442 protein-coding genes, 7 tRNA genes, 1 other RNA gene and 7 pseudogenes (2 of these 457 cut by a window edge) are annotated in these 461,373 nt (G+C 59.0%); 198 read left to right on the forward strand and 259 right to left on the reverse strand.

The window, feature by feature from the left end; genetic code table 11:
• Positions 1–374, forward strand: the 3' end of a protein-coding gene (locus LZG00_09560) for a beta-ketoacyl-[acyl-carrier-protein] synthase family protein (GenBank protein ID MCF3594245.1). It extends 835 nt beyond the left edge of the window; 374 of the gene's 1,209 nt are visible here — the last part of the coding sequence; the start codon falls outside the window, past its left edge; its stop codon occupies positions 372–374.
• A gap of 30 nt (positions 375–404) precedes the next feature.
• On the opposite strand, the gene LZG00_09565 is transcribed toward LZG00_09560, so the two are convergent.
• Both LZG00_09565 and LZG00_09570 read right to left on the reverse strand, forming a co-directional pair.
• On the reverse strand, positions 405–971 hold the full coding sequence (locus LZG00_09565) for an NAD(P)H-dependent oxidoreductase (GenBank protein ID MCF3594246.1): 567 nt from the start codon (positions 969–971) through the stop codon (positions 405–407).
• A 189-nt stretch (positions 972–1,160) separates the two neighbouring features.
• Positions 1,161–1,778 carry an invasion associated locus B family protein gene (locus LZG00_09570; GenBank protein MCF3594247.1) on the reverse strand — a complete coding sequence of 206 codons (618 nt, stop codon included), beginning with the start codon at positions 1,776–1,778 and terminating at the stop codon, positions 1,161–1,163.
• A 461-nt stretch (positions 1,779–2,239) separates the two neighbouring features.
• Here LZG00_09570 and LZG00_09575 point away from each other — a divergent pair, with 461 nt between their 5' ends.
• Positions 2,240–3,790 carry a DUF853 domain-containing protein gene (locus LZG00_09575; GenBank protein ID MCF3594248.1) on the forward strand — a complete coding sequence of 517 codons (1,551 nt, stop codon included), beginning with the start codon at positions 2,240–2,242 and terminating at the stop codon, positions 3,788–3,790.
• A 65-nt stretch (positions 3,791–3,855) separates the two neighbouring features.
• On the opposite strand, the gene LZG00_09580 is transcribed toward LZG00_09575, so the two are convergent.
• From LZG00_09580 to LZG00_09610, 7 genes are all read right to left on the reverse strand, one after another.
• Positions 3,856–5,187 carry a branched-chain amino acid ABC transporter permease gene (locus LZG00_09580; protein MCF3594249.1) on the reverse strand — a complete coding sequence of 444 codons (1,332 nt, stop codon included), beginning with the start codon at positions 5,185–5,187 and terminating at the stop codon, positions 3,856–3,858.
• A complete protein-coding gene (locus LZG00_09585; protein MCF3594250.1) occupies positions 5,184–6,194 on the reverse strand; it encodes a branched-chain amino acid ABC transporter permease in 1,011 nt (336 codons plus the stop codon). The genes LZG00_09580 and LZG00_09585 overlap by 4 nt, the downstream gene beginning before the upstream one ends.
• Positions 6,195–6,545, reverse strand: coding sequence for a hypothetical protein (locus tag LZG00_09590; GenBank protein MCF3594251.1), 351 nt, complete (start codon positions 6,543–6,545; stop codon positions 6,195–6,197). It abuts the gene before it with no gap.
• On the reverse strand, positions 6,542–6,883 hold the full coding sequence (locus LZG00_09595) for a hypothetical protein (protein MCF3594252.1): 342 nt from the start codon (positions 6,881–6,883) through the stop codon (positions 6,542–6,544). The genes LZG00_09590 and LZG00_09595 overlap by 4 nt, the downstream gene beginning before the upstream one ends.
• Positions 6,884–6,933: 50 nt before the next feature.
• A complete protein-coding gene (locus LZG00_09600; GenBank protein MCF3594253.1) occupies positions 6,934–7,764 on the reverse strand; it encodes an ABC transporter ATP-binding protein in 831 nt (276 codons plus the stop codon).
• A gap of 100 nt (positions 7,765–7,864) precedes the next feature.
• Complete coding sequence (locus LZG00_09605) at positions 7,865–8,647, reverse strand: ABC transporter ATP-binding protein (GenBank protein MCF3594254.1); 783 nt, start codon at positions 8,645–8,647, stop codon at positions 7,865–7,867.
• Between the two features lie 93 nt (positions 8,648–8,740).
• A complete protein-coding gene (locus tag LZG00_09610; protein MCF3594255.1) occupies positions 8,741–9,922 on the reverse strand; it encodes an ABC transporter substrate-binding protein in 1,182 nt (393 codons plus the stop codon).
• A gap of 179 nt (positions 9,923–10,101) precedes the next feature.
• Between LZG00_09610 and LZG00_09615 the strand changes: the two genes are divergently transcribed.
• Both LZG00_09615 and LZG00_09620 read left to right on the forward strand, forming a co-directional pair.
• Positions 10,102–11,217, forward strand: coding sequence for a PQQ-dependent sugar dehydrogenase (locus LZG00_09615; protein ID MCF3594256.1), 1,116 nt, complete (start codon positions 10,102–10,104; stop codon positions 11,215–11,217).
• 87 nt (positions 11,218–11,304) lie between these two features.
• Complete coding sequence (locus tag LZG00_09620) at positions 11,305–11,721, forward strand: hypothetical protein (protein ID MCF3594257.1); 417 nt, start codon at positions 11,305–11,307, stop codon at positions 11,719–11,721.
• A 12-nt stretch (positions 11,722–11,733) separates the two neighbouring features.
• On the opposite strand, the gene LZG00_09625 is transcribed toward LZG00_09620, so the two are convergent.
• Positions 11,734–12,738 (reverse strand): GlxA family transcriptional regulator, encoded by a 1,005-nt coding sequence (locus tag LZG00_09625; protein ID MCF3594258.1) that lies wholly within the window; start codon positions 12,736–12,738, stop codon positions 11,734–11,736.
• A 160-nt stretch (positions 12,739–12,898) separates the two neighbouring features.
• On the opposite strand from LZG00_09625, the gene LZG00_09630 reads away from it, so the two are divergent.
• Positions 12,899–14,266, forward strand: a complete 1,368-nt coding sequence (locus LZG00_09630) for a 3-deoxy-7-phosphoheptulonate synthase class II (GenBank protein MCF3594259.1) — start codon at positions 12,899–12,901, stop codon at positions 14,264–14,266.
• 135 nt (positions 14,267–14,401) lie between these two features.
• On the opposite strand, the gene LZG00_09635 is transcribed toward LZG00_09630, so the two are convergent.
• Positions 14,402–15,076, reverse strand: a complete 675-nt coding sequence (locus LZG00_09635; GenBank protein MCF3594260.1) for a PAS domain-containing protein — start codon at positions 15,074–15,076, stop codon at positions 14,402–14,404.
• Positions 15,077–15,365: 289 nt separating this feature from the next.
• Between LZG00_09635 and LZG00_09640 the strand changes: the two genes are divergently transcribed.
• From LZG00_09640 to LZG00_09650, 3 genes are read left to right on the forward strand one after another with little or no spacing between them, the layout of a single operon-like run.
• Positions 15,366–16,256 carry a YicC family protein gene (locus LZG00_09640; protein MCF3594261.1) on the forward strand — a complete coding sequence of 297 codons (891 nt, stop codon included), beginning with the start codon at positions 15,366–15,368 and terminating at the stop codon, positions 16,254–16,256.
• 15 nt (positions 16,257–16,271) lie between these two features.
• Positions 16,272–16,916 carry a guanylate kinase gene (gmk, locus tag LZG00_09645; protein ID MCF3594262.1) on the forward strand — a complete coding sequence of 215 codons (645 nt, stop codon included), beginning with the start codon at positions 16,272–16,274 and terminating at the stop codon, positions 16,914–16,916.
• Complete coding sequence (locus LZG00_09650; protein MCF3594263.1) at positions 16,913–17,434, forward strand: gamma carbonic anhydrase family protein; 522 nt, start codon at positions 16,913–16,915, stop codon at positions 17,432–17,434. Before gmk ends, LZG00_09650 begins: the two co-directional genes overlap by 4 nt.
• Positions 17,435–17,465: 31 nt before the next feature.
• Here LZG00_09650 and LZG00_09655 read toward each other — a convergent pair whose 3' ends face one another.
• Both LZG00_09655 and LZG00_09660 read right to left on the reverse strand, forming a co-directional pair.
• Positions 17,466–17,876 (reverse strand): hypothetical protein, encoded by a 411-nt coding sequence (locus tag LZG00_09655; protein ID MCF3594264.1) that lies wholly within the window; start codon positions 17,874–17,876, stop codon positions 17,466–17,468.
• Between the two features lie 354 nt (positions 17,877–18,230).
• Positions 18,231–19,139, reverse strand: coding sequence for a LysR substrate-binding domain-containing protein (locus LZG00_09660; protein ID MCF3594265.1), 909 nt, complete (start codon positions 19,137–19,139; stop codon positions 18,231–18,233).
• 115 nt (positions 19,140–19,254) lie between these two features.
• Between LZG00_09660 and LZG00_09665 the strand changes: the two genes are divergently transcribed.
• A complete protein-coding gene (locus LZG00_09665) occupies positions 19,255–20,475 on the forward strand; it encodes an acyl-CoA dehydrogenase (protein ID MCF3594266.1) in 1,221 nt (406 codons plus the stop codon).
• 314 nt (positions 20,476–20,789) lie between these two features.
• Entirely contained in the window at positions 20,790–21,545 is a 756-nt protein-coding gene (locus tag LZG00_09670) for a LuxR family transcriptional regulator (protein MCF3594267.1), read from the forward strand.
• Between the two features lie 450 nt (positions 21,546–21,995).
• Here the strand turns inward: LZG00_09670 and tsf are convergent, their stop codons facing one another.
• The 3 genes from tsf to LZG00_09685 all read right to left on the reverse strand — a co-directional run bounded on the left by tsf (position 21,996) and on the right by LZG00_09685 (position 25,279).
• A complete protein-coding gene (gene tsf / locus LZG00_09675; protein MCF3594268.1) occupies positions 21,996–22,877 on the reverse strand; it encodes a translation elongation factor Ts in 882 nt (293 codons plus the stop codon).
• Between the two features lie 83 nt (positions 22,878–22,960).
• Positions 22,961–23,791, reverse strand: coding sequence for a 30S ribosomal protein S2 (gene rpsB, locus LZG00_09680; GenBank protein ID MCF3594269.1), 831 nt, complete (start codon positions 23,789–23,791; stop codon positions 22,961–22,963).
• 330 nt (positions 23,792–24,121) lie between these two features.
• Positions 24,122–25,279 carry a HupE/UreJ family protein gene (locus LZG00_09685; protein MCF3594270.1) on the reverse strand — a complete coding sequence of 386 codons (1,158 nt, stop codon included), beginning with the start codon at positions 25,277–25,279 and terminating at the stop codon, positions 24,122–24,124.
• Between LZG00_09685 and LZG00_09690 the strand changes: the two genes are divergently transcribed.
• The 5 genes from LZG00_09690 to LZG00_09710 all read left to right on the forward strand — a co-directional run bounded on the left by LZG00_09690 (position 25,260) and on the right by LZG00_09710 (position 29,669).
• Positions 25,260–26,054: a DUF4198 domain-containing protein gene (locus tag LZG00_09690; GenBank protein ID MCF3594271.1), complete on the forward strand. Its 795-nt coding sequence runs from the start codon at positions 25,260–25,262 to the stop codon at positions 26,052–26,054. The genes LZG00_09685 and LZG00_09690 overlap by 20 nt on opposite strands.
• A 45-nt stretch (positions 26,055–26,099) precedes the next feature.
• The gene (locus LZG00_09695; protein ID MCF3594272.1) at positions 26,100–26,993 is read left to right on the forward strand and encodes a PfkB family carbohydrate kinase; all 894 of its coding nucleotides are present in this window, start codon (positions 26,100–26,102) and stop codon (positions 26,991–26,993) included.
• Entirely contained in the window at positions 26,990–27,913 is a 924-nt protein-coding gene (locus tag LZG00_09700; protein MCF3594273.1) for a pseudouridine-5'-phosphate glycosidase, read from the forward strand. The genes LZG00_09695 and LZG00_09700 overlap by 4 nt, the downstream gene beginning before the upstream one ends.
• 90 nt (positions 27,914–28,003) lie before the next feature.
• A complete protein-coding gene (locus tag LZG00_09705) occupies positions 28,004–28,774 on the forward strand; it encodes a DUF502 domain-containing protein (protein ID MCF3594274.1) in 771 nt (256 codons plus the stop codon).
• 226 nt (positions 28,775–29,000) lie between these two features.
• Entirely contained in the window at positions 29,001–29,669 is a 669-nt protein-coding gene (locus LZG00_09710) for a BA14K family protein (protein MCF3594275.1), read from the forward strand.
• Between the two features lie 154 nt (positions 29,670–29,823).
• On the opposite strand, the gene LZG00_09715 is transcribed toward LZG00_09710, so the two are convergent.
• Together LZG00_09715 and LZG00_09720 are read right to left on the reverse strand one after the other, a co-directional pair.
• Complete coding sequence (locus LZG00_09715; protein ID MCF3594276.1) at positions 29,824–30,828, reverse strand: patatin-like phospholipase family protein; 1,005 nt, start codon at positions 30,826–30,828, stop codon at positions 29,824–29,826.
• A complete protein-coding gene (locus LZG00_09720; GenBank protein MCF3594277.1) occupies positions 30,825–31,598 on the reverse strand; it encodes a 3-hydroxybutyrate dehydrogenase in 774 nt (257 codons plus the stop codon). Before LZG00_09720 ends, LZG00_09715 begins: the two co-directional genes overlap by 4 nt.
• Positions 31,599–31,950: 352 nt before the next feature.
• On the opposite strand from LZG00_09720, the gene LZG00_09725 reads away from it, so the two are divergent.
• Entirely contained in the window at positions 31,951–33,774 is a 1,824-nt protein-coding gene (locus tag LZG00_09725) for an extracellular solute-binding protein (GenBank protein MCF3594278.1), read from the forward strand.
• 2 nt (positions 33,775–33,776) lie between these two features.
• On the opposite strand, the gene LZG00_09730 is transcribed toward LZG00_09725, so the two are convergent.
• On the reverse strand, positions 33,777–34,736 hold the full coding sequence (locus tag LZG00_09730) for a LysR family transcriptional regulator (protein ID MCF3594279.1): 960 nt from the start codon (positions 34,734–34,736) through the stop codon (positions 33,777–33,779).
• Between the two features lie 153 nt (positions 34,737–34,889).
• Between LZG00_09730 and LZG00_09735 the strand changes: the two genes are divergently transcribed.
• The 8 genes from LZG00_09735 to LZG00_09770 all read left to right on the forward strand — a co-directional run bounded on the left by LZG00_09735 (position 34,890) and on the right by LZG00_09770 (position 41,751).
• The gene (locus LZG00_09735; GenBank protein ID MCF3594280.1) at positions 34,890–35,684 is read left to right on the forward strand and encodes a transporter substrate-binding domain-containing protein; all 795 of its coding nucleotides are present in this window, start codon (positions 34,890–34,892) and stop codon (positions 35,682–35,684) included.
• Between the two features lie 149 nt (positions 35,685–35,833).
• Positions 35,834–36,481 carry an amino acid ABC transporter permease gene (locus tag LZG00_09740; GenBank protein MCF3594281.1) on the forward strand — a complete coding sequence of 216 codons (648 nt, stop codon included), beginning with the start codon at positions 35,834–35,836 and terminating at the stop codon, positions 36,479–36,481.
• A 39-nt stretch (positions 36,482–36,520) separates the two neighbouring features.
• Positions 36,521–37,177 carry an amino acid ABC transporter permease gene (locus tag LZG00_09745; protein ID MCF3594282.1) on the forward strand — a complete coding sequence of 219 codons (657 nt, stop codon included), beginning with the start codon at positions 36,521–36,523 and terminating at the stop codon, positions 37,175–37,177.
• 15 nt (positions 37,178–37,192) lie between these two features.
• On the forward strand, positions 37,193–37,954 hold the full coding sequence (locus tag LZG00_09750; protein ID MCF3594283.1) for an amino acid ABC transporter ATP-binding protein: 762 nt from the start codon (positions 37,193–37,195) through the stop codon (positions 37,952–37,954).
• A gap of 12 nt (positions 37,955–37,966) precedes the next feature.
• The gene (locus tag LZG00_09755; protein MCF3594284.1) at positions 37,967–39,304 is read left to right on the forward strand and encodes an aspartate aminotransferase family protein; all 1,338 of its coding nucleotides are present in this window, start codon (positions 37,967–37,969) and stop codon (positions 39,302–39,304) included.
• 9 nt (positions 39,305–39,313) lie between these two features.
• Entirely contained in the window at positions 39,314–40,240 is a 927-nt protein-coding gene (locus LZG00_09760; GenBank protein ID MCF3594285.1) for a 3-keto-5-aminohexanoate cleavage protein, read from the forward strand.
• 3 nt (positions 40,241–40,243) lie between these two features.
• Positions 40,244–40,726, forward strand: coding sequence for a GNAT family N-acetyltransferase (locus tag LZG00_09765; protein ID MCF3594286.1), 483 nt, complete (start codon positions 40,244–40,246; stop codon positions 40,724–40,726).
• Positions 40,723–41,751: a histone deacetylase family protein gene (locus tag LZG00_09770; GenBank protein MCF3594287.1), complete on the forward strand. Its 1,029-nt coding sequence runs from the start codon at positions 40,723–40,725 to the stop codon at positions 41,749–41,751. Before LZG00_09765 ends, LZG00_09770 begins: the two co-directional genes overlap by 4 nt.
• A 5-nt stretch (positions 41,752–41,756) precedes the next feature.
• On the opposite strand, the gene LZG00_09775 is transcribed toward LZG00_09770, so the two are convergent.
• Positions 41,757–42,380: an XRE family transcriptional regulator gene (locus tag LZG00_09775; protein ID MCF3594288.1), complete on the reverse strand. Its 624-nt coding sequence runs from the start codon at positions 42,378–42,380 to the stop codon at positions 41,757–41,759.
• Positions 42,381–42,446: 66 nt separating this feature from the next.
• On the opposite strand from LZG00_09775, the gene LZG00_09780 reads away from it, so the two are divergent.
• From LZG00_09780 to LZG00_09810, 7 genes are all read left to right on the forward strand, one after another.
• Entirely contained in the window at positions 42,447–43,964 is a 1,518-nt protein-coding gene (locus LZG00_09780) for an acyl--CoA ligase (GenBank protein MCF3594289.1), read from the forward strand.
• A gap of 193 nt (positions 43,965–44,157) precedes the next feature.
• A complete protein-coding gene (locus tag LZG00_09785) occupies positions 44,158–44,811 on the forward strand; it encodes a DsbA family oxidoreductase (GenBank protein ID MCF3594290.1) in 654 nt (217 codons plus the stop codon).
• A complete protein-coding gene (locus tag LZG00_09790; GenBank protein ID MCF3594291.1) occupies positions 44,808–45,173 on the forward strand; it encodes a potassium channel family protein in 366 nt (121 codons plus the stop codon). Before LZG00_09785 ends, LZG00_09790 begins: the two co-directional genes overlap by 4 nt.
• A 140-nt stretch (positions 45,174–45,313) precedes the next feature.
• A complete protein-coding gene (locus LZG00_09795) occupies positions 45,314–46,522 on the forward strand; it encodes a multidrug effflux MFS transporter (protein ID MCF3594292.1) in 1,209 nt (402 codons plus the stop codon).
• A gap of 167 nt (positions 46,523–46,689) precedes the next feature.
• Complete coding sequence (locus LZG00_09800; protein ID MCF3594293.1) at positions 46,690–48,897, forward strand: NADP-dependent isocitrate dehydrogenase; 2,208 nt, start codon at positions 46,690–46,692, stop codon at positions 48,895–48,897.
• A 110-nt stretch (positions 48,898–49,007) separates the two neighbouring features.
• Positions 49,008–50,222 carry an NADP-dependent isocitrate dehydrogenase gene (locus LZG00_09805; GenBank protein ID MCF3594294.1) on the forward strand — a complete coding sequence of 405 codons (1,215 nt, stop codon included), beginning with the start codon at positions 49,008–49,010 and terminating at the stop codon, positions 50,220–50,222.
• A gap of 102 nt (positions 50,223–50,324) precedes the next feature.
• Positions 50,325–50,654 (forward strand): SMR family transporter, encoded by a 330-nt coding sequence (locus LZG00_09810; GenBank protein MCF3594295.1) that lies wholly within the window; start codon positions 50,325–50,327, stop codon positions 50,652–50,654.
• A gap of 115 nt (positions 50,655–50,769) precedes the next feature.
• Here the strand turns inward: LZG00_09810 and LZG00_09815 are convergent, their stop codons facing one another.
• Complete coding sequence (locus LZG00_09815) at positions 50,770–51,642, reverse strand: NAD(P)-dependent oxidoreductase (GenBank protein MCF3594296.1); 873 nt, start codon at positions 51,640–51,642, stop codon at positions 50,770–50,772.
• A gap of 96 nt (positions 51,643–51,738) precedes the next feature.
• On the opposite strand from LZG00_09815, the gene LZG00_09820 reads away from it, so the two are divergent.
• Positions 51,739–54,225 carry a penicillin acylase family protein gene (locus tag LZG00_09820; GenBank protein MCF3594297.1) on the forward strand — a complete coding sequence of 829 codons (2,487 nt, stop codon included), beginning with the start codon at positions 51,739–51,741 and terminating at the stop codon, positions 54,223–54,225.
• Positions 54,226–54,303: 78 nt separating this feature from the next.
• On the opposite strand, the gene hflX is transcribed toward LZG00_09820, so the two are convergent.
• The 4 genes from hflX to trkA all read right to left on the reverse strand — a co-directional run bounded on the left by hflX (position 54,304) and on the right by trkA (position 59,186).
• Positions 54,304–55,605, reverse strand: coding sequence for a GTPase HflX (gene hflX, locus LZG00_09825; protein MCF3594298.1), 1,302 nt, complete (start codon positions 55,603–55,605; stop codon positions 54,304–54,306).
• 122 nt (positions 55,606–55,727) lie between these two features.
• Positions 55,728–55,967, reverse strand: coding sequence for an RNA chaperone Hfq (hfq, locus tag LZG00_09830; protein ID MCF3594299.1), 240 nt, complete (start codon positions 55,965–55,967; stop codon positions 55,728–55,730).
• A 266-nt stretch (positions 55,968–56,233) separates the two neighbouring features.
• Positions 56,234–57,751: a TrkH family potassium uptake protein gene (locus LZG00_09835; GenBank protein ID MCF3594300.1), complete on the reverse strand. Its 1,518-nt coding sequence runs from the start codon at positions 57,749–57,751 to the stop codon at positions 56,234–56,236.
• A gap of 58 nt (positions 57,752–57,809) precedes the next feature.
• Positions 57,810–59,186 (reverse strand): Trk system potassium transporter TrkA, encoded by a 1,377-nt coding sequence (trkA, locus tag LZG00_09840; GenBank protein MCF3594301.1) that lies wholly within the window; start codon positions 59,184–59,186, stop codon positions 57,810–57,812.
• A gap of 128 nt (positions 59,187–59,314) precedes the next feature.
• Between trkA and LZG00_09845 the strand changes: the two genes are divergently transcribed.
• Entirely contained in the window at positions 59,315–59,776 is a 462-nt protein-coding gene (locus tag LZG00_09845) for a hypothetical protein (GenBank protein ID MCF3594302.1), read from the forward strand.
• Between the two features lie 8 nt (positions 59,777–59,784).
• On the opposite strand, the gene LZG00_09850 is transcribed toward LZG00_09845, so the two are convergent.
• From LZG00_09850 to dusB, 6 genes are all read right to left on the reverse strand, one after another.
• Positions 59,785–60,735, reverse strand: a complete 951-nt coding sequence (locus LZG00_09850) for a hypothetical protein (GenBank protein MCF3594303.1) — start codon at positions 60,733–60,735, stop codon at positions 59,785–59,787.
• Positions 60,736–60,746: 11 nt separating this feature from the next.
• Positions 60,747–62,162 carry a sigma-54 dependent transcriptional regulator gene (locus LZG00_09855; GenBank protein MCF3594304.1) on the reverse strand — a complete coding sequence of 472 codons (1,416 nt, stop codon included), beginning with the start codon at positions 62,160–62,162 and terminating at the stop codon, positions 60,747–60,749.
• 9 nt (positions 62,163–62,171) lie between these two features.
• On the reverse strand, positions 62,172–64,403 hold the full coding sequence (locus LZG00_09860; GenBank protein MCF3594305.1) for a PAS domain-containing sensor histidine kinase: 2,232 nt from the start codon (positions 64,401–64,403) through the stop codon (positions 62,172–62,174).
• A gap of 135 nt (positions 64,404–64,538) precedes the next feature.
• Entirely contained in the window at positions 64,539–65,906 is a 1,368-nt protein-coding gene (locus LZG00_09865) for a sigma-54 dependent transcriptional regulator (protein MCF3594306.1), read from the reverse strand.
• A gap of 3 nt (positions 65,907–65,909) precedes the next feature.
• On the reverse strand, positions 65,910–66,980 hold the full coding sequence (locus LZG00_09870; protein MCF3594307.1) for an ATP-binding protein: 1,071 nt from the start codon (positions 66,978–66,980) through the stop codon (positions 65,910–65,912).
• The gene (gene dusB / locus LZG00_09875; GenBank protein MCF3594308.1) at positions 66,977–67,906 is read right to left on the reverse strand and encodes a tRNA dihydrouridine synthase DusB; all 930 of its coding nucleotides are present in this window, start codon (positions 67,904–67,906) and stop codon (positions 66,977–66,979) included. The genes LZG00_09870 and dusB overlap by 4 nt, the downstream gene beginning before the upstream one ends.
• Positions 67,907–68,129: 223 nt before the next feature.
• Between dusB and LZG00_09880 the strand changes: the two genes are divergently transcribed.
• The 3 genes from LZG00_09880 to LZG00_09890 are packed head-to-tail and all read left to right on the forward strand — an operon-like array spanning position 68,130 to position 70,221.
• Complete coding sequence (locus tag LZG00_09880) at positions 68,130–69,269, forward strand: bifunctional 2-C-methyl-D-erythritol 4-phosphate cytidylyltransferase/2-C-methyl-D-erythritol 2,4-cyclodiphosphate synthase (protein MCF3594309.1); 1,140 nt, start codon at positions 68,130–68,132, stop codon at positions 69,267–69,269.
• A complete protein-coding gene (locus tag LZG00_09885; GenBank protein MCF3594310.1) occupies positions 69,266–69,757 on the forward strand; it encodes a phosphatidylglycerophosphatase A in 492 nt (163 codons plus the stop codon). The genes LZG00_09880 and LZG00_09885 overlap by 4 nt, the downstream gene beginning before the upstream one ends.
• Positions 69,754–70,221, forward strand: coding sequence for a CinA family protein (locus LZG00_09890; protein MCF3594311.1), 468 nt, complete (start codon positions 69,754–69,756; stop codon positions 70,219–70,221). Before LZG00_09885 ends, LZG00_09890 begins: the two co-directional genes overlap by 4 nt.
• Before the next feature lie 69 nt (positions 70,222–70,290).
• Here LZG00_09890 and LZG00_09895 read toward each other — a convergent pair whose 3' ends face one another.
• The gene (locus tag LZG00_09895; protein MCF3594312.1) at positions 70,291–71,580 is read right to left on the reverse strand and encodes an MmgE/PrpD family protein; all 1,290 of its coding nucleotides are present in this window, start codon (positions 71,578–71,580) and stop codon (positions 70,291–70,293) included.
• A 135-nt stretch (positions 71,581–71,715) separates the two neighbouring features.
• Positions 71,716–72,165, reverse strand: a complete 450-nt coding sequence (locus tag LZG00_09900) for a type II toxin-antitoxin system RatA family toxin (GenBank protein ID MCF3594313.1) — start codon at positions 72,163–72,165, stop codon at positions 71,716–71,718.
• Positions 72,166–72,235: 70 nt separating this feature from the next.
• On the opposite strand from LZG00_09900, the gene hpt reads away from it, so the two are divergent.
• Positions 72,236–72,781 (forward strand): hypoxanthine phosphoribosyltransferase, encoded by a 546-nt coding sequence (gene hpt, locus LZG00_09905; protein ID MCF3594314.1) that lies wholly within the window; start codon positions 72,236–72,238, stop codon positions 72,779–72,781.
• Between the two features lie 5 nt (positions 72,782–72,786).
• Here hpt and LZG00_09910 read toward each other — a convergent pair whose 3' ends face one another.
• Positions 72,787–73,701: a sel1 repeat family protein gene (locus LZG00_09910; protein ID MCF3594315.1), complete on the reverse strand. Its 915-nt coding sequence runs from the start codon at positions 73,699–73,701 to the stop codon at positions 72,787–72,789.
• A gap of 67 nt (positions 73,702–73,768) precedes the next feature.
• Between LZG00_09910 and LZG00_09915 the strand changes: the two genes are divergently transcribed.
• The 3 genes from LZG00_09915 (at position 73,769) to LZG00_09925 (ending at position 75,485) form a co-directional block, all read left to right on the forward strand.
• A complete protein-coding gene (locus LZG00_09915) occupies positions 73,769–73,960 on the forward strand; it encodes a hypothetical protein (GenBank protein MCF3594316.1) in 192 nt (63 codons plus the stop codon).
• Positions 73,961–74,091: 131 nt separating this feature from the next.
• Positions 74,092–74,577 carry a cytochrome c gene (locus LZG00_09920; GenBank protein MCF3594317.1) on the forward strand — a complete coding sequence of 162 codons (486 nt, stop codon included), beginning with the start codon at positions 74,092–74,094 and terminating at the stop codon, positions 74,575–74,577.
• A 23-nt stretch (positions 74,578–74,600) separates the two neighbouring features.
• Positions 74,601–75,485: a cytochrome c gene (locus LZG00_09925; protein MCF3594318.1), complete on the forward strand. Its 885-nt coding sequence runs from the start codon at positions 74,601–74,603 to the stop codon at positions 75,483–75,485.
• A gap of 30 nt (positions 75,486–75,515) precedes the next feature.
• Here the strand turns inward: LZG00_09925 and lipA are convergent, their stop codons facing one another.
• Both lipA and LZG00_09935 read right to left on the reverse strand, forming a co-directional pair.
• Positions 75,516–76,466, reverse strand: coding sequence for a lipoyl synthase (lipA, locus tag LZG00_09930; protein ID MCF3594319.1), 951 nt, complete (start codon positions 76,464–76,466; stop codon positions 75,516–75,518).
• Positions 76,467–76,588: 122 nt separating this feature from the next.
• The gene (locus tag LZG00_09935) at positions 76,589–77,584 is read right to left on the reverse strand and encodes a LysR substrate-binding domain-containing protein (protein ID MCF3594320.1); all 996 of its coding nucleotides are present in this window, start codon (positions 77,582–77,584) and stop codon (positions 76,589–76,591) included.
• A gap of 161 nt (positions 77,585–77,745) precedes the next feature.
• On the opposite strand from LZG00_09935, the gene katG reads away from it, so the two are divergent.
• From katG to LZG00_09950, 3 genes are all read left to right on the forward strand, one after another.
• Positions 77,746–79,932: a catalase/peroxidase HPI gene (gene katG, locus LZG00_09940; GenBank protein ID MCF3594321.1), complete on the forward strand. Its 2,187-nt coding sequence runs from the start codon at positions 77,746–77,748 to the stop codon at positions 79,930–79,932.
• A gap of 191 nt (positions 79,933–80,123) precedes the next feature.
• Positions 80,124–80,660, forward strand: a complete 537-nt coding sequence (locus LZG00_09945) for a peroxiredoxin (protein ID MCF3594322.1) — start codon at positions 80,124–80,126, stop codon at positions 80,658–80,660.
• Positions 80,661–80,831: 171 nt separating this feature from the next.
• Positions 80,832–81,557: a VIT1/CCC1 transporter family protein gene (locus LZG00_09950; protein MCF3594323.1), complete on the forward strand. Its 726-nt coding sequence runs from the start codon at positions 80,832–80,834 to the stop codon at positions 81,555–81,557.
• Positions 81,558–81,580: 23 nt separating this feature from the next.
• Here LZG00_09950 and LZG00_09955 read toward each other — a convergent pair whose 3' ends face one another.
• Entirely contained in the window at positions 81,581–82,705 is a 1,125-nt protein-coding gene (locus LZG00_09955) for a DUF6456 domain-containing protein (protein MCF3594324.1), read from the reverse strand.
• Positions 82,706–82,934: 229 nt separating this feature from the next.
• On the opposite strand from LZG00_09955, the gene LZG00_09960 reads away from it, so the two are divergent.
• The gene (locus tag LZG00_09960; GenBank protein MCF3594325.1) at positions 82,935–83,231 is read left to right on the forward strand and encodes a DUF6477 family protein; all 297 of its coding nucleotides are present in this window, start codon (positions 82,935–82,937) and stop codon (positions 83,229–83,231) included.
• Between the two features lie 58 nt (positions 83,232–83,289).
• Here the strand turns inward: LZG00_09960 and LZG00_09965 are convergent, their stop codons facing one another.
• From LZG00_09965 to LZG00_09975, 3 genes are all read right to left on the reverse strand, one after another.
• Positions 83,290–84,834 carry a trimethylamine methyltransferase family protein gene (locus LZG00_09965; protein MCF3594326.1) on the reverse strand — a complete coding sequence of 515 codons (1,545 nt, stop codon included), beginning with the start codon at positions 84,832–84,834 and terminating at the stop codon, positions 83,290–83,292.
• Between the two features lie 139 nt (positions 84,835–84,973).
• Complete coding sequence (locus tag LZG00_09970; GenBank protein ID MCF3594327.1) at positions 84,974–85,354, reverse strand: Lin0512 family protein; 381 nt, start codon at positions 85,352–85,354, stop codon at positions 84,974–84,976.
• Positions 85,351–85,698 (reverse strand): Lin0512 family protein, encoded by a 348-nt coding sequence (locus LZG00_09975; protein ID MCF3594328.1) that lies wholly within the window; start codon positions 85,696–85,698, stop codon positions 85,351–85,353. The genes LZG00_09970 and LZG00_09975 overlap by 4 nt, the downstream gene beginning before the upstream one ends.
• Positions 85,699–85,810: 112 nt before the next feature.
• On the opposite strand from LZG00_09975, the gene guaA reads away from it, so the two are divergent.
• The gene (gene guaA, locus LZG00_09980; protein MCF3594329.1) at positions 85,811–87,382 is read left to right on the forward strand and encodes a glutamine-hydrolyzing GMP synthase; all 1,572 of its coding nucleotides are present in this window, start codon (positions 85,811–85,813) and stop codon (positions 87,380–87,382) included.
• Between the two features lie 15 nt (positions 87,383–87,397).
• On the opposite strand, the gene LZG00_09985 is transcribed toward guaA, so the two are convergent.
• Positions 87,398–88,999, reverse strand: coding sequence for an AMP-binding protein (locus tag LZG00_09985; protein ID MCF3594330.1), 1,602 nt, complete (start codon positions 88,997–88,999; stop codon positions 87,398–87,400).
• 98 nt (positions 89,000–89,097) lie between these two features.
• Here LZG00_09985 and LZG00_09990 point away from each other — a divergent pair, with 98 nt between their 5' ends.
• The 6 genes from LZG00_09990 (at position 89,098) to LZG00_10015 (ending at position 94,453) form a co-directional block, all read left to right on the forward strand.
• The gene (locus tag LZG00_09990) at positions 89,098–89,994 is read left to right on the forward strand and encodes a DMT family transporter (protein MCF3594331.1); all 897 of its coding nucleotides are present in this window, start codon (positions 89,098–89,100) and stop codon (positions 89,992–89,994) included.
• Positions 89,995–90,035: 41 nt separating this feature from the next.
• Positions 90,036–90,941, forward strand: coding sequence for a DMT family transporter (locus tag LZG00_09995; GenBank protein MCF3594332.1), 906 nt, complete (start codon positions 90,036–90,038; stop codon positions 90,939–90,941).
• A gap of 62 nt (positions 90,942–91,003) precedes the next feature.
• Positions 91,004–91,864 (forward strand): ATPase, encoded by an 861-nt coding sequence (locus LZG00_10000; GenBank protein MCF3594333.1) that lies wholly within the window; start codon positions 91,004–91,006, stop codon positions 91,862–91,864.
• A gap of 45 nt (positions 91,865–91,909) precedes the next feature.
• Complete coding sequence (metA, locus tag LZG00_10005) at positions 91,910–92,854, forward strand: homoserine O-succinyltransferase (protein ID MCF3594334.1); 945 nt, start codon at positions 91,910–91,912, stop codon at positions 92,852–92,854.
• 113 nt (positions 92,855–92,967) lie between these two features.
• A complete protein-coding gene (gene ppk2, locus LZG00_10010; GenBank protein MCF3594335.1) occupies positions 92,968–93,843 on the forward strand; it encodes a polyphosphate kinase 2 in 876 nt (291 codons plus the stop codon).
• Entirely contained in the window at positions 93,836–94,453 is a 618-nt protein-coding gene (locus LZG00_10015; protein ID MCF3594336.1) for a TetR/AcrR family transcriptional regulator, read from the forward strand. The genes ppk2 and LZG00_10015 overlap by 8 nt, the downstream gene beginning before the upstream one ends.
• 79 nt (positions 94,454–94,532) lie before the next feature.
• Here LZG00_10015 and rpsI read toward each other — a convergent pair whose 3' ends face one another.
• The 3 genes from rpsI to LZG00_10030 form a co-directional block, all read right to left on the reverse strand.
• Positions 94,533–95,027, reverse strand: coding sequence for a 30S ribosomal protein S9 (rpsI, locus tag LZG00_10020; GenBank protein MCF3594337.1), 495 nt, complete (start codon positions 95,025–95,027; stop codon positions 94,533–94,535).
• A 5-nt stretch (positions 95,028–95,032) separates the two neighbouring features.
• Positions 95,033–95,494: a 50S ribosomal protein L13 gene (gene rplM, locus LZG00_10025; protein ID MCF3594338.1), complete on the reverse strand. Its 462-nt coding sequence runs from the start codon at positions 95,492–95,494 to the stop codon at positions 95,033–95,035.
• A gap of 263 nt (positions 95,495–95,757) precedes the next feature.
• Positions 95,758–96,177, reverse strand: coding sequence for a PaaI family thioesterase (locus LZG00_10030; GenBank protein MCF3594339.1), 420 nt, complete (start codon positions 96,175–96,177; stop codon positions 95,758–95,760).
• Positions 96,178–96,234: 57 nt separating this feature from the next.
• Between LZG00_10030 and LZG00_10035 the strand changes: the two genes are divergently transcribed.
• The 5 genes from LZG00_10035 to gluQRS all read left to right on the forward strand — a co-directional run bounded on the left by LZG00_10035 (position 96,235) and on the right by gluQRS (position 101,822).
• Entirely contained in the window at positions 96,235–97,020 is a 786-nt protein-coding gene (locus LZG00_10035) for an enoyl-CoA hydratase (protein MCF3594340.1), read from the forward strand.
• 22 nt (positions 97,021–97,042) lie between these two features.
• A complete protein-coding gene (locus LZG00_10040) occupies positions 97,043–97,900 on the forward strand; it encodes a DMT family transporter (GenBank protein MCF3594341.1) in 858 nt (285 codons plus the stop codon).
• A 242-nt stretch (positions 97,901–98,142) separates the two neighbouring features.
• The gene (locus tag LZG00_10045; protein MCF3594342.1) at positions 98,143–99,480 is read left to right on the forward strand and encodes a cytochrome-c peroxidase; all 1,338 of its coding nucleotides are present in this window, start codon (positions 98,143–98,145) and stop codon (positions 99,478–99,480) included.
• Between the two features lie 50 nt (positions 99,481–99,530).
• Positions 99,531–100,877: a methylenetetrahydrofolate--tRNA-(uracil(54)-C(5))-methyltransferase (FADH(2)-oxidizing) TrmFO gene (trmFO, locus tag LZG00_10050; GenBank protein ID MCF3594343.1), complete on the forward strand. Its 1,347-nt coding sequence runs from the start codon at positions 99,531–99,533 to the stop codon at positions 100,875–100,877.
• A gap of 69 nt (positions 100,878–100,946) precedes the next feature.
• Positions 100,947–101,822, forward strand: coding sequence for a tRNA glutamyl-Q(34) synthetase GluQRS (gene gluQRS / locus LZG00_10055; GenBank protein ID MCF3594344.1), 876 nt, complete (start codon positions 100,947–100,949; stop codon positions 101,820–101,822).
• Here the strand turns inward: gluQRS and LZG00_10060 are convergent.
• Both LZG00_10060 and hisI read right to left on the reverse strand, forming a co-directional pair.
• Positions 101,819–102,586 (reverse strand): hypothetical protein, encoded by a 768-nt coding sequence (locus tag LZG00_10060; GenBank protein MCF3594345.1) that lies wholly within the window; start codon positions 102,584–102,586, stop codon positions 101,819–101,821. The two genes, gluQRS and LZG00_10060, sit on opposite strands and share 4 nt — an antisense overlap.
• Positions 102,587–102,652: 66 nt before the next feature.
• On the reverse strand, positions 102,653–103,012 hold the full coding sequence (gene hisI, locus LZG00_10065; protein MCF3594346.1) for a phosphoribosyl-AMP cyclohydrolase: 360 nt from the start codon (positions 103,010–103,012) through the stop codon (positions 102,653–102,655).
• Positions 103,013–103,103: 91 nt separating this feature from the next.
• Between hisI and LZG00_10070 the strand changes: the two genes are divergently transcribed.
• The gene (locus tag LZG00_10070; GenBank protein MCF3594347.1) at positions 103,104–103,553 is read left to right on the forward strand and encodes an iron-sulfur cluster assembly scaffold protein; all 450 of its coding nucleotides are present in this window, start codon (positions 103,104–103,106) and stop codon (positions 103,551–103,553) included.
• Between the two features lie 456 nt (positions 103,554–104,009).
• On the opposite strand, the gene recG is transcribed toward LZG00_10070, so the two are convergent.
• The 4 genes from recG to LZG00_10090 form a co-directional block, all read right to left on the reverse strand.
• Positions 104,010–106,100: an ATP-dependent DNA helicase RecG gene (recG, locus tag LZG00_10075; GenBank protein MCF3594348.1), complete on the reverse strand. Its 2,091-nt coding sequence runs from the start codon at positions 106,098–106,100 to the stop codon at positions 104,010–104,012.
• Positions 106,097–108,361, reverse strand: a complete 2,265-nt coding sequence (gene ligA, locus LZG00_10080; protein MCF3594349.1) for an NAD-dependent DNA ligase LigA — start codon at positions 108,359–108,361, stop codon at positions 106,097–106,099. The genes recG and ligA overlap by 4 nt, the downstream gene beginning before the upstream one ends.
• Positions 108,362–108,564: 203 nt before the next feature.
• Entirely contained in the window at positions 108,565–109,284 is a 720-nt protein-coding gene (locus LZG00_10085; GenBank protein ID MCF3594350.1) for a response regulator transcription factor, read from the reverse strand.
• A 93-nt stretch (positions 109,285–109,377) separates the two neighbouring features.
• Positions 109,378–109,656, reverse strand: a complete 279-nt coding sequence (locus tag LZG00_10090) for a DUF1153 domain-containing protein (GenBank protein MCF3594351.1) — start codon at positions 109,654–109,656, stop codon at positions 109,378–109,380.
• Positions 109,657–109,903: 247 nt separating this feature from the next.
• On the opposite strand from LZG00_10090, the gene mnmA reads away from it, so the two are divergent.
• Entirely contained in the window at positions 109,904–111,046 is a 1,143-nt protein-coding gene (mnmA, locus tag LZG00_10095) for a tRNA 2-thiouridine(34) synthase MnmA (GenBank protein MCF3594352.1), read from the forward strand.
• Between the two features lie 51 nt (positions 111,047–111,097).
• Here mnmA and LZG00_10100 read toward each other — a convergent pair whose 3' ends face one another.
• Positions 111,098–111,841 (reverse strand): cytochrome c biogenesis protein CcdA, encoded by a 744-nt coding sequence (locus LZG00_10100; protein ID MCF3594353.1) that lies wholly within the window; start codon positions 111,839–111,841, stop codon positions 111,098–111,100.
• Positions 111,842–111,976: 135 nt separating this feature from the next.
• On the opposite strand from LZG00_10100, the gene LZG00_10105 reads away from it, so the two are divergent.
• Positions 111,977–112,207 carry a sulfurtransferase TusA family protein gene (locus LZG00_10105; protein MCF3594354.1) on the forward strand — a complete coding sequence of 77 codons (231 nt, stop codon included), beginning with the start codon at positions 111,977–111,979 and terminating at the stop codon, positions 112,205–112,207.
• Positions 112,208–112,436: 229 nt separating this feature from the next.
• Here LZG00_10105 and LZG00_10110 read toward each other — a convergent pair whose 3' ends face one another.
• The 10 genes from LZG00_10110 to LZG00_10155 all read right to left on the reverse strand — a co-directional run bounded on the left by LZG00_10110 (position 112,437) and on the right by LZG00_10155 (position 124,402).
• The gene (locus tag LZG00_10110; protein MCF3594355.1) at positions 112,437–115,298 is read right to left on the reverse strand and encodes an Rne/Rng family ribonuclease; all 2,862 of its coding nucleotides are present in this window, start codon (positions 115,296–115,298) and stop codon (positions 112,437–112,439) included.
• A 695-nt stretch (positions 115,299–115,993) separates the two neighbouring features.
• Positions 115,994–117,328 (reverse strand): sigma-54 dependent transcriptional regulator, encoded by a 1,335-nt coding sequence (locus LZG00_10115; GenBank protein ID MCF3594356.1) that lies wholly within the window; start codon positions 117,326–117,328, stop codon positions 115,994–115,996.
• Between the two features lie 30 nt (positions 117,329–117,358).
• Positions 117,359–119,128 carry an ATP-binding protein gene (locus tag LZG00_10120; protein MCF3594357.1) on the reverse strand — a complete coding sequence of 590 codons (1,770 nt, stop codon included), beginning with the start codon at positions 119,126–119,128 and terminating at the stop codon, positions 117,359–117,361.
• A gap of 122 nt (positions 119,129–119,250) precedes the next feature.
• Positions 119,251–120,294 carry a succinylglutamate desuccinylase/aspartoacylase family protein gene (locus LZG00_10125; GenBank protein MCF3594358.1) on the reverse strand — a complete coding sequence of 348 codons (1,044 nt, stop codon included), beginning with the start codon at positions 120,292–120,294 and terminating at the stop codon, positions 119,251–119,253.
• The gene (gene rimK / locus LZG00_10130) at positions 120,291–121,196 is read right to left on the reverse strand and encodes a 30S ribosomal protein S6--L-glutamate ligase (GenBank protein MCF3594359.1); all 906 of its coding nucleotides are present in this window, start codon (positions 121,194–121,196) and stop codon (positions 120,291–120,293) included. Before rimK ends, LZG00_10125 begins: the two co-directional genes overlap by 4 nt.
• 3 nt (positions 121,197–121,199) lie before the next feature.
• A complete protein-coding gene (locus LZG00_10135) occupies positions 121,200–121,667 on the reverse strand; it encodes a RimK/LysX family protein (GenBank protein MCF3594360.1) in 468 nt (155 codons plus the stop codon).
• Between the two features lie 242 nt (positions 121,668–121,909).
• Positions 121,910–122,362, reverse strand: coding sequence for a GNAT family N-acetyltransferase (locus LZG00_10140; protein ID MCF3594361.1), 453 nt, complete (start codon positions 122,360–122,362; stop codon positions 121,910–121,912).
• Between the two features lie 205 nt (positions 122,363–122,567).
• The gene (gene purQ / locus LZG00_10145; protein MCF3594362.1) at positions 122,568–123,236 is read right to left on the reverse strand and encodes a phosphoribosylformylglycinamidine synthase subunit PurQ; all 669 of its coding nucleotides are present in this window, start codon (positions 123,234–123,236) and stop codon (positions 122,568–122,570) included.
• A 50-nt stretch (positions 123,237–123,286) separates the two neighbouring features.
• Positions 123,287–123,514, reverse strand: a complete 228-nt coding sequence (purS, locus tag LZG00_10150) for a phosphoribosylformylglycinamidine synthase subunit PurS (GenBank protein ID MCF3594363.1) — start codon at positions 123,512–123,514, stop codon at positions 123,287–123,289.
• Between the two features lie 129 nt (positions 123,515–123,643).
• Entirely contained in the window at positions 123,644–124,402 is a 759-nt protein-coding gene (locus LZG00_10155) for a phosphoribosylaminoimidazolesuccinocarboxamide synthase (protein MCF3594364.1), read from the reverse strand.
• 280 nt (positions 124,403–124,682) lie between these two features.
• Here LZG00_10155 and LZG00_10160 point away from each other — a divergent pair, with 280 nt between their 5' ends.
• From LZG00_10160 to LZG00_10185, 6 genes are all read left to right on the forward strand, one after another.
• Positions 124,683–124,997, forward strand: coding sequence for a DUF1476 domain-containing protein (locus LZG00_10160; GenBank protein ID MCF3594365.1), 315 nt, complete (start codon positions 124,683–124,685; stop codon positions 124,995–124,997).
• Positions 124,998–125,199: 202 nt separating this feature from the next.
• The gene (gene bmt / locus LZG00_10165) at positions 125,200–126,213 is read left to right on the forward strand and encodes a betaine--homocysteine S-methyltransferase (protein ID MCF3594366.1); all 1,014 of its coding nucleotides are present in this window, start codon (positions 125,200–125,202) and stop codon (positions 126,211–126,213) included.
• Positions 126,214–126,217: 4 nt separating this feature from the next.
• A complete protein-coding gene (locus tag LZG00_10170; protein MCF3594367.1) occupies positions 126,218–126,493 on the forward strand; it encodes a hypothetical protein in 276 nt (91 codons plus the stop codon).
• Positions 126,494–126,770: 277 nt separating this feature from the next.
• Positions 126,771–127,160: a hemerythrin domain-containing protein gene (locus LZG00_10175; GenBank protein MCF3594368.1), complete on the forward strand. Its 390-nt coding sequence runs from the start codon at positions 126,771–126,773 to the stop codon at positions 127,158–127,160.
• Between the two features lie 380 nt (positions 127,161–127,540).
• Entirely contained in the window at positions 127,541–128,245 is a 705-nt protein-coding gene (locus tag LZG00_10180) for a B12-binding domain-containing protein (GenBank protein ID MCF3594369.1), read from the forward strand.
• 38 nt (positions 128,246–128,283) lie between these two features.
• Positions 128,284–128,928, forward strand: a complete 645-nt coding sequence (locus LZG00_10185) for a DUF1638 domain-containing protein (protein ID MCF3594370.1) — start codon at positions 128,284–128,286, stop codon at positions 128,926–128,928.
• Positions 128,929–129,024: 96 nt separating this feature from the next.
• Here the strand turns inward: LZG00_10185 and LZG00_10190 are convergent, their stop codons facing one another.
• The gene (locus LZG00_10190; GenBank protein ID MCF3594371.1) at positions 129,025–129,435 is read right to left on the reverse strand and encodes a SufE family protein; all 411 of its coding nucleotides are present in this window, start codon (positions 129,433–129,435) and stop codon (positions 129,025–129,027) included.
• A 119-nt stretch (positions 129,436–129,554) separates the two neighbouring features.
• Between LZG00_10190 and LZG00_10195 the strand changes: the two genes are divergently transcribed.
• Positions 129,555–130,061: a hypothetical protein gene (locus LZG00_10195; GenBank protein ID MCF3594372.1), complete on the forward strand. Its 507-nt coding sequence runs from the start codon at positions 129,555–129,557 to the stop codon at positions 130,059–130,061.
• Between the two features lie 49 nt (positions 130,062–130,110).
• Here the strand turns inward: LZG00_10195 and rnd are convergent, their stop codons facing one another.
• The 5 genes from rnd to LZG00_10220 all read right to left on the reverse strand — a co-directional run bounded on the left by rnd (position 130,111) and on the right by LZG00_10220 (position 134,846).
• Positions 130,111–131,268 (reverse strand): ribonuclease D, encoded by a 1,158-nt coding sequence (gene rnd, locus LZG00_10200; GenBank protein ID MCF3594373.1) that lies wholly within the window; start codon positions 131,266–131,268, stop codon positions 130,111–130,113.
• Positions 131,269–131,407: 139 nt separating this feature from the next.
• Positions 131,408–131,887 carry a CreA family protein gene (locus LZG00_10205; protein ID MCF3594374.1) on the reverse strand — a complete coding sequence of 160 codons (480 nt, stop codon included), beginning with the start codon at positions 131,885–131,887 and terminating at the stop codon, positions 131,408–131,410.
• A gap of 206 nt (positions 131,888–132,093) precedes the next feature.
• A complete protein-coding gene (gene purN, locus LZG00_10210) occupies positions 132,094–132,642 on the reverse strand; it encodes a phosphoribosylglycinamide formyltransferase (protein MCF3594375.1) in 549 nt (182 codons plus the stop codon).
• A gap of 41 nt (positions 132,643–132,683) precedes the next feature.
• Positions 132,684–133,727, reverse strand: coding sequence for a phosphoribosylformylglycinamidine cyclo-ligase (gene purM / locus LZG00_10215; protein ID MCF3594376.1), 1,044 nt, complete (start codon positions 133,725–133,727; stop codon positions 132,684–132,686).
• Positions 133,728–133,874: 147 nt separating this feature from the next.
• Positions 133,875–134,846 (reverse strand): hypothetical protein, encoded by a 972-nt coding sequence (locus LZG00_10220; GenBank protein ID MCF3594377.1) that lies wholly within the window; start codon positions 134,844–134,846, stop codon positions 133,875–133,877.
• A 186-nt stretch (positions 134,847–135,032) separates the two neighbouring features.
• Between LZG00_10220 and LZG00_10225 the strand changes: the two genes are divergently transcribed.
• The 3 genes from LZG00_10225 to LZG00_10235 all read left to right on the forward strand — a co-directional run bounded on the left by LZG00_10225 (position 135,033) and on the right by LZG00_10235 (position 137,097).
• A tRNA-Ile gene (locus tag LZG00_10225) sits at positions 135,033–135,109 on the forward strand.
• Between the two features lie 75 nt (positions 135,110–135,184).
• Positions 135,185–136,276 carry an AbrB family transcriptional regulator gene (locus LZG00_10230; GenBank protein MCF3594378.1) on the forward strand — a complete coding sequence of 364 codons (1,092 nt, stop codon included), beginning with the start codon at positions 135,185–135,187 and terminating at the stop codon, positions 136,274–136,276.
• A gap of 65 nt (positions 136,277–136,341) precedes the next feature.
• A complete protein-coding gene (locus tag LZG00_10235) occupies positions 136,342–137,097 on the forward strand; it encodes a 3-hydroxyacyl-CoA dehydrogenase (GenBank protein ID MCF3594379.1) in 756 nt (251 codons plus the stop codon).
• A 127-nt stretch (positions 137,098–137,224) separates the two neighbouring features.
• Here LZG00_10235 and LZG00_10240 read toward each other — a convergent pair whose 3' ends face one another.
• The 3 genes from LZG00_10240 to bamE form a co-directional block, all read right to left on the reverse strand.
• Positions 137,225–139,048: an ABC-F family ATP-binding cassette domain-containing protein gene (locus tag LZG00_10240; protein ID MCF3594380.1), complete on the reverse strand. Its 1,824-nt coding sequence runs from the start codon at positions 139,046–139,048 to the stop codon at positions 137,225–137,227.
• Positions 139,049–139,080: 32 nt separating this feature from the next.
• Positions 139,081–139,812, reverse strand: a complete 732-nt coding sequence (locus tag LZG00_10245; GenBank protein MCF3594381.1) for a GNAT family N-acetyltransferase — start codon at positions 139,810–139,812, stop codon at positions 139,081–139,083.
• 100 nt (positions 139,813–139,912) lie between these two features.
• Positions 139,913–140,371, reverse strand: coding sequence for an outer membrane protein assembly factor BamE (gene bamE / locus LZG00_10250; protein MCF3594382.1), 459 nt, complete (start codon positions 140,369–140,371; stop codon positions 139,913–139,915).
• Between the two features lie 83 nt (positions 140,372–140,454).
• Here bamE and LZG00_10255 point away from each other — a divergent pair, with 83 nt between their 5' ends.
• The 8 genes from LZG00_10255 (at position 140,455) to LZG00_10290 (ending at position 146,434) form a co-directional block, all read left to right on the forward strand.
• Positions 140,455–141,006, forward strand: a complete 552-nt coding sequence (locus tag LZG00_10255) for a DUF177 domain-containing protein (protein ID MCF3594383.1) — start codon at positions 140,455–140,457, stop codon at positions 141,004–141,006.
• A 189-nt stretch (positions 141,007–141,195) separates the two neighbouring features.
• On the forward strand, positions 141,196–141,402 hold the full coding sequence (gene rpmF, locus LZG00_10260; protein MCF3594384.1) for a 50S ribosomal protein L32: 207 nt from the start codon (positions 141,196–141,198) through the stop codon (positions 141,400–141,402).
• 28 nt (positions 141,403–141,430) lie between these two features.
• Complete coding sequence (plsX, locus tag LZG00_10265; GenBank protein MCF3594385.1) at positions 141,431–142,543, forward strand: phosphate acyltransferase PlsX; 1,113 nt, start codon at positions 141,431–141,433, stop codon at positions 142,541–142,543.
• A complete protein-coding gene (locus tag LZG00_10270) occupies positions 142,540–143,514 on the forward strand; it encodes a ketoacyl-ACP synthase III (protein MCF3594386.1) in 975 nt (324 codons plus the stop codon). The genes plsX and LZG00_10270 overlap by 4 nt, the downstream gene beginning before the upstream one ends.
• Positions 143,515–143,637: 123 nt before the next feature.
• Positions 143,638–143,940 (forward strand): integration host factor subunit alpha, encoded by a 303-nt coding sequence (ihfA, locus tag LZG00_10275; protein ID MCF3594387.1) that lies wholly within the window; start codon positions 143,638–143,640, stop codon positions 143,938–143,940.
• Between the two features lie 17 nt (positions 143,941–143,957).
• Positions 143,958–145,094 (forward strand): MerR family transcriptional regulator, encoded by a 1,137-nt coding sequence (locus tag LZG00_10280; GenBank protein ID MCF3594388.1) that lies wholly within the window; start codon positions 143,958–143,960, stop codon positions 145,092–145,094.
• Positions 145,095–145,159: 65 nt separating this feature from the next.
• Positions 145,160–145,236 (forward strand) — tRNA-Pro (locus LZG00_10285).
• A gap of 121 nt (positions 145,237–145,357) precedes the next feature.
• A complete protein-coding gene (locus LZG00_10290; protein MCF3594389.1) occupies positions 145,358–146,434 on the forward strand; it encodes a 2'-deoxycytidine 5'-triphosphate deaminase in 1,077 nt (358 codons plus the stop codon).
• Positions 146,435–146,440: 6 nt separating this feature from the next.
• On the opposite strand, the gene LZG00_10295 is transcribed toward LZG00_10290, so the two are convergent.
• The 7 genes from LZG00_10295 to argS form a co-directional block, all read right to left on the reverse strand.
• Positions 146,441–146,881 (reverse strand): hypothetical protein, encoded by a 441-nt coding sequence (locus tag LZG00_10295; GenBank protein ID MCF3594390.1) that lies wholly within the window; start codon positions 146,879–146,881, stop codon positions 146,441–146,443.
• Between the two features lie 138 nt (positions 146,882–147,019).
• A complete protein-coding gene (locus tag LZG00_10300) occupies positions 147,020–147,235 on the reverse strand; it encodes a hypothetical protein (protein ID MCF3594391.1) in 216 nt (71 codons plus the stop codon).
• Between the two features lie 88 nt (positions 147,236–147,323).
• Complete coding sequence (gene scpB / locus LZG00_10305; GenBank protein MCF3594392.1) at positions 147,324–147,980, reverse strand: SMC-Scp complex subunit ScpB; 657 nt, start codon at positions 147,978–147,980, stop codon at positions 147,324–147,326.
• A gap of 4 nt (positions 147,981–147,984) precedes the next feature.
• Complete coding sequence (locus LZG00_10310; GenBank protein MCF3594393.1) at positions 147,985–148,770, reverse strand: segregation/condensation protein A; 786 nt, start codon at positions 148,768–148,770, stop codon at positions 147,985–147,987.
• Positions 148,763–149,770 carry a beta-N-acetylhexosaminidase gene (gene nagZ, locus LZG00_10315; protein MCF3594394.1) on the reverse strand — a complete coding sequence of 336 codons (1,008 nt, stop codon included), beginning with the start codon at positions 149,768–149,770 and terminating at the stop codon, positions 148,763–148,765. Before nagZ ends, LZG00_10310 begins: the two co-directional genes overlap by 8 nt.
• Positions 149,767–150,768, reverse strand: coding sequence for an SPOR domain-containing protein (locus tag LZG00_10320; GenBank protein ID MCF3594395.1), 1,002 nt, complete (start codon positions 150,766–150,768; stop codon positions 149,767–149,769). Before LZG00_10320 ends, nagZ begins: the two co-directional genes overlap by 4 nt.
• A 76-nt stretch (positions 150,769–150,844) precedes the next feature.
• On the reverse strand, positions 150,845–152,590 hold the full coding sequence (argS, locus tag LZG00_10325) for an arginine--tRNA ligase (protein MCF3594396.1): 1,746 nt from the start codon (positions 152,588–152,590) through the stop codon (positions 150,845–150,847).
• Positions 152,591–152,756: 166 nt separating this feature from the next.
• Here argS and typA point away from each other — a divergent pair, with 166 nt between their 5' ends.
• Entirely contained in the window at positions 152,757–154,574 is a 1,818-nt protein-coding gene (gene typA, locus LZG00_10330) for a translational GTPase TypA (protein MCF3594397.1), read from the forward strand.
• Positions 154,575–154,617: 43 nt separating this feature from the next.
• On the opposite strand, the gene LZG00_10335 is transcribed toward typA, so the two are convergent.
• From LZG00_10335 to LZG00_10350, 4 genes are all read right to left on the reverse strand, one after another.
• On the reverse strand, positions 154,618–154,905 hold the full coding sequence (locus LZG00_10335; GenBank protein MCF3594398.1) for a DUF1330 domain-containing protein: 288 nt from the start codon (positions 154,903–154,905) through the stop codon (positions 154,618–154,620).
• 1 nt (position 154,906) lies between these two features.
• Positions 154,907–157,582, reverse strand: coding sequence for an alanine--tRNA ligase (alaS, locus tag LZG00_10340; protein MCF3594399.1), 2,676 nt, complete (start codon positions 157,580–157,582; stop codon positions 154,907–154,909).
• Positions 157,583–157,770: 188 nt separating this feature from the next.
• Positions 157,771–158,577, reverse strand: coding sequence for a methylthioacryloyl-CoA hydratase (dmdD, locus tag LZG00_10345; protein ID MCF3594400.1), 807 nt, complete (start codon positions 158,575–158,577; stop codon positions 157,771–157,773).
• 122 nt (positions 158,578–158,699) lie between these two features.
• Complete coding sequence (locus LZG00_10350) at positions 158,700–160,469, reverse strand: acyl-CoA dehydrogenase (GenBank protein MCF3594401.1); 1,770 nt, start codon at positions 160,467–160,469, stop codon at positions 158,700–158,702.
• A 122-nt stretch (positions 160,470–160,591) separates the two neighbouring features.
• Between LZG00_10350 and LZG00_10355 the strand changes: the two genes are divergently transcribed.
• Together LZG00_10355 and LZG00_10360 are read left to right on the forward strand one after the other, a co-directional pair.
• On the forward strand, positions 160,592–161,605 hold the full coding sequence (locus LZG00_10355; protein MCF3594402.1) for an AraC family transcriptional regulator: 1,014 nt from the start codon (positions 160,592–160,594) through the stop codon (positions 161,603–161,605).
• A 179-nt stretch (positions 161,606–161,784) separates the two neighbouring features.
• On the forward strand, positions 161,785–162,684 hold the full coding sequence (locus LZG00_10360) for an exonuclease (GenBank protein MCF3594403.1): 900 nt from the start codon (positions 161,785–161,787) through the stop codon (positions 162,682–162,684).
• A gap of 27 nt (positions 162,685–162,711) precedes the next feature.
• On the opposite strand, the gene doeA is transcribed toward LZG00_10360, so the two are convergent.
• The 7 genes from doeA to LZG00_10395 form a co-directional block, all read right to left on the reverse strand.
• Positions 162,712–163,896, reverse strand: a complete 1,185-nt coding sequence (doeA, locus tag LZG00_10365; protein MCF3594404.1) for an ectoine hydrolase DoeA — start codon at positions 163,894–163,896, stop codon at positions 162,712–162,714.
• 57 nt (positions 163,897–163,953) lie between these two features.
• Positions 163,954–164,751 carry an ectoine utilization protein EutA gene (locus tag LZG00_10370; GenBank protein ID MCF3594405.1) on the reverse strand — a complete coding sequence of 266 codons (798 nt, stop codon included), beginning with the start codon at positions 164,749–164,751 and terminating at the stop codon, positions 163,954–163,956.
• A gap of 16 nt (positions 164,752–164,767) precedes the next feature.
• Positions 164,768–165,208 carry a universal stress protein gene (locus tag LZG00_10375; protein MCF3594406.1) on the reverse strand — a complete coding sequence of 147 codons (441 nt, stop codon included), beginning with the start codon at positions 165,206–165,208 and terminating at the stop codon, positions 164,768–164,770.
• A gap of 20 nt (positions 165,209–165,228) precedes the next feature.
• Positions 165,229–166,515, reverse strand: coding sequence for a TRAP transporter large permease (locus LZG00_10380; GenBank protein ID MCF3594407.1), 1,287 nt, complete (start codon positions 166,513–166,515; stop codon positions 165,229–165,231).
• 3 nt (positions 166,516–166,518) lie between these two features.
• Positions 166,519–167,154 (reverse strand): TRAP transporter small permease, encoded by a 636-nt coding sequence (locus LZG00_10385; GenBank protein MCF3594408.1) that lies wholly within the window; start codon positions 167,152–167,154, stop codon positions 166,519–166,521.
• Between the two features lie 77 nt (positions 167,155–167,231).
• Positions 167,232–168,251: a TRAP transporter substrate-binding protein DctP gene (dctP, locus tag LZG00_10390; GenBank protein MCF3594409.1), complete on the reverse strand. Its 1,020-nt coding sequence runs from the start codon at positions 168,249–168,251 to the stop codon at positions 167,232–167,234.
• Positions 168,252–168,426: 175 nt separating this feature from the next.
• Positions 168,427–169,797, reverse strand: a complete 1,371-nt coding sequence (locus LZG00_10395) for a PLP-dependent aminotransferase family protein (GenBank protein ID MCF3594410.1) — start codon at positions 169,795–169,797, stop codon at positions 168,427–168,429.
• Positions 169,798–169,870: 73 nt separating this feature from the next.
• Here LZG00_10395 and LZG00_10400 point away from each other — a divergent pair, with 73 nt between their 5' ends.
• The 3 genes from LZG00_10400 (at position 169,871) to LZG00_10410 (ending at position 173,415) form a co-directional block, all read left to right on the forward strand.
• Positions 169,871–170,353 carry an Lrp/AsnC family transcriptional regulator gene (locus LZG00_10400; protein MCF3594411.1) on the forward strand — a complete coding sequence of 161 codons (483 nt, stop codon included), beginning with the start codon at positions 169,871–169,873 and terminating at the stop codon, positions 170,351–170,353.
• A gap of 139 nt (positions 170,354–170,492) precedes the next feature.
• Entirely contained in the window at positions 170,493–171,977 is a 1,485-nt protein-coding gene (locus LZG00_10405; protein MCF3594412.1) for an NAD-dependent succinate-semialdehyde dehydrogenase, read from the forward strand.
• Between the two features lie 64 nt (positions 171,978–172,041).
• Positions 172,042–173,415 (forward strand): aspartate aminotransferase family protein, encoded by a 1,374-nt coding sequence (locus LZG00_10410; protein MCF3594413.1) that lies wholly within the window; start codon positions 172,042–172,044, stop codon positions 173,413–173,415.
• A gap of 226 nt (positions 173,416–173,641) precedes the next feature.
• On the opposite strand, the gene LZG00_10415 is transcribed toward LZG00_10410, so the two are convergent.
• The 7 genes from LZG00_10415 to LZG00_10445 form a co-directional block, all read right to left on the reverse strand.
• On the reverse strand, positions 173,642–174,826 hold the full coding sequence (locus tag LZG00_10415) for a formate dehydrogenase subunit gamma (protein MCF3594414.1): 1,185 nt from the start codon (positions 174,824–174,826) through the stop codon (positions 173,642–173,644).
• Between the two features lie 87 nt (positions 174,827–174,913).
• Positions 174,914–175,540, reverse strand: coding sequence for a formate dehydrogenase FDH3 subunit beta (gene fdh3B / locus LZG00_10420; protein ID MCF3594415.1), 627 nt, complete (start codon positions 175,538–175,540; stop codon positions 174,914–174,916).
• Positions 175,541–175,553: 13 nt separating this feature from the next.
• Positions 175,554–178,556, reverse strand: a complete 3,003-nt coding sequence (locus tag LZG00_10425; GenBank protein ID MCF3594416.1) for a formate dehydrogenase subunit alpha — start codon at positions 178,554–178,556, stop codon at positions 175,554–175,556.
• An 85-nt stretch (positions 178,557–178,641) separates the two neighbouring features.
• The gene (locus LZG00_10430; GenBank protein MCF3594417.1) at positions 178,642–178,836 is read right to left on the reverse strand and encodes a twin-arginine translocation pathway signal protein; all 195 of its coding nucleotides are present in this window, start codon (positions 178,834–178,836) and stop codon (positions 178,642–178,644) included.
• 67 nt (positions 178,837–178,903) lie between these two features.
• Positions 178,904–179,512 carry a molecular chaperone TorD family protein gene (locus LZG00_10435; protein ID MCF3594418.1) on the reverse strand — a complete coding sequence of 203 codons (609 nt, stop codon included), beginning with the start codon at positions 179,510–179,512 and terminating at the stop codon, positions 178,904–178,906.
• Positions 179,509–180,120, reverse strand: a complete 612-nt coding sequence (locus LZG00_10440) for a DUF3306 domain-containing protein (GenBank protein MCF3594419.1) — start codon at positions 180,118–180,120, stop codon at positions 179,509–179,511. Before LZG00_10440 ends, LZG00_10435 begins: the two co-directional genes overlap by 4 nt.
• The gene (locus tag LZG00_10445) at positions 180,117–180,656 is read right to left on the reverse strand and encodes a DUF3305 domain-containing protein (protein ID MCF3594420.1); all 540 of its coding nucleotides are present in this window, start codon (positions 180,654–180,656) and stop codon (positions 180,117–180,119) included. Before LZG00_10445 ends, LZG00_10440 begins: the two co-directional genes overlap by 4 nt.
• Positions 180,657–180,884: 228 nt before the next feature.
• Between LZG00_10445 and LZG00_10450 the strand changes: the two genes are divergently transcribed.
• The 5 genes from LZG00_10450 to LZG00_10470 are packed head-to-tail and all read left to right on the forward strand — an operon-like array spanning position 180,885 to position 185,331.
• Positions 180,885–182,840, forward strand: coding sequence for a 4Fe-4S binding protein (locus LZG00_10450; protein ID MCF3594421.1), 1,956 nt, complete (start codon positions 180,885–180,887; stop codon positions 182,838–182,840).
• Positions 182,841–182,878: 38 nt separating this feature from the next.
• A complete protein-coding gene (locus LZG00_10455; GenBank protein MCF3594422.1) occupies positions 182,879–183,067 on the forward strand; it encodes a DUF6494 family protein in 189 nt (62 codons plus the stop codon).
• A 7-nt stretch (positions 183,068–183,074) separates the two neighbouring features.
• Positions 183,075–184,142, forward strand: coding sequence for an Mrp/NBP35 family ATP-binding protein (locus tag LZG00_10460; protein ID MCF3594423.1), 1,068 nt, complete (start codon positions 183,075–183,077; stop codon positions 184,140–184,142).
• Positions 184,139–184,843: a DUF4444 domain-containing protein gene (locus LZG00_10465; GenBank protein MCF3594424.1), complete on the forward strand. Its 705-nt coding sequence runs from the start codon at positions 184,139–184,141 to the stop codon at positions 184,841–184,843. Before LZG00_10460 ends, LZG00_10465 begins: the two co-directional genes overlap by 4 nt.
• Complete coding sequence (locus LZG00_10470) at positions 184,840–185,331, forward strand: DUF6505 family protein (protein MCF3594425.1); 492 nt, start codon at positions 184,840–184,842, stop codon at positions 185,329–185,331. The genes LZG00_10465 and LZG00_10470 overlap by 4 nt, the downstream gene beginning before the upstream one ends.
• 3 nt (positions 185,332–185,334) lie before the next feature.
• Here LZG00_10470 and tsaA read toward each other — a convergent pair whose 3' ends face one another.
• Positions 185,335–185,811, reverse strand: coding sequence for a tRNA (N6-threonylcarbamoyladenosine(37)-N6)-methyltransferase TrmO (gene tsaA, locus LZG00_10475; protein MCF3594426.1), 477 nt, complete (start codon positions 185,809–185,811; stop codon positions 185,335–185,337).
• Positions 185,812–185,840: 29 nt separating this feature from the next.
• Positions 185,841–186,977 (reverse strand): putative sulfate/molybdate transporter, encoded by a 1,137-nt coding sequence (locus LZG00_10480; GenBank protein ID MCF3594427.1) that lies wholly within the window; start codon positions 186,975–186,977, stop codon positions 185,841–185,843.
• A 158-nt stretch (positions 186,978–187,135) separates the two neighbouring features.
• On the opposite strand from LZG00_10480, the gene LZG00_10485 reads away from it, so the two are divergent.
• From LZG00_10485 to LZG00_10500, 4 genes are all read left to right on the forward strand, one after another.
• Positions 187,136–187,843: an ABC transporter permease gene (locus LZG00_10485; GenBank protein ID MCF3594428.1), complete on the forward strand. Its 708-nt coding sequence runs from the start codon at positions 187,136–187,138 to the stop codon at positions 187,841–187,843.
• The gene (locus LZG00_10490) at positions 187,836–188,606 is read left to right on the forward strand and encodes an ATP-binding cassette domain-containing protein (GenBank protein MCF3594429.1); all 771 of its coding nucleotides are present in this window, start codon (positions 187,836–187,838) and stop codon (positions 188,604–188,606) included. Before LZG00_10485 ends, LZG00_10490 begins: the two co-directional genes overlap by 8 nt.
• A gap of 14 nt (positions 188,607–188,620) precedes the next feature.
• Complete coding sequence (locus LZG00_10495; GenBank protein ID MCF3594430.1) at positions 188,621–189,445, forward strand: extracellular solute-binding protein; 825 nt, start codon at positions 188,621–188,623, stop codon at positions 189,443–189,445.
• 61 nt (positions 189,446–189,506) lie between these two features.
• Positions 189,507–190,301: a molybdate ABC transporter substrate-binding protein gene (locus LZG00_10500; GenBank protein ID MCF3594431.1), complete on the forward strand. Its 795-nt coding sequence runs from the start codon at positions 189,507–189,509 to the stop codon at positions 190,299–190,301.
• 85 nt (positions 190,302–190,386) lie between these two features.
• Here LZG00_10500 and LZG00_10505 read toward each other — a convergent pair whose 3' ends face one another.
• The gene (locus LZG00_10505) at positions 190,387–191,268 is read right to left on the reverse strand and encodes a helix-turn-helix transcriptional regulator (GenBank protein MCF3594432.1); all 882 of its coding nucleotides are present in this window, start codon (positions 191,266–191,268) and stop codon (positions 190,387–190,389) included.
• A 488-nt stretch (positions 191,269–191,756) separates the two neighbouring features.
• On the opposite strand from LZG00_10505, the gene LZG00_10510 reads away from it, so the two are divergent.
• Entirely contained in the window at positions 191,757–192,182 is a 426-nt protein-coding gene (locus LZG00_10510; GenBank protein ID MCF3594433.1) for a hypothetical protein, read from the forward strand.
• A 222-nt stretch (positions 192,183–192,404) separates the two neighbouring features.
• On the opposite strand, the gene LZG00_10515 is transcribed toward LZG00_10510, so the two are convergent.
• A tRNA-Val gene (locus LZG00_10515) sits at positions 192,405–192,480 on the reverse strand.
• A 118-nt stretch (positions 192,481–192,598) separates the two neighbouring features.
• On the opposite strand from LZG00_10515, the gene LZG00_10520 reads away from it, so the two are divergent.
• On the forward strand, positions 192,599–193,063 hold the full coding sequence (locus tag LZG00_10520; protein ID MCF3594434.1) for a MaoC family dehydratase: 465 nt from the start codon (positions 192,599–192,601) through the stop codon (positions 193,061–193,063).
• A gap of 235 nt (positions 193,064–193,298) precedes the next feature.
• Here the strand turns inward: LZG00_10520 and LZG00_10525 are convergent, their stop codons facing one another.
• Both LZG00_10525 and LZG00_10530 read right to left on the reverse strand, forming a co-directional pair.
• Positions 193,299–193,871: a histidine phosphatase family protein gene (locus LZG00_10525; GenBank protein MCF3594435.1), complete on the reverse strand. Its 573-nt coding sequence runs from the start codon at positions 193,869–193,871 to the stop codon at positions 193,299–193,301.
• A 238-nt stretch (positions 193,872–194,109) separates the two neighbouring features.
• Positions 194,110–194,616, reverse strand: a complete 507-nt coding sequence (locus tag LZG00_10530) for a hypothetical protein (GenBank protein MCF3594436.1) — start codon at positions 194,614–194,616, stop codon at positions 194,110–194,112.
• 137 nt (positions 194,617–194,753) lie between these two features.
• Between LZG00_10530 and LZG00_10535 the strand changes: the two genes are divergently transcribed.
• Positions 194,754–194,975 (forward strand): helix-turn-helix transcriptional regulator, encoded by a 222-nt coding sequence (locus LZG00_10535; GenBank protein MCF3594437.1) that lies wholly within the window; start codon positions 194,754–194,756, stop codon positions 194,973–194,975.
• Positions 194,976–195,125: 150 nt separating this feature from the next.
• Here the strand turns inward: LZG00_10535 and LZG00_10540 are convergent.
• The 4 genes from LZG00_10540 to tgt form a co-directional block, all read right to left on the reverse strand.
• Positions 195,126–195,200 (reverse strand) — tRNA-Val (locus LZG00_10540).
• A 19-nt stretch (positions 195,201–195,219) separates the two neighbouring features.
• Complete coding sequence (locus LZG00_10545; protein MCF3594438.1) at positions 195,220–195,843, reverse strand: HU family DNA-binding protein; 624 nt, start codon at positions 195,841–195,843, stop codon at positions 195,220–195,222.
• 266 nt (positions 195,844–196,109) lie between these two features.
• Entirely contained in the window at positions 196,110–198,515 is a 2,406-nt protein-coding gene (gene lon / locus LZG00_10550) for an endopeptidase La (protein MCF3594439.1), read from the reverse strand.
• Positions 198,516–199,112: 597 nt separating this feature from the next.
• Positions 199,113–200,243: a tRNA guanosine(34) transglycosylase Tgt gene (tgt, locus tag LZG00_10555; GenBank protein ID MCF3594440.1), complete on the reverse strand. Its 1,131-nt coding sequence runs from the start codon at positions 200,241–200,243 to the stop codon at positions 199,113–199,115.
• Positions 200,244–200,379: 136 nt separating this feature from the next.
• Between tgt and LZG00_10560 the strand changes: the two genes are divergently transcribed.
• The 4 genes from LZG00_10560 (at position 200,380) to tpiA (ending at position 203,048) form a co-directional block, all read left to right on the forward strand.
• Positions 200,380–201,162 (forward strand): enoyl-CoA hydratase-related protein, encoded by a 783-nt coding sequence (locus tag LZG00_10560; protein MCF3594441.1) that lies wholly within the window; start codon positions 200,380–200,382, stop codon positions 201,160–201,162.
• Between the two features lie 288 nt (positions 201,163–201,450).
• Positions 201,451–201,813 carry an SUF system Fe-S cluster assembly protein gene (locus tag LZG00_10565; protein ID MCF3594442.1) on the forward strand — a complete coding sequence of 121 codons (363 nt, stop codon included), beginning with the start codon at positions 201,451–201,453 and terminating at the stop codon, positions 201,811–201,813.
• Positions 201,814–201,842: 29 nt separating this feature from the next.
• Positions 201,843–202,211, forward strand: a complete 369-nt coding sequence (locus LZG00_10570; protein MCF3594443.1) for an iron-sulfur cluster assembly accessory protein — start codon at positions 201,843–201,845, stop codon at positions 202,209–202,211.
• 84 nt (positions 202,212–202,295) lie between these two features.
• Positions 202,296–203,048: a triose-phosphate isomerase gene (tpiA, locus tag LZG00_10575; protein MCF3594444.1), complete on the forward strand. Its 753-nt coding sequence runs from the start codon at positions 202,296–202,298 to the stop codon at positions 203,046–203,048.
• A gap of 78 nt (positions 203,049–203,126) precedes the next feature.
• On the opposite strand, the gene LZG00_10580 is transcribed toward tpiA, so the two are convergent.
• The 8 genes from LZG00_10580 to LZG00_10615 all read right to left on the reverse strand — a co-directional run bounded on the left by LZG00_10580 (position 203,127) and on the right by LZG00_10615 (position 212,749).
• Positions 203,127–205,010, reverse strand: coding sequence for an SLC13 family permease (locus tag LZG00_10580; protein ID MCF3594445.1), 1,884 nt, complete (start codon positions 205,008–205,010; stop codon positions 203,127–203,129).
• A gap of 132 nt (positions 205,011–205,142) precedes the next feature.
• Positions 205,143–206,519 (reverse strand): TRAP transporter large permease, encoded by a 1,377-nt coding sequence (locus LZG00_10585; GenBank protein ID MCF3594446.1) that lies wholly within the window; start codon positions 206,517–206,519, stop codon positions 205,143–205,145.
• 3 nt (positions 206,520–206,522) lie between these two features.
• A complete protein-coding gene (locus LZG00_10590; GenBank protein MCF3594447.1) occupies positions 206,523–207,212 on the reverse strand; it encodes a TRAP transporter small permease in 690 nt (229 codons plus the stop codon).
• 73 nt (positions 207,213–207,285) lie between these two features.
• Positions 207,286–208,290 (reverse strand): DctP family TRAP transporter solute-binding subunit, encoded by a 1,005-nt coding sequence (locus LZG00_10595; GenBank protein ID MCF3594448.1) that lies wholly within the window; start codon positions 208,288–208,290, stop codon positions 207,286–207,288.
• Between the two features lie 302 nt (positions 208,291–208,592).
• On the reverse strand, positions 208,593–209,063 hold the full coding sequence (locus LZG00_10600) for a hypothetical protein (protein ID MCF3594449.1): 471 nt from the start codon (positions 209,061–209,063) through the stop codon (positions 208,593–208,595).
• Between the two features lie 160 nt (positions 209,064–209,223).
• A complete protein-coding gene (locus LZG00_10605; protein MCF3594450.1) occupies positions 209,224–210,453 on the reverse strand; it encodes a sigma-54 dependent transcriptional regulator in 1,230 nt (409 codons plus the stop codon).
• The gene (locus tag LZG00_10610) at positions 210,450–212,141 is read right to left on the reverse strand and encodes an ATP-binding protein (protein ID MCF3594451.1); all 1,692 of its coding nucleotides are present in this window, start codon (positions 212,139–212,141) and stop codon (positions 210,450–210,452) included. Before LZG00_10610 ends, LZG00_10605 begins: the two co-directional genes overlap by 4 nt.
• A 146-nt stretch (positions 212,142–212,287) precedes the next feature.
• The gene (locus LZG00_10615; protein MCF3594452.1) at positions 212,288–212,749 is read right to left on the reverse strand and encodes an Lrp/AsnC family transcriptional regulator; all 462 of its coding nucleotides are present in this window, start codon (positions 212,747–212,749) and stop codon (positions 212,288–212,290) included.
• A gap of 150 nt (positions 212,750–212,899) precedes the next feature.
• Between LZG00_10615 and LZG00_10620 the strand changes: the two genes are divergently transcribed.
• The 5 genes from LZG00_10620 to LZG00_10640 all read left to right on the forward strand — a co-directional run bounded on the left by LZG00_10620 (position 212,900) and on the right by LZG00_10640 (position 217,117).
• Positions 212,900–213,217 (forward strand): DUF2849 domain-containing protein, encoded by a 318-nt coding sequence (locus tag LZG00_10620; GenBank protein ID MCF3594453.1) that lies wholly within the window; start codon positions 212,900–212,902, stop codon positions 213,215–213,217.
• 21 nt (positions 213,218–213,238) lie between these two features.
• The gene (locus LZG00_10625) at positions 213,239–214,885 is read left to right on the forward strand and encodes a nitrite/sulfite reductase (GenBank protein ID MCF3594454.1); all 1,647 of its coding nucleotides are present in this window, start codon (positions 213,239–213,241) and stop codon (positions 214,883–214,885) included.
• Between the two features lie 9 nt (positions 214,886–214,894).
• The gene (locus LZG00_10630; protein ID MCF3594455.1) at positions 214,895–215,644 is read left to right on the forward strand and encodes a phosphoadenylyl-sulfate reductase; all 750 of its coding nucleotides are present in this window, start codon (positions 214,895–214,897) and stop codon (positions 215,642–215,644) included.
• Positions 215,641–216,075 (forward strand): DUF934 domain-containing protein, encoded by a 435-nt coding sequence (locus LZG00_10635; protein ID MCF3594456.1) that lies wholly within the window; start codon positions 215,641–215,643, stop codon positions 216,073–216,075. Before LZG00_10630 ends, LZG00_10635 begins: the two co-directional genes overlap by 4 nt.
• 184 nt (positions 216,076–216,259) lie before the next feature.
• Positions 216,260–217,117: a ferredoxin--NADP reductase gene (locus LZG00_10640; protein MCF3594457.1), complete on the forward strand. Its 858-nt coding sequence runs from the start codon at positions 216,260–216,262 to the stop codon at positions 217,115–217,117.
• A 103-nt stretch (positions 217,118–217,220) separates the two neighbouring features.
• Here the strand turns inward: LZG00_10640 and LZG00_10645 are convergent, their stop codons facing one another.
• Positions 217,221–218,003, reverse strand: a complete 783-nt coding sequence (locus LZG00_10645; GenBank protein MCF3594458.1) for a translation initiation factor 3 — start codon at positions 218,001–218,003, stop codon at positions 217,221–217,223.
• 314 nt (positions 218,004–218,317) lie between these two features.
• Between LZG00_10645 and infC the strand changes: the two genes are divergently transcribed.
• From infC to LZG00_10660, 3 genes are all read left to right on the forward strand, one after another.
• Entirely contained in the window at positions 218,318–218,779 is a 462-nt protein-coding gene (gene infC, locus LZG00_10650; protein ID MCF3594459.1) for a translation initiation factor IF-3, read from the forward strand.
• A 211-nt stretch (positions 218,780–218,990) separates the two neighbouring features.
• The gene (locus tag LZG00_10655; protein ID MCF3594460.1) at positions 218,991–219,575 is read left to right on the forward strand and encodes a class I SAM-dependent methyltransferase; all 585 of its coding nucleotides are present in this window, start codon (positions 218,991–218,993) and stop codon (positions 219,573–219,575) included.
• A gap of 133 nt (positions 219,576–219,708) precedes the next feature.
• Positions 219,709–220,023 (forward strand): DUF1992 domain-containing protein, encoded by a 315-nt coding sequence (locus tag LZG00_10660; protein ID MCF3594461.1) that lies wholly within the window; start codon positions 219,709–219,711, stop codon positions 220,021–220,023.
• 82 nt (positions 220,024–220,105) lie between these two features.
• Here the strand turns inward: LZG00_10660 and LZG00_10665 are convergent, their stop codons facing one another.
• The 6 genes from LZG00_10665 to LZG00_10690 all read right to left on the reverse strand — a co-directional run bounded on the left by LZG00_10665 (position 220,106) and on the right by LZG00_10690 (position 226,423).
• The gene (locus tag LZG00_10665) at positions 220,106–221,116 is read right to left on the reverse strand and encodes a molybdopterin-binding protein (protein MCF3594462.1); all 1,011 of its coding nucleotides are present in this window, start codon (positions 221,114–221,116) and stop codon (positions 220,106–220,108) included.
• Positions 221,113–222,075 carry an XdhC family protein gene (locus LZG00_10670; protein MCF3594463.1) on the reverse strand — a complete coding sequence of 321 codons (963 nt, stop codon included), beginning with the start codon at positions 222,073–222,075 and terminating at the stop codon, positions 221,113–221,115. The genes LZG00_10665 and LZG00_10670 overlap by 4 nt, the downstream gene beginning before the upstream one ends.
• Before the next feature lie 160 nt (positions 222,076–222,235).
• Positions 222,236–223,954, reverse strand: coding sequence for an OmpA family protein (locus tag LZG00_10675; GenBank protein MCF3594464.1), 1,719 nt, complete (start codon positions 223,952–223,954; stop codon positions 222,236–222,238).
• Between the two features lie 115 nt (positions 223,955–224,069).
• The gene (locus LZG00_10680) at positions 224,070–225,329 is read right to left on the reverse strand and encodes a VWA domain-containing protein (GenBank protein ID MCF3594465.1); all 1,260 of its coding nucleotides are present in this window, start codon (positions 225,327–225,329) and stop codon (positions 224,070–224,072) included.
• Positions 225,322–225,495 (reverse strand): hypothetical protein, encoded by a 174-nt coding sequence (locus LZG00_10685; GenBank protein ID MCF3594466.1) that lies wholly within the window; start codon positions 225,493–225,495, stop codon positions 225,322–225,324. The genes LZG00_10680 and LZG00_10685 overlap by 8 nt, the downstream gene beginning before the upstream one ends.
• Before the next feature lie 19 nt (positions 225,496–225,514).
• Positions 225,515–226,423 carry a MoxR family ATPase gene (locus LZG00_10690; protein MCF3594467.1) on the reverse strand — a complete coding sequence of 303 codons (909 nt, stop codon included), beginning with the start codon at positions 226,421–226,423 and terminating at the stop codon, positions 225,515–225,517.
• A 221-nt stretch (positions 226,424–226,644) separates the two neighbouring features.
• Here LZG00_10690 and LZG00_10695 point away from each other — a divergent pair, with 221 nt between their 5' ends.
• The 11 genes from LZG00_10695 to pepT all read left to right on the forward strand — a co-directional run bounded on the left by LZG00_10695 (position 226,645) and on the right by pepT (position 238,935).
• Entirely contained in the window at positions 226,645–227,676 is a 1,032-nt protein-coding gene (locus tag LZG00_10695) for a glycosyltransferase family 2 protein (GenBank protein ID MCF3594468.1), read from the forward strand.
• The gene (locus tag LZG00_10700; GenBank protein ID MCF3594469.1) at positions 227,673–228,320 is read left to right on the forward strand and encodes a sulfotransferase family protein; all 648 of its coding nucleotides are present in this window, start codon (positions 227,673–227,675) and stop codon (positions 228,318–228,320) included. Before LZG00_10695 ends, LZG00_10700 begins: the two co-directional genes overlap by 4 nt.
• Complete coding sequence (locus LZG00_10705) at positions 228,320–230,710, forward strand: glycosyltransferase family 2 protein (GenBank protein ID MCF3594470.1); 2,391 nt, start codon at positions 228,320–228,322, stop codon at positions 230,708–230,710. Before LZG00_10700 ends, LZG00_10705 begins: the two co-directional genes overlap by 1 nt.
• A 1-nt stretch (position 230,711) precedes the next feature.
• Positions 230,712–231,434, forward strand: coding sequence for an FkbM family methyltransferase (locus tag LZG00_10710; GenBank protein MCF3594471.1), 723 nt, complete (start codon positions 230,712–230,714; stop codon positions 231,432–231,434).
• Between the two features lie 4 nt (positions 231,435–231,438).
• The gene (locus LZG00_10715) at positions 231,439–232,491 is read left to right on the forward strand and encodes a glycosyltransferase family 2 protein (GenBank protein ID MCF3594472.1); all 1,053 of its coding nucleotides are present in this window, start codon (positions 231,439–231,441) and stop codon (positions 232,489–232,491) included.
• 159 nt (positions 232,492–232,650) lie between these two features.
• On the forward strand, positions 232,651–233,661 hold the full coding sequence (locus tag LZG00_10720; GenBank protein ID MCF3594473.1) for a phosphoadenosine phosphosulfate reductase: 1,011 nt from the start codon (positions 232,651–232,653) through the stop codon (positions 233,659–233,661).
• Between the two features lie 70 nt (positions 233,662–233,731).
• On the forward strand, positions 233,732–234,769 hold the full coding sequence (gene pyrC, locus LZG00_10725) for a dihydroorotase (protein ID MCF3594474.1): 1,038 nt from the start codon (positions 233,732–233,734) through the stop codon (positions 234,767–234,769).
• Between the two features lie 81 nt (positions 234,770–234,850).
• Positions 234,851–235,525 carry an orotate phosphoribosyltransferase gene (locus LZG00_10730; protein MCF3594475.1) on the forward strand — a complete coding sequence of 225 codons (675 nt, stop codon included), beginning with the start codon at positions 234,851–234,853 and terminating at the stop codon, positions 235,523–235,525.
• A 225-nt stretch (positions 235,526–235,750) separates the two neighbouring features.
• The gene (locus tag LZG00_10735; protein ID MCF3594476.1) at positions 235,751–237,238 is read left to right on the forward strand and encodes a replicative DNA helicase; all 1,488 of its coding nucleotides are present in this window, start codon (positions 235,751–235,753) and stop codon (positions 237,236–237,238) included.
• A gap of 3 nt (positions 237,239–237,241) precedes the next feature.
• Positions 237,242–237,670, forward strand: coding sequence for a nuclear transport factor 2 family protein (locus LZG00_10740; protein MCF3594477.1), 429 nt, complete (start codon positions 237,242–237,244; stop codon positions 237,668–237,670).
• Positions 237,671–237,675: 5 nt separating this feature from the next.
• On the forward strand, positions 237,676–238,935 hold the full coding sequence (gene pepT / locus LZG00_10745; GenBank protein ID MCF3594478.1) for a peptidase T: 1,260 nt from the start codon (positions 237,676–237,678) through the stop codon (positions 238,933–238,935).
• A gap of 12 nt (positions 238,936–238,947) precedes the next feature.
• Here the strand turns inward: pepT and LZG00_10750 are convergent, their stop codons facing one another.
• Positions 238,948–240,144 carry a hypothetical protein gene (locus LZG00_10750; GenBank protein MCF3594479.1) on the reverse strand — a complete coding sequence of 399 codons (1,197 nt, stop codon included), beginning with the start codon at positions 240,142–240,144 and terminating at the stop codon, positions 238,948–238,950.
• A 145-nt stretch (positions 240,145–240,289) separates the two neighbouring features.
• Between LZG00_10750 and alr the strand changes: the two genes are divergently transcribed.
• The 13 genes from alr to LZG00_10815 all read left to right on the forward strand — a co-directional run bounded on the left by alr (position 240,290) and on the right by LZG00_10815 (position 252,191).
• On the forward strand, positions 240,290–241,327 hold the full coding sequence (gene alr / locus LZG00_10755; GenBank protein ID MCF3594480.1) for an alanine racemase: 1,038 nt from the start codon (positions 240,290–240,292) through the stop codon (positions 241,325–241,327).
• Between the two features lie 7 nt (positions 241,328–241,334).
• Positions 241,335–242,126 (forward strand): ABC transporter permease, encoded by a 792-nt coding sequence (locus tag LZG00_10760; GenBank protein ID MCF3594481.1) that lies wholly within the window; start codon positions 241,335–241,337, stop codon positions 242,124–242,126.
• A 97-nt stretch (positions 242,127–242,223) separates the two neighbouring features.
• Positions 242,224–242,970: an ATP-binding cassette domain-containing protein gene (locus LZG00_10765; GenBank protein MCF3594482.1), complete on the forward strand. Its 747-nt coding sequence runs from the start codon at positions 242,224–242,226 to the stop codon at positions 242,968–242,970.
• A gap of 273 nt (positions 242,971–243,243) precedes the next feature.
• Positions 243,244–243,693, forward strand: coding sequence for a paraquat-inducible protein A (locus LZG00_10770; GenBank protein MCF3594483.1), 450 nt, complete (start codon positions 243,244–243,246; stop codon positions 243,691–243,693).
• Positions 243,694–243,835: 142 nt separating this feature from the next.
• Complete coding sequence (locus LZG00_10775; GenBank protein ID MCF3594484.1) at positions 243,836–244,597, forward strand: DNA repair protein; 762 nt, start codon at positions 243,836–243,838, stop codon at positions 244,595–244,597.
• Positions 244,598–244,678: 81 nt separating this feature from the next.
• Positions 244,679–246,046 (forward strand): DNA repair protein RadA, encoded by a 1,368-nt coding sequence (gene radA, locus LZG00_10780; protein MCF3594485.1) that lies wholly within the window; start codon positions 244,679–244,681, stop codon positions 246,044–246,046.
• A gap of 24 nt (positions 246,047–246,070) precedes the next feature.
• Positions 246,071–246,625, forward strand: coding sequence for a CvpA family protein (locus LZG00_10785; protein ID MCF3594486.1), 555 nt, complete (start codon positions 246,071–246,073; stop codon positions 246,623–246,625).
• Between the two features lie 123 nt (positions 246,626–246,748).
• A complete protein-coding gene (gene purF / locus LZG00_10790; protein ID MCF3594487.1) occupies positions 246,749–248,200 on the forward strand; it encodes an amidophosphoribosyltransferase in 1,452 nt (483 codons plus the stop codon).
• Between the two features lie 111 nt (positions 248,201–248,311).
• Entirely contained in the window at positions 248,312–248,593 is a 282-nt protein-coding gene (locus LZG00_10795) for a pilus assembly protein PilP (GenBank protein ID MCF3594488.1), read from the forward strand.
• Positions 248,594–248,721: 128 nt separating this feature from the next.
• The gene (locus LZG00_10800) at positions 248,722–249,369 is read left to right on the forward strand and encodes an SDR family oxidoreductase (protein ID MCF3594489.1); all 648 of its coding nucleotides are present in this window, start codon (positions 248,722–248,724) and stop codon (positions 249,367–249,369) included.
• Positions 249,370–249,498: 129 nt separating this feature from the next.
• Positions 249,499–250,278, forward strand: a complete 780-nt coding sequence (surE, locus tag LZG00_10805; protein MCF3594490.1) for a 5'/3'-nucleotidase SurE — start codon at positions 249,499–249,501, stop codon at positions 250,276–250,278.
• A complete protein-coding gene (locus LZG00_10810; GenBank protein ID MCF3594491.1) occupies positions 250,275–250,928 on the forward strand; it encodes a protein-L-isoaspartate(D-aspartate) O-methyltransferase in 654 nt (217 codons plus the stop codon). The genes surE and LZG00_10810 overlap by 4 nt, the downstream gene beginning before the upstream one ends.
• 57 nt (positions 250,929–250,985) lie before the next feature.
• Complete coding sequence (locus LZG00_10815; protein ID MCF3594492.1) at positions 250,986–252,191, forward strand: peptidoglycan DD-metalloendopeptidase family protein; 1,206 nt, start codon at positions 250,986–250,988, stop codon at positions 252,189–252,191.
• 214 nt (positions 252,192–252,405) lie between these two features.
• Here the strand turns inward: LZG00_10815 and LZG00_10820 are convergent, their stop codons facing one another.
• From LZG00_10820 to LZG00_10835, 4 genes are read right to left on the reverse strand one after another with little or no spacing between them, the layout of a single operon-like run.
• Entirely contained in the window at positions 252,406–253,248 is an 843-nt protein-coding gene (locus LZG00_10820) for an ATP-binding protein (protein MCF3594493.1), read from the reverse strand.
• Complete coding sequence (locus LZG00_10825; GenBank protein ID MCF3594494.1) at positions 253,248–254,309, reverse strand: twin-arginine translocase subunit TatC; 1,062 nt, start codon at positions 254,307–254,309, stop codon at positions 253,248–253,250. The genes LZG00_10820 and LZG00_10825 overlap by 1 nt, the downstream gene beginning before the upstream one ends.
• A complete protein-coding gene (gene tatB / locus LZG00_10830) occupies positions 254,306–254,941 on the reverse strand; it encodes a Sec-independent protein translocase protein TatB (GenBank protein ID MCF3594495.1) in 636 nt (211 codons plus the stop codon). Before tatB ends, LZG00_10825 begins: the two co-directional genes overlap by 4 nt.
• A 7-nt stretch (positions 254,942–254,948) precedes the next feature.
• Positions 254,949–255,164: a twin-arginine translocase TatA/TatE family subunit gene (locus LZG00_10835; GenBank protein MCF3594496.1), complete on the reverse strand. Its 216-nt coding sequence runs from the start codon at positions 255,162–255,164 to the stop codon at positions 254,949–254,951.
• Between the two features lie 209 nt (positions 255,165–255,373).
• Here LZG00_10835 and cobA point away from each other — a divergent pair, with 209 nt between their 5' ends.
• The gene (cobA, locus tag LZG00_10840) at positions 255,374–256,234 is read left to right on the forward strand and encodes a uroporphyrinogen-III C-methyltransferase (protein ID MCF3594497.1); all 861 of its coding nucleotides are present in this window, start codon (positions 255,374–255,376) and stop codon (positions 256,232–256,234) included.
• Positions 256,235–256,474: 240 nt separating this feature from the next.
• On the forward strand, positions 256,475–257,695 hold the full coding sequence (locus tag LZG00_10845; protein ID MCF3594498.1) for an MFS transporter: 1,221 nt from the start codon (positions 256,475–256,477) through the stop codon (positions 257,693–257,695).
• 19 nt (positions 257,696–257,714) lie between these two features.
• Here the strand turns inward: LZG00_10845 and LZG00_10850 are convergent, their stop codons facing one another.
• The 4 genes from LZG00_10850 to cysS form a co-directional block, all read right to left on the reverse strand.
• The gene (locus LZG00_10850; protein ID MCF3594499.1) at positions 257,715–258,479 is read right to left on the reverse strand and encodes a squalene/phytoene synthase family protein; all 765 of its coding nucleotides are present in this window, start codon (positions 258,477–258,479) and stop codon (positions 257,715–257,717) included.
• A complete protein-coding gene (locus LZG00_10855) occupies positions 258,476–259,453 on the reverse strand; it encodes an alpha/beta hydrolase (GenBank protein MCF3594500.1) in 978 nt (325 codons plus the stop codon). The genes LZG00_10850 and LZG00_10855 overlap by 4 nt, the downstream gene beginning before the upstream one ends.
• A 1-nt stretch (position 259,454) precedes the next feature.
• The gene (cimA, locus tag LZG00_10860; protein MCF3594501.1) at positions 259,455–261,071 is read right to left on the reverse strand and encodes a citramalate synthase; all 1,617 of its coding nucleotides are present in this window, start codon (positions 261,069–261,071) and stop codon (positions 259,455–259,457) included.
• Positions 261,072–261,336: 265 nt separating this feature from the next.
• The gene (cysS, locus tag LZG00_10865) at positions 261,337–262,725 is read right to left on the reverse strand and encodes a cysteine--tRNA ligase (GenBank protein ID MCF3594502.1); all 1,389 of its coding nucleotides are present in this window, start codon (positions 262,723–262,725) and stop codon (positions 261,337–261,339) included.
• A 303-nt stretch (positions 262,726–263,028) separates the two neighbouring features.
• On the opposite strand from cysS, the gene LZG00_10870 reads away from it, so the two are divergent.
• The 3 genes from LZG00_10870 to LZG00_10880 all read left to right on the forward strand — a co-directional run bounded on the left by LZG00_10870 (position 263,029) and on the right by LZG00_10880 (position 266,961).
• Positions 263,029–264,204: an aminotransferase class I/II-fold pyridoxal phosphate-dependent enzyme gene (locus tag LZG00_10870; GenBank protein MCF3594503.1), complete on the forward strand. Its 1,176-nt coding sequence runs from the start codon at positions 263,029–263,031 to the stop codon at positions 264,202–264,204.
• 63 nt (positions 264,205–264,267) lie between these two features.
• Positions 264,268–265,197, forward strand: coding sequence for a TPM domain-containing protein (locus LZG00_10875; GenBank protein ID MCF3594504.1), 930 nt, complete (start codon positions 264,268–264,270; stop codon positions 265,195–265,197).
• Between the two features lie 225 nt (positions 265,198–265,422).
• Positions 265,423–266,961 carry a trimethylamine methyltransferase family protein gene (locus LZG00_10880; GenBank protein MCF3594505.1) on the forward strand — a complete coding sequence of 513 codons (1,539 nt, stop codon included), beginning with the start codon at positions 265,423–265,425 and terminating at the stop codon, positions 266,959–266,961.
• A 21-nt stretch (positions 266,962–266,982) separates the two neighbouring features.
• On the opposite strand, the gene LZG00_10885 is transcribed toward LZG00_10880, so the two are convergent.
• The 8 genes from LZG00_10885 to LZG00_10920 form a co-directional block, all read right to left on the reverse strand.
• Positions 266,983–267,372 carry a hypothetical protein gene (locus LZG00_10885; protein MCF3594506.1) on the reverse strand — a complete coding sequence of 130 codons (390 nt, stop codon included), beginning with the start codon at positions 267,370–267,372 and terminating at the stop codon, positions 266,983–266,985.
• 37 nt (positions 267,373–267,409) lie between these two features.
• Entirely contained in the window at positions 267,410–268,435 is a 1,026-nt protein-coding gene (locus tag LZG00_10890) for an endonuclease/exonuclease/phosphatase family protein (GenBank protein ID MCF3594507.1), read from the reverse strand.
• Between the two features lie 42 nt (positions 268,436–268,477).
• Positions 268,478–269,158 (reverse strand): molecular chaperone DjiA, encoded by a 681-nt coding sequence (locus tag LZG00_10895; protein MCF3594508.1) that lies wholly within the window; start codon positions 269,156–269,158, stop codon positions 268,478–268,480.
• A gap of 169 nt (positions 269,159–269,327) precedes the next feature.
• Complete coding sequence (locus tag LZG00_10900) at positions 269,328–269,807, reverse strand: N-acetyltransferase family protein (protein ID MCF3594509.1); 480 nt, start codon at positions 269,805–269,807, stop codon at positions 269,328–269,330.
• Positions 269,804–270,418 carry a VOC family protein gene (locus tag LZG00_10905; protein ID MCF3594510.1) on the reverse strand — a complete coding sequence of 205 codons (615 nt, stop codon included), beginning with the start codon at positions 270,416–270,418 and terminating at the stop codon, positions 269,804–269,806. Before LZG00_10905 ends, LZG00_10900 begins: the two co-directional genes overlap by 4 nt.
• A gap of 12 nt (positions 270,419–270,430) precedes the next feature.
• On the reverse strand, positions 270,431–270,916 hold the full coding sequence (locus LZG00_10910) for an MAPEG family protein (protein MCF3594511.1): 486 nt from the start codon (positions 270,914–270,916) through the stop codon (positions 270,431–270,433).
• A 168-nt stretch (positions 270,917–271,084) separates the two neighbouring features.
• Entirely contained in the window at positions 271,085–273,214 is a 2,130-nt protein-coding gene (gene scpA, locus LZG00_10915; protein ID MCF3594512.1) for a methylmalonyl-CoA mutase, read from the reverse strand.
• Positions 273,177–274,190 carry a hypothetical protein gene (locus LZG00_10920; GenBank protein MCF3594513.1) on the reverse strand — a complete coding sequence of 338 codons (1,014 nt, stop codon included), beginning with the start codon at positions 274,188–274,190 and terminating at the stop codon, positions 273,177–273,179. The genes scpA and LZG00_10920 overlap by 38 nt, the downstream gene beginning before the upstream one ends.
• A 120-nt stretch (positions 274,191–274,310) precedes the next feature.
• On the opposite strand from LZG00_10920, the gene LZG00_10925 reads away from it, so the two are divergent.
• Entirely contained in the window at positions 274,311–274,742 is a 432-nt protein-coding gene (locus LZG00_10925) for a DUF4174 domain-containing protein (GenBank protein ID MCF3594514.1), read from the forward strand.
• A 19-nt stretch (positions 274,743–274,761) separates the two neighbouring features.
• On the opposite strand, the gene LZG00_10930 is transcribed toward LZG00_10925, so the two are convergent.
• The 7 genes from LZG00_10930 to LZG00_10960 form a co-directional block, all read right to left on the reverse strand.
• The gene (locus LZG00_10930; protein ID MCF3594515.1) at positions 274,762–275,292 is read right to left on the reverse strand and encodes a hypothetical protein; all 531 of its coding nucleotides are present in this window, start codon (positions 275,290–275,292) and stop codon (positions 274,762–274,764) included.
• Positions 275,293–275,297: 5 nt separating this feature from the next.
• Positions 275,298–277,343 (reverse strand): acetyl/propionyl/methylcrotonyl-CoA carboxylase subunit alpha, encoded by a 2,046-nt coding sequence (locus LZG00_10935; protein ID MCF3594516.1) that lies wholly within the window; start codon positions 277,341–277,343, stop codon positions 275,298–275,300.
• Between the two features lie 144 nt (positions 277,344–277,487).
• Positions 277,488–277,697: a hypothetical protein gene (locus tag LZG00_10940; protein ID MCF3594517.1), complete on the reverse strand. Its 210-nt coding sequence runs from the start codon at positions 277,695–277,697 to the stop codon at positions 277,488–277,490.
• 346 nt (positions 277,698–278,043) lie between these two features.
• Complete coding sequence (locus tag LZG00_10945; protein ID MCF3594518.1) at positions 278,044–278,412, reverse strand: hypothetical protein; 369 nt, start codon at positions 278,410–278,412, stop codon at positions 278,044–278,046.
• A gap of 84 nt (positions 278,413–278,496) precedes the next feature.
• Positions 278,497–278,637, reverse strand: coding sequence for a hypothetical protein (locus tag LZG00_10950; GenBank protein ID MCF3594519.1), 141 nt, complete (start codon positions 278,635–278,637; stop codon positions 278,497–278,499).
• A gap of 214 nt (positions 278,638–278,851) precedes the next feature.
• Positions 278,852–279,304 (reverse strand): DUF6497 family protein, encoded by a 453-nt coding sequence (locus LZG00_10955; protein ID MCF3594520.1) that lies wholly within the window; start codon positions 279,302–279,304, stop codon positions 278,852–278,854.
• A gap of 10 nt (positions 279,305–279,314) precedes the next feature.
• Positions 279,315–280,847, reverse strand: coding sequence for an acyl-CoA carboxylase subunit beta (locus LZG00_10960; GenBank protein MCF3594521.1), 1,533 nt, complete (start codon positions 280,845–280,847; stop codon positions 279,315–279,317).
• 263 nt (positions 280,848–281,110) lie between these two features.
• Between LZG00_10960 and LZG00_10965 the strand changes: the two genes are divergently transcribed.
• The 3 genes from LZG00_10965 (at position 281,111) to LZG00_10975 (ending at position 284,783) form a co-directional block, all read left to right on the forward strand.
• On the forward strand, positions 281,111–282,331 hold the full coding sequence (locus tag LZG00_10965; protein ID MCF3594522.1) for a multidrug effflux MFS transporter: 1,221 nt from the start codon (positions 281,111–281,113) through the stop codon (positions 282,329–282,331).
• Between the two features lie 235 nt (positions 282,332–282,566).
• Positions 282,567–283,979: a short-chain fatty acyl-CoA regulator family protein gene (locus tag LZG00_10970; protein MCF3594523.1), complete on the forward strand. Its 1,413-nt coding sequence runs from the start codon at positions 282,567–282,569 to the stop codon at positions 283,977–283,979.
• Positions 283,980–284,783: an alpha/beta hydrolase gene (locus LZG00_10975; protein MCF3594524.1), complete on the forward strand. Its 804-nt coding sequence runs from the start codon at positions 283,980–283,982 to the stop codon at positions 284,781–284,783. It begins immediately after the preceding gene.
• On the opposite strand, the gene LZG00_10980 is transcribed toward LZG00_10975, so the two are convergent.
• The 4 genes from LZG00_10980 to betI all read right to left on the reverse strand — a co-directional run bounded on the left by LZG00_10980 (position 284,784) and on the right by betI (position 288,976).
• Positions 284,784–285,023, reverse strand: a complete 240-nt coding sequence (locus LZG00_10980) for a DUF465 domain-containing protein (protein ID MCF3594525.1) — start codon at positions 285,021–285,023, stop codon at positions 284,784–284,786.
• A 205-nt stretch (positions 285,024–285,228) separates the two neighbouring features.
• Positions 285,229–286,887: a choline dehydrogenase gene (gene betA / locus LZG00_10985; GenBank protein ID MCF3594526.1), complete on the reverse strand. Its 1,659-nt coding sequence runs from the start codon at positions 286,885–286,887 to the stop codon at positions 285,229–285,231.
• Positions 286,887–288,395 carry a choline-sulfatase gene (gene betC, locus LZG00_10990; GenBank protein ID MCF3594527.1) on the reverse strand — a complete coding sequence of 503 codons (1,509 nt, stop codon included), beginning with the start codon at positions 288,393–288,395 and terminating at the stop codon, positions 286,887–286,889. Before betC ends, betA begins: the two co-directional genes overlap by 1 nt.
• Positions 288,392–288,976, reverse strand: coding sequence for a transcriptional regulator BetI (betI, locus tag LZG00_10995; GenBank protein MCF3594528.1), 585 nt, complete (start codon positions 288,974–288,976; stop codon positions 288,392–288,394). Before betI ends, betC begins: the two co-directional genes overlap by 4 nt.
• 94 nt (positions 288,977–289,070) lie before the next feature.
• Here betI and LZG00_11000 point away from each other — a divergent pair, with 94 nt between their 5' ends.
• Positions 289,071–290,009, forward strand: coding sequence for a choline ABC transporter substrate-binding protein (locus LZG00_11000; protein ID MCF3594529.1), 939 nt, complete (start codon positions 289,071–289,073; stop codon positions 290,007–290,009).
• A 61-nt stretch (positions 290,010–290,070) separates the two neighbouring features.
• On the opposite strand, the gene LZG00_11005 is transcribed toward LZG00_11000, so the two are convergent.
• Entirely contained in the window at positions 290,071–290,700 is a 630-nt protein-coding gene (locus LZG00_11005; protein MCF3594530.1) for a glutathione S-transferase family protein, read from the reverse strand.
• Positions 290,701–290,771: 71 nt separating this feature from the next.
• On the opposite strand from LZG00_11005, the gene choW reads away from it, so the two are divergent.
• Together choW and choV are read left to right on the forward strand one after the other, a co-directional pair.
• Positions 290,772–291,605, forward strand: a complete 834-nt coding sequence (gene choW / locus LZG00_11010) for a choline ABC transporter permease subunit (GenBank protein MCF3594531.1) — start codon at positions 290,772–290,774, stop codon at positions 291,603–291,605.
• Positions 291,602–292,642, forward strand: a complete 1,041-nt coding sequence (choV, locus tag LZG00_11015) for a choline ABC transporter ATP-binding protein (protein MCF3594532.1) — start codon at positions 291,602–291,604, stop codon at positions 292,640–292,642. Before choW ends, choV begins: the two co-directional genes overlap by 4 nt.
• 102 nt (positions 292,643–292,744) lie before the next feature.
• On the opposite strand, the gene LZG00_11020 is transcribed toward choV, so the two are convergent.
• The gene (locus LZG00_11020; protein MCF3594533.1) at positions 292,745–293,650 is read right to left on the reverse strand and encodes a DMT family transporter; all 906 of its coding nucleotides are present in this window, start codon (positions 293,648–293,650) and stop codon (positions 292,745–292,747) included.
• A gap of 167 nt (positions 293,651–293,817) precedes the next feature.
• On the opposite strand from LZG00_11020, the gene LZG00_11025 reads away from it, so the two are divergent.
• On the forward strand, positions 293,818–294,222 hold the full coding sequence (locus LZG00_11025; GenBank protein ID MCF3594534.1) for a PaaI family thioesterase: 405 nt from the start codon (positions 293,818–293,820) through the stop codon (positions 294,220–294,222).
• Between the two features lie 6 nt (positions 294,223–294,228).
• Here the strand turns inward: LZG00_11025 and LZG00_11030 are convergent, their stop codons facing one another.
• Entirely contained in the window at positions 294,229–294,828 is a 600-nt protein-coding gene (locus tag LZG00_11030) for a LysE/ArgO family amino acid transporter (protein ID MCF3594535.1), read from the reverse strand.
• Between the two features lie 88 nt (positions 294,829–294,916).
• Between LZG00_11030 and LZG00_11035 the strand changes: the two genes are divergently transcribed.
• Positions 294,917–295,819 (forward strand): LysR family transcriptional regulator ArgP, encoded by a 903-nt coding sequence (locus LZG00_11035; protein ID MCF3594536.1) that lies wholly within the window; start codon positions 294,917–294,919, stop codon positions 295,817–295,819.
• A 66-nt stretch (positions 295,820–295,885) separates the two neighbouring features.
• Here LZG00_11035 and LZG00_11040 read toward each other — a convergent pair whose 3' ends face one another.
• Positions 295,886–296,626, reverse strand: a complete 741-nt coding sequence (locus tag LZG00_11040; protein MCF3594537.1) for a YebC/PmpR family DNA-binding transcriptional regulator — start codon at positions 296,624–296,626, stop codon at positions 295,886–295,888.
• A 198-nt stretch (positions 296,627–296,824) separates the two neighbouring features.
• Here LZG00_11040 and LZG00_11045 point away from each other — a divergent pair, with 198 nt between their 5' ends.
• The 6 genes from LZG00_11045 to LZG00_11070 all read left to right on the forward strand — a co-directional run bounded on the left by LZG00_11045 (position 296,825) and on the right by LZG00_11070 (position 303,516).
• Positions 296,825–297,769, forward strand: coding sequence for a tripartite tricarboxylate transporter substrate binding protein (locus LZG00_11045; protein ID MCF3594538.1), 945 nt, complete (start codon positions 296,825–296,827; stop codon positions 297,767–297,769).
• A 20-nt stretch (positions 297,770–297,789) separates the two neighbouring features.
• A complete protein-coding gene (locus tag LZG00_11050) occupies positions 297,790–298,233 on the forward strand; it encodes a tripartite tricarboxylate transporter TctB family protein (GenBank protein MCF3594539.1) in 444 nt (147 codons plus the stop codon).
• A gap of 16 nt (positions 298,234–298,249) precedes the next feature.
• Complete coding sequence (locus LZG00_11055) at positions 298,250–299,755, forward strand: tripartite tricarboxylate transporter permease (GenBank protein ID MCF3594540.1); 1,506 nt, start codon at positions 298,250–298,252, stop codon at positions 299,753–299,755.
• 52 nt (positions 299,756–299,807) lie between these two features.
• On the forward strand, positions 299,808–300,890 hold the full coding sequence (locus LZG00_11060) for a formate/nitrite transporter family protein (protein ID MCF3594541.1): 1,083 nt from the start codon (positions 299,808–299,810) through the stop codon (positions 300,888–300,890).
• Between the two features lie 84 nt (positions 300,891–300,974).
• Entirely contained in the window at positions 300,975–302,747 is a 1,773-nt protein-coding gene (locus LZG00_11065) for an SLC13 family permease (protein MCF3594542.1), read from the forward strand.
• An 88-nt stretch (positions 302,748–302,835) separates the two neighbouring features.
• Positions 302,836–303,516 (forward strand): DUF1036 domain-containing protein, encoded by a 681-nt coding sequence (locus LZG00_11070; protein MCF3594543.1) that lies wholly within the window; start codon positions 302,836–302,838, stop codon positions 303,514–303,516.
• Between the two features lie 51 nt (positions 303,517–303,567).
• Here the strand turns inward: LZG00_11070 and LZG00_11075 are convergent, their stop codons facing one another.
• The 3 genes from LZG00_11075 to LZG00_11085 all read right to left on the reverse strand — a co-directional run bounded on the left by LZG00_11075 (position 303,568) and on the right by LZG00_11085 (position 305,725).
• Positions 303,568–304,551 carry a DUF3179 domain-containing protein gene (locus LZG00_11075; protein ID MCF3594544.1) on the reverse strand — a complete coding sequence of 328 codons (984 nt, stop codon included), beginning with the start codon at positions 304,549–304,551 and terminating at the stop codon, positions 303,568–303,570.
• Positions 304,552–304,677: 126 nt separating this feature from the next.
• Positions 304,678–305,226, reverse strand: a complete 549-nt coding sequence (locus LZG00_11080; GenBank protein MCF3594545.1) for a peptidylprolyl isomerase — start codon at positions 305,224–305,226, stop codon at positions 304,678–304,680.
• A complete protein-coding gene (locus LZG00_11085; protein MCF3594546.1) occupies positions 305,219–305,725 on the reverse strand; it encodes a peptidylprolyl isomerase in 507 nt (168 codons plus the stop codon). Before LZG00_11085 ends, LZG00_11080 begins: the two co-directional genes overlap by 8 nt.
• Positions 305,726–305,844: 119 nt before the next feature.
• Here LZG00_11085 and LZG00_11090 point away from each other — a divergent pair, with 119 nt between their 5' ends.
• On the forward strand, positions 305,845–307,029 hold the full coding sequence (locus tag LZG00_11090; protein ID MCF3594547.1) for a phosphoglycerate kinase: 1,185 nt from the start codon (positions 305,845–305,847) through the stop codon (positions 307,027–307,029).
• Between the two features lie 198 nt (positions 307,030–307,227).
• Positions 307,228–308,001 carry an SDR family NAD(P)-dependent oxidoreductase gene (locus LZG00_11095; protein ID MCF3594548.1) on the forward strand — a complete coding sequence of 258 codons (774 nt, stop codon included), beginning with the start codon at positions 307,228–307,230 and terminating at the stop codon, positions 307,999–308,001.
• A gap of 4 nt (positions 308,002–308,005) precedes the next feature.
• Here LZG00_11095 and LZG00_11100 read toward each other — a convergent pair whose 3' ends face one another.
• Together LZG00_11100 and LZG00_11105 are read right to left on the reverse strand one after the other, a co-directional pair.
• Positions 308,006–308,455, reverse strand: coding sequence for a PaaI family thioesterase (locus tag LZG00_11100; protein ID MCF3594549.1), 450 nt, complete (start codon positions 308,453–308,455; stop codon positions 308,006–308,008).
• Complete coding sequence (locus LZG00_11105) at positions 308,452–310,074, reverse strand: acyl-CoA dehydrogenase family protein (GenBank protein ID MCF3594550.1); 1,623 nt, start codon at positions 310,072–310,074, stop codon at positions 308,452–308,454. The genes LZG00_11100 and LZG00_11105 overlap by 4 nt, the downstream gene beginning before the upstream one ends.
• A 158-nt stretch (positions 310,075–310,232) precedes the next feature.
• Between LZG00_11105 and LZG00_11110 the strand changes: the two genes are divergently transcribed.
• The 6 genes from LZG00_11110 (at position 310,233) to LZG00_11135 (ending at position 315,173) form a co-directional block, all read left to right on the forward strand.
• Positions 310,233–310,541: a septum formation initiator family protein gene (locus LZG00_11110; GenBank protein ID MCF3594551.1), complete on the forward strand. Its 309-nt coding sequence runs from the start codon at positions 310,233–310,235 to the stop codon at positions 310,539–310,541.
• Between the two features lie 199 nt (positions 310,542–310,740).
• Positions 310,741–311,757: a pyruvate dehydrogenase (acetyl-transferring) E1 component subunit alpha gene (gene pdhA, locus LZG00_11115; protein ID MCF3594552.1), complete on the forward strand. Its 1,017-nt coding sequence runs from the start codon at positions 310,741–310,743 to the stop codon at positions 311,755–311,757.
• Positions 311,757–312,143 carry a VOC family protein gene (locus LZG00_11120; GenBank protein ID MCF3594553.1) on the forward strand — a complete coding sequence of 129 codons (387 nt, stop codon included), beginning with the start codon at positions 311,757–311,759 and terminating at the stop codon, positions 312,141–312,143. The genes pdhA and LZG00_11120 overlap by 1 nt, the downstream gene beginning before the upstream one ends.
• A gap of 1 nt (position 312,144) precedes the next feature.
• Complete coding sequence (locus LZG00_11125) at positions 312,145–313,527, forward strand: pyruvate dehydrogenase complex E1 component subunit beta (protein MCF3594554.1); 1,383 nt, start codon at positions 312,145–312,147, stop codon at positions 313,525–313,527.
• A gap of 13 nt (positions 313,528–313,540) precedes the next feature.
• Positions 313,541–314,842, forward strand: a complete 1,302-nt coding sequence (locus LZG00_11130) for a pyruvate dehydrogenase complex dihydrolipoamide acetyltransferase (protein MCF3594555.1) — start codon at positions 313,541–313,543, stop codon at positions 314,840–314,842.
• 136 nt (positions 314,843–314,978) lie between these two features.
• Complete coding sequence (locus LZG00_11135; GenBank protein ID MCF3594556.1) at positions 314,979–315,173, forward strand: hypothetical protein; 195 nt, start codon at positions 314,979–314,981, stop codon at positions 315,171–315,173.
• A gap of 16 nt (positions 315,174–315,189) precedes the next feature.
• Here the strand turns inward: LZG00_11135 and LZG00_11140 are convergent, their stop codons facing one another.
• A complete protein-coding gene (locus tag LZG00_11140) occupies positions 315,190–316,065 on the reverse strand; it encodes a glycosyltransferase family 2 protein (GenBank protein ID MCF3594557.1) in 876 nt (291 codons plus the stop codon).
• Between the two features lie 260 nt (positions 316,066–316,325).
• Here LZG00_11140 and LZG00_11145 point away from each other — a divergent pair, with 260 nt between their 5' ends.
• On the forward strand, positions 316,326–317,099 hold the full coding sequence (locus LZG00_11145; protein MCF3594558.1) for a hypothetical protein: 774 nt from the start codon (positions 316,326–316,328) through the stop codon (positions 317,097–317,099).
• Here the strand turns inward: LZG00_11145 and LZG00_11150 are convergent.
• The 6 genes from LZG00_11150 to LZG00_11175 all read right to left on the reverse strand — a co-directional run bounded on the left by LZG00_11150 (position 317,084) and on the right by LZG00_11175 (position 320,999).
• Entirely contained in the window at positions 317,084–317,314 is a 231-nt protein-coding gene (locus LZG00_11150; GenBank protein ID MCF3594559.1) for an RND transporter, read from the reverse strand. The genes LZG00_11145 and LZG00_11150 overlap by 16 nt on opposite strands.
• A 49-nt stretch (positions 317,315–317,363) precedes the next feature.
• A tRNA-Asp gene (locus LZG00_11155) sits at positions 317,364–317,440 on the reverse strand.
• A 227-nt stretch (positions 317,441–317,667) separates the two neighbouring features.
• Positions 317,668–317,744 (reverse strand) — tRNA-Asp (locus tag LZG00_11160).
• A 648-nt stretch (positions 317,745–318,392) separates the two neighbouring features.
• Complete coding sequence (ndk, locus tag LZG00_11165) at positions 318,393–318,815, reverse strand: nucleoside-diphosphate kinase (GenBank protein MCF3594560.1); 423 nt, start codon at positions 318,813–318,815, stop codon at positions 318,393–318,395.
• Positions 318,816–318,896: 81 nt separating this feature from the next.
• Positions 318,897–320,102, reverse strand: coding sequence for a Bcr/CflA family efflux MFS transporter (locus LZG00_11170; GenBank protein ID MCF3594561.1), 1,206 nt, complete (start codon positions 320,100–320,102; stop codon positions 318,897–318,899).
• A 141-nt stretch (positions 320,103–320,243) separates the two neighbouring features.
• Positions 320,244–320,999 carry a hypothetical protein gene (locus LZG00_11175; protein MCF3594562.1) on the reverse strand — a complete coding sequence of 252 codons (756 nt, stop codon included), beginning with the start codon at positions 320,997–320,999 and terminating at the stop codon, positions 320,244–320,246.
• A gap of 206 nt (positions 321,000–321,205) precedes the next feature.
• On the opposite strand from LZG00_11175, the gene LZG00_11180 reads away from it, so the two are divergent.
• The 6 genes from LZG00_11180 to arsJ are packed head-to-tail and all read left to right on the forward strand — an operon-like array spanning position 321,206 to position 327,432.
• A complete protein-coding gene (locus tag LZG00_11180) occupies positions 321,206–323,044 on the forward strand; it encodes an ATP-binding cassette domain-containing protein (GenBank protein MCF3594563.1) in 1,839 nt (612 codons plus the stop codon).
• A complete protein-coding gene (locus LZG00_11185) occupies positions 323,041–323,661 on the forward strand; it encodes a MarC family protein (protein MCF3594564.1) in 621 nt (206 codons plus the stop codon). The genes LZG00_11180 and LZG00_11185 overlap by 4 nt, the downstream gene beginning before the upstream one ends.
• Before the next feature lie 24 nt (positions 323,662–323,685).
• Positions 323,686–324,264, forward strand: a complete 579-nt coding sequence (locus tag LZG00_11190) for a TIGR02281 family clan AA aspartic protease (GenBank protein ID MCF3594565.1) — start codon at positions 323,686–323,688, stop codon at positions 324,262–324,264.
• A gap of 59 nt (positions 324,265–324,323) precedes the next feature.
• Positions 324,324–325,175: a helix-turn-helix domain-containing protein gene (locus tag LZG00_11195; GenBank protein ID MCF3594566.1), complete on the forward strand. Its 852-nt coding sequence runs from the start codon at positions 324,324–324,326 to the stop codon at positions 325,173–325,175.
• A complete protein-coding gene (locus LZG00_11200) occupies positions 325,172–326,170 on the forward strand; it encodes an ArsJ-associated glyceraldehyde-3-phosphate dehydrogenase (protein ID MCF3594567.1) in 999 nt (332 codons plus the stop codon). Before LZG00_11195 ends, LZG00_11200 begins: the two co-directional genes overlap by 4 nt.
• On the forward strand, positions 326,167–327,432 hold the full coding sequence (arsJ, locus tag LZG00_11205; GenBank protein ID MCF3594568.1) for an organoarsenical effux MFS transporter ArsJ: 1,266 nt from the start codon (positions 326,167–326,169) through the stop codon (positions 327,430–327,432). The genes LZG00_11200 and arsJ overlap by 4 nt, the downstream gene beginning before the upstream one ends.
• A 305-nt stretch (positions 327,433–327,737) precedes the next feature.
• On the opposite strand, the pseudogene LZG00_11210 reads toward arsJ, so the two are convergent.
• Both LZG00_11210 and LZG00_11215 read right to left on the reverse strand, forming a co-directional pair.
• Positions 327,738–327,851 (reverse strand): annotated as a pseudogene (locus tag LZG00_11210) (hypothetical protein).
• Between the two features lie 264 nt (positions 327,852–328,115).
• Positions 328,116–332,975: pseudogene (locus LZG00_11215) on the reverse strand (hypothetical protein).
• A gap of 236 nt (positions 332,976–333,211) precedes the next feature.
• Here LZG00_11215 and LZG00_11220 point away from each other — a divergent pair.
• Entirely contained in the window at positions 333,212–333,610 is a 399-nt protein-coding gene (locus LZG00_11220; protein MCF3594569.1) for a hypothetical protein, read from the forward strand.
• A gap of 121 nt (positions 333,611–333,731) precedes the next feature.
• Here the strand turns inward: LZG00_11220 and LZG00_11225 are convergent, their stop codons facing one another.
• The 24 genes from LZG00_11225 to LZG00_11340 form a co-directional block, all read right to left on the reverse strand.
• On the reverse strand, positions 333,732–334,133 hold the full coding sequence (locus LZG00_11225; GenBank protein ID MCF3594570.1) for a hypothetical protein: 402 nt from the start codon (positions 334,131–334,133) through the stop codon (positions 333,732–333,734).
• A gap of 39 nt (positions 334,134–334,172) precedes the next feature.
• Complete coding sequence (locus tag LZG00_11230) at positions 334,173–336,095, reverse strand: alpha/beta fold hydrolase (GenBank protein MCF3594571.1); 1,923 nt, start codon at positions 336,093–336,095, stop codon at positions 334,173–334,175.
• Positions 336,096–336,275: 180 nt separating this feature from the next.
• Complete coding sequence (locus tag LZG00_11235; protein ID MCF3594572.1) at positions 336,276–336,638, reverse strand: hypothetical protein; 363 nt, start codon at positions 336,636–336,638, stop codon at positions 336,276–336,278.
• 54 nt (positions 336,639–336,692) lie between these two features.
• Positions 336,693–338,726 (reverse strand): TonB-dependent receptor, encoded by a 2,034-nt coding sequence (locus LZG00_11240; GenBank protein ID MCF3594573.1) that lies wholly within the window; start codon positions 338,724–338,726, stop codon positions 336,693–336,695.
• Positions 338,727–339,006: 280 nt separating this feature from the next.
• Positions 339,007–339,909 carry an SDR family oxidoreductase gene (locus LZG00_11245; GenBank protein MCF3594574.1) on the reverse strand — a complete coding sequence of 301 codons (903 nt, stop codon included), beginning with the start codon at positions 339,907–339,909 and terminating at the stop codon, positions 339,007–339,009.
• On the reverse strand, positions 339,909–340,412 hold the full coding sequence (hutX, locus tag LZG00_11250; GenBank protein MCF3594575.1) for a heme utilization cystosolic carrier protein HutX: 504 nt from the start codon (positions 340,410–340,412) through the stop codon (positions 339,909–339,911). Before hutX ends, LZG00_11245 begins: the two co-directional genes overlap by 1 nt.
• A gap of 1 nt (position 340,413) precedes the next feature.
• Positions 340,414–341,817, reverse strand: a complete 1,404-nt coding sequence (gene hutW / locus LZG00_11255) for a heme anaerobic degradation radical SAM methyltransferase ChuW/HutW (protein MCF3594576.1) — start codon at positions 341,815–341,817, stop codon at positions 340,414–340,416.
• Positions 341,818–342,075: 258 nt separating this feature from the next.
• On the reverse strand, positions 342,076–343,296 hold the full coding sequence (locus tag LZG00_11260; GenBank protein ID MCF3594577.1) for an NnrS family protein: 1,221 nt from the start codon (positions 343,294–343,296) through the stop codon (positions 342,076–342,078).
• Complete coding sequence (locus LZG00_11265; GenBank protein ID MCF3594578.1) at positions 343,293–344,042, reverse strand: ATP-binding cassette domain-containing protein; 750 nt, start codon at positions 344,040–344,042, stop codon at positions 343,293–343,295. Before LZG00_11265 ends, LZG00_11260 begins: the two co-directional genes overlap by 4 nt.
• Positions 344,039–344,878 (reverse strand): ABC transporter permease subunit, encoded by an 840-nt coding sequence (locus LZG00_11270; protein ID MCF3594579.1) that lies wholly within the window; start codon positions 344,876–344,878, stop codon positions 344,039–344,041. The genes LZG00_11265 and LZG00_11270 overlap by 4 nt, the downstream gene beginning before the upstream one ends.
• Before the next feature lie 62 nt (positions 344,879–344,940).
• Entirely contained in the window at positions 344,941–345,939 is a 999-nt protein-coding gene (locus tag LZG00_11275; protein MCF3594580.1) for an ABC transporter substrate-binding protein, read from the reverse strand.
• Between the two features lie 71 nt (positions 345,940–346,010).
• Positions 346,011–346,424, reverse strand: a complete 414-nt coding sequence (locus LZG00_11280) for a hypothetical protein (GenBank protein ID MCF3594581.1) — start codon at positions 346,422–346,424, stop codon at positions 346,011–346,013.
• Positions 346,425–346,626: 202 nt separating this feature from the next.
• Positions 346,627–348,618, reverse strand: coding sequence for a TonB-dependent receptor (locus tag LZG00_11285; GenBank protein MCF3594582.1), 1,992 nt, complete (start codon positions 348,616–348,618; stop codon positions 346,627–346,629).
• Positions 348,619–348,946: 328 nt separating this feature from the next.
• Complete coding sequence (locus LZG00_11290) at positions 348,947–350,041, reverse strand: TonB family protein (GenBank protein ID MCF3594583.1); 1,095 nt, start codon at positions 350,039–350,041, stop codon at positions 348,947–348,949.
• A gap of 3 nt (positions 350,042–350,044) precedes the next feature.
• On the reverse strand, positions 350,045–350,428 hold the full coding sequence (locus LZG00_11295; GenBank protein MCF3594584.1) for a biopolymer transporter ExbD: 384 nt from the start codon (positions 350,426–350,428) through the stop codon (positions 350,045–350,047).
• A gap of 3 nt (positions 350,429–350,431) precedes the next feature.
• Entirely contained in the window at positions 350,432–350,809 is a 378-nt protein-coding gene (locus LZG00_11300; GenBank protein MCF3594585.1) for a biopolymer transporter ExbD, read from the reverse strand.
• Positions 350,810–350,825: 16 nt separating this feature from the next.
• Positions 350,826–351,497, reverse strand: coding sequence for a MotA/TolQ/ExbB proton channel family protein (locus LZG00_11305; protein MCF3594586.1), 672 nt, complete (start codon positions 351,495–351,497; stop codon positions 350,826–350,828).
• A gap of 5 nt (positions 351,498–351,502) precedes the next feature.
• A complete protein-coding gene (locus LZG00_11310; GenBank protein ID MCF3594587.1) occupies positions 351,503–351,877 on the reverse strand; it encodes a VOC family protein in 375 nt (124 codons plus the stop codon).
• 1 nt (position 351,878) lies between these two features.
• The gene (locus tag LZG00_11315; protein ID MCF3594588.1) at positions 351,879–352,667 is read right to left on the reverse strand and encodes a heme ABC transporter ATP-binding protein; all 789 of its coding nucleotides are present in this window, start codon (positions 352,665–352,667) and stop codon (positions 351,879–351,881) included.
• A gap of 2 nt (positions 352,668–352,669) precedes the next feature.
• Positions 352,670–353,746, reverse strand: a complete 1,077-nt coding sequence (locus LZG00_11320; GenBank protein MCF3594589.1) for an iron ABC transporter permease — start codon at positions 353,744–353,746, stop codon at positions 352,670–352,672.
• Positions 353,747–353,752: 6 nt separating this feature from the next.
• Positions 353,753–354,631: an ABC transporter substrate-binding protein gene (locus LZG00_11325; GenBank protein MCF3594590.1), complete on the reverse strand. Its 879-nt coding sequence runs from the start codon at positions 354,629–354,631 to the stop codon at positions 353,753–353,755.
• Positions 354,628–355,680: a hemin-degrading factor gene (locus LZG00_11330; protein MCF3594591.1), complete on the reverse strand. Its 1,053-nt coding sequence runs from the start codon at positions 355,678–355,680 to the stop codon at positions 354,628–354,630. Before LZG00_11330 ends, LZG00_11325 begins: the two co-directional genes overlap by 4 nt.
• Positions 355,681–356,042: 362 nt before the next feature.
• The gene (bfr, locus tag LZG00_11335; GenBank protein ID MCF3594592.1) at positions 356,043–356,528 is read right to left on the reverse strand and encodes a bacterioferritin; all 486 of its coding nucleotides are present in this window, start codon (positions 356,526–356,528) and stop codon (positions 356,043–356,045) included.
• Positions 356,515–356,769, reverse strand: a complete 255-nt coding sequence (locus LZG00_11340) for a (2Fe-2S)-binding protein (GenBank protein MCF3594593.1) — start codon at positions 356,767–356,769, stop codon at positions 356,515–356,517. The genes bfr and LZG00_11340 overlap by 14 nt, the downstream gene beginning before the upstream one ends.
• A gap of 290 nt (positions 356,770–357,059) precedes the next feature.
• On the opposite strand from LZG00_11340, the gene LZG00_11345 reads away from it, so the two are divergent.
• The 3 genes from LZG00_11345 to LZG00_11355 are packed head-to-tail and all read left to right on the forward strand — an operon-like array spanning position 357,060 to position 357,861.
• Positions 357,060–357,224 carry a hypothetical protein gene (locus LZG00_11345; protein ID MCF3594594.1) on the forward strand — a complete coding sequence of 55 codons (165 nt, stop codon included), beginning with the start codon at positions 357,060–357,062 and terminating at the stop codon, positions 357,222–357,224.
• Positions 357,221–357,388, forward strand: a complete 168-nt coding sequence (locus LZG00_11350; protein ID MCF3594595.1) for a hemin uptake protein HemP — start codon at positions 357,221–357,223, stop codon at positions 357,386–357,388. Before LZG00_11345 ends, LZG00_11350 begins: the two co-directional genes overlap by 4 nt.
• Positions 357,385–357,861: a hypothetical protein gene (locus LZG00_11355; protein MCF3594596.1), complete on the forward strand. Its 477-nt coding sequence runs from the start codon at positions 357,385–357,387 to the stop codon at positions 357,859–357,861. The genes LZG00_11350 and LZG00_11355 overlap by 4 nt, the downstream gene beginning before the upstream one ends.
• Positions 357,862–358,272: 411 nt before the next feature.
• On the opposite strand, the gene ugpC is transcribed toward LZG00_11355, so the two are convergent.
• From ugpC to LZG00_11410, 11 genes and pseudogenes are all read right to left on the reverse strand, one after another.
• The gene (ugpC, locus tag LZG00_11360; protein MCF3594597.1) at positions 358,273–359,274 is read right to left on the reverse strand and encodes a sn-glycerol-3-phosphate ABC transporter ATP-binding protein UgpC; all 1,002 of its coding nucleotides are present in this window, start codon (positions 359,272–359,274) and stop codon (positions 358,273–358,275) included.
• A gap of 3 nt (positions 359,275–359,277) precedes the next feature.
• Positions 359,278–360,114, reverse strand: coding sequence for a sn-glycerol-3-phosphate ABC transporter permease UgpE (gene ugpE / locus LZG00_11365; GenBank protein ID MCF3594598.1), 837 nt, complete (start codon positions 360,112–360,114; stop codon positions 359,278–359,280).
• An 8-nt stretch (positions 360,115–360,122) separates the two neighbouring features.
• On the reverse strand, positions 360,123–361,004 hold the full coding sequence (gene ugpA / locus LZG00_11370; GenBank protein MCF3594599.1) for a sn-glycerol-3-phosphate ABC transporter permease UgpA: 882 nt from the start codon (positions 361,002–361,004) through the stop codon (positions 360,123–360,125).
• A gap of 40 nt (positions 361,005–361,044) precedes the next feature.
• The gene (ugpB, locus tag LZG00_11375) at positions 361,045–362,337 is read right to left on the reverse strand and encodes a sn-glycerol-3-phosphate ABC transporter substrate-binding protein UgpB (protein MCF3594600.1); all 1,293 of its coding nucleotides are present in this window, start codon (positions 362,335–362,337) and stop codon (positions 361,045–361,047) included.
• A 522-nt stretch (positions 362,338–362,859) separates the two neighbouring features.
• On the reverse strand, positions 362,860–363,480 hold the full coding sequence (locus LZG00_11380) for an SOS response-associated peptidase family protein (GenBank protein ID MCF3594601.1): 621 nt from the start codon (positions 363,478–363,480) through the stop codon (positions 362,860–362,862).
• A 426-nt stretch (positions 363,481–363,906) separates the two neighbouring features.
• Positions 363,907–364,053, reverse strand: a pseudogene (locus LZG00_11385) (IS6 family transposase).
• Positions 364,054–364,491: 438 nt separating this feature from the next.
• On the reverse strand, positions 364,492–365,685 hold the full coding sequence (locus LZG00_11390; protein ID MCF3594602.1) for an MFS transporter: 1,194 nt from the start codon (positions 365,683–365,685) through the stop codon (positions 364,492–364,494).
• A 29-nt stretch (positions 365,686–365,714) separates the two neighbouring features.
• Entirely contained in the window at positions 365,715–366,980 is a 1,266-nt protein-coding gene (locus LZG00_11395; GenBank protein ID MCF3594603.1) for a TRAP transporter large permease, read from the reverse strand.
• A 76-nt stretch (positions 366,981–367,056) separates the two neighbouring features.
• Positions 367,057–367,578: a TRAP transporter small permease gene (locus tag LZG00_11400; protein MCF3594604.1), complete on the reverse strand. Its 522-nt coding sequence runs from the start codon at positions 367,576–367,578 to the stop codon at positions 367,057–367,059.
• Between the two features lie 67 nt (positions 367,579–367,645).
• Positions 367,646–369,046 carry an MmgE/PrpD family protein gene (locus tag LZG00_11405; GenBank protein ID MCF3594605.1) on the reverse strand — a complete coding sequence of 467 codons (1,401 nt, stop codon included), beginning with the start codon at positions 369,044–369,046 and terminating at the stop codon, positions 367,646–367,648.
• A 166-nt stretch (positions 369,047–369,212) separates the two neighbouring features.
• Positions 369,213–370,322: a TRAP transporter substrate-binding protein gene (locus tag LZG00_11410; GenBank protein ID MCF3594606.1), complete on the reverse strand. Its 1,110-nt coding sequence runs from the start codon at positions 370,320–370,322 to the stop codon at positions 369,213–369,215.
• Between the two features lie 126 nt (positions 370,323–370,448).
• Between LZG00_11410 and LZG00_11415 the strand changes: the two genes are divergently transcribed.
• Positions 370,449–371,216 (forward strand): IclR family transcriptional regulator, encoded by a 768-nt coding sequence (locus LZG00_11415; protein ID MCF3594607.1) that lies wholly within the window; start codon positions 370,449–370,451, stop codon positions 371,214–371,216.
• A 315-nt stretch (positions 371,217–371,531) separates the two neighbouring features.
• On the opposite strand, the pseudogene LZG00_11420 reads toward LZG00_11415, so the two are convergent.
• The 12 genes and pseudogenes from LZG00_11420 to LZG00_11475 all read right to left on the reverse strand — a co-directional run bounded on the left by LZG00_11420 (position 371,532) and on the right by LZG00_11475 (position 382,855).
• Positions 371,532–371,666, reverse strand: a pseudogene (locus LZG00_11420) (IS110 family transposase).
• 39 nt (positions 371,667–371,705) lie between these two features.
• Positions 371,706–372,377, reverse strand: a complete 672-nt coding sequence (locus tag LZG00_11425; protein ID MCF3594608.1) for an IS6 family transposase — start codon at positions 372,375–372,377, stop codon at positions 371,706–371,708.
• Positions 372,378–372,519: 142 nt separating this feature from the next.
• Positions 372,520–373,527, reverse strand: coding sequence for a branched-chain amino acid ABC transporter permease (locus LZG00_11430; GenBank protein MCF3594609.1), 1,008 nt, complete (start codon positions 373,525–373,527; stop codon positions 372,520–372,522).
• A gap of 52 nt (positions 373,528–373,579) precedes the next feature.
• Positions 373,580–374,464 (reverse strand): branched-chain amino acid ABC transporter permease, encoded by an 885-nt coding sequence (locus LZG00_11435; protein ID MCF3594610.1) that lies wholly within the window; start codon positions 374,462–374,464, stop codon positions 373,580–373,582.
• Positions 374,465–374,466: 2 nt separating this feature from the next.
• Positions 374,467–375,159 (reverse strand): ABC transporter ATP-binding protein, encoded by a 693-nt coding sequence (locus tag LZG00_11440; GenBank protein ID MCF3594611.1) that lies wholly within the window; start codon positions 375,157–375,159, stop codon positions 374,467–374,469.
• A 32-nt stretch (positions 375,160–375,191) separates the two neighbouring features.
• Entirely contained in the window at positions 375,192–375,992 is an 801-nt protein-coding gene (locus tag LZG00_11445; protein ID MCF3594612.1) for an ABC transporter ATP-binding protein, read from the reverse strand.
• Between the two features lie 91 nt (positions 375,993–376,083).
• Positions 376,084–377,379 (reverse strand): ABC transporter substrate-binding protein, encoded by a 1,296-nt coding sequence (locus LZG00_11450; GenBank protein ID MCF3594613.1) that lies wholly within the window; start codon positions 377,377–377,379, stop codon positions 376,084–376,086.
• Between the two features lie 129 nt (positions 377,380–377,508).
• Positions 377,509–378,270 carry an SDR family oxidoreductase gene (locus LZG00_11455; GenBank protein ID MCF3594614.1) on the reverse strand — a complete coding sequence of 254 codons (762 nt, stop codon included), beginning with the start codon at positions 378,268–378,270 and terminating at the stop codon, positions 377,509–377,511.
• 123 nt (positions 378,271–378,393) lie between these two features.
• A complete protein-coding gene (locus LZG00_11460) occupies positions 378,394–379,317 on the reverse strand; it encodes a phosphotransferase family protein (protein MCF3594615.1) in 924 nt (307 codons plus the stop codon).
• 10 nt (positions 379,318–379,327) lie between these two features.
• The gene (locus LZG00_11465; GenBank protein MCF3594616.1) at positions 379,328–380,275 is read right to left on the reverse strand and encodes a phosphotransferase; all 948 of its coding nucleotides are present in this window, start codon (positions 380,273–380,275) and stop codon (positions 379,328–379,330) included.
• 21 nt (positions 380,276–380,296) lie between these two features.
• Positions 380,297–381,688 (reverse strand): hypothetical protein, encoded by a 1,392-nt coding sequence (locus LZG00_11470; GenBank protein ID MCF3594617.1) that lies wholly within the window; start codon positions 381,686–381,688, stop codon positions 380,297–380,299.
• A gap of 390 nt (positions 381,689–382,078) precedes the next feature.
• Positions 382,079–382,855 carry a DeoR/GlpR family DNA-binding transcription regulator gene (locus LZG00_11475; GenBank protein ID MCF3594618.1) on the reverse strand — a complete coding sequence of 259 codons (777 nt, stop codon included), beginning with the start codon at positions 382,853–382,855 and terminating at the stop codon, positions 382,079–382,081.
• 354 nt (positions 382,856–383,209) lie between these two features.
• Here LZG00_11475 and LZG00_11480 point away from each other — a divergent pair, with 354 nt between their 5' ends.
• Genes LZG00_11480 through LZG00_11490 form a run of 3 tightly spaced genes read left to right on the forward strand, consistent with a single transcriptional unit; the run spans position 383,210 to position 386,789 of the window.
• Positions 383,210–384,232: a sugar ABC transporter substrate-binding protein gene (locus LZG00_11480; protein ID MCF3594619.1), complete on the forward strand. Its 1,023-nt coding sequence runs from the start codon at positions 383,210–383,212 to the stop codon at positions 384,230–384,232.
• A gap of 27 nt (positions 384,233–384,259) precedes the next feature.
• Positions 384,260–385,780: a sugar ABC transporter ATP-binding protein gene (locus LZG00_11485; protein ID MCF3594620.1), complete on the forward strand. Its 1,521-nt coding sequence runs from the start codon at positions 384,260–384,262 to the stop codon at positions 385,778–385,780.
• Between the two features lie 22 nt (positions 385,781–385,802).
• The gene (locus LZG00_11490) at positions 385,803–386,789 is read left to right on the forward strand and encodes an ABC transporter permease (protein ID MCF3594621.1); all 987 of its coding nucleotides are present in this window, start codon (positions 385,803–385,805) and stop codon (positions 386,787–386,789) included.
• A gap of 303 nt (positions 386,790–387,092) precedes the next feature.
• Here LZG00_11490 and LZG00_11495 read toward each other — a convergent pair whose 3' ends face one another.
• The 9 genes from LZG00_11495 to LZG00_11535 all read right to left on the reverse strand — a co-directional run bounded on the left by LZG00_11495 (position 387,093) and on the right by LZG00_11535 (position 395,493).
• Positions 387,093–387,722, reverse strand: coding sequence for a hypothetical protein (locus LZG00_11495; protein MCF3594622.1), 630 nt, complete (start codon positions 387,720–387,722; stop codon positions 387,093–387,095).
• Positions 387,723–387,745: 23 nt separating this feature from the next.
• Complete coding sequence (locus LZG00_11500; GenBank protein ID MCF3594623.1) at positions 387,746–388,030, reverse strand: BMC domain-containing protein; 285 nt, start codon at positions 388,028–388,030, stop codon at positions 387,746–387,748.
• A 12-nt stretch (positions 388,031–388,042) separates the two neighbouring features.
• Positions 388,043–388,294 carry a hypothetical protein gene (locus LZG00_11505; GenBank protein MCF3594624.1) on the reverse strand — a complete coding sequence of 84 codons (252 nt, stop codon included), beginning with the start codon at positions 388,292–388,294 and terminating at the stop codon, positions 388,043–388,045.
• Positions 388,291–388,737 carry a hypothetical protein gene (locus LZG00_11510; protein MCF3594625.1) on the reverse strand — a complete coding sequence of 149 codons (447 nt, stop codon included), beginning with the start codon at positions 388,735–388,737 and terminating at the stop codon, positions 388,291–388,293. Before LZG00_11510 ends, LZG00_11505 begins: the two co-directional genes overlap by 4 nt.
• Positions 388,734–389,348 carry a BMC domain-containing protein gene (locus LZG00_11515; protein ID MCF3594626.1) on the reverse strand — a complete coding sequence of 205 codons (615 nt, stop codon included), beginning with the start codon at positions 389,346–389,348 and terminating at the stop codon, positions 388,734–388,736. Before LZG00_11515 ends, LZG00_11510 begins: the two co-directional genes overlap by 4 nt.
• Positions 389,345–390,892 carry an aldehyde dehydrogenase family protein gene (locus tag LZG00_11520; protein MCF3594627.1) on the reverse strand — a complete coding sequence of 516 codons (1,548 nt, stop codon included), beginning with the start codon at positions 390,890–390,892 and terminating at the stop codon, positions 389,345–389,347. The genes LZG00_11515 and LZG00_11520 overlap by 4 nt, the downstream gene beginning before the upstream one ends.
• Positions 390,889–392,169: an aminotransferase class III-fold pyridoxal phosphate-dependent enzyme gene (locus LZG00_11525; protein ID MCF3594628.1), complete on the reverse strand. Its 1,281-nt coding sequence runs from the start codon at positions 392,167–392,169 to the stop codon at positions 390,889–390,891. Before LZG00_11525 ends, LZG00_11520 begins: the two co-directional genes overlap by 4 nt.
• A gap of 111 nt (positions 392,170–392,280) precedes the next feature.
• Complete coding sequence (locus LZG00_11530; protein MCF3594629.1) at positions 392,281–393,279, reverse strand: phosphotransferase; 999 nt, start codon at positions 393,277–393,279, stop codon at positions 392,281–392,283.
• An 18-nt stretch (positions 393,280–393,297) separates the two neighbouring features.
• Entirely contained in the window at positions 393,298–395,493 is a 2,196-nt protein-coding gene (locus LZG00_11535; protein MCF3594630.1) for a LamG domain-containing protein, read from the reverse strand.
• A 339-nt stretch (positions 395,494–395,832) separates the two neighbouring features.
• On the opposite strand from LZG00_11535, the gene LZG00_11540 reads away from it, so the two are divergent.
• The gene (locus LZG00_11540; GenBank protein ID MCF3594631.1) at positions 395,833–397,239 is read left to right on the forward strand and encodes an aspartate aminotransferase family protein; all 1,407 of its coding nucleotides are present in this window, start codon (positions 395,833–395,835) and stop codon (positions 397,237–397,239) included.
• 69 nt (positions 397,240–397,308) lie between these two features.
• Positions 397,309–398,235 (forward strand): DeoR/GlpR family DNA-binding transcription regulator, encoded by a 927-nt coding sequence (locus LZG00_11545; GenBank protein ID MCF3594632.1) that lies wholly within the window; start codon positions 397,309–397,311, stop codon positions 398,233–398,235.
• A gap of 706 nt (positions 398,236–398,941) precedes the next feature.
• On the opposite strand, the gene LZG00_11550 is transcribed toward LZG00_11545, so the two are convergent.
• The 10 genes and pseudogenes from LZG00_11550 to LZG00_11595 form a co-directional block, all read right to left on the reverse strand.
• The gene (locus LZG00_11550; GenBank protein ID MCF3594633.1) at positions 398,942–399,778 is read right to left on the reverse strand and encodes a 3-keto-5-aminohexanoate cleavage protein; all 837 of its coding nucleotides are present in this window, start codon (positions 399,776–399,778) and stop codon (positions 398,942–398,944) included.
• A 77-nt stretch (positions 399,779–399,855) separates the two neighbouring features.
• A complete protein-coding gene (locus tag LZG00_11555) occupies positions 399,856–400,617 on the reverse strand; it encodes an IclR family transcriptional regulator (protein MCF3594634.1) in 762 nt (253 codons plus the stop codon).
• Position 400,618: 1 nt separating this feature from the next.
• Positions 400,619–401,527, reverse strand: a complete 909-nt coding sequence (locus tag LZG00_11560; GenBank protein ID MCF3594635.1) for a DUF6282 family protein — start codon at positions 401,525–401,527, stop codon at positions 400,619–400,621.
• Entirely contained in the window at positions 401,517–402,347 is an 831-nt protein-coding gene (locus LZG00_11565; protein MCF3594636.1) for an ABC transporter permease, read from the reverse strand. Before LZG00_11565 ends, LZG00_11560 begins: the two co-directional genes overlap by 11 nt.
• Positions 402,338–403,189: an ABC transporter permease gene (locus LZG00_11570; GenBank protein MCF3594637.1), complete on the reverse strand. Its 852-nt coding sequence runs from the start codon at positions 403,187–403,189 to the stop codon at positions 402,338–402,340. Before LZG00_11570 ends, LZG00_11565 begins: the two co-directional genes overlap by 10 nt.
• A complete protein-coding gene (locus LZG00_11575; protein ID MCF3594638.1) occupies positions 403,189–404,265 on the reverse strand; it encodes an ABC transporter ATP-binding protein in 1,077 nt (358 codons plus the stop codon). The genes LZG00_11570 and LZG00_11575 overlap by 1 nt, the downstream gene beginning before the upstream one ends.
• 24 nt (positions 404,266–404,289) lie before the next feature.
• Positions 404,290–405,312 (reverse strand): ABC transporter substrate-binding protein, encoded by a 1,023-nt coding sequence (locus LZG00_11580; GenBank protein ID MCF3594639.1) that lies wholly within the window; start codon positions 405,310–405,312, stop codon positions 404,290–404,292.
• 18 nt (positions 405,313–405,330) lie between these two features.
• Positions 405,331–406,308, reverse strand: a complete 978-nt coding sequence (locus tag LZG00_11585; GenBank protein MCF3594640.1) for a fumarylacetoacetate hydrolase family protein — start codon at positions 406,306–406,308, stop codon at positions 405,331–405,333.
• Positions 406,309–407,169: 861 nt separating this feature from the next.
• Positions 407,170–407,487 (reverse strand): annotated as a pseudogene (locus tag LZG00_11590) (IS6 family transposase).
• A 103-nt stretch (positions 407,488–407,590) separates the two neighbouring features.
• A complete protein-coding gene (locus LZG00_11595; GenBank protein ID MCF3594641.1) occupies positions 407,591–408,886 on the reverse strand; it encodes an AraC family transcriptional regulator in 1,296 nt (431 codons plus the stop codon).
• 65 nt (positions 408,887–408,951) lie between these two features.
• Here LZG00_11595 and LZG00_11600 point away from each other — a divergent pair, with 65 nt between their 5' ends.
• The 7 genes from LZG00_11600 (at position 408,952) to LZG00_11630 (ending at position 418,561) form a co-directional block, all read left to right on the forward strand.
• Positions 408,952–410,544 (forward strand): GMC family oxidoreductase N-terminal domain-containing protein, encoded by a 1,593-nt coding sequence (locus LZG00_11600; GenBank protein ID MCF3594642.1) that lies wholly within the window; start codon positions 408,952–408,954, stop codon positions 410,542–410,544.
• A 17-nt stretch (positions 410,545–410,561) separates the two neighbouring features.
• Positions 410,562–412,151 carry an ABC transporter substrate-binding protein gene (locus LZG00_11605; GenBank protein ID MCF3594643.1) on the forward strand — a complete coding sequence of 530 codons (1,590 nt, stop codon included), beginning with the start codon at positions 410,562–410,564 and terminating at the stop codon, positions 412,149–412,151.
• An 87-nt stretch (positions 412,152–412,238) separates the two neighbouring features.
• The gene (locus LZG00_11610; GenBank protein ID MCF3594644.1) at positions 412,239–413,180 is read left to right on the forward strand and encodes an ABC transporter permease; all 942 of its coding nucleotides are present in this window, start codon (positions 412,239–412,241) and stop codon (positions 413,178–413,180) included.
• Between the two features lie 4 nt (positions 413,181–413,184).
• Positions 413,185–414,021, forward strand: a complete 837-nt coding sequence (locus LZG00_11615; protein MCF3594645.1) for an ABC transporter permease — start codon at positions 413,185–413,187, stop codon at positions 414,019–414,021.
• Positions 414,022–414,027: 6 nt separating this feature from the next.
• Complete coding sequence (locus tag LZG00_11620; protein MCF3594646.1) at positions 414,028–415,890, forward strand: ABC transporter ATP-binding protein; 1,863 nt, start codon at positions 414,028–414,030, stop codon at positions 415,888–415,890.
• Positions 415,877–417,082 carry a M20 family metallopeptidase gene (locus tag LZG00_11625; protein MCF3594647.1) on the forward strand — a complete coding sequence of 402 codons (1,206 nt, stop codon included), beginning with the start codon at positions 415,877–415,879 and terminating at the stop codon, positions 417,080–417,082. Before LZG00_11620 ends, LZG00_11625 begins: the two co-directional genes overlap by 14 nt.
• A 45-nt stretch (positions 417,083–417,127) precedes the next feature.
• Positions 417,128–418,561 carry an aldehyde dehydrogenase family protein gene (locus tag LZG00_11630; protein MCF3594648.1) on the forward strand — a complete coding sequence of 478 codons (1,434 nt, stop codon included), beginning with the start codon at positions 417,128–417,130 and terminating at the stop codon, positions 418,559–418,561.
• Between the two features lie 483 nt (positions 418,562–419,044).
• Here the strand turns inward: LZG00_11630 and LZG00_11635 are convergent.
• The 18 genes and pseudogenes from LZG00_11635 to acuI form a co-directional block, all read right to left on the reverse strand.
• A pseudogene (locus LZG00_11635) lies at positions 419,045–419,355 on the reverse strand (transposase).
• Positions 419,356–419,429: 74 nt separating this feature from the next.
• Positions 419,430–419,849: pseudogene (locus tag LZG00_11640) on the reverse strand (transposase).
• Positions 419,850–419,902: 53 nt separating this feature from the next.
• Positions 419,903–420,610: an IS6 family transposase gene (locus tag LZG00_11645; GenBank protein ID MCF3594649.1), complete on the reverse strand. Its 708-nt coding sequence runs from the start codon at positions 420,608–420,610 to the stop codon at positions 419,903–419,905.
• A 31-nt stretch (positions 420,611–420,641) separates the two neighbouring features.
• Complete coding sequence (locus LZG00_11650) at positions 420,642–421,322, reverse strand: Arm DNA-binding domain-containing protein (protein MCF3594650.1); 681 nt, start codon at positions 421,320–421,322, stop codon at positions 420,642–420,644.
• 151 nt (positions 421,323–421,473) lie between these two features.
• A tRNA-Ser gene (locus LZG00_11655) sits at positions 421,474–421,563 on the reverse strand.
• Positions 421,564–421,664: 101 nt separating this feature from the next.
• The gene (locus tag LZG00_11660; protein MCF3594651.1) at positions 421,665–422,501 is read right to left on the reverse strand and encodes a GMP synthase; all 837 of its coding nucleotides are present in this window, start codon (positions 422,499–422,501) and stop codon (positions 421,665–421,667) included.
• A gap of 102 nt (positions 422,502–422,603) precedes the next feature.
• Positions 422,604–423,320 carry an alanyl-tRNA editing protein gene (locus tag LZG00_11665; protein ID MCF3594652.1) on the reverse strand — a complete coding sequence of 239 codons (717 nt, stop codon included), beginning with the start codon at positions 423,318–423,320 and terminating at the stop codon, positions 422,604–422,606.
• Complete coding sequence (locus LZG00_11670) at positions 423,317–425,803, reverse strand: DUF3772 domain-containing protein (protein ID MCF3594653.1); 2,487 nt, start codon at positions 425,801–425,803, stop codon at positions 423,317–423,319. The genes LZG00_11665 and LZG00_11670 overlap by 4 nt, the downstream gene beginning before the upstream one ends.
• The gene (locus LZG00_11675; GenBank protein MCF3594654.1) at positions 425,800–426,843 is read right to left on the reverse strand and encodes a cysteine synthase A; all 1,044 of its coding nucleotides are present in this window, start codon (positions 426,841–426,843) and stop codon (positions 425,800–425,802) included. Before LZG00_11675 ends, LZG00_11670 begins: the two co-directional genes overlap by 4 nt.
• A gap of 86 nt (positions 426,844–426,929) precedes the next feature.
• Positions 426,930–428,066: a gamma-glutamylcyclotransferase gene (locus LZG00_11680; protein ID MCF3594655.1), complete on the reverse strand. Its 1,137-nt coding sequence runs from the start codon at positions 428,064–428,066 to the stop codon at positions 426,930–426,932.
• 28 nt (positions 428,067–428,094) lie between these two features.
• Complete coding sequence (locus LZG00_11685) at positions 428,095–428,544, reverse strand: TrgA family protein (GenBank protein ID MCF3594656.1); 450 nt, start codon at positions 428,542–428,544, stop codon at positions 428,095–428,097.
• Positions 428,544–429,758 (reverse strand): cyclopropane-fatty-acyl-phospholipid synthase family protein, encoded by a 1,215-nt coding sequence (locus LZG00_11690; GenBank protein ID MCF3594657.1) that lies wholly within the window; start codon positions 429,756–429,758, stop codon positions 428,544–428,546. Before LZG00_11690 ends, LZG00_11685 begins: the two co-directional genes overlap by 1 nt.
• A 60-nt stretch (positions 429,759–429,818) precedes the next feature.
• Positions 429,819–431,240, reverse strand: coding sequence for a DNA photolyase family protein (locus tag LZG00_11695; protein MCF3594658.1), 1,422 nt, complete (start codon positions 431,238–431,240; stop codon positions 429,819–429,821).
• 8 nt (positions 431,241–431,248) lie between these two features.
• On the reverse strand, positions 431,249–432,469 hold the full coding sequence (locus LZG00_11700; protein ID MCF3594659.1) for an aminotransferase class V-fold PLP-dependent enzyme: 1,221 nt from the start codon (positions 432,467–432,469) through the stop codon (positions 431,249–431,251).
• 126 nt (positions 432,470–432,595) lie between these two features.
• The gene (locus tag LZG00_11705) at positions 432,596–434,230 is read right to left on the reverse strand and encodes a BCCT family transporter (protein ID MCF3594660.1); all 1,635 of its coding nucleotides are present in this window, start codon (positions 434,228–434,230) and stop codon (positions 432,596–432,598) included.
• Positions 434,231–434,279: 49 nt separating this feature from the next.
• Positions 434,280–434,696, reverse strand: a complete 417-nt coding sequence (locus LZG00_11710; GenBank protein MCF3594661.1) for a universal stress protein — start codon at positions 434,694–434,696, stop codon at positions 434,280–434,282.
• A 240-nt stretch (positions 434,697–434,936) separates the two neighbouring features.
• The gene (locus tag LZG00_11715; GenBank protein ID MCF3594662.1) at positions 434,937–435,356 is read right to left on the reverse strand and encodes an HIT family protein; all 420 of its coding nucleotides are present in this window, start codon (positions 435,354–435,356) and stop codon (positions 434,937–434,939) included.
• 90 nt (positions 435,357–435,446) lie between these two features.
• Entirely contained in the window at positions 435,447–436,439 is a 993-nt protein-coding gene (gene acuI, locus LZG00_11720; GenBank protein MCF3594663.1) for an acryloyl-CoA reductase, read from the reverse strand.
• Between the two features lie 179 nt (positions 436,440–436,618).
• Between acuI and LZG00_11725 the strand changes: the two genes are divergently transcribed.
• The 6 genes from LZG00_11725 (at position 436,619) to LZG00_11750 (ending at position 442,785) form a co-directional block, all read left to right on the forward strand.
• On the forward strand, positions 436,619–437,350 hold the full coding sequence (locus tag LZG00_11725) for a GntR family transcriptional regulator (GenBank protein MCF3594664.1): 732 nt from the start codon (positions 436,619–436,621) through the stop codon (positions 437,348–437,350).
• A gap of 40 nt (positions 437,351–437,390) precedes the next feature.
• Positions 437,391–437,741: a transfer-messenger RNA gene (gene ssrA, locus LZG00_11730) on the forward strand.
• Positions 437,742–438,050: 309 nt separating this feature from the next.
• Positions 438,051–439,367 (forward strand): glutamine synthetase family protein, encoded by a 1,317-nt coding sequence (locus LZG00_11735; GenBank protein ID MCF3594665.1) that lies wholly within the window; start codon positions 438,051–438,053, stop codon positions 439,365–439,367.
• 57 nt (positions 439,368–439,424) lie between these two features.
• Positions 439,425–440,117, forward strand: coding sequence for a type 1 glutamine amidotransferase (locus tag LZG00_11740; protein ID MCF3594666.1), 693 nt, complete (start codon positions 439,425–439,427; stop codon positions 440,115–440,117).
• Complete coding sequence (locus LZG00_11745; GenBank protein MCF3594667.1) at positions 440,114–441,487, forward strand: glutamine synthetase family protein; 1,374 nt, start codon at positions 440,114–440,116, stop codon at positions 441,485–441,487. Before LZG00_11740 ends, LZG00_11745 begins: the two co-directional genes overlap by 4 nt.
• The gene (locus LZG00_11750; protein ID MCF3594668.1) at positions 441,484–442,785 is read left to right on the forward strand and encodes an FAD-binding oxidoreductase; all 1,302 of its coding nucleotides are present in this window, start codon (positions 441,484–441,486) and stop codon (positions 442,783–442,785) included. The genes LZG00_11745 and LZG00_11750 overlap by 4 nt, the downstream gene beginning before the upstream one ends.
• 133 nt (positions 442,786–442,918) lie before the next feature.
• Here LZG00_11750 and LZG00_11755 read toward each other — a convergent pair whose 3' ends face one another.
• Both LZG00_11755 and LZG00_11760 read right to left on the reverse strand, forming a co-directional pair.
• Complete coding sequence (locus LZG00_11755) at positions 442,919–443,386, reverse strand: DNA polymerase III subunit chi (protein MCF3594669.1); 468 nt, start codon at positions 443,384–443,386, stop codon at positions 442,919–442,921.
• A 22-nt stretch (positions 443,387–443,408) separates the two neighbouring features.
• A complete protein-coding gene (locus LZG00_11760) occupies positions 443,409–444,878 on the reverse strand; it encodes a leucyl aminopeptidase (protein MCF3594670.1) in 1,470 nt (489 codons plus the stop codon).
• 245 nt (positions 444,879–445,123) lie between these two features.
• Between LZG00_11760 and lptF the strand changes: the two genes are divergently transcribed.
• From lptF to rsmA, 6 genes are all read left to right on the forward strand, one after another.
• Positions 445,124–446,260: an LPS export ABC transporter permease LptF gene (gene lptF, locus LZG00_11765; protein MCF3594671.1), complete on the forward strand. Its 1,137-nt coding sequence runs from the start codon at positions 445,124–445,126 to the stop codon at positions 446,258–446,260.
• Positions 446,257–447,354, forward strand: coding sequence for an LPS export ABC transporter permease LptG (lptG, locus tag LZG00_11770; GenBank protein ID MCF3594672.1), 1,098 nt, complete (start codon positions 446,257–446,259; stop codon positions 447,352–447,354). Before lptF ends, lptG begins: the two co-directional genes overlap by 4 nt.
• A complete protein-coding gene (gene lptD, locus LZG00_11775; GenBank protein MCF3594673.1) occupies positions 447,351–449,540 on the forward strand; it encodes an LPS assembly protein LptD in 2,190 nt (729 codons plus the stop codon). The genes lptG and lptD overlap by 4 nt, the downstream gene beginning before the upstream one ends.
• Positions 449,541–449,680: 140 nt before the next feature.
• Positions 449,681–450,919, forward strand: a complete 1,239-nt coding sequence (locus tag LZG00_11780; protein MCF3594674.1) for a peptidylprolyl isomerase — start codon at positions 449,681–449,683, stop codon at positions 450,917–450,919.
• Positions 450,916–451,941 (forward strand): 4-hydroxythreonine-4-phosphate dehydrogenase PdxA, encoded by a 1,026-nt coding sequence (pdxA, locus tag LZG00_11785; GenBank protein MCF3594675.1) that lies wholly within the window; start codon positions 450,916–450,918, stop codon positions 451,939–451,941. The genes LZG00_11780 and pdxA overlap by 4 nt, the downstream gene beginning before the upstream one ends.
• Positions 451,938–452,780, forward strand: a complete 843-nt coding sequence (gene rsmA / locus LZG00_11790; protein MCF3594676.1) for a 16S rRNA (adenine(1518)-N(6)/adenine(1519)-N(6))-dimethyltransferase RsmA — start codon at positions 451,938–451,940, stop codon at positions 452,778–452,780. Before pdxA ends, rsmA begins: the two co-directional genes overlap by 4 nt.
• 2 nt (positions 452,781–452,782) lie before the next feature.
• On the opposite strand, the gene LZG00_11795 is transcribed toward rsmA, so the two are convergent.
• From LZG00_11795 to prfA, 3 genes are all read right to left on the reverse strand, one after another.
• Positions 452,783–453,403: a DUF4167 domain-containing protein gene (locus LZG00_11795; GenBank protein MCF3594677.1), complete on the reverse strand. Its 621-nt coding sequence runs from the start codon at positions 453,401–453,403 to the stop codon at positions 452,783–452,785.
• A gap of 231 nt (positions 453,404–453,634) precedes the next feature.
• Entirely contained in the window at positions 453,635–454,480 is an 846-nt protein-coding gene (gene prmC, locus LZG00_11800) for a peptide chain release factor N(5)-glutamine methyltransferase (GenBank protein MCF3594678.1), read from the reverse strand.
• Positions 454,477–455,526: a peptide chain release factor 1 gene (gene prfA, locus LZG00_11805; GenBank protein MCF3594679.1), complete on the reverse strand. Its 1,050-nt coding sequence runs from the start codon at positions 455,524–455,526 to the stop codon at positions 454,477–454,479. The genes prmC and prfA overlap by 4 nt, the downstream gene beginning before the upstream one ends.
• A gap of 112 nt (positions 455,527–455,638) precedes the next feature.
• Here prfA and LZG00_11810 point away from each other — a divergent pair, with 112 nt between their 5' ends.
• A complete protein-coding gene (locus LZG00_11810) occupies positions 455,639–455,938 on the forward strand; it encodes a hypothetical protein (GenBank protein MCF3594680.1) in 300 nt (99 codons plus the stop codon).
• Here LZG00_11810 and LZG00_11815 read toward each other — a convergent pair.
• The 4 genes from LZG00_11815 to LZG00_11830 form a co-directional block, all read right to left on the reverse strand.
• Positions 455,870–456,277: a DUF1499 domain-containing protein gene (locus LZG00_11815; protein MCF3594681.1), complete on the reverse strand. Its 408-nt coding sequence runs from the start codon at positions 456,275–456,277 to the stop codon at positions 455,870–455,872. The two genes, LZG00_11810 and LZG00_11815, sit on opposite strands and share 69 nt — an antisense overlap.
• A 61-nt stretch (positions 456,278–456,338) precedes the next feature.
• On the reverse strand, positions 456,339–457,298 hold the full coding sequence (gene speB, locus LZG00_11820; GenBank protein ID MCF3594682.1) for an agmatinase: 960 nt from the start codon (positions 457,296–457,298) through the stop codon (positions 456,339–456,341).
• Between the two features lie 124 nt (positions 457,299–457,422).
• Positions 457,423–458,586 (reverse strand): M20 family metallopeptidase, encoded by a 1,164-nt coding sequence (locus tag LZG00_11825; GenBank protein ID MCF3594683.1) that lies wholly within the window; start codon positions 458,584–458,586, stop codon positions 457,423–457,425.
• 108 nt (positions 458,587–458,694) lie between these two features.
• Complete coding sequence (locus tag LZG00_11830) at positions 458,695–459,858, reverse strand: M20 family metallopeptidase (protein MCF3594684.1); 1,164 nt, start codon at positions 459,856–459,858, stop codon at positions 458,695–458,697.
• A gap of 59 nt (positions 459,859–459,917) precedes the next feature.
• Between LZG00_11830 and mazG the strand changes: the two genes are divergently transcribed.
• Together mazG and LZG00_11840 are read left to right on the forward strand one after the other, a co-directional pair.
• Positions 459,918–460,739 (forward strand): nucleoside triphosphate pyrophosphohydrolase, encoded by an 822-nt coding sequence (mazG, locus tag LZG00_11835; protein MCF3594685.1) that lies wholly within the window; start codon positions 459,918–459,920, stop codon positions 460,737–460,739.
• 277 nt (positions 460,740–461,016) lie between these two features.
• A protein-coding gene (locus tag LZG00_11840; GenBank protein ID MCF3594686.1) for a Fe(3+) ABC transporter substrate-binding protein crosses the window boundary here: on the forward strand, positions 461,017–461,373 show its start. It continues 648 nt past the right edge of the window; the window shows 357 of its 1,005 coding nt (coding positions 1–357); its start codon is at positions 461,017–461,019; its stop codon lies beyond the right edge, outside the window.

A 461,373-nucleotide genomic window follows, 5' to 3' on the forward strand; every position in this document is an offset into this window, starting at 1 on the left:
GCAATGCGCGGATGAACCCCGAAGATATCGGCTATATCAACGCCCATGGCACCGGCACGGCCGCCAATGACAAGACCGAATGCGCCGCCGTGGCGGATGTGTTCGGACGCCATGCAGACCATCTGATGATCTCGTCCACCAAGTCGATGCATGGTCATTTGATCGGCGGCACCGGTGCGGTCGAGCTTCTGGCCTGTATCATGGCGCTGCGCGATGGCGTGGTGGCGCCAACCATCGGCTATCAGGAATCGGACCCGGAATGTGCGCTCGATGTGGTGCCCAATCTGGCACGCGAGGCGCGGGTCGACGCGGCGCTTTCCAACGCCTTTGCCTTTGGCGGGCTCAATGCGGTGCTGGCGTTGCGCAAGGTCTGAAACCTCGCGCAACACCTGATTTCTCGCCGCTCAGGCGGCTTTGGACAGTGCCACGGCTGCGCCCAGATCGGCCAACAGCTTGCCAAGAGTTTCGCTCAAGTCGGCATCGCTCAGCGCGCCTTCTTGCGCATCAAACACATCATTGAAATTGGCAACGCTCAACGTGCCTTTCAGATCCGCGCCAAAGAACGGTGCCGACACCTTGGCTGCGCCAAGAACGCTTGCTGCACCACCCGGACCAGGCGAGGCGGCAAGAATGACTGTCGGCTTGCCCTGATAGACTTCCTTGCCCAGACGCGAAGTCCAGTCGAACAGGTTTTTGTAGGCCGCGGAGTAGTGCCCGTTGTGCTCGGCCAGAGAGATCAGAAGGGCATCGGCGCCGGCAATCCGGGCCAGAAAGTCACGCGCCAATTGCGGGACGCCGCTTTCGGCTTCGCGGTCGGCAGAATAGAGCGGCATTTCGAAATCATTGATGTCGAGCACGTCAATCTGCGCCTCGGGTGCAATTTCGGATTTGAACCGTTCGGCCGCGTGGCGCACGAGTTTGGCGTTGATTGATTTGCTACTGTTGCTGGCTGCAAAAGCGAGAAGTCTCATGGGCGAGTCCTTTGGAATCGTTGCTTGTTCTGACCCCTATATGGGTCACTGTGCCCTTGGAAAAAATCTCCGCCAATGCTCAGCAGCTGTGCGCATGCGCACAATAACCACCCAAGCGTGCAAAAAAGACCGCACCCATGGGCGCGGCCTCTATGACATGTCGGTATCGTGCGTTGTGGCGCGCGGTGATCAGTTCTCGATTACCGAGGCCGCGTTATACCCATTGGTGAACCCGCTGAGCGACATCTTCAGCACGACCTTCTGATCGGGCGCGGGGGCGGGCACCAGTGTGACGCTGGCGGCGGCGCCTTTCTTGAAGGCGGCGATATCCTCTGCAGTAAAGCCGATACGCGCAACACAGCCGATCGGCGTGCAGAACGAGAACGGATAGCGTTTGCCTTTGCCGCTATCAACTGCGACGGTCAACTGCGCCGTCAGCAGGGTTTCCAGAGGCACCGTCACAGTCGCGCCGGCAACCGCCTTGCCATCTGCGGGCAGGCGGAACAGCGCCACTTCGGCCACATCCGTGCCCTGCTCATCCTTGAGCAACTGGTAAAGCTGGCAAGGTTCTTCGCCCTCCGTGACCGGAAAGCATTGCAGCTTCCAGTCGCCATGCTCTGCCTTGATATAAGGTTCCAGGGCTTGCGGCGTGTTCTCTTCACCAAGGCTGAGATTGTCGCCAATGCCTTCTGTTTGCGTCGGCTCGGCGGCGCTGTCTGCGGGCGCGGGCGTTGTCTCTTGCGCGATGGCGCCCTGAGTCAGCGCCATAAGCGCGATGAGTGGAAGCGTGGTCAGAAGTCTGGGCATCTTGTTCCCCGTCATTAAATTGGTCCAATTCTCTGCTGGCGATCTAACATGACGTGCCGCCCATGTCAGCGCAAAAGCGTGTGCGATGCAGCCGGATACAGCGGATTTCTGCTCTTGCGGCGGCATTTGCATACGGGAGTTGATGTTCGCGCCGATGGCGCCAGGATACTCAGATATGAGAAAGAGGCCCGAAGGCCTCTTTCTCTTTTTTCTCCCCGTCGGACTGGCCGACTTAGTCATTGAGGCGACGCTATGATTTTTGGAACGTTGCGTCAACAGCCTTTCTCAGCTTGATTTATCCGAAAAAAAAGCGCCGCACCCAAAGGCGCGGCGAGTTTGACAGCGAGGAAGTCTACCCGGCACCAAGAGGACGCTAGGCCCCGGGTCAAGCTTGACACTGACACGAAAAGATTAAGGTTGTATGTGCGGTGCATTGGCAATGAAAAGCGGGGGGCATGTCCTTGGAAAATACGGTGTTTATCGGCGGCGGCGGCGAAGGCTATGGCACGAAGCAGGGCCTGAGCCTTAAATATGCCAACCGGCACGGGCTGATCGCGGGGGCCACGGGCACCGGCAAGACCGTGACCTTGCAGATTCTCGCAGAAGGGTTTTCCGCCGCGGGCGTGCCAGTATTCATGTCGGATGTGAAAGGCGACCTTTCGGGGCTGGCCAAGCCTGGATCGGCAGGTTTCAAGCTGCACGAAGCCTTTAGCAGCCGCGCCACCAAGATCGGCTTTGATGACTACACCTATCAGGGCTTTCCGGTGACATTCTGGGACTTGCTGGGCGAACAGGGCCATCCGGTACGCACCACCGTGGCCGAAATGGGACCGCTGCTTCTGAGCCGACTGATGGAATTGTCCGAGGCGCAGGAGGGCATCTTGAACATTGCCTTCCGCCTGTCCGATGAGGAGGGGTTGCCGCTGCTCGATCTCAAGGATTTGCAGGCGTTGCTGGTCTGGGTTGGCGAAAATCGTGCCAAGCTGTCTCTGCGCTATGGCAATATTTCGGTGCAATCCATCGGCGCGATTCAGCGCCGTTTGCTGGTTCTGGAAAATCAGGGCGGCGCCAAGCTGTTTGGCGAACCTGCACTGGAGCTGTCTGACATCATGATGAACGATGCGCAGGGCAGGGGGCGGATCAATATTCTGGCCGCAGACAAGCTGATGAACAGCCCCCGGCTCTATGCCACATTTCTGCTTTGGCTGCTGTCCGAATTGTTCGAAGTGCTTCCCGAGGTGGGCGACCCGGACAAGCCCAGGCTGGTGTTTTTCTTTGATGAGGCGCATCTGCTATTTGATGACGCCCCGAAGGCGCTTGTTGACAAGGTGGAACAGGTCGCGCGGCTGATCCGCTCCAAGGGGGTCGGTGTCTATTTCATCACCCAGAACCCGGCCGACGTGCCCGAGGATATCCTCGGGCAGCTTGGCAACCGGGTGCAGCACGCGCTGCGCGCCTTCACCGCGCGCGACCGCAAGGCGCTGCGGCTGGCGGCAGAAACCTACCGCGAGAACCCGGATTTCGACATCGAGGAAGCTATACGCGAAGTCGGTGTTGGCGAGGCCGTCACCTCGATGCTGGAGAACAAGGGCGTGCCGGGCGTGGCGCAACGCACGTTGATCCGCCCGCCCTCGTCCCAGCTTGGGCCGATCGAGCCGGGCGAGCGCGCGGCGTTGATCAACGGCTCGCCGATTGCCGGCAAATACGAAGAACTGCTCGACCGCCGCTCGGCCTATGAGATATTGGCCAAGCGGGCGGCGGATGCGGCCAAGGCAGCGGAAGAGGCCGAAGACAAGGAAGCGGAAATGGAGATGGCCGAGCGTGAATTCAACGCCGGGCGGCGCTATTCGGGGAGCCGGGTCGGACGCTCGACCTCGCGCAGTACAAGGAAGGCGCGCAAGGATGAAAGCTTTGGCGAGGCCATCACCCGCAACGTGATGAAAGAGCTGAGCGGCACCACCGGGCGGCGCATCGTGCGCGGCCTTTTTGGCGGGCTGTTCAAGGGGCGCTGAACCGGGGCCGGTTTTGCACCCCGTCCCGGATCAAGCCCGGGGCGGGGTTTGCAGCGAAGGCCGCCTCACTTCTCCGGGATCAACCCGCGTGGAGAGAACCTGAGCACCAGGAGCAATACCACCCCCATGGTCAAGAGCCGCATATGCGCCACGCTGTCGAGCAGGTGCAGCTTGAGCGCGCTGTCGTTTGCCATGCCCGAGGTGATGATATCCATCAAAAAGGCACCCATCGGTTCGACCTGTACCCAGAGGAACCAGATCAGGAAGCCGCCCAGCACCGCACCCAGATTGTTGCCCGATCCGCCGACAATCACCATCACCCAGACCAGGAAGGTAAAGCGCAGCGGCTGATAGGTGCCCGGTGTCAATTGCCCGTCAAGCGTAGTGATCATCGCGCCGGCAATGCCACAGATCGCGCTGCCGAGAATGAACACCTGCAAATGCCGCGCGGTCACGTCCTTGCCCATGGCTTCGGCCGCCACTTCGTTGTCACGGATCGCACGCATCATCCGTCCCCACGGGCTTTTCAGCGCCTTTTGCGCCATCCACAGGAGGATCAGCAACACGATAAGAAAGAGCACCGCATAGCCCAACTTGACCCAAAGCGTTGACGCCGTGACCGGGTCAATCCCCAAGCCCTCGGCGCGATCCACAAACGCGAGATTCTGTTGCAGGTCGATTTCGTTGGGCACCGGGCGGGGCAGGCCGATCACATTCTTCACGCCGCGCGCCAGCCAGTCCTCGTTCTTCATCACGGCGATGATGATTTCGGCAATGCCCAGCGTGGCAATCGCCAGATAATCCGAGCGCAGCCCGAGAGCGGTCTTGCCGATCAGCCATGCGGCACCGGCCGCCAACAACCCGCCGACCGGCCAGGCAATCAGCGTGATCCAGCCGCAGGCCTTGAAATCGGTGCAGAAGTTCAGCCCGCCGATATGGCCAGCACTTGCAGGGTTGATCGCTTCAACCGCTGCTACACCCGCATCAAACACGGCGCGGAAAACGAAGAATCCAACCACCAGGATTGCAATCATCGCAATGTTGCGGGTGCGCCCGGCAGGCATCTTTTTATAGGCAAATACCGTCGCCACGATGGTGCCGGCACCCAGGGCCAGCCCGCCAAGAACGCGCGCACCGCCCGCCGCCCAGGCCTCGGTTTCCGGCGGCATGGAGACCAGAACCGTGGCCAGCCCGCCAAGCGCGACAAACCCCATGACACCGACGTTGAACAGCCCGGCAAACCCCCATTGCAGGTTCACCCCCAGCGCCATGATTGCGCTGACCAGCCCCATGTTGAGAATAAACAGGGCCGAGTTCCACGATTGCATGAACCCGGTCAGCAGGATCAAACAACCAACGAAGGCAAAAAGAAGCGTATTTCTCATTGTCTCGGTCATACCGACTGTCCTTTGAAAAGGCCCGTGGGCTTGAAGAGAAGCACAATCAGCAGAATGACGAAGCTGACGGCGAATTTGTAATCGGTTGAGAGCAACTGAACGAGCCCGCTCGGTTCGAGGCTCTCTGGCAGGGCATACACCAACACTTTCTTCCAGGCGTAGGTGATGGTCACTTCTGAGAATGCGATCACGAACCCGCCCGCGATGGCCCCCAGCGGACTGCCAAGGCCCCCGACAATGGCGGCGGCAAAGATCGGCAACAGAAGTTGGAAATAGGTGAACGGCTTGAAGCTCTTGTCGAGGCCATAGAGCGTACCCGCGATGGTGGCGAGACCAGCGACAATCATCCAAGTATAAAGCACCACCCGCTCGGGGTTGATGCCCGACAGCAGCGCCAGATCCTCGTTGTCGGAATAGGCGCGCATCGACTTGCCCGTGCGGGTGCGGTTCAAGAACCAGAACAGCACGGCCACAACGATGATCGCCGTGATCACGGTGATGCCCTGCGTGGTCTTGATCGCCAGCCCTTCGTCAAGCCCGGTCAGTTCCTTGAACTTGCGCACCGAAACGATGAACCGTTCGCCGTCGGAAAAACGTTGATCGCCGGGGCCGATGATAAAGCGCACCAGCCCGTTCATGATGAACATTACGCCCATTGAGACGATCACAAGGATCACCGGCTTGGCCTTTTGCGCGCGATAGAAGTGATAGACCGCGCGATCGGTAAAGAGCAGCAACGCAATACAGCCCAATATGCCAAACGGCAGCGCCAACAACGCGGTGGGCAGGGGGCCAAAACTGATCCCCATAGATTGGAACCACCACGTAAACAGAACGGTGACCATCGCACCAAAGGCCATCGTGTCGCCGTGGGCAAAATTCGAGAAACGCAAGATGCCATAGATCAGCGTGACCCCTAGAGCGCCTAGCGCAAGCTGGCTCCCATAGGTGATCGCGGGGATCAATACGAAGTTAGAGAGCGCCACTAAGGCGTTGATTAGATCCATTCAGAAGGCTCCCTCGCAATGGCCAAGGTAAGAGATCACTTGCGGCCCATCATTGGTGTGGCTGGTCATCCGCGCGGCGGTGGGTGTGATCGACATCAAGTATTCTGCACCCTGTCCGCTGGCAAAAAGTGTGGTCAGCGTGTCAGTTTCCTTGACCGCGACGATAATCATGTTGCCTGTTTGCATGCTCAGAGCCTCGGCCCCGATATCCACTTCGACTTCGTATGCTGCCGTCTGACAGGCTTCGGCCTCGTAACATTCGGTGGTGAAGGTGCAGGGGAAGGCCGCCGCTTGGGTGGTAAGCAAACCAGATGTTATGGCAGTCAATGTGCTGGCAACGTGGAGATTCATTTGTCGTCCTCACACCGCAAGACGAACTGACCCTGGCTTCCGGTTCCGTGGGCATATGTCATGACCAGGCTGTTGCGCGCGTTGTCCAATTGGACAATCGCAAGCGTGTGCGAGTCCTGCATCAGATAGATGTTGCTGTCCTTAACGCGGGAAAATTCCTCTACCAGCGGTGGGGCAAAAAGGATGAGCGTTTTTTCGTCCTCTGAGCGGATGACTGTTGCGGACTTCAGGTTGTCTGCTTTGCAATCTGGCGCTGCGTCACCGCTGTAGGGCGTGTAGTTACATTGCGAAATGGCGGTACACTCATAAAAATCCGCGGCAGAAACCGGTCCGGCCATCGCCGTGACCAGAATCGTGCCTGTCAGAAATCCAAGGCCCGCTCGCATCCTCATCCCCCGAGAAAACTTTGGCGCACTTCGGGATCAGCCAAGAGTTCCTGCCCCGTGCCAGTATGACCATTCGCCCCTTGCACCAGAACATAACCGCGATCGGCAATTTCCAGCGCCTGACGCGCGTTCTGTTCAACCATCAGAACCGGCAGGCCGGTGCGCGCCACCTCGATGATGCGGTCAAACAGTTCGTCCATCACGATGGGGGAGACCCCGGCGGTCGGTTCGTCCAGCATCAATACCTTGGGTTGGGTCATCAAGGCCCGCCCCACCGCGACCTGCTGGCGCTGTCCGCCCGAAAGCTCGCCTGCGGGTTGGTTGCGTTTTTCCTTCAGGATCGGGAACAGGTCATAGACCTGCGCCATGGTGCCCGAGAAATCATCGGTGCGGATGAACGCCCCCATTTCGAGATTCTCCTCAACCGTCAGCGAGGTGAAGATGTTCGAGGTTTGCGGCACAAAGCCCATGCCGCGCCCGACACGGTCCTGCGGGCTAAGCGCCGAGATATCCTCGCCATCGAGCAACACCCGCCCGGCGCGCAGATCGAGCATACCGAAGACCGCCTTCATCGCGGTCGACTTGCCCGCACCGTTGGGGCCGACGATGACCGCGATCTCACCCTTGTTCACGGCGATGGTGCAATCATGCAGGATGTCGGGGCCGTTTTTGCCATAACCGCCGGTCATGCTCTCGCCGATCAGGAAGGGGCTGTCGCCTTCGACACGCGAGGTCTTGCCGCTTTTCTTCAACGGAATCTCGCCCTGCGGCCTGCCGCTGGTGATGCTGCGGTCCTTGTTGCCGCGGTCGTCTTGATAGGGGTTCTGGCTCATGGCTGGCCCTGTCTGATGGTGGCGCTCATAGATCTTTGCTCCTGTCGCAAAGCCGCCCGTCGCAGATTGTCGCTACGTGCCGGGGGCAGGGTGGCGTAAATCATGCGCCGACCTTGTCCTTGTGCTTCAATCCGGTGCCGAGATAGGCCTCGATCACATGTTCGTTGGCCTTGATCTCGGCCAATGTGCCCTCGGCCAGAACCTTGCCCTCGGCCATGCAGATCACCGGATCGCAAAGCTTTTCGATAAAATCCATATCGTGCTCGATCACCACGAAGGTATAGTCGCGCTCCTGATTCAGCCGGATAATCGCATCGCCGATGGTGTTGAGCAGCGTTCGGTTCACCCCCGCGCCGACCTCATCGAGAAACACGATCCTGGCATCGACCATCATGGTGCGGCCCAACTCCAGCAGTTTCTTCTGACCGCCCGAAATCTGCCCGGCCTTGTGGTCGGCCAGATGCTCGATGGTCAGAAACTCCAGCACCTCATCGGCCTTGGCCGCCAGCGCGCGTTCTTCATCAGCAATCCGCTTGCGCCCGAACCATGTGTTCCACAGCGTTTCGCCCGACTGCGCACCAGGCACCATCATCAGGTTCTCGCGGCAGCTCATCGAGCTGAATTCATGCGCAATCTGGAACGTGCGCAGCAAACCCTTGTGAAACAGCGTATGCGGCGGCAGGCCGGTTATATCCTCGCCCTTCATGAAGACGCGCCCGGAGGTTGGTTGAAGAACCCCTGCGATCACATTGAAAAGAGTGGTTTTTCCCGCGCCATTTGGCCCGATCAGCCCGGTAATCGAGCCTTCGGCAATTTCAAGCGTAGCGCCATCAACGGCATGAAAGCCGCCAAAATGTTTGTGCACGTCTTGGACGCGGATCATGCACTTTCCCCCTGATAAACTGAGCTTTGCTCTATTTTTTGGTTTGAAACGGCCCGGAAATCTCCGGGCCGCTCCAAGTCTTCAAACCCGCGATTAGCGGAATTTAACGGTTGTGATCTTGCCGTCTTTGAAGGTGATCTGGCGATAGTTGCCCGCCGATTCACCGGGGCCAATCAGTTCAACTGCGGTGGCGCCGACATAATCGATATCGGTGCCCGCCTTGATCAGGTCGAGCGCTTTGCCCAACTCGCCGGGATAGATTTTTTCACCCGGTGCGTTGGCGACGTCCATCACCTTGTCTTTATAGGCTTGGCTGTCGGTTGACCCTGCCGCCTGCATGGCCAGCATGATCAGAGCTGCAGCGTCATAAGATTCCGGCGAGAATGCCCCGGTCGGATCAAACGCATCGCCAGCCAACTCTTGGAATTTGGTCGCGCCCGGGCTGTCGGTGCCGGGAAGCTGTCCGGTGGAGCCGTCGATTTCCGAACCGAAATTTTCTTCCAGCTTCGAGCCGATCATACCGTCGGGGAAGTGGAAGGTGTCAAACGCGCCGGAATCAAGAGCAGCGCGCACGATGCCCGACCCGCCTTGGTCAACATACCCGGCCACAACCAGACGATCGCCGCCCGCAGAGGCCAGCGCGCCGACTTCAGCCGAATAGTCGGCTTTGCCGTCTTCGTGTGCTGCGCTGATGGTGACAGTGCCGCCAGCCGCTTCGTAAGCCGCTTGGAACGCATCGGCGAGACCTTTACCATAGTCGTTGTTGGTATAGGTCACGGCAACGCTCTTGATGCCTTCTTCCATCAGAACGTCGGTCATCACGACACCCTGACGGGCATCAGACGGCGATGTGCGGAAAAACAGCCCGTTGTCTTCAGCGGTCGACAGGCCCGGCGAAGTTGCCGAAGGCGAAACCATCACGACGCCGTTGGGCATGGCGACGTTGCTGAGAATTGCGCCGGTCACGCCCGAGCAATCCGCGCCCATGATACCTTTGACGCCGTCCGACGTGATCAGACGTTCAGCAGCAGCCGTGGCCGCAGCCGAGTCGATGCAGGTCGAGTCCGCGCGCACAGGCGTGACGGTCGAGCCATCCAGCAGCTTGCCGCTATCGGACACTTCTTTCATCGCCAGTTCGGCACCCGCGCCCATGTCAGGCGTGATCGATTCGAGCGGGCCGGTGAAGCCCAGAATTACGCCGATCTTGATATCTTCGGCGAATGCAGCACCCGACATCAGAGCCGTTGCAGCCGTAGCCATTAGCAGTTTTTTCATGTTTTCTTCTCCCGAGTTGGATATTTAGGTCCGGCCCGGAGCCTATGCGTGAATTTTTCAAAAGGAAAGTAGCTTGATGAGTGAAAAGTTTCAAATCCGTGATCGGACGTGAACGCAAACATGGCTTTCTTGTCAGTCGGATGATGTTAAATTGCTTTCACACCGCAAAGGAGCACGAGATGCGCGCCACAAGGTTCACCCTGACCCTGATTCCCCATGCCTTTGCAATCTGGTGCGCGCTGACGTTGGCTGCGTTCGCTCAGGGGGGCGGTGCAATCACAGTGGCCAAGCCGGAAAAGATGGCCGACGGGTTCAATATACCGTGGTCTTTGGCGTTTCTACCGGGCGACGATATGCTGATCAGCGAACGCGGCGGGCGGCTCTGGCGGCTGGCAGCTGATGGTACGCGTCAACAGGTAAGCGGCGTGCCAAAGGTGGTAGCACAAGGGCAGGGCGGGTTGTTTGATATCGTCGTGGCGCGCGATTTTGCCCGCACCGGCGCGGTCTTTCTTAGCTATGCCAAACCCCAGGGCGCGGGGGTCGGCACCGCTCTTGCTGTGGCGCGGCTCAATGGCAACCGGCTGGAAAACCTCAAGGTGATCTTCGAGATGGCGCCGGGCAGCACGGGCGGGCGCCATTTTGGCGGGCGAATCGTGGAAGCGCGCGACGGCACTCTTTTTCTGACGCTGGGTGAGCGCGGTGACAGGCCCGCCGCCCAGGATATCTCCAGACACAATGGCACTGTCATTCGCGTAAACCGCGACGGCGCAGTGCCGCGCGACAACCCCTTTAGCGCAACCAACGGCGCGCAACCTGAAATCTGGTCTTACGGGCATCGCAATCCGCAAGGCGCAACACTTGATGCATCGGGGCGGCTCTGGGTTGTGGAACACGGGGCAAAAGGCGGCGACGAGGTGAACGCGATCAAACGCGGCGCCAATTACGGCTGGCCAGTGATCTCTTTTGGGCGGCACTATTCCGGCGCGAAGATCGGCGAGGGCACGCAAAAGCCGGGCATGGAGCAACCTGCCTTCTATTGGGATCCCTCGATTGCGCCCTCTGGTTTGGTCATTCATTCCGGGCGCGGTTGGCCTGCACTCAAGGCGCACATGCTGATCGGCTCGTTGAAATACGATCATATCGCCGTCTTGTCGCCCGGCGCCAAACGCCAGGTCGCGACGATCAAATCGCCCGAAACCGCCCGTGTGCGCGATGTGCGCGAAGGGCCGGATGGTGCGATCTGGTTTCTCTCCGAAGGGAAGGGGGCGCTCTATCGCATCGCACCGCCCGGATAATCACCGTCCCTCTGCTCCACCCTTGGAATTGGGGAAAAACCCACTAGGGTAAGCCAGAGGATATTTTTAGAAGACGGAGATTTTGGAATGAAACGCATTTTTCTGCTGATTGCATTCGTGTGTTTGCCGCATTGGGCCATGGCCGAAGAAGCCGACAGCCTTTTCGCGAATTATGCCGCCTATGACGCCTATGTCGACAAGACGATCACGACCCGCGAATGGAGCGCCTTTGTAAAGAAGATGGGCGGACGCGATGAATACTCTGCCGAAGAGCTGGCCAATATCGAAAAGCAGTTCAACGCGCTGTTTCCGCGCAACTTCACCGCGCGCACGATCTTCAACGAAGAAGATCTTGGCGGCAATATCCGCCGCGAGGCACGGGTTTTCTGGGGCGGCGGACGTTACCTGTTCTTTTATGCCATCATGCATGAGCGCAGCGACGCGCTTGTGGTGCTGAACTTCACGCTCAACACCAAGATCGAAAAAATCATGGCCAAGTTCTGAGCAGCACCCCGCTCAGATCGACAGGCGCGAGGCGTGGCTGCCACGCTCGCGATAGGGCGTGGTGTCGTAATGCGCGCGGTAGCATTTCGAAAAATGACTGGGCGAGGCAAAACCACAGGCCAGCGCCACGTTGATCACGCTCATATCCGTCTGCATCAGAAGGTTGCGCGCCTTTTGCAGGCGCAGTTCCATGTAATACCGTTTGGGTGAACGGTTGAGGTAGCGGCGGAACAAACGTTCCAGCTGGCGCGTGCTCATGCCAACATCGCGCGCCAGAATCGACGGGCTGATCGGCTCTTCGATATTGGATTCCATCATCTGGATCACTTGGGAAAGCTTGGGGTGGCGCACGCCGATACGGGTCGGCACGCTGAGACGCTGGGTGTCCTGATCGGTGCGAATCGAGGAATAGATCTGCTGATCGGCCACCGCATTGGCCAATGCCTCGCCATGTTCATCCGCAATCAGTTTCAGCATCAAGTCAATCGACGAGGTGCCGCCCGCCGTCGTCATCCGGTTGCCATCGACCACAAACACCGATTTGGTCAGATTAACCTCTTCGAATTCTTCGGTGAAGCTGTCCTGGTTCTCCCAATGGATGGTGGCGCGTTTGCCATCCAGTAGCCCCGCCTTGGCCAACGTATAGGCCGCCGTGCACAAGCCCCCGATGCGCAACCCCTTGCGTGCCTCGCGCCGAAGCCAGCCAACGAATTTCTTGGAGCTGTTTTTCTTGATGTCGATGCCGCCACAGACCAACAGCGTGTCGTCACGGTGCAAGTCCCCCAGATCCCCATCGAGATGAAAGCCGGTACCCGCCGAACAATTCGCAACCTCGCCGCCTTCACCCACCAGCGTCCAGCTGTAAAGCGAACGATCCGCCATTCGGTTGGCCAGTCGCAAACACTCCACTGCCGAGGCAAAACTGAGCAGCGTAAAATCATCCAGCAACGCAAACACGAAACGGTGCGTGCGTCGGGTGTCACTTGTGACTTCTACTGTATGCCTCTGATCCGACATGCGCCGGTTTCCTTCGTTGCTTTGTCTGCGACGAAAGTGGTCGCATTCGACCCAGATGGACACGGGTGCGTTGCCACGTCAAGAGTGCGATTCGGGTGTGGTCAGTCAGCGCCGCGTTTTGTATAGAGAGCACCGCAGATCATGTGACCGGAGAAAGACAATGACTGACTGGCAAAAATCCGGCTGGCGCGCCAAACCACGCGTACAGATGCCGGACTATACGGATAGCGCCGCGCTGAAAGCCGTCGAAGCTCAGCTTGCGAAATATCCGCCGCTTGTCTTTGCCGGCGAGGCGCGTGCCCTCAAGCAACAGCTCGGTGCCGCCGCGCGCGGTGAAGCGTTCCTGTTGCAGGGCGGCGATTGCGCCGAAAGTTTCGAACAATTCAGTGCAGATGCGATCCGCGACACCTTCAAGGTGATGTTGCAGATGGCGATGGTGCTGACCTATGGCGCCAAGGTACCGGTGGTCAAAGTTGGTCGCATGGCCGGGCAATTCGCCAAGCCGCGCAGCGCGCCGACCGAAGTGATCGACGGCATTGAGCTGCCAAGCTATCGCGGCGACATCATCAACGAGCTTGAGTTCAGCGAAAGCGCGCGCACGCCCGATCCCGCCAAGATGCTGCAAGCCTATACCCAGGCAGCGGCGACACTGAACCTGCTGCGGGCTTTTTCCACCGGCGGTTATGCCGATGTGAATCAGGTCCACAGCTGGATTCTCGGGTTTGCCGAAGGCGGAAACGCCGAACGTTATCGCGAGATGGCAAGCCGGATTACCGACACGCTCGATTTCATGACCGCTGCCGGGGTTAACAGCGCACGTTCCGCGGCGCTGCATCAGGTCAATTTCTACACCAGCCATGAATCGCTTCTGCTGGAGTATGAAGAGGCGCTGACCCGGATCGATTCGACCTCGGGAAAATGGCTGGCCGGGTCCGGGCATTTCCTGTGGATCGGCGATCGCACCCGCGACCCCGATGGCGCGCATGTCGAATTCCTGTCGGGTGTGCAAAACCCGATCGGTGTAAAATGCGGCCCCACGATGGAGCCTGACGATCTCAAACGACTGCTAGCCAAGCTGAACCCGAAAAACGAATCCGGGCGGCTGACGCTGATCGCGCGGTTCGGCGCGGGCAAGGTCGGCGAACACCTGCCGCGCCTCATCCGCACGATCAAGGAAGAGGGCGCAGATGTGCTCTGGGTCTGCGATCCGATGCACGGCAATACCATCAAATCGGCCAGCGGCTATAAAACTCGGCCATTTGACTCGGTGCTGCGTGAAGTGCGGGAATTCTTTGCAGTGCACAAAGCCGAAGGCACCGTGCCCGGTGGCGTGCATTTCGAGATGACGGGTCAGGACGTGACCGAATGCACCGGCGGCGTACGTGCGGTCAGCGACGAGAACCTCTCAGATCGCTATCACACCGCATGTGATCCGCGTCTCAATGCCTCGCAATCGCTCGAACTGGCCTTCCTTGTTGGCGAAGAGCTGACTGCGGCGCGGGCCGCAAAACAGGCGGAAGCCGTCTGATCTTTGCCTCGCAAGTTGTTGCCATAAAATCAGAAAACCCGGGGGAAGGAACCACCCCCGGGTTTTTTCGTGTTCTGATTGGCGGCTCTTGCGGGTCTGACCTCCCGCCTGAACCGCACGATTATCAGGCCACGTTCACTCGTCAGTCTTAACCAGTTTGAGATAGCCCGGGCGCCGGGTCGTCGCGCCTTCGCCTGTCTGATCGAATCGAAACGCCGTGCCCGACTCGCATAGTCCGTTGCTCTGCGGCGTCTTGTGGCGTCTCAGGTCTGGCGCGCCCGAGGCGGGCGGTGATTTGGCGATATCGCCAATCTCATCCAGATCGCTGCGCAAAATGTTGAATCGGCGCGGTGCCCGTCCGATGTTCCCCTGACTGTCAAAACAGCCCAAAACCCGCGTGATCTCGCCAAAATCGCTTCTGAGCGGCAAGAGCAGCATACGTCCTTCAAGCGGCGGCTTGCCGATCCCGGTTTCGGCGCTCATCTGTACGCGCGCCTTGCATGGCCCGGTCATGACCTGTTCAAGTGTCTCGGAAAACCCCGCGCGCCCGTTGGGTGGCACAAACGAGGTTATCGGCATGCCGCGCACCTCCATCCCCATGACATCCGACAGATGCGAACCCGCAACGCGCAACCGCGCCAGTCCGGGAGCGATCCGCTCAAGGATGAAGGCATATTCCAGCGCGTCTTCGATGCCGCGCGGATCAATATCCGAGCGCATCGGCACATCTCGCCCCTGGCGCAGCCCCTCCCAATAAGCTTCGACCTGGCTGAGCGCGAGAAACCGTGATTCCTGCTGATAGCCGGACATCGTAACTACATTCCCGCCGTGTTTTCTGTTCCCTTGCATTTGCCAATACCTGTGATTTCGGTTGCGTGCATGCCTTTCGCAATTCCATGTCAGAGCCGAGTCTTAGCCTAGGTTAACATTAAGTGCAGAAAGGTTACTCGAGTCTTAATGTGCCACTATTTGGCCCCATTCGCACCACAATCCGAGACACTTGGTTAACACTGCCCTGCGGTTTCCGGGTGGAGGATCGGCTTGCCCAACGGGTCAAAAACACATTAGGAGGGGGGGCATTTGACAGGGAGCATGCCGCGTGACCATTTCCATGACAGGTTTCACCTCGGCGACGGGACAATGGCAGGCGTATTCCTGGAGTTGGGAATTGCGCTCGGTCAATTCCAAGGGCCGCGATCTTCGCCTCAGGGTGCCGGATTGGGTCAGCGGGCTGGAATCCGATCTGCGTGCACGCCTGAATGAAACGACAACGCGCGGCGCGATCACGCTTTCGCTGAAACTCGGCCGCGAGGAGGAGGCGGCAGGGCTGGCGGTGAATGCCGCGCAACTCGACCGGGTGCTCGACGCGCTGACCCAGGTCGAAGACCGCGCACTGGAAAAGGGCATGACTCTGGCGCCGTCGCGTGCCGCCGATCTCTTGTCACAGCGCGGCGTGCTCGAAGTGGTCAGCGGTGACGAGGACACGACTCCGCTCAAGACAGCGCTCCTGAAGAGCTTCGAGCCGCTGCTCGCCGATTTCCTCGTCATGCGCCAACGCGAAGGGGCCGCGCTCAAATCCGTTCTCGACAGCCAACTCTCCACCATCGCCACTCTGACCGGCGAGGCCACCAACGCAGCCGTGGCGCGGCGCGACGAAATGGCCGCCAACCTGCGCGCCGCCCTTGCCCGTGTGCTCGACAATGCCGCCGGTGTCGACGAAACCCGCATCGCGCAGGAACTGGCCCTGATCGGGGTCAAGGCCGACATCACCGAAGAGCTTGACCGCCTCGCCGCTCATGTCGATGCCGCGCGTGAGCTTCTGGCCGCCGAAGGGCCGGTGGGGCGCAAGTTTGATTTCCTCACCCAGGAGTTCAACCGCGAGGCCAATACGCTGTGCTCGAAAAGCCAGTCCAAAGCGTTGACCGCCATCGGGCTCGAACTGAAAGCGGTGATCGACCAGATGCGCGAACAGGTTCAAAATGTCGAATAACCTATGGGAATTACTATGAAAAACCGCCGCGGCCTGCTCATCATCCTTAGCTCCCCTTCGGGCGCAGGCAAATCGACCCTGTCCAAACGTTTGCGCGCCTGGGATCCCACGATTCGCTTTTCCGTCTCTGCCACAACCCGCACGCCACGCCCCGGCGAAGTTGACGGCCAAGACTATCATTTCATGTCCGAAGAAGCGTTCAAGCGTGACGTGAACGACGGCAACATGCTTGAACACGCGCATGTTTTCGGCAATTTCTACGGCAGCCCGCGCAAACCGGTCGAGGCCGCCATAGACGCCGGAGAGGACGTTCTTTTTGACATAGACTGGCAGGGCGCCGCTCTGATCCGCAATTCGGCGCTGGCGCCGCATACGCTGTCGATCTTCCTGCTGCCGCCCTCAATCACCGAATTGCATCGTCGCCTCGTCACCCGCGCCCAGGACAGTGCCGAAGTGATTGAAAAGCGGATGAAGAAAAGCTGGGACGAGATCAGCCGCTGGGATAGCTATGACTACGTGCTGATCAACGACGATCTTGAGCGCACAGACAGCGACCTCAAGGGCATCGTCACCGCCACCCGTCTGCGCCGGATCCAGCAACCAATGCTGACCGAACACGTCCGGAAATTACAAACCGAATTCGAGGAGTTGAACCCATGACACTCTATACACTCGACGGCGAGGCGCCGCGCTGTCACCAGGATACATGGGTGGCGCCGGATGCCAGCGTTATCGGCAAGGTCGTGCTGGAGGAGGGCGCGTCGGTCTGGTTCGGGGCGCGTGCGCGGGGCGATACCGAAACCATCACCATTGGCGCAGGCAGCAACGTTCAGGAAAACTGTGTGCTGCATGCCGACCCCGGCTATCCGCTCACCATCGGGGCGAATTGCACCATCGGCCACAAGGTCATGCTGCATGGATGCACCATCGGCGACGGCACATTGATCGGCATGGGCGCCACGATTCTCAATGGCGCAAAGATCGGCAAGGGCTGTCTGATCGGGGCAGGGGCCCTGATCACCGAAGGCAAGGAGATCCCCGATGGCTCGCTTGTGATGGGCGCGCCGGGCAAGGTAGTGCGCCAACTTGACGAACCGGCCCTGGCATCCTTGCTGGCCAGCGCCCGCCACTATCAGGACAACATGCGCCGCTTCCGCGCCGGGTGCGCGCCGGTATAGACGGCACAGACCGCGCACCAAGATCGGCAAATCACACCAGAACGGGTGTCCGATCGACCGTCGCGTTAGCTATGAAGCCGTAATAATAGGCCGCCCGTCTGGACAGAGTCACCGGCGAGACAAGGCGAAAATTCAGCTCGGGAAAGCACGCCCGTATTTCGCGCGTCACAAGTGCCTTTTTCGGCAGATTGGCCGCAGCAGCGTGATAGGTGCCGCGAAATTTCGCCGCGCTCAGAATCTGTGCCACGTCATAGGCATCGTAACGCTCGCAAAACAGCCAGCTGATGACATGTTCGGGCGCGATCTTTTGCAGGGTTTCGGTGTCGAGACGTGAATAATCAAGGCTGAGAGGTTGACGCGAAAGCCCCAGTTCGGGCCCCGGTTCCCGCTCAATATTGATACTCAGAACCAACGGCTCAAGCGGCAGCTTTATTGTAGCCATAACGTTCTATTTCGCTCCTTCGATGGCACCGGCGCACTTGAAGCAAGCACGCCGGATGCGATGACCCCCGATTCACCCATAGCCCAGATTACCCCTGATCGTTAGAGCCGCAATTCCCCAATAGGCGCGATTGGCGGGTTGTCGCGGACAACCGATCTGGCGCACTGGCTCCGCATTACTCTTGCAATTGCGGGGCAGGGGCGCACGCAGGCTTTACCTAATTCGCCGTTAACCCTCGCCCGATCAGTCGTCATCCGCTCAGCAGCCGCCCGGCAGCCGGGTGGCAGACGCAATGCACCCCCCGCGTTTACGTCGTTCGGTGCAATTAACCATACCGCCCGTGCATGTGAGGGTTCATCTTGGTAACAAATCTTCAGCTTCCACCTCATCGCGCAGCCATCCACGCAGCGCGCTAAGCGCCGGATCATCCTCGCGCTCTTCAGGCCAAACCAGCCAATAATCGCCAAGGCTCTGCACCGGCCCGCCAAGCGCCACCGCAAGACGACCATCCGCAATTTCCTGCTGGACCAGAAAATCAGGCAGCAAAGCCACGCCTAGCCCATGCAAGGCGGCCTGCACGATCATGGGAAACTGGTCATAAACCATACCGGGCAGTCGCCCGGTTTCGACCCCTTTGACGGCAAACCATTTCTGCCAGGCACGGGGTCGGTTCTGAATATGCAAAAGCGGCAGACGCAACAGATCATGGCCGGTTTCGATCTTTTGGTTTTCCAATATCGCGGGCTGTGCCACCGGCACCACATGCTCGCGCGAAAGCCACATCTTACGCGTTTCCGGCCAATCTCCTGTCCCGAAAGTTATAGCCGCATCAAAGGGTTGCGCTGCAAAGTTAAACGGTTCCAGCCGTGTTGTCATGTTGATCGAGACTTCGGGATGCGCCGCCGAAAACCGGGGCAGGCGCGGCACCAACCAACGCATGCCAAAGGTTGGCAATATGGTCAGGTTTACCGTGCCACCGCCGGGATTGGTCTGAAGTTTGAGCGAAGCCTGTGCGATGCGTTGTAGTGCAGCGCGAATTTCTTCGACATAGACCTCGCCTGCGGGTGTCAGGGTCAGCCGTTTGCTTGCACGGCTCAACAGCGCAACACCCAACTGTTCCTCAAGCGATTTCAACTGCCGCGAGACAGCACTCTGGGTCAGCGCAAGTTCTTCAGCCGCCGCCGTGGCGCTGCCTAATCGGGCAACGGCCTCAAGCGATTGCAGGGCAGGGATCGACGGTAGATATCGGCGAGGGGCAAGCATCTATTCCATTTACTCATATTACCATGCGGATAAACCGATTTATCATGCGTTTCTTTCAAGGTAAACTTTCCAAAACGCAAACCCACCGTTCGCAGTTGCCAAGGAGGCTTCCCCGATGTCCGACAAACCCACACTCCGAGCCAAGGATGCGCCCGATCTCGGCTCTTTCACTTGGGATGATCCGCTTCGTTTCGAGGATCAGCTTACCGACGAAGAACGTATGATCCGCGACAGCGCGCGCGCTTATGCTCAGGAAAAGCTACAGCCGAGGGTAACAAGTGCCTTTGAAAACGAAGAAACAGACCCGGAAATCTTCCGTGAAATGGGCGAAATGGGCCTGTTGGGTGTGACCACACCCGAAGAATACGGCGGGCTTGGCTCGGGCTATGTATCCTATGGCCTTGTGGCACGTGAGATTGAGCGTGTTGACAGCGGCTATCGTTCGATGATGAGCGTGCAGGCGAGCCTCGTGATGTATCCGATCTATGCCTATGGCAGCGAAGAGCAGCGCAAGAAATATCTGCCCAAGCTGGCGTCTGGCGAATGGATCGGTTGTTTCGGCCTAACCGAGCCCGATGCGGGTTCAGATCCCGCTGGCATGAAGACCCGAGCGGTAAAAACTGATACCGGGTATAGGCTTACCGGCTCAAAGATGTGGATTTCCAATGCGCCGATCGCCGACGTTTTTGTCGTCTGGGCCAAATCCGAAGCGCATGGCGGCAAGATCCGCGGCTTTGTTCTGGAGAAGGGCATGGAAGGTCTGTCCGCGCCCAAAATTAAGAACAAGCTTTCCCTGCGTGCATCAATCACCGGCGAAATTGTGATGAAGGACGTCGAGGTCAACGACAACGCCTTGCTACCGCACGTCGAAGGCTTGAAGGGGCCGTTCGGTTGTCTTAACCGCGCCCGTTACGGCATCAGTTGGGGGGTGCTGGGTGCGGCCGAACATTGCTGGCACGCGGCGCGGCAATATGGGCTTGATCGACATCAGTTCAAACGCCCGCTGGCACAGACCCAACTGTTTCAGAAGAAGCTCGCCGACATGCAGACCGAGATCACGCTGGGCCTGCAAGCCAGCCTTCAGGTGGGGCGTCTGATGGATCAGGCCAAAGCCGCACCGGAAATGATTTCGCTCGTCAAACGTAACAATTGCGGCAAGGCGCTCGACGTAGCGCGGATGTCGCGCGACATGCATGGCGGGAACGGCATCAGCCTCGAATTCCAGGTGATCCGTCACATGGTGAATCTTGAGACGGTCAATACTTATGAAGGCACTCATGACGTGCACGCGCTAATCCTCGGTCGAGCCCAAACCGGGCTTCAGGCGTTTTTCTGAGCTGATATTCGAAGGGGGAGCTGTAAATGCTCCCCCGTTTTGTTCGTCCAATATTCGCATAATCGGTATTATGTTAATACCCTATTTACCATGTCGCTACTAAATATCAATAATAACAACAGTTTTCGCACAGGAAACTACGACGTGTCGCAAAACCGTTAACACAAGACCTTACCCCACTCGACATGATGCAAACACTGCCGCTAGATTGGCAGTTACCATTCACGAGAACGCTACCGCAGAAGTCTTTTGTAAACCTTAAAGTACCGTGCTGTTTCGCAGTCCGGCCCCTGTGACAACTGGGAGCCCGCAACATGAGCCTTGTCGAATACCTTGACGAAATTACCAATGCGCCGTCCATGGAGGCGCTGTGGGATCTTCATTGTCGCAAGATGGCGGAATATGGTTTCGACCGTTTGTTCTATGGCTACACCAACTACCGCTTGGGGAAGTCCCTAGGTGATCCGGATGACTTCATCATCCTGACCAATCACAGCAAGGACTACACGGATTGGTTTCTCGGACAATCGATGTATTTTCACGCGCCAATGGTGAAATGGGCGCTTGAGAACGAAGGTTGGACAAGTTGGGGCATGGTCGCAGATATGTTCACCGCGGGCGTTTTGACACAGAACGAGACGAAAGTTGTTGAATTCAATCAGAAAATGAAGGTGACGACCGGGTACACTGTTAGCTTCAAATCGGTTTCGCCGCGTTCCAAGGGGGCAATCGGTCTGACCGGTTCAATAGGTCTGACGCAAGCAGATGTGGATTCTGTCTGGGAAGAACACGGATCAGAGATAGTGGTGATGAACAACATCGCGCATTTGAAAATCCTGTCCCTGCCCTATGTTGGTCCGACCCGTAATTTGACGAATCGTCAATTGGAGGCGTTACACTGGGTTGGCGACGGCAAGACGACAGCAGATATCGCTCTGCTAATGGGACTGACCCCAGCCACTGTGGAAAAACATCTCAGACTGGCACGCGATGTCTTGAACGTGGAGACCACGGCCCAGGCAGTGCTCAAGGCCGCATTGCACAAGCAGATGTTCGTCGTGGAATATTAGACGAAGCCTTCGGAATTTCGGAAACGTCGGGAATCTGCGCCAACAGGACAGAGTTCTTGTAACTCGGCTCCTGGGAAATCGTCATTGTCTCAATAGCCTGACATAGCGCCCTTAAGGCAAGTGCCGCTAGGTAAGGTTTCCCATACTTTCGCAAAATCCGAACCAATGGCAAATTCAACATGTTCCGTGAGTGGTGGCTTAAAGCCTGGGAACATACGGAGATGCAGCCTTGGAATTTCTAGGCTCTGCGCTTCGTCCGGTCTGACCGGAGTCAACCTGATGGATCTATTTCGTTCCGATGGTTGGCGGTCTTTGGACCCGCCCGTCTCATCCCCATTTGCATGGGTCGGGTCTGAAAAGAGCGGTGTCGGGTATACCCGGCACCGCTTTTTTATTTTTCACTGTTTTGTCAGTGGCTTGAAGAAATCTTCTCAACCACCTGACAAACGATCAGCCCTGGGCGGCCTTTGCAACTTCGGCGGCAAAATCTTCCTGCTTTTTCTCAATGCCTTCGCCGACGGCGAGACGAATAAAGCCGGTGATTTCGATGCCTGCTTCCTTGGCAGCCTCTCCGACGGTCAGGTCGGGGTTGACCACAAACGACTGGTTGAGCAGCGTGATCTCAGCCAGGAATTTCTTCATCCGACCTACAATCATTTTTTCAATCACCGCTTCGGGCTTGCCCGACTCGCGTGCGATATCCATCTGGATCTGCTTCTCTTTTTCGACAACGGCCGGGTCGAGTTCGTCTTCATTCAACGCTTCGGGGCGCGGGTCGGCGGCTGCGACATGCATGGCGACCTGGCGGGCGAACGCGTCGTTGTCACCCTTATAGGCAACCAATACGCCGATTTTACCCATGGTTGGATTGGCTGCGTTGTGGACATAAGCGGCCACAGCGTCGCCTTCGACCGAATCCATCCGACGCAGTGTCATGTTTTCGCCAATTGTGGCGATCGCATCGGTCACGGCGGTTTCGACGGGTTTTCCGCCCATATCAGCCGCTTTCAAGGAATCGATATCCGAGACTCCCAAAGCAACCTCGGCGATTTTGCCGACAAGTGCTTGGAATTGTTCGTTTTTAGCGACGAAGTCGGTTTCTGAGTTCAATTCTACTGCGACACCTTTGCCACCATTAACGGCCACACCAACGAGACCTTCGGCCGCTGTGCGGCCAGATTTCTTGGCAGCCTTGGACAGGCCTTTGGTGCGCAGCCAATCAACGGCCGCTTCCATATCGCCATCAGTTTCGGTCAACGCTTTCTTCGCGTCCATCATGCCTGCGCCCGTGCTATCGCGCAGTTCTTTCACCATTGCAGCTGTGATCGCCATGTTAGGCTCTCCTGAAAAGTTTTAGAATTGGTTACGGCTGCGGGCATGTCTGACACGCCCGCAGCCACAAATGGGTAAGTGCCTCAGGCTTCGGTGTTTTCTGCGGCAGGTGCAGCTTCGGCCTCGGCAGGTTTTTCTGCCGGTGCCTCGACGGCTGCTTCTTGTGCCACGACTTCTTCCACCGGAGCCTCTTCCAGCGCACCGATGTCTACACCGGCGGCGCCAAGTTGGGCGCTCATGCCGTCGAGTGCGGCACGTGAGGCGAGGTCACAGTAAAGCGCGATGGCGCGTGCGGCGTCATCGTTGCCCGGGATAATGTAATCAATACCTTCGGGCGCGCAGTTGGTGTCGACAATCGCAACAACCGGGATGCCCAGCTTGTTGGCTTCGGCCACGGCGAGAGCTTCTTTTTTCACGTCGATGACAAAGAGAAGATCCGGCACGCCGCCCATTTCGCGGATACCACCGAGCGAGGCTTGCAGTTTGGCCTGCTCACGCTCCATTCCGAGGCGTTCTTTCTTGGTAAGCCCCTCAGCGCCGCTTTCCATCTTTTCGTCGATGGATTTCAGCCGGTTGATCGACTGGGAAACGGTCTGCCAGTTGGTCAGAGTGCCACCGAGCCAGCGGTGGTTCATGTAATACTGGGCGCATTTTTCTGCAGCGTCTGCAATGGGTTGCGCGGCTTGGCGCTTGGTGCCGACGAACAGGACGCGGCCGCCTTTGGCGACGGTTTCGCGGATCGCGTTCAATGCTGCGTCGAGCATCGGAACGGTCTGCGTCAGGTCCATGATGTGGATGCCATTGCGCGCGCCGTAGATGAACGGACCCATACGGGGATTCCAACGCTGCGTCTGGTGGCCGAAGTGAACGCCGGCTTCGAGCAGCTGACGCATGGAGAACTCTGGAAGAGCCATGTCTTTGTTTCCTTTCCGGTTTTCGCCTCGACAAGGGGTGTAAAGCGGGTGCTTCAACCGGTGGACCGATGAGGATTTCTCCCCCATAGACCCGCCCTTGTCTGCGGATTGAGTAGCGCGCGTATAGAGGGGATCGCAGGGCCTTGCAACCCCCCTGCCCTAATGGTTAACGGCGCTGCGCGCATGGAGATCAGGGGGGTGATCTGCGGCTGCTGACCGGCTGCCAAGCGTATGCCATCGAAATCCCGAATATGTTAACGCGCAATAAGGTTAATGGGCCGCGCGCCACGCTGACCTGAGGCGTGAATTTTGGCAAAAACTAGGGCGCCGTTACAGCACCGTGCGCTCAAGCACCCAATAGGCGCCAATGCCGGCAATGACCAGCGAGGCGGGGATGGTAATGACAGAGCGATACCACGGCTTGTTGCGAAACCAGAAACCGACCGCGAGGAAGGCGATGGCGATCACTGTGATCTGACCCAGCTCAACCCCGACATTGAAACCCAGAAGTGCGGGAATGAAATGCGTCTCGGGTAATCCGAACTCATCAAGCACCGAGGCAAAGCCCAGCCCATGCAACAGCCCGAAGCCAAACACGATGGCGGGCCGCCACGGATTGAGATGATTGGTGAATACATTCTCGATTGCGACATAGCAGATCGAGGCGGCAATCAGCGGCTCGACCACGCTTGATGGAACCGTGACCCATCCCGTCGCGCCGAGTGCCAGTGTAACCGTATGGGCGGCGGTAAACGCGGTGACCTGCCATAAGAGCGGACGCAGCCGGGCGGCGAGAAGAAAGAGGCCGAGCACGAAGAGGATGTGATCGAGTCCCTTGGGCAGGATGTGATCAAAGCCGATGGGGATATATGTGCCAAACACCTGCCAGCCGGATTGCGACGTGCCGCCCGAGATCGCAAACGGGCCGGCAAGCGCGCCGCCCGAGACGGTGGCGGTAAACGGATCGTCGATTTCACCAATCTGGCGCACTACCAAGGTGCCATAGGGTTTTACCCAACCGAGCGAAACGGTTGTCGCGCCCGACGGAATTGGCGCGGTGAAATGCAGAACCGTCTGGCGTTGCAGCTCGACATTGCCGGGATCGCGAATATCTGGGCGCAGGAAGCTTGGCGCGGCCCCTGCCCCGTCGATTTGAAGGTGCAGGTTGCCAAGAAAGACCGGCAGGAAAGCGGGAATGCGCGCCGCCAGATCCTCGGGCGGGAGGGCGCGCAGGGCATCGTAGTCGGCGGCATTGGGCGCGGCGTTGGTATCTTCATAGGTCGAAAGGTCAATATCGGCCATAAGGGCTTCGAGCGTGACTTCGATGGCGAGATTCAGACGGTCATCTTGTGCCTCGATCTCGGCAATGGCCGGGAAAACGTCATGTGCCTGTGCACGCGGAGCCAGAGACAGGATCAAGAGGAGAAAAACGCTTGCAACCCGCCCGGGGATCATGCCCCTTGAGCATATGGCTTTCTGGCTTCGCATCTCTGTCGTCCTTGTGTTGGTTGTCTGCGCACGCGCAGGGCTGGCGCATGAGTTTTGGATAGAAGCATCTGAATATCAAGCCGATACCGGGGCGACGGTTGAGGCCGGGATATTCAATGGTCAGGATTTCAACGGAGTCGAGTTGGCCTGGTTCGAGGGGCGTGTCGCCGCTGCACATTGGGCTGCGGGCGAGGTCAGGGGACAGTTCGAGAGCCGCTCGGGCGAGCGCCCTGCCCTCAAGGTCAAGGCTGTGACCGAGGGGCTGATCCGGCTGATCTATCAGACGACGCCGAGCGAATTGACCTATTCCGAATGGGCCAAATTCGTGAGCTTTGCCGAGAGCAAGGGGCACGGTTGGGCCGTTGAGCGGCATTTGGAACGCGGATTGGCGAAAGAAGGCGTGCGCGAGGTTTACACCCGCTATTGCAAGGCTCTGGTGGCGGTGGGCAATGGCAAGGGGGCGGATGCGGCGGCGGGGATGCGCCACGAGATCGTCGCACTTGGCAATCCTTATGGGGATGTGTCGCAAGGTTTGGCGGTTGCGCTATTTTTTGAGGGCAAGGTTCTGGCCGGTGGGCAGATCGACGTGTTCGAGAAGGCGTTGGACGGGACCGTGCGCAAAACCCAGGTGAAAAGTGATGCAGATGGTCAAGCGGTAATACCTGTGCGGGCCGGGCATCGCTATCTGCTGGATTCGGTGGTGTTGCTGGAAGCCGAGGGCGGCGGCGTGGCGTGGGAGAGCCTGTGGGCTTCGCTGACCTTTGAGGTGCCATGATGAAGCCGCTTGCGACCGATTGGGGCTAAGAGGAAAACGGGCGTGATGGCGGGCAAGCATGACATTGTGTGCATAGGCAGCGTTCTCTGGGACGTGATCGGGCGCGCGCCTTATCATATGCGCGTGGGCACCGATGTGCCGGGGCGCATCACCCGGTTGCCCGGAGGCGTGGCGTTGAATATCGCGATGACGCTGGCGCGGTTCGGGCTGCGCCCGGCGCTGCTGAGTGCGGTGGGGCGCGACGCCGAGGGCGATGAGTTGGTCAAGGCCTGCGAGGCGTTTGGCATGGAAGTTGGCCTGCTCTATCGCTCGGATGATCTGCCAACCGACCGCTATATGGCGGTGGAGGGGGCAAACGGGTTGATCGCAGCGATTGCGGATGCGCATTCGCTGGAACAGGCCGGGGCGAAGATATTGGCGCCAATGATGGACGGGCGGTTGGGCTGCGAGGCGGCGCCATATGCCGGGATTGTCGCGTTGGATGGCAATCTGACGCTGGGGTTGCTGGAAGAGATTGCGGCGAGCCCTTGTTTCGCGGCGGCAGATCTCAGGGTTGCGCCCGCGTCGCCCGGCAAGGCCGAAAGGCTTTTGCCGTTCCTCAGTCATTCGCGCGCGGTGCTTTATGTGAATTGCGAAGAGGCCGGGTTGTTGTGTCAGAAGAGCTTTGCAAGCGCGGCGGAGGCGGCCAAGGGGTTGATGGCGCGCGGGGCTGTGCGGGTTCTGGTCACCGACGGCGCGGGGCCGGCGGCCGAGGGCGCGCGCGACGGGGTGATAGAGGCAACACCGCCAGAAGTGATGGCCACACGGGTGACAGGCGCGGGGGATACGTTTATGGCCGCACATATGGCGGCAGAAGTGCGCGGCGCCAATCGACAAGAAGCGCTGGAAAGCGCGCTGGCGGCGGCAGCGGCCTATGTTTCAGGAGAAGCGGCGGGATGATCGAGATGAAGCTAAGCCGGGAAGTGCGCGCGGGACAGGCGCGCAGGGCGGCGATTGTAGCGCTGGAATCGACCATCATCACTCACGGCATGCCCTGGCCGCAGAACGTCGAGACGGCGCGAGCCGTGGAGCAGGATATTCGCGATTGCGGCGCGGTGCCGGCGACGATGGCGGTGATCGAGGGGGCGTTGCATGTCGGGCTTGAGCCTGAGGTCTTGGACCGATTGGCGCAGGCGATGGGGGTGGCCAAGCTGAGCCGGGCCGATATGGCGGCGTGTCTGGCGACGGGCGGCACGGGGGCCACCACGGTGGCAGCGACAATGATCGCGGCGCGCTTGGCGGGGATTTCGGTCTTTGCCACGGGTGGCGTCGGCGGGGTGCATCGCGGTGCCGAGGCGAGTTTCGATATATCCGCCGACCTGCAAGAGCTGGCGCAGACGGCTGTGACGGTTGTGGCGGCCGGGGCGAAAGCGATCCTCGATCTGCCCAAAACGCTGGAAGTGCTGGAAACGCTGGGCGTGCCGGTGATCGCCTATCGGCAGGATGTGTTGCCCGCCTTCTGGTCGGCGACATCTGCCCTGCCTGCGCCTTTGCGGATGGACAGCGCGGCGGAAATCGCGCGTGCGCATCTGATGCGGGGCGCGTTGAGCGTGCCGGGGGGGCAGTTGATTGTCAATCCGGTGCCTGAAGCCGATCAGATCGCACAAGACGAAATGGACCCGATCATCGCGCGTGCGTTGCAGGATGCCGCCGCGCAAGGCATCGCAGGCAAGGCCGTGACGCCATTTCTGCTGGACCGAATTCTTGAACTGACCGATGGGCGGTCATTGGCTACAAATATCGCCTTGGTGCGCAACAATGCACGGCTGGGCGCGGCGATTGCGCTGGAAATCGCGGCACAACGGCCTGCCAGCGCCTGATCCAACACATTTTCACCCTTCCAAAGATTGCCGATACGTCGGAATGTCCCTATGTGACAGGGAGTAATAGCGCGAGGATTTCTTCCAGACATGAGTAAACGCCACGACGACGAGGACACCACCCACAAGCGACGGTGGCGCCCCTTTGCCGGGACCCGGAACAATTTCCTTGCTGGTCTGGTCGTGGTAGTCCCCATCGCCATTACCATGTGGCTGATCTGGACTTTTGTGGGCTGGATCGACAGTTGGGTTCTGCCGTTTGTGCCGGGAAAATATCATCCCGATGCGCTGCTCAAATTCTGGTTCAGCGAACAGGGCTGGTACATCTGGCTGACCGATGGTGAGGATGTGAAGGTCAACATTCGCGGCGTCGGTGTTGTCGTCTTCCTGATCTTTACCATCATTGTCGGCTGGATCGCCAAGGGGCTGCTTGGGCGTAGTTTTATCGCCTGGGGCGAGAGCATGGTCGACCGGATGCCGATTGTCCGCTCGCTCTATAACGGGATCAAGCAGATTGCCGAGACGGTGTTCTCGCAATCCACCGAAGCCAAGTTCGACAAGGCTTGTCTGGTGGAATATCCGCGCAAGGGAATCTGGGCGATTGCTTTTGTCTCGACCAAGGCCAAGGGCGAGATCGACGCCAGCATTCCGGCGGATGAAGACATTATGTCGGTGTTCTTGCCAACCACGCCAAACCCGACTTCGGGGTTTTTGTTGTTCGTGCCGCGCAGTGAGACGATCGAGTTGAAGATGTCGGTCGAGGATTGTGCCAAATTGGTGATTTCGGCGGGGCTGGTCTATCCGAATCCAAAAGACCCGAGCAAGCCAGTGACAATATCAGCGACGGAAAATGCGCCCTAAGCCGTTTAAGGCTTCAGATAGGTGAGATTTCTGGCTTCATGCCAACAATGTCGCTTTCGGCCCTGTTGCCAGCTTTGGCTGTCTTCAGCGCTTGAGTCAGCAGCATTGTTTCAAGGGAACCAATCCCTATGTGCACGCGTTGAAAGACGAGAACAAAAAACGAATATCGAGAACAAAAAAACGAACAGAGGGACTGCAATCTTAGTAAGTTCAAAGGAGCTACAAGATGTCGGCAATGTTCAACAAGACACGATCTGCGGTCGCCTTTGCGATTGCGTTTTCACTGATCTCTTCGCCATCCAATGCAACAAGCCTACAGGCATTGAAACTGGGAAGTGGAATGCCCGTTGCGGGCAATTCGACGACAGGTGGTGGCGATATCATTCAGGTACAATCAAACCGCGATGACCGGAATCGGGATCGTTTGCGCTCGGATCGTGACCGTAATCAGTCACGTTCGGACCGTGAGCGTGATAGGTCGCGCAATGAAGGCAACCGGGATAACCCTCGCTTTGACAATCGGAATCGGGATCGCTCTGACAATGTGCGGAACCGAGATCGGGTACGTAATGACAACCATCGGGATCGGGACCGTTACAAACGCGGCTATCGAGGGTCGAGAGAGCATCGCCCGGGATATCGGCGCGACAATGATGGCTGGTGGTATCCGGTTGCGGCCTTTGCGCTTGGCGCCATTATCCTGAATCAGCAACTCAACAATCAACAACCCAGCAATCAGAGGTCGAGCGGTTGGAGCCACATTCCGGCGCGCAACATGCATGCGCATGATGACTGGTGCGACCGCAAGTATCGCAGCTATGATCGCAGGTCCAAGACCTTTCAGCCCTACAACGGGCCACGCAAATACTGCAACTCGCCCTATGATCGGCTTTGAGGGTTAGCACCAGCTAGAGCGCGGCTTTGAGCAGCGATGGATGGTAGAGACTTGTGTTTCCCCATCCATCGCATGGATTCAGGGATCATCCGGGATCACGAGGAGCTCGTGACATCCATTATAGCCGTCACATCCACTTTGCCCGGTGTTCGCCTCAGTTTATCTTTGCTTCAATGTCGATCGTGCTACGCTTGCCCAGATCGTTCTTGTGGTTGGCAAGGAACCGTTCTGCCGCCGCCTGCCCTGCGGCCTTGAGTTGCGACAGCACCAGAGGGTTTGGCAAGGTCTTGGTCGAGACCGAAAGTTCGTTCATCAGCGCGTCGTCGGCGATCATGTGGACCTTCACATCCTTCATGGCACCCGGTTTCAGCGCGCCCGTGGCCAAGAGACGCTTGGCAAAGTCGATGGCGCGCAATTCGCGCAAGAGCGAGGAATTGAAGCTGATCTCGTTGATCCGGTTCTGAATTTGTTGGGGTGTTTTGGGGATATCGTCGCGGTAAAGCGGGTTGATGTTGATCACTACGATATCGTCGGGCAAATCCGGCGCAAACAGCGGGAACAGCGCGGGATTGCCGGTATAACCGCCATCCCAATAGGCCTCGCCGTCGATTTCGACCGCCTTGAAGAGCGTCGGCAGGCAGGCTGAGGCCAAGAGGGCATCGGTGCTGATCGTGTCGCCCTGAAAGATGCGGATCTTGCCGTTGCGCACGTTGGTGGCACCGACAAAGAGGGCCGGACCATCGGCGGCGCAGACCTTGTCATAATGAAAGGCTTCGGCAATCGGGCGCAGCGGGTTTTGCCAGAACGGACCCCAGGCATAGGGGGTTGTCATTCGCGCGGCGGCATCGGCCATCATCATCGGCCAGGACATATCCACCATGTCCGAGACCTGCCCGGCAGCGCCCCAATACCAGGCGGCAAGGCTGCTGTCAGAGAGCGCGCCCATCTGGGACCAGAGCCATGCGAGGTTTTCGCGCGCGCCCTCGGCACCACCACTCATCCATCCGGCCTTGAGCGCGGCACCGTTCAGCGCACCCGCCGAGGTGCCCGAAATGCCCGCGATTTCAATCTCGGGTTCGGCCAGCAGACGCTCAAGCACGCCCCAGGTGAAGGCGCCGTGCGCGCCGCCACCTTGCAGGGCCAGATTGATGCGGATCACAGCGCCGTCCAGCCGCCATCGACGCTGATCGTGGTGCCGGTGATCTGATCGGCTGCGGGCGAGCAGAGGAAGACAGTGGTGCCGCCGATCTGTTCGGTGGTGGCAAACTCGCGGCTTGGCTGGCGCTCAAGCATGACGTTTTTGACCACGTCCTCGCGGCTCATGTTGTATTCCTTCATCGTGTCGGGAATTTGCGCCTCGACCAGCGGGGTCAGAACATAGCCCGGACAGATGGCGTTGCAGGTGATCGGTTCCTGCGCTGTTTCCAGAGCGGTGGTCTTGGACAGGCCGACGACGCCGTGCTTGGCGGCGATATAGGCCGATTTGAAGGGCGACGCTGTGAGGCCGTGGGCCGAGGCGATGTTGACCACCCTGCCCCAGCCTGCGCGGCGCATCATCGGCAGAGCAGCGGCGGTGGTGTGGAACGCCGAAGAAAGGTTGATGGCGATGATCGCGTCCCATTTCTCGGTCGGGAATTCATCAATCGGGGCGACGAATTGAATGCCCGCGTTGTTGACGAGGATATCGCAGGTGCCGGCCTTTTCGATCAACGCGCGGCATTGGTCGGCTTTTGACATGTCGGCCTGAATATAGCGGGCGGTGACACCGAACTCTTTGGCGATCTCAGCGGCGAGCGCGTGGTCTTCTTCATTGTCGGTGAAAGAGTTAAGCACAACATTGGCCCCGGCGCGGGCCAGTTCGCGTGCGACGCCAAGACCGATGCCGGAATTCGAGCCGGTGATGATGGCGGTTTTGTCCTTGAGAATCATGATCACACCCTTTTGCTGCGTTTGCAGCATAGTAGGCGTGATACGTGGGAAGGTCACGGGGGGGCATTTTGCATTGTGGCGTGGCGCGCAACAAAGTCTCGTGATAGCGGCAATGTAGAAAGCACGGGGTGCAACGTCAGTCATCGAAATTGGGAACTGCCGAAAAAAAACGCCCGCACGAAGCGGGCGTTAAGTTATTGAGGCAGGTTTCATACAGGCAAGAAACCTATCGAGCAGTGAGTCCTTTATAAGCATTCTCATGCCGGGGGCCAAGCTAAAAGTTTGATAACACATGAATCCCCCGTTAGCTTTCGGGTGAGGAAAACAAGGTAAGAGCAGGATTGTTGCCAAAATGAGACCAGTGTTTTTCCACCGGATGAAGGCCGGATTGGCAATTTTTGGCCTATGCGCCGCCGCTCTGATGAGTGCCGGAATGGCCTCGGGCGAGGCGCGCCACGGGCTATCTATGTATGGTGACCCGGCCCTTCCACCTGATTTTGTGTCCCTGCCCTATGCCAACCCGAACGCGCCCAAAGGTGGGCAGGTGGTGAGCGGCAATACCGGCGGATTCGATTCGCTCAATCCGTTCATCCTGAAAGGCACTGCCCCCTGGCAGTTACCTTACCTTGGATATGAGAGCCTGTTGGATCGAAATTACGACGAAGCGTTCGGGCTTTACGGGCTTTTGGCCGAATCGGTTGAGGTGGGTGCGAATCGCGAATGGGTGGAATTCACCCTGCGCGAGGAGGCCCGATTCTGGGATGGCAGCCCGGTAACTCTTGATGATGTGCTGTGGTCCTATGAGACGCTCGGCACCATGGGGCATCCCCGCTATCTCGGGTTCTGGCAAAAGGTCGAGACGATGGAAGCGACCGGGCCGCGCAGTTTCAAGATCACCTTCAACACCAATGACCGGGAATTGGCGCTCTTGGCAGGAATGCGCCCGATTCTGAAAAAGGCACAATGGGAGGGGCGGGATTTTACTGCCTCGGGGCTGGAGGCACCGATCGGGACCGGGCCATATATGGTCGCCGATTTTGAGGCGGGTCGGTTCGTCAGCATGAAACGCAATCCACAATATTGGGGCCGTGATCTGCCCTTGATGCAGGGGCGCGCCAATCTCGATGAGGTCAGGATCGAGTTTTATGGTGACGGGTCAGTTCTGTTTGAGGCGTTCAAGGCCGGGGCGTTGACGGTATATAGAGAGAGCAACGCCGAGAAATGGATGCGCGATTATGATTTCCCCGCCGTGGTTTCGGGCGATGTGGTAAAATCGGAAATCCCTGACGGCAAACCTTCGGGGATGACCGGATTCGTGATGAACACGCGGCGCGCGCCGTTTGATGACTGGCGGGTGCGCGAGGCGATGCTTCTGGCGTTCAACTTTGAATATATGAACGACACCATCACAGGCGGGCGGCAAAAGCGGATTGCCTCGTATTTTTCGGGAACCGAGCTGGGTATGCGGCCCGGCCCGGCGCAAGGGCGTGTGGCCGAGCTTCTGGCGCCCTTTGCCGAGTCGCTGTTGCCTGGCACGTTGGAGGGCTATTCGCTGCCCGTGTCGGACGGGAGCGAACGCAACCGCAAGAACCTGCGCGCGGCGATGAAACTGCTTGGGGAGGCCGGTTGGCGGGTGCAGGACGGCAAAATGGTGGACGCCAAGGGCGGGCCATTCGAGTTTTCTGTGCTGCTGCGGCAGGGTGCGCAGGAAAACCAGGCCTTTGCCAGCATCTTTACCAATGCGCTGGCGCGGATCGGTATCACGGCGCGGGTCGATATTGTGGACAATGCACAGTATTTCAAACGGCTTGAGACCTATGATTTCGACATGACCGATTTCCGCCGTGGCTTTTCGCTTTCTCCGGGCAACGAGCAGCGGCTCTATTGGGGTGCTTACGGGGTCGAAACGCCGGGAACGCGCAACCTGATGGGGATGAATGTGCCCGCGGCCGAAGCGATGATCGACCAAATGCTGGCAACCGATGATCCCGACGAGTTCACCGCTGCGGTGCGCGCGCTCGACAGAATCTTGACCGCCGGGCGCTATGTGATCCCGACCTATGAATTCGGGGTGGGCCGGATAGCGCATGCAAACGCGCTGAAATATCCCGACCATATCCCGGTCTATGGGGATGGCGTGTGGTTCATGCCAGATGTGTGGTGGTACGAGGAATAAGCTCAGGAGCGATAGGTGCGTTCTGCCATCGGCAGGCTGTCGAGTTCGCTGTTCAACATTTCGAGGAGCGCTTGCTCGGCGCGGTTCAGGCTGCGCCGAGCGTTGGTCAGCAAATGGATGTCCACGGCGGGCAGCGACTTATAGGGCGGCACCTGCCAGAGCAGGCCTGATTGCACATCGCGGCGCGCCACATGCACCGGTAGGGCGCCGATTCCGATATTGGTGACGATCATGCGGCGCACTTCCGGCAGGTTTGACGACAGCCCCTTGGGCTCAGAGCGCATGCCCAGACGTCGGCGCATATGGGCCACGCCAGAGAGCGGGCCTTCGATCTCATCGGTCTGAAAAGACACCACGTCTTCGTTTTTCAACTCGGTAATCTCGATATCTTCGCGCCCATAGAGCCGATGCGGCGGGCCGCAGAACAGACCGAAATATTCGCGGTAAAGCACACGGGTCTGCAACCCGGCGGGACGAGACCGGAACAGGCAAACGCCGCAGGTCACGCGGTTTTGCTGAAGTTGGGTGATCACATCGGCGCTGTCCATGGTGGAGATTGTGTAGCTGACCTGCGGATAGAGATCGTTGAAACGTTTCAGGATCGCATCGAAATGCGGTGACACGACATGGCTGGCGACTGCAATGCTGATCTGTCCTGTCACGTCTTCTTCCAGACCGTCGAGCAGATCGGGCAGTTGGGCAACCGCGCCGAAGATCACGCTGGCCTCGGCATGCAGCACTCTGCCCCATGGCGTGACGCTAAAATGCTTGGGCGAGCGGTTGACCAGCTTGCGCCCGGTGATGTCTTCGAGCCGTTTCAGAGCCGCGCTGATGGTGGGTTGTTTCAGACCGAGGAAATGCGCTGCCGGAGTGATGCCGCCTTCGTCGACGACGACCATGAAGGTGCGCAGGAGGTTCCAATCAAGGTTCCACGGAAAGCGTTGTTCATATGGCTTTAACATAGACCAAATCTATTGTCGGGATCACGAATATCTATTTGCCCTATGTGGCAGTGCGGCGCAACCTGCGATTCATGAGGTCTCTGGCCTGCGACTCGATGGGAGCAGGTAAGGAGGCACGACCAGAAACGACGACTTAGAACAGGGAAAAACAGAATGAAAAAATCCATGACACTCCTGCGTCGCAGCCTTTTGATCGGCGCCACCGCTTTGATGGGCGTGAGCCTTGCACCGATTGGTGCCAGCGCAGACGAGTTGGCCGAGATCAAGGAGCGCGGCGTTCTGCGCATCGCCATGACGGGACAGTATCCGCCGTTCAACTTTGTCAACGAAAGCAACGAGGTCGTCGGGTTCGACCCTTCGATCGGCACCGAGATCGCCAAGCGGATGGGGCTTGAGACCGAGATCATCACCACCGCGTGGGATGGCATCATCGGCGGTCTTCTGGCCAATAAATACGACGCTGTTGTCGGCTCGATGTCGATCACTGCAGAGCGTGACAAGGTGATTGATTTTGTCGGCCCCTATTATAACACCAAGCGCGCGTTCTTTACCGTTGCCGGGTCGGATATCACCACGCTTGAGCAGTTGAGCGACCCCGAAGTCAGAGTGGGTTTGACCTTGGGTGAGACGCATGACCAATGGGCGCGCGATCAGGGCTATAACGTCAAGACCTACAAAGGCTTGCCGGAACTGCTGCTTGAGCTGACCAATGGGCGTGTTGATGTGATCGTCAACGATTCAATCCCCGTTTTGCTGGCCATGAAAGCCGGGCAATACGATCTGGCCGAGATCCCTGCGCCGGATGCAGAAGCATTCCCTGCGGGGATTGCGATCCGCGAGGGGAACCCCGAATTGGCCGCCGCCATGCAAAAGGCGCTGGACGATATGATGGAAGACGGCACCTATATGAAGTTGGCAAATGAATGGGTTGGCGGCGATATCCGCTGATACGTTCCCTGCGGCCCGCCGGGTGTTTCCGACGGGCCGCGATTTGGCAGACCTGCGTTGTTGCCATGAGCCGAGCGTATCGCAAGGCCGCGCCAGCGCACAAACGCTACCGACAGCGTTGTCTGGTATGACCTTATCGGAGATTCCCTTTGGATATTGAGCTTATCCTGCGCGTCTATCCGTTCTTCCTGGAAGCGGCGCTTGTCACCGTCGAACTGTCAATTCTGACCTGCATTCTGGGCCTTGCCTGTGGTGCGCTGGGCGCGTCGATGCGGCTTTCGCGGCTGGCGCCGCTGCGTTGGATCGCGGCAACTTATGTGAGCGTGTTTCGTGGCACCCCTGCCCTCATTCAGGTCTTTATCCTGTATTTCGGGGGCCCGCAGATCGGCATCAACCTTGATGCCTTCACGGCGGGCACTATCGCGCTTGGGGTCAATATCGGCGCCTATATGACCGAAACCATTCGCGGGGCCATCCTGTCGGTGGACAAGGGGCAGACTGAGGCGGCGCGCACATTGGGGATGAGCCGGTGGGAGACCATGCGCAAGATCGTTCTGCCACAGGCGGCGCGTATGATGATCAGGCCCTTGGGTGTGAACATAAACGCGCTGATCAAGGGCACAGCGCTTCTGGCGCCGATTTCGGTGGTCGAGTTGACCCAGACCGCACAGCGTTTCATCGGCTCAACCTATAAGCCATTCGAGATGTTTTTGCTGGCGGGAATCCTCTACATGATCTTCATCTATGTGGTCGGTCACGGTATCAACTGGCTTGACCGTCGGGCGCGTATCACATGAGCCGCGCCACCCCCACCGCATCGCTGACAGGAGGCCGACATGGGTCTTGATTTCACGGTAGTCCCGGATTATTTCGGCATGCTTTTGCTGGGTATGGGCTGGACCATTGCCATCACGATTGGCGCAGGCCTGCTGAGTTTTTTCGGCGGTATCATCTTTGCTGTCGCTGCGCTCTATGGGCATTGGGTGATCCGGTTGCCGATGCGCGGTTTCGCCTTTCTGTTCATGGGCACGCCGCTCTTGCTGCAACTTTTCCTGATCTATTTCGGCCTGATCCAGATCGGCATCGACCTGCCGGCCTTTGTGGCGGGGGTAATCGGGTTGGGGCTGCATTTTGCGGTCTATAACTCGGAGCTTATTCAGGCGTCGATCCTGGCGGTGGACAAGGGCCAGTATGAAGGTGCGCGCACATTGGGTCTGTCGCGGGGCCAGACATTGCGGCGGATCGTTATACCGCAGGCGGTGCATGCGGTGATCCCGCCGATGGGCAACAATATGATCGCATTGCTGAAAGACTCAGCGCTTGTGTCGGTGATCGGTGTGGCCGAACTGACGCTGGCGGCACAGCAGGCAATCAGCCGAACCTATCGCCCGTTCGAATTCTATATCGCTGCCGCCGCCTGTTATTACGTCATCAACCTTGCGCTGGAGGCGGGACTGCGCCGTCTGGAACGTCGCATTGCTGCGTCGCGCTGAGAAAGGAAACCTGTGATGAGCGATCAAGCCTTTGTCACCATCAAGAATGCCGCCAAGAGCTTTGGTGCGCTGAAGGTTCTCAAGGATATTAACCTGACGGTCGAACGTGGCCAGATCGTTGCGATTATCGGTCCGTCGGGGTCGGGGAAATCGACGCTGCTGCGCGCGATCAACGAGCTTGACCCGTTGAGTTCGGGCGAGGTTTGGCTGGAAGATGTGCAGATCAACAAGAAGCTGCCGCATCGTCAGTATGAGGCGCATGTCAACCAGGTGCGCCAGAATATCGGTATGGTGTTTCAGCACTTTAACCTGTTCCCCCACCTTACTGTGCGCGGCAACATCACGTTGGCGCCGCGCATGCTTAAGGGGTTATCGGCGCAGGAGGCAGATACGCTGGCTGAAGAACAACTGGCCAAGGTCGGACTGGCGGAAAAGATCGACGAATACCCCTCGCGGCTTTCGGGCGGACAGAAGCAGCGCGTGGCGATTGCGCGCGCATTGGCGATGAAACCCAAGGTGATGCTGTTTGACGAGGCGACATCGGCGCTTGATCCTGAATTGGTGGAAGAGGTCAATCTGGTGATGAAGCAGTTGGCCGAGGAACATATGACGATGATCATCGTCACGCATGAGATGGATTTTGCCGCGTCGGTCTGTGACCGGGTGTTGTTCATGGATCAGGGCGTGGTGGTCGAGGAAGGCCCGCCGTCGGTGATCTTTGAGAACCCCAAGGAAGAGCGCACCCGCAATTTCCTGCGCAAGCATCTCAGCCGCTGAAAGCCCGCGCCGATGAGCAACCTGTTTTATCAGACGAAATCACCACGCCCGATGCTTGAGCGGGCCGAGGGGATTTATATGTGGGACAAGGCCGGGAGGCGCTATATCGACGGATCGAGCGGCGCGATGGTCAGCAATATCGGCCATTCCAACCCTGCCGTTCTGGACGCGATGCGCGCCCAGATGGAAAAGGCGACCTTTGGTTATCGGTTGCATTTCCAGACGGAAAGTTCCGAACGGCTGGCGGCGAAAACGGCTGCACTGGCGCCCGAGGGCATGAACAAGGTGTTTTTCGTCTCGGGTGGGTCCGAGGCGGTGGAAAGCACGCTGAAACTGGCGCGGCAATTCGCGCTGACGCAAGGCGAGGCGCAGCGTTTCAAGGTGATTTCGCGTTTTCCAAGCTATCACGGTTGCACGATGGGCGCGCTGAGCATTACCGGAATGGCGACGATGACAGCGCCGTTTGATCCAATGATGCAACGGATGCCCAAGGTGGCGGCGCCGCGTGCTTATCTCGATGGGCTGAACCCGGATGACCCGGCGACGGGGCTTTACTATGCCAACATGCTGGAAGCGAAGATTTTGGAGGAAGGGCCAGAAACGGTGCTGGCTTTTATCGTTGAGCCGGTGGGGGGCGCGTCGACCGGCGCACTGGTGCCGCCTGCGGGGTATATGCAGCGCATTCGCGAGATTTGCACCGAGTATGGCGTGTTGCTGATCCATGACGAAGTGATGACCGGAGGCGGGCGCACCGGGCGGTTCTTTGGGGCTGAGCATTGGGATGTGGTGCCTGACCTTATTTCGCTCTCCAAGGGGTTTGGCGGCGGGTATGTGCCGCTGGGCGCGATGATTGCGCGCGATGATATTGTCGAGGCTGTGATGGGTGCGGGCGGGTTCGTGCATGGCTTTACCTATGCGGGAAATCCGCTGGCATGTGCTGCCGGGTGCGCCGTGTTAGAGCAGGTTGAGGCGCATGATCTGACCGGGAATGCGGAACGGATGGGTGAGAAACTGAGGGCGCGTCTGGAAGGGTTGATGCAATGCTTTCCGTTGATCGGGGATGTGCGTGGCAAAGGCTTGTTGATGGCGTTTGAGTTGATGGCGGACCGGGAGAGCAAAGCGCCGTTGCCCACCGAGTTGAACGCCCATGCGCGGCTGGTTGATATTGCCTATGACAACGGCTTGATCATCTATTCGCGTCGCACGCGGGGCGGTGCCTCGGGCGATCATTTTCTGGTCTGCCCGCCGATGATCGTCAACGAGGCGCAGTTGGATGAACTCACCGACATGCTGGAGCGGTCGCTCTCGACTTTTATGGCGGAAATCCCGCAGCTTTCGGGCGCGGCATAAGGAAAACCCATGTCAAAGATCATCATCACCTGCGCCGTAACCGGTTCGATCCACACGCCCTCGATGTCGCCCTATCTGCCCGTGACGGGCGAGGAAATCATCGAGAACGCGCTCGGGGCCGCCGAGGCCGGGGCCGCGATTTTACATCTGCATGCACGGGACCCGGAAAATGGCCGCCCTTCGGCTTCGCCGGAGCATTTCATGGGGTTTTTGCCGCAGATCAAGCAACGCTCGGATGCTGTAATCAACATCACCACCGGCGGCAGTGCGACGATGACGCTGGAGGCGCGGCTGGCTGCGCCGAAACTGGCGGCGCCGGAGATGTGTTCGCTCAACATGGGGACGATGAATTTCGCGCTTTATCCGGCGGCCGAGCGGATCACCGATTGGAAATATGACTGGGAAAAACGGTTTCTGGAGGAGTCCGACGATCTGGTTTTCAAGAACACGCCGCGCGACATGGCGCATGTGTTGCGCGAAATGGGTGACGAGCGCGGCGCGCGGTTTGAGTTTGAATGCTATGACGTCAGCCATCTCTATATGCTGCGCCATTTTGTTGATCGTGGGCTGGTGCGCGGGCCGCTGTTTATTCAGTTCGTTTTTGGCGTGCTGGGGGGGATCGGGCCGGACCCGGAAAACCTGACCCATATGAAGCTGATCGCGGATAAGTTGTTTGGCGATGATTATACGTTTTCGGTCTTGGCGGCGGGGCGGCATCAGATGCCGTTGATCACCATGTCCGCCATCTTGGGCGGGCATGTGCGTGTCGGGCTTGAGGATAGCCTGATGATCTCACGCGGGACGCTGGCCAAGAACAATGCCGAGCAAGTGAGCAAGATCCGCCGCGTTGTCGAGGAGTTGGGCCGCACGGTGGCCAGCCCGGATGAGGTGCGCGGGATGCTTGACCTCAAGGGTGCGGACCGGACGGGGATTTGAGGCATGGATGAGATTGTAATTGCGCCGGTGACGCAAATGGATGTGGCGCAGCTTGACAGCGCGCTTAAGGCGTTGGCGGCGGATTTGGGTGACGCCTATACCAGCGATCAGACGGCCTTGGCCGAGGCGATCTGTGGGCCGGGGGCAAGTAGCCTTGCGTTGCTTGCCACGCGTGATGGCGCGCCGGTGGGTGCGACCCTTGCAGCGCCGGTGTTTTCGACCCTTCGCGGCGGCATGGGCCTGTTTGTCAGCGATTTATGGGTCGCACAATCAGAGCGCGGCAAGGGTTTGGCACGTCGCCTTCTGGCCGAGATTATGCGTGAAGGCGCGCGTCGCGATTCCGGGCGTTTTCTGAAGCTTACTGTTTATCATGACAATCCGGGCGCGCGTGCGGCTTATGACCGGATGGGCTTTGACGCATCAACGGGCGAGACCAACATGGTTCTGTCGGGCGCGCCGCTCGAAATACTGAAAGAGACAACATGAAAGCCATTTTCGATGATCGCCAGTGGAAACACCAACCGCGCTATTTCATGGCCAATGGTGCGATCCTGCGCAACCCGGAACAGGCCGAGCGGATTGATCGGCTGTTGGCGGGGGCCAAGGCGGCAGGGTGCAGTGTCGAGGCGCCGTTTGACGCCGGGATGAGCCCGATTGCGGCGCTTCATTCGCCGGAATATCTGTATTTCCTTGAGAACATCCACACACGCTGGAAACGCATCGAGGGGGCCGGAGAAGAGGTGATCCCCAATATTCACCCGGCCAACCGCACTGACAGCTACCCGAAATCTGCCGTGGGTCAGGCGGGGTTTCATCAGGCCGATACCGCCTGTCCGATTGCCAGCGGCACATGGGAGGCGGCCTATTGGTCGGCCCAAAGCGCGATCACCGGGGCGGATTTGCTGGCGGCGGGCGAAGACGCTGTTTATGCGTTGGCGCGCCCGCCGGGGCATCATGCCTTTGGCGATCTGGCTGGGGGGTTCTGTTTTCTCAACAATTCGGCCATCGCGGCTGAACGGTTGCGCGCCAATAGGTTGCGCGCGGCAATTCTGGATGTGGACGTGCATCATGGCAACGGAACGCAGGGCATTTTCTATCACCGCAGCGATATTTTGACCGTGTCGATCCATGCCGATCCCGAGCGGTTTTATCCGTTTTTCTGGGGACAGGCGCATGAGCGTGGCACGGGTGACGGCCTGGGCTATAACCTGAACCTGCCGCTGGAGCGTGGCACGCCGGACGATGCCTATCTTGCGACGCTTGATCTGGCGTTGCGCCGGATCGAAGCGTTCGGTGCTGATGTGGTGGTTGTGGCGCTGGGGCTTGATGCGTTTGTAGACGACCCATTCAAGGGGTTGGCCGTCACGACCGCCGGATTTGGCAGGATTGGGGCCGCGATTGCCGGGCTTGGCGTGCCGTGTCTGTTCGTTCAGGAAGGTGGCTATCTGTGCGATGAGCTGGGTGAAAACCTGACATCGGTATTGAATGGGTATGAAGCGAGCGCGGCTTGAACGGATCAGACCAGGGATGTGACCCAGAGCACAGTCGCATCCTCTTCGCTGATTGAGATCAGGTTGTGGCCCATTGCGGCGTCATAATAAGCACTGTCGCCACGGCGCATTTCGACGGGTTCGTAAAACTCGGTATAGAGCGTGACAATACCGGTGAGCACATAGAGAAATTCTTCGCCGTCATGGCGCACCCAGCCGTCGAACTCCTCCATCGAGCGGGCGCGCACCCGCGCACGATACGGCAACATCTGTTTGCGCGTCAGGCTCTCGGCCAGCAATTCATGCTCGTAGGTGCCTGTAGGATGGGCGCTGCCTTCACCCATTCGGGTCACGCTCATCCGGCCGTTGACTTGACCCGATTGTGGGGCGGTGAACAACTGGGGCACGGACACTTCGAGCCCCAGCGCCAGTTTCTTCACAGCATCATACGTCGGTGACATCTGGCCGTTTTCGATTTTTGAGAGTGTCGAGCGTGCCAGACCGGCAGCGCGGGCGGCCTGTTCAAGCGTGAAACCACGCGCTTTGCGCAGGCCACGCACACGTTCCCCGAGGTTCAGCGGCTCGGGGGTAGTTTCGTCGCCGCTTTGGCGCGCGATGCGCACGATGGCGCTATGGGTCCGGGTGGTCATGAAACGGCTTTTAAGCGTCGTAAGTGGGTCTTGCAATGGCTGTGCTCAGAGCCTAGCAAGCGGGCCATGCAATCCATATTCGATAATGGCCCTTGGCCACCCTGCCCCGCCCCGTTCAATTTCGCCGCCCATGTGATGGGACGTTCGGGAGATTTGCCTGACAAGGTCGCACTGGCCGTGCTTGGACCCGAGTCGTGCGAGAACTGGAGTTATGCAGAATTGGAGGCGGCCGTACGCGGCACTGGCACGGGGCTTTTGCAGGCTGGGTTGAAGCCTGGTCAGATCGTCTTGATGCGGCTTGGCAACAATGTGGAATTTCCCATCGCCTATCTCGGCGCGATGGCGGTTGGGCTGGTGCCGGTGCCGACCTCGACACAGCTGACCGAACCCGAAGTCGCCAAGATGATCGACACGCTGCAGCCTGCGGCGATCCTGCACGCCGAGGGCGTGGCCTGTCCGCAGACCGATATTCCCGTGATCAATCAGGATGCGCTGGAAGCGATGCGTGCACTGGCGCCTTGCGCGTGGGACTTGGGTGATCCGAACCGGCTGGCCTATGTGATTTTTACCTCTGGCACCTCGGGCAATGCGCGCGCGGTGATGCACGCCCATCGCGCGATCTGGGCACGTGGCATGATGCATGAAGGTTGGTATGGTCTAAGCGAAAACGACCGGCTGTGCCATGCGGGGGCGTTCAACTGGACTTATACGCTGGGCACGGGGTTGATGGACCCCTGGAGCGTTGGCGCAACCGCTTTGATCCCCGCGCCGGGCACGCAGCCCGAGCAGCTGCCGGTTTTGCTCAAACGCCATGGCGCGACGATTTTCGCGGCGGCACCGGGGGTTTATCGCAAGATCCTCAACACTCAAAAGGGATCGCTTGATCTGCCTGAACTTCGCCATGGGTTGAGTGCAGGCGAGAAGCTGTCCGAGTCGATCCGCAAAGGCTGGAACGAGGCTACGGGCAAGAATATCTATGAAGCGTTCGGCATGTCGGAATGCTCGACCTTTATCTCGGGGGCGCCGGGGCGTCCGGCGCGGCCCGGAAGCCTGGGGCTGCCACAGGAAGGCCGCCGTCTGGCGATTGTCGATGACGATGGCAAACCGGTGCCAATCGGCGAGGATGGCACGATTGCGGTGTCGAATCGAGATCCGGGGTTGATGCTGGGGTATCTTGGGGCAGAAGACGAGACCCGGGCGAGATTTCGCGGCGAGTGGTTCTTGACCGGCGATCACGGATCGATGGGGGAAGATGGTCAGATCGACTATCACGCTCGCGTCGATGACATGATGAATGCGGGCGGCTATCGCGTTTCGCCGCTGGAAGTGGAAAATGCGTTGCAGGATTTTCCGGGGATTGGCGAGATCGGCGTCACCGATGTCGAGGTGAAGGCCGATGCGCGCATCATTGCAGCGTTTTACACCGCCGATGCGCCGCTTGATCACGACGCCTTGGCCAAATACGCGGCCGAGCGGCTGGCGCGCTACAAGCAGCCGCGGCTTTTCGTTCATCTCAAGAGCCTGCCGCGCAATGCCAATGGCAAATTGCAACGGCAGGCGCTCAAACCGCTCGCCGGGGTGTAGTCAGCCCGCCTGGGAGCGATTGTCCTTTCACGCGCCCTGCCCTGCGCCAGTGCCGTTTGCAGGTGGTTTTGAACGGGCGTTTGGATACGTAAGGCGAAAAACATCCAGCGGATGCCAATGTTTCTCGCATATTTTGATTCAGTAACCCTGCAAAAGCCTGTATCAAGTCCGGATCAGACAAAGGGGGCCGTTCATGGTCAAGCTCGATATCATCTCCGATCCGATTTGCCCGTGGTGCTTTATCGGCAAGACCCTGCTGGATCGCGCGCTGGAAAAGCGGCCCGAGCATCCGTTTGTGGTGGAGTGGCACCCGTTTCAGCTCAATCCCGACATGCCCGCCGAGGGGATGGACCGGCGCGCCTATCTTGAGGCGAAATTCGGCGGACCCGAGGGCGCGTTGCGGGCCTATTCACCGATCATGGAACGCGCCAAGGAAATCGGGCTGAACATTGAATTTGACCAGATCAAACGCACGCCCAACACGATGGACGCGCATCGTCTGATCCATTGGGCCGGGATCGAGGGCCATCAAACGTTCGTGGTGGCCACCCTGTTCAAGGCCTATTTTCAGGAAGGGCGTGATATCGGATCGCGTGATGTGTTGGCCGATATTGCCGACAGTGCCGGTCTTGATGCGGCGGTTATCCTGAAGCTTCTGGAAACCGATGCGGATATTGATACGCTGAGCGAGCGCGAAGCGCATTCGCGCAAGATGGGCGTGAATTCGGTGCCGACCTTCATCGTCGCGGGGCAACATGCCGTGCCCGGCGCGCAACCTTCCGAGTTGTGGTTGAAGGTGATGGACGAGATCGCGGGGCAATCGGGCACACAAGACGCGCCGCAATGAACAAACCGAGCGTCATCATCACCTCGCTGGTTTTGGTGATCGTGATTGGCACGGTGTTTTTTCATCTGGTCGAGGGCTGGTCCTGGGTCGATTCCTATTTCTTCAGTGTCATCACCCTGTCAACCGTGGGCTATGGCAGCCTTGTCCCGGCGACTGCGGCAGGCAAGATTTTCACAACGATTTTCATTTTCATCGGGCTTGGCATCTTTGCCATCGCGATCCAGCAGTTCGGCGTCTACATGGTGCGCAAACGCCAGGAGCAGGATGATTGGATGGTGGCGCATCTGGGACGCCATCCGCATCACAACACCCCCGAGGAGCCGCCCCGCGCGGCGAATGAGGATGAAGACCCCGAGCCATAAGGCCCGACCGCGTCCTGCCTCACGCATTTGACATCACGAAGATGTGCCGCGCCGTCGCGGTGGCATTCGCCAAACCCGGCTGCTAGGAGAGCACGGTCCGGGGTGGCATTTTCCACCCGGCGCATCTCATGAGGCCTGCAATGAAATCTCCGATGTCGCGTGTGGAATTTGTCGTGCTGATGGCAATGATGATTGCCACCGTTGCTTTTTCAATTGACGCGATGCTCCCCGCTCTGCCCGAGATCGGGCGCGAGTTGAGCCCGGACAATCTGAACAATGCTCAGCTTATTCTGACCGCCTTCATGATCGGCATGGGGGTCGGCACGTTTTTCACCGGCCCATTGTCAGACACGTTCGGGCGCAAGCCCGTGTTGGTGGCGGGCGTGGCGCTCTATATGGCGGCGGCGGTTCTGGCCTATATGGCGCCGACGCTGGAGATGATGCTTTTGGCGCGCGCGCTTCAGGGGTTGGGGGCTGCGGGACCGCGGATCGTGGTTATGGCGATTGTGCGAGATCAGTATGAAGGGCGCGAAATGGCGCGCTTGATGTCTTTCGTGATGATGGTTTTTTCGCTGGTTCCTGCGATTGCGCCGGCACTTGGTGCGGTGGTGATTGACGCGGCGGGTTGGCGCAGCATTTTCCTGGCTTTCGTGGTGTTCACCTTTGCCAACACCGTTTGGTTGATGATCCGCCAGCCCGAGACCCTGCCGCGCAGTGAACGCCGCCCATTTCAGGTGGCGCCGATGGGTATCGCGCTCAAAGAGATTTTTTCAAATCCGATGGTGTGTCTTGCGATTGCGGTGATGACCTTCAATTTTGCAGCCCTTTTCGCGATGCTGTCGAGTGTTCAACAGGTGTTTGATATCACCTTTGGGCGCGGTGACAGCTTTCCCTTGTGGTTTGGCGGCGTGGCGATCGTTGCGGCAAGCGCGAGCGTGATCAATGCGGTATTGGTGGTGCGGATCGGGATGCGGCGGATGATCACCTTTGCGATGGCGGCGCAGTTGGTGATCTGTCTGCTGGTTATTTTGCTGGAGATGTCTGGTTTGCCAAACGCGGTGCGCTTTGGGCTGTTCGTGTTCTGGCAGACCAGCATATTTTTCATGGTGGGTTTGACGCTGGGCAATCTCAACGCCATGGCGATGGAGCCTCTGGGCCATATTGCCGGGCTTGCCGCGTCGATGATGGCGGGGATTTCCACGGTGTTGGCGATGGTATTTGCCATTCCTATCGGACTGGCTTTTGATGGCACGCCGATGCCGTTGGCCTTTGGCGTTCTGGTGTTGATTTCGTCGGGATTGGCGCTGATGCTCTGGCTCAAGCGGATCGAGGCGCGGCAATTGGTCTGAGGCGCGCGTCAATTTAGTATACTTTTGCATACCGTCTTTGCAATGCGTCTTAAATCAGCTATGACGCGCAGGAAATTCGAATCCTGAACGCAGGGCGAAGTGGCATCTTCACGCAACTTTTTGCAACCATGCGGCTCAGTTCACAACCTGATCCAGAGGGCTCAAACATGGCTAAGAATCCCAGCAATCCCGATATCATTTACACCAAGGTTGACGAAGCACCGGAGCTTGCAAGCGCATCGCTTCTGCCGATCATCCAGAAATTTGCCGCTGCCGCCGATATTTCGGTCGGCACCAAGGATATCTCTCTAGCCGGGCGCATTCTTGCGACATTCCCCGAAAACTTGAGTGCGGATCAGCGCATCGCCGATGATCTGGCGGAACTGGGTGAGTTGGTGAAAACGCCCGAGGCAAATGTGATCAAGTTGCCCAACATCTCGGCCTCGGTGCCACAGCTCTTGGCGGCAATCAGCGAATTGCAAGATCAGGGCTATGCCATCCCCGATTATCCCGAGTCGCCTGTCACGGACGCCGAGCGTGAGACACGCGCACGCTATGACACGCTTAAAGGGTCGGCGGTGAACCCGGTTCTGCGCGAGGGCAACTCGGATCGTCGCGCAGCTGCTGCGGTGAAGAAATTCGCCCAAGCCAACCCGCACCGCATGGGCGAGTGGACAGCCGACAGCAAGACCCGCGTGGCCGCGATGGATGGGAACGATTTCTTTTCCAACGAGAAGTCTGTCACGCTGGACGCCGACGCGACCGCCAGGATCGTTCTGGAAACCGCCAATGGCGAGACAGTTTTGAAAGACGCGGTCAGTTATCCGGCGGGCACCGTTGTCGATGCGACGTTCATGTCTGCCAAGGCGCTTGATGCGTTCTTGGCCGATGAGATCGAAAAGACCAAAGCCGAAGGTGTTTTGTTCTCGCTGCATATGAAGGCGACGATGATGAAGGTTTCGGACCCGATCATCTTTGGTCATGCGGTCAAGGCATGGCTGGCGCCAGTGTTTGAGCAATTTGGTGATCGGATGGCCGATCTGGGTGTGAACCCCAATTCCGGGCTGGGCGATCTGTTGGAGCGCGTGAAGGGCGAGGCCGACATCATAGCGGCAATCGACGCAATCAGTGAAGCGCGCCCGCCGATGTATATGGTGAATTCCGACAAGGGTATCACCAACCTGCATGTGCCTTCAGATGTGATCATCGACGCTTCCATGCCCGCCCTGATCCGCGCGGGCGGCAAGGGCTGGGGCCCGTCGGGCGAAGAGGCCGATACGGTCTGCGTAATCCCCGATAACTCTTATGCGCCGGTTTATGACGAGGCGATCAAGTTCTTCAAAGCCAACGGCAAGCTGAACCCGGCGACTGCCGGCACGGTGCAGAACATTGGTCTGATGGCACAAAAGGCCGAAGAATACGGCTCGCATCCGACGACGTTCGAGGTGCCGGAAGGTGGCACTGTGAAGATGGTGCTTGAGGATGGCACGGTGTTGCACGAGACCAAGGTCGAAAAGGGCGATATCTGGCGTTCGGCCTCGGCGCGTAAGGCACCGATTGAAGATTGGGTGAACCTTGCCATTGAGCGGCAGAAAGCCACCGGATTTCGCGCGATCTTCTGGCTTGATGCCAACCGCGCCCATGATGCGCGACTGATCGAATATGTGAAGCCGATTTTGCAAGCCAAGGGCGTGGCCGACAAGTTTGAGATCATGGCGCCGCGTGAAGCCACGCGCGCCAGCTTTGAGACCATCACCAAGGGCGAGAACACCATCGCAATCACCGGCAACGTGCTGCGCGACTATCTGACCGACCTATTCCCCATCCTTGAGTTGGCGACATCGGCCAAGATGCTGTCGATCGTTAAACTGATGAATGGCGGCGGATTGTTTGAAACTGGTGCCGGCGGGTCGGCCCCCAAACACGTGCAGCAGCTTGTGGAAGAAAACCACCTGCGTTGGGATAGCTTGGGCGAATTCTGTGCTCTGGGTGAGAGCTTCATGTTTTTGGCCGAAGTGAAGGGCAACGCACGTGCCAAGGTGTTGGGCGAAGCGGTTGAGGCGGCGACACAAGGCATTCTCGACAATGGCCGCTCGCCCTCGCGCAAGGTGGGTGAGCCCGACAACCGCGACAGTCACTATTGGTTTGCCCGCTATTGGGCCGAAGCACTGGCAGCACAAAGCGACGATAGCGCGCTGGCCGAGGAATTCGCACCGGTTGCCAAAGCGCTGGCCGAGAATGAGGCCGAAATCGTTGCTGAATTGGCCGCTGTGCAAGGCAAACCGGCGGATATCGGCGGCTACTATCACGCAGATCCGGCCAAACTGACCGATGTGATGCGCCCGAGTGCGACGCTAAACGGTATCATCGGGTAAGTCAGACCCAATCACGCGGCGGGCCGGATTGGGCCGCCGCTTTCATGTCCGGGTATGGTTGCGCGCTTGTGACCAGCCAGAACCAGCCGCCCCACGAAGGAGACCGCCCGATGAGCAAGATCAAGGTAGAAAACCCTATTGTCGAAATGGACGGCGATGAGATGACCCGGATCATCTGGGACTTCATCAAGCAAAAGCTGATTCTGCCCTATCTCGATATTGATCTGCTCTATTACGATCTGGGCATTGAAGAGCGCGATCGCACCGACGATCAGATCACCATTGATGCCGCCAACAAGACCAAAGAGGTCGGTGTCGCGGTGAAATGCGCCACCATCACGCCGGACGAGGCGCGGGTTGAGGAATTCGGCCTCAAGAAGATGTGGAAGTCGCCCAATGGGACGATCCGCAACATCTTGGGCGGTGTGGTATTTCGCGCGCCGATCATCTGCTCGAACGTGCCGCGTCTGGTGCCGGGGTGGACCCGGCCGATTGTGATCGGGCGCCACGCCTTTGGCGATCAGTATAAAGCCACCGACATGAAGTTTCCCGGCCCCGGCACGCTTTCCATGAAATTTGTTGGCGAAGATGGCACGGTGATCGAAGAGGAAGTCTATCAAGCACCTTCGTCAGGTGTTTATATGGGGATGTACAACCTCGATCAGTCGATTGAGGACTTTGCCCGTGCGTCGATGAATTATGCGCTCAACATGGGCTGGCCTTTGTATCTTTCCACCAAGAACACCATCCTGAAGAATTACGACGGGCAGTTCATGATCCTGTTCCAGAAGGTGTTTGACGAAGAATTCGCCGACCGGTTCAAAGAGGCGGGGATCACCTATGAACACCGTCTGATCGACGACATGGTGGCCTGTGCCATGAAATGGAACGGCGGGTTCGTCTGGGCTTGCAAGAACTATGATGGCGATGTGCAGTCCGACACCGTAGCGCAGGGCTTTGGCTCGCTCGGGCTGATGACGAGCCAGTTGATGACACCGGATGGCAAGATTGTCGAAGCCGAAGCGGCGCATGGCACCGTGACGCGGCATTATCGCCAGCATCAGGCGGGGCAAGCCACTTCGACCAACTCGATCGCGTCGATCTTTGCCTGGACGGGCGGGCTGAAGCACCGCGCCAAGCTGGATGACAATAGCGCTCTGATGAATTTTGCCGATACGCTGGAAAAGGTGATCGTGGAAACGGTGGAATCCGGTTTCATGACCAAGGATCTCGCACTGTTGGTGGGGCCGGAACAAAAATGGCTGACCACCATGGGGTTCCTTGAGAAGATCGAAGAGAACCTCAACGCGGCGCTGGTGGGATAAAGCAAGCTCAGCGAATTTCAGACGGCGGGTTGAAGGATTCGCCGTTTTTTGTTGGACAGTATCCAACGTTTGGGCGATGGCTGGGCAAAAAGGAGCACGCCCATGCATTACATCTATCTGCTTCTGGCCGTGGCGGCGGAAACCATCGGCACTTCGGCCCTGCAATCCAGCCAGCAATTCACCCGGCTTTGGCCATCGGTTCTGGTGGTGGTGGCCTATGCGATCAGCTTTTATTTGCTGTCCATGACGTTGAAATTCATGCCCGTGGGCGTGGTCTATGCACTCTGGTCGGGGCTTGGAATCGTGTTCATCGCGTTGATCGGGTTTTGGGTGTTCGGGCAAAGGCTCGACTGGCCCGCCGTGCTGGGCCTTTTGTTGATCATCGCCGGGATCGTGGTGATCCAGATGTTTTCAAAATCTGTCACGCACTGAAGCCCTCATTCATCTTGCCGAAAATATCCTGGGGGTTTGGGGGCAAAGCCCCCAAGACTCGCAGACAGCACGGCACGCACCTTATACCCGCTAACGACCCCTGATACCCCCCTAACTAGCCCATATCACGCAACCTTTTGATCAGGCTCGACGTATCCCACCGACCGCCGCCCATCTTCTGAATATCCTTGTAGAACTGATCGACCAGCGCCGTGATCGGCAGCGAGGCACCGTTTTCATTTGCGGTGGAGAGGCAGATGCCGAGATCCTTGCGCATCCAGTCGACCGCAAAGCCGTAATCAAACCTGTCTTCCAACATGCCTTCATGGCGGTTTGCCATCTGCCAGCTTCCAGCAGCACCACCCGCAATCACCTCAACGACGGCCCTGCCATCCAGCCCGGCTTTCTGGGCAAAATGCAGCCCCTCGGCCAAGCCTTGCACCAGACCAGCGATGCAGATCTGATTGACCATTTTGGTCAACTGCCCCGCGCCGCTTTCGCCCAGCCGTTTGATCGACCTGCCATAGGCGGCCATTACCGGTTCGGCCTTGTCATAGGCGCCTTGATCGCCGCCGCACATAATCGAGAGCACACCGTTTTCTGCCCCCGCCTGCCCGCCCGAGACCGGCGCGTCGACAAAGGTGATACCCTTGGCCGAGGCCGCCTCGGCGAGTTCGCGCGTGACCGCCGCCGAAACCGTCGTGTGATCGACGAAGATCGCGCCGCGCTCCATTCCTGCGAATGCACCCTCTTCGCCAAGGCAAACGCTGCGCAGGTCGTCATCATTGCCGACGCAAGACATCACGAAATCTGCCCCTTGTGCGGCGTCGCGCGGCGAAGGCCCGGAGCGCCCGCCGTGTTCCTTGACCCACGCCACGGCTTTGGCGGCGCTGCGATTGTAAACGCAAACGTCGTGACCCTTGGCGGTTAGATGTCCGGCCATGGGATAGCCCATTACCCCCAGACCCAAAAAAGCGACCTTGCTCATGTCTTTCCCCTTGCAATTCGTCGCTTTAAGGTTTGTCTGTCGCGGACCCGAATGGCAAGGGCCGAGCGCAGAAACCGACAAGAGGACCACCGACAGATGGCATGGCTTTTCCGATGGATGATGCGCTTTGTCGTGCTGTTTCTCGTGCTTGCCGTCGTGACTTTGACGGGTGTCTATTTCTTCGCTTCGCGCTCGCTACCCGACTATAACAAGGCCTTGCGGGTCGAGGGTGTGGGCGCGCCCGTCGAGATCGTGCGCGATCACGCCAATGTGCCCCATATCTTTGGCGCCAGCGACAACGATACGATGTTCGGGCTTGGCTATGCCCACGCCCAGGACCGGTTGTGGCAGATGATGATGCTGCGGCGCACGGCGCAGGGGCGGCTTTCGGAGGTGTTCGGCGCATCCACGCTGGAAATCGACACCTTGATGCGGCGGCTTGATATCTATCGGTTGGCCGGGACTTCGGTTGCGTCGCAAGATCCCGAGGCGTTGGCAGCGTTGGAGGCTTATGCCGCCGGGGTCAATGCACGGCTGAGCGAGATCAACCGTGACGCGCTGGGGCGTGGTGCGCCGGAGATGTTTGTCTTCAACGTGCCGGTCGCGCCGTGGCGCCCGGCGGATTCGATTGCCATCGGCAAGCTGATGGCGACCCGGATGATGAGCCAGTTGCAAAAAGAAGTGCTGCGGGCGCGGCTTTCCCTGGCGATGCGCGATCCGGCGCGGGTGCGCGACCTTCTGCCCGACGCGCCGGGGCCGGGTGTCGGCGCCCTGCCCGAATATGCGAGCCTGGTGCCCGATGCGAGCGTCGAGCAGGTGTTTGCTGATGCTCAGGCTGGGATGAAACCGCGCCCGGATCATCCGCTTTCGCCCTTCACGGCCCCCGGCTTTGGCAGCGGGTCGAATGCCTGGGCAGCGGCACCGGAACGGTCGGCCTCGGGCGGCACACTTTTGGCCAGCGATCCGCACATGGGGTTTTCCGCGCCTTCGATCTGGTATCTGGCGCGGATCGAGCTGACGCGCGGCGGGGTGATTGGCGGCACAATTCCGGGTCTGCCCGCGGTCTTGACCGGGCGCAGCAAATCGCTTGGTTGGGGGCTGACCGCCTCTTATCTCGACGATCTTGATGTTTATGTCGAAGCGCTGAACCCTGACAATCCGGAAGAATACCGCACGCCCGACGGCTTCAAGCGCTTTGAAAGCCGCAAGTCCATCATTGAAATCAAGGACCAACCGCCGATCACGCTGACCCTGCGATGGACCGATAACGGCCCTGTCCTGCCAGGCAGCTATGAGCGGCTGGGCAGTATCACGCCGCCGGGGCATGTTGCCTCGATCGCCTGGACGGCGTTGTCGGATCAGGATCGCTCTTACACCGCTGCCTACAATCTGATGCGCGCCGACACGATCGAGAACGCAATTGCCGCTACAGAAAGCTATGTTGCGCCCTCGCAGAACCTGATCGTGGCCGACAGGATCAACGTCGCGATGAAGACGATTGGCGCCATGCCGCGCCGTGATGCAGGACACGAAAGCGAAGGGCGCATGCCAACGCGTGGCTGGATTGCCGAGAACCGCTGGCAGGGAATCTCGGCCTATGCCGCCCTGCCCGAGTTCATCGCCCCGCCAGGTGGAATCGTCGGCAATACCAACAACAAGACCGTAAGCCGCCCGTTCCCGGCGCATGTCTCGCATGATTGGGGCGACACACAGCGCGTGCAACGCTGGAACGAACTGATGCAAAGGCGCCGGGTGCATAACCGCGACAGTTTCATCGAGGCGCAGCTTGATATCGTGAGCCATTCCGCGCGGGTGCTTCTGGCGTTGGTGGGCAAGGATCTGTGGTTTACCGGTGAAGCCGCGCCCGAAGGCACGCCCGAGCGGTTGCGTCAGCGTGCGCTTGAATTGCTGGTCAACTGGAATGGCGAAATGTACGAGCATCTGCCTGAACCGCTGATTTATGCGGCCTGGATGCGCGCCCTGCAAGCGCGGCTGATCCGCGACGAGTTGGGACCGCTGGCGGATGAGTTGAACTATCTTGAACCCTTGTTCATCGAACGGGTTTTCCGCAATATCGACGGTGCGGGAGTGTGGTGTGATGTAGCGCAATCCTCGAACGTGGAAACCTGCAGCGAAATCGCGATGGCTGCGCTGGATGATGCGTTGTTGTGGATCGACGAGACCTATGGCACCGCGCTGGAAAGCCTGCAATGGGGCGATGCGCATCAGGCCACGCATGACCATGGCGTTTTGGGCGAGGTGCCGATGCTGCGCTATTTCGTCAATATCCACCAATCCACCAGTGGCGGTGATTTCACGCTGAACCGGGGGGGTACATTGGGCAGCGGGCCAACCCCGTTTCGCAACGTGCATGGCGCGGGCTATCGCGGGGTTTACGATTTCGCCGATCCGGACAGTTCGGTTTTTGTTATCTCGACCGGCCAATCAGGGCATTTCCTGTCGCGCCATTATGACGATATGGCAACGCTGTGGCGGCGTGGCGAATATGTGCCGATGTCGTTGGATGTCGGGCTGGCGCGTGCTGCGGCGGTGGGCATCACCCGGCTGTTGCCAAGAGAGTGATACGCGCCGACGTAGCTGCCCACGCAAGCGGCCTGGAGTCGGGTTGATTTTTCGCAGAAGAGCCGTTGATCGCCGTGCTTATAACTGGCGAAAGCGCTGTTCCTGACGGTCGCTCCAGCGCAATTGCAGGCGGAAGCCTTTTTCTGTCTGTTCTTCGCTTTCCACCACGCCCTGTTCGTGCAGCCAGGCGCGTTTTCGACCTTCGGAAAACGAAAGATCAAGCGTTGTCTCATGGCGCACGTCGGCCAGCAGGGATGAAACCGCGGCCAGAAACTCAGGCATGCCCTGTCCGGTAGTGGCCGACAGCGCAACAATGCCGTCATCGCGGGCTGCAGCGTTCAGCCTGGCTTCGCGCGTCGCGTCGTCCAGCAGGTCGATCTTGTTCCAGACATCAAGCTGGGGCGTTTGCTCATCAACACCGAGAGACGCGAGGATGGCGCGCACGTCGACCGCCTGTTCATCGCTTTCGGGATGGGCGATGTCGCGCACATGCACCACCAGATCGGCGGCCAGCACTTCTTCCAGAGTGGCGCGGAAGGCAGCGACCAGCTCGGTCGGCAGATCGGAAATGAAACCCACCGTATCCGACAGGATCACCTCGGGGCCACCATCGGGCAGCGCGATGCGTCGCATGGTGGGATCGAGCGTGGCAAAAAGCATGTCCTCGGCCATCACTTCGGCCCCGGTCAACCGGTTGAATAGAGTGGATTTTCCGGCATTGGTATAGCCCACCAGGGCAACGATCGGATAAGGCACTTTGGCGCGCGCCTTGCGGTGCAATTCGCGGGTCTTGGCCACCTTGGCAAGCTGACGGCGCAGGCGGACGAGCTGATCGTCGATGGCGCGCCGGTCGGCCTCGATCTGGGTCTCGCCGGGGCCGCCGACGAAACCAAGCCCGCCGCGTTGACGCTCAAGGTGGGTCCAGGCGCGCACAAGGCGGGTACGTTGATAGCTGAGCGCGGCCATTTCGACCTGGAGCACACCTTCGCTGGTGCGCGCGCGGTCCGAGAAGATTTCGAGAATCAGCCCGGTGCGATCGAGCAGTTTCACCCCCCAGGCCTTTTCAAGATTACGCTGCTGCACAGGCGAGACCGGGCCGTCGATCAGCACCAGATCGACCTCGCCCGACTGCATGCGTAGTTTCAGCTCTTCGATCTTGCCGGTGCCAAAGAGCAGCCCGGGATGCGGGCGGGGCAAGCGTACGACCTCGGAACCGACCACCACGAGCCCGGGCAGTGCATCTGCGAGCGCGACCGCCTCGTCAAGCGCGCGGGCGGGATCGCGATCGCGTCTGGTATTGCGGATATCGGGGTGGAGAACCCAGGCGCGCGTATCACGTTGTTGCGTGTCGTGCGGCTCTCCGGTCGGGGTGTCACCCATCAGTGATCCAATTAAATGTTTCGCACAGAACCTGTATCACGGGCGGTGTGCAACGTGCCCGCGAAATTCGTCCGTCGCATAGCGCATCGCCCGGCCCTGTCACCGGTCCGAGGCAGAGCGCGCTAGTTCGCGTCTTCACCATCATAGAGGTTGATCGGTTGCGACGGCATGATGGTGGAAATCGCATGTTTGTAAACCAACTGGGATTGCCCATCACGGCGCAGCAGCACGCAGAAATTGTCAAACCACGTGATCACACCCTGCAATTTGACCCCGTTGATCAGGAAGATTGTCACCGGAACCTTGGTCTTCCGCACATGATTGAGAAACGCGTCTTGCAGATTTTGTCGGTCGGAAGCCATCAGATTTTCAGCCCTTGTTCTTTATCATTTTTCTTGCGCGGCGCCGCGGACCGGAGCCTGTCCCGTGAGGCCGAGTATGTCGTGGGGCCGTGCGGGCGTCCAGAGCAAAATTTCAGGCCCGCGTGACGCTGTCTGGTGAGGTTTTGCATAGGGTTAAAGCGTTTCTATTTGAACCTGAGGCTGGGTTACGTGGAAACGCCGCGCAACCGATCAACGTCGTGGCCGTCTCAAAGCATACCCGTGAGTCCGGTTTGTCTCGAAACACTCTAATCGCGCCAGAAAGCGAGATTGGCAATGGCGATGATGGCCAGCATTTCAAGCCGACCAAGCACCATTGCCGCGCTCAGGATCAGCTTGCCTCCCGTGCTCATCTCAACCAGAGAAACCGGCGCCTCGGCGGCGCTGGTGATCAGCGGGCCGGTGGTTGAAAGTGCTGCGACCGAGAGGATCACCGCGTTTTCGAAATCGGTGCCGGTCGCGGTAAGCCCGGCGATGATCAGCGCCAGCGTCATCGCGAACAGCATGAAGAAGACCCAAGCCACAAAGGCACCATTGCGCCGGATCCGACGCCCCTGCCCGCCCGAGCGCCCGACCGAGTTGGGATGCACCAGGCGTTCCATCTCGCGCAGGCCGTTGAGATAGAGCGCATAGACGCGCAAGAGCTTGACCCCGCCCGCCGTGGTGGCCACGCCGCCGCCGATCAATGACAGACCCAGAAGGATCATGCCTGAAGCGCCCAACCCCGACCAATTGCGCGCATCACTCCATCCAGCGCTTTCGAAACCCGTGGTGGTAAGAAAGCTCAGGACGGTGAAGGTACTTCCCCAGAGAGCGCGGCCTGCAGCGACGATATTTTCGAGTTCGTCAACCTCGAAGGCCGCCAGCCAATGGCGCAGAAAAAGGATCAGCGGCACGCCGGCGATCAAGAGAAGGCCGATGCGAAACTCGGGATCGTGATGCAGGCCGGGACGCGCCGAAGTGAGCGTATCGGAGGAGAAGGTGAGCCGCGACAACGCGAAGAACAGAAACAGGAAAATCAGAAATTCCCCGAGCATGCCGGAATTGGCACCCGCAACGCCTCCGACCGCGGAAATCCCGCTCGTGGCCAGTGTCGACATCGCGTGGATCAGCGCCACAAGGGGGCGATCACCTGCAATCACCAGACAGAACCATAGCACTGCAGTGAGCCCGATATAGATCGGTGCCAGCAGTTGCAGCGAGCGTTGCAGGCGGCGGGTGGCATCGGACATGTCATAGCGGTCAAGCGGGGTGTCGCCCTGCCCCGGTTCGGCCGAGGCGGTGACCTCGAACCCGCCGAGATTGAGCGGTGCAAGGATCGCCGCCGCCGCGACCCACATCAACAACCCGCCAATCCAGCCGACCTGAGCGCGCCACATATGCATGGTGTCTGACAGGCGTTCAGTCGGAAACAGCGTGGCACCTGTGGTCGTGAAGGACGAAACCATTTCGACATAGGCATTGAGAAACGAGGTGGTCTGGAGCGCATCATGAAACGGCACAGCGAAAAACAGCGGCAGTACCGTGAAGGAGGCCAGAAGTGCCGCCAGATCGGTGAGCCCGCCGCGCAGTTTGCGCGGGCGGCTTGAAAGGGTGATCTGTATCATGACCACCGCAACAAGCCCCAGCAGGCCAGAATAAAAGAATGCCCGCGCCTCGGCAAAACGCTGATGGACGAGACCATGCAACGCCGGGAACATCATGAACAGCGCCATGAATCCGGCCAACGCGAGAATCAGTGGGATATGCCGTGCGGTCGGGGTCATCTGCGTGACCGGTCCAGGCAGGGATCGGGATGTTGGTAGGGCAGCATCTGCACGGCGCCTAGAAGAAGTCGATCGAGACCTGCAACAGCCTCTCGACCTCGGGCACGTCGGCGGCCATTGCGAAAAGCACGATCACATCGCCCTCTTCAATCCGCAATGCACCGGTCGGTTTGAGCACCTTGTCCTTTTTCTGAACAGCACCGACGAGCACCCCTTCAGGGAAGTCGATATCGCGGATCTGCTGACCTGTCACCGGCGAGGTCGATAGCACTTCGGCCTCGATCATCTCGGCTTCGGCATCGCCGATGGAATAGACGCCGCGCACCCGTCCGTGACGGATGTGGCGCAAAATCGAGCTGACCGTGGTGGCGCGCGGATTGATATAGGCGTCAATCCCCATCGGGGCCATCAGCGGCACGAAGGTGGGATCGTTGACCAGCGTAATCGCCATCGGACAGCCGATCTGCTTGGCGCGCACGGCGGCCAGCAAATTGGTCTTGTCATCGTCGGTGACACAGAGCACGGCATCGGCGCGATCAATCGCCGCTTCCGCCAGAATCGACGCATCGAGCCCGTCACCATTGAGCACGATGGTGCGCTCCAATGCGTCCGCCGCATGTTCGGCAACGGCGCGGCTGCGCTCGATCACTTTGGCGCGAATGCGGGTCTCGCTATCCTCAAGCGCCTTGGCCACGGCGAGACCAACATTGCCGCCCCCGATAATCACCACGCGTTCCTGTTTGCGGCTCTTCTTGCCGAACACTTCGAGTGTGCGCGGCACGTCTTCGGTCGCAACACAAAGATAACATTCATCACCTGCCAGGATCTGATCCCCCGCGTCAGGCGCGAAAAGCCGCCCCTTGCGGCGCAACCCGACCACGATCACCTTCAGCGTCGAGAAAAGATCGGTGAGCTGGCGCAGCGGCGTGTTGAGCACCGGGCAATCCTCGCCGATGGTGATGCCCATCAGCTGAACCTTGCCTTCGAGGAAGGATTCAGTGTCGAACGCGGCGGGCGATTTCAGGCGGCGCAGTGCGGCCTCGGCCACTTCGCGTTCCGGGCTGATCACCACGTCGATCGGCATATGATCGCGCCGGTAGAGATCGGAATAGATCGCCGTCAGGTAGCTTTGAGAGCGCAGACGTGCGATTTTGCGCTGGATCGAAAAAGCCGAATGCGCCACCTGACAGGTGACCATGTTGACCTCGTCGGAATGGGTGGCGGCGATGATCATGTCGGCATCGCGCGCCCCGGCACGTTCAAGAACGTCGGGATAAGACGCAAAACCTGCGATTCCCTGCACATCCAGCGTATCAGTGGCCCGGCGCACGAGATCGACGTTATTGTCGACGACAGTGACGTCGTTGCGTTCGCCCGAGAGATGTCGTGCGATCTGCCAACCGACCTGACCCGCGCCGCAAATGATGACCTTCATGGCCGCAAGACCCCTTCATATCAAGTGATTTGCATGGCAGATGGGCGCGCGCGGGTCAATTGCTTTGTCAGCAGGCAACCGGCAGCTTAAGATAGCGCATCACACCCCGCCAGAAGGAAAGAAAAACCATGAAGTTTCGCGCGTTCCTTGCTCTTGCCCTGCTGGGCGCCTGTGGCCCAATGGGGGTGTATTACAAAGCCGGAGTGCCCGTAGCGGCGGCGGATCGTGCGCTTCTGGACTGTCGGGTAACAGCGGCGAACAAGGTGCCTGTGAACCAGGTGACGCGCGTGATCCCCGGGCCGCGCGTTCCGCCAAAGCGGGTTTGCGACGGCGATGGCAATTGCACCATCATCCCCGGACGTCACCTGCCGCCCCGGATCATCACCGAAGATGCCAACGAGGGATTGCGCAAGCAGGTCGTGACGCAATGCATGAATGACAAGGGCTATCAATACGTGCGCATCCCGAATTGCTCGGCGGGGATTTCGCAAGCCGTGACACCCCAACAAACAACGACCTATCCGCAGCTTTCGGCAAAATCCTGCGTGGTGCGCAAGAGCGGCGTCTGGCAGATCGTGACGCCGGGCTGAAAGCCGCTCTAGGGCGCGCCAATATAGCTTTCGATGGCGGCGGCCGCGCGGGCGTGGTGTTTGGGCGTATCAATGCTTTCGCAAAACCGAAACAACAGCTGATCGCCGACAAAGACCGCCAGCAATTGGTGACGCTCTTGCGCAGGCAACAGCCCGCCGCCGAGAAAGGCATTAAGATCAGCGGTGTTCAATCCGAATTCGCGCGGCCCCTCGGGGGCGTCGGCCTGCAATTGTTGCCAAGTCAGGAAGCGCGCGACCATGCGGGCCACGGGCAGCCGCGCCGGACCTTGAATATCGACGCCGTAAAGGGTGGAGCCGTCATAAACCAGATTGAGATCGACGAAATCGCCGTGACCCGGCGAGCGGGACAGGCGTGTGCCACGAGCGGCCAGTGCGTGTTCGACAATCGATTCGATCAGGGCGGCGGCCAGAGATCGATCGGCGGCAGAAAGATGCGAAATGTCTGTGGCCTCGGCGCGCCGCACCCAATGTTTGGCACCAAATCCAGCAGTTTCAAGGCGCGGGGCGGTATATGCCGCAAGCCAATCAGCGGCCATGCGCAGCAGCCGAATACGCTCGGGCGGCGTCGCCTCTGCCAGGCAATCGCGCAGGCGCCTGCCCGGCACGTCGCTGAGCAGGATGATACCCGCATCGGGCAAGGCCAAGAGGCAGCGATTGACCGCAAAGCGCGCATCAGTGAGATGGGCGACAGCATAGGCCAGTTCGGCCTGCATGCGCGTGACCGTATCGCCAGAATCGGCCGCGAGAAACCGTTTGACGACCACGGCGCGCCCCCGCCAAAGGGCGCGAAACACCACCGCGTCGGGCTTGACTGCAAGCGCCTCGGCCAGTTCGATTCCGGCCAGCGCCGCGACTTGCTGCATATCGGCGCTCAGCGCCTCCGCCGCGCGGCGGGTCCGGTCGAGCTGCGCAAGGCGTTTTTCAAGGGCGGAGCCCATCGCAGCGAGGCTCAGTCGGCGTCTTCATGGGCGGCGTCATCCACGGTTGCCACGCGTGCACCGGATTTGTTGGTGGTGACCACGCCGAGGGACTTGAGTTTTCGGTGCAACGCCGAGCGTTCCATACCGACAAACTGTGCCGTTCGCGAGATATTGCCGCCAAAGCGGTTGATCTGGGTCAGCAGATACTCACGCTCGAACGCTTCACGGGCTTCGCGCAGCGGCAATGTGGCCAATACGCCCGAAAGCACGACGCGGCCCTCCTCGCTGCTGCTCTCTTCTTTTGAGGGTAGTTCCTTGGCCAGGATCTCGCCCGAGCTATCGCCAAGGATCAGCAATCGCTCGATCACGTTCCTGAGCTGGCGCACGTTTCCGGGCCAGGTCATCGTCTGCATCAACGCCACCGCTTCATCCGAGAGCGGACGCAATGGCAGGCCCTGCGTCTGGTTGAAATCAGTGATGAAATGCTCGGCCAGAAGCGGAATATCCTCGCGGCGTTCCTCAAGCGAGGGCACGGTGATCGGGACGACGTTGAGCCGGTGATAGAGTTCTTCACGAAAGCGTCCGTCGGCGATTTCAGCCTGTAGATCACGCGAGGTTGATGAAATGACACGCAAATCGACGCGCACCTTGTCGGCACCGCCCACGCGCAGGAACTGTTGATCAACCAGAACCCGCAGGATCTTGCCTTGGGTGCCCGACGGCATGTCGGCCACCTCGTCAAAATAGATCACCCCGCCATGTGCTTCCTCCAAAAGCCCCGGTTCGACGCCACGTTCGGATGTCTCGCGGCCAAACAGCACTTCTTCCATGCGGTCCGGCTCGATCGAGGCGCAGCCGACCACGACGAAAGGCCCATCCTTGCGTGAAGAATGGGTGTGGATATAGCGCGCGGCGATTTCCTTGCCCACGCCCGACGGACCAGCCAGCAATACGCGGCCATTGGATTTCGTCACCTTGTCGAGTTGTCCCACCATCGTGCGGAAAACGGCCGAGGCGCCGATCATTTCGGCACTGGTGGTGTCTTTACGCTTGAGCTGGGTATTTTCGCGGCGCAGGCGCGATGTCTCCATTGCGCGGCGGATCACCACCAGAAGCTGATCGATATTGAAGGGCTTTTCGATGAAATCATAGGCGCCCTGCTTGATCGCGGCGACCGCGATCTCGATATTGCCATGGCCCGAAATGATCACCACCGGCACATCCGGGTTGTCACGCTTTACCGCCTTGAGAATGTCGATTCCGTCCATCCGGCTATCCTTGAGCCAGATATCGAGAATCAGCAGAGCGGGCGGGTCGGCCTTGACGGCGCTCATCGCGTCGTCGGAATTGCCGGCCAGCCGCGTTGCATAGCCCTCGTCTTCGAGAATATCGGAAATCAATTCCCGGATGTCGCGTTCGTCATCCACGATCAGAATGTCACTCATCGGTTTGCCTCACACTGCCAATTTTTCATTTTCACCACTCAAATCATTGTCTTGCGCCGGGGAAACCGGCAGCCGGATGACCGCCATGGCCCCGGCATGAGCGCACCCCTCAAATACGGGTGCATCTTCCAGAACAAGGCTCCCGCCATGTTCTTCGATAATCTTCTTGACGATCGGCAGGCCCAGCCCCGTGCCCTTGTCGCGGGTGGTCACATAAGGCTCAAACAGCTTGGCGCGGTCCTCTGGCAAGCCGATGCCGTTGTCGGCGATGGTGATCATCGCATGATCGTTGTCGCGGCGCGTCGCGATCCGGATTTCAGGCATGTAACCTTCGGGATCATGGGTCTCGCGATAGGTCTGCGTGGCTTCTCCGGCGTTCTTGATCAGATTGGTCAGAGCCTGACTGATCATCGCGGCATCAAATTCGCCTTCCAGCAGATCCTCGGCCATATCGGCGCGAATCTTCACGTCCGGTTGCCCGGACTTCTGCAATACCACAGAATCGCTCACCAGGTTGGTAAGGCTTTCATGGTGCCTGTCGGGTTCGGGCATACGTGCAAATTTGGAGAATTCATCAACGATACGACGCAAACCGTCGGTCTGGCGCACAATCACATCCGTCAATTCGGCCAGCTTGGCTGCTTCCGGTTCGGGCAATTCGCGTGAGAACTTGCGCTTGATACGTTCGGCCGAAAGCTGAATCGGCGTGAGCGGATTCTTGATCTCATGCGCAATACGGCGCGCAACATCGCCCCAGGCCGCCATCCTTTGAGCGCTGACCAGATCGGTGACATCGTCAAAGGCCAGCACATATCCCTCAAGCTCTCCATCTTCTCCCATGCGGGTGGATATCCGCACCAGAAGGTTTTCCAGCCGCCCACCGCGCGACACCTTGACCTCATCCTGCACCGTATTGCCAGCGCTCTGGCGCAATGTATCAAACAGCGGGCCGAATTCGGGGACTGCCACGCTCAGCGCCAGATTGGATTGATCCTCCTGCCAATCCATCAACCGTTCAGCCGAGCGGTTGACGAAGCTGATGCGCCCATCGGGGTCAAGCCCGACCACCCCCGACGTCACCGAGCTTAGAACGGAATCAAACAGGCGGCGGCGGCGTTCGATCTGTTCGGTGTTGCTCAGAAGCGTTTCGCGCTGACCTTTGAGCTGACGTGTCATCTGGTTGAAATAACGCCCGAGCATGGCGATTTCATCGTCGCCGTCTTCTTCGATCACCTGCACGTCGAGGTCGCCTGCACCGACCTGTTGCGCCGCGCCTGCCAACCTGCCGACGGGGCGCGCCAACCGCTCGGCAAACCACAGTCCAAGCCAGATCGCAGCGAGGATCAGAATCACCGCAAAGCCGAGATAAAGCAGGCCAAATTCGAAAAGCACCCTGCCCCGTTCGGATTCAAGCTGATTGTAAAGCCGCACGGTGGCCTGTGTGTCATCCAGCAGATTGAGGATCTTGCCGTCCACCTCGCGGCTGACATAGACCAGCCGATCAGGAAAATTCTCTAGCGGGACGATCGCGCGAAATTCGTTGTTGTCCCAATCCTGAATCACCGAAATGCCGGTTTCACGCGCCTGTGCGATCTGGGCGGCCGTGGGGCGCTCGAACTCGAAAAGGTAAGAGCGTTCGCCGCGCGCGCGCAACTCGCCCGTGCCGTCAATCACATAGGCTTCGCGCATTGCCGGTTGAAACCGGCGCTGCCCCAATGTGAGCACTTCGCGAATTTCCGGATCTTGCATGATCGGCACCGCCGCGCGCGCCAAATCAATCATCCGCCCGATGGATTGCGCGCTGTCTTCAAGTGAGCTGCGGTGCTCTGCCTCATAGGCTTGGGCCGCGGAGAAAGACGATCCGACCACCGAACGGACCCGTTCGGAAAACCAGCCTTCAAGCCCGATATTCACGGTAAGCACCGCGAATATCGCGACAGTGATCGTCGGGATAAGCGCCATGACCGTAAACACGCCGGTGAGACGCAGGTGAAGTCGCGAGCCTGCCGAGCGGGCGCGCCGCTCCGACACCATCCGCATCACCCGTTGCAACACCAGCGCCGCCACCACCAGCACATAGACCAGATCGGCCAACATGACAAAGCGCAGCCCCTGCGAGGACGCGCCCTGTTGCAGCGGCCCCAGCACCAGATAGGTCGCAAGCACGAGGACCGGCGCCAGAAGCACCAGCCCCAGGGTGGCAATATTCTGCGCGCGGCGTTGCCTGCGCAGGCGCACCAGCCTGTTCCATGTGGAAGTTGTTGTTCGGGAGACCACCCGCCACCCTCTTGATCTTGTGCCGCGATCGCGGCTCACCGCTTCATATCGAGGACGTCTTGCGCTCTGAGGCGCATGCGCCACTGTTCTGTTGCGGTTTTACATCAACTTGCGGCGACGTGTCACGCGAATATCCAGATCTGTGATTTTCTTGCGCAGCGTATTGCGGTTGATCCCCAGAAGTTCGGCACATTTGGCCTGATTTCCACCGGTGGCATCGAGCGCAATTTCGATCAGCGGCAGCTCAATTTCGCGCAGGATACGCCCATAGAGCCCCGGCGGCGGCAACATGTTGTCGTGCAAATCGAAATACCGTTGCAAATGGCGCGCCACAGAAGCCGAGAGCTTGTCACCGTCCACCAGTTTTGGAGCGGCCTCATTGCCGGGCTGATTGCCAAGCACGGCCTCGACCTCGGCGCGGGTGATGGCATCGAGACGCTGGTTCAGACCCAACCGTCGCACGGCATTCTCAAGTTGGCGCACATTGCCGGGCCAGCTGTATTTGCGCATCACGGCGATGGCTTCATCGGAAAATTGACGTTCCCCCGTCATGCCGCTTTCTTCGTCGCGTGACAGAAAATGCGCCGCTAGAAGCGGGATATCATCGACCCGCTCACGCAGGGGCGGCACATTGAGCGTTGCACCTTCCAGCCGGTAGTAGAGATCCTTGCGCAATTGCCCCGCCTCAAGCGCTTGCGCCAGGTTACGCTGGCTGGTGGCGAAGAATCGCGGTCTGATTTCGTTTTGCGCGTCGAACATGCGCACAATGTTGACTTGAAGTTCCTGCTCTATTTCGCTGATTTCATCCAATAAAACGGTACCGCCACGCGCCAGAGACAGCAGGCGCGCCGGGCTTTCAAGATCGCGCAGATCGCCGCTGGTGACGGTCACAAAGGGCAAGCTGCGCCGATCGGAGAGGTCATGGATTGCGCGCGCGATGAGCGATTTGCCCGTGCCACTTTCGCCCGAAATCAACACCGGGATATCGGTGTTCACCACCTGCGCCACCAGTCGGTAGAGCGCCTGCATTGCCGGAGTGCGCCCCACCAGCGGCAATTCTTCGGGACGCTCGGGGGTAGCTGGCCGTGGGTCGGGCCTGCGGCGATGCACCTCAAGCGCCTTTGCCGTGCGCTTCATCAGATCCGGCAGATCGAAAGGTTTTGGCAGATAGTCGAAGGCTTCTGCTTCGGTCGCCTTGATCGCTGTCATGATGGTATTTTGCGCCGAGATGACGATGACCGGCAGACCGGGGCGGTCTTCTGCTATTTTCGGCAGCATTTCCAAGCCGTTACCGTCGGGCATCATCACATCGGTAATGACCGCGTCGCCCTTGCCCTCGGCGACCCACCGCATCAGGGTGGTGAGGCTGGATGTGGCGTGCACTTTGCAGCCTGCGCGGGTCAACGCCTGTGTCAACACCGTGCGGATCGTGCGGTCATCATCGGCGACGAGAACAGTGCCATCCATGGTTTATTCCTTTGCTTCTTTTGGGGCCAACGGCAGGGAAATGCGAAATACGGTGTGCCCGGGAGCCGATTCGACAGCTATCCAGCCGCCATGGTCAGAGATAATCTTGGCAGTCAGCGCGAGGCCTAATCCGGTGCCGTTTTCGCGCCCTGACACGAACGGATCGAAAACGTCGCCCGCGATCTCGGGCGGCAGCCCCGGACCATCGTCAATGACCTCAATTTGCAGCGGCAGGTTTTCACCCGCCCCAGATGCGCGGCGCAGCCGGAACGAATGTTCAAAATAGGTGTGCAATCGGATGGTGCCACCTTCGCGACCGGCAGCTTCAGAGGCATTCTTGAGCAGATTCTGCATAACCTGCAAAAGCTGGTCCGGATCGCCCAGGGCCGGTGGAAGCGAGGGGTCATAATCCTCGATGATCTTCATATGCGCCCCGAAACCAAGCAGCGCCGAGCGGCGCGCACGATCAAGCATGTCGTGAATATTGACGGCACGAAGATCGGGGGGGGAAAGATTTCCGAACTGTTCAACCTGCGAAAGAAGTTTCACGATTCGTCGGGTTTCGCTTACGATTAAATCGGTGAGCTCAATATCTTGCGGGTCAATGCTCATGCTTAGGAGCTGTGCGGCGCCGGTGATCCCGGCGAGCGGGTTCTTGATTTCATGGGCCAGCATTTCCGCCATCCCGATGGCCGATTTGGCCGCCGATTTGACCGAATAGGATTGCGTCATCCGCCCGGCCAGTTCGCGTGGGGAAATCAGAACCAGCATTTGTCCGGGCATGCCCTGCATCGGCGCGATTTGCAGGTTGCATAGCAACGGTTTACGACCGCCTATGCCAACATCGACATCGTTGACAAAAAGCTCGGAAGTGTTGGTGCGGGCGCGCAGGAAGGCTTCTTCCAAGGGCGCATCTATCTTCAATCGGTCAAACACCTTTTGACCACGAATTGCCTTGGCCGAGGTGAGCAGGAAGCTTTCGCCTGCCGGGTTGATATCGAGGATGCAATTATTGCCGTCGACCAGAACCGCAGGCACGGGGAGTGACGCCCAGATGGCGGGGTGTTCGTTCATGCTGCCGCCTCGCTTTGCCGTTGCATGGCGATGGGGATCAGACGCAGCACCTGGGACGGCTCGCGCGTGGTCAGCACCTCGCGACGCAGAGCTGCGGGAACGGCACAGTGGTCCATATACCATCCCAGATGCTTGCGCGCGACACGGGTGCCCAGAGGATTCCCGTAGAAGGTTAGCATTGCTTCATAATGTTCTGTTATCAAATCGATTAATCCACTTCCTGTGGGGATGGTCGGAATTGGTGCGCCATGGTTTTCATGCGCCACCTGCGCCAGCAGCCAAGGGCGGCCCTGGGCGCCGCGCCCGATCATCACGCCATCCGCGCCTGATTGTGCCATGGCGGCGCGCGCATCCGCAGCCGAGCAGATATCGCCATTGGCCAGCACCGGAATCGAGACCGCCTGTTTCACGGCCCGGATCGCCGCCCAATCGGCGCGTCCTTTATAGAACTGACAGCGCGTGCGCCCGTGAATCACCAGCCGCGAGATGCCCGCCGCTTCGGCACGCGCGGCCAGATCCGGCGCGTTGAGCGTATCCGTGTCCCAACCAAGCCGGGTTTTCAGCGTGACCGGCACAGTGACCGCGCCGACCACGGCCTCGATCAGGCGCAGCGCATGGTCGGGGTCGCGCATCAGCGCCGAGCCCGACATACCGCCCGTGACCTTCTTGGCCGGGCACCCCATGTTGATGTCAATCACGCGGGCCCCCATGTCGGCCACACGGCGCGCCGCTTCGGCCATCGAATGCGCTTCGCGGCCCGCAATCTGCACGGCGGTGTTTTCCACCCCTGCCCCGAGTTCGGCTTTTTCGGCGCTGCCGGGGCGCGCGGTGAGGAATTCTCCGGATGCGATCATCTCGGATACCACAAGCCCGGCGCCAAAACGGCTGACCAATTGCCGGAAGGGCAGATCAGTGATCCCGGCCATCGGCGCGAGCGCCACGGGAGGGTCAAGCAATAGGGTTTGCCGGGACTCGATCAAAACGCTTAATCCTTGTGCATTTGTTTCCGGCTAGGGCCATGCGCGGTAAATCGCAATGAATTATAGGCAGATTTCGATGGTGCCGGAAGGGAGTGCCTAATTTTTGTGCAGTTCACACCGGGAAATGGCGGATTGCTCCGCTCCGGGCTTGTCCTTATTGATCGTTACCATGAGCCAAACTGCTGCCATCATTGTTGCCGCCGGCCGCGGCACACGCGCCGGACCGGGTGCGCCTAAACAATGGCGCGCGTTGGCGGGGCGACGAGTGATCGACTGGACGGTTGAGGCCTTCCTGCAAGCGCCGGGAATCGACCGGGTGATGCTGGTCTTGCCTGCTGGAGATGATGGTGCCTATGCCCCACCCGAAGGTGTTGAGACGTGCCAAGGCGGCGCGACGCGGGCGGATTCGGTCAAGGCCGGGCTTTTGGCGTTGGGCACTGCAGACAAGGTGTTGATCCATGATGTGGCGCGCCCTTGCGTGCCCCAAGCGGTGATCGAGGCGGTATTAACTGCATTGCAGGACGCTCCCGGCGCAGCCCCGGCCCTGCCCGTAACCGATGCATTATGGCGGGGCGAAAACGGCAAGGTTGCCGGAACCCAATCGCGCGCCGGGCTTTTGCGCGCTCAGACACCGCAGGGATTTCGTTTTGCCGCGATCCGCGCTGCGCATGATGCGTTTGCGGGTGAAGCGGCGGATGATGTCGAGGTGGCGCGCGCGGCAGGGCTTGAGGTGCGTATCGTTCCGGGGCATGAGGACAACCTCAAGATCACCCATGCGCAGGATTTTGCGCGCGCGGAACAGATACTGCAACAAAACCAGGGGCGTAGAATGGATATCCGGCTTGGTAATGGCTTTGACGTACACCGTTTTGGGCCGGGCGATCATGTCTGGCTCTGTGGTGTGAAACTGCCGCATGAGCGCGCGCTGCAAGGTCATTCCGATGCCGATGTCGGGCTACATGCGGTCAGCGATGCGATCTATGGGGCGATGGCCGAAGGGGATATCGGGCGGCATTTCCCGCCCAGCGATCCACAGTGGAAGGGCACCGAGAGCCATGTCTTTCTGGCCCATGCCGCTGCGCTAGCGCGCCAGAAGGGGTTCGAGATCGGCAATGTCGATTGCACCCTGATTTGCGAACGCCCCAAGATTGGCCCGCATGCGCAAGCGATGCAGACACGCATGGCCGAGATTCTCGGGCTTGCGCCCGAGCGGGTCTCGATCAAGGCGACAACTTCGGAAAGGCTGGGCTTTACCGGGCGCGAGGAAGGCATTGCCGCCCTGGCCACAGCTACATTGGTGAAATCATGAGCCGCATAATCGCAACCTTCTTTTTCGTCGGCTATATCAAACCGTTTTCCGGCACCTGGGGCTCTGCCGCCGCGCTGCCCGTTGCGTGGCTGCTTTACGCATTGGGCGGCTGGGTGCTTGTGGCGCTGATGGTGCCGGTGGTGTTTGGCCTTGGCTGGTGGGCTACAGCGGACATGACCCGTGGCAAGACCGACCACGACCCTTCCGAAATCGTGATCGACGAGGTGGCAGGCCAGTGGCTGGCACTTGTGCCGGTGATGATCGGGGCAAGCCATGCGGGGGCCGATGTGCTGGCGCTCTGGCCTGGCTGGGTCGTGGCGTTTGTGGCGTTTCGCTTTTTTGACATCTTGAAACCCGGACCGATTGGCTGGGCAGATCGCCAGCACGGGCCGCTGGGCGTGATGCTGGACGATATATTCGCCGGCATCGCCGCCGCCCTTACCGTGGGCTTGGCGGCTTATGTCTCGCATGGCATGCTTGGGGCATGAGCGCAGAACATATTCTGGAGAAAGCCCGTGCGGCGGGCGTGAGAGTTGCCACAGCAGAAAGCTGCACCGGCGGTATGGTGGCGGCTGCCCTCACGGATGTGGCCGGGTCGTCGGATGTATTTGAGCGCGGCTTTGTTACTTACTCCAACCTCGCCAAGGAAGAGATGCTGGGCGTCAGCCGCGTCACGCTTGATCGCTTTGGCGCAGTCAGCGAAGAGGTGGCACGTGAGATGGTCGATGGCGCATTGGCGCATTCCCATGCGCAACTGGCCGTTTCGATCACCGGCATCGCGGGCCCCGGCGGCTCAGAATTCAAACCCGAGGGTCTGGTCTGTTTCGGGCTGGCGCGTGATGGGCGCGTGACCGACACGGAAACCCGCGAGTTCGGGCCGCGCGGACGCGATTGGGTGCGCTGTGCCGCACGCGATCACGCCTTGTTTCTGCTGCTTTCGGCGCTGTCCTGACAGCGCCAGATTTCTCGTCATGACACACGCATGACGAGAAATGCCAAACGGGCCCGGGATAGGCCCGTTTCACCCCTGAAGCATGGCGGCAAGACCAACTGGTGCACCTTGCCCATCAACCAGGGTCTTGATGTGCAAATAGCGCTCCGCCCCCAGAAGTGCCGTGGCCTTGGCGGCGATCTTCTGCTCGCGTTCGGCCAATGGCAGCGGTGCATCAAGATCGTGAAAGACCTGGCGCGTTTCCCCGCTGACCAGATCAACCTCAAGGCGCGCCTGCATTTCGCTTAACGTGTCATCAGCCGCCACCACAACCTTGTCGCGCAGCGCCTGCACCGCGGGCTGAGCACAGAGCTTATCGCTGAAACTGTCGAGCCGCGCGGTATCAGCCCCGAGATAATGCATCGCCAACACCGTGGAATAGGAGAATTTGGCGCCGAGCCCTGTCTCTGGCGCGGGTTGATTGCAAACGCTGAGCCAGCGCGGATGGGTGTGAACCCGGATCGCGGTGATGTCATCACCTGCCACATCAATCTGCGCCGACGCCTCCAGCGTCGCATGCAACCCGTGACAACAGGCATGAAACTTGTGGCTGACACTCTCGAAAAGCCAGTCTTCACCCAAGCCGTCAAACGCGGTTCCGTCCGCCGCGCCGTGATGCGTCGGCCCAAATCCCTGCGGCCCTTCCAGCGCGCCGATGCGGGCCTCCATGCCCAGCCGCGCCAGCGACGCCGCCTCAACACCGTTCGACGCCGCCAACCCGGCATTGAAAGGCTTGCCCATGGTGCCAAACTGCGACTTCAACCCGCTTGCCCGCGTTGCCAACAGCCCAAGTGCGGTCTGCATCTGATCAGGTGTCAGCCGCATCAACCGACCAGCCGCCACACAGGCGCCCACCGATCCGGCTGTCGCTGTCTGATGAAAACCGGTCTGATAATGTGCGCGCCCAAGCCACACACCAAACCGGATCGACGCTTCCATGCCGATCAACGCCGCCGCCTGAAACTCGGCGCCATTCGCCCCCATCGCTTCGGCCACAGCCAGCGCCGCCGGGACAACCCCGACGGACGGATGTCCGATATGAGCGAAATGCGTGTCGTCATAATCAAGCGCGTGGGAGATCGTGCCATTGACCAGAGCCGCCATACGTATTGGCACGCGCCCGCCGCCGATCAGGGCCGCCTGCCCTGCGCCGCCTTCTTCAGCCGCAAGGGCATGCATCACGCCCGACACCGGCTCGCGCATGCCCGCAATCCCCACGGCCATCCAGTCGATCAACGATAGCCGCACAACCGCGCGCACTGCTTCAGGGGCCTGGCATTCGGACAAGGCAAATTCCGCAAGTTTCTCTGACACGCTCATGGTGGCTCCCTTTCCCTTCAAATTCCTGACGGCCCGATCCAGAATGAAAGCCTCCCCATGCCTTCCTCTGACCTGAAATATCCCGGGGGTGCGGGGAGAGAACTCCCGTTCCTGCCCTTCAAACCAACGCAACACTCAGTCATAGAGCGCCTCGGCCCGTGTCTCGAACGCCCGCACAATCCGCTGCATCGCCTCGTTGAAGAATAACCCGATCGCCTTTTGCAGGATCAGGTTCCTGAACTCGAAATCAACATCGAACGTCACCTCGCATGCCGACTCACCAAGATCGCGAAAATCCCAGGTCGAACGCAGGTATTTGAAAGGCCCATCAAGATATTCAACCTCGATCCTCCCGGCCTCGAGATAAAGTCGCACCCGGCTGCCGAAACGCTCGCGAAACACTTTGAAGCTGATCACCAGATCCGCCAACATCTCTTCGCCGCCATCGGACATCGGCGTGACCGAGCGGATGCGCGCCGCGGCGCACCACGGCAGAAATTGCGGATAGGATGCCACATCGGCCACCAGATCGTACATCTGGCGCGCGCTGTAGGGCAGTTGCCTGGTTTCCGAGTGGGTCGGCATATCGCTCCGTTTGGCAGGTGACAGGGACGCCCCATGTCGTATGCTGCCCACAAATATTCAAGGGGAAATCATGCCACACCGCCCATACGTGATCGACACAATGATCTCGGCCAAGACAATTGCCGCAAGGATCGAAGAGCTCGCACGCGAGATTCGTCGGGAATATGCCGACACCGACAAACTGGTGGTGGTTGGCCTTCTGCGCGGCTCGTTCGTGTTCATTGCCGACCTGGTGCGCGAACTCGATCTGCCCGTCGAGGTCGATTTTCTCGAAGCCTCTTCCTATGGCAACGACATGGAATCAAGCCGCGAGGTGCGCATCCTGAAGGACATTCGCGGTCAGATCGAAGGGCGTGATGTGCTGGTGGTCGAAGATATCGTCGACACCGGCTACACGCTCGATCACGTCATTCATCTGCTGAAAAGCCGTCTTCCGCGCAAGCTGCGCACCATTGCGCTGCTCGACAAACCGTCGCGGCGCGAAACCGGGGTCAAGGCCGACTGGATCGGCTTTGAGATTCCCGACGAGTTTGTCGTTGGCTATGGCATCGACTTTGCACAGCGCAATCGCAACCTGCCCTATATCGGCAAGGTGCGCTTTACCGATCAGGTCTGAGCGCGTTACCAGTCGGCGTAAATTTGGGCGGCTTCGGCCTTATCTTCCTCCGACAGTTCCGCGTTCACATCGCTACAGACCGTTTCGAACTGTGCTTGCTGATCGTCACGCGCCAGATCCAGGCCCAGCATGCAATAGGCACCTGCCATGGCACCCGATTGCCAATAGCCGGGTGTGTTGAGCACGAAATCGGCCAGATTTACCGCCGCGTTGCCATCGCCAAGCGCCACGGCCTCAAGGTAGAGCGCATAGGCCGCTGGCGCGTTGATCTCGCCGCCAAATCCGGTTTCATAACTATAGGCCAGATTGCCAATCGCAATGCCATAACCGGTCTCTGCCGTTTCGCTGTAAAGCGCGCGGGCGCGGGGCTCGTCTTTCTCGACACCCTGCCCAAGGCGATAAAGTTCGGCCAACGCATTGCCGGATTCGCCGTTGCCATGCTCAAGCCCGCGTTCAAACGCGGCGCGCGCGGCGTCAAGATCGACGGGTTCGCCTTCACCATCGCGGTGCATGCGACCGCGCTCCCAATAGGCCGCCGCTATACCCTGGGCGATGGCCGTCTCAAGAAGTGTTGCGGCGCGGGCATAGTCCTTGGGCACTCCAGGCGCCCCCTCCCGCAGCAAAGTGCCTAGATTTATGGACGCTTTGCCAAAATCCTGAGCTACCGATTTTTCATACCATTCCAGTGCCTTGACAGCATCTTGCGGAACACCGTTACCATTTTCATAGGCGATACCGACAATATTTTGTGCATTGGCATCCCCCGCTTCAGCGGCAGGAATCAAGGTCTTGAGTGCGGTTTCATAGTGGCCGGCCAGATAGGCGTCGCGGGCATCGTCGATCTCACCTCCCGAAACTGGCGTGACGACAGCAAACGCGAGGGTCAATCCGCAAAGCGCGGTGGAAATGCATTGGGTCATTGGAAACTCCAGTCTAGAATGTGATGAGTGTATCCTGTTTCGAGCAATGGCCAAGAGGAGAGACGCAATGATCGGCATCAGACAATTGTTGCGGATGTCGAAATGGGCACGTCATCCCCCCTCGACGCGGATGGTGATCATGGTGGCGGGCATTATTGTCGTCGCGCTGGTGATTGCGGGGATCGAACATTTCATCGGATGGCCCGATGCCTTGAGCATGGAACCCCAGCCGCGCCGCCCTCGCCTGCCGCTGCAATAACCCCCACATCACGAGAAAGTGAGCAATTGTTTGCTGATGCACAGTAGCCCTGCGCATGGTGACGCTATGCGACACGCCATCGCGCGCTATAGTGGTGCAAGGATATAACTGGTTCACCAAGGAGTTATTCGATGAACAAGACCACCGCAGCCCTGTCCGCTCTGGTTCTTGCCGGAGCCCTCGCCGGCACCGCCTTTGCCCAGAGCGACATCGACCCCAACATCGCACGCGCAATCAAGGCCCGCCAATCGCAGATGACGCTCTATGCGTTCAACCTCGGTGTTCTGGGTGGAATGGCCAAAGGCGAAATGGAGTATGACGCCGATGCAGCCTCAAAAGCCGCCGGCAATCTGGCGGCACTGTCGAGCCTTGATCAGTCGCGCTTGTGGCCACAAGGGTCGGATAACTTTGAGGTTGGCACCGAGGTGACCGAGGCGCTGCCCAAGATCTGGGACGCAGATAGCGACATTGGTGCCAAAGGCAAAGCGCTGGCCGATGCGGCAGCAGCAATGAATGGTGTGGCTGGCAACGGTCTTGATGCGTTGCGTGGTGCCATGGGGCCGCTTGGCAAAGCCTGCGGCGATTGCCACAAGGCCTATCGGCAACCCGATTCCTGACCTCCCGCCAAACGTGAGGAACAATGCGTAGAGCATTGAAAATACTAGCGATCCTTGTGATCATTGGGTTGGCGGCCTCCTGGTGGCTGACCCGACCCGGCAGGATTGATCCGGCGGATCTGGCCGGGCTTTCCGGTGATGCGGCGCGTGGCGAGATGGTCTTTTGGGTAGGCGGCTGCGCTTCGTGCCATGCTGCGCCCAAGGCCGAGGGCGACGCGCGTCTGGTGCTGTCCGGTGGGCTGGCTTTCGAGTCGCCATTTGGAACGTTCTTCGCCCCCAATATCTCGCCTGATCCGACCCACGGCATCGGCGGCTGGAGCGTGGAAGATCTGGCCAATGCAATGCAACACGGCACCGGGCCTGACGGGGCGCATTATTATCCGGCCTTCCCCTATACCTCCTATGCACGCGCAGATTTAAGCGATATTGCCGACCTGCACGCCTTTCTCGCCACGCTGCCCGCATCCGACAGCCCGAGCCAAGCACATGACGTGGGCTTTCCGTTCAATATCCGCCGTAGCCTGGGCGGCTGGAAGCTGCTCTTTGCACGCACCGATTGGGTGCGCGATGTCAGTGGAGAAGAATTGGAGCGCGGGCGCTATCTTGTTGAATCCCTCGGCCATTGTGGCGAATGCCATACGCCGCGCAACGCATTGGGCGGATTGGATTATTCCCGATGGTTACAAGGTGCGCCGACACCTGACGGCAAGGGAAAAGTGCCCGCGTTGACCCCCGACAAGCTCGACTGGTCGGCACTTGATATCGCCTCTTATCTCGCCACCGGTTTCACCCCGGAATACGACGTGGCTGGTGGCGAAATGGCGGATGTCGTGCAAAACCTTGCTCACCTGCCAGAGAGCGATTTGCAGGCGATCACCGCCTATCTCATGGCACTGCCAACACCTTAACAAGACGTGGCTGATGGCACCGCCAAGCCCCTAGGCTTGCCCCAGCTTGGCCAGCCGATTGGCCCGCAGACGCGCGAAATCATCACCCGCGTGATAGGATGAGCGCGTCAAGGGCGTGGCCGAAACCATCAAGAACCCTTTGCCATAGGCGGCTTTTTCATAGGCTTTGAACTCATCCGGGTGCACAAAACGCTCAACGGCGTGGTGTTTGGCTGTCGGTTGCAGGTATTGCCCGATGGTCAGAAAATCGACATCCGCCGCGCGCATGTCGTCCATTACCTGCCGCACACCTTGGCCATCTTCACCAAGGCCCACCATGACACCGGATTTGGTGAACATCGAAGGATCCAACTCCTTGACCCGTTGCAGCAGACGCAGGGAATGAAAATAGCGCGCGCCGGGGCGCACCGAGGGGTACAGCCCCGGCACGGTCTCAAGATTGTGGTTGAACACGTCTGGGCGCGCCTCGACCACCACTTCCAGGACTTTGTCGTCACATTTCAGGAAATCGGGCGTCAGAATTTCAATCGTCGTCTTCGGGCTTTGATGGCGAACGGCGCGGATGGTTTGGGCAAAGTGGTCAGCGCCGCCATCTTCCAGATCGTCACGATCCACCGAAGTGATCACCACATGGGAAAGACCCAGCGTTTTCACCGCATGCGCCACCCGTCCCGGCTCAAATGCGTCCAACGCATCGGGGCGGCCGGTGGCGATATTGCAGAACGAACACCCGCGGGTGCAAATCTCGCCCATGATCATCATCGTGGCGTGGCCCTGGCTCCAGCATTCCCCGACATTGGGGCAACCGGCCTCTTCGCAGACCGTTACCAGCTTGTTCTCGCGCATGATCTTGTGAGTATCGGCATAGCCCGTGCCACTGGGCGCCTTGACGCGAATCCAGCTCGGCTTCTTCGGCTGGGCCTTGTCGGGCCGATGGGCTTTTTCGGGGTGGCGTTCGCCGGGGATGTTGAGATCGCGCATAGGGTCGTCCTTAGCCGGGTTTGCACCCTTATATATGCCGCTTTGTCAGGACACCACTTGTGAATGCGCAAACACCGTCATGCGCGCGGATCATGGCGCAGGTTTCGCGACGTGCAGCTAGCTCAGTAATCCGACGTGATGGTGTGTTGCGTTTCGCTATCACGCGCGCTGGAAGACATCGCAACACCCGATTCCGACTCCGCTTGGCGCGCGCGATGCAACACGCGCGTGCCAGCGGTGCGCAAAATCGCAGCCAGATCATCGAACCAGCCGGTTTGACCCTGCAAATCGCGCCGCACAAGGCCGATGGTGCGTCCGGGTTCAGGCGGGCAAAACCGCATCAGAGCAAGTTCCGGTGTGGCTGCAAGCGTGCTGGTCAGCGACATTTCCGGCAGGAAGGTCAGGCCAAACCCTTCCGCCACCAACCCTGCCAGCGTGCCCAATGACGACGCCCCGAGATCAACCCGCGTGACGGCGCGCTCCAACCCGCAAACCTCAAGCGCCTGATCGGCAAGACAGTGGCCCTCATCAAGCAAGAGCAAACGCTCTGGATCAAGCGCGGCGGGCCGCATTGGCTTTGGTCCGGCCTGAAGTTTGGTCAGTTGCGCTCGTGAACCCGCCAAAAGAAAGCGGTCTTCAAACAGGATCGTCTCACAAAGCCCCGAGCCGCCCGCAGGCAGCGCCATCACCGCCGCATCAAGCCGCCCGTCAGCCAGATCCTCAAGCAATGCATCCGTCTGCGCTTCGCGCACCCTGAGGTCGAGCGACAGATCACCCATGCGCAAAATTGGCAGCGCGACAGGCAACAAATAGGGTGCGACGGTGGGGATAACCCCAAGCCGCAACCGCCCAGACAGGCCCTCCTTCCAACGCACAGATTCGTGCATCACTTCAATCTCGGCCTTGATGGCGCGCGCCGAGCGCAGCACCGCCTGCCCCGCTGGCGTCAGCGCCAACCCCTGCCGGTCAATCAGTTGAGCACCAAGCCGTGCTTCCATCTCGCGAATCTGGGTGGAAAGTGCGGGCTGGGTAACATGGCACTTCTCAGCCGCGCGTCCGAAATGGCGGGTTTCGCTCAAGGCGATAAAATACGAAAGCTGGCGCAGAGTGATTTCCATTAGATCAGATTATCAGAATGGAAATAATATGCAATTTCTAGTTATAGAGAAGATTCCGTAAGGTGCTCCGTAGGAAACGCGCGAACTTTGGGACAACAGGAATGACCGGAAATTCACCGCCATTAACCCAAAGGTAACCCGAGACATTTATGGAGGAACAAATGGACGGCGATATCAAATGCCCGATCATGGGCTCAAAACGCAGAACCAATCGTGACTGGTGGCCAAACCAGCTTAACATCAACGTGCTGCACCAACATTCGGCAAAATCTAACCCTCTGGGGCCTGATTTCGACTATCGCGAGGCGTTCAAGACGCTTGATATTGATGCGGTCAAGCGAGACCTGTTCGCGCTGATGACCGATAGCCAGGATTGGTGGCCTGCCGATTATGGCCATTACGGGGGCCTGTTCATCCGCATGGCATGGCACGCGGCGGGCACCTATCGCACCGCTGACGGGCGCGGCGGCGGCTCGACCGGAAACCAGCGCTTTGCCCCGCTCAACAGCTGGCCTGACAACGGTAATCTCGACAAGGCGCGTCGTCTGCTTTGGCCGATCAAGCGCAAATACGGCAACAAGCTCTCTTGGGCCGATCTCTATATCCTGGCCGGAAATTGCGCCATCGAATCGATGGGCGGGCCGGTATTTGGCTTTGGTGGCGGGCGCGAAGATATCTGGGCGCCCGAAGAAGACGTCTATTGGGGTGCGGAAGACGAATGGCTGGCGACCACCAATCACGAACTCAGCCGTTATTCGGGTGATCGCGAGCTGGAAAACCCGCTGGCCGCGGTGCAGATGGGTCTTATCTACGTCAATCCCGAAGGACCGGATGGCAACCCCGATCCGCTGGCCTCGGCGCGTGACATCCGCGAAACATTTGCGCGTATGGCGATGAATGACGAGGAAACTGTCGCACTGACCGCAGGCGGCCATACCTTTGGCAAGATGCACGGTGCCGGGGACGTATCACATGTCGGACCCGAGCCGGAGGCCGCACCCTTGCAGGCGATGGGGCTCGGCTGGCTCTCGACCTACAAGAGCGGCAAAGGGCGCGATGCCATCACCAGTGGCCTTGAAGGCGCATGGACCCCGAACCCGATTCAATGGGACATGGGCTTTTTCGACGTGCTGTTCAAATACGACTGGGTGCTGACCAAGAGCCCGGCAGGCGCGCATATGTGGACGCCCAAGGATCTGCAAGAAGAAGACATGGCCCCCGACCCAGAAGATCCGACGAAAAAAGTGCCGATCTTCATGACCACCGCCGATATGGCCATGATGATGGACCCGGAATACGCCAAGGTCTCGCGCCGCTTCCATGAAAATCCGGCTGAATTCGCCGATGCTTGGGCGCGCGCATGGTTCAAGCTGACACATCGCGACATGGGACCAAAAGTGCGCTATCTCGGGCCGGATGTGCCGCAGGAGGAGATGATCTGGCAGGATCCCGTGCCGCCGGTCGATCATACATTGATCGAGGCGCATGACATCGAAGAGTTGAAATCGCGCATTTTGGCGTCGGGTCTTTCAGTGGCCGATCTGGTGTTCACCGCTTGGGCTTCGGCCTCAACCTATCGCGACAGTGACAAGCGCGGCGGCGCCAATGGCGCGCGTATCCGGCTGGCCCCACAAAAGGACTGGGCCGCCAACGAGCCGGACCGCGTCGCAAAGGTGCTTGGTACACTGAAAACCATCCAGCATGCATTCAACGAAGATGAACCGGGCGACAAACGCGTCTCGCTCGCTGATCTGATCGTGCTGGGCGGCGCTGCGGCGGTTGAGGCGGCGGCGGATGCGGGCGGGCATGCCGTCAAGGTGGCGTTCACACCGGGGCGCACCGATGCAACGGCCGAGCAAACCGACATAGAGAGCTTCGAGCCGCTGGAGCCGGTTGCCGATGGCTTCCGCAACTACCTCAAGAAGACCTATTCGTTGCGGGCCGAGGAATTTCTGATCGACAAGGCCCAGCTTCTGACGCTGAGCGCGCCGGAAATGACCGTGCTTGTCGGCGGAATGCGGGTGCTCGGAGCCAATCATGGCAACAGCGCGCATGGCGTCCTGACGGACCGCCCCGGCACGTTGAGCAATGATTTCTTCGTCAATCTGCTCGATATGGGTCTGACCTGGGCGCCCACTTCCGAGGCCGAGGAAATCTTCGAGGCGCGCGATGCCTCAGGCGCGGTAAAGTGGACCGGCACGCGGGTCGATCTGGTATTCGGTTCGAACTCGCAACTGCGGGCGCTGGCGGAAGCCTATGCGCAGGACGATGCCAAGACGGCATTCGTGCGCGATTTTGTGGCGGCCTGGAACAAGGTGATGCAAGCGGATCGCTTTGACCTGGGGTGACCCCTGGCCGACCAAAAACCCGAGTGGGCGCGGCAGGGGAACCTGTCGTGCCCGTTTTTTTGGCACTTTAGCCCATCCAAACTTGCGCTGCCACGGCCCCCTGCCATGCGACGAGACTACGCATTGAACTCACCTTTAAATCATTCTAGATCGCAGGTTGGATTCAAGTAACATCAAGAGGGGATATACCGATGAAGCCAGGAACACGCATACCCGACGTGACCTTCAAGACCCGCGTTCGTGACGAAAGCGTTGGCGGGCCGAACCCGTTCCGCTGGCAGGACATGACATCGGATGACTTTTTCAAGGGAAAACGGGTCATCCTGTTCTCGCTGCCAGGAGCCTTCACACCCACCTGCTCGACCTATCAGCTGCCCGGCTTTGAAAAGAACGCCGAAGAATTCGCCAAGCTGGGCATCGACGACATCTATTGCATGTCCGTGAACGACAGCTTCGTGATGAACAAATGGGCCGAGTCCCAGGCGCTGAAGAATGTAAAAGTAATCCCCGATGGGTCGGGCGCATTCACCGCGCAGATCGGCATGCTGGTCGACAAGGATAACCTTGGTTTTGGCAAACGTTCATGGCGCTATGCGGTGATCATCAATGACGGTGTTGTCGAAGCCTGGTTTGAAGAGCCCGGTCGTGCCGACAATCATGGTGAAGATCCTTATGGCGAATCCTCGCCCGAGACCCTGCTCAACTATTTGCAGAAGAAAGCCGCGTAAGCGACTCCTACTATTCAAGGAAAGGCCTGCCAATCTGGCAGGCCTTTCTGTTTTATGGGGTCCAGGCCACCCGTGTTGCCGCGTCTCGCTCATCGCCCTGCGACTGCGCGACCGCTTGCAATGGCTGCCTGCTTGCGGCAGTCAGGGGACGACAATCGAAGGAGACGCGCCATGGATTGGCAAGCACACAGGCGCGACGCCCATGCGCTGGGACGGACCCAGGAATTTCTCAAGCAGATCACCTTTGGCGGCAATGACGGCATCGTCACGACCTTTGCCATCGTCGCCAGTTTCGCGGGCGCCGGCGCCGATGGCGTGACCCAGATCGGCGCCATGGCGGTATTGGTCTTTGGTCTTGCCAACATGTTTGCCGATGGCGTCAGCATGGGGCTGGGTGAGTTTCTTTCGACGCGTTCAGAGCATGATCTCTACCGCTCAAGACGCGCACAGGAGTTGGCCGAAATTACCACCAACCCGAAACAGGAACGTCTTGAGTTGTCCACCATCCTGCATCAACGCGGGCTGAACGAGGCTGACTCCGCCGCCGTCACCGAAGTTCTGGTACGAAACCCCTCGATGATGGCCGATCTGATGATGACTTATGAATTCGGCATGATGGATCCCGACGATGACAACCCGGTGATCAAGGGCCTGTTCACCTTTATAAGCTTCGTGGTGTTTGGTGCGGTGCCGCTCTTGCCTTACCTACTGTTGCCGCCAGATATGCAAACCTTCTATCTGTCCCTGATTGCCTCGGGCGGCGCGCTGATCGCGTTGGGCCTTTTGCGCTGGAATGCCACGGGCGAGCACTTGCTGCGTTGTGTTGGCGAAACCGTCGCAGTCGGCTCGACTTGTGGCGCGGTGGCCTTTGGTGTTGGTTGGATCGTGGGGGGCTGAGCCCCCCGTTTCGAGGCGTCGACTCACCCGATCATATTGGCCGCAGACCCCAGCTGAGCATAATGTTGTCTCAAGCGTTGCAGCGCGATTCTGAGCACGATCTTGCCCGAACGCGCGCTCCAGCCCATGCGCTTTTCCGTCATTTCCAGCCCTTCGAGAAAGCAGCAACACCGGAGTGCTACATCTCCCAGGCCGGGCCCCAGATCACGCAGCGCATTCGCCACCCGGTCGCGCGCCCCTTGTGATCCGCCCAATGCGTCGCCCGCCCTGCAACGCTCATCCACAGGCCCAGTCAGGAAACGCTCCCAGTTCTGGGCGTTGCGCGGCCCCATCTGGGCCAATTCGAAATCTTCGCGCAGCCGCTCGCCCGCCGCTACCAGATCACTACTCAGAAACGGCTGGCCGTTACGGTCCTTGCGCCGGGCCAGCGCCGTCATCGGAGATTCAGCGAGATTGACCCTGAGCTTGCGCCGGGTGCATGACCCGGTGCCAAACGCCGTTTCTTTCGCCCCGTCGTTCTGGAGCTGGAAGGGCAATTGCGCCTCGCCAAATCCGCTTGCGGCGTTTTCCGCCTCGGCCAGCATCCGGCTGACGGCAGCACGCCCCGCCGAGGTAATGCGATAGCGCGCGATACGCCCAGGCTCGGCGCAGGCAATCCAGTCTTTCAACGCCAATGCCTGAGCCACGGCGCGATCGACCACCGCGGTGCGCGTGGTTTGCCCCCCCTCGCCGTCGCGCACGACCACAGCCTTGTCCATCTCGGCCGCCACCGCCAAAACCGCTCCCGGCTCGCTGAGCCGTCGCAGCACGCGGCGCGCCTCGCGATCAAGCGTTTCGTCATCGGGTGCGGTCTTTTCCTGCCGGTCATAAAAGCTCATATCGTCTCCGTTCTTGTTACGGTCCCGCGCAAATGGCGGGTGCAGCATATGCCCCAGATACTGCAACGCCTCGTCGATCAGGAAATCGTCGCGCATGTTTTCAAACCTGCGAACCTGGCGCAGCACAGTGGACGGCGCGCAAGCACTGGTGCGCGCCAGTGCGCGGATCGAATCCCCGCGCACGGTATGGGCGAGATAGCGGCGTGCCGCTTCCGGCACCCAAACCGGCAGGGGCGAAACACTCGGCCCGATTGTTCCCGCGCGTGTCATGTCGTCGTGCCCTCCCAACGGGTTATCCACAGTTTTTCCACAAAACCGCCCACAACCTAAACGTGTAAAAGTTACTTCAAGGTTAATTTTTGCGTTATCAGCAACAATCGTTTCCAAATGATAAACAATCTTGAAGCAACCGCGCGCCGCTGCACGCACCAGCGCAACACCCTCGGGCCGCGTGCCATTGATAGGTCGATGACAGTCCAGAGATGCGAGGTGCTTAGAAATGACCGATCTGTTTAGCATGTTGAGCCAGTTGCGCCGCCCACGCCTTCCTATTCAGGCGGCGCGCGCCGGAAGCGAAGAATATCGCCGCGATCCACATCTTTACCGCCTGCTCGGGCACAGCCGACTGCCCAGGAGCGGTGAAGCGCTGATCCGGCTGATGGACATTGAGGGCGAGCTGAACCAGCAGCGCCGCACGCGGGCGGGCAACTATTCACTGGTGGCACATGTCGATGTGTTAATCGCGATGATGGGCGAAGCGCGACTGGTGCGCGCCGCTGATCCCGAGGCGGTTTGATCGGCACAGGTGCAGATACAGGCCGGGAAACGCCCCGCCCTGTATCTATGCAACTCGATTAGAGAAAGCTGTCTGGCTCGGCAGCTTTCTTGCGCGCGACATAGCCCGCCAATTCTTCGGCCGTGCCGGGGTCCATCGCCGGTTGCTGATACTGTGACAGCATTTGCGCAACCTTGACGCTGGCCAGCGCCTGCGTGTCGCGCGCGCCCTCTTCGTCCCATGTCTCGAAGGGTTTGTAATCCAACAGGTTGGTTTTCCAGAACGCCGTCTTGAAATTCGCCTGGGTATGGGCGCAGCCAAGGTAATGCCCACCTGGGCCAACCTCGGCGATGGCCCCCATCGCCTGGTCATCTTCGGACATCGAGATACCCTCGGACATGCGGTGCAGGGTGCCGAGCTGATCTGCGTCCATCACGAATTTCTCGTAAGATGACACCAGCCCGCCCTCCAGCCAGCCACACGCATGCAGCATGAAGTTCACGCCCGAAAGCAGCCCCATGTTGAGGCTGTTGGCGGTTTCATACGCTGCCTGCGCATCCGGCAGCTTGGAGCCACAGAATGACCCGGCCGAACGATACGGTAGCCCCAGACGCCGCGCCAATTGCCCCGCGCCATAGGTGATCAGCGAGGCCTCGGGGGTGCCAAAGGTGGGCGCGCCTGACCCCATATCGATCGAGGCAACAAACGCACCGAAGATCACCGGCGCACCGGGTTTGACAAGCTGTGAATAAGCAATGCCCGCCAACACTTCGGCCAAGACCTGCGTCAAGGTGCCCGCCACAGAAACAGGCGCCATCGCGCCGCCGACGATAAAGGGCGAAATGATACAGCCCTGTCCGGCCTCGGCATAAATCTCCAGCGCGCCCATCATCACATCGTCAAAGGTCATCGGCGAGTTGATGTTGATCAGCGAAGTCATCACGGCATTCTGTGCCACGAATTCCTTACCAAAGAGAACCTCCGACATCTCGACACTATCACGCGCACGCTGCGGGTCGGTGACCGAACCCATGTATGGCTTGTCGCTCAGCGTCATGTGGGCATAGAGCATATCAAGATGGCGTTTGTTCACCGCCACATCGGTCGGTTCGCAAACTGTGCCGCCGGAATGGTGCAGCCATTTGCTCATATAGCCCAGCTTCACGAAATTGCGGAAATCCTCCATCGTGGCATAACGGCGACCACCCGCCGCATCGCGCACGAATGGCGGGCCATATACCGGCGCAAGCACCAGATTGTTGCCACCGATCTCAACACTACGCTGTGGGTTGCGCGCATGCTGCGTATAGCTTGACGGGGCCGTCGCACAAAGCTTGCGTGCCAACCCGCGCGGGATATGCACCCGCTCGCCCTGAATATCGGCGCCCGCCTCTTTCCAGCGTGTCAGTGCCGCAGGATTGTTGACGAAATTGACGCCAATCTCTTCCAGCACCGTCTCGGCATTGGTCTCGATAATTTCGAGCGCCTCTTCGTTGAGCACCTCGAAATTGGGAATGTTACGCGAGATATAGCGTGCAGTCTCGAACGATACGCTGGTGCGCTCTGCCCGCCGGGCTGCCCCTCCGCCCGAGCGTGCACGCCGTTTTGTATCCGTTTCCGTCATCGTTGCCATGCTCCTGTTTTGCACGCAATTTCCCTGATTGCCCCAGTCTTACGGCAACACACTCCAACAGATTGCTCAAATAGCGGCGATTGGGGGGGAAATACGACATTGCCCCACGCAGGCGCCGCGTCTTTTGTGCTCAGCCCTGCCCGCGCAAGACCCAACCCGATTGCAGCGGCAAGAACACCTCAACCGCAGCGGCCGCAACAACATGCACCTCGCCGCTTGCGTCGTCGTGCATATCCAACCCGCCATGTTCGACGCAAACGTCTGCCGCTCCGCCCAGATGGTCGGCAAGTGCCTGCACATCAACGGATTCGGGGTTCTGAACCCCGATGGTCGCCTTCACCCTGAGGCCGTCGCGCGCAATGCCGGGCAAACCCAGAATCGTCAGTGAAGAATGGCGCATCGCGTCCTCAACAGCACGCAGCGCCGCTTTGGTATAATCGCGCCCATGCAGCGAATTGCCCATGCCCATCTCGATGATCACCCGGCCCTCACCGGGGCGCGCCGCGCTCATTGTGCCGGTTCCATGTCAAAGCTGACTGACAGGGCAACATTGGCGATAACCGTCGGGTTTCCTGTGCCTTCAGGTCGTGAAATATCAAGCCCGCCTTTGGTGACGTGAATATCAGGCGTGCCATAGGGAAAGACCTGCGCCAGAGCGGCTACATCCACGGCCTCGGGATTCTGCACCCCCACATCCACCCGGACGCGCATCGCCTCTTTGGAAAACCCGAACAACTCGGCCAGATTGATCGAATTGTGCCACAAGGCATCTTCAATCGCGCGTTTTGCCGCTTGGGTGTAATCGCGCCGTCTGAGCGACGTTCCCATGCCAAATTCAGTCAATAAACGCTGCATCCTGCTCTCCCGTGGCTTCTCAGCCCAAGAGTTAGGGGGATCGGTGCGAAAACCCAAGGCGAAAGCGCCCACTGCCCATTGCGCTTTTACACCTGCGCGACTAACTGGTCTCATGACCGATATATCCCATGACCGCCTTCTCATCATCGACTTCGGTAGCCAGGTTACGCAGCTGATTGCGCGTCGCCTGCGCGAGTTGAATGTCTATTGCGAAATCCACCCCTATCAGAACGTGAGCGACGCCTTCCTGGACGAATTCGCACCCAAGGCGGTGATCCTGTCGGGTGGCCCGGATTCGGTGATGCGCGAAGGCTCGCCCCGCCCGCCGCAATCGGTCTATCAACTTGGCGTGCCGATCCTGGGGATCTGCTATGGTCAGCAGGTGATGATGCACGATTTGGGCGGCAAGGTTGAGGCCGGCGAACACGCCACCGCCGAGTTTGGTCGCGCCTGGGTCAAGCCCGCCGAAAGCCGCTGCGATCTTCTGAATGGCTGGTTCATGGACGGCTCGGGACGCGAGCAAGTCTGGATGAGCCACGGCGATCATGTCTCTGAAATTGCTCCGGGTTTTGCGGTTTACGGCACCTCTCCCGGCGCCCCTTTCGCGATCACCGCCGATCTTTCCCGGCATTTCTACGCCGTCCAATTCCACCCCGAAGTGCACCACACGCCCAACGGCAAGACGCTTTACGAGAATTTCGTGCGCGCCGCCGGCTTCAAAGGCGATTGGACCATGGGTGCATATCGCGAAGAAGCCATCCGCAAGATCCGCGAACAGGTCGGTGACAAACAGGTGATCTGCGGTCTTTCCGGTGGCGTCGACAGCTCTGTCGCCGCCGTGCTGATCCACGAGGCGATTGGCGATCAGCTGACCTGTGTCTTCGTCGATCACGGCCTGCTTAGGCTCAACGAAGCCGAAGAAGTCGTTGCGATGTTTCGCGACAACTACAACATCCCGCTGATTCACGCCGACGAATCCGAGCTGTTCCTTGGCGAACTCGACGGTCAGTCGGACCCAGAAACCAAACGCAAGATCATCGGCAAGCTCTTCATCGACGTGTTCCAGAAATACGCCGGCCAGATCGAAGGCGCCGAATTCCTCGCCCAAGGCACGCTTTACCCGGACGTGATCGAATCGGTCAGCTTTTCGGGCGGGCCATCCGTGACGATCAAATCGCATCACAATGTTGGCGGCTTGCCCGAAAAGATGGGCCTGAAGCTGGTCGAACCCCTACGCGAACTCTTCAAGGACGAGGTCCGCGCCTTGGGTCATGAACTCGGTTTGCCCGCCTCTTTCATTGGGCGTCATCCCTTCCCCGGCCCCGGTCTTGCCATTCGTTGTCCCGGCGAAATCACCCGCGAAAAGCTGGAAATCCTGCGCAAAGCTGATGCGGTCTTCATCGACCAGATTCGCAAGCACGGGCTGTATGATGATATCTGGCAGGCTTTCGTCGCAATCCTCCCCGTGCGCACCGTCGGCGTGATGGGTGACGGGCGCACCTATGATTTCGCCTGTGCGCTTCGCGCGGTTACTTCTGTCGATGGCATGACGGCCGATTATTACCCGTTTAGCCATGATTTCCTCGGCGAAACGGCGACCCGGATTATCAACGAGGTCAAGGGGATCAACCGCGTGACCTATGACATCACCAGCAAACCTCCGGGCACGATTGAGTGGGAATAAGGCGCCAAACCCGCCTTACCCCCGCTTCTTCAACGCCCTGAAATCAAACGCCCCGTCACGCGGATCGACACCTGTGGCGAAAATCTTGTGCTTCACCACCTTCTGCGTCCCCGTCACCGGCAGGCTGTCGACAAACAAGACCCATCCCGGCGGCTTGTAGTACGCCATCCTGGTGAAGCAGGCGTCGAATATTGCGCGCGCTGTGACCTCGCTCGGCGCCTCTCCCTTGGCAAGCACGATCGCGGCCAAAACCTCCTCCTCGCGGATATCATCGGGCACCGCCACGCAAGCCGCGCTGACCACACGCGAATCCGCAAACAGCGCGTTTTCCACCTCTGCTGCGGCGATATTCTCGCCCGCCCGGCGGATGATGTTCTTCTTGCGGTCAACGAAGATCAAAACCCCGTCCACGTCCATCACCACCGTGTCACCGGTATGAAACCAGCCACCTTCCCAGGCCGCCCGCGTCGCTTCTTCCTTGTTCAGATAGCCCGAAAAGAACCCCTTGCGTGGCGTCTCGGCCGAGTGGCGTAGCACCATCTCACCCGCCACACCGCGCGGGCATTCGTGGTATTGCTCGTCCCAGACCTGCACCTCACAGCCCGGATAGGCCCGCCCAAAGGCGCGCGTGTCGATCTTTCGCGGCTCATCTTCCATCGAAAAGACGCGGCACATTTCCGTCATGCCCCAAACCTCGATCAGCGGCAGGCCAAACCGCCGCTCGAACTCCACATGCAACGCCGGTTCCACCCCGGCGCCCAGGCCGACGCGCAGGTTACCCAAAACCTCGGGCCCGGCCTTGTCATCGGCCAGCAGCACCGAAATCACCACTCCGAGATAATGAAAGATCGTGGCACGCGTCTCTGCGATGTCACGCCACCATGTCGCCGCGCTGAACCGGGGTGGCTGGATCAGCGCCGCACCCGCCAGCATCACGCCAAAGAATGCCACTACCCCGGCATTGATGTGAAACGCCGGCAGCGGGTTGAACACGCGGTCATCGTGCCCAAGCGCGACCGGCGGCCCGATACGGATATAAGACCCACCCACCATCAGCTCGTATTCATGGCTGAGGATGCAGCCCTTTGGTTGCCCCGTGGTGCCCGACGTATAAAGCAGGCTGGCTTCGCTTTCATGGGTGATTTCGCCACCGGGCGGCGCCGTGGGCGATGGCGGCAACGCCGTCAATAACGCCTCGAAGGTCACAAACCCGGGTGCGCTCACCGCTTCGGCGATCCCGGCACGCATCGCCGCCTCATACTGCGCCCCGGCAATCGCCAGAACCGCCGTGCTGTCATCCAGCAGATAAGCCAGCTCGGCCGGGCGGTAATCGGGATTGACCGGCACGAAAGACATCCCCAACCGCGCCAGCGCCAGTTTCAGCAAATAGTGCTCGGGGCATGTGCCGAGCAGAACCGCCACGCGTTGTCCCGCGCCGTAGCCCGCATCGCGCAGCGCAGCGGCGATGGCCTCTGCCCGCGCCGCCGTCTCGCCATAGCTCAGCGTGCGCACCGCCGCGTCTGCTTCGCGCGGCGCAATCAGAAAATCCTTGTCCGGCCACCGTGCGGCGGCTTCGTCAAAGACATCGCCGATCACACGGCCTTCATAAGCTATCATTGCCACCCCCCTAACCCCATGGACAAGACTGCCAAATATCGTAGAGATGACGGTATGACATTCGCAAGCCGCTCCCTCCCGACCAGACGATACGACCGATGAGCACAGGCACGCAACCTGCGCCGATGGCACCGCTGCGCGCGGCGCTCTGGATGACCGGCGCGATTGCGTCGTTTTCGTCAATGGCTGTGGCTGGACGCGAACTTTCAAGCAATCTCGATACCTTCGAAATCATGCTCTATCGCAGCTTCATCGGCATCGTGATCGTTCTGCTTGTCGCCTCACTCACGGGCAAACTGGGCCAGATCCGGACAAGCAACCTTCGGCTTCACGGGATCCGCAATCTGGCGCATTTCACCGGGCAGAACCTGTGGTTCTTCGCCATCACGGTGATTCCCCTGGCCCAGGTCTTTGCGCTCGAATTCACCTCGCCGATCTGGGTCGTGTTGCTCTCGCCGTTGATTTTAGGCGAGCGGCTCACCCCGATGCGCGTGTTGGTGGCGTTGATCGGTTTTGTCGGAATCCTGATCGTCGCCCGGCCCAGCCCCGATAGCCTGAATGTCGGCATCCTGACCGCGGCGCTGGCCGCGATCTGTTTCGCCTTCACCAACGTTTTTACCAAGAAACTCACCCGAAGTGAGCCGATCATGAACATTCTGTTCTGGCTGACCGCGATGCAGGTCGTGTTCGGAATGATCACCGCCGGTTATGACGGCGACATTGCATTGCCTACGGTTGAGACTCTGCCGTTCATCATCGTGGTCGGCTGCGCCGGACTTCTGGCGCATTTCTGTCTGACCAACGCATTGTCCTTGGCCCCTGCCACGGTTGTCATGCCGATTGATTTCGTCCGCCTGCCTGCCATCGCGCTGATTGGCATGGCGCTCTATGGCGAGCCGCTCGATTGGTATGTTTTCCTCGGCGCTGCGGTGATTTTCGCGGGCAACTACCTCAATATCTGGCACGAAACTCGGCCCGCGCGACAACCCGCATGATCCGGGTCGCCCGCCCGCGCTCTGCGCGCTAGGCCTGCGCCATGTCACCACAAAAAGCCATCTCCACCACCGCGTGGTTTCTTATCTTTGCCCTGGCCACCATCTGGGGCGCGATCTTTCTCGCCTCGCGTCTGGCGCTCAACGAGGTCGGGCCGCTGACCATTGTCGCACACCGCACCTTCTGGGCGGCGCTGCTGCTTTGGGGTGTAGTGGCGGCACGGCGCATATCCCTGCCCCGAAGCCCGCGTGTGTGGATCGGTTTTCTCGGGATGGGCGTGCTCAACAACGTCATCCCCTTTGGTTTGCTCAACTGGTCGCAGCAATACATCGAGAGCGGCCTCGCCTCGATCCTGAATGCCACGACGGCGGTGTTCGGCGTGCTGGTTGCGGCGATCTTCCTTGCGGATGAGCGGCTCAATACCCGCAAGGTTGTCGGCGTTCTGATCGGCTTTGCCGGGGTGAGTGCGGCAATCGGGCTCGACTCCTTGCGCAGTTTCGATATCCGCTCGGCGGCGCAACTGGCAGCGCTCGCCGCCACGCTGTCTTATGCTTTTGCCGGTGTCTGGGCGCGCCGTATGCTGGGCGGATTGGCACCCGAACTGGCCGCGGCCGGCATGCTCACCGCCTCGGCGCTGGTTTCCATCCCCGCCGCCACGTTTCTGGAAGCCCCGCTCACCCTGGCACTTTCGCCTCTCACGCTCGCCGCGCTTGCCTATTCCGCCTTCATCGGCACGGCGTTGGCCTATCTGTTCTACTACCGGGTGCTGGCGTTGGCCGGATCAGGCAACCTGCTGCTTGTCACCCTGATGATCCCGCCCTTCGCCATTGCCCTTGGCGCATTGTTTCTGAACGAGGCGCTACCGCCCGGCGCTCTGATCGGTTTTGCGCTGTTGGCGCTGGGTCTCGCCATCATCGACGGTCGACTGCTGCGCCGCTTTCGGGTTTGACCGCGCCCGCGCGGGTCATTACCAAGCTGGCACAGAGGTATTCGGGGTTTTCGGGAAGTCACATGCTCTATTCATCTGCAAAAGACTGGCGTGACGCGGCCCACAAACGGGTGCTTCTCTTTGGCATGTCAGGGTTGGGCAAAACATATCTCTCGAATATGCTGCGCGATACCGGAAGCTGGTATCACTACTCGATCGACTATCGTATCGGCACCCGGTACATGGGCGAACACATCTCAGACAATGCCAAGCGCGAGGCGATGAAAAACCCTTTCCTGCGCGAATTGTTGATGACGGATTCGATCTATATCGGGTCCAACATCACCTTTGAGAACCTCGCGCCGCTCTCGACCTATCTGGGAAAACCCGGCAACCCCGCGCTCGGCGGCCTGGCGTTCGAAACCTACATGCAGCGTCAGGATCAACACCGTACGGCCGAAATCTCGGCGCTGCTCGACACCGCCCATTTCATCGACCGCGCGCAGGGTCTTTATGGCTATGACCATTTCGTCTGCGACAGCGGAGGCTCGATCTGCGAGGTGGTCGATCCTGATGACCCGAACGATCCGGTGTTGAGCGCACTGGCGCAAAACACCCTGATGGTTTGGATCGAAGGCTCGCAGGCGCATACCTCCGAACTGGTGCGCCGCTTCGACAAATCGCCCAAACCGATGTATTACCAGCCTCAATTCCTGCAAGAAAACTGGCAGGCATATCTCCGCGAAAACAACTGCCTGGAAGGTGATGTTGATCCGGATGCCTTCATCCGGTTCACCTATGCCAAGGCCCTCGCCCACCGGCAGCCACGCTATCGCGCCATGGCGGAGAACTGGGGCGTTGCCATCCGCGCCGAAGAGGTTGCCAAGGTGCGCGATGCCGATGATTTCACCGCATTGATCGCCACCGCCCTTGAGCGCAGCTGACCACACGACTATCTCGAATCAAACGCCAAAAGGACAAAACACCCCATGCCGATCCGCCTGCCCTCCTCGCTTCCCGCCTTTCAGATCCTGCGCCGCGAGGGTGTACAGGTCATGGGACGTGGCGCCGCCGACCGGCAGGATATCCGCCCGCTTCGCATCGGCCTGCTCAATCTGATGCCAAAGAAGATCCAGACCGAGAACCAGTTCGCCCGCCTGATCGGCGCCACCCCTTTGCAGATCGAACTGTCGCTCATCCGCATGAGCGAACATCAGACCAAGAACACCGCCGCCGAGCATATGGAGGAATTCTATCGCTCGTTCGAAGAGGTAAAGGCCTCGGGCGAGAAATTCGACGGGCTGATCATCACCGGCGCGCCGATTGAGCATCTTCCTTTTGATGAAGTCACCTATTGGGGTGAAATGTGCGAGGTGTTTGAGTGGACCCAGACGCATGTGCATTCCACCTTTGGCGTCTGCTGGGGCGGCATGGCGATGATCCACTATTTCCACGGCATTCAAAAACACTTGCTGACGCACAAGGCCTTTGGCTGTTTCCGCCATCAAAACATCGTCCCAAGCTCGCCTTACCTACGCGGATTCTCGGATGAGTTCGTGATTCCGGTCAGCCGGTGGACCGAGTTGCGCCAAAGCGAGATCGACGCTGTGCCCGCTCTATCCACCCTGCTGGCCAGCGAAGATGTCGGCCCCTGCCTTCTGGAAGACACCGACCGCCGCGCGCTCTATATCTTCAATCATTTTGAGTATGACAGCGACACGCTCAAACAGGAATACGACCGTGATGTCGCGGCCGCGGCCGAGATCATCCTGCCGGTCAATTATTTCCCCGGCGACGACCCGGCCAATCCGCCCAAGAACCGCTGGCGCAGCCATGCGCATTTGCTCTATGGCAACTGGATCTCCGAGATTTACGGAACCACCCCGTATGATATCTCGAAAATCGGTATCGAACGAACCGACCTGCGCGGTTAACCCGGAAACCTCACCGGCGACTGGTCGAGTAGATGCACGCGGCGGAATACCTTTTTCACCGCCGCTAAATCCGCTACTCCTTGTGCGAGACCCGCAAGGAGAGGATTTGCAAGGTGAGCCACCCCAAGCCATTTGACGGCGCCATCAGCACGTTTTTCGAGCAAGAGGCACCCGACCCTATCCGCAACGCCATCAAGCGTGGCGAAAAGGGTGATATCCTCGATCCCGACTACCCCTATTCCGATAAGATGCCGCGCAAGGCCTATGAAAAAGACATGGCCTCGCTGCAAATCGAACTGGTCAAGCTGCAAAGCTGGGCCAAGCAGAGCGGCGCGCGAATCGCCATCGTGTTCGAGGGTCGTGATGCAGCAGGAAAAGGCGGCACTATCAAACGCTTCCGTGAGAATATTAATCCTCGCGGCGCGCGTGTCGTCGCCTTGTCCAAACCCAATGATCGCGAACTGACCGAATGGTACTTCCAACGCTACATCGATCATCTGCCCGCTGGCGGAGAAATCGTGTTCTTTGATCGCTCGTGGTATAATCGCGGCGTGGTCGAAAAGGTTTTTGGCTTTTGCAGCGATGCACAGCGCGAACATTTCTTTGCCCAGGTGCCCGATTTCGAACGCATGCTGGTCGAAGAAGGCATCCATGTCTTCAAGCTCTGGCTCAACGTCGGACGTGCCGAACAACTGCGGCGTTTTCTGTCACGCGAGGAAGACCCGCTCAAGCAATGGAAGCTCAGCTGGGTCGATGTCGAAGGCCTGAAGAAATGGGACGCCTACAGCGCCGCGATCAAGGAAACCTTCGAGCGCAGCCATACCGCCGACGCCCCCTGGACGATCATCCGTTCCGACGACAAGCGCCGTGCGCGGCTGGCGGCGATCCGCACGGTCCTGCACGCGATCCCCTACACCAACAAGGATGACAAGGCGATCGGCTCCATCGACCGGGAGATCTGCGGCGGGCCCGATGTCTGGCATGTCTAAACGCGGCTATCATCACGGCAATCTGCGACAGGCGCTGGTCGAAGCGGCGTTGATGCTGATCGAGGCCAAGGGTCCGACCGGCTTTACCCTCTCCGAGGCTGCCAAGCAGGCCGGCGTGACTCCGGCGGCGGTCTATCGCCACTTTGAAGGGCGCGAAGACCTCATCGCCGAGGCGGCCCGCCAAGGCTATGAGATTTTCGCCGACGTGATGCAATTTGCCTATGACAAGGGCCAACCCTCGGCACTGGCCGCATTCGAGGCAACGGGGCGCGCCTATCTCGCCTTCGCACGCAAGTATCCCGGCCACTATATTGCGATGTTTGAATCCGGCATTTCGGTCAACCGCACGCCCGAACTGGCCGCTGTCTCGGCGCGCGCGCGTGGTGTGATGGAAAAGGCGGCAACCGATCTTTCACGCCACATCCCGCCGGACAAGCGCCCGCCCGCGTCGATGTTTTCGGCTCATATCTGGGCGATGTCACATGGGGTCGTCGAACTTTTCGCGCGCAATTCCCCCGGCACGCAAAGCCCCTTCCCGCCCGAGGATTTGCTTGAATCCGGCATCGGCGTCTATCTGCGCGGCCTTGGGTTGATCAAGCCGGACGAGTGACCTCTGCCAACAGCCAAATACCCACAAACGAAAAAGGGCCACCCAAAGGCAGCCCTTTCCAAATCCATCTTCCCAGAGCTTAACGCTTGGAGAACTGGAAGCTCTTGCGGGCTTTCGCCTTACCGTATTTCTTACGTTCCACAACTCGGCTGTCGCGGGTCAGGAAGCCGGCAGCTTTCAGCGCCGCGCGCAGGTTCGGATCATAAAGCTGCAACGCTTTGGAAATGCCGTGCTTCACAGCCCCGGCCTGTCCCGAAAGGCCGCCGCCCTTGACGGTGGCGTTCACGTCAAACTGATCTTCCACACCGGCCACTGTAAAGGGCTGGCGCAGGATCATCTGCAAAACGGGACGCGCGAAATACTTGTTCATCTCGCGGCCATTCACCACAACCTTACCGGATCCGGGTTTGATCCAGACGCGTGCAACCGCGTCCTTACGCTTGCCGGTGGCATAGGAGCGGCCCAGTTCGTCGCGGACGGCGACGTATTTCGGCGCTTCATCCACGGCTGCGGTTGCCGCAACACCTTCGGCCACTTGGCCCAGCTCTTCGAGTGAGTTCACTTGATCGGTCATCTCTCTCAGCCCCGCGTGTTTTTCTTGTTCATGGATTTTACGTCCAGCACTTCAGGCGCTTGCGCCTCATGCGGATGCTCGGCTCCGGCATAAACCCGAAGGTTGGTCATCACCTGACGGCTCAGGCGATTGCCCGGCAGCATGCGTTTGACCGCCTGCGTCACCAGACGCTCGGGGAATTTCCCTTCCAGGATCTGACCAGCGCTGCGCTGCTTGATCCCGCCGGGGTGCCCGGTGTGCCAATAGTGCAGCTTCTCGGTGCGCTTCTTGCCCGTCAGCTGAACCTTGTCGGCGTTGATAATGATCACGTTGTCGCCCATATCCATGTGCGGCGTGAAGCTGGCTTTGTGTTTACCGCGCAGGCGCGTGGCAACGATCGACGCAAGACGGCCCAGAACAACGCCTTCGGCGTCGATCAGGATCCATTTCTTGTCGATATCTGCTGGTGTCGCAGAGAAGGTTTTCATGTCGAAACCCCTGGAATTCCTAAAGTTACGGTTGATCGCGATCTGCGGGGTTCCCCACGGCGCGGTGATGGACGGGTTATAAAGCCCCCGCAAACCCAGTCAAGCGGAATAGACCGCAAAACTTACCAATAAATCAATAGGTTATGAATATGGTATTATAATACCCCACATTCATGCGCGATTTTGCCACCGCCGACCCTGCTTCATCTTGCCAGAAATATCCCGGGGGTGCGGGGGCTGGCCCCCGCTCCTGCCCTCAAAACCTAATTTGGCGGGATCGAATAGGTCATGCTGGCCCGCGCCACCGGCGCGTCCTGCCCTTCCGAATAGATCAGAACGTCCCCCACCGCCAGCACCCGCCCCAGCTTCAAGAGCCGACAGCGCGCGATCAGATCCTTCCCGGCCGCAGGCTTGCGCATGAAATCGAGCGAACACGAGGTGGTCACGGCCAGCGCCTTGCGGCCCACCATGGCCAGCACGATGGCGTAAACCGCACAATCGGCCAGCGCGAACATGCTTGGCCCCGAAACCGTGCCGCCGGGGCGCAAGTGCCGCTCACCCACCAGAAGACGCAGGTCGATCTCCATCTCAGACAAGCGGTCAACCGCAAAATCACTACGCACCTGTGGAAAAACCTCTTCAAGATAGGCCATCAGCTCTTCGGCATTCATTTCCAGCGGCATCTCTTCCCTCCCACTTCATGCGCCGCTAAGTTGCTGACAAAATAGCAGGAGAACAAGATGGCTTTGCTGGAACGTTACGACACGGGCGCGATTGCCCGGCTACACCTCAATGATCCGGGCAAGCTAAACGCCCTCAGCGACGAGATGATTGCCGCCCTGCAAACCGAGTTCGACACGCTCAAGAGCGATAGCGCGATCCGCGCCATCATCATCTCGGGCGAGGGCAAGGCGTTCTGCGCGGGCCACGATCTCAAACAAATGCAGGCCGGGCGCCAATCCGAAGACAAGGGCCGCGCCTATTTCCAAGATCTCTTTACCCGCTGCGCCGCCATGATGATGGCGATCCGCGCCCTGCCCCAACCGGTCATCGCCATGCCCCACGGCATCGCAACCGCAGCGGGCTGTCAACTGGTGGCGTCCTGTGACATGGCCGTGGCCGCACAAGGCACGCGCTTTGGTGTCAACGGCGTCAATATCGGCCTCTTTTGTTCGACCCCCATGGTCGCTCTCAGCCGCAATGTTTCCGCCAAACAGGCCTTTGAGATGCTCACCACCGGCGAATTCATCGACGCGACCCGTGCGCGCGAAATCGGGTTGATCAACCGCATCGCCGCGCCCGAGGCCCTGCTGGACGAGACGATGCAATTGGCCGAAACCGTCGCTGCAAAACTCTCGGGCGCCGTCAAGATCGGCAAGCAGGCCTTCTATGATCAGATCACCATGCCACTGGACCAGGCCTATGCCCATACCGGCGCGGTGATGGTCGAAAACATGCTGTGGCGTGACACTGACGAAGGCATCTCCGCCTTCCTGGAAAAACGCCCCCCGGACTGGCAGCAATGATACCGCATCTGCGAATTGCTGAATGACGCTGTTCGGCTTCTCCCTCGTTCTTTTCGCAGCCATTTGCCATGCCAGCTGGAATTTCCTGGTCAAACGGATCAATGCCGGTCCCGAGTTGGTGTTCCTGTTCTCGGCGTTATCGGTCGTGATCTACCTGCCGCTGGCCATCTGGTATGGTGCGGCGATTTTCACGTTCACAGCCATCCACTATCTCTTCCTCTTCGGGACGGTCTTGTTGCACACCGGCTATTTCGTGATGCTCAATTGGGGCTATCGCCACGGCGCGCTCTCCATCGTCTACCCCACGGCGCGCTCCACCGGGCCGCTGCTATCCGTCACATTCGCGGTGCTGGTGTTGGGCGAGATTGCCTCCTGGCAGGCGGTCGCAGGCGGCGCACTGATCGTGTTTGGCGTCCTGATGCTGGGCGGCGGCCTGAGCGCCAAACGCGGCGATGGCACGCTCAAGTCGCTGGGTTTCGGGCTCATCGTCGGTGCGCTGATCGGCTCCTACACGGTCTGGGATGCTTACGCCGTCGCGACCCTGCTGATCCCGCCCCTCCTGATGGACTGGTTTTCCAACCTGGGGCGCGCCCTCCTCATGGCGCCAGTGGCCTATCGTCGACGCGCGGCACTCGCCCTGCTCTGGCACAATCATTGGCACGAGGCCCTGCTGGTCGCGGTTATCTCGCCGCTGGCCTATATCCTGGTGCTTTATGCCATGACCTTCACACCGGTGCTCTACGTCGCACCTTTGCGCGAAACCTCGGTCTTGCTGGCGGTGCTGCTGGGCTCATGGCTCCTGCACGAGGGGGATCTGGCGCGCCGCCTCAAATGGGCCTGCGTGATCCTCGTCGGCGTCGCCCTTCTGGCCACGGGCTAACCCCGCTGTCTAACTCCACCGTCGACGGCCTTGGCAAACCTGCGATTCTCTGGCCTGCACAGGCCTCGCGACTGGATTGCGCCGCATTCGGAAACAAACTTGATTGCGACGCTCTTACTGTCGCCATCATGGAAAATAACGGCACATAGCACACCGTTTTTCGCCCTAATTTTTCCACATTCGCCACTGTTCAGCCTCATTCTCTTAGGCTATGACTGTGGTTAACAAAACCCAGGAACCCCATGGTTCATATCATGCGCAAGTGGGTCACCGTCGGCATTCTGTCTCTCCAAGCCAGCCTCTCACTGGCAGCCGAACTTCCAAACCCGGTGACCCACTCGGATATCCCCGACATCCCGTTTTCCACCATCCTTCTCGGCCGCGATCTGTTTTTCGATCCGATCCTTTCGGGCAATCGCAACATTGCCTGTGCCACCTGCCATCATGTCGCGCTGGGGTCGGCCGATGGCGTGGCCCTTGCGGTGGGCGAAGGCGGCACTGGCCTTGGCACGTCGCGCCATGGGCAACCCGACTATGGCGCGCGCGCTCATATCCCGCGCAACGCACCGGCGCTGTTCAATCTTGGCGCGCCCGAATTTACCGTCCTGTTTCATGATGGCCGCGTCGCTGCCGACCCGAACGCGCGCATGGGCGTTGCCATGCCCGAAGGTGCCACGCTGGAACGCCCGGTGCCCAACACGCTCGCCGCGCAGGCGCTTATGCCGCTCACCAGCCCCGAAGAAATGGCTGGCAGCCCTGGGGAAAACCCGATTGCCGATCTCGTCGCTGCGGGCCGCATCCGTGGCCCCAATGGCGCCTGGCAGAAGCTGACCGAACGAGTCGAGGCCGTGCCGAGCTATCGCAGCCGCTTTGACGCGATCATAGGGGCGCACGAACCGCTGCACATTACCGATATCACAACCGCCATCGCCCGCTTCATCGCCTTTGAGTTCGCCAGCACCGACAGCCCATTTGACGCCTACCTCTCGGGTCGACGCCACGCGCTCACCCCGCCACAAAAACGCGGACTCGACCTCTTTTATGGCAATGCGGGCTGTTCGGGCTGTCACTCCGGCCCCTACCTCACCGATCACGCCTTCCACGCCATCGGCATGCCCCAGATTGGACCGGGCAAAGGGGATGGTGCCCGGTTTTCGGATCAGGGCCGCGCCGCCGTGACCGGGGATTCGAACGACCTCTATCGTTTCCGCACGCCCAGTCTGCGCAATGTCGCCTTCACCGCGCCCTATGGTCATTCCGGCGCCTATGCGAGCCTCGAAGAGGTGGTGCGTCACCATCTTTCGCCCCGCGACAGCCTGCTTGCCTATGACGCGCGCCAAACCGTTCTGCCCGGCCTCGACCAGCCCGATGGCGCGCGCCCCCCAACCCCGGACGCCCAAGAAATCGCCCGCATCGCTGACGCCATTGAACTGCCCCCCGTGCAACTGAGCGACCCCGAGATTGCCGATATTCTGAGCTTTCTTGACGCGCTCACGGATCTTCATGCCGCCACCGGGCGGCTTGGCGCGCCTGCAATGGTGCCCTCGGGGCTGGCCATCGACAAACTCACCCTGCACTGAGCAACGCAGCAAGGCTTCCCATTCGCCGCCGAAACGCCTAAGTCCGCGTCATGGACACACTACATATCATCGGAGGCGGGCTGGCCGGATCAGAAGCCGCCTGGCAAGCCGCACATCAGGGCATCCGCGTGGTCATTCACGAAATGCGCCCGCATGTCGAAACTTTCGCCCATAAATCCGGTAATCTGGCCGAAATGGTCTGTTCCAACTCCTTCCGCTCGGATGACAGTGAACAAAACGCCGTCGGCCTACTGCATTGGGAAATGCGCGCAGCCGGTGGGTTGATCATGGAAATGGCCGATCTGCATCGCCTGCCCGCCGGCGGTGCTCTGGCAGTTGATCGCGAGGCGTTTTCCGAGGCCGTGACCGCACGCCTCACCGCCCATCCGCTGATCTCCGTCGAGCATGGCGAAATCACCTCCCTGCCCGCAACGGGCCATTGGATCATCGCCACCGGCCCGCTTACCTCCTCTGCCCTCGGAGAAGCCATACAGGCCGAGACCGGCACCGACCGTCTGGCGTTTTTCGACGCAATCGCCCCCATCGTCTATGCCGACAGCATCAACATGGACATCGCCTGGCGCCAGAGTCGCTATGACAAGGGCGAGACGGAAGACGAGCAAAAGGCCTATCTCAACTGCCCGATGAACCGGGATCAATACGAAGCCTTCATCGACGCGCTTCTCGCTGCCGACAAAACCGAATTTCACGACGGCGAGACCGCCAAGTATTTCGACGGTTGCCTGCCGATCGAAGTCATGGCCGAACGTGGGCGCGAAACCCTGCGCCACGGCCCGATGAAACCCGTAGGCCTGACCAACGCCCATAACCCGACCGAGAAAGCCTATGCCGTGGTGCAACTGCGCCGCGACAATGCGCTTGGCACGCTCTACAATATCGTCGGCTTTCAAACCAAGATGAAATACGGCGCGCAAACCGATGTTTTCAAAATGATTCCCGGACTTGAGGATGCCAGTTTCGCACGCCTCGGCGGGATTCACCGCAATACGTTCATCAACTCGCCCACGCTTCTGGATGATCAGATGCGCCTGCGCTCCAAACCCAACATCCGTTTTGCTGGGCAAATCACCGGCGTCGAGGGCTATGTCGAATCCGCCGCCATGGGCCTTCTGGCCGGGCGAATGGCAGCGCAGGAAATCAAGGGGCGCACCCTGCCCGCACCGGCCCCCGAAACCGCGACAGGCGCGCTCATCACCCATATTTCGGGCGGTGCCGACGCCAAGACATTTCAACCGATGAACGTCAATTTCGGCCTCTTCCCGCCGGTCGATGGCCTCAAGGGCGGGCGGCGTGGCCGCAAGGACCGCTACAAGGCCTATACCGACCGTGCCAAGGCGCATTGGCAATCCTGGCTAGACGCACAGTCGGCGGAGTGAAATACTCAAGGGCATGACTCACCCGGCGATACATTACATTATATACTCCGCTCAAGCGGTTGTAATATCGTGACTTTCAGCACCCGCTTCGCCCCATCCCCGACCGGCCCCTTGCATCTGGGCCACGCCTACTCGGCGCTTCTGGCGTATGACATGGCACAGGCGGCAGGCGGTATATTCCATCTGCGGATCGACGATATCGACCAGAGCCGCGCGCGCCCCGAATGGCAGGCGCAGATTTATGATGATCTTGCCTGGCTCGGCCTCACCTGGCCAACCCCGGTGCGCCGCCAATCCGATCACCTGCCCGCCTATCGCGCCGCGCTGCACCATCTTTGGGTGCGCGGATTGCTCTATCCCTGCACCTGCACCCGGCGCGACATCGAAGAAGCCGCCAACGCCCCACAGGAAGGCGCAACACCCATCGGCCCCGATGGACGCGTCTATCCCGGCACCTGCCGCCCCGCGCATCCGCCGCGCGGCCCTTTGCCCGACAGCGCCCTGCGCCTCGATATGCGCCGCGCCCTCGGCACGCTGGCCGCGCAAGCCCTGCTCCCGCCGCTCGGATTTTATGAGGGGGGCAGCGGGCCCGAGGGTGAGGCTGGCCAGATTACGCTATCGTCAGATGAGTTGATCAAAAACATCGGTGATGTCGTGCTCGCCCGGGCCACCATGGGCAGTTCGTATCACCTGTCAGTCGTGATCGACGACGCGGTTCAGGGCATCACCAATGTCGTGCGCGGACAGGATCTCTTCTCTGCCACAGCTATCCATGTGGTGCTGCAACGGCTCTTGCAACTGCCGACACCGCGCTATCACCACCACGGCCTGATCCGCGACGAGAATGGCAAACGGCTGGCCAAACGCGATGATGCTCGCGCCATTGCCACTTATCGCGACGCGGGGCTCTCCCCCGCAGATATCCGCGTCAAAATCGGTCTTTAGTTCAACGATCTCCATGGCTTGGGCATCCAAACCCAACGTCCACCGACATAGATAAGACCGTCATATGCCATCCCCAGCGTTTCGCCCTGTTCAACGAATTTGAATCTTACAATCGGGTGGCTTGCGTTAAAAAACCCTACGACATCGCGATACCCACCGGGAAACTCTTCAAGCATGGGAGAGCCAGTCTTAAGCGCGTCCGTGGTGGCATACCACGTCAACAAATTTGATTGCCCCGGCTTGGGGCCGATGGCGACACTGCGGGTCAGATGCTCGTCATAGGTGGCGATCATCTTCGAGGCCAGCGGCTCGGCATAGACCGCACGCACATCCTCGGGGCTGGGCACCAACGCCCATGTCAGCGCATGTCGATCGGCATTTGGCTCAAAAAACTTCATCAGCAAGGCACGCGCCTCGGCTTCACTCCCCGCCGCAGGACCGGCATCAACGTCGGGTGATTTGCTGGGCTTGTTCGCCATCACAAGCTCCAGCAGGCTCTTGCCGCCGCTGTCAGTGCAAGCCTGGATCAAATTCCCCAGTACAATCTGGCTTTTTTGAGTATCGACCTGGCGCACCAGATCGTTCTGCGCGGCGAGATACCCAAAAACCCACGACGCGATCATCATCTGATCGGTTGTACCGCCGGTATTGGAAAGTACCTCTGTGCACGAACGTGTCGGATCAAACCCATTTATATCTTCTGAAACGGCTTGCCCCGGCGCCAGAAATAGGGTGAGAATACAAGCGTAACCTAATGATTTCATGATATTATCCTCAAGTGCTAAACTAAATATGCAGCAAGCTTAGCACAAGGATTGTCTTTCACGAAGTCATGTTTCGGGCGTCATGATCTCCACTTCTTCGCCCTCGCGGATAGCCGTATAGAAACAGCTGCGCCGGTTGGTATGACAGGCCGGCCCCGTCTGACGCACTACCGCAAGAAGACAATCGCGGTCGCAATCCACCCTCAACTCGACCAACTCCTGAGTATGCCCGCTGCTTTCGCCCTTGACCCAGAACGCCGCACGCGAGCGCGACCAATAGGTCACACGCCCACTCTCCAACGTCCGCGCCACCGCCTCAGCATTCATCCAGGCCAACATCAATACCTCGCCACTTTCGGCGTCCTGCGCAATGACAGGCAAAAGCCCCTGCGCGTCATAAGTCAGATTCTCAGCATCAAACTTCATCCTGCCCCCCTTTGCATCTTTGATTTCCCGGACTATCTATGCCAGATCGAACAAAGAGGGAATGGCCCGGATCGCGGCCAAAGAGATTGCCATGAGCGAAACAGACCTGATCAAGCTCTACTCGGCACGCATCCTTGCGCTGGCGGCTGACATTCCGCATCTCGACCGGCTTGAAGCCCCCGACGCCACCGTAAAACGCCGCGCACCGCTCTGCGGCTCTACCGTGACTGTCGATATCAAGGTGAAGGACGGGGTGATCTCTGATTTTGGCCAGGATGTGAAAGCCTGCGCGCTCGGTCAGGCCTCGGCCAGCGTTGTCGGCGCGAACATCATTGGCCGAAGCCGAGACGAAGTCGAAGCCGCGCGCGACGCGCTCCTTGCCATGCTCAAGGAAGACGGCCCAACGCCTGCCGCGCCTTTCGATGGGCTCGAAGTGCTGCGCCCGGCGCGCGAATACAAAAATCGCCACGCCTCGATCATGCTGACGCTTGAAGCAACACTCGAAGCAATGGATGCCGCCCTCCAGAGCGATTGCGCCTGAACCACCCACACAGCCTCTAGCAAAAAAAACCGCCGCTCTTGGGGTTTCCAAGGCGGCGGCAAGGTGCGTGATCGCATTTAACCCTGTCAATTCCGGGGGCGGTTGAGGCAGTCCCCATGGGATGGTCAGACAGGCAGTCTACTCAGGGCGGCGCTTTAGTTTGGGACAGAGTGCGCCGCCGATCAGGGCCACGCGATCACGTGGCAGAAAAGTCAAAAGAATCTCAGGCAAGCCCCGGCAGGTGCAATCCGGCCACCAGCATGACCATCAGCGCAACAGCCCCTATCGCATCCTGCCAGAGGGTGTCTTGGCTGCGTTCAACGATGGCTTTGATCTGGGTCAGCATAATGTCGGCTCCTGCTCTCGGGCATGTTTGTTGCCTCTTTGTTCTCATTTTGGAAACCTTTTGTAAAGAACTTTTTGAGAACATTAGTGAACATTGTAAGACTTCTGCTTCTAACCTACTGAAATCAAACGAATTGCCTGATCCTGGCTCATTAGCCAAAGCAGGCAGCGCGCCGCTTGGCCGCGTTCCCCCTCCAATGTTGGGTCGTCTGACAGCAACTTGCGCGCGTCTGATTGCGCCACGGCCATCAATGCCGCTTGCCGTTCCATGTCGGCGATACGAAACTTCGGCAGCCCCGATTGCGCCGTCCCGATAAGATCACCCGCGCCGCGCATTTCCAGATCGACCTCGGCGATGCGAAACCCGTCTTCGCTATCCCGGATCGTGGTCAGCCGCCGCTCGCCGCTTTCGCTCAGCGGCGCCTGATAAAGCAGAAGACAGGTCGAAGCCGCACTTCCTCGCCCGACCCGGCCACGCAACTGGTGCAACTGCGCCAGCCCGAAAATTTCGGCCCGCTCGATCACCATGATCGTTGCACCCGGCACATCCACCCCAACCTCGATCACGGTCGTGGCCACCAAAACGCTGGTCTCGCCGCGCTGGAACGCTTTCATCGCCGCGTCTTTCTCCGGCCCCGGCATCTGCCCGTGGACCAGACCGACAACCCCCTCGCCCAAGGCCGCGCGCAACTGCTTGAACCGCTCCTCGGCCGCCGTCAGATCGACATTTTCGCTCTCTTCCACCAACGGGCAAACCCAATAGGCCTGTTTGCCCTCGGCCACCGCCCCGCGCAGATGCTCAACCACCTCGTCGATCCGCCCGGTGCTCACCATTGCGGTCTTGATCGGCTGTCTGCCGGGCGGTTTTTCATCCAGAATCGAAATGTCCATATCACCATATTGCGCCAGTGACAGCGAACGCGGAATGGGCGTAGCCGTCATCACCAACACATCCGCACCCGCGCCCTTACGGCCCAACTCAAGCCGTTGACGCACCCCGAAACGGTGCTGTTCATCCACAATCGCCAGCCGCAGATCGTGAAATTCCACGTCCTTCTGAAACACCGCATGGGTGCCCACCAGAATCTGAATATCGCCCCGTGCAAGCGCCGCCAGCTTGGCCTTGCGCTCGGCCCCCTTGTCGCGCCCGGTCAGGATCTCCAGAACCACACCGGCACTTTCCGCCAACGGGCGCAGCCCTTCAAGATGCTGGCGCGCCAGAATTTCGGTGGGCGCCATCATCACACCCTGCCCCCCGGCCTCCACCGCGATCAAGAGCGCCATGAACGCCACAAGCGTCTTGCCCGCGCCCACATCGCCCTGCAAAAGCCGGTTCATCCGCTCGGGCTTGCCCATATCCGCCGCAATGTCATTGATCGCGCGCGTCTGTGCATCGGTCGGTCGATAAGCTAACGCTTCCAATACCTTGCGCTGCAAAGCGCCGGTGCCGTGGCTGTCGCGCCCCTTGGCCTTGCGCAGGTTTGAACGCGCCAATGCCAAGGTTAGCTGATGCGCCAGAAACTCGTCATAGGCCAAGCGTTCACGCGCCGGGGCCGTGTCCGCCAGATCGCCCAAGTCTTGTGGCGCATGCGCAGCCTTCAACGCCTCAAGCCAATCAGGCCAACCGGCATGTGCCTTTTGCAGCGGGTCAATCCACTCGGCCAGATCCGGCGCGCGCGCCAGCGCCGATTGCGCCGCCTTGAACATGGTTTTCTGCGTCACGCCCTGGGTCAGCGGATAAACCGGCTCAAACTCCGGTATCTCCCCCGCCTCTTCGGGCGGCAGCATATGATCGGGGTGCACCATCTGCGCAATCCCATCAAACAACTCGACCTTGCCCGACACCACCCGACGGCTCCCCACCGGCAACATCCGGTTCAGATACTCGTCACGCGCATGGAAAAACACCAACTGAAAGGTGGTTTTTGCATCCTCGACCGTGATGCGATAGGCGCCACCGCGCCGCGTGGCATGACGATGCTGGCCCACCGTGACCTCTACGGTGACAACCCCCGGCAAATCCGCGTCCAGCACACTATCACGCCGCCGCCGGTCAACCCCGGAATAAGGCAGCGTCAACAAGACATCACGCGGCAACACAATGTCGATCTGCGCCAGATGCTCGGCCGTTTTCTTGCCCACGCCTTCCAGCGTCTCAATGTCCGCAAACAGCGGGAAAAGGGGCTCCGGGCGCCCGCTCATAACCCCTCGATCAACGCGATCCAGGCGTCCTCATCGATCGTTTCAACTCCAAGACTTTCAGCCTTCTTGGCTTTTGAGCCCGCCCCCGGCCCGGCAATCAAAAGGTCCGTCTTGGCACTGACCGATCCTGACACCTTCGCGCCCAGAGACTCGGCACGCGCCTTGGCCTCGGCCCGCGTCATCTTTTCCAACGTGCCGGTAAAGACCAACGTCTTGCCCGCCACCGGGCTGTCGCTTGTGGCTGGTGCTTCGGCCTTTTCGACCTCCAGTTCATCAATCAACCGGTTGATCCCCGCACGTTCAGACGCCTGTGCGAATGCCGTTACCAGCGAAAGAGCCACCGTTGCGCCGATGCCTTCGATATTGACCAATTCATCCCAAGCAGCGCGCGCATCAGCAGGAATCTCAGGGTCTTGCGCCCAGACCGCATTTCGTATCTCGGAAATCTTCGCCCGCCGCCCCGCATCTGCGGCATTGCGGCGCTCTTCCTGAACGGCAATTTCAGCCAATTGATAGCGTTGCGCCGCCGGGCGCGCGCTGTCCACCGCCGCAACAAATGCATTCCAATCGCCAAAATGGCGCGCAATATCCGCCGCAGCCACCTCACCGACATGCCGAATCCCAAGCGCAAACAACAGCCGCGCAAAACCGATCCGGCGTTTTTCCTCGATTGCACGAAACAGATTGCTGGCCGAAGTCTCGCCCCAGCCATCGCGGTTTTTCAGCTTTGAAAGGTTCGCCTTGTCTCGCGCTTCCAGCGTGAAAATATCGGCCGGTTCGCGAATGGGAAGCTGATCGTCGCCGTAAAACGCCTCGATCTGTTTGGCGCCCAATCCGTCGATATCAAACGCCTTGCGCGACACGAAATGCTTGAGCTTTTCCACCGCCTGCGCTGGACAAATCATGCCGCCAGAGCAACGCCGCACCGCATCGCCTTCTTCCCGAATCGCTTCCGATCCGCACTCCGGACAGATCGTCGGAAATTCAAACGGCTGCGCCCCCTCGGGCCGTTTCGTAAGATCCACATCCGCGACCTTCGGAATCACATCGCCCGCGCGGTAAACCTGCACCCAATCGCCGATGCGGATATCCTTGCCACCGCGTATTTCCTCGCCCGAGCGCGCACGCCCGGCGATATAATCCTCGTTGTGCAGCGTCGCATTGCTGACCACCACGCCGCCCACCGTCACCGGCAAGAGCCGCGCCACCGGCGACAACGCCCCGGTGCGCCCGACCTGAATGTCGATCGCTTCCAGTCGCGTCCAGGCCAGCTCCGCCGGGAATTTATGCGCAATCGCCCATCGCGGCGTGGTCGAGCGAAAGCCGAGACGGTGTTGCAGCCCCAGATCGTTGACCTTGTAAACCACCCCGTCAATATCATAGCCCAAGGTCGCGCGTTGCGCCTCGATCTCGCGGTAATGGGCAATCATCTCCTCTGGCCCTTTGCAAAGCCGGGTCAGCGGATTGGTTTCAAACCCCAACTCGGCCAGCCGCGCAATCGCCTTCATTTGCGTGGCGGCCAGAGGTTCGGACAGCGCCCCCCATGCGTAGGCAAAGAATTTCAACGGCCGAGCGCGCGTGATGGCAGCATCCAACTGGCGCAGCGACCCGGCGGCGGCGTTGCGCGGGTTGGCAAAAGCCTTGTCTCCGGCCTCCAGCGCCCGCGCGTTCAACGCCTCGAAATCGGCATGGCTCATATAGACCTCGCCGCGCACTTCAAGCACCTCGGGCGCACCGACCAAAACCTGGGGAATATCGCCGATCTCGCGGGCATTGGCGGTCACATTCTCGCCCACTGCCCCATCACCGCGCGTCGCGGCACTGACCAGCTTGCCATCCTCATAGCGCAGGCTCAGGCTGACCCCGTCAATCTTGGGTTCGGCGGTATATTCCAGCCCCCCCGTATGTCCGAGATAGCGGCGCACACTGTCGTCAAACTCGCTCACGTCGGCGTTGTCAAAAGCATTGGACAGCGACAACATACGCACCGTATGGGCAATCTTACCAAAGCCCCCTGCCGGGGCCGCGCCCACCTGTTCGCTGGGGCTGTCAGGTCGTTTGAGATCGGGAAAGCGCGCCTCGATCGCGGCATTGCGCCGTTTGAGCGCATCATAATCCGCATCCGACATCTGCGGCGCATCTTCGCCGTGATAGGCAGTATTGGCCGCTCCCAGAAGCCCGGCCAGCCGTGCCAACTCAGCGCGCGCCGTCACCTCGTCAAGCTTATCCACCGGTGTTTCGCCGTTCACGCCCGTCTCCATTTTCGCACAGATCATGCCATGCACAGATGTAGCACGGCAAATGGCGAGGTCCAGCCCACAGACCGCACCTCAGATCCAAGCCGCAGTCGAGGCACAATGACGCCCCAGAAACACAAGACGCCGCGCAACCAGGAGGGCGGTTGCGCGGCGCGAGGCTCGGGAGTGGTGGGCAATGCCCTGGAAAATCGAGCCTTGGGAAACCGTCAGGCGCCGACCGCCATCGCCGGTGCATCCTCAATTTGCGACGGCTCAGGATCGCGCAGCACATAGCCGCGACCCCAGACGGTTTCGATATAGTTTTCGCCATCTGTGGCCGTCGCCAGTTTCTTGCGCAGTTTGCAGATAAACACGTCGATAATCTTCAATTCCGGCTCGTCCATGCCGCCATAGAGATGGTTCAGAAACATCTCCTTGGTCAGGGTCGTGCCCTTGCGCAGGCTCAACAACTCGAACATCTGGTATTCCTTACCCGTCAGATGCACCGTCTTGCCGCCCGCATCCACCGTCTTGGCATCGAGATTGACGTTGATCTTGCCGGTCTTGATGATCGATTGCGAATGCCCTTTTGAGCGCCGGATGATCGCATGGATTCGCGCCACCAGTTCTTCGCGGTGAAACGGCTTGGTCAGGTAGTCATCGGCACCAAAGCCAAACCCCTTGAGCTTGTTTTCGGTATCATCGGCACCCGACAGGATCAAAATTGGCGTATCGATCCGCGCCATGCGCAGTTGACGAAGCACCTCATGCCCATTCATGTCGGGCAGGCCAAGGTCCAGAAGGATCAAATCGTAATCGTAAAGCTTGGCGAGATCGATCCCCTCTTCCCCCAGATCCGTCGTATAGACGTTCAGATTGGCATGGGTCAGCATCATCTCGATGCTCTTCGAGGTCGTCGGGTCGTCTTCCACCAGCAGCACACGCATTTTCGATTCTCCACAGTTTGACTTGTCGGAATTAAACGTGAACAAAAATGGTTAACTACAAGTTACCGACGATACCTTTTTTACGTTCTCGCCCTAGGGTTGTCTATATTTTTGTAAGAATGTGGTCTTGAGCGCTTCTTCCCCATGCATGCTAACTGCTGAAATCCATTCGAAAAACTCATCACTGCTGAGGCCGTAACGCTCAAGCGCCTCATCTTGCGAGATCAATCCGTAGAGAACACCGCGCACGACCGCGGCTTTGCGGCTGGCCACCCAACGCACGGTTGTATTGGGCGGTAGATCGGCGCGCGTCATGATCGACCCATCCGGCAAAGTCACGGCCCGCGACCCCTCGATCTTCTTCAGATACATGGCTGACACCTCATCGTTACTGCAATCTCTTCGCCTTTGCCCCTTGATGCCGCCCCGCCTGTTAATGTCCGATGAAATCCGCGCCTGAGAATAGGTCGCATTTTCCTAAATCAGTTCACGTCTTGCCCCCCATACGCCGGCAGAGCGGGCGTCATTGCCTGCTCGTGCGACGTTTTTCTCGAATTCGGTGGTTTCGGGTGGGCCAAATCCGCCCTATATGGGCAAGGATTCCCAAAGGAAGACTCCCATGTCGCTCGATCATACCGCCCCGCTCAATTCGCTGGGCTTCGCCAAACCGCCCTCAGAAACCCGCGTGGTTGTCGCCATGTCGGGCGGTGTGGATTCCTCTGTCGTAGCCGCCATGCTGGCCGAGGAGGGCTATGACGTGGTCGGCGTCACGCTCCAGCTTTATGATCATGGGGCGGCGCTGGCCAAGAAGGGGGCCTGCTGCGCCGGAATCGACATTCACGACGCGCGCCGCGTGGCCGAGGACATGGGCTTCCCCCATTACGTGCTCGACTATGAAAACATCTTCAAGGACGCCGTGATCGACGAGTTTGCCGACAGCTATCTCGCCGGGGCCACCCCGGTGCCCTGCATCCGTTGCAACGAGCGGGTGAAGTTCAAGGATCTGCTGCAAACCGCGCGCGATCTCGATGCCGATTGCATGGCGACCGGGCATTACATCCAACGCATGACAGGCAGCCAAGGCGCCGAGCTTCATTCGGCGGTCGATGCCGCGCGTGATCAATCCTATTTCCTGTTCTCCACCACCCGCGAACAGCTTGAATTCCTCCGCTTCCCGCTGGGTCATCTGGCATCCAAGGACGAAACACGCGCCCTGGCGGCAAAATATGGTCTTCCGGTCGCGATGAAACCCGACAGTCAGGATATCTGCTTTGTGCCCAATGGCGACTATGCCTCGGTAATCGAAAAGCTGCGCCCCGGCGCCGCCGAGCCGGGCGAAATTGTCGATATGCAGGGCAACGTTTTGGCCGAGCACAAGGGTGTCATCCATTACACCATCGGCCAGCGTCGCGGCCTTGGCATAGGCGGGCTTGCCGACCCACTCTACGTGGTCAAACTCGACGTCGACAACCGCCGTGTGATCGTCGGCCCAAAAGAAGAGCTTGCCACAAGCATCGTGCCGGTGCGCGAGATCAACTGGCTGGGAGATGACGGGTTGGAGGACCAGAGCGAACGCGAGATTTCCGTGAAAGTCCGCTCGACACGACCGCCCCGCCCGGCAATCCTGCGCCCCACCGGGCCGGATACGGCCGAGATCGAACTGCTGACACCCGAGGAAGGCGTCTCACCCGGCCAAGCCTGTGTCTTCTATGAAACCGATGGCAGCCGTATCTTCGGTGGCGGATGGATTCACCGGGGCTGAGCATAGATCGGGTGAGAGCGTGAACCGGTCCTCACAGACCGGAAACGCCCCCTACCCCAACGTCGCCAGCGCCGGGAACTGCTCAAGCAGCCAATAGGAGAAGGTCGAAAAACCGCCCGTCAGCATCAACAAGCCGATGGTCCACAACAGCAAGCCCATCACCCGTTCAATCTGTTCCATATGCCGCTTCATCCAGCCCATCAGCCCGGTAAGACGCGGCAGGAACGCCGCCACCAGCAGGAACGGAATGCCAAGCCCCGCCGCATAGACCGCCAACAAGGCTGTGCCCCGGCTGATTGACGCCTCACTGGCCGCAAGCGACAGGATCGCACCCAGCTGTGGCCCAATGCAGGGCGTCCAGCCAAAGGCAAAAGCCAACCCAAGAATATAAGCCCCAAGCGCGCTGCCGCCCTGATCCCCGGCATCCATCCGCGTATCCCGGTCAAGAAATCCAATCCGGTAAATCCCGATGAAATGCGCGCCAAAGATCATCACCAGCACGCCTGCAATGGTGTTGAACCAATCCTGATACTGCAAGAACATCGTGCCCACGACGGACGCGGCAAAGCCCAACAGCAAAAACACTGTGCTAAGGCCAAGCACGAAGAACAGCGCAGGCAGGATGGCCCGGTTACGCCCCTCGTTCAAATCGCTCACCGACACGCCTGACATATACGCCAGATAGGGCGGCACGATCGGCAGCACGCAAGGCGAAAGAAACGACAAAACCCCAGCGGTAAGGGCAACAAGCATGGCCGGCAACAGGGCGGCGTCGATGATCTCGATTCCAAACATGCCAGCAGCTTTAGGGTATTCAGAGACCAAGGTCACGCGCTGCGAGGTCACAAAACCGTGGACAAAGCATCGCACCCTTTGAGGTTGCCTGAAAACTGCTTCAAATCGCGCCACAAACGGCTTATCTGCATCGCCATGGACGATAATCCCGCCTTCCTCGATGCCCGTGGGCTGCTCTGCCCTCTGCCCGTGCTCAAGGCGCGCAAGCGGCTGATGGGGCTGGCAAGCGGGGCGCAATTGCAGGTATTGGCCGATGATCCGGCGGCGGTGATCGACATGCCGCACTTCTGCGCCGAACAGGGACACGAGTTGCTATCCACGCAAGAGCAGGACGACGCCACGCTCTATCTGATCCGCAAGGGGTAGCGCCTTCTGCAGTCGATCCGGGCGATGACCATGATATCAGCGGCCCCTAGTATTGGGCGCGCATTGGCCCTCTCCACTTTCCCCAAAGCATAATACCCGCAAGTCTCCCCAAACACGCGCGCTCTTCACCCGCCTGACGACAGCCATCAAGTTCACGCCTCTCATGCGAAAAAGCCGCGAGGGGTCCCGCGGCGTTTTCCAGATCTTCGATAAATCGCAATCAGTGGTCTCAGCCCTTGCCGAGCGACCACCACCCCATGCGCTTCGTCTTCTTCTTCGGCGCTTCCACAGCTGCCTCTACTGGCGCAGCCACAGGAGCCTCCGGTTCCGGTGCTACTTCGGCCACCACTTCGGCCGATGCTTTGGGCGGCGCTTCGCTCTGGGCGTCAGGCGTCACCTCGGCTTCGACCTCGGGCTTGGCGGCCTTTGGTGCTGCCTTGGGCTTGGCCTCAGCTGGTTCTGTCCCATTTGTCTTGGCACGCGACGTTCGGCTGCGTGTCTTGGGCTTTTCCTCCGCGGCCTTGGCGTCATCCGCCGATCCGGCTTCTGCCACTGCTTCCGCGTCCTTCTTGGGCTTGGCGCGGCTGGCACGCTTCTTCGGTGCCGGTTTTTCGCCCGCTACCTCGGCATCCGCCGAAGCGACTTCCGCCTCAGGTTCCTCCACCGCCTTACGGCTACGCACGCGACTGCGCGGCTTGGGCTTACCTTCCGCTGTCGCATCCGCTCCGGCATCTGGCGCGGCCTCGGCCTTCGCCGTCACCTCACCCGCCGCGTCGGCGTCATCGGTTTTCTTGCGGCGCGATCTGCTGCGCGGCTTGGGCTTTTCTTTCTCGGCTTGCTGTTCATCCGCACCCGCTTGCACCGTCACCTCAGATGCAGTCGCTTGCGCGGCAACCGGTTCGGCATGGGCAGGCGCATCATCACCAGAGTCAGCCTTACCAGACTCGCTCGCATCAGCCCCGTTGTCCTGTCCCTCATCACCATCATTGTTGTGCGAGGGCTTTTTCCTGCGACGCCGACGACGGCGTTTGCTGCGCGGCTTGGTATCCTCATCGCCGTCGCCATTGCCGTTTCCATTGCCATTCGCTTCGACAACATCATCATCGGTATCGTCATCGCTCGCGTCATCAGAGTCGTTGTCGATCTCGGCCATCAACGAAGATTCCGCCGATACGACAGGCACCACCATTTCCGGCACGGCCCGCGTCGCGGTCTTGAACTTTTCAAGCGCGAAATCAGGCGAAATCAACATCGGATCGCCCTCAATCCGCACCGAAATGCCATAGCGCACCTCGATCTGTGCGACATGCTCGCGTTTCTGGTTCATCAGGAAGTTGGCGATGCCCACCGGACATTTCACCAGAACCTCGCGCGACCGGCGCCGCGTGCCTTCTTCTTCGATCTGACGCAGAATCGACAGCGCAAGGTTGTCGTCCGACCGGATCAGCCCGGTACCATGACACGATGGACACGGCTGTGTCGTCGCTTCGATCATACCGGGGCGCAAACGCTGGCGGCTCATCTCCATCAGGCCAAAGCCCGAAATCCGGCCCACCTGAATGCGTGCGCGGTCGGTCTTGAGCTTGTCCTTGATACGTTTCTCGACGGCGGCGTTGTTCTTGCGCTCGTCCATGTCGATGAAATCGATCACGATCAGGCCCGCAAGGTCGCGCAGACGCAATTGGCGCGCGACTTCCTCGGCGGCCTCAAGGTTGGTCTTGGTCGCCGTATCCTCGATCGAGCCTTCCTTGGTGGCCCGCCCCGAGTTCACGTCGATCGCCACAAGCGCTTCGGTCACGCCGATCACGATATAGCCACCGGATTTCAACTGAACCGTCGGATTGAACATGCTCGACAGATAGCTCTCCACCTGAAAACGCGCAAAAAGCGGCATCGTTTCCTGGTAAAGCTTCACGTTCTTGGCGTGGCTCGGCATGATCATCTTCATGAAGTCCTTGGCGATGCGATACCCACGCTCGCCTTCAACCAGAACCTCGTCAATCTCGCGGCTGTAAAGATCGCGGATCGAGCGTTTGATCAAATCGCCCTCTTCATAGATTTTCGCCGGCGCAATGGATTTCAGCGTCAACTCGCGGATCTGCTCCCAAAGCCGTTGCAGGTATTCATAATCGCGCTTGATCTCGGTCTTGGTGCGCTTGGCCCCTGCCGTGCGCACGATCAGACCCGCACCCTTGGGCACGTCAATATCGTTGGCGATTTCTTTAAGCTTCTTGCGATCAACCGCATTGGTGATCTTGCGGGAAATGCCGCCGCCGCGCGCGGTGTTGGGCATCAACACGCAATAGCGCCCGGCCAGGCTCAAATATGTGGTCAGCGCCGCGCCCTTGTTGCCGCGCTCTTCCTTGACCACCTGCACCAGAAGGATCTGGCGCACCTTGATGACTTCCTGGATCTTATAACGACGCGGACGCGGCTTGCGCGGCGGGCGGATGTCTTCGACCGCATCATCGTCGGCAACGGATTCGATGGTTTCGTCCTTTGACGCCGCATCGGGGGTGTCATCCCCGTGATCGTCGTCATCATCGGTGTCGGCGTGCGAAGTGTCGGGCTCCTCCACTGGCGTTTCCGCCACCAGATCCATCGGCGAATGCCCTTCGAGCGCGTCGGCTTCGTCGTCGCCAAACTCGATGGTTTCCATTCCGTCGATTTCGCTGCCGCTCAACTCGCGGGTCTCTACGGCATCGTCTGTCTTAACGTCAGCCGCCTTGGAGCGGCTGCGACGACGGCGTGACCGGCCGGATTTCTTCTCGTCATCATCCTCGCTGGCGTGCTGCGCTTCCGCATAGGCACGCTCTTCCTCCATCAACGCCTCGCGGTCAGCGATGGGGATCTGATAATAGTCCGGGTGAATTTCCGAAAAAGCGAGGAAACCATGCCGGTTTCCGCCGTAATCCACAAAAGCCGCCTGGAGCGAAGGCTCTACGCGGGTAACTTTTGCCAGATAGATATTGCCAGCAAGCTGGCGTTTGTTTTCGGATTCAAAGTCGAATTCCTCAACCTTGTTTCCGTCCACCACCACGACGCGGGTTTCTTCCGCGTGGGTGGCATCGATAAGCATTTTCTTGGCCATGTTTTCCATTTGCACGCCAAACGCCCCGCGCGCCCCGGATTTCCGGGGGGTGCTGCGGTAAGTTCAGGGTGACTATTTCGGGCAATCAAAGACGCGCTGCACGGCCAGGCATCTTGTGCCCCCGCTCGTGCCCTCGTTATGGTCGCGCGCTTCATCGCGTTTCTTCTCCGGCACTACAGATTTATCCTGACAGCGCCCGTTCATAAGCTCGGAGCACCCCTACTTTCGGGGTGGCGAGCATTCGTATGGCCATGTTGCCAGGGCCCAATCGGTCTGTCCGGAAAGGGGCCGGTTTTTCCGTAACCCAATACCATGACAGCGAAACTCATGCGGCCAGTGCCTCAGGGCACATCAACCGTTCTGCTTACATAAGTCGGATGGGGTTCCGATTACAATGGTGAATTCATGAACCCGTAACATTTGTTGGCCTACTGAAGCGGTATCATTCGCCTTCGTTCAAGGCCCGCAGAGCAGGCATTCCCGCCCTTCGCATTTGTTGAAACACAGGTCTGCTAACGCTTCGCGCCTTGTTTCTCGTGCCAATGGCCGATTGCCGCGTGCCACAAGACGGATGGCACGATCACTGCTGCGCCCAAATTGCGACATTGCGGGCAATGCGCACAGCGTTTCAGGCGAGAGGCGCGCATCAAACCGGGCTCAATAACACCCCACACCAAACCAATGCGGCTTGCTGATCAAAGATAGTCCGAGCGCTGAAGCCCATACTTGGCCATCTTCTCGTTCAGTGTTCGACGCGGCAGGCATAACTCATCCATGACATTGGCAATGCTGCCTTTGTGGCGGCGCATCGTGTTGTCGATCAGCATCCGCTCGAACGCTTCCACATATTCCTTGAGCGGCTTGCCCTCGGTCGTCATCACCGGTTGCATTTCCTCGTGGTCATTCATCAACAGCGATGTGATCGAGCCGGACCCGCGCCGCGATTGCAACACCGCACGCTCGGCCACATTGATCAACTGACGCACATTGCCCGGCCAGGGTGCCTGCAACAATTGCGCGGCTTCCTGCGCGCTCACTTTGGGCGCCTCACAGCCGTATTCATCGGCATATTGATCCGCCAGACGCGTGAACAGCGTCAGAATATCCTCGCCCCGTTGCCGCAGCGGCGGCACGGTAATGCGCAAGGCCGCCAGGCGATAAAACAGATCCGAACGCAGCGCGTCCTCACAAGTCTTGCCCTGCTCCTGAAGGTTGGAAATCGCGATGATCCGCGTCTCGGGCGGGTTGCCTTCTTCGTTGATGAAACTCAGCAACCGCGCCTGCACGGCATCCGGCAACGTCTCGATATCTTCCAACACCAACGTGCCACCGCGCGCCTCCTCCACCGCCGGAAGCTGGCTGCCTTCCGGTTGCATCGGGCCAAAAAGCCGCTTGGTCAACACATCCTCTTCCAGTGCAGAGCAGCTCAGCAGCACGAATTTCTTGCCCGCACGCGCCCCCACCGCATGCAACGCATGCGCCACCAGCGTCTTGCCGGTGCCGGTCTCTCCATCAATCAGAACATGCCCATCCGCCTGCCCCAGATCGAGAATATCTTCCTTCAGCCGCGCCATCACCGGGCTCTGTCCGATCAGCTTCTTCATCAACTGCCCGCCATCCGACAACTCGCGGCGCAAGGCGCGGTTGTCCAGCGTCAGACGGCGCATGTTGGTCGCCTTCTTGGCCAGTTCGGTCATCCGGTCGGGGTTGAACGGCTTTTCAAGGAAATCGAACGCGCCGACGCGCATCGCCTCTACCGCCATCGGCACATCACCATGCCCCGTGATCATGATCACCGGCAACGCACTGTCAGAGCCCATCAGCTTCTTGAGAAACTGCATCCCGTCCATCCCCGGCATCTTGATGTCGGAAATCACGATCCCCGGATATTCCGGCCCCAACGCCTTCAATGCATCCTCCGCACTCGGGAAGGTCTCGGTGTCATAACCTGAAAGCGCCAACCACTGGCTGATTGAACGGCGCATATCCTGTTCGTCGTCGACAATTGCGATTTTCATTGCCTTGGCCATCGCGTCTCATTCCTCATTAGCGGCGTCTCGTTACTCGGCCGCCTGCGTTTCATTATCTTCCAAGATAGGGAGCTGCATTTCAAAAACAGCCCCCCCCGCCGCAGCATTGCGCGCGGTAAGTCTTCCGCCAAGGTCGTTCACGATCCCCGAAGAAATCGCAAGCCCCAGCCCGACCCCCTCGCCCGGCTGCTTGGTCGTGTAAAACGGCTCGAACAACGTATCGAGATCTTCGATGCCATAGCCATTGTCGCGCACGCTCAACGTCGCGGTTTCCCCCTGCACCAGCAGAAGATCAATCTGCGGATCCGGCACCCCCTGAATCGCATCCAGCGCATTGCGCAAAAGATTGATCATCACCTGCTCAATACGCAGCCGATCCCCCATCACCATTACCGGCGTATCGGGCATCGAGCGGGTGATCTCGACCTTGCGGCTCTTGAGCTGCGGCTCCATCATCACAACCGCAGACATCAACGCATCGCCCACGTTTACAGGGGCAAGCGTCTCGCCACCTTTACGCGCATAGCTCTTGAGCTGGCGGGTAATCGCGCCCATCCGCTCGATCAGATCATCAATCCGTGAGAAACTCGACAGCGCCTCTTCCGGGCGAGAGCGCCGCATCAGCAAACGCGCCCCCGCAAGATAGGTCTTCATCGCCGCCAGCGGCTGGTTCAACTCATGGCTGACCGCCGCCGACATCTCGCCCAAAGCCGCCAGCTTTGAGGCCTGCGCAAGCGTCTGTTCGGCCACGACAAGCTGATCCTGCATCTTTTTGCGCTCGGCAATTTCCCGCTGCAAGCGTGCGTTCAGTGCGCGAAGTTCTGCCGATTCCCGCTGAAAGAAAACCATCCGCGACGCCGTCTTGCGGCTCAGGAAATAAAACGCCAGCGCCAACAGAATGGCGAATCCCATGATCTCCAGCGCCAGGAACCCGTTCACCTTCTCACGCACCCCGGCATAGGGCGTGAAGCTGGCGATCTTCCAGCCGCGAAACGCCACCCGCCCCTCCATCCGCATCACGGCTTCACCCTGCACATAGGCATCGGCCGGCAGCACGCTCCAGTTTGCGGTGGTGCGAATGGCACGCTCGATCGCGCTTTCCACCGGCTCGTGCTGCAACGCCTCCGCCTCGGTCAGCCCGCGCCAGCGCGGCTCAGTCGCAAGAATGATATTGCCCGTACTGTCCGAGACCAGAACCGCATCCGATATCCCCGCCCAGGCGCGTTCGAACTTTTGCAGGTTCACCTCGACAACGATCACCCCCAGCGTCTCGGCCTGCCAATCGACCCTGCGCGTATAGCTGAAGATATACCCCCCCGCCTCGCGCTCGGTGACCGTAAAGATGGTGTTATTCGAGCGCAGAGCATCAAGAAAGTAAGCCTTCGGGCGATGGTTCTCACCCAGCCGCGCACGGTCGGTCGCAGCCACGGTGCGCCCGTCGCGGTCAAGCAGCATCAACGAGGCCGCCCCGATCTCTTCGACAAAGGACAAGAGCCGCTGGGTCGAGCGGCTGTAATCGGCCGAGTCCAAGGCCCCGATCAACGCCGGATCGCGCGCCAGAAGCTGCGGCACGATGGAATTGCGCCTCAATTCGCTCAGCAGGTTGCCGGAATAAAGCGCCAGACGCAGCTCTGCCCGGTTGCGCGTGGTTTCGGTAAAGCGGTCCGTCAGCAATCGGTTGGTGGTCAGGATCGTGGCCACAGCAATGATCAACAAAAGGATCAACGCGGCGCGCGTGCGCCAACCCGTGGTGCGGGTGCGCGTTGCCTTGACGATCTGGGTTGTTGGCTTGCGGCTCATGGCTTCAATCTACGCCGCACCGCGCCCGCGCTCAAGCTATGCTGCGGGCCCAGCCCACGCGCGCCCAGATTTCCGCCGATACCCTGCATCAAACCCGGCACATGCATCACACGCACACCCCTTCAGATGATTTCATCCTCATCAAACAGTGGCGCCTCTTCCAGTTGCGCGGCCAGATCCCCAACAGCGGCTTCCGCCATATCCGATGACTTCACGGCCGCAATATGCAACAAGGCATCGCCTTCATAAACCACCGGCATCACGGCCCGCCCGACGATAATTCCACCGTTGCGCGCGACAACTTCCACTTCGCTCTCGCCAAACGGATCGGAAATCGCCCCAACCACCTCGCCATCCTCGACCACGTCTCCCTCGGCCTTGAACATGCGCAACAGCCCGCCCGCAGGCGCGCGCAGCCATTTACTGTCGGAACACAGCAGCGATCTGGCGCGTGGTTTGGCGATCCCCGCCGTCGGCAACATGCCGACGTCCTTCAATACCCGCCTGATTCCGGCCAATCCGGCCCTGACCGACATCTCGTCAAACCGCATCCCCTCCCCGGCTTCATAGAGCAGCACGTCGACTCCGATCTTCTTGGCCTCCTGACGCAGGCTGCCATCACGCAGCGCACTCGTCAGAATGACCGGCGCGCCAAACACCTGCGCCAGCCTCAACGTCTCGCGATTGTTCGCCGAAACCCGGACCTGCGGCAGATTTATCCGGTGGATCGCCGCCGAATGCAGATCAATCCCAAGCGAACACGGCGCGACGATCTCGGTCATGAAGATATGCGCCAGCCGCGACGCCAACGACCCATTGGGCGAGCCGGGAAAACAGCGATTGAGATCGCGCCGGTCGGGCAGATAGCGCGAATGGTTGAGAAACCCGAAAGTGTTCACGATCGGCACCGCGATCAACGTGCCGCGCAGCGATTTGAGGGTCTTGGTTCTGAGAAGACGGCGCACGATTTCAACACCGATGATCTCGTCACCATGCACGCCTGAGCTGACAAAAATGGTCGGCCCGTCAACGCGCCCGTGGATGACATGCGCCGACAGCGTGACGGGCGTGTGATCGGACAACGTGCTGACCGGAAGGTTGACCGTCTTGCGGGTGCCGGGCGCAATGCTATGCCCGCCAATCGCGAAACTTGCGCGTTTGCTCATCCCTGGCCTTTGGTGCGGGTTGCGTTGGGCTTGGCGTTCTTCTCGATATACTCAATGATCTTGCCCGCGATATCCAGACCGGTTGCCTTTTCGACCCCTTCCAGCCCCGGCGAAGAATTCACCTCCATCACCACCGGCCCGTGGTTCGATCTCAGCATATCGACACCACACACATTCAAACCCATGGATTTTGCCGCCCTCAGAGCAGTTGAACGTTCCTCCGGAGACAGCTTGATCAGTTCCGCTGACCCGCCACGATGCAGGTTCGAACGGAAATCCCCCGCCGCGCCGGTCCGTTTCATCGCCGCCACAACCCGCTTGCCAACAACGATGGCTCGAATATCTGTGCCCCCGGCTTCCTTGATGAATTCCTGAAGCAGGATGTTGATTCCCGCCCCGCGAAACGCCTCAACCACGGATTTTGCCGAGCGTTTGGTGTCCGCCAGAACCACACCGATGCCTTGCGTGCCTTCCAGCAGCTTGATCACCACCGGCGCGCCGCCCGCAAGCTCCAGAACCTCTTCGGTCTGTTTAGGGTCGTGGGCAAAAGTCGTCACCGGCAGGCCGATGCCATCGCGCGCCAGCAATTGCATTGAGCGCAGCTTGTCGCGCGAACGCCCAATCGCCACGCTTTCATTCAGCGGATAGACCCCCTGCATCTCGAATTGCCGCAATACCGCCATGCCATAAAAGGTGACAGACGCCCCTATACGCGGGATCACCGCATCATACCCTTCCAGCTTTTCACCATTGTAATAGACCTCGGGACGACGCGAGGCGATGTTCATGTAACACCGCAGGGTGTTGATGATATCAAGCCGATGCCCGCGCTCTTCTGCCGCTTCTTTCAGCCGTTTGTGGGTGTAAAGTTCTGCGTTTCGCGCAAGCATTGCAATCTTCACGGCCTACTCCTTGAAATGGGGTTTCTTGCTGACGAGATAAGAGCGTCCCGGATGGACGACGATCTGTCGGTTTCTCAGGGCGCGTCGCCCCAGAATGAGTGGGAATCGCATGGTGCCACGGTCGGTCAACGAGATGTCGATCTTCCATTTTCGCCCCGAGATTATCATGGGCGTGCGGATAACGATACGGGTTTCCGGCGTGCCGCTGGTATTGGTGATATCGCGTTTGGTAAAAACCGGAAATTCACAGATGCGCGGCGGCGTTCCGGGGATTTCGGGACAGCGAAACCGCACCCATTCCTTTCCCCGCTTGGTGAACGTCTCAATATCATCGGCATGCAACGCCGTCGTCTTCGCCCCGGTATCCACCTTCACGGCAAAGTCCTTTAGGCCCAGCTCCGGCAGGCTGATGCATTCATGCCAGCCAATCACCGTAAGCGGCGTTGCGGGATGCGATAGGCGGTTGGTCATTTTCACGCTTTCCATGGAGATGCCAAGACGCACCACAATGCGGCATCTGCGTGAGACTTACCAGAGATGCAGTGCCATCGCACCCGCGACGGCCTCAAAAGGGCGCCTCTGCGTTGGCCAGAGGTCGCGTGCCGCCCAGCCCGAGCCACCCGGTTTGAGCGGCATGGTTAAAGGGCTGCCATGCGGATATTGCTGCCGCTCACGTATTTGGCAGGGCAAGGATGATCCTGCCCCGCCTATTCTTACCCTCTAAGACGCAGGGTCGCGTTCGGGAAGGGGAAGCCGAAGTCGTCAACATCACGCCGGGATACCTCGTTGAATCCAAGCGCCCTGTAGAATCGGACAGCCTGCTCATTCGCGGTATAAACCTCAAGGGACAGCTCACCCTTGCGGGCTAGCGTATGTGCGATTAGCTTGCGCCCAACGCCGAAGCCCTGCCGGTCCGGCGCGATGAATATCCCCCCGATGAAGCTGCCCAAGAGGCTGATGAAGCCGACAACTTCCTCGTTGAGGCAGGCAACCGAAGTTTCTGCATTCGGCAGATATTCCTCTTCGATCATCTGGCGTTGTTCGATCAGCCTCGGCTCACCAATGAACGAATGCGCCTTCAAGGAGGCTTCAAACCAGATATCGGATAGTTTTTTCAAATCCGTTTCCTCGAAAAAGGGCCGGATCAATACGTCTTTGCTCTCCATGAGAACTCCACTGAAATCATGTAAAAAGGTTCGGCAGCCATGTGCCGAAGCGATGCCGCTATATGCGGTTCAACCTTAGCCTCTGTACATAGATCTCCTTCTGTGGCAGCCCGAATATAAATTCCTTGATCGTCGTGTTCAATGACCGGAAGCGGCGGTGAGCAGACACTCAAGCCTCCCAAAACTGCCGCCTGCAAACCCCGCCTCAGACCAGCGCCATTTCCCGCATCAAACCCTCAAACATCGCTGCACCATCGGTGCCACCATGCGCCGCCTCGGCCATCCGCTCGGGATGCGGCATCATCCCCATAACGCGACGATTGCGGCTCACCACCCCAGCGATATCGGCGACCGACCCGTTGGGGTTATCAACATAGGTAAACGCGATGCGCCCCTCGTCTCTCAACTGCGCAAGCTTCGCATCATCGACGAAATAATTGCCGTCGTGATGTGCAATCGGCACAGTGATTTCCTGTCCGGCCTCATAGCCTTTCAGGTAAACCGTGTCACAATCCTCAACCCGCAACACCACGGGCTTGCAGATATATTTCAGATTGGCATTGCGCCTCAGCGCCCCGGGCAACAGCCCGGTTTCCGTCAACACCTGAAACCCGTTGCAGATCCCAAGCACATAGCCACCCTTCTCGGCATGCGCGACAACCGAACGGCAAATCGGTGAATTCGCAGCAATCGCACCGCACCGCAGGTAATCGCCAAACGAAAACCCGCCGGGGATTCCCACAACATCCACCCCTTCGGGTAGCGCCGTATCCTTGTGCCAAACCATCGAAACCTTGGCCCCGGCGCGTTCAAATCCCAACGCCAGATCCCGATCACAGTTCGAACCGGGGAAAACGATGACAGCTGCATGCATGGGGCTCTTGCCTCCCTATTTCAACGCGCGCGCCAATGCGCGCCGCTGATTCAGATTTCGATCCGGTAGCTTTCGATCACGGTATTGGCGAGCAGTTTCTCGCACATCGCCTTCACGGTCGCCTCATCCGTACCCGCCGCTAGGTCAAGCTCGATCACCTTGCCCTGGCGCACGCCTTCGACACCGTCAAATCCAAGCGCGCCAAGCGCATGTTTCACGGCCGCGCCCTGCGGATCGAGAACCCCATCCTTCAGCATCACATAAACCTTGGCTTTCATCGCCCGTCCCCCAAGTTTTCGCGCGGGGCCGCCCCCGCTTCATCTTGCCTTAAATATCCAAATCCAACTGCGCCACAAGAAACGCCGTTGCCTTAAGAGCCCCAGGTAGACAAACCGCCCACCCTGCCCCTAATTGATCAGCGTCGGCTTGATCGGCACCGCGCTCTTGGGCATCACCCCCAGCCGCTTGGCCACTTCTGAGTAGGCATCCATTAGCGAGCCGAGATCGCGGCGAAACACATCCTTGTCCAGTTTCTGTCCCGTCTCGATATCCCACAGCCGACAACTGTCTGGCGAAATCTCATCCGCCACGATCAGACGCTGGAACTCGCCCTCATAAACCCGACCCACTTCGATTTTGAAGTCGATCAGCTTGATTCCCACGGCAAACATCACACCGCTCAGGAAATCATTCACCCGCAACGCCAGGCTCACGATATCGTCCATGTCCTGCTGACTGGCCCAGCCAAAGGCGGCGATATATTCCTCGGTAACAAGCGGATCGCCCAACCCGTCATTCTTGTACGAATACTCGATGATCGGACGCGGCAGCGGCGTGCCTTCCTCGATCCCCAACCGTTTGCTCAGACTTCCGGCCGCGAAATTGCGCACGATCACTTCCAGCGGAATGATCTCGCACTGGCGCACCAGCTGTTCGCGCATATTCAGGCGGCGAATGAAGTGATTGGGCACGCCAATATTGGTCAGCCCGTTCATGAAGAACTCGCTCAACATATTATTGAGCACGCCCTTGCCTTCGATCACATCGCGCTTCTCGGCGTTGAAGGCGGTGGCATCGTCCTTGAAATACTGCACGATCGTGCCGGGTTCCGGCCCCTCGAACAGGGTTTTGGCCTTGCCTTCATATATCTTCTTGCGCCGTGCCATGTTGGCTCCTCGCTTGTCGGCAGGGTCCACCGGACAATCACCTGACCATCCATGAGTCCCAACCCTTGGCGCGTCTCATATTGCATGGGCCGCTTTTTGCAAAGGGTGCATTGTCACAGCTTGCCTCTCTCGCCCTGTCTTGAGCAGAATCTCGGGTCCCAACCCGGCCTGCGTCACTGTTGGCACCACATCGCGCGCGAACGGGTCTTGCACGCACGGCTCTGGATGGGCATATCAGAGGGGAACAATTTGAACCTGCTTTTACCCTGCGGAGAGCCCCATGACAGCATTTGACGAGCGCGAAAGCGCATTCGAGAACAAATACGCCCATGATGAGGAAATGAAGTTTCGCGCCACCAACCGCGCCAACAAGCTTCTTGGCCTCTGGGCCGCCGAACTTCTCGGCAAGACCGGCGAAGATGCCACCGCCTATGCCATCGAGGTGGTGAAATCCGATTTTGAAGAAGCCGGCCACGAAGATGTCGTGCGCAAGGTCGCGGGTGATCTGGGCAATATCGCGGATGCAGATACCATTCGCGCCAAACTGGCCGAACTGACACCGGTCGCCAAACAGCAGATCATGAATGAGGTTTGATCGACCTTTGGCGCGTCGTGCGGCCTGACACCTTGCCCGACCGCAGCTGAGCGATATGCAAAGCCGCCGCGCCGCCCCACCTGGCTGGCGCGGTTTTTCTTTTCGCCCGCCCCTTCGCCACCCTCCCGAGGAATTCAGAGATTGCGCCAGAGCCCCAAATATGACACCTCGGGCGCGAATTCCACGGCCACGGAGATCCGCTATGACCGATACGTTCGCCCGCCTCCTCGCCTCGCGTGACTGGCTCATGGCCGATGGCGCCACCGGAACGAATCTGTTCAACATGGGCCTCGATGCTGGCGAGCCACCCGAGATGTGGAATGTCGATCATCCCGACCGGATCACCAAGCTCTACAAGGGCGCTGTCGATGCCGGTTCCGACATCTTCCTGACCAACTCGTTTGGCGGCAATTCGGCCCGTCTCAAGCTGCATGGCGCCGAAAGCCGCGCCCGCGAGCTTTCGCGCATCTCTGCCGAAATCGGTCGCGACGTGGCCGATAGCGCCGGGCGCACCGTGATCGTCGCGGGGTCCGTCGGCCCCACTGGCGAAATCATGGCCCCGATGGGCAGCCTGACACACGAGCTTGCCGTCGAAATCTTCCATGAACAGGCCGAAGGTCTCAAGGAAGGCGGCGCAGATGTGCTCTGGTTAGAGACCATCTCGGCCCCTGAGGAATACAAGGCCGCCGCAGAAGCCTTCGCGCTGGCCGGCATGCCGTGGTGCGGCACGATGAGCTTTGACACCGCCGGGCGCACCATGATGGGCGTCACCTCGGCCGACATGGCCAACATGGTGGAAAAACTGTCCAACCCGCCGCTGGCCTATGGCGCCAATTGTGGCACCGGCGCCTCCGATCTGTTGCGCACCGTGTTGGGCTTTGTCGCCCAGGGCAACGAACGTCCGATCATCGCCAAAGGCAATGCCGGTATCCCGAAATACCATGATGGTCACATCCACTATGACGGCACGCCCGACCTGATGGCCGATTACGCCGTGCTGGCCCGCGATTGCGGTGCCAAGATCATCGGCGGCTGTTGTGGCACCATGCCGGAACACCTTAGGAAAATGCGCGAATCCCTTGAAAACACTCCCCGAGGGCCGCGCCCCACGCTTGATCTGATTACCGAACGGCTCGGCGCCTTCTCTTCGGCCGCCGATGGCACCGGAGATGACGTAAACGCCCCCAAACGGCGCCCGCGCCGTCGCAGAGGATAACCGGATGACCCCAGCAAACATGCGTTTTACCTTTCTGACCGCCGCCGCCGGCGTTGCAGCAGTTTCGGTCGGATTTGCCCTCTACTTCAACAACCTGCGCTGCGCTGCGCCCACCGCAAGTGCCGATTGCAACGCATTCACACTCGGGTCGGTCAAAAACGGCGAGCTCTATCTGCTCGTCGGCCTGCCACTGACAATCATCATCCCTCTGCTCGCTCTTGCCTGGCTTATGGGGCGCACCCCGCCGCCACGCCCGACCCGCCAACACAACGACACCTGATCGCCGCCTTCTGGCGCACGCCGCGCTCTCGTCCGGGCAGATCGAAAAGCAGGCAAATCACCACCGCCTGCTCCACCCAATCGCGCTTTCGCCTCCCCCGGACACTTTGTCACCTTGTAAACGCGTCACGGTGTTGCATTGCGCGCAGATTTCATCCTATGGTATAAAGACACGCGGACACTCGCCCCATTTTTGCCGATTAACCTATTGATTTCCATTGCTGTGAGAGCCGCCAACCCCGTAAACGGGATGTCGACCAAAAAAATGAGGTGACGTCGTGCAGTGGAAAGAAGAGTATGCCACCGGCGTGCCGGAAATAGACGAGCAACACCGCTCTCTTTTCGCTTTCTCCGAAGAATTTCGCGAGGTGCTCGAAAACGGGTTTGGCGAGAAAACCTACGACCTGTTCCTTGAGTTTCTCAAATCCTATGCCGAGGCGCATTTCAGTTTCGAAGAAAAATGCATGCTGGCGCGTTCCTGCCCGGTGGCCGATCGGAATCGCGCGGAACATCTCTCATTTACCCGCCTGATCACACAGGAAATTTCCGATTTCGCCGCCCATGGCTTTGACCGCCAACGCGCACTGGATTTGACCGACAAGATCGATCATTGGCTCGACAGTCATATTTGCCGGATCGATATTCAGCTCAAAGACAGCGCGAGCTGAAATCGCCACCAGCGCGATACTGTATTCTCGTCTTTCCTGTCATGAAAATCTATTTAACCCTGTAACAACCGGCGCTGTTGCAGCGCCCACGCCAACGCGCACCCCCTGCACACCCTTGAAACAAACGCTCTGCGCCCATGTGCACTGGGTCTTGCCGGGCACCTGCAAAATCAGAATCTATCGTGACCAATCACAATGATCCGCATGATCGCCATGAAAAGTTTTCACTCATAGGAAAGCGAAATTGCGCGTATAGGTCGGCAAACGCGCCGCCAATGTCGCAATCCAGCCAATCGGCAAAGCAACATTCTGGCATTCGTGGAGTCAGCAAACAGCCATGCCGCGGCGCCCTGCGCCCCGCCCAGACCAAGGATAAGCCCATGTCCGACGAAGACGAAGAAATCATCCTGAGCGAACTCGATGACGAAGAGCTGGTCATGCAGATGTTCGACGACCTTTATGATGGCCTCAAAGAGGAAATCGAAGAGGGCGTGACCATCCTGCTCGACCGCAAATGGACCCCCTATGACGTGCTGACCAAGGCGCTTGTCGGTGGCATGAAAATCGTCGGCGATGATTTCCGCGACGGTATCCTCTTCGTGCCCGAAGTCCTTCTGGCCGCCAACGCGATGAAGGGCGGCATGGCCATCCTCAAGCCGCTTCTGGCCGAAACCGGCGCGCCCCGCATGGGCAAGATGGTGATCGGCACGGTCAAGGGCGACATCCACGACATCGGCAAGAACCTCGTCGGCATGATGATGGAAGGCGCCGGTTTCGAGGTGGTCGATCTCGGCATCAACAACGCGGTCGACGGCTATCTCGAAGCCCTCGCCAGCGAAGAGGCCGACATTCTTGGCATGTCCGCCCTGCTGACCACGACGATGCCCTACATGAAGGTTGTGATCGACACGCTGGTCGAACAGGGCAAGCGCGATAGCCTGATCATTCTCGTGGGCGGCGCACCGCTGAACGAGGAATTCGGCAAGGCCATCGGCGCCGATGCCTATTGCCGCGATGCCGCCGTCGCCGTGGAAACCGCGAAAACCCTCGTGGCGCGCAAACACAACCAGACCGCCACCGCATAAACATAAAAGGAGATGCGCCAATCGCGCACCCTACCCATATGATCCCAGACGATCAGACACTCACAGACTCCGGGCTGGCTCTGAAAAGCGCCGATTCCCGGATTCTGCTGATCGCCTGCGGTGCCCTGGCCCGCGAAATCCTCGCCCTGACCCGGATAAACGGCTGGGATCATATGGACCTGCAATGCCTACCCGCCAATCTGCACCTCTATCCCGACAAGATCGTCGATGCCGTGGCCGAGACGGTTGCGCGCAACCGCGCCGCCTATGACCGTATCTTCGTGGTCTACGCCGATTGCGGCACCGGCGGGCAACTTCAGGCGAAATGCGACGAATTGGGCATCGAGATGGTCGCCGGCCCGCATTGCTATTCCTTTTATGAGGGCAATGATGCCTTCGCCGCGCGCGGCGACGACGACATGCGCTCGTTCTATCTCACCGATTTTCTGGTGCGCCAGTTCGACGCCTTCGTGTGGAAACCCATGGGCCTCGACCGCCATCCCGAACTGCGTGACATGATCTTCGGAAATTACCGAAAACTGGTCTATCAGGCCCAGACCGACGATCCCAAACTGCTTGAGCTTGCCCGCGAACGCGCCGACCGATTAGGGCTCGAATTCGAACACCGCGTCACCGGCTACGGCGATCTCGCAGTCGTCCTCAAGGATCAGGCCGAACGCTGACCCGCCCCTTCATCTTGCCGAAAATATCCCGGGGTCCGGGGCAGCGCCCCGGCGCGCCAGGTCAATTCATCCCCTGCCAATTCATCCCTAGCCAATTCACGCCGCCTCTGCCGCCACTGCCCTGATCCGCTCGATCATCGCCCGCACCCCGTTGGAACGCTGCGCCGACAGATGCTCATCCAGCCCCAGCCGTGCCAATTCGGCATGCGCATCCACCGCGCTCACCTCGCCCACCGGCAAGTCGTCAAACAGCTTGCGCAGCACCGCAATCAGCCCGCGCACAATCATCGCGTCCGAGTCACCGGTAAAAGAAAACACGCCGCCTTCGATTCTGGGATGCAGCCACACCTGGCTCGCACAGCCATCCACCTTGGTCGCAGGCACCTTCAACGCCTCGTCCAACGGGTCCATAGCCTTGCCCAATTCGATCACATGAGCATAGCGCGCCTCCCAGTCTTCCAGAAACTCGAAATCTTCGACAATCTCTTCAAAGGCTTGTGTCGCCATGTCCGGCCCTCTTTTTGCGCCCCTTTGAGATACGCAGCACACTACCAAAGGTCCAGTGTGTCTTTTCAACGCGCCTGATATGCGCTAACCCAGTGAAAAGAGAAACTTGGGCAGATATCATGCGGAAATCACTTCTGGCGCTTCTCGTGGCAACGATGACGCTTTCGGCCTGTGGCAGCATACGCGATTCGGCCGTTAATCCGTTCAACTGGTTCGGCCGATCCCGCGCCGAGGCAGCACCCCAAGGCACGACCAATGCACTGATCCCGAAACGCAGCGGCATTTTCGCGCGTCGCGCCCCCGGTCCCTATGCCGGTATTCCTGTCGCCACGATCAAGGATCTGGCCGTCGATCGCGCTGCCGGTGGCGCCATCATCCGGGTCACGGGTGTGGCCGCGCAACAGGGCCCCTATGAAGTGCAACTGGTCAAGGATGAAGACGCCGCGGACGGCACACTCAGCTATACGCTCAAAGCCCTGCGCACACCCACACGGCTTGTCGGTCCTGAAACCAGCCGCGAAGTTGTGGCGGCGCAGTTCGTCACCGACGGCGATCTCGCAGGCATCCGTACAATCCGCGTCAATGGCGCACAGAACGCCCGCAGCACCTCTCGCGGCCGCTTCTAAACCCTACCCGCGTGCCGTGGGCAATCTGCCCACCACCACGCCATTGGCCTTAAAGCTCTACAACCACTACATTTTGCCCCTTGGCAGCCAGCGCAATCTTCCCCTCACAAAGCCTGAGCGCATCTTCGCCAAAAACCTCAGAGCGCCAGCCCTTAAGCGCCCGCACATCACGCTTGCCCGCAGCCATCGCATCAAGATCCGAGGTTGAGGCGATCAGCTTCGCGGCCACCCCAACGCTCTCGCTCTTGGCCTTTAGCAACACACGCAAAAGATCGGCCAACGCCGGATTCACCTGTAGCTTGTCGCGGTTGGTATCCACCTTCGGCATATCCTCGGGCGCACAGTCCAAACCCTGCTTGACCGCCGCCAGAATCCCGTCGGCGATCTCGCCCTTGCGCGCCTCACGCAAAAGCAGTCTCGAACGCCCCAGATCCGTCAGGTTGGCTGGCTTGGTTGACGCCAGTTCAACCAGCGCCTCATCCTTGAAAACCCGGTTGCGCGGCACGTTGCGCGACTGGGCATAGCCTTCGCGAAACCGCGCCAATTCGCGCACAATCGCCATGAAGCGCCCAGAATTGGTGCGTGTCTTTACCCGTTTCCACGCTTCCGAGGGTTTCACCTCGTAGGTTTCGGGATTGGTCAGAATCTCCAATTCCTCGCGCACCCATTTCTCGCGGTCGCGCTTGATCAATTCCTTGCTCAGGTATTCGTAAATCACCCGCAGATGCGTCACATCCGCCAAGGCATAGGTCTTTTGCGCCTCGGTCAACGGGCGGCGCGACCAGTCGGTAAACCGCGAGGTCTTGTCGACGCCATCCTTGGCGATCTTGCGCACCAGCGTCTCATATCCCACCTGTTCGCCAAAACCACAGACCATCGCCGCGACCTGCGTATCAAACAGAGGTTCCGGCAGCACCCCGGCATCAATCTGGAATATCTCCAGATCCTGACGCGCCGCATGAAAGACCTTCACTACATCGGTGTCGCGAAACAACTCGTAAAGCGGCTCCAGGGAAAGCCCCTCGCTCAGAGTATCAACCAGAACCGCATTCTCGTTGCCCTCCCCCGGGAACGCCATCTGCAACAGGCAAAGCTTCGAGTAATACGTCCGCTCGCGCAGGAATTCCGTGTCGAGTGTTACGTAAGAATGCTGGCGCGCATCCGTGCAGAATTCGGCAAGTTCCTGGGTGGTTGTGAGGGTGCGCATGGCGGCCTGTCTGTTATGGTTTTTTTTCGTGGCTTGGCGCGTTCTACGCGGTTTTTCCGGCGAAGGAAAGTTGCCGTGCACGCCAACGCAATACCCGATCAAATTGACAACCGCTACGGCGTCCCGCGGGCTTCCGGGCCTATTTCTGATAAAGCGGAATCGTCGAAATCGCCATCTTGGCCGACCCCTGCTGCACTTCGCGCGCATGCGAAATGTAAATCAGAGTCTGGTTCTTCTCGTCAAAAATCCGCTTCACATTCAATGACTTGAGGATGATCGAGCGCCGCTCTGAAAACACCCGCTCGCCCTTGTTCGAGCGATCAATATCACCAATCCTGATCGGCCCCGTCTGGCTGCAACTGATGGCCGAATTCGATGGGTCTTCAAACCAATTGCCGTTTTGCAATCGATCGATCACGCCGCGTTCGAAATACGATACATGACAGGTGATACCCTCGACATCAGGATCGTCAAAAGCCTCAATAACGATATCATTGCCCAGCCAATCCACATCGACTTCACCAACCACCTCGGCGCGCAGTTGTCTTGGCACCCCTACAAGGATCAACGCGGCCAAAGCCGGCCAAAAGCACGCCGTTCGCGCCAAGCGAACAGCCATCATCTCAATCCGAAAAAGGACAGAATGGCGAGTATGATGACGATCAGACCGATGATATAAATAACGCGGTTCACGGGAACGCTCTCCTGGGGCTGTTGCTAGACGGCAAGCATCAATTGCCGTGCCTCACCTCATAACAACGCCCCAAACGCAGTTTTGTTCCAATTTTTCTTCAGGCTCACGTGGCGGGCGGCACCCCCCTGCCGTCACCCAATAAAAACCGGCGCCCGCTCACCGCTCGCAAACCGTCGCAGCACTGCCGGATAGAGCACATGCTCCTGCTCCAGCACCCGCGCCGCCAGGGCTTCGGGCGTATCACCGGGCAGCACCGGCACGCGCGCCTGCCCCAAAATCGGCCCATCGTCCAACTCGGCAGTCACTTCATGCACCGTACACCCGGCCTCCGAATCGCCCGCCTCCAACGCCCGCGCATGGGTGTTGAGCCCGCGATACTTCGGCAGCAGCGACGGGTGAATATTCAACATACGCCCGGCATAGTGGTCAATGAAAACCGGCGTCAGAATCCGCATGAACCCGGCCAGACAAACGATGTCAGCACCGCTGGTATCAATGATGGAAATAAGTTCTTTTTCAAAGGCTTCCCGATCACCCTTAAAGTCTCGGTGATCGACAACCGCAGTCGCCACGCCACGCTCGGCCGCCTTGAGCAATCCGCCCGCGCCCGCGCTGTTGGCCACCACCAGACAGGGCTCTGCCGGATGATCGCCACACATACTCTCAACCAGCGACACCATATTCGAGCCACCGCCCGAAATCAGAATCGCCACGCGTTTTTTCACAGCTTGCCCTCATAGCGCACGCCGGTTCCCTCACTCACCCGGCCCAGCTCGAACACCGCCTCTCCGGCCTCCTGCAACAGCGCCTTCAATGCCGCCGCACGCCCGGCGTCCACCACCAGAATCATGCCAATACCGCAGTTGAAGGTCTTGAGCATCTCCGCCTCGGCCAGACCACCGGTCGCCGCCAGCCACTTGAACACCTCGGGCAATTCCCAGGCCCCCAGATCCACCTCAGCGCCCAGCCCCTCGGGCAACACCCGCGGCAGGTTCTCGCTCAAACCCCCGCCGGTGATGTGGGCCAACCCGTGCACGCCACCCGCCCGGATCGCCGCCAGCGCCTGTTTCACATAAAGCCGCGTCGGCGCCAGCAACGCCGCCCCCAACGTGCCGTCGCCCCAGGGACAATCGGCGTCCCATCCCAGCCCGCTCACCTCGACCAGCTTGCGCACGAGGGAATAACCGTTGGAATGCACCCCGTTTGAGCCAAGCCCAAGCAGAACATCGCCCGCGCCGACACCGCTTGGCAAATCGCCGCCCCGCTCCATCGCGCCGACGGCAAAGCCCGCCAGATCGAAATCGCCATCAGGATACATCCCCGGCATCTCCGCCGTCTCGCCGCCGATCAACGCACAGCCCGACAGCGCACAGCCCTCGGCAATCCCCTCGATGATGCGCGCCGCCACATCCACATCCAACTTCCCCGTGGCAAAGTAATCGAGGAAAAACAGCGGCTCTGCCCCCTGACAGACCAGATCGTTGACACACATCGCCACCAGATCGATCCCAACACCGTCAACCTCACCGGTATCAATCGCAATCCGCAGCTTGGTGCCAACCCCATCTGTGGCCCCCACAAGAATCGGGTCCTCATACCCGGCGGCCTTGAGATCGAACAGCGCGCCAAACCCGCCCAACCCCGACATCACACCGGGGCGCGCCGTGCGCTTGGCCGCCGGCTTGATCCGCTCGACAAGGGCGTTGCCCGCATCGATGTCCACACCCGCCTGCGCATAGGTGATCGCGTTTGTCTTCTCAGCCATGGCCCATCTCCGCCCGCAAATATTCACGCCAGCCCCTAGCCCATCTGCCCCGCCCATGCAACGCGGCGCAGGTATCCGGCTTCATCTTGCCAGAAATATCCCGGGGGTGTGGGGGCTGGCCCCCACTCTAGCCTGCGCCAAACACTCTTACCGTGTGAGTTCAGGGCACGACTCTTGGACGTGATCGAGAATAAGATTGGCCTGATCAAGTAACTCGCTCGCCATCGCCTTACTCGGATTGGGCATCTGCGCGAGTCGCTGCAACCTCAACCGTCCGCGCGCAACAGCCTCAGCCCGCACGGCGGCACTAACACGCCCCTTCGCCAACAGATCATCATACTCTGCGAGTTCCGCTTCTACGGCCGCTTCGTCTCGAAAAACTTTCGAAAACGAATCTGGTACAACTGTATTGAACGTCTCAGAACCTCTGTTTTCCATCGCTGCACTAACAAATACCCGACGATTTGGCCCCGATATCTCGGGAATCTTCCTGGCGACGATCTGGGCGCGCAAAGCTGCCGCGAGCGACGGGGGAATTGAGACATTCACATTTCCAGCGCGATTGGAAATTTGCTCAATATCCGGCGATGCCCGTCCTGCCACGCACTCGCTAAATCTCGTGAAAAAATCATCCGGCTCAATAGGGCATAGGATGACAGGGGCCAAATTTGACAACCGATCAGACACCGCCGCAAGTGATTTGCAACGGCCAAGTAAATTGATCTCCCAAGGAGATTTATACAGCCATCCGCTCCAGCAATACTCCGACATCACCAAAGGCACAGGCATGCGCACAGTTAGAACTGTTCGTACGATGCGAAAGCGTTTGGCCAAGGCCTCCACCATATAATCATAGCTGCACAACGCTTCGGATGACATGAAATAGGTAAGCGAAGCATCCAGATCGAGAGTCTCAACATTCCTGACCGAAGCCTCTTTCTTGTACATGATTTCTGTACCGGCGGCTCCGTTTGACCAGACCTTGATACCGTTTCCTATCCAAACCAGGTCAAGCGCCTTGGAGACGGAATGAGAGTCCATGCAAAAGAGTTTTTGAATCGTTGAAGTTGCGCATTTTGGAAACCCAGCATGCAAAATAAGTTCCGGTAAATCAGCCAAGGAATCACCCCATAAAACAGGTCTTCCAACCTCAATATTGTGATGCTGGGCCCCATTCAATCAATAACGGTCATGATTTTCCCTATTCCGTCCTGCTCACACGAATCAAAGCCCCCACTCTCCCGCCCTTCTCAAACACGCCCCGGCTTGACCTCGCGCGCCCACCTGCTAACAAAAGCGCCGGAGGGGCCTGTAGCTCAACTGGTTAGAGCAGAGCGCTCATAACGCTTTGGTTGCGGGTTCAAGTCCTGCCGGGCCTACCAAATCCCCCCGCGCCGCCAAGGCCCCGGTTTTCGTCGGCCCGTTGCCGGCCTCAAACCGGCTCAAAGGAGCGCATGATGCCGCTGCCGCGCCTTGCCTTGATCACCCTCGCACTCTGCCTTCTTGGCGGGTTTGCCGGGCTGGCGGCCTCCTTCACGCCCCTGCCCCTGCCCTGGCTTCTGGGCAGCCTTGCAGCCTGTGCCACGCTCACCATCGGCTTTCCCCGCGCGCTTCCCACCGGCTATGAGTTTCCGCAGAATTTTCGCGTCGCCTTCATCGCCATGATCGGGCTGGTGATCGGCGCCCAGGTCTCGCCCGAATTGCTGAGCGCGCCCGGCGCGCTGGTGCTCTCGATGGGGGCCATGGTGCTCTTCGTGCCGCTCGCCTTCGCGGTCAACTACGCGATCTTTTACCGGATCGGCGGGTATGACCGCGCCACCGCGCTCTACAGCGCCGCCCCCGGCGGGCTGATCGAATCAATCGCCATGGGCGAAGCCGCGGGCGCCGATATCCGCCGCCTCGTTACCCAGCAATTCCTGCGAATCATCCTCGTCATCGGCCTCGTGCCGCTCGGCCTGTCGCTTTGGGAAGGTCACGCCGTCGGCAGCGCCGCGGGCATGGGCACCAACACCACCGCCGCGGCCACCAACTGGCCGCTGCTCTTTGCCGCCCTCCTCATCGGAATCACCCTTGGCAGGCTCTTGCGCCTGCCCGCCTGGCAACTCACCGGCGCACTCATGGTGTCCGCAGCCCTGGCGCTCTGGGGGCAACCCATCTCGGTGCCGGGATGGCTGCTCGGCCTCGCTCAGGTGATCGTGGGAACCTCGCTCGGCGCGCGCTTTTCCGGCCTGTCGCGCGCCATGCTGCTGCGCGGTGTCTGGCTCTCATTGCTCTCGGTCGCCGCGATGCTTGCCATCGGCGCCGCCATTGCCCTCATCCTCATGCCCCTCTCGGGGCAGAATTTCGAAGTACTGCTGATCACCTTTGCTCCCGGCGGGGTCAACGAAATGGCGCTGGTGGCGTTATCGCTGCATGCCAACCCGGCCTTTGTTACCCTGCATCATGTCTTCCGTATCGCCGTCACGGTACTCTCGCTCGGGCTGGTCAACCGCTGGCTCAGGCGCTCCACCCCGCCTGCAGGGTCAGAACACGACCCAACGAAACTTTGACAGAACGCCCTCTCGGGGGTTACTGAACACTTGTTCATTTCACATCCGCCAAGGAGCTCATCCCCATGAAAATGTCCGATATCGCTGCCATCATCACCGGGGGCGCCTCTGGCCTCGGCGAAGCCACGGCCCGCCAATTCATCTCTGCCGGAGCTCAGGTCACCCTGCTTGATCGCGACGCCGAACGCGGCAACGCCGTCGCCGCCGACATGGGCGCCACCTTCGCGCAAACCGACGTCACCGACGAAGACAGCGTCGCCGCCGCGATCCAGACCGCCAAAGAGGCCATGGGCAAGATCAATGTCGCCGTGAATTGCGCCGGTATCGGCACCGCCGAAAAGACACTGCACAAGAAAGGCGCCCACGCGCTCGATCATTATCAGCGAATCATCAACATCAATCTGGTGGGCAGCTTCAACGTCGCACGCCTTGCCGCCGCCGAAATGGCCACTAACACACCCGATGACGATGGCGCGCGCGGCGTGATCATCAACACCGCCTCGGTCGCCGCATTTGACGGTCAAAAGGGCCAGGTCGGTTATGCCTCGTCCAAGGGCGGGATCGTGGGTATGACCCTGCCGATGGCGCGTGATCTGGCGCGTGAAGGCATCCGCGTGATGACCATCGCGCCGGGCATCTTCGCCACGCCGATGCTCACTGGCCTGCCGCAAGAGGTCCAGGACAGCCTGGCGGCCGATGTCACCTGCCCGCAGCGTCTGGGGGATCCGAATGAATATGGACGCCTGGCCCAGTTCATCGTCGAATGTGGCTATCTCAACGGCACCGTGATCCGCATCGACGGCGCCTTGCGGATGCAATAACGCGCTCTGCGCGTCTCGCAGGGTGCGGATTTTGCGCGCCCTGCACACCCAAAGGTTAACGCATGCCCCGGCAGCCGGGAGTCAGACGCCTAACAGCCGCGAGTCACCCCCCGCTTTTCGGGCTCGGTTAACCCTCGGCCTCCGCCTTTTCAGCAAGCATTAACCATTCTTCCTCAGCCGCCGCCAAGGCCGCCTGCCGCTCGACCAACGCCTCGGTCGCCTTCTTGAATTTCATCGGTTCCTTGTTGAAAAGATCGGGCTGCTCGAGGAACTCTTCCAGCTTGCCAATCTCCGCTTCCAGCCGCTCAAGCACCTTTGGCAGTTCTTCCAAACGGTGCTTCTGGGTGAAGGAAAGGCTGGTTTTTTGTGTCGAAGACGGCTTTATGTTGTTCTTTGAAGATGTTGTTTTTTCTTGCTTTTCTTCGGCAACCGCTCGGGCCGTCTCGGCTCTTTGAGCACGATAATCGCTCCACCCTCCGGCATAGGTCACGGCGCGCCCATCCCCCTCCATCGCGATGGTGATCGAGGCCACCCGATCGAGAAAATCACGGTCATGGCTGACCAACAAAACGGTGCCATCATAGCCATCCAGCAGTTCTTGCAACAGGTCCAGCGTTTCAACATCAAGATCGTTTGTCGGCTCATCCAGCACCAACAAATTGCTCTCGCGCGCCATCAATCTGGCCAACAAAAGCCGCGCCTTTTCACCCCCTGAAAGCGACCTTACAGGCGCTCTCACCTGACGCTCATCAAACAGGAATTCTTTAAGATAACCAACGACATGGCGGGGCATTCCGCGCACCATGATCTGATCTGATCGTCCTGAAACCTGCATGCCGGGACCGGCGGTCAGACTGTCCCAAAGCGTCGCATCTGGATCAAGCTGGGCACGCGCCTGGTCAAACACCGCCGGCACAAGATTCGTGCCATGTTTGACGCTGCCCTCATCCGCCGCGATCTCCCCCATCAGTATTTTCAAAAGCGTCGTTTTGCCGACCCCGTTAGGGCCAACAAACGCCACCCGATCGCCCCGCATCACGGTCAAATCGAAAGAATTCAAGATAAGCTTATCACCGTAATGCTTTGTAATCCCGCGCGCTTCAATGACCTTACGGCCAGACTTCGGCCCCGCCTCAAGCGCCATGCCCGCCGTGCCTTGGCGTCTGATCTGGCTGGCGCGGTCGGCGCGCAAATCCTGAAGGGCGCGCACCCGGCCCATATTGCGCTTGCGCCGCGCACTGATTCCTTCGACCGCCCAACGCCCTTCTTCCTTGATCTTGCGATCAAGCTTGTGGCGCGCCGTATCTTCCTCATCCCAAAGCTTATCGCGCCAAGCCTCAAAATCGCTAAATCCCTTTTCCTGACGCCGCACTTTTCCCCTGTCTATCCAAAGGGTTGCACGTGTTAGCGCAGTCAGAAATGCGCGGTCATGGCTGATCAACACAAAGGCCGCGCGGGTGGCTTTCAGTTCCTCTTCCAGCCAAAGCGTCGCTTCGATATCAAGGTGGTTGGTCGGCTCATCCAGCAACATCAGCTCCGGTGCCTCAGCCATCAGCTTGGCCAGCGCCGCCCTGCGCCGCTCCCCACCCGAAGCCGTCTGCACAGCCCGAGCCGGGTCGAATTTAAGCCCCTCGCTGGCCCGTTCCACCCGGTACAGCTCCCCCGGCTCCAATCCGCTCGACGCATAGTCGCCCAGCGTCGCAAACCCGCTCATATCCGGGTGCTGCTCCATATAGCCCACGCTGACGCCCGGCCCGGCGACACGCGCCCCGCGATCTGGTTCAACAAGACCGGCCATCACCTTGAGAAGTGTAGATTTTCCGGATCCATTGCGTCCAACCAATGCGACCCGGTCAGCCGGTTGCACCACCAGCGACAAGGCATCAAAAATCGGCTCTCCCCCAAAGGTGAGCGAGACATCGGTGAGTTGTAATATAGGAGCTCTGGCCATGCCGCCTCAGCTATCCGTCCCGCGTCACAGCGTCAAGCCGCCACCGCCCGCAACAGACGTCGACGTGTCGGCGGGATTGCGGCGACCTCCAGCCCGGTAAAAACATGCAGCGTGTCCATTTTCATGTCCACCACCGCATGATCGCTCACCCATCCGCCCATCGCCAGATAAGTTCGCAGCAAAGGCGGCATGCGCTGCATCGCCCGCTTCACATCCGGTTCTTGCCGGAGCCGGTTGGAAAAGCGAACGACCTGCTGCGCCTTCACCCGCGGCAGCCACCGTTTGGGTGCCAAATGGCGTTCATTCAGCATGGTAAACGCATCGAGATAGAGGGCTGCGTCGGTTCCCGCAAAAGACGAGCATCCAAACAGCATTTTAACCCTGTTTTCATCGACATACCGGGTCAAAACAGCCCAGGAAATGCGCAGAATATCGGGATCGGTTTCGCCCGGAAGAACGCAAAAGCGGCCAATCTCAAGCAACGTTCCCTCAAAACTCTCCAACGCCGAGAGCTCGTAATACTGGGCCGAGTAGCTCTCAGTGATCTGCCCCGCGTCCAGCGGTAATATCCGACAGCAGGCCAACAACCTGCCGGTAGAGCGGTCTTCGATCAGAAGATGCAGGCAACGCGCGTCGAATCCATCGCTATCCTGTCCCGCGCGGCCGAAAAATGCACGGTGCCGCAAAGCTTGCGCCGCAGCGATGTCGGCTTTGCAGGTGGTCAGGCGCGCGCTATAGCGGCCTTTGATCAGAGCCAGCCCCATGCATCGGACTCCTGCGTTGTCTGCCTCACGCTAGGCTTCCCCGCCGTGGCGCGCAAGAACTGACACAGCAGGTGCACAACGACCGATCACAAACCGCAGATCAATTGTTGTTCAGCAGCGCAGCGGGATTGAAATTCCCGATGTTACCCAGAAGCTGGCGCAGGAATCCCTTGTCCTGAACACTCGAACTGGTGACCCGTCGAGTCAGCGGCACGACCCTGCCATCTGCAAGACCGAACCGTTCGATATTCTGCACCACGTCGCGGCTATCAAAGCTGATCGCAAGCACCTGGCGTTCCATCACCTGGGGCCGCATCATGCCAAAATGCTTCACTCGGCTACGCACGTAATAATAATCGCCACCTTGCAGCAATCCGCCTGCCGAGGGGGCCCCGATAACTTCGTCTACTGTTGTACGCGAATCCACTCCGACCACGATCTCAGACAGTTCGTCTTCGCTTGGCACATAACCATGGTTGCGATAGATGGACGCGCAGGACGTAATCAACGCCACCGCCAGGATCGCCACCGAAACACGTATCCCGGATTTTCTGCTCATGCCGTTGCCCTCTTGTCTTGGCGATTAGCGCCTTTTATCCCGCTTACAACAGCTTCACCCCCTTCTTCAAGAATTGAAAGCCTATGCCCGAACCAAAGCCCACCCGCCAATTACGCGTTTCTGACTTGCCCGAGCGTAGTCAAACCGCTTTCGAGATCGTCCCCGACGCGCAAGAGTTGAACACAATTGCAGAAGAGCTCGACCTCGGCGGCCTGCGAAAGCTGCGCTTTTGCGGACATATCATGGCCGAAGGGGCGCGCGACTGGCGACTTGAGGGCGATCTGGGCGCCACGGTCACTCAACCCTGCGCCGTCACGCTTGTTCCTGTCACCACGCGGATCGACGACAAGGTGGTTCGCCGTTTTCTGAGCCAACTGCCGGAAGACAACCTCGAGGACGAAGAGATCGAGATGCCCGAGGATGAAACCATAGAACGTCTTGGCCGTGTGATCGATCTTGACGCCGTGATGATCGAGGCGTTGTCGCTGGCGCTACCGCTTTACCCGCGCGCACCCGATGCCGCGCTAGAAAACGCCCGGTTCGCAGAGCCTGGGGAAACCCCGCTCAGCGATGACGACATGCGGCCTTTCGCGGGGCTGAAGGCTCTGCGCGACAAACTTGAAAAAGACGATTGAAAAGCTGTGAAAAAGGCGCAAGAAACCGCTTGCACATTGAGCAGTTCAGACTATGTTCCCAGCTTCTTGAGAAATTAGGGTTGGACAGGTAGGCTCGGACCGAATATGAGCCACCAACACCCGTGAACGGGGCGGCAACGCCCAGAGGAAACAGGGCCAAGGCCCTAGCAATTAACTGAGGTTGGCGACATGGCTGTCCAACAGAACAAAGTTTCGAAATCGCGCCGCAATAACCGCCGCGCACATGATGCACTGGTTGCGGCAAACCCCAACGAATGCTCAAACTGCGGCGAGCTACGTCGCCCGCATCACGTCTGCCCCTCTTGTGGGCACTACGATGACCGTGAAATCGTCGCTATGACAGACGAGATTGATCTGGACGAAGACGCGGCCTAAGTCCGCGCCCCTGGGGGCAGCCCGTCGAATGACGCTATTGCAAGACAGCACTGGCAGTGAGACGGGCGAAAGCACCGGGCGTATCCTGATATCGGTTGACGCTATGGGCGGCGACAAGGGGCCGGCGACTGTTGTCGCCGGCATTTCGCGTTCGGCCAAGGACGACCCACGGCTTTCGTTCATCCTGCACGGTCCGCGCGACGCACTTGAGCCACTTGTGGCCCGCAAGAAGAATCTCGCCATGCGCTGCGAGATTCGCGATGCGGCAGATGTGGTCAAGATGGGTGACAAGCCCTCCCAGGTTCTGCGCAATTCGAAAAACTCGTCCATGTGGTCGGCACTCGAATGTGTTCGCTCTGGCGAGGCGCGTGTCTGCGTCTCTTGCGGCAACACCGGGGCCTTGATGATGCTGTCGGTCGTGCGATTGCGCAAGTTGCCTGGCGTCTACCGCCCGGCCATTGCGGTCTTGTGGCCCTCGCGCAACCCACAGGGTTTCAACATGATGCTCGATGCCGGCGCCGATGTGAAAGCCGATGAGCGCGATCTCTTGCAATACGCCTTGATGGGCGCCTCCTATGCCCGCAACGGGCTGGGACTTGAGCGCCCGCGCATCGGCCTCTTGAATGTCGGCACTGAAGAATTCAAAGGCCGTGCGGAAATGCAGGCGGCCAATTCTCTGATTGCCGAAAACGCCGCCAACGGCAAGTTCGACTATGTCGGTTTTGTCGAGGGGTCCGACCTGCCCGGCAGCAAATGTGATGTTATCGTAACAGACGGGTTCACCGGCAATGTTGCGCTCAAGACCGGCGAAGGTGTCGCTTCGCTGTTCGGCGATTTCTTGCGCGAAGCGTTTCGCTACACTCCGCTCTCGCGTTTGGCATCGGTTCTGGCCTATACCTCGATACAACGCCTGAAAAAGCGGATAGATCCGCGGCGTGTAAACGGTGGCGTGTTTTTGGGCCTCAATGGCACGGTTGTAAAATCACATGGCTCGGCAGACGCCACAGGCGTGGCAGCTGCCGTCAAGCTAGCGTCGCAACTGGCTGAGAGCAATTTTTCGGTCAAGCTTGCCGCACGGATCGCAGCCGCAACCATGCTGGCCCGAACCGGTGACGATGAAAGAGAAAGCGAAACCAAATGACGATACGCGCGGTGGTTCAAGGGGTCGGGCACTATCTGCCTGAAGAGATCGTGCCGAACAGTCATTTTGAAAAGACGCTCGATACCAGCGACGAGTGGATCAAGACCCGTTCGGGTATTGAAAGACGCCATTTTGCCGCCGAAGGCGAAACCACTTCTGACATGGCCATCAAAGCAGCGCGCGCCGCGTTGAAATCGGCGGGCATGCAGGCCGACGACATCGACACCGTGATCGTCGCCACCTCGACGCCTGACCTGACCTTTCCCGCTGTCGCCACCATGGTTCAGGCAGGCCTTGGCATGACACGCGGCTTCGGTTTCGACGTTCAGGCCGTCTGCGCCGGGTTTGTCTTTGCCCTGACCAATGCAAATGCGTTGATTGTCTCTGGCCAGGTCAAGTCAGTGCTGGTGATCGGCGCCGAGACCTTCTCGCGCATCATGGACTGGAGCGACCGCTCGACATGCGTGCTCTTTGGTGATGGTGCTGGCGCCCTTGTGCTTCGCGCCGCGGAAGGTGTCGGCACCAGCGATGACCGTGGCATTTTGTCCTCCGATCTCAACTCCGACGGCCGCCTGCGTGACATGCTTTATGTCGATGGTGGGGTCTCCTCCACCGGAAGTTCGGGCAAGCTCAGAATGCAAGGCAATCCACTATTCCGTCAGGCGGTGGAGAAACTCACCTCGACCGCACACGCCGCGCTTGCCAAGGTCGGGCTTGATGACAACGCGGTTGATTGGATCGTGCCGCATCAGGCCAATATCCGCATCATTCAGGGCACTGCACGCAAGATGGGCGTCCCGATGGACCGTGTGATCGTCACCGTGCAGGACCATGGAAACACCTCTGCCGCATCGATCCCTCTTGCGCTGTCAGTGGGGGTCGAGCGTGGCCAGATCAAGCGCGGCGATCTCCTGCTTACCGAGGCAATTGGCGGCGGCCTTGCCTGGGGTGCAGTGGTGCTGCGCTGGTAACCCTCGGTTTCGGGCCTGAAAACAAGCAAATATCGCCCTAAACGCCGCCTTCCAAGCCATTGATATTGACTCGGAAATTCCGATGCCCCTAAGGTTGCTCCAAAAGAAGGGGGACGATGAAGAATGAATGACAATACATTGACGCGCATGGACCTGAGCGAAGCTGTCTTTCGCGAAGTCGGTCTGTCACGCAACGATTCCGCACAGCTTGTTGAGAGCGTACTCAAGCATATGTCCGACGCTCTCGTAGAGGGTGAACAGGTCAAAATATCGTCCTTCGGCACCTTTTCGGTTCGTGAAAAAGCGGCCCGCGTAGGCCGAAATCCGAAAACAGGTGAGGAAGTTCCAATCAAACCCCGCCGGGTTCTCACCTTCCGCCCCTCGCATCTTATGAGAGAGCGTGTGGCTGTCGGGAACAAACGTTAAGGAGGCATAGCAGCACAATGGCCAAGTCTGCCGAAGCTTTTCGAACAATCTCCGAAGTGGCTGATTGGCTTGGTTCTCCGGCCCATGTGTTGCGGTTTTGGGAAAGCAAGTTTTCCCAAGTGAAACCGGTAAAGCGCGCCGGAGGGCGGCGTTATTACCGCCCTGCGGATATGTTGCTTCTGGGCGGTATCAAGAAGCTGTTGCACGATGATGGAATGACCATCAAAGGTGTTCAGAAAATCCTTCGTGAACAGGGCGTTAAACACGTATCCGACTTATCGGCGCCGCTGGAGGACAACACTTCGGACTCGGCAACGATCGAGGGTCGCGCCAACGAAGTTGCCGCCTCTCAATACGATACACCTGACAGCGCGCAAGTGCTGCAATTCCAGCGAGAAGAGACAGCTCGCGACACCCCCTTGCCTGAACACGCTCCGGAAACGTCAACCACACAGGCAGATGCTCATCTCGACTCACCGGAATCGACAAGCGCGCCAGAAACCACGCCTGAAACGCCAATTGCCGAAGACGTGGCTGAAAATACCACCACACTGACGGGTGATGATGGTACCGATGATGCCCAAGAGCCGCTCATAGCGGAGTCAGAGAATACTCAGCCTCCTCCCGACGCGTCTCTTACAGACCCAAGCGAGGACGTATCGGCGGCAGACACCACCGTGTTGGAAGATTTTGCCGCACCCGACATCGCTGAGACCGGCGAAACAGAAGACGCAGCAGCCGAATCGGAAGACCAACCCAACGATGAACCAACCACCAGTGACCCGAGCACCGTCGCTGGCTCTGAAGAAGACCGGCTCACCGACATTCCTGCTTTTCTCTACCGCTCCACCCGCAATTCTCCTCAGGAAACACCTGTGGAAACAACAGCAACAGGCGGCACAGATGCAACAACCGACGCAGACGCTCACGCCGAGATAGAAGCCGAATCTGCGCCGACGCCGCCACGGCCCGCCATCATACAGCTGCCGCCAGATCCGGCAGACGATGCCATTGATGCCCCTCCGGGCCTGCTCAAAGCGCTCGCTGCCCGGCGCGGATACCCGCTCCAAGGGGCGGCGCGCGCCGCCGCCATCATTCAACGCGACAAACTGAGCGCGCTTTTGTCCAGACAGCACGACCCGCGCCGCGATTAACCTGCCTCTTGGGTCAAATTCCCCCTTGCCCCTCCGACCAGATTCGCTATGAAAGCCCGAGTTGTCGGGCTATAGCGCAGGCTGGTAGCGCGTCCGTCTGGGGGACGGGAGGTCGCAGGTTCGAATCCTGCTAGCCCGACCAACTTCTTCCACCCCATGCACGCTCCGTGAAATCGCACAGTTTCGCGTTTCCTTCTCCGCATCGGGGCGCTATCACCTTGGCAGGTTTCTGAAAAGCCATCGAGAATATGGGGCGCTGAGAGATGACAGGGGTTCTGGCAAGTCAGCAGATCGAAGCAATGATCGCCAGCGGCGCGCTGCGCGGCTCCCCCCCTATTCTGCCCGAACAAGTCCAGCCAGCCAGTCTCGATCTGCGCCTCGGCAATCGTGCCTGGCGGGTGCGGGCCTCGTTTCTCACCGGACGCGGGCGCACTGTGGCTGAACGGCTCGGCGAATTTGAGATGCACCAGATTGATCTCTCCGGCGGGGCGGTGCTGGAAAAAGGCTGCGTCTATGTCGTGCCGCTGATGGAAAGCCTTGAACTACCACAAGGCATTCAAGCCGTCGCCAATGCCAAAAGCTCAACAGGTCGGCTTGACCTCTTGACCCGCACAATCACCGATGGCGGCGAAGAATTTGACCGTATCGCACCCGGTTATGTTGGCCCGCTCTATGCCGAAATCTGCCCGCGCAGCTTTTCGGTGCTGGTGCGCCCCGGCATGCGCCTCAACCAGATTCGCTTTCGCGAGGGCCATGCGGTGCTTGACGATGCCGAGTTGAACGCGCTGCACGAGACATGCACACTGGTCGACAGCCCGCCGCTGATCGACGAAGGCCTCGGCTTTTCCGTCGATCTCAAGCCCAAGTCGGGCACGCTGGTCGGCTATCGCGCCAAGCCGCACACCGGGGTGATAGATCTTGACCGTATCGGCTTTTACGATCCAGCCGAATATTGGGAAGACCTGCATAGCGCTAGCGGTCAGATCATCCTTGATCCCGGCGCGTTCTATATCCTCGTCAGCCGCGAAGCCGTACACATCCCACCGGCTTACGCCGCCGAGATGGCGCCATACCTCGCGATGGTGGGTGAATTCCGGGTGCATTATGCCGGTTTCTTCGATCCCGGTTTTGGTCATGACGAAGCGGGCGGCGCCGGGTCGCGCGGCGTGCTTGAGGTGCGCTGCCATGAAGCCCCCTTCGTGCTCGAACATGGACAAGTGGTCGGGCGACTGGTCTACGAACGCATGTCAGAAATCCCGACACAGCTATACGGCGCCGGGATCGCTTCAAATTACCAAGGCCAGGGGCTCAAGCTTTCCAAGCATTTCCGCGCGCGCTGACATCGCCTAGCCGGTTTGCTGACACTGGGTCTCGACGTTGACTATGCCACCATCATTGGTCGGTCCGCTAAATTGGTTATACATTCTGCCTTGCCCAATGGGCCGCACGAACCATGTGATGATCGGATGCGTCTGCGGTTGCATCCGGAATTTGTAAAGCGGAGTGCTGTTGTTGTTGTCAGGCGGCAACAAGGTCCAGTCGCCATAGCCCTTCACCTTCTGAAGGTTGTTGGCGAGCAGCGGGTAAATCACCACGCCTTGCGCCTGCAACTGGCCATTCGGTGCCACCTGCATGTTGACCTCAAACCCGTAATTGTGGGTCGGGCTGTTGGATTGAGCGTTCACGGTGCAATACCACGACCCCGCCGGATTGTATTGTTGTGCAATAGCCGGTGCAGTGTTCACCGCAGCGAAAACCGCAACAATCACAGGGATAAAAAGCTTCATGAAATTGTTCTCCGATGCACGAAAAGAGCGTAAATATCGCTCTATCATCGGTCAGATCCGCCTCTTTGGGCAAGCGGAATTCAAAACACCCCGATTCGGGTCCATATAGTTTCTTGAAGTGAGGCTTTCAAAAAGGAGTCAGAGCCGCCCAATCCGGCGCGCCATCTTCATGCCCTGCTTGGCTCGCTTCACCGATTGTTTGCCCATCTTCGCCGACTGGCGCTCTTTTCCAGTCATCTCAGCCTGCGGCTTGCCACCTCCGGCAACCCGGTTGATTCCCGCATTCATACCCTTGCTCACGGCCTTGCGGACAAACATACGCACGATCATATTGATGATCTGATTTGCGTTCATGACGCTTCTTCCTTTATTTCTGCCTCGCGGCTGAGTTTAGTGGCAAAATACGCCGAGATTGAGGCGCAACGCGATACCCCTGCCCGGCTCAATCCTCAAACAGTTCGCTTTGCCCCTCGGTGGCCTCATCTTCATCCTCAGATTCAGTCAGTTGCGGAGCCAGCGATGGTGGCGGGCGGTTTTCCAACAACCCGGCCGAGCGCAACTCTTTCAACCCCGGCAGATCACGTGCATTTTCCAGGCCAAAATGGTCAAGGAAAACTTGTGTTACCACGAATGTGACCGGCCTTCCCGGCGTCATCTTGCGGCGGCCAAAGCGAATCCACTCCATCTCCAAGAGCTGATCCACCGTGCCGCGCGACACGCTGACGCCGCGGATCTCTTCGATCTCGGCACGAGTGACCGGCTGATGATAGGCGATGATCGCCAGCGTCTCGATTGCCGCGCGTGACAGCTTGCGGGTCTCCACCGTTTCTTTCTGCATCAGAAACCCAAGGTCCGGCGCGGTTCTGATCGCCCAGGCGTCGCCCACCTTCACAACCCGCACGCCACGTCCTTCATAACGCTTGCGAAGATGCACCAGGGCTTCGGCTGCGTCCGAACCATGTGGCATCCGATCATTGAGCTCTTTCGCGGTAACCGGCTCGGCGCTGGCAAAAAGAACGGCTTCGCACATGCGTTCCTGCTCAGCAATCGGCGGCGCCTCGAACAGGCTTTTCCCTTTATCTTCCGTTTCTTGCGTCACCATCCTAATCCTTTTTACGCAACTGGATCGGGGCAAATGTCTCGGCTTGGCGGATCTCAACCTTGCCTTCCTTTGCCAATTCCAGCGAGGCAGCAAAGGTCGAAGCCGTGGCCGAACGGCGTTTGGCCGGGTCGCTCTCCCAACCATCCGGCAAATAGCTCGTCAGGTCTGTCCATGATCCGGCAAATCCGATCAACCCACGCATCCGTTCAAGCGCCTGTTCCATCGTGAACACCGCATCCCGGTCCATGACAAACGGGCGAAAATCATCGCGTGTCCGGATACGCGCATACGCCTGCATCAAATCAAGCAGGTTGGCGGTATAGATCACGCGCCGGGTCCGCATGACATCTTCTGGAATACCCCTGGCAAAGAAATCGCGCCCCAAACGGTCACGCCCCATCAGCCTTGCTGCCACATCGCGCATCGCCTGCAAACGTTCCAACTGAAACGCCAGATGCGCCGCCAGCTCCTCTCCCGATGGCCCCTCTTCGCCGGGGTCCGGAGGCAACAACAGGCGCGATTTCAGGAATGCCAGCCACGCCGCCATGACCAGATAGTCGGCGGCCAATTCAATCCGCAGCACCTTGGCCTTTTCCACAAATGCCAGATATTGCCGTGCCAACTCCAGAACCGAGATTTTTCGCAAATCCACTTTCTGGGTCCGCGACAGCGTCAAGAGCACATCGAGCGGGCCTTCGAACCCATCGACATCAATGATCAGCGCTTCGGCCGCCATCCGGTCGGCGACCGATATCGCATCTTCCTGAAATTCGATTTCCTCAGCCATGCCCGGCGCCTTTCAAAAGCGCCTCAAGTTCGGCTTCCAGCGCCGCGATGTCAATGTCATCAGGGATTTTGCGCGCGTCCAGTGCGCGCTCGGCCCGGAGTTGCGCCGATGTGGTCATGTTTCCCGCCGCCTCGGCAACCTGTTGGCGTTCTTGCAGCGTGCCATTGCAATGCAGAACCACATCACATCCCGCCGCAATCGCCTGTCGCGATAACGCACCAAGATCACCTTGCAGGGCTTTCATCGAGATATCGTCGGTCATGATCAGCCCGTCAAAGCCCAGATCGCTCCGAATATGCTGCATCATGGTTTGCGACAACGTGGCCGGAAGATCATCAAGTGCTTCGTAGACCACATGCGCGGTCATCCCCAACGGGAAGTCGTTCAATGCATAGAAGGGAAAGAAATCAACGTCTTGAAGTTCGCTCTTCGTGCTGGTCACCCGTGGCAACTCATGATGGCTATCGCTGCGTGCGCGACCATGGCCGGGGATATGCTTGACCACCGGCAGCACGCCACCATCAAGATGCCCCTGCGCCACCGCCCGACCGATCCGGGCAACCGCTTGCGGATCCGTCCCATAGCATCGGTTGCGCAGGAAGGGATGCGTCTCGGGCCGCGCCACATCAACCAGCGGCGCGCAATTGCTGTCGATCCCTGCGGCGCGCAACTCATCGGCAATCAAACGATAGCGCAGATACATTGCCCGCTCGGCCCGTTCGCCCGCCGCCTCCACATGTTCAAGCGGTGCAAGCCACTCACGCCAGATCGGCGCACGCAACCGCTGCACGCGCCCACCTTCCTGATCAATCGTGATCGGTGCATCGCGGCCAACCGCATCGCGCATCTCGCTGGTCAGACGTCGCAGTTGCTGCGGGTTTTCCACGTTGCGGGCGAAGAGGATAAAGCCGAACGGATCGGCATCGCGAAAAAAGGCGCGCTCATCGACGCCCAGACTCAGACCGTCTGCATCAAGAATGGTTGCGCCCCATTGGCTCACTTGGTTGTCACCGGGATACAATCGGCTTTTTCTGCCACAAGCGCCGAACAGAAACGACGCGCATCACTCAGATCGGCAAAGCCCATCGCGCGCAGCCGGTAAAAAATCCGCCCCCCGCTTTTGGCTTTCTGAATTACGCGTTGTTTTCCTTCGAGATAATCAGAAAACTTGGCGTTCAGCTTCTCCCATTCGTCACGCGCTGTTGCGGCACTGTCATAGGCGCCCAACTGGGCGAGCCGCGTACCCGCCGGAACCGAGTCCGGGTCGACTTCAACAACTGCGCCAGCGGCCTCTGTCCCCAGAACGGGGGCTGCTGTTGCCGTCGCCTGCAACCCACTGGGGCGCAATACCGGGCGCAACGATTGTTTGATTCCGCCCTTCACCGCTACTCTTTTGGGCTTGGCCTCTTCCACGACCGGGTCGCTTGGCGCAGACGGTACTTTCATAGCCGCAGTTTGAACTGTCTCCGTTGCAATCTCAGGGGATTGTTCAACTTCGGCCAACGGTGCAGACCCCGTGGAAAGCTTGTCAGCCAAGGCACGGATCGAGGCCATTTGCGGCGCCTCAGGTGCCACAGAATCCGTTGAGCGGGGAAGCAGCGGTTTCGGCGCAACCGCCACCGTAACTTCGCCCGTGGGCAGATCCTCATCAGCCAGCGAAACAGGCGCCGGCGCAAGTATCAGACGGTCGGCGGGCCGCTCTGCTGCACCCACGGCCGCAACACCATTGACCGACAGGCCCTGATGCAAGGCGGGGCTGCCGCCTGGCTCATCGGGTTGCACGCGCATCGGCTGGCCGCTGGCCGCGCGCACCACGGGCACGCCCGAAACATCCCGCGCGAGCGTCTTGTAGCTCCACACCCCAATCCCGACGATCAGAGCCAGCGATATCGCCGCACCTGCCCAATTGGTCATGGTTCCAAGGGTTTGAACTGCGCTCACACGCCCGCTCCGTGCATCCTGCTCGGGCGCCGAGTCACCATAGGGGACATCCGCCATTTTCGCCTCGCTTTCCCCAAGCGATACATGGCCGCCGGGGATTGTTACTGCTTTCTCCCCGGCGCAAGCAGTTTTCTTACCGCATTTCTTCAGCCGGAGTTACACCCAGAATACCAAGACCAGCAGAAATAACAACGGCCACGGCCCGCGAAAGGGCGATTTTCGCCTGTGAAGTTGTCACATCGCCTTCCTGCAGGAAGCGAAGGCTCGGGTCGTCATGGCCCCGATTCCAGAGCGAATGGAAATCGCTGGCCAATTCATACAGATAAAAGGCAACCCGATGCGGCTCGTTCGCCCGTCCTGCCGTCTCCACCAAGCGCGGCCATTCGGCGATCTTGCGGGCCAGCCCAAGCTCGGCCTCGTGGTGCAGTTTCGTCAGATCCGCCGCCGCGGTCGTTGCCTCATCGACTGCGATACCGGCGTCTTGCGCCCGCCTCAACACCGAACACACCCGTGCATGGGCGTATTGAACATAGAAAACCGGGTTGTCCTTGGATTGCTCCGTCACGCGCGCGAAATCGAAATCCAGCGTCGCGTCGTTCTTGCGCGTGAGCATGTGAAACCGCGTGACGTCCGCGCCCACCTGATCGACCACATCGCGCAGCGTGATGAAAGTGCCGGCCCGTTTTGACATTTTGAACGGCTCACCATCCTTCCACAGCTTCACCAGCTGGGTAAGCTTGATGTCGAGCGATACCTTGCCATCCGAAAGCGCCGAAACTGCCGCCTTCATCCGCTTGACATAGCCGCCATGATCGGCGCCAAACACATCAATAAGGGCATCGAACCCCCTGGAAACCTTGTCATAATGATAGGCAATGTCAGGTGCAAAATAGGTCCATGAGCCATCGGATTTCTTAACCGGCCGGTCTACATCATCGCCGTGCTCGGTGCTTTTGAACAATGTCTGAACGCGCGGCTCCCAATCCTCGGGCGCCTTGCCCTTGGGCGGCTCCAGAACACCTTCATAGATCAGACCCTTTTCATCCAGCTCCTTGAGCGCCGCCTCGATCCGGCCTGTGCCGTAGAGCGATTTCTCGGAATAGAAGACATCCATCTTCACACCAAGCTGCGCCAGATCGCTGCGGATCAGGTCCATCATCGCTTCGGTGGCAAATTCGCGAACTTCCTCAAGCCAGACATCTTCGCCCTTGTCGATATAGGCGTCCCCCACCTTGGCCTTGAGAGCCTCGCCCACAGCGATCAGATAATCGCCGGGATAGGTGCCGTCTTCAAATGCCACAGCCTGCCCATGCGCTTCCAGATAGCGTAGATAGACCGAGCGCGCGAGAACATCGACCTGCGCACCGCCGTCATTGATGTAGTATTCGCGCGTGACATCATACCCCACGAAATCCAGCAACGAGGCCAGCGCATCACCAAACACTGCACCGCGCGTATGGCCGACATGCAATGGCCCGGTCGGATTGGCCGAAACATACTCAACGTTCACACGATGGCCCGCCCCCAGCGATGAGCGGCCGAAATTCGCGCCCTCACTCAATGCGGCCCCAACCACACCCTGCCAAACTTCGGGCGCGAGCCTCAGGTTGAGAAACCCAGGCCCGGCCACATCGGCACTCGTAACCCGCACATCCTCCAAAAGCCGTTCGGCCAACGCCTCGGCAATGTCGCGTGGCTTCATGCGTGCCGGTTTGGCCAAAACCATCGCCGCGTTGGTCGCCATGTCTCCGTGTGCGGCATCTCGCGGCGGTTCCACCGTGACGTTGGCAAAATCCAGCCCCTCGGGCAGCGCACCTGCGCTCTGCATTTCGGCAAGGGCGCCGGTCACGAGATTACGCATTTCGGAAAACAGGTTCATTTCGGGCATCCTTGAGGAGGTTTCGCTCGGGATTTATCACAATAGCCGCCTATCGCAACCCAAGCCCCCCTTTTCGCGTCTTTCGTCCTTAATATCTGGCCTTTTCTCTGGCCTTTTGACTAATCGCAATGTAGTCGCAGCTTCTAATCTTCAGGAAAGAACGTATATGGACCTGCGCAATATTGCGATCATCGCTCACGTGGACCACGGAAAAACCACACTGGTGGATGAGCTTTTGAAACAATCCGGTGCCTTCCGCGCGGGACAAGCCGTGGCCGAACGGGCGATGGACAGCAACGATCTCGAACGCGAGCGCGGCATCACCATCTTCGCCAAACCCACATCTGTCGAGTGGAAAGGCACGCGGATCAACATCGTCGACACCCCCGGTCACGCCGATTTCGGTGGCGAAGTCGAGCGGATCCTGTCGATGGTCGATGGCGTCGTGCTTCTGGTGGATGCTGCCGAAGGGCCGATGCCACAGACCAAGTTCGTGACATCCAAGGCGCTCGCCCTCGGCCTGCGCCCGATTGTTGTGCTCAACAAGGTCGACAAATCCGATGCCGAACCGGACCGCGCGCTAGATGAATGCTTCGATCTTTTCGCCAATCTCGGCGCCGATGATGATCAACTTGATTTCCCCCACATGTATGCAAGCGGCAGGAACGGTTGGGCCGATGCCGAACTGAACGGCCCGCGCAAGGATCTGCACGCGCTCTATAATCTGATCGTCAATCACGTGCCCGCGCCGCGCCAACAAGCGCATGCCCATGAAGATTTCAGAATGCTGGCCACCACGTTGGGCGCCGATCCATTCGTTGGCCGAATCCTCACAGGCCGGGTCGAGGCAGGACGCCTCAAGGTTGGCCAGACGGTGCAGGCCTTGTCGCGCATCGGCCAGAAAATCGAACAATTCCGCGTCAGCAAGATTCAGGCATTCCGCGGCCTTACCATGGCCGATATCGATGAAGCTGTGGCAGGCGATATCGTTTCCATCGCCGGCATGTCCAAGGCCACCGTGGCCGATACGATCTGCGCGCTTGCTGTCGAAACGCCGATTGATGCGCAACCGATCGACCCGCCCACCATCTCCGTCACCTTCGGGATCAACGACAGCCCGCTGGCCGGGCGCGACGGCAAGAAGGTACAATCCCGCGTGATCCGCGAACGTTTGATGAAAGAGGCCGAATCAAATGTCGCCATTAAAATAGCCGACTCACCCGGCGGCGAAGCCTTTGAGGTTGCCGGGCGTGGCGAATTGCAAATGGGTGTTCTGATCGAGAACATGCGCCGCGAAGGATTCGAGCTCAGCATCTCGCGCCCACAAGTCTTGATGCGTGAAGAAAACGGTCAGCGGCTTGAGCCCATCGAGGAAGTCACCATTGATGTCGATGATGAGTATTCCGGAGCCGTGATCGAAAAGATCACCGGCACGCGCAAGGGTGAACTGACCGAAATGAAAGCGGCCGGTGCCGGCAAGACCCGCATCATCGCGCTTGTTCCGTCGCGTGGCTTGATCGGCTATCATGGTGAATTCCTGACCGATACACGCGGCACCGGGGTTCTGAACCGCGTGTTTCATGGCTGGGCCCCTTACAAGGGTAGCATTCCTGGTCGTCGCTCGGGTGTTCTGATCTCGATGGAAAATGGCGAGGCCGTGGCCTATGCGCTCTGGAACCTGGAAGATCGTGGCAAGATGTTCATTTCGCCACAAGAGAAGATCTATACCGGCATGATCATCGGCGAACACAGCCGCGAAAACGATCTCGAAGTGAACCCGCTCAAGGGCAAGAAGCTCACCAACGTGCGGGCTTCGGGTACCGATGAAGCGGTGCGGCTGACCACGCCGATCACCCTCACGCTGGAACAGGCGATCTCTTACATCAACGATGATGAGCTGGTCGAAGTGACGCCCAATGCGATCCGGTTGCGCAAGCGCCACCTTGACCCGCATGAGCGCAAGCGCGCGTCAAAACAATACTGACATGACCTTGTAGGGTGCGCATTCTTGCGCACCCTCTCTCTAGTTACTCAGTCGTTTCGACGACCATCAATTCGCGCTCGGATGCACCGCGCGCATGGCTCAAGGCTTCCTGATATTCTGGCGAATTGTAGCATTCAACGGCTGCTTCAACGCTTGGAAACTTTGCCACCACGTTGCGTGCGCGCTCTTTCCCCTCAAGCTGAACGAATTTCCCACCTCGGGCAATGAACGCCCCGCCATGTTTGGCAATCGCAGGGCCAGCCAGCTCGGCGTATTTGCCGTAAGCGTCGGCATCCGTCACTGTCACGTGCGCGATCCACAAAGCACCCATCTTATCCTCCTATCACGGCTTGCGCCGCCTTGATTGCTGCATCCGCATTGGACGCATCCTTGCCGCCGCCCTGAGCCATGTCGGCCCGTCCGCCGCCGCCCTTGCCGCCAAGTTCGCCCACCGCCGCGCGCACCAGATCGACGGCAGAGAGCTTGCCTGTCAAATCGTCGGTCACGCCCGCCGCCACAGCCGCCTTGCCGCCGGCATCCGCAATCAGCAGGACCGCACCAGAACCAATACGCGACTTGTGCTCATCAATCAGCGCCGGAAGGTCTTTGCCCGAAACACCCGAAAGCACCTGCGCCAGAAAGGGCACGCCGTTCACGTCTTGCGCCTCAACGCCACCGCCCTGCCCCGTGCCGCCCGACATGGCCAACTCGCGGCGCAGCTGCGCTACCTCGTTCTGAAGTGCCTTGCGTTCATCCAGAAGGGCTTTCACCCGTTCCGACAACTCTCCTGTCGGCGCTTTCAGCGCCCCTGCCAGATCGGCCACCAAACCGGCCTGCCGCTCAAGATATTCAAACGCCGCCGCCCCGGTCAACGCCTCAATCCGGCGAACCCCGGCACTCGATGCACTGTCCCCCAAAATAACGCAGAGCCCGATATCACCGGTCTGTTTCACATGGGTGCCGCCGCAAAGTTCGAGCGAATAGGTCTCGCCATTCGCCCCTTTGCCGGTACTCGCCTGCCCCATCGACACCACGCGCACCTCGTCTCCGTATTTCTCGCCAAAGAGCGCCTGCGCCCCAATTGCGCGCGCGTCGTCCGGTGTCATGATCCGCGTGCTCACCGGGCTGTTTTGCCGGATGAAGGCGTTCACTTCTTCCCCCACCACGCGCAACTCTTCAGGGGTGAGCCCCTTGGCGTGGCTGAAATCGAACCGCAGCCGATCCTCGGCATTGAGCGAGCCGCGCTGTGCCACATGCTCGCCCAGATGAACGCGCAACGCCTCGTGCAGAAGATGCGTCGCCGAATGGTTGGCGCGCACCTTCGAGCGACGTTTGTGATCCACCTCAAGCGACACGGTATCGCCAACCGAAAGCGTGCCCTGTTCGGGTGTCAGCTTATGCGCGATCACCTTGCCATCGGCAAACTTCTGCACATCGGTGACATGGCTCACATCATCCATATCGTCGAGTCGGCGAACATAGCCATGATCGGCCACCTGCCCACCGCTTTCGCCGTAAAACGGAGTCTGGTTCAAAACCGCCCAGCCTTCTTCGCCCTTGGCCAACTGCTCAACCGGCGCACCATCCTTGACCAAAGCGAGAATCTGCCCTTCGGCTACTTCGGTGTCATAGCCAAGGAAATCAGTCGCCCCATGCGCATCGGCCACATCAAACCAATAGGTCGCATCCGCCGCCTCGCCCGAACCGGACCATGCGGCACGCGCCTTGGCCTTCTGTTCGGCCATCGCCGCATCAAAGCCCTCGGTATCAACCGCACGGTCTTTCTCGCGCAGCGCATCCTGCGTCAGATCAAGCGGGAAACCATAAGTATCATAAAGCTTGAACGCTGCTTCCCCGGGAAGTGCTGCACCCTCCGGCAACCCAGCCAACTCCTCATCAAGCAACTTCAGCCCGCGATCCAGCGTCGTCTTGAAGCGGGTTTCCTCCAGCTCAAGCGTCTCCTCGATCAGCGCCTGCGCGCGTCCCAACTCAGGGTATGCCGCACCCATCTGGCCAATCAATGCGGGCACCAGCTTGTGCATCACCGGGTCTTTCGACCCCAGAAGATGTGCGTGCCGCATCGCCCGGCGCATGATCCGGCGCAAAACATATCCGCGCCCGTCATTGCTGGGCATTACCCCATCCGCAATCAGAAAGCTGGTCGAACGCAGATGATCCGCAATCACCCGATGGTGCGTCTTTCCCGGCCCGTCGGGATCGGTCGATGTCTTGTCCGCCGATGCCTCGATCAATGCGCGCATCAGGTCGGTGGCATAGTTGTCATTGGTCCCCTGAAGCAGCGCCGCAACCCGTTCGATCCCCATACCGGTATCGATCGATTGCATATCCAGCGCCTTCATCGAGCCGTCCTCAAACTGCTCGTTCTGCATGAAGACAAGGTTCCAGATTTCGACAAACCGGTCGCCATCCTCCTCAGGTGACCCCGGAGGACCGCCCCAGATATGATCGCCGTGATCAAAGAAGATTTCGGTGCAAGGCCCACAAGGCCCGGTCGGCCCCATCATCCAGAAATTATCGTTGGTCGGAATGCGAATGATCCGCTCATCCGGCAGGCCAGCAACCTTCTTCCAGATATCAGCCGCCTCATCATCGGTATGATAGACCGTGACCAAAAGCTTCTCGGCCGGAATATCCAATTCCTTGGTGATCAACTCCCATGCAAACGGAATTGCATCGGCCTTGAAATAATCGCCAAAGCTGAAATTTCCCAGCATTTCAAAGAAAGTATGATGCCGCGCGGTATACCCAACATTGTCGAGGTCATTGTGCTTGCCGCCCGCGCGCACACATTTCTGTGCAGATGTCGCACGTTTATAGTCGCGCGTCTCAACCCCGGTGAACAGGTTCTTGAACTGCACCATGCCCGAGTTGACGAACATCAGGGTCGGATCATTGCGCGGCACCAGCGGCGAACTTGCCACCACCTCATGATCGTTTTTCGCGAAATAGTTAAGGAAGGTCGACCGGATGTCGTTCAGACTGGGCATGTCTCAGGGCCTCTCGCGGCATGGAAATACAGGTTGAGAAGCGGTTTATCCCCAAGCCTTCCGGCTGTCCATGGGGGCAGGCTCCGAGCGCGGCAATCTTGCTCGCACAAGCCCCATTGCGCACACCCTTCGACACCGTTTGGATTGGGCAGCCTTTCCGAAATGGTCAGACTGCCCAAACCTTGGGTTCAGCTATTGCGCCGAACCCGCGCGGCGCTCTTGTCGGCAAAGGCAGCCAGCCGGGCGCGCGCATCGGGCTGGGTATTCACCACACCCGCGACAACCGCCTCGGCATAGGCCGCATCCATCGCCGACATGTTCTGCATATGGCTTACTGCTGAACAGATCGCGAAGTTCGAAAGCGGCAGGTTTTCTGCCGTCTTGCGCGCCAGTTCCAGCGCCGCATCAAAGCTCGACCCCTCAACGATATATTGTGCAAGTCCAAGGTCCACGGCCTCTTGCCCCTGATAGACCCGCCCCGTCAGGATCATGTCAATCATACGGGATTTACCCACCAGGTCGCTGACCCGGATCGTTGCGCCCCCGCCGGTAAACAACCCGCGCTGCCCCTCTGGCAACGCGAAATAGGCGGTTTGATCCATCACCCGGATATGGGCCGAGCTTGCCAGCTCCAAACCACCGCCCACAACCGCGCCTTGCAGCGCTGCGATAATGGGAACGCCACCATATTCCATCTTGTTGAACGCTTCATGCCAACGCAGACAGACATGCATGAAATCAGCAGGGCTGCGGTCTGCGTCGTGATGCTCGATAAGGTCCAATCCGGCGCAGAAGTGATCCCCCGCTCCGGCCAGAACCACCGCTCTGACCCCGGCGCGTGGCGCGGCCGAGAAGAACTCGACCAGTTCCTCAATCGTGTCGATATCAAGCGCGTTGCGTTTCGTCGGCCGGTTCAGGGTAACAACCCAGACCCCGTCTTCATATGCTTCAAGCGCAAGGTTCTTGTAGCGCGAAATATCAATCTCGATGGTCATGGTCTCGTCCTTCAGGAAAAAATTTGCTCATGATCAGAGCATCTTGGTGAGTCTTGGCGAAACAGCGCCCTGCTTGTCGCAAATAGGCACGCTCCGGTGACGGGTTTGGTAGCGGCTTGTATTCACAACACCGCTGACAACAGGCTCTCGCCACCTTCCAGAATGCGCAGACGCTGGATCTCGGTCTCGGGCAGGATATGGTCGGCATAAAACCGCGCTGTGGCGATCTTTGCCGTCATGAACTCTGCATCGTTGCCACGCTCCATCGCAACTTCCGCCGCAAGAAGCGCGCGCGCCAATTGCCAACCCGACACAAGATTTCCCGCAAGCATCAGGTAAGGTACACCCGCCCCAAACGCCGCATTGGGTTCCGATTTTCCGATGCTGAGAAGGTGCTCAACGACTGCCAAAAAGGCCGCGCGCGCATCGCCAAGCCGTTTTCCAACAGCCTTTGCCGCGTCAGAGCCCTCTGCCAATGCAGTTTCCGTCTGCTCAATCAATTCCGCAAAGCGACGCGCCGCTGCCCCACCATCTCGCAATGTCTTGCGACCCACCAGATCGTTGGCCTGTATGGCCGTGGTTCCCTCATAGATCGGCAGGATCCTGGCATCGCGATAGTGCTGCGCGGCTCCGGTTTCCTCAATGAACCCCATTCCGCCATGAACCTGAACCCCAAGCGAGGCAACCTCGACGCCGTTCTCGGTTGAAAACCCCTTGACCAGAGGCGTCAGAAATTCCGACAGCTTCGCCGCCTCTGCCCGCTCTTGCGATGTCGGGGCATGGCGCGCGATATCCTGCCACCCGGCGGTATAGGCCGCCATCGCCCGCGCCCCCTCGGTCAGGGCGCGCATCCGCATCAACATGCGCCGCACGTCGGGATGGTGGATGATGGCAACCGCCTCGCGTGACGACCCATCGACGGGGGCACTCTGAACACGTTCTTTCGCCATCGAGAGAGCCTGCTGATAGGCGCGTTCGCCAACTGCAATCCCCTGAAGACCAACGGCGTAGCGCGCCGAATTCATCATCTCGAACATATAGCTCAGCCCGGAATTCTCCTCGCCAATCAAAATTCCGCTGGCCCCTTCAAATTCCAAAACTGCCGTCGGGCTGGCCTTGATCCCCAGCTTATGTTCGATGCTCTGACACCGCACCGTGTTGCGCTCGCCAAGCGTTCCGTCGTCTTTCACGAAAAACTTCGGAACAAGGAAAAGGCTGATCCCCTTCACCCCCGCCGGTGCATCCGGCGTGCGCGCCAACACCAGATGAACGATGTTCTCGCTCATGTCATGTTCGCCGTAGGTGATGAAAATCTTGGTGCCGGTGATACGATAGCTGCCATCCTCTTGCGGTTCGGCGCGGCTACGCACCAGGCTCAGGTCGCTCCCGGCTTGGGGTTCGGTCAGGTTCATTGTCCCGGTCCATTTGCCCGAAACCAGGTTTTCCAGATAGGTTGCCTTGATGTCATCCGACCCAGCCGTCAGAAGCGCTTCGATCGCACCATCCGTCAACAGCGGGCACAGCGCAAAGCTGAGATTGGCTGCGTTCAGCATCTCGGTGCTCGCGGCCCCGACACAACGCGGCAATCCCTGACCGCCATATTCGGCCGGATGTTGCAAACTCTGCCAGCCCATTTCGGCAAACAGCGCATAGGCCTCGGCGAAACCGTCGGGCAGAATCACGCGCCCGTTCTCAAACCGCGACCCGGCAATATCGCCCACCCGGTTCAGCGGCGCAATCTCTTCGGCACAAAACCGGCCCATTTCCTCAAGCACGGCAGATGCGTCATCCAGATCCAACGCTTCATACTGCGCCAGTGCAGCAATCTCGGGCCAACCCGAAATATGTTCGATGTTGAAGAGCATATCTTTAACGGGTGCTTCATAGGTCAATGATCAGACTCCCCAATAAGTTTCCTGTTACTGCCATTTAAACGCTCCCTTGGCGCCGGTCTATCTCTATAACAGACTCAGAACTTGCAGAAAGTGACAAAAGGTGCGGCCTGATGCCTGGTATGGATGGTGAACGAAGCTCACAAACTCTCCCCACCGTTTCCCGCGCCTTTCTGGAAGATTGGCTCTCTGCCCTGCGCAGGCATTGCACACAACAAGAGCTTGCGGAATTCCTTGATCAGACCGGATTGAACAACGCGGCACAGCCCCGTGCCCGCGTCACCCACGATCAGATCGTTCGCCTCTATCAACTGGTCGCTGTGGAAACAGGCGACGAAATGATGGGGCTTTGGAGCCGGCCAATCCGCACCGGCGCGCTCAAGCATCTTTGCACCTATGTGCGCGGCGCATCCTCGCTTTCTGCGGCGCTGTTTCGCTTCACATCTTTCTGGAACCTGCTGCTTGACGATTTCGAACTCGAATTGCAGACCGAGCAGAACGCGCTGCGCGTTGTGCTGATACCGCGCGGTCCCCATGACGCACAGCGATTTGGCCACATGCTGCTGCTCAAGCTGGCGCATGGCGTCGCGTCGTGGCTGACAGGGCGCGAACTCCCCCTGCGACAGGTCAGCTTTGTGTTCGAGCGCCCCGACTTCGCCGAAGACTACGCCATCCTTTTTCCCGCTCCCGTCCGTTTCGCCCAACCGAACTCGGCGATCGAGTTTTCCGGTCACCTCGGCGATTTGCCGGTATTGCGCAGCGAAGCGGAAATGCAGGAATTCCTACAACGCGCCCCGCGCGACTGGATCTTCACCACCTACCGCGATCACGCCTTGTCGCTTCGTGTCCACGAACTGCTTTTGCTTTCGGATCGTCTGGGCTGCCGTCTGGGTGACGCAGCGGCCGCGCTGAACCTCACACCGCGCACATTGATCAGACGGCTCGAAAGCGACGGAACATCGTTTCAGGCAATCAAGGATGGTCTGCGGCGCGACATCGCAATCCGCCATCTGTCGGTCGGATCAAAGAGTATCGAGGCCATCTCGCAGGATCTCGGGTTTGCTTCTGCCGCGAACTTTCACCGCGCTTTCAAACGGTGGACAAACGTCACCCCGGCGAGTTACCGCAAGCTTTAACACTGGATGCAACCTTGCCAAGACGAGAAACGCTGTTGGCATGGCTCGTCTTGTCTGGGTATTCTAAACGCGTCGGCACATGATATCCTGAAACCCGACATGCCCTGTGAAACATAGAGAGCCCGATCATCCGAAACCCTACACCAGCATTCCGCCCTGCCCTTCGCCACGCCAAAGAGGTGCCCGAAGGTGATTTTCGCTTCATCGCCCTCGATGTCGAAACCGCCTGTAGCGATAGCGCCAGCATCTGTCAGATCGGTATCGCCTGTGTTCAGCCTGACAACCGCATTCAAACCTTCTCAACGTTGGTCAATCCCGACACCCGGTTCAATGCGTTCAACATCCGACTGCATGGGATCGGCCCGGATCATGTGACAGACGCGCCATTCTTTCCCGATGCGTTCGCAATGCTCTTGCCGCTCTTGTCACGCCATCACATCATCCAGCACAGCAATTTCGACAAACAGGCAATCAACGCGGCCTGCGGCGCTTGTGGCATCGAGATTCCACCGCTGCGCTGGAGCGACAGCGTTGCAATCGCCAGACGCGCCTGGCCCGAGCTGAAGGGCAATGGCGGGCATGGCCTTGCCAACCTCAAGAAGACCCTGAATCTCGCGTTTCATCATCACGACGCTGGCGAAGATGCCCGCGCTGCGGCCTTGGTTGTCCTGCACGCCGAAACCCGTCTTGCGCTGCCGTTCAATGACCTGATCGTGCCGTCACGCAAACCCGCCAAAAAACGATTTCCCAAAGCCGTAACGCGCACTGCGGCCGCCGACGGCCCTCTGGCCGGGTGCATCGCGGTATTCACCGGCAACCTCAGCATCCCACGGGATCAGGCCGCAGACCTCGCCGCGGGTGTCGGAATGAACGTCAGAGCGGGTGTCACGAGCAAGACAACGCATCTTGTCGTCGGCGATCAGGATCTATCGGTTCTGGCTGGCCACAGCAAAAGCAGCAAGCACCGCAAGGCCGAAGACATGCGCGCGCAGGGTCATCCGATTCAGATCCTTGGAGAAACCGAGTTCCTCAATCTGCTGACGAGCGCTGAAGAGACCGCATCAAAGGCGGCGCGCTGACCTGCGTCCTTGGCCATCGCTCATGCCTCATGCTTTAACAAACAGTTCGCGAGGCGTGGTGCAGAAACACTCATACCCTGTCTCCGTGATCCGGATCGGTTCGGTAATCTCCAACCCACCGTCATCCAGCCAGAGCGCAGGCATGAAATGAAACGTCATATCCGGCTCCAGAACGGTCTGATCGCCGCGCCGGAACGAAATCGTGCGCTCACCCCAGTCGGGCGGATAGCTGATCCCGATGGCATAGCCACACCGGCTGTCCTTCTCGAACCCCGCCTTGTTCAGCGTGGAATTGAAGGCATTGGCGATATCCTCGGCCCGGTTGCCCGGTTTGGCCTGTTCCAGCCCCGCCTCGATGGCATCAAGCACCGCCGTCTCCGCGTCGCGGTATTTCTGCGGCACCTCCCCCAGAAACAGCGTGCGCGATTGCGGGCATTGATAGCGCCGATGCGCCCCCGCAATCTCAAAAAACGTCGCCTCGCCGGTTTCCATCGGTCGGTCGTCCCATGTCAGATGCGGCGCGGTCGCATCCAATCCTGAGGGCGCCATGGGAACGATGGCGGGATAATCCCCCCAAAACCCGTCTGCGCCGCGAATACCGGTGGCATAAATCTCGGCCACCAGATCATTCTTGCGCATCCCCGGTTCGGCCACTTCAAGAATTTGCTCGTGCATCACCTCCACGATCCGCGCCGCACGCTGCATATATTCGATCTCGCGTTCGGATTTGACCGCGCGCTGCCAATTGACCAACCCGGTCGCATCACTCAATCGCGCCTCGGGCAATTTGCGCACAAGGGTCGCATGGGCCGCAGCCGCGTAATAGTAGTTGTCCATCTCGACGCCGATCCGCGCCTTTTCCAATCCCAACTCCCCAAGCAATCCCGCCAGATCCTCCATCGGGTGCTTGTCGGGATTTTGCACATAGATGTCGTCATAGCCGCGGATACAGTCATCATCCTCCATGAACACGGTGCGCCGCGCGCCAAGCGCATCCATACCGCGCCCCCACCAAATGGGATCTCCTTCATGCCTGAGAATAACCGCCTGATAGGTATAGAATGACCAACCGTCATACCCCGAAAGCCACGATATATTGGAAGGATCAGACACCACGATCGCTTCCAACCCCTTGGCAGTCATCGCCTTGCGAGTTTTTTCGATCCGCCGCCCATATTCGCCGCTGGTGAAATTTGCCTGAAAAGTCGTCATTCCCTGCCCCTTGCCGTTATCCCGGTTCCACACCAAACAGAGGTTTGGCGCCGCCCCTCACACCTTTATCCCACCAGCAAACTCTGCCGGCATGTCGCACCCCAACAACCGCCCGAAACCAACCGGGCATCCCTTCAGCCCCGCCATCCGTCCAAGCGCCCAGCATAGTGCCTGATTGGACGTCACCACAGGTTTGCCCAGCCGGGCTTCTATCCGGTCAATCACATCCACACCACGCATCGCAGTGCACGACAAAAACAGCGCCTCGACCTCGGGACCATCCAAAGCACAGGCTGCCTCGATCATGCTCGTGTCATCAATACGCGCCATATCGCGATCATCCTCAAGTGCAAAACACGCACTTCGCACGACATCCAGCCCCTGCGCACAAAGATAGCGCGCCATCGGCTCGGTCGTTTCCTCAAGATATGGGGTCAACAACGCAACCCGCCGCGCACCAAGGGCGCCGAGCCCGGCCAGCGCGGCAAATGACGGCGTGATCACGCGAACCCCCGGCAGGCTGCTCTGAATAGCTTCGGCCACCGCCCTGTTGCCGATCGTGACCGAGGCAGAGGTGCAGGCAAACGCCACCACCGAAAGCTCGGCCCCCGGCACGAGCAACCCGGCAGTGCGCGCCAGATCCGGCGCCATCGCACAGAGTCTTTCGGGCGTCGTCGGATTTTCAAACCCGATCCGCGCCACATGCAAAACGGCGCGATCCGCGTCAATCAGTCGTGCCGCATCCCCTTCAAACACCAGATCGGTCGAGAGCAGAATCGCTCCCAACCGCACCGGTCCCTCATCGGCTGGGCGCAAACGGCTAGCAAAAATTTCGGTTTGCGCGGATGTCGTCACATCCACCTCTCGCCCGTCAGACAACAAGAACGGGGCATTTCGACAGCCCCGTAACCTTGTGCGACACGCTGCCCAGAAGATAGCCGTCACCGGACGATCCAAGCCCCCGGCTTCCCAGAATGATCAGATCAACCTCATGCTTGCCCGCAAATTCATGGATCGCCCGCGCCGGGCGACCCGAGCGCACAAACGCACGCACGCTCTCAACGCCCGCCTCGCGCAGCAACGTTTTGCCATGTTCGGCAATGCCGCTGGCATGTTCGCGCATCGCATCATCAATCCTCCCCGGATCACTGACGCGCACCATCGACAGCGACGCCTCCAGCATCGAATGGTGACGATAGACGGTCAGCAAACTGACTTTTGCACCCGTCAGCTTGGCCATTTGCGCGGCCTTGTCCAATGCGCGATCGGCATTTTTCGACCCGTCATAAGGCGCAAGAATATGGGTAAACATGCGGGGCTCCTCCCTGGGGGTCATTTGGCAAAGGCGAGATCGCGCAGGAACAAGGCAATCTGCGGAAAGAAGATCAACGCAACAGACACGCTGAGCAGCATGATGATGAAGGGCGGCGTGCCGCGAATGACCTCGATGTAGGGCCGTTTGAACACCGCAATGGCGGTGAAGATGTCACAGCCGAACGGCGGTGTAGCCGAACCAATGGCAACCTGAAGCGTGATCACCGTGCCCACCAGCACCGGATCAAGCCCAACCGCCTTCACCACCGGGGCAAAGATCGGGACAAAGACCAGAATGACCACGATCGGATCAACAAACATGCAGCCAATGAAGAACGCGATGGAGATGACGAACAGCACGCCAATCGGCCCCATCTGGTCAATCCCGATCCCGCCCAGAATGGCCTGCGGAATCTGCGCAAACGAGATCACCCAGGAAAACGCAGCCCCGGCAGCAACCAGAATGAACACCACCGCCGTGATCAACCCGGTCGATTTCGCCGTGTCATAAAGCCCGCGCAGATCAAGCGAACGGAACACAATCAGCTCCAGAAAAATCGCATAAAGCACACAGGCCGCCGCCGCCTCGGTCGGAGAAAAGATACCGCCATAGATGCCCCCGATGATGATCGCCGGAAACCCCAAGGGCCAGAGCGCCTGTTGCACCGCACGCGCCCGCGCGCCCCATGTCGCCTTTTCCTCGGTGGGCACGTCGTTGCGGATCGCGTAAATTACCGAATAGATCGAAAACAGCAGCAGGATGAGCAAGCCCGGCCCGATCCCGGCGATGAACAGTTCGGCAATCGAGGTGTTGGAGACAACACCATAGATGATCATGCCAATCGAGGGCGGGATCAAAAAGGCGATGTCCGAAGAGTTAACGATCAGCGCGAGCACGAAACTGTCCTTATACCCCGCCTTCAGCATCCGTGGCCTGAGCGGCGAGCCGATCGCCACAACAGTCGCCTGGGTCGAGCCCGAAACCGCGCCGAACATGGTGCAGGCCGAAGCCGTCGAAATCGCCAGCCCGCCCTTGATGTGGCCCATGAAAGCCATGACCATGTCAATCAAGCGCCCCGCCGATTGCCCGCGCGTCATGATATCGGCGGCAAAGATGAACATCGGCACCGCAATCAAAGACGCGGGGCGAATGCCCGCCATCATCTGCTGCACCATGGTTTCAAGCTGCCCAAACCCGCCAAACAGCGAATAGAACCCGACAAACGCCCCCGCAATCAGCGGAATCATCATCGGAAAACCCAGAAGCAGCAAAACGATCATCAGGGAAAAGATTGTGATGGCCATGGTTCAGACCTCCATCTCATTGTCGTCATAGCCTTCCAGAACATTGGTCGAGAGATAGATATCCTTTTCGATCATGTTCTTGATGGCAGTCAGAAGGTATTGCAGCCCGGTCATGAAAAAGCCGACCGGCACCCAGACCAATGTGATCCAGACCGGAATTTGCAGCGAAGGCAGAACCCGCCCCCGCCCCGCCTGTGTCAGGATGTATTGCAGCGAATACCACGCCAGCCCCAGCATAAAGACCGCCGTGACCAGCGAAATCACGATCATCAGCGGCTTGCGCAGACTGCTGGGAAGCGCGTCAAAAATCGCCGACATGCGGATATGTCGCCCATGGCGCGCAGCATAGGAAATCCCGGCAAAAGTGATCATGATGATCAGAATCCGGTTCAGCTCCTCCGAGAAAAAGATCGAACTCTGAAACACGAACCGCCCGATGACATTGGCGCTGGTATTGGCCGCCATCAACAAGACGCCCACTGCCAGCATCAGCGATTCAATCTTGCCAACCCAGGTGTCGATTGTTCCCAGAAACCCCGGCAGACTGGATTCATAAACCTCCAGAGGCGCGTCATCCGTGCCGGTGGTGTCTGTCTGCGATTGTAATTGCGAGCCGTGTTTTTCGTCTGTCACCGGCATGATCCCGTCAAAATTGATATTGAACGAAAGCGAAAAGCCCCCCGACAAATCCGCGCCGGGGGGCCTTTGAAATGTTGTTATTTCTTGACCGCGTCGAGATCGGCCTTGAATTGATCCAGCAACGCCTTGCCGCTATCACCCGTCATCTCGATGAATGTCGCTTCGACCTGCGCGGCGGCATCCTTGAACGGCTGGCGTTCTTCTTCGCTCAGCGTGGTGATGGTATAGTCAGGCTTGGCTTCCATGATACCCGCAATCGCTTCCTCGGTCTGACCATTCTGGTATTCGAGGATGTATTCAAAGGCGACATTGATCGCATCACCGACCACCTTCTTGTCCTCGTCAGACAGACCCGCATAGAAGTCCTGATTGGCCATCACAGCGGTCGTGAAGTTGTTGTGACCGATATAGGTCATGTGATCGCTGACCTCATAAAGCTTGTTGGACAGGATATAGAAGGTTGGATTTTCCTGACCCTGAATGATCCCTGTCTGGAGCGCGCCATACACCTCACCCCAAGGCAGCGGCGTCGGCGTCGCGCCAAACGCCTTGTAGCTTTCGACCAGCAACGGGTTGGTCATCACGCGCATCTTGACCTCGTTGAAGTCTTCTGGCGATCTCACCGGTTCGCGCGTGGTGATCGCTACATCGCCCTCCGGGAACATGGTCAAAAGTTCCAGACCCTGCTTGGCATAAAGCTCGGGAAACATCTCGGTGATTGCCTTCGAGCTGCGGAAGAACTCAAAAAGCTCCTCGTCATCCTGCGGCAGAAGGTAGGGCACGAAAAAGACCTGTGCTTCGGGAATCAGCGCGCCGGTAAAGCCCGGAGACTGGTCCACGAACTGCAAGATCCCGGCCTGGGTCTGCTCCATGATATCGGCAGATTCGCCAAGCGTGCCATAGGGAAACAACTGGATCTCGTGGTCGGAATTGGCCTCGACCTCCGCCTTGAACTTCTGGGCGAACTTGCCCTGCACCTCGTCCATCGCCTCTTCAAAGGCATAGCGCCAGGTGTCGGCCTGCACGCTGTTCACGCCCGCGAGCGTGGTCGCAGCAGCAAGGAGGCTCCCTGCCAGAACGTTTTTGTAAACAGCCATCATTCTCCCTTTCTTTCATTCACTTTTGCCCAAGGCACACGGCCAGAAGCCACAGCACTTGGATTGTCCTGATTGAGGGATCATTGAAAGGCAGAGCAATCATGTCAATGTGATTATTGAACCATGACAATTACACCGCGCCTATTCAGACCTTTCGACACGGCCCGGCCGCGGCCTAACCCTGTATTTCGCGAGTCACCCGCTCGACAATGCGCAATCCTCGGGCGAAATCCGGGAATGATTGCCCGCCAAGCGCGACCCTGAAACCGGTATGCAGATAGTGCGGACCAATCGAAAAGCTCCCTCCGGGCGCCACGGCAACACCTTCACGCCGCGCCGCCTCGACCAGCGCGCGCTCCTCTTGCGCATCCCGACTTCTGATCCAGACATGCAATCCGTTCGGGCTGGTGCGATAGTCCAACCCGTCGAGCACCCGCATCGCAAAATCCTGTCGGTCCCCCAACGCCAACCGCTGACGCAGCAGCAGCTTTTCCGCAGTCCCATCCGCCAGCCAACGATCGGCAATTTCCGTCATCAGGCTGGTCGCCATCCAACTGGTCACAAGATGCCGGTTCGCCGCCGCCGAACCCAGGTGATCCGGCACCACCAGATACCCCACCCGCAACCCAGGCATCAGGCATTTTGTCAGGCTGGTAAAGAACAGGGTTCGCTCCGGCGCAAGCGCTGCCATGGGGCGCGGCGGGGCATCCTGAAGCGGCCCCCAGGCGTGATTTTCAATGATTTGAAGATCATATCTGCGGGCAACATCGGCGATTTCCTCGCGCCGCGTCTCCGTCATGGTAAACGCGAGAGGATTCTCTCCGCTTGGCATGATATAAAGGGCGCGCACGCTTTGCGAGCGACAGATATCTTCTAACGCCTGCGGGCACATTCCCCCTTCATCGACACGCACCCCCTGCAACCGCAACCCCAGAAAGCGTGCCAAGGGGCGCAGGGTGTGATGACCGATCTCTTCGCTCACGATCAGATCGCCAGGCTGCGCCGCCGTCATCATCGCCACCGTCATCGCGCTGGTGCTGCCGTTAGTCGGTATGACGACAATCTCATCCAGATCCAGCCCGCACAGCGCAAGCCATCGTTTCAGCGGTTCCTGCTCGGCTCCAAAACCGTGATTGGGCCGAAATGCCTCTAGCACCGAGCGTGGCACCGACCGCGCCATCGTGCGTAACACCCCTTGCAGCGCTTCTTCATGGGCATGGTCGATCACCGGCTTGAGGATCGACATGTCCAGAAGCGTGCGTGCCGTCTTGCGGGTGACAAACGGCATCCTCATATCCTCATGGGACGCCCGCACAAAGGTACCGCGCCCGACCTCACCCACGATCTTGCCGGCCTCGCTCAACTTGTCATAAGCACGGCTGACGGTCTGCACACTGAGATCGAGATCAAAGGCAAGCTGGCGCTGTGTCGGCAAGCGGTCCCCCGGCTTCAGGTGTCCATTGAGAATCGCCGTCTCTATCGCCTGAATCAGCGAACGATACGCAGGGCGTTTCAAGGTGTCGGGTTTTGGCGGCCAATTTGTCATGGTTTGCACCCTGTCCAAAATCAAGACAATTGACAAGCCCACGCGCCCCGCGCATCACTGCGCCATGAGCTTTCTGAAACTCGATAAACGCGACATCGCAATCCTTCAGGTGCTGTCCACCGAAGGGCGGCTCTCCAAAACCGCTTTGGCCGAACGCGTCAATCTGGGGACCAGCGCCTGCGGCGAACGTCTGGCGCGGCTGGAAGACGGCGGCGTCATCTCCGGCTACCGCACCGAGGTCGCGTTGCGCCGTCTCGCGCCGCACGTCACGGTGTTCGTGCTGGCTGAACTCGCCAGCCATCAGGCCGCCGCCTTTCAGGTCTTCGAGGCCGCAATCGAGAGGCATGACGAGATCACCGGCTGCTGGGCCTTGGGTGGCGGCTATGACTACCTGCTTCAGGTGATCACCCGCGACATCGACAGCTATCAGCGACTTATCGATGTATTGCTGGGCGAACGGGTCGGCTTGGCGCGCTACTTCACCTATGTCGTGACCAAGCCGGTCAAGTCCACACCTCCCCCCTTTGCGCTGCTGCACCCGGCCACTGGCGACTAAGACCGCAGATCTTGCCACCAAACGGGCCGCAACAGCGCAAAACGACCCAACATTTCCCACAGATTCCGCCGTTCCTGCGCCGCCGCATCGCTACCCTGCCGGTAAATCCAGCGATCAGACCACACAGGACACGTCACAAATGAGCAAATTGATCCCGCCCCCCGCCACCGGCCTGCCCGTTCTTGAACACCCCGAACTCGCGCGCAGCTTTGCCTATGTCGACGGGTGCTGGGTATCCGGGCACGAAAACGCCACCCTCACGGTCACCGATCCGGCAACAGGCGCCACTCTGAGCGAAATTGCCCGCCTGAATGGCGATGACAGCCGCCGCGCCGTCGATGCTGCCCACGCGGCGTGGAGCAAATGGGCCGCCCTGCTGCCGCAGGAACGCTCCAGCTTGCTGCGCCGTTGGTTCGACCTGATGATCGAGCACCGCGAGGATCTGGCCCGCATCATGACCGCCGAACAGGGCAAGCCGATCTCGGAATCGCGCGGCGAAATCGATTACGGCGCCGCCTTCCTTGAGTATTACGCCGAAGAGGCCCGCCGCCCGAACATCGAAGGCATTACCTCGCATCTGCCCGATGCCGAGGTCGAGCTTTGGCGCGAACCCGTCGGCGTCGCCGCCCTGATCACGCCATGGAATTTCCCCTCCGCCATGTTGACGCGCAAGGCAGGCGCCGCTCTGGCCGCAGGCTGCACCGTGGTCGCACATCCCTCATCCGAAACCCCTTTCTCCGCGCTGGCCCTGGCCGAATTGGCCGAGCGCGCCGGGCTGCCGGCGGGTGTGTTCAACGTGGTGACCGGCAATGCGCCCGAAGTGGTCGGCGCATGGATGGAAGATTCCCGCGTGCGCGCGGTGTCCTTCACCGGCTCCACCGAAATCGGCCGCCTGCTCTATTCCCAGAGCGCCGATACGATCAAGCGGCTGATACTCGAACTCGGCGGCCACGCACCCTTTCTGGTGTTCGCGGATGCTGATCTCGGCCGCGCCGTGGACGAGGCGATCAAGGCCAAATTTGCCACCTCCGGGCAGGATTGCCTTGGTGCCAACCGCTTCCTTGTGGCCCGCGATGTATACGACTCCTTCTGCACCCGCTTTGCCGAGGCGACAAAAGCCCTCACCATCGGCCCCGGCAACACCGACCCCGATATCGGCCCGCTGATGAACGAACGTGCCGTGGCCAAACAGGAAGAACACGTCGCCGACGCGCTGGCACGTGGCGCAAAACTGCTTTGCGGTGGAAAACGCGACCCCGCCGGGCCGCTGTTCTTTCAACCAACGGTGCTCGCCGACGTGCCGTCCGACGCCAGGATCATGCACGAGGAAACCTTCGGCCCCGTCGCCGCCATCGCCGCTTTTGACACCGAAGACGAGGCGATCATGCGCGCCAACGACACCGAATACGGGCTGGTCGCCTACCTGCACACCCAGGATCCACGCCGCATCTATCGCGCCAGCCGCGCGTTGCGTTTCGGCATGGTCGCGGTAAATCGCACCAAAGTAACCGGCGCCCCGATCCCCTTTGGCGGCATGAAACAGTCAGGCCTCGGGCGCGAAGGGTCGCGGCTGGGACTTGAGGCTTTCACCGAGGTCAAATACGTCTGTCGTGATTGGGCCTGACGCACAAATTGAAAATACGGATTGAAAAATTGGCGGGGAAACACGCCAGACGAAAGGAAAGACGATGCTGAAAAACGATATGCTGGAACAATGGGACCGCGAGAATTTCTTTCACCCCTCGACCCATCTTGCGCAACATGCGCGCGGCGACACCCCCACCCGCGTCATCAAGACGGCCCAAGGCTGTCACATCACAGACCGCGAAGGCAACCGCTCGCTCGATGCCTTCGCCGGGCTCTATTGCGTCAATGTCGGTTATGGGCGCAGCGAAATCGCCGAAGCCATCGCCGCGCAGGCGCATGAGTTGGCCTATTACCACGCTTACGTCGGCCATGGCACCGAAGCGTCAATCACCCTCTCCAAGATGATCCTTGATCGCGCGCCCAAGGGCATGAGCAAGGTCTATTTCGGGCAATCCGGCTCGGACGCGAACGAGACCAACATCAAGCTGATCTGGTATTACAACAACATCCTTGGTCGCCCCGAAAAGAAGAAGATCATCAGCCGTTGGCGTGGCTATCACGGCTCGGGCCTGATGACCGGCTCGCTCACCGGACTTGAGCTGTTTCACAAGAAATTCGATCTGCCGCTGGCACAGGTCGTCCACACCGAGGCGCCCTATTATTACCGCCGCCCCGATCAGGACATGTCCGAAGAAGCCTTCACCGCCCATCTTGTCGGCGAGTTGGAAGCCCTGATCGAACGCGAAGGCGCTGATACCATCGCCGCCTTCATCGGCGAGCCGGTTCTGGGCACTGGTGGCATCGTTCCACCCCCCGCCGGGTATTGGGCCGCTATCCAGGAGGTGCTTGATCGCCATGACATTCTTCTGGTCGCAGATGAGGTGGTCACAGGGTTCGGTCGTCTCGGCTCGATGTTTGGCTCGGATCACTACGGCATGCGCCCCGATCTTATCACCATCGCCAAGGGACTGACCTCAGCCTATGCGCCGCTCTCGGGCTCCATCGTGGGCGACAGGATGTGGAAAGTGCTGGAACAGGGCACAGATGAGAACGGCCCCATCGGCCACGGCTGGACCTATTCGGCCCACCCGATCGGTGCCGCAGCCGGTATCGCCAATCTTAAACTGCTGGATGATCTCAAGCTGATCGACAACGCCCGCGATGTCGGCGCCTATCTCAACACCCAGATGCAGGCCGCCGTTGGCGATCACCCGAATGTCGGCGAAGTGCGCGGTGAAGGCATGCTCTGCGCCGTGGAGCTGGTCGAAAACCGCGACACTCGGCAATTCTTCGATCCCGCACGCAAGGTCGGACCGGCAATCTCTGCCGATATGGCAAAGCAAGGCGTCATAGCGCGCGCCATGCCCCAAGGCGATATCATCGGCTATGCGCCGCCGTTCTGCCTGACCCGCGAGGAAGCTGATACAATTGTCGGCGCAACACTCAACGCCCTGAACAGCGTTCTCGGCGCCTGATCACTGCCGTGACCTCTAAAACGTTTCGAGACAAACCAGACTCACGGGTTTGTCTCGAAACGCCCACGAAATTGAACCATGGCGCGGCATGTCTGCTTAGTCGATCCGCACATTTCCCTTGGAAACCGTAGTGCCTCCGGCCGAAAAATCGTTGTGCACCAGGATCCAGTTGGCACCGTAAGTAATCACCACCAACGCTATCATTGCTATCAGGAACGCTTTCATTTTACGCTTCCTTGCCCTGCTGGATTTCGGTTTCCCGCACTTCATCAACCCAGAGACTATGGTGTTCGCGCGCCCATTGCTCCTCAACTTCGCCACTGCCCATGGCATCAAAAGCCCCCTCCATACCAATCGAGCCGATATAGATATGGGCAAAGATGATAGCCGTCAGCACCAGACTGACAATTGCGTGCCAGAGCTGCGCGTATTGCATTTCTTCTTGTGGCGACAGCGGAAGCGTCACCGGCTCGAACCCGAACCAGCCCGGCACGCCCCATTCATTCAACATCTCAAATGTCGCTCCGAACATGTTGAACTCAAACGGAAATAACAGGGAAATTCCCGACGCCGCGATCGACCCGCCCAGAACGATTACCGACCAGAAGATCAATTTCTGTCCTGCATTGAACTTCTTGGCCGCAGGATGGCCGCCGCCGACAATACCGCCCCCTTTCGCGATCCAGTTCAGATCAGTGCGATCCGGCAGATTGTGAACCACCCAGACGATAAAGATGATCACAAGCGCCACAATGAATGCCCAGGAGATGTTGTTATGCACCCATTTGGTTGCAATCGCGACACTTGAAAACGCTTCATGTCCGAACGCCGGGATCAGAACTTTACGCCCGAAAAGTGATATCAGACCGGTCACCCCGAGGATAAGAAAAGACCCCGCCAAAAGCCAATGGCCAAAACGCTCCAATCCGGTGAAACGGGTGATCGTGCGACCGGTTTTCTGACCTTCAATACGAATGCGCCCTCGGATCAGATAGAACGCGGCAAGCAGCAGCAACGTCCCCCCCAGCAGAGCCGCCCCATAGGTCAGCAACGGACCTTCACGAAACTTCAGCCACCACATGCCGCCCGACTGAATAAGCACCGCTGACGCTGGCCCGCGCGATTGGGTCGACGCATCCGCCAGATCATAGCGCAGCGCGCGCCACAGATCCGGGTCCGATTGTCCACCGAGCGTGCCAAGCTGTCCCGTTGGATCTGCGGCAGCCGCAGGGTCGCCCGTAACAGAGCGGCGGAAAGTATCATCTACCTTCTGCTCGGCCTGACGGCGCATGATATCGTCAAGCGTCTGCGCCCCGCCCGTTTCAGCACGCGGATTGTCCACCGCCTGTTGCGCCAAAGCCGGGGTCACAAAACCACAAACAAGCACGAAAACAGCTAAGAGACGAAGCATCTGAGCGATCCTAACTTATGTCGCAAAAGACGGGCGGCCCAGCAAAGGCCGCCCGCTCGATTTGGTAAAGGACGGGCGGGTGTTGGCCTATCCGCCGCTTCCCAATCGCACTCCTGATCCAGACTGATCCTTCTTGCCATAGGCGGTTCCCCAACCCCAGGCCCCCGCACCAAAGCCACGCGCAACAATGCGTTCGCGATAGATACTGGAAACGGTGTCGCCATCACCCGCCAGAAGCGCTTTGGTGGAACACATCTCGGCACAGATCGGCAGCTTGCCCTCTGCAATCCGGTTGCGCCCGTATTTGGAAAACTCCGCAGGCGAATTGTTTTCCTCGGGGCCACCGGCGCAGAATGTGCATTTGTCCATCTTGCCCCGCGACCCGAAATTGCCCGCCTGCGGATATTGCGGCGCGCCGAACGGACACGCATAAAAGCAATAGCCGCACCCGATGCACAGGTCTTTGGAGTGCAGCACGATGCCATCTTCCGTCTGATAGAAGCAATCCACCGGACAAACCGCCATACAAGGTGCATCCGAGCAATGCATGCACGCCACCGAGATCGAGCGTTCACCCGGTTTGCCGTCGTTGATTGTCACGACCTTGCGACGGTTGATGCCCCACGGCACCTCATGTTCGTTCTTACATGCGGTGACACAGGCGTTGCACTCGATGCAGCGTTCAGCGTCGCAGAGAAACTTTGCTCTAGCCATGATCTTTCTCCTCTTATGCTGTCCAGATTTTGCAGAGAGTCGCTTTGGTCTCCTGCATCTGGGTTACGCTGTCATAGCCATAGGTTTGCGCCAGGTTGGTCGATTCCCCCAAAACATAGGGGTCCGCCCCTTCGGGATAATTCTCGCGCAGGTCCCTGCCCTCGAAATGCCCGCCAAAGTGGAACGGCATAAAGGCCACGCCCTCACCGACCCGGTCGGTCACCATGGCCATCACCTTGACCTTGGCGCCCTCCGCGCCCTCGACCCAGACCTGTTCACCGTCACGAACACCAAGGTTATTGGCGTCGCGCAGGTTGATCTCGACGAACATGTCCTGCTGCAATTCCGCCAACCATGGGTTCGAGCGGGTTTCCTCGCCCCCGCCCTCATATTCGACCATGCGGCCAGATGTCAGGATCATCGGATAGTCCTTCGAGAAATCCTTCTCCTGGATCGAGCGATACATCGTCGGAACACGCCAGAACTTCTTGTCCTCATAGGTCGGATAATCGGCCACAAGGTCACGACGGTTGGAATAGATCGGTTCGCGATGCAGCGGAACCGGATCCGGGAAGGTCCAGACCACGGTGCGCGCCTTGGCGTTGCCGAATGGCGCACAGCCATGTTTGATGGCAACCCGCTGGATACCGCCCGACAGGTCGGTCTTCCAATTCACACCGCCCGTCTTCTTGTCGTAATCCGATGGGATTTCCCCCTGCTGCGATGTTTCTCCCACCTCTTCGCTGGCGTTCGATCCACCGTCATCCGCAGGCTCGGCCATCAGGGGGGCGCCATCGGGGAAGCCCGCCACACGGTCTATGCTGGCTTTCTCCTCATCGGTCAGATCGCCGTCCCAGCCCAGATCACGCAGCATCTGCATGGTGAACTCCGGGTATCCGTCCTTGATCTCGGACCCGGCGGAGTAGACCCCTTCCGCCAGAAGGTTTTCGCCGTTGCGCTCCACGCCAAACCGGGCGCGGAAGGTCAGCCCGCCTTCGGCCACCGGGATCGACATGTCATAAAGCACCGGCGTGCCGGGATGGTTCATCTCGGGCGTGCCCCAGCACGGCCACGGCATGCCATAGACATCACCATCCGCAGGCCCGCCAACGGCGCGCAGCGTGGTCTTGTCAAAGGTGTGCTGATTGGCCATGTGCATCTTCATGCGCTCAGGGCTCTGGCCAGTATAGCCGATGGTCCACATGCCGCGGTTGAACTCGCGGGTGATGTCCTCAACGTTCGGCTCACCCCCCTCGTCAATCGCGATGTTGCGGAACAAACGGTCATGGAAGCCGAACTTTTCGGCAAATTTCGCCATGATCGTATGATCGGGAAGCGATTCAAACACCGGCTCAATCGTCTTCTCGCGCCATTGCAGTGAGCGGTTGGAAGCCGTGACCGAACCACGGGTTTCGAACTGCGTGCAAGCCGGCAGCAGGTAAACACCGTCAGTGCGGTCCTGCATGACCGCCGTAACGGTCGGATAAGGATCAATAACCACCAGCATGTCGAGCCGCTCCATCGCGGTCTTCATCTCCTTCATGCGGGTTTGCGAGTTCGGCGCATGGCCCCAAAACACCATCGCACGGGTGTTGTCGGGCTGGTCAAGGTTGGCCTTGTCCTCCAGAACCCCGTCGATCCAGCGGCTCACCGGAATACCGGTCAGGTTCATCATCTTGGTATCGCCAAAGCTCGCGTCCGAGAACCGCCCCTTAAGCCAGTCGAGATCCTCTTCCCAAACACGCGCCCAATGCGCCCACGAGCCTGCCGACAGCCCATAGTACCCCGGCAATGTATCGGCCAGAACCCCGAGGTCTGTTGCACCTTGCACGTTGTCGTGACCGCGGAAAATATTGGCCCCGCCGCCTTGGCGACCGATGTTGCCAAGCGCAAGTTGCAACACGCAATAGGCCCGGGTGTTGTTGTTACCGTTACTGTGCTGCGTGCCACCCATGCACCAGATCAAGGTGCCGGGGCGGTTGTTGGCCAAAGTACGCGCCACTCGTTCAAGCTGCGCTCCGGGGGTTCCGGTCACACGCTCGGTCTCTTCCGGGGTCCAGCGTTTCACCTCATTGCGGATTTCATCCATCCCCCAGGTGCGGGTGCGCATATAATCCTTGTCTTCCCAGCCATTCTCGAAAATGTGCCACAGAATACCCCAGATCAGCGCCACATCCGAACCGGGCCGGAAACGCACATATTCATCGGCATGTGCCGCCGTGCGGGTAAAGCGCGGATCGCACACGATCAGCGGCGCGTTGTTTTCCTCTTTCGCCTTGAGCAGATGCACCATCGAAACAGGATGCGCCTCGGCCGGGTTCGAGCCGATCAGGAACATCGCCTTGGAATTATGGATGTCATTATAGCTGTTGGTCATGGCGCCGTAGCCCCATGTATTCGCCACACCCGCCACCGTGGTCGAATGGCAAATCCGCGCCTGGTGGTCGACGTTGTTGGTGCCCCAATAGGCGGCAAACTTGCGGATCAGATAAGACTGTTCGTTGCTGTGCTTGGCGCTGCCCAGCCAATATACCGAATCCGGCCCGCTTTCGTCGCGGATCTTCATCATGCCATCACCGATCTCGTTGATCGCCTGATCCCAGCTGATGCGAACCCACTCGCCATTCTGCTTTTTCATCGGGTATTTCAGACGGCGCTCACCATGCGCGTGCTCACGCACCGCAGCCCCCTTGGCGCAATGTGCCCCAAGGTTGAACGGGCTGTCAAAGCCGGGCTCCTGCCCGATCCAGACGCCATTGTCGAGCTCGGCAATCACCGTGCAACCGACCGAACAATGCGTGCAGACGGTTTTCCTGGTCTCGATTGCGCGCTCTGCGGCGGTCTGTGCCGTGGCGCGCGAAACAGTCCCGCCAGTTGCGGCAACAGCGGCCAACCCGCCAATCGCCAAACCCGAGCCGCGCAAGAACGTGCGCCGGTCAACAGAACCCGTAGCGGCAGGCGTAACAGACGATCTTGCCGTCCGGCGCGCACTGCCATTTGTCTTTTTCCTGAGCATGGTTTTCTCCCTACTTCTGCGCTGTCGCAGTCTTGGTAGCACTCAATTCCCCCTGCCCTAAATTTCCCCGGCAGGTTGCATTGATCTAGAAGCGCGCACTTTCAAAATAGGCGCGCGTATGTTGCGTATCCTGCATCACCTCGGATGAAAGATCGGCCTCAACCGGCGTGTTTTGCGCTGCGGCAGTTGATCCTGTGGCAACAGCCACAACACCCGGCACCGCCGTGCCGGCAATCTTCAGGAAATTCCGTCGGGTTGTGCCCTTTTTCGTATCTGCCATTCTAGATCCTCCCTTTTCCCTGTCTTCTTGTCATGGTGGCCTTGACCACCGATCAATCGGCACGATGTCAGCTTGCCATCATGCGAAATGCTTCCTGTTCGATCGCCAGGAACTCGGACCCTACGGCCCCGAGAGAGGCATAAAGAACCGACGTCTTGGCCCCTTGCAGATCCGAAAAGAAATGGCCCGCCCATGGGCCTATATGTTTGCTGAAAAATTCTTTTTGCCGCGCCAGCGGTGCAACATCACCAAAACGCCCGACAATCATGCCCCCCATCATCTCCATCAGTGAGGCAATATTGTCTTCCGGCTCAAACGTGTTTTCAGCCCGCGTTATTCCCAAAGCCGCCATATCCGCACGCAGATTTGCCAGCGGTTTCTCATTCAGAAATCCGGTCATGTAATAACTGGCATAAGGCAATAATTCGCCCCGCCCCAACCCGATGAACAGCGCGTGATACTCGGTGCTTGCCGGTTTGGGCCGGGTGACTTTTGCAACCCGCGCCAAGCCCGCAATCGCGCTCCCCAAAGGGGATGCATCCCCGGTCAACCCGGCCGTCTGCGCCAACAGCAATTCATCCGGCGGCCCCGAAAGCATGAGCCCGAGATAGTTATAGAGATCCGCACGCAGACGGTCCTCTTCGGCAATCTCGGAATGTGCTTGTGCCACGGTCATGCGTTGTTCCCGTCAAAGTGAAAAACCATCCTGCGCGGCCTGCTGAAATCCGGCTCTTGGCGCGCGGGTTCCTGATCTCCTGCCATTTCGCGCTCGGACTCGTCTGTCTCGTCGCTTTCTTCGCCTGCCAAGAGGCAAGCATCATCATCCTTGGCCAAATTTTCTTCTTTGTCGAGTGACCTTAGGTCATCTTCCGCCATTTCATCCTGACGCGCCATCTCCAGCACATGTTCCAGAAGGCCCTTGCCAACCTGATAACTCGTCTTGATTGGCGCATTGCCATAGCTGCCACTCAGGTAATCATCGTCATAATCATTCAGCCCATCGACACAGGCCAGCACCGGGTTGCTGCGCCACAGCTTGCGCAGCGCTCGTTTGCGGATGTGTTCGGGAACGGCTTTGGCCATAAACGCTGCAAAATCATCGCCCTGCACCAGAGTTTCAGGATCAGGCAGGCCCAGTTCCTCTAGAACCTCCTCATCGCTTTTTTCGGCCAAAGCCTGCTGTTGAAGTGCCTCCTGCGCGGCCTGTTCCGCTGCGGCTTGTGCCTCTTCCTCGGCCCTGACGGCGGCGCGACGACGATCCCAGAACGAAGCTTCGCGGGTCATTTCAGCCCCTCCCTGTTCCGGCCCGGCGCGCGATACACATCGCTGTCCTGCGAGATGCGCGGATCGCCAATTCCATCCTCGACTTCATCCAGACTCATCTCTCTGCGCTTACGTTTGACGAATGCCTGTGCCTCGTGGTGCTGTGTCACGAAGTCGCCAACCCAGGCTTGCATGCCTGCGGGCATGGCCACCTTCTCGACCATCACCTCCCCCGAGTCGCAATAGTCCTGCCCCTCATAAGGCGACGCCGTAACCAGCGTCACCTTCCACGGGGTCTCTGGCAATGTGTCATCAGGGCTCAGAACCACATAAACCGACGGCTCAACCGTCTGCAATTCATGCACATAAGCTTCTGTGTCGGAAACGTAGAGTTGCAGAGGCACGGTTGCCGCGTGAAAGTCCGTCACCTCGCCTTCGCGGCGCATGACCGACCAGTTCGCAGGCCCCGCACCGGGCAATATCGCAACCGCCCGCCATGCCCATTTTGCCCATCGCGTCACCCCCGGAGTTTTCCGAATCACTACGCCAATCGGGATGGTTCGGGAGTTTGGAAAGACAAAAGACAAGCTGGCACCTGCTGGCAGAGTCAAATCTGAGGACACCTTTATATGCATTGAGCATACACATTTTGTAAAACTTTCAAAGAGGCTATCGGCTAATATCGTTTTTTATGGCGCGCTAATTGGAAATGATCGCCAAAAGCCAGAGGATCAGCTTTCATCTGGAGAAGTTCCGTCCTACCTTCACATCAATAGGGGGGCGGCATGAAAACAACTCTGTTGATTTGTAATTGTCTCGACACTCAGACCATTGACGACGCTGCTTTGGGCGCGGCAACCGGCTTTGAATGTTCGCGAATGCACACCGATCTCTGCAACTCCCAGATCGACCTCGCCGCCAAGGCAATGGGCAAAGGCAAGGTGATGATCGCCTGCCAGCAGGAAGCCTCACGGTTCAGCGACCTTGCCGACGACATCGGCGCGCCCATGCCCGATTTCGTCGATCTGCGCGACCGCGCAGGCTGGAGCGCCGACAAAGCCGACACCAGCGCAAAAATGGCCGCCCTGGTCGCTGACGCCGCATTGGCCCAGCCATTGCCCAAAACCCTTGATGTCATTTCGGAAGGTATCTGCCTGATCATCGGCGCGCCCGAGGTGGCGTTTGCCGCTGCCGAAAAACTCGCGGATATCCTTGCGGTGACGGTGCTTGTGCGCGACGCCACGGACATGCCGATCACCGGCCGCTTTGATACCTGCGTCGGACGGTTGCACCGTGCAAGCGGCACGTTTGGCCAATTCAACATCTCGATTGACGCGTTTCAGCAGGTCATGCCCGGCGGGCGCGGCACGCCAACCCTCAGCCCGCCGCGCGATGGCGCGCAATCCGAATGTGACCTGATTCTCGATCTCACGGGCGATACCCCCCTCTTTCCCGCCCCCGACAAACGCGATGGATACCTGCGCGCCGACCCGGCCAGCCTGACCGCCGTGGCCGACGCCATCCTTAGCGCCAGCCAGATGATCGGCACCTTCGAAAAAGCGCTCCATATCCGTCTGGAAACATCGCTCTGCGCCCATTCGCGCGCCGAGCAACCCGCCTGTTCCAATTGCCTGAACGTCTGCCCGACCGGCGCAATCATCCCCGCGGGCGAACATGTGATCATCGATCCGCTGATCTGCGCGGGCTGTGGTGCCTGCTCGGCCGTCTGCCCGTCCGGCGCAATCAGTTATGACGCCCCCCCGGTCGAGCATGTGTTCCGCCGCATCTCCACGCTGGCCTCCACCTATCGCAAGGCCGGTGGTCAGGCGGGCACGCTTCTGGTGCATGACGCCCACGGCAGCGAAATGATCCGCCTCGCCGCACGGTTCGGCAATGGCCTGCCTGCGCATGTGATCCCGCTGGAAATCGACGCTCTGGCGATGTTCGGTCATACCGAAATGCTGGCGGCTCTGGCCTGCGGTTTTGTCGGCGTGGATATCCTGCTCGCCCCCAAAACCGACCACGACGTGATCGAGGCGCAAAGCGAACTCGCCGCCGCCATGGGTGCGGGCAATGGCGTGGCCTTGCTTGATTTCGCCGACCCCGATGCGCTCTCCGATCACCTGTTCAGCCGCGAAATGCCGCCCGAACCGACCATCACCCCGATCCTGCCACAAGGCTCGCGCCGCCAGATCACCCGTCTCGCCGCCAAGGCCTTGATGCCCGAGGCTGCGGTGATGCCCCTGCCCGACCACGCGCCTTATGGCGCGGTGCTCGTCGATACAGATGCCTGCACGCTCTGCCTCGCCTGTGTCTCTCTCTGCCCCTCCGGCGCTCTGGTCGACAACCCCGACATGCCTCAGCTGCGCTTCAAGGAAGACGCCTGCCTGCAATGCGGTCTCTGCGCCAATGTCTGCCCCGAAGACGCGATCACCCTGCAACCACAACTCGACCTGACCGATGCGGCCCTGACGCAGGTCGTGCTGAACGAGGAAGAACCCTTCGCCTGCGTCGAATGCGGCACCCTCTTTGGCGTCAAATCCACGGTTGAACGGATCATGGAGAAACTCGCCGGAAACCACGCGATGTTCGCCAATCCCACCGCCGCACGAATGATCCAAATGTGTGACAATTGCCGCGTTCAGGCGCAGTTTCACTCACAAGACAACCCTTTCACAGGCCCCGAACGCCCGCGTGTGCGCACAACGGACGATTATCTGTCCAAGCGCAACGACCACTAGATAAGACAGACACCCCCCATCAAGAAACGGAGACCAAGATGAGCGAAGATTTCAACATGTCGATGCGCAAATTCCTCAAGCAGGTCGGTGTGACCTCGCAACAGGCCATCGAAGAAGCGTTCCGCACCGCCGAGGGCACCGAAGGCAAACAATTCGAGGCCCGCATGGTGCTGACCGTCGATGGCGTCGATCTCGAACATGTCGTGACCGGCACGATCAAGGGCTGATCCTGACATGACGCTTCGTCGCGAAGACGTTCTGGGCGTGCTGAAAACACTGACCGACCCGGTCAGCGGCACATCGCTGCTCGACACCGGCATGGTCAAGGCGCTTACCGTAGAAGACGGCGCAGTGCGCTTTGTGCTGGAGGTGAGCGGCAACCACACCGCTGCCTACACGGCCCTCAAGGACGAGGCCGAGACCAAGATCAAGGCCCTGCCCGGCGTCGAGAAACTGGCCATCGTGATGACGGCGCACAGCGCGCCTTCTGCTCCGCCCGATCTCAAGATGGGCCGCCCGGCAGAGCCCAAGGGGCCGCAAAAAGTGCCCGGGATCGACCGCATCATCGCTGTGGCCTCGGGCAAGGGCGGCGTCGGAAAATCCACCGTCTCGGCCAACCTCGCCTGCGCGCTGGCCGCCGAAGGGCGGCGCGTCGGGCTGCTTGATGCCGATGTCTACGGGCCCTCGCAACCGCGCATGCTGGGCGTGTCGGGGCGGCCCTCCTCGCCCGATGGCAAGACAATCCTGCCGATGCGCAATTTCGGCGTCACCATGATGTCGATCGGCCTGATGACCAATGATGATCAGGCCGTCGTCTGGCGTGGCCCGATGCTGATGGGGGCCTTGCAACAGATGCTCACCCAGGTGCAATGGGGCGCGCTCGACGTGTTGATCGTCGATTTGCCACCCGGCACCGGCGACGTGCAAATGACGCTGGCCCAAAAGGCCCAGCTTGAAGGCGCAATCATCGTTTCCACCCCCCAGGACATGGCGCTTCTGGACGCCCGCAAGGGGATCGACATGTTCAAGCAACTTGGCACCCCGATCCTCGGGATGATCGAAAACATGTCGACCCATGTCTGCTCGAAATGCGGCAACGTCGAACATATCTTCGGTTATGGCGGGGTGGCCGCCGAAGCTGCCAAGCTCGGTGTGCCGCTGCTGGCGGAAATCCCGCTGCATTTTGATATCCGCGTGGCGTCGGATGGCGGCGCGCCCATCGTGGTGTCCAAGCCCGACAGCCCGCAGGCGGCGGGCTTTCGCGCCGTGGCACAACAACTGATCGCCCTTGGCCACGCATGACCCAGCCGGTATTTCCCCCGCTGTTTTACGCTCTGAATGCGGACGGTGCCGACCCATTCACGCTGGCCTGTGAACAGGCGATGGCCGTCTGCGACGCCGGGTTGGTCACCTACGATCTCGCGCCCGACCGGCTGCGCGCGGCGGTGGTCTTCGCCCCCGAACTGCCCCTGCGCGAGGCCGCCTGCATGTTGCCCCTCTGTGGCGTCGGCTTCCAAAACGCCTTGGGCGCACTTGCCCCGCCCGAAGTGGCGGTGCATCTCGGCTGGAGCGGCAAGATATTCCTCAACGACGGCCATTGCGGCGATCTTAAAATCGCCGCCTCCGGCAACGATCCTGAAACCGTCCCGGACTGGCTGGTGATCGGCCTGTCGCTCGTACTCTGGCCGCCCTCCGAAGACACCGGCCTCACGCCCGACCTCACCGCGCTCTATGCCGAAGGCTGCGGCGACGTCGATCCCGTAACCCTGCTTGAAGCCTGGGTGCGCCACACGCTGGTCGAACTCAACGCCTTCAGCGATGACGGCCCTGCGCGACTGCACCGCAACTGGCTTGGCCTCGCCCACGGGCTGAATCGCGAAATCACGATTGCGGGACAGCACGGAACCTTCCTCGGGATCGACGAAAACCTCGGCCTGCTGTTGAAAACCGATGGCAAATCCCGTCTGATCCCGCTCACCACCCTGCTGACGGAGCCCGCATGAAACTTGCCCGCGCAATCCATTTCGATGAAAGCGACACCCGCGTTTTCCACAATCCTGCCCGAACCGGCGAATGGTGCATCTCCGGCGGGTTCGAGTTTTCCAACTGGAGCGACGCCGATCTGACCGGCAAGGCCCGGCAGGCCTTTGCCAACGGCTGGATGGGGTGTGAAACCTTTGGCCGTGTCACCTTTGTCGCCATCACCCAGATTGAACTCTCCGAATTCGAGACGCTGGCCGACCACCTGGCACAGCATTTTGTCGACATCTACGGCGCCCCCTCGCCCGAAGCTGCCCGCAACGTCGCGCTGGAGGAACTGTCACAAATGGCTGACCTGTGCGATGAACATGACGCCAACACCCTGCTGACCGTTGCGCGCGAGCTGACCGACGTGGGCGTGCGCGAAACTTATCGCACAATCGAAGCGCAGGCCGCAGGGCTTGATCAATTCGCGATCCACGGGTCGCTGGACGACCCGCATCAGCACTGAGGTTTACGCCGGCCCTTTTCCCTTGGGCGAAAACGCACAGCGCTCGGGCTTGAGATCAATCAACGGCGTGCCGTCCAGACAATCCAGCCCCCGCACCCTCAGCTTCATCCCGTCGATCCCCTCAAGACGCACCCGCGACAGGCCAATCGGGTTTGGCCGCTGCGGCGATCGCAACGCGAACGTCCCAAAGGTCTTGCCCTTGGTCCCCGGATTCTGCACCACCAGATCACGCCGCGACCGATCCAACCAATACAGCAGATCGACATACTCATACGCCTCCAACCCCGCAAGCGCAGGCCCCCAGGGCTCGAACAACTCGACCGTGCAAACCGGCCCGTCCGGCGCGCCCTGTCTCGGGCATTCGGCGCGCGTGCTCCATGGCGTATGGATTCGCCCGATAAAGCGAAGCTGCGCATCGCTGGCCTCTGGCAGATCAACGCAAACCTCATGTTCGCGAACCTCAGATGTGTTGGTTGTCATGGCGGTGTCTTCCCTCGACTGTCCCTCATCTACCCCAGTGTATCAGCCGCGCCGCGCCGTTGCCTGCGGCGAATTTGCACCCGCACCGCCTCGGCCATCAGCCCCGCAATTAATCCCGCGCCCGCCCCGAACGCAAAAGTCACCCCAGCCGCGACCCCGATAACCGGGCGGCAATCGGCACGCGCGTCAAACATCCGTCGGCTCAGTATCAGATCCGCCGCCGCATAGAGCAAAAGCGCGCCGACCACCGGCATCGGGATCATCGCCAACCAGCCAATCACCTGCGGCCCGGCCAACGCCCCCGCGCCGCAAAGCGCCGCCATGACCAGAGGCGCGCCAACCCCGCGCGCGCCAAAACGGTGGTGCGCCGTGATGCCCCCGGCACCGTGACACATCGGCAAGGCTCCAAAAGGCACGAACACCAGATTGAGCAGCCCGCTCGTCGCCGCCAGTTTGCGCTCGCTGACCCGCGCCGCGCGCGCAGGAAAGAGCGAACGCGCCACCGCCGCCGCCACAACAACCGCGTTAAGAAGCGTCAGCGGAAGCTGCGCCACAATCCCTGACGTCACCGCCCGCACCGACGCCCCCACCTCGGGCGTAACCACGGCCGAGGCAACAGCGACAGGATCGCCCGCGGGCACCAATACAACCGCCCCGCCAACCACAATCAAGGCCCAAGGCCCCCGCCCCCAGATCAACGACAGGGCCAGAACCGCCAACGCAGGAAGGGCAATCGCCCACTGCCCGCCCATCAATTCAACCGCAACAACGCCCAGCACCAGCCCCAATCCCGCCTGCAGGCCGGTCACAACCGATTGCGGAATCGCACGCGCCGCCGCGCCAAGCCGCGCACTCGCGGCAAATGCCAGCAAGAACCCGCCGATGATCGCACCGGTCCACGCAACCTCGGGCGCGCTCAGACTTCCGGCGATGATCAGAGCGCCCACCGCCTTCATCGGCTGCACCGCAACCGGACACCGATAGACCAAAGCCACCAGAGCATAGCCCGCCGCGAAAGCCGCAAAAACCGGCGTCGGCGCCAGAATACCCGCGCCGGTGATGGCGATAACATAGGGCAGGAACGTGCCCAGATCCCCAAGCGCGCCGGAAAACTCTGCACTCAAGGTGCAAAGCCTGTCGCGGATACCGGGGTTTGTCTGGGTCATCTTCGGGTCCATCCGCTGCCCTTGGTGTCATGCGCTTTGCCGACAGAATACCGCGATACCCGGCCATAACCAGCCGTATCATTTCAAAATTCTCTTAATCCCTATGGATTATCATGCCTTATTGTGCAAAATTTCCCTTACTTGGGAGGAAATGCATAATGGAGAGCTTTTCAGCTATCCTGATCGAGGCGATTGGGCTGATCCTGTCTTGGGATTCGGATGTCATCGAGATCATCATGCTGTCTTTGCGCGTGACCCTGACGGCGGTCGCCGCAGCCTGCCTGATCGGGCTTCCCCTGGGTGCCATCGTTGGCGCGTTCCGATTTCCCATGCGCACCGGCGTGATCGTGGCGATGAACACGCTGATGGGCCTGCCGCCAGTGGTGGTTGGCCTCTTGGTCTATCTCATGCTGTCCGCGTCCGGACCGATGGGCGTGCTTGGTCTGCTCTATACCCCCACCGCAATGATCATAGCCCAGACTATTCTGGTGACACCCATCGTCGCCGCCCTGACCCGTCAGGTGATCGAAGACCTCAACAGCGAATATTCCGAACAGTTCGCCTCGCTTGGCGTCGGCCCACTTGATCGCGTGCTCGCCCTGCTTTGGGACGCGCGCTATAGCCTGCTGACGGTGGCGCTGGCCGGGTTTGGCCGCGCCGTGGCAGAAGTGGGCGCGGTGATCATCGTCGGCGGCAACATCAACCATGTCACCCGCGTCATGACCACCACGATCGCGCTCGAAACCTCCAAGGGCAATCTTCAACTGGCGCTGGCGCTGGGCCTCATCCTGTTGGCAATCGCGGTGTTCGTGAATGGCCTTTTGATGGCCATCCGCGGCACAGCGGCACGGGCGGCCTATGTCTGAGGCACTTGTTGACATAAACGCGCACAGCGCTGTCAATCCATCCCCCTTGCTGTCTGCACAGGGCCTGTGTTTTGACGCGGGCGGGCGGCGTCTGATCAACAACGTCGATCTCAACATCACACCCGGCCACTCAACCGTCATCATGGGCGCCAACGGCAGTGGCAAAAGCCTTTTGTTGCGGCTGCTGCACGGCCTGCTCGATCCGACCGCCGGCGAGGTTCTGTGGCGCGGCCAGCCGCTCGATCGCGCGGCAAGGCAAGAACAGGCGATGGTCTTTCAACGCCCCGTCATGCTGCGCCGCTCGGTCGCTGCCAACCTGCGGTTCGCCCTTTCGGTGCGCGGGGTGCGCGGCGCAAAACGCAAAGCCCGCGAAGCCGAAACAATCGCCCTTGCCCGTCTCGATGATCTCAAAGACCGCCCTGCCCGCGTGCTGTCCGGCGGCGAGCAGCAACGCCTTGCCATGGCACGCGCCATGATCTGCGCGCCGCGCCTGTTGTTCCTTGATGAACCCACGGCAAGCCTCGATCCCGCCTCGACCCTCGCCATCGAACAGTTGATCCAAGACGCCCGCACAAGCGGCGCAACGATCATCCTCGTGACCCATGACGCGGGCCAGGCCCGCAGGCTGGGCGATGATCTGATCTTTCTGCACGGCGGGCGCGTCGCCGAAACCGGCCCTGTCGCACATGTCCTCGACACCCCGAAATCCGAAGCCGCACAAGCCTGGCTGAGCGGTCGCCTTTTCGTTCCAAACACACGCTAAAAAGGAGTATCACCATGTTCAAACGTAGCTTCCTCGGTCTCGCCACGGCGGGCCTTCTGGCGCTTGGCCTCACCGGCCCCGCCGCTGCACAGGATGATTTCATCATCGTGCAATCCACCACCTCAACCCAGAATTCGGGCCTCTTCGGTCACATGCTGCCAATGTTTCAGGACAAGACCGGGATCGAAGTGCGCGTCGTCGCCGTTGGCACCGGTCAGGCGATCAAGAACGCCGCCAATGGTGATGGCGATGTCCTGTTCGTCCACGCCAAAGCGGCGGAAGAGAAATTCGTCGCCGATGGTGACGGCGTCAAGCGTTCCGACGTGATGTATAACGACTTCGTCATCGTCGGCCCGCCCGCGGATCCCGCAGGTGTTTCCGGCATGTCCGATGTCGCCGCCGCCATGGTCAAAATTGCCGAATCCAACGCCCCCTTCGCCTCGCGCGGCGACGATAGCGGCACCCACAAGGCCGAACTGCGCCTGTGGAAAGACGCCGGCGTCGATGTCAACGCCGCTTCGGGTGGCTGGTATCGTGAAACCGGCTCGGGCATGGGTGCCACGCTCAACACCGGCACCGGCATGGGCGCTTATGTCATGACCGACCGCGCCACATGGATCAGCTTTGGCAACAAAGGTGATTATCAGGTCGCCGTTCAGGGCGATGCCAAGATGTTCAACCAATATGGCATCATTCTCGTGAATCCTGAAAAGCACCCCAACGTAAAGGCCGAACAGGGCCAGAAATTCATCGACTGGGTGCTTTCCGAAGAGGGCCAGAGCGCAATCGCTTCCTATAAAATAGACGGTCAGCAGCTGTTCTTCCCCAACGCTGACTGACCCACGTCGGGGGCGCGCCATCTCCCGGCGCGCCCCTTTTTTCAACGTCAGGAAATTCCCCATGAAACCGATCATCTCAGCCGGGCTTCTTGTAACGGCAACACTCGCAACGCCCTCTTCTGCGCAAGAGGTCCACCTGCACGCCGCAGGCAGTCTGAAAGCCGCGATGACAGATATTGCCGACGCGTTTGAAGCGGCCAATAGCGCAAGTGTCGCGCGTAATTTCGGGCCCTCCGGCCTATTGCGTGAACGCATCGAAAAAGGCGAAACCGCCGAGGTATTCGCCTCCGCCAACATGCGCCACCCGCAAACCCTGGCCGACGCCGGGCTTTCCGGCCCCGTGACCATGTTCGCCCGCAACAGCCTATGCGCTTTGGCGCAACAAGGCGTCGCGCTCACAACAGACACCATGCTCGATGTCATGCTTTCTGACGACACCCGCCTTGGCACCTCAACGCCCAAGGCCGACCCCTCGGGTGACTACGCCTTTGAACTTTTCGACAAGGCCGAGGCGCTCAAGCAAGGCAGCACCGCCAAGCTCAAAGCCAAAGCCCTGCAACTCACCGGCGGCCCCGACAGCGCCAAACCGCCAGAAGGCCGTAACCCCTACGGCTGGGTGATGAGCGAAGATCGCGCCGATGTGTTTCTGACCTATTGCACCAACGCCGTGCTGGCCCAACGCGACACGCCGACATTGCAGATCGTGCAATTGCCCGACGCGCTGTCGGTGGGGGCCAGCTATGGGCTTAGCGTGCTGAACAACAGCTCGTCAGAAGCCTCCGATCTGGCCGGTTTCATCCTCGCCCCCGAAGGGCAGCAGATCCTTGCAAGTTACGGGTTCAAACCCGCGAACTAAGCGACAAAGCGAGGGATGCACGCGCTTGCGCTCATCTTAGGCACCAACCAACAGCCAGCGCAGGCAACATGCCTTCGCTGGTGCGTCAGACCGATAGCCAGCGCACCGCGCCCATCTGCCCAAGATCATACCCGCCCATCGCCTGCGCCTTTTCACGACATGCCGCGCCTTGCGCGAAGCCAAGCAATTTCTGCACGGGTTCCGTGAAATAGGCCCGCCGGTCGATCAACAAATCAAAGCGTTCCACAGCCAGCGGCAGAAATCCAAGGTTGAACTGCCGCGCCATCGCCTCGATCCCCGTCGCAGCATCCGCCTGCCCTGCCGCCACTGCTGCCGCCGCGTCATATTCGGTATGCGCCAGCTCGTTGACCGGTTTCAGATCGCTCATGCTCAAACCCTCGCGCGCCAGCATGTCATCGAAAAACGTGCCCCCCCCGGCACCGGGCTGGCGCTGAACGACGCGCTTGCCCCTGAGATCGCCAAACCCGGTGATCGTGTCACGCACCCCCGGCGCCAGAACAAGCCCGCGCGCACGGCTCGCCCAGGCAATCAGCACACAGTTTTTCAACCCCTGCGCAGCGACAGCATCAACATTCCAATCGCCCCCACAGGGAATATGCAGCCCGGCAAGCGCCGCCTGCCCCTCTGTAAAACTGTCCAGCCCGGCGCGGCTGCCATTGAACAGGGTCGCAAGGTTCGATCCACATTCGCGCAAGGCCCAGTCCAGCAACGGATCATGCGACCCGCTCAGCACCGCAGGACGCTCCGCCTCCGCGCTCCCCGCGCCGGTTTCGATCCAGTTCAGCAATTCGCCTTGCGGAAAAAGCAGCTTGCCGGTGATGCGCCGATGCGGAATCTCTCCCGCCGCCGCAAGGTCATACACCTTGCGCTCCTTCACGCGCAAAATCTCGGCGACCTCTTTGGTCGTCAGATAACTTGGTGCGTTCGCTGTCTGGTCTTGTGGCATCTGGCGGCTGATCTCCCGGAGCTTGAAAATGGACTACCCGACCGCCCTGCGCAAGACAGAGGTGCGATCATGCCCTGATCCGGGCCGTCACAACCCACAACGCGCCACAACCGCAGCGGCGCGCAACACAAGAGAATGGTGCAAAGGGGAAATGGTGGGTCGTGAGAGGCTCGAATTCTTCGTGGTTATAATAATTTCCAAAACTTACGTGACGTTTTGTAACCGCATAAGCACCTTCCGAACGGACCGACTGACGTAACGCTAAGCAATCACTCGTCAACTAAATTGCAATCGTGCAGCAATCGGACTGCATTATGTTGAGCACTATTTAATTTTAATTGCACTATTTTGGTAGCTTATTTTGCCACAATTGCAACATCTTTCAAAGATATTTGCAGGCAAAACAACTCTACTGCTGGCATATTTTCGCCGACGATAATAGCCTCGAAACTTGTAGTGCTAACGCTGAAACAAACTGGAATAACCCCATGAATAGAAAGACAACACTCATCATCATATCAGCACTTGCTCTATCCGCGTGCGTCAATCAAGAAACGTTTGTTAAACAAAATATGCGATACACGGATTTTGAACGTGATCGCGCTGCCTGTGAAACTAATGCTGCCCAACAAGTTCCTGTAAATAGAAGCCCCGGAGCTGAAATCGCTGTAGCACTAATTACGGGCATTTATCAGGTGAACGATGCGAATGCGCCAGCCAGAATTCGAAATTATGAATCTTGTATGATATCAAAAGGGTATCAACGAATGGAGCTTCCTCCGTGTAAGGATATGACCGACGCTCGTGCCAACGGGGTTGGGCCGTTGACTCACAATAGGCGGGTGCAGCTTACCCCCAAGAGCTGTGCAACTAATGACACCTCAGGTCGGATTGTTTTTCATCAGCAAAGCTAGAATAGAAAACCCGCCGGGGTAATCCGGCGGGTTTGTAATCTCGCCAAGCGCGGTCACGATCTCGGTATCAGCATCGGTGCCGTAAAATTCGGGGCTGTTGGCGATTGATCATATGCGCACCTTGCCAGCCATTCTCATCTCCGTTTGTAACCAAGTTTGTTACATCAAAACCGACATTGCGGCCTATCTGAACGGGTTTTGTTTGTTTTCAACAAGTTAGAATGGTGGGTCGTGAGAGGCTCGAACTCCCGACATCTTCGGTGTAAACGAAGCGCTCTACCAACTGAGCTAACGACCCAAGCGTCGGTGTGATTACCTCGCGTCTGCGCGCCTTGCAAGCCTTTTTCAACACCAAATGTCACTTGACGTTACGCGCCCTCCCGGCTCCCCTTGTCGTGATACCCAAGGAGACCCAGATGACCTTTGATCCAACAGCCCATAGCACCCACAACACAAGGGCCTTTTCCGATTTCACCCCAGGCGAGGTGTTTCGCGCACCATCGCGAACAATGACCGAAGGCGTGTTTGCTGCGTTCCAGGCCGCCAGCGGCGACAATCACCCGATTCACTATGACCGGGCCTACCTCAAGCGCCTCGGACACCCCGATCTTATGGCGCATGGCTACCAGACGCTGATCCAGGCGGCGATCGGCGCGTCTCCCCTGGCGCATCAGATGGGCGAAGCCTTGATCGGATTTCTCGAACAATCCTCGCGGTTTCTCAAACCGGTCTATTGCGGTGACACGCTTTATCCCAGCTTCACCATCACCGAAATGACCCGGCGCACCACCACCGGCACGATGACCTTGGCAATCACCATCCACAACCAGCACGGTGCGCTGGTCATCGACGGCCACCAAACCTACCTGATGCGGCTTTGACGACAGGCAACGGCCCGTCTGTTGCACGCGCCAATCTCCCTTCTGGCAGAACGGGCCATCGGCCTCTTGATATAGATTGATGTCAGGGGGCCGCTTCGCCCCGCCATCCAAGCAAGACCCTGATGCTTTATCCGGAACGCTCCAGCACGCTCACACGCAGCTATTGAGCGTTATCAGCAGAAAAACTGCGCAAACGAATGGCTGAGAGACGCAGCAATGTCAGCGAGCTACAAGCTTAGCGATGCGTCACTTCCAATCCATCGCGCAACTCAATCACCACGCCTTGGGCGCGTTCCATCGCCTCCATGTCATCAAGCGACGCGCCCAAAACGATACCGCGCAGGAAACTCATGATAATTCCATGGCTCACGATCACCGCCGGGCCACGCAACCCGTCAAGAAAGTCAGCAGCCCGCGCGCGCATATCATCGGCGTTTTCGCCGTCGCTTTGCAGACAAAGGTTGAAGATCCCCTGCGTCGCAAGCTCGGGGCGCGCTTTCAACAGATCGGCGTAATACTGCCCCTCCCAACTGCCCATCGAAACCTCTTTCAGCCGCACATCGAACGTCGGTTCCAAACCAACCGCTCCCAATGCAATCCCGGCCGTCTGACGGGTGCGCCGTTGCGGGCTGCAATAGGCCGCAATACCGTCGGGCAAATCGAGCCCACGCAGAATTTCGCCCTGGCGGCGGGCATGATCGCGCCCCAGATCGCTCAGGTCCGATTCCATCTGCCCCTGAATGCGCCGATCGCGGTTCCAATCGGTCTGCCCGTGGCGCAACAGAAAAAGCGGTGGATAATCTGCCATCGTGAAGTCCTCTCTTGCCCGCCCAATGCCCAAGTGATCCCTATGCCCTCGCCCCTATCACGGCAGAGCCACCATCACACGCGCCAGACCGGCGCATCCGGCGATAACGTTGCGTTTCCCTGGCGGCCCCTTCTTGCGCCTTGGCGGCGACACCAATACGCAATCGGCCCCGGGGAGACATCCCCAAGGCCGATCCGGCACTCTTGCAAGCGCCTCATTCAAGCGGTTTCCGCCTGGCTTATTGCAGTTTGCTGACGACGTTATCGGCAAAGGCAGCCAACATCGCCTGGTAAAACACCTCGCTGCTCACCTCCAAGACGCTCAGATCCGTCCCTTCAGGATAGTAAACCTGCGCCTGCTGAGCAGACACCGTCAGCTCATAAAGTTCCTCAGGCGCTTCGACCGGCTGTTCCTTCTCCTTGTAGGTCCGCTCAATCTTGACCCAACCGCGCAGGGTGGCATTTTCCAAACCGGTGGCCAGTTCGAAGTTATTGGCCAGCGACACCTCGTCGATATCAACCATCACGATTGCGCCGGACTCGTCCATCCGATCAACCACGCGCGCCAGAATCGCAGCCTCCAGATCGGCGCTGATATCGTGCCAGACCGTGGCGGCCTCGGCATTCTGGATCGCTTCGATTTCGGTCTGCACCTCAATCTCTTTCACCATCATTTCGTCTGCCATCGCGGCACTCGACAGGGCCATCGCGCTGACAAGCGCACCGCTGAGAAGAATCTTGTTCATGATCTGCTCCATTCCTTGTGTTGCCCTTTCGGGCTGTGCAGAACCAACCGCCGGTATCTGGAAAAGTTCCCGACAGTTTCCAAAGCAGTCCCACCTTTCACAGCAACCACACCCAGCCGATCCGGCACAATACACCCATGACCCTACGCACCCGTATAGCCCACAACCTCAAAGCGTACCGCAACGCCCAAGGCATGACACAGGCAGCACTTGCCACCAGATCAGCAGTCAGCCGTTCCTATGTGTCGGATATTAAGCGGGCGAAGGTCAGCGTGACCTTGGATGTGCTGGAACGGTTGACGAAGGCGCTGGGTGTTGATCCCTACGCCTTGACGGGAGAGCCACTTCCGAGCGATTGAGGGAGATGGGGTGCAAAAGTGACCACACCGCCCTCACAGCCCCCTAATTAGTGTCATACACAGCCCCCAAGCGTCAAATATTTGGGGGCTAGTGTCATACATTAGTGGCTTAGATGGCTATCTTCGCCATTGATTTCCTTGAGAAAATGATGGTGGGTGATAAGAGATTTGAACTCCTGACATCTTCGATGTGAACGAAGCGCTCTACCACTGAGCTAATCACCCGTTGCCGGGGCTTTTAGCCTCACTCGGCAGCCTCTGCAAGAGGGTCTTTGCCCGCCGCTGGGCCACTCTCGTCACCGCTCTCGCCCGAGGCTCCACCTCCGGTTCCACCGGTATCATTGGGCTGGCGGATGCGGGTCATGAAGACCTTTCCGTTGGTCAATTGCTTGGTCCGGGTGACCTTGAGCTTGCCAAATCCCGGCAGGTTGATCGACCGGCCCTCGGCAATCGCCTCGCCAAGCAATTCCAGCGCCGCTTCCAGGGCCGCCTTGGCATCGCGTCGCTTCACACCCGACCGTTCGGCCACGGTTTCGATCAGATCCTTCTTGCGCAATGCCGCGCCTGAGACCACGGGTGTGACCTCGCTCACCACCACAGGATCGACCGCTTTTGCCACCGGCACCGCAGGCGCGCTGCCCGATGTTGGTTTGGCGGTCGTTTTCTCGACCCGCTTCGCCTTCTTGGCCAATGTCAAATCCGCCGCCACCTTGACCTCGGGTGCAGTCGCGTCTTTTACCACCGTCGTCGTCGCCGCGGATGCTTGCGCGGTCTTGGCGCCGCTACGCTTGCGGCTTGCGCGCGATGTCTTGTTGGATTTGCCCGTACCGCTCGCCGGTTTACGGGTGCTGGATGCCCTCGTGCTCATCTGCTTTTGCCTCTGCTCTATCTGACATTTTCGTCAGCTTTTTTAATTGTGTTTTGTAGTTTACCCGCTCTTAACCCCAATATCTAGTGAAAGTTGCGACCACCCATTGCACCTGCCAAGTGGAAATACCGCCCCGATTGGCGCGGGCAGAGTGCCCGTCACGGTGTCGTATCCCCGCCTGTCACCCAACCGGCCCGCAACGCTCCGCCACGAAAAAGGCCGCCTCCAACCGGAAGCGGCCAATTTTCAGCGTAAGGAGGACCGGTTCAGTGCGCCGTCGCGCCACTGCCCGCACCCTTCGCGGCCAAGGCAGCGGCCGCCGCCTCTTCCGCCGCCTCGTCCCATTCCACAGGCTCCGGCGCAGAAACCAGCGCCTTTTCAATCACTTCCGAGACGTGTTTGACCGGGATAAGCTCCAACCCTTCCTTCACGTTGTCAGGGATTTCGGCCAGGTCCTTCACGTTCTCCTCAGGGATCAGCACGGTTTTGATACCCCCGCGCAGCGCCGCCAGAAGCTTCTCTTTCAGCCCGCCAATCGGCATCGCATTGCCACGCAAGCTCACCTCGCCGGTCATGGCGATATCCTTGCGCACCGGAATGCCGGTCAGCACGCTGACGATCGACGTCACCATGGCCAACCCGGCGCTCGGCCCGTCCTTGGGGGTCGCGCCATCGGGCACGTGAACGTGGATGTCCCACTTCTCGAACTGCGGCGGCTTCACCCCGATCTGCGGCGCAATCGAACGCACATAGCTTGAGGCCGCATCGATGCTCTCTTTCATCACATCGCCCAGCTTGCCGGTGGTCTTCATCCGCCCCTTGCCCGGAAGGCGCAGCGCTTCGATGTTGAGCAACTCACCGCCCACCGAAGTATAGGCCAGCCCGGTCACGACACCGACCTGATCTTCCTCTTCGGCCAGACCATAGCGGAACTTCTTCACACCAAGGAAATCGTCTATATTCTCGTCACTTACGACAATATGTTCAGCTTCTTTCTTGATGATCTGAGTCACCGCCTTACGGGCGATCTTGGCGATCTCGCGCTCAAGATTCCGCACCCCGGCCTCGCGGGTGTAATAGCGGATGATCGAAGTCAACGCGCTATCCTGAAGCTCAAACTCGTCTTTCTTGAGTCCGTGGTTCTTGATCTGCTTGGGCAGCAGGTGCTGCTTGGCAATCTCGCGCTTTTCATCCTCGGTATAGCCCGCCAGCGGAATGATCTCCATCCGATCCAGCAGCGGCCCGGGCATGTTATAGCTGTTCGAGGTGGTCAGGAACATCACGTTGGAAAGGTCGTATTCCACTTCCATATAGTGGTCCACGAACGTGCTGTTTTGCTCCGGATCAAGCACTTCGAGCATGGCCGACGCCGGATCACCCCGGAAATCCTGACCCATCTTGTCGATCTCATCGAGCAGGATAAGCGGGTTGGTCGTCTTGGCCTTTTTCAGCGCCTGGATGATCTTGCCCGGCATCGACCCGATATAGGTCCGACGGTGGCCACGAATCTCGCTCTCGTCGCGCACGCCGCCCAGCGAGATGCGAATGAACTCGCGCCCCGTTGCCCGCGCCACGGATTTACCAAGACTGGTTTTACCCACACCCGGAGGGCCCACAAGGCACATGATCGGCCCTTTGAGCTTCTTGCTGCGTTGCTGCACGGCAAGGTATTCGACGATCCGTTCCTTGACCTTGACCAGCCCGTGGTGATCCTCGTCCAAAATCTCCTGCGCCTTGTGCAGGTCTTTCTTGACGCGGCTTTTCACACCCCACGGAATGCTCAGCATCCAGTCGAGATAGTTGCGCACAACCGTAGCTTCCGCACTCATCGGGCTCATGTTCTTGAGCTTTTTCAACTCGGCTTCGGCCTTCTCGCGTGCTTCCTTGGAAAACTTGGTCTCGGCGATCTTGGCTTCCAGCTCGGCAACCTCGTTGCTGCCTTCCTCACCGTCGCCCAGCTCCTTCTGAATGGCCTTCATCTGCTCATTCAGATAATATTCCCGCTGGGTGCGCTCCATCTGGCTCTTGACGCGCGTCTTGATCTTCTTCTCGACCTGCAAAACAGACATCTCGCCCTGCATCAGGCCATAGACCTTCTCCAGCCGCTCGCTGACACTCAGCGTTTCCAGCAAGTCCTGTTTCTGTTCCACTTCCAGCCCAAGATGTCCGGCCACCAGATCGGCCAGCTTGGCCGAGGCATTGGTTTCACTTACTGCTGCAAGCGCCTCTTCGGGGATGTTCTTGCGCACTTTGGCATAGCGCTCGAATTCCGCCGTAACGGTGCGCTGCAACGCCTCGATCGTGGCCGCATCGCCCGGCATTTCGGTCAGATACTCGGCCCGCGCTTCAAAGAAATGCTCATTGTCGAGATATTCCACAATCCGCACCCGCGCCACACCCTCGACCAGCACCTTGACGGTGCCATCGGGCAGCTTCAGCAGTTGCAGCACATTGGCCAGCACCCCGGCCTTGTAAATTCCATCAGCTTCGGGCTCATCCACGCTCGGGTCGATCTGGCTCGACAGCAGGATCTGCTTGTCGTCCGCCATCACTTCTTCCAACGCGCGCACCGACTTCTCCCGACCCACGAAAAGCGGCACGATCATGTGGGGGAAGACCACGATATCGCGCAGCGGCAGCACCGGATAAGAGGCGTTAAGGGGCTCTTGCATGCTCATGATTTGCTCATTTCCTTGTTCTTGGCAAGACGCCCGACCCCTCTTTGAGGCAGCCAAAGGCGTCTCCACGTTTCCGATTGGTTAATTGGGCCTTGCCCCGGACCATTTCAACCATTGAGACACAGAATGCCCCGCCCCCACGACAGGGGCAAGGCACAATTCCGGCAGGGTTGATGCAAATTCAGACGTGCTGGCGGCTCAGGCCAGCACCGCCGCCGCAACACTCGCAACCCCCATCCAACTCAACGCGAACAGTGCAAATCTCATGGCTTTCTTTCCTCCGGTTGCTGAGATTACAACCCAAGGCGACACCGATTGTTCCCCGCCTGTCCCCAAACGCTCCCATGATCGTCCGCCCAAAAAACGCCCACCGCGCCTTCATCTTGCCAAAAATATCCCCGCCGGAGGCTCCCGTCCTCTCCCCGCTACCACCGCCAGACATCCAGACGCCGCCGTCCAAAATCACGCTTCCCCAATCCCACGCACCGAACATACCTCGGCGACACCGATCAAACGCCCCATGTAGCTCAACAGCATTGCGGGACGGTGGGCGGGGCGCCCCGCATCTGCGGGAGCGCCGCACCCGTCACCCTACAAAGGCTCGATATCGCCTTGCGCACGCCCCGCATGAAAATCCGCCTCCCAGGCGCCAAACTGCCCCTTGGCAATCGCCCCGCGCATCCCCGCCATGATGTCCTGAAAATAATGCAGGTTATGCCAGGTCAGCAGCATTGAAGAGATAATCTCCTGCGAGCGAAACACATGATGCAGATACGCCCGCGAATAATTCCGGCACGCCGGACAGCCACACTCCTCGTCCAATGCTCTTGGATCATCCGCATGGCGCGCGTTCTTGATGTTAAGCACACCGTGACGGGTAAACACCTGCCCGGTGCGCCCACTGCGTGACGGCAAAACACAATCCATCATGTCGATTCCGCGCTTCACCGCCCCGACGATATCATCTGGCTTGCCCACCCCCATCAGGTATCGCGGACAATCCTCGGGCAGCATCCCCGGCGCATAATCCAGCACGCCAAACATCGCCTCCTGCCCCTCGCCCACGGCCAGCCCGCCAACGGCATAGCCATCAAAGCCGATCTCTTTCAACGCCTCGGCGCTCTCCTCACGCAACTCCCGCGTGACGCCCCCCTGTTGAATCCCAAAGAGCGCATGGCCCGGCCTGTCGCCAAATGCCTCGCGCGACCGTTTGGCCCACCGCATGCTCATCTGCATACTTTTGGCCACCACCGCATCTTCCGCCGGAAGCGCCGGGCATTCATCAAAACACATCACGATATCGCTGCCCAGCAGGCGCTGTATTTCCATGCTCGTTTCCGGACTCAGCATATGTTTCGAGCCATCAATGTGGCTCTTGAAGGTCACGCCCTCCTCCGTCAGCTTCCTGAGCCCCGCCAGTGACATCACCTGAAACCCGCCCGAATCCGTCAAAATGGGCCGCTCCCAATTCATGAACCTGTGTAGCCCGCCCAGCTTGGCAATCCGCTCGGCCCCCGGGCGCAGCATCAAATGATAGGTGTTGCCCAACAGGATATCCGCCCCCGTCGCGCGCACGCTTTCAGGCATCATCGCCTTCACCGTCGCCGCCGTGCCCACCGGCATGAAGGCGGGCGTGCGGATCTCGCCGCGCGGGGTTGAAATCACGCCCGTGCGCGCCGCGCCGTCCCTGCCTTTCAGATCAAATGAAAATCGCTCAGTCATGGCGCATCCCCTGTCATGATTGCGCCTGCATAGACCAAGGCGCGCGGCGCTCCAACCCATCGGCTACGTCACGTCGCAAGTCATGGACAACCCCCCGTTCTTTGCGCCAAACTCTGCCCCAAAAGGGAGACCCGCCATGAACCAGATGACCACACCCGATCTCGTCAGTTCCGATCTGGACAATGGCGTGCTCACCATCACCCTGGGAAATGGCCGTGCTCACCCCCTTTCCGCTCCGATGATCACGGCGCTGCACAACGCCGTTGACGCCGCCAGCAGCAATGAAGCCGCCCGCGTCATCGTCATTCACGGCCCCGGTCACATCTTTTGCGCGGGTCATGACCTCAAGGAAATTGCCCGCCACCGCTCTGACGCCGACCATGGAGAAGCGTATTTGCGCGACCTGTTCAATGCCTGCGCCGCAATGATGCAGGCCGTCACCAACGCCCCCAAACCCACCATCGCGCGGGTCGAGGGCATCGCCACGGCGGCCGGTCTGCAACTGGTCACCGCCTGCGATCTGGCCTTCGCGTCCGACACCGCCACCTTCTGCCTGCCCGGCGTGCTCAACGGCGGCTTTTGCACAACGCCCGCTGTGACCGTCTCGCGCGCCGTCGGGCGCAAGCACCTGATGGAACTCCTGCTCTCGGGCACGCCTAAAGACGCGGCATGGGCTCTGCGCACCGGCCTCATAAACGAAATACTGCCCGGCGACGAAATCGCCACCCATGTCGCAACATTCGCGCAAACCCTCGCCACCCGAAACCCCGGCCCGATTGCGGCGGGCAAAGCCTGCACATATGCGCATCTCGACATGGACATCGCCAGCGCCTACGACCATGCGACCGAAACGATGATCGGCCATTTCATGGACCCCGACAGGATCGCATACGAAAAATCCTCACGCTGGACAAAATGAACCCGCAATGACCGCTTGCCCACGCGACACGCCATCGGCAACGCCCAAGACCCCACCCGACACTTCGCCCCCGCGAACGCCATGTTAACCTTAACGCGGGTTAATACATTCCAGAATCTGATGTCATACGCTTGGCAGCCAGGCAGCAGCCGGGTTTCACCCCTCGCCATTTGCACCGCGCGCTGGCGTTAACCATGACCTTGTGTGGTTAATCATGTCGCACCCCAGCCTCTTTACGTGCGCGCATTAAATCCTTATATGTTTCGTCAGGATATACAGAGGCCCGCCATGACCCAACAACCAGAACCATTTGAAGGCAGCCCATTGATCGCGCCGTCAAGCACGACTCACCCGATTTATGACGCGGTGGTTGAAGCGTGCAGATCTGTCTATGACCCTGAAATTCCAGTGAATATTTATGATCTCGGGTTGATCTACACGATCCTGATCAGCGATGATGGTGACGTCAACGTGACCATGTCCCTCACCGCACCGGGTTGCCCTGTCGCTGGCGAAATGCCAGGATGGGTCGCAGATGCGATCAATCCGGTTCCCGGCGTTCAGACCGTCAATGTCGAACTCGTCTGGGATCCGCAATGGGGCATGGAAATGATGAGCGACGAAGCACGGCTTGAACTCGGCTTCATGTAATGTTTTCAACGGACTGAAAGGAGAAGCTCATGTTTGGCATCCCTGGCAAACAGGCCGTTACCATGACCGACAAAGCGGCTGCGCAAATCTCCAAACTGATGCAGAAAGACGGCCACAAAGGCCTGCGGATCGGCGTCAAGAAAGGCGGCTGCGCAGGCATGGAATACACCATGGCCTATGTTGATGAGGTCGACCCGCTTGACGAAATCGTCGAGCAGGACGGCGCGCGCGTAATGATCGCGCCAATGGCCCAGATGTTCCTGTTTGGCACGGAAATTGACTATAAGATCAATCTCTTGGAGTCCGGGTTCGAATTCAACAACCCCAACGTTTCCGAGGCCTGTGGCTGCGGCGAATCGATCAAATTCGACGAAGCTCTCTCCCAGAACCTCAAGTAACCCGGTCCGCAAACCCCGCTCCTCTTTTCTCAGGCGCAGCATCGCGCTATCAGAGCGCAACCGTGATGTGAAAAGGGGATCAAGATGCGACGCAAACTGGCAGCAGGCAATTGGAAGATGAACGGCACCAGCCGCTCCCTGCACGAGGTCGAAAATCTGATAAAAACCTTTTCAGATCCGACAGTTGACCTGCTTATCTGCCCCCCCGCCACTTTGCTGCACCGGATGTCGGAACTCACCGCGTCAAGCCCGATATCCGTTGGCGGACAGGACTGCCATACCGCCCTATCCGGGGCCCATACCGGAGATATTTCCGCCGAGATGCTGCGCGACGCCGGCGCAACCGCAGTCATCCTCGGCCACTCCGAACGCCGGACCAATCACGAGGAAAACTCCGAAATGGTCCGCACCAAGGCCCGCACCGCCCAAGCCATTGGTTTAACCGCAATAATCTGCCTCGGCGAAAGCCTGTCCCAACGCGAGAGCGCCAACACGCTCGACATCATCGCCGGTCAGCTCGCCGCCTCCCTGCCCGACAACAGCACCGCCGAAAACCTTGTCATCGCCTACGAACCAATCTGGGCGATTGGCACTGGCAAGATACCCACACTGGCGCAGATCGGCGAGGTGCATGATTTCATCCGCACCCGGCTTGAGCGCCGCTTCGGCGCCGGAGTAGGCCGCGGCACCCGCATCCTTTATGGCGGCTCGGTCAAACCCGACAACGCCGCCGAAATCTTCCGCGTCCCCAATGTAGACGGCGCTCTGGTCGGCGGCGCCTCCCTCACGGCCGCAGATTTTTCCCCGATTATCAAGGCGTTGGAAAAGGCTGCCTGACCCCTTCATCTTGCCCGAAATATCCCGGGGGTGCGGGGGCTGGCCCCCGCTCCTGTCTTCCCAACCGATTCCCGGCGTTCAATAAACAAGATTCATCACCAGCATTGACACGACGAGGAAAATTGCAGTCATCGCGCTGCCCGAGCGCACGAAATCGGCCACCTTATAGCCCCCCGGCCCCATGATCAGCGCGTTGACCTGATGGGTCGGGATCAGAAACGAGTTCGAGGTCGAAATCGCAACAGTCAGGGCAAATATCGCCGGATCCCCGCCCGCCTCAATCGCGATCGAAATCGCCAGCGGAACCAAAAGCACAGTCGCCCCAACATTTGACATCACCAGCGTAAAAGCCATGGCCAACACGGCGATCCCCGTTTGCAAGGCCCATATCGGCCAGCCCTCAAGCAGCAGGATGACATGGTGTGCAATCCATGCCGCCGTTCCGGTATTCTGCACCGCTTGCCCCAATGGAATAAGGCTTGCCAACAGGAAGACGGTTGACCAACTGACCGCCCCATAAGCCTCGTCCACCCTAAGCACCCGCGACACGATCATCCCCGTCGCCCCGACCAGAAGAGCCAGCGACAAGCGCACATCACTGAACAGGATCAACCCCAAAGCGATGGCGAAAAAGAACAAGGCCCAGCCCACCTTCTTGGGTCGCATCTCCTCGCGCGGGAAATCTGTTGTCACAACCACGAATTCGCGCCCCCGCGCCAAACGGGCCAATCCGTCCCACGCAGTAAAGGCCACCAGCGCATCACCCGCCTGGATCGGTATGCTCAAAATATCGTGGGGTTCATGTTCCTTGGTTTCGACCAGGCTGAAGGTCTCTCCGCCGCGATGCACCGCCAACAGGCTCAGCCCAAATGTCCGCCGCAGGGCCAGCTCCAGCGGCGTCTTGCCAATCACCGGGCTGTCGGGCGGCACCACCACTTCGCCAACCCCGGCCACAGTGGGTGCAAAATCCTCGGCGAAGATGTCGAGATCGGCCAGCACCTCAAGCCCGTACCAACTCGCCACCTCCTCGATCACCTTTCGCCGCCCCAGAACCGCCAACCGGCAGGGCGTCGTGATCTTCGTATCCACCGGTGGCGCAAACCAGCGCTTTCCTCCATGATACGAGCCGATGATATAAAGGTTGTGGGCCTGCATCACGTCGCGAAATGTCTCCCCTTCCAGGAGGTTACCGGCGGGAAACACCACCTCAACGATATCGGATTTCAACCCGTAGGCGCGCTTGAGATACGCCTTCACCGAATGGCCCGAGCTGCCATCCCTGTCGCTCTCGCGGCTGGGTAGAACCCAACGGCCGAAGATCACGAAATATGCGATCCCCGACAGGATGAGCGCAACCCCGATAGGCGTGACGGAAAACAGTCCGAACGGCTCCATCTCAGAATGTCTGGGCAGGGTCTTGTTCGCCGAAATGATCAGATCGTTGAGCAGGATCAGCGGCGACGAACCCACCAGCGTCATCGTCCCGCCAAGGATTGCGCAAAATCCCATCGGCATCAGTAAACGGCTCATCGGAAGGCCGGTGCGCACCGAAATCCGGCTGACCACCGGCAGGAAAAGCGCCGCCGCTCCGACATTCTGCATGAAGGATGAAATCACCCCCACGGTGCCTGAAATGATCGGAATGATCCGGCGTTCGGTGCGGCCGCCATACTTCAGGATGGTGGCCGCCACCTTGCTCATCAGCCCGGTGCGGTCCAATCCGGCCCCGATGATCATAACCGCGATGATCGAGATTACGGCATTGGAGGCAAACCCATCAAAGAGATGCTGCGTATCGGCCAGGTTTTCGAGCCCCGGAAGCTGGCTTAGCATCCCCAGAAGCACCATGATCAATATCGCGGAGAGGTCGATCCGAAAAATCTCGGTCACAAACAGCACGACGGTGAGGCCCAGAATTGCCATTACCGCCATCATCTCGAAACTCAGTACCACCGTCCCCATTTACGCCCTCCCCTTTACGGATCAGCCTATAGCCTACTGCACGCCTTGTCCTAGTCTAGAGCGTCTCATGGGATAGGGAATGGAAAAGGCGGCACAAATGGCCGCCTTTTCATGACTTCCTACTGTTGTCGGCTAGTGGGTCAGAATTTCTGGCCCCATAAAGGTGGTTGGCAGCCAGGTACTCAGAATCGGGACATATGTCACCAGGATAAGGAAGACGAAGAGCACCGCAAGGAAGGGCAGCGCCGCGCGCACGACGCTCATCATCGGCATCCCGGCAACGCCGGAGGTGACAAACAGGTTAAGCCCCACCGGTGGCGTAATCATCCCGATTTCCATGTTGACCACCATGATGATGCCCAGATGGATCGGATCAATGCCGAGTTGCATTGCAATCGGAAACACCAGCGGTGCCACAATCACGATAAGCCCCGACGGCTCCATGAACTGGCCACCAATCAGCAGGATCACGTTGACGATCACGAGGAACATGATCGGTCCAAACCCCGCATTCAGCATCGCACCCGCGATCTGTTGCGGGATCTGTTCATCAGTCAGTACATGTTTGAGGATCAACGCGTTGGCGATAATGAACATCAGTGTGACGGTCAACTTGCCAGCCTCAAAAAGCGTATCACGCGTATCACGGTGGAAAAACACCGTTACCAGCGCGGCAGGGTTCTTCAGCAGACTGATATTTTCCTCACCCTCGGGACGGCTCAGCGGTCCCATATCGCGATAGACGAAGTTGGCGATAAGGAAAGCATAGACCGCAGCCACCGCCGCGGCTTCGGTCGGCGTGAAGATACCACCATAAATGCCGCCAAGAATGATCACGATCAGGAACAACCCCCAACCCGCGTCCGAACCTGCCTCCCATACTTCTCGCCAACCGCGCCATTCGCCTTTCGGCAGATTGCGCAGCTTGGCGATGGCATAGATCGTTATCATCAACATGCTGCCCGCCAACAAGCCGGGAATGACGCCCGCAAGAAACATCCGCCCGACTGAAACATCGGTGGCCGAGGCATAGACCACCATAACGATGGACGGCGGGATCAGGATGCCCAGAGTGCCCGCATTGGCAATCACCCCAGCGGCGAAATCCTTGGTATAGCCAACCTGGCGCATCCCCGCGATTACGATGGAGCCGATGGCGACAACGGTCGCCGGCGATGAGCCCGACAACGCAGCAAACATCATACAAGCGAAAACACCCGCAATCGCCAGCCCGCCTGGAAAATGGCCCACGATGGCGATGGAGAAGCGAATGATCCGCCGCGCAACCCCCCCGGTAGACATGAACGACGATGCGAGGATGAAGAACGGAATCGCCAAGAGCGTATAGTGCCCTGCCATCGCTTCGAAAAACGTCTGTGCCACCGCGGCAAGCGAGGTATCGCTCAGCACCAGCAGGAACATGATCGAACTCAAGCCCAGCGAGACGGCGATCGGCAAGCCGATCAACATCAATCCAATAACGATCGCAAAAAGAACTGCAACTTCCATGACTTAGGCCTCCCGGTTCAAATGAGCCACTTCTTCGACCGCGTCTTCGGCCTCGTGGCTGACAATCAGGCTTGCGGCCTCGTCGATTGCGATCCTCCAGACCGCCTGAATCACTCGGAACAGCAACAACGCCATGCCAAACGGCAGGATGAAATATGGAATGAACCGTGGTATTTTTTCGTATTCCTCACCCTCGTTCATGATCGGCTCAATAAAGCGCAACCATTCAGGGAACGGAATGTCGACCACCTCGTACCAACCCCGATAAGAGGTGCGCCTCATCTCCTCAATGCCGGTCGGAAACCAGCGCCCGGTGGTCTGCGGAAGATTGGCGAAGTTGGCCCAGTAATCCCAGGCCCCCTTGAGCAACAGGCAGGCGTAGATAATGAAGATCGCCCCTGCCAGCAGCGCCAGCATCTTGCGAATTGAGGGCGAGAAAACGTTGATCAAAGCATCGACACCAAGATGTGCGGTGACTTTCACCGCATAGCTCACGCCGAACAACACCAGCCACGCAAATAGGAACGTAACAGCCTCCAACCCCCAGATGATGCCGGTATTAAAGCCATAGCGCAGAACCACGTTGATAAAAGTAATGATCGTCATTAATCCGAGGATCACCGCAATCGCAGTTTCCTCAATCTCATTGACAACGCGACCAAAGGCCGACTTGGGCTGGTAATGACCCGACATGATATCCCCCACTCCGGATATGATTGACCCGGCCCCATTCTTCGGGGGCCGGGCCATACGGCATATGCCGAAATCAATGTTTGGCGTTGATCGCCTGAGCCGCGTCGATGTTTTCCTGGCCAACATCGCTCACAAACTGCTCCCAGACTGGCTTCATCGCATCCACCCAGACCTGGCGCTGCTCATCAGTCAGCTCGCGGATTGTTGAGCCGGCATCCAGCACAGATTGACGGGCCTTGGCGTCCACTTCGCCAACCGCCGCGTTTCGGCTGTCCGTGACTTCCGTGATGATGGTACCCAGTTGGGTGCGCACATCTTCCGGCAGGCTTTCCCACCAATCCACGCTCGTAACGACCATGTAGTCGATGATGCCGTGGTTGGTCTCGGTGATACCGTCCTGCACTTCAAAGAATTTCTGGCCATAGATGTTTGACCAGGTGTTTTCTTGCCCGTCAACAACGCCGGTTTGCAGCGCGCCATAAACCTCAGAGAAAGCCATCGGCTGCGGGCTTGCGCCCATGGCCGACATCTGTGCCTTCAGAACGTCCGAGTTCTGCACCCGAAACTTGAGGCCCGCAGCATCCGAGGGCGAGATCAGCGGCTTCTTAGCTGACATCTGTTTCATGCCATTGTGCCAGAACCCAAGGCCAAGCAGTCCGCGACGCACCATAGACTCTTTCATCGCCTGACCAGTTTCGCTGCTTTGGAACTCGTCCACAGCGGCAATATTCTTGAACATGAAGGGCAGATCGAAAATCCGGAACACCTTGGTGAACTGCTCAAATTTCGAAAGGCTCGGCGCTGCCAGCTGGACATCGCCCTGCAGCATCGCTTCGAGCACCTTGTCGTCGTTATAAAGCGTCGAGTTCGGGAACACTTCCATGCAGGCCTTGCCGTTCATCTCGGTATTGACGCGATCGGCCAGAACCGTGGCAGCAATCCCCTTCGGGTGCTTGTCGGTATTGGTCACATGGGAAAACTTGATGACAATCTCGCCGTCATCACAGGCATTCGCCGTTGCGGCGCCGGCAGTAACGGCAAGAGCCATTGCTGTTGCAGCAGTCGTTAAAAATTTCATTTGGTTTCCTCCCAAGGATAATTTCCAGATGCCCGATAATCGGGCAGACATCGTAATAATCACGATGCCGTGACCGACGGTAAAGCCCGTCCTTAAGTAACGCCCTGGATTTTGATTATTTTCTTTTGAATTCGTAAGTTATGAGAAAATTCTTATTCCGATCCAAAGTCGAACAGATCGCAATGTGCGAACTTTCGCACACCATGACGGTATACTTGTGCGAAAAATCGCACAGTTGGAAAATTGATTCCTGATATCGCCCGAACCGCATGGACGACGAGCAATCTTGGTCCGATTGCGTTCTAGCGTGTATCGCCAACCGCCCAGGTCAACCCGAACGTCACAAGCCCGGAAGCCCCACCCGCGTCGGTTGGCAGAAACTGCAAGAACACATGGCCATAGCGCAATTCCAGCCCTCCGATGCCCACGATATCACTCCCGAGATGCGTCTGAAACCGGTGTCCATCCTTGGGATACCACGCCAGCCCGCCAAAAGCGCTCAATGCACCGTTTTGCCACTCAAATAGTCCTAGATGCGCCGTGGCAGCAACCGAAGCGCGCTCATAACTGTTCATATACGCCCCAAGGGAATACCCGATACGGCCCTTTTCCCAAGACGCGAAAAGTCCGGGATTAAGCTCGTTGAACCCGCTGGCACCGATGTGCTTGGATCCCAACAGCACCGAAAAGCGATCTGGCCCCGCAGTTGCCGGTGCCGCGCCAAGCGTGGCGCAAACCGCAGCGACAAGAGGTATTGCAGATCGCGCCATCATGGCTTTGCCCGTCCTTTTCATACGCGGGTTCGCCGCGCTGTTTTCTCGCACCAAGATGGCCGCAGCCGGTCAATCGGTTCAAGCCACCAACTGCCAATCGCGAAATTTCGAGCAGATATGTCGCAATTTCAGCACGTTGCCGCGCAACGCTCTGCCAAACTCAGCGTCGGTAGTCCTCGGGTCGAATACCATAACGTGCAAGCTTGTCGTAAAACGTCTTGCGCGGCAGCTTCAGCGTCTGCGCCGCCGCACTTGCCTTGCCGTTCTGTCGGCCCAGCGCCGCAACCAGAAGCGAGCGTTCCACCCGTGCCATCTGTTCGCCAAGACCCAACTCGGCAGCTTCTTGCGCCTCCTCCGGCATTCCCAAAACAAAACGCATCGCCGCGCTCATCAGAGAGCGTGCGTTGCCCGGCCAATCCTGCGCCATCAAACCGGCCAAATGATCTGCTGAAACCTCGCGCGCCTCCAACCCGGCCTGCTCCGCCGCCTGCGCCACATAATGGCGATAAAGCACGGGGATATCCTCGCGCCGTTCACTCAGTGCCGGAATCCGCACCCGCATCACATCGAGCCTATAGAACAGATCGGCGCTGAACTTGCCCTTGGCCACACGCGCGGCCAGATTGCTCGTTGTTCCCACGATCACCCGGGCCTCCGCGCCCTGCTCCAACCGTTCCAGCAAATCATACTGCGCCGCCTCGGGCATTGCAGCAATCTCATCGAGGAACAGCGCGCCGCCCGCCGCTTCACCGCAAAGTTCGCCTATCTCGCCCGGCGTCACCCCTGCGGCGGGGCGTTTCACAAATGGGCCATGCGCGGTGTCCGACATCAGGTGAATCACCTCGGCGATCTTTGAAATCCCACCCCCCGGTGGCCCGGTGACAAGCACCTCGGCCTTCGTCGCAGCAACACTGCGCACCCGTGCGCGCAGTTCATTGGCCAGCATAGAGGTGCCAAAGATCAGCCGCGCCGCCGGATCACCCGCCTCCAGTTGCGCCTTCAGGCGCCGGTTCTCCAGAATCAACTTGCGCGTCTTCAACGCCCGCTCGATCACCGCGATCAGATCGGCAGGCGCACAGGGCTTTTCGAGGAAATCAAACGCGCCCTGCCCCATCGCCCGCACCGCCATCGGAATGTCGCCCTCGCCCGTCAGCAAGATCACCGGCAATTCCGGATCCACGTTCTGGACATACTCCAGAAGATGAAAACCGTCGCGCCCCGGCATGCGGATGTCAGAAACAATCACCCCGGCAAAACCAGGAACGATATGATCCTTTGCCGCCACGAATGATCCCGCCACCACCGGCTCCAGATCGTTCAGCTCCAGTGTCTGGTGCATCGCCGTGCGCACCGCCGCATCATCATCGACAAAAAGAACCCTTCGCGTCATGCCGCAATCTCCTCACGCCAATGGTCCAGTTCCACCGTAAACACCGCACCCTTGCCATCGGCGGCATTACTTCCCCGTATATTGCCGCCAAAACTCTGCACCAGACCATAGGAAATCGACAACCCCAGCCCCATGCCCTCCTCGGTGGCACCGCCCACCTCCTTGGTGGAATAAAATGGCTCGAAGACCTTCGCCGGATCGGCAATACCCGGCCCGGTATCGCACACGGCCACCGCCAGCCGTGGCTCGCTCTGCAAGGCGATGGTGATCCGCTTCTCACCCGTCTGGCCGACCATCGCATCAACTGCATTGTTAATCAGATTTACAAAAACCTGCGACAACCGCACCTCACCGCCCAGCGCATGAACCGGATTAGATGGTCGCTGCCAATCCAGCACGACACCTGCCGTGCGCACCTGAGTTTCGGTCAGTTCAACAGCGCTGTCGATCACCTGAACCAGATCCACACGCCCCATCGGTTCACTTTCATTGCGTGCGAACGCGCGCAGGTTCTTGATGATCCTCGCCGCGCGCACCGCCAACGCCGAAATCCGGCTCAGGTTCTCGCCCGCCACCTGCTCCTGCCCACGGGCCAGAAAAGCAGCGCCATTTTCGGCAAACTGCCGGATCGCCATCAGCGGCTGGTTAAGCTCATGGCTGATCCCGGCGCTCATCCGACCCAGCGCGCTCAACTTGTCGGCCTGCACCAGATCGGCCTGCGCCTGTTTCAGTTCCGCAGTGCGCGCCTCAACCCTTGCTTCCAGCAGACGATTGGCCTCGGCCAAGGCCCGCCGCCGTTCCATTGCCAGAAAGAGAAAGGCACCAAAGGCCAGCCAAAGCGCCGCAAAAACTGCCGCCTGCAATCCCGCCAGCCGCGTCGCCGGGCCGGTGTCTACCAATGCCTCGGCGTGCATTCCAATGACCGGAAGATCCTTTGCCAGATGCATAGCGTGCATCGGAATATACGGCCCCCAATCGAGCCGCCAGATGTCATGCCCCCCGACATCGCGGCGCACAAACCCCCGCACGGGCGCGCCCGGTAGATGAAGCCCATTCGCCTGATCATTGCCATCGCGTTGCCAAAACAGGATTTCCGAACGGTTCGATACAAACACGACCCCGCGTCGGTCGGTGAAAAACACTGCCGGGCGACTACCACGCCAGTTCGATTCGACCTTGTCGACGTCCACAGCCACCACAAGCGCCCCTTGCACTTGTCCATCGGCCCCAAATTCGGGTGCAGCTACGAAATACGCCCGCCGCCCATCCGCAACAACCGCGTGTGCCGCCCCGAGCGCGCCATGCATCGCGCGTGTGATATGCGGCCCTGCGCCACCGCCTTCGCCCGGTTGCGCCGCCGCCATGACCCGCCCGCTGTTATCGACATGCAGAACATTGAGCGCCGATGTCCTGTCAGCGGCCCCCAGCAACAACGCGTCCACGGCCTGCTGATCGCCCGCGCGCAGCGCCGGATGTTCGGCCAGCAAGACCGCCATATCCTGATACCGTTGCAATTGTCCGGTCAGCCGATCCGCCGCTAATTCCAGGTCGGCCCGCCCCCGCCTTGCCAGTTGGTCCAGCGCCTGGCTCAACCCATAGGCGTAGACTCCGGCGGTCATCACTCCCACCAGAAACAGAAAGCCAAGGCCCAGCCCGGCGCGTCGGATCAGCCCCTTGTCCATTGTCATCGTCTAAAGCCTTTCGAGTTCAATTTGAACAACAACCTGAACACGCCACCGCTGCGCGTGTCCCATCGGCTCCGCGCGATACCTGTTATCGTCTCGCTGGCTTCCCCCGCTGAACCAGCCCGAATTCTTGCAGAAATTTCAGCCCCTCAAAGCGGCAGAGCCATCCCTGCTTTGATCTCCTCCATCGACAAAAGCGCGGTAACGTTATGCACCTTCACCTCGGAAATCAGCGCCTGATAAAACGCGTCGTAAGCGCGCGCATTCTTCACCCGCACTTTCAGGATATAGTCGATATCGCCAGCCAACCGGTGCGCCTCTTGCACCTCGGGTCGCTCTCGCAACGCCCTGAGAAACCGCGACTGCCAGTCCGCCTCATGCTCACTTGTGCGGATCAGCACAAAGAAACACGCCTCAAATCCCAGCGCCTCCGCGTCCAGCAATACCGTCTGCTGACGGATCACCCCAGCCTCGCGCATCTTGCGAATCCGATTCCACACCGGCGTCTTCGATGAGCCCACTTCGCGCGCAATATCATCCAATGATTGCCCCGCATCGCGCTGCAACTCCAAGAGGATTTTCCTGTCCAGATCATCCAGCCGAACCGCCATTCTTTCAAACTCCCCATTTTGCGAACAATCCCGGCGCCTCATACACAGCCCAGAACATACGTTCTTATCTCTCCGCCCATCTGGCGTCTTAGTGGAATTATTTCCTAAACTACGGCCAAGATCAAACGTATTCCCCGAAGGAGCCCTCCCATGTCCGCTCATCCCATCTCTCAGGTCGTCACCGCCAATGCACTCGCAACCGGTGAAGTGGTCTATCTTACGGGCTGCGATGAATGGAGCGTCGAAATCGTGCAGGCCGAATTCATCGACGATGCCGATCACGCCGACTTTCGTCTTTCGGTGGCGACGCGTCAGACGCGCCTTGTGGTCGACGCCCATCTCGCCTCGGTCGAGATCACCGATAACGGCCCCGTCCCGCTCACCCGCCGCGAAGCCCTGCGCGCCTCCGGTCCTTCCATCGCTTTTGGCGCCATGGAGCACACCCCCGTCTCCATCGCCGCCGAATAATCCAATCCCAGAGGCACCGCCATGCAGCCCGATCCCTATCTCGCCAAACGCAGCGCACAGTTTCGCGCCCAGGTCGCCCGCCGTCTTGACGGCTCGCTCACCGAGGACGAATTCAAGCCCCTGCGCCTGATGAACGGCGTTTACCTGCAACTTCACGCCTACATGCTCCGCGTTGCCATCCCCTATGGCACGCTCAATTCGGCCCAGATGCGCGTTTTGGCCGAACTGGGTGAACGTTGGGATCGTGGCTATGGTCATTTCACCACCCGCCAGAATATCCAATACAACTGGCCCCGCCTCATCGACGTCCCCGATATGCTCGACCGTCTGGCCGAAGTCGGCCTGCACGCCATCCAGACCAGCGGCAACACCATCCGCAATGTCACCGCCGATCCCTTCGCAGGAGCTGCGGCGGATGAAATCGCCGATCCCCGTCCGCTGGCCGAACTGGTGCGCCTCTGGTCTACCGACCATCCGGAATTTCAATTTCTGGGACGCAAGTTCAAAATCGCCGTTTCAGGCGCCGATCAGGATCGCGCAGTCTTGAAATCCCACGATCTCGCCATCCGCATCCGGCGCGAGGACGGGCTTATCGGCTACGAAATCCTCGTCGGTGGTGGCTTGGGGCGCACCCCCATGGTCGGTCAGGTCCTGCACCCCTTCCTCGCCCCGGGGCACCTGCTGCCCTATATCGAGGCGGTTCTGGCCACCTATAATCTGCTCGGGCGGCGCGACAACAAATTCAAGGCCCGCCTCAAAATCGCCGTTCACGAACACGGGCTGGAAAACATCCGCGCCCTTGTCGACGATGAATTCGCCCGCCGCCTGCCCAGTTTCCGGGGCGCCGATCAAACCTTGCTGGCCGAGCTGCAACAACGCTTTGCCTTGCCCAAGTTCGAACACCGTGACCCCGCCCCTTACCATGCGGCCCGCGCCGACAACCCTGCCTTTCGAAGCTTTACCGACACCAACGTCGCCCCCCACAAGGTCGCAACCCGCGCCATTGTCAGCGTGTCGCTGAAACCCCATGGCGGCATTCCCGGCGACGCCACCTCAGATCAAATGCGCGCACTTGCCGATCTGGCCGACCGCTACTCGCTGTCCGAGTTGCGCATCTCTGCCGAACAGAACGTGATCCTGCCGCATGTCGCGCTGGCCGATCTCCCTGCACTTTACGGCGATTTGCTCAAGGCTGGCCTCGCCACCGCCAATATCGGGCGTGCGTCGGATATCGTCGCCTGCCCCGGACTTGACTATTGCGCGCTCGCCACTGCGCGCTCTATCCCGCTGGCCCAGAACATCTCAACCATGTTGCGCGACACCGGCTTTGACGACGCCATCGGCGCCATGAAGATCAAGATATCGGGATGCATCAACGCCTGCGGCCATCACCACTTGGGCAATATCGGCATCCTCGGCCTCGACCGTGGTGGCGTTGAAACCTACCAACTCACCCTCGGTGGCACCGATGGCGATGACCTGCACCTGGGTGAGCGCACCGGCCCCGGCTTTTCCTATGACGAGGTCGTGCCTGCCATCGAACGCCTGATCACAACCTATCTCGACCTGCGCGACGATGACGAGGAATCCTTCCTCACCACCTATCAACGCCTCGGCGCCGCCCCATTCAAGGCCGCGCTCTACCCCGACACTCAAAAGGCCGCGTGAACAGCTCCCATGCTTCATCTTGCCAAAAATATCCCCGCCGGAGGCTCCCGCATTCTGCATCCGCGCAACGTCGCGGTGTTGAATGCGCACTTCGATGATCGGCCTACCCAAGACCTGCTCGACTACGCCTTGTCCGGCGCGCTTGGAAAAATTGCGTTGGTCTCCTCCTTCGGTGCCGAGGCGGCGGTGCTGTTGCATCTCGCAGCGCAAATCAACCCCGCCACGCCGATTCTGTTTCTCGACACCGCGCTGCTTTTCCCTGAAACTCTGGCATATCAGCGCGATCTCGCCGAACGGCTTGGCCTCACAGACCTGCGCATCCTGCGCGCTGATACGGCCATCGCTGACCCCGATGACAGCCTGCACCAACGCGATACAGATGCCTGCTGCGCCTTGCGCAAAACGGCGCCCCTCACCCGTGCTCTTTCGGGTTTTGACGGCTGGATTACCGGGCGCAAACGCTTCCAGTCTCCCAGCCGCACGGCGCTGTCGCTTGTGGAGACAGACCCCGCAACCGCCAGGCTCAAACTCAATCCGTTGGCCAACTGGTCGTCAGAGCAAATCGCCAGCTACTTCGATCAGCACGACCTGCCGCGTCATCCCCTGATCGCGCGCGGCTATGCCTCGATCGGCTGCACCCCCTGCACCACACCGGTTGCTCCGGGTGAAGACCCGCGCTCTGGCCGCTGGCGGGGCAGCGACAAACAGGAATGCGGCATTCATTTCGTGAATGGCCGCGCAGAAAGGATTGCCCGATGACAGCCTCACCCACCGTTCTGATCAACGATACCGGTTTCATCGCCGAAAACTGGCCGCATGGCTTTACCGACAACCCGCGCGAAATTGCGGGCGAAAATGGCGCCGGCCTCGATCTCGATCCTTTGGTCGACCCCGCGGATCTCGCATCGCGTCTGCCCTCCCTCGGTCTCATCCGCGTGCGGTTTTCAAGCTTCAATGATGGTCGCGGCTTCACCACCGCGCGCCAATTGCGTCTGATGGGCTATGACGGGCGTCTGCGCGCCTATGGGCCACTGATTGCCGATCAATATGCCATGGCCCGGCGCGCCGGTTTTGACGAGGTCGAAATTCCTGCCGATCTCGCCACCCGCCAGCGCGAAACCGACTGGCACGCACGCGCCGACTGGCAATCAAACGATCATCAGGCTTCGCTGCGCGCACCGGCCGCCTAGTCCTGCTGCTTGATCCTGTCGTCTGAGCGAGCCACCTGTTCCCCCGGCTCCTCGCTGGCCAATGCGGTGCGTCTGCCTCTTCGGACGCACCGCATTTGCGCCAGATCAACGACGCAAGGCAAATACACCTTCAAAAAACGCCGCAATATGATATGGAGAGGCAATTCGTTTGCCCACTAACAATATGACAGAGCAAAGCCCAGTGACAGACACCAAAGCCACCGCCGCACCCAAGGTACCCACCTTGCCCGACGCTCAGAAGATCACCGAGGTAAAACATTATACCGACCGGCTGTTTTCGTTTCGATGCACCCGCCCCGCCAGCTTGCGCTTTCGCTCTGGCGAATTCGTGATGATCGGCTTGATGGGCGATCCTGACCCAAAGACCGGCAAGCAAAAGCCGCTCCTGCGTGCCTATTCCATCGCCTCACCCTCTTGGGACGAAGAACTGGAATTCTACTCGATCAAGGTTCAGGACGGCCCGCTCACATCCAAGCTGCAACATATCAAACCCGGCGACGAGATCATCTTGCGCCCCAAACCGGTCGGCACGCTGGTGCATGATGCGCTGCTGCCGGGCAAACGCCTGTGGTTCTTTGCCACGGGCACAGGCTTTGCCCCCTTCGCCTCGCTCCTGCGCGAGCCGCAAACCTATGAGGATTACGACGAAATCATCATCACCCATACCTGCCGCGAGGCGGGCGAGCTGACCTATGGGGCCGAACTGATCGCCGCACTTGAACACGATGAACTCCTCAACGAAGTGATCGGCGAAGGCTTCTGGAAAAAGATCAAATACTATCCGACCACCACTCGCGAAGAGAGCCCGAAGATGGGCCGGATCACTGATCTGTTGCGTTCGGGCGAGGCCTACAAGGATCTTGGCGTCGAGCCGATCAACCCCAAGAACGACCGCGCGATGATCTGCGGCAACCTCGCCTTCAATCTCGAACTCAAGGCGATGCTGGAAGAATACGGGCTTAAAGAAGGTGCCAACTCCGACCCGCAACAATATGTGGTCGAAAAGGCTTTCCTCGACTGATCTAGAAAATCCGTTCCGGGGGTTCGCCCCCTGTTGGGTTCACCCACGAAAAAGGCGCCTCACCTCCCGGTCGGGCGCCTTCTTCTTGCTTAACGAGCGCGCCTTAAAGGCCCAACGCTTCCTTGACCTGATCCAGCACAGCTTTCAGCGCGTCGGGATTGTCACTGGCTTGCTTGATCGCCGCTTTCAGCGTGGTCTTCTGGATCGCGCCCATCGACGAATCATCAATCACATTGGTCACTGCGTCCAGATCGAACCCCTCTGGCGTCAGCATGTCGGTCAGGGTGGCAGGTGCCTCCTCTACCGCGTTGGCCGCCTCTTCGGCAGCCTTGGCAGCTTCTTCCTCGGCTGCCTTGGCAGCTTCCTCTGCTGCCGCTTTGGCCGCTTCTTCCGCTGCCTTGGCTTCTTCTTCGGCCTTCATCGCCGCTTCTTCCGCCGCTTTGGCAGCTTCTTCTTCCGCCGCCTTGGCTGCTTCTTCCGCTGCCTTGGCTTCTTCTTCGGCCTTCATCGCCGCTTCTTGAGCCGCTTTGGCCGCTTCTTCTTCCGCCGCCTTGGCTGCTTCTTCCGCCGCTTTGGCTTCTTCCTCGGCCTTCATCGCGGCTTCTTCCGCCGCTTGACGGGCCTCTTCTTCTGCCACCTTGGCCGCTTCTTCCGCTGCCTTGGCTTCTTCCTCAGCGGCTTTCTTGGCCTCTTCCTCAGCCTTCATCGCGGCTTCTGCCGCTTTTGCAGCTTCTTCCTCGACCGCCTTGGCAGCAGCAGCGGCCTCCTCGGCAGCGGCTTCTTCTGCGGCCTTTATCGCCGCCGTTTCGCGGGCGTTTTCCGAATACACGTAATATCCCCCGCCGATCACAACAGCGGCCAGAATGACCCAGAGCAAATTCTTCATCTTTTCAGTCCTCTTGAAAGTTCAACCTCACCCCCGGGCGAGTCAATTGACACACATGCCAGATGCGCGTGTCCGATGAAACCTGCAAGGGGGAAAACGCCGCCGCTTGTGCTCAAATCCGGCACATTCAGGCGAAATCCTCACAGAATTTTGCCGCTTGAAGTGCGGCCCTCGCAGAGATACCTTCCGGCCTTGAGAAGATATCCAACAACCGAAGGAACGAAACCATAGCCCGCAGACCTCACAACGCGCCCCCAACGCGCGATACCGGCCCCCGCGTCAATGACAAAATCCGTGGCTCTGAAATCCGCCTGATCGGCGCCGAAGGCGAAAACCACGGCGTGGTCACGCCGGAACGTGCCATGGAACTGGCCGAAGAGGCCGGTCTCGACCTCGTCGAAATATCGCCCAACGCCGCTCCGCCAGTCTGCAAGATCATGGACTTCGGTAAATTCAAATACGAAACCCAGAAACGCGAAGCTGAAGCGCGCAAGAAACAGAAAATCATCGAAGTCAAAGAGGTCAAATTCCGGCCCAACACTGACACGCACGATTACGACGTGAAAATGCGAAACGTGGTGAAATTCCTCAACGGCGGCGACAAGGTCAAGATCACTCTGCGGTTTCGCGGACGCGAAATGGCACACCAGAATTTGGGCCGCGAGTTGCTCGAACGGGTGGCCGATGACGTGGCCGAGATCGGCAAGATCGATAACATGCCGAAGATGGAAGGCCGCCAGATGATCATGATGATCTCACCGCTGCCGCAAAAATAACGCGCCCCAACCTTTGGTGCATCGCTAACGCCCCGTTGTATCCAACGGGGCGTTTCTCATTTCAGCCGCGCGTTCCGACTCGTACCTGCACATACGCTATCCCGCCCTCGGCTTCCCCCTTGGGTCGGGCACAGGTATTGCCTATGTAAGACGGGTCGTGCCGTTCTTCGCGTGCACACATCATGTTCAGCAAACCCAGAAAGGCCCGCCCATGTGGGAAGAACGTTTCGCCACCCCCGACTATGTTTTCGGCAAAAGCCCTGCGCGGTTCCTGATCGAACATGAACGCTGGTTCAAACCCGGTCAAACAGCCCTTTGCGTGGCTGAAGGCGAAGGGCGCAATTCCGTCTTCATGGCGCAGCAGGGCATGCAGGTCACCGCCCTTGAATTCTCCCCCTCCGCGCTGGCCAAAGCGCGCGCCTTAGCAGATGAGCGCGGCGTCAGCGTCGATTTCCGCCAAGTCGACGTTCTGGCCCAGGACTTTGAGGGCGAATTCGATATCGTCACCGGCTTCTTCGTTCAGTTCACTGGCCCGGTTGAGCGCAATAAACTCTTTGCCAAGATGCGTAAAGCCACCAAACCGGGTGGCCTGATCATGCTGCATGGCTACACACCCGAACAAGTCGCGCTCGGCACTGGCGGACCGCCCTTTGTGGAAAACATGTATACCGCCAAAACCCTGCAAGAGGCCTTCCCCGGCTGGGACATTCTCGAAGTCGCAGAATACACCCGCGAAGCCCAAAGCGGCAAAGGTCTCGCCGCTTATATCGACTTCATCGCTCGCAAGCCGGGGTGAATCACTGCGGTGCAGAACCCAGCCGATGCGAGTAATATCGGCTTACATGGTGCGCTCACATATTTCGTGAAGACTGGAAAAGCCCCTCAACCATAACTATCTTCGCTGGGCAGAAGCAAAGAGGCCTTGTTTCATGTCACATCCAATGAACCCTGCAATTGAAATGGCGATAAAAGCCGCTGAAAACTCGGGTGAGTTCGACAACCTACCGGGAGCAGGCAAGCCGCTCGCGTTTCTCTCCACCCCCAAAGACGCAGTGATTGATCGTCTGATAAAAGAAAGCAAAGCAAAGCCGTTGGCCGTGCAGCTGAAAAACAAGATTTCAGAGCTTCATCAAGCACTCAAAGCTGAAACGGATGATGTTGCACGCAAATCCCTGATGAAAGAGATCGCTGACAAGCAACTAAGACTAAACCTCGAACTGGAAGCCATGCGAAAATACGGCTGACGAGAAAGTGCGCCGGAATGGTTTTTGTTCTATGTGCTGCTTGTCGCTATCCTGAAATCAACCTACTTCTGCATCCATCGCCCTAGCTTTCCCGCTTGCCCCGCCGTGGCATGGGCCGCGTCGGGATTTCCTTAAGCAACCCGCCAACCGCCATATCGGCGATATCCGCGTGGGTCACGTCAATGCCACAGACCACCCGGCTCAGCACCCAATCGGCACCGTTCAGCGCCGGAGAGCGCACACAGCCCGGAAGCCCGATCACCGGCCTCTCGGCCAACCGCCCGAGAAACAACAGGTTGCCCGGATCGACCGGCATACCAAACCGTTTGATCTCGCCCCCCGCCACGCGCACCGCCTCCGGCGCGATATCCCCCAAATCCGACGTGGCCGAGCCGGTCAGGATCAGGACCAGCCCGTCTTTTCCCGTCTTCAGCTCAGCTTCCAGCGCCTGCGCCAGTTCCCCGGCTTTATGGGGCACCAGAACGACAGCATCCAACGTCACGTTCAATGCCTCCAGCCGCGCGGCGATAGCTTCGCGCCCCTTGTCGCCCGCTCCGCCCGCAATCTCGGTGATGATCAACGCCGCCCGCGCGATCTCGGGTCCGTGCAGGTCCAACGCGCCATGTGCGCTCTCCACCGCCTTGCTCACATCCACTCCCGGCACAGCATACGAGATGATCTTGACCGTGGCGATCATCCCCCCTTCTGCCATCTGCTGAAAGGGCGGCACCGTGGCTACCGTGATCATCGGGTTCACCCGGTTGACCTCGCGCAGACGCGCCTCATCCATCACCACCACGCCCGGCCCGGCGGCAATCACATTAACCCGGCCCTTGCCCGGCTGGCTCAGCCGAACATGCGGTCCCGCCCCCGCGATCAGCGCCTCAGCCACAGCCAGCGCCGCGTCATCCTCATGCAGATCTCCGACCTCAAGCCGCGCAATCACCACGCTCGCAATGCCCGCTCGGCCCAACATCTCGATATGGGCGCGCTCCAACATCTGCCCCTTGCGCAGCCGCTTTTCACCCGCCTTGACCGAATGCGCCAGAATGGCCCCCTCGGCCTCACCTACGGGAACATCGCCGAACTTCATGGCGCCCTCAATTCCGCGATCACCTCGGCCAGGATCGACACCGCAATCTCCGCCGGACCCGCCGCCTTGATATCAAGCCCGATCGGCGCATGCAGCCGCGCCAACTCGGCGTCTGAGAACCCCGCCGCCTTCATCCGCTCCACCCGCTTGGCGTGGGTGCGCGTCGAGCCCAGCGCCCCAAGGTAAAACGCCTTTGAGCGCAAGGCTACGTTCAACGCGGGATCATCCAGCTTGGGATCATGCGTGAGCAGCACCAAACCGGAGCGTGCATCAAGCCCCAAGGCGCGCACCGCCTCATCAGGCCAGTCCTCAAGGATCGTCTCGCCGGGAAACCGCTCTGCCGCGCCAAACGCCGGTCGCGGATCAATCAAAAGCGGGTCGAACCCCGCCAGCCGCGCCATCGGCACCAGTGCCTGCGCGATATGCACAGCCCCCACAATGATCAACCTCAGCGGCGGGTTGTGAATGGTGACGAACGCGCCATTCTCCTCGAACCCCGAAGCGTCCATGCGGAACCGATCCTCAAACCCTTCGCGCGCCAGATAACGCGCGCCTTCCCCTTCGGGCGAGATCACGGCGATCCGTTCACGCTCTGCGCGCGCCGCGACCAACTCTTCCAGCAGACCCAGCGGCAAGACCGTGCCAATCGGTTCGACCATCACCCGGATCGTGCCACCACAGGCCAATCCCACGGCAAAGGCATCGCCATCCGCAACGCCATATTCCAACATCCGCGGCGCGCCCTCAGCAATCGCCTCGATCGCCTCAAGGACCACATCGCCTTCCACACAGCCCCCCGAAACCGATCCCGCGATGGCGCCCTCCTGTGAAATCACCAACTGGCTGCCCACACGGCGCGGCGCACTGCCCCATGTCTGAACCACCGTGGCCAATGCCACCTTGCGACCCTCGCGTACCCATTCCAGAGCGATTTCCGGCATGTCATCGAAACGCTGCATAACTCTCCCTTTCCCACGCGCGCAGGGTACTATTCGACAATCGTCTGTCGCACCCCGCCAGCTCCGCACTTCACCAGGATACTATCAGTCTGGCACGAAAAAGGGGCAAGGCCCATTGCCTCGCCCCCGCGATCTTACCCGCGCTTAGCGACGAAATACCCTACTGCGTCGATGCCGTTCGCAAAAGTGGGGTGATCCGGCGCACGGTGGCCCGGCGGTTTTCGCGTTCCGCCAGCGATGTGCGGATCTTGAGGTTCGATTCGCCATAGCCCTGCACCACCATGTTTTCCGGCGGCACGTCGAAATACTCGGTCAGCGCAAGCGCGACCGATTCCGCCCTGCGGTCTGACAGGGCAAGGTTGTAGGTGGCGTTGCCCACCGCATCGGTATGCCCCTCAACAAGAAACACCTCGTAAGGGTTGCGCTCAATCAGGCGCTGCATGGCATCGCCCAGAACCCTGAGTTCTTCGGCCTCCGAAGCACGAATAGCTGCCGAACCGGTGTCAAAAGTCACCGCTTCCAACTCGATCACCGGCACCAATTCACGCACCGCACGTATCTGACGAATCTGTTGCAACGAAAAGCTGCGCTCAAAGCGCAGATCATCCTGCGCCGCCAACGCGAGCCGCAACTCATCTGCTGTGACATCCTCAGTCGCGATTGCGCGCTGACGCGGCTTGGGCAGCGCACTGATTGTCACCGGGTTTGCCGCGGAAGTATCGTCGAACAACACAACCTCCTGACCCTCCGGCGTCACCCGCACCCGGCTCAGAACCTGGCCGTTTGCCGCCTTGACGGTCACCACCCGCGCACCGTTCTTGCGATAAATGGTTTCGCGCGTCGAGCCATCGTTGAACCGTTCGGTCCTGACCTCGACACCAGGGCGGCGCAACAAGACGTTGTCATCTTTGAGCACCTCATATTCCCCGTCTTCACGCTGCACCACGACGCGATCTCCAGAGTTGGCGACCACCTTCTTGCCATTGCTCAGCATCGCCCCGACCGCGACAGCCCCAATCGCACCGATGGCGAATTTCTCAAAATCGCTCAGCCCGTCCTTCTTGGCACCGGCTTTCGCCGTGACGGCTGTGCCAAAATCCTCGTCGCTTTTGCGCGTGTCGGCCTCGGTCACGGTTTGGGTTTCCACCTCGGCACCTTCGGCTACCTGATCGGTATCGGCATTGGCAGAGGCTTGCGCCTCGACCGTCGCATTGGCGGCTGCGGTGCTCTCGGCTGTATCATCCTGCTGCACCTCGACCTGCGCGGCCTCGCCAGCGTTGCTGCCACCTTCCGGCGCGGTCTCGCTTCTGCCGTCGTTCGACGTATCCAATCCGGCGCGACCCGCTTCCGTCTCAGCCTCGGCCCGCGGCTCCGGCGCAGACGACTCCTCTGCCACTTCCGGCGTTGCTTCAGGCTCCGGCGCGGACGTCTCCTGCGCCGCCATCGCCGTATCATCCTGCGGTTCTGCTGTCGGTTCCGCCGACGCTTCATTCCCGGCCTCGTTCCCGGCGTCCGCTGCCCCGGCCTCCGCCGCATTGGCCGCGCCGCCGCTCGGCGCGCCAAGCACCGCCAGCAGATCGCCTTGCCCCACGACAACCCCTCCGCCGTCGTTCAACTGCCCGGTAAACACATGCTTCTGCCCGCCATCGTCGAATACGCAACGCGCGAATTGTCCACCCATGCCCCCGGCTCCGGCGTCCGGCACCCTTGGCGACACTGTGCCCGCCTGCGCCCTGAGCTGATCTGTCCAGACCTCGCCATCGGCATTGACGCAGGGCGGCAATCGTCCCGCCGCGCTCTGTGCCGTTACCGCCCCGGGCATCGCCAGGGAAAGCCCCATCAGAAATGCCGTGCTCGATTTCAGAAATGTCTTTGTCATGTCATCTTCTCCGACTCTCAAGATTTTGTCGTCCAAGATACCAACGCATGACACGGCCCAGTTGTTGCATGGAGGTTTCCCGATGCCGCAAGCACGCCGAACCCCAAGGCGAACCTCAGCCCTGCATCATCGCCATCAACCGGTCCTTCTCGCCCACATCTCCCACCCGCGAGATCGCCTCGGCCAACTCCTCCAGCGTGGCAATCGAATGCCCGGCACGAAACGCATCCACATGTGGCAGCATCGCCATGATCCCTTGCGCTTTCGGGGCGAACCCGTCCCACCTCAGCAGCGGGTTGAGCCAGATCAACCGCCGCGCACTTAGGTGCAGCCGTTCCATCTCGCGCGTCAAAAGCTCAGGCTCATCGCGATCCAACCCATCGGTGATCAACAACACAACCGCACCCTGCCCCATCACCCGGCGCGACCAGTCGCGATTGAACGCATGCAGGCTTGCCCCGATCCGCGTGCCACCCTCCCAATCCTGCGCCTCGGCCCCCGCCGCCGCCAGCGCCTGATCAACATCGCGGGTCGCCAGATGGCGGGTGATATTGGTCAACCGTGTGCCAAAGGTAAACGCATGCACCTTGGCCCAGCCCGCGCCGCGCGTGTTGATCACCGCATGCAAGAAATGCAGCACCATGCGGCTATATTGGCTCATCGAGCCGGAAATATCGCACAGCACCACCAGATTGGGCCACCGCATCTTCGGCGCTTTCAACTCCAAAGCATGAAGCTCGCCCCCGCGCCGCATCGCGCCCCGCATGGTGCGCCGCCAATCCAAGGCATGCCCAACAAGCGCCGCCTTGGTGCGCCGCGATGGCAGCGGCTTGACCGGCAGCGAAAGGCGCGCCAACATCCGCTTGGCCTCGGCAATTTCCGCGGTGCTCATCTGCTCGAAATCAAGACTGCGCAGCCGCTCCCCGCGTGACATGGTGCGCGAGGCATCAATCTCGATCTGGATTTCCTCGTCGCTCTCATCCTGCATCTCGGGCGCATCGCGCGCCGCCCCGTCCAACAACGCTTCTGCCGCGCGCTTCTCCGCCGCATCGGCGCGGCGATCCTCCTGCACGCCCCGAAGCGCGGGCAGCATCATCGCCATCATATGCTCCATGAAACGCGGATCGCGCCAATAGAGCCGAAACACCTGCGCAAAAATCTTGCGATGCTCTGGCCGGTTCACGAAACAGGCATGCAGCACCCAGTAAAAATCAGCCTTCTCGCTAAATCCCGCCGCCTCAACCGCGCGGATTGCATCAATCACCCGCCCCGGCCCAATCGGAAGACCCGCCTTCCTGAGGGCGCGGGCGAAATGGGTGATGTTATGGGCCAGCTTGGGATTTTCCGGAAGATCAAGCGGGATGTGTTCAGCCATCAAACACCCCGACCTCGGCGCAGGCCTCTTCTCCCTCTCCCTTGCGAAACAAAAGGTCCGTGAACCACCCTCGCCCCTCAACGCTACTCTCTAACAGCGCAAGGGCGAGCTTTGGGTCGACAAAGTCAAAAGCCGGATCGCCCTCAAGATCGAAAACATTCTGCATCATCGCGCCCCGCACACTCTCATACCGGCTCCAGCGACTCTTTCACCTCGTCCAAAATCCGCTTGGCCTCTGAACCCTGCAATTTTTGAATATCGTCCTGATACTTCAAAATCGCCCCCACCGTATCCGCAATCACCTCGGGCGATAGATCAATCACATCCAGCGCTAACAGGCATTTCGCCCAATCAATCGTCTCGGCCACGCCCGGCTTCTTAAACAGATCCTCGGTGCGCAACGCCTGCACAAACGCCACCACCTGCCGGCTCAACGCCTCAGCGGCCTCGGGCGCGCGGGCATGCAAAATCTCAATCTCACGCTCAAAATCCGGATAATCCACCCAATGATAAAGACAGCGCCGTTTCAGCGCATCATGCACTTCGCGCGTGCGGTTACTGGTCAAAATTACAATCGGCGGCTCGGGCGCCTTGATGGTCCCAAGCTCTGGGATCGTCACCTGAAAATCGCTCAGCGCTTCCAGCAAGAATGCCTCAAACGGTTCATCCGTGCGGTCCAACTCATCAATCAGCAACACTGGCGCGCCGCCGGGTTGGGGCCGCATCGCCTGCAACAAGGGCCGCTCGATCAGATATTCCTCGGTGAACAACTCGGTTTTGAGCAGATCACGATCTGCCCCACCCGCCGCCTCTGCCGTGCGAATGGCGATCATCTGCTCGGCGAAATTCCATTCATAAACCGCGCTCGACGCGTCCAGCCCTTCATAACATTGCAACCGGATCAACCGCCGCCCGAGCCCGGCCGCAATCGCCTTGGCGATCTCGGTCTTGCCAACGCCCGCCTCGCCTTCCAAAAACAATGGCCGTCCCAGCTTCAGCGCCAAAAACACCACCGTCGAAAGCGCGCGGCCACAGACATAATCCTGTCCGGCCAACATGGCCTGCACATCATCAATATTCGCCATACTGCTCATTACGGCCCTCCTGTTGGTCACAGTCCTGCACGGCCCCGCCCCGCCGTCAAGCAACACGCCACACCCCGAGCTAAACGCATGCGCAATGATTGACGCCACGCGCCTCAAATGCGAAGGTCTTTCTCAAGAAAAGCACGGGTTTACACCGGCATGAGATGGCGAAAACGTCAGACGGGCAGAACAATGCAAACCAAAACCGCAACACCGGCGGGGCATCCGTAATGCGGATCACTGCGGTGACATGTGTGAAAAACGAAGGGCCGTTCCTGTTGGAATGGATCGCCTTCAATCGTCTGATCGGGGTCACGGATCATCTGTTTTATTCCAACGATTGCACCGATGGCACCGACCGCCTTCTCGATGCCTTGGCCGCGCGCGGCATCGTACAACACCTGCCCAACCCCGCGACCGGGCGCAATTACCAGATGGAGGCGCTGAAAGACGCCGCCAATCAGGACATCGTGACCAATGCCGAATGGGTCTGGGTGGCCGACGTCGATGAATTTCTCAACATTCATGTGGGGGATCACACCATCCCCGCCCTGATCGACGCCTGCGACAACCCGCAAGCCATTTCAATCACCTTTCAATTCTTTTCCAACAATGACGTGATCGGGTTTGAGGATCGCCCGGTGATCGAACAATTCACCCGCTCTCATAACCCCGACCTCTGGTGCGGCGAAACCGCGATTGAGGTCAAGTCCCTCATGCGTCACGATTTTCCGCTGCAATATTTCGGCGCGCACCGTCCGTTTTTTCGCAAGAACCTGCCACCACGTAAACGCCCGAAATGGACCGACGGGTCCGGGCGCGAGGTTCAGCACCGCTTCCTCGTCGCCGCCAACCCACGCCGTATCCGCAAGTTCCCGGCACAGGGCGCGCGCGAATTCGCCACACTCAACCACTATGCCCTGCGTTCCCTCGACAGTTATCTGGTCAAGAATGACCGCGGCGACGTGAACCGCGAAAACCGCGCCTTTGACGATACCTACTGGCGCGAACGCAATGATGACGCCTATCTCGACACCTCGATTCAGCGCTACTTGCCTGACCTTAAGAAGGCGCTGGATGTTCTGAAATCCGATAAAGAGATCAAAGCACTACATGACGAAGCTGTTGCACTTCACATGGCCAAACGTAACGCGTTGATGGACCAACCGGCTTACGCCGAAATGCACACCCACCTCAAATCCGCTCCCAAGATCAGCCCCCAGGAAGAAGAAATGCTGATCAAACTCGGACTCGCCTCATGAGCCGCCAGATCGTGATCAACCTTGGCCTGCCCAAATCCGGCACCACCACGTTGGCCCGCGCGCTCAAGGAAGCCGGTTTCAAGGTAGCTGACTACCGCATTCGCTGGCGCGACACCGACAACAAGAACCTGCGTGGCCGCTATGTCGGTGGCCAGATGTACCAAGGGTATTTCACCTCAGGCGACCCTCTGGAAACGCTGGCGGAATTCGACGCCTTCTCCGAAATCGGCATGACCAAGGGCAACCTCTCCTATTGGCCCCAGACCGATTGGGGCATCATCGCCGCCCTTCGCGCCCATCACCCCAGCGTGCGCTTCCTCGCTTCAACCCGCGATCCGCGTGATCAGGCGCTCAGTATGCTGAAATGGTCCGATATGGGCATCGAACGACTGCCCAAACTCACCGTGCCGGGTCTGCCGCGCGGCTTTGGCCACACCAACCTTGAACGCGCTCAATGGATCGCGTCGCACCATGCCTTCCTGCGCCATGTCTTTGCCGACGCCGACGACTTCCTCGAATACGATATTTCCGACCACGAGGCACCGAGCAAAATCGCCGCCTTCCTTGGCCGTGACCTGCCTTGGTGGGGTCGGCTCAACGTCAATCACGAACTGGAAAAACTAGTCAACGGCAAGGTGGCCTGATGCGCATCATCCTCCATATCGGCCTTGAACAGGTCGGCGCCGAACGCCTGCAACAGGTGCTCGATACCAAGCGCGAAGGCCTTATTTCCAAGGGTGTTCTCTATCCGCGCAGTCCCGGCGGCAAGAACCACACACGTCTCTATATGGCCGTCACAGACCCCGAACATATCGACCCCCTGCGCTTTAATCGCGGTTACATCACGCCCCAGTCACAGGCCGATCTGCGCGCCGAAGTCACCGTCGGCCTCAAACGCGAGATTGAGGCGCACAGCCCCGACCTCATGATCCTTTCCGCCTCGCAACTGGGCAGCTCGCTTGCCCGCACGTCCGAGCTTGAGCGTCTCAAGGCGCTGCTCAACCAATTCTCTGACGACATCCAAATCGTCGCCCATATTGACGAACCGGGCCGCCTTCTCGCCCGCCACTACGGCGCGCAGGTGATGGAGGGGCGCGCCGCGTCGCTTGATCTCGAACTTGAGATGGCCGGAACCGCCGATTGGTGGGATGATGCCCTCTTGGATGCCCACAAGATCGACCCGCAGGCAGGTCAGTTTCTGGAGACCCAAACCCCGCCATTTTGGCTTGATTATCAACGCCTTATAACCCATTGGGAAGGTGTTTTCGGACCCAAAACCATGACCCTGCGCCCCTATGATGAGGCCCGGTTTTATAGCGCCGAGGTGATCGACGAAATACAGCAAGCCTTCGGTATCTCCGAGAACTTCGGCCGGGCCGAACCCGAAACCCCACCCTCGCAACCCTCCGCCGCTTGGGTCGCGCGCGCTCGGCAGTTGAACGAACTGCTGCTGCACGTCTTGGGTAAGCGTAAACGCATCCTGCCACGCCCGCTCTGGCGTAAATTCATGGGGGAGATTGAAATTGCGGGCGATCCGATTGCCCCCGGTTCGCTTGCCGAAATTTCCAAAGCCTTCGCCCCTCAGATCAAACAACTCATCAAGTCCCACCCGGCCCTGAATGCAGCCGCGCTCAAAAGCGACCCTGCCTGCGACCCTTGGGAGGAAGCCGACCCCGGCAATGGCTATCGCGCAACACAATACCTGCTCAGCTTCAAATGGCGCATCGACAAAGCAACACGGCAAGAGAAAAAGGCCAAACTCGCCGCTTTGCAAAAGGTGAAGAAAGGCCCGCAGCCCATTGATAAAAAATCACAATCAAAGCCTGCGAAAGCGAACTCCGAGGACGGTCTCACCGACGTCGCCCGCGAAATCCTCCCGCCTCTGGCACAGCAGAATTTCGCCAAACTACGCACCTCCTCCTTCGCGCCGCACAACAAGCTCGGCATGGTTGACGAGACCCAGCTTGCCGCCGCCTACAGCGAAGTCAAACCGCGCCCGCTTCCCCCTGGAAATTCCGGCAATGTCGTCGTCGGCTGCATGAAGAACGAGGCGCCCTACATCGTCGAATGGGTCGCCTATCACCGCGCCATGGGGGTCGATAATTTCCTGATCTACACCAACGATTGTTCCGACGGGACAAGCGAAATTCTTGACCGTCTACAAGAGCTTGGCGTGCTTCAGCACCGTAACAACGACAAGTGGAAGGGCAATTCGCCCCAGCAATACGCGCTCAATCAGGCGCTCAAGGAAGACGTCATCAAGAACGCCGAATGGATTATCCATATCGACGTGGACGAATTCATCAACGTCCGCTGCGGCAACGGCACATTGGCCGATTTCTTCGCCGCCGCCCCCGACGCCACCAATGTTGCGATGACTTGGCGGCTTTTCGGTCACAACGGCATCACCGATCTCGCCGATGAATTCGTGATCGACCAATTCGATACTTGCGCCCCGAAATTCTGCCCCAAACCACACACCGTTTGGGGCTTCAAGACCATGTTCCGCAATATCGGCGCCTATGAAAAGATCTCGTGCCACCGCCCCAACAAACTGGATGAAAGCTTCAAATCCAAGGTGAAATGGGTCAACGGGTCGGGTCAGGACATGACCCGCGAAGCCGCAGAAAAAGGCTGGCGGAGTTCTAAAAAATCTATTGGTTACGACCTTTTACAGCTTAACCATTATGCACTTCGCTCGGCCGAAAGTTTCCTGATCAAGCGCCAGCGCGGCCGCGCGCTGCATGTCGATCGCTCCATCGGGTTGAATTACTGGATCCGCATGGACTGGTCCGATTTCAAGGACATCACCATCAAGCGCAACATCCCCCGTCTCAAAGGCGAATATGATCGCCTGATGGCAGACGACCTGCTGCGCGGCCATCATGAATCCGGTCTTGAATGGCACCACGCCAAGGCCGAAGAACTGCACCAGATGGAAGAGTTTCAAGACCTTTACGAGCAAGCTTTGAAAATCAAGCTCAACGAAACCGAGCGCGTCGCTTACGCGCTCGCTCTGGATATGGAAAGCTAACATGCCAAGCTCCACAGAGACGACCGAGACCACCCAAAATCCCGAACGCCCCTACATCCGCTCGCGCGGGATCAAGATGCCCAAAGTGCGTGAGATCATACGTGGTCGCACCCGCAAGGCCCTGCGCGAAGGCAGCTACGAAGGGCTCGAAGCCGACGCGGTGTTGAAGATCGCCCGTGAAGGCGACACCGTGCTCGAATTGGGCGGCGGCATCGGCTATATTTCCACCCTGATCGGCGCTCAGCGCCCGGTCAAAGAGATCCACACGTTTGAGGCCAACCCCCTGCTGATCGACTATATTCATTCGGCACATGCCCTCAACAACGTCACCAACGTCACCGTGCACAACGCACTTCTCGGCCCGAAAAAAACCCAACCGCGCGATTTTTATTGCCGCCAGAATTTCCTCGCATCCTCGCTCGACTATGACGCCCGCCCGCCCGAGGGCATCGTCTCGGTCGAAAAGATCGAAGTGCGCGGCATCAACGAAACCTTCAAGAAGATCAAACCCGACATCCTGATCTGCGACATTGAAGGCGCCGAGGCTGAAATCCTGCCAGCCCTCAAATATGACGGGTTGCGCGCCGCCGTGATTGAGCTTCACCCCCAATGGATCGGCGCGACCGGTGTGCGCGCCGTCTTTGAAGCGATGCACCGCGCCGGACTCACCTATTATCCCCGCTGGTCCTACCGCAAGGTGATCGTGTTCAGGCGTGAATGGTAAGCCATTGAAAGTACTTGCCGTTATAACTGTTCGCAACGAAGGCGCCTATTTTCTGGAATGGCTCGCGCATCACCTTGCGAGCGGAATTACCGATTTCCTGGTATTCTCCAACGATTGTGACGATGGCACCGATACCATGCTCGATCGGTTGGCCGAACTGGGCCATCTCACCCATATCCGTAACGACGGCCCCTATCACAAGGGTGGTATTCAGTTCACGGCCATGAAACTGGCCGACGCTTCGCCCCTCGTTGCCGCCGCCGATTGGATCATCGCGCTCGATGTCGACGAATTCATCAACATTCACACCGGCGATCATACGGTGCCCGCGCTTCTCTCCGCCTTGCCCGAGGCCACGGCGATCACCCTCACCTGGCGCCTTTTCGGCTCAATGGGGCTGGCACGTTACACCGACGACCCGGTGCTTGACACGTTTGTTCATGCCGCCCCTGAAATCATGCACTGGCCCTGGCGCGCATCGATGTTCAAGACGCTGTTTCGCAACGATGGCACTTACAGCAAACTCGGTGTGCACCGCCCCCGCGCCCCCGATCCAGAGCGTGTGAAAACGGCCCGCTGTTATGACAGCCACGGGCGCGCCCTCGACGCAAAATTCACCAAGGGGCGGATCTTCTCGAACTACGGTCGGCCCAATTACGGCTTGGCGCAACTCAATCACTATCCCCTTGGCAGCATGGAAAATTTCGTGCTCAAGGCAGATCGTGGCCGGGCCGTGCATTCCGATCACATGCTCGATGTCGACTACTGGGTTGAGCGCAATTACATGATCGAAGAAGACCGCACCATTGCCGCGCTCGCAGGCCCCCGCGCCGCCCATCTCGCCGCCCTGCGCGCCGACCCGGTGCTCGATACGCTGCACCGCGCCGCCGTTGCATGGCGCCAGGCCCGCTTTCTTGAGTTGTTGCAAGACGAGCCGTACCGCGCCCTCTATGGCCGCCTGCTGCAAACTCCGCCCTCGCGCCCCGTGTCCCAAAATGCCGCGCGTTTTCTCACCCACCACGCCTTGCTCGCAAAATCAGACCCGTCCCCGGACTAGGTCTCGCCAGCGCCGCCTCACAAACGGCCTGATCACCTGCTTTCCTGCCCGAAAACCGCATGTATTTTCCGCAATTTTGCCCAAATTGCCGCCTATCACCATCGCCAAACAACGCGCGCCCGCGCCATTCAATCGGGCCGCAACGCGAGGCAAAACGTGATGCAGGACACGCCCAACACATCCGAGTCGACTCTTGAACCGGCGCCCGACCCTTCGCCCGATTCGTCGCTCGATACATCTCTGGGCGACCTCGACAAAGCCGCGTGGCTGACTGGCATGGCCGACATCGCCGAAACCCGCGGTCACTTCCAACCCCTGGGGCGCCGCCATCTCGCGGCCTTCATTGATGATGGTGCCACGCTTCTCGTCTGCTTCGAGACGATTCAGGGCATCCGTGCCCTCTCCGACAAGGCCCAACCGCTCGGCTGGGAACTGACCCGCAGTCATGGCTGGTCCAGCCTTACGGTCATGTCCGATGGCGATACCTGGTTTCGCGACCCGGATGTCTACGGCTATTTCGACGCGTTGATCGATGATGGCTTCTTTGAGGAATTCGACCGCGTGATCTTTTATGGCGCGGGCCCCTGCGGCTACGCGGCCGCCGCTTTTTCGGTCGCTTCGCCCGGCGCCACCGTTCTGACGATTCAGCCCCAGGCGACGCTCGATCCGCGCATCACCGAATGGGATGAACGCTTCACCCACATGCGCCGCACCTCGTTTTCCGACCGCTACGGCTATGCGCCCGACATGCTCGATGCTGCCGAACAGGCTTTTGTGATCTATGATCCACAGGTCGAACTTGACGCCATGCATGCCGCGCTCTTCACCCGCAATAATGTCGAAAAATACCGCCTGCGCTACATGGGCTCATCGATTCAGAGCGAGTTGATAGAGCTTAATTGCCTCCTGCCGCTTCTGGTCAAGGCCGCAACGGGCCAGCTCAATACTCAGAGCTTTGCGCGAATGATGCGCGCCCGGCGCGATCACCCGCCCTATCTGCGCGGCCTTCTGGCGGTGGTTGATCGCCAGGATCGCCCTTGGTTTTCCACGATGGTTTGCCGCAACGTGCTTAAACGGCTCGAAAAAGCGCCGCGTTTCGCGCGTCGCCTGGCCCAGCTTGAACGCGAAGCCAAAGACGGCAATATCCGCATCCCGCCCGAGCGGACCTGAACCTTCACCACTTGCGCGCGCGCCACAGGTGGGCTGGAAAGCCGCGCCGCTTTGCGCTAAGCGCACGGGCATGACAACGCTCACCATACGCCGCCCCGACGATTGGCACCTGCATCTGCGCGATGGCGCCATGCTGCGCGCCGTGCTGCCCGAAACCGCCCGGCATTTCGCGCGCGCCATCATCATGCCCAACCTGGTGCCACCGGTGGTTACCGGTGCCCAGGCCGAAGCCTACCGCGCCCGCATCCTCGCCGCCCTGCCCGATGGCGCCGATTTCGCCCCGCTGATGACGCTTTATCTAACGGAAGACACCGACCCCGAAGATCTCGCCGCCGCCCACGCCTGCGGCCTCATCACTGCTGTCAAACTCTACCCGGCCGGTGCCACCACCAATTCCGCATCTGGTGTGGCCAACTTCGACAACGTCCGCGCTGTTCTGGAAAAAATGGCCGAAATCGGCTGCCCGCTTTGTGTGCACGGCGAAGTCACTGATCCCGCCATCGACATCTTTGATCGCGAAGCGGTGTTCATCGAGCGCGTGCTCGACCCAATCCGCCGCGCCACGCCCGGCCTCAAGGTGGTGATGGAACACATCACCACCTCCCAAGGCGTCGATTATGCACTGGCCGGCGGCCCTGATCTTGGCGCCACGATCACCACCCACCACCTGATGATCAACCGCAACCACATCCTCGTCGGCGGCATCAAGCCGCATTACTATTGCCTGCCCGTGGCCAAACGCGAATCCCATCGCCTGGCGCTGCGCACCGCCGCCACCTCGGGCAATCCCAGCTTCTTCCTCGGCACCGACAGCGCCCCGCATACCGACCCCCTGAAGGAAAACGCCTGCGGCTGTGCGGGCTGTTTTACAGCCACCAACACCATGCCATTGCTGGCGCATGTGTTCGAAGAGGAAAGCGCGCTCGACCACCTCGAAGCCTTCGCCTCCCTCAACGGCCCGGCCTTTTACGGCCTCAAACCCAACGAGGCCAAACTCACCCTAACCAAATCCGACCATCCCACGCGATTCCCCGAGAAGATCCAATCCGACGACGGCCCCGTCACCGTCTTCAACCCCGGCGTCCCCGTTCATTGGAGCGCCGCCTGACTCCTTCCTCTGACCAGAAATATCCCGGGGGGTCCGGGGGGCTTGCCCCCGGCGCGTCCCGCCAAAGCAAAGGCCCGCCACATGATCCCCTCCTCTTATCCTTCCCGCGAAGAAATCGCCCGCCTCACCGCCCGGATGCTGCTGGAAATCAAAGCGGTGCATTTCAACGCCCGCGAGCCGTTCACACTGGCCTCCGGCTTGCCCAGCCCCACCTATATCGATTGCCGCACACCGATCTCGCACCCCCGCATCCGCTCGACCGTGATGGATTTCATGGCCGTCACCGTGATGCGCAACGCGGGTTTCGAGGCCTTTGACAACATCGCCGGCGGCGAAACCGCAGGCATCCCTTTCGCCGCTCTGATGGCCGAACGCCTCGCCCTGCCGATGACCTATGTGCGCAAGAAGCCCAAGGGCTACGGTCGCAATTCCCGTATCGAAGGCACGATGAGCGAAGGCCAGCGCGTGCTTCTGGTCGAGGATCTGACCACCGATGGCGGCTCCAAGCTCTCCTTCGTCGATGCCATTCGCGAAACCGGTGCCAGCTGTGCGCATACGGCGGTGATCTTCTACTACGGCATTTTCCCGGAAACCGAAAAGACCCTCGCCGATCATGGCGTGCAATTGCACTATCTCTGCACCTGGTGGGATGTTCTGGCCGAAGCCAAGGCCCAGGGCGCCTTTGACAACGAGACGCTCCAGGGGGTTGAGACCTTCCTCAACGACCCGCGCAAATGGCAGGAAGACAACGCCTAGACCGCGCGATCCGCGCGCGCTTGCCCGGCATCCGGGTCGGCGCCAACCCACAGGCTGACCCAACGTCAACTTTCTACGACCAGCCACCATATCGAGTGGTCTCCATCCTCTAGCTTCCAAATCTGGTGGTTTCGTGCTACTTCTGAAATATCCACAGAAACATACAATTTGCACCGAACCCCTCTCGTTGCCTAAAGACCTTTCCGGGGACAGTGGAAAAGACAAATGAACGAAATAGCCGCCTTCAATCCGACCGGTGCCGAGGTCAAGAATCCCGACACCGTGCCGCATTCCATCGAAGCCGAGCAGCAGCTTCTGGGCGCGATTCTGACCAACAACGACATTTACGATCGGGTCGCCGCCATCATCGGCCCACAGCATTTCTATGATCCGGTCCATGCCCGCATCTTCGAGACCGCCGCCGCGCGCATCGCGAAAAACAACCTCGCCTCGCCGGTCACGCTGAAGGCATTCTTCGAGGAGGACGAGGGCCTCAAGGAACTCGGCGGCCCGGCCTACCTCGCGCGCCTTGCCGGCTCTGCCATCTCTGCCTTTGCGGTGCGCGACTATGCCCAGATGATCTATGATCTGGCGATCCGCCGCGATCTCATTCAACTCGGGCGCGACATATCGGCCAAGGCCGCCAAGGTCGAGATCGGCTCCGAACCCAAAGAACAGATCGTCGAAGCCGAACAAGCGCTCTATCAACTCGCCGAACAGGGTCAGTCCGAGACAGGATTTCAGAGCTTTCTCAAAGCTGTAACAGACGCTGTTAATGTCGCCAATGCGGCCTATATGCGCGAAGGCGGCCTTGCCGGCATCGCCACCGATCTGGTCGACCTCGACCAGAAACTCGGCGGCTTGCACAAATCCGACCTTCTGATCCTCGCCGGGCGCCCATCGATGGGCAAGACCTCGCTGGCCACCAACATCGCCTTCAACGTCGCCAAGGCCTACAAGCGCGGCACCCGCCCCGACGGCACCGAAGGCGCCATCGACGGCGGCGTCGTGGGGTTCTTCAGTCTAGAGATGAGCGCCGAACAATTGGCCGGGCGTATCCTCGCTGAAGCCTCTGAAATCTCGTCCCACAAGATCCGCCAGGGCGACATGGACGAAAGCGAATTTCGCCGCTTTGTCGATGCCGCCAAGGCACTCGAAGCCTGTCCGCTCTACATCGACGATACCGCCGCCATCCCCATCGCCCAGCTTGCCGCCCGCGCCCGCCGCCTCAAGCGCACCCATGGGCTTGACCTCTTGATCGTCGACTATCTGCAACTGGTGCGCGGCACGTCGGAAAACCGCGTGCAAGAGATTGGCGAGATTTCCATGGGTCTCAAGGCTATCGCCAAGGAACTCGACATCCCCGTGATCGCCCTGTCCCAGCTTTCGCGTCAGGTCGAATCGCGCGAGGACAAACGCCCACAGCTTTCCGATCTGCGTGAATCCGGCTCGATCGAACAGGATGCCGACGTGGTCATGTTCGTTTTCCGCGAAGAATATTACGCCGAGCGTGAAAAACCCGGCGATGAGCGCCTTGATGAGATGGCCGAGTGGCAGGACCGCATGTCGCGCCTGCACGCCAAGGCCGAAGTCATCATTGGCAAACAACGCCACGGCCCGATTGGCACAATCGAGCTTTCGTTCGAGGCCGAATTCACCCGCTTCGGCAACCTGGTAAAGCCCTGGCAACAAGGCAGCGGAGGACAGTTCTGAAACATGTCGATTGAAAAATTCATGGCCGACTACAAGCGGGTCTGGGAAGGCCAGGACAGCGAAGGCTTCGCCGCGTTGTTCACACCCGAGGGCGAATATTGGAACACCCCATTCCAGTGTCAGAACACCTTTGATTTGCGCAAGGTCTATTGGGACCGGATCAAACTACAAGAAGACATTTCCCTGCGCTATGAGGTGCTTGCATCAGATACCTCAAGTGGAATAGCGCATTGGCATGTGGAGTATCAGGTCGCCTCGGAAGAGCTTTTCGCGATCTGGGCGAAATCCACCGGCACCGGCATTCCGGGGCGCAAACCCGGCGATTCGCTGCCGCGCTTGATCCTCGATGGCACCCTGATCGCCACATTCGATGCGGAAGGTCTCGCCACCAATGTCCGCATCTTCTGGCACTCCACCGTCGCCGACACTTAATGCCGATGAAAACCTCTTTTGATTGCGAACTTGAAGCCCGCCTGCTGCGCTATACCGCGATCGACAGCCAAAGCGACGCCACCTCGCAAAGCCAACCCAGCACCGCGATCCAGCTCGACATGCAGCGCCTGCTGATGGGTGAACTGCAAGAGATCGGCGCGCAGGATATCACGCTCACCGACTATGGCACCGTGCTGGCAACAATCCCCGCCACCGCCGATCAACCTGCCCCGGTGGTGGGCCTTCTGGCGCATGTCGATACCGCCCCCGCCTTCAACGCTTCGGGCGTCAAACCCGTAGTGCATCGCGGCTATAACGGCGGCGACATCAGCTTTGCTGACGCCCCCGGCCTCACGCTCTCGCCCACGCTTTCGCCCTACCTCGCCACCAAGCAGGGCCACGACATCATCACCGCCTCGGGCACCACGCTCCTTGGTGCTGACGACAAGGCCGGTGTCGCAATCATCATGACCGCCGCGCGCCACATGCTGGCCAATCCCGATCTGCCCCATGGCAAGATCCGCCTCGCCTTCACCCCAGATGAAGAAATCGGCTGCGGCGTCGATCCCCGCCTGCCCGCCGATCTCGGCGCCGATTTTGCATATACCTTCGATGGCGGCGCGCTTGGCGAGATCGAATATGAAAGCTTTTCTGCCGATGGCGCGACGATACGCATCGAAGGCGTCTCGATCCATCCCGGCACCGCGAAGGACAAGCTGGTCAACGCGCTGCACCTCGCCGCCAAGATCATCCAGACCCTGCCGCATGTCACCATGACTCCCGACACCACGTCGGGGCGCGACGGGTTCATCATGATCACCGACATGTCGGGCACAGCCGCCTCAGCTGAACTCACCTTTATCCTGCGCGATTTTGAACTCGATGGTCTGGCCGCCAAGGGCGCATTGCTTGAACAGGTCTGCGCAACGGTACAGGCGAGCGAACCACGCGCACAAATCACCTGCGAAATCGCCCCGCAATATCGCAACATGCGCTACTGGCTCGAAAAAGACATGACTCCGGTTGAACTGGCCCATGCTGCCAGCCGTGCCATCGGGATCGACCCCGTTTCAAACCCGATTCGCGGCGGCACCGATGGCTCACGGCTCACCGAAATGGGCGTGCCCTGCCCCAATATCTACACCGGCATGCAAGAGCTGCACGGCCCGCTGGAATGGATCAGTGTTCAGGACATGGGCCGCGCCACCGAGATGTGCCTCAAACTGGCCGAACTCGCCGCCGCGCCCAAACCCAAAAGCAGCTAATTCGCCCGCAAATCAGCGGACTCTGACCTTGCGCGCTTCCAACTGTTGCACATGCTCCGGGTTGGCAGTGTGCTCCTTGCCCAAGATCACGCTACGTAGCTTTTCCAGTTCCAACAGCGGCGACAAATCCACAATCCCCGTGCCACTCAGGTCAATTGAACTCAGCTTGTTCTTACCCGCCAGCACCGAAATATCCGTCACTTTGGTGTCACGTAGGCTCAGGTTTCTCAATCGGTCTAACCGCGCCAGCGGAAGAATGTCGCTGACCTCGGTTCCGTTCAGCGAAACATCCTCCAGCATCACCAACCGCGCCAATGGCGACAGATCGCGCACCGCTGCGCCATTCGCCCTTATCTTGCGCAACAGACGCATCCCGGCCAGCGGCCCAAGATCACTCACCCCGGTCCGCTCCAAGTGAATTTCGCGCAACCCGGCCAGCGCCGCAATCGGCCTGAGGTCACTGAGCCCAAGTTTGTTCAGCACCAACACCCGCAGTCCCAGGTTGCCCGCAATCGGTGAAAGGTCTGTCACCTTCGTCCCACTGAGCCGCAGCTCCGTCAGCCCCTGCAACTGCGCAATTGGGCTGAGATCGCTGATCGCCGTGTTGTCGAGGTAAAGCCCATATAGGCTTTTCAATTCTGCCAACGGCGCAAAATCGGTGACGCTCGTGTTGTCGAGATATAGTTGGTTCAACGCTCCCAATCCTGCCAGTTGCGACAGATCACGCACGCCGCTGCTGTTCAGACTCAACCATTCCAGCGCCTTCATACCCGCCAGCGGCGAAAGGTCTTGGGTCGGAACGCTGGTCAAATCAAGCCGCCGCAGCGCCCGCAACCGCGACAAGGGCGACAGATCGCTCACCTCGACACCGTCAAGTTCCAGCTTGGTCAGCCCGGTCAGAGTCGAAATCGGCATAAGATCGGTGATCTTGCTACGCCCCAGATCCAACTCATCCAACCAGATCAGCCCGCTCAGCGCGCTGAAATCCTCAACATCCGACCGCCCAAGACGCAGCCCCATCAGCCCCGGCATCGCAAGCGCAGCTTGCGGAATCTCCGTCAGGCCCTTGATCCCCAGATCGAGTGGCCGACAACTGCGTTCAATACATTTGGCGATCTTCTCGGCCGCGTCTTCGTTTGGCCCGGCCAAGCCGACCTGTGGCGTCAACAACCCGCCGACAAGCGCCAGCGACAAAGCAAATGTCTTCATCAGAATCTTCCCTCTTCAATTCACGACTTCTCAAAAACTCACGACTTCTCAAAATATCGGCTCAGCTTAGACCACAATCCGCCAAATCCCAAGCTTGCCGACCCTTTCCCCTTGACCTCCGCACGCCCCCCGACAACAAAGCCCCATGGCTAGTGGAATTCTTACAATTGATCTCGACGCGCTGGTGACCAACTGGCGCAGTCTTGCTGCAATGTGCGACGGCGAAACCGGTGCCGTGGTCAAGGCCGATGGCTATGGCCTTGGCGCGCCAAAGGTGGCCCGCGCACTGGCCCGCGCCGGGGCGCGTCGCTTCTTCGTCGCCATCGCAGAAGAAGGCGGCGCGCTGCGCGAAGTCCTCGGGCCGGGCCCGGAAATCAACGTCATGGCGGGCCATATGGCCGGCGATACCGACATGATCAACGATCTCTCGCTTACCCCGATGATCAACAGCCTCGATCAGCTTTTGCGCCACGTCGAAGCCCTCCCCGGTGCGCCCTTCGGCATTCAACTCGATAGCGGCATGAACCGCCTCGGAATGGAGCCATCCGAATGGCAGGCGGTGCGCGATATCGCGGTATCACAAGGCCCCACGCTCCTGATGTCGCATCTTGCCTGCGCGGATGAGCCCAACAACGATATGAACCGCCGCCAACTCACCACGTTCCGCGAGATGACAGACGGGCTCGACATCCCACGCTCCCTCGCGGCCACGGGCGGCATCCTTCTGGGGCGCGAGTATCACTTCGATCTGACCCGCCCCGGAATCGGCCTTTACGGCGGCAACCCCTTCGATCTGGCCACGCCGGTCGTGCGCCTCGAATTGCCCGTGATCCAGATCCGCAACATCGATCCCGGCGAATCCGTTGGCTATTCCAACAGCTTCATCGCCAAGACCCCCACCCGTGTCGCCACCGTCGCCTCGGGCTACGCCGATGGCCTGCTGCGCACCCTTTCAGGAACCGGCACGCTGCATTACGGCGACACTCCCTGTCCGATCCTGGGCCGCATTTCGATGGATCTCATCACCGTCGACATCTCGGCGCTGAACGAAACCCCCACATCGCTCGAAATCATCGGCGACGCGCAAAGGATCGATGAACTGGCCCGCGCTGCAGGCACCATCGGGTATGAAATCCTCACCTCGCTCGGCCCGCGCTATGCGCGGCGCTACTTCGGCGGATAAACACACCATGAGCATCGCCACACTCACCAGCCCCCTCGCCGCCCTCGGCGGCGCCGTGTTGGGCGGTCTGGCCTTCGTCGGGCGGATCACGCAATTCGCCTTTGCCACGCTCACCCATCTTATCCGCCCGCCGTTCTACGCCCGCGAATTCCTGCATGCCCTGGTGCAAATCGGCTGGCTCTCGCTTCCCGTCGTCGGCCTCACCGCCCTCTTCACCGGCGGCGCTCTGGCGCTGCAAATCTACGCTGGTGGTGCACGCTTCAACGCCGAATCCGTGGTCCCCTCGATCGTCGCCATCGGCATGGCGCGCGAGTTGGGGCCCGTGCTTGGCGGCCTCATGGTCGCCGCCCGCGTCGCCTCTTCCATCGCCGCCGAAATCGGCACAATGAAAGTCACCGAACAAATCGACGCGCTCACCACGCTCTCAACCGACCCAATGAAATACCTCACCCTGCCGCGCGTTCTGGCTGCCACCCTGGCCGTGCCGGTGCTGGTCGGGGTCGGTGATGCCATCGGCATCATGGGCGGCTATCTCGTCGGCATCACCCGGCTTGATTTCAACGCCGCCGCATATCTCAAGAACACCGTCGATTTCCTCGAGATGTGGGATGTGACATCGGGCCTGCTCAAGGGCGCGGTCTTTGGCTTCATCATCGCCACCATGGGATGCTTTTACGGTATGAACTCGGGCCGCGGCGCCCAGGGCGTCGGGCGCGCCACCAAATCCGCCGTGGTCGCCGCCTCGGTGATGATCCTCGCCTCCAACTACATCCTCACCGAACTGTTCTTCTCGGCATGACCCACGCCTACGCCATATCCTTTGCCGCTTCATCTTGCCCGAAATATCCCGGGGTCCGGGGCAGCGCCCCGGCGGTTTGCCGTTCGGAGACGTGCCGATGATCACGCTCACAGACGTTCACAAGGCCTTCGGCTCCAACAAGGTTCTGCAAGGCGTCAACCTCACCATCCCGCGCGGCTCCTCCATGGTCATCATTGGCGGCTCGGGCACCGGCAAATCCGTGGCGCTGAAATGTGTGCTCGGTCTCATCACCCCCGACAAGGGTCAGATCACCGTCGATGGCAACGATGTGAACACCGGCGACCGCGACGCATTTCTCGCCCGCTTCGGCATGTTATTCCAAGGTGGCGCACTGTTCGACAGCCTCCCGGTCTGGCAAAACGTCGCCTTCCGCCTGCTGCGCGGCTCGCTCAAGCGCCCGCGGGACGAAGCCCGCGACATCGCCATCGAAAAGCTGCGCCGCGTCGGCCTCAAATCAGAGGTGGCCGATCTCTTCCCGGCGGAACTCTCGGGTGGCATGCAAAAGCGCGTCGGCCTTGCGCGTGCCATCGCCGCCGAACCCGAGATCATCTTCTTTGACGAACCCACCACCGGCCTTGACCCGATCATGTCCGGCGTCATCAACGAACTAATCCGCGAGATCGTCGTCGAAATGGGCGCCACCGCCATGACCATCACCCATGACATGTCTTCGGTGCGCGCCATCGCCGACAACGTGGCGATGCTGCATGACGGCGTGATCAAATGGACCGGCCCCGTCGGTGAGATGGACAACAGCGGCGATCCCTACCTCGATCAATTTATCCACGGTCGCGCCGAAGGGCCGATCGAAGCCATCAGATAACCCCCGACGCCGGGCCACACTGGCGAAATCCCGCACGCACGCGCGCTTGTGATCGTTACACCATCGTGCGCCGCCTTAACCTTTTGGCTTAACCAATTCTTAACATTTGCCCGGCAGCCAGAGAGCAGCCGGGGGGCAGCCGGAAGTCACCCCCTCCAAATCCGCCTTTCACGGCTCGGAAACCTCTCTTCACAACTGCTTAACGTCTGGCATCATTGCACAGCGCCGCGTCTCGCCTTACCTCCTGTTGCACGCCTCGCGAAAAGGGATCTTATGCTGCGCTTCGCCAATCTCTCGCTTCTCGTCCTGTTTCCCCTCGCGTGGTTTGCCCCACTGATGCGTGCGGGCCTTGGCCTGCCGCTATTTTCCCTCAATGAAATCAGCGTGATATCCGGCCTCCAAAGCCTCTGGGGCTCTGACATTTTTCTCGCCCTCCTGGTCACTTTCTTTGCCCTCTTCGCGCCCTATCTCAAAACCATCGGTCTGGGCCTGCTGCATTTCGACCTTCTGTCGCCCAAAGTCCTGCCGGTGCTGCATATTCTGGGCAAACTGGCGATGGCCGACATCTTCCTGATTGCACTCTACATCACGCTGTCCAAAGGCATCGGCGTCGGTCGGATCGAGGTCGCCTGGGGCCTCTACCTCTTCACCGCCTGTATCCTCGCCTCGATCACCATCGGCTTCCTTTCTGAACGAAAACTCAAAAAAGGCGTGATTGTTTAGAATCAGGAAACAATCCAACCGTTTCTGCCGTGCCTCCTCGGGCTTTCCCCCTCAGATTTCGCTTTTTTCGTAGCGTTTTACCCCGTCTTCGGCGTATTCTTGCCAAGTTATCTATTTTGTTTGACATCCTGGGGGGGACGTCATGGGTGCCCATTTCCACGCCGCGCTACAACTTGCGCAGCATCTTTTTCACCGTCTCGCGGTGCTGGTATTCGCGCTGCTGGCCGTGGGTCTGCTCATCGCCACCGCGCTGTCGGCCACCGGCTATTGGTCCTGGCTTGACCTTCAGTTGAGCATCGGCGGACAACCGGTTGAAAACGCAGGCATGTATGTGCAGATCGGCGGCACGGTTCTGGCCGTGATGCTGACCTTCTTCTTGCCCTCGAACAAGCGCATCATGGCGCTCGAGAATTCACACCGGGCCTTCCACATGGGGATCGAGGACGTCGCCCGCGCTTACCACCATGCGCATGCCGCTGATCGCTCCACGACGTTCCAGCTTTCGGCAGAATTCGATGCCATGCGCGAACGACTGGCCTATCTGCGCGATCATCCCGACCTTGGCATGATGGAGCCAGAAATACTTGAAATGGCGGCACAAATGAGCTTCGTCTCGCGCGAACTGGCGGTTACCTACGCAGACGTCAACGTTAATCGCGCCCGCGATTTCCTGCGCCAGCGCCAACAAGAGGTCGAAAATTTCACCCAGCGTCTCGATCAGGCCAAGGTCATCCACCAGGAATTGAAACACTGGCTCACCCAGGTCGAGTTGGAAGAAAGCGTGGCGGCGTCGCAACTTGAACGCCTGCGCGACGAGTTGTTCGTGATCCTGCCCGAAATGACCACCGAGCGGGTTACTCATCGCTCCAACAAGGTGATCGAACTGCCCCGCGCAGCCGAGTAACGCAGACTTAATCGCGACCGCATACTTTGGGGCGAAAATTGCCGTTTGACCCGCTGCACCCGCTTATGCAACACGCTTGCCATGGCCAAGACACCAAACTTCTCCTGCAACGCTTGCGGCGCAAAGCACAATAAATGGTCGGGGCGTTGTGATTCGTGCGGCGAATGGAATTCGATTGTCGAAGAGGTGCCGATTTCCGCCGCTGGCCCGGCCTCAAAAACGCTTGGCGGGGCGCGCGGCAAAGCTGTTGCACTGTCGGACCTTTCCAGCGCCGAGGCACCACCGCCGCGCACCCAAAGCGGCATCGGAGAGCTTGATCGCGTGCTCGGCGGCGGCCTTGTTGCCGCCTCCGCCTTGCTGGTCGGCGGCGACCCCGGCATCGGCAAGTCGACTCTGCTGTTGCAGGCCGCCGCAGCTTTTGCCTCTAATGGATTGAAAATAATATATGTTTCCGGCGAGGAGGCCAGCGCACAGGTGCGTCTGCGCGCCGAACGCCTCGGACTTGGCGATGCCCCGGTCAAGCTCGCCACCGAGACCAATCTGCGCGATATATTAACCACTCTGGAGGCCGAACGACCGGCCCTCGCGATCATCGATTCGATCCAAACCATGTGGGCCGACAATGTCGGCTCCGCTCCTGGTTCCGTCTCGCAGGTCCGCGCTGCCGCGCACGAACTCACCAGCTTTGCCAAGCGCATGGGAATTTCCGTGATCCTCGTTGGCCACGTCACCAAGGACGGCCAGATTGCCGGCCCCCGCGTGGTCGAACACATGGTCGATACGGTGCTTTATTTCGAAGGCGAGCGCGGCCATCAGTTCCGCATCCTGCGCGCGGTGAAGAACCGCTTTGGACCCGCCGACGAGATCGGCGTGTTCGAGATGACGGGCAAGGGGTTGGCGCAAGTTCTCAACCCTTCGGCGCTGTTCCTATCCGAGCGTGGCGCACCCAGCCCCGGCTCAGCGGTCTTTGCCGGGATCGAAGGCACGCGACCCGTTCTCGTGGAATTTCAGGCACTTGTCGCACCCTCACCACATTCTCAACCGCGCCGAACCGTGGTCGGCTGGGATGGCGGCCGCCTCGCCATGATTCTTGCGGTGCTCGAAGCCCGTTGCGGCATCCCCTTTGCCGGGCTCGATGTTTATCTCAACGTTGCTGGCGGCATGAAGGTTTCCGAACCCGCCGCCGATCTCGCCGTCGCAGCCGCCTTGCTGTCGGCGCGCGAAGACACCTGCCTGCCCGCAGATACGGTGGTTTTCGGCGAAATAAGCCTCTCGGGAGCGCTGCGCGCGGTAAGCCAGACGGAAAACAGGTTGAAAGAAGCGCAAAAACTTGGTTTCTCCTCAGCCATCATGCCGTCAGGTGGAAAAGCGGCAAACACCAAAGGGATCAAGGCTACGAAGATGGCCGATCTCACCGCCTTCGTTGGCGAAATTTTCGGCGCGGGCTGATCCGCAAGAAGGAAAAGGACAGTCATGGAAGGCTTTACCATCATTGACGGCGTCGTGGCGCTGGTCATCATCGTCTCCGCGCTTTTGGCATATTCGCGCGGTCTCGTTCGCGAATCTCTTGCTATTGCAGGCTGGGTTCTGGCCGCCATACTGGCCTTTCTGTTCGCGCCACAGGTGCAACCATTGGTCAAGGAAATCCCGGTTGTCGGCGATTTCCTGTCTGACAGTTGCGAGCTTTCTATGATCGCCGGCTTTGCGGCCGTCTTTGCCATCGCGCTGGTGGTGGCATCCCTCTTCACACCGTTGTTTTCCTCGCTGGTACAGCGCTCCGCGCTCGGCGGGATCGACCAGGGTCTGGGTTTTCTTTTCGGCGTATTGCGTGGTGTTCTGCTCGTGGCAATTGCGTTCTTCGTCTATGAAACCGTGATCACCAGCCAGGACATTCAGATGATCGACGACAGCCGCTCGCACCGTGTGTTCTCGCGGTTCACGACCAAAATCGAAGAAAACAATCCCGAAGAAGCTTTAGGTTGGATTACACGCCAATACGAAGAGCTCGTCGGAGTTTGCACTGAGTAGATTGCTGCAACTGCAAAATAGCTGGATCTCGTTTGTGATCCTTTCGTGACATGCTCGAACCGAGGCCTTACAAGAGGGCTCGATCGACAAGACGGATTCGGAGCTGCCCCCGTGCCCCTGCAAATGCCCCCAGCGCACCCGTTCGATGACGACAAGCTTAAGGAAGAATGCGGCGTTTTCGGCGTTATCGGTCCAACCGAAGCGGCGAATTTCGTAGCACTCGGCCTGCACGCCCTGCAACATCGAGGACAAGAGGCTGGCGGCATCGTCAGCCACGACCCCGTTGAAGGATTCAATTCGGCCCGCCGATTTGGATATGTGCGCGACAATTTCACTAAACAGTCACTGATGGAGACCTTACCTGGCCCGGTCGCCATCGGCCACGTGCGCTATTCCACAACCGGATCGAAAGGTGCCGTGATCCGCGACGTTCAGCCCTTCTTTGGTGAGTTCTCCATGGGCGGAGCAGCGATTGCCCACAATGGCAACATCACGAATGCCGATGCCCTGCGAAAAGAATTGATCGAGCGTGGTTCGATCTTTCAATCGTCTTCCGACAGCGAATGCATCATCCACCTGATGGCCCGCTCACTTCAACGCACCATCCCCGAACGGATGGAAGACGCTTTGCGCCGGGTCGAAGGGGCGTTTTCCATTGTCGCCATGACACGCACCAAGATCATCGGCGTGCGCGACGCACTTGGCGTGCGGCCTTTGGTATTGGGTAAACTCGCCGATGGTTGGGCGCTCAGCTCGGAAACTTGTGCGCTCGATATCATCGGCGCTGAATACGTGCGGGAGATTGAGCCCGGCGAGATGGTCGTGATTTCCAGTCAGGGTGTGGAAAGCTCATTCCCCTTCCGCCGAAAACCTTCGCGCTTCTGCATTTTCGAACATGTCTATTTCTCCCGCCCAGATTCGATTATTGGCAACCGGTCAGTCTATGAAACCCGCCGTCAGATCGGTGTGGAACTGGCCATTGAGGCACCGGTCGAGGCCGATCTGGTCTGCCCTGTGCCAGACAGCGGCACTCCCGCCGCCATCGGCTTTGCCCATGAATCGGGCATTCCATTCGGCATGGGCATTATCCGCAACCAATACATGGGCCGCACCTTCATCGAGCCCACCGAACAGATCCGAAACATGGGTGTGCGCCTCAAACTCAACGTGAACCGCGCATTGATCCGAGGCAAGCGGGTGATCTTGGTCGATGATAGCGTGGTGCGTGGCACGACGAGTCGAAAGATCAAGGAAATGATTCTCGACGCTGGCGCCAAGGAGGTGCATTTCCGTATCGCATCTCCACCTACGGCTTGGCCGTGCTTTTATGGTGTCGACACGCCGCAACGCGAAAAGCTTCTTGCCGCCACGATGAGCGAAGACGAAATGCGCAAGCATCTCAATGTCGACAGTTTGCGCTTCATCTCGCTCGATGGGCTTTACCGTGCGGTTGGCGAAGCCGAAGGGCGCAAGAACGACTGCCCGCAATATTGCGACGCCTGTTTCTCCGGGGAATACCCGGTTGTGCCGGCTGACATGATCGAAAAAGGCTTTGAAATGAAGGCTGCCGAGTAGGCGTTTCTGCATTGCAGCAATTTCCCGCCGATGGCCGTCAGCCCATATGGGATTCGCTGCAGTGGCCTGATACTCGCACTGGCTCAAAGCAACAGCCAGAACGTCAGCCACATGTCAAAGAACCTTGAATCCGACCCCTCGGGCAAAGACTCACCCCCCCAAGTCGCCACGCATGCCACTGAAACCAGCACTCTTGCACTCAACAAACCGGTGCTGCTTGGGACCTTTGGCAGCCCGGAAAAGCCCGGAGCGCTGATCCGGATGCCGTCAGGCCGAGTCGAAAAAGTTTCCAAGGGGGAGAGCACCAGGGTTGGCAAAATCGTGAGGATTTCCGAAGGCGAAGTCATCGTTGCCCGGCATGGCCACACGAGCCGTCTGACGATGCCGAACTGAGACGGCCTCCGTCCAATTCCCTTCTGGTCAAGAACCAATTTAAGGAGCTCGTTATTGGGGCACGCGCGTGGATCAAGAAACGTGCTCATAGCCTTGACCTTTCTGCACGGCAAAGCCACTAACGCCTCATGGATACGAAAATCGCCCTCATCACCGGTGCATCACGCGGGCTTGGCGCAGGCCTTGCCGAAGCGTTGTGCGAAACGCATCACATCGTCGCCGTGGCCCGCACCACTGGCGCGCTGGAAGAGTTGGACGACCAGATCCAACTCAGGGGCGGCAAAGCTACGCTGGCCCCCATGGACATTACCAACCCTGACGCCATGGCCCAACTCTGCCGCAGCATTTACGACCGTTGGGGACATGTCGATCTCTGGGCACACACCGCCGTTCATGCGGCCGCTCTCTCACCCGCAGATCATATTGACGCCAAGGCGTGGGACAAATCGGTGTCGATCAATGTCACGGCAACCGGGCAGTTGATCAGCTTTGTATCTCCGCTTTTGGGACCATCAGGAACGGTGCTTTTTTTCGACGACCCTCAAGGCGGCAAGAAGTTTTTTGGTGCCTATGGCGCAACCAAGTCAGCCCAGATCGCCCTTGCCAATAGTTGGGCCGCCGAAACGGTCAAGACCGGGCCTCGGGTACATATCTTGCACCCACGTCCCATGACCACCGCAACCCGTGCCCGTTTCTTTCCCGGTGAAAACCGCGCAACGCTCAGTTCGACCCGAGACGAAGCTGTGCGATTGTTGGGTGAACTCGCGGCGCAATAAGCCCCAACAGGTGCGGCATGCTGTGTCAATTCCTCCGCATTTGCGTGGAATGCGCCATCGCAGCGTTTTCGATGGTTCAGATTACACGCGAACCGGTATATGAATTCGTCAGAACAAGCGGGATTAACGATGCGTATACTCATAACCAACGACGATGGTATTAACGCACCGGGACTTGAGGTTCTGAACGAAATCGCCGCCGATCTGGCTGGTCCCGATGGCGAAGTCTGGACCGTTGCCCCCGCGTTTGAGCAATCCGGCGTCGCTCACTGCATAAGCTACACACATCCGATGATGGTTTCGAAGATGGGTGAGCGTCGATATGCCGCCGAGGGAAGCCCCGCCGATTGTGTCCTCGCAGGTTTGCACGAAGTCATGGACAAGCGGCCAGACCTGATCCTTTCAGGCGTGAACCGCGGCAACAATTCGGCTGAAAATGCCCTCTATTCCGGCACGTTGGGCGCTGCTATGGAAGGTGCCCTGCAAAGAGTTACCTCTTTCGCCCTCTCGCAGTATCTAGGCCCGGCAAATTTTCAAGCGGATGATCCGTTTGAAGCTGCGCGCCGTTTTGGGGCAGAAACAATCCGCAAAGTGTTGGCCGCCGCGCCGCAAGAGCAAGCGGATTATCGCCTGTTCTACAACGTAAACTTCCCACCCCAGCCGGCCGCACGTGTGCTTGGAATTCGAGTCGCAACTCAAGGCTTCCGGCGCGATACCCGCTTCTCCACCGAAACACATGTTTCCCCCTCAGGGCGCAAGTTTCTCTGGATTAAAGGCGGTGAGCAACACCACCCGACCGCACAGGGAAGCGATGCCGCGTTAAACCTCGAAGGCTATGTTTCGGTCACGCCGATGCGCGCTGACCTGACCGCGCACGAGGTGCTGGGCGCATTTGAAGGGCTGCAATGAACACGCCCGATGACATTGCCGAACGCAAGATGCAGTTTCTCTATGCTCTGCGCTCGAAAGGTGTGACAGATCAAAGAGTTCTGCATGCGATGGAAAAAGTGGACCGCGGCCCATTCGTGCGCGGGTTGTTCTCAGAGCGCGCATATGAGGATATGCCGCTTCCCATCGCTTGTGGCCAGACGATCTCACAACCTTCTGTCGTAGGCCTGATGACACAGGCGCTTGAAGTCAGTCCGCGCGACAAAGTGCTCGAGGTTGGCACTGGTTCGGGCTATCAGGCTGCCATTCTCAGCCAACTGGCGCGGCGGGTCTATACGGTTGACCGGCATCGCCGTCTCGTTCGCGAAGCCAGCACAATTTTTCGCAACATGGACTTTACCAATATCACAGCGATGACCGCCGACGGCAGCTTCGGCCTGCCAGAACAGGCGCCGTTTGACCGCATCATCGTGACCGCCGCCGCCGAAGACCCTCCCGGGCCGCTCTTGGCCCAGCTCAAAATCGGGGGTATCATGGTTGTACCGGTGGGCCAGTCCGATGCCGTGCAGCACTTGATCAAGGTGAGGCGGAGCGAAGATGGGTTGGAATATCAAGAATTGAGACCGGTGCGTTTCGTACCCTTGCTGGAAGGTTTGGGAAAAGAGACGTAAGATGCTGTAAAGTAGACCTAAGCTCCGAGTAAAGGGAGCGGGATTGAGGATAACGAGATGCGGTTTCGATTTGGAACAGCCAGTGTAATGGTTTTGGGCAGTGCGATGATGCTGGCAGGGTGCGACGGCCCGCTTGATCTGGACATGAGAGGTGCGCTCGGCGGGCTCAATACGGCTGATGCGGCGCGACAAGCCACTGCGGATCGCCCCAAACCTGACAACCGCGGCATCATATCGTATCCGAGTTATCAGGTCGCTGTGGCCCAGCGTGGCGATACCGCCGCCGACGTCGCGGCGCGTGTCGGGATTGATGCCAATACCCTTGCAAAATATAACGGAATCGAACCTACAGACAAACTGCGCAGCGGTGAAATCGTGGCCTTGCCGCGCCGCGTTGCCGAGCCATCACCTGCTACGGGGTCACCCACCAGCGGGCCGATCCAGCCGCCGGGCGTGGATATTTCGACGCTTGCGGGGGGGGCTATTGATCGTGCGGGGCAGAGGAAGATCGAAACCACCGCCCTACCCGCTACCAAACCGCAGGCCGAGCCTGTGATCGCGCGGGGGCTGGAGCCTACGCGCCACAAGGTGCAACGGGGCGAAACAGCCTTTACCATTTCACGGCTTTATAACGTCTCAGTGCGCGCCTTGTCCGAATGGAACGGGCTGGGCAGCGATTTCGCAATCCGCGAGGGCCAGTATCTCTTGATTCCAGTGCCCGAAGAACCGGCCCCAAAACAGGCAACCCCGGTTGATAAAACCGAAGCGCCCGGCGTTGGTACTCCGACTCCGACACCTCCAAGCTCGACCACGCCCTTGCCTCAGGAGGCCACAAAACCGGTTGCCCAAGCGGCGGCTGAAAGCCAGGCACAAGCACCAGATCTAGGTAAGACCCAAACCAAAGTGAGCACGGGTGGTAGGCTAAGTTATCCGGTGCAGGGCAAGATCATACGGGAGTACAAGAAGGGCAAGAACGACGGGATCGACATTTCTGCCAGTGCGGGCACGCCAATTCTTGCCGCCGAATCCGGCACTGTGGCCGCGATTACCGCCGATGCAGACCAAGTGCCGATCATCGTGGTCAAACATGCCAATAACCTGCTGACCGTTTATGCCAATATCGATGCGATCACGGTCAAAAAAGGCGCCAGCGTCAAACGGGGCCAGAAGATCGCTGCGATCCGCTCGGGCGAGAGCGCCTACGTGCATTTCGAGGTCCGCAAGGGCTTTGAAAGCGTCGATCCGCTGCCCTATCTCAAATAGGTTTGAACGGACCGTCCCCGAGCGTTAACCATCTGAAGAACGCCAGAATAAGGGGGGTGACATGCGTGCACCCTCTGGCTGCGCACCGTCTGCAAACCGGCTACCGGAAAATGCGTAACCTTTCGTTAGCATTCAGGTTAACGCAGCGGGCGCAGGTGGGCGAGGTTCACCTCACCAAGATGGGCTTTATCCGAGAGTTGTCCAGTGGCCGAATTCAGCCCAGCGAGACACCTTTGCGACCGGCCAGATCGGTGACGTATTGCCACGCCACCCGGCCAGAGCGCGCGCCGCGTGTGGCCTGCCATTCGATGGCCTCCGTGCGCAGATCGTCGTCGGAAATCTCGATCCCGTAGTGGTCGCAATAGGCCCTGATCATGGCGAGATATTCGCGCTGATCGCAGGCGTGGAAGCCGAGCCAGAGGCCAAAGCGGTCCGAAAGCGATACCTTCTCTTCAACCGCCTCGGAGGGGTTGATCGCAGAGCCACGTTCATTCTCGATCATGTCGCGTGGCATCAGGTGACGCCGGTTCGAGGTGGCGTAGAACACTACGTTGTCGGGCCGCCCTTCGATGCCGCCATCAAGCACGGCCTTGAGCGATTTGTAGTGCTGATCATCATGCGAGAACGACAGATCATCGCAAAACAGCAGAAACCGCGCTTTTGAGTCGCGCAGGAGATTCAAGAGTCGCCCCACCGAAGGCAAATCCTCGCGTTGAAGCTCGATCAGTTTCAGATCGGGAAACCGTGTCTGCGCATCAGCATGCACCGCTTTCACCAGAGAAGACTTGCCCATGCCACGCGCGCCCCAAAGAAGCGCGTTGTTTGCGGGCAGACCATCGGCAAACTGTCGGGTGTTGGCCAAGAGCGTATCGCGCGCCCGGTCCACCCCAAGGAGCAGTCCAAGATTAACGCGGCTGACATTCTTGACCGGTTCCAGCCGGTCAGGTTCTACATGCCAGACAAAGGCACTTGCGATGCTAAAGTCTGGCGCCGGTTGTGGCGCGGGCGACATCCGCTCAAGTGCGGCGGCGATGCGTTTTAAGGCCTTCTTCCCCATCAAGACTTATTCACCATTCCGGGATCATTATCGTCATCAGTATCGTCACCATCATCGCCATCTTCGTCGTCAAATTCGGCCATCAGAGGATCATCGAATTCGTCTTCGTCGTCCATTGCATCGGCCTCTGCCGCTGCGGTGGCGTCTTCTTCGTCATCATCTTCAAACCACAGCCCTTCGGCGCGCAGCTTGGCTTCGCGCTTTTTCTCGACGCGCCCTACAAGGAAGATCGAGATTTCATAGAGGCCATAGACCACAACGAACAGGATGACTTGGGTGATGACATCTGGCGGTGTGACCAGGGCCGCCAGCACCAGAATGCCGACCATGGCATATTTGCGCACCGCGCCCAGACCTACCGCGCTGACCAGCCCGGCCTTGCCCATCAGCGTTAGCAGTACCGGAAGTTGAAAACACAGACCAAAGGCGATGATGAATTTCAGCGTGATATCGAGCGATTCATTGACCTTACCGAAAAAGGTGATCCGCAGGCCTTCTGCGGTTTGGGGCACAACGGCACCGTCTGGCAGCAAAACCGCTGAATCGGGAATTTGATCCACCGTTGAATTGAGCAGATTGGCAAAAATCGAGCTGACATCGGCAAAGCCCAGAAAGAACGCCATCGCCAATGGCGTGACCACGAAATGCGCAAACGCAGCCCCCAGCAAGAACATCACCGGCGAGGCGATCAGGAAGGGCAGAAAGGCGTTCTTTTCCGTGCGGTAAAGACCCGGCGCAATAAAGCGATACATCTGAAAGGCGATGACCGGAAAGGCCAGCATGAAGCCGAACACCATCGAGATCCGAAACAGGGTAAAGAGGTATTCCTGTGGTGAGGTATATTGCAGCGTGGGCGAAGGATCACCCAGTTCACGCAGCGACACTTCGATCGGGTGAAGCAGAAATTCAAGGATCGGCTCGGCGACAATGAACGCCAGAACAATGCCGACGATGAACGCCAGAACCGAGCGGATCAGCCGGGTGCGTAACTCGGCCAGATGCTCGATCAGGGGGGCCGAGCTGTCTTCGATTTCGTCGTCTGAGGTGTCGGGCTGACTCATGCCTTGGTTCCGGTGGACTTGGGCGCGGGTTTCTTCGTCGCCGGTTTTTTGGCAGCGGGTTTAGCGGCGGGTTTTGCAGCGGGCTTCTTGGCTGTCGATTTGGCGGCTGGTTTCGTTGCCGTCTTTTTCGCAGCGGCCGGTTTGGCGGCAGTCGCAGTTTTGGTGGCGGGCTTTTTCGCGGCGGGTTTCTTGGCCGGCGCCTTGGTCTTTACGCTGTCCTTGGCGGTATCAGAGGAGGCTTGCGCGGCCTTGATCGCGTCGCTCGCCTTGCGCTCTTGCGCCCTCTTGGCAGAGGCGTCGTGAATTTTCTTGGCCGCATCGGCGCGATCTTGCGCCAACTTCTCGGTATGGCTGCCCGGTTTCCAATCCTTGAAACTGTCCGTCGCTTCCTTGACCGCATCGAGCCCCATTTTCTTGGGGTCAGCGATGTTACGCAGACTGCTGGCGGTTTCCTTGATGCCCGCCTCATCGGCGGCGTCATCCATCGCCCGGCTGAATTCGCGTGCCATGCCTTTGGCCTTGCCGACGAACTGCCCCACCTTGCGGAACAGCACCGGCAAGTCCTTCGGCCCAACCACGATTAGCGCGACGATGCCAATCAGCAGCAGCTCGGTCCAGCCAAGGTCGAACATCTAAGGGTCAGACCTTGTCTTTTTCGTTTTCGGGCGTGATGTCTTTGGCCGTGTCAGAGGCTTCTTTTTCAAGCTCTGCCTGGCCTTCATTGATGCCCTTCTTGAACGATGTGATGCCTTTGCCGACTTCACCCATCAAAGAGCTGATCTTACCGCGGCCAAAAAGCACAAGCACGACGACGGCGATAAGAAGGAGGCCCGGAAGGCCGATATTGTTAAGCATATTTCTTCTCCCATGACCGGAACCGCGCGCGGGAGACATGCGCAGACCGGGACGTTGCTGCCAAGTTATCTAGTGGCTTGCGGCGGTGGATGAAAGACGCAACTCGCACCTCGGCCCGGTTTTTCGCACTTTTTTGACGTCGGCGCAGCAGGCACGCGGGGCAAATTGGCACCTTTTCAGCGGATGGAAAACCACGGCATAAGGACGCCATGACTGATTCAGATAGCAATACTGCCCTGCCCGACCATTCCTGGCCTCAAATGGAGCCGGGATGGGTCTGGCTTTGTGGTGCGGGTCCGGGTGATCCGGGCCTGTTGACGTTGCATGCGCTCAATGCACTGCGACAGGCAGATGTCGTGATCTATGATGCCTTGGTTGAAAAAACGATTCTGACATGGGCGCCGCAGGCCGAGCGTATCTATGCCGGGAAACGTGGGGGCAAACCTTCGGCCAAACAGCGCGACATTTCCATGCAGCTGATCGAGCTTGCGCGCGAGGGTAGACGGGTGTTGCGGCTCAAGGGGGGCGACCCTTTCATGTTCGGGCGCGGCGGCGAAGAGGCCCAGACGTTGGTGCAAAACGGTGTGCATGTTCGCATCATTCCGGGGATTACCGCCGGAATTGGCGGGCTGGCCTATGCCGGGGTGCCGGTGACCCATCGCGACGTCAACCAGGCGGTGACCTTTGTGACCGGCCATGATGCGGCGGGCGAAACACCAGCCACACTGAACTGGCGCGCGCTGGCGCAGGGCGGGCAGGTTCTTGTGATCTATATGGGCATGAAACACGCCGAACGGATCGCAGGCGAATTGATGGACGCCGGCAGGCCCGCCGATGAGCCGGTTGCTGTGGTCAGTCAGGCGACAACACCCGATCAGGAGGTGCTTGAAACCACGCTTGGGGCGCTGGCAGTTGATATCGCCGCTGCGGGCATGGCACCACCAGCAATTGTATGCGTTGGGCGTTCGGTGCTGATGCGGCAGGTTCTTGACTGGCAGGGGATGGCAAAGGGGGCTGCGCCCCGCAACCTCGACCCATTGGGACGTGGCAAACCCGCCGAGCAGGGATAAAACCACCGTGAGCAGCGCCCTGCCCGATTGGTGGCGCGCATTGGTTACAGCAAATATTCCACTTTCGTGACGTAACGCTACGTCAGGGCATACTTGCGGCCCTCACGGCAAAGGGCTAGAGCGTTCTGCACTTAATCTGGGTCACAGATTTGATGCAAAACGCACGCAACGCTGATGGACGCGGGCCTTTGTCATTTCCCCCGATTCAAGAAAAACGCAAAAGGCTTTAGGCGATTTCACATGACAGAAGCCGTGGCAGAATTTGACGATACGCGCGCCAAGCGCAATGTAGCCATCCTTGTAATGGCGCAGGCAATCTTGGGCGCACAGATGCCAATGATCTTCATCATTGGCGGATTGGCGGGGCAATCGCTCGCCTCAAACCCGTGTTTTGCGACCTTGCCGATTTCTCTGATTGTGCTGGGGTCAATGCTGGCGGCAACGCCGGTGTCGGCGATCATGCAGAAGTATGGTCGTCGCACCGGGTTTTTCGTAGGTGCCACGTTTGGTGCAATTGGCGGCGCGGTTGGTGCCTATGGTCTTTATCAGGCGTCATTTCCGATTTTTCTTCTCGGCTCGCTGCTGACCGGCGTCTATATGTCAGCGCACGGTTTCTATCGCTTTGCCGCCGCTGATACGGCGTCAGATGCGTTTCGTCCCAAGGCGATTTCTTATGTGATGGCAGGCGGATTGGCCTCGGCCATTATCGGCCCGCAGGTTGTAAAAGTCACCGCTGATGCCATGGCGATCCCGTTTATGGGCACCTATCTCGCGGTGATCCTGACCAATGTGTTCGGCTCGGCGCTGTTCCTGTTTCTCGATATTCCGACGCCCAAAGCGCCCGAGGAAGGCGCGCCCAAGGGGCGGTCGCGCCTTGAGTTGATCACCACGCCGGTCATCGCAGTCGCGGTGATCTGTGCAATGGTGTCTTATGCGCTGATGAATCTGGTGATGACTTCGACACCCTTGGCCGTGGTCGGCTGTGGATTTGAGACCAGCACCGCCGCAGATATCGTCTCAATGCACGTATTGGCGATGTATATTCCCAGCTTCTTTACCGGCCATCTGATCGCGCGGTTTGGTGTGCGAACGATCATGGCCACTGGGCTGTTCATTCTGGCGGGCGCAGGGGCCGTTGCCTTGCAAGGAGTCGCGGTTGAAAACTTCTATATCGCACTGATCCTATTGGGCCTTGGTTGGAATTTCGGCTTTATTGGTGCCACGACGATGCTGGCGGCAAACCATGCGCCCGAAGAACGCGGGCGGATGCAGGGCCTCAACGATCTAATCGTGTTTGGCGGTGTGACCATGGCGTCGCTGGCGTCGGGCGGGTTGATGAACTGTTCTGGCGGGGATGCGCAAGCGGGATGGTCGGCCGTTAACCTTGCGATGGCACCGTTCCTGATGCTGGCGGGTGGTGCGCTGATCTGGCTGGCGTTTCGGCGCGACGAGACGATCTGAAGGGAGCGCCTTGGCCGCGTTACCAGCGGTTCAGCAATGCGGCGCGCATCAGATCAAGGTTGGCGCGAAACGGACTTGGCAGGAGTGTTCCGCCCAGCACGGCCTCGGGGCGACGTTGTGCAAGGCGCAGCACCCGGCGAACACCCGACAGTGCAAGGAATGCGGGGCGTGCGGCCGGTTCAATCGTATCGCTGCGCGCCGCGTTGAGCGCGGCTATCCCCAAACCTGCCAGTTTTGCAATCGCTTGTGGGGTTTCATCGGGCAGAGGGTGACGCCCGGCGGCTTTCAGCGCGGGCACCGCCACCAACCAATTGGCAATGCCCTGCGCCCGCCCGGCATGTTGCGCGGCGTTGGATGCGTCTTTTCCAAGCATCCCCACCGCGACCTCGAGAAGGCGCCCGGACGTGTCATCAAGGTAGCTCAGAAGCTCGTCTTCGTTCTCGAATGGATCGTTGTAGACGTCGCGGGTGCGCGCTTCTGCCAATGTGATCAATGACTTCGTCTGCTCGGTGTCGATCACGAGCGCCAATGGCACGATCACCTCATGGCGTCGCACCATGCCACCCGCTGCAATCTCGCCCAACGCATCAATCCACCATTGCAGCCGGATTTCGGCAATCCCCGGTTCAGCAGTGAGCCACGGCACCCGCGCCACTTCGACGTTGAAGGCATAGAGCGGGAATAGCGCATTGCGTGCCTTTGGCGGGGCGGCCATCACGGCCTTGAAACGCGCGGGATCGCCGCGCTCGACTATGCCGGCACAAGCGGCCAGATCATCACTCATTTCATAAATGCCTCGATCAGGGCGCGGGTTTGTGGCGCATCGACAATGGCGAGATGTCCAACACCCGACACAATTTCATAACGCCCGTTGGCGTTGGCGGGCGCAAGGGTCTGCTCATAAAGCGCGGCGTCAAAGGCTTCGTCCTTGTCCCCGGCGACCAGCAGGAATTCGGGCAATTTGGCGACGTCGACCAGCCAATCGCGCCGGGGGGCGTAGCTCTGGTTCAGCCGCCACGAATAGGCGGTTGTGGCGGTGTGGCCCATAGGCCCGTCGAGCACGGCGCGGGGCATGTTGAACTGGATGACCGTAAGATGGTCAAGCGCGTGAATACCCACCATGTTGAGCATTGAAAGACCGACCATCCGGCGCACCAGCGTATGCGCCCAGCCACCCGAATTGGGCCGCGTCATCGGTGCGTCGTATTGGAGGAAAGGCGCCAGAAGGATCGCCTTGTCGATCAGGGCGCGATGCGCACCGCCCGCCATGCGCACCACCAGTCCGCCACCCGAGGAATGGCCCAGGAGGATCACCTGTTGATCGGGTTTGGCGAATTGGGCGATCAGGTCGGCGAGGTCATCTTCTAACTGGCCGATATAATCGACATCGCCGCGAGTCCCCGGACCGTTCCAATGGCCGCGCAGGTTTGGCACGAGGATGTCGGCGTTTGGCGCGAGACTGTTGGCGAGACCTGTGAATTGAGCGCCTTGCCAGCCGGATCCATGCAGCATGATCAGCAAGGGCGCGCCTTGGTCGCCTTGCAGATAGCCGACCGGCGAGCTTTGACCATCGCGGGTTTTCGCATCGACCTGCGGTAATGCAAGAACCTTACCGGACTTAGAATTCATCCCTTCAAAATTAAGCGATTGCAGCCGCCCCTTCATCTCTATTCTTGGTTGCGAAACTATCATCCCCAGTGCGATGGCGAAAAAAATGCCGAGGCTGATCGCCGCTGAGATCAGGATCTTGGTCAGCATTTCAGCCCGCGGCTCCGTCGCGCAGGAGCTTCCAGTTGATCGCATCAAGCAGCGCATCAAAGGACGCATCAACAATGTTGGGAGACACGCCGACAGTCGACCAGCGCCGTCCCTGCCCGTCTTCGCTGTCGATGATGACACGGGTGACGGCTTCGGTGCCACCTTGGGTGATGCGCACCTTGAAATCGACCAGCCGCACATCATCGGTCAATCCCTGATAGCGCCCCAGATCCTTGGAGAGCGCTTTGGAAAGCGCGTTGACCGGGCCACGATCAGAGCCGCTTTCATCCAGGCTTTCAGAAACCGAGAGCTTCTTTTCGCCATCAATCTTGACCACCACGACCGCTTCGGAGAGCGACACCATGCGGTCATATTTGTTCTTGCGCCGCTCGACAGTGACCTTGTAGCGTTTGACCTCGAAAAACTCGGGCATGATGCCAAGTTCACGGCGCGCCAGAAGCTCAAAGCTGGCCTGTGCGCTGTCATAGGTATAACCCAACGCTTCGCGTGATTTGATCTCATCAAGGATGCGGCTCAGCGCGGGATCGCCTGCTTCGGTTTCGATCCCCGCTTCGGCCAGACGGCGGCGCAGGTTGGATTGTCCGGCCTGATTGGACATCGGAATGATGCGCGAATTGCCGACCAGTTCGGGCGCGATATGCTCATAAGTGGTGGGGTCTTTGAGGATCGCAGAAGCGTGCAGGCCCGCCTTGTGGGCGAATGCGCTGGCGCCGACATAGGGGGCCTGGCGCATCGGCACGCGGTTGAGGATATCGTCAAGCTGACGCGACGCGTGGGTGAGGTTTTTCAGCGCGTCGTGGGTTATTCCGATTTCAAATTTGCTGGCGTAGGGTTCTTTGAGCAGCAGCGTCGGGATCAAGGTGGTGAGGTTGGCATTGCCACAGCGTTCGCCAAGACCGTTGAGCGTGCCCTGGACCTGGCGCGCGCCAGCGTTGATGGCAGCCAGCGACCCGGCAACGGCATTTTCAGTGTCATTATGGGTGTGAATACCCAAATGATCGCCCGGAACCCCGGCTTCGATCACCGCGCGGGTGATCTGGTGGATTTCGCTGGGCAATGTGCCGCCGTTGGTGTCACAGAGCACGCCCCATCTGGCCCCGGCTTTGAACGCCGCCAGCACGCATTCGAGCGCATAGGGCGCGTTGGCTTTGTAGCCGTCAAAGAAATGCTCGGCGTCAAACAGTGCCTCGCGGCCTTGCGCGACCATATGGGCGACCGAGGCGCGGATGTTTTCGACGTTTTCGTCAAGCGTGATGCCAAGCGCGGTTTTGACGTGGAAATCATGGGTTTTGCCGACAAGACACACTGCTGGCGTGTTGGCGTTCATCACCTCGGCCAGCACATCATCGTTTTCCGCCGAGCGCCCGGCGCGTTTGGTCATGCCAAAGGCGGTAAAGGTGGCGCGGGTTTTGGGCGCTTCATTGAAAAAATCGCTGTCGGTCGGGTTCGCCCCGGGCCAGCCGCCTTCGATGTAGTCCACGCCCAGGGTGTCGAGCGTCTTGGCGATTGCGTGTTTCTCAGGGGTTGAGAATTGCACGCCTTGGGTTTGTTGACCGTCACGCAGGGTGGTGTCGTAGATATAGAGACGTTCGCTCATGCCTTGGTCCCCCGCCCGGCTTGTCCGGGCAGCGCCCCGTCGGCCGACAGGTTATGCGTCGCGAATGCCAAGAGGTGCGCATGCGCCATGCCCGACCTCGGGAGGGCTGATGCGTCGGTGTGCGACGGTCGTTCGCGATATTGCCAGCGCGGCGCGCGCGGCGGGTGTTGGAAGAATGCCCTCCCGTGGGGGAGGTCGGGCATGGCGCCTGCGCGCCGGGTGTGAGGTTTGGCCGATGCGCCGAATTCGAGAGAGACAGAGAGAGTCATTTCAACGCCTCCAGTTTGGCGGGGTCGAAGTTGGGCAAAATGTCTGCGTGCGGACCAGAATCGGTCACACTCAATTTCAGCCCCGCAGCTTCCAATCCAGCTTTCAGCTTATCGGCGCCAGCGTAATCTTTGTCGTTGCGATACTGCTGCCACTTAACAAGCAGAGGACGAAGCACATCGTGATATCCTCCCCAAGTTGATACGATTGGGGGATCACCACGAAACCATTCGACGTCTTCGGCAGACGGGAGGCCAATTAGGTCCATTGCGGCTTTTACCATTTCAGCTTCGTCAGCCTTAACCAATTCATGAATCAGCGCGATAAAGCCTGCCGTATTAAGATCGTCCGCGAGCATCTCAACTAGATAGTCGGGTACATTTACTTGCCCTACGCCGTTTGTCAGCTTGTACCACTTGCGCAGCGTTGCCTCCGCCTCCGCCCGCTTCTTCTCGGTCCAGTCCATCGGCTTACGGTAATGCGTGCTTAGAAACACGAACCGGATCACTTCGCCCGGAACGCCCTGTTCGAGCAAATCCCGCACGGTGAAGAAGTTGCCCAAACTCTTGGACATCTTCTTGCCCTCGACCTGCAACATCTCGTTGTGCATCCAGACCTTCGCAAACGTGTCATCGCCATGCGCACAGCAGCTTTGTGCGATCTCGTTCTCGTGGTGCGGGAACATCAGGTCGTTGCCGCCGCCGTGAATGTCAAACGTCTCGCCCAGCAACTCATAAGACATCGCCGAGCATTCGATATGCCAGCCCGGACGGCCCCGGCCCCAGGGGGAATCCCAGCCGGGCAGATCATCCGACGAGGGTTTCCACAAAACGAAATCCATCGGGTTGCGTTTGTAGGGCGCTACTTCAACACGCGCGCCGGCGATCATGTCATCGACCGAACGGCCCGAAAGTGCGCCGTAATGGTCGCGCCAACTGTCTACCGCGAAGAGCACATGGCCCTCGGCCTCGTAAGCGTGGCCCTTGGCGATCAGATCTTCGATCATCGCCACCATCTGGGGGATGTATTGCGTCGCGCGTGGCATATGCGTCGGCTCAAGCGCGCCGAGTGCGCCCATGTCGTCGAGGAACCATTGGGTCGTCTCGGCCGTGATTTCCGAAATCGAGCGGCCGCTGGCGGCGGCGCGGGCGTTAATCTTGTCGTCCACATCGGTGAAGTTGCGCACATATGTGACGTGGTCAGGGCCATAGACGTGCCGGAGCAGGCGAAACAGCACGTCAAACACCACCACGGGGCGCGCGTTGCCGATATGGGCGCGGTCATAAACCGTCGGTCCACAGACATACATCCGAACATTGTCAGGATCGATCGGCGCGAACGCCTCTTTGTGGCGGGTCTTGGTGTTGTAGAGTTTGATATCGGTCATGGGCGCCCTCGCACGCGGCTTCGCGGCGGGCTTATCAACTTCTCAACTGAGAGGAAACGATGAAGAACAGCCCGCTTGACGATGTCAGCAGGTAATGCAGCAAATAATGATGCAGGTTCTTATCATGCGCCAGAGGTTAGGGGATATGCTGAGGCTTGCCAAGATGGAGTTTGCAGTTATCCGGTGCGGGCTGACCAAAAAGGCGCCGGTCGCTTTGCCGCGACGTAACGGTATGGCGTGCGATTGACATCCCCTGCCCGCCCGCGCCTGCATGGCGCCTAAAGCGGAAACATGGGGAATCAGATGCAGCTTGCCAACCGTATCAGCACGTTGACTCCGGATGCCTCGGGGGGCTGGGAGATCTATTTTCGCGCACGCGCCATGGTGGAAGCGGGTGAAAATATCACCGAGCTGACCATCGGCGAGCATGATATCGGCACCGATGTTGCGATCCTTGACGAGATCCACCGGGCGGCGCTTGCGGGTCATACGGGTTATGCTGCGATCCCCGGCATCCCCGCTTTGCGCGACGAGATCGCAGCGCGAGTGCAGGCGGCCACCGGGGTTGAGACCACGCGCGACAATGTGGTGATCACGCCGGGCGGGCAAGCCGGGCTTTTTGCGGCCCATATGGCGACCTGTGATCCCGGTGATGCGGCGCTGTTTATTGACCCCTATTATGCCACCTACCCAGGCACCATTCGCGGCGCGGGCGCGGTGGCCCATGCCATCCCGGCGTTTGCCAAGGACGCGTTTCAACCCGATCCCATGGCGATTGCCAAGGCGGCAAAGGCTACAGGCGCGCGATCGCTTTTGATCAACACGCCCAACAATCCCACCGGGGTGGTCTATTCCCGCGCCACGCTGGAAGGCATTGCGGATGCCGCAAAGGCCGAGAATTTCTGGATAATTTCCGATGAGGTCTACGACACGCAGCTTTGGGAGGGGACGCATTTGTCGATCCGCGCCCTGCCCGACATGGCGGCGCGCACGTTGGTTATCGGTTCGATGTCGAAAAGCCACGCCATGACCGGCAGCCGTGTTGGTTGGGCGGTCGGACCGAAAGATGCGGTGGCGCAGATGATCAATCTCGCCATCCACACAACTTATGGCGTTGCAGGCTTCATTCAGGAGGCCGCGTTGTTTGCACTGCGCCAGGGGCCAGCGTTCGAAGAGAGCATCGCAGCCCCGTTCCGGCGTCGGCGCGAGATTGCCCTGAAGATCCTTGGGCGTCAGAACCTGGTGCATGCCGTGCCGCCACAAGGCGCGATGTATGTCATGCTCGATATTCGCGCCACCGGGCTGTCAGGGATCGAGTTCGCCGAACGCCTGCTGAGCGAACGCAAGATTGCGGTGATGCCCGGAGAGAGCTTTGGCACCTCTGCTGCGGGTCATGTTCGGGTGGCGTTGACCATAGAAGACAAGGCCTTTGCCAAGGCATTCGAGGAGGTCCTGAAATTTGCCGCCGGGCAAATCTGATTGATTTGAAGGCCGCGCTACGCCTATCCTGCTCTCAGTCATTTATTGATTGAGAGAATTGAGATGAAACGCATTTTGTTTGGCTGGCTGGCCCTGGCATTCCTTTTCACCGCGCCACTTGTGGCGCAGACCTATCCTGATCCCGAAGCGACGACGGTCAATGACTTCGCCGGGTTGCTATCAGACGAAGCCGAGGCGGCGCTTGTCAGCGAGCTTGAAACGCTGCGCACCGAGACCGGCGTGGTGATGACGGTGGTGACGTTGTCGCGCAAGGAAACCTTTGCGCCTGACCAAAGCGCAGAAGAATTTGCCCAAGGGCTATTCGATCAATGGAAAATCGGCGATGCGGAGCGCAATGACGGTGTGCTTTTCCTTGTCTTACAAGCCGATCGGGAAATCCGCATTCAGCTTGGCGGAGCTTATGGTCAGGATTGGCAGCTTGCCACGATCATAGTTCTCAGCCGCTCGATCTTGCCCGCGTTCAAACAGGACCGCTATGAAGAAGGTATCCGCGCGGGCGTCAGCGACACCATTGCAACCATCGTCAAACCCTATCTTGCAGGGGCAGAAGCGCCTGAAACCGAAGGCACGGGCAGCGATACTCTTGGCAGCGAGCCTGTCGGCGGTGGCGAACCTGTAAGCGAAGGTGCGGACGATGCCGAGGAAAGCAGTGGCGGGGCGAGCGGCTGGTGGGCAGCGATTATCTTTGCCCCCATCGCACTCTTGATCGGCTGGGGCGTGATGAAATCCAAACTGGCCAAATGCCCGGAGTGCGGCAACCGGGGCCTCAAGGTGACCAGCAACCGGATTGAGGAACCCACAGAGACAGCGCCGGGACGTGGCGAACGCATCACGACATGTGAGAAATGCGGCCATCGCAGCGTCAAACCATACACCATCGCGGCCAAAGGCAGCGACAAGAAAGACGACGCCCCACCGCCCGATTTGGGCGGCGGGACATCCGGCAAGGGGGGCGCCACCGGAAAGTGGTAATGCGCAAGGTCTGAAAACGACCCCCTGTCGCAATTGATGCAGAAGCGTCCAAATGTTCCGGCCAACCTGATGGCTGGAACAAGATGGAACGCATAATGCAAGAGCCCGCCTGCAAGATTGCTCTGGTGATCCGCACAATCGGTGCGGAACGCGGCCGCGCGGCACGTGGACGACCGGTTTTCTTCTGAATTCACAAGGAGGAGAACAACCGGAGACATAAATGACATGACAGCCCAACTCAATCGCCGCGCAGGTGGCCGGAGTGCACGACAAGCCGCCCGCTCTGCCCCGCTTGCCAAGAATATCCAACCGATCCGCCCCGGCATGGAGGGCGGCCGATACGCCCCCCTGAGCCAGACCGACATGGCGCGCATTCATGAGGCCGCGCTCTGTGCGCTGGAGGAGATTGGGCTGGCCGATGCGCCGCCCTCGGGGGTCGAAATCATGACCGGCGCGGGCGCCGTGTTTGGGGAGGACGGGCGCTTGCGGTTTCCGCGTGCGTTGGTCGAGGACATGCTGGCCGTTGCCGCCAAAGAGGTTGTGCTGCATGGGCGCACGCCAGAGCATGACATGACCTTATCAGGTGGTCGGGTGCATTTTGGCACCGCCGGCGCCGCAGTGCATATGGTCGAAGTTGATGGGCGGGAGTATCGCGAAAGCACGGTGCAGGATCTGCACGACGCGGCGCGCATTTGTGATCGGCTTAACAATATCCACTTTGTTCAGCGCCCCATGGTGGCGCGCGATATTCTCGACAATCGCGAGATGGATCTCAATACGGTCTATGCCTGCTGCTCGGGCACCACAAAACATGTCGGCACATCGTTTACCGAGCCAGATTTTGTCGATGACGCGCTGGAGATGCTGCACATGATCGCCGGGGGCGAGGCCGAATGGCGCGCCCGCCCCTTCGTGTCAAATTCGAACTGCTTTGTTGTTCCGCCGATGAAATTCGCCACCGAAGCCTGCGTGGTGATGGAAAAGGCGATCGCGGGCGGCATGCCGGTACTATTGCTTTCGGCAGGCATGGCGGGGGCCACGGCGCCATCGACCATCGCCGGAGCAATCATGCAGGCGGTGGCCGAATGCCTGGCGGGAATCGTCTATGTCAATGCGATTGCACCCGGCCATCCGGCGGTGTTTGGCACCTGGCCGTTCGGGCTTGACCTGCGCTCGGGGGCGATGACGGGGGGATCGGGCGAACAGGCGCTGCTAACGGCGGGTTGCGCGCAGATGCACAAGTTTTATAGCCTGCCCGGAGGGGCTGCAGCGGGCATCGCCGACAGCAAGCTGCCGGACATGCAGGCCGGGTGGGAGCAGATGTGTTCGAACGTGATGGCCGGGCTGTCAGGGCTTAACATGGTCTACGAGGCGGCGGGAATGCATGCGTCGCTCTTGGGATTTTGCCACGAAAGCCTGATCTTGGGGGATGATCTGATCGGTCAGGCGCTGCGCTGTGTGCGCGGTATAGAGGTCGATGACGAAACGCTGGCCTTGGATCAGATGCGCGAGGTCTGTCTTGGCGGGCCGGGGCATTATCTCGGCACCTCTCAGACGCTTGGCCGGATGCAGACAGATCATGTCTATCCGGCACTTGGGAATCGGAATTCACCCAAGGAATGGGTCGAAAAAGGCAAGCCGGACCTGATTGAAAATGCCAGCGCGCGCAAGCTGGCCATTTTGGCCGAACCCTCTGGCGCGCGCTTTGCGCCCGATATCGACACGGCGCTGCGGGCGCGTTTCAACATCCATTTGCCAAGTTGATGAACGCAGGGGAAATTGCGCCTAGAGCTCGATTTCCCCACCCTCATGGGGTTTGTCGCTGTCTTGTTCGTCTTGTTCCTGCGGGGTCTTGCGGCGGATGATGATATCACCGTTGGGCAGCAACTCGGGCGGGTGATAGACCGTGAAATCGTCGATCTTGCTCATCAGCGCACCCAAGGCCGGGCCCATGTCCTCGACAAACTTGCGCAGCCCCGGTTCAACCTCCTGGCTGAAATTGCGCAGGTCATCCATCGCGGGTTCCATTTCCTGAAGGATACCTTGCAACAGCAGTTTGGCGCCCTGCTCCATCAGCGACAGCCCCTCTTCGGCCTTATCCTCGGCCAATGCGGGGCTTGCCGCGAGAACTGCGGCAAAACTCAGGGCGGCAATCTGTAAGACTTTTTGTTTCATGGCCATGATATAAGCCCTCCACATTCCAATTTTAAGATCACAACGCGATATCAAGCGTTACCGGAAAGTGATCTGATGCCGTCAGCAACGCGTCGCGCAATTCCGGCAAGACCCAGCAATCAGGATCGTCAAACGGGTGCCATATCCGCCATTCGGGCCGACGCGCAGCAAGGTCTGGCGAGATCATGATATAGTCGAGCAATGCCTGAAGATAGCGCTTTTGCACCGGGATATAGAAGCGGGCCGAACTGAGATGGGCGCCAATCCGACGCTGCAACACCTGTCGCGCGTGCGGGTCGAGGAGCTTGGCACCATCGCCCTCGCCCATGACGATCTCGACCGACGAGCGCCCGAACAGCCCTTCGTATTCGTCAAGCCCCGGACCATCGTTGAGATCGCCCAGCACGATGAGCGACTCGCCCGCATCAAGATGTTCTTCGATCCGCTGGCGCAGCCAGATCGCCTGGGCCAGCTGCTTGCGCCGGTTCAGGATCGACAGTTTCATCGCTTCGGCCGGGGTGCGTGCACCGTGCGGGGCCTTGGATTTCAGATGTGCGCCGATCATGCGAAAGGCAAAGCCGCTGTCGGTTTCGAGGGACAATTCCAGCGGCGGTTTGGAAAAATTGACCAGATCTTCGGTCGCGTCCACGTCAAGGTCGATGCGAAACACCCCGTCAAACCGTGGCGCCGTGCGTGACCCCTTCTTGCCCGTCTCGTCGCCCTGTGGGTCGTGATACGCGGTGAGCCGGTCAGGATCGTAAAGCAGGGCAATTTCCTGTTGAGTGTCGTTTTCAAAGCCCATGATCGCCTTGCGGGCGCGCAGATCAAAGGTTTGGGCGAATGTTTCGAGTGCTGCCACCGTGCTGCGCCGACCGTTCTGATCAGGGGCCTCGATCACCATCACCGCATCGGCGTCGAGCGCGGCAAAGACTTTCCCGAGCGCCTCGATCTGTTGGGCGCGGGTCACATCCTGACGGCCCGACCAGCGGTCATCCATCAGCAGTCGGCCATAATCGTCGAACAGCGAATTGAACCACTCAACATTGTAGGTGACGATGCGCATCCGGCGAGGTTTTTGGGTGTCGGGCATCACATTCTTCCCGGCTCAGCCATGCTTGGCCTGAATTTCGTCCCACGCGCGGTTGATGGCGGCCATCCGGCTTTCGGCCAGCTTCATCGCCTCTTCGGGAACGCCGCGCGCAATCATCCGGTCGGGATGGGTTTCCTGCACCAGCTTGCGCCATGCCGCGCGGATTTCTTTCTTGGTCGCGTCCGGCGCGACACCCAGCACGCTATAGGGATCGGGCACGGCGTCAGGCACGAAGCGCGCCCGCAAACGGCGGAACGATGCCTCGCCTATGCCGAAAATCTCGCCGACACGGGTGAGGAATTGATCTTCATTTGGATGATAAGTGCCGTCTGCCATGGCGATATGGAAAAGCCCCTCCATCAGATCACAAAGCGCGCCGTCGCCTTCGCCGAACATGGCCTTGATCTTATGGGCATAATCCTCGAACCCGGCCACGTCCTGACGGGCGAGGTTGAACACTTTGGCGGCCCCGGCTTCATCCTCGTGCGCGATCTGGAAGACGTCCCGGAACGCCGCCACTTCGTCACGTGTGACGCGCCCGTCTGCCTTGGCCATCTTTGCACCAAGCGCAATCACCGCAATGGCAAACCCGACCTTGCGTTCGGGCGGCGTGCGCAGGTGATCGAAGACCGACGAGAGAGATTCTCCGGCAGCAAGGGCGGAAACGGCGGCGGTAATGCGGGTCCAGAGTGACATGAGCGCACCTTAAAGCGTTTCGAGATAAACTTGAATCACGAGTTTGTCGCGAAACACCCCCCAACAGCGATGTGTTGCGCGGCGTTTCCACTTATCCCTGTCTCAGGTTCAAATGGAAACGCTTTTACGCGGCCCATTGTCGAAGCCACAGTCCAAACGGTCGTGGCGATCAGAGCCTTTTTTGCATCAGCACCAGATCGAGCCAACGGCCAAACTTGCGCCCCACTTCGGGCATGCGCCCCGTATCGACGTAGCCGAGGGCGCGATGAAAAGCGATTGCAGCGGCGTTATCGGCGCTGATCCCGGCGACGAGTATATGAATGCCGCCCAGGCGCGCAGCCGCTTCCAATTCCACGATCAAGGCGCGCCCGACACCGCGGCCGCGCGCGCCATCGGAGAGGATGATGCTCAACTCTGCGGTGGCGCCATAGCCAGGGCCGCTCCGAAACGGGCCATAGGTGGCAAAACCGATCACGGCGCCCGCTTCCTGCGCGACGAGAAAGGCCGGGCCGCGCTCGGCCATCATTGCGGCGATGGTGGCCGGGGTTTTTTCCTTATTGGTGAAGGTGATCGAGCTGTCGCGAATCAGCGGGTTCCAGAAGGCCGCTATTGCGGGTGCATCGTCGGGCCGTGCGGCACGGATGATCATGTCAGCACCTTCTGCCCATCGGGAGAGGAGAACACGGCGCGCATCGCTTTCTCGCCCGCTTCGATCACTATACGCGCGTCGGCCAGCAGCGGCCCCAAGGCCCGCTGCAGGGCTTCGGCTTCGGGGTTGAAAATCTCCAGCCGCTCAAGCCGCAGTCCGGTGGCAGGCAATCGTTGTGCCGGATGCGGGCTTGCGCCCCAATCAATCATCGCGGGAAATCCGCCGCCAAATGGCAGGCGGCCATTTTCGCCCCCCACGAAGGTCCAGCGCAGATCGCCGCGTTGCACCTCGAACGGCGCGCCCATGCCGCGCGGCGCCAACGCCAGCGCATCGGCCAGAACATCGGTCGCACAAATCCAGTTGGTCAGCCGTGGCGGGCCGCGAAAATCATCAAGATCAAACCAGCGCCTACGGCCCGGATCGGGGGCTGATGGGTCAATCGCGATAAGTTCAAAATAGACGCCGTCCTCAAGCCCCATCAACAGGTTGTGCGTGCTGAACCGCGCATGCTTGCCACCCGGTTGCAGCGACGCGCCAAGCCGCTCTTCAACCCACGCGCGCCCCGTTTCCAGGTCTTCGCAGGCAACGGCAATGTGATCCAATCGCAGCATGGCGTGTCCCCTTCATGTGGCCCATTTGAACACGGACACAAGCGTGGCCAGAACGGTGGGATAGAATGTGGCGGCAAAGCCGAAAGCCTTGAGTGCAGGCGAGACATGATACCCGAACCAGAAGGCAAGACGCGCCACGCCAAAGCCGACCCCCATGAAGAGCACCACCAGTGCGCCAAGCGTGAGCGCCACGAAAGGCCACAAAACAAGGGCCAACATCAGCTGTTCGGTGGTGTTGCTCAAAACCCGCTGGTCGATATCCGCGCCAGAGCCCGGCAGAAACGCCTCACCTTCGATGGTATTGTCATCAAAAAACCGCCGCAAGGCCTGCCGTATGATCAGCAACATCATCACCAGCCCGCCGGGCAGCACCGCCATGATGATCAATGTATTGAACGGCAAGAAAGGCGGCGTCATGGTCTGGGGCAGCCAGATAATCGCCACTGACCACAGCAGCGCCACGACGTTGCCAATCGCGATATTCAAGCGTTTGGACATATCTGCAATTCCCTTTCTGGGTCACGATATCCTCGGGTGAGGCGCGGGAAATGCAAGCCCGTTCTAACACGAGGGTACACATGCGGCGTAAACCTGCCCCTCGCCCGCCTGCGAAAGGCGGCCAAGGGGCAAGTTCTGCGCTTGCTGACAGTCGGCCACAACCACGCCTCAGCGGCGTGCGGCGCGGATCAGTTCGAGGATATTCTGCGCGGCGGTGGGGATATTCGTGCCCGGTCCAAAGATCGCCTTCACCCCGGCTTTGCGCAGGAATTCATAATCCTGCTGTGGGATCACGCCCCCGCAAATCACGATAATGTCGCCCGCATCCTTCTCCTTCAGCGCCTCGATCAACTGCGGTGCAAGGGTCTTGTGCCCCGCTGCCTGGCTGGAGATGCCGACGACATGCACGTCATTGTCCACCGCGTCCTGCGCCGCCTCCTCGGGAGTCTGGAACAGCGGGCCAACATCGACGTCGAAACCGATATCGGCAAAGGCGGTGGCGATTACCTTGGCGCCACGATCATGGCCGTCCTGGCCCATCTTGACCACCAGAAGGCGCGGGCGGCGGCCCTCTTCTTCGGCGAAGGCTTCGATGGATTTCTGGATCGCGGCAAAGCCTTCGTCGCCTTCATAGGCTGCGCCGTAAACCCCGGCCAGTGTTTTGACCTCGGCGCGGTGGCGACCGAATTCTTTTTCCATTGCCATGCTGATTTCTCCAACAGAGGCCCGGACGCGCGCAGCTTCGACAGCGGCTTCGAGCAGGTTGCCGCCCTCGCGGGCGCGGCGTGTCAATTCATCGAGAGCGGAGGTGCAAGCCGCTTCATCGCGCTGCGCACGCATCTTTTCAAGCCGCGCGATTTGCGAGAGGCGCACAGCCTGATTGTCGATGTCGAGAATGTCGAGATGATCTTCCTTATCGAGACGATATTTGTTCACCCCGACAATCACTTCCTCGCCACGGTCGATTTTCGCCTGACGGGTGGCGGCGCTTTCTTCGATCCTGAGCTTGGGCATACCGCTGGCAACCGCTTTGGTCATGCCACCCATCTCTTCGACTTCTTCCATAAGCGCCCAGGCCTTGTCGGCCAATTCAGCCGTCAGACTTTCTACGTAATAGGAGCCCGCTAGCGGATCGACGACATTGGTGATCCCGGTTTCTTCCTGCAAGATCAACTGCGTATTGCGCGCAATGCGCGAGGAGAAATCGGTGGGCAGAGCGATGGCTTCGTCGAGTGCATTGGTGTGCAGCGATTGCGTGCCGCCCAGAGCCGCCGCCATCGCCTCGTAAGCGGTGCGGATCACGTTGTTATAGGGGTCTTGCTCTTGCAGGCTGACGCCGGAGGTCTGGCAGTGAGTGCGCAACATTTTCGAGCGGTCAGACTTGGCGTCAAACTCGGTCATGATGCGGTGCCAGAGCAGGCGCGCGGCGCGCAGTTTGGCCGCCTCCATGAAGAAGTTCATGCCGATGGCGAAGAAGAAGCTGAGCCGACCGGCGAATTTGTCGACATCCATGCCTGCATTGATCGCGGCGCGCACATATTCGCGCCCGTCGGCCAAGGTGTAGGCAAGCTCTTGAACCAGGTTCGCGCCGGCCTCCTGCATGTGGTAGCCGGAAATCGAGATCGAGTTGAATTTCGGCATCTCGTTCGAGGTAAATTCGATGATGTCCGAAATGATGCGCATCGAAGGTTCGGGCGGATAGATATAGGTGTTGCGCACCATGAATTCTTTGAGAATGTCGTTCTGAATGGTGCCGCTGAGCAGCGCACGATCATGACCCTGCTCTTCTCCTGTGACGATGAAATTGGCTAGGATCGGGATCACCGCACCGTTCATTGTCATCGACACCGAGACCTTGTCGAGCGGGATGCCATCGAACAGGATTTTCATGTCTTCAACGCTGTCGATGGCCACGCCGGCCTTGCCAACGTCACCGACAACGCGCGGATGGTCGCTGTCATAGCCGCGGTGCGTCGCCAGATCGAAGGCAACCGAGACCCCCTGTTGTCCGGCGGCCAGCGCCTTGCGGTAGAACGCATTGCTTTCCTCGGCAGTAGAAAAACCGGCATATTGACGGATGGTCCAGGGGCGGCCGGCATACATTGTGGCCTTGACGCCACGTGTGAACGGGCCAACGCCGGGCAAACCGCCCATATGAGGCAGGCCATCGGTATCGTCTTCGGTGTAGAGCGGTTTGACCGCAATCCCTTCCAGCGTGTTCCACGTCAGGTCTTCCAGTGCGCGACCGCGCAGTTCCTTTTCAGCCAGTTCGCGCCAGGCGTCCGTCTTGTCGGTCATGGTTTTGTCCTCTTGTCATTGTGCCGCCCGACAGGTTTTTCCCTGTCTGATCCGGTCGTTCATTCCTGATATAAGTTGCCAAGCCATCGGCCCCGGCGTGGAGCCAGAACAGGTCATCAGCGTATTTTTCACGCAGAATGGCGATTTGCAGTGCATCAAACGGCTGCCAGCGCCCCTCGCCCGAGGGCAATTCCTGCGCGACCACGCCGCGCTTGCGCAAAACCGCACGCAGCCCCGCCAGATCGGGAGAGCGGTTGAGCCACAGTTGCTCGCTGGAGAGTGGTGCCGCAATTTTTGCATCCACCATGTGTGAAAGACGCCCGGCGGGGTGGCTGGCAAAGCTTTTGAAGTCGTCGACTTGCACCTCGACACCGGGAAAGGCGCGCGCCGTATCTTCGATCACATTGCGCCACGAGCGCGGCTGCGCGACGATACGCTCTAACGCGTCGGTGCTTGGCAAGCGTGCGCCACGCGCGAGTGAAAACGCCAGCGCCGAAGGCCAATAGGTGTCAAACGCGCGGATCGACACAACAACGCGGGTCGCAACACCTTCGAAAACACGCGCAAACCGGTCCAGTCGTTGCACCGTTTCGGGATAGAGACACTGTGATCTTACATTCGCTCGCGCGGTGCCAAGCATGTTTTCATCGCTGACGATCAGGTGAGTCTTGCCACGGTTTTTCAGTTTACCCACATAACGCGCAATCAAATCGCGAGTTTCAACAATCACACCATCAGGCGCGGCGCCCTTTTGAACCGACATGAGCGGTGAAAAAACACCCCCCCTGCGCGTGCGATGCGGCCCCCAATAGCCAATGCCCTGCGCACTCAGATTCGCACTGTTGGCACGCATGTAAGCCTGAAACGACGTTGTCGCCGTCCGCTGTGCCCCGATATGAAGTATGACATCCATGATATATTGAACCTTGTCGGCAAACGCCGCAGTCAGCGGCCGGGAAAGAGAGACAGCTATCATTGTGCCCTTCCAGCCTTGACAATGCGTTTAGCAACAGAGGAATTTTTTACTTGGGGTCGTTTCATGGTCGCATTCCCCGCCCGGTCGCCTATATCATGTAGGTGCACAACAGGAGGCAGTATGAAATCGGTCTTGGCCCTTGTATTTACGGCGCTTTTCGCCCTACCCGTGATCGCGCAATCAACAGATCCGTCGCCCCTCGAAAGCATTTTGCCAGAAGCTGACGAGGCAGAACTGTCGCAATTTTTATGGAAAAAGCGGGTTCTGGTGATCTTTGCCGACGGTCCCGACGATCCACATTTCATCGAACAGTTGCGAAGGCTTGAAACACGCACCGAAGATCTGGCCGAGCGCGATGTCGTATTGTTGATTGATACTGACCCCAGCGCAGATTCCGCGCTGCGCGAGAAACTTCGCCCACGTGGCTTCATGCTGGTGCTGTTGGGCAAGGACGGTGCGGTGTATCTGCGCAAACCCCTGCCCTGGAATGTGCGCGAAATCTCACGCTCTATCGACAAGATGCCGATGCGACGGGAAGAGTTACGCAACTGAGCAGGCATACAGGCAGACATCACACGTCACCGCTGGTCAGCATGACCACGCCGCGCACCGGGTCGAGAACGGCAAACGCGGTCTCGGACACGGAAAACACCACGATCGATGGGTCGGCGTTTAGCGCGGCATGGAATGTGTTGCGGGCGCGTTCATTCATGCAGTCACGCGCATTGATGCCAGCCGCCTGAATGGCCACGCCAGTGGGCCGGTCGGCGTTCATCAGATCTATGAACAGCGCATCAGCGGTCTTGCCTCTGACGGAAATTGCGAAAGGTTTTTGCAAACGGTCGCTGGCCACCACTGCCGCAACAGAATCGAAAAGCGGCACGCGCGATTTCACATCGCCGCTTTTCACCCGGTAGATCGCAGCGGTGCAGCCGCTCTGGCTCTCGAAATAGAGCGTCTCGCCCAGATCGAACCACCCGGCCATCAAGGCATGCGCCTCGTCCTCGCTGTGCCGGTCGCATGCGCCAAGCGTCAACAGACCCGTCAGCGCGAGACTCCCCACGGCCAGGCGAGGCCCGATATGACGCACGCGGTCGGCCACGGTGGTTATTCGAACTCCATGATCACTTCATCCACCGCCAAGCTGTCGCCCGGACCGGCATTGATCTTGGCCACAACGGACTTCTTCTCGGCGCGAAGGGTGTTTTCCATTTTCATCGCCTCGATTGAGCAGAGCGCCTGACCTTCCTGTACTTCCTGGCCCACCTCGACGTTGATCTTCACGATCATGCCGGGCATCGGACAAAGCAGCAGTTTGGAGGTATCAGCCGCAACTTTCTCGGGCATTAGTGCCGCCAATTCAGCCTGACGCGGGGTGCGCACATGCACTTTCAGATCGGCGCCTCGGCTACGGATACGGAAACCGCCCGAAATCTTGCCGACCTTGAGGATCAGCGGCTCACCTTCCACCTGCAATTCGGCCAGGCTGTCGCCCGGTGTCCAACGGCTGGAGACGCGCATTTTGGTGCCGTCCTCGAAACGCACGGTCGAGCCGTCGTGATCGGCGGCAATCGTGACGCGGAAACTCTGACCCTGAAGCGAGACGACCCAATCGGTGCCGACGCGGCGTTCGTGATTGTCCATCGTGCCCGACACGCGCGTGCGACGAATTTCGGCAACGCGGTGCATCGCAGCGGCCGATGCCGCAACCCGTTTCAGCGTTTCTTCGGGAAGCTCAACCCCTTCAAATCCCTCGGGATATTGCTCTTCGATAAAGGCGGTTGTCATTTCGCCCGCAATGAACACCGGATGATCCATCACCGCCGCAAGGAACGGCAGGTTATGGCCGATGCCTTCCAGCTCGAAACTGTCGAGGGCAATGCGCATCGCCTCGATCGCCGCGTCGCGGGTCGGCGCCCAGGTGCAGAGTTTGGCAATCATCGGATCGTAATACATGCTGATCTCGCCGCCCTCATAGACGCCAGTATCATTGCGCACTGCGGTCGGTCCTTCGGGCGCATCCCCCTGCCATTTGTTATTGACCAGAAGTGGGCCCGCTGCCGTTTCGGCAGGCGGGCGATAGATGGACAACCGCCCGATCGAGGGCAAGAAGCCGCGATAGGGATCCTCGGCATAGAGGCGGTTTTCAATCGCCCAGCCCTGTAATTTCACATCGTCCTGGGAGATCGAGAGCTTTTCCCCGGCGGCGACGCGGATCATCTGTTCGACAAGGTCAACACCGGTGATCAGCTCGGTTACCGGATGCTCGACCTGAAGCCGGGTGTTCATTTCGAGAAAATAGAAGTTCTTCTCGCCATCGACGATGAACTCCACGGTGCCCGCGCTGGCGTAATCCACCGCCTGGGCCAGCGCGACGGCCTGTTCGCCCATCGCCTTGCGCGTGGCTTCGTCAAGAAAGGGGCTTGGCGCTTCTTCGACGACTTTCTGTTGGCGACGCTGAATAGAACATTCACGTTCGCCCAGATAAATGCCGTTGCCGTGGCTGTCGCAAAGCACCTGAATTTCGATGTGGCGCGGCTGGGTGATGAATTTCTCAATGAAAATCCGATCATCGCCAAAACTGTTGGCGGCTTCGTTCTTGGACGACTGAAAACCCTCGCGCGCTTCTTCATCGTTCCATGCAATGCGCATACCCTTGCCGCCGCCCCCAGCGGAGGCCTTGATCATTACCGGGTAGCCGACCTGGTTGGAGATTTTCACCGCCTCTTCAGCATCCTCAATCAGGCCCATATAACCCGGCACGGTGCTGACCTCGGCTTCCTGGGCGATCTTCTTGGAGGTGATCTTGTCGCCCATCGCCTCGATTGCGCCAACGGGCGGGCCGATAAAGGCTACGCCTTCAGCTTCAAGAGCTTGCGCGAACTTGCTGTTTTCACTCAGGAAACCATAACCCGGATGCACGGCTTCAGCGCCGCTCTCGCGAATTGCCTTCATCACGTTGTCAATCACGATATAGGATTGGTTCGCCGGTGGCGGGCCGATGTGAATAGCCTCGTCAGCCATCTGCACATGCAGCGCCTGTTTGTCGGCATCCGAATAAATGGCGACCGTCTTGATCCCCATCTTGCGGGCGGTCTTGATCACGCGACAGGCAATTTCGCCCCGGTTGGCAATCAGGATCTTCTTGAACATGGCTCGTCCCTTCCGTCTTGGCACCCGGACGGTTTTCGCCCAGGGTTATTGGTATAAGAAAAACGGCCACCGCCGGGCAAATACCCCGCGATGGCCGTGCAAATTGTCAAACCGGCGTCAGCCGGGAAAGTCAGCGTGGCTGCGTCAGCAGCGCGTCGGGTATTTCTGGCAGTAGGCCACGTTGGCCGCTGCGCCGACGACGACCCCGGTCGCCACGTTGCCGTCAAGCACAAGCGATGTGGCCGCACCGGCCCCGCCGCCCATGAGGGCCTGCTCGACTGCGGTGTCGCCACAGGCGGCGACAAGAACGAGCGACCCAGCGGCCACAAATTTGATGGTGAAAGACTTACGCATGATGAGGTGCCTCTTTTCGTTGTTCTTATAGTCAACGAAATGGCGTGTTTTCGGTTCCATTGATAGCAAATTTTCCGTGAACGACGCAGATCGGCAGCAGTTCGCTGAATCGCGCAACTCTTTGTATTTTTTGCGTTTTGAACGAAAAAGCGGGGCGGACGGCCTTGGGGACAACCAGTCCGCCCCTTAGGGGAAGGGTAACGGTTCAGACAATGCGTCTCGGCCCCAAGCGGGACCGCCACTACGCGCTTTACTGTGTCCTGCGCTGTCGGCCGTGCCAAGCCAACTCGCGGAAGAGGCGAACAATGGGCCGATACTCGCCCAATTCGAAGGTGGCCAAGCGAAATCATGCCGATTCCCCGCCGAAATCATCTTCGAACACTTCGGGAAAGGCGGCGCGCGCCGCATCTATGTCGAGCCGCAACAGCGCGTCGTAGCTGGCCGCATCGAAGGGGTCTTCGGCGGCCAGAACCTCGCGCCCGAACAGCCAGCTCAGCCGCCCGGCATCGAGATTGCCCCGCTCGAACGGCTGATCGCCAAAATGCGCCCAGAGCGCGGCCAGAAACGCCTGATCAGCGCGCTTGTCGGCGGGTCGACGGTCACGATAGCGCTCGCGCACGGTGATGGGGGTGACACCGCGCGGATTAGCCCGTCTGATGGTGAACTGATAGTCGGTGCCCGGAAGACGCCCGGGAAAGCCACGATGCTTCAGCATCCTTCTCCCTCCGCGCCATTTGAGAAATGCCTGGAAGAGAGGCGACAAAGCGGGACAGACGAAACCGCCTGTCCCGCAATGGTCTTACTTGTATTTGCCGGTGTAAACCGGCTCGGTCGAGATCGGCTCGGGGTCGACCACGACGTATTCTTGTTCCGGCTGTGCGCAAGCAACAACGAAGGTTGCGAGGCAGAGGGCCAGAACGCTCTTAACGGCTTTCGACATCTGTTTCTCCTGTCTCTAGTTTTGGACAGTTCCGGGGTTTTACGCCCTTCCTGCCCCTCGTACGAGGTAAGCGTCCCGGAAAGGACACTCGGCCGCAACATATCGGAATCAGGGAGAAAATGATACTTGTCCACAAGCATACACACAGGCTGTGACTCCAAAGCATCAACCCGCCCGGCAGGTGAAGTCCGTGCCGCAAGATATAGTATATGCATCAGAAATCCCCCCAGATACAGGTGCCGTTTTCGACGCTGTAGGACTCGAAAAACTGGGTGGTTTCGGGGTCGGCGACGCCAAACTCGCTGGGTCTATCAGCAATGGAAATCACGATGACATCGACTCCATCGGGAGTCACCGCGACATGCGGCAACGCATAGTCACGGCAAAGCACATCCATATCTTTCAGGCGCGATTCGTAATCCGGCGCGCCCTCGCCCACCAACCCGGGTGCAACGAAACGAAACCGCGCATAGGTCAGCGTACCATCCGGCTTGATATCGAGGAAGCTCTCAAGCAATTCTGCCTTCACCCCCGAGGGCAGCTCCGGCACCGGGAAGTCCTCTTGGGCGGCAGCGCCTGCACCTGCGGCCAATGCCAGCAGCATCGCGCCCCAGAGTGGGCGCGTGCAGGAGAAACCCCGATGGGTTGTGACTGCGCTGGACGGCATGATCCTCACCTCAGAGCGGGATATTATTGTGCTTTTTCCACGGGTTCTTGAGCTTCTTGTTGCGCAGGCTCGCAAAGGCCCGGGCAACACGCTTGCGGGTGCCATGTGGCATGATCACCTCGTCGATAAAGCCACGCTCGGCCGCGACGAAGGGGTTGGCGAAGCGGGCTTCGTAGTCCTCGGCGTGCTTGGCGATCTTGTCAGGATCATTCAAATCGGCACGGTGGATGATCTCGGTCGCGCCCTTGGCCCCCATCACGGCGATCTCGGCGGTGGGCCAGGCATAGTTGAAATCGCCGCGCAGATGCTTGGACGCCATCACGTCATAGGCGCCGCCATAAGCCTTGCGGGTGATCACCGTGACCTTGGGCACCGTCGCCTCGCCATAGGCAAACAGAAGCTTGGCGCCATGCTTGATCACGCCGCCATATTCCTGGCTGGTGCCGGGCAGGAAGCCGGGCACGTCGACAAAGGTCAGGATCGGAATTTCGAAGGCATCACAGAACCTTACAAAGCGTGCAGCCTTGCGCGAACTGTCGATATCAAGACATCCGGCCAACACCATCGGCTGGTTGGCGACAACGCCGACGCTCTGGCCTTCGACACGGATGAAACCGGTAATGATGTTCTTGGCAAAGTCTTCCTGAATCTCGTAAAAATCGCCCTCATCCGCGACTTTGTTGATCAGCTCCTTCATGTCGTAGGGCGTGTTGGCGTTTTGCGGGATCAGGGTATCAAGGCTGTGATCGAGCCGGTCAGGCGCGTCGAAAAAGGGCCGGACGGGTGGCTTTTCACGGTTGTTGAGCGGCAGGAAATCAACCAGACGGCGGACCTCGGCCATGGCTTCGACATCGTTCTCGAACGCGCCGTCAGCAACGGAGGATTTGCGCGTGTGGGTGCTTGCCCCGCCCAATTCCTCGGCCGTAACCACTTCATTGGTCACGGTTTTTACCACGTCGGGCCCAGTGACGAACATGTAGGAGGTGTCTTTGACCATGAAGATAAAGTCGGTCATCGCGGGGGAATAGACCGCGCCGCCGGCACAGGGCCCCATGATGACGGAAATCTGCGGCACCACGCCGCTGGCCATGATGTTGCGTTGGAACACGTCGGCATAGCCTGCGAGAGAGGCCACGCCCTCCTGAATGCGCGCACCGCCCGAATCGTTGAGCCCGATCACAGGCGCGCCGTTTTGCACCGCCATATCCATGACCTTGCAGATCTTCTGAGCGTGGGTTTCAGAGAGCGAGCCGCCGAAAACGGTGAAATCCTGAGAGAACACATAGACCATGCGGCCGTTGATCGTGCCCCAGCCGGTAACCACACCATCGCCTGCATGCTTTTGTTTTTCCATACCAAAATCGGTACAGCGGTGGCTGACGAACATGTCGAATTCTTCAAAACTGTCCTCGTCGAGCAAAAGCTCGATGCGTTCGCGCGCGGTCAGTTTGCCCTTGGAATGCTGAGCCTCGATCCGCTTCTCGCCACCACCCAGGCGCGCCACCTTGCGACGGCTGTCGAGTTCTTGAAGAATGTCTTTCATGGGAGTCCCCTGATCATGCCGGTTTGAGGCAGCATATCCTTTGAATCAGGTGTGCGGAAGTAAATTTCGGCTAATTTGCAAAGTTCCGAAAATCAAATGGTTGCTAACTGCAAACTTGCTAAGTGCCGTTACGGCACTTTCATCTTTGCGGGCCGCCTCTGGCAATCCGGCGGGGAAGCTGCTCAAGTTGCCTTTCCTGGTGACAGGGCTTGGCAAAGCTACACGGCCCTACCCTTGTAACGCAACATATTGAAGAAGTCTTTATGGCACCGCACCGCCCTTCCCGTTTTCTCGACAAGACCAGCCCGCCGCATATTGCCACGCTGGTGGTGTTGACGGGGCTTTCGGCGCTGTCGATGAATCTGTTTCTACCCAGCCTTCCGGGTATGGCCGAATACTTCAATACGACCGCCTCTGTGATGAGCCTGTCTGTTGGGGTTTATCTGTTCATCAATGCCGTATTACAGCTGGTAATCGGGCCGATCTCGGACAAGTTCGGACGGCGGAGGGTGATCCTGGCGGGTCTGTTAATTTATCTCGTGGCCACTTTGGGCTGCATCTTTGCCCCGAACGTCGTCGTTTTCCTGGCCTTTCGGATGCTACAGGCGGCGGTCGCCGTCGCCATGGTTCTGAGCCGCGCGGTGGTGCGCGACACGACCCCGGCAGAGGAAGCGGGTGCCAAGATCGCCTATGTCACCATGGGCATGTCGCTGGTGCCGATGATCGGCCCGGCGATCGGCGGCTATTTGGAAGAAAGCTTTGGCTGGCACGCAAATTTCTGGCTGCTGTTTGGCCTTGGAGTTGTCATTCTGGCGCTAAGCTGGAGCGACTTGGGCGAAACGGCACAGCCCAGCGACTTTACCATGAGCCAACAGTTTCGCGAGGCTGGTGGTTTGCTGAAAAGTCCGCGTTTCTGGGGGTATAGCCTCTCTGTGGCCTGCTCCAGCGGGGCCTTTTTCGCCTATCTCGGGGGGGCGCCTTTCGTGGCGGAAAGCCTTTTTGGGCTCACACCGCAGGAATTGGGCCTCTATTTTGCAACGCCGGGGATTGGCTATTTCGTCGGCAATTTTCTGGCCGCGCGCTACTCAACGCGGATCGGGATGAACCGGATGATCCTTTGGGGGTTGATCCTCTCGATTAGCGCGGCGACGTTTTCGCTTGTCATGTCATACGCTGCGTTACAGACACCTATGAGCTTTTTTGCGGCGATGATCCCCGTGGGAATTGGCAACGGGCTGACCATTCCGAACGGCACGTCGGGGCAGCTTTCGGTGCGCCCGCATCTCGCGGGCACGGCGGCAGGACTGGGCGGCGCGATATCGCTTGGCGGTGGTGCTGGGCTGTCAGCGCTGGCGGGGATGTTGCTTGAGGGTGGGCAAAGTGATGCACCGTTGGCGTGGATCATGACGTTGTCGCTGGCCGGTGGCGTGGTTTCAATCCTGCTTGTCATGCGACGCGAAAAGCGGCTTGGCATGGGGTTTTGAGCGTGCGTTAACTTTCTGAGATTGTTGCGAATCAAGCTAAATTCGGGGGGGTGACTCGCGGCTGACATCCGGCTGCTGCGCGGCTGCCGTCTGAGTAGGGTTTTCGCGGCGCGCAGGCAGAGGCCAATTGTTACAGCAGCGTGCGTTGCGCGGCCCATCGGGCTTTGCAAACCAAGGGATTTGCAATATTCAGTTTGCAGTTATGCAGTGCAATTGCGAAGGCGCCGGAGACACTATGGCCAATCCGAAAATCTATGCCGGTGCGAAACTGCGCGAAACGCGCCGCCGTCTTGGGCTGACCCAGAAGGATTTCGCCGCCAAGCTGGGGATCTCGCTGCCCTATCTCAACCAGATGGAAAACAACAAGCGCCCGGTCAGCACCACAGTTGTTTTGGCGCTGGCGCAGGAATTCGGCTTTGACGTGACCGAGTTGAGTTCGGGCGACAGTGAACGGCTGGTGTCGGACATGCGCGAGGCGATGGCCGACCCGGTGTTTGCCGACGACCCGCCGCCGCTGGCCGATCTGCGGCTTACCGCATCCAACGCGCCGGGGCTGGCGCGCGCGTTTCTCGAACTGCACCGCGCCTACCGGCAGACCCACGAGAGGCTGGCCAGTCTGGATGAAGCGCTTGGGCGCGAGGATTCGCGCACCTCGGAATCTTCGAGGCTGGCCAGCCCATGGGATGAGGTGCGCGATTTCTTCCACTATTGCGACAATTACATTGATGCGGTTGATCGCGCCGCCGAGCACTTTGCCAGCGGTGCGGAGCGCGCCGGGATCGGGGCGCTGGCGCATCGCAGCCTGACCAGCGAAGGCATTCGCATTCAGGAAAGCGACACCTCGATGCTGCGCCGCTTTGATCCCGAGGCGCGGCTGTTGGTCCTGTCGGCGCGCACCACGCCGGAAACCCGAACCTTTCAGCTTTTGTTGCAACTGGCGTTGTTGAAACAGGATGCGTTGCTGGAGGCGACGCTTGATCTGGCGCGGTTTCAAACAGACGAGGCGCGCGCCATCGCCAAGATCGGGCTGGCCAATTATTTCGCCGGTGCGGCGCTGATGCCTTATGGCAAATTCCACGCGGCGGCGCATGAGACGCGCCACGATCTTGAACGGCTGGCGCAGCGATTTGGCGCCTCGATCGAACAGGTGGCACATCGCTTGAGCACGTTGCAACGGCCCGGCGCCAAGGGCATTCCGTTCTTTTTTGTGCGGGTGGATCAGGCGGGCACGATCACCAAGCGGCACTCGGCCACGCGGTTGCAATTCGCGCGGTTCGGCGGCGCGTGCCCGCTGTGGAATGTGCATCGTGCATTCGAGACGCCGGGGCGGTTCTTGCGTCAGTTAGCCGAAACGCCGGATGGGGTACGCTATATCTCGATTGCGCGCGATGTGTCGAAACCGGGCGGCTCTTATGGGGCGCCGGTGCGTCGCTTTGCCATTGGTCTGGGATGTGAGGTGGCGCATGCGGGCAGCATTGTCTATGCCGACGGGTTGGATGTGAGCGAGCGGCAAAGCTTTGAGCCGATTGGCATTTCCTGCCGGATATGTGAGCGGGTGAATTGCCATCAACGCTCGGTTCCACCGCTGGAACGACGGCTGAGCATCGACGCCAATGCGCGCGGCGTTCTGCCTTACGAGGTGGGATAGATGCTGAAAATCCTGGCCCTTCTGAGTGTGGTCTCACTGGGCGGGTTGTTCGCGTTTGACCGGATTGAGCGCGAATTGGTCTATCCGTTTAATTCCACACAAGTTGACCCGGTGGCGATGGGTCTGCCGCTGCGCGCCGAGGTGTTTGAAAGCGGCGGTCAAAAGCTGATCCTGTGGGTGGCAGAGGCGAAACCGGGCAAGCCGGTGATCCTCTATTTTCATGGCAATGCTGGTAATCTGGCGGCGCGCGCGGGGCGATTTTCGCGGTTTGTCGCGCGGGGGTATGGCGTGGTTGCGCTGGCTTATCGCGGCTCGTCAGGGTCGAGCGGCACACCATCGGAAACCGCGCTGGCGTTTGATGCCGGGCGGCTTTTTGCGCGGGTCGAGGATTATGCAGGGGCGGCGCCGGTGGTGATCTATGGCGAAAGTCTCGGCACTGGCGTGGCGCTGGCGGCGGTGAGCCGGGTGGGCAAGCAACCGGCCGCTGTCGTGCTGGAAGCGCCGTTTACTTCGGTGCGCGCCGTGGCACTGGCGGCTTACCCGCAGCTTGAACCGCTGATCGGGCGGATGAAAAGCGAATGGAACTCTCTGGAGCGGATCAAGGTGTTGCGCGCGCCGCTCTTGATCCTGCACGGCAGTGATGACGCGCTTATTCCAATAGAGCAAGGGCGGCAGCTTTTCGCCGCCGCCCCGTCAAAGTCCAAGGACTTCCTGACTGTCAAAGGCGGGCATCACACCGATCTGTGGCGTTCGGATGTGCTGCCGCGTTTGTGGCAGTTTATCGAGCGTGTCGGCACGCCATGATCATTCTTCGCTGAGCAGCGCGTAGATCTGATCTTTCAGGGCGGCACGTTTCTTGCGCATTTCGACTTCGGCCAGATCCTCGACCGGTTCGACATTGGTTTCGGCCCGGTGTACGGCGCGGTTGATCTCGTGATATTCATCAGCGAGCTTGGCGAAATGAGGGCTATTGGCCTTTAAAGCGGCCATCTTTTTCGCGTGTTCAGGGAACTCTTCGTTCAGTTCGTGAGGGGTGTGACCCATGCGCCTGTCTCCTGTAGGGTTTTTGTTGCGACTGAGGTTAGACCGAGTAAAGACCCACGAGCCTTGATTAGGATCAAACCGGATGCAGTATCAGAGATAGGAATGCGGGTTGATAAGTCACGTGCCGGGTTGCAGATTTCTTCTTTCTGGCTGTCGTATCATTCGGGCGGCTTTCTTTGATGTGATGGGCGAAAACAGCCCCCTCTTAGCGTTGTGCAACCTGCCAGTTGGGATGAATCCACGGCTGATCGTTTGACGGGGCCAGGGGCGCGCGGCCAAGAATATGATCCGCCGCCTTCTCCCCCACCATGATCGACGGGCCGTTGAGATTGCCGTTGGTGATGCGCGGGAAAATCGAGCTGTCGGCGACGCGCAAGGCCTCGACGCCGATCACCCGGCATTCGGGGTCGACCACGGCCATGGAATCATCGGCGCGCCCCATCTTGCAGGTGCCGCAGGGGTGATAGGCGCTTTCGGCGTGGTCGCGCAGGAAATCATCAATCGCCGCGTCAGAGGTGACATCGGCGCCGGGTTGAATTTCGTGGCGCACGTGGGGTTTGAACGCGTCTTGTTGAAAAATCTCGCGGGTGAGGCGAATGACGCGCCGGAAATCGACCCAGTCAGACTCCTCGCTCATATAGTTGAACTGAATGCGCGGTGCTTCGCCTGGGTCGGGTGAACGCAGGGTCACAGCCCCGCGCGAGGCCGCGCGCATCGGGCCGACATGGGCCTGAAAGCCATGCCCCTCTGCCGCTGCTTTGCCGTCATAACGCACGGCGAAGGGCAGGAAATGGAACTGAATATCGGGGTATTCGACGCCTGCGGCGGAACGGATGAAGCCGCAGGATTCAAAATTGTTGGTCGCGCCTAGGCCGGTCCTGGTAAACAACCATTGCGCGCCGATCAGCCCTTTGGAGAACAGGTTCCAATGCTTGTAGAGCGTGATCGGCTGAAGTGCGGCCAGTTGGAAGTAAACTTCGAGATGGTCCTGAAGATTGGCGCCGACGCCGGGGCGATCGGCCAGCACCTCGATGCCATGGTCGGCCAGATGCGCGCCGGGGCCGATACCTGATAGCATCAACAGTTTGGGGGAGTTGAAGGCAGAGGCCGCCACGATCACCTCGGCATTCGCACGAATGATCTGATGCTTGCCACCGCGCAGGATTTCCACGCCCGTTGCGCGCCCATCTTCAATCACGATGCGGGTGGCAAGCCCGCGCACCACGGCGCAGTTGTCGCGCTTTAACGCCGGTTTGAGATAGGCATTGGCCGCAGACCAGCGCCGCCCTTTCCAGACGGTTTGCTCGAACGGGCCAAAGCCCTCTTGTTGCTGACCGTTATAATCCTCGGTCACGGGGTAGCCCGCTTGCCGCCCCGCCTCGACAAAAGCGTGATAGAGCGGGTTCTTGCGTGGCCCGCGGGTGATGTGGAGCGGGCCATCATGGCCGCGCCATGAGGCGTCGCCGCCATGCCCTCCGTCATGCCAGCTTTCCATGCGTTTGAAATAGGGCAGCACATCGGCAAAGCCCCAGCCATCCGCGCCGCTCTCAACCCAATGATCGTAGTCGCGCGCATGGCCGCGCACGTATACCATGCCGTTGATCGAGCTTGAGCCACCGATCACCTTGCCGCGTGGCGCCACCAATTGTCGCCCGCCAAGGCCCGGCTCGGGTTCGCTCATATAGCCCCAGTCATAGCGCGTCATGTTCATCGGATAAGACAGCGCGGCGGGCATTTGAATGAACGGCCCGGCATCAGTTCCGCCATGTTCGATCACCAGAACCGAATGCCCGGCTTCGGCCAGACGATAGGCAATGGCGCACCCGGCGCTGCCTGCGCCCACGATCACGTAATCGGCTTGCATCATTCCCCCCTCGGGAAGCGCTGATTGTCTTCCAGCACGTTCAAATCCATATGGTTGCGCATGTAGCGTTCGGACGCTTTCTGAAGCGGCTGATAATCCCAAGGGTAATAGCCGCCCTGTCTGAGCGCCTCGTAAACCACCCAGCGACGGGCTTGGGAGGCGCGCACGTCGGCATCAAAGGCGGCAAGATCCCAACGGGCTTCGGCTTTGGCCTGCAATTGCGCCAATGTACCGGCGTGGGCTGGCACCTCGGCCAGATTGGTCAACTCGTGCGGATCGGTCTCAAGATCAAACAGTTGATCGGGGTCAAGCGTGCAGCGGTTGAACTTCCACTTGCCATAGCGCAGCGACACCATCGGCGCATAGGACGCCTCGGCGGCGTATTCCATCGCGACGGGTTCTGAACGCGCACCGCCCTGCCCCAATGGCACCAGAGTTTGGCCGCTGGTCCATGGCGCAACCTCCTCCATACTGACGCCTGCGAGATCGCAAAGCGTCGGGCAAACGTCGATATTTGAGACTGGCGTTGTCACCAACCCCGGCGTCATGTCGGGAGATGAGATCATCAGCGGCACGCGGGCCGATCCCTCATAAAAGCTCATCTTGAACCAGAGACCACGCTCGCCCAGCATGTCGCCGTGATCGGAGACAAAAAGGATGATTGCCTCTTGTCGGGTTGCCTCAAGGGCGTGAAGCACTTCGCCGATCTTGTCGTCGAGATAAGAGATATTGGCGAAATAGGCGCGGCGCGAGCGGGCGACCATTTCGGGTGTCAGATCGTAAGAGCGCCAATCGTTGGCATCGAAAATGCGCTTGGAATGGGGGTCGTGTTCGTCATAAGGTATTGGATTAATTTCGGGCTGCAAATGATTGCAATCCTCATATAAATCCCAATATTTCTTGCGTGCCACATAGGGATCATGCGGGTGGGTGAAGCTGACCGTGAGCGCCCATGGGCGGTCGTCATGGCCCCGGCCCAGATCATAGATTTTGCGGGTGGCGTGATAGGCCACCTCGTCATCATATTCGAGTTGGTTGGTGATTTCGGCCACGCCCGCGCCGGTCACGCTTCCAAGGTTGTGATACCACCATTCGATCCGCTCGCCCGGCTTGCGATAATCCGGGGTCCAGCCGAAATCGGGCGGGTAAACATCAGTGGTCAGGCGTTCTTCGAACCCGTGCAGTTGATCGGGGCCGACGAAGTGCATCTTGCCCGAGAGGCAGGTTTGATAGCCCGCGCGGCGCAGGTGGTGGGCGTAGGTCGGGATTGACGAAGCGAACTCGGCGGCGTTGTCATAAACGCCCGTCTGGCTGGGTAATTGGCCCGTCATAAAGGCGGCGCGGCCCGGCGCACAAAGCGGGCTGGCGGTATAGGCGTTTTGAAACCGGGTTGAGCGCGCGGCGAGTTTGCGCAGGTTCGGCACATGCAGCCAATCGACCGGGCCATCGGGGAAGAGCGTGCCGTTCAGTTGATCGACCATGAAGATCAGGATGTTGGGTTTACTCATGATGCGCCCTGCCCGGTTTCAAGTTCGATGCAGCGGCGCAATTGCGCCACGGCGGCGGCATTGTCGGGCTGGCCCTGGCCCAGGGTCTGGCGAATATATACGCCGTCGATCAGGGCCGCGACGCGGTCGGCCACCTCTTCGGCGCGATTTCCCACCAAGGCACGCAGCGGATGAACAAGGTTGGAGCGCAAGCGACGGTGATAGACATTGAGCAGGCGGCGCGCCTCATCGGAGGTTTGCGCCAGCACATAGAAATTGAGCCAACCCGCGACCGTGTCGGCGCGAAAGTTCCGCTCGGAAAACGAGGCGCGCACAACCGCCTCAACCCGCGCCAGGGGGTCATCGGCCATGGCCAGCGCACCGCGCACTTCGGCGGCGTAAACCCCCATTACATAGCGCATGGCGGCGACAAATATCTGCTCCTTGCCGCCAAAGTAATGATGCGCCAGCGCGCTTGACATACCGGCGCGGCGCGCGATCTGGCTGACCGTGACATCAAGCGTGCCATGTGCGCCGATTTCCGCAATCGTTGCTTTCACTAACGCTTCGCGTCGAATAGGCTCCATCCCGAGCTTGGGCATGGCATTCTCCAGAATTCACTTGCCCCGAGACCATGTTTTGTTTTTATTGACTCGTCAATCAAGAAAAACACGAAGACCAACCGGGAGACTTCAAATGACCTTCAAGACTTCAATTTCCGCTCTGGCGTTGGCCGTGGCGTTCGCAGGCCCGGCTCTGGCTGAAAGCCATGCGGCCTGTGGCAAAGTCATCTTTTCGGATGTTGGCTGGACCGACATCACCGCGACAACCGCCGCCACGACGGTGGTTCTGGATGCGCTTGGCTATGAGACCGACATCAAGGTTCTGTCGGTACCGGTGACCTATCGCGCCATGGCCGATGGCGATGTCGATGTGTTCCTTGGCAACTGGATGCCAACGATGGAGGCCGATATTGCGCCTTATCGCGAAGCCAAAACCGTCGACACCGTGCGCACCAACCTTGAAGGCGCGAAATATACGCTGGCCGGGAACAAGGCCGCGACCGAGATGGGGATCAAGGATTTTGCCGATATTGCCAAGCACAAGGATGCGCTGGACGGCAAGATTTACGGCATTGAGCCGGGCAATGACGGTAACCGTCTGATCCAGTCGATGATCGACGAGGATGCGTTCGGTCTCAAAGGCATGGAAGTGGCGGAAAGCAGCGAGCAAGGCATGCTGGCGCAGGTTGAACGCGCCACCAAGAAAGGCGAGCCGATTGTCTTCCTTGGTTGGGAACCACACCCGATGAACGCCAATTTCGAGATGGGCTATCTGACAGGGGGCGATGATTACTTCGGTCCCAACCTTGGCGGTGCCACCGTTCTGACCAACACCCGCGCGGGCTATGTTGATGAGTGCAAGAATGTCGGCAAATTGCTGGGCAATCTCGAATTCACGCTGGCCATGGAAAACGAGATCATGGGCGCGATCCTGAACGATGGTGAAGATGCGCAGGATGCTGCCGCCGCGTGGCTCAAGGCCAACCCGGATGCCTATATGGGCTGGCTCGACGGTGTGACCACGATGGACGGTGGCGACGCTGTTGCTGCTGTGAAGGCGGCGCTGGAGTAAGGTTGCGCGATTGCAAAAGGATGCCCCCTGCCGGATGGCCGGGGGCGTTTCGCCAAAAGGGTCAGGTCTGTTGCGGGACCAACGCATCGTCCTTGGCGCGCGCGGATCGGGCCGCAGGGCGCTCCGCCAGACGTGCGGCGTATTCAGCAAACCCCGGACGAGCGGGCATGGTATCATATTGCAGACCCCATTGAATTTGCGTTCCGATATAGACATCCGCCGCGCTAAACCGCGCGCCCGTCACATAGTCGCGCCCGTCCTCAAACAGGGTTGCCAGCGCATTGATAACGTCTTCAACACCGCGGCCATAGCCCGCCCGGCGGCTGGCCATTGGATCATCGGGCAAATGAAAGCCAAAAGAGTGATTGATAATGGCCGCCTCAACCGGCCCCGCGACAAAGAACAGCCAGCGATAGAAATCAGCGCGCTCATCTGCGTTTGGTGCCAACCCGGCCTCGGGGAAGGCCTCGGCCAGATAGGCGCAGATCGCGGCGCATTCGGTCACCACATGGCCGTTGTGCACGATCGCGGGAACCTTGCCCATCGGGTTGATCCTGAGAAAATCGGGGGATTTCATCTCGGTATCGTATTGAACGATATAGGTGTCATAGGGTTGCCCGATCTCTTCGAGCATCCAGCGCACGATACGACCGCGCGACATGGGGTTGGTATAAAATACAAGATCACTCATCAGGGGCCCTCGGTTGTGAACGCGCCGAACGTGCCATCGAACACAACACAACGCAATGAGAGGGTCACAGCATGGACTGGCTGACCGACAACAAGATTCCCATCGGCAAGTTCGCCAAGCGGTTCTTTGACTGGCTGCAAGAGGTCGGCGAGCCGTTTTTTGATTGGCTTGCCTGGGTGATGGAGCTTTTGATCGACGCCATCCTGTGGGTGTTGCAAAGCCCGCACCCGCTAGTCATCGTGGCGGCTTTCATGGCCCTGACCTGGGCGTTGCAGCGTGGTTGGAAGATGCCGCTTTTGGTGGGGATCGGGTTTCTCTTCATCCTCAATCAGGGCTATTGGGAGGAAACCACCGAAAGCCTGACGCTGGTGCTCAGCGCATGTGTGGTCTGCATGGCGATTGGCGTGCCGATTGGCATCGCCGCGGCGCACCGCCCGCGGCTCTATTCCTGGATGCGCCCGGTGCTTGATCTGATGCAGACCTTGCCGACATTCGTCTATCTGATCCCGGCGATTGTGTTTTTCGGTATCGGCATGGTGCCCGGCCTGATCGCGACGGTGATCTTTGTTCTGCCCGCGCCGATCCGGCTGACCCATCTCGGGATCACTTCAACGCCGCAGCCATTGTTAGAGGCGGCGCAGGCGTTTGGCGGCACCAAATCACAGGTGCTCTGGAAGGTCGAGTTGCCTTATGCCCTGCCCCAGATCATGACCGGGCTTAATCAGACGATCATGCTGTCGCTGTCGATGGTGGTGATTGCGGCGCTGGTTGGGGCCGACGGGCTGGGCGTGCCGGTGGTGCGCGCGCTCAATCAAGTGAATACCGCGCTCGGGTTTGAGAGCGGATTCATTATTGTCGTGGTCGCCATCATTCTTGATCGCATGCTGAGGATTGATCGCAAATGAGCCGCAATGATACCAACACTGCCGTGATCTTCGACAATGTGTCGATCGTTTTCGGCGATCACCCGGAAAAGGCGCTGCCGCTGATGGATGCCGGGCAGGAGCGCCCGGAAATTCAGGCAAGCACCGGTCAGGTTCTGGGCGTGCATGATTGCGCGCTGGAAGTTGAGGCAGGGGAAATCCTTGTGCTGATGGGGCTGTCGGGGTCGGGCAAATCGACGCTCTTGCGCGCGGTCAACGGGCTGAACCCGGTGTGTCGCGGGGCGGTGCACGTTCGGCGGGGCGACGAGATGGTGAATGTCACCGAAGCCGACGCCAACACCCTGCGCGAAATGCGTCTGTCCCATATCGCCATGGTGTTTCAGGCCTTCGGCCTGCTGCCGTGGCGCACGGTGCGCGAGAATGTCGGGCTTGGCCTCGAACTAGGCGGGATGCCCGCCGCCGCGCGGCGTGGCAAGGTTGACGATCAACTGACCATCGTGGGGTTGTCGGACTGGGCCGAACGCAAGGTGGGTGACTTGTCAGGTGGGATGCAGCAACGCGTCGGGCTGGCGCGGGCCTTTGCCACCGACGCGCCGATCCTGTTGATGGACGAGCCGTTTTCGGCGCTTGACCCGCTGATCCGCACCCGGCTTCAGGACGAATTGCTGGATCTGCAAAAGACCCTGAACCGCACCATCATCTTCGTCAGCCACGATCTCGACGAGGCTTTCAAGATCGGCAACCGCATCGCCATCATGGAGGGCGGGAGGATCGTGCAATGCGGCACCCCGCAAGAGATCTTCTCCAACCCCGCGAATGACTATGTGGCCGATTTTGTGGCCCATATGAACCCGCTTGGCGTGCTGTGTGCGCGTGACGTGATGGAACCGCTCGAAGGCACGCCGCGCAAGACGGTTGGCCCGGACACCGACATCCGCGAAGTGATGGAAAAGGTTGGCCAAACCGGTGCCCCGGTCGGGGTTGAGGAAAACGGCAGGATTGTAGGACAGGTCACCAAGGACAGGGTCTTGGCCAAACTGCTCGATCCGCGCTCTTGACCTGACAAACCAATCCGGCGCCTGCTTCATCTTGCCCAAAATATTCCGGGGTCTGGGGCAGCGCCCCAGTTCTCAAGCCGCAGTAATTAAACCCTGGTGACTTCAGAGTTTGGTGGCAGGGGCGACCGGCGTGCGCAACTGGCGTTTCAGCACCGCCTCGCGCCAGGTCATGAAGCTGATTGCCGCGATGATCACCCCTCCACCGACGATGACCCAGATATCGAGTCCTTCATCGAATACCAGCCAGCCCAGTGTTACCGCCCAGACGAGTTGCAGGAAGCCTACCGGCTGGGTCACGGTAATCGGGGCCGCCGCCAGCGCAAGAGACATGGTGTAATGCCCCGCTGTGGCCACCGCAGCGACGGCCAACAACAGCAAGAGTTCATACCCTGTGGGCGTCACCCAGTTCATCAGGGCCAGCGGCGCCAGCCCGATTGTCACCATCAATGACAGCATCGTCACCGTCACCGCGGCACCGGTCTCATCGGCCATGCGTTTGGCCAGCAGATAGGACGTGGCGAAAAAGAATGCCGCGAACAGCATCGCAAGATGCCCCGCACCGACCTCGCGAAAGCCCGGGCGCAGGATGATCAGGCCACCGATCAGCGCCACCACCACGGCCAGAATGCGCCGGAACGCCAGCCTTTCGCCGAGAAAAATCGCCGCGCCCAGCGTGACATAGATCGGCGAGAGATAGTTCATCGCGGTGACATCAGCGATGGGAATGCGGGTCATGGCGTAAAACCACAGCGCCACGCCGCCGGTATGGGCCAGCCCGCGCCAGGTGAACAGCGCCAGTTGCCCCCGGCTCAGACGCGCGCGCAGCAGTGGCCGGACCATCGGCAGGAGGAACACCAAACCCAGCGCATAGCGCAGAAAGGCCGCTTCGGATGCGGGAATCCGTGGGCCAAGAAGTTTGACGAGCGCCGTCACGCCAACAAACAAGAAGCCGGTTATGATCATCCAGAAAACCCCGATGACGGGGTTGGTGGTCGCGCGATTGTCCATGGCGACATCTGGGCATGATTGTTACGGGGCTTCAAGCTGCGATACTTGTTAACGTTCCGTCGAAACCGCGAGGCTTGGCCAGATCGCAACGCAACGGAACGCTTGCCTTGCCGTCTTCCCAACTCAAAGCTCGGTGCCAGACAGTGCCACAGATCAAGGACAGGCCGATGCCCAGCGTATTTGAAAACTTCCCGATGCCCCCTGCTTCGGCCCTTCTGGGATGGGAGTTGGTGAGCGAGGATTCTGACAAGGGCGAGATCGAAATCGCCTTTAATCCCGGCCCTGAAACGCTGAATCCGCGCGGCGTGATACAGGGCGGGTTCGTGGCGGCGATGCTGGATGATACGATGGGGCCGGCGCTTGTCACCTTGACGCATGGCAAGGTCATGGCATCAAGCATCGACATCAATGTGAGCTTTCTCAAACCGGCCAGGCCGGGGCGGCTGATCTGTAAGGGGCGGGTCTTGAGCCTTGGCAAGCGCATCGCCTTTCTTGAGGGCGAGTTGTTTGATGCCAACGGCACTTTGTTGGCCCGTGCCACGTCCTCGGCCGTGCCGGTGCCATTTGACTAGTGCGCCCTACCCCCAGAGCAAAGACGCCGCGATCAGCCACATCGTGGCCCCCACCACCACATCCAGTACCCGCCAGGCGACTGGGCGTGCGAAAAGTGGGGCCAGCAAGCGCGCGCCAAACCCGAGCGCGAAGAAAAAGATGACACTGGCCGACATCGCGCCGAGGGCAAACGCCAACCGGTTGTCGTATTGCGCCGAGATTGAGCCCAACAGGACCACCGTATCAAGGTAGACATGCGGGTTGAGCCAGGTCAGCGCGACGACAGTCAGCAGCACTGCACGACGCGAATGACGGGCTTCGCCGCCGCTGTCGAGGGCTGCACCACCACGCCACGCGGCGATGAAATTACGCGCGCCATACCAAAAGAGGAACGCCGCCCCGCCATAGCGCATCAGCGTTTCGAACCACGGCACGGCGCGCGCCAGCGCCCCGAACCCTGCCACCCCGGCGGCAATCAGCAGCGCATCCGAGAGCGCACAGACAAGCACCGTCGCCAGCACATGTTCGCGCCGGAGACCCTGACGCAATACAAAGGCATTTTGCGCGCCAATCGCGAGGATCAGGGAAAATCCAAGCGAAAAACCCGCCAGCGTAGCTTCGATCATGACGACACCTCATTCACCTTTTGCTTGGCCTAACCGGCAATTCGCGCTAGGTCCAATTAAAGATACAGGGAAGGAATTAGGGGGGCTTATGCAGTTCGACAGCAGGCAATTGGCTGCCTTGTCCGCAATCTTGCGGCTGGGCAGTTTTGAGAACGCGGCAGGCGCGCTTGGCATCACACAATCGGCGGTTTCACAGCGGCTGAAGGCATTGGAGGAGCAGGTCGGCACGGTTTTGGTGCTGCGCGAAAGTCCCTGCCGGGGCACCGATGCGGGACGGCGGCTTGCGGCGCACGCCGAGGCGGTGGCATTGCTGGAAGCGCAGACCGGGCAGGATCTGGGGCGCAGCGAAGCCGTTGGTGCAAGCATTTTTCCTGCAAGGCTGCGCATTGCGGTGAATGCCGATAGCCTTGCGACATGGCTTCTGGGCGGGCTCAGCCGGATCGAGGGTGCGCTTTATGATCTGGTGGTGGATGACCAGTCGCATTCGGGCGAATGGCTGCGGCGGGGCGAGGTTCTGGCGGCGGTCAGCGCGCAGTCGCGGCCGGTGCAAGGGTGCGATGTACACCCATTGGGTGCGCTGCGCTATATCGCCACCGCCAGCCCCAGCTTTATCGAGCGCTGGTTTCCCGATGGGCTTACGCCCAAGGCGTTGGCGCGCGCCCCAATGCTGCAATTTGATGCCAAGGACGGCTTGCAGGCCGAATGGATGACGACACATTTCGGCGCGCGGATTACCCCGCCCAGTCACGGCATGCCGTCAGCGCAGGCGTTTGTCGAAGCCGCACGGCGCGGGATGGGATGGGGGCTGAACCCCGAACCGATGGTGCGGCGTATGATCCGACGCGGCGTTCTTGCACCACTGAGCCAAGAGATCGCCACGCTCGACAAGCCGCTTTATTGGCAGGTCAGCCGGATGATGGCGCCGGTAATGGACCCGGTGACCGAGGCCGTGAAGACGCGGGCGAGATCGGTATTGCTTCAGGAGGAGTAGAGCCGACGGGAAGACGGGCAAACTGCGCATCTTCCCGTGCCGTTGAGTGCACTTTGCGTGCAGGTCTCAGAGCTGTTCCATCACCTCGTCAGAGGCGTCGAAATTGGCGGTGACGCGCTGTACGTCGTCGTCATCCTCAAGCGCGTCGATCAGCTTCATCAGCTTTTGCATGCCTTCCAGATCAAGTTCGGTCGTGGTGGTGGGCTTCCAGACCAGCTTGGTGCTTTCGCTTTCACCCAAGGCCGTTTCCAGAGCACCGGAAACTTCGTTGAGATCGGTATCGGCGCACCAGATCACATGGCCGTCTTCCGAGCTTTCCACATCTTCGGCGCCTGCTTCGATGGCGGCCATCATGACGGTATCGGCGTCGCCCACGTCTGCCGGATAGCTCACCTCGCCCTTGCGTTCGAACATGAAACCAACCGAGCCCGTTTCGCCCAGATTGCCGCCATGCTTGGTAAAGGTCGAGCGCACGTTGGAGGCCGTGCGGTTCTTGTTGTCGGTCATCGCTTCGACGATAACGGCCACGCCATTCGGGCCATAGCCTTCGTAGCGGATCTCGTCATAGTTCTCGGCGTCCCCGCCCATCGCCTTCTTGATGGCGCGGTCGATCACATCCTTGGGAACGGATTGCGATTTGGCCTCTTTAACCGCCAGCCGCAGGCGCGGGTTCTTGTCAGGATCGGGATCGCCCATTTTTGCCGCCACGGTAATCTCCTTGGCGAGCTTGGAGAAAAGTTTGGATCGCGCCGCGTCTTGGCGCCCCTTGCGGTGCTGAATGTTTGCCCATTTTGAATGGCCGGCCATGAGGCTCCCCTGAGATGTGCTATGCTTGTCGCGACTCTATAGGCGAAGGGTTGGGGCCTGTTCAATCCCTTCACACCGGAGGGCCTCATAAATTCATTGCTCTGTTAACAAGTTTATGGCTTACTTAACGCAGGATTCCACGAGCACAGCGCCCCGGCGCATTGGCATGACAGAGTCCGTATCTGGGAGGATAAAATCATGAAGATCAAAGGATTAGTGACGGCTGCGCTGACGGTTGCAAGCGTGATGGTGGCCGGAATGGCCAGCGCGGAATGGGCGCCTAAAGGCACGTTATCATTGCAAATCGGCTTTGGCGCGGGGGGCTCGACCGATACGATCGGGCGCGTTGTTGCCAAGGTTTTGAAAGAACAAACCGGTTGGAACGTGATCGCCGAAAACAAGCCCGGCGGGGGCGGCGTGGCGATGTTCACCGGGATTGCCAACCGGCCTGCTGATGGCTCGATCATCGGTCTGGGGGTCAACATGCCCTTGCTGGTCAATCTGGTAAACCGGCCGGACAAGTTGAAATTCGATCTCGACAGCTTTGACTATCTTGGCACCGCGTCGCGCGCGCAATTGGCGATGATTGCACGCACCGATGCGCCGTTTGACGATGTTGCCGGGCTGATCGACTATGCCAAGGCCAATGGCGGCGCGGCGCTCTCGTTTGATGCCAAGCCACAGGAATTGGCGATGCGCTATGTCATGCAAAAGGCCGGGGTGGAGTTTCAGTTCCTCTCGACCAAGGGCGGGGCGGAGAACGTCAAGCTGGTGCTGGGCGGACAGGCGATTGCGGGCTTTGAGGCGGGTGAGCACCTGCCCTTCCTTGAGGCCGGACAGGTCAAGATGATCGCGTCAATCAATGACACGCGCCACAACTATGCCCCCGACACGCCGACGTTGATGGAGCAAGGCTTTGATATCTATGTCGATCCGGTGTTCTTTTTCGCCACGACCAAAGGCACGCCGGATGACGCGCGCGAAGCTTTGAGCGCGGCGCTGGCGGCGGCACTTGAGAGCGAAGAGGTCACAAGCGCGGTGATGAATTCGCTGAAATCGCCGATCATCAATCTGGGGCCTGAGGGCACCAAAGAGATGATGCACAAGGGGCTTGTCAATGTTGGCGCGCTGTTTGCCAATTAACCCTCGGCGGGTGAGCAACGATGAGCGGTAAGTCGGCACAGGCCATGACCACAGACCGAATTCTCGGTCTGGTGGTCGTGGTATTTGCCGTGCTGCTCTATTTCGTGATCGTGCCATGGCAGGTGGAAACGGTTGATTATGGCTGGCTCAAGCCGCGCACCCTGCCCCGGATCGTCGCGGTGATCCTTGGGGTTTGCGGAGTGGCGCTGATCCTGCGCCCGTCGGGCGATGCCAGCCCCGGATTGCTGCACTGGAACCGCGCGGCGCTGTTTGCCGGGGTCTTGATCGGCGCGCTCTGGGTGATGAGTTTTGTCGGCTTCGTCTATACCGCGCCGGTGATGGCGTTGGCGCTGATGTGGCTAGCGCATGAGCGGCGCTGGTATTGGCTGCTGTTTGGTGTCGCGGGGATGCCAGCGCTGATCTGGTTTGTGGTGGCGATCTTGCTTGAGCGGCCCTTGCCATGAGCATCGGAGCAAAACCATGCCAGAGCTGAGCACAATCATGGCAGGGCTTGGTGATGCGGTCACGCCGATCAACCTGCTGTTCGTGTTGTTTGGCGTTATGGTCGGGCAGTTTGTTGGCGCGGTACCGGGGATTGGGCCGGTTATGGCGATGGCGATTGCCATTCCCTTTACCTTTGGCATGGATGCGTTGACCGGGATTGGCTTTCTGGTGGGGGTGAACAAAGGCGGATTGGTTGGCGGGGCGATCCCCGCCGTGTTGCTCAACACGCCCGGCACGCCCGATGCGGCGGCCACGGCACTTGATGGTTATCCGCTGGCAAAGCAGGGCAAGCCGTTGAAGGCGACCAAGATGGCGCTGTTTTCTTCGATCACCGGTGACACGTTCAGCGATATCGTGTTGATTACCGTCTCGGCCCCTTTGGCGATTTTGGCGCTGAAAATGGGGCCGGTTGAGGTTTTGGGGCTCATGCTGCTCGCCTTTGCGGTGATTGCCGGATTGATGGGGCGGTCGCTGATCAAGGGGGTGATTGCCATCTCTCTGGGCCTTTTGGCGGCGATGGTGGGCACCGACCCGGAACATGCCACGCCGCGCTTTTTCTTTGAACAATACGAGCTTTATGACGGTCTGCCGCTGGCTTCGGTCGCGATCGGGATGCTGGCAATTTCCGAGCTTCTGCGCCGGTTGAGCGAAACCCGTGGCACGGTGCGCGCCGCCGTTACCCTGCCGCGTAATCAGCCGAAAGAGGACCGTTCGGTTAGCTGGGCGGAGTATTGGGGGTGTCGCTATACCATGGCGCGCGGGGCGGTGATTGGCACCATTTTGGGGGCGCTGCCCGGTGTCGGATCAACTGCCGCCGCTTTCATGTCCTATGCCAGCGCGCGCAGTGCCTCGAAAGACCCCAAGAGTTTTGGCAGAGGCAATCTGCACGGTATCGCCGCGTCGGAGTCGGCCAATTCCTCGGTCATGGGGGCCAATATGATCCCGCTTTTGACGCTGGGCATTCCCGGCAGTGTCAGTGCGGCGTTGATCATTTCGGCCTTCATGATTCACGGGGTGCAGCCGGGGCCGTTTTTGTTCGAACAACAAGGGCGGCTGATCTATGGGTTGTTTGGCACGATGATCCTTGCCAACCTGATGAACCTCTGGGTTGGGCAATTGGGTCTGCGTCTTTGGGTGCGGGTGGTGTCTGCGCCTGAACCGTTCATCTTTGCCTCGGCCTTGTTGATGTGTTTCGTCGGTGTCTCGCTGGCCTCGGGCGGGTTGTTTGGCGTTGGGGTGATGTTGGTCTTTGCCGTGCTGGCCTTTGTGATGACGGCGTTTGGAATTTCCGTGGTGGTGTTCATCATCGCCTTTTTCCTTGCGCCGCGGCTTGAGGTTTCGCTGTCGCAAACGCTGTCGCTTCTGAATGGCGATCCTTCAAAACTGCTGAACTATCCTTTTGCGTTGTTCCTGATGCTTCTGGCGCTGATCACCGCCGTCGCCCTTGCACGTAGGCGCGACAAGGAGAGCGCGACGCGCTAAGCAGACCCTAAAACGACCGTTGACGCCCAAGCGCTTCGCATTATTCAATGCAATGATAGATATTCGATCCAGACAAGCGGATTGCAGACGGGTCTGGCAATTTCGCAAAAACGATTGTGACCTGTTTTTTGGGAACCTTTCGGCGCGTTCAATCGTTAACCCAGACTCTCAGGCGCGCATACAGACCAACAAAGGCGATTGCATCATCGACAGATCCGACAAGTCAGACACGTCACCCGAAACGCTTTCAGAGGATCTGAAACGCGACGGAGAAGCGCGTGCCAAGGTCACAAAACGCGAAACGCGCCAGAAAACCCCGACGCGGACCGAGGAATCGCTGACCGATGAGGAACGCGAAAGCGTGGCCGAACATGGCCGCCTTTCGGCGCTGACGGTGTATTCGATCATCCTGCGTGAAGGCGAAGAAGAGCTCGACCGCCCGACAGCGTCACTCTGGTGGTCGGGTGTGGCGGCGGGGATCGGCATTTCGACCTCCGTTCTGGCCGAAGGTATCATTCGCACGGGGCTGGGCGCGGATTTCCCTTTTCTCTCCCTGATCGAGAGCTTTGGCTATACCTTTGGCTTCGTGTTGGTGATCATGTCCCGTTTGCAGCTTTTCACCGAGAACACGATCACCGTGGTTTTGCCCATCCTGGCCTCTCCGACCCGACATCGCTGGTATCGCACCGCGCGCCTCTGGGGGATCGTGTTTGCCGCCAACCTGCTTGGAACATTCCTGACCGCCGCCATCACCGTGCACGGCGGCATTGTAAGCGACGATATCCTCGCTGCCGTCATGGAAATCTCGCGCCACGTCGCGGAATTAGACCCGCAAAGCGCCATGTTGCGTGCCATTCCCTCGGGGTTCCTGATCGCTGCATTGGTGTGGATGCTGCCCACGGCCAAAGGGTCTGAGCTATTTATTATCATCCTCTTTACATGGCTGATCGCAGCGGGCGAGTTTACCCATGTGGTTGCCGGTTCGAACGAGATTTTCAGCCTTGTCTTGACAGGCGAGCTGCCGATTTTGATCGCCTTCACCCATCATATCCTGCCCGTTCTGGTCGGTAATATTATCGGCGGCACCGGCTTGTTTGCGATGTTGGCCTATGGTCAGGTCAGGCATGAAATGTAAGGCAAGGTTTGCGAGGCGCGCCAATTTTCAAGCACCCCACCTTTTTGATCGAAACCGCCCCGGCGCAAGGATAAGCTCGACCCCATGACAAATGATCAGATCATCCTCTTTTCGCTCTTCGGAGCCGTCTTTGCACTCTTGCTTTGGGGGCGCTGGCGTTATGATCTTGTGGCCTTTGGCGCGCTGATGGCCGGGGTTGTCTTGGGTGTTGTGGACACATCAAGCGCGTTTGCCGGGTTTGGCCATCCCGCCACCATCATTGTCGCATTGGTGCTGGTTGTTTCTGCCGGGCTGATGCGTTCGGGCGCGGTGCTTCTGATCACCCGCACATTGGTCGACAGCTCGCGCAGCCTTGGCAGTCATATCGCCATCATGGGCGGGGTTGGCGGCGTGCTTTCGGCCTTCATGAACAATGTCGCGGCACTTGCCCTGTTGATGCCGGTTGATATTCAGACCGCGCGCAAGGCGGGGCGCGCGCCCTCTCTGTCGCTTATGCCGCTCAGCTTTGCCACCATCCTCGGCGGCATGGCCACTCTGATCGGAACGCCACCCAACATCATCATCGCCGCGATCCGCGAGGAGCGTCTGGGCGAACCTTTCAAGATGTTTGATTTCGCTCCCGTTGGCGGGTTGACCGCGATCATCGGGCTGATCTTTGTGGCGCTGATCGGCTGGCGGTTGATCCCTCAGCGCGAGGATGCGCTGAAGGTGGTTGCTGATATGGGGGCTTATATCGCCGAGTTGACCGTGCCCGAAGATGCCAAGCTGATCGGCCAGCGGCTGAGCGAACTTGATGGTGAGGCCGAAAAGGCCGATGTCGCCATCATCGGGCTGGTGCGCGATGGCAAGCGGCGTTACGGCGCGGCGCGCAACGCCGTGCTGCGCGCCGGTGACACGCTGGTGCTGGAAGCCGAGCCGGAGGCGCTGGATGAGTTCCGCTCTGCACTCAAGCTCGCCTTTGCCGAAAGCGACCGCGAGGAGCGGATCAAGGCGGCGGGTGAAGGGCTGGATATGATCGAGGTGGTGGTGCCTGCCGAGGCGCGCATCGCCGGGAAAACAGCGCAGATCCTCGGGCTGCACTGGCGTCAGCATACCGTGGTGATGGGGATTTCGCGCCAGGGCAAACCGATCCGCGATCATTTGCGCAAGACGGTCGTGCAGCCGGGCGATATCCTGCTGTTGCTGGTTCCCAAGGGCACTGGCCCAGACGTGACCGAGTGGCTGGGCGTGCTGCCTTTGGCCCAGCGCGGGCTTGCGGTGACAGAAAACACAAAAACATGGTCTGCTATTGGCCTTTTCGCCGGGGCGGTGGCCCTGGCCAGCTTCGGGTTGCTCTATCTGCCTGTCGCATTGGGGCTGGTGGCGGTGGCCTATGTGCTGTTGCGCATTCTGCCGCTTTCAGAGCTTTATGACCATATTGAATGGCCCGTTGTGGTTCTTTTAGGGTCGATGATCCCGCTTGGGGCGGCATTGGAGGACTCGGGGGGAACCGAGTTGATCGCGGGCGCGCTGGTCAGCTTCACCGAAGGTTGGGCGCCCTGGGCAATTCTGACAATCCTGATGGTGGTTACGATGACGCTTTCGGATGTCTTGAACAACACGGCGACGGCGATTGTGGCGGCACCCATTGGCATCCAGATGGCGCAGACATTGGGCGTGTCGCCCGATCCGTTTCTGATGGCGGTGGCGGTGGCGGCGTCTTGCGCGTTCCTTACGCCTATCGGACACAAGAACAACACGCTGATCCTCGGCCCCGGTGGCTATCGCTTTGGTGATTACTGGCGCATGGGGCTGCCGCTTGAGATTATCGTGGTGGCGGTATCGATCCCGCTGATCCTGCTGTTCTGGCCGCTTTGAAGCATCTCGCCAAGTTATTAAGCATTGGTTTGACAACGCCTGCCAACCCCCTGCACTTTGCAGCATCGCCTTGGGGAAGGAAATTGCTATGCTCACTCGCCTTGTGCTGGCGTTGGCCGCTCTTGTCGTCACCACGCTGCCTGTCGCCGCGCTTGACGCACATCGCATCCTGTTCAAGAACGACTGCTCGACCCGGCTCAGGGTTGCTGTGCATCACGTCGATCTCAACGGCAAATGGGTCACCAGCGGCTGGTATGGCGTCGAACCCGGAACTGAGCGCATTGTTTTGCCGACCACGGACACCACGTTTTATTTCACCGCCGAGGCGATTGGTCGGGTGTGGAACGGCGAGGATGAGTTGCACACTGTGCGCGATGATCCGGTGCCTTATGGCTTTCGTCGCGTCGAAATCCCCACAGGGGGCTCAAATGGTGCGTTTTTTGATCACAAGGTCACCCTCGATTGCGAAGATACACTGGATATCGATCCGCTCTACTACATTCAGGTGATCAACAAGTGTTCCAAACCGGTCGAACTTTACCTGCAATATCAGACCATCGCGGGCGGTACGCAGACCGAGGGCTGGTTCACAATCGCGCCCAACCGGCGCGGCTATCTCAGCCGCACACCGGTCGCGCAATACTATCTCTATGGCAAGGTCAACGACATCGCATGGGGCGGCGATCACGCGATTGAGGTCGCTCCCGGCGAAACCTATGACTTCATGCGCGCCAGTTCCGGCAAGATCAAAACCCTGACGTGCGACTGAGGCGCCTGCAGCTCCCACGCTCTCAAGACTGAGCTGTGCTGGCGTTGTGCGTCACTCCCCCAGCATCCACGTCCCATCGGGCCAGAACGCATGAAAGGCAAAGGCAAACATCAGATCATGCGCCACATCGCGCCCCGCGCTATCGCGCACACGGATGTTGCCGACGTCCTTGCCCTGCCCGATCTGTCCCGTGTCCAAAGCCGAGGCTTGCCCAGCGGACCATGAAATCACCACATCAGCCTCGCGTATCTCGCCCGCGTGGCGCAATCGCTCCATCGGCCAGGCGCGGCGCCCGACGCGCACCACGCGGGTCAGCGGGTCAATCCCGTGCGGCGGACGTTCGCCAGAATAGAGAAACGGGCGCGCCAAGCTGTCATAGCCCACATAAGGGTTGCGCCCATAGGGGCGTGTAAGTGACGGCTTGGCCATCACCTGCCCGCGTGGATTGCGCGCCTTGAACGCATCCCAGCTTTCCATCCAACTGGCGATCTGGGTCAACTCCACACCGGTCATTTCGCCCACGATCCCCTGCCCCAGCGCTTGCTGCCACCAGCTTTGGGTTTCGCGGTCATACATAATCATGTCGGAATTTCTAAGCTTGCCCGACACACCAAACGTCAGCTCGCGCCCGTTCACCCGCCGATCAAACGTCAGCGCCGAATTGCACAACGGGCAAAAGGTGACAGCAATGGGCAGATTGCCGATCTCGTCATTCACTATTTCATGCCAGGTAAGATAGCGGATTGGATAGGCGCGTGCCGCTTCGCCCTCGATCTCAACCGTGATCACCGGCTCGCGCCCTTCGATACGGTGTTCTTTTTCGACATCAATAAACCACGGGTCGCTCAACGCCGGAATGCCATCCTTGGGCGGCCCGCCCGACATGATCTCGCTCCAGTTGGGCACCGATGTGCGCGAAAAATCGGTGTCAGGCCATTCGTGCTTCCAGAAATTCGGATCTGCCCGCGCCGATTGAACCAGCACCAAAGAGAAACAGAAGATGAGGCAGACTGTCAGGAAACGGACGATTTGCATGGGGCCACTCCTTTGGCGACAGGATGGCCGAGGCAACACGATTGGCAAACCCCCAAAACGCGGTTGTGACAATTGGTGTAATGTTGAGAGGTGGCAAGGCGCATGAAATCACGCGCCTTGCAGGGGTTATTCGCTAACCGTGACCTTTTTCATCATGTCAGGCTGACCGGTGATGGCACCGGAACGCTTGTCGCCGCGCTTGATCGCGTCGACCACATCCATGCCGCCAGTGACGCGGCCAACAACGGTATACTGCCCGTTGAGGAAATGGCCTTCGTCAAACATGATGAAGAACTGGCTGTTGGCGCTGTCTGGGCTTTGGCTACGCGCCATGCCCACGACACCACGATCAAACGGCACATCAGAGAATTCGGCCTTGAGGTTGGGGCGATCCGACGCGCCCGTACCCGCACGGCGCATGTCCATGCCCATCTTGCCGAATTTCACATCACCCGTCTGGGCCATGAAACCTTCGATCACACGGTGAAACACCACGCCGTCATAGGCGCCGTCCTGCGCCAGAGCCGAAATCTGGGCGACATGGCCGGGCGCCACATCTTCCAGCAGGTCGATGGTGACGGTGCCGTTGGCGCCCTCGCCCTCAACCTCGATGGTCATTTCGGTGGCAACTGCGGGGCTGGCCAGAAGGGCCAGCACAAAGCCAAGCTTACGCATCGCCAGCCACCTTGACGCTAATCATCCGGTCGGGGTTCGCAGGCGGCTCACCCTTGGCGATGGCATCAACATGCTCCATACCCGAAATGACCTGACCATAGACGGTGTATTGGCCATTCAGGAAATCATTGTCCTTGAAGTTGATGAAGAACTGCGAATTGGCCGAATTGGGGTTCTGCGAACGTGCCGCGCCCAGAGAGCCGCGTGCATGCGGGATCTTGGAGAATTCCGCCGGAAGGTCGGGCTTGTCGGACCCACCGGTGCCTGCGCGACCGGGGTTGTAGTCTTTTTCCATATTGGCGTGCTCAACATCGCCGGTCTGGGCCATGAAGCCATCGATCACACGATGGAAGGCGACATTGTCATAGGCACCGGCACGGGCCAGCTCTTTCATCCGCTCGCAATGCTTGGGCGCGATATCAGGCAGCAGCGCAATCGTAACGGTGCCGTCTTTCAGTTCCATCAGGATGGTGTTCTCGGGGTCTTTGATCTCGGCCATGGGGCTCTCCTTAGCATGATATGGCCCTTACCTATGTCGGCTTTCCTCAGGGGACAAGCACGCGGTTGACGCCCGCGCCCCCTCGCGCCTATTCAGGCGCGACGAAAATGGAGACGCACATGGGCTGGAAAACACTCGACGACATGGACTTGAGCGGCAAACGGGTGCTCACACGGGTTGATATCAATGTGCCGGTTCGGGGTGGCGTGGTGAGCGATGCCACGCGGATCGAGCGAATCGTGCCGACCGTGCGCGATATTTTGGCCAAAGGTGGCCTGCCCATCCTGATCGCCCATTTCGGCCGCCCCAAGGGCAAGACCGTGCTTGATCTGTCGCTGCGTGTCACGCTGGAAGCTCTGCAACAGGCGCTTGGCCGCCCGGTTGCCTTCATCGAGACGCTGGAAGCGGCGGAGAACCTCACCGATGAAGCGCTGGCGGCGGATGTGCTCTTGCTGGAAAACATCCGCTTCCATCCGGGCGAAGAAAAGAACGACCCCGAATTCGCCAAACGGTTGGCGGCGCTGGGCGATGTCTATGTCAACGATGCCTTCTCGACGGCACACCGCGCCCATGCCAGCACGACGGGTTTGGCGCATCTGCTGCCGTCCTGCGCGGGCCGCCTGATGCAGGCTGAACTCGAAGCGCTTGAAGCGGCTCTCGGCACGCCCGCCCGCCCGGTGGTTGCCGTGGTCGGCGGTGCCAAGGTCTCAACCAAGCTCGATCTGCTGAGCAACCTTGTGGAAAAGGTCGATCACCTGGTGATTGGCGGCGGCATGGCCAACACCTTCCTCGCCGCGCAAGGGGTCGACGTTGGCAAATCGCTCTGCGAACACGACATGGCTGACACCGCCCGCGAGATCATGACCAAGGCCATGACGACAGGTTGCGAGATCATCCTGCCCGAAGATGTGGTCATCGCACGCGAATTCGCAGCCAACGCTGCGCATGAAACCCTGCCCGCCACCGAATGCCCGGCCGACGCGATGATCCTCGATGCCGGCCCAAACACGGTATCCCGCATCTGCGCCACCTTTGAAACCGCCAGGACATTGATCTGGAATGGCCCTTTGGGCGCCTTCGAAATCACCCCCTTTGATGCGGCAACCAATGCGGCCGCTCTGAAGGCTGGCGCGCTCACGCGCGCAGGTAAGCTGATTTCGGTGGCTGGCGGCGGCGACACGGTGGCCGCGCTCAATCAGGCCGACGCCGCCGAAGATTTTACCTATATATCCACTGCAGGCGGAGCGTTCCTTGAATGGATGGAAGGCAAGACCCTGCCGGGCGTGGCGGCGTTGGGTGGCTGACTGCTCAACCATCGCGTCTCTGGCAACGGTCGGGAGCCTCCGGCGGGGATATTTTGAGCAAGATGAAGGTGCAGGCCTTCTTACCCTTCATCTTGCACTAAGTATTCCCGGGGGTTTGGGGGCAGCGCCCCCAACCTTGACTGGCTCGCGTGCAAACAACCGGGTGCGCAGTGCGCGCCTTATTGAAGGAAACGCGCGATGACATCCTTTTGCCTGATCACTGGCGCTTCGGGCGGAATCGGAGCACATCTTGCTCGCGAAGCCGCCCGAGCGGGTTATGACCTCATTCTGAGCGCGCGCAGTTTGGCGCGGTTGGAGCCTTTGGCCGACGAGCTGCGCGCGATGGGACGCGACGTGGTCTGTATCGCGGCCGATCTGAGCCTGCCCGACGCGGGTGCTGCACTTTGGCAAGAGGCCAGCAGCGGGCGTGAGATCACGGTTCTGGTCAATAATGCGGGCCTCGGCGTGCATGGCCCCGTCAGCAACCCCGGCATTGCCGCACAGGAGCAATCGGTCGTCGCGGTCAATGTTGTCGCCGCCACCGCTCTGATGAAAGCCGCGGCGGTCGAGATGGCCGCCAAACGGCGCGGATACATCCTCAACGTCTCATCTTCTGCTGCCTTCATGCCGGGGCCGGGTATGGCGACCTATCATGCCTCCAAGGCTTACTTGCTCTATCTCAGCGAGGCCGCCAGCGTCGATCTCAAACCGAGCGGCGTCAGCGTCACCGCGCTCTGCCCAGGCCCTACCGAGACCGGCTTTTTTGACGCCGGAAATGTCAACGGCGCGTTGGCGCTGAAATTCCTGCCCAAGGCCCGCCCGGAGGCGGTTGCGCGCGTCGGCTGGCAAGGCATGATGGCAGGCAAGCGCATGGTCGTGCCGGGCTTGCTTTACAAACTGATCGGCTTTTCGCTCCGCTTCATGCCGCGCGCATTGGTGCTCTGGGTGGCACAGATGTATTGGCGCAAATGACCGCTTACCCTTTCACGTCATCGCGCCCCTGAACCACCATCATCGTAGCACTCAGCCGGGCAATCTCGCGCGCGCTTTCACCGTCAATCGCCGTGGCCACCGCTTCGGTGAAGATCAGCGTGCGGCCCGGTTTAAGCACCCGTGCATGGATGTTGAACCGCTGCCCTTTGGCCGGGGCCATCAGCGAGGTTTTAAGCTCCACCGTCAGCACGCCTGCATCTTCGGGCATCAACGTATAGGCGGCAAAACCGGCGGCAGTGTCCAAGGCCGACGTCACCACCCCGGCATGCAGGAAGCCGTGTTGCTGGGTCAGGGCTGAATCAAACGGCAGTGATAACCAGACCTCGCCCGGCGCTACATCGACAATGTCGATGCCCATGGTTTTCATCGCCGGTTGCGCTGCAAAGCTTTCCCGTACGCGCGCCTCGTAGTCGCCATATGTCTGAAACATCATCCCAATCGCTCCAATATAGCACCTGTATCAAGCCCGCGCACAGCACCGTAAACCCGTCCGCGCCCCGCCACTTCAAGGCGCGTTGCGGCATAGCCATCGCCGACTGCGCCGGGGGCAAAGCGTAGCAAGACCGACGCGGTGAGCAGCGTTGCCAGGCTTTCGACGAACCAACGCGCCTCTGCCTCGTCGGGTAGCCCTGGCCAACGCTCCATATGCGCGGCCAGTGCCGCATCATAGGTCCGGCTGACGCCCTTGGCGGCGGCAAATTCTGCGCGCAAGGCGTCTGCAGCCGCGCCATCGCGAGACAGCGCGCGCAGCACATCAAGGCAGATCACGTTGCCCGAGCCCTCCCAGATTGAATTCAGAGGTGTTTCGCGAAACAGCATCGGCAGCGGCGTGTCATCGGTGTAACCCACCCCGCCGAGACACTCCATCGCCTCGTAAACCACGCTCGGGCAGAGTTTGTTGCCAAGGAATTTCGCCAACGCCACAGCGATGCGCGAAAACGCGCGATCCGTCTCGGTTGCGCCATCAAACGCGCGCGCGATACGAAAGGCCAGCGCCGCTGCGCCTTCGAAATCAAGCGCCAGATCGGCCAGAACGCTGCGCATCATCGGCTGATCGATCAGTCGCCGCTGAAACGCGCGCCGCCCTTCAACCCACCATTTCGCCTCGGCCAGCGCGCCACGCATCAACCCGGCAGGCGCCACCGAGGTCGAGAGCCGCGTGTGATGCACCATCTCGATGATGGTCTTCACACCCTTGCCCTCGTCGCCCAGCCGCCAGGCGATCGCGTCGTGATACTCGATCTCGGAGCTGGCATTGGCCTTGTTGCCAAGCTTCTCCTTCAACCGCATGACATGAATGGTGTTGCGTTCGCCGCTCAGCCAGCGTGGCACCAGAAAACAGGTCAATCCCCCCGGCGCCTGCGCCAGTGTCAAGAACCCGTCGCTCATCGGGGCCGAACAAAACCATTTATGCCCACGCAGCCGATAGGCGTCGCCATCGGGTGTTGCCAGCGTGGAATTGGCGCGCACATCCGAGCCGCCCTGTTTCTCGGTCATCGCCATGCCCAGCGTCACGCCGCGTTTGTCGTTCACCGGCGCGCGCGCGGTGTCATAGGCACGCGCCGTCAGTTTGGGCACCCAATCCGCCGCCAGCCCGGTATCGGCAGCCAGCGCAGGGACGGCCGCGAATGTCATCACCATCGGACAGGTCACACCAGGTTCGATCTGGCTGGTCATGTAGCACATCGCGGTATGTGCGCTGTGGCCACCCGGCGTGCCGTCCCAGGGTGCGGCAGAAAACCCGGCCTCAAGCCCGGCCTGCATCAGGGTGTGATAGGCCGGGTGAAAGCGCACCTCGTCGAGCCTGCGCCCGGAGCGATCAAAGCTGACCAATTCGGGCGGGTGGCGGTTGGCTGCGCGGCCCGCTTCGCGCATCTCCTCGCTCCCCATAAGGGCACCATATTCGGCCAGCGGCGCCGGGGCCGCATCTGACAATGCCATGTGGTCACGCAGCACCGGATCGCTGATCCAGAGATCGGCGCCGCTTGCGGGCATGGGCTGATTTTCAACCTCATGGGTGGGCAAATCGCTGTGCGGTGCGGAATGTGTCATTTTGGTCTCTCCCTTCGGCGCAATCAGAACAAATCGGCGCGCGCCGCAAAAGGGGGATTCACAAGCCAGCCCCCCTGTGGCAGTGTTTTCCTTGCGTCACAACGACGCGAGACGAGGCAAACGAGGGCGAAAACGCCCCGAGACGGCAGACGGAAACAATGGCAGGTTTTGCACGGGGATATCGGCCCGCATTGGGTGGCATGGCGTTTTTCGGCGTCTCGCTGTTGCTTGGCCTCTATTTCACATTTGCCGCCGTGCAGGGTGATTACGGCCTGTTTCGCCGTGCCGAGATCGACGCCCAGAGCCGCGTTCTGACCATCAAGCTTGAAGCGCTTGAGGCCCAGGTTGCGCGGATGGAAAACCTGACACATCGGTTATCGGACAGCTATCTCGATCTTGACCTGCTGGACCAACAGGCGCGTGACGTACTCGGGCTGATCCGCGCGGATGAGATCGTAATCCGCTAACCGCGCGCCCCGGCACCAAGCTTTGCCCCCCGGCCTATCGGTCAGTTTTCGCACGCAAGCAATCGTTGCCGGACGCAAGTCGCACGACAGCCAAGTGCAGCTCTCGCGGCCCGGCAAATTTCACTCGCATGACGTAGCGGAATACTGTAATATATAGTTTAACGTTAAACCACTTTCACCTGCAGGGAGGCGAGATTTCATGGCCGCCAAAAAACCATCCAAGAAATCAAACACTTCCGGCGACGAGCTTAAAGCCTATTACCGTGACATGCTGTTGATCCGGCGATTCGAGGAAAAGGCCGGCCAACTCTATGGCATGGGGCTGATCGGCGGGTTCTGCCATCTCTATATCGGTCAGGAGGCGGTTGTTGTGGGTCTGGAGGCCTGTGCCGAGGAAGGCGACAAGCGCATCACCTCGTATCGCGATCACGGCCACATGCTGGCCTGTGGCATGGAAGCAAGCGGCGTCATGGCCGAATTGACCGGGCGCGAGGGCGGCTATTCCAAGGGCAAGGGTGGCTCGATGCACATGTTCTCCAAGGAGAAGCATTTCTATGGCGGCCATGGCATTGTTGCAGCACAGGTGCCGCTTGGCGCGGGGCTGGCTTTTGCCGACAAGTATCTCGACAACAAGCGTGTCACCTTCACCTATTTCGGCGATGGCGCGGCGAACCAGGGTCAGGTCTATGAGACGTTCAACATGGCCGCGCTTTGGGATTTGCCGGTCGTGTTCGTGATCGAGAACAACAAATACGCCATGGGCACGTCGCAACAGCGCTCAACCTCGTCGGCCGATATCCACACCCGTGGCGAAGCTTTCGGCATCCCCGGTGAGACGGTCGATGGCATGGATGTGCTGGCGGTCAAGGCCGCCGGGCAGAAGGCGGTGGATCACTGCCGTTCTGGCAAAGGCCCCTACATTCTCGAAGTGATGACCTATCGTTATCGCGGCCACTCGATGTCTGACCCGGCGAAATACCGCACCCGCGAAGAGGTTCAGAAGATACGCGAGAAATCCGACGCCATCGAGCATGTGCGCGATCTGTTGCTGACCGGCAAACACGCCACCGAGGATGATCTCAAGGCGATCGACAAGGAGATCAAGGCGATCATCAACGACGCCGCCGAATTTGCCCGCGAAAGCCCCGAACCGGCGCTCGAAGAGCTTTGGACTGACATTTACGCCGATCAAGCCCCGCAGGAAGCGACGGCCTGATGCCACATTTCGAAGTTCATGTAACCGATGTCGATGCAGCCAAGGCGTTCTACGGTGCCCTGCTCGGCTGGACGTTTGAACCGATGGCTGGCGCGGAGGACGCGGCCTATCATCTGATCAAAGGGAACGAAATCGGCGGCGACAACGCGCTGACCGGCGGCATGATGCGGCGGATGGGCAATGCCCCTGATGCCGGCTCGCCAATCCGGGGCGGCACGATGACGTTTGAGGTCGCTGACTGCGATGAGCGATATGCTTGGGCATTGGCCAACGGTGGCGCCGAAGCCTTGCCACCACAGGATTATCCCGACATTGGCCGTTGTGCCTATGTTGAAGACGGACAGGGAAATGTCGTCGGATTGATTACACCCCAGGGAGATGCGTAATATGCCAACCGAAATTCTCATGCCCGCGCTAAGCCCCACGATGGAAGAGGGCACATTGGCGAAATGGCTGGTGAAAGAAGGCGATACAGTATCGTCCGGCGATATCATGGCCGAGATCGAAACCGACAAGGCAACGATGGAATTCGAAGCCGTCGATGAGGGCGTGATTGGCAAGATCCTGGTGGCCGAGGGCACCGAGGGCGTGAAGGTCAACACCGCCATCGCCGTGCTGCTGGACGAGGGCGAAAGCGCGGACGACATCAAGAGCGCGGCGGATGCCCCGGCATCCGATGACGCCGCCGCGCCCGTCACCGCCCCAGCCGCCGCGCCCGTCACCGTAACCGACCGGCCCGACGAGACCCCCAAGCCAGATCGCTCGCCCGACTGGCCCGAAGGCACCGAGGTCAAGAAACAGACGGTGCGCGAAGCCCTGCGCGACGCGATGAGCGAAGAAATGCGCCGCGACGACACAGTTTTCCTGATGGGGGAAGAGGTCGCCGAATATCAGGGCGCCTACAAGATCAGCCAAGGCATGCTGGACGAATTTGGCCCCAAGCGCGTGATCGACACGCCGATTACCGAGCATGGTTTTACCGGTATCGGGGTCGGCGCGTCGTTCGCCGGCTTGCGCCCGATTGTCGAGTTCATGACGTTTAACTTCGCCATGCAAGCCATTGACCAGATTATAAACTCTGCTGCAAAAACGCTCTATATGTCGGGCGGCCAAATGGGCGCGCCCATCGTTTTCCGTGGTGCCAACGGTGCCGCCGCAAGGGTTGGCGCGCAGCACTCACAGGATTACGCCGCTTGGTATTCCCAGGTGCCGGGCCTGCGCGTTGTGATGCCCTATTCGGCCTCCGACTACAAAGGCCTGATGAAAACCGCGATCCGCGATCCCAACCCGGTGATCTTCCTTGAAAACGAAATCCTCTATGGCCGCAGCTTTGATGTGCCGGTGATCGAGGATTACACCGTGCCGTTTGGCAAGGCCCGCATCTGGCGCGAGGGGTCTGATGTCACCATCGTCAGCTTTGGAATTGGCATGCAATATGCGCTGGAAGCCGCTGAAAAGCTTGCAGAAGAGGGTATCGAGGCCGAGGTGATCGACCTGCGCACTCTGCGCCCGATTGACTATGACACCGTGCTGGCAAGCGTGATGAAGACCAACCGCTGCATCACTGTGGAAGAGGGCTGGCCGGTCTGTTCGATCGGCAATCACATCTCGGCGACGATCATGCAGCGCGCGTTTGATTACCTCGACGCGCCGGTGATCAACTGCACCGGTAAGGATGTGCCGATGCCTTATGCCGCCAATCTCGAAAAACACGCGCTGTTGACCACCGACGAGGTGATCGAGGCCGTGAAACAAGTGACCTACCGCTAAGGAGACCAAGGCGATGCCCACAGAAATTCTCATGCCCGCCCTGTCTCCTACGATGGAAGAAGGCACGCTGGCGAAATGGCTGGTCAAGGAGGGCGACACCGTCTCGGCGGGCGATCTTCTGGCCGAAATCGAGACCGACAAGGCAACGATGGAGTTCGAAGCCGTCGACGAAGGCGTGATCGGCAAGATCCTGGTGAGCGAAGGCTCTGAGGGGGTGAAGGTCAACACCGCCATCGCCGTTTTGTTGGAAGAGGGCGAAAGCGCGGATGATATCGGTGACGCTGCGCCTGCCAAAGCGGCCGAGGCGAAAGCCGCACCGGCCAAGGAAGAGAAAAAAGCTGATTCCACGCCCGCGTCCCCTGCCCCCGCCGCGCCGCAAGGTGATGATGGCAAACGTCTTTTTGCCAGCCCGCTGGCGCGGCGCATCGCCGCCGACAAGGGGCTCGATCTGGCCCAGATCAAGGGCTCTGGCCCCAAGGGGCGCATCGTCAAAGCCGATGTGATTGGCGATGTGCAGACCAGCGCGCCAGCCGCCGCCCCGGCAGCCTCTGCTTCCGCTCCCGCCGCCGCGCCGATGGCGCAGAGTGCGAGCGCCGAGGCGGTCGCGAAAATCTATGCCGACCGCGAGACCGAAGAAGTTCTTCTCAACGGGATGCGCAAGACCATTGCGGCGCGCCTGACCGAGGCCAAGCAGACCATCCCGCATTTCTATTTGCGCCGCGATATCAAGCTCGATGCGCTGATGAAATTCCGCAGTGATCTCAACAAGCAACTTGAATCGCGTGGCGTGAAGCTTTCGGTCAATGACTTCATCATCAAGGCTTGCGCCCTTGCGCTTCAGGCCGTGCCCGATGCCAATGCCGTCTGGGCCGGGGACCGGATCATCAAGCTCAAGCCCTCGGATGTTGCTGTGGCCGTCGCGATTGAGGGCGGGCTGTTCACGCCCGTGCTGAAAGACGCAGAAATGAAATCGCTTTCGGCGCTCTCGGCCGAGATGAAAGACCTCGCCGCCCGCGCGCGCGACCGCAAGCTGGCACCGCATGAATACCAAGGTGGCAGCTTTGCCATTTCCAACCTCGGCATGTTCGGGATCGACAATTTCGATGCGGTGATCAACCCGCCGCATGGTGCGATATTGGCCGTGGGTGCCGGTGTGAAGAAACCGGTGGTGGGAATGGACGGCGAAGTGACCACTGCAATCGTGATGTCAGTTACGCTCAGCGTTGATCACCGGGTGATTGATGGTGCATTGGGCGCAGAACTGCTCAAGGCGATCGTTGAAAACCTCGAAAACCCGATGCTTATGCTCGCCTGATAATACGATTATATATCAACGTCTTAACCTTGCTTGATATCGAATAACAGCCCGCCATGTGCGGGCTGTTTTTGTATTACAAAGGTGCCCTGCCCCATCTTTCGATCAACACCGCGAAAGATCGAAGGACACCGCCATGAAAGCGCTTTTCCAATCCGCCACGCTGCTCAGCGCCTTTGCTATTGCCGCAATCGCCCTGATGAACTTCCCCATCGGCGCCGCCGCCGGGGGCAAGACACATGGTTTCAACGCCCCGCCGCTGGTCTTGGTCGATCTTCTCACCAACGGCAAGAGCGATCCGCTCGGCAATGGCTGGATCGTGGTGAACTGACAGCGGCGTTGCGCCTTCAGAACACCCCGAAGAACCGTTCGGGCAATTCAAATTGCAGATCATAATCGGGGCGATCGAATTCGAAGAAGCCAGTGTCGCCGCGCGCCCGGAAACTTGTGCGCATCTCGTCGCGATAGGGCGTCATGTCAAACCCTTCGACATTTTCCATATCCGCAAACGCCTCAAAGGTGGCGCGATCCTCGCCGCGCGCTTCGGCGAACCAGTGCCGCCCGATGGCAGTTTCCTTGACGCTTGCGCCGATCTCCTGCGTCACCGCGTTGCGCCGGTTCATCGCCTCGGAATACTCGGGGAAATCGCAGAACTTGAGGTGGAAGAGATAGAGGTCGTCGGGCGCTATGAGCTTGCCATATTGGGTAAAATGTCCGCCGCGCGCAATCTTGGTGCCTACTGAAATCACACAGGGCTTGGAGTAGTGCGGTGCCAGACGCACGTGGCGGCGCGGCCCAAGAATGCGATCCGTCACCGCTTGGGGTTCCACATCAATCCGGTGAATCACCTCAAGACCTAGCGGTGTAAGCACCCTACGGATCGGCGTATTACTCAGATATTCCAGAAGATTTTTGCCCGACGCCGGATCGACCACGACCAGTTCGTCAACATCGCCCACCACGATATGATCGTAGTAACTGCGCAGCCCCATCACGATATTATTGAGCAAACGCCAGCGTTTCATATCGAAATTCTTGTGCGCGTCACCCGGAATGCCAATGATGTTGCAGCCCGTGGCCAGATCAGCCACGCCCTGCCCGCGCCCGTGATTGATGATGTAGCAATTCTCGCGCCCCAACACCACGCCATAATGATGCAGCCAGGCGCGCAGGAAGAACAGATCATCCCGCACCATCGTCACAGCGGCCACTTTTGATTGCATCTGCTCACCATCTCGCTCTTGCGCCACGTGTCGACGCGTTTTGATGCAACCTAAAGCGTTTCGAGATAAACTTGAATCATAAGTTTGCCTCGAAGCGCCCACAACATTGATGAGTTGTGCTGCGTTTCGACTTAACCCTGTCTCAGGTCTAAGTCGAAACGCTTTAACTGCTTTCCGCAACGCTGAGAATCGAAAAAACGGCTTTTGTCATGCGCCGCTTGCGGGCAGAATAGAGAAAACCCCAAAGGCGCGAGCAGCCGATGTTACCGAATGATTTCTCTGGGACCATGGCCAGCCGAGGCTGGTATCTCAAACGCGTCACCGACGTGCCGCTGAGCCAGTTTCAGGTGATCGGCGAACGCGCCACCGCCACCAATATGGTGCGCAAGGTGATTGACAAGAATATCGACCTCTACCGCACAGAAGGCTTGGGCTGGAAACACAGCGCGCCGCATATGGTTGCCCTTCCCGCCGAGCTTCTGACCATCGTCGTCGTGCGCAACGCGGTGAGTTGGGCGCTTTCGATGCACAAGCGCCCCTGGCACGCCCATCCCGATTTGCAAAAGCTTGAATTTTCCGATTTCTTGCGTGCCGAATGGCGCAGCATCGTTGACCGGCCCAGCGACTTTGAAGAGATCCATCCAGAGCTTGTGCCGCTGGTCGAAGGCGCCGAGCTGCAATTTGATCGCCACCCGATCAGCGGCAAGCGTTTTGCCAACCTGTTCGAGCTTCGCGCCGTCAAGCAGGCAGCGCATCTTGGGATGCTCAACCGCGACTGCAATGTTCTCGTGGTCAAGGCAGAATTGGCTCAGATCGACCAGACCGGTTTTGCTGCCACGATGATCGAAGAGCTGGGGTTGCCGCTCAAGGGGCTACGCATCAAGCCGGTGACGAACCGTCTGGGCAATCGTTTCAGCCGCGCTGTGCCGGTGGCAACACCAACCGATCTTAGCGCCCAAGACCATGCGTTCATGATGGAGCATCTCGATCTTGAGACCGAATCTGCGCTTGGCTATGACTACGCGCCCGACTGAGGGCGGGTAAACTCGCGGATCGTCTTGAACACGATCAACAACCAAGGCGCGCCATGCATTACCAGATCGAAGATATCGACGGGCCGTGTCAGCGCGCCTTGCACCAACATCCTGAGCTTTTCCCAGATGTGCGGCTCGGGAAGGAACGGTGCCAGCCCAAGCGTGAGGGCCGCAATGATCAACAGGTTCCAGGGGAGATGATCGAAAATGCGCATGGGTTCGCCTTTTTCATCTTTCAGCGGGCTGATCATTGAAGGGGGAAAGTGGCGCGGTTGACGGGGCTCGAACCCGCGACCCCCGGCGTGACAGGCCGGTACTCTAACCAGCTGAGCTACAACCGCGCGTGGGGGCTGAGATAGTGCAGGTGTCGGCAGAGGTCAATGCCGATTTGTCACGAATGTAGTCTGTCGCACGCCACGGTAACTGCGCAATCTCACTCCTGCTTCCAGACAGCATCTGCCACCCGGATATTTCATGGAAATATCGCCGTTCTGTCGCATGTCGTTGCGTATATCAGAAACGAAAAAAGCGCCCCCGTTTCCGGGAGGCGCTTTTATCAAGGCAGCGGTGGCGCGGTTGACGGGGCTCGAACCCGCGACCCCCGGCGTGACAGGCCGGTACTCTAACCAACTGAGCTACAACCGCTCGCTACCGTCCCCCTGACCGATGGCCAAGGCGATGCGCCCGTGTTTAGGCAAGCGTGCGCGGGGCGTCAAGCGGCTGTTGCCTTGGTTGACGAGAAAAATGCACACGCGTTTGCGTGACCGAAAGGTCACGCTCAACCACATGCCACATTTTGGTCACATTCCCGCCCTGTCACAACCTGATTTCCCGCCAAACGTGCAGCGATACCTGTTAACAAAGCGCCCCCGGCGCAAGCCGGCCAGACGCTTATAAGGCCGGACGTTTTTGATCAGTTCGAGGTAAAGGAGCAGAGATATGGCACAGGCAAAACCAACCAGACAGGCCCCGTCCAAACCTGAAAAATCACCCCAGAGCGTCAAGACACCGATCCCCAGGATCGGCTCGAAGCCGATAATAACCGACTACGCGTCTCTTTAAGCCCCACCGCGCGCAGTGGCAGCGCGGGGGCGCACGCGAGATTGAGCACCCGGACGACCTCCAGACATGACCTCGCAGATAACGCGCACGCAAAAAGGGCCACTCCGATCCGGAAGCGGCCCTTTTTCATATGTTCGAAATACTCAGGCGAAAGAGACACCGTTCCTCGCCTGCCAGATCATCGCGCGACACTTCCTGAATGGCGGTCGTGCAAATCACGTTGCCGGAGGTTCAGCCGACCAGTTCAAGACCCGAGAAGAAGTAAGCGATCTCTTCTTTGGCAGTCTCTGGCGCGTCCGATCCGTGCACCGAGTTTTCACCGATCGACAGGGCGAATTCCTTGCGGATCGTGCCGTCGGCGGCTTCGGCCGGGTTGGTCGCGCCCATGATTTCGCGGTTGCGCGCGATGGCGTTTTCACCTTCCAGAACCTGCACAACAATCGGCTCGCTCGACATGAACTCGCAGAGTTCGTCATAGAACGGGCGTTCCTTGTGCACACCATAAAACACGCCGGCCTGGGCCTTGGTCAGATGGATGCGCTTTTGCGCCACGACGCGCAGGCCGCCCTCTTCAAACTTGGCGACGATCTTGCCGGTGAGGTTGCGTTTGGTGGCGTCGGGTTTGATGATCGAGAAAGTGCGTTCGAGTGCCATTTAGGGGGCTCCTGCTTCTGGTGAGGTTTGAATGATTTGGCGCCCTGCTATCATGGGCGCGCGGCTTTGAAAAGCTGCGCTTTACAACAGCGCGCGCCCTTCTTCAAGCCGCCCTACGGCAACGGCGGCAGCAAGCCCGATGCCACTGGTGATCACCAACGACGCAAGCAGCACATGCACCCCAAAAGCATTGCTGACAAGCGCGCCTACGATGGTCGAAATCGCCGCCCCGCCCGCCAGGGTCAGAGCGCCGGATAGACCCGAGGCGGACCCGGCCAACCGAGGCGCCACCGACATCACCCCGGCGTTGGCGCCCGGCAGGGTCAACCCGTTGCCAATGCCGACGAAAATCGCCCCGCCAAACAACACTGCGGGGTGCGAAATTCCCGCCACAATCAGCCCGAGCGCCGCCAGCGGCCCCAGCGTGGCAAACCAGCGCCCCAGCGTCATCAACCGCACGATTCCCCATGCTCCGCCCTTGCGCGCGCTGACGATATTGCCTGCCATGAACCCGGCTGAGATCGAGCCCATGCCGACCCCCACGAGCGCCGGTGTCAGCCCATAGGCGGCGGCGCCAACCTGTGGCGCGCCTCCGAGAAAGGCGAAAAAGCCCCCTACCGAGAAGACAAGAAGCACACAATAGGCCCAGAAAAGCTGCGCACGAAACAATTCAGGATAGGAGCGAAACTGTTCGACATAGCTGGTCGAGGGGGAAAGATTGGTTTCGCCCATATCGGACCAGGTCAGAACCAGCAGAGCCGAACCCATGACCACAAACGCCCAGAAGGTTGCGCGCCAGCCAAAAGCCTCGTCGAGCAGTCCGCCCAATACCGGCCCCAGCAGTGGTGCCAATGCCATCGCGGTTCCAATCACTCCCAGGAGCCGCGCCGCCTCTTCCGGCGGGGCCATATCGCGCACCACTGCACGTGACAGAACCATGCCCACTCCGACAAAGCATTGCACCATGCGAAAACACAGGAAAACATAGACGTTCTCTGCCAATGCACAGCCCACCGAAGCCAAGGTGAACACCGCTATTCCGAACAACATCACCTTGCGGCGGCCTATCTTGTCGCTGATCGGCCCTAAGATCATCTGAAACACCGCGGAGGCGGCAAGATACCCCCCGAGCGACAACGACATGAGACCGTAGTCAGCCTGAAAATCCTGTGCCATCCGCTCCATCGAGGGCAGAAACATGTTGAGCGAAAGCACGCTCAGCGAGGTGAGCAACACCAGCGTGACAATACGGGGTGCAGTGCGGGTTGTCTGCAAGTCTGTGGTCATGGGGACGTCCATTACCATGTGAATGCCCCGGCGGTACCGGCTTCCGCCTGCCTCTGCAAGGGGTCTCTAAGTGACTTTCCCCTGTTTCCAATCGGTTCGCTGACCGCGCCGCAGTTTGCGCACCATGTTTTCGCGACAGAATTATAGCGCTGTGATGCGATTTGGGATCACGAACAGCCGGTGATAGAAAATCCGCTTCATTTGCACGGTGATATCACCTGCGGCTTGCCCTGCCGGGATCAACCCGATTTGCCATTCAAACTGCACCGGTCGGGGTACCGGCTTGGTGCAGCCCTCTGCGCGGCGGCATATCGGGGGAAGCGTGGTGCGCATCCGGCTCTGTACCCAGATAGGTCGACGGTCGCAAAACACTTCCAGAAACCCGCTGTCATCATCGGCCAGTTCGATGCGCATTTCCACACTGTGCCAGTGCGCCAGATCTTCGGGCTTGATACAGGTTCGCCCCATCACGCTGAGACCGCGCCTGGAGTCCAGCAAGACCGCAAACAACTCGGCCTCGCCTTGCGTCGCATCCGAGCGCAGGAAACGCGAAATCACCATTGGTTTGCGCGGAAGTACCGTCTGATCCAGCCGTATATCGAACCCGAAGAGGTAGCTCTGTTCCAGCCCCCACTCCCGCCCGGTTTGCAAGGCCGAACGCCGCTCACCCCGAGCCAGGCGGAAGGTGACAACCTGCCCGGCGACATTCGGCGCACGATCCGACGCCGGATCAACCGTCTCGGGCGCAGTCACCCAGGCGTCAAGGTTTTGTGAAGTCGGAAAGACCGGTCCGACCTCGGAACAGGCGCTCAAGAGACCAACCGCAAGCGCCACCCCGGCGCGCATGACTGCAGCGCCCGGAATGCGGACAACGATTCTTCCCCAAAGCTTGGCCAATTCTCTCGATCCCCGTCAGGCCGAAATGCCAATTCAGAATGCTAGTGTTGTGAACTGCAACGAATCAAGCCTCTTGTCGGCGATGCACCTCGGCCCTGCCCGCGCACGATCACATGTTCTTGGGCTGATGGCTGTCATATCACGGTCTGATCGCCGACTGATCACTGCCAATTGACACCCCCCGCGCCCTCTGTCACCTCCCCGTCATGCTGAGACTTGATGACATATCCTACTCTGTGGCCGGGCGTTTGCTGATCGAGCACGCCTCTGCCACGATTCCCACCGGCCACAAAGTGGGCGTGGTCGGGCGCAATGGCACCGGCAAGACAACGCTCTTTCGGATGATCCGGGGCGAATTGGCACTTGAGAGCGGCAAGATTTCCTTGCCCAGCCGCGCCCGCATCGGTGGTGTCGCCCAAGAAGTGCCGGGCAACGAGGTTTCGCTGATCGACACGGTGCTGGCGGCGGATACCGAGCGCGCGGAACTGATGGCCGAGGAAAGCACCGATCCCTCGCGCATTGCCGAAGTGCAGACCCGGCTTGCCGATATCGACGCCTGGGGCGCCGAGGCGCGTGCCTCGTCGATCCTGCGCGGTCTTGGCTTTACCGCCGCCGAAATGCTCCAGCCCTGCTCGGCTTTTTCGGGCGGCTGGCGAATGCGCGTGGCGTTGGCCGGCGTGTTGTTTTCTGCCCCCGATGTTCTGTTGCTCGATGAGCCGACCAACTATCTTGATCTCGAGGGCGCTCTCTGGCTCGAAAACTATCTGGCGAAATACCCCCATACGGTATTGATCGTCAGCCATGATCGCGAGTTGCTCAATCGCGCGGTGGGTGCAATTCTGCATCTCGAAGATCGGAAACTGACCCTTTATCAGGGCAATTACGAAACCTTCGCCCAGACCCGCTCGGCGCGGCTGCTGGCCGCCGAATCCGAAGCCCGCAAACAGGATGCGCGGCGCGCCCATCTGCAAAGCTTTGTTGATCGGTTCCGCGCCAAGGCGTCAAAAGCCGTGCAGGCGCAATCACGGCTCAAGATGATTGCCAAGATGAAGCCGATCAACACCCCACAAGAGGCCGCATTGCGCGCGTTTTCCTTTCCCTCACCCGAGGAACTGTCGCCGCCAATCATCCGAGTGGAAAATGGCGAAGTCGGCTATGATGGTAAGCCAGTCCTGAAGCGGCTTGATTTGCGTATCGACCAAGACGACCGCATCGCGCTTCTGGGACGCAATGGTGAAGGAAAATCCACTCTTTCCAAGCTCTTGTCAGGCAGACTTGATCTGATGGCCGGACGCATGACGACCTCGTCCAAACTGCGCGTAGGCTTCTTTGCCCAGCATCAGGTTGATGAGTTGCACATTGACGAGACGCCGATTGACCACATCCGCCGTCTGCGCCCCACCGAGACGCCTTCGCGCCTGCGCGCCCGACTGGGTGGCTTTGGGATCGGCGCCGAACAGGCCGACACGTTGGTTGGCGCGCTGTCCGGCGGGCAGAAGGCCCGGCTTTCCCTGATGCTGGCCACCATCGACGCGCCACATCTGCTGATCCTTGATGAGCCGACCAACCACCTTGATATCGAGTCGCGCGAAGCGCTGGTCGAAGCTCTGACCGCTTATACCGGCGCGGTGATCCTGGTCAGTCACGACATGCACCTGCTCTCTCTCGTGGCCGACCGTCTCTGGCTGGTCAAGGACGGCGCCGTGGCGCCCTATGAGGGCGATCTCGAAAGCTATCGCGCCATGCTCTTGAGCCGCGACAAGCCGGCATCCAAAGCCAAACCCGAGACCAAGAAACCCAAACGCCCCTCGCGTGACGCTATCCTCGGCCTGAAAAATGACGTGAGGAAGTGCGAACAACGCGTTGATAAACTTAATGAAATGAGTGACCGACTTGCCACCAAGCTGGCCAATCCGGCGCTCTATGAAAATGCCGATGAGGCTGCCGTCTGGCAAAAGAAATATGCCGAGGTGCGCGAGGCGCTCGAACGCGCCGAAGCGCTTTGGATGGCTGCGCTTGAAAAGCTTGAAAAGGCCGAAACGTGATCGACATGGCCTTCCTCATAACCGCTTTTGTGGCGCTTTTCGTGGTGATCGACCCGATCGGGCTTACGCCGCTTTTTGTCACACTTACCCAAGGTATGACCGCCAAGACCCGCCGCGCCATCGCGCTTCGCTCCTGTCTGGTCGCCTTTGCCATCCTGACCGCTTTTGCATTCTTTGGCGAGGCGGTGCTGGGCTTTGTCGGTATCTCCATGCCCGCCTTTCGCATCGCGGGCGGCGCGCTTCTTTTTCTCACCGCGCTTGATATGCTGTTTGAACGCCGCGCGCCGCGCCGCGAAGGTCAGGCCGAGGAAGAGGACCGCCCCGACCCGTCGGTTTTCCCGCTTGCCCTGCCGTTGATTTCGGGCCCCGGCTCTATCGCGACGGTCATCCTGCTGTCCAGTCAACACCCCGAGTGGCTCGGGCTGGCAGCCGTAATCGGCGTCGCCTTCGCGGTGATCGCGGTGGTGTTTCTCTTCTTCCTGGTTTCGGGTGTGCTTGAGCGGCTCCTGGGCAAAACCGGCATCAATATCGCCACGCGGCTTCTGGGCATGTTGCTGGCCGCGCTTGCTGTGCAATTCATCCTGGATGGGCTTTCCGCCTTCGGATTTGCGGGTTAGCCCCGCACACCCTATATCGACAGCATGGAAAAAGATTACGCCAGCCTGACCTATCTCGTTATTCTGGTCACGGCCATCCTCGGATTATATTTCGCCCAGAACCGCGGTTCGCTGGGCAAACTTGCACAGCAGGCGCTGGCGTGGGGGCTGATCTTTGCCGCCGCATTGGCCGTTGTTGCGCTTTGGGACGATATTCAGGGCGCGCTCATGCCCAAGCAATCGGTGATCGCTGCCGAGGGCCGGATCGCCCTGCCGCGCGCACCCGACGGGCATTACTATGTCACCGCAGACGTCAACGGCGTGCCGGTCCGCTTTACCGTCGACACCGGCGCCAGCGAGATCGTGCTCAGCCAGTCCGACGCCGAAGCGGCGGGCATCGACACGGCGGCGCTCGCCTATGTCGGGCGCGCCTATACCGCCAATGGTGAGGTGCGCACCGCCCCAGTGAGGCTTGATAGCTTCGCTATCGGCCCGATCAACGACATCGGTTTGCGTGCCTTCGTCAATCAGGGCGACATGGCTGGGTCGTTGCTTGGCATGAGCTATCTGCAACGCTACTCAAAGATCGAAATCACCGACGGCGCGTTGACCCTCACCCGCTAGGTCATGACCGCGTGAAAATTGGATTGACTGGACCTACTTATTTCCAATATCCATGAAATATGGAATCACTACTTACAGATCGCCTCGCAACGCTTAGTCATCCGCAACGAATGGCGGTCTTTCGTCTGTTGATGCGGCGCTGTCCGGATGAGCTTCCGGCGGGTGAAATAGCCCAAGCGCTGAAGCTCAAGGCCAGCACGGCCTCCGTCTATCTATCTGCCCTGACCCACGCCGACATGATCTCGCAACGGCGCGACGGGACGCGGTTGCTCTATCGCGTTAATCTTGTTGCTGCGCGTGAGATGCTTGCTGATCTGTTCTTTGATTGCTGTCGTGGTCGCGCAGATCTGTGCCCGCCCCCGTATTCGGAACTTCCAGGAACTACGCCCGTCGTGATCGGCAAGAAGTTCAACGTTCTGTTCGTATGCTCGCGAAACTCGGCCCGCTCGATCTTTGCGGAGACCATTCTTCGCGACATCGCAGGTGACAGGTTTACCGCCTATTCGGCCGGCACGGCCCACCGCTCGGAACTGAACCCGTTTGCTGTCGAAATGCTTGTATCCAACGGCCACGACGTGACGCCTTTGCGCTCAAAAAACGTATCTGAGTTCCGGCGTGCCGACGCGCCACGCATGGATTTCGTGTTTACGGTTTGCGACCATGCGGCCAATGAGGATTGCCCCACATGGCCGGGCCAACCGGTTTCTGGCCATTGGGGAATTGCAGACCCGGCCAGGGTTGAAGGAAGTGACGCAGAGAAAAGCCTCGTGTTTCAAGAGACTTACGAGACGCTCTGCAACCGGGTAATGGCATTCGCCTCATTGCCCTTCGAGGCGCTTGACCGCGCGGCACTGCAACAATGCGTCGATGATATCGGCAAGGAAATCGCAATACAGGATCACTGCTCATGACCACCTACGCTCTTAACGGCCTCGGCCGCATGGGGAAACTTGCCCTGCGCCCTCTTTTGGAACGCGGCGCAAAGATTGCCTTCATCAACGACGCCGTTGGCGACCCTGCGATGCATGCGCATCTGTTGGAATTTGATTCCGTTCATGGCCGTTGGCCAGCGGAGTTTTCGGCAGACGAAAGCGCGATTACGATAGATGGCGCACGGATTCCCGTCACCCGCACCCGCTCGCTTGAAGACCTGCCGCTTGATGGCGTCGATGTGATGATCGATTGCACCGGAGCCTTCAAAACCGAAGCCAAACTGGCCCCTTACTTCGCAGCGGGCGTAAAAAAGGTTGTCGTGTCCGCACCGGTAAAGGATGGCCCGACCGCCAATATCGTCTATGGCGTGAACGACGACATTTACGATCCGGACACGCATCATATCGTGACCGCGGCAAGTTGCACGACGAACTGTCTTGCGCCTGTTGTCAAAGTGCTGCTTGAGGGGATCGGGATCAAACACGGGTCGATGACGACGATTCACGATGTGACCAATACCCAGACAATCATAGATCGCCCCGCCAAGGATATGCGCCGCGCGCGCTCGGCTCTGACCAACCTGATCCCCACTACAACAGGCTCGGCAACCGCGATTACTCTGATCTATCCTGAACTTGCAGGCAAACTGAACGGTCATGCGGTGCGCGTGCCGCTGTTGAACGCATCAATCACGGATTGCGTGTTTGAAATGAACCGCGAAACCTCTGTTGAAGAGGTCAACGACCTGTTCAAGGCGGCTGCCGAAGGCTCTTTGAAAGGTATTCTCGGGTATGAAACGCGCCCTCTGGTCTCGTCTGATTATACCAACGATCCGCGCAGCTGTATCATTGATGCCCCCTCGACCATGGTGGTGAATGGCACTCAGCTCAAGGTTTACGCTTGGTATGACAACGAATATGGCTATGCGCAGCGGCTGGTCGATGTGGCCCTTATGGTGGGCGCACGGCTGTGACACGTCCCACGGGGTTTGCCGCCTATATCACCGTCACGGCGGCCTATTGGGCATTCATGCTGACCGATGGCGCCTTGCGCATGCTGGTGCTGTTGCATTTCCACACGCTGGGCTTTTCGCCGGTGCAGCTGGCCTATCTGTTTGTGCTTTATGAAATTGCAGGTGTCGCAACCAACCTTTCAGCAGGCTGGATCGCGGCGCGTTTCGGGCTGACCAGAACGCTTTATGCGGGGTTGACGTTGCAGGTCATTGCCCTCTTGGCCCTTGCGCGGCTTGATCCGAACTGGAGCATCGCCGCTTCTGTCATCTATGTCATGCTTGTGCAGGGCTTGTCCGGCGTGGCCAAGGACCTGGCCAAGATGAGCTCGAAAAGCGCGGTCAAGATCCTCGCTCCGACCAAAGACGGCGGGTTGTTTCGATGGGTCGCCGTTCTCACGGGCTCAAAGAATGCCGTCAAGGGGGGCGGCTTTCTGTTGGGTGCAGCACTTCTGGCGGTTTTCGGGTTTGTTCCGTCTGTACTGACAATGGCCTTGATCCTGTTTGTCATCCTTGTCGGCGTCATGATCGGCATGCCATCGGGCCTTCCGGTGGGGCGCAAAGACGTAAAGTTCGCCGAAGTGTTCTCCAACAACCGCAACATCAACTGGCTCAGTGCCGCCCGGCTGTTCCTGTTCGGGGCGCGCGACGTGTGGTTCGTTGTCGGCATCCCGATCTATTTCTACGCAGTATTGTCGGACGGAAGCGAGGAAGGAAACCGCGCGGCGTTCTTCATGATAGGGACATTCATGGCCGTCTGGACGATCCTTTACGGAGTGGTTCAGGGCTGGGCGCCGCGGATCCTCAAAGCCACCTCGCGTACAGAAGCAGAGATACTGACGCAGGCAAGATACTGGGTTGGCCTGCTCATATTCGTGCCTGCCCTGCTTGGCGGTGTTGTCTGGCTGTCGCCCGAACCATCCAATGCTCTGACTGCGTCACTCATTGCTGGTCTTTTGGTATTTGGCGCGATTTTTGCCGTCAACTCGTCCCTGCATTCCTTTCTGATCCTCAGCTTTACCGATGCAAAGCGGGTCACGATGGATGTCGGATTCTACTATATGTCCAATGCAGCCGGTCGCCTCGTCGGAACGATCCTGTCGGGCGTTACCTATCAGTTGGGCGGCGTGCCATTGTGCCTTGGCACTGCGGCCCTGATGATAACGCTGAGTTGGATTGGAACATCACAGCTCACCCCGAAAACAAACAAGGCCGCGATGACATAGCATCGCGGCCTTGATCTTGAATTTCTGGAGGGCAGGACCAAGAGGCCCTGCTCCCGTGGTATGGGCCTGTCTCAGACGAAGATGAAATCGTCCGTGGTCAGGTCAGCCGCGCTGACGCCGGTGACCTCGATCACATGACCTTCATAGGTCATGGTCACCCCAGTCGCAGTATTGGTGATGTTCAGAGCATCGACAAAGCCTTGCAGACCAGAGCTGGCGTTCTGCACACCAACCATGCGGAACATGTCGACACCATCTTCAAAGTCCATGACCTGATCGTATTCACCATTGGCGAAGTTTGTGAAGACAAAGACGTCTGCCCCCTCTCCACCCGTCATGATGTCATCACCGGAACCGGCGTTGATGGTATCCGCACCGTTGCCGCCGTCGATGATGTCAGCACCATTGCCACCGGCAATGAAGTCGTCTCCGGCTCCACCTTCAAGACTGTCAGCCCCTAAGCCGCCGCCGAGGCTGTCGTCTCCGTCACCCCCTCTGACTGTGTCGGCGCCGTTGCCGCCTCCCAGGTTGTCATTGCCAACGCCGCCCTCGACGAGATCGGCACCGTCGCCGCCGCCCAGATCGTCGTTGCCTTCACCACCAGACAAGACGTCGTCACCGCCACCGCCGCCGAGCGCGTCGTCGCCAGCGCCGCCGTTGACCGTGTCATCGCCCTGACCACCGCCGACGGTATCATCGCCGGCACCGCCGTCGATGCTGTCGTTGCCCAGACCGCCGCCAATGCTGTCGTCACCGCCAGCACCGTCGACCACATCATCACCGGCACCTGCCGCGATGTTGTCGTCACCGTCGCCACCAGTAATGACATCATTGCCATCCTGACCCGAGATGGTGTCACCATAAGGGCTGGTACTGTCCAGAATGTCATCACCGCTTGTGCCGATGATCACGTCCCCAGTGACGTCTGCCCCAACAGTCACCATTGCCGGTGCCAGTTCCTCAAGTGTTCCCTGACCATCGACAAAGCTGACCAGCACCGAGATCTCTGCCGCATCGTCGGCGGCGTCCACATCATAGGTCGCTCCGGTCGCACCTGCGATATCAACCCCGTCACGCTGCCACTGATAGATGAAGGTTCCCAGCCCATTGGCATCTGCAACCGCAGATGTGTCCGCACTCAGCGTCTCGCCGATTTCGGCAGAACCGGTGATCATAACCGCACCCGTCGCCGGTGTGTTCTGGAACGCACCGTTGTTAGTCAGGGTCACGGTTCCGTCGGCATAGCTCTGTGTGAATACCGAACCGTCCCCCTGATAGAAGAACGTCGCCTCGGCAGTACCGTCGCCGTTGACATCGACGGTTATGACACCGTCCTCGGCCTCCACGACCGAAGTCTCGTTCAGACCGGTGATCTGGATTTCATCGTCGGCATCAATACCCGTCAACGTATCGTTATCCAGTTCAGCCGCTGATCCACGAATGGTGTCGACACCTTCATAGTCAAACACCCAGTCCGAACCGGTTCCAGGCATGTAAAGGTCGTTGCCCAACCAACCGAAGAGATGATCATCGCCTTCACCGCCGATAAGCGTGTCATCGACAAGGCCACCTCGGATGGTGTCATTACCACCTCCCCCGTCCAGCCGGACCGCAAGCAGCGCATCATACGGGCCCTCGAGGAATTCACTCCGGCTGTCACGGTCGAGAGAGATTTCGATGGTGCCGTTGTCATTCGGCCCTGCCACCATTTCGAACCGCCCATCGAATTCATCAACGTAGAAATGGCTGTCGAAAGTGCCGTCACCGTCTTCATCAATACGGACTGTCGCATACCCGAGCGGATAGTCATCGTTGTCATAGTAGCTGTCGTCATCAACCTCCTGCTCGATTTCTACAACGGCATCCTGACCAAGATCCGTGATCATGATCAGGTCAAACAGACTCATCCCTTCGATTTCGTCTTCATGCAGCCCTGCAGCAGATCCGCTGACGGTGTCATTGCCTTCGCTCAGGAAGATATCGTCAGCCTGACCACCCGGCAGCAACAGGTCGTTGCCAGCGCCGTCATATAGGGTGTCCCTACCGGTGCCGCCCTGCAGGATATCGTTACCATCACCACCGCGAAGAAGATCATTGTCTTCGCCGCCTACCAGCGAGTCGTTGCCAGCACCGCCATCGAGCGTGTCATTATCATCGCCCCCGATCAGGGTGTCACTGCCCCCAAAGCCAAGCAGTTCGTCGTTTCCGTCCATACCGTCAATCTGGTCATTGCCGCTGGTACCCAGGGCATAGTTGTCGGCATTGCTGGTGAGGGACCTGTCGATTTGCAGAACCGCCGATGTGCCGTCCGCGCTGCGGACCTCGCCAAGGATGCCGTTACTGCCATAAAGCTCGAACGAAGCGTCGATCTCGCCATCACCGTCGAGATCAATCTCGACCACGTCTTCAAGATCGTTATGGGTGATGACGGAATCGGCTGTCAGACCCGAAAGTTCAATCCGGTCATCATCGTTGAACGAGTCGATCTGATCGCCATCCAACTCGTCCACGCTGCCCTGAACGACATCGTCACCGTTACCCAGATTGACCCGGTCGTTGCCGGTGCCCGAGTTGACGGTGTCGTTGCCATCGCCGGCCATCAGGGTGTCATCGCCATCGCCACCTGACAGCATATCGTTGTCTTCGCCACCTTCAATGTAGTCATCTCCGGCACCACCGTTCAGAACATCGTTGTCATCTCCACCATAAAGGGCGTCGTTGCCATCTCCGCCATCCAGAACGTCGGCCCCGTCTTCACCACTGAGCCAGTCGTTGCCGTCGCCACCCATGACCGTGTCGTCACCAAACCCGGCTTCGACATTGTCATTGCCGCCCATCGCGTCGATGGTATCTGCCTGATCCGTGCCTTCGACATCATAGTCAGACAAATCGCTCGTGGCGATCGGATCAGCGACCAGAGATACGGTGGTTCCGTCCAGTGTGGCCATCATGTTTTGGTCGGAATAGACCGTAAAGCGCGCATCCACGGTGCCGTCACCATCAACATCGATGGTCACTTCGCTGTTTTCGCGATCGTGGGTCACAACCGAATCTGCGGACAACCCAGTGATCTGGATTTCGTCGCCGCGATTAAACCAGTTGATCGTGTCACCGTTCAGATCGTCAGCAGATCCGCTGAACAGATCGTCACCGCTGCCACCATCCAGTGTATCGCGCCCAGCGCCCCCCATCAGGGTGTCGTCGCCATTTTCACCATAAAGCATATCTCTGCCGCTTCCACCCGACAGCATATCATGGTTGTCGCCACCGTAGATGGTGTCATTGCCGTCACCGCCGGTCAGGGTGTCGTTACCGCTGTCGCCATCAAGCCGGTCGTTGCCGTCACCGCCGTCGACCTCATCGTTACCGTCGCCGCCGGAAATGTTGTCATTGCCATCACCGCCGCTCAAGGTATCGTTGCCGCTTTCACCATAGAGCTGGTCAGACCCGTCTCCGCCGGAAATGTCGTCATCGCCATCGCCGCCGTCAATCGCATCGTCTCCGCCCATGGCATCGATCACGTCGTCACCATTGGTGCCTTCAACGTACTCGTCTTCGTCGCTGGTCAGGCTCCGATCGACCATCAGGGTCACCGTGGTACCATCAGCCCCGAGAGTCGCGCCAAGATTGCCTTGATCGGTGCTTACCATGAAGGAGGCATCGACCGTGCCGTCGCCATCGCTGTCGATGTTGACCATTCCGGTTTCACGGTCATGGGTCACAACCGAATCCGCGGACAGGCCCGTTATGACGATCTTGTCCTGATCCTCGACATAAGTGATCTCGTCACCGTCCAGATCTGCGGCCGACCCCATATAAGTGTCCGCGCCGGAGCCACCATCGAGGGTGTCTTCGCCAGCACCGCCCATCAGGGTGTCTTCGCCACTGGAACCGCTCAGGTAGTCATCACCGGCACCACCCGACATATTGTCATCGCCATTGTTGCCATAGAGCGTGTCATCACCGGCATCGCCCGACAGCATATCATCGCCATTGCCGCCATAGAGCGTGTCGTCTCCAGCACCGCCCGACGCAGTATCATCCCCGTCGCCGCCAGTGAGAGTGTCGTTGCCATCGCCACCGTTCAGGACATCATCTCCGCTACCACCGTCAGCATAGTCGTTACCGACACCGCCGCTCAGAACATCGTCACCTTCACCGCCATAGAGTTCGTCATTGCCTTCACCGCCGTCTACGGTGTCATCACCCTCTTCTGCATAGATGTCATCATTCCCACCCATGCCGTCGAAAGTATCGTCAGCATCTGTGCCAACAACATAGTCGTTGTTCTCGCTGGTCAGGGTGCGGTCGATTTTCAGCGTGATGGTGGTACCGTCAAGGGTTGGTGCCAGTATGCCATCCGCTTGTGCGGTAAAGCTGTAATCCACGGTTCCATCGCCATCGCTGTCGATTTCGACCAGCCCGGTCGAAGAATCGTATGTCACCACGGCATCTGCAGACATGCCCGTGATGTGGATCTCATCATCGTCATCCATGCCCTGAATCAGATCTCCGTCCAGCTCTGAAGCCGACCCCATGAAGACGTTAGCGCCGTTATAGTCGCTCATCTGATCGACACCGGCTCCACCCATCAGGGTGTCATCGCCAGACCCGCCATTAAGGTAGTCATCACCGGCACCGCCCGACAGCATATCGTCGCCATTTTCGGCATAGAGACTGTCATCGCCATCGCCGCCGTTCAGTGCGTCATCGCCTTCGCCGCCGTAAAGAACATCGGCTCCGGCATCGCCATTCAACACATCGTCGCCGTTGTCGCCGTATAGACTGTCGTTGCCAGCACCGCCATTCAGACTGTCATCGCCATCGCCGCCTGCGAGATAATCATCATCGTCGCCACCGTTCAGAACATCATCGCCGTCGCCGCCGTAAAGAGCGTCGAATCCGGCACTGCCATCCAGGCTGTCATCGCCGCCGAGGCCATACATGGTATCATTGCCTGCCAATCCGTCGAGGGTATCATTACCCTCGTCACCCCGGACATTGTAATCATCGCCTGTTGTCGTGATGCTGGAGTCTGCCGTCAGAACGCCGGTCGATGTGCCGTCAAAAGCATAGGAAAAATGCTGAATCCCGTCGCCATAGAGAGCGAAACTGTAGTCGACTGTGCCGTCCCCGTCCACATCGACAGTGGTTGAAACCCCGGACCTTTCGACGACCGATGCCGCCGTTAGGCCGGTAATTTCAAGGCGATCGTCCTCATCAAGATAAAAAATGGTGCTACCGTCCAATTCGCTCGCGCTTCCGCGCACCACATCTGCACCGTTGCCGACACTCACATATCCGCCACCGACGCCGGGCAACAACAGATCGTCGCCGTCGCCGCCATAAATATAGTCATAACCCGAACCACCATTGAGGGTATCGTTGCCTTGATTCCCATAAAGGGTGTCGCTGCCGTCCTCGCCCGTGATCAGGTCGTTGCCAAAGGTTCCCTCAAGGGAATCATCACCTGCGGTACCTGGTATGTTGGCTTGCTTAATGAGGCTCGGTGCAATTCTGCCGGTTTCAATATCTTTAGCCATGGGGGTTCTCCAAAAATGAGGTTCCGCTCAAAGGTGTATGATTAATTAGGACCTGCTTAACGAAACCGACTGTGAAAAAACGGCGCAATTGCCGGGAATGGAATGACGCGCGAAAAATGGCCTGCGCGAGGCGAAGATTAGTCAAGGTATATCCTTACGTCAATAAACTTTAAAATTGCCCGTCGGCATTTTCTCGTTGACAAGTGGCTATATTTTGTTGGCGTTTGTGAAAACAAATGTTGCAGTTTTACTACATCGAATCACAAAATACCGCTGCTTTTGTGGTCAAAATAAGATGCAAAAAGCACAAATTACCTGTCCAACATTGCAGCACGGCAGAGCGCAACAACAGCCATAAAGCCCCTGATTGGCAGCATTTTTTCACGGGACAATCGATCATCGCCGGTTCGGGCATCTGCGCAACTTCTGCACTGACCGAATGGTTAGCGGATAGCGGCTTCATCAAGCGCGAAATACTTGGGAAGATAAAGTTTCAGGCGCTTGGGAAGGGCACAAGAGCCCGCAACTTGTCCGAAAAGAAACGTCTCAACAACGCCCGCGCGGGGTGGATTGGCTACACAGCAGACGGTGTGGCCCCTGAGAAAAGGCACCATCTGCAATTGCGACTCTCTTAGCAAGAGGCCGAAATAAAGCTCACCCTGATTCAAGAAGATCAGGCATAGGTGTTGGTGAACGTTCCCCTTTCAGAAGGGATCGGCAGGCATGAAGGGCCAGCGTTGCAAGGTTGGAGCCTGTTCAGGATTTGATCGCCTGCCCGATATGCCGCCAGGCCACGACAGAGATGAGCGCCCAAACACCGGCACGCAATGACATCGCGCCGACGGTGCGCATCTCATAAGCCCCGCCTTGCAATACGTGTGTGCCGAATGCCAGGAAGACCAGAACCGTAGCGCCAAAAATCCCTGTTGAGAGCCAAAGCGCCCAGCGACGCCCAAGAAACAGCCCGATACCCGCGAGAACATAGGCAAATCCGGCCAAGGTATTGAACCAGAGCACAAAAGGCACGGCGTTGCCGACTGCTGCGCGCGCTTCGACGCCGCCAAACAGCGCCCGCCCGCCCGAAAACACGGTGAGCACGCCAAACAAGAGCGCCACAGCGGCAGCTATCAGCAGACCGGTTTTTCGATGTGTAGCCATTGTCCCATCCTGTGTTTCGGCGCCGGGGCGCGCGCGCTTCTATTTTTGCATCACATACGTGCCGGGGGCATCGGCGAGCACCCTGTAGCCAGAGTCGACATTTCCCATCTCTGGCGGCGAGGTCGGCTTGCCAGAATGCGCGTCCAACCATGCAACCCAGGCCTCCCACCACGATCCGTCCTGAATCTCGGTTTCGGCCGCCCAGGTTTCCGGATCGACATAGCGGTCCATTGCACGCTTGGAATTGATTTGAAACGAGCGGTGCTGGTGGCCCGGTTCCGAGACAATACCCGCGTTATGACCGCCGCTTGTCAGCACGAAGGTTACATCGGTATCGCTGAAGGCGTGTATCTTGAAGACCGAATGCCACGGCGCGACGTGATCTTTCAGCGTCCCGACCGCAAATACAGGCGCGCGAATATCGGTGATCGCGACCGGGCGTTCGTCAACCTCAAAGCGCCCTTCAGTAAGATCGTTGTTGAGGTAGAGCTTGTGCAGATATTCCGAGTGCATTGCATAAGGCATCCGTGTGCCGTCCGCATTCCATGCCATGAGATCGAACATCGGTTCACGTTCCCCCATCAAGTATTCCCGGACTGCACGCGACCATACCAGATCATTGGAGCGCAGCATCTGGAAGGCCCCGCCCATCTGGGTGGTATCGAGATAACCCTGTTTCCACATGACACTGTCAAGAAAGGCAAGCTGGCTTTCGTTGATGAACAATTGCAGCTCGCCCGCCTCGCTGAAATCGACCTGACTGGCCAACAACGTCAAAGTGGCAAAGGGATCATCCTCGCCCCGTGCAATTGCTGCGGCAGCAATGGCCAGAAGGGTGCCCCCGAGACAATAGCCCATCGCGTGGACCTTCTGGTTCGGCACAATCGTCTGAACGGCTTCAAGCGCCGACATCACACCCAGTTGACGATAATCGTCCATCGTAAGATCGCGATCGTCTTCATCCGGGTTTTTCCACGAGATCATGAAGACGGTGTAGCCTTGTGCCACAAGATACCGCACCAGCGAATTTGTCTGCGAGAGATCAAGAATGTAGTATTTCATGATCCACGCCGGAACGATCATGATCGGCTCGGGGCGGGTCGTCTCGGTGGTCGGCGTGTATTGGATAAGCTCGATCAGGCGATTGCGATAAATCACCTTGCCGGGTGTCAGAGCGACCTTCTTGCCTGGCTGAAACTCCTCTACCCCTTTGGGGGATTCCCCGGTCATCGCGTTTCGGGCATCTTCAAGGAAATACTGCATGCCCCGGATCAGGTTCTGCCCCGCCTCCTCGCGCGTCTTGCGCAGGATTTCAGGATTGGTGGGCAGAAAGTTCGACGGAGAATACATGTCGAGCATCTGACGTGTCAGGAATTGCAATTCGCGCTCATGCTGAGCCGTAACGCCGGGAACATCGGTAACGGCGATATGCCACCATTGTTGTTGCAGCAAGAACCCCTGATAGATCATGTTGAACGGCATGTTTCTCCATGCGTCGTCGCTGAAACGACTGTCTTGCGGCAATGGATCGATACAGGGCTTGGCTTCGCCCGGCGTGTCCGCACAATGCCCCGCAAAACGTGCCTGACGGCGGATCTTGTCGACGGCTTTCTCAACCAGCTGCAACTGCTTGCCCGGTGCTACGGCAATGTGCGTCGCCCAATCAAACCATGCTCCCATCAGCGCTGCAGGCGACAAGCCATGTGTAAAACGCGAAATTTCGCTTTGGGCAGTGCGGTCCATCACTTCATGGATTGATGTGGCGGGGCTGTCAGCTCGTGGTTTCTGGCCCGTTGGGCGTTTCAACTTGGCCCGTGACGAGGAGGTGGGCGCGTCTTCCTGAACGGCACTGACCAGCGAAAGCTTCTTGTCGGCGCCACCCTTTGTTGCCGCATTTCCTGACCGCTGGCGTTTGCTGACCTCTTGCAATGGGGATGTCCGGTTCTTGTCATTTCGATCCATGACTTCTTTCCTTTGCTGAAAATCCGACGGGCTGGTTACCCATCAAATTGGTGAGCAGACACAGATATGCAAGCGCATTCACCTGCGCCTTATTGTCTTAGGGGCAGGCACGACTCCAGAAAGATGCGATCGACATGTATCGTTCTCACGACGAACGATCTGCAGGTCCGACAGCGCACGCTATTGGTCGGTAATGACTTGCTGCGACGATCGTGTGCAGTAGACCGTTGCATTCGCTTCTGCCTTTGGCGAACAGGTCGCTTGATCGGCAAGAGGATGGATGTCGAAACTGCCATCGTTGGCGAGTTCCACCCGGTATCTGTGTGTTTCCTCTTCCGGGCTGGCACCATGTTCGAACGGCGTCAGGCGCAGGCTGGTTTCGCCACATTGCGAGACGACAATATCAATCCCCGCGCCGGCGAGTATACCAGCGAGGGTTTCACTGGTCTCCTGACAATCGACGAGGTTATCGGTTTCCACCAAAGTCAGGCGGTGTTCGCCATCGGTTGCAAGCGTAAGAATGAGAAGGGCTATTTCGATCATCTGCTGTCGACTCCGGGTAAGAAAAAGGAGCGGCCTAAGCCGCCCCCATAAAGATCAGAACTTGGTGGTCAGAAAGACACTGATATTGCGCTTGGCCCCGGCGTATTGCCCGTAAGGCTGATAGGATTTGTTGAGGATATTGCCGACCTCGAAGCTTACCGTAGCGTTCTCGCTGAGGTTGACGTTTCCGCGCAGGTTCAACGTGGCATAAGCGGCTGCGGTTCCGCCCGCAGGCACTACCCCGGTGCTATCGCGATAGACGGCCTTGGATTCACCCTTTACGAATAGATCCCAGTTCCCGTCCAGCGCGCCGCGCGACCAGTCCTTGCGCACCCCCAATGTGCCGCCCCAGGCCGGTGTACCGGTGTCCGAGGTCGAGAACCCATTGGCGTAGGTGTAACTGCGGTTGGTATAGCTTGCACTGACATAGGGGCGCAGCTCCATTGCAGTGATCGGGGCAAATTCAGCGGCCAGCTCAGCCCCCCAAGTCCGGGCCGAAGCCACGTTCTGATATTGGAACACGCTGGGTATCGCCGTCGGCAATGAGGCGACATAATTCTCGGCATCGGTATAAAACAGCGTCGCATCGAGCATCACCGCGCGATCAAGTCGTGCGCCGATTTCATAGGTGGTCGAGGTTTCCGGCAGGAGATTGGGGTTGCCCATGATCAGACCGGCCCCACCCGCCGTGGTTTCCAGGAACAACTCGCCCAGAGTGGGATAGTTGTAGCCCTGACTGATGTTACCGCGCAGCGTGAGGTCCTCGGCCGGTTTATAGACCAGCCCGACAGACCCCAAGATCCGGTCATCGGAATTCGAGGCCAGCGGGTGCGCCACACCGTTTTCCGTGAAGTTATGAAGGTCACTACTGACGTGATAGTATCGCGCCCCGACTGTGCCGATCAGGTTATCGCTGAATTTGACTTCGTGCTGCGCAAACACCGAAGTTGTCTTGATCGACGCATCGGTCAAGCGCACCGTGGGCGTAGCTGGCGGGCCAAAGGGCATTGTCGTCAGAGAGAATTTGTTCGCCGTTTGACGATCATCTTCAAATTCGACCCCTACCACGGTACGGTGATTGGGCGAGAATTGCAGCTCTGCCGTCACGCGCGCGCCTGAGGTAATCTGCTCATCAACGCTGTCGGATTGTATGTTCATGAACATGCCGGGACCCATCGCAATCGCGAGCAGGTTGTTGAATTGCCGGTCCACTGTTTGCGTGTAGACATCCGCCTTGAGACTGGTGAGCCAAGGCGTGAGGTTGGTACCCTCGTAAAACAGCCCGATCTTCTGAAGGTCACGCTTTGGCAGGTCGATGAAGAAATTCGGATCACCCGTATAGACCTCGGCGGACATGTCATAATCCTGCGCCCGCAGACCGAAGTAATGGTTCCCTGAGCGATAGCCCATGTGCAACAAAATGCCCTTGTCGGTGCGGCCAGATCGCGCCAGCACGCCGGTAGGCGTATTCACGTTGCCATGTTCGGATTTCGAATAGGACAGGCGATAGTCGAGATTACCCATCTGACCGGCCAGCGCGACCGAGGCGCGATAGCCCTCGGTCGCCGAAAAATACCCGGTGCTGGTGGTCACCTCAATCGGCTTGTCTGCACCGCGCTTGGTGATGATGTTGACGACACCGCCAATGGCACGGTTGCCCGACACGACCGAAGACGGGCCGCGCACCACTTCAATCCGCTCGATGCTGAACGGATCAATCAGGATCGGGGTGCCATATCCGGTGTGATCGGTCAGTTTCTGGCCGTCGATCATGATCGCCACCCGTCGCGAACTTTCACCGCGGATGGTGATGCGCTGATCGCCGCTTTCAGTGATCGAGACACCGGGGATTTCAGCAAGAATCGTGGCCACCGATGATGGCGGCACGCGCTTGATGCTTTCTTCGCCCAGCACGTTGACCGAGGCGGGGTTGTCCCTGACCTGTGTCGGCAAACCGGTGCCGACAAGAACGATTTCGTCAAGTACGGTGGCTTCTCCGTTGTCTTGGGCAACGGCTTGGCTGGCAATTGCCGAGGCGGCCAGGGCCAAGGCAGACGCATGGGCGGGGTAAAATTTACGGCGTTTCATGTTCAACTCCAGTGCCACACGCCATCACGGGCCATCACAACGGGACGACCCTCACAGCGAGCGTGTATAAATTTCGGGATTGCCTGGCGTTTTGCTGGGTCTGCGGCCTGCGCGACTGAGTTTGATCATGCCGACGCGGGCGCTTGTCTCTGGTTAGCCGATTCGCTGCCGGATTCCATCAGCACGGAGCATTATCCGACAGATTTTGTCACCATTAGTGGCCCTGATGCACCGTTTACACGAAACTATTTATGGCGGACTGTGCTGCCACGGTGGAAACTCACTCTGGCAAGACAGCTTGCGGTTGCGTTTTTTCGTTTTCCAGAATCGAGCGATAGCCAGATTGCCAATCCGCATGGCGCAGCGAAAATCCGGGCAGCGCCAACAAGCGATCATTTCGCAAGCGGCGGTTCTCGGCATAGAACCCGGCAGCACCGGGCGGAAGATTGGCCGCGTCATACGCAACGCTCTGCGGGCACGGCAGGTCCAGCATTTCAGCCAGTCCAAACAGGATGTCCGATGCCGGACACGGCGCACCATCAGCCAGATTGGTCAGCCGCAGACCATTCGGATGTTGCATGGCAGCAAGACATGCCCCCGCAATATCGTCGCGATGTATGCGATTGAAAAACTGCCCCGGTTTGATGATCGCCTTGGCGGTGTCGGAGCGAACCCTTGCCAGAACATTCCGGTCCGGGCCGTAGATGCCCGCAACACGCATGATGTCCATAGCGCACAGGTTCCTTGCCGCCGCAGCCTGCCACTGAACCTCGGCGGCCAAGCGGCCTTTCGCATCCGCGCTCATCGGGGCAACAGGACGGGTTTCGTCTATCCAGTCACCGCCGCAATCACCGTAGACCGCGGTGGAGGACAGATAACCGATCCACCGAAGGTTCGGCGCCTTGTTCAATGCCGGGGCCAGCAACGCATGACCAGGGCAGCCGTCCCAGGCCGGAGGGGTAGATATTAGCAGATCAGTAACCCCGTTCAGCGTGTCCGTCGGCAAGGGAGCACCGTTGAGCGCGATGGCGCAAATGCCGCGCGCTTCAAATTCGGCAACACGCTCGGGATTGCGCACGGTGCCGCTGACCTTCATGCCAGCATCCAGCGCCATATCGGCCACGGCCTGCGCCGAATAGCCAAGCCCGATGCAGAAGAGATGCCTCTCACTCAGCCCAACCATCACGCGGTCTTTGCGGACAAAAGCCGCTCCTCCAGAGCATCGAACGCCTCGATCTGCGCCGGGATCAGCTGTCGCTCGGCGTCGCGGCCAAGATAGATCTTGAACATGCAGTTGCCATCCTTGCCGTAGAACTGAACCGAGCGCGTTTCCATCGAAAAGAGCTTGCGTCGCACAAAGGCAACCCGGCCGCAGGCCGCCACATTGAGATGGCCGCAGATCGGCTTTTCATTGAGGTTATACATGTCGCCCGCAAGCTGGCCCTTGCCCATTTCGGACTTCACCTCAAGGATCACCGGCCCGGTGTTGACGATGAAGGTGATCTCACCCCATGCGGAAATGTCATCGAGCGTTTGCGCCATAACGTCGCCGGGCAGATGGGTGGCCTCACCCTCCGGCAGTGCTTCGAGCACCTCGAGTGGGGTGCATCCAGCGGCGCGCGCGATATCTTCCAATGCGGCGGTCGGGTTGTCGGCCAGGGCCAGGGTCAGGGTCGTATCGGTCATGTCAGTCTCCTAGGTTGGGGTGCTGGCCAAGCCAGCCAAGTAGCCGCCCGGTCATGGCAACCTGCCAGAACCGCCCAGCGCGCGTGAGGTTATGATACCGGTGTTCGGACACGAACAATCCGGCGCGATGCCATTGTGCCAGAAGCGGCCCGGCAAATTCGCTGAAGGACACGGCACCATCGCCCGCTGTTGCGGCGACCGCGCGGTCCACCGCCAAGGAGTCAAGCCGTCCTCGCTCCATGCCGGATTTGATCGCGTTGAACACCGGGGCCGCAGGGCTTTGCCGCATCATGCCAGGGGTCAGGCAGTCGGAACTGCCTGCGCGGGCGTGGAAATCCGCCAGATTGGACGTGATGCGATAGTTGTGTTGTCCCAGAAACCCACCTGCCCCGGCCCCGAAGGCCAGACAATCGGCTCCGGTCTTGACCGCAACGTTGTAGACATTGCGCTCGCGCAGGCTGCCCTGCCAATGGGTGGTGGAAATCGCACGCCAGCCCTCTTGCTCGGCGGCCTCTTCGCCACTGGAAAAGAACGCGCCAAGCTCGACCTGGCTCGACGGTTGCAGCTTGCCCTTTTCTACGGCTGTCATCAGGGGGGTGCCAGCGATCAGATTGAGCGAGTAAAGGTCCAACCCGTCAAGCCCCAGCTGGGCGCAGAGGCGCACGTCGTCGGCCAGATCCTCGACGCGCTGATGCGGCAATCCATAGATCAGGTCGACAACGATCGCGCCCCGATCCAGCGCCACCAGATGTTCCAGTGTCCGAATGATCTCCTGCCGATTGGCACGGCGGCCAAGAGGTTTGCGGATGCGTTCGGAAAAGCTCTGAATGCCAAGCGAAATGCGCGTGACGCCCGCATCAAAAGCGGCGCGCGCCTTTTCCTGGCCAAACGACAAGACCCGTCCCTCCAGCGTAATCTCGCAATCCGGCGTCAGCGGCAAATAGCGCCGCAAGGCGGTGATCAACCGCGCAAGGTCGGGCGCGGCAAGCGCCGTGGGTGTGCCCCCGCCCAGATAGATCGCCTGCAGCGGCGGCCCCTCGATGGCCGGTTGACGGGCGAAGGCTTGGAGCTGGGCAATCACCGCATCGACGAACGGCCCGCCTGAATCCTTGCGCCAGGCATTCTGATAGAACCCACAGAAAAGGCAGTGGTTTTCGCAGAACGGCACATGCACATAGGCCACCGCCCGGTTGCTGCGCGGGGTTTGGTGGATTTGGCTCCAAAGCCCCCCGACCTCGGTCTCGGGCACTGGTGCCATACCGGCAAAGGGGTGCACGGCGCGCTTGCCCGGGAATGCGTCAGACAACGGATTGGACGTGACTTTGGCATAAAAGTTTTCGAGCGGCGGCCTGTCTGCTGCGGGTGACATGTCGGGGCGGCGGGGAGCAATGCGCGCTTCACCCATGACTGCATCCGATCATGCCGACAGGCACATCCCTATGCGTCTCGGATAACGACGCCCCCGATAAATTGAAGATGCAAAGCCACATTACGCCATTTCCTTTCGACAACCTAAAAGAGGTTGAGCGTGATCGGACCTGGCGTTTAGCTGAGGGATCAGCGCAGGGTGTCCCTGCTTGCTCAAAAGAGAGCATTAACGGGCATTGGCGCGCAAACCTTGATCGAAATCAATTTCCGACAATAAAAGTCGGAAATAAGGATATCATCCTCGCTCGTCAGTATCTCCTGCGCCGGACAAGGCAGGCCAATAGGTATGCAGCAAGAGCAGGAAAGACCCGGCCCAAAGCACGGCTGCGATCCCATGGAGCGGACCGGGCACGTCAATACCCATATCCGGCAGCACCCGCAGCATGACCGAACCGACAAGGACCAAAGCACCGATCCGGGTGCGGCGCGACAGGCCGAGCGGGCGGTTCGTGTGCATCAAACCGACAATGCTGAAGATCGTATAGACGCCAAGCCCGAGCCCCCCCATGAAGGCGATATGCAGCCCCGTGACCTCGGGCCAGGGCGCATCCAACCGGGCCGCCCCGGCCATCATCAGACCAATCCCCGCAAGCGCGCTGGACCCGGCCAGCATCATGATTTCGGCCCGTGCGGCCTCGCGGCCGATGAAGGCCTCGGACACCCGGTCCATGAACGCTGCCCCGGCTGCGATAATCAAATAGCCCGACACCGCCGGGCTCAGCCCCACGGCATCGCCGACCATCGCGACAAGGACCAGTCCCGGCGCCAAGTGCATCCGCCCCGGATGGGGCCGATAGGGCGAAGTTCGTTCGCTAGGATCGAGAACAAGATTTGTCACCGGCACCGTGACCCGGGTCAGGGTGAGCCCCAGCAGCCCGAGGAAGGCAAAACCGGCAAGGTGAATTGCCTTTGTCGCAAGTTCGATGTGACCGAGAATGAAACCGACCCGCCCCACCGCGACACAGCCGCCCAAAATGCTTCCCCAGAAGGCAAATACGATCAGCCGGTCGCTGCGGCGTTGCCAGGACAGCCACAGCACCCAGACAATCAGCGCCGCCATCCAGGAAAAATCCACCAATGCGCCCACTGCGCTCAACCCGTCCCAGCCCAAAAGACCGACAAGCCGACCTATCCCCCACAGCCCCGCCAGCGCCCAGAGCACCCGGCCACGAGGTGGTTGGGTATCGGTCCATTCCGGCGCGGCGGTGGTCAAAAACCCGATCAGCGCGGCCCCGAAAGCCCCCACAATCATCTCGTGCGCGTGCCAGAGCGCCGGCGGCACGGTGCGCGCCAGCGGCAGGTCGAACCCCCAGGCCAGCACCCATAGCAAGGGAAACAGCGCCGCATAGGTCGCGGCCAGCGGGATGAACAGCCGGAAGCCCTCGTCCCCAAGTACACCGATCAGGGTTGTCGGAAGGCGCCGTTTGGCATTGTCACAGGCGTGGCTACAGCTCATGCGATCTGCCTTTCATCAACATCATGGATATGGCGAAAGATCGGGTCCTGGCGCATCCCCTGCTGAACCCAGTCGCTCACCTCGGCCTCGCTGCGCTCGCGCGGTGGCGTCGCCAGTGACCGGTCACCCAGAATGCCGCTGCCACGGGTATCGAGCACGGCGATACGGTGGGCGATACGTGCAGCCTCGAACAGGTCATGTGTGATGAACAGACCCGAAAGCTTGCCATCGGCACAGGTTTCGATCACCAGATCCTGCATCCGCCGCCGCAGCGCCACGTCGAGCGCGGTAAATGGCTCGTCAAAGAAGATGAAATCGGGCCGCACCGCCAGGGCACGGGCAATCGCCACCCTCTGCCGCATCCCGCCGGACAGTTCGACCGGATATTTCGCAAGGTCTTCGTCCAGGAGGGCAACCTGAGCCATGGCCTCGGCGATCCGGCTGCGCCTTTCGGCCCTTGAATGCCCCGCCAGTTTCAGCACGTAGTCAATATTCCCCTCGGTCGTCTTCCACGGCATCAGTGCCGGGTCCTGGAAGATCATCGCTTGGCGGGTATAGGACCGTTCGATCCGCCCCGAACGCGGATCGGTCAACCCGGCAGCAATATGCGCCAACGTCGATTTTCCCGAGCCGGACGGGCCAACAAGCGCCACGATCTCGCCCCGCTGAACATCGAGATTGATTTCATCGAGGATCGTTCTGCCAAGAAAGGCGTGACCGATCCGGCTCATGCGCAGCACGCTCATCGTTTGACCCCCCATGGCTGGGCCGCGTGGCGCCAGCGGTCGACCTCGGCCTTGACCGGCTGAACCAGCGTGTATTCCACGACGATCAACAAGATCACCGCAATCGTCACCCAGGCCAGCGCCTCGGCAATGTCGAGATTGATCCGCGCCAGGGCCAGCGCACCACCGATCCCGCCCGCATTGGCCAGAAGCTCGGCCATGACCGCAACCTTGAAGGAGGTCCCCAGCGCAAGCGTCAGCGCCGGAAAAAGCGTGGTCGTGGTCTGGCGCAACCCAACGCTCAGAAAACGGCGCAGCCATCCTGCGCCAAAGGCACGGGCCATATCATCAAGCAACCGGTCACGGGTGGTGATGCCACGCGCCGCCCCCATGAAGACCACAGGCAATGCCGAGACAAGGATCACGGTGCGCACCGTTGCATCGGACCCGCCAAACCAGATCATTGCCAACACGATCCACGCAATCGGCGGCACCCCCATGAGCACTGTGATCAGTGGCGCGGCAATGCGCATAGTTGCCGGGGAGTAGCCCGCCACCACACCAATCGCAACACCGGCCCCGGCCACCATAAAGAACCCGGTGATCGCCCGTTGCAGCGTCAGCGCCCCGATCGCCCAAGCCTCGGGATCGACGACCAGAGCAGCGATTGCACGGATGGTTTCGACCGGTGACGTCAAGATGAAGGGGCCATAGGCCTCGTGCCCGGCTTGCCAGACGGCAGCCAACAGGCAAAGGGCAGCAACCCCGGCCCAACCGGACCAGAGAAATTCGAGGACCCTGCCCGCCCGATCAACGAGTCTGGAAAGGATAGGATGAGGTTTGGGTCGGTCGGTCATGGTCTGGCGCCTTGCTGGATCATGTGGGCCGCCCGTCGGGCGACCTCACCTTGCCTTCGTTCTCAGAGATAGAACCCGTCATCCGGCATTTTCCCGCCGAGATTCTTGAAATCCGGTGCGCCCATGGCGTTCAGCATCCGCTCCACATCGGCGCGGGCTTCGGAAGCAGATCGCGCCACAAGGTTCGAACTGGCTATCGACGCCGCCAGAAGCGGGGCCGGCATCCCCAGGTTTTGCGAGGCCAACTCCAGCGAAGCCCCCTTGGGATCACCCACCACCTCGGCGGTGGCCTTTTCGATCACCGACTGGATTGCGGGCAGCGCATCCCCACTTTGATCAAGGAAGCTCTGGGTCACAGCAAGCCCGGCCTGAGGAACGACCGGCGCGGCGCCCGTCATGTCGCCAAAGGCCTGCTGCAGGTCAATCGCCCGGCGAAGCCCCTTGCCCGCCTGTTTGGCCATGGCTATCCCCGCGCTACTGGCCGGTTCGGCGGTTAGCGCGGCATCTACCCGCCCCGCCATCAGCAGCTGCATCGCCTCGATCGGCGTGCCGACATAGGAGATCTTCAGATCCGTTTCGGAGTCCAGCCCGTGATGGTGCAGCAACTGGCCAAAGATGATCTCGGGCACGTCATAGCGGAAAGGCACGGCCACATGGCGCCCCTTCAGATCGGCGATCGTCTTGATCTCGGTGTTGCCCGTAAGGATATACAAAAGCCCGTCGGTCATCACATTGACAAGTTTGATTGGAAAACCCTTGTTATAAAGCCGCGCGGCGGCCTGGACCGGCACCACCGACAGCTGCATGCGCCCTGATGTCAGCCCGGCACGCAGTTCATCCGGGGTGCGCCAGGCGTTCATTGTCGTCTCATTCGCGATGTCGCCAAACATATTACGCGCGACGGCATGGCTCAGGGTGATCGACGGACCTGCGGGCGGACCCCAGAGCGCCAAGGTCTCCAGCTTGGACGCGGCGCGCAGTGGCAAAGGCGCGCCAAGCACTACGGCACTTGCAGCAGCACCCAGCATGACATTGCGGCGTGTGACGGTATTTAGTGACATCTTGTGTCTCCTTGGTGTCTGCCCGGCCTTTTCTGCCGGCCTGGGCATTGATGTTTATATGTCCCAGACAATTACCCAGGCGTCTTTTTGTTGGTTCGGGGCGTTGGGCGTAAGATTTCTCCAATGGCCGAGCCGGTCACCACAGCCAGAGCCACCGGAACCGCATAGAGCAGCAAGGCACCCGCCCATCCCAGTTCGGACATCGGCAGGAAGCCACGCTCGCTCCCAAGCCATGCATGCAGGGCGACCATCGCCAACAGGGCCAGTGGCCAAAGCAGCAGACGCAAGCCCGTGCGCGCCAGAAGTGCTGACAACAGAACCGGAACAAGCCAGATCAGGCCCCAGCCCATGGCCAGCATCGCCAGCCCGCCGCCGGTCACCAGCGCCGTGTAACGCGGATCGAAGGGAAAAAGACCTCCGCGCCATGTGGCGATGGCACCGGCCAGCGTCAGCAGGACCAACAGCATCAGAAGATGGAGCAACATTGTTTTTATTTTGCGCATGACTTTGCTCTGTCCCGGTTATCTGCCAGCCCCGTGGCCTAGCTGGCAGCGACCGGAACGGCCCCTGCCAGTGTCACGCGGAAGCATTTTACTGTTGAGTATTTCAATGCAAACTCCTCATCTTGTCGCTGCCCCGGCCAAGTGCGCCACCTGTTGCGCGGCTGGGTTATTAAGTCGTCTCGGCTCAGAACCGCATCGTGGCCTTGATCCACACACTGCGGCCCGGAGCCATCGGGTTGAACAGGGACGGGTCGCTGATGTCGGAACGCTCGATCAGCGGCACATAGTCTCTGTCGAGGACGTTATCGACGCCGAAACTGACCGCCAGATTGGGCTTGGGATTCCAGGTGGCCTCAAGGTCGAGCACCGAATAGCCGCCAGAACCGTTGCCATCGACGCCCGATCCCGTGGCCATGGAACTGTCTAGCCGGTTTTGTTTGGCGACAAGGCGCAGCTTACTCTGCACCGACCACTGGTTTTTCGACCAACCCAGCTTCAGCGCTGCCTCGGCCGCCGGTATCTGCCCGATCGGACGGTTGTCGGTCAGGTTCTTGCCATGGGTCAGCCACATGTCAGCCCCGGCCCATAAGCCGTTGTTGAAATCGTATTTCGCCGATGCTTCCAACCCAGTAATGAAGGCATCCACGTTGCGAAAGATGTTCGCACCATCAGAACGGGCAACACCGGCCTGCCCCCGCGCACGATCCCACAGGATGAAATCCCCGACATGATCGCCATAAACGCGCCCGGCCAGTGTCCAGGGACCAACCTTGCGACCTGCGCCCAGTTCGATCATCAGGTGCTTTTCAGGTTTCAATGTCGGATTGCCGATCCATGTATTGAAGACCGAAGGCGCAACCGGTGGCGTGAACGAGGTGAAATACCGCTCGAACGGGCTGGCGGTTCGGGTTTTGTATGACATCGCAGCAAAATACTGGCCCTTGCCTGGCCCCTGCATGTCCTGCTCATACCGCAAATATGCGCTCGGATTGACCTCGCAGGCCGATCCGTCACCGGCATAGCCATAAGTCGCCATGAACATCTGGCGCGGGGTCGGTGTTGCTCCGCCGCCGGTGACAAGCCCGGTGCGGTCGATGCCGCCCAACGAGGCTTCCACGAAATCGAACCGAAGCCCGGCTTTGACCCGCCGATCCTGCGCCAGCGCCCAGACCCCGTCACCGGTGACTGACACGGAGGAAACCTCGGCGTCAGCAAAGTTCGGTGATTGCGCCGCCAACGCGGGGCCCTGGTAGCGGGTGCCATCGCGTCGATCGAGTGCGTATTCCAAGCCAAGTGTCCATTGGAACGGCTTGCCGCCGCCTTCCAGCGCCAAACGCGCATTGGCGGTTTCGCGTTTCAAACGCACCTCGGTCGGCGGAGCGGCAACGGTGCGATAGGTGAAGTTGTCGTTGACCCGCGTAAATTCATTCCAATTGGCATTGAAGGTCAGCGCCCTGAGTCCGGGCCGGTCCAGAACCAGCTTGCCAGCCACTTCATAGCGGTCGAGGTCAAACTGCCGCGTATCGGCCGAGGCACCGGCATACCGGATTTCATCGCGGCGCATCTGCTTGATGTCAAAACTCAGAAACGACCCGTTGTCGGCAAGGTATCCCGCCCCGATCCCATAGGTCAGCCGGTCGCTGGAATTGTCGACGATTGCGCCGCTCGGCGCGGTGTATGCCCCGACATTCTCGCCATAGACCTGCCCGCGGAAAAACAACCGCTTGTGTCGCGAGGATACCGAAAGAAACGCTTCGCCCCGCCCGCAGGCGTCGTTGTAGCCTGCACCGACCATGCCATGCGTGCCCTCCATCGGCACCGGCGGTGGAGACATGGCAAGCGGCACCAGAGTGCCTGCGGGACCACCGTACCACTGCAGGCACTCGGTCGTGTCATCGCGCTTGAGGTTGCGTCCATGGTCGCCACCCGCCGGGTCATAGATCGGCTGCGCCGCAGGCATCTTGCTGGCCATATTCTTAGCCATCTGCGCTTGCATCTTCTTCATTTTCATCTGCTTGCGCTGCTGCGGCGTCAAGGTCTGGGCCATCTTTGTCTCACCCGCGTCGGACTTCTTTTGCTCGGCCATCGCTGGCGTTGCCTGCATCAGGGCAAATGATGCAAGCCCGCTGACCAAGATGCCCTTCAGCGCGAATTTTCTCTTTGATGACACACTCATTCAGGCTCTCCATTTCCCTTTAGCCCGCTATCTTGGGGCTTATCTCTGTCTGAAGATCGGGGTGCCTGGCTGTGTGCGTCTTGCTGGGATTAAACCGAAACTGTTTGTCGTCGTATTCGGTTGGCTGAGCAAAAACTTTGATCTTGATCAAATTAGTCGGAATTATCCTGACTAAAACTGTAATAAATAGCAAATATGCATTACCTTGAAATCGCCCCTAGTTAGCGATTTTGACTTGGGCGATTGCATTCGCATGATCGCAAACCTCACGCGCAGACCAAAAGGGCACGGTTTTTTCACCTTCCAGAAGGTGCAACAGGCCCAAAGCTCATCTTGATTTCACCGGCAACTGAAATGTGTGCCTCTGAATACCCAGTTTCCTGGGTGCTGCCGGAAAGCGACCCGCGTTGCGAACTGCGCCAACAGCCAGCTTATCGAGCTTGGCATTGCCCGAGGATTTTGCCAGTCGCACACCAAGCAGAGACCCGTTGCCCGAAACCGTGATTGTGACCAACGCCGTGCCACGTCCGACCCCACGTGGCGCGCGACGCGCAATTCGCGAGCGAATCTGGCTGCCCCATTGGGCCATCAGAGATTGTTTCTTCGACTTGGACAACGTGGCCGTTTGCGATTTCCTATTGTTGCCCTTGGCGGCACCGCCACCGCTGCCTTTGGCGAGCCGTGCCTGCGAATTTTTGCTCGCTTGCGAAGATCTATTGGCGGTAACAGGCTTGGTGGACTGGCTTTTGTTTTGGCTTTTGGAAACCGCGCGTTGCTTGGGTTTCGCGGCTGGCTTCGGCTTGGAAGCGACCTGCGCTTCCAGCTCGGCAGGCCGCAGTTGCGGGCGCACACTATGCGTGACCGCGCCTTTTTCCTGCGGAAGTCTCTCGGGACTGGTTCGCTCCAGGCTGGGCAAGGCCGGCGCCGAGGGTGCGGAAACCAGCGGTGGCGGCACAATGGCTGAGTGATCCGGCACAGCCATTTCGCCCGTCGACGGTTGCGACGGCGGTGTTGGTGGCGAAATGCTGGGTTGGGCCATCATCTGTGGCACCTGCGCCATCAGTTTCGGTGCCCTTTGCTGATAGTCGGGAACCGTAGGAGAATCCATCGACGGCATGGCCTCGATGGTGGGGGCATCCATGCGCTGCACCTGCTCGACCTGTGGTTCGTGCAAAACCGGCGGTTCAGCAGCAGCCGTTTCAGGCGTATTCATCACCACTTCGGTTTCCACAGACAGTTCGGGCACATTTTCCCAGCTTTCGACCATCTGCGCCACGCTTGCCGTAGACGCCTTGATCGACAACAGCGATTCTCCCTGCGCACCGGCCCCTTCCAGCCCTTCAATCTGGCGCGGTGACAAGACCGCGATATGCGCGGCAATGGCAACTGCGACGAAACCGGTGATCTCGAAAAAAACACGCATTGCCTATCTCCGCATAGCCGACACAAGCTTGACCCGGTGCACCCCATAGGTTGCCAGTTTGGGTAGCAAGGCCGCGATCTGACCGGCTTCGACGTCCTTGTCAGCCCGGATCATCAATGCTTCGTTCTCACCGAATTCTCCGAGCCCTTCGAAAACGGCTTCGCCTCTCAAATCGCCATATGCCAACTCGCCTTCGGCCGAAACATAGAGGATGCGATCTCCATCCGCCGGGGCTTTGGCGCTCGACTCTGGCGGGTTGACCTCGAACGGTTCCGGCGGGGTGATCTGCGCAGTCATCAGGAAGAAAATCAAAAGCAGGAAGACCACATTGATCATCGGCACGACGCTTTCGCGTCTGGGGTGTTTTGCGGGGCGCGGCAGGTCCATTGACTACTCCACCAGAACCAGAGTTTCGTAACCGGCCTTTCCAAGAGCCTCCATCACCTCGACCACGCGCTGAAGATCGGCCTTGTCCCTGGCGCGCAGGATGATGGCGTCGGTATGCGACAGCATCATTGCCCCCAGTTCCGGCAGCAGATCCTCCATCGCCTTGTCGACGCCATTCAGTTGCACACCGTCCGGCAGCACGTCGATCAACCGCGGGGGGCCCTGATAGGGTTTGTCCGAGGCCGCACTGATCGGAAGGTCGATGACCACGTCCTGACCAAAGCGCGAAGCCAGCATGAAGAACACCAACAGCAGAAAGACCACGTCAATCATCGGTGTCAGGCTGGGCTTGCGCCGTGCGGTTGTGGGGCCAAGGTTCATGGATATTCTCTCTGGCTTACTCGGCAGCCGCCGCCAAGTGGGCTGGCCTCTCTTTCGGCTTGCGCGTCAGCACGCGGGTGATGGCGTCTTCCATGTCGCCCTGCGCCCGGTCGGCCACGCTTTCAAACCAGGCCAGCGCGACACCCGCCGGGATTGCCACGGCCATGCCTGCAGCGGTGGTCAGAAGTGCTTCCCAGATCCCACCGGCAAGGGCGGCAGGATCGGCGCGCGACCCGGCTTCCTGAAGGGTCTGGAACGCGGTGATCATGCCCAGAACGGTGCCAAGCAGGCCCAGAAGGGGCGCAATCGTTGCAATCAGATCCAGCGCCCGCAATCCGGACCGCGCCCGCAGCAACTGGTTCTTGGCAACGCGCTGAATCTCCTCGCGCGCCTCGCTATCGGTGAACTCTGGGTTGGTGCGGGCGTCCATCGCAGTGCGCACCACCACGGCCCTGATCGAACCGCGCTTGGCGACGATATCGCGGGCCGCAGATATATCTCCGTCCTCCCATCTGCAAACAGCCTTCTCGGATTGTCGCCCGGCCCACGCCCCCATCAAGACAAGCCGCCAGACTTTCCACAGGATCAGCGCCAAGGTGAGCACAGACAACGCGGCAATCGCCCAGATCGCCGGGCCACCCTTAATCAGAAACTCCTGAACCTCGGTCCAGCGTGCAACAATATCCATCACTCTCATTCCTCAGGAAAACTGTGCCCATCGGGCAATTCATCAGTGCTCATACCGAACTTGAGCAGGTTGCCGTGCGGGTCATGCAAATAGAATTCGGTCATGCCCCAGGCACGGCTGACGATCTTGGACAAACGCGGAGCACCACGAGCAGCCAGTGCCGCATGCACATCCAGAATACCGCCGCCACGAATGTAGCAACTGGTTTCAGAGCACACCTCGGGGCGAGTGGTCCGGGAATAGTGCAGCTCGATCCCGTAACCGCGCAAAATGGCATAGTCATTCCACTCTTCGACATCAAAACCCAGCGTTTGAGCATAGTCGCGCGTCGCCGCGATATCAGGAGACAGCAGGATCGGTATGGCCATCAGATCGCTCATGCTATTGCGCCGCCATTCGAGCCGCATGCGGCAGTATGTACGTGCCCTTGGACGGGGCCGAATTGACCCGCACGTCGCAGCGATAGGCGCGGCTCAGCAGGTCATCGCGCAACACCAATTCCGGCGCGCCCTGGCAAAGGACATGGCCTTCGGCAATCAACGCCACGCTGTCTGCAAACATCGAGGTGAGGTTCAGATCATGCATCACCGCCACAACCCCGCCCCCGGCGTCGGCGTAATCGCGGGCGATCTGCATCACCTGAAGCTGGTGACCGATATCAAGTGCCGACACAGGTTCATCCAGAAACAGCCAACGCGGCTCACCATCTTCGAGCGCAGTCCAGACCTGGGCCAGAACACGGGCCAGTTGCACACGCTGTTGCTCGCCCCCCGACAGTTCCTGATAGAAGCGACCTTCAAACCCGTTCAGCCCCACCCGGTACAGCGCCTGACCGATCAACCCATTCGTTTCCGCCGATCTGGCGCGGCTCAAACCAAGCCGCACCACCTCGACCACGGTGAAGGGGAAGGCAAGCGGCGTGGCTTGGGGCAGCACGGCGCGGATCGCCGCCAGGTTCCATGGTTTGGCCGTCGCGATATCGTGGCCATTCAGCGTAACCGTCCCACTGTAGTCGGACTCGCCGGTCAGGGCGCGCAGAAGTGTCGTCTTGCCCGACCCGTTCGGCCCGACAATAGCTGTCACCTCACCGGACTGCGCGGTGAGATTGACCGCGTGCAGGATCTCGCGCGCCCCATATGAGATGGTGATCTGTTCAGCGTTCAACTGCATGGTCACATGTCCAGAAGGCCGCGTTGCCGCAGCAGTATCCAAAGGAAGAACGGCCCGCCCAGCGTGGCGGTGACTATCCCGATCGGAAGCTCGGCCGGGGCGATGACAACCCGGCTGATCACATCGGCGCAAAGCAGAAGCGCCGCGCCCAACAGTGCCGAATTCAACAACAGATACTTATGATCCGGCCCCACCATCAGGCGCAGAAGATGTGGCACAACAATGCCCACGAAACCGATCCCACCACTCACCGCGACCGCGGCACCGGTCGCCCCTGCGACCATCAGGATCGCGGTGTTCTTCAGGCGCTGGACCGGGATCCCGATATGCGAAGCGGCCGCCTCGCCAAGCGCCAGACCGTTCAGCCCGCGCGCCAGAAAGGGCGAAACCGCCAGTGAAATCAGGATCAGCGGAGCCGCCGCGAGAACCTTGGTCCAGGTCGCCCCGCCGATCGAGCCCATGCTCCAGAAGGTCAAGGTTCTGAGTTCTGCATCATTGGCGATGTAAGTCAGCGCGCCCGAAAGCGCACCGGTCAACGCACCCAGCGCGATCCCCGCCAACAACATTGTCGCCACCGACGTCTGCCCCCTGCGGGTCGAAATGCGATAAAGGATCATCGTCGAACACCAGGCCCCGACAAAGGCTGCCACAGGCACAAGATAATATCCCAGCACAGCGGAAATCGCCGCCGGAAGCGAGGCGCCCAGCACGATGGCCGAAATCGCCCCCAACGCGGCACCGGCACTGACCCCGACCAGACCGGGGTCGGCCAGGGGATTGCGAAACAACCCCTGCATCACCGCCCCCGATACCGCGAGGGCTGCCCCGACCAACATTCCCATCACCGTGCGCGGCATCCGGATCTCGTAAAGCACGATATGATCGCGCGGTGTCAGTTCATGTGTCGTTGTCAGGCTGCGCACCACATCCCAAATCGAAACATTGGTGGCCCCGACACCAAGGCTCAGCAACGCCGCGAAGAACAGCATCACCAAAAGAGCAATGGCCAGCGCCCGCGCCTTGTGGCTTCTGTCGCCGGGCAAAACCGCGCCGGCGATGTCTTGAGTCAGGGTGCTCATGCCGCGTCAGCTTCCCGCTTCTCGCAATGCCCGAGACAATTCGGTGATCGCCTGTGCGGTGCGCACCGAAAAGCCCAGCATTTTCATCCCGTCCATTCGCACGACCGATCTGTTCTGCCCTGCGGGCGTGGCGGCAATGGCCGGGTGGGAAAACAACTGTTCATCGGTGACGCGGCGACTATCCTTGCTGTCCATCAAGAGGATCACATCGGCGCCACTTTGAATGATGGCTTCGTCGGTCATGGTCTTGTAATCGTCAAATCCGCTTGCGGCATTCGTCGCCCCTGCAAGTTCGATGATACCTTGCGCTGCGGTATTCTGACCGCCGACCATGATACGGCCACCGGCCATCGTCAGGATGAAAAGCACCCGTTTGTCACGCATGCCTTCGGTCGACGCCGCGGCCGCATCCAGATCACTGCGAATTTGCTCGGCAAGTGCTGCGCCCTTTTCGGGAACGCCCAATGCTTCAGCCACAGTCATGATTTTGGTTATCACGGCGTCAGTTGTGTAACCTTCGGGAATTTCGACCAACGAAATGGCCGCCTCGCGAAGAAGCTCCACTTTCTCCACCGGGCCGGCACCCTCTTGGGTAATGAGCATGTCAGGATTGACGGAAAGAATACCCTCGGGCGACAGCCGCCGGATATAGCCCACATCCGGAAGCGCGCGCACCTCAGACGGATAGTTCGATGTCGTATCGCGCGCCACAAGGCGATCCTCTTCGCCAAGCGCATAGACAATTTCGGTTATGGCGCCGCCGACCGACACGATGCGATTGGCGGCTTTTTCTGCCTTCCCGGCCTGTGCCGCTGCCACGACGAAGATCGAGACAAGCAGGCACAGGGCAAACTGGGTCCAGAAAAAGGGATGCGTGTATCTCATGCACGCACCGGTTCTTTGCGGGTTTCGAAACCTGCGACCAATTCATTCCATCCCCGAGCGCCGTCCTCGCCGCGCAACACACCAAAGAACTGCGCGATCAGCCCGCCCTCCGCATCGAACGCTTCGACCGAGATTGCATCACCACGGCGGGTTGCCTTGGTCACGGCATAGACCTCGGCAATGTGGTCCTTGCGCAGGTGCAGATCAAACCCGGGATCAAGAACGTTGATCCACGGCCCCACTTCGGCGATCTTCTTGACCGGTCCGGTGTGGATTTCGATGCAGCCCATATTGCCGACGAACACCATGATCGGTGTTGCCGTCTCTGCCGCCTTGTTAAGAAGCTCTTCGATAACGCTGTTTTCAAGCCGCCGGGCATAAGGCTCGCCCGCGATGCGGTAAGCACCGAGCCGGTTCATCTTCAACCGTCGCGTCATGATCAGGAACTGATGGGTGTCGGTTATCTTGTCCCATTCTTCACGCAGCTTCTCGGCCTTATCGGGGTCGCCCTTGGCGGGCTCGGTCGATTTTCGGGGCTCGACGACAAGCGTGTTTGACTGATCTTCAATCTTCAACTCTTCGACAATCTCTGGCCATGCCGCAAGATTCGAGGCTTCCCGCAGGAACACCTTGTGCACAGCATCACCAGCAGCATCGAACACCTGGATCGTGCGGCGCGGGCCGCGCTCGGTCTCCTGCTCGATTGCGAACCCATGAACCCAGTGTTTGGGAAACATCCGCAGATCGATCTCTTCATTGACGATCAGGCCCGCGTGCGGTCCGGGCGTATAGTTGTCGTATTCTCCGACCTTCTCGATCACGCAGCTTTCGTTGCGGGTCAGTGCCATGACCTCTCCAAGTCGGCCAATTGCGGGCATGACCCGGTCCATGTCTGCAGTGATTCTCGTCACCGTGTCACCGACATCCGCCGCAACAAGCTGAGCTTCGGAAATGCCCAGGCTGTCGGCCAGGTCGCGGTCGCGCATCTTTGGGTTCTCGGCCCTTGCTGCCTTGATTTCGGTCACAGAAATAGCGGTTGCTTCAGCCAATTTGGCTCTCCTTCTCATCGCGTCATTAGGGGTGCGTCTGGCTAGGGGCGGAAGGGCCACAGTTGCTGGTGCGCCATGATCGTCGTGCGATCCTCAATATCGACAAAAATAGTCAACTTAATTGGAGAGCGCAAGCCTCCCGGTTCTGTAATCAAGAAAACTATGTCCAACAGCAGTTTTCAGCCAACCCTTGCTCATGAGGATTGGAAGGGGACGGGATGCGCACGAACCGCGCCGTCAAGGCACTTGGCCGGGCAATAGGCTTCACAAGAGCAATAGCTTTCTGGGCAATAACCAGTGCGCAAAAAAATTTGGGGCGCTCTTTGCTGCGCCCCATTTTTCTCAAACGGTAAGATTGCGACCTATTCGGTTTCGTCTGCCGAATTGGCGTTGAGCTGACCATAATTTTGCGCCCCTATCTCATCCAGCAACCCGATCTGGGTTTCCAGAAAGTCGATGTGGCCCTGTTCGTCCCCGATCAGCTCTTCAAACAGATTCATCGAAGCATAGTCCCCGGCGTCAGCGCAAACCTTGCGAGCCTCGTTATATAGGGCGACCGCTTCCATTTCGGCTTCGAGATCACAGGTCAACGTCTCGCGGACGTTTTCGCCAATCCTGAGAGGGTCGAGCGTTTGCAGATTGGGGTGCCCTTCCAGGAAAATGATCCGATCAATCAGCTTGTCGGCATGCTCCATCTCTTCGATGGATTCCTCACGCATCTTCTTGGCCAATTTGCCATAACCCCAGTCCTGCTGAAGCCGATAGTGGAGCCAGAACTGGCTCACCGCAGTCAACTCGACCCGCAATGCCTTGTTAAGGTATTCAATAACCTTCTTATCGCCCTTCATAGCGCTCCCTCCTACTGGCTGGTGTTTTCAAGCCGCGAAGCTCGAAAGGTACTTCCAGTTTAGAGTTCGTGCGCATGGAGGCAACAAAGAGTTTCATGCAACCGCCGCATTCCGGCGTCTTGCCAAGGGCATGGTAGACCTTGCCGGGCGTGATGATCGTGCCCTCATCCGAAGCGCGCATCCAGTCTATCGCAGCATGTATGTCGCGGTCTGAGATGTTCTGGCAGCTACAAACGATCACGTAGTTGGCCCTCATTGTGTTGCGCGGCCTATTCTGACCAAAACAATCAACTAATCAAGCGTGCAGTGATCTCATGCGCGAAATTGCCACAAGCCCCTCTCATCTCACTGTTTTCGCGTGCTTAATTTTTTCCACCGTTGAGCGTCCGATGTTGGATTCGTTCAAAACCGCCGAATCCGACAAAAAGAATCGGATTGACAGTATCCGACTATTTTAGTCAATTATAAGTCAGCACCAGCCACCCCGACCATGAAGTCCGGGAAGCCCGTGACCCTTATCGGAGCGGAAAGATGCAGAATTTGGAAACACCCACAACTTACAGGATGCAAGAACATCGCCGTGCCGCGTGGTTTGTTGATCTCTGGGAGATCGTCGCCAGCGAACGCCTCATGCAAATCCCCGACTGCGAATGGCTTCTCGACCGGGTCACCACCGACTGCGAGATGATGCCATGACCAATCAGAACAGTAACGGAATTCAAACCGGCCGCCCCAACGCAATGCCCAGCCACGACGCCAAAGAGTTGATGAATGGGGCGCAAAAAGTAAATATCCGGCTCGGCGAGAACCTCTACACCTTGCGGATTACGCGCACAGACAAGCTGCTCCTGACAAAATGAGCGTTGCTGCGAAAACCCGAGGCAGCACGCCCGTCGGCTATGTTTCCGAGCTTGATCCGGTCGAGGCCACCGCAGTGCTGTATCTGCGTCTGTGGAACGAAGGCACCGAACAGCAGGCCCAGATCTGGAACGATCTTGCAACCGGGCTCGACCCCAAGGAAGGCGAATTAGCACTTCGCGCATTTGAACAGATCTGCCGCCTTTGCGCGCACCACGGACGGCGTCCTCTCATGCGTCACGGTCTACGCTGCAAATGCCTTGGGTCGGACGAATCGTGCTTTGCCAATTTCATCGGTGTCGCAAGTTCCGGTGATTTCGAGGATGCCATGTTGATCGCGACGACAATCGTGCGTGCGGATGTTGCGCCCAGCCTCACCAGCCTGGCCGAAACCTTTGGGCTTGCCCTTAAACGCATGTCCCTGCGGGGAAACAGACCATCGCACGATGATCAAATGCACGCGACGGTGCATTGAGACAAGGTGCCTCGAATAACCACAAAGACCGGCAACGGTGGGTGGTTACTGCAAAATCCATCAGGGCCTGCGTAAAGCCCACTACGTGGGGCCTGATGTTCACATGCGCTTGGCTCAGTGCGAATGTATCAGTGTGTAGTTTTTAGGTCCTGATCAGCCCCCACGACCTCGAAGGGGCGTGCGACCATTTGTACGAGTTGCAGGTAACGAAATAGGCGCGATCCAATCCAGTAAGCTTGGCTCGATTCTTCGCGGCTATTTCTGCATGCGCCCCGATACAGCCATCAATGTGAAGGCACGATTTAGCGACGAACAGATGAGCGAAATGACCCGATCCGCACGGTGCGCGGCGCCGGTTATGCGTTTGGGAAAATGGGGATTGAGGCCAGAGCCTAGACATTGCCGCAATGATCAGCACCGTTTGCCCTGCGCGTCAAAAAATATCTGATCCTGTGCATTCCAGACCAGATGAACCTCTGATCCTTCCTCAGGCAAAGGCGCGGCAGCATCTTGGCGAACAGTTACCTGTTTGCCTTGTGCAAGGTTAACATGAACCAGCGTTTCGGCGCCAAGAGCTTCATTATAGATCGCGGTGGCCGGTGCGCCCGTCGGCTCAATCCGAAGGTTTTCAGGCCGGATACCAAGCGTTCTTGCATCGCCGGGCGCTTGCGCAGCGATCCCGGCAGGCAGGAAATTCATCGGCGGTGAACCAATGAAGCCCGCAACGAATTCGGTCTGCGGATTGGCATAAACCTCCAGCGGCGCACCAATCTGATCGGCACGACCGGCGTTCATCACAATCATTCGGTCAGCCAGCGTCATCGCCTCAACCTGATCATGCGTCACATAGAGCGACGTGACCCCCAACCGCCTTTGCAACTGCTTGATCTCAAGACGCATTTGAACCCGCAGCTTGGCGTCGAGGTTCGACAATGGCTCGTCAAACAGAAACACCGACGGTTTGCGCACGATGGCCCGCCCCATTGCAACGCGCTGGCGTTGCCCCCCGGACAACTCGCGCGGTCGGCGTTGCAGATAGTCCTCCAATTGCAAGAGCGTTGCGGCCTCGCCGACCCGCTCTGCGATCTCGGCCTTGGGCGTGCCGGCGATTTTCAATCCATAGGCCATGTTGTCGAACACCGACATATGCGGATAGAGCGCGTAGTTCTGGAACACCATCGCGATGTCACGGTCCATCGGCTCACGCTCGTTCACACGCGCGCCACCAATCTGCACCTCGCCACCTGTCACTGTCTCCAACCCCGCGACCATGCGCAACAAGGTTGATTTGCCACAGCCCGACGGTCCGACGATCACGATGAATTCGCCATCCTCGATCTCGACATCAATGCCATGGATCACCTCGGTCTTGCCGAATGTCTTTTTGATGCCGCTCAGGCCAACTGTTGCCATGTCTTATTTCTCGCTGTCTACAAGGCCGCGGATAAACAGCTTTTGCATGGATATCACGACGATCACAGGCGGGATCATCGCCAGAATTGACGTGGCCATGATCGTAGGCCAATGGGCAAAATCATCGCCTGACGGGAACATCTGTTTGATGCCCATGACGATGGTGTTCATCGACGGATCGGTAGTGATCAAAAGCGGCCAAAGATACTGATTCCAGCCATAAATGAACAGGATCACAAACAGAGCCGCAATGTTCGTCCGGCTCATCGGGAGCAGGATGTCCCAGAAAAACCGCATCGGCCGCGCCCCATCAACGCGCGCGGCTTCGGCCAATTCATCCGGCACGGTCATGAAAAACTGCCGAAACAGAAATGTCGCCGTGGCCGAGGCAATCAGCGGAAAGATCAGGCCTGAATAGCTGTTCAGCATCCCGAAATTCGCCACCACCTGATAGGTCGGCACGATCCGCACCTCGACCGGCAACATCAGCGTCAGGAAGATCAGCCAGAAAAACAAACGTCGCCCCGGAAACTTGAAATAGACAATGGCAAAGGCTGACAGCAATGAAATTGCGATCTTGCCCAAGGCAATCCCCAGCGCCATGACCATCGAATTCAGCATCATCAACGCCACGGGCGCATTGATGCCCGACACCAGCGCCCTGCGGTAATTCTCGAAGAACTGATCACCAGGCATCAACGGCATCGGCGGCTTGATGATCGCGTCCTGCGTCACGGTCGAGGCCACAAAGGCCAGCCAGATCGGGAAGAAGATGAACAGCAACCCGATGATCAACCCCAAGTGGGTCATCCAGTACCCTGCCCCGCGCTTTTCAACCATCCCCGCCATCAGTAATGCACCCGGCGTTCGATGAACTTGAACTGCACAATCGTCAGGGCGCCGACAATCACCAGCAAAATCACCGACTGCGCGGCAGACGAGCCCAAATCCTGTCCGACAAACCCGTCCGAAAAGACCTTGTAGACAAGGATGGTCGTCGATTGCTGCGGCCCGCCCCCGGTGATGGTGTGGATCACGCCGAAGGTTTCAAAGAACGCATAGACGATGTTGACCACCAAAAGGAAAAACGTCGTGGGCGACAAAAGCGGCCAGACGATGGTGCGGAACCTTGTCCAGAACCGCGCGCCATCAATCGCGGCGGCTTCGATCACGCTGCGCGGTATGGCCTGCAAACCAGCAAGGAAAAACAAGAAGTTATAGCTGATACGCCCCCAAGCAGAGGCCACGACAACAAGGCCCATTGCCTCGTCCCCGTTCAAAACGTGGTTCCAGTCATATCCCAACATGCCCAGATACCAGGTCACGACACCAACACGGGTGTTGAACATGAAAAGCCAGAGCACACCCGCAACTGCAGGGGCAACGGCGTAGGGCCAGATCAGAAGTGTGCGATACACGCCCGAGCCCTTGATCAACCGGTCGGCCAGTACAGCGAGGTAAAGTGCGACGCCCATCGACACGACCGTCACCAGAATTGAGAAAACGGCGGTCGTGACAAAACTTGCCCGGTAATAGGCGTTGCCCAAGAGATACTCGAAATTACCAAGCCCGACCCATTTCATCGAAAGGCCAAACGGGTCCGGAATGAACAGCGATTGGTAAACTGCTTGCCCCGCAGGATAGAAAAAGAAGACGGCCGTCACCACAAGCTGCGGAAGGACCAACAGCAATGGCAACCAGATGCCTTTGAAGGTAACGCGCTTTTCCATGAGAATGCCGCGCCCCCATTACAGGGACGCGGCGATGCCCTTAGCGGTTGGCTTGCTCAAAGCGACGTAGCAATTCGTCGCCGCGCTGCTTGGCTGTGTCGAGTGCGCTCTGCGCGTCCTTGTCACCGGCCCAAACAGCCTCAAGCTCTTCGTCGATAATACCACGGATCTGGTCGAACGATCCCAGACGGAGCCCCTTGGAGTTTTCGGTCGGTGCGTTGGTGGTCATCTGCGTCACGGCGATATCCGTACCGGGATTGGCGTCATAAAACCCCTGCTCGCGGGTCAGGTCGGACGCCGCCGCAGTGATCGGCAGATAGCCCGTGTCCTGATGCCACTTGGCCTGAATTTCGGGCGAGGACAGGAAATTCAGAAACGCCGCAACGCCTTTGTATTCTTCGTCCGATTGCCCGGCCATGACCCAGAGAGACGCCCCACCGATAATGGTGTTCTGCGGCGCACCTTCGACATCCGACCAATACGGCAGAGGCCGCACTTCAAATTCAAACTCTGCTTCAGCTTTGATGCCCGCATACCCGGCAGAGCTTTCGGTAAAGAGCGCACATTCACCGCCGCGGAAGTTTGCACCCCCTTCATTGCGACGACCTGTGTAGATGAACTTACCGTCCTTGGCCCACTGACCCAAGGTTTCGATATGCTTGACCTGAACCGGACCATTGAAGGCCAGTTCGGTATCCACACCGTCAAATCCGTTGGCCTTGGTCGCGAAGGGAACGTTGTGATACGCGCTCAGGTTTTCGAGATGAATCCAGCTTTGCCATGCCGTGACCAGTGGGCAGGTATTGCCCGACGCCTTGAGCGTATCGAGCACCTCGCCGACCTGCTCCCATGTGCTCAGATCGACGTCCGGGTCTATGTTGGCAGCGGCCAAAGCATCACGGTTGACCCACAAAACGGGCGTTGAGGCATTGAACGGCAGCGACAGCATCTCGCCATCGCTGGTAGTGTAATAGCCGCTTACCGATCCGATATAGGCGTCCTTGTCGAATTCGGCGCCAGCATCGGCCATGACTTCATAGACCGGCTTGATCGCACCCTTGGCGGCCATCATTGTGGCGGTGCCAACCTCGAACACCATCAGGATATCGGGTTGCTCGCCCGCACGAAACGCGGCGATGCCTGCGTTCAGCGTTTCTGAATAATTGCCTTTGTGTGTCGCCGTTACGGTATACTCGGATTGTGATCCATTGAACGTCTCGACCTGCTCGGCGACCAGTTCGCCCAGACGACCTGTAAAGGCGTGCCAGAATTCAACTTCGGTTTGGGCAAGCGCGGGCGCTGCCGTCACCATGGCCGCAATACTAGCCATCATAGTGTTCTTCATAATCATATCGAGTCTCCCCAGATTTGTTAATTATACCATCGTAGTGGCTGTGCGCCGATGCTGGCAACTGTTCATTCGCATTTCATGCGCCATTCCATAGCCCCGTTCTGTTACGGGAATATGACCTCGATTATGAACTTTTGGCAGTTTGCTGATGTCCTGAAAAACGATGCCGACAACTCAACGGACGGCAATCTCGAGGGCACAATGCTGCGGTTTGCACAGATGGCAAGAAACGCGCTATGGACCTGTCGCGCTTTTGTGCCGCCACAAGGGTGCTGTCATATGTAGACGTATATGGCCCCCGTGCTAATGCAACAGTCTGTTTGGTTCTGGATCGGCGATCACAAGTACTGACGTATATCCGGCTTCTGAATGCAGCCCGAAGTATCGACGCCGCGAGCCCCGATGGGTTTCCGCGCTTCTCCCTCAATGGCTCCAAGACATCAGTGCTGGCCGTGCCGGTCCACACATCAGGTTCGAAAAACGGTTGACGTCGATGACCTCGCATCAATCAGGCGGAGCGTCTGTTAAGACCAGTGATCCGTCTGGCAATGGTCTCTGCATTTCGCTCGCCGGCACCCCATTCATCCAGGCTGCCCACTCGTCGGCAGATGTCAGTATGACCGGCATGGCCTTTGGGTGAACGACTTTCACTTCGGCATTTGGCGGACAGGTCAGGAACCCGAAGAGATTGTCGGTCGTCTCCCCATCCTTTATCTTTCGCACCGATGTCCAACCGCGCACTTCAATTCCGGCAAAGAACATTTCCCCGCCATCTTTGGCAGCAAACCATTGGTTGCCCCTGCCCCGGCCAATCGGTTCAGCAAATGCCGTGACCGGAACCAAACAACGATGTCCCCTGCCAAGCCACCCACGCCAGTGAGGCGACGCAAGATTGCGCACATTCGTCACACCGGGGTCGCGTGCTGTCTTCAAGGCGAATTTGGGTGTCGGCAACCCCCAACGCGCCCTGGTCAGTGTCAGAACACCCGCATCATGCCTGACAATCGGCGCCAGATAGTTCGGATACACTCGGCCTGACTGCAGATTGCCTGCCTGATCATTCAGACCCGGAAACAGGCGGCGCATCGCTTCTTGCGTCGTGGTGCTCGAATAGAGGTTACACATCGGCTATGCCTTTTCGTTTCGCCATTGCCACCTTTCAACCTTCCGAACTGGGCGTCGGACGGTCAAGCCCTGCAGATCAGCAGCAGAGGGGATGCGCCATCTTACGTCAAGCTCACGTGTTCGGCAGCGCGAACATGGAAAGGGCGGAACGTGCAGCTCGTGGTCGGGCCCAAGAACCTTCACCAGATCAGCAGCCCAGAAATTCACAACCCGACGGCAAAAGGGACAGCGCACAGTAATCAACATGCCGTTGCTCGCCGCGTGGCGAAGGCGCTGATTACGGAACCGATTAGAGGATGGGCGGGCAGCAGGCATAACAGGAACATACAAAGAACATTTGATCCTGAAAAGCCGCCAGTTTGCACCGGCGGGTGCCATCAGATCAATGCGAACCAGTCTCTGCAAAGACAGCGAGGCTGTCCGTTGTGCCGTGCCAAGCTGGCGCCAGTCGGCAGGAGCAGCGGCGCGGTTCAACTTGAAATTCTGTCGTAAGTAGAGATGGCGCTCCGAATTGAAATGATTGTAAACTGAGGCGTAGATGGCGGAGGATTTTTGCAAACTTCGTATCCGCCGAAGGTGCAGCATGGCCTAGCCGTGCCTTCTATCTCGCCGACAGCCGAACAGCCCGGCTAGTTGCACTAGCGGATTGATCCCTCTCGTGCTCAATCCTGCCGATTAGATTCCCAACACTGGACACATGCCACGTCCTACCTCGCCTTGTGAGAATGCCACGCCGGTTCGAGGCTGGATGCGGCATGTACGACCCTGCGTAACGTGGGCTTGGCAGATATGTAAGCTGCTTTTCGCTGGGCTGGAACGCTCATAAGCTCCCATCAAGCTCGTAAGCTATTGTTTTATCTTCCACATCACATAGTGGGGCCTGCTCTCGGGTTTGACCCAATGATTGCTCGTGGCGAATGCTTTGCTTGTCAATCTAGACTGTCACAAATTCGATCTTCGTCACCTAAGGGCATTTCACCCTGAAATGCTAGGCGACTACCCTGCCCGCCTCTAATCGGTTTTGTCAGTCAGTGCCATACTCAACAGAAGTGGAATAAGCACGACTATAATCGCCGGGAAGATTATCCAGTTTATCAGCTCCCAGCCCGATCCGCTAAACAACGAACCAGAGGCGAAAGAGGCTGCCGCCACGGTGCCAAATACGATGAAATCATTTGCGCCCTGAACCTTCTCTCGTTCTTCGTCCGTATGACACTCAGCAATCATGGCTGTCGCGCCAATAAAGCCAAAATTCCAGCCAACCCCCAAAAGGACGAGGGAGATGATAAAGTTTTCGATGTCCAGTCCAGCCAAAGCCACGACCCCGGAAACTCCAATCAAAACCATACCAAACGCGGTTACGACCTCATTGCCGAAACGCACAATAAGACTTCCTGTTACGAAACTTGGGGCAAACATGGCAAGAACATGCCACTGAATACCAAAAGCCGCCTCGCCAACCGTGAAACCACACCCAACCATTGCCATGGGCGCTGCGGTCATAACAAAGGTCATCAACCCATAAGAAATGACACCCGCAAATACGGCGAGAGCAAAGCGCGGGGTTCGCATGATTTCGCTTAATTTTCGCCCGTGGTCAATCGCTGACGGGCTTGCCACGACTGCCTTTGGCATTCTTAGCATCATCAAGACCGGAAGCACCAAAACCGCAAGCAACGCCTGGCTGAGAAAGCTTCCTGCGAATGGTGCATAAGGTAACGCATCGCGCGTCCATATGACGAGTTGTGGCCCGATTACCGCCGCTGCAAGCCCGCCAATCATAACACGTGATATCGCTTTGCCTTTCAACGAACCAGTTACCGCGTCAGCGGCTGAGAACCGATAGCTCTGAATATACGAGCCGTAAAATCCAGCCATGAAAGTGCCTAGACAAAAAACGCTGAATATTGCGAAAATTATGCCGAATGTCGCGACCAGACCAGAGATCGCACCAATCGTTGCGCCAATCAAATAGCCAGAACGCCGCCCCAGACGGCGCATGAGCATAGAGGCGGGGATCGTGCCGATAGCAAGACCCAGATTGAAAAGGCTAACAGGAAGCGTGGCTAATGTCGGATTGGAAGACAGTGTTTGTCCAACAATACCGCCAAGCGAGATAATGATAGGTGGTACTGCGGCTCCAAGCGCCTGCGCAATCATCAGTACTACAATGTTGCGCCGACCTGCTTTAATTTCAGCCGACATATTATTCGGCGTCACGTCCTTCGAAATGCCTACAACAACTGGGGAAGCCACGTTGATATCTCCGGCACAGCGATCAGAATAAGTGCGTCAATCAACATAACGACAGCAAATGGAATACTGGCTCTCGTTACCTCGATCATTGAACTGTTTGTCACTTTCATTGCGACGAAGAGACAAAGGCCGAACGGTGGTGTGATAAACCCAATTTCAGCAAACAGCACAGAGACAACACCAAATTGCAGCAAGTCGATGTTAAAATGGTTGAGTGCTGGCAAAAGGATCGGTCCGAGTATAAGAACAGCCGTTGCGACATTGGTAAACATCCCCAAAAAGAAGAATATTACCGACAACGCCCCCCACAAGGCCCATTTGCTTTCGATCGTAGCCGAAATTGCTTCATATACTGCCAATGGAACTTGCTCAGATGACATGTACCATACAAAGACCTGCGCAGTTGCTACGGTAATTGTCAAAGTCGCGGCATTGACAATTGCACGAGAGCTAATTTTCATAATTTTTCCAAGCGCCATACTTCTGTAAAATACGGCCTCGATCAAAATGATGTAAAAAACTGAAACAACGGCAGTTTCAGTAGGAGTCATAATGCCAGAGTAAATGCCGCCCAAAATTACAACCGGATAGCTCAACGCCCAGGAGCTTTCCAAGAAAATTTTGACCCGTTCAGGCCAAGATGTGCGCGGCAGCGCTATCACATCATATCGGTTCGCCATGAAAAAGACATACAGAGCCATCGACCCGGCAATAAGTACGCCTGGAAAGAACCCCGCAATAAACTGCCCACCGACAGACGTTTGCAAAGCCACAGCTACCTGAAGCATTGGAATGCTTGGCGGGATCATCGCGCCAAGTGTACCGCCGCTCGTAATGATCCCGAGCGCGAGTAATTTTGGGTACCCACTCTCGATCAGTTTAGGATACATCAGCGCTCCGATTGCGATAACGCACGCAATAGCTGAGCCCGAAACACTTGCAAACACTGCGCACGCAAAGATCGTAGCGATACCAAGACCGCCGCGGACACTGCCAAAAAATGCATTTATAACGTTGATAATTCTCTGCGCCGTAACCCCTTCCGCAGCTATCGTGCCTGAGATCACAAAAAAGGGAATGGCCAATAGGATATAGCTATCAAGGCCATAAACTGTCTGCTGCACGAGAATTAGCCCGTCGTTTCCTGCAGTCCATATCCCGACAGCCGCCGCGATGAGTACGACGTGTGCAATTGGGACCCCCACGACTAGCAGCCCGAAAAACACAATGATAACAGTGGCCATTAAATTAACTCCTGAACCGACAGGTTGATTGCCGCCGTACAATTTTGTACGTTTGATCTGTCAAACGCGGTAAGTTTCATTTCTCGAGTGTCTCTGCGACAGGTTCCGAGGTCAGTTCCCTGAACGCGGCAAACAGATACCGGAGCCCCATAGAAGCAATGGCAATGCTGATAACGATCCACGAAAGATATGCCGGTAGGTTGATGGTCTGCATCGTTCGCCCGTATCGCATCAATCGCATTGTCCAATCTGCCGAATAATATGCCAAGTAGATATAAAATACCCCGGCGATCAAAAATGTAAGACTTCTCAAGAGCCGCGCCGATTTGTTACCCAGAACCGAATATAGTGCATCCATGATCATGTGATCTTTATGCCTGACGGCGATGCTGCTACCGATCAGCGTGGTTGTAATCAACATTATACGCCCGAGTTCATCAATCCATTTAAGCCCTTGCATCCCAAGGTTTCGCAATACGATTTCATAAAGGATAATGACGCCTACACCCAATGTGAAAACTGTTATGAGGAAACGCTCCATATTTTCGACAGAATCGAAAAACAAGCGAATTTTTGATCCAATAGTCTGCCTACTCATATCTTTCGCCTATACAGTTTATGTTTTTTCTGGGCTTTTTGCCGGTGTAAATATCTTAGTCAATCGCTCAATCGACAACACATTGCTCAGCAATAACAGACATGTCTTCGACATTCTCAAGGTTGTGAACGCCCTCAATAATGCTCTCAATCCGCTTTTTATTCATGTAAGGCGAGCAACAATGACGGAAATGATCTGCTTCTTCCTGCCAAGTAAGATTGTTTTTGGGGTGACCTTTTGGGTAGCGCATTTCGTCGCAAATCTTTTTCCCGTCTTCAAGCGTAATTTCCATATTCACCAAGGGAAACTCACCTTGCATGAATTCATCAAAGTTATCCTGCGGGGTTCGCGTTTCACCGAAATACTCAAACTTGTCGGTAAATGAAATGAGTTCCTTATTGTCGCGCATTTCATCAGTGAACCAATGAGCGCCGGGATTGGGATCCATCAAGAATGCTGTAAGGCAATAGGGAATGCTAAACTGGGCATCAAGCGACCCGCGTGCTGTTTCGGCGTAATTCTCCGCAATAAACGGTACATGCGGGCTAACTCGGATCTTAGCTATCTCTGCTTTCGTAAATCCGTGCTCCTTAATCATCCGGTCCAGCAGCTCAAGCGGAGTCTGCACCCACATATTCGCAGGCCAATGTTTGAGATAGGTCTCAAGAATAAGCCACTTTTTTCCGAAGTCCCTGTCATGCCACGACCAATCCACCTGGTCCGAAACCATGTTCCAGAAGCCATCCGCTCCGTCAAGCGCTCCGCGGCAGGCATCAAATCCGGCAACAGTCAAATCAGCAGCCACAATCCCGTTGCGAGCACAAAAACCGTGTGCAAAGTGGTATATATCGGACTTTGCCTGACCTTCGGCGTGTTTGTTCGTCGGAACGATGACGTTGTAAAGAGATGCACCCATTAGCTGATCAAACTGGTCTGGCGAAAAACCCATTAGCTTTCCGGCGGCGAGCGAAGCTGCGAATATCTGCCAACTGACAAGACCCCATCCCTTGGAGGCCTTGATATGGGTCGATGAGGGCTGGGCCGCCATGGCAATGCGCTGATAGCCCTCATAGGCGGCAACAACTGCTGTTGCATAGTCTTTTCCCGATTTCCGCTGGGCTTCACCCAACGCCATCGCAACCGGAATTGCGCCAGCAGAAGGATGACCGGTCCAACTGCAATCTTCCCAATCCATGATATCTGAGAGCGTACCATTGGCAAAAGCTGCTTCCTGTGCCGGAACCTTTTCACCGTTGCTCCCCCAAATGGTAGAGTCTCCTACTCCCCCTCGCTTTTGGACCATCTCGATTGTTTTACGAGTCTGGTCTACTGGCGAAGCCGCAATCGACGCAGCGATCGTATGTAGTGTAATCAGCTTTACCTGTTCGATCGCTGTGCTGGGAATGTTCTCATAGCTGAGTGCAGCAAGACGGTCAGCAAGTACACGGGAATGAGTTGTTGCGGTCATATGGGGAATCCTCGGGTTAGGCAAAACGACATAGTCAGCAACGATTTTGCCGTTCATTACTCACAAATCGGTCGAATTAGTTTTTGGACGGCCATCCGTCCCGACTGCTCAGGAACACCCGTCTCAACAGCATTGAATCGTTGAGACGGGGCACGCTCTTAGTCGACTATTTGCGGCTGTTGTCGTATGCAGACATTACCGCGTCTCCGATGATTGGGCGATACTTGTCCCAAACCGGCTTGGACGCCTCAGTGAATGTCGCCCTTTCGGCATCAGTAAGGTCAGCGTTCATCAGAACATCTACACCAACTTCTCTGATTTTGTCGGGGTAGCTGGCCGAACGCTTGATCACAGCTGCTTTGCTCGCTTTTTCCGCGTTAAATGCCGCTGTTTGGAAAATCTGCTTCTCTTCGTCGCTGAGCTTCCCCCAGGCCTTGGATGAAAGCGCCAACACATTAACAGTCGGAGTCATATTAAGCTGAGTGAGGTATTTTTCGATTTCGTAGAGTTTGATGTCGTAAAACATGGTCATACCGATGTCTTCACCATCGACGACACCCTGCTGGAGCCCTGTATAGAGTTCAGCGAATGGCACCGCGGCAGTGGTCGCACCCATAGCGCGGAACATGTCGCTAAAAATTTCGCCCGCCATAACGCGCAGGGTCAAACCATCCATATCTGCTGTGCTACGGATCGGACGCTTGGTATTTTGCAGACCGCGGAATTCGGATGAAAATGTCGCCACAAGCTGAAGGTCCCCGGTTTCGTTGACCGCATCGCGCATCGCTTTGGCGAATGGCGCATCAGCACCAGCAATTTCCCAGAATTCATCAATGTCCTTAAAGGCGAACGGGAGGTTATATCCATAAAGTTCAGGCCAGATGGTGGCGAGAACATTTGCTGACAAGACGCCGATATCCAGCGATCCCGCAAGTACCTGGTCCAGCATCTCCGGCTCTCCGCCAAGCTGCCCACCGGGGAAGTATTCGAATGTGATCATACCACCCGTTTTTTCTTCGACTTCCGCAAACAGCGACTTGATCGGATAGCTTTGAATATCGTTTTCGGTGCCGCTGCCGAGTGCGCCAAGACGCAAAACAAGCGGTTCGTCACGAGTTTGAGCCTGCACGTTGCTGACTGATGTAATCGCGACGCCGGCGGCCGCAACAAGTGATAAGACTGTCCGACGTGTCAAAAGATTCCTCATTCTTTCCTCCCAGATAGTTGTTGGCGTTGTCATAATCTTGGCCTGGCCTTCCTGCGGATCATCGTCCAAGATTGCTGTTCTATAATATAGAAAGTTATTCTATATGATGGAATTTAGAATTGAATGCTAAGACTTGTCAACAGAAGCTTTAGCCAATACCGGAAGAAGACCGCCGAGCCATGGGGAGGAAGAAACGTGAAACCATCGGGTGATGTCGACCAGACGCTCTACAAGAGCCTGATGGTGCTCGAAGCCGTAGCATCGTCAAGTGAACCATGTGGCATTACCGAATTAGCTGACAAACTCAGTTTGACCAAAAGCAATACACATCGGATATTGCGTGGCTTTGTTTCACTTGGATACCTACGGGTATCCGAAACACGTGGCCGCTACGAACTCACCAGTAAGTTGTGGGAGATGGGCTCCCATTTCTTTTCCAAGCTTGATGTTCACCGGATATGCGCGCCCTACATGACAAGGATTGCCGCAGAAACGCAGGAGACTGTCTTGCTGTCATCGCTTGAGGGGACCGAGGTGTTGTTCTTGGGTATGATCGAAAGCTCTCAAGCTATACGTGCATATACTGCTGTAGGACAGCGCGCACCTGCACATTGTATTTCGAGCGGACAGGTTCAGCTCGCATGGGCGAATGAGAGTATTTTAGACCTCGTCAAAGCCGATTTGACACAACATACGCCGAACACGATCACAAATGCAGCCGAACTTGATGAGCGGCTTGAGACAATTCGGCGAGAGGGGTTTGCAATTTCTGAATGTGAATGGAACGCCAACGCAAATGCAGTTGCCGTCCCGATTTTTAATGCCGTTGGCGCGGTAATCGCGGGTATTGCCATTTCCGGACCGGACAATCGGCTCGACAGGGCAGCATGTATCAAGCATAGTTCCATGCTCATTGAAATAGGCAAGGAAATTTCAGGAATACTCGGCTACCGCGAAGCTTGAAGTGCTGTCATGTGTGGACGGCCCCTGTTTTGCAAGGATTGATTTGAGCTGACGGTGATCGTTCCAGGTTGCGGTCATGTGTCCGGCCTTTGTGCGCGGTGCATGTAACCGCTGGCCCTCCCTCTCAGCGATGCAAGCATCGCCTGCCGGGCAATGGATGAAGTCCGCATATTGGGTCCCAATCAGACGGACGAGCTTGTGAGCCCAGACAGCACCACGGGGTGTCCCAACTGCGGTCCCTTTCGATCATCATCACTCATTTCTGCCCTTGCGTTCGTTCACGGCGACACCAGACTCCGCTTGTATCTCCTGTATTCAGATGGCCGGGGTGGCCTTTAAGCTTACTCCCTTCGCGAGCAGTGCCCATGCGGTACGGGCGGTCTTGTTGGCGATTGCCACGGTAACGACCCGAGTCGGCTTGCGCTCCAAGAGAGATCGGACCCAAGCGCCGCGATTTCCCGCGCCCGATAATGCGATGTGGCGTAGGCCTCAATGCCAATCAGGCAGGGTTCCACTTTCGACAGGAAATTCAGAACAGCGCCACTCGGAGAGAGCAGCGGCTCGATTGGCCTTGAAATTGTCGCGTGAGTAAAGGTGGCGCTCCTGATTGAAATAGTTGCAGACGGAGGCATGAATGGCGACGAATTTCTGCAAACATCGCATTCTGTGGAACCGTTGCATTGCCCGTTCTCGTCGTCGAAATGGCAGGTGGAAATTCTCCGCTCGATTGTTCAGCCAGCGGCCGATCTCCTGCTTGCCGGAATTGCCGATAAACTTCATCGCAGCGCCATAAGATCGGAGTTTGTCGGTCACAATGATGTGCGGTTGGCCGTACCGCTTCATTGATTTTCTTATGAATTTCAATGCAGCTTTCCGATCTCGACGCTTCGTGACAAAGGATTCCACCACCTCGCCCTCGTGATCCACAGCCCGCTCAAGATAGTGCAGTTCACCGTTGATCTTCACGAAGACCTCGTCCAGATGCCACTGCCAATTGGAGTGCGCTCGCATCCCGTTGATGCGATTTCGCCGAATCTCGGCAGCAAACATCGGGCCAAATCGGTTCCACCAGAAACGGACCGATTCTTGGCTGACATCGATCCCTCGCTCGTGCAGAATCTCCTCGACATTGCAGAGCGAGAGCGGAAATCGAACATACATCATCACCGCCAGGCGGATGATCTCTGGGCTGGTTCGGAAATACCGAATGGAGAGCGTTTTGTCATCCCGCGAACCTAGGTGACCACCCTGCCCCCCTCAAGCACCATCGCTCTGACAATGCCCTCTTGTCCCAAGCTTTCGATCATGCCCGTTTAAGCTGTTTGAAGTACGTGCCGAGTTGGCGCACACGCCCGACCAGACCATTGGGCATCAATACGATCGCCCCAGCAATAATGATGCCAAGACCAAAGGTGCGAAACTGACCGAACTCGCGCATCAACTCGTCCGCGCCGACAAGGACAACCGTTCCGACAAGTGGTCCCCAGAACGTGCCGGTACCGCCGACGACAACGATGGCGATGATGAACATCAATGTCGGAAGCTGCAGGATTGTTGGCCCGATAACTTGAAAATGCGCGGCATAGACCCCGCCGGCAAGACCTGTAAAAAACGCCGAAATCCCGAAAACCAGCATTTGCACGCGAAAACGATTGACGCCGCGCGCAATAGCATAGCCTGGATTGTCTCGAATAGCGCGAAAGGCGTGGCCCATCGGGCTCTTGATCAAGACCCATGTGACCGTCATGATGATGACAAATAGCGTGCACACGATGGCATAGTTTCCGATAATCCACTTGCCTCGCAACAACGCACGGGTGCCAAAGTCACCAAAACGCGAAAAGCCGCCGGGACCACCGGTCAACTGCCGACAAACGCTGCCGACCTGAATGAAACATTCCGTATCGGTAACGATCAACAAATACATCACCTGCGTGACGGCCAGCGTCAACAAAGCGACGTAGACCCCTGATAGCCTAAGACAGGCTAGACCGATCAGGATTGAAAACACTACCGCCACCAATGCGCCAGGTAGGAGTGCCGCCCAGACGGACCAACCGAGAAAAAAGCAAAGCATCGCAGTCGCGTAGCCACCCGCAGCAAAGATCGCCAGTGGTGCAAGTGAAAAAACTCCGGCAAATCCAAAGACCAGATTCCATTGAGAGGCGATGCAAGCATAAAAAAGCGCAAGTATGATTTGCCCCATCACATAGCGGCTTTCGATCACCATAGGCAGTATCGCGGCGGCAATAATCAAGAGCAGGGCGATTAACAGATCCTTCGACCCATTTCGGCTCAGCAGCTTTTTCATTCTTTGAGTCTCCGTAAATCGAGGCAAAAGGGATTCGTGCATGTCTACTGTGCTACATCCGCTGAACCTTAACGCGACCCAAAAGACCCCCGGGGCGCAAGATCAGCACCAGCACAACCGCACTTAGCAACATCGGATAACCCCAGCGGGCTCCGAAAGCGTATTGAACCCAAGCTTCCAGCAAAGCGAGCGCGAAGGAAACCATCACTGCGCCGGGTAAATTGCCCAAACCCGCGACAACACACATGATGAATGCCTTGAGCATCGGGTCGTTTCCAAGCGACGGCGATAGTTGCACCATAGACGACAACAGCAAGCCACAAATCGCTGCAACCGCGCCCGAGAGCATCAGAACGTAAAGATAAACACGATCTACCGCCACGCCCATCAACTTGGCCGCCGTCCCATTCTGGGCAGTGGCGCGGATAGCACGACCGATCCGGGTACGTGCCAATAGAAGCGTAAGCACCGCCATAGCCAAAACGGCTGCGAACATGATGATCAGATTTTGCCACGGCATGGCAATAGGACCAAGCGACATCGCTCCGCTTACGGTGATCGGCTGCTTTAACGGCTGACCTCCGAACCAAAGCAGGATTCCGTTTTCCAGAGCGATTGCGACGCCAACTGTGGCAATCATAACATTCGCTTCAAAATCGGCGCTGGCTTGCCGCAGCACATTGCGGACAACCAATACGTAGATCAGCCCACCCGCCACCACCCCAGCGAGAACCGAGGCAATGACCCCGACAGGTATGGGAAGACCCAAGCCAGTAATTGCACCATAAGCGGCATAACCACCCAAGGTCAGCAGCGCACCATGCGCCATGTTTAGAACGCCAAGGGCCCCCCAAACCAACGACAGACCAATCGTCGCGATAGCGTAAAGTGCACCAACAGTAAGCCCCGACACCAGTATTGAATAAAATGTATTCATTGTTATCCCCCTAAATACGCGGTGATCAGTTCATCACTTGCCAGCAGTTCGGCCGGCGGGCCGGACCAAACAAATTCACCGTTGTCGAGCAAGAACATCCGGTCCGAAATATCAGCGATACGCGCCGGGTTTTCCTCAATAAGCAAAATGGTTCGTCCTTCGCGACCAAGGGCCGCGATGACTTCATAGATCTGTTCTATGATCAAAGGCGCGAGACCCAGTGACGGTTCGTCAATCATCAGCAACCGCGCGTTCATCATCAAACCGCGCCCGATGCCGACCATCCGCCGTTCGCCACCCGACAGCGTAGAAACGACTTGGTTCTTACGTTCGGCCAACTTGGGAAGCAAATCGTGCACTTCCTCCAGCCGCCGGGCAATTTCCTTGCGGTCACTACACAGAAACGCGCCCATGAGCAGGTTTTCATACACCGTCATGTCGGGAAACAGCAGATCGCCCTGCGGTACATGGGCGATCCCAAGTGCCGCTACCTGATGCGCCGGTTTGCTTATAGTCGTACCGTCAAGCCGTATCTCTCCGCTGCGTAGCGGCACAATTCCCGAGATAGTGTGCAGCAGAGTAGATTTTCCGTGGCCATTCGGACCGACCACGGTCACCAACTCCCCCGATGCGATGGACAGGGATACACCCTGCAACACCTCTATGCCTTCATATCCGGAACGGATACCCTTCACTTCAAGGACCGGCGTTGGGCCAGGTGGACTCATCATTTCTTTGCTCCAGCCTTGGGGGCGAAATGTTGTTTCAACCGTTCCTTAGTTCCATGACCTAAATACACTTCAACTACTCGGTCATCTTCAGAAACGTCTTCAGGACGACCTTCAAACAGGAGGCTGCCATGGTGCATGATCAAAACCCGACTGGACAAATCCAGCAAGAAACGCATGACGTGCTCAATCAAGACTATGGTCAGTCCGTTCTGAGCCAGCCGTCGCACCAACCCGATGATCAGATCAATTTCGGTCGAGTTTAAGCCGCCGACAGGTTCGTCCAGAAATAATATCTTAGGTGAGGTGGCGATCGCCCCGGCGATCATCAGCAGTTTGCGGTCCAAAACCGGAAGCTCTGCAACGGTACGATGTGCTTTATCTATCAGCCCGGTAAATTCCAATGCTTCGGTTGCTGCGCGACGGACGGGTTCTCCCAGACGAAGCCCGGGGAAAAGCCGACGTGTTCGCCCATAATACGCGGCGATTTCAACATTTTCCAAAACGGTCATATGCTCGAACGCGGCATTCAACTGAAAGGTTCTGGCTATTCCCATCTGACAAATGCGGTCAGCGGTCAAACGGGTGATGTCGTGCCCGTCAAAAATTATCTTCCCCGAGGATGCCGGAGTGACCCCCGTAACCACATCAAAGAAAGTCGTCTTGCCCGCACCGTTGGGACCGCCAATACCAAGGATTTCACCTTTACGCACAGAGATTGAAATATCCTCTACCGCCACGAGGGATCCAAAACGCCGAGTAACCCCCTCGCAAACCAGTAGCTGATCAGAATTTGCCATCAATCATTCCCTAGTGAATACACAGTTGAATTTGCGCGGGCGAAAGAACATGGGCGAAAGCTCCGCCCATGTCCGTGTTTTGCGCAGCGCCTTAGCTAAGCCAGGGCGGCAACATGAACTCATGTGTAGCGTATAGATCTGGATCGATCAGGCGAGGTTCGGTGCGATAGTCCTGATGTTGCAGGAACTGGTGCGGCAACCCGAGCGAAGGATCCTTGACCTGAGTGGGATAGCTGACAGCAACCAACCCTTCTTGATCAAACCGGAATGACCCGCTGACGCCGCGATATACCATCTTGCGCAGGACTCCGGCCACTTTGCGGGCCTGGTCGCCATCAAACGGCTCGCCCGGCCCGCCTGCGATTGCCGCTGCCATCGCGTACATCCACAAACAGTCATAGGTTTGCGCACCTGTCAGCCATGATGCGGTTTCTCCGAATTTCTCTTTATAGGCAGCACGGTAATCCGCCGCAAAATCGTCCGGCAAGCCACCAATGACGGTTGAATAGATCACGCCGTTGATCGCCTCGCCACCAATTTCACGAAAGACCGGAAGCGAAGGACCATACTGCATGTAAATCAGGCTCTTTGTCGGTTGAGCCAAGAACTGCGTCATGAACTGAGCCAGATCCTGCGCGAGAAAATGTGTGACAATGATCGCTGCAGGTGGGTCATCACGCAGTTTTGCCAGCACGGGCCCCCACTGGCTGGTCGGAAAGGGAACAGTTTCATACGTTGAAATCTCCCAACCGTATTCCGCGGCTTTGTCGCGAATAGCGTTGCCGATGACGATAGCATATTCTACCGCCGATGCGACGATGGCGATTTTTTTGTTCTCCGGTTCCCACTGCCCCGAAGCTTCAAGCGAGTTCAGAAAGTTGAGGCAACCCGGCCCATACCAGAACTCAGCCGGATCGGTCTGAAACCCACCATAATATCGTTCCGGATCGGTTTTGACTTTTTCAGGATGCGCAATTTGAGTGTTATTGTGCATGACAATAACGTCGTTATCAGCAGCGATATCCAGCTCGACCATATTCGCACCAAGGTTATACCCATTGACGATAGCCGGTGTGTTAAAGCGGTCGATCAATCGCTGCATGGACTGCCCCACCAGGTCGGCGCCCATTTCGCGGGTGTCTTCGATGTGAATTTCGACCGGGCGCCCAAGAATGCCGCCCGCGGCGTTGATTTCTTCTGCCGCAAGATCGAGCCCGTTCTTGAACTCGACGCCATCACCAGCAGCTGCACCCGACATCGGTAGCGCTGCACCGATTGGAATCGGAGTACTGTCTTGTGCAACTGCCCGACCGCCATTCATCGCTACCAGCGCAGCACTCATGCTAGCCGTACTTAACGCCCCTTGTAAAAGTTGCCGTCTTTTCATTATCTTATTCCCTGTCTTTTGTTAAAGAATCGCACGCGTTAACCGAGTATGGCGATCCATTTTCCGGACCTCGGAATCCGGGGCTTTCTATTGCGCAAATGCATTAAATATTTGGCCCTGATCTTGAATTCAGAACTGTGCGAAAACTCCCAGCGACCAGCCGCCGTCGACCAGCAGGCTTTGACCATGGATGTGATCCGATAGATCAGAGCACATAAACATCGCCGCATCGGCAATTTGTTTGGGGGTGCCCCATTTTCCATCAGGTGTTTGCCCGGCCAACATCGCCTTGACATTGTCATCGTAGATATCGGTCATCGGAGTGGTGATAAATCCCGGTGCGATAGCGTTTACGTTAATGCCATGCGCCGCGTAATCCATTGCCACCTGACGGGTGAAATTCAATGCGCCGCCCTTTGCTGTGCAGTAGGCTGCGAAACCCTGATTGCTACGGTAACCGGAAATAGACCCGATCGAAACGATCTTGCCGCCGCGGCCTTGCTCCATCATGTGGCGAACAGATTCTCGGGTAGTGTAGAAAAGCCCATCCAGATTGACCGCCATTGTCTGTCGCCAAGTTTCGTCGTCTGTATCAAGCACGGAACCAGCCAGTAGCAATCCGGCGGAAAGAACAGAAATATCAATGCCTTTGGTCTTTGCAATCTCGGCGAAAACCCGGCTCACCGCGGCGCTATCCGCTACGTCCAATTCTGCGAAGTCGACCTTGGGGTCGTCATACATCGCTTTTTCATCATCAGTGTGATAGGGTTTGCGGGACAATACGGTCACACTGGCCCCAGCCTCTGCTAGGGACCGAACTACCGCTGCGCCAATTCCCGAACTACCGCCCGTCACAACGGCGTGTTTTCCGGTAAAATCAAACTTTGTCATTTCAGTCTCCCAATTATTTTGGTGTGTGTGTTGTTTAGGCTTCCAGCACTGAAGTTAATTTGAAGCTATCTTTCGACTTTTGCAGTCGAAATAGGCGATTTCGTATTAAGGGGACCCCTAAGGTTAAATTGTCCTCAGCCAATCATCCCATCGGGGGTCATTGAACAACATGCGGGCGCGAGCGTATTTCCAGATGCCGTATTTCTGATAATCGAAGTCCCATTCCGACAACTTGCGCTGTTGCACCGCCCAAGAACCCCATTTCATGTCGGCCACAGCACGCGCTATCATGACCCGCGCGACGATATCGCGGCGCAATTCGCCGTAGTATCGCTCGATTAGTTCCAGCGATGTCTCCTCATCAACAAAGACCTCACCAAGAAAAACGCCCAGCTCATATGCACGTTCATTGTTTGACGCGAATTCAAAGTCGATCAGCTTCATGTCCTCAAGCTGATCACCGTTCATCCGCACCATGAAATTTCCTGGCATCGGGTCGCCGTGACAGGGCACCAGATCCAATCCAGACGCGAAAAATGCATCCTTCGCTTTGTTGTATTGCTTGAGCAACCAAGGGAAATCGGCAGGCACACCAGCACCGATCTCTGCCCCTTGCGTGATGTGTTCATCGGTCATCGAGAAGATGTCCTTGGTCGTGGAAAACATCTTTGAGCCATGCTGCTTGGCATAAAGATCAATCACAGCATCCAGAAAATCACGGCGGGCGAAATCGGCGCTGGTCGAAGCGGTGTGTTCGGTCAGGAATTCCGATACTTCAAGCCCGGTTTCGCCGTCATAAAACAACAGCTCTGGTCCGATCCCGAGAGCATGTGCCTGACGCGTCGCCTCAACAGATTGGGTGCGGTCGACAAAGTTCTCCGACCCAATTCCGTAGACTTTCATGAAATACTTCTTACCTTCAAACGTGGCCAACCAGTTAGAGTTCAGCAGCCCCCCGACCAGTGGTTCAACCTTGACGGATTCGGTTGACCAGCCGGGCACGGCCTCCACTGCGGCGTCCAGTTGTTTTTGAATTGCACTGTCCATGCTCATCTCCTCAGGCGGCTTTGCGAATGCGGTCACTGGCGACGGATGTCTTGGCCAAAGCCTCAAGCCGCAAGAAGCGCCAAGAGGCGTATTTGCCAAACTCCAGACTGCGCCGAGGCGACGTTTTTGCCATGATTGCACCGATCAGCCCCCAACGCAGATCGTCGGCCATGCCGTAGAGCATCGCGCGTTGAAACAACCCCTCGTCAAAATTGCCGTGCCATTCCTCAAAACCGGCGCGAGCATCGAGATCATTGTCGAAAAACTCGATCAACCAGACGCCGATATCCTCGTAAGGGTCGCAGTTCGCCGCGACGTCGAAATCAATCAACTTTACCGCGCCGTCGGGGGAGACCATCAGGTTGGCGGTATTGCCGTCGCGGTGGCAAGGTTTGCTATCGCGGCCAAGGCTGGAAATGCGCGCATCAGCATCGGCAAAGAAATCAAGAAACACAGGGCAGTCGCGGTGCAGCGTTGCGCCAACCTTTGCACCATGGGCGGCAAGGGCAATGATTTCCTCAAAAATGCTGGCCGATTTTTCTAGCTTAGCACCCTGTTGGAACGCGATTTTTTGTTTGATGACATTGGCGCGGGTAGTGACGTTGACCACGTCATGCAAGCCACCAGCACGCCAAGGCGCCGTCAGGTCTTCAAAGCCAATGGTGTTTTGCGCAGGCCACGATTTCAGAACCTTAGGCCCGACGCCCAACTTTCCGGCCTGATCAGATGCTAGAATCGCTGCCGACTGGTCAACGTAAAACCCGGTATCGTCGTGGAATTGCTTTAAAATAATGGACTTATCCGCACTTGAGGCACGCCAGATGGCAGCTTCAACCCCACGCCACGCAGGTGAGGCAAGAACTGTTAGCGGGTTGACCATTGTGTCAGGTTCAGCGCCCAAAACCTCGGCCGCAAGACCGCATGCGATGGATTCTACGTCGCTGCTATTGTCTGTCATTGTCTCTGCCCCTTCCTAAGATCAGCCAATTGGCACTACCGGCCATTGCTTGCCGCCAGGTCCGTAAATGTTCAGCGCAGCCTCAAGCCGGGCGGCCAGTTGCAACAACCGTGCGTCGTCCAGACGATGCGCCACTAGTTGAATTCCGATGGGCAGCCCACGTTCGTCAAATCCGCCACAGATCGATACTGCCGGATGACCCGATTGGTTGAACGGCGCTGTGAAAGTAGAATGGCGCAGCGGCATCAGCGGATCAATCCCGCGATCCTCGGCGGGGAAATTTACTACCGGCATCACAGGCGTTAGCAGAAAATCAAGCCCGTCCATCAGATCAACACAATAGCCTACACAGCGCTCAATCCCGCCATCAATTTCCTTGAATTTCGCAATGCCCCAACCTTCAGCTTCGGCGCACCAGTTCAGAAGTTGCGCGGGCATCTTGTCACGCAGTTCAGGGCGCGCACCAATATATTCGTTCCAACCGCGGATTTTCAGCGTTTCGTCGATCGGCAGGTAGTGATCGCTATCAGCAGGTTTCGCGATTTCGTGCACCTCGCCAACAAGATCGGTCAGAATATTGCGGGCGTTTTCAAAGCAGGCCAGCACCGCCGACTCCACATCGGGGCCAAAGCCAAAATCAGCTGTCGCACCTACGGTTATTGGACGTTCAGGCGGCAATTGTGAATAGGGCAAAGAATGGCGGTCATCCACATCTGGCCCCGACAGTAGACGAGTCCATGCGTCCAACTCCGCAGCACTTCGGGTAATCGGCCCGGCCGAACGTACGGTCGACGCAGGCGCATGCGGAACCACCCCCTGCGTTGGCTTTAGCGCGGCCAACCCGCAATGTGCCGCAGGGAGGCGCACCGACCCAGCGATATCGGACCCCACCGACATAAACCCGATCCCGGCGGCTAATGAGGCCCCTGCCCCCGCGCTAGAACCGCCGGTATTCCACGCCATCCCCCAAGGATTGCGCACAATCCCATGCGAGCCGCTCACGCCGGACCCACTAAGCCCAAAATCCGGCATGCAGCCTTTTCCCAGAATGATTGCTCCGGCTTTTTTCAATCGCGCAGCGGGCGGTGCATCCCGCGTCGCGACAATTCCGTCGCCATGAATCGCCGATCCATGGTGCCAAGTCATGCCCACCGCATTGACACTATCTTTTATGGTCACGGGCACACCATCAAAATCCGAGATTGGATTGCCTGCGCGGTAGCGGGCTTCAGACGCCTTTGCCTCATCGAGCGCTGCTTCGGTGCGTACGCCGTAAAGCGCGTTCAGTTGTTCGTTAACAGATTCGATTTGTTCCAGTGAGGCCGTGGTGACCTCAACCGGACTAAGCACCCCAGAGCGAAAGGACGATTGCAGTTCTTTCAGCGACAGATGGGCAAGCGATTTGAGTTCCATAACAGTTCCTAGCGATGTGCGCCGCAAGCTGATCAGAAATGACCAATTCAATAATGACCAAGTTCAGTCATTTAATTGACCATACACATACAATCGAGTGGTTCAACGTTTTTTTGGAAATGACTACAACGCCGACCTGGATTAGATTAACCAATGAGCTAAACCACTGCAGGGTTGCTAGAAAATATGGCGCCTTTACACGCTGCCCGCCCCGTTTCGCAGCGAGCAGGCATGTTATCCACGAAAGAAACAGGACGTTCCGGCAATCACGGTGTGTCGTGAAATGCATTGATGGATGCGCTTAGCTAGAGATTTCGTCCGTCGCTTCGCCTGGCGTTCGGTTCAGCTGGATCAGATCAACCAGCCGCGAAATTGCGCACATGGCAAGCATCAAACGTCCGGTAAGCGCAACTTGCATCCCGCAACTGAAATGACCTGCGCTAAATCTTTCTGGGGGGGCTGATCGCAGATCAAGGTCATGCTGGAGTTCCACTTGTGAAAGTGCGCCAGCGAGGCAGCACCAAACTTGGAGCTGTCGATCAAAAGGTAGGTTTCTTGTGCCGCTTCAATCATCGCGGCATAAACTTCGCCCGGCTCCATAAGGGCATAAAGTCCGCGCTCGTTAATCCCGGATGCGCCTACAAAGGCCTTATGCGCTGCAAAGCGATCAATCGCGCGCAAAGTATTGGTACCATACGTCAGCCCCTCATCGGCGTGTAGCTTACCGGGCAGCATTTCAACGCTAACCAACGAGTTCTTGGAAACGATTGTCGCAAACGGCAACGAATGCGTCACCACCGTTACCGGAAAGCTTAACGCGACGAATTTTAAAGCAAATCTGATGGTTGTGGACCCGCCCCCGACAAGCAGCAAATCGTTGGGTTCAATCTGCTGGATAGCGATCTGCGAAATCTGATCGCGCTCTGCAGTCATAAAATTCTTACGCTCATCGATCCCCGGAACCACATTCGCCAAGCTAACCGCACCACCAAAGGTGCGTGAGATTCTGCCCTGCTTCGCTAGCGCTGCGAGATCGCGCCGAATCGTTTCGGGCGAAACACCAAGCCGAGTTGATAACTCACTCACCTTGATTTGCGGAAAAACGCCGAGCTCTGACAGAATTTTATGCTGGCGCGCCTCTTTTTTAGGCAAGGAAGTATTCGGCATCCGTCTACCTGTTTTACTGTGTTTCGTTCGAAGCACCCATATTTACTAGAGTATCCTCCGTAACAATGGCACCAGCTATTGCACGTTTGGCTCTATTAACGTCAACCGCAGAACTCCGAAATTACCTGCGTTCAACACCGTTCAGAAAGGCATCCCCTGCTCCACTTAAGGCTCCCTGTCTGGTGCTCGTCATCCTTGCAAGGAAAATGTTGATTCACAAGAACGAATGTATATGGTCATACAGATGACCGAAGTCGGGCTTTCTGATTTTGTCGGCTTCCTGATACTCAAGAGAGCCCGCCGGATGGTCTGAGTGAAGAGAAAAATACTACCACCCAACAGTAGGAACCAACCATGGAACTCAATTTTAAAATCCAACGCGCCGCATCGGCTCTTGGCGTCCTCGCCGCTGGCTTAGTTGCGACTGCTGCCTTCGCACAAGATGATCCGGCCAAAGTCACACTTGAACAAATCCAAGCTCCGCAAGCGACGGCCTGTGATGGCGGCAAAACCTATACCATCGCCTATAGCCACTCGGTTTCCGAAGCAGCGATCGTGCGGCAGGTCCGTCATTTTGCCACCGAGCGCAGCAAAGAGCTTGGCTGTGTTACCGTGCTGCATGACAACACGCAAAACAACAATCTGGAGCAGCAGATCAACGCCGTTCAAGGCTGGGTTACATTGGGCGTGGACGCCATCGTGGTGACACCTATTGATTCCTCCGCGCTGGCGCCGCTGCAAAAGCAGGCGCAAGCGGCTGGTATCAAATGGCTGACCTACCTTGGTGAAATGGACGATTCTGATGGGTATGTCGGCTTTAACCACGCCCAATCTGGTCAGTTGATTGCCAATGCCGCCGTTGATTGGGTCAAAGCGAACAACGTTGAAAATCCCGAGGCGCTGGTCACCACGCTAACCGGACTGCCGTCGCTGTCGCCGCGTTGGACCGAAGTAGAAAAAATCTTTGCAGAAAACGGCATTACCATCGTGTCCAAACAGGATTCCGCCGATCAGACCAGCGGTCTGCAACTGGCAGAAACCGTCATGACCCAGCACCCCGGACTGGATATCATCATCGGGCTGAACGATGATGCGGCTGTTGGTGCCTACCGTGCGGTTAAAGTATCCGGAGTAGATCAGAACGCCATGTTCGTCGGCGGTCAGGATGGTTCACTTGAGGGTTTGACTGCGGTCAACGAGGGTGGTGCCTATCGTGGTTCCTCCGCGATCCTGATCAATGATCTAGGGTCAAATATCGTCGATCAGGCACTTAATGCGATCAACGGAAATGGACCAAGCTTTGCTTTTACCGGCACGGTCTGGGCGTCGAAGGCCAATCAGGATCAACTGGATAAGTTGCTGAACAATTACAAGTAACTCATTGACGCGCGGGGTAAATTGAACATGCCTAATTCCTTGATTTCTGTCAGAGGATTGCAAAAATCCTACGGTCCGATCGCAGTTCTGAACGGAATCGATATCGATTTCGAAGCTGGCAAGATTCATGCGTTTCTTGGGGCGAACGGTGCGGGAAAGTCCACCTTCTTAGGCTGTCTCAGCGGCGCCGTGGCCCCGACGAAAGGGCATATTCGCGTTGGCGGCAAAGACTACGCCGCCTTCACCCCGCGCAGCGCACTGGATTGCGGTATTGGCATCATCTATCAGCATTTTCAAATTTTCGACGGGTTAACCGTGGCTGAAAACATCTTTGTCGGCCGGGAAAAGAAGAAGCTTCTGTGGATTGATCGCAAGGCCCAAGAGGCTGAAGCCGCAGAACTGTTAGCGCGATTGAGGGTCGATATTGATCCCTCAGCGCCGGTAGAAAAACTCAGCACGGGCGAACGCAAGATTGTTGAAATCGCCCGTGCGCTAAACATTCACCCCAAACTTCTGATCCTTGATGAGCCCACGGCCGCTATGGGCGAACACGAAATGAGCGCATTGCATGACGTGGTGCGTCATCTAGCAACATCTGAAGGAATCGGCGTGGTTTACGTCACGCACCTACTGGATGAAATTAACGAAATCGCCGATACGGTGACGGTGATCCGCAATGGCAGCGTGGTCTGGACCCGGCCGAAGATCGACACGACAACACGCGATCTGGCCGAGGCAATTGCGCCCTCCTCCACTCTGGAATCCGCTACGATTCACCGCGCGGCAACTGACAAAACGCCGGAAATTGAACTTTCCGAGTTTTGCTCGCCCTTTACCGGACCAATCAACCTAAGCGTTGCGCCGGGCGAAGCAATCGGAATCTATGGCCTGCTTGGTTCCGGGCGCACAGACTTGCTGGAATGCCTATACGGAGCGCGCCCCCAAACGGGCGGGACATTGCGACTGCAAGGCAAACAGGTGTCAATTCGCACCCCAAGTCAGGCCATGGCGCATGGGGTTTCACTGGTGGCCAGTGATCGCACCGAACAAAGCTTGTTCGGCGCGCTCTCAGCTACTGATAACCTTGTGATGCCGCATTTTGGCGGCAAGGTATTGCCCGGATTGGTCCGCAAACCCCGCCGCGAGGCCGGGTTGTTTGACAAGATCGCGGCTAAACTGGCGGTGCATCCGGCCAACCCCAACCTGCCTGCGAGCAGCTTTTCCGGCGGCAACGCACAAAAAATCGTGCTGGGGCGTTGGCTGCTCAACGATAGCGCTGCGCACCAGGTCATCTTGCTCGACGAACCCACCCAAGGCGTCGACATTGGCGCACGTGGACAACTTTACGAAGCGCTCAACGTGGCAATGTCGCAGGGCGCAAGCGTCATCTTTGCCTCGTCCGATCCGGCCGAAATCATTGCACTGGCCGACCGGGTGCTGATCCTTGGTTATGGCCGCCAAATCGCCCTGATCGACAAACCCGAGGACGATCACGAACTGATCGAACTTGCCCATAAAACCGCATCTGCCCTGCATACTGTGCATTAAACTCTGGGACATCAGTACAGCCATGAATACATCATCTGAGACCGCAACGCCGAACGCGTCAGCGACGAACAAGAAAATCGATTGGATCGAGCTTTTGATCTCCGCAGCGCTGCCGCTGGCAGTTTTGCTGCTCGCCCTGTTCTTTTTCTACAAAGTGCCGGTTTTCATGACCTGGCGCAACGGCATCAATATCACTGTGCAGATTGCGTCGCTGATGACCATCGCGGTACCCTGTGCCATGTTGCTGATGGCCGGCAAGGTAGATCTGTCAGTCGGATCGATGCTGGCGCTCTGCGGGGTGGTCGCTGGAATCAGTTTTGATCATCTGGGCGTCTCAGGAACCGTGATCCTGACGTTGGGGGTCGGGCTTTTGATGGGGCTGATCAACGGCACCTTGGTTTCGGTAATGGGCATGTCCCCAATTATCGTCACGCTCGGGACGCTGACCCTGATGCGCGGGCTGGCGCAATGGATCGCGCCAAACCCTGTGTTTGGGTTTCCTGAGAACTTTGCCCTTCTTGGCTATGGCCGACTTTGGGGCATTCCCTATCTGACCTGGATTATGCTTGCTGTGCTGATGCTGGGCGTTTTGGTAATGCGGTTTCTTCCGGTCGGTCGCCGGATCATCGCCATCGGGATCAACGAGCGCGCAGCATATCTAGCCGGGGTGCGGGTGCGTTTCACCGGACTGATGCTTTACGCCGCAGTCGGTGTGGCGACTGCACTGGCGTCGCTGATGACCGTGGCGCGGATAAACAGCGCCCCTTCGGGCACGCTGGGGGTCGGGGTCGAACTAACGGTGCTGACAGCGGTCTTGCTGGGCGGCATCCCGTTTACCGGCGGTAAAGGTTCCGTGCTGCGTGTAGCGCTGGCACTTTGGCTTTTGGGTATGCTGGGGAACGGGCTGGTTCTGATGAATGTCCAATCGGAAATGAGCCTGATGATCACCGGCGCAGTGCTGGTCCTTGCGGCCGCACTTGATATCATTCGTACGCGACGCAACTCGTAAGGGTTTGCCTCGCAAGAGTATGTAAACCTGGCCGGCCTCACACGAGGCCAGCCAGGTTAAATGCGTAACGGGTTCATCCAAGCAAACCGCGTGGATAACAAGATGCCCAGATGGGATCCAAATTCCACCCTCCCCACGTGCAATCGTATGGAGAAAGTGGTTTCAAAGAGTATTTTGAAGTGTGTCCAAGGCGAATAGCGAATTTTACGTGTCGCTCAAGACATGTAGGCCCAAGATCGACATAGTTTCGATCTTGGGCCAAATCTCAACTAATTTGAGAAGCCTGTAAAATGCAGAACTAGCTTAGCTCTTTCGACCGACAATGGATTCCAGAGATTTGATGATAGTATCGCGGGCAATCTCCAGATCGGCAGTTTTACCGGACAAAAAGATCCGCCCGGTGGCACCCATCATCTGCACGTCGTTGATTACCACTTCTGGCGCAGCTTTTTCGGCCTCATTCGCGGCAACGCAGGCGAACAGTGCCGGCGTCATTTCCACGATCAACAGCGATACCCCCGGCACCAGGATGGAACCATCCCGTGACCGGTTAAGGATGATCGCGTGCTGATCTGACAGGTCCTCGATGATATCGTGATACAGAACCTTGGGGACCATTTGGTCCGTTGCCTTGGCACCGATCCCGGCCAGCACAGCGCCACCGGCATCGTGCAGTTCTTCCATCGTGTCGGCGTGCAGTTCCATCAAACCGAACTGGCGCTCGGTGTAAAGGATACCCGGTTCCATTTCCGGACGCGCCTTAAGTGCCAAATCGGCGATACGGTGGATCGACAGCGCCGGGGCAACCTCGATGATCAGCGAATGCTGCCCCCGGAACGGCGGATAGCCCCGTGCCCGGGTGGGCGAGGACAGGTATGCCGCGAATTGCGGCTGCAGGTCCTCGATTGGCAGATAGACACGCAGTTCAGTCATAGGTCACCCCCAGGATGTGGCGCTTACTTGGCCGTTGCAGCCTCAAAATATTTGCCGAGATCGGCATGCGGACGCGGAATCACGTGAACTGCCGTCACTTCACCCACTTGCGAAGCGGCTTCTGCTCCGGATTCGGTGGCGGCTTTAACCGCGCCTACGTCGCCGCGCACGACAACGGACACCAGGCCGCCGCCAACTTCGTTGCGGGCAACGATTTCAACGTTCGCTGCTTTAACCATTGCGTCAGCCGCGGCCAGTGCCGGGACATAGCCCTTGGTCTCGATCATTCCAATTGCAAGATTTGCCATGTTACTTTCCCTTTATTTGTGTGCTGAGTCTTCGTCGATAGAAGCGATGATAAGTGCATCAACTGTTGCGCCTGCATCGCTGAAATATCCCGCGGCAACCGATCCTTGAACGACGAGTACCGCCTCGCCCTCGGCACAGCCGAGAGGATCAAATGCAATCATTCTGCCGCCCGTGGCGGTTGCCACCTCCAGCAAGGCGCCGGATGGCAGGTTGCCAATACGGCGGCTTGCCCAGATCTTGCCGCTGACACGTGCTTCGATCATGTCGGATTCCTTTCAACTTTGATTCCACGGCGGCGCAATTCATCGCCAGCCAATGGGGTCAAACGGGCCTTTGCGCAAAGCCGGATCGAGGTTTGCCCCGTCGGCAATGCAGCGACGTCCCGTTCTGTGATCAGTGATTTTTCCGACAAAACACATTGCAATTGCGGCGCTTGTGTTGTGGTGGCGCGAGGCACTGCAGCAGGCGATGTGGTCACCGGGTTCGCAGCTGAGCCACCAGTCAGATCAAAAACCACCTCACCTCGTGCCAAGGCGGCAGCAAAACTAGGGTCGGATGCCCGTTCAGCAATTTCGCGGGCAAACCGAGTTAGGTCGGCGCTGTCGCGGATCGCAACGGCCTCACGGCGAGGGCCGGACGCTCCCAGCCCAAGTGCCGCTATCTCCTCGCGCAGGATTGCACGGATTTCTTCGCGGATCGAACTCATCCTTCGGCCCCCGCTTGACGCAGCGCGGAAATGGCTGCGTCACGGGCGTTGCGCACATCGGCCTCGGTTCCGGCAAGATATAACCGCCCGTTCGCGCCGATCATCCGCATGTCGATCAATTTCACGTCGGCCTCTTTTTCGGCCTCATTCGCGGCCAGAATTGCGTAAGCCGCCGATTGGCATTCCAGCAAATAGATGCTGTCGCCCCCGATAACCATCGATCCCAGCTTGTTGCGGTTCATCAAGAATGCATGTTGGTCCTCAATCCGGGTCACCAGCTTCGACGCCAGAATCTTGGGGCGCGCGACATCCGCAAGGGTTTTATCCAATTCGGCCAAAACGGCGTCAGCCCCAGCGTGAACCTCAGCGGTTGAATGCGAATGGAACTGAAGCGTGCCAAACTGGCGTTCGACCACCAGCAAGCCGGCGCGGACGTCGGCGCTTTTCAGCACCACATCTGTCAACGCCTCGATATCAAGGCCGGGGGCAATTTCGACAATTTGCGCCGCCATACGGGCGCGCGGCAGATTGCCCCGCATCCAGCTGGACACATAGGCCAACACTTGCGGTTGCAGCTGATCAATAAAGATCGAGGCACGTAGTTCAGTCATGTTCTGCCCCCTGTAAGGGATTGTAATTCTTCAAGGATCAAACGTCGCAACATATCGCGGTCTGGCGCATCGGTTTGCGCCTCCGCAGAGGGCGGAGGTGGTGGTGCTATCGCGTGCAGACCGGATTTTGGTGCAGATTGCTCCATCTGGGCGGGGTCAAATTTGCCGAATGGCACCGACGCATCACTATTGTAGGCAATCCGCGTCCAATGGACCAAATGCTGTGGACCAACGTTTTCCCCCACAGATGAACGCCCTTTATAGCCAGTCCCGATCATAAAGGTTGGCGGCAGATGCGTTGCCAAGCCAGCCCCGCCTTGGGAGAGTGGCGCATTGACGACCACACGGTAGACCGGCATCTCGGTTGAAAACTTCAGGATGCGGGCCTCGTCGGTGCCATGGAATGCCGCCGAATGCCCCGCCCCACGCCGTGCAATCTGCCGGGCAAGGCTTAGGCCGCCAGAGAAATCCCCGACCTGCCCCATGGCGAGCACCGGGCACAGCTTTTCGCGCAGAAAGACCTCGTCGGCGTCGGGAGATTCCAGTAATGGCACCAGAATTTTTGCAGACCGAGCTACACGAATGCCAACCTTTTCCGCGATCCAGATCGCGCTTTTGCCAATTGCTGCAAGGTTGAATTTGCCATCGGGAAACAACCAATCGCGCAGCTTCGCGGTCTCGTCATCATTGCAGATATGTGCACCAGCCGTACGCATCGCACGAATCAAATTGGAAAAGTTCGATCGCGGTGCAAGCAACACACTTTCATTGGTGCACAGCACCGAATTGTCGTAACTCTTGCTTTCGACAATGCGCCGCGCCGCTTCGTCCAGTTTGGCGCTGTCATCGACCCACGCCACGCCGTTGCCCGGACCAACACCCAGCGCCGGATTGCCCGAGGAATAGGCCGCGCGCACCATCGCTCCGCCGCCAGTTGCCATGATGACGGATATCTTCGAGGACGCCATCATATGTTCGACCAAAGGCACGCTTGGCCGTTCGACGCATTGAATAAGCCCGGCAGGCGCGCCCGCTTTTTCTGCTGCGCGGGCCAAGTTACGCACCGCGTCAAGGCTGCATTCCCGTGCGCCCGGATGCGGGCTGAACACGATTGCGTTGCGGCTAAGGATGGCCAGAATGGTCTTGTAGTTCAGCGTCGATATCGGGTTGGTTACCGGGATCAAGCCAAAGATCACCCCGGCAGGGCGCGGAATTTCGACGACCTTCTGGTCCGGCAAAATTTTTGGCGTCACCAGATCCAGGTCACCATAATATTCCAGCAACGGGAAAGCCGAGAATTCATTCTTTTGCTTTTTATGCTCGCGCACACCGTAACCGGTTTCACGCACGGCCCAATCCGCATGGAATTCGGCCTTGTCATGCGCGGCCTGCGCGACCGCGCGGGCAATCTTGCGCACATCATTCAGGCTGGCGGATTGAAATGCATCTGCGGCCCAACCAGCCCGCCCAATCATCATATCGGCGGTGGTATGGCCAGGCGCTGCAAAATTCAGACGTGGCGTATCAGAGGAGACATGACTCATGCGACGTGCCTCCGGCTGGACAGCAACTGTCGGGCATGGCCCATTGCCGCATCAAAGCGATCAATAATTTCGCGGCACAGATCGACGTCTTTTAGCAGGCCCGGTTTGAATTGCAGCACACGTTTATCAAGCGAGGAAAATATCGCCCAGACCCCTTGGTCATAGAGTGCCCGCGAAACCGCCTCGGCACCTTGAGGATGATCAAATTCAAGCCCCATGACCGTGCCGCTTTGGCGGATACCAACAAAGAAATCGCTGTGCCGTGCCTGCACCTCGGCCAGCGAGGCGGCGAAGAAATCGGTAACAAACTGGATATTGGCGATCACCTCGGGCCGTTGCAGCATTTCCAACGTCTTGTAGGCCACCAGACAGCCGATTTCAGCACCGCCCGATGTGCTAATATGCGCGGCACCGTCTTCTTTCAGCCAGCCCGCCGCCGCCTCGGTCGCGACACAGGCGCTGATCGGGTAAAGCCCGCCCCCCAGACCCTTCGCTGTGATGAACATATCGGGTTTAAGCCCGTATCCCTGCCAACCCCACATGGTCCCGGTCCGCATCAGGCCGGTTTGAACCTCATCGAGGATAAACATTGCGCCATAGCGACGGCACAGATCCTGACAGGCCTTCAGATACCCGTCGTGCGGCATAGGAAACCCGTAAGTCGCAGGAATGGTTTCGATGATGAAGGCCGCAACATCGCCGCCACGCAGAACCTGCTCCAACGCGTTCGCGTCATTGAAAGCAACCTGAGAAAATTCATCGGGCCGGTCGGCCAGAAATATCTTACTGAAACGCGCGTCACCTGTGGCGACAGACAGGCCGGAATGCCCGTGATAACCGTTAACAATTGACACAATCTTGCGCTTTTTGGTGGCGTATCTGGCTGACTTGATAGCAATCTCCACCGCCTCAGCCCCGCCCGCACCGAAAATTGCGTATTGCATATGAGGCGCGGTCCGCACCAAGGCCTCAGCCAAAGCTGTCCGGGCCACAGACGGGAACCAGTGATTGCCGATATCAAAGTACTGCAAACCAGTGGTCAGCGTATCAACCAACTCTGGATGGCGGTGACCAAAATTATATGTGCCACCGTTCAAATGCAGATCGATCAGGCGCTTGCCGGACATGTCATGCAGGAAATAGCCCTCACGACGGTCAATCACCATCGGGGTACCCGCATCGCGCCAGAACGCGACCTTTCCGGGATTCCAATAGCGCGCCGCCTTTTCCAGCAACTCATCCTTGGAACCGAAATTGAACAGACCGTAATCAAACACCTTCGCGTCCTCTCGTTTCCGGCACCCTACCAGAGTCGTGGAGACTTGCAATCTTTTTGACCGTCTTTACACAAAAAATGTGATACTTGGCGAACCGCTCGCGAAAATGAGTCATAAGCCTGGTGATCCAAGATAATGGTTCGCAAAAGTGACCGTATCGCGGGTGTATTGCCCCAAGCCGGCTTCTCTGGCGGTATCAGTTTCAGAATGGCTGGCAATCCATGCGACCAAAGCCAGCCTGCGATACATCATAAAGGTTGGAATCATCGCCTCATCGGCGGCATCAAGCGGCGCAACCGCGCGATATCCCCTCAACCAGGCAGCCTGCAGATCGGTGGCAATCGGCGTCATGTCGATAAACGTAATCGCTGACGCGAAATCATACATGTACCAAGAAAAGCCCATGTCATCGAAATCGATCACCCCAATTTCGTCGCCCCGCGCCAACAGATTGGCCAACCGAAGGTCGGTATGCACGACGCCGAATCGCGACGGATCGTTGCCGTATTTCTCAAGTTGCTGCCGCATCCTCGCGAGCGCCCATTCCAGCACCGCAACGCCCTCGGGGGTCAGATCGATCCCATCGCGCCAATCACCCCAGATTTTGGACTCGCCGAAAGCAGTTTCAAAATCCCATGCGTGACGCGTGAATCCTTCGGGCGGGGTCCAGCGACGGGCGTGTTGGTGCAACCTGGCCGATATACCGCCCAGAAGCTCGAAACCTGGTATCAACGAGGTATCGGCGTCTGGCTCCCTGCCCTCCATAAACTCGAACGCGACAACATAGCGATCTACCCCACCCTCTTGAAACGATGCAACCTGCCCGCCGTCGACAAGATCCACAACCGCAGGCGTCAACACCACGTTTTCGGCCCGCAACGCGGTGATCCATGCCAATTCTGACTGGATAGCCGCCAAACTGTGATAGCCAGGTCGGTTGGCGCGCAGCACCAGTTTGCGTCCGTTCTGAGAGTCAGTTGCCAGAAATGTTGCGTTCTCGGAAAAGTTCAACAACCGCAATTCGCTGTCACCGCTCAAGCCCCATAGCGGCAGCATTGGAAGCATGGCAGCATGTGTGCGTTCAAGGAAATCGTCATCATAAAGGCCCATAGCAAGTTTCCTCTGGCATTAACCCTGACGGGCAGCATTTGTGCCGGCGACAAATTCGTTCAGCACATTGGTTGCGACCCGCGCGGCGTTGTTGTCAAAACCGTTCCACGCCATCGACCCGACGAATGCGATTGACCCGACCGAGAAAATTTCGCCTCCGTCGGCATAGGGCAGATAAACCATATCTGCGCGCACCAGATCAGGGCGATTGGGGCCATCCTGATCGGGCATCGGGATACGGGTATCTTCCGGCACCACAAGATATTCACGTCCGAATCCAGTGGCTGACGACAGCACAATCGTGTGCTCCGGAGATCCGTTGGCGACATCAAAACGGTCCAGTTCGTCGCCAGCAGCCCCGTTCAGGATATAGCCGAAGTCGCCAATGACACCTTCGTCAACGCCATCAAAGAATGCTTTGAATCTGGGCGCATAGCTGGCTTCACTGCGCGTATATCCCTTACCTTCAGAAAACCCTTCGGTTGCAAAGCCGACACCAAACAACGAATTCGGCCCACGATCGCGGTATTTCCACAATCCCCCAGGCTCGCCGGTATGGACGTGATTGCGTTCACCTGGAGGCGCATCCCATGCACGCACGCCGCCATTCTCGCGGCGGATTTCAACGATCCACGGACGATCCGGATCAATGGACGTAACCCAGTAGAAGCCGTTTCCGCCCATATACATCCCGCGACCACCCGATTTCAGGTAATGCTCAACAGCGGTCAGCGCGTCATTCGTCCAGTATTCAGGATGCGACCCCGTTACGATCACCTTGTGATCATTCAACAAATCCGGCCCTTCGCGGTGCAAATCTTCGTCGGTAACGACATGATAGCTGTGCGACAGAGATTCCAGCCATTCTATAAAGAACAGATCAACCGCGAAATGTCGGTAACTTCCGGTAATCCAGTTGGGAAAATGCGGGCGAACGGTCACCAATGGGCGACGGCGGCTGCTATATCGAACCGGGGTACCATCGGCGTGAACGTCGTAACAGGACCGACCGAATTCCGGATTGGCGTTCAGGTATTTTTCTTCATCTGTAATACACTTGTCATGCCCCATAATCGAGCTGAGATCAGCACTGGCAAAACGGTCGTTGGCGTAGGCAAGGTAAGTATTTGTGGGAACAATAAACAGGACATCGGCCTTGGTACCGGGCGCGGCACGCACAAACAGCGGATAAAGATCAACATGGCCTTCCGCCTCTAGCCGTACAGCATAGATCCCGCTGGTCAGGTCGTCAGGCAAATCAAAACTCAGGTTATAATCCCACCCTGCATCAAGCATTTCATCCGAGTGAAAAGCAATCGCTGCGTATTGTTCGGGTACGGTAAGGAAGGAATCGCACAAACCTGTCCAATTGTGGCCGGTCACCGCACGTTCCGCACCGTTGCGCAGGGTGGCATCCGGGGCGCGCCCGCTTATCTCTCGTAGTTCTCGGCGGTTGAACGTCTCTGCCAGATTCCAACACAGTCTGGGTTTGAGGCCGGATCCGTCGCCTGTGTGCAGATTTTCGGTCTCTTCAGGAGTCAGGGTACGATCATAGAAGCTCGGCGTACCGATCTTTCCGTTAAAGCCGTTGATAGCCGAGCCGCTCTCACTGACCCCTGCCGCCGCCAGGCGCAGCGCCTCGATTTCAGCACCTGCACCCGGAGCCCGCAACGCAACCGTCCGCGCGACCGCAGCACCGGGAACGCCGCGCACCTGACGTATCTCAACCCGAACCTGATCGCCGTTAACGCTGACGACCAGCGAATACCATGTATTGCCTGCAACCGTCAGGTCCAGCGGATAGCGGGCTTCGCCAATCTGCAATGCCAACGCGCCGTTTCTGATCTCAACAGCCATCGATGCTGCATCGTCACTTGCGTCGGATACGGAAAAAACCGTTTGGGACTGATCCCAATCCGGCACCGTCGCCCGAAACCACAAATGAAGCGTCCACGCGCCTTCAAAGCACTGTCCCAGCGGGAAATCACCGTAAGATCCAAGTGGTGTGGTTTGCTTTTTCCCCGGAATAGTAATGTCTATGCCGGCGATCGGATCCCCGAAAGGATGAGAGCCGTTGTCGGAATCAACCGAAGTCGGCCCTCTCACGATTCGCTCCATCGTCGCGCGTACGGACTTGTGAGGGGTGCTGACCGCCATTCTGACGGTTTCCCCTGGCAAACGGGACCATTCTTCAAAATAGGCTTCGATCTGCATAATCACTCCCCTTTGTTGGCACTGCGCCCGCATGTTTCAACTTGCACGCTTTTATGTGGTAAGTTCAACACTTCTACACAATTTTCGACCGGTCAAGTAAATTCCGTCACCCAAAGAGGTCGAAACCACCCCCTCACCCCCAGTAATGGCATGAAATCAGGCGTTAGGTGCCACAAAATATTGCTTTTTCAAAGTATCGCCCACACTCGAATGAAACTATTTGACTGACTTACCACAAATTACTACACTTGCCGCGAACGCTTCGTCAGAAACCGGTGGTTTTCGCAGCGCTGAAACAGCGTTTGTCAGACGATCGACCTCAACAAGAAGGAACGCACCATGAGCTCTCCAACTGCGGCCTCGCCGCGTGCCCGTAGCGTCCTGGACATGAATTCCTTCGACTTGAACTCAGGAGCAGTTTCTCCCGGTGTCCGGCGGCGGTTAGACAATTTTGGCGCAGCAAGCGTGCTGTTCTATCGCGAGCCGCTTGAGATTGGCACAGCAAGCGGAACCTGGATGATCGGCGAAGATGGCCAGCGTTATCTGGACATGTATAACAACGTCCCCGTCATCGGCCACAGCCACCCTGATGTGACCGAAGCCGTTACCCGCCAGATGCAAAAGGTGAACATCCATACCCGCTATGTTATTGGCGTGGTGGATGACTATCTTGACGCGCTCAAGGCGACGATGCCAGCGGGATTAGATAATATCCTGCTGACATGCTCTGGCAGCGAGGCGAATGATCTGGCACTTCGACTGGCGCGGCGGGTGTCCGGTGGGCAAGGCATCATCGTTACTGAAAATGCCTATCATGGTAATACCTCGCTGGTGACATCGATATCTCCGGCCGCGATCCGCAACAACGCGTTCGAGGACTATGTCGCCACCGTCCCGGCGCCTTCACAGATGAACTATGGCGACGATATTGCCGGTGGGTTTGCAGCCGCTGTAGAAGACGCGATCCGCCAACTCCGCCGTCGGGGCATGGCCCCCGCCGCACTACTGGTGGACACTATCTTCTCATCTGACGGGGTGCTTAGTACGCCAGCCGGATTTCTTGCCCCCGCAGTCGCCGCGATCCGGCGCGCTGGCGGACTGTTCATCGCGGACGAGGTCCAGCCCGGATTTGGGCGCTCTGGCGATTGTTTTTGGGCGGTGCAGCGCCACAACATCGAACCGGATATCCTGACAATGGGTAAACCGATGGGCAACGGATATCCTGTAGCTGGCATGGCCACCCGCGCGGAATACCTCAAAGCCTATTGCGACGACTTCGGCTATTTCAACACATTCGGTGGCAGCCCCGTGGCAGCCGCCGCCGCGCACGCTACGTTGAATGCCATTCAACGCGAAGGGTTGCAGGAAAATGCCCAATCCCAAGGCGCACATATCCGCGCCGGATTACGCAAGATAGCCGAGCAATCCTCCCATATTTCGGATGTTAGGGGCGCCGGTCTCTTTATCGGCTTCGATATTTGTGACGGTACACAGGCGCGAAACCCCGATTCCGACCTTACCTTGCAAATCATAGAAGGCCTGCGGCGTCGGCGGGTTCTAAACGGAACGGCCGGTAAATTCGGCACCACAATTCGTGTTCGCCCGCCACTTTGCATCACACGCGATGAGGCCAACATCTTTCTCGATGCGGTGAGTGCGGTTCTTTCTGAGTTAACCGGTCAAGGGATCACCAAATTCCCCCCTGCGGAACCTGTCGAGTTTAGCTTCCAACGTGAATTCGCCTGAACTGAGAGATAGACGTTTCTTCTTGTCGGTTTAAAGCATTTCCGGGAAGATCGAACTACAGGAAGTGCCTTGGTTTTTCGGGTTCCCGCATATCATAGCCGCGAACGTCCATCGATTTTTTCTCGAAATACGATAGCAAAAGACCTTAACCTAGCGATCAAAACAGCTATACCCTTCTATATGAAAGCAACTGAAAATAAAAAGTCGCGACGCTTACAGGCGATCCTAACGACACTCGAATCAAGGCCCGCAGCCCGGATCAGTGATTTGGCCGAAATGTTAGAGGTTTCCTCTGAAACCATTCGTCGCGACCTTCAAGAGCTCGAGGCCGAGGGGGAAATCCATCGGACTTATGGAGGTGCCGTACGGCAGGTGCATGCTGAACCAAGCCTGTTAGAACGGATGAAGCTGAACGCGGCCGAACGCAGTCGAATTGCGAAAGCTGCCGTAAGCTATCTTGGCGACGCAGGACATATTTTCATCGGTGGTGGTTCAACGGCGGTCCATTTTTCGCGGGCGCTTAGCCAGAATATGGATCGTCAGATCATAGCAATCACCATCTCATTCTCGGTCGCCGAAGAACTTGGGCGTAACCCCAACATTCAGGTCGTCATGCTCCCCGGCATTTTCGACCCTAAGGAAAGGATCGTTCACGGCCCCGAAACCCTTGCCGGTATTGAAAGGTTTCGCGCATCGATTACAATCATCAGCGCCTCTGCAGCCGACTATGTCGGACTAAGCGAGGGAATCTTGAATTATGCTCATAGCCATGCGGCAATGATCGAGAACGCAGACAAAACGCTTATACTCATGGAAAGCCAAAAGTTTGGACGGCGCGCCCTGTCACAGATTTCTTCATGGTCGGAACGGAACCACTTGCTCACCGACCGCGCCCCAACCGACGAGATTCAAACAGCAATAGCGCGTGCAGGCGCAAGAATTGATATTCTGCCGCCAAACGACCTTGATGATGTAACCGCCACACAACAGCAATGATGCACCAAAGTTGGCGATCTTATCGTCAAAATCATGAGGGCAACATTGACGTCAGGCGGACATGCACTGCATTCTAGGGTATCTAAAACCACTGACCATTTTGTCACATTAGCTGCACTCGCCCGGCGACGCGGCGACGGCTTGATTGGCCTTGAAATTGTCGCGTGAGTAAAGGTAGCGCTCCCGGTTGAAATGGTTGCAGACAGAGGCATGAACGGCGGCGAATTTCTGCAAACTTCGCATGCGCTGGAACTGAACCGCTCCGGGTCTTCCGGAGGCTCCAAATCGAGGAAGAATTGGAGCCATGGAAAAAGACAACAGAGCGAACCGCTATTCACCTGAGACACGCGCGAGAGCCGTGCGGATAGTGCTCGACAATCAGGGTAAATGCGAAAGACAGTCGGCAGCGATCAAGGCGATTGCGCCGTCCCACATGACGCGCGTTCTACGGCTGCCGTTACTTGCGCCCGACGTCGTCGAGGCAATCCTGGCCAGGCAGCACGGTTTGGACGTGATGCTAGCGCAACTTTTAGAGCCGTTCCCGGCAACTGGGAGCAGCAGCAAGACCTGTTCGGCTAATGCGAGCGGCCCAAAGCGGACAAATCCTAAGATTTTTCAGCCTTGCGGGGTATTCTGCCACTAGGCACCTTAAAGGCGATCAAATTCTTTTATCAAACGCTCGTTCTTTATATAAATCTGTCTGGCATCAGCGCAAAACAACGCCCAAAATAGCCCTCGCTTCAGTGGGGGTCGCGATCTGACGACCAAGTGCTGTGGTAAGCGTCACAATTTCGGCTACCAGTTGCGCATTTGAGGCCGCCAGCTGACCCTTGTGCAAGTAAACATTGTCTTCAAACCCTACCCGCAAGCCGTCGGCGCCCATCAACGCCGCAATTGCCAACATCCTCCGTTGATGACGGCCGATGGCAGTCACCGTCCAACGCACATCGCTGGGCAATGGACGCAGAAGTGCGGGGATTGCTTCGGGTACCGCGTCGATTCCACCTGGTACACCCAGCACTAAGTTGACGTTTAACGGGCCTTTCAGATGCCCCTCTTTGAGCATACGCGCGGCTGCGACAGAATGACCAACGTCAAACAACTCGATCTCAGGTACGACGCCCATGCCATATGCTTTCGCTGCCGAAGAAATGCTGTCGGGGCGAGAGGTCAGGAACATGTCATCGCCAAAGTTCATCGACCCAGTTTCCAGCGAACACATGTCAGGGCCAGCTTCGAGTGCTTGGGTGCGTTCGTCAATTGACATCCAAACTGCACCACCGGTTGAAACCATGATGATTGGGTCCGCCTTGGCACGGATCGATTTAATAGCACTTGCAAAAACGTCTGGATCGCCGGTAGGAGTTCCATCATTTTGTCGAGCATGCAAATGGACTACCGAGGCCCCCGCTGCCACTGCTTCCAGGGATGCTGTGGAAATTTCGTCTGGGGTGAAAGGCACACCGGGATGATGATCACGGGTCACCTCCGCGCCGACAGGGGCCACCGTGATGACGATTGGCATACTGTCCCATTTGCTCATGTTGGTCTCCTGAATATGTATAGGGCGGCACATACTTCCAGCGTTGCATCTCTGATCCGTAAGATCGTCTCGAGATCCTAGTGCCGTTTGTTTATTGTGCTGCGTAGCAACTTCGTCAGATCAGCCGACGCCGATAGTGCGGCCCGAACATCGTTAGCTTTGGCGGAAATTGACATGTTTTCTGCCCGTGCGATAATGCCTATCGTGAACATCAAAGTGTCACCTGGTCCGAAAATTGGCGCGGCCACGCTTCGAAAGTCCACCTCAAGTTCCTCGTCAGAAGCGGCCCATCCCTGATGCTTTACCTGATCGATTTCGGCGCGTAGTGTATCACCGTCTACGATAGTCTTTTCCGTAAACCGATGTAGTGGTTCTTCTAGCAAGTTTCCGACCAGATCGTGTTCGGAGAAGGCCAACAAAACCTTTCCCTGTGCCGACGCGTGTGGAGGCAAGGTAGCACCGGACTTTGACGAGATGTCGACAATTGCATCGCCACGATAATTCTCCAAAACGCGTAGGTTTCGGTCTTCGACAATCGACAGCACAACCGAATGGCCAAGTTTGTCACGTAAAAGGCCCAACATGGTGCGGGTCGCGATCAACCACGGCAGATTATCTGCGCTCATCTGTCCCAGTAAGAATAGACGCGTACTTGCTCGGTATTTCGAAGCCTCTTCAAGTTGTTCTACATAGTTCAATGCACACAGGGTTGTTAAATGCCGATGCACGCGTGCTTTGGGTATGCCAGTAGACTTCGCCAGTTCGGTCACGCCGCGCGGTCCGTTCGATCTGGCAAGTTCTTCCAAGATGGCAAATGAAGACGCTACAGCTTCGATCAACTCAGCTCTCCATACCAATAAGTTGTTTCGGGTTCTCAGAAATCATCTTGGTGATATCGTCGTCCGAATATCCAAGGTCAAGAAGAATACCAATCGTTGCCCTGAACCCCTCGACCGGGGTGCAGTTTGGCAGTTGGCCAAGATCCGATCCCAGAATGGTCTTTGCTATCGTACCTGCATCGATCATCGCCTTAAGGTTTTCGGGTTCATATATCTTGTCATCTTCGGTGCCCACCCACATGCACATAGAATGCTCGACATAGGCGCCAAAATCAGTCAGTGCGCGCAGGTCATCGAGTGAACCATCGATGATATAGGTCGGATGATTGACCAGAAGCCGTTGCACCCCGCGCCTGCGCGCCTCTGAAAAGATTGGCCAGATCTCCGAAATGTGGATATGTCCGGCTGACAGGACAGCATCATGCTTTGCGATCAGATCCAGGATCAATTTCAGGCTGTCACGCAATGATCCATCCGGATTGAACAGCATCACCGGCTCTGCCGGGAGCGACAGCAAGCCCGGAGGCGGAAACTCTTTTCCCGGTGCGGCTTCGTGGTTGTGACGGATGTTGTTTTCGGAATGGAACGTAGGCAGCCAGATGATACGCGCGCCCAGCCGAAGCCCATGATCGACGGCATGAGGGTTCAACCCGCCAGTCGGATTGTTAGTCGGTACACCGGCCAGCATTGTCACATGTTGAGTCGGGATATGCTTGTTGATGATATGAGCTAATGGGCAGGCCCCATAGAAATGGTCCTTTACCAGCACCGCTTCAAGACCAGCGGCATCCGCTTCGCGAATTGCCTCAACATGATCCAGTTTGCGAGACATCACCGATGGACCGCTATGGCAGTGCAAGTCAAGTGCGCCACGCAACAGGCCATTGATGCGATCCATATTATCGCTCATCAGTTTTCCCCCCTGAGAACATTTCGAATATTCGGCTCTTACCCTGTACGAGGACGGCCACCACAAGGATCAGAACCGTCAGCAACGTCAGTGTCGTGCCGATGGCTGCGATTTTCGGATCAAGATCCTGACGCAATGAATTGAACATGCGTTGTGTCAGCGTTGTATTGGCCCCGCCACCGATAAAGTTGGTCACCACAATTTCATCAAACGATGTCAGGAACGCAAATAGGGCGCTGGCGACCATAGCGCCTGTGATCTGCGGCAGGACAACAGTTATGAACGCGCGCAGCGGGTGAGCTCCTAGGCTGATCGCTGCATTGAACTGGTTCAGGTCGAAATGGCGCAGCGCCGCTGACATGGTCAGCACAACGAACGGAAGCGCCAACATGGTATGGGCCAGAACGATACCGGTAAACGTGGCGATCAGGCCCAGCGGCGCAAATGTGATGAAGATCGCGATGCCGATGACCACGCCCGGTACCATCAATGGTGTCGCGAAAAACGCGTTTTGCAAGGGGCTTAACCCACTGCCGCGCTGCTTGGCCGCAAGAGCGACCATCGTCCCGAGTGCCGTCGCCAACACCGCACAGGTCAGTCCGATCTTCAACGACACCAATGAGGACCGCAGCCAAATGGGCGAATCCCAAAGTGCTGCATACCAGCGAAAAGAAAACTCGGTTGGCGGGAAATGCAGATAGGCTGAATCCGACAATGACATCAGAACGACGATGACCGAAGGCAGGATCAGAAAACCGATCGCCAAAAAGCCGAAAAGCTGCAGGCCCCATCCCCGCCCTGGTCTTGTTTCTAATGCCATAGTCTTTGCACCCGTGCTGCCAAACCATATAACGCCATCAACGCAATGCCGCTGAGAAGCAACAGCAGCAATCCCATTGAACTGGCAACTGCCCAATCCGGATAAAGGCTCAAGCTGCGTTCAATCACCATCGAAATCACCGGGGCTTTGCCCCCGCCAAGGACGATCGGGATAATGTAGAATCCAAGGCTCAGCATCATCACGATGACACAGGCCGACACCAGGCCGGAAATCGTCAGTGGAAAGAACACGGTCCAGAACGCAACCATCGGGCGTGCACCCAGCGATATGGCCGCTTTGGCGTAGTCAGGCTTTACTCCGGACATCGAAGCGAGGACCGGAAAGACGAAAAACGGCAGCATGATATGCACCATGCCAATGACGACTGCCGTCTGCGAATTCATGAATGAAACCGGTGCCAGCGGTGGGGCTATCGCCTGCAACGCATTCACCAGCACACCGTCGCGTTGCAAGATAACCACCCAAGCATAGGTTCGCACCAGGGTTGAAGTCCAGAATGGAAACAGGATCAGGAATTTCAGCACGTATGACATGAGCGGTGGCGCGCAATGCACCATATAGGCCAGCGGATATCCGACAAGCGCGGTGACGATCAACACTTTGGCCGTCAGTGCGGCAGTGTTCAGTATCGCACTGGAAAAGACTGGCCCGGAACCGACAGAGACAATGGTATCAAGACTGGGTTGCCCTGCCTTTGAAAACGCCTGCACGATGACCCAGAGCAGGGGATAATAGCATACCGCCAAAAGCAGGATCACGGCAGGTGCCACCAAGGCGGCGCGCCGCATGTCCCAGCCGGTAAACACGGACCCGACCGACATTACCCCTTCTCCGGAACGAGTGTGATGTCGGACATGTCGACATGCAGGGAAATCGGTTCGTTAATGGCAGGTAGATTACCCATCGACGCAGCCCGATTAAGGCAACGAAACGGCAATACATGGCCATGAAAATCAGCCGATCCCAAAACAGTTTCACCCTGGAAATACAGACTTTGTAAACTGCTTTCGAGAACCGCCGCGTCAGGCGGCGCGGTTCCGGTGGCAATCTGCATCTGTTCTGGGCGCAAAACCGCCAGATATTTACCATCGGTGCAGTCGGGTAAAGCAGATGTCACCACCCCACCGGGGAGCGTGATCCGGCCATGTTTGACCGTTGCAGGTAGGAATGCGGCCTCGCCGATAAAATCGGCCACGAACCGACTGCGCGGGTGGTTATATATGTCTTGTGGCGAGCCAAGTTGTGCGATCTTGCCTGCATTCATCACTGCGATCCGGTCGGAAATAGTCAACGCTTCGCGTTGATCGTGTGTGACATAGATTGTCGTCACGCCTGTGGCATCATGGATGCGGCGAATCTCGATCAACATCTCCTCGCGCAGTTTCTTGTCCAATGCCGACAACGGTTCATCCATCAGCAGAACGGATGGATTGCTGGCCAATGCGCGCGCAATCGCAACCCTTTGTTGTTGACCGCCAGACAGTTGATCCGGCTTACGATCGCCGTAGTCTTCCAATCGCACCAATTGCAGAAGCTCGGCCACTTTTTCGTCTTGGTCTTTGCGCGAACTGCCTCGAATGCTCAGCGGATAACCGATGTTCTTGCGCACGCTCATATGCGGAAACAGCGCGTAGCTCTGAAACACCACCCCCATGTTCCGGCGATGCGGCGGCACCTTGTTAATCAGGGTGCCGTCTTGGGTGATCTCCCCTTCGTTACTGGAAACGAACCCGGCGATGGACATCAGCAGAGTGGTCTTGCCCGACCCCGACGGCCCCAAGAGCGAGACGAATTCACCTGGCTCAGTGTACAAGCTGACGTTGTCTAGCACCGTCAGCTTGCCATATTTTACCGTGAGGTCTTTGACGTCCAACACACTGGGAGTTCGCTTTAGCATGGGTTTGTCCTTGCCTCTGTCTGGTTATTGAACAAGCGCCTGCCAGCGGACCTGCACGTCAACCATCTTGTCGCCCCAAAAATCGGGATCGATCAAGACCTGCTTTTTCAGGTTCTCTGCTGACGAGATGACGCCAGCCATTTCCTCGTCGGTCAACGTCCCCAGTTCGAACGCCTTTAGGTTGATCGGTCCGTTGGCCGAGTGCTTGGGCAGGTTGGCCTGCAATTCCGGTGAGACGAACAACGCCATCGCCCTCATCGCGGCCTCCTTGTTTTTTGCCCCTTTCGGAATGACCAGACAATCGGCATTCAGCACCCCGCCTTCCAACGTGAAGTCGACCGGCGCACCATCGTTTTTGAGCGTTGTGATACGGCCATTCCAACTGCTGCCAAAATCCACTTCGTTGTCGACCAGAAGCGTCGTCGCCTGCGTGCCGGTCCCCCACCACGCAGTGACATTGGGCTTCAACTCCTCCAATTTGGCAAAAGCCTTGTCGATATCCACCGGATAGACCTGATCTAGAGGCGTGCCATCCGCCATCGCGGCAATTGTCAGAGATTCGGACGGAATGCTTCCGAGCGATCGTCGGCCCGGGAATTTCTCGACGTCGAAAAATTCCTGCCAGTTGGCCGGTACCTGTTGATCTGTTTTGGTGCTGTTGGCCAGCACTACGGAATAATAGAGAAATCCGACCCAGTCGTCGCGCACCAGCGCGGGGTCGATGCCATCGGTGCCAACGATACTGTAATCAATCGGTTCGAACAGGCCTTCCTTGGCCCCTGCGACGCATTCTTCGGCAGATAGATCAACCAGATCCCAATGCACCGCATTGCCGGTGACCTGTAAGCGGATGTCAGCAAGACCGGTGGACAGATTGTCTTCCTCGATGGTGATACCGAGCTGGTCTGCCGCGGGTTTAAAGAACGACGCGCGCAAGGCATCCTGATAACTACCGCCCCAAGCGGCGACTGTTATGGTGTCCGCGATCGCGGGCGTGGATAGTGCGAGCGGCGCCAGCAGAATGGTTGCGATTGCTCTCTTGTGCATGATTTTTCCTTCCTGAAGTTATATCATTTTTACACTGTTGTTCAGCGCACCTATTTTTTCGATCCTAACCGAAACCGATTTGCAGCCGTTGCTCATGTCGGTGGCGACCTGTGGTGTATCTCCGGTTTCTCCGCCCGGGTCCGACGCGGTACCCATAGATACGATATCGCCGGGGTTGAGTGTCTGATAATGTGACGCCCAAGACACCACGTCCGGCGTGTAGTGGGTCAGGTTCCGGGTGTTATCCGAATAGGCCAGCTCATCTTCCATCCAGCATTCCACGGCGAGCGCGTGCGGGTCTGGAATTTCGTCCGCCGTCACGATCCATGGGCCCATCGGTCCAAAGGTATCGGCCCCCTTGTAGCGCCCTGGATACGAGGAGTGGCTTTCGATCATCTCATACCCGCCGTCGTCGCCCACCTTGGCTTCGCGCAGGTGAAAGGTGTCTTCCATACGCATTGATGCCGAGGTGACGTCATTGTGGATAGTATAGCCGAACACTGCTGTCCGACACTCGTCCGGGCTGGCATTTTTTAGCCGCTTGGCCAACACCACAGCAAGTTCCGGTTCAGGATAGGTGATACCATATTCCTTGCGCAGCTCAATCGGTTGGTCACATCCGATCAATGCCGAAGTCGGTTTATTGAACAGTGCCGGATGCTTGGGCCCCGAAACAATATCCTTGGCAAAGGCCGTGTTGTTGTTGGCCACACAGACAACGTTGGGATTGCTCAGGGGGGCCATCCATTGCGAGCCAAGCAGATCAAGACCACCTCCCTTCGTCCTAGCCAAAGCGTCTGCAACCTGTTCCGTCAGAGCAGGTGTCTCTCCCGCTGCCTGAACAAAAGCCTTCAATCCAAGATAGCCAATGGCAACAGCAAGATCTTCTTTACCCAGATCACGAAGCAGGTCCGCCAGCCCGACAAAGATTTCACCATCAGCGCTGGCTATGGCGGTTGGTCCCTGAACGGGCAAATTCACGACTGCAAGCTTCATTTGTCTCTCCTGACGATACAGTATATCCTCTAGCGATACTAAAGGCGCAATTTATTCCGTGTCAATTTGATTCTGCGCAAGGGTTAGCTTTCAGCGTAAATTTGAATACACGAGCCCAGCTTTATGCAGTGCCCTGGACAAAAGAGACTGAGGGAAACGGTGGCCTTTTGGGTTCAAGAACGGGGCCAGGGATGGTTCCTCCTCGCCGCCATCGCACAGAACCTCAAAAAGCTCGCCAAGCTCAGGCCCAAGACCATCCAGAAAGAGGCCATAGCATCATCTGAGCCACCCAGATCCAGAAAAATGGTGCGCTCCGAGCTACGGTTCGGAGGCGACGAAGCTGGCCTCAATAGCAAAAAGCGAGAACGCTCCAATTGCAGGTGAGTTCCTCTACAGAATCCGCCCTTGGTGTCTTCCTCTGCATAGCAGCACGTCACTTGAGCCATGCCTCTTTAAATATTTCCAAAAGTTTCGATTTCAGTTCCATCTGGCCGCACGAGACTGGCGTCGAAGTAAATTCTCGAGCCGACTTACAGTACATCAAAATCAATGGCTTACAGATCCATTCACCAAATCGGCGAAGTCATCAGGTCCGGAGAATATTGGCCCGAGAGAACGCTTTAACGCGTCCGGGCACAATTGTCGGTGTTCAGCCAATCCCGCATAACCCTTTAAAACAACGGAAAAATCCTGCCAAAGCCGGATCGGGAGAACAGTTTCTCAAGGGCAAGTGGCGAAGGGAACGCGACTGGTAGCGAACCTTCTCCACCTTCTAAGTTATTGATTTTATTGTGTCAGACTGCCAGTTCGAATCCCAACAGATGCAAAAGAGACTTAGATCCAACTCGTAAATTCAGCCGCCTCGTCTTCGTGGTCGACTGCCCGCCTGCGGTAACGCCTCTCGCCGTTGATCTTCACAAAAACCTCATCAAGATGCCATTGCCAGTTCGAGTAGGCGCGCAGATGCCGAACCCGTTTCTTGCATATCTCTGCCGCAAACATCGGGGCAAGTTTATTCCACCAGAACCGAACCGTATCATGGCTGATGTCGATGCCACGCTCGTGCAGCAGATCCTCGACATTGCGAAGTGAAAGCGGGAAGCGGACATACATCATCACCGCCAGGCGAATGACATCCGGGCTCGTCTTGAAGTAGCGAAAGGGGCTGTATTTTGTCATCCCGCGACGCTAATTGCTCGCGCTGCCCGCCTCAACCGATTTTGCTCTGACAGAACCGTGCCGGAATAAACCGCGACAGATCTAGAATCGCCTCGCGTTGGCTTTACCGGTTCCGTCGTTCAAATTCCTGTGACGGGGAAATACCGAAGGTCTGCCTATAAGCAGCAGAGAAGTTGGCCAGCTGCGTGTAGCCCACCAAATGTCCAATCTCTGTTATCGACAGCGACGATCCCAAAAGCGCTTCACGGGCGACCTCCATCCGGCGGCCACGCAGGGTGGTATAGGCCGTTTCGCCGGTGATCTGGCGGAAGGCGGTGTTCAGCATGTTCCGGTTGACGCCCACCAATCGGCAAAGCCTTGGCAGATCCGGCGGCGAGGCCAGATCGCTTTCGATGATGTCAAGCGCGGTTCGAACGATGCGTTCCGCCCGCATGCCGGCAAGCCCCGGTTCAGGCGTGGCCCCAAGCAGGCACTTTCCGACGTAGCTAAGGCATTTGTCGGACAAGTTCAGAAACCGGCTTTGCGTGACATCGGCCGGGCATCGGGTCATCCCTTGCAGGATCGTATCGGCCTGGCGTTGCAGGATTCTGGGCAGGGCAAGGCTGCGCAGGGTCTCGGTTTCGCCAAGTGCCCCTGACAGGTCTTGCTGCAGAGTCGAACCGTCGGCGATGTCGGGCAGGAACATCCCGTTCGCATCGCAGTCGATGCGCATCGTTACGACCTTTTCGTGTGATCGGGTCGAGAAATGCTGGGTCTTGCGCGAAGACCCCTTGTGGCTGATCACGAAAAGACGCGCACCTGATACACCCGGTTGGCGCCTGCTTCCGTCAAAGCTCATTTCCGCATGGCCGCTCACTTGCAGGCGGATCTTAATCCAGGATCCGCCGCTGAAATCCTGGGTGAAATCGGTCGCATAGTGGCCGTCAACCAAAAAGCCGCCAACAGAGGCGTTGCTCGGTTCCAGATGCCACGTCTTGCCAACTAGCTTTCGATTGATGCAATCGCGCACACCGCCGGTGGCGATCGTGTTAGCGATCGCGGCAGGAGCAGACCATTCGTAAACCGGTTGTTGCATGACAGTCAGCAGACCTCGGAAATCAGGAAAGGCAGCCAGTATGTACGGTCGACGCAGGTATTGCGGCAAAGCAAACCCTAGGGCGCACCGAACGTGGCCATGACCCAAGCTTATGAGCGACAATCCAGCTTGTAAAGCTTGCTCGCTGACGGTCGGCTTTTCGGGAATCTTCGATCGATAAGACAGGGATCTTATGTAAGACACTGACAAAATTACATAAACAAAAGCTTCAAAAGGGCTGCAGCGCCGCCGGAGAGAAAGAAAGTGCATTGCCCATAAGTCCGGGCCGCTGGTCTTGTTGACTAAAATCACATCGTCAAACAAGGTCTTTGAAAAGTCGTGGCCGGGTAACCGTGTCGCGAAAAGCACGGATCATACGGTAGCAAAACATGGAAACCACCGAGTTCGATTTCATTGTCGTCGGCGCCGGAAGCGCTGGATGCGCCGTGGCCGCGCGGCTATCCGAGGATGGCACCAAAAAGGTCGCACTGATTGAATCCGGCAATCGGGAAAAGCTGAATGTGACCAGCCTGCCCGCCGCGTTGCTGTATACGATCGGCAATGACCGGTACGACTGGAAATACAAGACCGAACCCGATCCGACGCGCGATGGTCTGGTCGAAAACTGGCCGCGCGGGCGTGTTCCGGGTGGTTCTTCCGCGATCAACGGCATGATCTACATTCGCGGACGGAAGGTTGATTTCGAACGCTGGAAATCCATGGGCAACACTGGCTGGGGCTGGGACGATGTCCTGCCTGTCTTCCGCAAGCTTGAGACATCGGATTTCGGGCCGAACCAGTATCGCGGCGCGCTTGGCCCGCAGAATGTCGAACAGGTCAGCTTTCGCCATCCGGTCAGCAAGATTTTCATGGAAGCGGTGGCCAACACCGGCCTACCCGCCGTCGAGGATCTGAACGGTGCCGATGAAGAAGGCATCGCCTGGAATCAGGGGGCGACGAAAAACGGCAAACGCTGTTCGTCCTGGGATGCCTATATCAAACCCAACCTCGGGCGCCGCAATCTGATCACCATCGACGGGACGCTAGTGCGCAAGGTGACCATGTCGGCCGGACGCGCCGACGGGATCGAGATCGAGCGCAAGGGCAAGGTGCGAAACCTGTCGGCCCGCGCCGGAGTGGTGCTGTGTGCCGGGGCGATCAACACCCCGCAAATCCTGATGCTGTCGGGCATCGGTGACCCAAAGCAGCTGGCGCGCCACGGCATTGAAACGCAGATACCAAGTCCGCAGGTCGGTGCGAACTTGATGGAACACCCCGGCATGTATGTGCTGGCCGAACTGAAGATGCCGACCGCCAACGCCTTTCGCCGACTTGATCGCGGTGCCATGGCGATGGCGAACTGGCTGATGTCCGGTGGCGGGCCGATGGGCACGCCCTCGGCGCAACTGATCGGCTTTTTCCGCTCGCAAACAGAGCTCAGCGAAGCCGACATGCAATTCCTGCTGTTCCCCTATGGCAGCTTCATGAAGAATGACCGCCGGATCTTTCCACAGCGAAATCTGGTCACCATTCTGGTCAATGCCAACTATCCGGTCAGCCGTGGCCAACTTGACCTTGCGTCGGCAAACCCGGCCGACCCTATCCGCATCTTTCCAAGGTTTCTGGACGATCCCGCCGATACCGATGCAATGAAGCGCGCCCTGGCATGGATACGCCAACTGGTCCGCACCGAACCATTGAAAAGCCAGTTCCTGCGGTTTCTGGACATTCCGGATCCGAACGAAGGTAAGGATGACAAATACATCCGCGATTTCACCCGACCCTTCTATCACCCCGCCGGCACCTGCCGGATGGGAAGCGATCCGGGGTCGGTCGTCACGCCGGACCTCAGGGTGCGCGGGCTGGACGGTCTTTGGGTCGCTGACGCATCGGTTTTTCCCGATCACATCGGCGGCAACGCCAATGCCACCACGATAATGGTTGGCGAAAAGGCCGCGAGTTTTATCAAGGACGCAACATGAAAGAGGAGAAACAAAGAATGACAAAGATACCCAGAAGACTAACCACAAGACTATTGGGGGCCGCCGTTGCGCTTGTCGTGGCGCACTCCAGCCTTTCAACCGCTGCGTTTGCGCAAGACACCAAGGCGCTGAACGCTGTGCTTGAGGCCGAGATCGTAACCCTCGACCCGCATTTCACCACGGCCTACATCTCGCGGACCTTCGGCTACATGGTCTATGACACCCTGTTCGGCATGGACAGTGCGGGCGAAATGCACCCCCAGATGATCGACAGCTGGACGACCAGTGACGATCAGCTGGTCTGGACCTTCACGCTGCGCGACGGCCTGAAATGGCACGACGGCACCCCGGTCACCGCCGAGGACACCGTCGCGTCGATCACCCGCTGGTGGACCAAGGCAACCCTTGGTGGCCTGCTGAAAAAAGCCACCACCGAAATCACGGCGACGGACGACAAGACCTTTACCATCACGCTGAACGAACCTTTCGGCCTGATGCTGACGGCCCTTGGCCATCCAAACTCGCCCACCCCCTTCATGATGCCCAAGCGCCTTGCCGACACCCCGGCCAGCGAGCAACTTCAGGAAGTCATGGGTTCGGGGCCTTATGTCTACAGCAAAGCCAACCACCGTCAGGGCGACTCGATGGTTCTGGCAAAAAACCAAGACTATATCCCCCGCGACGAACCGGCCGATTTCCTGTCCGGCGGCAAGGTCGTGAATGTTGATGAGCTGATCATCAAGGTTCTGCCCGACAGCACCACCGCCACAACCGCCCTGACCGCGGGCGAGGTGGATTATGTCCAGTATCCGCCGTTCGATCTGCTGCCGATGCTGGAAAGTGACCCCGACATCAACGTCCTGACCTTCAGCGGCGTCAACATGTACCAGGGCTATCTGCGTCTGAACCACCGCAACCCGCCCTTCGACGATCCGGCAATCCGCCGCGTACTGTGGAACATCGTCGATCAGGATTCGATCCCAACGGCGCTTGGCCTGTCCGGCGACTATATGGTGCCCGGCTGCAAGTCGTTCTTCATGTGCGGCACCCCGTATGAAACGACAGCGGGTTCGATCGCACCGGAAAAAACCTCAGTCGAGCTGGCCAAGGAAGCACTGGCCAAGACCGACTACAACGGTGAGCTTATCACGATCCTGCAGGCAACAGACATCGACGCCACCCGCGTTTCGTCGGCAGTGGCCTATGAATGGATGCGTCAGGTCGGCTTCAATGTCGAACTGAAAGCGATGGATTGGGCGTCGGTTCTGAGCAACCGCAGCACCCCCGAGGGCTGGCACCTGTTCGGCGTTCATGGCATCGGTCTCGACCTCGCCTTGCCGATCACCCACTATTTCATCGCCCGCAACTGCATCGACTATGCCGGCTGGAACTGTGACGAGAAAGTTGGCGAATACCTGGCCGCCTTCCCGCGTGCTACCACCCAGGCAGAGCGTCAGGACCTTGCCGACAAAATTTCCGAACGCGCCTTTGAGACGGTTCCGGCGGTGATGTGGGGCCAAATCGCGCAACCGGCGGCCTTCCGCAAGAACGTGACCGGCATCATCCCCTCGGCCATCCCGGTCTTCTGGGAACTGCAAAAGAACTGATCTTAACCAAGGCGGCGGCCCTGTGGACCATGCCCAGCGGGCCGCCGCACCCTCGCCCAATCCGCTTTCAGGACAGGAGCCGCGCTGGTGTACAAGTCGATTGTCAACCGAATCCTTTCGATCATTCCGGTAATTTTCGTCGTGTCGCTGTTCGTTTTCTCGCTGCTCTACCTTACGCCCGGTGACCCGGCGCTGGTGGTTGCGGGACCGACCGCGACCGCAGAAGACGTTGCCAAAATCCGCGAATCCTTGGGTCTGAACGATCCTTTTCTCGTCCGCTATATCGGCTGGTTGGACGATATCGTCCGACTGGATTTCGGACATTCCATTCTTAACAATGCGCCGGTTTCCGATTTGATCCTGCAGCGGATCGAGCCCACCGTATCGATGATGGTACTGACCATCATCTTTGCCGTAGTGATCGCCGTGCCGCTGGGCATTTTCGCCGCCGCCAACGTCAACAGCCTGATCGACCGGCTTGTCATGCTGTTCGCGATTTCGGCGTTCTCGATCCCGATCTTCATCATCGGCTATGTTCTGGCACGCGAATTCGCGCTGAAGGCCGGATGGTTCCCGGTGCAGGGCTATGCCTATCTAAGCGAAGGTTTCTGGCCATGGATACATCATCTTGTGCTGCCTTCGGTGTCGCTGGGGCTGGTCTATGTCGCGTTGATCGCGCGGATCTCTCGGGCGGCGATGCTTGAGGTTTTGTCGGAAGACTACATCCGTACCGCGCGCGCCAAGGGGCTGCGGCGCAGACGCATCCTGTTCCTGCATGCATTGCGCAACGCCGCGAACCCCATCGTGACGATCATCGGCGTTGGCGTCGCCCTGCTGATCGGTGGGTCGGTGGTGACCGAAAGCGTGTTCGGCATCCCCGGCCTTGGCCGCCTGACCGTCGATGCGATCCTGCGGCGCGACTATCCCGTCATTCAGGCCGTTATGCTGCTGTTTTCTCTGCTTTACGTTCTGGTCAATCTTCTGGTCGACATCGTCTATGTGATGCTTGACCCCCGAATTCGGTACTGATCCCATGTATCCACAACATTCCGTCTGGCGCTCGGCGCTGCGCAATCCCAGCATTGTGGTCGGTGGGACCGTTCTGCTGTTGATCCTGATCTTGTCGATCTTCGCGCCCTACATGGGCACAATCGACCCGATGGAGATGAGCTTTCTGAACCGCACCAAGGATCCGTCGTCAGAATACTGGTTCGGCACCGACGCCTATGGTCGCGACCTGTATTCACGGGTTCTGTATGGTGGCCGGGTGTCTTTGCTGATCGGCTTTTCGGTCGCGATCCTGGCGACAGTGTTTGGCCTGCTGATCGGCCTTGTGTCAGGATATTTCCGGTTTGCCGACATGATCATCATGCGGATCATGGATGGCCTGATGTCGATCCCGGCCGTCCTGCTGGCCATCGCGATGACGGCATTGATGCAGGGGTCGGTGCTGAATGTCATCATCGCCATAACGGTGTCGGAAGTGCCGCGCGTCGTCCGGGTAGTGCGGGGCAGCGTTCTGTCGCTGCGCGAGCGCACCTATGTCGAGGCCGCCATTGTGTCGGGCACCCGGACGCCGACGATCATCGCGCGCCACATCCTGCCCAACACCTTTGCACCGCTGGTCGTGCAGGCCACCTATATTTTCGCCGCCGCGATGATCATGGAGGCGATCATGTCCTTCATCGGCGCCGGCACACCGCCTGCGATCCCATCATGGGGCAACATCATCGCAGAAGGCCGCACCCTCTGGCAGGTGAAATTCCTGATCATCCTGTTCCCGGCCCTGATCCTGTCGATCTCAGTCTTCGCAATCAACATGATGGGCGATGGGTTGCGCGATCTGCTTGATCCGAAGTCGTCGAGGTAATTGACCATGACCGTTACACCCATCTCACACATTGACCCGATCACCTCCCCGATCACCTCGGCGCCACATCCCGGAACCGACGTGGCCCTGTCCGTACGCGGCTTTGGCACCTCAGTCCGTGGTCAAGGCAAGGACATCTCGCTGGTGCGCGACATGTCCTTCGACATCCGGAAGGGGCAGACCCTTGCCGTCGTCGGAGAATCGGGTTCGGGCAAAAGCGTCACCGCCCTGTCGATTATGAGGCTTATGGACAAGGGCGCAAAGACCACCGGGCAGGTGTTTCTGCACGGACAAGACCTGCTGTTGCTGCCGCCGCGCGCGATGGAGGACATCCGCGGCGACCGTATCGGCATGATCTTTCAGGAACCGATGACCTCGCTCAACCCGGTGTTGCCGATCGGGCCTCAAATCGAAGAAGTCATCCGCCGCCACGACCGCGAAGAGGGCGCCAAGATGTCGGCACAGGTCACCCGGCTTCTGGACAAGGTCCAGATCCCGAACGCGGGCCAGCGGCTGAAGGACTACCCGCATCAGTTGTCGGGGGGACAACGCCAGCGGGTGATGATTGCCATGGCCCTAGCCTGCAGCCCCGATCTGTTGATCGCGGATGAACCGACGACCGCGCTGGATGTGACTACGCAGGCCAACATCGTGAACCTGCTCAAGCAGATCCAGGCCGAGGATCATACCGCGATCATGTTCATTACCCACGACATGGGTGTCGTGGCCGAGGTCGCGGACGAAATCATCGTGATGCGCAACGGCGAGATGGTCGAAAAAGGCGCCGCACGGCAGATTTTTCAGGCCCCGACCCAGCCCTATACCCGCCGCCTTCTGTCGGCGGTTCCGGTGATCGGCAGCATGCGCGGCATTGCGCATCCCGAACGCTTTCCGGTGCTGCGCGACGAGGAAACGCCCGCAGATGCGCCCGCCACATTCGAGCCGTCCAAACCGTCGATGGCAGGTCCGGCGCTGACGGTGCGCGACATCAAGATCAACTACCAGGTGCCGTCGCGCAAATCCATCTTTGGCAAGGACATCATCCGGGCGGTCAAAGGCGTCAGCTTTGATCTCAATCCGGGTGAAACGCTGTCCATCGTCGGGGAATCCGGCTGTGGGAAATCGACCATCGCGCGCAGCGTTCTGGGGCTTCAGCCGCTTAGCGGCGGCGAGATCACGATTGGTGGCCAAACCATGTCGGGCGCGAATGCTGCTGAATTGCGACAGGTGCGGCGCAACATCCAGATGGTGTTTCAGGATCCCTACGCCAGCCTCAATCCCCGCCTGCGCATCGGAGATGCGATCAGCGAACCACTTATGGCCCACGGCGTCAGCCGGTCCGAAGCGCTTGAGACAGCGCGCCGACTTCTTGAAGAAGTCGGGCTGAGCGGCGACATGATATCACGCCGCCCGCACGAATTTTCGGGCGGGCAACGGCAGCGCATCTGCATCGCCCGCGCGCTGGCCCTGAACCCGAAAGTCATTGTCGCGGACGAGGCGGTTTCGGCGCTGGATGTGTCGGTGAAAACCCAGGTGTTGAACCTGTTCATGGATCTTCAGGATCGCTATGGCATCGCGTTCCTGTTCATCTCGCATGACATGGCGGTGGTCGAACGGCTTAGCCACCGGGTCGCGGTGATGTATTTCGGTGAAATCGTCGAGATAGGCCCGCGAATGGCGGTGTTCGACAATCCGACCCACCCCTATACCCAGCGGCTTTTGTCTGCGGTGCCGGTGCCCGATCCGGACCGCCGCCAATCCATCGGTCCGGTGCAATCAGAACCCGTGCAGCGCGATGAAAGCGCAGGCCGGGACGATGCCGCGCGCAGTTATCGCAACCTTGGGGGTGGGCATTATGTCCTTGAATGATACAGCAGATCTGCCCGCGGAAATGACCTTGCAGATCCCCGATGGCATCGCGGCGCTGGCCTACGACATGACCATCTGGCGCAGGCATCTGCACGCCCATCCCGAAACCGCCTTTGAAGAGGTCGAAACCGCCCGGTTCATCGCGGACAAGCTGCGCGCGTTCGGGGGTATAAAGGTGCATGAGGGGCTGGCAGGCACCGGCGTGATCGGGGTTCTGGACAGCGGCACACCGGGGCCATCGGTTGGCCTGCGCGCCGATATCGACGCGCTGGATATTGTCGAGCAGACCAACCTGCCCTGGTCATCCAGAACGCCGGGCAAGATGCACGCCTGTGGCCATGATGGTCATACCACGATGCTGCTGGGGGCCGCGAAACATCTGGCGACCCGGGGTGGTTTTGCGGGCCGTGTCGTGTTCATCTTCCAGCCTGCCGAGGAAAACGAAGGCGGCGCGAAAGTGATGCTGGATCAGGGCCTGTTTGATCTTTTTCCCGTGGATGCCGTGTTTGCCCTGCACAATCGCCCCGGCCTTGCGGTCGGCCAGTTCGCGATTTCACCCGGACCGGTGATGGCCGGGTATGACCTGTTCCACATCACCGTCACGGGTAAGGGCGGCCACGCGGCCAAGCCGCATCTGGCCGTCGATCCGATCCTGATCAGCGCGCATATCCTTGTCGGGTTGCAGTCGGTCGTATCACGTATGGCCGATCCGATTGCGCCCGTCGTGCTGTCATGCACGCAGATTTCCGCAGGCGAGGCGATAAACGCGATACCGGGCGAGGTGCGCATCGCAGGTACGGTACGCTGTTTTGATCCTGCGGTTCAGGCCATGGCCGAAACGGCGATCCGCCGGATCGTGTCGATGACCGCCGGGGCCCATGGCGGCCACGCCAGCGTCGACTATGAACATCGCTATCCGGCGCTGGTGAATGACCCGGCCTCGGCGGATCTGGCGCGCAATGCCGCGGCCCCGGTCTTTGGCGCCGCCGGCGTACAGGCGATGCCGCAGGGTACCGGATCGGAAGACTTTGCCTTTATGCTGCAACAGCGGCCCGGGGCCTATGGCCTGCTTGGCACGGGCGACGGACCCAGCGTTCACAACCCCGCATATGACTTTAACGACGATGTCCTGACGCATGGCGCCGCATGGTGGACCTCGCTCGTGGATATGTTTTTCACCCGCGCGGGCTGACCGATACCAACACTCGAATACACACAATGATAAATGAGATCACAAATGACCCTATGCAAAGGCATCTTCATTGATGGCAGTTGGCGCACGCCCCTCGAAGCCGACGAATTTGACGTCATCAATCCGGCGACCGAAGCGGTCTGCCGCCGCATTCAGGGCGGTGGCGCGGCCGATGTCGACGCCGCAGTTCAGGCCGCCACTGCGGCAGCCACGGCGATGGCGGCATTGTCGGTTGACGACCGGATGCGCATACTTGAGCAGATCGCCGTCGGCCTAGAGCAACGCGCCGAAGACATCGCGCAATGCATCACCGAAGAAATGGGCAGCCCGCTGTTCCTGTCCCGTGGCCCGCATGTGGTGAACGGTGTTAGCCACTTTAGAAACGTCATGCGCTATCTCAAGACTTACCGGTTTTCCGAGATGCGCGGCGACAGCCTGATCATCCGTCAACCGATCGGCGTTGCAGGCCTTATTTCACCGTGGAACTGGCCGCTGCACCTGATCAGCATCAAGGTCAGCGCTGCCATCGGCGCCGGCTGCCCGATGGTACTGAAGCCCAGCGAAATCACCCCGACCGTGGCGATCATTCTAGCCGAAATCATTGCGGCCAGCGATCTGCCCACAGGTGGTTTCAATCTGGTTATCGGCCGACAGGCTGCAGGGGCGGCTGTGGCGTCACACCCCAATGTTCGGATGGTGTCCTTTACCGGGTCCGTTGTGGCGGGCATCCGAGTGGCCCAGGCTGCCGCGCCAAGCGTAAAGCGCGTAGTACAAGAACTTGGCGGCAATGCAGCCAACATCATCCTGGCGGATGTCGATATCGAAGCCGCCGTGCGCGAAGGCGTCATTCGCGCCACCCGCAACAGCGGGCAAAGCTGTAACGCGCCCACCCGGATCCTGATACCCAAGGACCGGCTGGAACAGGCAGCCTCGGTGGCGGCCGAGCAGGCGCAATCCCTGATCGTCGGCGACCCGCTGGACCCGCAAACTGAAATTGGCCCGGTCGCTTCTGGAGCGCAGTTCGACATGCTACGCAAGCTTATTACAAAAGCTCAGGACGACGGCGCGCGCATCCTTTGTGGCGGCCCGGATCGCCCACGGGCGTTTAACCAGGGATTCTTCCTTGCACCCACAGTTGTCATTGCCGAGCCGGGCATGGACATCGCCCGTGAAGAGGTTTTCGGCCCGATCGTGGTGATTCAAGCATATGACGACATTGACCACGCCATCGAACTGGCCGAAGCGTCCCCCTATGGCCTGCAATCCTTCGTGCAGACTGGAGATAGCAAACTGGCCCGCCGGTTAGTTTCCCGCCTGACGACCGGTCATGTCAGCCTGAACTATTCTGCCATAGATTTCACAGTCCCTTTTGGTGGCATGAAACAGTCCGGCAATGGGCGCGAGGGCGGGGTGGAAGGCTTTGAGGAATACCTTGAAACCAAGGCCATCATGGGTGCCGCTGCAGCTGGGTTGGGCTGAAAGAATGCTGGCATTTGTGGACGGCTACTTTTTGCGAGGTTCAATTGGAGTTTTGATGATCTTGGCAGGTTGCGTTCGTTTGATTGGCTTCTATGCGCGATACATCTGCCCGGGGTCTTGATGAAGTACGCATGCTGGTGCCAATCAAACGATCAATCTCTAACGCCCTGACAGCCTCTCCGAGGGTGGTGTCATGTGTGGACCTATATGGACCACACCTTATTGCAACGGTTTTGGGTGGTCTGGTTCAGGATCACGATTGCTGACGTATATCCGGCTTCAATGAGCGGCCCACTACATTGTCACCGCGAGCCTCGATGGATTTCCGCGTGCCTCCCCCTCATTGGCTCCAAGGCATCAGCTTTGCTGTGCCGATCCACACACCAGGTTCAAGAAGCAACGGTTCATGTCATGTTACCATCCCATGCCAAGTTGCTGCAATATTCGGGGTTTGTCCTCCTGTTTTTGCTGTTCAGTTTCTTCTTATATTGAGACAGCAGGTTGATATTCTTTGCCACCGGACAAGATTGACCAAACGATCCTCGCGTTCTTGTTTGCAAGTGCGACATCAACCACATTCGGGTGCCGCCGGTCACGCATGCGTCCGATCCAAAGGCTTCTGGCATCCGTCTTGCCACCGGCCTTCGCAAGAACGGCGCGGGCACCATGGATCATCAAGGTGCGTAAGTATCTATCACCGCGCTTGCTGATCCCAAACAAGCGCGTTTTGCCGCGTTGGATCGCTGTTTCGGGACGAGCCCAAGCCAAGCAGCAAACTGTCTTCCGTTCTTGAAGCAGGTTCGGTCGGAGCCGTCCACACAATCAGACGGAAGAGAACTCGTCTCTACAAGGACAGTGAGGCTGCCCCTTATGCCAAGCCCAACTGGCGCCACTCGGCCCGAGCGGCAGCCCGGTTCAGCTTGAAATTGGTCCGTGAGTAAAGCTGGCGCTCCTGGTTGAAACGGTTCTGAACTGAGGCGTGGACGGCGACGAATTTCTGCAAACTTCGCATCTGCCGAAAACGCAGCATCGCCCGTTCTCGTCGTCGAAATGGCAAGTGAGAATTTTCTGCTCTGTTGTTCTGCCAGCGGCCTGTTTCCTGTTTCTGGGCGTTACCGATGACCTTCATTGCAGCGCCATAAGATCGCAGTCTGTCGGTCACGATGATCTCTGGATTGCCGTATCGCTTCATTGATTTTCGTAAGAATTTCAATGCAGCTTTCCGATCTCGACATATGGCGACATAAGATTCAAGGACTTCGCCTTCGTGATCAACAGCCCGCCAGAGGGAGCTGTCAGACGAATGCGAACCAGTCTCCACAAGGACAGTGAAGCTGCCCCTTATGCGACACCCAACTGACGCCACTCAGCCAGGGCGGCGGTTCGGTTCAGCTTGAAATTCTGTCGTGAGTAGAGAAGGCGCTCCGAATTGAAATGACTGTAAACCGAGGCGTGGATGGCGGTAAATTTTTGCAAACTTCGCGTGCTGCGAAACCCGAGCATCGCCCCTTCCCTTCGTCGAAATGGCAGGTGGGAATTCTCCGCCCGATTGTTCAGCCAACGGCCCGATTCTTGTCGATGAACATTTCCCACAATCTTCATCGCCGCACCGTATGACCGAAGTCTATCAGTGACGATTACTTCCAGATTACCGTAGCGCTTCATTGATTTTCTGAGGAATTTCAATGCCGACTTGCGATCACGCCGTTTCGTGACATAGCTTTCGAGCACCTCGCCCTCGTGATCCACAGCTCGCCAAAGATAGTGCAGTTCACCGTTGATTTTCACGAAAACCTCGTCCAGATGCCATTGCCAATTTGAGTATGCGCGGAGTCGACTAACCCGGTTTTTACGGATCTCTGCGGCGAACAGCGGGCCAAATCTGTTCCACCAGAAACGAACTGTCTCATGGCTGATATCGATGCCGCGCTCGTGCAAGAGATCTTCCACATTCCGAAGCGAAAGCGGAAACCGGACATACATCATCACCGCTAAACGGATAATTTCGGGGCTCGTCTTGAAGTAGCGAAAAGGGCTGCGTTTTGTCATCCGACCACGCTACAAAACCACCCTGCCCTTCTCAAGCCAGTTTTCTCTGACAGTGCCCTGGCACGTCTTTCCAGTGCATCGCCTTGTGATGCTTTGGCTTGGCTTTGACCTTGGGCAAGGCTTGTGCGTCCTTGATCGCCGTGACCGGGTTTTCGCCATCGCGGAACCCTTTGGAGCGCGCCACATCCAGCACCGTCTTGATACGCTGGGCCAGTCGCCTTGCGGTTTCGTGCTTCTCGGTCCAGATCGGCGCAAGGCACATCATCACTTCGGGCTGGTCGATACTATCAACCGGCATACGCCCGATCTTGGGGAAAGCGTAATCTCGTAAGGTGTTAATCCATTGCTGGCCATGCTTGGCATTCTTCCAAGTGGGCATCCGGTCAATATGCACCTGCTTGGCGAACTCTTCAAAGGTTGGCACTTCCTGACGCGCATTGAATCGCGGGTTCAGCCCTTGCTTGGCCATACGCCGATACTCCAAAGCCCGTTCACGCGCTTGGTTCAGCGTCACGATGTCTGCACCACCTAATCCAAAGTCAGTGCGCAGCGGTCCACCCTTCTTATTCTTCTGGCCCTTCACCACGACTCGCACAATCCAGCGCCGCGCGCCCGATGGATCAACCACTAGATAGAGACCATTGCCGTCCCCGTGGCGTCCAGCACCAAGATTCTCAACCAGCTTTTTGGTCAACTTGCCAGATAGGGCCATCTAATAAATACCACATTCCATACCACTCAAGGAACAAATATAGACATCATCGAAAGAAACTCAAGACAAACCTAGGACGGCATAAAGCCCATACAAACAAAGGAAAAAGGCCGCCCAAGGCGGCCCATTGAAATCGTATGAAATGAGGTTCTGGCGGAGCGGAAGGGATTCGAACCCTCGAGACGGTTCCCCGCCTACACACTTTCCAGGCGTGCGCCTTCGACCACTCGGCCACCGCTCCGCCGACCGTCTTACACAAAGGCACAAGAGAGGTGCAAGCCGCTTTCGAGCCTGTGCGACATTTCATTGCCCTGTCCGACCACCCCACACCGCAAAACGGCTTCAAAATACCCGAAACGAGGCCACAAACGGCAGGTGGTCGGACACTTGTGCGCGAAACTTCTCGCGTCCCATCTTCAACGTCCAATGCATTGGAAACAGCCGAAGGCTCCCCGAAATGTAACGGGTCGAGAACCTCCGGCTGACCGCGAAGCCGTCCAGAAGATTGGCCCGCCCGCTTTCGAGAATATGCGAATAGCGGTCCTGAAGATCCCAGCAGGACACGAAATCCATCACATCCTCGCCGCCCAGATGGTGAAAATTGCTCACATCCTGGCCGGGGATCATGTTGAAATCTCCCATCAACAGGATCGCATGCTGCTTGTACCCCGGCGTGGCATGCAACTCGGTGATCCATTGCCCGATCACACGGCACTGGCTGTCACGCTTGGCCTGATCATCGCCGTCGCGCCCCGATTTCAGATGCACACCGATCACCACCGCCTTGAACCGCTTGCCGATCCGCACATCGACAGCAATGGCTTGCCGTCCGCCAAGGTAGCTGCCTTGCGACCCCGGAACAAACCGCGGATTGCTCACCTCGACGCCCGGCTTGTGCAGAAACCCTATGCCCAGATGGCTATGCGGCTGCGCCATGTGGGTAACAGCATAATCCAGCCCCTTCTCGGCCAGCCGCTCTGCCAGAAGATCAATATGGCTCTCCGGAAACACCTCGACCAGCGTGACAAACTCGGCGTCCAGAAGCGCCAGCCCGAGAACCTGATGCCAGGATTTGCGATCCTCGGGGGAAATCCCGTCGCCGTCCCCGCCGGGAAATCGGTCATTTCCCGCAAGGTTCCAGACTGCAAACCGCGCAACCGTGTGATTGAATGACGCCATGCTTTTCTCCACCGGAAAACCGCGCCCTACCAACGCAGAAGCGCAGCATCATCCTATCATATCGCGGCGTCGAAGGCTGTGGCGGAATACCCGCCTTGCGGGTCAATCCAGGTGGATATTCACCCGACGGTTCTGTCTGCCCTTGTTTTCGATCTTGCCCAGGCGAATGCGCCCGATCTCGGCCGTGCGCGCCACATGGGTGCCGCCGCAGGGCTGCAGATCGACCTGGGTTTCCGCCTCGCCAATGCGCACCAGCCTGATCCGCCCCTTGCCGCGCGGGGGTTGCACCGACATCGTCTTGACCAACGCCGGGTTGGCATCCAGCTCGGCCTCGCTGATCCAGCCATCAGTTACCACAAGATCCCGGTCGATCAGCGCGTTGAGCCTGTCTTCGATCGCGTCGCGTTCCTCGATCTGGTCGGACATAGCGAAATCCAGCCGCCCCTTCTCGGTTCCGATCTGCCCGCCGGTCACCGGCAGCGGCAAAACCACCGACAACAGATGCAGCGCGGTATGCACACGCATGTGGCGGTGGCGACGATCCCAATCGAGCTTCTGTGCCAAAACCGTTCCCACAGGTGGCAAGGCTGTGGGAGCGGCAGGCACCAGCACGATATCCTCACCATCCCCCTTCACGGCCGTGGCGATCTCAATCTTCTGCCTGCCCCAGTCGAGCATACCGCTGTCGCCGGGCTGCCCGCCACCGGTGGGATAAAACAGTGACCCATCCAGCACGATTCCCCCCTCTGGGGTGAGCGCCTTTACCCGGCCCTCGGTCTCGCGCAGATAGGCATCCTGGCGAAATAGCATCTCGGTCATCTTCCGTCTCCGTCGCCATCTCCGTCGGCGTCTTCATCTGTGTCGCGTGCCTCAAAATCGTCCGCGTCAAGATGGACCGCCCCCGACCGTTGCACCGTACCCTGCCCGGTCTCATGCGCCGTCTCGTGCTTCGTTTCCGGCTCCGGTTCGGCCTCTGTCACCGCGCGCGCCGGGGTGCTCAACACTTCCGGGTTGCGAAGCCAGATATCACGCTGCGCGAAGGGGATCTCGATGCCTTCTTCGGCAAAGCGCTCGGCGATACAATGGTTGATCTCGGATTTCACCTTCATGATCCAGTTCACATCCCGCAGGATCGCGCGTATCTCGAAATCCAGAGAATCCGCGCCGAAACCCTGAAAAATCACGCTCGGCGCAGGATTCGCCAAAACCATCGGTTGCGCATGGGCGATTTCGCTCAGGATCTCCTCGATCCGCCTGGTATCACTGCCATAGGCGACCCCGACAGGCACGATCACCCGCCCGATGGTATTGCCACGGGTATAATTGGTCACGCTGCCCGTGACGAAATCGGCGTTTGGCACGATCACATCGGTGCGGTCAAAAGTCTCGATCCGGGTCGAGCGCACCGAAATGTCGCGCACCGTGCCGTGGACACCCCCAACCTCGATCCAGTCGCCCTCCGAAATCGGCCTCTCTATCAAAAGGATGATGCCTGATACAAAGTTGGAAACGATATTCTGAAGGCCAAAACCGATCCCGACCGAAAGCGCCCCTGCCACGATAGCCAGTGAAGACAGGTCGATCCCCGCGCTGGTAATGGCAATCAGAGCAGCCAGGAAGATGCCGATATACCCAATACCCGACACAAACGCATTGCGCGCGCCCATGTCCATCTTGGTTTTCGGTAGAACCGTGTTCTTCAATGTGCCCTGCAACAACCGGGTGAGCGTCAAGCCAATGACAAACACGATCGCCAGCTTCATGAAGACCGTCGGGCTGATGGTCACATCACCGATCTGAAACCCTTCGAACGCCTGGCGCCACAGTTCGTCAAGCTGGGTCTGGCTCACCCCCCAGATCAGCGCCAGACGCGGCGCCGCCAGAAGAACCAGTGCCATGCCCGTCAGGACCGGAACCAACCCCTCGCGTGCCTCTTCCTGCCGACGTATCAAGACATAAAGTTCGGCAAGAACCCGTTGCAGGATCAGCACGAACCCCATGAGCAAAAGCGATTCCAACAGCGGGAACAGGCTGCGTTCTGCGGCGCGCAGATACCCCAGTGCCGCCAGCAACGGCGCCACAAACGCCAGAACCGCAAACGCGCGCCCGACCAGCCGATAAAGCCGTTCCGTATAGCGCGGCGGTTCCTCGGTTTCCTCGGCCTGCGCCTTGACCGCGTCGCCATGCGTGCGCAGCAACACCCCCATCCGCCAGACCAGTATCCCACCCAACACAATCAACGGAAACAGGATCACCCCGCGCGCGCTCTCCGACCAAGTGTCAAAGCGCGCCAACTCCTTGAGCACCCCACTCAATGCCAGTACCAACCCGATCAGCCCGGTGACAAGCCGCCCCTCGCGCAACCGTTCCGGCGAGAGTATCAAAGGCGCGATCTGCGCCTCTCCCTTGGGGAAAAAACGAACCCCGATCCAAAGCGCCACCAGAATCATCAGCCCGGCATTCGCGATCTCTTGCAACAAAGGTGCCAGGCGCACCCCGACAATCTCCGAGATATAAACCGCCGAGATCAGAGCCAGCAGACCGATCATCGGCAAGACCACCTGGCCCAGCGACAGCACAAACCCCCAGAGCCAGCGGGCTGGCGTCCGGCGGCGCGCCATCACCCCCTGCGCCAACCGCAACATCCAGCGCCGCCCGCGCACCAACAAGACCAGCCCAACCACCACCAGCGCAATCACCAGCGGCAGGTTCTCGCGAAACGCCGCATTCTGCGTCGGATTGGTCCACGCCGCCGCGACCTCGTTTTGGATGTTGACCAGAGAGTCGCCTAACGTGGTCACCCCCTCTGCCCAAAGCGTCGGATTGAGCGGTGTCGGCCCACGCGCCAGCAACGCCTCGGCCTGTCGTTCACGCAGCAGCGCGTCAATCTCGGAAATCAGCACATTGGCGCGTGAAAGCCCGACCTCGGCCGCCCGTTTCGGGGCCGTAATCTTCTCCAGCCGCTCTTTCAGCTCCTGGCGTTGTGCCGCTATATCTTCAGCTTCCGTGCCCTCTTCCGGCGCCGGTCCAAGCGCTGAAAGTTGCGCCTGCACTGCGGAAATGGTCTTGGCGTTGATCGATTGCGCCTCGTTGAACTTTTCACGCCAGCCCACCAATTCGGCGCGCAGCGCCTCCATGGCCACATTTGACGCGCGCCCCGCCTCAATCGAGTTTTCCGCCCTGAGCGCCGTGCGCGACCAGGCGTCGTAATCAACAGTGCTTTCGCTTTGACCAAATGCCGCCGAGACCGTCAGAGTCAGCGACAAAAGCAGCCACAAGGAGGCGCGCCAAAGCGCCATCATTCGGCCTCGAATACTTCGGGAATATCCTTGGGCGCACGATCCAGCCATTCTGGCACCGGCAGAGATTTCTCACGCAGGAACTCCGGGTTGAACAACTTGGTCTGATAGCGCGTGCCATAATCGCACAGCACCGTGACAATCGTGTGCCCCGGCCCCATCTCGCGCGCCATGCGCACCGCGCCAGCCACATTGATCCCGGAAGAACCACCAAGGCAAAGCCCCTCATGCTCAAGCAAATCGAACACATAAGGCAGCGCCTCTTCGTCCGGCACCTGATAGGCCATATCGGGCTTGAACCCTTCAAGGTTCTTGGTAATGCGCACCTGCCCGATGCCTTCAGCGATCGAGCCGCCTTCCATCTTGATCTCGCCGGTGGTGTAATAGCTGTAAAGCCCCGCCCCCATCGGATCGGCGATACCGATCTTGACGCCTTTAGGCTGAAGCACCATCGCCGTGCCCACCAATGTCCCGCCTGAGCCGACAGCACAGATAAATCCGTCCACCTTGCCGCCGGTCTGCTCCCAGATTTCGGGACCGGTGGTCTCGATATGCGCCTGTCGGTTGGCCACATTGTCAAACTGGTTGGCCCAGATTGCCCCGTTGGGCTCGGTCTTGGCCAGCTCACGCGCCAAACGCTCGGAATAGCGCACGAAATTATTCGGGTTGCGATAGGGTTTGGCCGGCACCTGAACCAACTCGGCTCCCGCCAGCCGCAGCATGTCCTTCTTCTCTTCGCTCTGGGTCTCGGGGATCACGATCACCGTCTTGAACCCCATCGAACTCCCGACCAGAGCCAGCCCGATACCGGTGTTTCCCGCGGTGCCCTCAACAATCGTGCCGCCGGGTTTCAACGTACCATCGGCAATCGCCGCGCGGATGATGAAAAGCGCGGCACGGTCCTTGACGGATTGCCCCGGATTGAGAAACTCGGCCTTGCCCAGAATGGTGCACCCGGTTTCTTCGCTGGCCCGGCGCAGCTTGATCAGAGGCGTATTGCCCACGGCTTGGGCGAGATCTTGGGCAATCGGCTGAAAAGTCATGCGTGCGGTCCTTGGGTAGCGTTCAATCCGCGTTCAGATGTAGGCCTCCGCGCCCGCGAACTCAAGCCGCGAAGCCACCGGCAGAGTCACGCCTTCGCCATTGCGCGCAGCCGCTCACGCTCCTTGGCCAGCCACAAAAGCGACACGACAAGCGGGGCGTCATTGGCCTCGCCCGTCTCAATCAGGCGCATCGCGGCATCAAAGCTCAACACATGGCTGCGAATGTCCTCCTGCTCATCGGCCACCCCGCCCAGCCCCGCCGCCGCATCGGGCAGATCGGTAATGCCGACATAGCTGTGAAACATCTCGGTGGAATAGCCCGGCGAAGCGTAATAGCGCGCGATCGGTTCAAGCCGGTGCAACTGCAGCCCCGCTTCTTCCTCAGTTTCCCTATGGGCCGTGGACTCGGGCGTTTCGAACCCGTCGATTCGCCCCGCAATCGGTTCCAGCAACCAAGGATGCCGATCACCGCGCACATAGGCGCCCATGCGGATCTGTTCGATCACCATCACCCGGTCACGCAACGGATCATAAGGCAGAACCGTCGCCGCATCGCCCGCGACGAAAACCTCGCGTTCCATCTCGCCGCTCATCTCGCCATCAAAGCGCATGTGACGTAACTGCAACGTTTTTAGCAGGAAATATCCGGCGTGGCTGACCTCTTGTGCCAACAGATCCACGTCCTCCCGCCCCTTTTCACAGCGATATTCGGTCGGCGTCCGCTCGTTTTCCGCCAAAAGACTGGCAGCCGCGCGGGTCAGGATCATCTTGTAGCGGTCCGCTATCTGCGCGCCGCTCAGCACCCCGATATACCCCATCACTTCGCGCGCCGAATACCGGGTCAACGGCCAGAAATCGCGCACCCAATCCGCAAGCGACCACGGCGCACCGGCCTGCCACAATCCGGGCTGCGGGAAATACACATGCGCCGTTTCCACCCCGGCATCGCTGCGCACACTGACCTCTCTCAGATCATACCCAAAGCCCAACTCATAGTGATTGAGCCGCTCCAGAACTTCGCCCTCGACATCGCGCAATATCAGCCCGTCACAGCTCTGCTCCTCGGCCATTTCGATCAAAGGAAAGCTGTGCCCGTCGGCCCAGACCACACGATGCCCCTCAAGACGCGCCGCCTCTGGTGCCAGTGCTCTCCAAGATTTCCCGGCCACAAGCTCAAGCAGCGCGGAATGGCGCAGGGTGCCATACAAGAATAAGTTTATCATTTTATAACAATAGCTTGTGGCAAATCATTCAACTCCAGCGGCGCTTGACGAACTCACCAATCACCCCTGCCAACATGCCGCCCACAAGCAACACGCCGAGAATTGAGCCATGCGCCAGATAACCAGCATAGTCGATGCCCAGTTTGAATACGGAGACAATCGCCTCAACCGGCCCGTCATAGCGGCGCGCCAACGACAGGCGCAGCATCTCGGCAAACGAATGCGCAAACAGGCACCAGAACACCAGCGTCAACATACCGGTAAAGCCGATCCCTATCGCCGTCACATAATCCGATCCCAATCGCTTGCCGACGACGATCCATCCCACAAGAATACCAATGGCAGCATTGACCAGTTGAAAGCTTCCGAAACTCTGCCGTTGCGTTTCAGCGGTGATCACATCCATTACCAAATCCGAAACAACCCAAGCCAGCGCGGCATAAAGCAGAGCAGAAACAAGTCGATAGGATGTTGGCATCAGGTGGGTCTCGGGTTGCTTACCGTTATCTGGACTACATCGCAGTTACCCCCATGAAAGGCCGCCGCGCAAGAGGTGAGATAGAAATTCCACATCCGGCGAAACCGCTCATCAAACCCCAACGCGCTCACCTCGTCCCATTTTCCGTTGAATTCCTCATGCCAGCGGCGCAGCGTTTGTGAATAGCTTTCGCCAAACGCCCGCATCGCCTCGACCGTCATACCCGCTTTCACGATCTCGGCCTGAAGCGCGGTCTTTGACGGCAGCATGCCTCCGGGAAAGATGTATTTCTGAATGAAATCCACGCCCTTGCGATAGACCTCAAAGCGCTTCTCATGAATCGTGATGATCTGCAAAACCGCGCGCGCCTCGGGTTTCAGACAATCGCGCACCCTGTTGAAATAGACTGGCCAGTATTTCTCGCCAACGGCCTCGAACATCTCGATACTGACAATCCCGTCATAGCGCCCCGTCTCGTCGCGATAGTCCTGCATCTTCAACTCGACCAAATCGGAAATACCGGCTTTTTCAATCCGTTCCCGCCCATACTTCAACTGTTCTTCGCTGATGGTCAGCCCGGTCACCCGCAGCCCGCGCTCCTTGGCCGCATATTCGGCGAACCCGCCCCAGCCACAGCCGATTTCCAACACGTGATCGCCCGGACGCAGCCCCAGCTGATCGACCATGGCGGCATATTTTGCTCTCTGCGCCGCCTCCAGACTCTCCTGCCCGGTTTCGAAAAGTGCGCTGGAATACGTCATCGTATCATCCAGCCACAGCGCATAGAATTCATTGCCCAGGTCATAGTGATAGGAAATGTTCTCGCGCGCCTGCTCCTTGGTGTTAGAATTCATCCAGTGGCGCAGCCGCTCAAACGCGCGCACCAGCGATTGACCGGGAAACCCGCGGTAAAGCTCGTCATTGCCGGAATTGAGCAGATCAAGAAACGCCTGCAAATCAGGCGTACTCCATTGCTCTTCCAGATAGGCGTCGCAAAAGCCCAGCTCGCCCTCGCGGATCAGCCGCGAAAATACGTCCATGCTGTGCAAATGCAGTTCGGCCACCGGCCCGGCGGTCTTGCCTTCGGCACGAAACCGGCGCCCATCAGGCAACACGAAATCCAGCCTGCCCACCCGCATACGCGTGGCGGTTTCAAACACCCTGGCAAAAAAGCGCGGCAGGTTCTCCTGCCCTTCGGTTGACGTCAGGACCATCCTTTCCCTCCTGCACATCCTGCCCCCGAAGCTAGGACGCCGCGCAAGTTCTGGCAAGAATTACCTTGTTTGGCCGTTTTTCAACGTCGAATACGCCTCAAGCGCGCGCCTGCGTCCCTCGGCCAAGCCCACCACCGGCGTAGGCCGCGCCATATCCGCCGCCCCCCCCCAACTCTGCGGAATGGCGTCATAAAACGCCAACGCGCTCTCTGTCGGCGCGCGCGTTCCTTCCGCCAACCAGCGATTGCGATAGCGCCCGTCGGGGTCAAACTTCTCTGCCTGCGTATCGGGGTTGAACACCCGGAAATAGGGCGACGCATCCGGCCCGGTCCCCGCCACCCATTGCCAGCCCATCGCGTTGCTCGCCGCATCCCAATCGGTCAGGCAATCGGCGAACCAAGCGGCCCCCAACTTCCAGTGAATCATCAAATGCTTGGTCAGATATGAGGCGGCCAGCATCCGGGCGCGGTTGTGCATCCTGCCGGTCACATAAAGCTCGCGCATCGCCGCATCCACCAGCGCAATCCCGGTGCGCCCCCGCTGCCACGCGATGAAATGCGGATGCTCCGGGTCACTTATCCAGGGGAAATCCGCCCAGCCCTCACGCCAATTCTCGTTGAGCAACCTAGGGTCGTGAAACATCAGATGATGGGCAAAGTCGCGCCATGCAAGCTGGCGCATGAACGCTTCGGCGCCCCCCGCTCCTTCGGCCCTGTATCGCGCTGCGCTCTGCCAGATCTGGCGCGGCGAAATCTCGCCCAAGGCAAGGTAATCCGACAATCGCGACGTGCCATCCTCGCCCAGCGCATCGCGCCCCTCGGCGTAGCCCTCCATCGCGTCGTCCAGAAACCCCTCCAGACGCTCTCGCGCCGCCGCTTCACCCGGCGCATGATGGCGGGCCACAACCGCGCGTCCACGTTGCAACCCCGCACCCAAATCCCAGCCCTGCAATGCCTCGCTCACAGGCCACCGATCCGGCGCAGCGATCCCGGCCGGCAGGCCCAGCGCCGCGCCCGGATCAACGCCGCGGATCGTCTTCCAGAACGGCGTGAAAACCTTGTAATGCCCGCCCGTCCCCGTGCGCACCTCCCAAGGCTCATGCAACAACATGCCGGGATGGCTTTCCACTGTAATATCAGCGGCTTTCAGGTCAGATTTAATCCTCTCGTCGCGCGTTCGCGATTCGGGATCATAAAGCCGCTGCCAATGCACGCCGCCCGCCCCGGTTTCGCCAATCAGCGCGCCAAGCACAGCACCCGCCTCTCCCGATCGCAGGATCAACCGGCTGCCCGCCGCCGCCAACGAGTCTTGCAACGCCTCCAGCCCAACGCCCAACCGCCATTTCGCCGCCGCGCCCAGCGCGTCGATGGATGCATCACGGATAAACACCGCAATCACCGGCCCCGCGCTGGCCGCCGCCCGCAAAGCCCGGTTGTCTGTCAGTCGTAAATCGCGCCGGATCCACCAGATTTGCGGCTGCATTGGCGCGCTCACAATTCGCGCTCCAACGCCTCCATCAACTGCGTAACCTCATCCTCGCTGGTGTAATGCACAAAGCTCAACCGCAACACGCCCTTCTCAGGGTCCACGCCACAGGCCTTGAGCGCGCGCACCGCATAAAAGTCGCCGCCCCCCGCCATTATACCATGCGCCGCCAACCGCTCGGCCGCCACCGCGCCCGGCTCTTGCAATTGCACGGCCACCGTCGGCGCACGCAGCCCCGCATCGTTCGGCCCCAGAAGGCGCACGCCGTTCTTGGCGCGCAGATAATCCAAGAGCGGCTGCAACAGCTTGCGCTCATGTTCGCGCATCAGATCATGCACACCAATGCCGCGCGCCGTTGCGTCGCCGCCAATCGCGTGATGCTCGGCCAATGCGTCGATATAATCGGCCATGCCCGCGCTCGCCGCCACCTGCGCATGGTCCGGCCCCGCCGGGGTAAACCGCTTGTAAAGCGTATGGGCGTTGAAATAATGCCCCTGATTGGGCAGCGCCTCGCCCAGCGCCCGCCGGATCACCATGATCCCCTGATGCGGCCCATAGGTCTTATAGGCCGAGAAAAGGTAAATATCTGGCCCCAACTCGCCCACATCGGGCAAACCATGGGGCGCATAAGACACCCCATCGACACAGACAAACGCCCCCGCCGCATGCGCCAGCGCCGTGATCTCGGTCACCGGGTTGATCTCGCCCACCACATTCGAGCAATGCGGAAAACACACCAGCCGCACGCTCTCGTCCAGCAGGTCTTCAAGCGCATCCGTATCCAGATGCCCGGTGTCGCGATCAATTTCCCAAACCCTGATCTCGATCCCCTCATCGGCCAGCCGCCGCCAGGGCCCGGTATTGGCCTCATGGTCCTGATTGGTCACGATGATCGCCTCGCCCAGCTTCATCCATTGGCGAAACGCCTGCGCCAGAACATAGGTGTTCTGCGTCGTCGACGGGCCAAAAGACACTTCGTCACTCTCAACCCCAAGAAGCGCCGCGAGACGCGCGCGCGCCTCGTCCATTTCGGCGCCACCCAATCGGCTCGCCTCATAGGGCGCATAGGGTTGCACCTTGCGTTCGCGATAAAACCGCATCAGCCGGTCAATGACAAAGCGCGAGGTATAAGACCCCCCGGCATTCTCGAAAAAGGCCTGCCCTTTGAGAGACGGCACTTCAAAGGCGGGAAACTGCGCCCGCACGAAATTGATATCCAGATCCATACCTCAAACCCTACGATGATTTCGCCAAGCGTCAAGGCGCGCGTCACGCCCGCCCGTCCCCCTGCGTGACAAACGAAAAGGGCCCCGCAAGCGAGGCCCTTTTCCTTGACTGCAAAGCCCTTTTTTTCAGCGTTCTTCCAACAATAGCCCCCGGAAAATGGCATAACACATCAGCAAGAGCACCAGCGTGAACGGCAGACCCGTCGAAATCACCATCGACTGCAAGGCCTTCAACCCGCCACCAACCAACAGCACAATCGCCACCGCACCTTCAAAGATGCACCAGAACACCCGCTGAGGCACCGGCGCGTCGATCTTGCCGCCCGCCGTGATCGTATCAATCACCAACGACCCGGAATCTGACGATGTCACGAAGAACACAATCACCAGAACGATCCCGATCAACGAGGTGATCGAAGCCAGCGGCAGCACATCCAACATCTTGAACAACTGCAACTCCAACACGGCCTCCTGTGCCACCGTATAGCCCTCGGTAACCACCTGATAGAGCGCCGTGCCGCCGAAAACGCTCATCCACAACACGCAGACCATGCTCGGGATCAACAGCACGCAGATCAAGAATTCACGCACCGTGCGACCCCGGCTAACCCGGGCGATGAACATGCCGACAAACGGTGACCAGCTGATCCACCACGCCCAATAGAACGCAGTCCAGCCTTGGCTAAAGTTCACATCTTCACGCCCAATCGGGTTCGACAGAGCCGGCAGATATTGGAAATATGCCCCCAGAGACGACACGAACAGCTTCAGCAAATAGATCGTCGGCCCCACCAGCAACACAAAGATCAGCAGCAGAAACGCCAGCCCCATGTTGAGTTCCGAAAGTATTTTCACACCGCCATCAAGCCCACGCACAACCGACACCAGCGCAATTGCGGTAATGACTGAAATCAGCACCACCTGGGTTGTCGACCCCACTGGAATGCCAAACAACTCGTTCAGCCCCGCATTCGCCTGCGTCGCGCCAAAGCCCAGCGATGTCGCCAGACCAAACAGCGTGGCAAACACCGCCAGCGTGTCGATCGCATGACCCCACCAGCCCCAGACCCGATCGCCCAGCAATGGGTAAAACGCCGAGCGAATGGTCAGCGGCAACCCCTTGTTATAGGTGAACAAAGCCAGCGCCAGCGCCACAACCGCATAGATCGCCCAAGGGTGCAGACCCCAGTGAAAGATCGTCGCCGCCATACCCAGCCGGATAGCCTGGGCTTCATCGCCCCCGGCCGCGCCCAGTGGCGCCCAGTCGGTACGTGCGCCGCCCTCCGCGGCGGTGCCTCCGAGAGACGACGAGAAATGGCTCATCGGCTCGCTGACGCCAAAAAACATCAGCCCGATCCCCATCCCGGCGGCGAACAACATCGCGAACCAACCGATATAGGTATAATCGGGCGTCGCATCCTTGCCGCCCAGCCGCACTTTGCCCCAAGGCGATACGATCAGGAAAAGGCAAAACAGCACAAAAATGTTGGCTGCACCCAGAAAGAACCAGTCAAACTGATGTGTTACCGTGTCAAACAGCCACTTGAATACACCCGCCGACTGTTCGGGCAGCGCCAGCGCATAAAAGACAAAGGCAACGATCGCCATCCCTGAAATCATGAAAACAGGGTTGTGAATGTCAAAGCCGAATGGGCCAACATTGCCTTCTATGTTGTCTTGTCCGACTTCATAGTCGGTGTCGATGATATCCGACGCGCCCTCTGGCGCGGGAATACCCTGATTGTCTGTTTCCTCGGCCATACCCGGCCTCCCTATTCAAAAGAAATTGTGTGTTCGGAATATGCTGGCCTCAGCCACGCACCACCATCACCGACGCTTTCGCATGTGCCGCCACCTTGCCGCCATTCGACGGCCAGATATAGTCGGTCAGATTGGGCAGATGGCTGGCCATCACCACCAGATCGGCGTTGAGTTCCTTGCTCGCCTTGAGCAAAGCATCATCCAGATCGGCCGTCGGGTCATGGCTGATCACCGTATGGGCTGACGTGGTCACCCCATGCGCCTTGCCCTGCGCCCCGGCAAATTCGGCCAACTTGGCCTGATACTCGTTCGGGTTATGCGCCAAGGCGCTCGGCGCAGAAGCCGTCACCCCGACATAGGTAATCGTCGCACCATAGTGCTTGGCCAGATCTCCGGCACATTGCAGCGCGCGCACAAGATCGCCCGCATGTGCCAGATCGACTGGCACCATAATATTTTTAAACACGATTCTCCCTCCGTTCCGGCGCGGGCGAAGGCTCTTAGTGGCTCAAATCACCGGACAGGCGGTCTTATTCCGCCTATCCTTCGCGCTCAGTGGCTTGTGGGGGTCCACGGCGGGTCCGCAGAATGCCCCTAGGATGCCCAACCTAACAAGCGCAGGCGGGCAAGTTCAAACCGATAAGGCATTTTATGGCCCGAAACCGGCATCACCCGTGCCGCCTGGCACCCCGATCAGGGTAAATGACTACGCCCCCAATGCCGCGCGAATCTTGTCGGCATTGGCCTTGATCACGGCGAAATCTTCCTGTTTTCCCGGCGGGCGCAACTTGTCGCCCTCATGACGCGGCAACACGTGGTAATGCAGGTGAAACACCTCCTGCCCGCCTGCCGCCTCGTTGAATTGCTGCACCGTCACGCCATCGGCGCCAAACGCCGCCATCACCGCATGGCCCATCTTTTGCACGGTCTTGAGGCACGCGGCCAACTGCGCCGGGCTGGCGTCAAGCATGTTGCGCGCCGGAGTCTTGGGAATCACCAGACAATGCCCGTCCGCACGCGGCATGATATCCATGAACACGAAGGTATCGTCATCCTCATAAAGTTTTTCGCAAGGGATCTCACCGCGCAGAATCTTGGCGAAGATGTTGTCAGTGTCATAGCTCATGGGAAACCTCCGTGAATCATCCGTCAGGCCCAAGCTTACGCCCAAGCGACGCGGGCTAACACCACCCTTTGGCAGGCCCGCGCCGGTTTTTCATGCGTTCACATCAACCACCACACGGCCCTTGACCTGCCCTTGCAGGATATCAGCCCCCAGCTTGGGCAGATCGGCCAGCGTCGCCGGCTGGATCATCGCGTCCAGCTTGTCCATCGGCAGATCCCTGGCAATCCGCTGCCACGCACGCAGCCGGTTGTCATAGGGCTGCATCACGCTGTCGATTCCCAGAAGGTTCACGCCACGCAGCAAGAACGGGATCACTGTCGCAGGTAACCCCGCCCCCCCTGCCAACCCCACGGCGGCAACCGAGGCGCCATATTTCATCTGTCCCAACACCCGCGCCAGCATTGCACCGCCCACGGCATCAACACACCCCGCCCAGGTCTCCGCCTCCAACGGGCGCTTCACGGTCTCGTTGATCTCCTCGCGCGCCACGATCTGGCTCGCGCCCAGCGATTTGAGGTAATCCGCCGTCTCCGGCCGCCCGGTGACACCCGCCACCTCATACCCCAGATGCGCCAGGATCGCGGTCGCAACCGACCCGACCCCGCCTGCCGCACCGGTCACAAGCACCGGGCCATGCCCCGGCTTCAGCCCGTGATCCTCCAACGCCATAACACTCAACATCGCCGTCAACCCGGCCGTGCCCACCGCCATAGCGCTGCGCGTATCCAACCCCTCAGGCAACGGCACCAGCCAATCCGCCCTGACCCGCGCCTTTTGCGAATAACCGCCCCAATGCGCCTCGCCAACGCGCCATCCCGTCAGAACAACCTTGTCGCCCGGCTTATAGCGCTCGTCGTCGCTCGCCTCGACTGTCCCGGCAAAATCAATCCCCGGCACATGCGGATACTTGCGCACCAGCCCGCCACCCGGCCCGATGCAAAGCCCGTCCTTGTAGTTCACCGTGGAATACTCCACCGCCACCGTCACCTCGGCCTGCGGCAAATCCTCCAACCCGATCTGCGTCACCGCGGCAGAGGTCTTGCCGCTCTCTTCGTCCTTTTGCACAACCAACGCATTAAACATCTCATCCATCCTTTTTGCGGGGCACCCACACCCCATTTCATCTTGCCAAAAATATCCCGGGGGTTTGGGGGCAGCGCCCCCATCTTCCCGCAAATACTCCCAAACCACTTGGCGACTCGCCACTCTCATGCTTAATGTCAGACAATTGCCACAACGGCGCAAGCAGAAATGTCTGACAATTGAAGCTCGACCCCGACAGCCCCGCCGACCTCTCGGCCCAGATCGCCAAGGCGATCCGCGACGCGATCATTTCCGGCGCGCTTATCGTTGATGAACGCCTGCCCTCCGAAGCCGAACTCTCCGAACAATTCTCGGTCTCGCGCTCCACCGTGCGCGAAGCCCTCAAGCGGCTGGCGGCGCAATCCCTGATCCGCACCCAACGCGGCGCAACCGGCGGCGCCTTCGTCAACCGGCTCGACTTCAAAGACGCCTACAAGCAACAGATTACCACCTCGACCTTGCTCTTGTCGATGAACGCGGTCAGCTTCGAGACCGCCTGCGAGGCGCGCTATGCGCTCGAACGCGCCTGTGCGTCGCTTTCGGCCCAACGCCGCACCGCCGATCAACTGGCCACCATGCGGCGCGAAATCCAGCGCCAGACACAGACCGATCTTTCGGACGAAGGCTTTTGCGACTCCGACGTGACCTTTCACCGCGCGCTGGTCGACGGCGCGGGCAACCCCGTGCTCAGCTATCAACTGGCCGGTGCGGTCGAGGCCATGCAGCCGCTGATGAACATGATCACCTTCACGGCCCGATCACGGGGCGCGATCGTGGATCTGCACAGCCGCATTGCCGATGCGCTCGAAACACATGACGCCGCCGCCGCCGATGCCGCGCTCAAGGAACTTGCCGACTATACGCTGCATCTGGGCCGGACAATCATGCAACAACGTCAATCGGCGACGTGACACAAATTTACGGCGCTTTCCCGACTCCGGTTCTGCTTTGCCCCTTCAAATCGCTTGGACAAGCGCCTATATTCGTTTTGCTCCCTTGGGGGCTATGGACATAAACGCGCTCGTAATAAGCGGATCGGACCCGGGGGCGGTACCCGGCGACTCCACCAAACATCCTTCATTTGGGGATCATGGGGTCGAAACAGGATCGACGAACGTCTAAAGGGGTTTGCTTTGTCTCGGCGGGGTGCCACCGTATCGGCCCGAACAAGCTAGTTGCAAATGACAACAAAGCTCCGATGGCTCTGGCCGCGTAAGCGGTTCGAGGTATCGAAAACCTAAGTCCTCTCGCTTTGCAGCGTTTGGCGGGGTCCGCAGGCACCTGGCAACAGAAGCCTGCACCTTCTTCCCCCCCTGCAAATCCTCCGGTTCCGCGACCCTGTCTCTATCCTGAAATCCGATGCGCTATTTCTGAATCAGAACGGGCGCAAATGGCTGGCCCCCCGAGACCATCGCCCGTTCGGTTAACCTTAACGCGCCTTAACCTATTCAGCTTTTCGATGTCATACGCCTGGCAGCCAGTCAGCAGCCGCAAATCACCCCCCGCCAGTCCCAGCGTCCGGTGCGATTAACTCTTTTGTTTGCGAAATCGCTGGACTTTTCCACGCGGCCCACTGATATTTTGATCAAATTTCAAAACGTCGGACCTCTCATGGACACCTCGCCCCTTCACACTTTCCGCGCCGTAGCCTGCGACCTCAACGGCCAGATGCGCGGCAAGCGGTTGCCGATTTCCAGCATCGACAAGCTGGATGAGGGCGCTGTGCGGATGCCCTATTCGGTGCTCAACGTCGATATCTGGGGCGCCGATATCGACGACAGCCCGCTGGTGTTTGACAGCGGCGATGCCGATGCCATCCTGCGCCCGACCGAACGCGGCGCGCTGCCGATGCCCTGGCTCGACAATCCTTCGGCGCTGGTGCCGATGTGGATGTATCACGAAGACGGAACCCCGTTCGAGGGCGATCCACGCCATGCCCTTGCGCGCGTTCTTGAACGCTATGCCGCCCGTGGTTGGCGTGTCGAAGCCGCCGCCGAGATGGAGTTCTATCTGGTCGATGACAGTGGTGAATCCCCGGCCCCGCCGATCAACCCGCTTTCGGGCCGCCCGCTGCAAGGTCAGGCAATCCTCAGCCTGCGCCAACTCGACGCCTTCGATGATTTCTTCACCGAGCTTTACGAGGGCTGCGACGCCATGGGCATCCCTGCCCAAAGCGCCATTTCCGAGGCCGGTCTTGGCCAGTTCGAGATTGATCTGACCCATTCCGACGCCATGGAAGCCGCCGATAATGCTTGGCTTTTCAAGGCTTTAGTCAAAGGCCTTGCGCGGCAACACGGCATGGCCGCCAGCTTCATGGCCAAACCCTTTGCGCATGATACCGGCAGCGGCATGCATGTGCATTTCTCGGTTCTCGATGAGCAGGGCAACAACATCTTCAACGATGGAACGGCCGCCGGTTCCGCGCAGTTGCGCCACGCCATCGCGGGCTGTCTGAATGCACAGCGCGCCTCCACGCTGGTCTTTGCGCCGCATGCCAATTCCTATGATCGCATGGTTCCCGGCAATCACGCACCCACCGGCATTTGCTGGGCCTATGACAATCGCACCGCTGCAATTCGCGTCCCCGGCGGCAGCCCCAAGGCGCGGCGCATCGAACACCGCGTCTCGGGGGGCGACAACAATCCTTATCTCACCCTCGCGGTAATCCTCGGCGCTGCTCTGGCAGGCATTGAGGACGCAGCCGAACCGCCTGCCCCGATCACCGGCAACGCCTATGATCTCGACTTGCCGCAGATCGCCGACGACTGGTCAGGTGCTGTCGACGCGTTTGAAAACGATCCGCTGATTGCGCGCCTCTTGCCCCAAGACCTGATCCGCAACCTATGCTATACCAAGCGTCAGGAAATACGAAAATTCGCCGATATCGCGCCGCAAGAACAATGGAAATCCTATCTCGAAACGGTCTGAGCGCAGGCCCGACGCGCCTCTGGCGCCCACAACAAATTTGATCAAATGAGCCTCGTTATGAAAATCGGCATCCTTCAAACCGGTCACGCCCCCGACACCCTCCTGCCCGAGACCGGCGACTATGATGAAATGTTCGTTAAGCTCCTGTCCGGCCATGGTTTCACGTTCGAAACCTTTGCCGTGGTTGATGGTGTTTTTCCCGAAAATGCAATGGCTTGCGACGGGTGGTTAATCACCGGATCACGCCATGGTGCCTATGAAGATCACCCCTGGATCGCGCCCCTCAAAGCCTTGATCCGCGAGATCGCCGCGTCGAATCGCCCGCTGATCGGGGTTTGTTTTGGCCACCAGATCATTGCGCAGGCCCTCGGCGGCAAGGTTGAAAAGTTCTCCGGAGGCTGGTCAGTTGGCCCGCAAGTATATGAAATAAATGGACAAAACATGACGCTAAACGCCTGGCACCAGGATCAGGTGGTGCAAAATCCACCTGGCGCAAAAGTCATCGGCTCAAGCGATTTTTGCGCCAACGCCGCCATGATGATTGGCGAAAATATCCTGACAATTCAACCACATCCAGAGTATGGCGCGACTTTCATCGCCGGTCTGATCGACAAGCGCGGCCGCGGTGTCGTCCCCGACGATCAACTCGACCGCGCCAAATCCGCCCTCTCCACCCCCCTCGACAACGCCAGTTTCGCCAACCTCATGGCCTCGTTTCTCAGCGCGCATTCTGCGGAGCACCAACAATGAAAAAACCTACTGAAAACAATTGGCTAGAGACGCTTCCCGAGGCCGCCAGAGCCTACCTCGAAGGCCATAGACTCGACGAGGTCGAATGCATCATTTCCGATCTGCCAGGCATCGCCCGCGGCAAGGCGGTCCCGGCGTCGAAATTCGCCCGTCAGAATTATTTCCATCTGCCGGATTCGATATTTTATCAAACGATTACAGGCGACTGGGGCGAAGCTGCCGGCGAAGAAGGTTTCATCGAACGCGACATGATCCTCAAGCCTGACATGACCACCGCCACCGCCGCCCCCTGGACCGGCGACTGGACCCTCCAGGTGATTCACGACGCCTTTGACCGCAAGGAAAAGCCGATCCCCTACTCGCCCCGCAATGTCCTCAAGCGCGTCGTCGCCCTCTATCACGCCCAGGGCTGGGAGCCGGTCGTCGCCCCCGAGATGGAGTTCTATCTCGTCGCGCGCAATCTCGATCCGGCCAAGCCAATCGAACCGATGATGGGCCGCTCCGGTCGCCCCGCCGCCGCCCGTCAGGCCTATTCTATGACCGCCGTTGACGAATTCGGGCCCGTCATCGACGACATCTATGACTTCGCCGAAGCCCAGGGCTTCGAGATCGACGGCATCACCCAGGAAGGCGGTGCCGGTCAACTCGAGATCAACCTGGTGCACGGCGACCCAGTGAAACTTGCCGACGAAGTGTTCTATTTCAAACGCCTGATCCGCGAAGCCGCGCTAAGGCACAATTGCTATGCCACCTTTATGGCCAAGCCGATCGCGGATGAGCCAGGATCGGCCATGCATATCCACCATTCCGTGATCGACAAGGACACCAAAGAGAACATCTTCTCCGGCCCGCAAGGTGGTGAAACTGATGCATTTTTTTACTTTATTGCCGGGTTGCAGAACCATATGCCATCCGCCATCGCGCTGATCGCGCCCTATGTGAATTCCTTTCGCCGTTACGTGCGCGACCACGCCGCCCCGATCAACCTGGAATGGGGCCGCGACAACCGCACAACCGGCATTCGCGTGCCGCTTTCTGGGCCGTCTTCACGCCGCGTGGAAAACCGTCTGGCAGGGATGGATTGCAACCCCTACCTCGGCATCGCCGCCTCGCTGGCATGTGGATATCTCGGCCTTATGGAAGAGAAACGCCCCGACAAGCAGTTCAAGGGCGACGCCTATGAAGGAGAAGAAGACATCCCGCGCGAAATGGGCGCGGCGCTTGATCTTTTCGACGAAGCCAAGGGGTTTCATGACGTTCTAGGCCCTGATTTTGCCCGGGTCTACTCTATCGTCAAACGCAAGGAATACGAAGAGTTCCTGCATGTGATCAGCCCTTGGGAGCGCGAGCATCTGCTGTTGAACGTATGAACCTGCTCTATTCCAACGATAAACGCGGCCAGCATCCGCCCAGTTGGTATGCCGCCACAGCCAATGAAACTGCCGACCGCGCAATGCTCATGGGCGAACACCACGCCGATGTAGCGATCGTCGGCGGCGGCTTCACCGGACTATCTGCGGCACTGCACCTGGCTCAGGCCGGGCTTGATGTGGTGCTGCTCGAAGCCCATCGCGTCGGCTTTGGTGCATCCGGGCGCAATGGCGGACAGTTGGGCTCGGGCCAACGCCAGGAACAGGCGGAAATCGAACGCCTGATGGGACGCGACGATGCCCGCCACCTGTGGACGTTAGCGGAAGAGGCCAAGGATCTGGTCAAGTCCCTGATCAAGGATCACGCCATTGAATGCGATCTCAGGCCCGGCGTGGCCCATGCCTGTTTCAATGCCTCGGATGTGGCCCATGAGCACGCCTACGGCGAACATCTGCAAAAACACTATGGATATGATCAAATAGAGCTGCTCGATCAGGCGGCCATGCAAGCGCTCTGCCCCTCGCCCAAATATGTCGGCGGTTCGCTCGATATGGGCGCCGCCCACCTTCACCCGCTGAATTTCGCACTCGGTCTGGCTCGCGCCGCCGAGCAAGCCGGTGCACGAATATTCGAACGTAGCCAAGTACATCACATAGCTGAGGGCGCCCCACACGAGTTGCGCTGCGAAGCGGGCAAGCTGCGCGCCACCCATGTCATCCTCGCCGCCAACGGCTATCTCGGTGGGCTCAACCGCCGGGTCGCCGCCCGGGTCATGCCGATCAACAATTTCATTGCCGCGACCGAACCGCTGGGAGAGGACGCCGCGCGCGTGCTGACCCGCGATGTCGCAGTGGCCGACAGCAAGTTCGTGGTCAATTATTTCCGTCTTTCTTCCGACAAGCGCCTGCTATTTGGCGGTGGCGAAAGCTATGGTTATCGATTCCCCGATATCGACCGCACGGTGCGCAAGCCGATGGCCGAAATATTCCCGCATCTCAAGGACATACCATTCGACTACACCTGGGGCGGCACGTTGGCAATCACCCTGCGCCGTTTGCCCTATCTCGCGCGTGTGGGCAAGAACATCCTCTCAGCCTCGGGCTATTCCGGCCATGGTGTCGGCACTGCCACCCACGCGGGCAAGCTGATGGCCAAGGCTATTCAGGGTGATGCAGAAGGTTTCGACACCATGGCGCGCATTCCTACGCGGCCCTTCCCCGGCGGCACCGCTCTGCGTTCCCCGCTTCTGGCGCTGGCGATGACCTGGTATGCCACCCGCGACCGGCTCGGCATCTGAACCGCCCCCCGGCTTCCTCTGACCAGAAATATCCCCGCCGCAGGCACCCGCAATTGCGGTCGACTCCTTCGGTTTTAATGGGTCGCCCCGTCAACGTGGCCCAGTCGAACGCACATAAACAGACACATCCAAATCACACACCACCCGCTTTCGCTTTCATCTCCCAGCGACCGCTCTCTTCGGACCAGTATTGCGCTTCGCATCCCGCATCGGTGAGCGTCTTCCACTGAACGCGCGCCACCGACAAGGCGGCCGCCTCGTTGCCATCAAAAAGGATGCAGGCCCGCTCCATCGTCGTCACTTCCTGCGCGCTGATCTCGGCACCGTCCACCGCCATCAGACAATTCGCGCCGTTGGGGTTGCGCGTATCTGCCGTAAGCAACACAGGTTGAAGCGCGTCATGTTCTCCCCCCGCCTTCCCATGGGCAAGGAATTGATCTTCTGGCCCCAGCCATAGCTTTTGGTCCAGCCAGTCAAGCCGCGCCGCATCTTGGCCGCGCACGATCACCTTCCAACCCCGCTCGCGCGACCGCACCAGCAGGTCAGGTAGCACCGCCTCCAACGGGCGACGGGTCAGATGATAGAAGAAAATCGCGCCCATAACACCTCAACTTTAACTTGAACTACGCCTCATAACCATCCTGTATCAAACGGTTAAGCGCCATAACACCCCAGCCCGTGGCCCCTTTGGGCGCATGCGCGGTTTCCGACTTCACCGATGCGACCCCGGCAATATCAAGATGTATCCAAGGCACACCATCCTTCACAAAGCGTTGCAGGAATTGTGCCGCCGTGATCGACCCAGCAGGGCGACCGCCCACATTCTTCATATCGGCAATTCGCGACTTCAAGAGCTCGTCATATTCCGGGTCAAGCGGCATCCGCCAGGCACCTTCGCCCTCGACCTCAGCGGCCTTCAGGAACGCTTTGCAGATTGCATCATCGTTGGAAAAGACACCTGCTTTGGTGTGCCCCAGCCCGATGACGATCGCACCGGTCAACGTCGCAAGATCAATCATCCCGACAGGTTTGAAACGGTCCTGCGCATACCACATCACATCCGCCAGAACCAAACGACCTTCGGCATCGGTGTTGATCACCTCGATCGTGTCGCCCTTCATCGAGGTGACGACATCACCGGGCCGCGTGGCCCGCCCCGAAGGCATATTTTCGACCAGCCCGATCAATCCGACAACATTGGCATTGGCCTTGCGAAGCGCCAGCGCGCGCATCACGCCCGCGACCACACCGGCGCCGCCCATATCCATCGTCATGTCTTCCATGCCGGCTGCGGGTTTCAGAGAAATACCACCCGTATCAAACACCACACCCTTGCCGACAAGCGCCAGCGGCGCAGCCCCCTTTTCGCCGCCAAGCCACTGGGCAACAACAACCTTTGAGGGGCTATCGCTCCCCTGGCCAACCGACAGAAGGCTACCCATCCCAAGTTTTTCCAGCGCCTTCTCTTCAAGCACTTCCACCTTGAGCCCCAGCTTCTCCATATCTTTCAGACGTTCAGCAAAGCTGGTGGTGGTCAGATGATTGGCCGGCTCATTGACCAGGTCACGGGTAAAATGCACCCCTTCCGCAACGGCCAACCCCGCAGCGCAAGCCGCTTTCAAATCATCCGCCTTCGACGCCATGACCAGAACATCGCCACGCTCGGCGGGATCAGCTGTCTTGTGCACCTCAAAGCTGTATGCGCGCAGGGCCAACCCGGTGACAATCTCATCCGCCTTGCCCGTGTTGCCCGCCAACAAGAGCATTCCCGCCTTGCCCAGAACCTTGGCCAATGCGGCCCCGGCTTTGCGCGCGTCTTTGACTGACGGGCGCTTGTCGAGCTTCACAACGTCCAACGCCTCGGTCACAAGACCCGACGGATACCCAAGGCTGATCACGTCGCCTTGCTTGGCTTTCTTCCAACTATCGGTTTCGAGCAACCGGGCCAGCGCCCCGCGGCAAAGCCGGTTCACCCGGCGCGCAGCACGGTCGAGCTTGCCCTCTGCCCCAACGATCACCGCCACGCGGCCCGTGGCTTCTGCAATCTTCTCGATATCCGTCTCAACGAAGGAAAATCCCACCAATCCGGCCATTGTTTCTGCTCCAAGTTTGTCCTTTGCCAACACCTAATGCGTTTCGCAGGCGAGTTGAACACCAAGTTGCCGTTCCGATGCGCCGCACCTCCGGTTTGTGGGCCGCCTCCTGGCCGACGCGTCGCGCCAATAATTCCCCGGCACACAGCCGCCGACAAGGTCAGTTAGCAGTTTACCCTCCCTGCCCCTATGCAGTAGATTGCCCACAATATCTTGATGTCGATTTCGGTAATGGGGGTGCAGTTTTGGCCAGATTCGACAGATACATGCTGTCGCAACTCATGGTGCTGTTTGGCTTCTTCTCCCTCGTGCTGGTCTCGATTTACTGGATCAACCGCGCGGTCAAGCTGTTTGATGTGCTGATCGGCGATGGACAAACGGCCGGCGTCTTTGCCGAGTTCACTGCGTTATTGCTGCCCAACGTGATCCGCCTGGTGCTGCCGGTGGCCGGGTTTGCTGCCGCCGTCTATGTCACCAACCGGCTCAGTTCGGAAAGCGAACTGACCGTAATGCAGGCCACAGGTTTCTCGCCCTGGCGGCTGGCCCGTCCGGTGTTCACCTTCGGGCTGATTGTTGCGGCGATGATGGCGGTGCTGACGCATTTTCTGGTGCCCACCTCTTTGGCACAACTCAAAGAGCGCGAAATCGAGATTTCGCGCAATGTAACCGCCAAGCTGCTGAGCGAAGGCACTTTCCTGCACCCCTCGGCGGGCGTAACCTTTTATATCCGCGAAATCTCGCCTCAAGGTGCGTTGCAGGACGTGTATCTATCCGACCGGCGCGGAACCAATGAAAGCGTGACCTACACCGCCGACACCGCCTTCATCGTGCGCGATGGCGACACCTCGAAACTCGTGATGCTTGACGGGTTGAGCCAACGGCTCGATCGCGGAACCAAACGGCTCTTCACCACGCATTTTGCAGATTTTTCCTATGATATCAGCGCGTTGATCGGCACAGATGAGGTGAACACCTTCAACGAAACCAACGCTTCAACGCTTGAACTCCTTGCTGATCCGATGGATGTGTCCGTGCGCTCCGGCTCAAAGCTGGGCGTGGTAATCGAAGAGTTGCACGGACGCTTCAATCAGCCCCTGTTATGCTTGGCGGCGGCCCTGATCGGGTTTGCTTCGCTTCTGGTCGGCGGGTTTAGCCGCTTTGGCGTCTGGAAACAGATTGTCGGTGCCGTCGTTGTACTGGTGCTGTTGAAACTAGTCGAAGGCGCGGTGTCCGAACCGGTGCGTGCCAACCCGTCTGTCTGGCCGTTGATCTACCTGCCCTCTCTGATCGGATTTGGCGTCGCAGCGGCGCTCTTGGCCTGGGCGGGGCGCAATCGCAGCATCGGATCCAAACTGACACCGCGCGTAGAGGTGGTAGCATGAGGCTGCATCTCTATTTCGCGCGCAAGTTCACCTGGATGTTCCTTGGCCTTCTCGGCGTCTTCTTCCTGCTTCAGGCCTTGATCGACCTGATCGAACAGATGCGCAGGCTCGACAACACCCAAGCCAGCTTTGCCGACATGCTTGGGTTGACGCTTCTGAATGCCCCCGAAGGGCTTGATCAGATCCTGCCGCTGGTGATGATCCTCTCCACTGTGGCGCTGTTCATCGGGTTGGCGCGGTCATCAGAACTGGTGGTGGTGCGCGCGGTGGGTCGCTCAGGGTTGCGCGCGCTGATTGCGCCGATTGCCGTGGCCTTGCTTATCGGCGGTTTCGCGGTCACGACATTCAACCCGATCGTTGCCGCCACGTCCAAACGGTATCATGAACTCTACCAGCGCTACGTCTCGGGCGGCCAAGAGGTGCTGTCGATCTCGGCCGAGGGCCTGTGGCTGCGTCAGGGCGGCCCCGAAGGCCAGACCGTGATCCGCGCCTCTTCGGCCAACCCCGAAGCGACCGTATTTTATGACGTCACCTTCCTCGCCTACGGCCCGACAGGCGGCCCCTTTCAGCGAATCGAGGCAAACGAAGCCGAGCTTGGCAGCGGCGCCTGGATACTCAGCGACGCCAAGGTCTGGCTGCTTGGCTCCGGCCAGAACCCCGAAGGCAGCGCCAAGCTGCACGACAGACTCGAGTTGCCTTCAACCCTCACACATGACCGAATCCGTGACAGTTTCGGCAAGCCGGGCGCGATCTCGATCTGGGATCTGCCGCGCTTCATCTCCCAACTTGAACAGGCCGGGTTTTCGGCGCGGCGCCATTCAGTCTGGTTTCAAATGGAACTGGCGCGACCACTCTTTCTCACCGCAATGGTGCTGATCGGCGCAGCCTTTACCATGCGCCATGCGCGCGGTGGCGGCACCGGCGTGCGCGTGCTGATCTCGCTGCTGCTGGGCTTTGGCCTTTATTACATCCGCAACTTCGCTCAGATCCTCGGTGAAAACGGCCAAATCCCTATAATGTTGGCTGCATGGGCGCCGCCGCTTGCCGCTGCACTTCTAGGCGTCGGGCTCTTGCTGCATACGGAGGACGGATGATCCGATTGCTGCGCCCTGCCTTGATCGTCCTGCTGGTGGCCCTGTTTGCGACGCCGCAACCCACTATGGCCCAAGAGACGCCCGTCAATGCATCTGACGGCCCGGCGGTGCTTGTCGCTGACAAGGTCTGGCTCGAAGGCAATACCCGGCTGATCGCCTCGGGCAATGTCGAGGCGCTTTACGACGATGTGCGCATCAAGGCGACGCGGATCACCTATGACCGCAGTTCCGATCAACTCAGCATCGAAGGCCCGATCACCATCACGTCGGGCGACGACGTGATGGTTCTGGCCGACGCCGCCGAGATGGACCCGGCTTGGCATGATGGCCTTCTCACCGGCGCACGCATGGTGTTGAACCAACAGGTTCAACTGGCCGCGCATCAGCTTGCGCGCGTCAACGGGCGCTATTCTGAGCTCTACAAGGCTACCGTTACCTCTTGCCGGGTTTGCAACGATGGCCGCCCTCCACTCTGGCAGATCCGGGCGCGCCGGGTCATCCATGATCAGATCGAACGCCAGCTCTATTTCGAAAATGCCCAGTTCCGCGTAATGGACGTGCCGATCTTCTATCTGCCGCGCCTGCGCCTGCCTGACCCGACACTGGCGCGCGCCACCGGCTTTTTGATCCCCAAGATCGCTGGCAACAGCGAGATCGGCACCGGGATCAAGATTCCATATTTCATTCGCATGGGCGATCACCGCGATCTGACGGTTACGCCTTATCTCTCGTCCAACACCCGCACGGTTGAGCTACGCTATCGTCAGGCGTTCCGCACAGGACGGATCGAGTTCGAGGGCGCACTCAGTAGTGACAACCTGACCAGCCGCGACTATCGCGGCTATCTCTTTGCCGAGGGTCTCTTCAATCTCAAGCGCGATTACAAACTGAGCTTCGATGTCGAGATGACCAGCGACAAGACCTACCTGGTCGATTACGATTTTTCCGACAAGGACCGGCTCGACAGCGAAATTGCAATCACCCGGGTGCGGCGCGATGAATACATCCGTAGCGCATTGGTAAACTACCACACGCTCAGGGTTGGCGAAGATAGCTCGACCATGCCTTCGATCATCGGCGACGTCACCTACGAGCGACGGTTTTTCCCGCGCGCAATGGGCGGCGAGTTGCGCTTTTCGGCGGGGCTGCATTCGCATTATCGCTATTCTCAGCTTGGCATAGATGGCCCCGACCTTGACCCTCCGTCTGGCCCGCTGGTTGATGGCCGCGATGTCACAAGAATCGAAGCCGAAGCGATGTGGCTCAGGAGCTGGACGGTTGGCCCCGGCCTGCGCGCCGGTGTCCAGATGGGGGTCGCGATTGACCAGTTCTATACCGGCAACGATCTCACCCGTCCCTCTCATGCCTCCCAGATCACACCAATGGCCGCCTTCAGCCTGCGCTGGCCCTGGCGCAAGACTACAGGCCGTGGCGCCACTCACGTGATCGAGCCGATGATGCAACTCGCCTGGTCGGGCGGATCGAACCCCAATGTCGCCAATGACGAAAGCACGCGGGTCGAGTTTGACGAGGGCAACCTGATGTCGATCTCGCGCTTTCCTGCTGCTGACCGGCGCGAACGCGGGCTGGCCGCCGCCTATGGCCTCAACTGGACCCGGATCGGTCCCAAGGGCATGCAGTCGAGCTTGGTTCTGGGGCAAATTACCCGCGAGACCGGCGATAGCAATTTCTCCTCTACATCCGGCTTGCGCGGCGTCACCTCGGATCTCCTTGTGGCCGGGCAGATCAAGACGCAAAGCGGCCTGTCTCTCACTGGCCGGGCACTACTGGGTACAAATTTCAACCCCGCCAAGACGGAAGCGCGCGCGAGTTGGCAGACTTCACGCTATGCGCTTGGTGCCAGCTATGTCTGGCTCGGGGCGGATGCGGCAGAAGATCGCCTGGCAACGGTGTCTGAATGGTCGGTGGACGGGCTCTACCGCTTCAACCGTCATTGGAGCGGCAGCGCCAACATGCGCTATGATGTCGTCTCCAACAATGCAGCCGAAGCGGGCCTCGGGTTGCAATACCGCAATGAATGCATTGAAATCGATCTTGCGGTTTCGCGCCGTTTCACATCCTCCATTATCCTTACCCCATCAACGGATTTCAGCTTTACCATCGGTCTCAATGGCTTTAGCGCAAAAGCCAGCGACAAAACCTATACCCGCAAATGCAGAAATTAAGGCATTTTGACAGAGCTTTGCGGAACAACATAATGTCCGGACACCAAGGACGAATGGATGATGCACACGTCTTGAATTCAAGTTATGTTCCAACTCGAACTCGAAACGTTTCAAGCAGAAGACACAGCAGGACAGGCAGCATGATGAACCCGATCGCCAAATTGTTTTCCAACATGGCCCTCATCGTGGCCACCACGGTAATCCTGACGGGCACAGCACCACAACCGGCACTGGCCCAGAATCTGTTTGCACCGGTCATCAAGGTCAATGACAAGGTGATCACCCGCTATGAGCTTGAGCAGCGCACGCGCATGCTGCAACTCTTCCGCCAGCCGGGCGACCCGCGGGAAGCCGCCCATGATCAACTGATCGAAGAACGTCTCAAGTTGGACGCAGCAGAATCGCTGGGTCTTGAGGTTACCGAAGATGAAATCGCCGCCGGCATGGAAGAATTCGCCGGCCGCGCCAATCTCAATACCGAACAATTCCTCCAGGCGCTCGCCGGTGCCGGCGTGTCGGAACAGACCTATCGCGATTTCATCGTCGCCGGGGTGGCATGGCGCACATTGGTGCGTGCGAAATTCGGCCCCCGCGTGCAAGTCGGCGAGGCTGACGTGGAACGCGCCTTGGCATCAAGCGCCACATCGAACGTGCGGGTGCTGATTTCCGAGATCTATATCGCCGCCCAGCCTGGCCGTGAAGCACAGGCCGAGGCGCGCGCGCGTGAAATCTCCCAGATCACCTCGATCACCGGTTTCGCCCAGGCTGCGCGCAAATATTCCGCCGCAGGAAGCCGTGGACGTGGCGGCAAGATCAACTGGATGCCGATCAACCAACTGCCCCCGGCGGTGCGCGGTCAGATCCTCGGGCTCGCGCCGGGTCAGGTCACCCAGCCGCTTCCGATTCCCGGTGCCATCGCATTGTTTCAACTGCGCGCCATCGAGGAAGGCAAAGCCACCGAGCCGGAATACGCCGCAATCGAATATGCCGCCTATTACATTCCTGGCGGGCGTAGCGACAAATCAATGGCAGCGGCCCGCAAGATCCGCAGCAAGATCGACACCTGCGACGACCTCTATGGCATCGCCAAGGGCCAACCCGAATCGGTGCTCGAGCGCGGATCGAAGAAGCCTGCGGAAATCCCGCATGATATCGCCATGGAACTGGCCAAGCTCGACAAACACGAGGTCTCGACCAATCTCACCCGTGCGAACGGCCAAACACTTGTTTTTCTGATGCTCTGCGGTCGGGTACCCTTGCTTGGTGAGGACATCTCGCGCGACAACGTCGCGGTCGGCATTCAGAATCGGCGGCTCGAAAGCTATGCCAAGGGCTATCTGGCCCAGCTACGCTCCGAGGCGCGCATCATCGAAAAATGACCCCCCCGGCCCCCATCGCACTAACCTGCGGCGAACCGGCGGGGATCGGCCCAGAACTGGCATTGAAGGCCTGGCAGGCATCGGAATGCCGGTTTGATTTCTTCTGGATCGGCGATCCCGCGCACCTGCCGAAAGGTGCGAATTTTATCGAGATCTCCACCCCCGGCGAGGCGCGCAAGGCGATGACAAGAGGCTTACCGGTCCTGCCGCATGCCTTTGCCGCCCCCGCCACGCCCGGTCACCCCGACCCGGCCAATGCCCAGGGCGTGATCGACGTCATCACCCGCGCCGTCGCGCTGGTTCAGGCGGGCGAGGCCAGCGCGCTCTGCACTCTGCCGATCCACAAGAAAGCATTGAAAGACGGCGCCGGTTTCGCCTTTCCCGGCCATACCGAATTCCTTGCTCACTTGGCTGGAGTCGAGCGGGTGGTGATGATGCTGGCCAGCGAAAACCTGCGCGTCGTGCCCACGACCATCCATGTTGCCCTGCGCGATGTGGCCACGGTCCTTACACCCGATCTCCTGCGCGAAACCATCACGATAACCGCCGCCGGACTTGAAAGCCAATTTGCAATTAAGTCGCCGCGCATCACTGTCGCCGGACTGAATCCGCACGCAGGCGAAGGCGGTGCGATGGGCGATGAAGAATTGACCTGGATGGCCCCTCTGATCGCCGAGATGCGGGCCGAGGGTTTTGATCTCTCTGGCCCCCTGTCTGCCGACACGATGTTTCATCCCGCCGCGCGCGCGCGCTATGATGTCGCGATCTGCGCCTATCACGATCAGGCGCTGATTCCGATCAAGACACTTGATTTCGACCGCGGCGTAAACGTGACGCTGGGCCTTCCCTTCATCCGCACCTCGCCCGACCATGGCACCGCCTTTGACATTGCCGGGCGCGGCTTGGCCAATCCGTCGTCGACTGTCGAGGCGCTCAAACTGGCCAATGTCATGGCCACCAGCAGGCACAGCGCCATGAGTAGTTCTACCAAGCAAAAAAATCAGCGAGTGTCCCCAACGTGAGCGGAATCGACAGCTTGCCCCCCCTGCGCGATGTGATTGCGACACATGACCTGCAGGCGCGCAAATCGCTGGGCCAGAATTTTCTGCTCGATTTGAACCTGACCGCCAAAATTGCCCGCGCTGCGGGGGATCTCACTCAGTCGGACGTGCTTGAAATCGGCCCCGGCCCCGGCGGGCTCACCCGCGGGCTTCTGGCCGAGGGCGCGCGCAAGGTGCTGGCCATCGAAAAAGATCCGCGTTGCCTGCCGGCCCTTGCCGAAATCGCCGCCGCCTATCCCGGTCGCTTGCAGGTGATCGAGGGGGACGCGCTCAAGATCAATCCGCTCGAACATCTGAGTCCGCCGATACATATTGCCGCCAACCTGCCCTACAATGTGGGCACAGAACTGCTCGTCAGGTGGCTGACCCCGCCCACATGGCCGCCCTTCTGGGACAGCCTGACGCTGATGTTTCAGCGCGAAGTGGCCGAGCGGATTGTGGCGCGCCCCGGCTCCAAGGCATACGGGCGCCTGGCACTTCTGGCGCAATGGCGCGCAGATGCCCAGATCGTGCTGTCGCTGCCGCCTCAGGCCTTCACTCCGCCGCCCAAGGTGTCCTCGGCCGTGGTACACCTCAAGGCACTGCCCGAGCCGCGCTTTCCTGCCGATCCTGCAATTCTGGAAAAACTTGTGGCAATGGCGTTCAACCAACGGCGCAAGATGCTACGCTCGGCGCTCAAAGGCTTCGGCCCTGAAATCGAAGATCATCTCGTGGCCGCCGGAATCGCCCCGACGGCGCGCGCCGAAACGATCGGCCTGGAAGATTTCTGCGCCCTGGCCAGATCACTCGCCGACGGCTGACCTCATTCGGCCGCGTCGGCGCTTTCGCTATCCGTTTCAACTTTGCGGGGTTTGCGGGGTTTGCGCGGGGCGCGCGGCTTGGGCTTCTTGACCACCTCTGCCTCGCCCGCACTCTCTGGCGTCTCTACCAGACCGCTGCTCTCGTCCGCATTCGAGCTGTCGATCACATCGGGTTGCGGCGCATTCGCAGGGTCATTGCTTGCAGCGCTTGCAGCCTGCTTACCGCCTGCGCCCTGTCCGCTATCATTGCTTGCACTGCGCCCGCCATTCGATTCACGCTCCTGGCGTTCTGCACGCTCGCGCTCGCGATCACGATCGGCCTGACGATCACGGTTCTGCTGTTCCTGCTGCTCGCGGCGGGCGTCCTGCTCGCGCTGCGCCTCGCCCAACATGCGCATATAATGCTCGGCATGCTGCTGAAAATTCTCCAGCGCAACCCGGTCACCGGAAAGCTGCGCATCGCGCGCCAACTGGTTATACTTTTCGATGATTTGCTGTGGCGTGCCGCGCACCTTGCCTTCGGGGCCGGAGCTGTCGAAGACACGATTGACGATATTGCCGTTACTGCCGACAGAGCGGTTGCGGTTTTTGTTTGACCGCGAGCGGTTTTTCGTTGGTCTCATGATGTCCTTGGTTCAGCTTGTTGAACGGGCCTTGGCTTAACCCGACCGTTGCGCTTTGCGCCTTTATTGGCCGGGCTGCACATTGTCTGGCATGGTATCAGCGGGATCACCTGTAAGAGGCATCCACCTGCGTGATGTCACTGAGTAAACATGACAGAACGATATTAACAAGAGCTAACTGGCCTCTGACACATCAGATTCACCAGAAATGTTGCGATTCCGTGGCAATTATCAGCTCCGACGCGGCAATTTGCCCATCACGACCCTGTCCCGCCCATCCAGATCGGGCAGGATCGAAACCGCCTCAAGCCCGGCCTCGTCAAACATCCCGGACACGATCTGCCCCTGCGTCGGCCCGATTTCAACCATCAACCGCCCGCCGGGAACCAAATGCGTATTAGCCCCGCTGGTAATCGCACGGTAAGCCGCAAGTCCGTCGCCCTCATCGGTCAACGCCATGCGCGGCTCATGGCCGAGTTCGGGGGAAAGCCCTGCCATTTCATCTGCGGCAATATAGGGCGGGTTTGAAACGATAAGATCGAAACTGCCCTGAAGCGCTGAAAACCAGTCGGATCTCACAAAGCTGCACCGCTCGCTGACTCCGATTCGTTCAGCGTTGGCCGCCGCCAGTTCAAGTGCCTCCTGCGACAGGTCGCTCCCGATGCCCGTCGCATCCTGTCGCGCGGCCAGCAGCGAGATTAGAATAGCCCCCGATCCGGTTCCCAAATCCAGGATTCGAGCGTATGGATCGCCCAATGCTGCGCGAACCAAAACCTCTGTTTCCGGTCTTGGATCAAGTACTTGCGGACCAATTCTAAATCTATGATCGAAGAAATCCCGATAGCCCAGAATATGCGAAATTGGCTTGCGCTCCAATCGCGCGCGCAAAACGGCATCAAGCGCCTCCCAATGCCCTTGATCGACAGGGTCGTTCATAGAAATCGCAACTCTGTCATGCGCGATGCCCGCAGCAAATGCCGCAAGCAACGACGCCTCGCGCGGCGCATTGTCGATTCCGGCCTCACTCAACTTTTGCGTTGCGCTCACCACCATGTCGCGCAGCAGCCTCCCGCTCACCCTTCCATCTCCGCCAGCAATGCGGCCTGATGATCTGCGGTCAGAGCGTCGATGATCTCATCCAGATCGCCGCCCATCACCGCATCAAGTTTGTAGAGCGTCAGGTTGATGCGATGGTCAGTCATCCTCCCCTGAGGGAAATTATAAGTGCGGATGCGCTCGGATCGGTCGCCCGAGCCAACCTGACGCTTGCGATCGGCGGCACGTGCATCATCTGCGCGCTGACGTTCCAGGTCGTAAAGCCGGGTCTTGAGCACCTGCATCGCATTGGCGCGGTTCTGATGTTGGGATTTCTCCGAACTGGTCACGACGATTCCGCTGGGAATATGCGTGATCCGCACCGCCGAATCGGTCGTGTTGACATGCTGCCCCCCCGCCCCCGACGCGCGCATTGTGTCTATACGGATGTCATTGGCATCAATGGCAATATCCACATCCTCGGCCTCGGGCAGAACCGCGACGGTCGCCGCGCTTGTATGAATCCGCCCGCCCGATTCCGTTTCCGGCACCCGTTGCACGCGGTGCACCCCGCTCTCGTATTTCAGCCGCGCAAAGACGTTCTGGCCGGAAATCCGTGCCACGACTTCCTTGATTCCCCCCAACTCGGTCAGCGCCTGCTCCATGATCTCAAATCGCCACCCCTTGGCCTCGGCATACCGTTGATACATCCGCAGCAAATCCCCCGCGAACAACGCCGCCTCGTCGCCCCCTGTTCCGGGACGAATCTCGATAAGCGCCGGGCGCACATCCGCCTCATCCTTGGGCAAAAGCGCCAGTTGCAACGCCGCCTCCACCTCGGGCAATCGCGCTTTCAGATCGGGCAGCTCCTCTTGCGCCAGTTCCTTCATCTCCGGGTCGTTCAGCATCGCCTCGGCCTCGCTCAACTCGCCCAGCAATTGGCGATAGGTCGCAATCTGCTCCACAACCGGTCGCAGATCGGAATATTCCTTGGCCAGCAGGGCAATATCGCTGCCCCCCTCGGCCATCTTCGCCTCAAGAAACTGAAATCGCCCGGTGATCTGTTCGAGTTTGTCGATTGGAACCATGCACCCGTCTCTCCCCGATTGGCCGCTCCGGGTCAAGAGCGGCATGCGCCGTCTGGCCTGCGCGCTGCTACGCCCGGTTCTACGATCCTGCAAATCATGCTATAATCGGCGCATGAAACAGCTCACATCCCTCCTGGCACTGGGGTTGATGGCCGCGCCCGTCCATGCCGATTACAACATGAACGGCAAGATCATTGATTGCTATTGCACCAACACGACTGGCGGGCGTGTCGACATCGGGGAAACGATCTGCCTGCACGTCGATGGCAAAATGTTCATGGCGCAATGCCAGATGTCGCTCAACGTGCCGATGTGGCGCAAGATTTCCGATGGCTGCCTGAGCTCAGATCTGCGCCAGCCACGCCTCAATCCGCGCCCGGTTAACGCCGAAATCGCTACGCCCAAATCGTAGTCGCGCGTTGACTTCCAGCCGCCCTTCCACCTGCCGCACCGTGGTGTAATCAGGAAACCCCAAAACCGCGCTGCGCGTCACATAGGTAATCATCCCCTCATCGACACTCCCGGCCAAGATTCGCGTGCGTGGCCAAGCCCGCGCGACCTTGTCGAGCCGCGCCAGCCCGTCGGCCCCGGTCTCGACCCGGCGCAACACGCCGCCTTCTAGATCCCGATCCGCCGCAATATCGCGCACAACATGCCAGCGCGCCGGATCGCTCGGCGCCAGCCGCACATAAGCCGCGCCAAGCCCCAGAACGACCAACAAAAACCACAGGAACATCATCTTCCAACCCATTCTTCATCTTGCCCAAAATATCCAAAGTCCAACAGAGCGGCAAAACTGCTCGCCTGTCGACTCAGCGCCGGTTCCACGCCCAAAGGCACAATATCTCCATCGCCACATGCGCCCCGGCCACAGCCGTCACCCCCGACGGATCAAACGGCGGCGAAACCTCCACCACATCACCCCCCACAAGGTTGATTCCCGCCAGCCCCCGCATCAAAACAGCGGCCTGCGCAGTGCTCAACCCGCCCCAGACCGGCGTGCCGGTGCCGGGCGCAAAAGCCGGATCCAGACCATCAATATCGAAACTGAGGTAAACCGGCCGCTTGCCGACGATCTCGCGCGCCTTCGCCGCCGCCGCCGCCGCACCCTGTTCATGCACCTCTCGCGCGTCGATGATATGCACACCCAGAGGATCGTCATTCTGCGTGCGAATGCCGATCTGCACCGATGTCGCCGGGTCCACCAGCCCCGATTTCACAGCCTTGTAGAACATCGTGCCATGATCGACCCGGCTCATGTCATCATCAACCCAGGTATCGGTATGAGCATCCACCTGGATCAACGAAATCGGCCCGAACTTCTCAGCGTAAGCCTTTAGAATCGGGAACGAAATATAATGATCTCCGCCCAGCGCGATACTCGCGGCCCCGGCCTCCAGAATACCGCGGATATGTGCCGTCAGCGTGTCGGGGAAGGCCGGGATATTGGCATAATCAAACGCCATGTCGCCATAATCGACCACATTGCAGGTCTCCAGCGGGTTGAATCCCCAGCCATAGGGCGCATCCGGGCTTTGCAGCGCGCTGGCCTCGCGGATCGCGCGCGGGCCCAACCTTGTGCCGGGCCGGTTGGTCACCGCCTGATCAAACGGAATCCCCGTTACCGCCACATCAACACCGGTCAAATCCTTGGAATAGCGCCGCCGCAGGAACGAACACGCACCGCCAAAGGTGTTCTCAAAACTCACCCCCTTGTCGGATTTACGGGTAAACGCCTCATCCACGTAGTTTTTCGAATCTTCCAGCGCCATCAGGCCTCTCCGTCAATCTATGGGTTGACCCTGCCGTTTTACGGGCGAGGTAGGTGGTGAAAGCGTTTCTCCTTAACCCCAAGACAAGGTTAACTGGAAACGCCGCGCAAAAAGGCAAGGGTCGTCACACTGGCGCTGCCTTTTCCACCAATCGCGCCAGAAAAGACGCCCCCACCGGCGCGATCTCGTCGTTGAAATCGTATTTCGGGTGATGCACCATCGCGCCGTCCTCGCCATTGCCGACAAAGGCATAGGCCCCGGGGCGCGCTTCCAGCATATAGGAAAAATCCTCGGCCGCCATCAACGGCTTGGCATCACCGTCCACCATCGCGTCTCCGGCCACATCGCGCGCGACCTCGGTCGCAAACGCGGTCTTGGCAGCGTCATTCACCGTCGGCGGATACCCGCGATCATAGTTCAGCACCGCCTCCACGCCAAAGCTCGCCGCCTGACCGGCCACGATCTCGCCCAGGCGCCTTTCCACCATGTCGCGCACATCGCCGTCAAAGCACCGCACCGTGCCGCACAGAAAGGCGGTGTCGGGGATGATGTTGCTGGCCGTGCCGGTGTTGATCTGCGTCACCGACACCACCAGCCGCTTCTGGGCGTCGTTGTTGCGGCTCACGATGGTCTGGATCGCCTGCGCCATTGCCACAGCCGCCACCACCGGATCGACGGATTCATGTGGCACCGCACCGTGACCGCCCTGCCCCTGGATGTTGATCTCGAACGTATCCGCCGCCGCCATCACCGGCCCAGGTCGCATCGCGATCTGCCCGGTGGGCAGCCCCGGCCCGTTATGGATCGCATAGACCTCGTCAATGGCATATTTCTCCATCACGCCTTCTTGCACCATCGCTTCGCCGCCGCCGCCTCCCTCTTCATCGGGTTGAAACAGCAGCACCGCACGTCCGGCAAAATTGCGCGTCTCGGCCAGATACTTGGCCGCGCCCAGTAGCATCGCGGTATGCCCGTCATGGCCACAGGCATGCATCTTGCCGGGGGTCTTGCTGGCATAGTCAAGGCCGGTGATCTCGGTCATCGGCAGCGCGTCCATGTCAGCCCTGAGCCCGATGTTGGGCCCTTCGCCTTTCCCCTCAATCACGGCGACAACGCCGCTTTCCGCCCAGCCGGTGCTGATCTCGGTAATGCCAAACTCGCGCAGACGCTCCACCACGAAGGCCGCCGTCTGATGACAATCCCGCGCCAGTTCGGGGTGCATGTGGATATGGCGCCGCCACGCCTTCATTTCATCGGCATAGCCCGCAATCCGGTTGATCACAGCCATTTCTCGCGCTCCTTGATCTCCGTTCCCGGTTCACTCAATCCCAAAGCCGCACCATGTGCAACGCCCTTGCCCGCCTCCGACCCCACGAAGGGCCGGGTTTCAGTCCCTCTACCCAATCGCATGATGCCGCTCGATCAGCCGGGCAAAGAAACTTGCCCCGATCGGCGCCGCGGCATCATTGAAATCAAACTTCGGATGATGCACCGATGGCCCCACACCCTGCCCAAGAAACAAGAACGCTCCCGGTCGCGCCTCCAGCATGAAAGAAAAATCCTCGGCCCCCATTTCCGGTGGCAAAGCCGTCAGCACATTGTCATCCCCCATCACCTCGCGCGCAATCACGGCCGCCTTCTCCGTCTGTTCGGCGTGGTTCACGGTCGCGGGGTAATTACGCTGATAATCGAGCCGCCCCTCCACACCGTATACCTCAGCCTGCGCGCGCACGATCTCGCCGATGCGCCGCTCGGCCATATCCCGTATTACGGGCGAAAAGCTGCGCACCGTTCCCGCAAGATAGGCCTTCTCGGGAATGATGTTCATCGCCGATCCGCCATGGATCTGCGTCACCGACACCACCAGCGCCTCCAGTGGCGGGCGATTGCGGCTGACAATGGTCTGCAACGCTTGCAGAACTGCCGCCGCCGCAGGAAGCGGATCAACGCAGCTGTCGGGATAGGCCGCATGGCCGCCCGTACCGGTCAGATGTATCTCGAAATCATCCACCGCCGCCATGATCGGCCCCGGCCGCGTGCGAAATTCGCCCAACCCGGCAAAGGAATCGGTATGCAGCGCATAGACCTCGCCGACACCGAAACGATCCATGATGCCTTCTTCCACCATGATCCGCCCGCCGCCGATGGTCTCTTCTGCGGGTTGGAAGATCAGCAAGGCGCTCCCGGTAAAATTACGCGTCTCCGCCAGATATTTCGCCGCCCCCAAAAGCATCGTCGTATGCCCGTCATGGCCACAGGCATGCATCCTTCCCGGCACAGTGCTGGCCCAATCTACCCCGGTGTCTTCCTGCATCGGCAGCGCGTCCATATCCGCGCGCAACCCGGTGACAGGCCCGTCGCCCCTGCCCTTGATCACGGCCAAGACACCACTCTCGGCGATGCCCTCATGAATCTCGTCAACGCCGAATTCGCGCAATCGCTCAACCACGAAAGCCGCCGTCTGATGGCACTCCAGCCCCAGTTCGGGGTTCATATGCAAATGCCGCCGCCACGCTGTCATCTCGTCGGCAAACCCGGCAATTCGATTGATCACTGCCACCTGCTGGACTCCTTCTGCCTCACCCGGCACAACTCAATCCCAAACCGAAAGTCACCGCAATGCCTGAAAACGACCTGATCCACGACCCCAAAGGCGGCCTGCCCCGCCTTCTTCAAATCATGCGCCGCCTGCGCGATCCACAGACCGGCTGCCCTTGGGACATCGAGCAAACCTTCGACACCATCGCCCCCTACACGATCGAAGAAGCCTATGAAGTCGCCGATGCGATCGAACGTGAAGCGTGGGGCGACCTCAAGGGAGAATTGGGCGATCTGCTTTTCCAATCAGTGTTTCACGCACAAATGGCCGAAGAGGCCGGGCTTTTCACCTTCAACGATGTTGCCGACACCATGTCCGACAAGATGGTGGCCCGCCATCCGCATGTTTTCGGCGACGAGAGCCGTGACAAATCTGCCGAACAACAAACTCGCGACTGGGAAACCATCAAAGCGGCCGAGCGCGCCGAAAAAGCCCAGCAAGGCGCGCTCGATGGCGTCGCCGTCGGCCTGCCCGCCCTCCTGCGGGCCCTCAAACTGCAAAAACGCGCCGCCCGCGTCGGGTTTGACTGGCCCACCACTGACGAGGTGCTGGACAAGATCGTCGAAGAAGCCCGCGAACTGACCCAGGCCCGCGAGTCACTGACAAAAGCAGAAGTTTTCGAGGAATTCGGCGACCTCCTCTTCGTTGTCGCCAATCTCGCCCGCCATCTCGAAATCGATCCCGAATCGGCCCTGCGCGCCGCCAACGCCAAATTTACTCGCCGTTTCGAACGCATCGAATCCCTGCTCGCCGAGCGTGGCAAAACCCCATCCGACAGCGATCTCGAAGAAATGGACTCTCTCTGGAACCAAGCCAAGCGCGAAGAAAAAAACGCGCCCTAAGACCTCATGCGCTTCTCTGAAATGCGGCGCGCGACCGACCCGGCCTTCCCTTCAGTGTCGTCGCCCGGTCCTTTTGCGCGCAGTTCAGGTCAAAGCCGAGCGCTTCAATCGGCAATCCCATTGTTTCATCTTGCCAGAAATATCCCGGGGGTTCGGGGGCTGGCCCCCGATACTGCAAACACTCTGAATAAACCCGACATCACCACTCAGGTATTGACCTGATTAAATTGCTCAGGTTTAAGGTGGCCAACGGAAATCCAACGTCAGGAGAACACAAATGTTCACCCGCCTTACTCTTTTCGCACTGCTCACTGCCACAGCTGCGCCCGCACTGGCCGACGAGGTAAACATCTATTCCTACCGTCAGCCCGAACTTCTGGCGCCGCTTACCGATGCGTTCACCGCCGAGACGGGCATCAAGGTCAATGTCGCGCATATGCAGCAAGGCATGGTCGAACGTCTCTCGGCCGAAGGCAGCCGCACTCCCGCCGATCTGGTCTTTACTGTCGATATTGCTCGGCTCGGCTCAATCGTCGAAGCCGATCTGACCCAGCCCGTCGAGAGCGCCACGCTCAGCGCCAATATACCTGCGGCCTTTCACGACCCGGACGGCCACTGGTGGGGCCTGACAACG

This window comes from Rhodobacteraceae bacterium LMO-JJ12 (genome assembly GCA_021555075.1).
Taxonomy (GTDB): domain Bacteria; phylum Pseudomonadota; class Alphaproteobacteria; order Rhodobacterales; family Rhodobacteraceae; genus JAKGBX01.

Coding starts and splice junctions, on each gene's coding strand:
- LZG00_10280 (MCF3594388.1), top strand. CDS start 143,958: ATGGCCAAGTCTGCCGAAGCTTTTCGAACAATCTCCGAAGTGGCTGAT.
- LZG00_11190 (MCF3594565.1), top strand. CDS start 323,686: ATGGAAAAAGATTACGCCAGCCTGACCTATCTCGTTATTCTGGTCACG.
- LZG00_10310 (MCF3594393.1), bottom strand. CDS start 148,770: ATGGCTGAGGAAATCGAATTTCAGGAAGATGCGATATCGGTCGCCGAC.
- LZG00_10520 (MCF3594434.1), top strand. CDS start 192,599: ATGACCTTTGATCCAACAGCCCATAGCACCCACAACACAAGGGCCTTT.
- LZG00_10500 (MCF3594431.1), top strand. CDS start 189,507: ATGAAACCGATCATCTCAGCCGGGCTTCTTGTAACGGCAACACTCGCA.
- LZG00_11140 (MCF3594557.1), bottom strand. CDS start 316,065: ATGCAATCAAAAGTGGCCGCTGTGACGATGGTGCGGGATGATCTGTTC.
- LZG00_11315 (MCF3594588.1), bottom strand. CDS start 352,667: ATGCAGTTGAACGCTGAACAGATCACCATCTCATATGGGGCGCGCGAG.
- LZG00_10435 (MCF3594418.1), bottom strand. CDS start 179,512: ATGACCGTGGCACAAGCACATTCCGAGATTGCCGAAGAGGACCGTCTG.
- LZG00_10090 (MCF3594351.1), bottom strand. CDS start 109,656: ATGTATCTGAAGAAGATCGAGGGGTCGCGGGCCGTGACTTTGCCGGAT.
- LZG00_09775 (MCF3594288.1), bottom strand. CDS start 42,380: ATGACCACCCGGACCCATAGCGCCATCGTGCGCATCGCGCGCCAAAGC.
- LZG00_09610 (MCF3594255.1), bottom strand. CDS start 9,922: ATGAAAAAACTGCTAATGGCTACGGCTGCAACGGCTCTGATGTCGGGT.
- LZG00_10380 (MCF3594407.1), bottom strand. CDS start 166,515: ATGGCCATCACAATCTTTTCCCTGATGATCGTTTTGCTGCTTCTGGGT.
- LZG00_11460 (MCF3594615.1), bottom strand. CDS start 379,317: ATGGACAGTGCAATTCAAAAACAACTGGACGCCGCAGTGGAGGCCGTG.
- LZG00_09695 (MCF3594272.1), top strand. CDS start 26,100: ATGGCGGGCAAGCATGACATTGTGTGCATAGGCAGCGTTCTCTGGGAC.
- LZG00_10925 (MCF3594514.1), top strand. CDS start 274,311: ATGAAATCGGTCTTGGCCCTTGTATTTACGGCGCTTTTCGCCCTACCC.
- LZG00_11180 (MCF3594563.1), top strand. CDS start 321,206: ATGCTGAGACTTGATGACATATCCTACTCTGTGGCCGGGCGTTTGCTG.
- LZG00_10180 (MCF3594369.1), top strand. CDS start 127,541: ATGTCCGACGAAGACGAAGAAATCATCCTGAGCGAACTCGATGACGAA.
- LZG00_11280 (MCF3594581.1), bottom strand. CDS start 346,424: ATGTTGCTCCATCTTCTGATGCTGTTGGTCCTGCTGACGCTGGCCGGT.
- LZG00_09995 (MCF3594332.1), top strand. CDS start 90,036: ATGTCACCACAAAAAGCCATCTCCACCACCGCGTGGTTTCTTATCTTT.
- LZG00_11505 (MCF3594624.1), bottom strand. CDS start 388,294: ATGATCGAAGCACGTGTCAGCGGCAAGATCTGGGCAAGCCGCCGTATT.
- hflX (MCF3594298.1), bottom strand. CDS start 55,605: ATGGGTGACACCCCGACCGGAGAGCCGCACGACACGCAACAACGTGAT.
- LZG00_10660 (MCF3594461.1), top strand. CDS start 219,709: ATGTCACATCCAATGAACCCTGCAATTGAAATGGCGATAAAAGCCGCT.
- LZG00_09855 (MCF3594304.1), bottom strand. CDS start 62,162: ATGAGTGACATTCTGATCGTGGATGACGAACGCGACATCCGGGAATTG.
- LZG00_11310 (MCF3594587.1), bottom strand. CDS start 351,877: ATGAGCGATCTGATGGCCATACCGATCCTGCTGTCTCCTGATATCGCG.
- LZG00_11550 (MCF3594633.1), bottom strand. CDS start 399,778: ATGAGCAAATGGGACAGTATGCCAATCGTCATCACGGTGGCCCCTGTC.
- LZG00_10690 (MCF3594467.1), bottom strand. CDS start 226,423: ATGAGCAGTATGGCGAATATTGATGATGTGCAGGCCATGTTGGCCGGA.
- LZG00_11345 (MCF3594594.1), top strand. CDS start 357,060: ATGCAGAATTTGGAAACACCCACAACTTACAGGATGCAAGAACATCGC.
- LZG00_10880 (MCF3594505.1), top strand. CDS start 265,423: ATGACAGCCCAACTCAATCGCCGCGCAGGTGGCCGGAGTGCACGACAA.
- LZG00_09950 (MCF3594323.1), top strand. CDS start 80,832: ATGGATTGGCAAGCACACAGGCGCGACGCCCATGCGCTGGGACGGACC.
- LZG00_10530 (MCF3594436.1), bottom strand. CDS start 194,616: ATGAACAAGATTCTTCTCAGCGGTGCGCTTGTCAGCGCGATGGCCCTG.
- LZG00_11510 (MCF3594625.1), bottom strand. CDS start 388,737: ATGAGTTCGATCCGCGAAGAAATCCGTGCAATCCTGCGCGAGGAGATA.
- tatB (MCF3594495.1), bottom strand. CDS start 254,941: ATGTTCGACCTTGGCTGGACCGAGCTGCTGCTGATTGGCATCGTCGCG.
- LZG00_10320 (MCF3594395.1), bottom strand. CDS start 150,768: ATGGCGGATGTCCCCTATGGTGACTCGGCGCCCGAGCAGGATGCACGG.
- LZG00_10195 (MCF3594372.1), top strand. CDS start 129,555: ATGCGGAAATCACTTCTGGCGCTTCTCGTGGCAACGATGACGCTTTCG.
- LZG00_09880 (MCF3594309.1), top strand. CDS start 68,130: ATGAGCCAAACTGCTGCCATCATTGTTGCCGCCGGCCGCGGCACACGC.
- LZG00_09955 (MCF3594324.1), bottom strand. CDS start 82,705: ATGACACGCGCGGGAACAATCGGGCCGAGTGTTTCGCCCCTGCCGGTT.
- LZG00_11050 (MCF3594539.1), top strand. CDS start 297,790: ATGAGCGGTAAGTCGGCACAGGCCATGACCACAGACCGAATTCTCGGT.
- LZG00_10030 (MCF3594339.1), bottom strand. CDS start 96,177: ATGCCGCTGGAAATGAATGCCGAAGAGCTGATGGCCTATCTTGAAGAG.
- LZG00_11700 (MCF3594659.1), bottom strand. CDS start 432,469: ATGGATCTGGATATCAATTTCGTGCGGGCGCAGTTTCCCGCCTTTGAA.
- LZG00_10810 (MCF3594491.1), top strand. CDS start 250,275: ATGAACACGCCCGATGACATTGCCGAACGCAAGATGCAGTTTCTCTAT.
- LZG00_10110 (MCF3594355.1), bottom strand. CDS start 115,298: ATGGCCAAGAAAATGCTTATCGATGCCACCCACGCGGAAGAAACCCGC.
- LZG00_11565 (MCF3594636.1), bottom strand. CDS start 402,347: ATGGCATTAGAAACAAGACCAGGGCGGGGATGGGGCCTGCAGCTTTTC.
- LZG00_11020 (MCF3594533.1), bottom strand. CDS start 293,650: ATGGACAATCGCGCGACCACCAACCCCGTCATCGGGGTTTTCTGGATG.
- LZG00_11495 (MCF3594622.1), bottom strand. CDS start 387,722: ATGACTGAACTGCGTGTCTATCTGCCAATCGAGGACCTGCAGCCGCAA.
- LZG00_11230 (MCF3594571.1), bottom strand. CDS start 336,095: ATGGATCGAAATGACAAGAACCGGACATCCCCATTGCAAGAGGTCAGC.
- LZG00_09625 (MCF3594258.1), bottom strand. CDS start 12,738: ATGTCGGATCAGAGGCATACAGTAGAAGTCACAAGTGACACCCGACGC.
- LZG00_11395 (MCF3594603.1), bottom strand. CDS start 366,980: ATGGCCACTGTTATCATTGTGTTTTTCGGGCTGCTAGTCGTGGGGGTC.
- LZG00_10730 (MCF3594475.1), top strand. CDS start 234,851: ATGATCCCCTCCTCTTATCCTTCCCGCGAAGAAATCGCCCGCCTCACC.
- LZG00_11305 (MCF3594586.1), bottom strand. CDS start 351,497: ATGGATATTGTTGCACGCTGGACCGAGGTTCAGGAGTTTCTGATTAAG.
- LZG00_11285 (MCF3594582.1), bottom strand. CDS start 348,618: ATGAGTGTGTCATCAAAGAGAAAATTCGCGCTGAAGGGCATCTTGGTC.
- LZG00_11220 (MCF3594569.1), top strand. CDS start 333,212: ATGTTGCAGTTTTACTACATCGAATCACAAAATACCGCTGCTTTTGTG.
- LZG00_11265 (MCF3594578.1), bottom strand. CDS start 344,042: ATGAGCGTGCTGCGCATGAGCCGGATCGGTCACGCCTTTCTTGGCAGA.
- LZG00_09570 (MCF3594247.1), bottom strand. CDS start 1,778: ATGCCCAGACTTCTGACCACGCTTCCACTCATCGCGCTTATGGCGCTG.
- LZG00_11695 (MCF3594658.1), bottom strand. CDS start 431,240: ATGCAGCCGCAAATCTGGTGGATCCGGCGCGATTTACGACTGACAGAC.
- LZG00_09885 (MCF3594310.1), top strand. CDS start 69,266: ATGAGCCGCATAATCGCAACCTTCTTTTTCGTCGGCTATATCAAACCG.
- LZG00_10410 (MCF3594413.1), top strand. CDS start 172,042: ATGCTGAAAAACGATATGCTGGAACAATGGGACCGCGAGAATTTCTTT.
- LZG00_11400 (MCF3594604.1), bottom strand. CDS start 367,578: ATGAGTAGGCAGACTATTGGATCAAAAATTCGCTTGTTTTTCGATTCT.
- LZG00_11780 (MCF3594674.1), top strand. CDS start 449,681: ATGATGAACCCGATCGCCAAATTGTTTTCCAACATGGCCCTCATCGTG.
- LZG00_10430 (MCF3594417.1), bottom strand. CDS start 178,836: ATGGCAGATACGAAAAAGGGCACAACCCGACGGAATTTCCTGAAGATT.
- gmk (MCF3594262.1), top strand. CDS start 16,272: ATGAAAAACCGCCGCGGCCTGCTCATCATCCTTAGCTCCCCTTCGGGC.
- hfq (MCF3594299.1), bottom strand. CDS start 55,967: ATGGCTTCCGACCGACAAAATCTGCAAGACGCGTTTCTCAATCATGTG.
- scpA (MCF3594512.1), bottom strand. CDS start 273,214: ATGACCGACAAGACGGACGCCTGGCGCGAACTGGCTGAAAAGGAACTG.
- LZG00_11685 (MCF3594656.1), bottom strand. CDS start 428,544: ATGCCAACATCCTATCGACTTGTTTCTGCTCTGCTTTATGCCGCGCTG.
- LZG00_10000 (MCF3594333.1), top strand. CDS start 91,004: ATGCTCTATTCATCTGCAAAAGACTGGCGTGACGCGGCCCACAAACGG.
- LZG00_10470 (MCF3594425.1), top strand. CDS start 184,840: ATGAAACTTGCCCGCGCAATCCATTTCGATGAAAGCGACACCCGCGTT.
- LZG00_09795 (MCF3594292.1), top strand. CDS start 45,314: ATGAAATCTCCGATGTCGCGTGTGGAATTTGTCGTGCTGATGGCAATG.
- LZG00_11690 (MCF3594657.1), bottom strand. CDS start 429,758: ATGGTCCTGACGTCAACCGAAGGGCAGGAGAACCTGCCGCGCTTTTTT.
- LZG00_11795 (MCF3594677.1), bottom strand. CDS start 453,403: ATGAGACCAACGAAAAACCGCTCGCGGTCAAACAAAAACCGCAACCGC.
- LZG00_10560 (MCF3594441.1), top strand. CDS start 200,380: ATGAACCAGATGACCACACCCGATCTCGTCAGTTCCGATCTGGACAAT.
- LZG00_10895 (MCF3594508.1), bottom strand. CDS start 269,158: ATGTCACTCTGGACCCGCATTACCGCCGCCGTTTCCGCCCTTGCTGCC.
- mazG (MCF3594685.1), top strand. CDS start 459,918: ATGCCTGAAAACGACCTGATCCACGACCCCAAAGGCGGCCTGCCCCGC.
- LZG00_11145 (MCF3594558.1), top strand. CDS start 316,326: ATGTTACCGAATGATTTCTCTGGGACCATGGCCAGCCGAGGCTGGTAT.
- LZG00_11755 (MCF3594669.1), bottom strand. CDS start 443,386: ATGGGCGCGATTTTCTTCTATCATCTGACCCGTCGCCCGTTGGAGGCG.
- LZG00_10590 (MCF3594447.1), bottom strand. CDS start 207,212: ATGTCGGGTCATTACCAGCCCAAGTCGGCCTTTGGTCGCGTTGTCAAT.
- LZG00_09850 (MCF3594303.1), bottom strand. CDS start 60,735: ATGGGCTCCGCCCTTGAAAAACGCCTTGCGCAGCTCGACCGGACCCGC.
- LZG00_10245 (MCF3594381.1), bottom strand. CDS start 139,812: ATGGGGCTGGCTCTGATCAAAGGCCGCTATAGCGCGCGCCTGACCACC.
- LZG00_10185 (MCF3594370.1), top strand. CDS start 128,284: ATGATCCCAGACGATCAGACACTCACAGACTCCGGGCTGGCTCTGAAA.
- LZG00_11680 (MCF3594655.1), bottom strand. CDS start 428,066: ATGATAAACTTATTCTTGTATGGCACCCTGCGCCATTCCGCGCTGCTT.
- LZG00_10230 (MCF3594378.1), top strand. CDS start 135,185: ATGCCGCTGCCGCGCCTTGCCTTGATCACCCTCGCACTCTGCCTTCTT.
- rplM (MCF3594338.1), bottom strand. CDS start 95,494: ATGAAAACCTTCTCTGCGACACCAGCAGATATCGACAAGAAATGGATC.
- LZG00_11325 (MCF3594590.1), bottom strand. CDS start 354,631: ATGAGATACACGCATCCCTTTTTCTGGACCCAGTTTGCCCTGTGCCTG.
- LZG00_09615 (MCF3594256.1), top strand. CDS start 10,102: ATGCGCGCCACAAGGTTCACCCTGACCCTGATTCCCCATGCCTTTGCA.
- trkA (MCF3594301.1), bottom strand. CDS start 59,186: ATGAAGGTCATCATTTGCGGCGCGGGTCAGGTCGGTTGGCAGATCGCA.
- LZG00_10785 (MCF3594486.1), top strand. CDS start 246,071: ATGGAAGGCTTTACCATCATTGACGGCGTCGTGGCGCTGGTCATCATC.
- LZG00_10735 (MCF3594476.1), top strand. CDS start 235,751: ATGAACGAAATAGCCGCCTTCAATCCGACCGGTGCCGAGGTCAAGAAT.
- LZG00_10155 (MCF3594364.1), bottom strand. CDS start 124,402: ATGGCACGGCGCAAGAAGATATATGAAGGCAAGGCCAAAACCCTGTTC.
- LZG00_09865 (MCF3594306.1), bottom strand. CDS start 65,906: ATGGATGGCACTGTTCTCGTCGCCGATGATGACCGCACGATCCGCACG.
- purQ (MCF3594362.1), bottom strand. CDS start 123,236: ATGCATGCAGCTGTCATCGTTTTCCCCGGTTCGAACTGTGATCGGGAT.
- LZG00_10815 (MCF3594492.1), top strand. CDS start 250,986: ATGCGGTTTCGATTTGGAACAGCCAGTGTAATGGTTTTGGGCAGTGCG.
- LZG00_10820 (MCF3594493.1), bottom strand. CDS start 253,248: ATGGGGAAGAAGGCCTTAAAACGCATCGCCGCCGCACTTGAGCGGATG.
- LZG00_11500 (MCF3594623.1), bottom strand. CDS start 388,030: ATGGCAAATCTTGCAATTGGAATGATCGAGACCAAGGGCTATGTCCCG.
- LZG00_10565 (MCF3594442.1), top strand. CDS start 201,451: ATGACCCAACAACCAGAACCATTTGAAGGCAGCCCATTGATCGCGCCG.
- LZG00_09720 (MCF3594277.1), bottom strand. CDS start 31,598: ATGATTCTCAAGGACAAAACCGCCATCATCACCGGCTCGAATTCCGGC.
- LZG00_10980 (MCF3594525.1), bottom strand. CDS start 285,023: ATGGGTCACACCCCTCACGAACTGAACGAAGAGTTCCCTGAACACGCG.
- LZG00_11045 (MCF3594538.1), top strand. CDS start 296,825: ATGAAGATCAAAGGATTAGTGACGGCTGCGCTGACGGTTGCAAGCGTG.
- LZG00_09665 (MCF3594266.1), top strand. CDS start 19,255: ATGTCCGACAAACCCACACTCCGAGCCAAGGATGCGCCCGATCTCGGC.
- LZG00_09760 (MCF3594285.1), top strand. CDS start 39,314: ATGTCAAAGATCATCATCACCTGCGCCGTAACCGGTTCGATCCACACG.
- ugpA (MCF3594599.1), bottom strand. CDS start 361,004: ATGGAAAAGCGCGTTACCTTCAAAGGCATCTGGTTGCCATTGCTGTTG.
- ihfA (MCF3594387.1), top strand. CDS start 143,638: ATGAATGACAATACATTGACGCGCATGGACCTGAGCGAAGCTGTCTTT.
- purS (MCF3594363.1), bottom strand. CDS start 123,514: ATGAAAGCCAAGGTTTATGTGATGCTGAAGGATGGGGTTCTCGATCCG.
- LZG00_10845 (MCF3594498.1), top strand. CDS start 256,475: ATGACAGAAGCCGTGGCAGAATTTGACGATACGCGCGCCAAGCGCAAT.
- LZG00_11745 (MCF3594667.1), top strand. CDS start 440,114: ATGAAAAAACCTACTGAAAACAATTGGCTAGAGACGCTTCCCGAGGCC.
- LZG00_11120 (MCF3594553.1), top strand. CDS start 311,757: ATGCCACATTTCGAAGTTCATGTAACCGATGTCGATGCAGCCAAGGCG.
- LZG00_09755 (MCF3594284.1), top strand. CDS start 37,967: ATGAGCAACCTGTTTTATCAGACGAAATCACCACGCCCGATGCTTGAG.
- LZG00_11570 (MCF3594637.1), bottom strand. CDS start 403,189: ATGTCGGTCGGGTCCGTGTTTACCGGCTGGGACATGCGGCGCGCCGCC.
- LZG00_11245 (MCF3594574.1), bottom strand. CDS start 339,909: ATGGTTGGGCTGAGTGAGAGGCATCTCTTCTGCATCGGGCTTGGCTAT.
- pyrC (MCF3594474.1), top strand. CDS start 233,732: ATGACAACGCTCACCATACGCCGCCCCGACGATTGGCACCTGCATCTG.
- LZG00_11225 (MCF3594570.1), bottom strand. CDS start 334,133: ATGGCTACACATCGAAAAACCGGTCTGCTGATAGCTGCCGCTGTGGCG.
- LZG00_10120 (MCF3594357.1), bottom strand. CDS start 119,128: ATGAGCCGCAAGCCAACAACCCAGATCGTCAAGGCAACGCGCACCCGC.
- LZG00_10710 (MCF3594471.1), top strand. CDS start 230,712: ATGCCAAGCTCCACAGAGACGACCGAGACCACCCAAAATCCCGAACGC.
- LZG00_11490 (MCF3594621.1), top strand. CDS start 385,803: ATGAATACATCATCTGAGACCGCAACGCCGAACGCGTCAGCGACGAAC.
- LZG00_10665 (MCF3594462.1), bottom strand. CDS start 221,116: ATGAAGTTCGGCGATGTTCCCGTAGGTGAGGCCGAGGGGGCCATTCTG.
- LZG00_09975 (MCF3594328.1), bottom strand. CDS start 85,698: ATGCAGCGTTTATTGACTGAATTTGGCATGGGAACGTCGCTCAGACGG.
- LZG00_10605 (MCF3594450.1), bottom strand. CDS start 210,453: ATGACGCGAAGGGTTCTTTTTGTCGATGATGATGCGGCGGTGCGCACG.
- LZG00_10905 (MCF3594510.1), bottom strand. CDS start 270,418: ATGCTGCGATTGGATCACATTGCCGTTGCCTGCGAAGACCTGGAAACG.
- LZG00_10085 (MCF3594350.1), bottom strand. CDS start 109,284: ATGCGTGTGCTGCTGGTGGAAGACGACCCGACGACCTCGAAGAGCATC.
- surE (MCF3594490.1), top strand. CDS start 249,499: ATGCGTATACTCATAACCAACGACGATGGTATTAACGCACCGGGACTT.
- tsf (MCF3594268.1), bottom strand. CDS start 22,877: ATGGCGATCACAGCTGCAATGGTGAAAGAACTGCGCGATAGCACGGGC.
- lptG (MCF3594672.1), top strand. CDS start 446,257: ATGAGGCTGCATCTCTATTTCGCGCGCAAGTTCACCTGGATGTTCCTT.
- LZG00_09620 (MCF3594257.1), top strand. CDS start 11,305: ATGAAACGCATTTTTCTGCTGATTGCATTCGTGTGTTTGCCGCATTGG.
- LZG00_10680 (MCF3594465.1), bottom strand. CDS start 225,329: ATGGCTGAACACATCCCGCTTGATCTTCCGGAAAATCCCAAGCTGGCC.
- LZG00_10770 (MCF3594483.1), top strand. CDS start 243,244: ATGCTGCGCTTCGCCAATCTCTCGCTTCTCGTCCTGTTTCCCCTCGCG.
- LZG00_10655 (MCF3594460.1), top strand. CDS start 218,991: ATGTGGGAAGAACGTTTCGCCACCCCCGACTATGTTTTCGGCAAAAGC.
- prfA (MCF3594679.1), bottom strand. CDS start 455,526: ATGGTTCCAATCGACAAACTCGAACAGATCACCGGGCGATTTCAGTTT.
- LZG00_10490 (MCF3594429.1), top strand. CDS start 187,836: ATGTCTGAGGCACTTGTTGACATAAACGCGCACAGCGCTGTCAATCCA.
- LZG00_10545 (MCF3594438.1), bottom strand. CDS start 195,843: ATGAGCACGAGGGCATCCAGCACCCGTAAACCGGCGAGCGGTACGGGC.
- LZG00_10300 (MCF3594391.1), bottom strand. CDS start 147,235: ATGAACGCAAATCAGATCATCAATATGATCGTGCGTATGTTTGTCCGC.
- LZG00_09710 (MCF3594275.1), top strand. CDS start 29,001: ATGTCGGCAATGTTCAACAAGACACGATCTGCGGTCGCCTTTGCGATT.
- choW (MCF3594531.1), top strand. CDS start 290,772: ATGGACTGGCTGACCGACAACAAGATTCCCATCGGCAAGTTCGCCAAG.
- lptD (MCF3594673.1), top strand. CDS start 447,351: ATGATCCGATTGCTGCGCCCTGCCTTGATCGTCCTGCTGGTGGCCCTG.
- tgt (MCF3594440.1), bottom strand. CDS start 200,243: ATGACTGAGCGATTTTCATTTGATCTGAAAGGCAGGGACGGCGCGGCG.
- LZG00_10975 (MCF3594524.1), top strand. CDS start 283,980: ATGCTGAAAATCCTGGCCCTTCTGAGTGTGGTCTCACTGGGCGGGTTG.
- LZG00_10440 (MCF3594419.1), bottom strand. CDS start 180,120: ATGACCCGCGAAGCTTCGTTCTGGGATCGTCGTCGCGCCGCCGTCAGG.
- LZG00_09580 (MCF3594249.1), bottom strand. CDS start 5,187: ATGACCGAGACAATGAGAAATACGCTTCTTTTTGCCTTCGTTGGTTGT.
- LZG00_11200 (MCF3594567.1), top strand. CDS start 325,172: ATGACCACCTACGCTCTTAACGGCCTCGGCCGCATGGGGAAACTTGCC.
- LZG00_10205 (MCF3594374.1), bottom strand. CDS start 131,887: ATGGCTGTTCGCTTGGCGCGAACGGCGTGCTTTTGGCCGGCTTTGGCC.
- LZG00_11705 (MCF3594660.1), bottom strand. CDS start 434,230: ATGGCCGAGGAAACAGACAATCAGGGTATTCCCGCGCCAGAGGGCGCG.
- hisI (MCF3594346.1), bottom strand. CDS start 103,012: ATGAAGTTTGATGCTGAGAATCTGACTTATGACGCGCAGGGGCTTTTG.
- LZG00_11270 (MCF3594579.1), bottom strand. CDS start 344,878: ATGACCGACCGACCCAAACCTCATCCTATCCTTTCCAGACTCGTTGAT.
- LZG00_10595 (MCF3594448.1), bottom strand. CDS start 208,290: ATGAAATTTTTAACGACTGCTGCAACAGCAATGGCTCTTGCCGTTACT.
- dmdD (MCF3594400.1), bottom strand. CDS start 158,577: ATGACCATCGAGATTGATATTTCGCGCTACAAGAACCTTGCGCTTGAA.
- LZG00_11355 (MCF3594596.1), top strand. CDS start 357,385: ATGAGCGTTGCTGCGAAAACCCGAGGCAGCACGCCCGTCGGCTATGTT.
- LZG00_11390 (MCF3594602.1), bottom strand. CDS start 365,685: ATGTCGGCTGAAATTAAAGCAGGTCGGCGCAACATTGTAGTACTGATG.
- katG (MCF3594321.1), top strand. CDS start 77,746: ATGGACGGCGATATCAAATGCCCGATCATGGGCTCAAAACGCAGAACC.
- LZG00_10045 (MCF3594342.1), top strand. CDS start 98,143: ATGGTTCATATCATGCGCAAGTGGGTCACCGTCGGCATTCTGTCTCTC.
- LZG00_09845 (MCF3594302.1), top strand. CDS start 59,315: ATGAAGTTTCGCGCGTTCCTTGCTCTTGCCCTGCTGGGCGCCTGTGGC.
- LZG00_09635 (MCF3594260.1), bottom strand. CDS start 15,076: ATGTCCGGCTATCAGCAGGAATCACGGTTTCTCGCGCTCAGCCAGGTC.
- LZG00_09990 (MCF3594331.1), top strand. CDS start 89,098: ATGAGCACAGGCACGCAACCTGCGCCGATGGCACCGCTGCGCGCGGCG.
- LZG00_11090 (MCF3594547.1), top strand. CDS start 305,845: ATGGGCTGGAAAACACTCGACGACATGGACTTGAGCGGCAAACGGGTG.
- LZG00_11575 (MCF3594638.1), bottom strand. CDS start 404,265: ATGCTAAAGCGAACTCCCAGTGTGTTGGACGTCAAAGACCTCACGGTA.
- ugpB (MCF3594600.1), bottom strand. CDS start 362,337: ATGATGGCTAGTATTGCGGCCATGGTGACGGCAGCGCCCGCGCTTGCC.
- betC (MCF3594527.1), bottom strand. CDS start 288,395: ATGAGTAAACCCAACATCCTGATCTTCATGGTCGATCAACTGAACGGC.
- LZG00_10875 (MCF3594504.1), top strand. CDS start 264,268: ATGAAACGCATTTTGTTTGGCTGGCTGGCCCTGGCATTCCTTTTCACC.
- lipA (MCF3594319.1), bottom strand. CDS start 76,466: ATGCGCGATCTCAACATCCCCGGCGAACGCCACCCCGAAAAAGCCCAT.
- LZG00_10825 (MCF3594494.1), bottom strand. CDS start 254,309: ATGAGTCAGCCCGACACCTCAGACGACGAAATCGAAGACAGCTCGGCC.
- alaS (MCF3594399.1), bottom strand. CDS start 157,582: ATGCCCAGTCTGAACGACATCCGGTCGACCTTCCTTAACTATTTCGCG.
- LZG00_10955 (MCF3594520.1), bottom strand. CDS start 279,304: ATGCCGTCCAGCGCAGTCACAACCCATCGGGGTTTCTCCTGCACGCGC.
- rnd (MCF3594373.1), bottom strand. CDS start 131,268: ATGCGCACCCTCACAACCACCCAGGAACTTGCCGAATTCTGCACGGAT.
- LZG00_11085 (MCF3594546.1), bottom strand. CDS start 305,725: ATGGCCGAGATCAAAGACCCCGAGAACACCATCCTGATGGAACTGAAA.
- LZG00_11625 (MCF3594647.1), top strand. CDS start 415,877: ATGTCCTTGAATGATACAGCAGATCTGCCCGCGGAAATGACCTTGCAG.
- betA (MCF3594526.1), bottom strand. CDS start 286,887: ATGCAAGCCGATTACGTGATCGTGGGCGCAGGCAGCGCCGGGTGCGCC.
- LZG00_10960 (MCF3594521.1), bottom strand. CDS start 280,847: ATGAAAGACATTCTTCAAGAACTCGACAGCCGTCGCAAGGTGGCGCGC.
- fdh3B (MCF3594415.1), bottom strand. CDS start 175,540: ATGGCTAGAGCAAAGTTTCTCTGCGACGCTGAACGCTGCATCGAGTGC.
- LZG00_10625 (MCF3594454.1), top strand. CDS start 213,239: ATGCAGCCCGATCCCTATCTCGCCAAACGCAGCGCACAGTTTCGCGCC.
- LZG00_10890 (MCF3594507.1), bottom strand. CDS start 268,435: ATGCGCATCGTCACCTACAATGTTGAGTGGTTCAATTCGCTGTTCGAC.
- LZG00_11405 (MCF3594605.1), bottom strand. CDS start 369,046: ATGACCGCAACAACTCATTCCCGTGTACTTGCTGACCGTCTTGCTGCA.
- LZG00_09725 (MCF3594278.1), top strand. CDS start 31,951: ATGAGACCAGTGTTTTTCCACCGGATGAAGGCCGGATTGGCAATTTTT.
- ugpC (MCF3594597.1), bottom strand. CDS start 359,274: ATGGCAACAGTTGGCCTGAGCGGCATCAAAAAGACATTCGGCAAGACC.
- rpsB (MCF3594269.1), bottom strand. CDS start 23,791: ATGGCTCTTCCAGAGTTCTCCATGCGTCAGCTGCTCGAAGCCGGCGTT.
- LZG00_10965 (MCF3594522.1), top strand. CDS start 281,111: ATGGCACCGCACCGCCCTTCCCGTTTTCTCGACAAGACCAGCCCGCCG.
- LZG00_09700 (MCF3594273.1), top strand. CDS start 26,990: ATGATCGAGATGAAGCTAAGCCGGGAAGTGCGCGCGGGACAGGCGCGC.
- argS (MCF3594396.1), bottom strand. CDS start 152,590: ATGAACCTGTTTTCCGAAATGCGTAATCTCGTGACCGGCGCCCTTGCC.
- LZG00_10855 (MCF3594500.1), bottom strand. CDS start 259,453: ATGCTGACCAAGATCCTGATCTCAGCGGCGATCAGCCTCGGCATTTTT.
- LZG00_11750 (MCF3594668.1), top strand. CDS start 441,484: ATGAACCTGCTCTATTCCAACGATAAACGCGGCCAGCATCCGCCCAGT.
- LZG00_11055 (MCF3594540.1), top strand. CDS start 298,250: ATGCCAGAGCTGAGCACAATCATGGCAGGGCTTGGTGATGCGGTCACG.
- LZG00_11320 (MCF3594589.1), bottom strand. CDS start 353,746: ATGAGCACCCTGACTCAAGACATCGCCGGCGCGGTTTTGCCCGGCGAC.
- LZG00_10415 (MCF3594414.1), bottom strand. CDS start 174,826: ATGCTTCGTCTCTTAGCTGTTTTCGTGCTTGTTTGTGGTTTTGTGACC.
- LZG00_09685 (MCF3594270.1), bottom strand. CDS start 25,279: ATGCGAAGCCAGAAAGCCATATGCTCAAGGGGCATGATCCCCGGGCGG.
- LZG00_09630 (MCF3594259.1), top strand. CDS start 12,899: ATGACTGACTGGCAAAAATCCGGCTGGCGCGCCAAACCACGCGTACAG.
- cimA (MCF3594501.1), bottom strand. CDS start 261,071: ATGAGCGAACGTCTCTATATCTACGACACCACCCTGCGTGACGGTCAA.
- LZG00_09920 (MCF3594317.1), top strand. CDS start 74,092: ATGAACAAGACCACCGCAGCCCTGTCCGCTCTGGTTCTTGCCGGAGCC.
- LZG00_10480 (MCF3594427.1), bottom strand. CDS start 186,977: ATGACCCAGACAAACCCCGGTATCCGCGACAGGCTTTGCACCTTGAGT.
- LZG00_10705 (MCF3594470.1), top strand. CDS start 228,320: ATGCGCATCATCCTCCATATCGGCCTTGAACAGGTCGGCGCCGAACGC.
- mnmA (MCF3594352.1), top strand. CDS start 109,904: ATGTCGCTCGATCATACCGCCCCGCTCAATTCGCTGGGCTTCGCCAAA.
- LZG00_11740 (MCF3594666.1), top strand. CDS start 439,425: ATGAAAATCGGCATCCTTCAAACCGGTCACGCCCCCGACACCCTCCTG.
- LZG00_09770 (MCF3594287.1), top strand. CDS start 40,723: ATGAAAGCCATTTTCGATGATCGCCAGTGGAAACACCAACCGCGCTAT.
- LZG00_11810 (MCF3594680.1), top strand. CDS start 455,639: ATGAAACAGCTCACATCCCTCCTGGCACTGGGGTTGATGGCCGCGCCC.
- purF (MCF3594487.1), top strand. CDS start 246,749: ATGCCCCCAGCGCACCCGTTCGATGACGACAAGCTTAAGGAAGAATGC.
- LZG00_10795 (MCF3594488.1), top strand. CDS start 248,312: ATGTCAAAGAACCTTGAATCCGACCCCTCGGGCAAAGACTCACCCCCC.
- LZG00_11650 (MCF3594650.1), bottom strand. CDS start 421,322: ATGGCCCTATCTGGCAAGTTGACCAAAAAGCTGGTTGAGAATCTTGGT.
- LZG00_10620 (MCF3594453.1), top strand. CDS start 212,900: ATGTCCGCTCATCCCATCTCTCAGGTCGTCACCGCCAATGCACTCGCA.
- pdhA (MCF3594552.1), top strand. CDS start 310,741: ATGGCCGCCAAAAAACCATCCAAGAAATCAAACACTTCCGGCGACGAG.
- LZG00_11445 (MCF3594612.1), bottom strand. CDS start 375,992: ATGGCAAATTCTGATCAGCTACTGGTTTGCGAGGGGGTTACTCGGCGT.
- LZG00_10455 (MCF3594422.1), top strand. CDS start 182,879: ATGAGCGAAGATTTCAACATGTCGATGCGCAAATTCCTCAAGCAGGTC.
- LZG00_09895 (MCF3594312.1), bottom strand. CDS start 71,580: ATGAGCGTGTCAGAGAAACTTGCGGAATTTGCCTTGTCCGAATGCCAG.
- LZG00_11540 (MCF3594631.1), top strand. CDS start 395,833: ATGAGCTCTCCAACTGCGGCCTCGCCGCGTGCCCGTAGCGTCCTGGAC.
- LZG00_09655 (MCF3594264.1), bottom strand. CDS start 17,876: ATGGCTACAATAAAGCTGCCGCTTGAGCCGTTGGTTCTGAGTATCAAT.
- cysS (MCF3594502.1), bottom strand. CDS start 262,725: ATGACCGATATCAAACTCTACAACACCAAGACCCGCCACAAAGAGGCG.
- LZG00_09970 (MCF3594327.1), bottom strand. CDS start 85,354: ATGAGCGCGGCGCGCCCCGGTGAGGGCCGGGTGATCATCGAGATGGGC.
- guaA (MCF3594329.1), top strand. CDS start 85,811: ATGACCGATATATCCCATGACCGCCTTCTCATCATCGACTTCGGTAGC.
- purM (MCF3594376.1), bottom strand. CDS start 133,727: ATGGCTGAGAAGACAAACGCGATCACCTATGCGCAGGCGGGTGTGGAC.
- LZG00_10235 (MCF3594379.1), top strand. CDS start 136,342: ATGAAAATGTCCGATATCGCTGCCATCATCACCGGGGGCGCCTCTGGC.
- LZG00_10160 (MCF3594365.1), top strand. CDS start 124,683: ATGACAGCATTTGACGAGCGCGAAAGCGCATTCGAGAACAAATACGCC.
- LZG00_09925 (MCF3594318.1), top strand. CDS start 74,601: ATGCGTAGAGCATTGAAAATACTAGCGATCCTTGTGATCATTGGGTTG.
- LZG00_11075 (MCF3594544.1), bottom strand. CDS start 304,551: ATGCAAATCGTCCGTTTCCTGACAGTCTGCCTCATCTTCTGTTTCTCT.
- LZG00_11815 (MCF3594681.1), bottom strand. CDS start 456,277: ATGGGTTGGAAGATGATGTTCCTGTGGTTTTTGTTGGTCGTTCTGGGG.
- LZG00_11005 (MCF3594530.1), bottom strand. CDS start 290,700: ATGAGTGATCTTGTATTTTATACCAACCCCATGTCGCGCGGTCGTATC.
- LZG00_11660 (MCF3594651.1), bottom strand. CDS start 422,501: ATGGCGTCATTCAATCACACGGTTGCGCGGTTTGCAGTCTGGAACCTT.
- LZG00_11240 (MCF3594573.1), bottom strand. CDS start 338,726: ATGAAACGCCGTAAATTTTACCCCGCCCATGCGTCTGCCTTGGCCCTG.
- LZG00_11585 (MCF3594640.1), bottom strand. CDS start 406,308: ATGAAGCTTGCAGTCGTGAATTTGCCCGTTCAGGGACCAACCGCCATA.
- LZG00_10495 (MCF3594430.1), top strand. CDS start 188,621: ATGTTCAAACGTAGCTTCCTCGGTCTCGCCACGGCGGGCCTTCTGGCG.
- typA (MCF3594397.1), top strand. CDS start 152,757: ATGGACCTGCGCAATATTGCGATCATCGCTCACGTGGACCACGGAAAA.
- LZG00_11560 (MCF3594635.1), bottom strand. CDS start 401,527: ATGAGCGATAATATGGATCGCATCAATGGCCTGTTGCGTGGCGCACTT.
- LZG00_10465 (MCF3594424.1), top strand. CDS start 184,139: ATGACCCAGCCGGTATTTCCCCCGCTGTTTTACGCTCTGAATGCGGAC.
- LZG00_10645 (MCF3594458.1), bottom strand. CDS start 218,003: ATGAAGAATTTGCTCTGGGTCATTCTGGCCGCTGTTGTGATCGGCGGG.
- LZG00_10750 (MCF3594479.1), bottom strand. CDS start 240,144: ATGAAGACATTTGCTTTGTCGCTGGCGCTTGTCGGCGGGTTGTTGACG.
- LZG00_10935 (MCF3594516.1), bottom strand. CDS start 277,343: ATGTTCAAGAAGATCCTGATTGCCAACCGGGGCGAAATTGCCTGTCGC.
- LZG00_11350 (MCF3594595.1), top strand. CDS start 357,221: ATGACCAATCAGAACAGTAACGGAATTCAAACCGGCCGCCCCAACGCA.
- trmFO (MCF3594343.1), top strand. CDS start 99,531: ATGGACACACTACATATCATCGGAGGCGGGCTGGCCGGATCAGAAGCC.
- tsaA (MCF3594426.1), bottom strand. CDS start 185,811: ATGACAACCAACACATCTGAGGTTCGCGAACATGAGGTTTGCGTTGAT.
- LZG00_11470 (MCF3594617.1), bottom strand. CDS start 381,688: ATGGAACTCAAATCGCTTGCCCATCTGTCGCTGAAAGAACTGCAATCG.
- LZG00_11425 (MCF3594608.1), bottom strand. CDS start 372,377: ATGTATGTTCGATTTCCGCTCTCGCTCTGCAATGTCGAGGAGATTCTG.
- rpsI (MCF3594337.1), bottom strand. CDS start 95,027: ATGACCGATCAAGTGAACTCACTCGAAGAGCTGGGCCAAGTGGCCGAA.
- dusB (MCF3594308.1), bottom strand. CDS start 67,906: ATGGCCGGGATCACTGATCTGCCCTTCCGGCAATTGGTCAGCCGTTTT.
- LZG00_11620 (MCF3594646.1), top strand. CDS start 414,028: ATGACCGTTACACCCATCTCACACATTGACCCGATCACCTCCCCGATC.
- LZG00_09790 (MCF3594291.1), top strand. CDS start 44,808: ATGAACAAACCGAGCGTCATCATCACCTCGCTGGTTTTGGTGATCGTG.
- LZG00_10115 (MCF3594356.1), bottom strand. CDS start 117,328: ATGGCCAAGGCAATGAAAATCGCAATTGTCGACGACGAACAGGATATG.
- ligA (MCF3594349.1), bottom strand. CDS start 108,361: ATGGAGACGGGCGTGAACGGCGAAACACCGGTGGATAAGCTTGACGAG.
- LZG00_11030 (MCF3594535.1), bottom strand. CDS start 294,828: ATGATCGAAGCTACGCTGGCGGGTTTTTCGCTTGGATTTTCCCTGATC.
- LZG00_09765 (MCF3594286.1), top strand. CDS start 40,244: ATGGATGAGATTGTAATTGCGCCGGTGACGCAAATGGATGTGGCGCAG.
- LZG00_11150 (MCF3594559.1), bottom strand. CDS start 317,314: ATGCGCATTTTCGATCATCTCCCCTGGAACCTGTTGATCATTGCGGCC.
- purN (MCF3594375.1), bottom strand. CDS start 132,642: ATGGTGTCGCTGGTTGAGAGTATGTGTGGCGATCATCCGGCAGAGCCC.
- LZG00_11025 (MCF3594534.1), top strand. CDS start 293,818: ATGCCCAGCGTATTTGAAAACTTCCCGATGCCCCCTGCTTCGGCCCTT.
- LZG00_10835 (MCF3594496.1), bottom strand. CDS start 255,164: ATGCTTAACAATATCGGCCTTCCGGGCCTCCTTCTTATCGCCGTCGTC.
- LZG00_10615 (MCF3594452.1), bottom strand. CDS start 212,749: ATGGCGGTTCGGCTGGATGATCTGGACAGGAAAATCCTCTTGGAGTTG.
- LZG00_09785 (MCF3594290.1), top strand. CDS start 44,158: ATGGTCAAGCTCGATATCATCTCCGATCCGATTTGCCCGTGGTGCTTT.
- LZG00_09590 (MCF3594251.1), bottom strand. CDS start 6,545: ATGAATCTCCACGTTGCCAGCACATTGACTGCCATAACATCTGGTTTG.
- LZG00_10850 (MCF3594499.1), bottom strand. CDS start 258,479: ATGAGTGATGATCTGGCCGCTTGTGCCGGCATAGTCGAGCGCGGCGAT.
- hutX (MCF3594575.1), bottom strand. CDS start 340,412: ATGACCGATACGACCCTGACCCTGGCCCTGGCCGACAACCCGACCGCC.
- recG (MCF3594348.1), bottom strand. CDS start 106,100: ATGAGCGGGCGCCCGGAGCCCCTTTTCCCGCTGTTTGCGGACATTGAG.
- LZG00_10945 (MCF3594518.1), bottom strand. CDS start 278,412: ATGCTGAAGCATCGTGGCTTTCCCGGGCGTCTTCCGGGCACCGACTAT.
- LZG00_10375 (MCF3594406.1), bottom strand. CDS start 165,208: ATGTTTACCCATATTCTTGCGCCTTATGACGGGTCGAAAAATGCCGAT.
- LZG00_09650 (MCF3594263.1), top strand. CDS start 16,913: ATGACACTCTATACACTCGACGGCGAGGCGCCGCGCTGTCACCAGGAT.
- LZG00_10015 (MCF3594336.1), top strand. CDS start 93,836: ATGTCTAAACGCGGCTATCATCACGGCAATCTGCGACAGGCGCTGGTC.
- LZG00_11110 (MCF3594551.1), top strand. CDS start 310,233: ATGGCAGGTTTTGCACGGGGATATCGGCCCGCATTGGGTGGCATGGCG.
- radA (MCF3594485.1), top strand. CDS start 244,679: ATGGCCAAGACACCAAACTTCTCCTGCAACGCTTGCGGCGCAAAGCAC.
- LZG00_10070 (MCF3594347.1), top strand. CDS start 103,104: ATGAGCGAAACAGACCTGATCAAGCTCTACTCGGCACGCATCCTTGCG.
- LZG00_09705 (MCF3594274.1), top strand. CDS start 28,004: ATGAGTAAACGCCACGACGACGAGGACACCACCCACAAGCGACGGTGG.
- LZG00_10335 (MCF3594398.1), bottom strand. CDS start 154,905: ATGGGTGCTTTGTGGATCGCGCACGTGACAGTGACGGATGCCGACGCT.
- LZG00_09960 (MCF3594325.1), top strand. CDS start 82,935: ATGACCGATCTGTTTAGCATGTTGAGCCAGTTGCGCCGCCCACGCCTT.
- betI (MCF3594528.1), bottom strand. CDS start 288,976: ATGCCCAAGCTCGGGATGGAGCCTATTCGACGCGAAGCGTTAGTGAAA.
- LZG00_09835 (MCF3594300.1), bottom strand. CDS start 57,751: ATGACCCCGACCGCACGGCATATCCCACTGATTCTCGCGTTGGCCGGA.
- LZG00_11645 (MCF3594649.1), bottom strand. CDS start 420,610: ATGACAAAACGCAGCCCTTTTCGCTACTTCAAGACGAGCCCCGAAATT.
- LZG00_11105 (MCF3594550.1), bottom strand. CDS start 310,074: ATGACACATTCCGCACCGCACAGCGATTTGCCCACCCATGAGGTTGAA.
- LZG00_11275 (MCF3594580.1), bottom strand. CDS start 345,939: ATGTCACTAAATACCGTCACACGCCGCAATGTCATGCTGGGTGCTGCT.
- LZG00_09935 (MCF3594320.1), bottom strand. CDS start 77,584: ATGGAAATCACTCTGCGCCAGCTTTCGTATTTTATCGCCTTGAGCGAA.
- LZG00_10060 (MCF3594345.1), bottom strand. CDS start 102,586: ATGAAATCATTAGGTTACGCTTGTATTCTCACCCTATTTCTGGCGCCG.
- LZG00_10635 (MCF3594456.1), top strand. CDS start 215,641: ATGACAGCCTCACCCACCGTTCTGATCAACGATACCGGTTTCATCGCC.
- LZG00_10585 (MCF3594446.1), bottom strand. CDS start 206,519: ATGGAAGTTGCAGTTCTTTTTGCGATCGTTATTGGATTGATGTTGATC.
- LZG00_11605 (MCF3594643.1), top strand. CDS start 410,562: ATGACAAAGATACCCAGAAGACTAACCACAAGACTATTGGGGGCCGCC.
- LZG00_11475 (MCF3594618.1), bottom strand. CDS start 382,855: ATGCCGAATACTTCCTTGCCTAAAAAAGAGGCGCGCCAGCATAAAATT.
- LZG00_10910 (MCF3594511.1), bottom strand. CDS start 270,916: ATGTCCAAACGCTTGAATATCGCGATTGGCAACGTCGTGGCGCTGCTG.
- LZG00_09945 (MCF3594322.1), top strand. CDS start 80,124: ATGAAGCCAGGAACACGCATACCCGACGTGACCTTCAAGACCCGCGTT.
- LZG00_10765 (MCF3594482.1), top strand. CDS start 242,224: ATGATCACGCTCACAGACGTTCACAAGGCCTTCGGCTCCAACAAGGTT.
- LZG00_10405 (MCF3594412.1), top strand. CDS start 170,493: ATGAGCAAATTGATCCCGCCCCCCGCCACCGGCCTGCCCGTTCTTGAA.
- LZG00_09820 (MCF3594297.1), top strand. CDS start 51,739: ATGGCATGGCTTTTCCGATGGATGATGCGCTTTGTCGTGCTGTTTCTC.
- LZG00_09800 (MCF3594293.1), top strand. CDS start 46,690: ATGGCTAAGAATCCCAGCAATCCCGATATCATTTACACCAAGGTTGAC.
- hpt (MCF3594314.1), top strand. CDS start 72,236: ATGCCACACCGCCCATACGTGATCGACACAATGATCTCGGCCAAGACA.
- LZG00_10190 (MCF3594371.1), bottom strand. CDS start 129,435: ATGGCGACACAAGCCTTTGAAGAGATTGTCGAAGATTTCGAGTTTCTG.
- LZG00_09565 (MCF3594246.1), bottom strand. CDS start 971: ATGAGACTTCTCGCTTTTGCAGCCAGCAACAGTAGCAAATCAATCAAC.
- LZG00_11095 (MCF3594548.1), top strand. CDS start 307,228: ATGACATCCTTTTGCCTGATCACTGGCGCTTCGGGCGGAATCGGAGCA.
- LZG00_11040 (MCF3594537.1), bottom strand. CDS start 296,626: ATGGCCGGCCATTCAAAATGGGCAAACATTCAGCACCGCAAGGGGCGC.
- LZG00_11080 (MCF3594545.1), bottom strand. CDS start 305,226: ATGCGTAAGCTTGGCTTTGTGCTGGCCCTTCTGGCCAGCCCCGCAGTT.
- LZG00_10125 (MCF3594358.1), bottom strand. CDS start 120,294: ATGAGCAAACGCGCAAGTTTCGCGATTGGCGGGCATAGCATTGCGCCC.
- LZG00_11630 (MCF3594648.1), top strand. CDS start 417,128: ATGACCCTATGCAAAGGCATCTTCATTGATGGCAGTTGGCGCACGCCC.
- LZG00_09910 (MCF3594315.1), bottom strand. CDS start 73,701: ATGACCCAATGCATTTCCACCGCGCTTTGCGGATTGACCCTCGCGTTT.
- LZG00_11300 (MCF3594585.1), bottom strand. CDS start 350,809: ATGAACCTTGGCCCCACAACCGCACGGCGCAAGCCCAGCCTGACACCG.
- doeA (MCF3594404.1), bottom strand. CDS start 163,896: ATGACGACTTTTCAGGCAAATTTCACCAGCGGCGAATATGGGCGGCGG.
- cobA (MCF3594497.1), top strand. CDS start 255,374: ATGACTGATTCAGATAGCAATACTGCCCTGCCCGACCATTCCTGGCCT.
- LZG00_10775 (MCF3594484.1), top strand. CDS start 243,836: ATGGGTGCCCATTTCCACGCCGCGCTACAACTTGCGCAGCATCTTTTT.
- LZG00_10640 (MCF3594457.1), top strand. CDS start 216,260: ATGACAGAGCAAAGCCCAGTGACAGACACCAAAGCCACCGCCGCACCC.
- LZG00_10450 (MCF3594421.1), top strand. CDS start 180,885: ATGAAAACAACTCTGTTGATTTGTAATTGTCTCGACACTCAGACCATT.
- LZG00_11070 (MCF3594543.1), top strand. CDS start 302,836: ATGCTCACTCGCCTTGTGCTGGCGTTGGCCGCTCTTGTCGTCACCACG.
- LZG00_11135 (MCF3594556.1), top strand. CDS start 314,979: ATGAAAGCGCTTTTCCAATCCGCCACGCTGCTCAGCGCCTTTGCTATT.
- LZG00_10510 (MCF3594433.1), top strand. CDS start 191,757: ATGAATAGAAAGACAACACTCATCATCATATCAGCACTTGCTCTATCC.
- LZG00_10460 (MCF3594423.1), top strand. CDS start 183,075: ATGACGCTTCGTCGCGAAGACGTTCTGGGCGTGCTGAAAACACTGACC.
- LZG00_10720 (MCF3594473.1), top strand. CDS start 232,651: ATGCAGGACACGCCCAACACATCCGAGTCGACTCTTGAACCGGCGCCC.
- LZG00_11100 (MCF3594549.1), bottom strand. CDS start 308,455: ATGATGTTTCAGACATATGGCGACTACGAGGCGCGCGTACGGGAAAGC.
- LZG00_10920 (MCF3594513.1), bottom strand. CDS start 274,190: ATGATAGCTGTCTCTCTTTCCCGGCCGCTGACTGCGGCGTTTGCCGAC.
- LZG00_09915 (MCF3594316.1), top strand. CDS start 73,769: ATGATCGGCATCAGACAATTGTTGCGGATGTCGAAATGGGCACGTCAT.
- LZG00_10580 (MCF3594445.1), bottom strand. CDS start 205,010: ATGGGGACGGTGGTACTGAGTTTCGAGATGATGGCGGTAATGGCAATT.
- LZG00_10270 (MCF3594386.1), top strand. CDS start 142,540: ATGACGATACGCGCGGTGGTTCAAGGGGTCGGGCACTATCTGCCTGAA.
- LZG00_11060 (MCF3594541.1), top strand. CDS start 299,808: ATGATAGATATTCGATCCAGACAAGCGGATTGCAGACGGGTCTGGCAA.
- LZG00_09735 (MCF3594280.1), top strand. CDS start 34,890: ATGAAAAAATCCATGACACTCCTGCGTCGCAGCCTTTTGATCGGCGCC.
- LZG00_10385 (MCF3594408.1), bottom strand. CDS start 167,154: ATGCCGGTGACAGACGAAAAACACGGCTCGCAATTACAATCGCAGACA.
- LZG00_11520 (MCF3594627.1), bottom strand. CDS start 390,892: ATGAGTCATGTCTCCTCTGATACGCCACGTCTGAATTTTGCAGCGCCT.
- speB (MCF3594682.1), bottom strand. CDS start 457,298: ATGGCGCTGGAAGATTCGAAAAACTACGTGGATGAGGCGTTTACCCGT.
- LZG00_10970 (MCF3594523.1), top strand. CDS start 282,567: ATGGCCAATCCGAAAATCTATGCCGGTGCGAAACTGCGCGAAACGCGC.
- LZG00_09870 (MCF3594307.1), bottom strand. CDS start 66,980: ATGAACGAACACCCCGCCATCTGGGCGTCACTCCCCGTGCCTGCGGTT.
- LZG00_10610 (MCF3594451.1), bottom strand. CDS start 212,141: ATGACAATGGACAAGGGGCTGATCCGACGCGCCGGGCTGGGCCTTGGC.
- LZG00_11715 (MCF3594662.1), bottom strand. CDS start 435,356: ATGAGCTATGACACTGACAACATCTTCGCCAAGATTCTGCGCGGTGAG.
- LZG00_11615 (MCF3594645.1), top strand. CDS start 413,185: ATGTATCCACAACATTCCGTCTGGCGCTCGGCGCTGCGCAATCCCAGC.
- bfr (MCF3594592.1), bottom strand. CDS start 356,528: ATGAAGGGCGATAAGAAGGTTATTGAATACCTTAACAAGGCATTGCGG.
- LZG00_10535 (MCF3594437.1), top strand. CDS start 194,754: ATGACCCTACGCACCCGTATAGCCCACAACCTCAAAGCGTACCGCAAC.
- LZG00_10255 (MCF3594383.1), top strand. CDS start 140,455: ATGCCCGAACCAAAGCCCACCCGCCAATTACGCGTTTCTGACTTGCCC.
- LZG00_09815 (MCF3594296.1), bottom strand. CDS start 51,642: ATGAGCAAGGTCGCTTTTTTGGGTCTGGGGGTAATGGGCTATCCCATG.
- LZG00_09690 (MCF3594271.1), top strand. CDS start 25,260: ATGGCTTTCTGGCTTCGCATCTCTGTCGTCCTTGTGTTGGTTGTCTGC.
- LZG00_11450 (MCF3594613.1), bottom strand. CDS start 377,379: ATGAAAAGACGGCAACTTTTACAAGGGGCGTTAAGTACGGCTAGCATG.
- LZG00_11665 (MCF3594652.1), bottom strand. CDS start 423,320: ATGACCGAGATGCTATTTCGCCAGGATGCCTATCTGCGCGAGACCGAG.
- LZG00_09595 (MCF3594252.1), bottom strand. CDS start 6,883: ATGGCCGGACCGGTTTCTGCCGCGGATTTTTATGAGTGTACCGCCATT.
- LZG00_10135 (MCF3594360.1), bottom strand. CDS start 121,667: ATGACCAACCGCCTATCGCATCCCGCAACGCCGCTTACGGTGATTGGC.
- LZG00_09670 (MCF3594267.1), top strand. CDS start 20,790: ATGAGCCTTGTCGAATACCTTGACGAAATTACCAATGCGCCGTCCATG.
- metA (MCF3594334.1), top strand. CDS start 91,910: ATGCCGATCCGCCTGCCCTCCTCGCTTCCCGCCTTTCAGATCCTGCGC.
- LZG00_10290 (MCF3594389.1), top strand. CDS start 145,358: ATGACAGGGGTTCTGGCAAGTCAGCAGATCGAAGCAATGATCGCCAGC.
- LZG00_11065 (MCF3594542.1), top strand. CDS start 300,975: ATGACAAATGATCAGATCATCCTCTTTTCGCTCTTCGGAGCCGTCTTT.
- LZG00_11435 (MCF3594610.1), bottom strand. CDS start 374,464: ATGAATACATTTTATTCAATACTGGTGTCGGGGCTTACTGTTGGTGCA.
- LZG00_10695 (MCF3594468.1), top strand. CDS start 226,645: ATGCGGATCACTGCGGTGACATGTGTGAAAAACGAAGGGCCGTTCCTG.
- LZG00_11580 (MCF3594639.1), bottom strand. CDS start 405,312: ATGCACAAGAGAGCAATCGCAACCATTCTGCTGGCGCCGCTCGCACTA.
- hutW (MCF3594576.1), bottom strand. CDS start 341,817: ATGGGTGAAGCGCGCATTGCTCCCCGCCGCCCCGACATGTCACCCGCA.
- LZG00_09600 (MCF3594253.1), bottom strand. CDS start 7,764: ATGAGCCAGAACCCCTATCAAGACGACCGCGGCAACAAGGACCGCAGC.
- LZG00_10295 (MCF3594390.1), bottom strand. CDS start 146,881: ATGAAGCTTTTTATCCCTGTGATTGTTGCGGTTTTCGCTGCGGTGAAC.
- pepT (MCF3594478.1), top strand. CDS start 237,676: ATGAAAACCTCTTTTGATTGCGAACTTGAAGCCCGCCTGCTGCGCTAT.
- LZG00_09985 (MCF3594330.1), bottom strand. CDS start 88,999: ATGATAGCTTATGAAGGCCGTGTGATCGGCGATGTCTTTGACGAAGCC.
- LZG00_11465 (MCF3594616.1), bottom strand. CDS start 380,275: ATGACAGACAATAGCAGCGACGTAGAATCCATCGCATGCGGTCTTGCG.
- plsX (MCF3594385.1), top strand. CDS start 141,431: ATGACGCTATTGCAAGACAGCACTGGCAGTGAGACGGGCGAAAGCACC.
- ndk (MCF3594560.1), bottom strand. CDS start 318,815: ATGGCACTCGAACGCACTTTCTCGATCATCAAACCCGACGCCACCAAA.
- LZG00_10950 (MCF3594519.1), bottom strand. CDS start 278,637: ATGTCGAAAGCCGTTAAGAGCGTTCTGGCCCTCTGCCTCGCAACCTTC.
- LZG00_09730 (MCF3594279.1), bottom strand. CDS start 34,736: ATGTTAAAGCCATATGAACAACGCTTTCCGTGGAACCTTGATTGGAAC.
- LZG00_11290 (MCF3594583.1), bottom strand. CDS start 350,041: ATGCGTGTTTTTTTCGAGATCACCGGTTTCGTCGCAGTTGCCATTGCC.
- LZG00_11295 (MCF3594584.1), bottom strand. CDS start 350,428: ATGGACCTGCCGCGCCCCGCAAAACACCCCAGACGCGAAAGCGTCGTG.
- LZG00_10355 (MCF3594402.1), top strand. CDS start 160,592: ATGGATGGTGAACGAAGCTCACAAACTCTCCCCACCGTTTCCCGCGCC.
- LZG00_11035 (MCF3594536.1), top strand. CDS start 294,917: ATGCAGTTCGACAGCAGGCAATTGGCTGCCTTGTCCGCAATCTTGCGG.
- LZG00_09780 (MCF3594289.1), top strand. CDS start 42,447: ATGCAATCCATATTCGATAATGGCCCTTGGCCACCCTGCCCCGCCCCG.
- LZG00_11260 (MCF3594577.1), bottom strand. CDS start 343,296: ATGAGCTGTAGCCACGCCTGTGACAATGCCAAACGGCGCCTTCCGACA.
- LZG00_10505 (MCF3594432.1), bottom strand. CDS start 191,268: ATGCCACAAGACCAGACAGCGAACGCACCAAGTTATCTGACGACCAAA.
- LZG00_10800 (MCF3594489.1), top strand. CDS start 248,722: ATGGATACGAAAATCGCCCTCATCACCGGTGCATCACGCGGGCTTGGC.
- LZG00_11130 (MCF3594555.1), top strand. CDS start 313,541: ATGCCCACAGAAATTCTCATGCCCGCCCTGTCTCCTACGATGGAAGAA.
- bamE (MCF3594382.1), bottom strand. CDS start 140,371: ATGAGCAGAAAATCCGGGATACGTGTTTCGGTGGCGATCCTGGCGGTG.
- LZG00_11515 (MCF3594626.1), bottom strand. CDS start 389,348: ATGACTGAACTACGTGCCTCGATCTTTATTGATCAGCTGCAACCGCAA.
- LZG00_10885 (MCF3594506.1), bottom strand. CDS start 267,372: ATGAAACAAAAAGTCTTACAGATTGCCGCCCTGAGTTTTGCCGCAGTT.
- LZG00_11000 (MCF3594529.1), top strand. CDS start 289,071: ATGACCTTCAAGACTTCAATTTCCGCTCTGGCGTTGGCCGTGGCGTTC.
- LZG00_10525 (MCF3594435.1), bottom strand. CDS start 193,871: ATGGCAGATTATCCACCGCTTTTTCTGTTGCGCCACGGGCAGACCGAT.
- LZG00_11125 (MCF3594554.1), top strand. CDS start 312,145: ATGCCAACCGAAATTCTCATGCCCGCGCTAAGCCCCACGATGGAAGAG.
- ugpE (MCF3594598.1), bottom strand. CDS start 360,114: ATGGTTGAAAAGCGCGGGGCAGGGTACTGGATGACCCACTTGGGGTTG.
- LZG00_10760 (MCF3594481.1), top strand. CDS start 241,335: ATGAGCATCGCCACACTCACCAGCCCCCTCGCCGCCCTCGGCGGCGCC.
- LZG00_10040 (MCF3594341.1), top strand. CDS start 97,043: ATGACGCTGTTCGGCTTCTCCCTCGTTCTTTTCGCAGCCATTTGCCAT.
- LZG00_09660 (MCF3594265.1), bottom strand. CDS start 19,139: ATGCTTGCCCCTCGCCGATATCTACCGTCGATCCCTGCCCTGCAATCG.
- LZG00_09890 (MCF3594311.1), top strand. CDS start 69,754: ATGAGCGCAGAACATATTCTGGAGAAAGCCCGTGCGGCGGGCGTGAGA.
- LZG00_11530 (MCF3594629.1), bottom strand. CDS start 393,279: ATGGGCCTTTATGATGACGATTTCCTTGAACGCACACATGCTGCCATG.
- LZG00_09805 (MCF3594294.1), top strand. CDS start 49,008: ATGAGCAAGATCAAGGTAGAAAACCCTATTGTCGAAATGGACGGCGAT.
- dctP (MCF3594409.1), bottom strand. CDS start 168,251: ATGGCTGTTTACAAAAACGTTCTGGCAGGGAGCCTCCTTGCTGCTGCG.
- LZG00_10600 (MCF3594449.1), bottom strand. CDS start 209,063: ATGATGGCGCGATCTGCAATACCTCTTGTCGCTGCGGTTTGCGCCACG.
- LZG00_10940 (MCF3594517.1), bottom strand. CDS start 277,697: ATGCGTAAGTCTTTCACCATCAAATTTGTGGCCGCTGGGTCGCTCGTT.
- bmt (MCF3594366.1), top strand. CDS start 125,200: ATGACCGATACGTTCGCCCGCCTCCTCGCCTCGCGTGACTGGCTCATG.
- LZG00_10570 (MCF3594443.1), top strand. CDS start 201,843: ATGTTTGGCATCCCTGGCAAACAGGCCGTTACCATGACCGACAAAGCG.
- LZG00_10140 (MCF3594361.1), bottom strand. CDS start 122,362: ATGGAGAGCAAAGACGTATTGATCCGGCCCTTTTTCGAGGAAACGGAT.
- LZG00_10740 (MCF3594477.1), top strand. CDS start 237,242: ATGTCGATTGAAAAATTCATGGCCGACTACAAGCGGGTCTGGGAAGGC.
- LZG00_09745 (MCF3594282.1), top strand. CDS start 36,521: ATGGGTCTTGATTTCACGGTAGTCCCGGATTATTTCGGCATGCTTTTG.
- LZG00_10100 (MCF3594353.1), bottom strand. CDS start 111,841: ATGTTTGGAATCGAGATCATCGACGCCGCCCTGTTGCCGGCCATGCTT.
- LZG00_11760 (MCF3594670.1), bottom strand. CDS start 444,878: ATGGCCGGATTGGTGGGATTTTCCTTCGTTGAGACGGATATCGAGAAG.
- LZG00_11600 (MCF3594642.1), top strand. CDS start 408,952: ATGGAAACCACCGAGTTCGATTTCATTGTCGTCGGCGCCGGAAGCGCT.
- LZG00_10685 (MCF3594466.1), bottom strand. CDS start 225,495: ATGCAGAATGTTTTCGATCTTGAGGGCGATCCGGCTTTTGACTTTGTC.
- alr (MCF3594480.1), top strand. CDS start 240,290: ATGGCTAGTGGAATTCTTACAATTGATCTCGACGCGCTGGTGACCAAC.
- LZG00_10170 (MCF3594367.1), top strand. CDS start 126,218: ATGACCCCAGCAAACATGCGTTTTACCTTTCTGACCGCCGCCGCCGGC.
- choV (MCF3594532.1), top strand. CDS start 291,602: ATGAGCCGCAATGATACCAACACTGCCGTGATCTTCGACAATGTGTCG.
- LZG00_11430 (MCF3594609.1), bottom strand. CDS start 373,527: ATGAAAAAGCTGCTGAGCCGAAATGGGTCGAAGGATCTGTTAATCGCC.
- LZG00_09810 (MCF3594295.1), top strand. CDS start 50,325: ATGCATTACATCTATCTGCTTCTGGCCGTGGCGGCGGAAACCATCGGC.
- lon (MCF3594439.1), bottom strand. CDS start 198,515: ATGCAAGAGCCCCTTAACGCCTCTTATCCGGTGCTGCCGCTGCGCGAT.
- LZG00_10630 (MCF3594455.1), top strand. CDS start 214,895: ATGCTTCATCTTGCCAAAAATATCCCCGCCGGAGGCTCCCGCATTCTG.
- LZG00_11735 (MCF3594665.1), top strand. CDS start 438,051: ATGGACACCTCGCCCCTTCACACTTTCCGCGCCGTAGCCTGCGACCTC.
- LZG00_09750 (MCF3594283.1), top strand. CDS start 37,193: ATGAGCGATCAAGCCTTTGTCACCATCAAGAATGCCGCCAAGAGCTTT.
- LZG00_09605 (MCF3594254.1), bottom strand. CDS start 8,647: ATGATCCGCGTCCAAGACGTGCACAAACATTTTGGCGGCTTTCATGCC.
- acuI (MCF3594663.1), bottom strand. CDS start 436,439: ATGTTTAATGCGTTGGTTGTGCAAAAGGACGAAGAGAGCGGCAAGACC.
- LZG00_11195 (MCF3594566.1), top strand. CDS start 324,324: ATGGAATCACTACTTACAGATCGCCTCGCAACGCTTAGTCATCCGCAA.
- LZG00_11480 (MCF3594619.1), top strand. CDS start 383,210: ATGGAACTCAATTTTAAAATCCAACGCGCCGCATCGGCTCTTGGCGTC.
- LZG00_10425 (MCF3594416.1), bottom strand. CDS start 178,556: ATGCTCAGGAAAAAGACAAATGGCAGTGCGCGCCGGACGGCAAGATCG.
- LZG00_11675 (MCF3594654.1), bottom strand. CDS start 426,843: ATGACTTTTCAGCCGATTGCCCAAGATCTCGCCCAAGCCGTGGGCAAT.
- LZG00_11235 (MCF3594572.1), bottom strand. CDS start 336,638: ATGATCGAAATAGCCCTTCTCATTCTTACGCTTGCAACCGATGGCGAA.
- LZG00_11535 (MCF3594630.1), bottom strand. CDS start 395,493: ATGCAGATCGAAGCCTATTTTGAAGAATGGTCCCGTTTGCCAGGGGAA.
- LZG00_11170 (MCF3594561.1), bottom strand. CDS start 320,102: ATGACCACAGACTTGCAGACAACCCGCACTGCACCCCGTATTGTCACG.
- rpmF (MCF3594384.1), top strand. CDS start 141,196: ATGGCTGTCCAACAGAACAAAGTTTCGAAATCGCGCCGCAATAACCGC.
- LZG00_10675 (MCF3594464.1), bottom strand. CDS start 223,954: ATGACAAAGACATTTCTGAAATCGAGCACGGCATTTCTGATGGGGCTT.
- LZG00_11670 (MCF3594653.1), bottom strand. CDS start 425,803: ATGATGGCGCTTTGGCGCGCCTCCTTGTGGCTGCTTTTGTCGCTGACT.
- LZG00_10670 (MCF3594463.1), bottom strand. CDS start 222,075: ATGCAGCGTTTCGATGACATGCCGGAAATCGCTCTGGAATGGGTACGC.
- LZG00_10240 (MCF3594380.1), bottom strand. CDS start 139,048: ATGGCCAGAGCTCCTATATTACAACTCACCGATGTCTCGCTCACCTTT.
- LZG00_11825 (MCF3594683.1), bottom strand. CDS start 458,586: ATGGCTGTGATCAACCGGATTGCGGGCTATGCCGATGAAATGAAGGCG.
- LZG00_10870 (MCF3594503.1), top strand. CDS start 263,029: ATGCAGCTTGCCAACCGTATCAGCACGTTGACTCCGGATGCCTCGGGG.
- LZG00_10035 (MCF3594340.1), top strand. CDS start 96,235: ATGGCTTTGCTGGAACGTTACGACACGGGCGCGATTGCCCGGCTACAC.
- LZG00_11485 (MCF3594620.1), top strand. CDS start 384,260: ATGCCTAATTCCTTGATTTCTGTCAGAGGATTGCAAAAATCCTACGGT.
- LZG00_11380 (MCF3594601.1), bottom strand. CDS start 363,480: ATGTGTAACCTCTATTCGAGCACCACGACGCAAGAAGCGATGCGCCGC.
- LZG00_11455 (MCF3594614.1), bottom strand. CDS start 378,270: ATGACAAAGTTTGATTTTACCGGAAAACACGCCGTTGTGACGGGCGGT.
- LZG00_10395 (MCF3594410.1), bottom strand. CDS start 169,797: ATGACAAATTGGCCGCCAAAACCCGACACCTTGAAACGCCCTGCGTAT.
- LZG00_10900 (MCF3594509.1), bottom strand. CDS start 269,807: ATGATCATCCGTGCCGCACGGCCCGACGATGCACCCGCAATAGCGGCC.
- LZG00_10105 (MCF3594354.1), top strand. CDS start 111,977: ATGGACGATAATCCCGCCTTCCTCGATGCCCGTGGGCTGCTCTGCCCT.
- LZG00_10700 (MCF3594469.1), top strand. CDS start 227,673: ATGAGCCGCCAGATCGTGATCAACCTTGGCCTGCCCAAATCCGGCACC.
- pdxA (MCF3594675.1), top strand. CDS start 450,916: ATGACCCCCCCGGCCCCCATCGCACTAACCTGCGGCGAACCGGCGGGG.
- LZG00_09585 (MCF3594250.1), bottom strand. CDS start 6,194: ATGGATCTAATCAACGCCTTAGTGGCGCTCTCTAACTTCGTATTGATC.
- LZG00_09965 (MCF3594326.1), bottom strand. CDS start 84,834: ATGACGGAAACGGATACAAAACGGCGTGCACGCTCGGGCGGAGGGGCA.
- tpiA (MCF3594444.1), top strand. CDS start 202,296: ATGCGACGCAAACTGGCAGCAGGCAATTGGAAGATGAACGGCACCAGC.
- LZG00_09900 (MCF3594313.1), bottom strand. CDS start 72,165: ATGCCGACCCACTCGGAAACCAGGCAACTGCCCTACAGCGCGCGCCAG.
- LZG00_10485 (MCF3594428.1), top strand. CDS start 187,136: ATGGAGAGCTTTTCAGCTATCCTGATCGAGGCGATTGGGCTGATCCTG.